This window comes from Brachyspira sp. SAP_772, assembly GCF_009755885.1.
GTDB lineage: Bacteria > Spirochaetota > Brachyspiria > Brachyspirales > Brachyspiraceae > Brachyspira.
Genome location: NZ_VYIX01000003.1, coordinates 1 through 461,373 on the forward strand (window position 1 = coordinate 1; position 461,373 = coordinate 461,373).

General features: G+C 28.0%; 412 protein-coding genes, 7 tRNA genes, 3 rRNA genes and 1 pseudogene (1 of these 423 only partly in view). 175 read left to right on the top strand and 248 right to left on the bottom strand.

All coding sequences use genetic code 11. The annotated features are described in order from the left end of the window. Positions 1-96 precede the first annotated feature (96 nt). From deoC to GQX97_RS09795, 10 genes are all read right to left on the bottom strand, one after another. Positions 97-747: a deoxyribose-phosphate aldolase gene (deoC, locus tag GQX97_RS09750; protein WP_157151766.1), complete on the bottom strand. Its 651-nt coding sequence runs from the start codon at positions 745-747 to the stop codon at positions 97-99. A gap of 93 nt (positions 748-840) precedes the next feature. Continuing rightward, complete coding sequence (locus GQX97_RS09755) at positions 841-2,202, bottom strand: MATE family efflux transporter (RefSeq protein WP_157151767.1); 1,362 nt, start codon at positions 2,200-2,202, stop codon at positions 841-843. A 90-nt stretch (positions 2,203-2,292) separates the two neighbouring features. Next, positions 2,293-3,678, bottom strand: a complete 1,386-nt coding sequence (locus GQX97_RS09760) for a DUF4132 domain-containing protein (protein ID WP_157151768.1) — start codon at positions 3,676-3,678, stop codon at positions 2,293-2,295. A 544-nt stretch (positions 3,679-4,222) separates the two neighbouring features. Then, entirely contained in the window at positions 4,223-6,724 is a 2,502-nt protein-coding gene (locus tag GQX97_RS09765) for an ATP-dependent Clp protease ATP-binding subunit (RefSeq protein ID WP_157151769.1), read from the bottom strand. A gap of 145 nt (positions 6,725-6,869) precedes the next feature. Continuing rightward, on the bottom strand, positions 6,870-7,211 hold the full coding sequence (locus GQX97_RS09770; RefSeq protein WP_157151770.1) for a hypothetical protein: 342 nt from the start codon (positions 7,209-7,211) through the stop codon (positions 6,870-6,872). Continuing rightward, on the bottom strand, positions 7,208-7,777 hold the full coding sequence (locus GQX97_RS09775) for an RNA polymerase sigma factor (RefSeq protein WP_014932538.1): 570 nt from the start codon (positions 7,775-7,777) through the stop codon (positions 7,208-7,210). The genes GQX97_RS09770 and GQX97_RS09775 overlap by 4 nt, the downstream gene beginning before the upstream one ends. Before the next feature lie 61 nt (positions 7,778-7,838). After that, positions 7,839-9,623 carry an ATP-dependent Clp protease ATP-binding subunit ClpX gene (clpX, locus tag GQX97_RS09780; protein WP_157151771.1) on the bottom strand — a complete coding sequence of 595 codons (1,785 nt, stop codon included), beginning with the start codon at positions 9,621-9,623 and terminating at the stop codon, positions 7,839-7,841. A gap of 31 nt (positions 9,624-9,654) precedes the next feature. Further along, positions 9,655-10,977: a 30S ribosomal protein S12 methylthiotransferase RimO gene (gene rimO, locus GQX97_RS09785; RefSeq protein WP_157151772.1), complete on the bottom strand. Its 1,323-nt coding sequence runs from the start codon at positions 10,975-10,977 to the stop codon at positions 9,655-9,657. Between the two features lie 56 nt (positions 10,978-11,033). Beyond that, a complete protein-coding gene (locus GQX97_RS09790; protein WP_157151773.1) occupies positions 11,034-12,368 on the bottom strand; it encodes a helix-turn-helix domain-containing protein in 1,335 nt (444 codons plus the stop codon). A gap of 24 nt (positions 12,369-12,392) precedes the next feature. After that, positions 12,393-13,112: an outer membrane lipoprotein carrier protein LolA gene (locus GQX97_RS09795; protein WP_157151774.1), complete on the bottom strand. Its 720-nt coding sequence runs from the start codon at positions 13,110-13,112 to the stop codon at positions 12,393-12,395. Between the two features lie 201 nt (positions 13,113-13,313). Here GQX97_RS09795 and GQX97_RS09800 point away from each other — a divergent pair, with 201 nt between their 5' ends. The 4 genes from GQX97_RS09800 to GQX97_RS09815 all read left to right on the top strand — a co-directional run bounded on the left by GQX97_RS09800 (position 13,314) and on the right by GQX97_RS09815 (position 17,486). After that, the gene (locus GQX97_RS09800; RefSeq protein ID WP_157151775.1) at positions 13,314-13,748 is read left to right on the top strand and encodes a PepSY-like domain-containing protein; all 435 of its coding nucleotides are present in this window, start codon (positions 13,314-13,316) and stop codon (positions 13,746-13,748) included. Between the two features lie 15 nt (positions 13,749-13,763). Further along, positions 13,764-14,183 (top strand): PepSY-like domain-containing protein, encoded by a 420-nt coding sequence (locus GQX97_RS09805; RefSeq protein WP_157151776.1) that lies wholly within the window; start codon positions 13,764-13,766, stop codon positions 14,181-14,183. Between the two features lie 107 nt (positions 14,184-14,290). Continuing rightward, positions 14,291-15,271, top strand: a complete 981-nt coding sequence (locus tag GQX97_RS09810; RefSeq protein WP_157151777.1) for a hypothetical protein — start codon at positions 14,291-14,293, stop codon at positions 15,269-15,271. A gap of 4 nt (positions 15,272-15,275) precedes the next feature. Beyond that, a complete protein-coding gene (locus tag GQX97_RS09815) occupies positions 15,276-17,486 on the top strand; it encodes a transcript cleavage factor (protein ID WP_157151778.1) in 2,211 nt (736 codons plus the stop codon). A gap of 340 nt (positions 17,487-17,826) precedes the next feature. Here GQX97_RS09815 and GQX97_RS09820 read toward each other — a convergent pair whose 3' ends face one another. From GQX97_RS09820 to GQX97_RS09835, 4 genes are all read right to left on the bottom strand, one after another. Next, on the bottom strand, positions 17,827-18,573 hold the full coding sequence (locus GQX97_RS09820) for a hypothetical protein (protein WP_157151779.1): 747 nt from the start codon (positions 18,571-18,573) through the stop codon (positions 17,827-17,829). A gap of 20 nt (positions 18,574-18,593) precedes the next feature. Next, positions 18,594-19,256 (bottom strand): hypothetical protein, encoded by a 663-nt coding sequence (locus GQX97_RS09825; RefSeq protein ID WP_157151780.1) that lies wholly within the window; start codon positions 19,254-19,256, stop codon positions 18,594-18,596. 71 nt (positions 19,257-19,327) lie between these two features. After that, positions 19,328-20,146 (bottom strand): TatD family hydrolase, encoded by an 819-nt coding sequence (locus GQX97_RS09830; protein ID WP_157151781.1) that lies wholly within the window; start codon positions 20,144-20,146, stop codon positions 19,328-19,330. A gap of 20 nt (positions 20,147-20,166) precedes the next feature. Beyond that, positions 20,167-20,496 carry a histidine triad nucleotide-binding protein gene (locus GQX97_RS09835; protein WP_157151782.1) on the bottom strand — a complete coding sequence of 110 codons (330 nt, stop codon included), beginning with the start codon at positions 20,494-20,496 and terminating at the stop codon, positions 20,167-20,169. Between the two features lie 129 nt (positions 20,497-20,625). Here GQX97_RS09835 and GQX97_RS09840 point away from each other — a divergent pair, with 129 nt between their 5' ends. Continuing rightward, on the top strand, positions 20,626-21,432 hold the full coding sequence (locus GQX97_RS09840) for a ZIP family metal transporter (protein ID WP_157151783.1): 807 nt from the start codon (positions 20,626-20,628) through the stop codon (positions 21,430-21,432). Between the two features lie 828 nt (positions 21,433-22,260). Here the strand turns inward: GQX97_RS09840 and lptB are convergent. Both lptB and GQX97_RS09850 read right to left on the bottom strand, forming a co-directional pair. After that, positions 22,261-23,088, bottom strand: coding sequence for an LPS export ABC transporter ATP-binding protein (gene lptB / locus GQX97_RS09845; RefSeq protein WP_157151784.1), 828 nt, complete (start codon positions 23,086-23,088; stop codon positions 22,261-22,263). A 30-nt stretch (positions 23,089-23,118) separates the two neighbouring features. Beyond that, entirely contained in the window at positions 23,119-23,658 is a 540-nt protein-coding gene (locus GQX97_RS09850; protein WP_157151785.1) for a ferritin, read from the bottom strand. 146 nt (positions 23,659-23,804) lie between these two features. On the opposite strand from GQX97_RS09850, the gene lexA reads away from it, so the two are divergent. Continuing rightward, a complete protein-coding gene (gene lexA / locus GQX97_RS09855) occupies positions 23,805-24,431 on the top strand; it encodes a transcriptional repressor LexA (RefSeq protein WP_157151786.1) in 627 nt (208 codons plus the stop codon). Positions 24,432-24,495: 64 nt separating this feature from the next. On the opposite strand, the gene GQX97_RS09860 is transcribed toward lexA, so the two are convergent. The 3 genes from GQX97_RS09860 to GQX97_RS09870 are packed head-to-tail and all read right to left on the bottom strand — an operon-like array spanning position 24,496 to position 27,602. After that, positions 24,496-25,536, bottom strand: coding sequence for a galactose ABC transporter substrate-binding protein (locus GQX97_RS09860; protein WP_157151787.1), 1,041 nt, complete (start codon positions 25,534-25,536; stop codon positions 24,496-24,498). Positions 25,537-25,565: 29 nt separating this feature from the next. Beyond that, positions 25,566-26,585 (bottom strand): galactose ABC transporter substrate-binding protein, encoded by a 1,020-nt coding sequence (locus GQX97_RS09865; protein WP_157151788.1) that lies wholly within the window; start codon positions 26,583-26,585, stop codon positions 25,566-25,568. Positions 26,586-26,639: 54 nt separating this feature from the next. Next, entirely contained in the window at positions 26,640-27,602 is a 963-nt protein-coding gene (locus tag GQX97_RS09870) for a Gfo/Idh/MocA family protein (protein ID WP_157151789.1), read from the bottom strand. Positions 27,603-27,793: 191 nt separating this feature from the next. On the opposite strand from GQX97_RS09870, the gene aroC reads away from it, so the two are divergent. Beyond that, complete coding sequence (gene aroC, locus GQX97_RS09875; RefSeq protein WP_157151790.1) at positions 27,794-28,903, top strand: chorismate synthase; 1,110 nt, start codon at positions 27,794-27,796, stop codon at positions 28,901-28,903. A gap of 288 nt (positions 28,904-29,191) precedes the next feature. Here aroC and GQX97_RS09880 read toward each other — a convergent pair whose 3' ends face one another. The 4 genes from GQX97_RS09880 to prmC all read right to left on the bottom strand — a co-directional run bounded on the left by GQX97_RS09880 (position 29,192) and on the right by prmC (position 34,607). Further along, positions 29,192-30,544 carry an McrC family protein gene (locus tag GQX97_RS09880; RefSeq protein ID WP_157151791.1) on the bottom strand — a complete coding sequence of 451 codons (1,353 nt, stop codon included), beginning with the start codon at positions 30,542-30,544 and terminating at the stop codon, positions 29,192-29,194. 103 nt (positions 30,545-30,647) lie between these two features. After that, complete coding sequence (locus GQX97_RS14980; RefSeq protein WP_232473325.1) at positions 30,648-33,068, bottom strand: AAA family ATPase; 2,421 nt, start codon at positions 33,066-33,068, stop codon at positions 30,648-30,650. Between the two features lie 233 nt (positions 33,069-33,301). Beyond that, positions 33,302-33,709, bottom strand: coding sequence for an ATPase (locus GQX97_RS09895; RefSeq protein ID WP_157151792.1), 408 nt, complete (start codon positions 33,707-33,709; stop codon positions 33,302-33,304). A 31-nt stretch (positions 33,710-33,740) separates the two neighbouring features. Then, positions 33,741-34,607 (bottom strand): peptide chain release factor N(5)-glutamine methyltransferase, encoded by an 867-nt coding sequence (prmC, locus tag GQX97_RS09900; RefSeq protein ID WP_157151793.1) that lies wholly within the window; start codon positions 34,605-34,607, stop codon positions 33,741-33,743. 376 nt (positions 34,608-34,983) lie between these two features. Between prmC and GQX97_RS09905 the strand changes: the two genes are divergently transcribed. The 3 genes from GQX97_RS09905 (at position 34,984) to GQX97_RS09915 (ending at position 40,318) form a co-directional block, all read left to right on the top strand. Continuing rightward, a complete protein-coding gene (locus tag GQX97_RS09905; protein WP_157151794.1) occupies positions 34,984-36,843 on the top strand; it encodes a methyl-accepting chemotaxis protein in 1,860 nt (619 codons plus the stop codon). 92 nt (positions 36,844-36,935) lie between these two features. Beyond that, the gene (locus tag GQX97_RS09910) at positions 36,936-38,612 is read left to right on the top strand and encodes a restriction endonuclease (protein WP_157151795.1); all 1,677 of its coding nucleotides are present in this window, start codon (positions 36,936-36,938) and stop codon (positions 38,610-38,612) included. 32 nt (positions 38,613-38,644) lie between these two features. Further along, positions 38,645-40,318, top strand: coding sequence for a restriction endonuclease (locus GQX97_RS09915; protein WP_157151796.1), 1,674 nt, complete (start codon positions 38,645-38,647; stop codon positions 40,316-40,318). Between the two features lie 269 nt (positions 40,319-40,587). Here GQX97_RS09915 and GQX97_RS09920 read toward each other — a convergent pair whose 3' ends face one another. The 3 genes from GQX97_RS09920 to gatB form a co-directional block, all read right to left on the bottom strand. Then, positions 40,588-42,207 carry a hypothetical protein gene (locus tag GQX97_RS09920; protein ID WP_157151797.1) on the bottom strand — a complete coding sequence of 540 codons (1,620 nt, stop codon included), beginning with the start codon at positions 42,205-42,207 and terminating at the stop codon, positions 40,588-40,590. A gap of 7 nt (positions 42,208-42,214) precedes the next feature. Continuing rightward, positions 42,215-43,291, bottom strand: a complete 1,077-nt coding sequence (locus tag GQX97_RS09925; RefSeq protein ID WP_157151798.1) for a P-loop NTPase fold protein — start codon at positions 43,289-43,291, stop codon at positions 42,215-42,217. Positions 43,292-43,391: 100 nt separating this feature from the next. Continuing rightward, positions 43,392-44,843: an Asp-tRNA(Asn)/Glu-tRNA(Gln) amidotransferase subunit GatB gene (gene gatB, locus GQX97_RS09930; RefSeq protein WP_157151799.1), complete on the bottom strand. Its 1,452-nt coding sequence runs from the start codon at positions 44,841-44,843 to the stop codon at positions 43,392-43,394. Positions 44,844-44,990: 147 nt separating this feature from the next. On the opposite strand from gatB, the gene GQX97_RS09935 reads away from it, so the two are divergent. After that, positions 44,991-45,063: transfer RNA gene (locus tag GQX97_RS09935), tRNA-Thr, on the top strand. Between the two features lie 66 nt (positions 45,064-45,129). Beyond that, the gene (gene thiL / locus GQX97_RS09940) at positions 45,130-46,080 is read left to right on the top strand and encodes a thiamine-phosphate kinase (RefSeq protein ID WP_157151800.1); all 951 of its coding nucleotides are present in this window, start codon (positions 45,130-45,132) and stop codon (positions 46,078-46,080) included. On the opposite strand, the gene GQX97_RS09945 is transcribed toward thiL, so the two are convergent. Together GQX97_RS09945 and pepT are read right to left on the bottom strand one after the other, a co-directional pair. Further along, positions 46,077-47,183, bottom strand: a complete 1,107-nt coding sequence (locus tag GQX97_RS09945) for a glycosyltransferase family 2 protein (protein WP_157151801.1) — start codon at positions 47,181-47,183, stop codon at positions 46,077-46,079. The genes thiL and GQX97_RS09945 overlap by 4 nt on opposite strands. A gap of 15 nt (positions 47,184-47,198) precedes the next feature. After that, complete coding sequence (pepT, locus tag GQX97_RS09950) at positions 47,199-48,431, bottom strand: peptidase T (protein ID WP_157151802.1); 1,233 nt, start codon at positions 48,429-48,431, stop codon at positions 47,199-47,201. A 108-nt stretch (positions 48,432-48,539) separates the two neighbouring features. Here pepT and GQX97_RS09955 point away from each other — a divergent pair, with 108 nt between their 5' ends. Further along, complete coding sequence (locus tag GQX97_RS09955) at positions 48,540-49,835, top strand: hypothetical protein (protein ID WP_157151803.1); 1,296 nt, start codon at positions 48,540-48,542, stop codon at positions 49,833-49,835. A 6-nt stretch (positions 49,836-49,841) separates the two neighbouring features. On the opposite strand, the gene GQX97_RS09960 is transcribed toward GQX97_RS09955, so the two are convergent. The 5 genes from GQX97_RS09960 to GQX97_RS09980 all read right to left on the bottom strand — a co-directional run bounded on the left by GQX97_RS09960 (position 49,842) and on the right by GQX97_RS09980 (position 56,434). After that, complete coding sequence (locus GQX97_RS09960; protein WP_157151804.1) at positions 49,842-51,455, bottom strand: hypothetical protein; 1,614 nt, start codon at positions 51,453-51,455, stop codon at positions 49,842-49,844. A 1-nt stretch (position 51,456) separates the two neighbouring features. Then, complete coding sequence (locus GQX97_RS09965; RefSeq protein ID WP_157151805.1) at positions 51,457-52,509, bottom strand: thiamine biosynthesis protein; 1,053 nt, start codon at positions 52,507-52,509, stop codon at positions 51,457-51,459. A 436-nt stretch (positions 52,510-52,945) separates the two neighbouring features. After that, positions 52,946-53,656, bottom strand: coding sequence for a zinc metallopeptidase (locus tag GQX97_RS09970; protein WP_157151806.1), 711 nt, complete (start codon positions 53,654-53,656; stop codon positions 52,946-52,948). Positions 53,657-53,733: 77 nt separating this feature from the next. Then, positions 53,734-55,578, bottom strand: coding sequence for a tRNA uridine-5-carboxymethylaminomethyl(34) synthesis enzyme MnmG (gene mnmG, locus GQX97_RS09975; RefSeq protein WP_157151807.1), 1,845 nt, complete (start codon positions 55,576-55,578; stop codon positions 53,734-53,736). Positions 55,579-56,044: 466 nt separating this feature from the next. After that, positions 56,045-56,434 carry a hypothetical protein gene (locus GQX97_RS09980; RefSeq protein WP_157151808.1) on the bottom strand — a complete coding sequence of 130 codons (390 nt, stop codon included), beginning with the start codon at positions 56,432-56,434 and terminating at the stop codon, positions 56,045-56,047. 90 nt (positions 56,435-56,524) lie between these two features. On the opposite strand from GQX97_RS09980, the gene GQX97_RS09985 reads away from it, so the two are divergent. Further along, positions 56,525-57,202 carry a tetratricopeptide repeat protein gene (locus GQX97_RS09985; RefSeq protein ID WP_157151809.1) on the top strand — a complete coding sequence of 226 codons (678 nt, stop codon included), beginning with the start codon at positions 56,525-56,527 and terminating at the stop codon, positions 57,200-57,202. Between the two features lie 9 nt (positions 57,203-57,211). Here the strand turns inward: GQX97_RS09985 and GQX97_RS09990 are convergent, their stop codons facing one another. The 4 genes from GQX97_RS09990 to GQX97_RS10005 form a co-directional block, all read right to left on the bottom strand. Continuing rightward, positions 57,212-57,547 carry a DUF1232 domain-containing protein gene (locus GQX97_RS09990; RefSeq protein WP_157151810.1) on the bottom strand — a complete coding sequence of 112 codons (336 nt, stop codon included), beginning with the start codon at positions 57,545-57,547 and terminating at the stop codon, positions 57,212-57,214. Positions 57,548-57,679: 132 nt separating this feature from the next. Further along, positions 57,680-58,522, bottom strand: coding sequence for a DUF438 domain-containing protein (locus tag GQX97_RS09995; protein WP_157151811.1), 843 nt, complete (start codon positions 58,520-58,522; stop codon positions 57,680-57,682). Positions 58,523-58,603: 81 nt separating this feature from the next. After that, positions 58,604-59,125 carry a YcxB family protein gene (locus GQX97_RS10000; RefSeq protein ID WP_157151812.1) on the bottom strand — a complete coding sequence of 174 codons (522 nt, stop codon included), beginning with the start codon at positions 59,123-59,125 and terminating at the stop codon, positions 58,604-58,606. 44 nt (positions 59,126-59,169) lie between these two features. Continuing rightward, complete coding sequence (locus GQX97_RS10005) at positions 59,170-60,042, bottom strand: VIT1/CCC1 transporter family protein (RefSeq protein WP_157151813.1); 873 nt, start codon at positions 60,040-60,042, stop codon at positions 59,170-59,172. A 155-nt stretch (positions 60,043-60,197) separates the two neighbouring features. On the opposite strand from GQX97_RS10005, the gene GQX97_RS10010 reads away from it, so the two are divergent. Then, positions 60,198-61,352 carry a M20 family metallopeptidase gene (locus tag GQX97_RS10010; protein ID WP_157151814.1) on the top strand — a complete coding sequence of 385 codons (1,155 nt, stop codon included), beginning with the start codon at positions 60,198-60,200 and terminating at the stop codon, positions 61,350-61,352. 101 nt (positions 61,353-61,453) lie between these two features. On the opposite strand, the gene GQX97_RS10015 is transcribed toward GQX97_RS10010, so the two are convergent. The 6 genes from GQX97_RS10015 to GQX97_RS10040 form a co-directional block, all read right to left on the bottom strand. Continuing rightward, positions 61,454-62,170 carry a periplasmic-type flagellar collar protein FlbB gene (locus tag GQX97_RS10015; protein ID WP_157151815.1) on the bottom strand — a complete coding sequence of 239 codons (717 nt, stop codon included), beginning with the start codon at positions 62,168-62,170 and terminating at the stop codon, positions 61,454-61,456. Positions 62,171-62,437: 267 nt separating this feature from the next. After that, complete coding sequence (locus tag GQX97_RS10020; RefSeq protein WP_157151816.1) at positions 62,438-63,049, bottom strand: acetate uptake transporter; 612 nt, start codon at positions 63,047-63,049, stop codon at positions 62,438-62,440. Positions 63,050-63,201: 152 nt separating this feature from the next. Next, a complete protein-coding gene (locus tag GQX97_RS10025; RefSeq protein WP_157151817.1) occupies positions 63,202-64,368 on the bottom strand; it encodes a fused response regulator/phosphatase in 1,167 nt (388 codons plus the stop codon). After that, entirely contained in the window at positions 64,368-65,684 is a 1,317-nt protein-coding gene (locus GQX97_RS10030) for an FtsW/RodA/SpoVE family cell cycle protein (protein WP_157151818.1), read from the bottom strand. The genes GQX97_RS10025 and GQX97_RS10030 overlap by 1 nt, the downstream gene beginning before the upstream one ends. Continuing rightward, entirely contained in the window at positions 65,677-67,686 is a 2,010-nt protein-coding gene (gene mrdA, locus GQX97_RS10035; protein ID WP_157151819.1) for a penicillin-binding protein 2, read from the bottom strand. The genes GQX97_RS10030 and mrdA overlap by 8 nt, the downstream gene beginning before the upstream one ends. A gap of 131 nt (positions 67,687-67,817) precedes the next feature. Next, on the bottom strand, positions 67,818-69,284 hold the full coding sequence (locus GQX97_RS10040) for a S41 family peptidase (protein ID WP_157151820.1): 1,467 nt from the start codon (positions 69,282-69,284) through the stop codon (positions 67,818-67,820). Between the two features lie 180 nt (positions 69,285-69,464). On the opposite strand from GQX97_RS10040, the gene GQX97_RS10045 reads away from it, so the two are divergent. Beyond that, a complete protein-coding gene (locus GQX97_RS10045) occupies positions 69,465-70,397 on the top strand; it encodes an N-acetylmuramoyl-L-alanine amidase (protein ID WP_157151821.1) in 933 nt (310 codons plus the stop codon). Here the strand turns inward: GQX97_RS10045 and GQX97_RS10050 are convergent. After that, positions 70,394-71,347, bottom strand: coding sequence for an ROK family protein (locus GQX97_RS10050; RefSeq protein WP_157151822.1), 954 nt, complete (start codon positions 71,345-71,347; stop codon positions 70,394-70,396). The two genes, GQX97_RS10045 and GQX97_RS10050, sit on opposite strands and share 4 nt — an antisense overlap. 314 nt (positions 71,348-71,661) lie before the next feature. Between GQX97_RS10050 and GQX97_RS10055 the strand changes: the two genes are divergently transcribed. From GQX97_RS10055 to GQX97_RS10080, 6 genes are all read left to right on the top strand, one after another. After that, positions 71,662-75,609 (top strand): AAA domain-containing protein, encoded by a 3,948-nt coding sequence (locus tag GQX97_RS10055; protein ID WP_157151823.1) that lies wholly within the window; start codon positions 71,662-71,664, stop codon positions 75,607-75,609. A gap of 2 nt (positions 75,610-75,611) precedes the next feature. Continuing rightward, positions 75,612-77,696, top strand: coding sequence for a hypothetical protein (locus GQX97_RS10060; RefSeq protein ID WP_157151824.1), 2,085 nt, complete (start codon positions 75,612-75,614; stop codon positions 77,694-77,696). Between the two features lie 11 nt (positions 77,697-77,707). Next, positions 77,708-78,841 (top strand): hypothetical protein, encoded by a 1,134-nt coding sequence (locus tag GQX97_RS10065; RefSeq protein ID WP_157151825.1) that lies wholly within the window; start codon positions 77,708-77,710, stop codon positions 78,839-78,841. A 12-nt stretch (positions 78,842-78,853) separates the two neighbouring features. Beyond that, the gene (locus tag GQX97_RS10070; protein ID WP_157151826.1) at positions 78,854-80,701 is read left to right on the top strand and encodes an AAA family ATPase; all 1,848 of its coding nucleotides are present in this window, start codon (positions 78,854-78,856) and stop codon (positions 80,699-80,701) included. Positions 80,702-80,706: 5 nt separating this feature from the next. Then, the gene (locus GQX97_RS10075) at positions 80,707-81,282 is read left to right on the top strand and encodes a 4Fe-4S single cluster domain-containing protein (RefSeq protein WP_157151827.1); all 576 of its coding nucleotides are present in this window, start codon (positions 80,707-80,709) and stop codon (positions 81,280-81,282) included. Between the two features lie 70 nt (positions 81,283-81,352). Continuing rightward, a complete protein-coding gene (locus tag GQX97_RS10080; RefSeq protein ID WP_157151828.1) occupies positions 81,353-83,143 on the top strand; it encodes a glycosyltransferase in 1,791 nt (596 codons plus the stop codon). Here the strand turns inward: GQX97_RS10080 and GQX97_RS10085 are convergent. The 3 genes from GQX97_RS10085 to GQX97_RS10095 form a co-directional block, all read right to left on the bottom strand. Continuing rightward, entirely contained in the window at positions 83,130-83,723 is a 594-nt protein-coding gene (locus GQX97_RS10085; protein WP_157151829.1) for a chromate transporter, read from the bottom strand. The genes GQX97_RS10080 and GQX97_RS10085 overlap by 14 nt on opposite strands. Positions 83,724-83,725: 2 nt before the next feature. Beyond that, on the bottom strand, positions 83,726-84,307 hold the full coding sequence (locus tag GQX97_RS10090; protein WP_157151830.1) for a chromate transporter: 582 nt from the start codon (positions 84,305-84,307) through the stop codon (positions 83,726-83,728). A 192-nt stretch (positions 84,308-84,499) separates the two neighbouring features. After that, positions 84,500-85,411 carry a tol-pal system YbgF family protein gene (locus tag GQX97_RS10095; RefSeq protein WP_157151831.1) on the bottom strand — a complete coding sequence of 304 codons (912 nt, stop codon included), beginning with the start codon at positions 85,409-85,411 and terminating at the stop codon, positions 84,500-84,502. 205 nt (positions 85,412-85,616) lie between these two features. On the opposite strand from GQX97_RS10095, the gene GQX97_RS10100 reads away from it, so the two are divergent. After that, on the top strand, positions 85,617-87,236 hold the full coding sequence (locus GQX97_RS10100) for a peptide ABC transporter substrate-binding protein (RefSeq protein WP_157151832.1): 1,620 nt from the start codon (positions 85,617-85,619) through the stop codon (positions 87,234-87,236). Positions 87,237-87,296: 60 nt separating this feature from the next. Further along, positions 87,297-88,583: a malic enzyme-like NAD(P)-binding protein gene (locus tag GQX97_RS10105; protein ID WP_157151833.1), complete on the top strand. Its 1,287-nt coding sequence runs from the start codon at positions 87,297-87,299 to the stop codon at positions 88,581-88,583. A gap of 101 nt (positions 88,584-88,684) precedes the next feature. Here GQX97_RS10105 and GQX97_RS10110 read toward each other — a convergent pair whose 3' ends face one another. From GQX97_RS10110 to GQX97_RS10120, 3 genes are all read right to left on the bottom strand, one after another. After that, positions 88,685-89,089: a hypothetical protein gene (locus GQX97_RS10110; RefSeq protein WP_157151834.1), complete on the bottom strand. Its 405-nt coding sequence runs from the start codon at positions 89,087-89,089 to the stop codon at positions 88,685-88,687. Positions 89,090-89,167: 78 nt separating this feature from the next. Beyond that, positions 89,168-90,205, bottom strand: coding sequence for a homoserine O-acetyltransferase (locus GQX97_RS10115; RefSeq protein WP_157151835.1), 1,038 nt, complete (start codon positions 90,203-90,205; stop codon positions 89,168-89,170). A 306-nt stretch (positions 90,206-90,511) separates the two neighbouring features. Then, positions 90,512-91,810, bottom strand: coding sequence for an O-acetylhomoserine aminocarboxypropyltransferase/cysteine synthase family protein (locus GQX97_RS10120; RefSeq protein WP_157151836.1), 1,299 nt, complete (start codon positions 91,808-91,810; stop codon positions 90,512-90,514). 475 nt (positions 91,811-92,285) lie between these two features. On the opposite strand from GQX97_RS10120, the gene GQX97_RS10125 reads away from it, so the two are divergent. The 4 genes from GQX97_RS10125 to msrA all read left to right on the top strand — a co-directional run bounded on the left by GQX97_RS10125 (position 92,286) and on the right by msrA (position 95,691). Continuing rightward, positions 92,286-93,452, top strand: coding sequence for a hypothetical protein (locus GQX97_RS10125; RefSeq protein ID WP_157151837.1), 1,167 nt, complete (start codon positions 92,286-92,288; stop codon positions 93,450-93,452). Next, positions 93,449-94,432 carry a hypothetical protein gene (locus GQX97_RS10130; RefSeq protein ID WP_157151838.1) on the top strand — a complete coding sequence of 328 codons (984 nt, stop codon included), beginning with the start codon at positions 93,449-93,451 and terminating at the stop codon, positions 94,430-94,432. The genes GQX97_RS10125 and GQX97_RS10130 overlap by 4 nt, the downstream gene beginning before the upstream one ends. A gap of 92 nt (positions 94,433-94,524) precedes the next feature. Next, entirely contained in the window at positions 94,525-95,046 is a 522-nt protein-coding gene (gene msrB / locus GQX97_RS10135) for a peptide-methionine (R)-S-oxide reductase MsrB (RefSeq protein ID WP_157151839.1), read from the top strand. A gap of 21 nt (positions 95,047-95,067) precedes the next feature. Continuing rightward, complete coding sequence (gene msrA, locus GQX97_RS10140) at positions 95,068-95,691, top strand: peptide-methionine (S)-S-oxide reductase MsrA (protein ID WP_157151840.1); 624 nt, start codon at positions 95,068-95,070, stop codon at positions 95,689-95,691. Between the two features lie 582 nt (positions 95,692-96,273). Here msrA and GQX97_RS14815 read toward each other — a convergent pair. The 4 genes from GQX97_RS14815 to GQX97_RS10155 all read right to left on the bottom strand — a co-directional run bounded on the left by GQX97_RS14815 (position 96,274) and on the right by GQX97_RS10155 (position 100,127). After that, positions 96,274-96,414, bottom strand: coding sequence for a hypothetical protein (locus GQX97_RS14815; protein ID WP_198391213.1), 141 nt, complete (start codon positions 96,412-96,414; stop codon positions 96,274-96,276). Positions 96,415-96,420: 6 nt separating this feature from the next. Beyond that, entirely contained in the window at positions 96,421-97,443 is a 1,023-nt protein-coding gene (mglC, locus tag GQX97_RS10145) for a galactose/methyl galactoside ABC transporter permease MglC (RefSeq protein WP_157151841.1), read from the bottom strand. Positions 97,444-97,465: 22 nt separating this feature from the next. After that, positions 97,466-98,968, bottom strand: coding sequence for a galactose/methyl galactoside ABC transporter ATP-binding protein MglA (mglA, locus tag GQX97_RS10150; RefSeq protein WP_157151842.1), 1,503 nt, complete (start codon positions 98,966-98,968; stop codon positions 97,466-97,468). Between the two features lie 109 nt (positions 98,969-99,077). Then, on the bottom strand, positions 99,078-100,127 hold the full coding sequence (locus tag GQX97_RS10155) for a galactose ABC transporter substrate-binding protein (protein WP_157151843.1): 1,050 nt from the start codon (positions 100,125-100,127) through the stop codon (positions 99,078-99,080). Positions 100,128-100,401: 274 nt separating this feature from the next. Between GQX97_RS10155 and GQX97_RS10160 the strand changes: the two genes are divergently transcribed. After that, positions 100,402-100,590, top strand: a complete 189-nt coding sequence (locus GQX97_RS10160; protein ID WP_157151844.1) for a hypothetical protein — start codon at positions 100,402-100,404, stop codon at positions 100,588-100,590. A 50-nt stretch (positions 100,591-100,640) separates the two neighbouring features. Here the strand turns inward: GQX97_RS10160 and GQX97_RS10165 are convergent, their stop codons facing one another. Both GQX97_RS10165 and lspA read right to left on the bottom strand, forming a co-directional pair. Continuing rightward, complete coding sequence (locus GQX97_RS10165) at positions 100,641-101,543, bottom strand: RluA family pseudouridine synthase (RefSeq protein WP_157151845.1); 903 nt, start codon at positions 101,541-101,543, stop codon at positions 100,641-100,643. A gap of 15 nt (positions 101,544-101,558) precedes the next feature. Continuing rightward, positions 101,559-102,113, bottom strand: a complete 555-nt coding sequence (gene lspA / locus GQX97_RS10170; protein ID WP_157151846.1) for a signal peptidase II — start codon at positions 102,111-102,113, stop codon at positions 101,559-101,561. 164 nt (positions 102,114-102,277) lie between these two features. Here lspA and coaD point away from each other — a divergent pair, with 164 nt between their 5' ends. The 4 genes from coaD to GQX97_RS10190 all read left to right on the top strand — a co-directional run bounded on the left by coaD (position 102,278) and on the right by GQX97_RS10190 (position 105,805). Then, a complete protein-coding gene (coaD, locus tag GQX97_RS10175; RefSeq protein ID WP_157151847.1) occupies positions 102,278-102,763 on the top strand; it encodes a pantetheine-phosphate adenylyltransferase in 486 nt (161 codons plus the stop codon). 42 nt (positions 102,764-102,805) lie between these two features. Continuing rightward, a complete protein-coding gene (gene miaB / locus GQX97_RS10180) occupies positions 102,806-104,116 on the top strand; it encodes a tRNA (N6-isopentenyl adenosine(37)-C2)-methylthiotransferase MiaB (RefSeq protein ID WP_157151848.1) in 1,311 nt (436 codons plus the stop codon). 110 nt (positions 104,117-104,226) lie between these two features. Continuing rightward, positions 104,227-104,784 (top strand): UvrB/UvrC motif-containing protein, encoded by a 558-nt coding sequence (locus tag GQX97_RS10185; protein WP_157151849.1) that lies wholly within the window; start codon positions 104,227-104,229, stop codon positions 104,782-104,784. Beyond that, positions 104,771-105,805, top strand: coding sequence for a guanido phosphotransferase (locus GQX97_RS10190; protein ID WP_157151850.1), 1,035 nt, complete (start codon positions 104,771-104,773; stop codon positions 105,803-105,805). Before GQX97_RS10185 ends, GQX97_RS10190 begins: the two co-directional genes overlap by 14 nt. A 2-nt stretch (positions 105,806-105,807) precedes the next feature. Here GQX97_RS10190 and GQX97_RS10195 read toward each other — a convergent pair whose 3' ends face one another. From GQX97_RS10195 to rplS, 3 genes are all read right to left on the bottom strand, one after another. Continuing rightward, the gene (locus GQX97_RS10195; RefSeq protein WP_407921883.1) at positions 105,808-106,227 is read right to left on the bottom strand and encodes a hypothetical protein; all 420 of its coding nucleotides are present in this window, start codon (positions 106,225-106,227) and stop codon (positions 105,808-105,810) included. 79 nt (positions 106,228-106,306) lie between these two features. Next, positions 106,307-107,134: a sulfide/dihydroorotate dehydrogenase-like FAD/NAD-binding protein gene (locus GQX97_RS10200; protein WP_157151852.1), complete on the bottom strand. Its 828-nt coding sequence runs from the start codon at positions 107,132-107,134 to the stop codon at positions 106,307-106,309. A gap of 41 nt (positions 107,135-107,175) precedes the next feature. Beyond that, positions 107,176-107,619 carry a 50S ribosomal protein L19 gene (rplS, locus tag GQX97_RS10205; RefSeq protein ID WP_157151853.1) on the bottom strand — a complete coding sequence of 148 codons (444 nt, stop codon included), beginning with the start codon at positions 107,617-107,619 and terminating at the stop codon, positions 107,176-107,178. A gap of 216 nt (positions 107,620-107,835) precedes the next feature. On the opposite strand from rplS, the gene GQX97_RS10210 reads away from it, so the two are divergent. The 6 genes from GQX97_RS10210 (at position 107,836) to GQX97_RS10235 (ending at position 113,389) form a co-directional block, all read left to right on the top strand. Beyond that, on the top strand, positions 107,836-108,732 hold the full coding sequence (locus tag GQX97_RS10210) for a M23 family metallopeptidase (protein WP_157151854.1): 897 nt from the start codon (positions 107,836-107,838) through the stop codon (positions 108,730-108,732). After that, a complete protein-coding gene (locus GQX97_RS10215) occupies positions 108,719-108,937 on the top strand; it encodes an AtpZ/AtpI family protein (RefSeq protein WP_157151855.1) in 219 nt (72 codons plus the stop codon). Before GQX97_RS10210 ends, GQX97_RS10215 begins: the two co-directional genes overlap by 14 nt. A gap of 25 nt (positions 108,938-108,962) precedes the next feature. Next, positions 108,963-110,162 (top strand): nicotinate phosphoribosyltransferase, encoded by a 1,200-nt coding sequence (pncB, locus tag GQX97_RS10220; RefSeq protein WP_157151856.1) that lies wholly within the window; start codon positions 108,963-108,965, stop codon positions 110,160-110,162. Positions 110,163-110,173: 11 nt separating this feature from the next. Then, the gene (locus GQX97_RS10225) at positions 110,174-110,998 is read left to right on the top strand and encodes a DNA-binding protein (RefSeq protein ID WP_157151857.1); all 825 of its coding nucleotides are present in this window, start codon (positions 110,174-110,176) and stop codon (positions 110,996-110,998) included. A gap of 562 nt (positions 110,999-111,560) precedes the next feature. After that, on the top strand, positions 111,561-112,559 hold the full coding sequence (locus GQX97_RS10230) for a hypothetical protein (protein ID WP_157151858.1): 999 nt from the start codon (positions 111,561-111,563) through the stop codon (positions 112,557-112,559). 5 nt (positions 112,560-112,564) lie between these two features. After that, positions 112,565-113,389 (top strand): hypothetical protein, encoded by an 825-nt coding sequence (locus tag GQX97_RS10235; RefSeq protein WP_157151859.1) that lies wholly within the window; start codon positions 112,565-112,567, stop codon positions 113,387-113,389. A 1-nt stretch (position 113,390) separates the two neighbouring features. Here GQX97_RS10235 and GQX97_RS10240 read toward each other — a convergent pair whose 3' ends face one another. Continuing rightward, complete coding sequence (locus tag GQX97_RS10240) at positions 113,391-114,461, bottom strand: mannose-1-phosphate guanylyltransferase (protein WP_157151860.1); 1,071 nt, start codon at positions 114,459-114,461, stop codon at positions 113,391-113,393. Between the two features lie 108 nt (positions 114,462-114,569). Continuing rightward, positions 114,570-115,295 carry a hypothetical protein gene (locus GQX97_RS10245; RefSeq protein ID WP_157151861.1) on the bottom strand — a complete coding sequence of 242 codons (726 nt, stop codon included), beginning with the start codon at positions 115,293-115,295 and terminating at the stop codon, positions 114,570-114,572. A gap of 351 nt (positions 115,296-115,646) precedes the next feature. Here GQX97_RS10245 and coaBC point away from each other — a divergent pair, with 351 nt between their 5' ends. The 3 genes from coaBC to GQX97_RS10260 are packed head-to-tail and all read left to right on the top strand — an operon-like array spanning position 115,647 to position 119,934. Continuing rightward, on the top strand, positions 115,647-116,852 hold the full coding sequence (gene coaBC, locus GQX97_RS10250) for a bifunctional phosphopantothenoylcysteine decarboxylase/phosphopantothenate--cysteine ligase CoaBC (RefSeq protein ID WP_157151862.1): 1,206 nt from the start codon (positions 115,647-115,649) through the stop codon (positions 116,850-116,852). Positions 116,853-116,883: 31 nt separating this feature from the next. After that, the gene (locus GQX97_RS10255; RefSeq protein WP_157151863.1) at positions 116,884-117,591 is read left to right on the top strand and encodes an ABC transporter ATP-binding protein; all 708 of its coding nucleotides are present in this window, start codon (positions 116,884-116,886) and stop codon (positions 117,589-117,591) included. A gap of 27 nt (positions 117,592-117,618) precedes the next feature. Further along, a complete protein-coding gene (locus GQX97_RS10260) occupies positions 117,619-119,934 on the top strand; it encodes an ABC transporter permease (RefSeq protein ID WP_157151864.1) in 2,316 nt (771 codons plus the stop codon). Positions 119,935-120,259: 325 nt separating this feature from the next. On the opposite strand, the gene GQX97_RS10265 is transcribed toward GQX97_RS10260, so the two are convergent. Next, positions 120,260-121,522 carry a pitrilysin family protein gene (locus GQX97_RS10265; RefSeq protein ID WP_157151865.1) on the bottom strand — a complete coding sequence of 421 codons (1,263 nt, stop codon included), beginning with the start codon at positions 121,520-121,522 and terminating at the stop codon, positions 120,260-120,262. Between the two features lie 120 nt (positions 121,523-121,642). Between GQX97_RS10265 and GQX97_RS10270 the strand changes: the two genes are divergently transcribed. Next, positions 121,643-122,173 carry a hypothetical protein gene (locus tag GQX97_RS10270; RefSeq protein WP_157151866.1) on the top strand — a complete coding sequence of 177 codons (531 nt, stop codon included), beginning with the start codon at positions 121,643-121,645 and terminating at the stop codon, positions 122,171-122,173. An 81-nt stretch (positions 122,174-122,254) separates the two neighbouring features. Beyond that, positions 122,255-123,415 carry a phosphopentomutase gene (locus tag GQX97_RS10275; protein WP_157151867.1) on the top strand — a complete coding sequence of 387 codons (1,161 nt, stop codon included), beginning with the start codon at positions 122,255-122,257 and terminating at the stop codon, positions 123,413-123,415. 464 nt (positions 123,416-123,879) lie between these two features. Here GQX97_RS10275 and GQX97_RS10280 read toward each other — a convergent pair whose 3' ends face one another. The 4 genes from GQX97_RS10280 to GQX97_RS10295 form a co-directional block, all read right to left on the bottom strand. Continuing rightward, positions 123,880-124,422 carry a hypothetical protein gene (locus GQX97_RS10280; RefSeq protein WP_157151868.1) on the bottom strand — a complete coding sequence of 181 codons (543 nt, stop codon included), beginning with the start codon at positions 124,420-124,422 and terminating at the stop codon, positions 123,880-123,882. A gap of 44 nt (positions 124,423-124,466) precedes the next feature. Then, a complete protein-coding gene (locus tag GQX97_RS10285; RefSeq protein ID WP_157151869.1) occupies positions 124,467-125,225 on the bottom strand; it encodes an HAD-IIB family hydrolase in 759 nt (252 codons plus the stop codon). A gap of 68 nt (positions 125,226-125,293) precedes the next feature. Continuing rightward, positions 125,294-126,037 (bottom strand): extracellular solute-binding protein, encoded by a 744-nt coding sequence (locus GQX97_RS10290; RefSeq protein WP_157151870.1) that lies wholly within the window; start codon positions 126,035-126,037, stop codon positions 125,294-125,296. A 65-nt stretch (positions 126,038-126,102) separates the two neighbouring features. Beyond that, a complete protein-coding gene (locus tag GQX97_RS10295; protein ID WP_157151871.1) occupies positions 126,103-126,519 on the bottom strand; it encodes a secondary thiamine-phosphate synthase enzyme YjbQ in 417 nt (138 codons plus the stop codon). A 275-nt stretch (positions 126,520-126,794) separates the two neighbouring features. Between GQX97_RS10295 and GQX97_RS10300 the strand changes: the two genes are divergently transcribed. The 5 genes from GQX97_RS10300 (at position 126,795) to GQX97_RS10320 (ending at position 131,862) form a co-directional block, all read left to right on the top strand. After that, a complete protein-coding gene (locus GQX97_RS10300) occupies positions 126,795-127,067 on the top strand; it encodes an NAD(P)H-dependent oxidoreductase subunit E (protein ID WP_014932459.1) in 273 nt (90 codons plus the stop codon). Beyond that, positions 127,064-128,203 (top strand): NADH-ubiquinone oxidoreductase-F iron-sulfur binding region domain-containing protein, encoded by a 1,140-nt coding sequence (locus GQX97_RS10305; RefSeq protein ID WP_157151872.1) that lies wholly within the window; start codon positions 127,064-127,066, stop codon positions 128,201-128,203. Before GQX97_RS10300 ends, GQX97_RS10305 begins: the two co-directional genes overlap by 4 nt. A 19-nt stretch (positions 128,204-128,222) precedes the next feature. Beyond that, positions 128,223-129,590 (top strand): 2Fe-2S iron-sulfur cluster-binding protein, encoded by a 1,368-nt coding sequence (locus tag GQX97_RS10310; protein WP_157151873.1) that lies wholly within the window; start codon positions 128,223-128,225, stop codon positions 129,588-129,590. Positions 129,591-129,653: 63 nt separating this feature from the next. Next, complete coding sequence (locus GQX97_RS10315) at positions 129,654-131,222, top strand: FAD-dependent oxidoreductase (protein ID WP_157151874.1); 1,569 nt, start codon at positions 129,654-129,656, stop codon at positions 131,220-131,222. Positions 131,223-131,433: 211 nt separating this feature from the next. Continuing rightward, entirely contained in the window at positions 131,434-131,862 is a 429-nt protein-coding gene (locus tag GQX97_RS10320) for a PepSY-like domain-containing protein (protein WP_157151875.1), read from the top strand. A gap of 365 nt (positions 131,863-132,227) precedes the next feature. On the opposite strand, the gene GQX97_RS10325 is transcribed toward GQX97_RS10320, so the two are convergent. The 3 genes from GQX97_RS10325 to GQX97_RS10335 form a co-directional block, all read right to left on the bottom strand. After that, on the bottom strand, positions 132,228-133,889 hold the full coding sequence (locus GQX97_RS10325; protein ID WP_157151876.1) for a formate--tetrahydrofolate ligase: 1,662 nt from the start codon (positions 133,887-133,889) through the stop codon (positions 132,228-132,230). Positions 133,890-134,487: 598 nt separating this feature from the next. Continuing rightward, on the bottom strand, positions 134,488-136,659 hold the full coding sequence (recJ, locus tag GQX97_RS10330) for a single-stranded-DNA-specific exonuclease RecJ (RefSeq protein WP_157151877.1): 2,172 nt from the start codon (positions 136,657-136,659) through the stop codon (positions 134,488-134,490). Between the two features lie 76 nt (positions 136,660-136,735). Further along, positions 136,736-138,124, bottom strand: a complete 1,389-nt coding sequence (locus tag GQX97_RS10335) for an MATE family efflux transporter (RefSeq protein WP_157151878.1) — start codon at positions 138,122-138,124, stop codon at positions 136,736-136,738. A gap of 376 nt (positions 138,125-138,500) precedes the next feature. Between GQX97_RS10335 and prfA the strand changes: the two genes are divergently transcribed. Genes prfA through GQX97_RS10355 form a run of 4 tightly spaced genes read left to right on the top strand, consistent with a single transcriptional unit; the run spans position 138,501 to position 142,184 of the window. Then, positions 138,501-139,571 (top strand): peptide chain release factor 1, encoded by a 1,071-nt coding sequence (prfA, locus tag GQX97_RS10340; protein ID WP_232473348.1) that lies wholly within the window; start codon positions 138,501-138,503, stop codon positions 139,569-139,571. 10 nt (positions 139,572-139,581) lie between these two features. After that, the gene (locus GQX97_RS10345) at positions 139,582-140,286 is read left to right on the top strand and encodes a hypothetical protein (RefSeq protein ID WP_157151880.1); all 705 of its coding nucleotides are present in this window, start codon (positions 139,582-139,584) and stop codon (positions 140,284-140,286) included. Between the two features lie 10 nt (positions 140,287-140,296). Further along, on the top strand, positions 140,297-141,733 hold the full coding sequence (locus tag GQX97_RS10350) for a spiro-SPASM protein (protein WP_157151881.1): 1,437 nt from the start codon (positions 140,297-140,299) through the stop codon (positions 141,731-141,733). Between the two features lie 25 nt (positions 141,734-141,758). Continuing rightward, a complete protein-coding gene (locus GQX97_RS10355; RefSeq protein ID WP_157151882.1) occupies positions 141,759-142,184 on the top strand; it encodes a hypothetical protein in 426 nt (141 codons plus the stop codon). On the opposite strand, the gene GQX97_RS10360 is transcribed toward GQX97_RS10355, so the two are convergent. The 4 genes from GQX97_RS10360 to GQX97_RS10375 form a co-directional block, all read right to left on the bottom strand. Beyond that, the gene (locus GQX97_RS10360) at positions 142,181-143,167 is read right to left on the bottom strand and encodes a sugar phosphate nucleotidyltransferase (protein WP_157151883.1); all 987 of its coding nucleotides are present in this window, start codon (positions 143,165-143,167) and stop codon (positions 142,181-142,183) included. The genes GQX97_RS10355 and GQX97_RS10360 overlap by 4 nt on opposite strands. Before the next feature lie 68 nt (positions 143,168-143,235). Next, positions 143,236-143,790, bottom strand: a complete 555-nt coding sequence (locus GQX97_RS10365; protein WP_157151884.1) for a DJ-1 family glyoxalase III — start codon at positions 143,788-143,790, stop codon at positions 143,236-143,238. Between the two features lie 72 nt (positions 143,791-143,862). Then, a complete protein-coding gene (gene holA, locus GQX97_RS10370) occupies positions 143,863-144,882 on the bottom strand; it encodes a DNA polymerase III subunit delta (protein WP_157151885.1) in 1,020 nt (339 codons plus the stop codon). Positions 144,883-144,891: 9 nt separating this feature from the next. Then, entirely contained in the window at positions 144,892-145,314 is a 423-nt protein-coding gene (locus tag GQX97_RS10375) for an HIRAN domain-containing protein (RefSeq protein WP_157151886.1), read from the bottom strand. A gap of 179 nt (positions 145,315-145,493) precedes the next feature. On the opposite strand from GQX97_RS10375, the gene GQX97_RS10380 reads away from it, so the two are divergent. The 6 genes from GQX97_RS10380 to GQX97_RS10405 are packed head-to-tail and all read left to right on the top strand — an operon-like array spanning position 145,494 to position 149,318. Next, the gene (locus GQX97_RS10380) at positions 145,494-146,021 is read left to right on the top strand and encodes a hypothetical protein (protein ID WP_157151887.1); all 528 of its coding nucleotides are present in this window, start codon (positions 145,494-145,496) and stop codon (positions 146,019-146,021) included. 54 nt (positions 146,022-146,075) lie between these two features. Then, positions 146,076-147,011: a hypothetical protein gene (locus tag GQX97_RS10385; RefSeq protein WP_232473327.1), complete on the top strand. Its 936-nt coding sequence runs from the start codon at positions 146,076-146,078 to the stop codon at positions 147,009-147,011. Positions 147,012-147,020: 9 nt separating this feature from the next. Then, on the top strand, positions 147,021-147,797 hold the full coding sequence (locus tag GQX97_RS10390) for a hypothetical protein (protein WP_157151888.1): 777 nt from the start codon (positions 147,021-147,023) through the stop codon (positions 147,795-147,797). Positions 147,798-147,825: 28 nt separating this feature from the next. Beyond that, a complete protein-coding gene (locus tag GQX97_RS10395; protein ID WP_157151889.1) occupies positions 147,826-148,443 on the top strand; it encodes a tia invasion determinant in 618 nt (205 codons plus the stop codon). A gap of 6 nt (positions 148,444-148,449) precedes the next feature. After that, on the top strand, positions 148,450-149,052 hold the full coding sequence (locus GQX97_RS10400) for a tia invasion determinant (RefSeq protein ID WP_157151890.1): 603 nt from the start codon (positions 148,450-148,452) through the stop codon (positions 149,050-149,052). A gap of 14 nt (positions 149,053-149,066) precedes the next feature. Beyond that, positions 149,067-149,318: a DUF167 domain-containing protein gene (locus tag GQX97_RS10405; protein ID WP_157151891.1), complete on the top strand. Its 252-nt coding sequence runs from the start codon at positions 149,067-149,069 to the stop codon at positions 149,316-149,318. A 361-nt stretch (positions 149,319-149,679) separates the two neighbouring features. Here the strand turns inward: GQX97_RS10405 and GQX97_RS10410 are convergent, their stop codons facing one another. The 9 genes from GQX97_RS10410 to adhE form a co-directional block, all read right to left on the bottom strand. Further along, the gene (locus GQX97_RS10410) at positions 149,680-152,460 is read right to left on the bottom strand and encodes a TreP protein (protein WP_157151892.1); all 2,781 of its coding nucleotides are present in this window, start codon (positions 152,458-152,460) and stop codon (positions 149,680-149,682) included. Positions 152,461-152,498: 38 nt separating this feature from the next. Then, positions 152,499-152,957: a bacteriohemerythrin gene (locus GQX97_RS10415; RefSeq protein ID WP_157151893.1), complete on the bottom strand. Its 459-nt coding sequence runs from the start codon at positions 152,955-152,957 to the stop codon at positions 152,499-152,501. Positions 152,958-153,091: 134 nt separating this feature from the next. After that, the gene (locus GQX97_RS10420; RefSeq protein WP_157151894.1) at positions 153,092-153,541 is read right to left on the bottom strand and encodes a bacteriohemerythrin; all 450 of its coding nucleotides are present in this window, start codon (positions 153,539-153,541) and stop codon (positions 153,092-153,094) included. 267 nt (positions 153,542-153,808) lie between these two features. Then, positions 153,809-155,119, bottom strand: coding sequence for a phosphopyruvate hydratase (gene eno, locus GQX97_RS10425; protein WP_368666578.1), 1,311 nt, complete (start codon positions 155,117-155,119; stop codon positions 153,809-153,811). Positions 155,120-155,196: 77 nt separating this feature from the next. Next, complete coding sequence (locus GQX97_RS10430) at positions 155,197-156,105, bottom strand: glycosyltransferase family 2 protein (RefSeq protein ID WP_157151896.1); 909 nt, start codon at positions 156,103-156,105, stop codon at positions 155,197-155,199. A gap of 113 nt (positions 156,106-156,218) precedes the next feature. Continuing rightward, complete coding sequence (locus tag GQX97_RS10435) at positions 156,219-156,965, bottom strand: glycosyltransferase family 2 protein (protein ID WP_157151897.1); 747 nt, start codon at positions 156,963-156,965, stop codon at positions 156,219-156,221. Then, entirely contained in the window at positions 156,962-159,565 is a 2,604-nt protein-coding gene (locus tag GQX97_RS10440) for a hypothetical protein (protein ID WP_157151898.1), read from the bottom strand. The genes GQX97_RS10435 and GQX97_RS10440 overlap by 4 nt, the downstream gene beginning before the upstream one ends. Further along, positions 159,555-159,815: a hypothetical protein gene (locus GQX97_RS10445; RefSeq protein WP_157151899.1), complete on the bottom strand. Its 261-nt coding sequence runs from the start codon at positions 159,813-159,815 to the stop codon at positions 159,555-159,557. Before GQX97_RS10445 ends, GQX97_RS10440 begins: the two co-directional genes overlap by 11 nt. Before the next feature lie 116 nt (positions 159,816-159,931). Further along, the gene (adhE, locus tag GQX97_RS10450) at positions 159,932-162,535 is read right to left on the bottom strand and encodes a bifunctional acetaldehyde-CoA/alcohol dehydrogenase (RefSeq protein WP_157151900.1); all 2,604 of its coding nucleotides are present in this window, start codon (positions 162,533-162,535) and stop codon (positions 159,932-159,934) included. A gap of 236 nt (positions 162,536-162,771) precedes the next feature. On the opposite strand from adhE, the gene GQX97_RS10455 reads away from it, so the two are divergent. Further along, complete coding sequence (locus tag GQX97_RS10455; RefSeq protein ID WP_157151901.1) at positions 162,772-163,641, top strand: glycine--tRNA ligase subunit alpha; 870 nt, start codon at positions 162,772-162,774, stop codon at positions 163,639-163,641. A 259-nt stretch (positions 163,642-163,900) separates the two neighbouring features. Here GQX97_RS10455 and GQX97_RS10460 read toward each other — a convergent pair whose 3' ends face one another. Both GQX97_RS10460 and GQX97_RS10465 read right to left on the bottom strand, forming a co-directional pair. Next, complete coding sequence (locus GQX97_RS10460; RefSeq protein ID WP_157151902.1) at positions 163,901-164,641, bottom strand: uracil-DNA glycosylase family protein; 741 nt, start codon at positions 164,639-164,641, stop codon at positions 163,901-163,903. Between the two features lie 202 nt (positions 164,642-164,843). Continuing rightward, positions 164,844-165,908 carry a Glu/Leu/Phe/Val dehydrogenase gene (locus GQX97_RS10465; protein ID WP_157151903.1) on the bottom strand — a complete coding sequence of 355 codons (1,065 nt, stop codon included), beginning with the start codon at positions 165,906-165,908 and terminating at the stop codon, positions 164,844-164,846. A gap of 245 nt (positions 165,909-166,153) precedes the next feature. Between GQX97_RS10465 and GQX97_RS10470 the strand changes: the two genes are divergently transcribed. Together GQX97_RS10470 and GQX97_RS10475 are read left to right on the top strand one after the other, a co-directional pair. Next, positions 166,154-166,909, top strand: coding sequence for a hypothetical protein (locus GQX97_RS10470; protein WP_157151904.1), 756 nt, complete (start codon positions 166,154-166,156; stop codon positions 166,907-166,909). 20 nt (positions 166,910-166,929) lie between these two features. Beyond that, positions 166,930-167,556: an MBL fold metallo-hydrolase gene (locus tag GQX97_RS10475; protein WP_157151905.1), complete on the top strand. Its 627-nt coding sequence runs from the start codon at positions 166,930-166,932 to the stop codon at positions 167,554-167,556. Between the two features lie 290 nt (positions 167,557-167,846). On the opposite strand, the gene GQX97_RS10480 is transcribed toward GQX97_RS10475, so the two are convergent. From GQX97_RS10480 to GQX97_RS10495, 4 genes are read right to left on the bottom strand one after another with little or no spacing between them, the layout of a single operon-like run. Beyond that, positions 167,847-169,049, bottom strand: a complete 1,203-nt coding sequence (locus tag GQX97_RS10480) for a PotD/PotF family extracellular solute-binding protein (RefSeq protein WP_157151906.1) — start codon at positions 169,047-169,049, stop codon at positions 167,847-167,849. A 24-nt stretch (positions 169,050-169,073) separates the two neighbouring features. Beyond that, positions 169,074-169,886, bottom strand: a complete 813-nt coding sequence (locus tag GQX97_RS10485) for an ABC transporter permease (RefSeq protein ID WP_157151907.1) — start codon at positions 169,884-169,886, stop codon at positions 169,074-169,076. After that, entirely contained in the window at positions 169,883-170,698 is an 816-nt protein-coding gene (locus tag GQX97_RS10490) for an ABC transporter permease (RefSeq protein WP_157151908.1), read from the bottom strand. The genes GQX97_RS10485 and GQX97_RS10490 overlap by 4 nt, the downstream gene beginning before the upstream one ends. Next, positions 170,695-171,753 (bottom strand): ABC transporter ATP-binding protein, encoded by a 1,059-nt coding sequence (locus GQX97_RS10495; protein WP_157151909.1) that lies wholly within the window; start codon positions 171,751-171,753, stop codon positions 170,695-170,697. Before GQX97_RS10495 ends, GQX97_RS10490 begins: the two co-directional genes overlap by 4 nt. Positions 171,754-172,181: 428 nt before the next feature. Here GQX97_RS10495 and GQX97_RS10500 point away from each other — a divergent pair, with 428 nt between their 5' ends. Continuing rightward, positions 172,182-172,670, top strand: a complete 489-nt coding sequence (locus tag GQX97_RS10500) for a hypothetical protein (RefSeq protein ID WP_157151910.1) — start codon at positions 172,182-172,184, stop codon at positions 172,668-172,670. 9 nt (positions 172,671-172,679) lie between these two features. On the opposite strand, the gene GQX97_RS10505 is transcribed toward GQX97_RS10500, so the two are convergent. Beyond that, positions 172,680-174,044: an MATE family efflux transporter gene (locus GQX97_RS10505; RefSeq protein WP_157151911.1), complete on the bottom strand. Its 1,365-nt coding sequence runs from the start codon at positions 174,042-174,044 to the stop codon at positions 172,680-172,682. A gap of 26 nt (positions 174,045-174,070) precedes the next feature. After that, positions 174,071-174,514 (bottom strand): hypothetical protein, encoded by a 444-nt coding sequence (locus GQX97_RS10510; RefSeq protein WP_157151912.1) that lies wholly within the window; start codon positions 174,512-174,514, stop codon positions 174,071-174,073. 204 nt (positions 174,515-174,718) lie between these two features. Between GQX97_RS10510 and lepB the strand changes: the two genes are divergently transcribed. The 4 genes from lepB to GQX97_RS10530 all read left to right on the top strand — a co-directional run bounded on the left by lepB (position 174,719) and on the right by GQX97_RS10530 (position 181,576). Then, complete coding sequence (gene lepB, locus GQX97_RS10515; protein ID WP_157151913.1) at positions 174,719-175,765, top strand: signal peptidase I; 1,047 nt, start codon at positions 174,719-174,721, stop codon at positions 175,763-175,765. Between the two features lie 13 nt (positions 175,766-175,778). Next, on the top strand, positions 175,779-177,419 hold the full coding sequence (locus GQX97_RS10520; protein WP_157151914.1) for a hypothetical protein: 1,641 nt from the start codon (positions 175,779-175,781) through the stop codon (positions 177,417-177,419). A 39-nt stretch (positions 177,420-177,458) separates the two neighbouring features. Beyond that, positions 177,459-178,535: a tRNA preQ1(34) S-adenosylmethionine ribosyltransferase-isomerase QueA gene (gene queA / locus GQX97_RS10525; protein ID WP_157151915.1), complete on the top strand. Its 1,077-nt coding sequence runs from the start codon at positions 177,459-177,461 to the stop codon at positions 178,533-178,535. 74 nt (positions 178,536-178,609) lie between these two features. Beyond that, positions 178,610-181,576, top strand: coding sequence for a PD-(D/E)XK nuclease family protein (locus tag GQX97_RS10530; protein ID WP_157151916.1), 2,967 nt, complete (start codon positions 178,610-178,612; stop codon positions 181,574-181,576). A 5-nt stretch (positions 181,577-181,581) separates the two neighbouring features. Here GQX97_RS10530 and GQX97_RS10535 read toward each other — a convergent pair whose 3' ends face one another. The 6 genes from GQX97_RS10535 to GQX97_RS10560 form a co-directional block, all read right to left on the bottom strand. Continuing rightward, positions 181,582-182,478 (bottom strand): class I SAM-dependent methyltransferase, encoded by an 897-nt coding sequence (locus tag GQX97_RS10535; RefSeq protein WP_157151917.1) that lies wholly within the window; start codon positions 182,476-182,478, stop codon positions 181,582-181,584. Then, complete coding sequence (gene nusA, locus GQX97_RS10540) at positions 182,478-183,965, bottom strand: transcription termination factor NusA (RefSeq protein ID WP_157151918.1); 1,488 nt, start codon at positions 183,963-183,965, stop codon at positions 182,478-182,480. The genes GQX97_RS10535 and nusA overlap by 1 nt, the downstream gene beginning before the upstream one ends. A 25-nt stretch (positions 183,966-183,990) precedes the next feature. Next, a complete protein-coding gene (locus GQX97_RS10545; RefSeq protein ID WP_157151919.1) occupies positions 183,991-184,536 on the bottom strand; it encodes a ribosome assembly cofactor RimP in 546 nt (181 codons plus the stop codon). Positions 184,537-184,697: 161 nt separating this feature from the next. Further along, positions 184,698-185,636 (bottom strand): thioredoxin-disulfide reductase, encoded by a 939-nt coding sequence (gene trxB / locus GQX97_RS10550; protein ID WP_157151920.1) that lies wholly within the window; start codon positions 185,634-185,636, stop codon positions 184,698-184,700. A gap of 87 nt (positions 185,637-185,723) precedes the next feature. Next, positions 185,724-187,187 carry a helix-turn-helix domain-containing protein gene (locus GQX97_RS10555; RefSeq protein ID WP_157151921.1) on the bottom strand — a complete coding sequence of 488 codons (1,464 nt, stop codon included), beginning with the start codon at positions 187,185-187,187 and terminating at the stop codon, positions 185,724-185,726. Positions 187,188-187,311: 124 nt separating this feature from the next. Next, on the bottom strand, positions 187,312-188,160 hold the full coding sequence (locus GQX97_RS10560) for a hypothetical protein (RefSeq protein WP_157151922.1): 849 nt from the start codon (positions 188,158-188,160) through the stop codon (positions 187,312-187,314). Positions 188,161-188,335: 175 nt separating this feature from the next. Here GQX97_RS10560 and GQX97_RS10565 point away from each other — a divergent pair, with 175 nt between their 5' ends. The 3 genes from GQX97_RS10565 to GQX97_RS14820 all read left to right on the top strand — a co-directional run bounded on the left by GQX97_RS10565 (position 188,336) and on the right by GQX97_RS14820 (position 195,714). After that, entirely contained in the window at positions 188,336-189,856 is a 1,521-nt protein-coding gene (locus GQX97_RS10565; RefSeq protein ID WP_157151923.1) for a DUF4026 domain-containing protein, read from the top strand. Positions 189,857-189,943: 87 nt separating this feature from the next. Continuing rightward, positions 189,944-190,261 (top strand): hypothetical protein, encoded by a 318-nt coding sequence (locus GQX97_RS10570; protein WP_157151924.1) that lies wholly within the window; start codon positions 189,944-189,946, stop codon positions 190,259-190,261. Positions 190,262-190,263: 2 nt separating this feature from the next. After that, positions 190,264-195,714 carry a hypothetical protein gene (locus GQX97_RS14820; protein ID WP_198391214.1) on the top strand — a complete coding sequence of 1,817 codons (5,451 nt, stop codon included), beginning with the start codon at positions 190,264-190,266 and terminating at the stop codon, positions 195,712-195,714. On the opposite strand, the gene pyrR is transcribed toward GQX97_RS14820, so the two are convergent. Next, positions 195,711-196,238, bottom strand: a complete 528-nt coding sequence (gene pyrR, locus GQX97_RS10580; RefSeq protein WP_157151925.1) for a bifunctional pyr operon transcriptional regulator/uracil phosphoribosyltransferase PyrR — start codon at positions 196,236-196,238, stop codon at positions 195,711-195,713. The genes GQX97_RS14820 and pyrR overlap by 4 nt on opposite strands. Before the next feature lie 237 nt (positions 196,239-196,475). On the opposite strand from pyrR, the gene fliL reads away from it, so the two are divergent. From fliL to fliN, 3 genes are read left to right on the top strand one after another with little or no spacing between them, the layout of a single operon-like run. Beyond that, positions 196,476-197,024 (top strand): flagellar basal body-associated protein FliL, encoded by a 549-nt coding sequence (fliL, locus tag GQX97_RS10585; protein WP_157151926.1) that lies wholly within the window; start codon positions 196,476-196,478, stop codon positions 197,022-197,024. Between the two features lie 29 nt (positions 197,025-197,053). Further along, positions 197,054-198,085, top strand: coding sequence for a flagellar motor switch protein FliM (fliM, locus tag GQX97_RS10590; RefSeq protein WP_013244574.1), 1,032 nt, complete (start codon positions 197,054-197,056; stop codon positions 198,083-198,085). 4 nt (positions 198,086-198,089) lie between these two features. After that, positions 198,090-199,136 carry a flagellar motor switch protein FliN gene (gene fliN, locus GQX97_RS10595; protein ID WP_157151927.1) on the top strand — a complete coding sequence of 349 codons (1,047 nt, stop codon included), beginning with the start codon at positions 198,090-198,092 and terminating at the stop codon, positions 199,134-199,136. A gap of 529 nt (positions 199,137-199,665) precedes the next feature. On the opposite strand, the gene GQX97_RS10600 is transcribed toward fliN, so the two are convergent. The 9 genes from GQX97_RS10600 to GQX97_RS10640 all read right to left on the bottom strand — a co-directional run bounded on the left by GQX97_RS10600 (position 199,666) and on the right by GQX97_RS10640 (position 208,516). After that, a complete protein-coding gene (locus tag GQX97_RS10600; protein WP_157151928.1) occupies positions 199,666-200,208 on the bottom strand; it encodes a hypothetical protein in 543 nt (180 codons plus the stop codon). 1 nt (position 200,209) lies between these two features. Next, entirely contained in the window at positions 200,210-201,748 is a 1,539-nt protein-coding gene (locus tag GQX97_RS10605) for an NAD(P)H-hydrate dehydratase (protein WP_157151929.1), read from the bottom strand. Positions 201,749-201,788: 40 nt separating this feature from the next. Next, entirely contained in the window at positions 201,789-203,423 is a 1,635-nt protein-coding gene (locus tag GQX97_RS10610; protein WP_157151930.1) for a hypothetical protein, read from the bottom strand. A 115-nt stretch (positions 203,424-203,538) separates the two neighbouring features. Further along, the gene (gene trxA, locus GQX97_RS10615) at positions 203,539-203,856 is read right to left on the bottom strand and encodes a thioredoxin (RefSeq protein ID WP_157151931.1); all 318 of its coding nucleotides are present in this window, start codon (positions 203,854-203,856) and stop codon (positions 203,539-203,541) included. Positions 203,857-204,185: 329 nt separating this feature from the next. Continuing rightward, the gene (locus tag GQX97_RS10620) at positions 204,186-205,199 is read right to left on the bottom strand and encodes an alpha-hydroxy-acid oxidizing protein (RefSeq protein ID WP_157151932.1); all 1,014 of its coding nucleotides are present in this window, start codon (positions 205,197-205,199) and stop codon (positions 204,186-204,188) included. Positions 205,200-205,284: 85 nt separating this feature from the next. Further along, entirely contained in the window at positions 205,285-205,605 is a 321-nt protein-coding gene (locus GQX97_RS10625; RefSeq protein ID WP_157151933.1) for a PTS lactose/cellobiose transporter subunit IIA, read from the bottom strand. A gap of 21 nt (positions 205,606-205,626) precedes the next feature. Continuing rightward, positions 205,627-206,958, bottom strand: a complete 1,332-nt coding sequence (locus GQX97_RS10630) for a 6-phospho-beta-glucosidase (protein ID WP_157151934.1) — start codon at positions 206,956-206,958, stop codon at positions 205,627-205,629. Positions 206,959-207,094: 136 nt separating this feature from the next. Continuing rightward, entirely contained in the window at positions 207,095-208,177 is a 1,083-nt protein-coding gene (locus GQX97_RS10635) for a DUF871 domain-containing protein (RefSeq protein WP_157151935.1), read from the bottom strand. 30 nt (positions 208,178-208,207) lie between these two features. Beyond that, a complete protein-coding gene (locus GQX97_RS10640) occupies positions 208,208-208,516 on the bottom strand; it encodes a PTS sugar transporter subunit IIB (protein ID WP_157151936.1) in 309 nt (102 codons plus the stop codon). A 178-nt stretch (positions 208,517-208,694) separates the two neighbouring features. Here GQX97_RS10640 and GQX97_RS10645 point away from each other — a divergent pair, with 178 nt between their 5' ends. Further along, positions 208,695-210,569 (top strand): transcription antiterminator, encoded by a 1,875-nt coding sequence (locus GQX97_RS10645; protein ID WP_157151937.1) that lies wholly within the window; start codon positions 208,695-208,697, stop codon positions 210,567-210,569. Continuing rightward, a complete protein-coding gene (locus tag GQX97_RS10650; protein ID WP_157151938.1) occupies positions 210,570-210,836 on the top strand; it encodes an HPr family phosphocarrier protein in 267 nt (88 codons plus the stop codon). It abuts the gene before it with no gap. A gap of 919 nt (positions 210,837-211,755) precedes the next feature. Here GQX97_RS10650 and pnp read toward each other — a convergent pair. From pnp to GQX97_RS10675, 5 genes are all read right to left on the bottom strand, one after another. Next, a complete protein-coding gene (gene pnp / locus GQX97_RS10655) occupies positions 211,756-213,894 on the bottom strand; it encodes a polyribonucleotide nucleotidyltransferase (protein WP_157151939.1) in 2,139 nt (712 codons plus the stop codon). Positions 213,895-213,958: 64 nt separating this feature from the next. Then, positions 213,959-214,228 (bottom strand): 30S ribosomal protein S15, encoded by a 270-nt coding sequence (gene rpsO / locus GQX97_RS10660; RefSeq protein ID WP_157151940.1) that lies wholly within the window; start codon positions 214,226-214,228, stop codon positions 213,959-213,961. After that, complete coding sequence (locus GQX97_RS10665) at positions 214,201-215,130, bottom strand: bifunctional riboflavin kinase/FAD synthetase (RefSeq protein WP_157151941.1); 930 nt, start codon at positions 215,128-215,130, stop codon at positions 214,201-214,203. Before GQX97_RS10665 ends, rpsO begins: the two co-directional genes overlap by 28 nt. A gap of 4 nt (positions 215,131-215,134) precedes the next feature. Beyond that, entirely contained in the window at positions 215,135-216,079 is a 945-nt protein-coding gene (locus GQX97_RS10670; protein WP_157151942.1) for a hypothetical protein, read from the bottom strand. A gap of 48 nt (positions 216,080-216,127) precedes the next feature. Continuing rightward, complete coding sequence (locus tag GQX97_RS10675) at positions 216,128-216,508, bottom strand: STAS domain-containing protein (protein ID WP_157151943.1); 381 nt, start codon at positions 216,506-216,508, stop codon at positions 216,128-216,130. Positions 216,509-216,652: 144 nt separating this feature from the next. On the opposite strand from GQX97_RS10675, the gene GQX97_RS10680 reads away from it, so the two are divergent. The 5 genes from GQX97_RS10680 (at position 216,653) to GQX97_RS10700 (ending at position 221,909) form a co-directional block, all read left to right on the top strand. Next, the gene (locus GQX97_RS10680; protein ID WP_157151944.1) at positions 216,653-217,993 is read left to right on the top strand and encodes a CoA-disulfide reductase; all 1,341 of its coding nucleotides are present in this window, start codon (positions 216,653-216,655) and stop codon (positions 217,991-217,993) included. A gap of 72 nt (positions 217,994-218,065) precedes the next feature. After that, on the top strand, positions 218,066-219,094 hold the full coding sequence (locus GQX97_RS10685) for a patatin-like phospholipase family protein (protein ID WP_157151945.1): 1,029 nt from the start codon (positions 218,066-218,068) through the stop codon (positions 219,092-219,094). 12 nt (positions 219,095-219,106) lie between these two features. Then, entirely contained in the window at positions 219,107-219,673 is a 567-nt protein-coding gene (locus tag GQX97_RS10690) for a hypothetical protein (protein ID WP_157151946.1), read from the top strand. 12 nt (positions 219,674-219,685) lie between these two features. Then, positions 219,686-221,152, top strand: coding sequence for a lipopolysaccharide assembly protein LapB (locus GQX97_RS10695; RefSeq protein WP_157151947.1), 1,467 nt, complete (start codon positions 219,686-219,688; stop codon positions 221,150-221,152). A 148-nt stretch (positions 221,153-221,300) separates the two neighbouring features. Beyond that, positions 221,301-221,909, top strand: coding sequence for a hypothetical protein (locus tag GQX97_RS10700; RefSeq protein WP_157151948.1), 609 nt, complete (start codon positions 221,301-221,303; stop codon positions 221,907-221,909). An 828-nt stretch (positions 221,910-222,737) separates the two neighbouring features. On the opposite strand, the gene htpG is transcribed toward GQX97_RS10700, so the two are convergent. Then, positions 222,738-224,657, bottom strand: a complete 1,920-nt coding sequence (gene htpG, locus GQX97_RS10705) for a molecular chaperone HtpG (protein WP_157151949.1) — start codon at positions 224,655-224,657, stop codon at positions 222,738-222,740. 775 nt (positions 224,658-225,432) lie between these two features. Here htpG and GQX97_RS10710 point away from each other — a divergent pair. Beyond that, positions 225,433-226,014, top strand: coding sequence for a DUF3793 family protein (locus GQX97_RS10710; protein ID WP_157151950.1), 582 nt, complete (start codon positions 225,433-225,435; stop codon positions 226,012-226,014). 27 nt (positions 226,015-226,041) lie between these two features. Then, the gene (locus GQX97_RS10715) at positions 226,042-226,473 is read left to right on the top strand and encodes a flavodoxin (protein ID WP_157151951.1); all 432 of its coding nucleotides are present in this window, start codon (positions 226,042-226,044) and stop codon (positions 226,471-226,473) included. Positions 226,474-226,556: 83 nt separating this feature from the next. On the opposite strand, the gene aroB is transcribed toward GQX97_RS10715, so the two are convergent. The 4 genes from aroB to GQX97_RS10735 all read right to left on the bottom strand — a co-directional run bounded on the left by aroB (position 226,557) and on the right by GQX97_RS10735 (position 232,126). Next, the gene (aroB, locus tag GQX97_RS10720; RefSeq protein WP_157151952.1) at positions 226,557-227,609 is read right to left on the bottom strand and encodes a 3-dehydroquinate synthase; all 1,053 of its coding nucleotides are present in this window, start codon (positions 227,607-227,609) and stop codon (positions 226,557-226,559) included. 423 nt (positions 227,610-228,032) lie between these two features. Next, positions 228,033-228,440: a PqqD family peptide modification chaperone gene (locus GQX97_RS10725; RefSeq protein WP_157151953.1), complete on the bottom strand. Its 408-nt coding sequence runs from the start codon at positions 228,438-228,440 to the stop codon at positions 228,033-228,035. A 271-nt stretch (positions 228,441-228,711) separates the two neighbouring features. Continuing rightward, positions 228,712-230,637, bottom strand: a complete 1,926-nt coding sequence (locus GQX97_RS10730) for an OPT family oligopeptide transporter (protein ID WP_157151954.1) — start codon at positions 230,635-230,637, stop codon at positions 228,712-228,714. A gap of 49 nt (positions 230,638-230,686) precedes the next feature. After that, entirely contained in the window at positions 230,687-232,126 is a 1,440-nt protein-coding gene (locus tag GQX97_RS10735; RefSeq protein ID WP_157151955.1) for an aminoacyl-histidine dipeptidase, read from the bottom strand. 603 nt (positions 232,127-232,729) lie between these two features. On the opposite strand from GQX97_RS10735, the gene GQX97_RS10740 reads away from it, so the two are divergent. The 6 genes from GQX97_RS10740 to GQX97_RS10765 all read left to right on the top strand — a co-directional run bounded on the left by GQX97_RS10740 (position 232,730) and on the right by GQX97_RS10765 (position 240,812). After that, positions 232,730-233,692 carry a class II fructose-bisphosphate aldolase gene (locus GQX97_RS10740; protein ID WP_157151956.1) on the top strand — a complete coding sequence of 321 codons (963 nt, stop codon included), beginning with the start codon at positions 232,730-232,732 and terminating at the stop codon, positions 233,690-233,692. Positions 233,693-233,930: 238 nt separating this feature from the next. Continuing rightward, positions 233,931-234,842 (top strand): S-adenosyl-l-methionine hydroxide adenosyltransferase family protein, encoded by a 912-nt coding sequence (locus tag GQX97_RS10745; RefSeq protein ID WP_157151957.1) that lies wholly within the window; start codon positions 233,931-233,933, stop codon positions 234,840-234,842. Between the two features lie 2 nt (positions 234,843-234,844). After that, entirely contained in the window at positions 234,845-235,555 is a 711-nt protein-coding gene (locus tag GQX97_RS10750; RefSeq protein WP_157151958.1) for a uracil-DNA glycosylase family protein, read from the top strand. Between the two features lie 323 nt (positions 235,556-235,878). After that, a complete protein-coding gene (locus tag GQX97_RS10755) occupies positions 235,879-236,715 on the top strand; it encodes an ankyrin repeat domain-containing protein (RefSeq protein ID WP_157151959.1) in 837 nt (278 codons plus the stop codon). A gap of 63 nt (positions 236,716-236,778) precedes the next feature. Further along, entirely contained in the window at positions 236,779-237,618 is an 840-nt protein-coding gene (locus tag GQX97_RS10760) for a hypothetical protein (protein WP_157151960.1), read from the top strand. Positions 237,619-237,638: 20 nt separating this feature from the next. After that, positions 237,639-240,812: a DUF4132 domain-containing protein gene (locus GQX97_RS10765; RefSeq protein ID WP_157151961.1), complete on the top strand. Its 3,174-nt coding sequence runs from the start codon at positions 237,639-237,641 to the stop codon at positions 240,810-240,812. 380 nt (positions 240,813-241,192) lie between these two features. Here GQX97_RS10765 and GQX97_RS10770 read toward each other — a convergent pair whose 3' ends face one another. Further along, positions 241,193-242,578, bottom strand: coding sequence for a sodium-dependent transporter (locus GQX97_RS10770; RefSeq protein WP_157151962.1), 1,386 nt, complete (start codon positions 242,576-242,578; stop codon positions 241,193-241,195). A gap of 150 nt (positions 242,579-242,728) precedes the next feature. On the opposite strand from GQX97_RS10770, the gene rpoN reads away from it, so the two are divergent. From rpoN to mnmA, 5 genes are read left to right on the top strand one after another with little or no spacing between them, the layout of a single operon-like run. Continuing rightward, positions 242,729-244,000: an RNA polymerase factor sigma-54 gene (gene rpoN / locus GQX97_RS10775; RefSeq protein WP_157151963.1), complete on the top strand. Its 1,272-nt coding sequence runs from the start codon at positions 242,729-242,731 to the stop codon at positions 243,998-244,000. Between the two features lie 20 nt (positions 244,001-244,020). Then, positions 244,021-244,803 (top strand): ribosome hibernation-promoting factor, HPF/YfiA family, encoded by a 783-nt coding sequence (gene hpf / locus GQX97_RS10780; RefSeq protein ID WP_157151964.1) that lies wholly within the window; start codon positions 244,021-244,023, stop codon positions 244,801-244,803. 41 nt (positions 244,804-244,844) lie between these two features. Continuing rightward, positions 244,845-245,309 (top strand): PTS sugar transporter subunit IIA, encoded by a 465-nt coding sequence (locus tag GQX97_RS10785; RefSeq protein ID WP_157151965.1) that lies wholly within the window; start codon positions 244,845-244,847, stop codon positions 245,307-245,309. After that, a complete protein-coding gene (hprK, locus tag GQX97_RS10790) occupies positions 245,309-246,259 on the top strand; it encodes an HPr(Ser) kinase/phosphatase (RefSeq protein ID WP_157151966.1) in 951 nt (316 codons plus the stop codon). The genes GQX97_RS10785 and hprK overlap by 1 nt, the downstream gene beginning before the upstream one ends. 33 nt (positions 246,260-246,292) lie before the next feature. After that, complete coding sequence (mnmA, locus tag GQX97_RS10795) at positions 246,293-247,354, top strand: tRNA 2-thiouridine(34) synthase MnmA (protein WP_157151967.1); 1,062 nt, start codon at positions 246,293-246,295, stop codon at positions 247,352-247,354. 836 nt (positions 247,355-248,190) lie between these two features. Here the strand turns inward: mnmA and GQX97_RS10800 are convergent. The 6 genes from GQX97_RS10800 to GQX97_RS10825 all read right to left on the bottom strand — a co-directional run bounded on the left by GQX97_RS10800 (position 248,191) and on the right by GQX97_RS10825 (position 251,473). Beyond that, positions 248,191-248,595, bottom strand: a complete 405-nt coding sequence (locus GQX97_RS10800) for a YbaN family protein (protein ID WP_157151968.1) — start codon at positions 248,593-248,595, stop codon at positions 248,191-248,193. Between the two features lie 111 nt (positions 248,596-248,706). Next, positions 248,707-248,961, bottom strand: coding sequence for a 50S ribosomal protein L27 (gene rpmA, locus GQX97_RS10805; RefSeq protein WP_013244528.1), 255 nt, complete (start codon positions 248,959-248,961; stop codon positions 248,707-248,709). After that, entirely contained in the window at positions 248,951-249,307 is a 357-nt protein-coding gene (locus tag GQX97_RS10810; protein ID WP_157151969.1) for a ribosomal-processing cysteine protease Prp, read from the bottom strand. The genes rpmA and GQX97_RS10810 overlap by 11 nt, the downstream gene beginning before the upstream one ends. Before the next feature lie 6 nt (positions 249,308-249,313). Continuing rightward, entirely contained in the window at positions 249,314-249,628 is a 315-nt protein-coding gene (gene rplU, locus GQX97_RS10815; protein ID WP_013244526.1) for a 50S ribosomal protein L21, read from the bottom strand. A gap of 87 nt (positions 249,629-249,715) precedes the next feature. After that, positions 249,716-250,669 carry a peptidylprolyl isomerase gene (locus GQX97_RS10820; RefSeq protein ID WP_157151970.1) on the bottom strand — a complete coding sequence of 318 codons (954 nt, stop codon included), beginning with the start codon at positions 250,667-250,669 and terminating at the stop codon, positions 249,716-249,718. 156 nt (positions 250,670-250,825) lie between these two features. Continuing rightward, positions 250,826-251,473, bottom strand: a complete 648-nt coding sequence (locus GQX97_RS10825; protein ID WP_157151971.1) for a hypothetical protein — start codon at positions 251,471-251,473, stop codon at positions 250,826-250,828. Positions 251,474-251,718: 245 nt separating this feature from the next. Between GQX97_RS10825 and GQX97_RS10830 the strand changes: the two genes are divergently transcribed. Continuing rightward, the gene (locus tag GQX97_RS10830; RefSeq protein WP_157151972.1) at positions 251,719-252,600 is read left to right on the top strand and encodes a fumarylacetoacetate hydrolase family protein; all 882 of its coding nucleotides are present in this window, start codon (positions 251,719-251,721) and stop codon (positions 252,598-252,600) included. 1 nt (position 252,601) lies between these two features. On the opposite strand, the gene GQX97_RS10835 is transcribed toward GQX97_RS10830, so the two are convergent. After that, the gene (locus GQX97_RS10835) at positions 252,602-253,183 is read right to left on the bottom strand and encodes a thymidine kinase (protein ID WP_157151973.1); all 582 of its coding nucleotides are present in this window, start codon (positions 253,181-253,183) and stop codon (positions 252,602-252,604) included. Between the two features lie 184 nt (positions 253,184-253,367). On the opposite strand from GQX97_RS10835, the gene GQX97_RS10840 reads away from it, so the two are divergent. From GQX97_RS10840 to GQX97_RS10855, 4 genes are all read left to right on the top strand, one after another. Continuing rightward, positions 253,368-255,038: a restriction endonuclease gene (locus GQX97_RS10840; RefSeq protein WP_157151974.1), complete on the top strand. Its 1,671-nt coding sequence runs from the start codon at positions 253,368-253,370 to the stop codon at positions 255,036-255,038. 66 nt (positions 255,039-255,104) lie between these two features. Then, on the top strand, positions 255,105-255,785 hold the full coding sequence (locus GQX97_RS10845) for a DUF305 domain-containing protein (protein WP_157151975.1): 681 nt from the start codon (positions 255,105-255,107) through the stop codon (positions 255,783-255,785). Between the two features lie 164 nt (positions 255,786-255,949). Then, entirely contained in the window at positions 255,950-256,990 is a 1,041-nt protein-coding gene (gene lpxD, locus GQX97_RS10850) for a UDP-3-O-(3-hydroxymyristoyl)glucosamine N-acyltransferase (RefSeq protein ID WP_157151976.1), read from the top strand. A gap of 2 nt (positions 256,991-256,992) precedes the next feature. Continuing rightward, positions 256,993-257,856, top strand: coding sequence for a DMT family transporter (locus tag GQX97_RS10855; protein ID WP_157151977.1), 864 nt, complete (start codon positions 256,993-256,995; stop codon positions 257,854-257,856). Between the two features lie 19 nt (positions 257,857-257,875). Here GQX97_RS10855 and GQX97_RS10860 read toward each other — a convergent pair whose 3' ends face one another. From GQX97_RS10860 to GQX97_RS10875, 4 genes are all read right to left on the bottom strand, one after another. Further along, entirely contained in the window at positions 257,876-261,028 is a 3,153-nt protein-coding gene (locus GQX97_RS10860) for an efflux RND transporter permease subunit (RefSeq protein WP_157151978.1), read from the bottom strand. A 581-nt stretch (positions 261,029-261,609) separates the two neighbouring features. Further along, complete coding sequence (locus tag GQX97_RS10865) at positions 261,610-262,542, bottom strand: TIGR01212 family radical SAM protein (RefSeq protein ID WP_157151979.1); 933 nt, start codon at positions 262,540-262,542, stop codon at positions 261,610-261,612. A 2-nt stretch (positions 262,543-262,544) separates the two neighbouring features. After that, positions 262,545-263,030 (bottom strand): SsrA-binding protein SmpB, encoded by a 486-nt coding sequence (gene smpB, locus GQX97_RS10870; protein ID WP_157151980.1) that lies wholly within the window; start codon positions 263,028-263,030, stop codon positions 262,545-262,547. Positions 263,031-263,121: 91 nt separating this feature from the next. After that, positions 263,122-264,111, bottom strand: a complete 990-nt coding sequence (locus GQX97_RS10875; protein WP_157151981.1) for a LacI family DNA-binding transcriptional regulator — start codon at positions 264,109-264,111, stop codon at positions 263,122-263,124. 492 nt (positions 264,112-264,603) lie between these two features. On the opposite strand from GQX97_RS10875, the gene GQX97_RS10880 reads away from it, so the two are divergent. From GQX97_RS10880 to GQX97_RS10930, 11 genes are all read left to right on the top strand, one after another. Beyond that, complete coding sequence (locus tag GQX97_RS10880; protein WP_157151982.1) at positions 264,604-265,617, top strand: substrate-binding domain-containing protein; 1,014 nt, start codon at positions 264,604-264,606, stop codon at positions 265,615-265,617. A gap of 44 nt (positions 265,618-265,661) precedes the next feature. Beyond that, positions 265,662-267,161 carry a sugar ABC transporter ATP-binding protein gene (locus tag GQX97_RS10885; protein WP_157151983.1) on the top strand — a complete coding sequence of 500 codons (1,500 nt, stop codon included), beginning with the start codon at positions 265,662-265,664 and terminating at the stop codon, positions 267,159-267,161. A gap of 17 nt (positions 267,162-267,178) precedes the next feature. After that, complete coding sequence (locus tag GQX97_RS10890) at positions 267,179-268,162, top strand: ABC transporter permease (protein ID WP_157151984.1); 984 nt, start codon at positions 267,179-267,181, stop codon at positions 268,160-268,162. 17 nt (positions 268,163-268,179) lie between these two features. Next, the gene (locus GQX97_RS10895) at positions 268,180-269,205 is read left to right on the top strand and encodes an ABC transporter permease (RefSeq protein ID WP_157151985.1); all 1,026 of its coding nucleotides are present in this window, start codon (positions 268,180-268,182) and stop codon (positions 269,203-269,205) included. Then, positions 269,202-269,678, top strand: coding sequence for an ureidoglycolate lyase (locus GQX97_RS10900; RefSeq protein ID WP_157151986.1), 477 nt, complete (start codon positions 269,202-269,204; stop codon positions 269,676-269,678). Before GQX97_RS10895 ends, GQX97_RS10900 begins: the two co-directional genes overlap by 4 nt. Before the next feature lie 32 nt (positions 269,679-269,710). After that, positions 269,711-270,712 (top strand): dihydroxyacetone kinase subunit DhaK, encoded by a 1,002-nt coding sequence (locus GQX97_RS10905; RefSeq protein WP_157151987.1) that lies wholly within the window; start codon positions 269,711-269,713, stop codon positions 270,710-270,712. Positions 270,713-270,739: 27 nt separating this feature from the next. After that, complete coding sequence (locus GQX97_RS10910; RefSeq protein WP_157151988.1) at positions 270,740-271,363, top strand: dihydroxyacetone kinase subunit L; 624 nt, start codon at positions 270,740-270,742, stop codon at positions 271,361-271,363. Positions 271,364-271,384: 21 nt separating this feature from the next. Beyond that, positions 271,385-272,254: a ribokinase gene (rbsK, locus tag GQX97_RS10915; protein WP_157151989.1), complete on the top strand. Its 870-nt coding sequence runs from the start codon at positions 271,385-271,387 to the stop codon at positions 272,252-272,254. 187 nt (positions 272,255-272,441) lie between these two features. Next, complete coding sequence (locus tag GQX97_RS10920) at positions 272,442-272,693, top strand: hypothetical protein (RefSeq protein ID WP_157151990.1); 252 nt, start codon at positions 272,442-272,444, stop codon at positions 272,691-272,693. Positions 272,694-272,736: 43 nt separating this feature from the next. Beyond that, positions 272,737-273,267 (top strand): Spy/CpxP family protein refolding chaperone, encoded by a 531-nt coding sequence (locus GQX97_RS10925; protein ID WP_157151991.1) that lies wholly within the window; start codon positions 272,737-272,739, stop codon positions 273,265-273,267. 196 nt (positions 273,268-273,463) lie between these two features. Continuing rightward, entirely contained in the window at positions 273,464-274,993 is a 1,530-nt protein-coding gene (locus tag GQX97_RS10930; protein WP_157151992.1) for a VWA domain-containing protein, read from the top strand. A gap of 169 nt (positions 274,994-275,162) precedes the next feature. Here GQX97_RS10930 and GQX97_RS10935 read toward each other — a convergent pair whose 3' ends face one another. The 3 genes from GQX97_RS10935 to GQX97_RS10945 form a co-directional block, all read right to left on the bottom strand. Further along, a complete protein-coding gene (locus GQX97_RS10935; RefSeq protein WP_157151993.1) occupies positions 275,163-275,492 on the bottom strand; it encodes a cupin domain-containing protein in 330 nt (109 codons plus the stop codon). A gap of 56 nt (positions 275,493-275,548) precedes the next feature. Further along, positions 275,549-276,343: a DAPG hydrolase family protein gene (locus GQX97_RS10940; protein WP_157151994.1), complete on the bottom strand. Its 795-nt coding sequence runs from the start codon at positions 276,341-276,343 to the stop codon at positions 275,549-275,551. Between the two features lie 155 nt (positions 276,344-276,498). Continuing rightward, positions 276,499-278,011, bottom strand: a 16S ribosomal RNA gene (locus GQX97_RS10945). 591 nt (positions 278,012-278,602) lie between these two features. Between GQX97_RS10945 and GQX97_RS10950 the strand changes: the two genes are divergently transcribed. The 4 genes from GQX97_RS10950 (at position 278,603) to GQX97_RS10965 (ending at position 283,448) form a co-directional block, all read left to right on the top strand. Continuing rightward, positions 278,603-279,355 (top strand): hypothetical protein, encoded by a 753-nt coding sequence (locus GQX97_RS10950; RefSeq protein ID WP_157151995.1) that lies wholly within the window; start codon positions 278,603-278,605, stop codon positions 279,353-279,355. 4 nt (positions 279,356-279,359) lie between these two features. Further along, positions 279,360-281,522 (top strand): LysM peptidoglycan-binding domain-containing protein, encoded by a 2,163-nt coding sequence (locus GQX97_RS10955; RefSeq protein WP_157151996.1) that lies wholly within the window; start codon positions 279,360-279,362, stop codon positions 281,520-281,522. Next, positions 281,522-281,899: a YkgJ family cysteine cluster protein gene (locus GQX97_RS10960; protein WP_157151997.1), complete on the top strand. Its 378-nt coding sequence runs from the start codon at positions 281,522-281,524 to the stop codon at positions 281,897-281,899. Before GQX97_RS10955 ends, GQX97_RS10960 begins: the two co-directional genes overlap by 1 nt. 97 nt (positions 281,900-281,996) lie before the next feature. After that, complete coding sequence (locus GQX97_RS10965; protein WP_157151998.1) at positions 281,997-283,448, top strand: HD-GYP domain-containing protein; 1,452 nt, start codon at positions 281,997-281,999, stop codon at positions 283,446-283,448. A gap of 234 nt (positions 283,449-283,682) precedes the next feature. Here the strand turns inward: GQX97_RS10965 and GQX97_RS10970 are convergent, their stop codons facing one another. From GQX97_RS10970 to GQX97_RS10995, 6 genes are all read right to left on the bottom strand, one after another. Beyond that, positions 283,683-284,087 carry a hypothetical protein gene (locus tag GQX97_RS10970; protein ID WP_157151999.1) on the bottom strand — a complete coding sequence of 135 codons (405 nt, stop codon included), beginning with the start codon at positions 284,085-284,087 and terminating at the stop codon, positions 283,683-283,685. A gap of 11 nt (positions 284,088-284,098) precedes the next feature. Then, positions 284,099-284,869 (bottom strand): cell division protein FtsQ/DivIB, encoded by a 771-nt coding sequence (locus GQX97_RS10975; protein ID WP_157152000.1) that lies wholly within the window; start codon positions 284,867-284,869, stop codon positions 284,099-284,101. A gap of 33 nt (positions 284,870-284,902) precedes the next feature. After that, entirely contained in the window at positions 284,903-286,852 is a 1,950-nt protein-coding gene (gene metG / locus GQX97_RS10980) for a methionine--tRNA ligase (RefSeq protein WP_157152001.1), read from the bottom strand. 800 nt (positions 286,853-287,652) lie between these two features. After that, positions 287,653-288,666 carry a polysaccharide pyruvyl transferase family protein gene (locus GQX97_RS10985; protein WP_157152002.1) on the bottom strand — a complete coding sequence of 338 codons (1,014 nt, stop codon included), beginning with the start codon at positions 288,664-288,666 and terminating at the stop codon, positions 287,653-287,655. An 80-nt stretch (positions 288,667-288,746) separates the two neighbouring features. Further along, positions 288,747-291,011 carry a thiamine pyrophosphate-dependent enzyme gene (locus GQX97_RS10990; protein WP_157152003.1) on the bottom strand — a complete coding sequence of 755 codons (2,265 nt, stop codon included), beginning with the start codon at positions 291,009-291,011 and terminating at the stop codon, positions 288,747-288,749. Positions 291,012-291,025: 14 nt separating this feature from the next. After that, a complete protein-coding gene (locus tag GQX97_RS10995) occupies positions 291,026-292,057 on the bottom strand; it encodes a 2-oxoacid:acceptor oxidoreductase family protein (protein WP_157152004.1) in 1,032 nt (343 codons plus the stop codon). A 262-nt stretch (positions 292,058-292,319) separates the two neighbouring features. Here GQX97_RS10995 and GQX97_RS11000 point away from each other — a divergent pair, with 262 nt between their 5' ends. The 3 genes from GQX97_RS11000 to GQX97_RS11010 all read left to right on the top strand — a co-directional run bounded on the left by GQX97_RS11000 (position 292,320) and on the right by GQX97_RS11010 (position 296,429). Then, positions 292,320-293,906 (top strand): FGGY-family carbohydrate kinase, encoded by a 1,587-nt coding sequence (locus GQX97_RS11000; RefSeq protein WP_157152005.1) that lies wholly within the window; start codon positions 292,320-292,322, stop codon positions 293,904-293,906. Between the two features lie 189 nt (positions 293,907-294,095). Further along, the gene (locus tag GQX97_RS11005; protein WP_157152006.1) at positions 294,096-295,937 is read left to right on the top strand and encodes a methyl-accepting chemotaxis protein; all 1,842 of its coding nucleotides are present in this window, start codon (positions 294,096-294,098) and stop codon (positions 295,935-295,937) included. 81 nt (positions 295,938-296,018) lie between these two features. Beyond that, the gene (locus GQX97_RS11010; protein WP_157152007.1) at positions 296,019-296,429 is read left to right on the top strand and encodes a PepSY-like domain-containing protein; all 411 of its coding nucleotides are present in this window, start codon (positions 296,019-296,021) and stop codon (positions 296,427-296,429) included. Positions 296,430-296,431: 2 nt separating this feature from the next. Here GQX97_RS11010 and GQX97_RS11015 read toward each other — a convergent pair whose 3' ends face one another. From GQX97_RS11015 to GQX97_RS11030, 4 genes are all read right to left on the bottom strand, one after another. Then, complete coding sequence (locus GQX97_RS11015; protein ID WP_157152008.1) at positions 296,432-297,544, bottom strand: MGDG synthase family glycosyltransferase; 1,113 nt, start codon at positions 297,542-297,544, stop codon at positions 296,432-296,434. Positions 297,545-297,632: 88 nt separating this feature from the next. Beyond that, positions 297,633-298,067, bottom strand: a complete 435-nt coding sequence (locus GQX97_RS11020) for a PepSY-like domain-containing protein (protein ID WP_157152009.1) — start codon at positions 298,065-298,067, stop codon at positions 297,633-297,635. A 61-nt stretch (positions 298,068-298,128) separates the two neighbouring features. After that, positions 298,129-298,623, bottom strand: a complete 495-nt coding sequence (locus tag GQX97_RS11025; protein WP_157152010.1) for a DUF4234 domain-containing protein — start codon at positions 298,621-298,623, stop codon at positions 298,129-298,131. A 28-nt stretch (positions 298,624-298,651) separates the two neighbouring features. After that, positions 298,652-300,007 carry an aspartate kinase gene (locus GQX97_RS11030; protein WP_157152011.1) on the bottom strand — a complete coding sequence of 452 codons (1,356 nt, stop codon included), beginning with the start codon at positions 300,005-300,007 and terminating at the stop codon, positions 298,652-298,654. A 231-nt stretch (positions 300,008-300,238) separates the two neighbouring features. On the opposite strand from GQX97_RS11030, the gene GQX97_RS11035 reads away from it, so the two are divergent. Together GQX97_RS11035 and GQX97_RS11040 are read left to right on the top strand one after the other, a co-directional pair. Further along, the gene (locus GQX97_RS11035) at positions 300,239-301,849 is read left to right on the top strand and encodes a hypothetical protein (protein ID WP_157152012.1); all 1,611 of its coding nucleotides are present in this window, start codon (positions 300,239-300,241) and stop codon (positions 301,847-301,849) included. A gap of 63 nt (positions 301,850-301,912) precedes the next feature. Next, positions 301,913-302,398: a YkvA family protein gene (locus tag GQX97_RS11040; RefSeq protein ID WP_157152013.1), complete on the top strand. Its 486-nt coding sequence runs from the start codon at positions 301,913-301,915 to the stop codon at positions 302,396-302,398. Between the two features lie 7 nt (positions 302,399-302,405). Here GQX97_RS11040 and GQX97_RS11045 read toward each other — a convergent pair. From GQX97_RS11045 to GQX97_RS11065, 5 genes are all read right to left on the bottom strand, one after another. Then, positions 302,406-302,479 (bottom strand) — tRNA-Arg (locus GQX97_RS11045). A 77-nt stretch (positions 302,480-302,556) separates the two neighbouring features. Continuing rightward, positions 302,557-303,261, bottom strand: a complete 705-nt coding sequence (locus tag GQX97_RS11050; RefSeq protein WP_157152014.1) for an outer membrane beta-barrel protein — start codon at positions 303,259-303,261, stop codon at positions 302,557-302,559. 71 nt (positions 303,262-303,332) lie between these two features. After that, positions 303,333-303,408: transfer RNA gene (locus tag GQX97_RS11055), tRNA-His, on the bottom strand. 38 nt (positions 303,409-303,446) lie between these two features. Beyond that, positions 303,447-303,520: transfer RNA gene (locus tag GQX97_RS11060), tRNA-Arg, on the bottom strand. Between the two features lie 2 nt (positions 303,521-303,522). Continuing rightward, positions 303,523-303,596 (bottom strand) — tRNA-Pro (locus GQX97_RS11065). Between the two features lie 137 nt (positions 303,597-303,733). Here GQX97_RS11065 and GQX97_RS11070 point away from each other — a divergent pair. From GQX97_RS11070 to GQX97_RS11085, 4 genes are read left to right on the top strand one after another with little or no spacing between them, the layout of a single operon-like run. After that, on the top strand, positions 303,734-304,129 hold the full coding sequence (locus GQX97_RS11070) for a hypothetical protein (protein WP_157152015.1): 396 nt from the start codon (positions 303,734-303,736) through the stop codon (positions 304,127-304,129). Between the two features lie 16 nt (positions 304,130-304,145). After that, positions 304,146-304,631 carry a PTS sugar transporter subunit IIA gene (locus GQX97_RS11075; protein ID WP_157152016.1) on the top strand — a complete coding sequence of 162 codons (486 nt, stop codon included), beginning with the start codon at positions 304,146-304,148 and terminating at the stop codon, positions 304,629-304,631. A gap of 1 nt (position 304,632) precedes the next feature. After that, entirely contained in the window at positions 304,633-305,394 is a 762-nt protein-coding gene (kdsB, locus tag GQX97_RS11080; protein WP_157152017.1) for a 3-deoxy-manno-octulosonate cytidylyltransferase, read from the top strand. Continuing rightward, entirely contained in the window at positions 305,387-306,118 is a 732-nt protein-coding gene (locus tag GQX97_RS11085; protein ID WP_157152018.1) for a ComF family protein, read from the top strand. The genes kdsB and GQX97_RS11085 overlap by 8 nt, the downstream gene beginning before the upstream one ends. A 326-nt stretch (positions 306,119-306,444) precedes the next feature. Here the strand turns inward: GQX97_RS11085 and recG are convergent, their stop codons facing one another. Continuing rightward, positions 306,445-308,517, bottom strand: coding sequence for an ATP-dependent DNA helicase RecG (gene recG, locus GQX97_RS11090; RefSeq protein ID WP_157152019.1), 2,073 nt, complete (start codon positions 308,515-308,517; stop codon positions 306,445-306,447). Positions 308,518-308,691: 174 nt separating this feature from the next. Here recG and rpsF point away from each other — a divergent pair, with 174 nt between their 5' ends. From rpsF to GQX97_RS11110, 4 genes are all read left to right on the top strand, one after another. Next, positions 308,692-309,024, top strand: coding sequence for a 30S ribosomal protein S6 (rpsF, locus tag GQX97_RS11095; protein WP_157152020.1), 333 nt, complete (start codon positions 308,692-308,694; stop codon positions 309,022-309,024). A 31-nt stretch (positions 309,025-309,055) separates the two neighbouring features. Continuing rightward, positions 309,056-309,490: a single-stranded DNA-binding protein gene (locus tag GQX97_RS11100; protein WP_157152021.1), complete on the top strand. Its 435-nt coding sequence runs from the start codon at positions 309,056-309,058 to the stop codon at positions 309,488-309,490. A gap of 24 nt (positions 309,491-309,514) precedes the next feature. Then, positions 309,515-309,856 carry a 30S ribosomal protein S18 gene (gene rpsR / locus GQX97_RS15090; protein WP_157152022.1) on the top strand — a complete coding sequence of 114 codons (342 nt, stop codon included), beginning with the start codon at positions 309,515-309,517 and terminating at the stop codon, positions 309,854-309,856. A gap of 120 nt (positions 309,857-309,976) precedes the next feature. Further along, the gene (locus tag GQX97_RS11110; RefSeq protein WP_232473330.1) at positions 309,977-310,564 is read left to right on the top strand and encodes a thioredoxin family protein; all 588 of its coding nucleotides are present in this window, start codon (positions 309,977-309,979) and stop codon (positions 310,562-310,564) included. Positions 310,565-311,176: 612 nt separating this feature from the next. Here GQX97_RS11110 and GQX97_RS11115 read toward each other — a convergent pair. The 4 genes from GQX97_RS11115 to GQX97_RS11130 form a co-directional block, all read right to left on the bottom strand. Continuing rightward, the gene (locus tag GQX97_RS11115) at positions 311,177-311,917 is read right to left on the bottom strand and encodes a protein kinase (protein WP_198391219.1); all 741 of its coding nucleotides are present in this window, start codon (positions 311,915-311,917) and stop codon (positions 311,177-311,179) included. A gap of 2 nt (positions 311,918-311,919) precedes the next feature. Then, the gene (gene fliS, locus GQX97_RS11120) at positions 311,920-312,447 is read right to left on the bottom strand and encodes a flagellar export chaperone FliS (RefSeq protein ID WP_157152024.1); all 528 of its coding nucleotides are present in this window, start codon (positions 312,445-312,447) and stop codon (positions 311,920-311,922) included. A gap of 213 nt (positions 312,448-312,660) precedes the next feature. Beyond that, complete coding sequence (locus tag GQX97_RS11125) at positions 312,661-314,130, bottom strand: sucrose-6-phosphate hydrolase (protein WP_157152025.1); 1,470 nt, start codon at positions 314,128-314,130, stop codon at positions 312,661-312,663. 38 nt (positions 314,131-314,168) lie between these two features. After that, complete coding sequence (locus tag GQX97_RS11130) at positions 314,169-315,590, bottom strand: PTS transporter subunit EIIC (RefSeq protein ID WP_157152026.1); 1,422 nt, start codon at positions 315,588-315,590, stop codon at positions 314,169-314,171. 171 nt (positions 315,591-315,761) lie between these two features. On the opposite strand from GQX97_RS11130, the gene GQX97_RS11135 reads away from it, so the two are divergent. Further along, positions 315,762-316,751, top strand: coding sequence for a LacI family DNA-binding transcriptional regulator (locus tag GQX97_RS11135; RefSeq protein WP_157152027.1), 990 nt, complete (start codon positions 315,762-315,764; stop codon positions 316,749-316,751). A gap of 116 nt (positions 316,752-316,867) precedes the next feature. Here the strand turns inward: GQX97_RS11135 and GQX97_RS11140 are convergent, their stop codons facing one another. The 3 genes from GQX97_RS11140 to GQX97_RS11150 all read right to left on the bottom strand — a co-directional run bounded on the left by GQX97_RS11140 (position 316,868) and on the right by GQX97_RS11150 (position 320,416). Beyond that, the gene (locus tag GQX97_RS11140) at positions 316,868-317,098 is read right to left on the bottom strand and encodes a hypothetical protein (protein ID WP_157152028.1); all 231 of its coding nucleotides are present in this window, start codon (positions 317,096-317,098) and stop codon (positions 316,868-316,870) included. A 95-nt stretch (positions 317,099-317,193) separates the two neighbouring features. Next, positions 317,194-317,310 (bottom strand): 5S ribosomal RNA (gene rrf / locus GQX97_RS11145). A gap of 117 nt (positions 317,311-317,427) precedes the next feature. Continuing rightward, positions 317,428-320,416, bottom strand: a 23S ribosomal RNA gene (locus GQX97_RS11150). 532 nt (positions 320,417-320,948) lie between these two features. On the opposite strand from GQX97_RS11150, the gene GQX97_RS11155 reads away from it, so the two are divergent. The 4 genes from GQX97_RS11155 (at position 320,949) to GQX97_RS11170 (ending at position 329,005) form a co-directional block, all read left to right on the top strand. After that, a complete protein-coding gene (locus GQX97_RS11155) occupies positions 320,949-323,432 on the top strand; it encodes a Crp/Fnr family transcriptional regulator (RefSeq protein WP_157152029.1) in 2,484 nt (827 codons plus the stop codon). A gap of 100 nt (positions 323,433-323,532) precedes the next feature. Beyond that, a complete protein-coding gene (locus GQX97_RS11160; RefSeq protein WP_157152030.1) occupies positions 323,533-324,666 on the top strand; it encodes a pyridoxal phosphate-dependent aminotransferase in 1,134 nt (377 codons plus the stop codon). A gap of 228 nt (positions 324,667-324,894) precedes the next feature. Further along, the gene (gene lon / locus GQX97_RS11165) at positions 324,895-327,426 is read left to right on the top strand and encodes an endopeptidase La (protein WP_157152031.1); all 2,532 of its coding nucleotides are present in this window, start codon (positions 324,895-324,897) and stop codon (positions 327,424-327,426) included. A gap of 130 nt (positions 327,427-327,556) precedes the next feature. Beyond that, complete coding sequence (locus GQX97_RS11170) at positions 327,557-329,005, top strand: DNA methylase (protein ID WP_157152032.1); 1,449 nt, start codon at positions 327,557-327,559, stop codon at positions 329,003-329,005. 3 nt (positions 329,006-329,008) lie between these two features. On the opposite strand, the gene GQX97_RS11175 is transcribed toward GQX97_RS11170, so the two are convergent. Continuing rightward, on the bottom strand, positions 329,009-329,740 hold the full coding sequence (locus GQX97_RS11175) for an MvaI/BcnI family restriction endonuclease (protein ID WP_157152033.1): 732 nt from the start codon (positions 329,738-329,740) through the stop codon (positions 329,009-329,011). Continuing rightward, positions 329,737-329,958 carry a helix-turn-helix domain-containing protein gene (locus GQX97_RS11180; RefSeq protein WP_157152034.1) on the bottom strand — a complete coding sequence of 74 codons (222 nt, stop codon included), beginning with the start codon at positions 329,956-329,958 and terminating at the stop codon, positions 329,737-329,739. Before GQX97_RS11180 ends, GQX97_RS11175 begins: the two co-directional genes overlap by 4 nt. A gap of 211 nt (positions 329,959-330,169) precedes the next feature. Between GQX97_RS11180 and GQX97_RS11185 the strand changes: the two genes are divergently transcribed. After that, positions 330,170-331,453 carry an adenylosuccinate synthase gene (locus GQX97_RS11185; protein WP_157152035.1) on the top strand — a complete coding sequence of 428 codons (1,284 nt, stop codon included), beginning with the start codon at positions 330,170-330,172 and terminating at the stop codon, positions 331,451-331,453. Positions 331,454-331,527: 74 nt separating this feature from the next. Continuing rightward, positions 331,528-332,400, top strand: coding sequence for an Rpn family recombination-promoting nuclease/putative transposase (locus GQX97_RS11190; RefSeq protein ID WP_157152036.1), 873 nt, complete (start codon positions 331,528-331,530; stop codon positions 332,398-332,400). A gap of 380 nt (positions 332,401-332,780) precedes the next feature. Here GQX97_RS11190 and GQX97_RS11195 read toward each other — a convergent pair whose 3' ends face one another. The 4 genes from GQX97_RS11195 to GQX97_RS11210 all read right to left on the bottom strand — a co-directional run bounded on the left by GQX97_RS11195 (position 332,781) and on the right by GQX97_RS11210 (position 337,647). Then, a complete protein-coding gene (locus GQX97_RS11195) occupies positions 332,781-333,884 on the bottom strand; it encodes a cell surface protein (protein WP_157152037.1) in 1,104 nt (367 codons plus the stop codon). A 322-nt stretch (positions 333,885-334,206) separates the two neighbouring features. Next, positions 334,207-336,177 carry a TRAP transporter permease gene (locus tag GQX97_RS11200; protein ID WP_157152038.1) on the bottom strand — a complete coding sequence of 657 codons (1,971 nt, stop codon included), beginning with the start codon at positions 336,175-336,177 and terminating at the stop codon, positions 334,207-334,209. Continuing rightward, the gene (locus tag GQX97_RS11205) at positions 336,174-336,674 is read right to left on the bottom strand and encodes a DUF1850 domain-containing protein (RefSeq protein ID WP_157152039.1); all 501 of its coding nucleotides are present in this window, start codon (positions 336,672-336,674) and stop codon (positions 336,174-336,176) included. The genes GQX97_RS11200 and GQX97_RS11205 overlap by 4 nt, the downstream gene beginning before the upstream one ends. A 25-nt stretch (positions 336,675-336,699) precedes the next feature. Beyond that, positions 336,700-337,647, bottom strand: a complete 948-nt coding sequence (locus GQX97_RS11210; RefSeq protein WP_157152040.1) for a TAXI family TRAP transporter solute-binding subunit — start codon at positions 337,645-337,647, stop codon at positions 336,700-336,702. Positions 337,648-337,942: 295 nt separating this feature from the next. Between GQX97_RS11210 and GQX97_RS11215 the strand changes: the two genes are divergently transcribed. Then, complete coding sequence (locus GQX97_RS11215) at positions 337,943-339,637, top strand: FAD-dependent oxidoreductase (RefSeq protein ID WP_157152041.1); 1,695 nt, start codon at positions 337,943-337,945, stop codon at positions 339,635-339,637. A gap of 291 nt (positions 339,638-339,928) precedes the next feature. After that, complete coding sequence (locus GQX97_RS11220; RefSeq protein ID WP_157152042.1) at positions 339,929-340,963, top strand: leucine-rich repeat domain-containing protein; 1,035 nt, start codon at positions 339,929-339,931, stop codon at positions 340,961-340,963. Between the two features lie 74 nt (positions 340,964-341,037). On the opposite strand, the gene GQX97_RS11225 is transcribed toward GQX97_RS11220, so the two are convergent. The 5 genes from GQX97_RS11225 to GQX97_RS11245 all read right to left on the bottom strand — a co-directional run bounded on the left by GQX97_RS11225 (position 341,038) and on the right by GQX97_RS11245 (position 347,339). Beyond that, positions 341,038-342,768 carry an RNB domain-containing ribonuclease gene (locus GQX97_RS11225; RefSeq protein ID WP_157152043.1) on the bottom strand — a complete coding sequence of 577 codons (1,731 nt, stop codon included), beginning with the start codon at positions 342,766-342,768 and terminating at the stop codon, positions 341,038-341,040. Between the two features lie 569 nt (positions 342,769-343,337). Then, positions 343,338-346,196 carry a chromosome segregation SMC family protein gene (locus GQX97_RS11230; protein WP_157152044.1) on the bottom strand — a complete coding sequence of 953 codons (2,859 nt, stop codon included), beginning with the start codon at positions 346,194-346,196 and terminating at the stop codon, positions 343,338-343,340. A 140-nt stretch (positions 346,197-346,336) separates the two neighbouring features. Further along, positions 346,337-346,777: a PepSY-like domain-containing protein gene (locus GQX97_RS11235; RefSeq protein ID WP_157152045.1), complete on the bottom strand. Its 441-nt coding sequence runs from the start codon at positions 346,775-346,777 to the stop codon at positions 346,337-346,339. Positions 346,778-346,964: 187 nt separating this feature from the next. Continuing rightward, positions 346,965-347,228 carry a 30S ribosomal protein S20 gene (gene rpsT / locus GQX97_RS11240; protein WP_157152046.1) on the bottom strand — a complete coding sequence of 88 codons (264 nt, stop codon included), beginning with the start codon at positions 347,226-347,228 and terminating at the stop codon, positions 346,965-346,967. 36 nt (positions 347,229-347,264) lie between these two features. Continuing rightward, positions 347,265-347,339: transfer RNA gene (locus GQX97_RS11245), tRNA-Asp, on the bottom strand. A 191-nt stretch (positions 347,340-347,530) separates the two neighbouring features. On the opposite strand from GQX97_RS11245, the gene gpmA reads away from it, so the two are divergent. From gpmA to GQX97_RS11280, 7 genes are all read left to right on the top strand, one after another. After that, a complete protein-coding gene (gpmA, locus tag GQX97_RS11250) occupies positions 347,531-348,277 on the top strand; it encodes a 2,3-diphosphoglycerate-dependent phosphoglycerate mutase (protein ID WP_157152047.1) in 747 nt (248 codons plus the stop codon). Positions 348,278-348,489: 212 nt separating this feature from the next. Beyond that, positions 348,490-349,404, top strand: a complete 915-nt coding sequence (lgt, locus tag GQX97_RS11255; protein ID WP_157152048.1) for a prolipoprotein diacylglyceryl transferase — start codon at positions 348,490-348,492, stop codon at positions 349,402-349,404. Positions 349,405-349,429: 25 nt separating this feature from the next. Further along, entirely contained in the window at positions 349,430-350,554 is a 1,125-nt protein-coding gene (tgt, locus tag GQX97_RS11260) for a tRNA guanosine(34) transglycosylase Tgt (RefSeq protein WP_157152049.1), read from the top strand. Between the two features lie 39 nt (positions 350,555-350,593). Further along, positions 350,594-351,415, top strand: coding sequence for a lipopolysaccharide assembly protein LapB (locus tag GQX97_RS11265; protein WP_157152050.1), 822 nt, complete (start codon positions 350,594-350,596; stop codon positions 351,413-351,415). 292 nt (positions 351,416-351,707) lie between these two features. Further along, positions 351,708-352,511: an amino acid ABC transporter substrate-binding protein gene (locus GQX97_RS11270; RefSeq protein WP_157152051.1), complete on the top strand. Its 804-nt coding sequence runs from the start codon at positions 351,708-351,710 to the stop codon at positions 352,509-352,511. 288 nt (positions 352,512-352,799) lie between these two features. Then, complete coding sequence (locus tag GQX97_RS11275; RefSeq protein WP_157152052.1) at positions 352,800-353,636, top strand: amino acid ABC transporter substrate-binding protein; 837 nt, start codon at positions 352,800-352,802, stop codon at positions 353,634-353,636. Positions 353,637-353,835: 199 nt separating this feature from the next. Further along, a complete protein-coding gene (locus GQX97_RS11280) occupies positions 353,836-354,651 on the top strand; it encodes an amino acid ABC transporter substrate-binding protein (protein ID WP_157152053.1) in 816 nt (271 codons plus the stop codon). A gap of 68 nt (positions 354,652-354,719) precedes the next feature. Here GQX97_RS11280 and GQX97_RS11285 read toward each other — a convergent pair whose 3' ends face one another. From GQX97_RS11285 to rpsL, 41 genes and pseudogenes are all read right to left on the bottom strand, one after another. After that, positions 354,720-355,847 (bottom strand): sodium ion-translocating decarboxylase subunit beta, encoded by a 1,128-nt coding sequence (locus GQX97_RS11285; RefSeq protein WP_157152054.1) that lies wholly within the window; start codon positions 355,845-355,847, stop codon positions 354,720-354,722. Positions 355,848-355,867: 20 nt separating this feature from the next. Then, on the bottom strand, positions 355,868-356,287 hold the full coding sequence (locus GQX97_RS11290; RefSeq protein WP_157152185.1) for a biotin/lipoyl-containing protein: 420 nt from the start codon (positions 356,285-356,287) through the stop codon (positions 355,868-355,870). A gap of 43 nt (positions 356,288-356,330) precedes the next feature. Beyond that, positions 356,331-356,636, bottom strand: a complete 306-nt coding sequence (locus GQX97_RS11295) for an OadG family protein (protein WP_147732355.1) — start codon at positions 356,634-356,636, stop codon at positions 356,331-356,333. A gap of 41 nt (positions 356,637-356,677) precedes the next feature. Next, complete coding sequence (locus GQX97_RS11300) at positions 356,678-358,222, bottom strand: acyl-CoA carboxylase subunit beta (protein ID WP_157152055.1); 1,545 nt, start codon at positions 358,220-358,222, stop codon at positions 356,678-356,680. A gap of 356 nt (positions 358,223-358,578) precedes the next feature. Continuing rightward, complete coding sequence (dnaX, locus tag GQX97_RS11305; RefSeq protein WP_157152056.1) at positions 358,579-360,144, bottom strand: DNA polymerase III subunit gamma/tau; 1,566 nt, start codon at positions 360,142-360,144, stop codon at positions 358,579-358,581. Positions 360,145-360,218: 74 nt separating this feature from the next. Further along, on the bottom strand, positions 360,219-360,809 hold the full coding sequence (locus tag GQX97_RS11310; RefSeq protein ID WP_157152057.1) for a DUF1349 domain-containing protein: 591 nt from the start codon (positions 360,807-360,809) through the stop codon (positions 360,219-360,221). A 48-nt stretch (positions 360,810-360,857) separates the two neighbouring features. Next, positions 360,858-361,448: a Smr/MutS family protein gene (locus GQX97_RS11315; protein WP_157152058.1), complete on the bottom strand. Its 591-nt coding sequence runs from the start codon at positions 361,446-361,448 to the stop codon at positions 360,858-360,860. Positions 361,449-361,460: 12 nt separating this feature from the next. Next, complete coding sequence (gene rho, locus GQX97_RS11320; protein WP_157152059.1) at positions 361,461-362,930, bottom strand: transcription termination factor Rho; 1,470 nt, start codon at positions 362,928-362,930, stop codon at positions 361,461-361,463. Between the two features lie 135 nt (positions 362,931-363,065). Beyond that, complete coding sequence (rplQ, locus tag GQX97_RS11325) at positions 363,066-363,455, bottom strand: 50S ribosomal protein L17 (protein ID WP_157152060.1); 390 nt, start codon at positions 363,453-363,455, stop codon at positions 363,066-363,068. Between the two features lie 18 nt (positions 363,456-363,473). Beyond that, a complete protein-coding gene (locus GQX97_RS11330) occupies positions 363,474-364,451 on the bottom strand; it encodes a DNA-directed RNA polymerase subunit alpha (protein ID WP_157152061.1) in 978 nt (325 codons plus the stop codon). 30 nt (positions 364,452-364,481) lie between these two features. After that, positions 364,482-365,108, bottom strand: a complete 627-nt coding sequence (rpsD, locus tag GQX97_RS11335; RefSeq protein ID WP_157152062.1) for a 30S ribosomal protein S4 — start codon at positions 365,106-365,108, stop codon at positions 364,482-364,484. 21 nt (positions 365,109-365,129) lie between these two features. After that, positions 365,130-365,540, bottom strand: a complete 411-nt coding sequence (rpsK, locus tag GQX97_RS11340) for a 30S ribosomal protein S11 (protein ID WP_013243948.1) — start codon at positions 365,538-365,540, stop codon at positions 365,130-365,132. Between the two features lie 22 nt (positions 365,541-365,562). Continuing rightward, positions 365,563-365,952, bottom strand: a complete 390-nt coding sequence (gene rpsM, locus GQX97_RS11345) for a 30S ribosomal protein S13 (protein WP_013243949.1) — start codon at positions 365,950-365,952, stop codon at positions 365,563-365,565. Between the two features lie 22 nt (positions 365,953-365,974). Then, positions 365,975-366,091, bottom strand: a complete 117-nt coding sequence (gene rpmJ / locus GQX97_RS11350; protein ID WP_014933892.1) for a 50S ribosomal protein L36 — start codon at positions 366,089-366,091, stop codon at positions 365,975-365,977. Between the two features lie 20 nt (positions 366,092-366,111). After that, positions 366,112-366,330, bottom strand: coding sequence for a translation initiation factor IF-1 (gene infA, locus GQX97_RS11355; protein ID WP_013243950.1), 219 nt, complete (start codon positions 366,328-366,330; stop codon positions 366,112-366,114). A 5-nt stretch (positions 366,331-366,335) separates the two neighbouring features. Next, a complete protein-coding gene (gene secY, locus GQX97_RS11360; RefSeq protein WP_157152063.1) occupies positions 366,336-367,676 on the bottom strand; it encodes a preprotein translocase subunit SecY in 1,341 nt (446 codons plus the stop codon). Positions 367,677-367,688: 12 nt separating this feature from the next. Further along, positions 367,689-368,168, bottom strand: coding sequence for a 50S ribosomal protein L15 (rplO, locus tag GQX97_RS11365; RefSeq protein WP_157152064.1), 480 nt, complete (start codon positions 368,166-368,168; stop codon positions 367,689-367,691). Positions 368,169-368,178: 10 nt separating this feature from the next. Further along, on the bottom strand, positions 368,179-368,358 hold the full coding sequence (rpmD, locus tag GQX97_RS11370; RefSeq protein ID WP_013243953.1) for a 50S ribosomal protein L30: 180 nt from the start codon (positions 368,356-368,358) through the stop codon (positions 368,179-368,181). Further along, on the bottom strand, positions 368,358-368,840 hold the full coding sequence (rpsE, locus tag GQX97_RS11375) for a 30S ribosomal protein S5 (protein WP_198391221.1): 483 nt from the start codon (positions 368,838-368,840) through the stop codon (positions 368,358-368,360). Before rpsE ends, rpmD begins: the two co-directional genes overlap by 1 nt. 41 nt (positions 368,841-368,881) lie before the next feature. Then, the gene (gene rplR / locus GQX97_RS11380) at positions 368,882-369,238 is read right to left on the bottom strand and encodes a 50S ribosomal protein L18 (RefSeq protein WP_157152066.1); all 357 of its coding nucleotides are present in this window, start codon (positions 369,236-369,238) and stop codon (positions 368,882-368,884) included. A gap of 12 nt (positions 369,239-369,250) precedes the next feature. Continuing rightward, positions 369,251-369,823 carry a 50S ribosomal protein L6 gene (rplF, locus tag GQX97_RS11385; RefSeq protein ID WP_157152067.1) on the bottom strand — a complete coding sequence of 191 codons (573 nt, stop codon included), beginning with the start codon at positions 369,821-369,823 and terminating at the stop codon, positions 369,251-369,253. A 25-nt stretch (positions 369,824-369,848) separates the two neighbouring features. After that, positions 369,849-370,250 (bottom strand): 30S ribosomal protein S8, encoded by a 402-nt coding sequence (rpsH, locus tag GQX97_RS11390; RefSeq protein ID WP_157152068.1) that lies wholly within the window; start codon positions 370,248-370,250, stop codon positions 369,849-369,851. Between the two features lie 18 nt (positions 370,251-370,268). Next, a complete protein-coding gene (locus tag GQX97_RS11395; RefSeq protein WP_008723403.1) occupies positions 370,269-370,454 on the bottom strand; it encodes a type Z 30S ribosomal protein S14 in 186 nt (61 codons plus the stop codon). Continuing rightward, complete coding sequence (gene rplE / locus GQX97_RS11400; RefSeq protein WP_157152069.1) at positions 370,454-371,017, bottom strand: 50S ribosomal protein L5; 564 nt, start codon at positions 371,015-371,017, stop codon at positions 370,454-370,456. The genes GQX97_RS11395 and rplE overlap by 1 nt, the downstream gene beginning before the upstream one ends. A gap of 16 nt (positions 371,018-371,033) precedes the next feature. Beyond that, entirely contained in the window at positions 371,034-371,375 is a 342-nt protein-coding gene (gene rplX, locus GQX97_RS11405; protein WP_013243959.1) for a 50S ribosomal protein L24, read from the bottom strand. Between the two features lie 2 nt (positions 371,376-371,377). Next, positions 371,378-371,746 (bottom strand): 50S ribosomal protein L14, encoded by a 369-nt coding sequence (rplN, locus tag GQX97_RS11410; protein WP_014933895.1) that lies wholly within the window; start codon positions 371,744-371,746, stop codon positions 371,378-371,380. 107 nt (positions 371,747-371,853) lie between these two features. Continuing rightward, positions 371,854-372,114: pseudogene (rpsQ, locus tag GQX97_RS14990) on the bottom strand (30S ribosomal protein S17); the annotation flags it as partial. A gap of 14 nt (positions 372,115-372,128) precedes the next feature. Further along, a complete protein-coding gene (gene rpmC / locus GQX97_RS11420) occupies positions 372,129-372,335 on the bottom strand; it encodes a 50S ribosomal protein L29 (RefSeq protein ID WP_008723386.1) in 207 nt (68 codons plus the stop codon). Next, entirely contained in the window at positions 372,335-372,748 is a 414-nt protein-coding gene (gene rplP / locus GQX97_RS11425; protein ID WP_157152071.1) for a 50S ribosomal protein L16, read from the bottom strand. Before rplP ends, rpmC begins: the two co-directional genes overlap by 1 nt. After that, a complete protein-coding gene (gene rpsC, locus GQX97_RS11430) occupies positions 372,748-373,485 on the bottom strand; it encodes a 30S ribosomal protein S3 (RefSeq protein WP_157152072.1) in 738 nt (245 codons plus the stop codon). Before rpsC ends, rplP begins: the two co-directional genes overlap by 1 nt. Positions 373,486-373,488: 3 nt before the next feature. After that, entirely contained in the window at positions 373,489-373,893 is a 405-nt protein-coding gene (gene rplV, locus GQX97_RS11435; protein WP_014933898.1) for a 50S ribosomal protein L22, read from the bottom strand. Positions 373,894-373,904: 11 nt separating this feature from the next. Beyond that, positions 373,905-374,174 carry a 30S ribosomal protein S19 gene (rpsS, locus tag GQX97_RS11440; RefSeq protein ID WP_157147696.1) on the bottom strand — a complete coding sequence of 90 codons (270 nt, stop codon included), beginning with the start codon at positions 374,172-374,174 and terminating at the stop codon, positions 373,905-373,907. After that, the gene (rplB, locus tag GQX97_RS11445; RefSeq protein WP_013243967.1) at positions 374,174-375,010 is read right to left on the bottom strand and encodes a 50S ribosomal protein L2; all 837 of its coding nucleotides are present in this window, start codon (positions 375,008-375,010) and stop codon (positions 374,174-374,176) included. Before rplB ends, rpsS begins: the two co-directional genes overlap by 1 nt. Before the next feature lie 14 nt (positions 375,011-375,024). Next, complete coding sequence (gene rplW / locus GQX97_RS11450) at positions 375,025-375,318, bottom strand: 50S ribosomal protein L23 (RefSeq protein ID WP_173385055.1); 294 nt, start codon at positions 375,316-375,318, stop codon at positions 375,025-375,027. 11 nt (positions 375,319-375,329) lie between these two features. Further along, positions 375,330-375,977 carry a 50S ribosomal protein L4 gene (gene rplD, locus GQX97_RS11455; protein ID WP_013243969.1) on the bottom strand — a complete coding sequence of 216 codons (648 nt, stop codon included), beginning with the start codon at positions 375,975-375,977 and terminating at the stop codon, positions 375,330-375,332. 18 nt (positions 375,978-375,995) lie between these two features. Continuing rightward, the gene (gene rplC, locus GQX97_RS11460; protein ID WP_013243970.1) at positions 375,996-376,652 is read right to left on the bottom strand and encodes a 50S ribosomal protein L3; all 657 of its coding nucleotides are present in this window, start codon (positions 376,650-376,652) and stop codon (positions 375,996-375,998) included. Positions 376,653-376,778: 126 nt separating this feature from the next. Continuing rightward, positions 376,779-377,084, bottom strand: coding sequence for a 30S ribosomal protein S10 (gene rpsJ / locus GQX97_RS11465; RefSeq protein ID WP_013243971.1), 306 nt, complete (start codon positions 377,082-377,084; stop codon positions 376,779-376,781). A gap of 82 nt (positions 377,085-377,166) precedes the next feature. After that, positions 377,167-378,393, bottom strand: coding sequence for an elongation factor Tu (gene tuf / locus GQX97_RS11470; RefSeq protein ID WP_157152073.1), 1,227 nt, complete (start codon positions 378,391-378,393; stop codon positions 377,167-377,169). A gap of 78 nt (positions 378,394-378,471) precedes the next feature. Continuing rightward, the gene (gene fusA / locus GQX97_RS11475) at positions 378,472-380,553 is read right to left on the bottom strand and encodes an elongation factor G (RefSeq protein WP_157152074.1); all 2,082 of its coding nucleotides are present in this window, start codon (positions 380,551-380,553) and stop codon (positions 378,472-378,474) included. A 20-nt stretch (positions 380,554-380,573) separates the two neighbouring features. Beyond that, positions 380,574-381,044, bottom strand: coding sequence for a 30S ribosomal protein S7 (gene rpsG, locus GQX97_RS11480; protein WP_157152075.1), 471 nt, complete (start codon positions 381,042-381,044; stop codon positions 380,574-380,576). A 14-nt stretch (positions 381,045-381,058) separates the two neighbouring features. Beyond that, the gene (rpsL, locus tag GQX97_RS11485) at positions 381,059-381,433 is read right to left on the bottom strand and encodes a 30S ribosomal protein S12 (protein WP_014933901.1); all 375 of its coding nucleotides are present in this window, start codon (positions 381,431-381,433) and stop codon (positions 381,059-381,061) included. 708 nt (positions 381,434-382,141) lie between these two features. Between rpsL and GQX97_RS11490 the strand changes: the two genes are divergently transcribed. Further along, entirely contained in the window at positions 382,142-382,840 is a 699-nt protein-coding gene (locus tag GQX97_RS11490) for a M48 family metallopeptidase (protein WP_157152076.1), read from the top strand. 52 nt (positions 382,841-382,892) lie between these two features. On the opposite strand, the gene GQX97_RS11495 is transcribed toward GQX97_RS11490, so the two are convergent. The 17 genes from GQX97_RS11495 to GQX97_RS11570 form a co-directional block, all read right to left on the bottom strand. Beyond that, complete coding sequence (locus GQX97_RS11495; protein WP_157152077.1) at positions 382,893-383,384, bottom strand: prolyl-tRNA synthetase associated domain-containing protein; 492 nt, start codon at positions 383,382-383,384, stop codon at positions 382,893-382,895. A gap of 7 nt (positions 383,385-383,391) precedes the next feature. Next, positions 383,392-384,330: an ABC transporter ATP-binding protein gene (locus GQX97_RS14825; protein ID WP_198391215.1), complete on the bottom strand. Its 939-nt coding sequence runs from the start codon at positions 384,328-384,330 to the stop codon at positions 383,392-383,394. Between the two features lie 15 nt (positions 384,331-384,345). After that, the gene (locus tag GQX97_RS14830; RefSeq protein WP_198391216.1) at positions 384,346-385,302 is read right to left on the bottom strand and encodes an ABC transporter ATP-binding protein; all 957 of its coding nucleotides are present in this window, start codon (positions 385,300-385,302) and stop codon (positions 384,346-384,348) included. Positions 385,303-385,333: 31 nt separating this feature from the next. Then, a complete protein-coding gene (locus GQX97_RS11505; protein WP_157152078.1) occupies positions 385,334-386,830 on the bottom strand; it encodes an ABC transporter permease in 1,497 nt (498 codons plus the stop codon). Positions 386,831-386,852: 22 nt separating this feature from the next. Further along, entirely contained in the window at positions 386,853-388,250 is a 1,398-nt protein-coding gene (locus GQX97_RS11510; RefSeq protein ID WP_157152079.1) for an ABC transporter permease, read from the bottom strand. Between the two features lie 99 nt (positions 388,251-388,349). Continuing rightward, positions 388,350-390,134: an ABC transporter substrate-binding protein gene (locus GQX97_RS11515; protein WP_157152080.1), complete on the bottom strand. Its 1,785-nt coding sequence runs from the start codon at positions 390,132-390,134 to the stop codon at positions 388,350-388,352. A gap of 284 nt (positions 390,135-390,418) precedes the next feature. Continuing rightward, positions 390,419-390,814 carry an SMI1/KNR4 family protein gene (locus GQX97_RS11520; RefSeq protein ID WP_157152081.1) on the bottom strand — a complete coding sequence of 132 codons (396 nt, stop codon included), beginning with the start codon at positions 390,812-390,814 and terminating at the stop codon, positions 390,419-390,421. A 38-nt stretch (positions 390,815-390,852) separates the two neighbouring features. Beyond that, positions 390,853-391,404 (bottom strand): HNH/ENDO VII family nuclease, encoded by a 552-nt coding sequence (locus GQX97_RS11525; RefSeq protein WP_157152082.1) that lies wholly within the window; start codon positions 391,402-391,404, stop codon positions 390,853-390,855. Positions 391,405-391,408: 4 nt separating this feature from the next. Further along, positions 391,409-394,861 (bottom strand): ATP-binding protein, encoded by a 3,453-nt coding sequence (locus GQX97_RS11530; protein ID WP_232473332.1) that lies wholly within the window; start codon positions 394,859-394,861, stop codon positions 391,409-391,411. Positions 394,862-394,869: 8 nt separating this feature from the next. Next, positions 394,870-397,323, bottom strand: coding sequence for a dynamin family protein (locus GQX97_RS11535; protein ID WP_157152083.1), 2,454 nt, complete (start codon positions 397,321-397,323; stop codon positions 394,870-394,872). A 158-nt stretch (positions 397,324-397,481) separates the two neighbouring features. Continuing rightward, complete coding sequence (locus GQX97_RS11540; RefSeq protein ID WP_228369497.1) at positions 397,482-397,937, bottom strand: ATPase; 456 nt, start codon at positions 397,935-397,937, stop codon at positions 397,482-397,484. A 76-nt stretch (positions 397,938-398,013) separates the two neighbouring features. Then, positions 398,014-399,873 carry a V-type ATP synthase subunit I gene (locus GQX97_RS11545; RefSeq protein ID WP_157152084.1) on the bottom strand — a complete coding sequence of 620 codons (1,860 nt, stop codon included), beginning with the start codon at positions 399,871-399,873 and terminating at the stop codon, positions 398,014-398,016. Beyond that, positions 399,870-400,469 (bottom strand): V-type ATP synthase subunit D, encoded by a 600-nt coding sequence (locus tag GQX97_RS11550; RefSeq protein WP_157152085.1) that lies wholly within the window; start codon positions 400,467-400,469, stop codon positions 399,870-399,872. Before GQX97_RS11550 ends, GQX97_RS11545 begins: the two co-directional genes overlap by 4 nt. Positions 400,470-400,486: 17 nt before the next feature. Then, positions 400,487-401,812, bottom strand: coding sequence for a V-type ATP synthase subunit B (locus GQX97_RS11555; protein ID WP_157152086.1), 1,326 nt, complete (start codon positions 401,810-401,812; stop codon positions 400,487-400,489). After that, entirely contained in the window at positions 401,805-403,568 is a 1,764-nt protein-coding gene (locus tag GQX97_RS11560; protein ID WP_157152087.1) for a V-type ATP synthase subunit A, read from the bottom strand. Before GQX97_RS11560 ends, GQX97_RS11555 begins: the two co-directional genes overlap by 8 nt. Positions 403,569-403,593: 25 nt before the next feature. Further along, positions 403,594-404,427: a DUF2764 family protein gene (locus GQX97_RS11565; RefSeq protein ID WP_157152088.1), complete on the bottom strand. Its 834-nt coding sequence runs from the start codon at positions 404,425-404,427 to the stop codon at positions 403,594-403,596. A gap of 11 nt (positions 404,428-404,438) precedes the next feature. Further along, positions 404,439-405,053: a DivIVA domain-containing protein gene (locus GQX97_RS11570; RefSeq protein ID WP_157152089.1), complete on the bottom strand. Its 615-nt coding sequence runs from the start codon at positions 405,051-405,053 to the stop codon at positions 404,439-404,441. Positions 405,054-405,350: 297 nt separating this feature from the next. Here GQX97_RS11570 and hpt point away from each other — a divergent pair, with 297 nt between their 5' ends. Continuing rightward, positions 405,351-405,875, top strand: coding sequence for a hypoxanthine phosphoribosyltransferase (hpt, locus tag GQX97_RS11575; RefSeq protein ID WP_157152090.1), 525 nt, complete (start codon positions 405,351-405,353; stop codon positions 405,873-405,875). A gap of 1,091 nt (positions 405,876-406,966) precedes the next feature. Here hpt and GQX97_RS11580 read toward each other — a convergent pair. From GQX97_RS11580 to ispG, 3 genes are all read right to left on the bottom strand, one after another. Then, on the bottom strand, positions 406,967-407,887 hold the full coding sequence (locus tag GQX97_RS11580; RefSeq protein WP_157152091.1) for an energy transducer TonB: 921 nt from the start codon (positions 407,885-407,887) through the stop codon (positions 406,967-406,969). A 950-nt stretch (positions 407,888-408,837) separates the two neighbouring features. Further along, a complete protein-coding gene (locus GQX97_RS11585; RefSeq protein ID WP_157152092.1) occupies positions 408,838-409,851 on the bottom strand; it encodes an FAD:protein FMN transferase in 1,014 nt (337 codons plus the stop codon). 345 nt (positions 409,852-410,196) lie between these two features. Continuing rightward, the gene (gene ispG, locus GQX97_RS11590; protein WP_157152093.1) at positions 410,197-411,231 is read right to left on the bottom strand and encodes a flavodoxin-dependent (E)-4-hydroxy-3-methylbut-2-enyl-diphosphate synthase; all 1,035 of its coding nucleotides are present in this window, start codon (positions 411,229-411,231) and stop codon (positions 410,197-410,199) included. Positions 411,232-411,424: 193 nt separating this feature from the next. Between ispG and GQX97_RS11595 the strand changes: the two genes are divergently transcribed. Both GQX97_RS11595 and GQX97_RS11600 read left to right on the top strand, forming a co-directional pair. After that, positions 411,425-412,000: a CarD family transcriptional regulator gene (locus tag GQX97_RS11595; protein ID WP_157152094.1), complete on the top strand. Its 576-nt coding sequence runs from the start codon at positions 411,425-411,427 to the stop codon at positions 411,998-412,000. Between the two features lie 88 nt (positions 412,001-412,088). Further along, positions 412,089-413,102 carry a PIN/TRAM domain-containing protein gene (locus GQX97_RS11600; RefSeq protein ID WP_157152095.1) on the top strand — a complete coding sequence of 338 codons (1,014 nt, stop codon included), beginning with the start codon at positions 412,089-412,091 and terminating at the stop codon, positions 413,100-413,102. Between the two features lie 7 nt (positions 413,103-413,109). Here the strand turns inward: GQX97_RS11600 and GQX97_RS11605 are convergent, their stop codons facing one another. From GQX97_RS11605 to GQX97_RS11645, 9 genes are all read right to left on the bottom strand, one after another. Next, positions 413,110-413,667 (bottom strand): geranyl transferase, encoded by a 558-nt coding sequence (locus GQX97_RS11605; protein WP_157152096.1) that lies wholly within the window; start codon positions 413,665-413,667, stop codon positions 413,110-413,112. Between the two features lie 22 nt (positions 413,668-413,689). Beyond that, on the bottom strand, positions 413,690-414,943 hold the full coding sequence (locus GQX97_RS11610) for an ATP-binding protein (protein WP_157152097.1): 1,254 nt from the start codon (positions 414,941-414,943) through the stop codon (positions 413,690-413,692). An 81-nt stretch (positions 414,944-415,024) separates the two neighbouring features. Further along, positions 415,025-415,564, bottom strand: a complete 540-nt coding sequence (gene mreD, locus GQX97_RS11615) for a rod shape-determining protein MreD (protein ID WP_157152098.1) — start codon at positions 415,562-415,564, stop codon at positions 415,025-415,027. Then, positions 415,561-416,439 carry a rod shape-determining protein MreC gene (gene mreC, locus GQX97_RS11620; RefSeq protein WP_407921884.1) on the bottom strand — a complete coding sequence of 293 codons (879 nt, stop codon included), beginning with the start codon at positions 416,437-416,439 and terminating at the stop codon, positions 415,561-415,563. Before mreC ends, mreD begins: the two co-directional genes overlap by 4 nt. A gap of 12 nt (positions 416,440-416,451) precedes the next feature. Continuing rightward, a complete protein-coding gene (locus GQX97_RS11625; protein ID WP_014933928.1) occupies positions 416,452-417,477 on the bottom strand; it encodes a rod shape-determining protein in 1,026 nt (341 codons plus the stop codon). A gap of 5 nt (positions 417,478-417,482) precedes the next feature. Next, positions 417,483-418,421 carry a lipopolysaccharide assembly protein LapB gene (locus GQX97_RS11630; RefSeq protein ID WP_157152099.1) on the bottom strand — a complete coding sequence of 313 codons (939 nt, stop codon included), beginning with the start codon at positions 418,419-418,421 and terminating at the stop codon, positions 417,483-417,485. An 8-nt stretch (positions 418,422-418,429) separates the two neighbouring features. After that, positions 418,430-418,831, bottom strand: coding sequence for a polymer-forming cytoskeletal protein (locus tag GQX97_RS11635; RefSeq protein WP_157152100.1), 402 nt, complete (start codon positions 418,829-418,831; stop codon positions 418,430-418,432). After that, positions 418,831-419,658 (bottom strand): protein-glutamate O-methyltransferase CheR, encoded by an 828-nt coding sequence (locus tag GQX97_RS11640; RefSeq protein WP_157152101.1) that lies wholly within the window; start codon positions 419,656-419,658, stop codon positions 418,831-418,833. Before GQX97_RS11640 ends, GQX97_RS11635 begins: the two co-directional genes overlap by 1 nt. A 26-nt stretch (positions 419,659-419,684) precedes the next feature. Next, a complete protein-coding gene (locus tag GQX97_RS11645) occupies positions 419,685-420,101 on the bottom strand; it encodes a response regulator (protein WP_157152102.1) in 417 nt (138 codons plus the stop codon). A 496-nt stretch (positions 420,102-420,597) separates the two neighbouring features. Here GQX97_RS11645 and efp point away from each other — a divergent pair, with 496 nt between their 5' ends. Next, entirely contained in the window at positions 420,598-421,158 is a 561-nt protein-coding gene (efp, locus tag GQX97_RS11650; RefSeq protein WP_157152103.1) for an elongation factor P, read from the top strand. 1 nt (position 421,159) lies between these two features. Further along, positions 421,160-421,753 carry a hypothetical protein gene (locus tag GQX97_RS11655; protein ID WP_157152104.1) on the top strand — a complete coding sequence of 198 codons (594 nt, stop codon included), beginning with the start codon at positions 421,160-421,162 and terminating at the stop codon, positions 421,751-421,753. Here GQX97_RS11655 and GQX97_RS11660 read toward each other — a convergent pair. Then, positions 421,729-422,091: a hypothetical protein gene (locus GQX97_RS11660; protein WP_157152105.1), complete on the bottom strand. Its 363-nt coding sequence runs from the start codon at positions 422,089-422,091 to the stop codon at positions 421,729-421,731. The two genes, GQX97_RS11655 and GQX97_RS11660, sit on opposite strands and share 25 nt — an antisense overlap. Positions 422,092-422,274: 183 nt before the next feature. Here GQX97_RS11660 and GQX97_RS11665 point away from each other — a divergent pair, with 183 nt between their 5' ends. The 3 genes from GQX97_RS11665 (at position 422,275) to GQX97_RS11675 (ending at position 424,957) form a co-directional block, all read left to right on the top strand. Next, positions 422,275-423,375, top strand: a complete 1,101-nt coding sequence (locus GQX97_RS11665; protein WP_157152106.1) for an AAA family ATPase — start codon at positions 422,275-422,277, stop codon at positions 423,373-423,375. 182 nt (positions 423,376-423,557) lie between these two features. Next, a complete protein-coding gene (locus tag GQX97_RS11670; RefSeq protein ID WP_157152107.1) occupies positions 423,558-423,710 on the top strand; it encodes a hypothetical protein in 153 nt (50 codons plus the stop codon). Between the two features lie 95 nt (positions 423,711-423,805). Further along, positions 423,806-424,957, top strand: a complete 1,152-nt coding sequence (locus tag GQX97_RS11675; RefSeq protein WP_157152108.1) for an iron-containing alcohol dehydrogenase — start codon at positions 423,806-423,808, stop codon at positions 424,955-424,957. 19 nt (positions 424,958-424,976) lie between these two features. Here GQX97_RS11675 and GQX97_RS11680 read toward each other — a convergent pair whose 3' ends face one another. Both GQX97_RS11680 and cysS read right to left on the bottom strand, forming a co-directional pair. After that, complete coding sequence (locus tag GQX97_RS11680) at positions 424,977-425,867, bottom strand: ribonuclease H-like domain-containing protein (RefSeq protein WP_157152109.1); 891 nt, start codon at positions 425,865-425,867, stop codon at positions 424,977-424,979. Beyond that, the gene (gene cysS, locus GQX97_RS11685) at positions 425,842-427,251 is read right to left on the bottom strand and encodes a cysteine--tRNA ligase (RefSeq protein WP_157152110.1); all 1,410 of its coding nucleotides are present in this window, start codon (positions 427,249-427,251) and stop codon (positions 425,842-425,844) included. The genes GQX97_RS11680 and cysS overlap by 26 nt, the downstream gene beginning before the upstream one ends. A gap of 491 nt (positions 427,252-427,742) precedes the next feature. On the opposite strand from cysS, the gene GQX97_RS11690 reads away from it, so the two are divergent. Further along, a tRNA-Ile gene (locus GQX97_RS11690) sits at positions 427,743-427,816 on the top strand. Between the two features lie 36 nt (positions 427,817-427,852). On the opposite strand, the gene GQX97_RS11695 is transcribed toward GQX97_RS11690, so the two are convergent. Continuing rightward, the gene (locus tag GQX97_RS11695) at positions 427,853-429,058 is read right to left on the bottom strand and encodes a hypothetical protein (RefSeq protein ID WP_232473336.1); all 1,206 of its coding nucleotides are present in this window, start codon (positions 429,056-429,058) and stop codon (positions 427,853-427,855) included. A gap of 360 nt (positions 429,059-429,418) precedes the next feature. Between GQX97_RS11695 and GQX97_RS11700 the strand changes: the two genes are divergently transcribed. The 13 genes from GQX97_RS11700 to pyrF all read left to right on the top strand — a co-directional run bounded on the left by GQX97_RS11700 (position 429,419) and on the right by pyrF (position 440,871). Next, positions 429,419-429,922: a hypothetical protein gene (locus tag GQX97_RS11700; RefSeq protein ID WP_157152112.1), complete on the top strand. Its 504-nt coding sequence runs from the start codon at positions 429,419-429,421 to the stop codon at positions 429,920-429,922. Between the two features lie 56 nt (positions 429,923-429,978). Next, the gene (locus GQX97_RS11705; protein ID WP_157152188.1) at positions 429,979-430,443 is read left to right on the top strand and encodes a phosphoribosyltransferase family protein; all 465 of its coding nucleotides are present in this window, start codon (positions 429,979-429,981) and stop codon (positions 430,441-430,443) included. Positions 430,444-430,698: 255 nt separating this feature from the next. Further along, on the top strand, positions 430,699-431,619 hold the full coding sequence (locus GQX97_RS11710) for a hypothetical protein (RefSeq protein WP_232473340.1): 921 nt from the start codon (positions 430,699-430,701) through the stop codon (positions 431,617-431,619). 21 nt (positions 431,620-431,640) lie between these two features. After that, the gene (locus GQX97_RS11715; protein ID WP_157152114.1) at positions 431,641-432,357 is read left to right on the top strand and encodes a hypothetical protein; all 717 of its coding nucleotides are present in this window, start codon (positions 431,641-431,643) and stop codon (positions 432,355-432,357) included. Positions 432,358-432,390: 33 nt separating this feature from the next. Then, positions 432,391-433,170, top strand: a complete 780-nt coding sequence (locus GQX97_RS11720; RefSeq protein WP_157152115.1) for a hypothetical protein — start codon at positions 432,391-432,393, stop codon at positions 433,168-433,170. A 32-nt stretch (positions 433,171-433,202) separates the two neighbouring features. Continuing rightward, positions 433,203-433,874 carry an ABC transporter ATP-binding protein gene (locus tag GQX97_RS11725; protein WP_157152116.1) on the top strand — a complete coding sequence of 224 codons (672 nt, stop codon included), beginning with the start codon at positions 433,203-433,205 and terminating at the stop codon, positions 433,872-433,874. Beyond that, positions 433,871-435,088 (top strand): ABC transporter permease, encoded by a 1,218-nt coding sequence (locus tag GQX97_RS11730; RefSeq protein WP_157152117.1) that lies wholly within the window; start codon positions 433,871-433,873, stop codon positions 435,086-435,088. The genes GQX97_RS11725 and GQX97_RS11730 overlap by 4 nt, the downstream gene beginning before the upstream one ends. Then, positions 435,081-435,761 carry a hypothetical protein gene (locus GQX97_RS11735; RefSeq protein ID WP_157152118.1) on the top strand — a complete coding sequence of 227 codons (681 nt, stop codon included), beginning with the start codon at positions 435,081-435,083 and terminating at the stop codon, positions 435,759-435,761. The genes GQX97_RS11730 and GQX97_RS11735 overlap by 8 nt, the downstream gene beginning before the upstream one ends. A gap of 8 nt (positions 435,762-435,769) precedes the next feature. After that, a complete protein-coding gene (locus GQX97_RS11740; RefSeq protein WP_157152119.1) occupies positions 435,770-436,825 on the top strand; it encodes a hypothetical protein in 1,056 nt (351 codons plus the stop codon). Between the two features lie 149 nt (positions 436,826-436,974). Continuing rightward, positions 436,975-437,817 carry a DinB family protein gene (locus tag GQX97_RS11745; protein WP_157152120.1) on the top strand — a complete coding sequence of 281 codons (843 nt, stop codon included), beginning with the start codon at positions 436,975-436,977 and terminating at the stop codon, positions 437,815-437,817. A gap of 24 nt (positions 437,818-437,841) precedes the next feature. After that, the gene (locus GQX97_RS11750; RefSeq protein WP_157152121.1) at positions 437,842-438,609 is read left to right on the top strand and encodes a dihydroorotate dehydrogenase electron transfer subunit; all 768 of its coding nucleotides are present in this window, start codon (positions 437,842-437,844) and stop codon (positions 438,607-438,609) included. Continuing rightward, complete coding sequence (locus tag GQX97_RS11755) at positions 438,602-439,519, top strand: dihydroorotate dehydrogenase (RefSeq protein ID WP_198391217.1); 918 nt, start codon at positions 438,602-438,604, stop codon at positions 439,517-439,519. Before GQX97_RS11750 ends, GQX97_RS11755 begins: the two co-directional genes overlap by 8 nt. Further along, a complete protein-coding gene (gene pyrF, locus GQX97_RS11760; RefSeq protein WP_157152123.1) occupies positions 439,516-440,871 on the top strand; it encodes an orotidine-5'-phosphate decarboxylase in 1,356 nt (451 codons plus the stop codon). Before GQX97_RS11755 ends, pyrF begins: the two co-directional genes overlap by 4 nt. A 235-nt stretch (positions 440,872-441,106) precedes the next feature. Here the strand turns inward: pyrF and GQX97_RS11765 are convergent, their stop codons facing one another. Then, positions 441,107-443,503 carry a BspA family leucine-rich repeat surface protein gene (locus tag GQX97_RS11765; RefSeq protein WP_157152124.1) on the bottom strand — a complete coding sequence of 799 codons (2,397 nt, stop codon included), beginning with the start codon at positions 443,501-443,503 and terminating at the stop codon, positions 441,107-441,109. A 78-nt stretch (positions 443,504-443,581) separates the two neighbouring features. Next, positions 443,582-444,616: a DUF3089 domain-containing protein gene (locus GQX97_RS11770; RefSeq protein WP_157152125.1), complete on the bottom strand. Its 1,035-nt coding sequence runs from the start codon at positions 444,614-444,616 to the stop codon at positions 443,582-443,584. 441 nt (positions 444,617-445,057) lie between these two features. Here GQX97_RS11770 and GQX97_RS11775 point away from each other — a divergent pair, with 441 nt between their 5' ends. After that, positions 445,058-446,467 carry a tetratricopeptide repeat protein gene (locus GQX97_RS11775; RefSeq protein ID WP_232473341.1) on the top strand — a complete coding sequence of 470 codons (1,410 nt, stop codon included), beginning with the start codon at positions 445,058-445,060 and terminating at the stop codon, positions 446,465-446,467. A 125-nt stretch (positions 446,468-446,592) separates the two neighbouring features. On the opposite strand, the gene GQX97_RS11780 is transcribed toward GQX97_RS11775, so the two are convergent. Both GQX97_RS11780 and GQX97_RS11785 read right to left on the bottom strand, forming a co-directional pair. Then, complete coding sequence (locus tag GQX97_RS11780) at positions 446,593-447,114, bottom strand: shikimate kinase (RefSeq protein WP_157152189.1); 522 nt, start codon at positions 447,112-447,114, stop codon at positions 446,593-446,595. Then, positions 447,107-448,222, bottom strand: coding sequence for a chorismate mutase (locus GQX97_RS11785; protein ID WP_157152127.1), 1,116 nt, complete (start codon positions 448,220-448,222; stop codon positions 447,107-447,109). Before GQX97_RS11785 ends, GQX97_RS11780 begins: the two co-directional genes overlap by 8 nt. A 250-nt stretch (positions 448,223-448,472) precedes the next feature. Here GQX97_RS11785 and GQX97_RS11790 point away from each other — a divergent pair, with 250 nt between their 5' ends. From GQX97_RS11790 to GQX97_RS11805, 4 genes are all read left to right on the top strand, one after another. Next, complete coding sequence (locus tag GQX97_RS11790) at positions 448,473-449,189, top strand: DUF4241 domain-containing protein (protein WP_157152128.1); 717 nt, start codon at positions 448,473-448,475, stop codon at positions 449,187-449,189. Positions 449,190-449,253: 64 nt separating this feature from the next. Next, a complete protein-coding gene (locus GQX97_RS11795; RefSeq protein WP_157152129.1) occupies positions 449,254-450,771 on the top strand; it encodes a DUF5312 family protein in 1,518 nt (505 codons plus the stop codon). Between the two features lie 23 nt (positions 450,772-450,794). Continuing rightward, positions 450,795-451,787, top strand: coding sequence for a lysylphosphatidylglycerol synthase transmembrane domain-containing protein (locus GQX97_RS11800; RefSeq protein ID WP_157152130.1), 993 nt, complete (start codon positions 450,795-450,797; stop codon positions 451,785-451,787). An 18-nt stretch (positions 451,788-451,805) separates the two neighbouring features. Beyond that, complete coding sequence (locus GQX97_RS11805; protein ID WP_157152131.1) at positions 451,806-452,762, top strand: glycosyltransferase family 8 protein; 957 nt, start codon at positions 451,806-451,808, stop codon at positions 452,760-452,762. 110 nt (positions 452,763-452,872) lie between these two features. On the opposite strand, the gene GQX97_RS11810 is transcribed toward GQX97_RS11805, so the two are convergent. The 5 genes from GQX97_RS11810 to GQX97_RS11830 all read right to left on the bottom strand — a co-directional run bounded on the left by GQX97_RS11810 (position 452,873) and on the right by GQX97_RS11830 (position 456,642). Continuing rightward, complete coding sequence (locus GQX97_RS11810) at positions 452,873-453,556, bottom strand: HAD family phosphatase (RefSeq protein WP_232473343.1); 684 nt, start codon at positions 453,554-453,556, stop codon at positions 452,873-452,875. Between the two features lie 67 nt (positions 453,557-453,623). Next, entirely contained in the window at positions 453,624-454,013 is a 390-nt protein-coding gene (locus GQX97_RS11815) for a PTS glucitol/sorbitol transporter subunit IIA (RefSeq protein ID WP_157152132.1), read from the bottom strand. A gap of 16 nt (positions 454,014-454,029) precedes the next feature. Beyond that, positions 454,030-455,046, bottom strand: coding sequence for a Gfo/Idh/MocA family protein (locus GQX97_RS11820; RefSeq protein ID WP_157152133.1), 1,017 nt, complete (start codon positions 455,044-455,046; stop codon positions 454,030-454,032). A gap of 29 nt (positions 455,047-455,075) precedes the next feature. Continuing rightward, entirely contained in the window at positions 455,076-456,071 is a 996-nt protein-coding gene (locus GQX97_RS11825; RefSeq protein ID WP_157152134.1) for a PTS glucitol/sorbitol transporter subunit IIB, read from the bottom strand. Between the two features lie 25 nt (positions 456,072-456,096). Next, the gene (locus GQX97_RS11830; RefSeq protein WP_157152135.1) at positions 456,097-456,642 is read right to left on the bottom strand and encodes a PTS glucitol/sorbitol transporter subunit IIC; all 546 of its coding nucleotides are present in this window, start codon (positions 456,640-456,642) and stop codon (positions 456,097-456,099) included. 171 nt (positions 456,643-456,813) lie between these two features. Between GQX97_RS11830 and GQX97_RS11835 the strand changes: the two genes are divergently transcribed. From GQX97_RS11835 to GQX97_RS11855, 5 genes are all read left to right on the top strand, one after another. Continuing rightward, on the top strand, positions 456,814-457,782 hold the full coding sequence (locus GQX97_RS11835; protein ID WP_157152136.1) for a substrate-binding domain-containing protein: 969 nt from the start codon (positions 456,814-456,816) through the stop codon (positions 457,780-457,782). Positions 457,783-457,880: 98 nt separating this feature from the next. Beyond that, a complete protein-coding gene (locus GQX97_RS11840) occupies positions 457,881-459,050 on the top strand; it encodes an iron-containing alcohol dehydrogenase (RefSeq protein ID WP_157152137.1) in 1,170 nt (389 codons plus the stop codon). 218 nt (positions 459,051-459,268) lie between these two features. Next, positions 459,269-459,649, top strand: a complete 381-nt coding sequence (locus tag GQX97_RS11845; RefSeq protein ID WP_157152138.1) for a DNA primase — start codon at positions 459,269-459,271, stop codon at positions 459,647-459,649. Positions 459,650-459,712: 63 nt separating this feature from the next. After that, a complete protein-coding gene (locus GQX97_RS11850) occupies positions 459,713-460,207 on the top strand; it encodes a hypothetical protein (protein WP_157152139.1) in 495 nt (164 codons plus the stop codon). Continuing rightward, a protein-coding gene (locus tag GQX97_RS11855; protein WP_157152140.1) for a bifunctional ornithine acetyltransferase/N-acetylglutamate synthase crosses the window boundary here: on the top strand, positions 460,200-461,373 show its 5' portion. It continues 11 nt past the right edge of the window; the window shows 1,174 of its 1,185 coding nt (coding positions 1-1,174); the start codon lies at positions 460,200-460,202; its stop codon lies beyond the right edge, outside the window. Before GQX97_RS11850 ends, GQX97_RS11855 begins: the two co-directional genes overlap by 8 nt.

Consider the following 461,373-nt stretch of genomic DNA (forward strand, 5'->3'; position numbering starts at 1 on the left):
AATAACCCCTTATTAAAAGCTTCTTCATCATAGAATGCTTTAGGCTCTCTATATTCCATTTACAATWATCCTTGATTTTTTATTTTATTAAAGAAATTACTTTAAAGACTTCATTATAGTGACACCATTACTAGTACCTATTCTATTAGCACCAGCATTTATCATTTTTATGGCATCTTCATAAGTTTTTATTCCGCCTGAAGCTTTTACTCCTATTTTATCTCCAACTGTCTTTCTCATAAGCTCAACATCATGCTCTGTAGCTCCACCTGTAGAAAAACCAGTAGAAGTCTTAACAAAATCTGCCCCAAACTCTTTAGCTATCTTACAAGCTAAAACTTTCTCTTCATCTGTTAAAAGGCAAGTCTCTATTATAACTTTAAGTACCCCTACATGACAAGCATCTCTTACTTTCTTAATATCTCTTTCAAATAGGTCTATCTTTTTACTCTTTAAAAAACCAATATTTGCAACCATGTCTATTTCATTAGCACCGCTATCAATAGCAAATTTGGTTTCATAGGCCTTAGCCTCTTTAATCATAGCTCCTAAAGGAAATCCTACAACAGAGCAAACTTTAACATTTGAATGTAAGAGAAAATTGTATGCAACATTAACATAAGCAGAATTAACACATACAGAATAAAAATTATGCTCCTTAGCTTCTATACATAATTGTCTTATATCATCTATTGTGGCATCTGCTCTTAATATAGTATGATCTATTAATTGATTAAGATTATCCATTTTTTATACACCTCTATATACTAGGATATAAAATATTATGGACTTTGTCAAATTTATTTTTTCTATTACATATAAAATTTATACAAAAAACAGTTATGAAACATTTATCAACTTTTTTTTAGCTTTTTTATATATGTAAATATACATTATAGCAGACAACAATATAGAAACAATATCCGCTATAGGCTGTGACCATATTATACCTTGTATGCCAAAAAATTTAGTGCCTATGTATATAGCAGGAATAAATGCTAAACCCTGCCTGCATATAGAAAGTATTAGAGATGGTAAAGCCTTTCCCAATGCCTGAAATGTTGATATAAATACAAATTGAAAACCTATAACGGGAGCCACAGAATAAGCTGCTATTAAAAACTTAGAGCCATATTCTATAACCTCATCATTATCTATAAAAATCCTAATTAAATCTTTAGAAAATATAAAAGCAATAATTAAAAATAAAACACCAGAAACAAAACTAATTAAACAAGAAAGTTTTATAGAAGCATTCATTCTCTTATAATTCTTTGAAGCGAAATTATAGCCTATAAAAGGCTGCACACCCTGCCCCAAACCTATAAACACCAATAACACAAGCGTAAATATTCTTTGCGACACTCCAAGCCCAGCAACTACATTGTCATTATATTTAGAAGCAAAATTGTTAATTAAAATATTCGCCACACTTATAAGCACATTGTTCATAAACACAGGAAAACCAATAGAAAATACATTGTTTAATATATCACTGCTAATTAAAAAATCTTTTATCTTTATAGAGAGAAAAGTGCTTTTTTTGAGTATATAAAAAGTATAATAGAAAAAAGAACATGCATTTCCTATTATAGTAGCCAAAGCAGCACCAGCAACACCCATATTCATATAAATTATCATTATAGGATCAAGTATAATATTTACTACAGTACCAAGCACCATTCCAAACATAGCCTCCTTAGAAGCCCCCTCAGAACGCACAACCTGCCCCATAGACATCTGACAAACTACAAATATAGCACCAATAGCAACTATAAGTAAATAATCCCTAGCAAAACTATAAGTGTTAGAACTAGCTCCAGATAATTTTAATATATTTTCTAAAAACACAAAAAATACTATCATACACACTAAACCAGTAGCAACACTTGCATAAAAAACAAAAGATGAAACCTTTTTAGCTTTGTCATAATTCTTAGAGCCTAAACATCTAGATATATATGAAGCTCCGCCTATACCATATATAGAACCAAAAGACATAAGAACCAAATATATAGGCATAGTTAAAGAAACAGCAGCAACCTGATTGGGGTCACTTGTCTTACCAACAAAAAATGTATCAACCATATTATAAAACACGTTTACAAGCATTCCAAGTATTGTTGGAAGAGCTAATGTAATTAATGCCTTATAAACAGGATAGTTCTCAAACACATCAATTTTTTTATCATTTTTATTCATACATTTCCTAAATACAATTATAATTAAAAAGCATTGTATTATAATCCATTTTATCATTATATCAAGCAATAAATAATTAAATGGATTTTACTATTTCAAATAAGATGAAAGCATAAGATAAGCACCATATTCAAATCTTTCGTCAGCGTCTTCAAATTTTATTTCTATTTCTGTTTCATCTGAATTGGAAGCTCCGTAATAAATATTTGATACATGTATATATACATTAGCTTTATTATATGAATCATGAAGTAAATAATAATTAATAAATCCTCCATCGCCGTCATCTTTTTCTAAACCTAATTTTGATACAGCTCCTCTTACTGATCCAACAGTAGTTTTTGAAGGAATTTTTTCAATTAATTCATCTTTTGTTTCTAATGAAAGCTGATTGAAAGGCTGAACTATTTCATAATCTAAAAGCTGAGCTCTCCATTTTTCTATTAAAGATTTTTCAATTTCTATTGGGCTTACTAAAGTGATAAAGACATTATCTTCTATTTGTATTTCTTCATCTTCAGAATTATTGAAAGAACCATCTTCCATATATCTAAATGTTTCTATTAATTTATTATCTTTATCATATACTCCCCATATAAGTTTAACAGCGAATGCCTTCATTAAAGGATTCTCAAAAAATATTTCTTTCCACTCTGTTAAAGTCCATTTCCTAGCATCCATAAATACTAATTGTAAACGCTCTGTTTGAAGTTTTAATACTTTGTTTATTTCACTTTTTAATTTTGATAATTCTTTTTTTGGAATCTCCGGAAAATCTTTAGGCAATGTTTTGTATTCTTTATTTTTTATTTCATCGAATATTGATATAGTAAAATCTGATTGTAATGTTATTTTGAATTTTTTACCTTCGCTTTCTATTATTCTAATGCCGTCTTTATTAAAATCAAAGTCGGGGATAATTTTATCTGCAAATGCTTCTTTTGTGATTTTAAGTCTTATAGTTATATCATTCAAAATTCCAGCACATGTATTTCTTACACTTGTTTGTTTGAATTTTCTTGAGGCTTCATATACAAAAGCTAATGCCTTTTTATTAGCACTTAATGCAAGAGCTTCAAGCATAAAGCATGCTAATTTAGCTCTGCTTCTTGCAATGTCTTTAGCATGATTATAAACTCTTTCAAGCTGAATACTATTTCCAAATATGCAGTAAGGATAAAGTATTCCTTTTGTTTTGTTGTCCAAATTCCAAATATTATATATATTCTCTAATGCTTTATTAAAACTTTCTTTATCTAAAGCATTACCTATTAAATCAGCATTTCTTAATCTGTAGGCGTCTTTTATATCTAAGTATTCGCCTATAATATATCTAATTACTTTAGTATCTGCCAAATTAGTTTTATCTTTAATAAATACATTAGATATTATTGAGTCATCTATAAATGAAGTAGTTTTATCAAATTTTTTATTATAATTTTTCTCTACAAAGGCATTAATTTCTTCTATAGTCATAATAATGAAGTCCTTTTTATTTTATATATTATGATGAAAAATATTATAATGAAATGATTTTTAATTCAATTTATATATTTGTGATGAAGTTATTTAATCTGTATTTGTCAAATGAAAATTAAATTAGATTTTCCGCCCTTTAGGTTTTCAGCTTTTTCTCAATTTTTATGTACTAAAAATTTTTAAGTTTCTCAATTTTTTTGTTGTTCTTTTTCCCGCAGCTCGCTGTGCGGACTTTGTCAAAGTTTTCGCCCTTCGGGCACGCTTCACGAAAGTGCACTTTATATTGGAATATGTATTAATATAAAATAATACCTTTATTTTAAGGTAAAACAATGCAGTTTTTTTGGTTCTTTTATACCAATAAAAGAACTGGGGGTGCGGGGGCTAGTCCCCGCAGATAATAAAAAAGATAAAAATTTTGCTGTTCTTTTGCTTCTTTGGGTTACACCTTACCTAAAGGTACTCCTTTAAGTTGCAAAAGAAGTAGATATTAATTACATAAAAAAGCCCCAAATAAATTAATATTTGGAGCTCTTAATAATTAACTTTTAGATAACTCTTCTATCTCATTTTCACTATAGGTCTTAAGCTTTTCAACATTAAATAGCAGCGACTCTCCATTAGAATCAACATTAACATTATCGCCCTCTTCAATATGACCAAAAAGTATCTCTGTACTAATATAATCTTCAACCTCTTTTTGTATAGCACGTCTTAAACTTCTCGCACCATATTTCTTATCAAAGCCTTTATCTATTATATAATTTTTTGCCTCATCAGTTAAACTTATAAAAATATTTCTATCTTTTATAGCTTCATTCAACTCTCTAAGCATAATTTCTATGATATCTTTCAAATCTTCTTTTGTAAGAGTATGGAATACTATAATATCATCTATTCTATTTAAGAACTCAGGATTGAAATTCTGTTTCAATTCTTCCATAGCAAAGTTCTTCATATCGTTAATATCTTTTTCACTTCCAATAGCATTAAACCCTAAAGAAGTTCCTTTAACAATATCTCTTGCTCCCAAGTTGCTTGTTATAATAATTATAGTATTAGAGAAATCAACCTTTCTTCCAAAATTATCTGTAAGCTGACCTTCTTCAAGCACCTGTAAAAGTATATTTGTGATATCTGGATGAGCCTTTTCTATTTCATCAAAAAGTATTAAAGAATAAGGTTTTCTTCTCACCTTTTCTGTAAGCCCGCCTCCCTCTTCATAACCGACATATCCCGGAGGAGCTCCAATAAGTCTGCTTACTGCAAACTTCTCCATAAACTCACTCATATCTATTCTTATAAGAGCATCACTGTCGCCAAACATAAACTCTGAAAGCACTTTAGCTAAAGCAGTTTTACCAACACCAGTAGGTCCTAAAAATATAAAACTTCCAAGAGGTTTTTTAGTGCTTTTTAAACCCGCTCTTGCTCTTCTTATAGCTTTTGATATAGATGATATAGCCTCTTTTTGACCTACTATCTTACTGTGAAGCTCATCTTCCATGCCAATAAGTCTTTTACTCTCAGAATCTAATAATCTTTTTACCGGTATATTTGTAATCTCTGATATCACATGTCTTATATCATCTTCATTAATAATTGTCTCTGTTTTATCTCTCTCACTTCTCCACTCAGCTTCTTTTTTATCCAATTCCTCTTGTAAAGATTTTATAGCATCTCTTAATTTAACAGCCTCTTCAAAAATCTGATTTTTTACAACAGTCTCTTTTTCTTGATTAAGCTCTTTTATTTTGTTTTCTAAATCTTTTAATTCCTGAGGTCTTACCATATTCATAAGTCTTGCCCTTGAACCTGCCTCATCAATTAAATCTATAGCCTTATCCGGCAAATGTCTTTCAAATATATATCTTTTACTTAATACAGCAGAAGCATAAATAGCCCCATCAGTATATTTTACTTTATGATGCTCTTCATATTTAGATTTTATTCCGTTTAATATTTCTATAGTGTCCTCAATAGAAGGCTCTTCAACATTTATAGGCTGAAATCTTCTCACCAAAGCACCGTCTTTTTCTATATATTTTTTATATTCATTGATTGTAGTTGCCCCAATACATTGAATCTCTCCGCGAGAAAGTGCAGGCTTAAGCATATTAGCAGCATCTAAAGCACCCTCTGCTCCGCCAGCCCCAATTAAAGTGTGAAGCTCATCTATAAATATTATAATATTGCCAACTTTTTTTATCTCCATTACTATGTTTTTTATTCTCTCTTCAAACTCACCTCTATATTTAGTGCCCGCAACAACAGAAGATAAATCTAAACTCAAAACTCTCTTTTTTAATAATATATCAGGCACATCAGTAGAAACAATCTTTTCAGCCAACCCCTCAACTATAGCAGTCTTACCAACACCCGGCTCTCCTAATAATATAGGATTATTTTTCTTTCTTCTTGAAAGTATTTGTACAACTCTCATTACCTCATTTTCTCTGCCAATAACTTTATCTAATGCTTTCTCTCTAGCCATTTTAGTTAAATCACGAGCAAATTTATCTAAAGTAGGTGTTCTTGCTGTATTATCTTCTTGAATACTAGAAGCAGCTTCAGAAATACTTGATGAAGAGCCTGACTTTCCTCTAATTCTCATCATCTCTTGTCTTAATGTTTTTAAATCCAAATTATAACTAATAAGAACATTATAAGCGATACCATTTTCTTCTTTTAAGATACCAAGAAGCAAATGTTCTGTGCTTATGCAATTATCTCCTAATGATTTAGCCTCTTCTGCCGCTCTGCTTATTAAATGCTGAATACGTGGTGATGGAGGTATTTTACCAAATAATTTAGTATTGCTTGTAGATTTTGTCATAGAAGATTCTATATCAAATTTAATCTTCTCTATATCTATTTTTAATTTATTTAAAACATTAACAACTATTGAATCTGTTTCATGGAATATTCCTAATAAAACATGTTCTGGGGTAAGCATATCATGATTTAATCTCTTAGCTTCTTCCACAGAGTGCAAGTCTAATATTCTTATAGCTTTATTAGTAAGACGAAATGGATAAGACATATTTATTTCCTATAATCATAAATTTATATATACTTCTTTTTTCAATATTTATCGGATATAAAAAAACTAAGCTTATAAAAAAATAGAATTGCATATTAATCAACATATACAATTCTATTATATATTACACTACTTTTAGAAAAAATTACAACCTAGATACATTAATAACAGGTACATTTCTTCTATTAGTAGAAGCCGTATTAATACTATCCAACTCATTACTTTTTATAACACTAGGATTAGCGTATAAAAAAGATAAAATCAATGCTGCAATTATAGCCATAGACAGTACAAATGAAAGCTTCCTAGAGCACATCATAGAATACATATAATTAAAAAGAGTATTTTCTTTTTTCACTATAGTACTCTCTACTTTAGCCCTGCTTAACATGCGAGCCCACTCATCATCTGGCAAGTTATTCAAACTGAAATAATTCCTTTTTCTTTCAATTTTAGTTTTAAATTGCATCATTTCATGTAATTTCATAAAAGAGTCCTTTCTTTTTCTAACAAAGTTTTCATTTTTTTGAGAGCATAAGAATAATTACTCTTAGCAGAATCACTAGATATATTCAAAATATCTGCTATCTCTTTATAAGAATAATTTTCATAATATCTCAAGATGAATACATCTCTTTGTTTTCCTTTCAATTTGCTAGAAGCTGTATATATTTTTTCTTGCAAATATACTCTCTCATATTCTTTTTCTGTATTATATCTTTTATCGTCCACAACCTCTAATTTTTCAAGATAAGGAGACTCACGCCTATAAGCTTTAGAATACATATTAATAGCAGTATTGCTAATTATTCTGTATAACCAGCCTTTAAAATAATTTCTCTCCTCATATCTTCCTATAGCTTTATAAACGCGTATTAAAACATCTTGAGTTAAATCCATAGCGTCTTCATAATTATGCATAAAGCGATAAGATATATTAAAGATATAATTTTTATACCTAGTAAGTAAAATATCTAAAGCTTCATTATCCCCATTCTTGTGGGCTTCTATTAATTCATAATCTTTTAATAATTCTTTTTCTTTTGTCATCATTATTTGCCAACTCCATATACTGTTTACATATATAAAACAGTATTCAACCATTTAAGTAAAATCAAGCCATATAAGTTTTATCTTCTTTTATACTAATATTAGTTTTTTTAACAAAATCTTTATCGCTTGAGATTACTACCTCTCTCTCTTCAAATGCTTTCTCTATATCTTTTTTAGTTAGAGTTAAAGCATTTCCTTTTATACCATCTAAATTAAAAAGTATATTAACCATTGCAGTTTCAACTATACTTTTTAATGATCTCGCACCCATATTCATAGTAGAAGCTTTATCCACTATATAATTTATAGCATCATCTGTTAATATTAGCTTCTTTCCTATGCTCTTAAAGAAATCTACATATTTTATTATAGGAGATTCTTTAGTTTTTAGCAATATATCTTTTAAATTATCTTTAGTAAGTTCATTTAAAGTTACAATTATCGGTATTCTTCCTATAAACTCTGGTATCATACCATATTTCTCTACATCTTTTACATCCACCTGACTAAGTATTCTATTTTTCTGAAGTTTATTTATAACCGCATTAGAACCAAAACCTAAACTGCTCTCACCTTTAAGACGCATCTTTATAATATCTTCAAGCCCAACAAAAGCACCGCCAAAAATAAATAAAATATTTTTAGTGTTCATTACAATACCATCGCTTGAATGCATCATTCTTCTGTCGCCAAATTCAGGCACTCTAATATCCTCGCCATTCATCATAGAAAGCAAAGCCTCTTGAACAGCCTTGTCTGAAGGATTACCTGTAGTAGATTGATGAGCATCTGCTTTTGCTATCTTGTCTACCTCATCTAAAAATACTATACCATTTTGTGCTTTCTCTAAATCGCCATTAGCCTTTTTATAGAGATTATACAAAACAACCTCAACATCATCACCCACATAACCTGTCTCTGTAAGTGTGGTTACATCTGCACGTGCAAATGGTAAACCTAAAATATCCGCTAATGTTTTTACTAAATATGTTTTACCAACACCAGTAGGTCCTATCATAAGAATGTTTGACCTAAATGGTATATCTTTATTTCCATTAATTCTCAAACAATGCAAATAAGCATGTACTGATAATGCCTTCTTAGCATCATCCTGACCTATTACTGTTTTATTAAGCTCGGATACTATCTCTTTTGGTGTTAATATTCTTGGCTCTTTTATAATCTTCTTTTTAGATTTAGTATCTATATAGTTTTCTTTGTTTGTAATATCTAATATTAAATCATAGCTTTCTTTCTCTAAAAAAGCAAAAACTATCTTTGAATTAATAAATGTAATTAAAGTATTAGATACCTCTAAAAGACCAATACTAGAATAAGGTTCATGAGATAAAACTAATATGCCGCTTGACATTAATCTACTTTTACTGTCAAAATAATGATACTTATTAATATAAATATCTGCATCCATTGTTATGAGTTCTAATATTCTTCTTACAGATATGGCAGACATAGAATCCCCATAAATTGTATAAGTAATTAAACAATATAAAATAAATCTCTCATCATCATTTAAACCAAACTCATTTATAAACCTTTCTATATTAAAATTATATTGTTTAAATGTATGTATCTTTTTTAAATCTTTTTTTATAGAGTCTACTAATATAGATATCTCATCATTATTGTTATTTACAGTTTTTTCATCATTAATAATTGTATCATCATCATAACCTAATACTCTGTTTATATTATTAGAAAGTCTTCTTGTCATGTCGTTTCTATCAGATATTAAGTTTAATGTGTATACAATTTTACTCACGCTTTCAAAATAATCTCTAAAAGCCTCTTCTCTATTTTTGTATTCTTTATTATTATTTTTTTTCATTAATTTTCCTTTTAATTATACGGTAAAATCATTATTCCAAATTACCAATTAAATCATACTCCGTATTATGTACTATTTTCACCTTTACTATATCGCCAATATTAATATTATCAACATTCTTTTTATCAAAATAAACCTCAACAAATCCATCAACTTCAGGAGCATCATATTTGCTTCTGCCTATAAACTTATCTTCCTCTTTCTTTTCTATAAGCACATCAATAGTGCTTCCTATAAACCTAGAAAGTCTCTCTTCAGATACTTCAAGAGCAATTCTCATAAGTTTATCTCTAAGCATTAGCATTTTATTTTTACTAATTTTCTTTTTATTAATAAGCAATGCATTAGTATTTTCTTCTTCAGAATATGTAAAAACTCCAACCCTATCAAGCTTCATCTTTTTTACGAATCTTGCTAATTTTTTAAAACTCTCTGCACTCTCACCCGGAAAACCTACAATTAAAGAAGTTCTTATAACCGCATTTTCATCAAAACTTCTAATGTAATTTATCATGTCCTTATAAAAAGAATATCCCCTATTTCCTCTGTTCATGTCTTTTAATATATCTTTATCTATATGCTGCAAAGGTATATCAAAATAAGGAACAACTTTTTCTGTTTTAAACATAGCATCTATTATACTTTTATTTAAAATAACAGGGTTTTGATAAAGAACTCTAATCCATTCTATACCGTCTATAGAAGAAAGCTCTTTTAATAAATCCGGCAATGCTAACTTGTTATATATATCATAACCGTAATATGTAGTTTCATGGGCTATTAAATTAATCTCTTTAGCACCATTTTTTGCATATTCTCTAGCTTCTGCAACTATATCTTCTATTTTTCTGCTTCTATGTTTACCCCTTATTGAAGGTATAGCACAAAAACTGCAATTAGCATGACAGCCGTCGCTTATTCTTATATATACACTATAATTCGTAGAAGTGTTTATTCTATCAACATACTCTTTATAGGTAGTATTTTCTTCAGCATCATGAAAACCGTCTTTCTCTACAGCAGTTAAAATCTTCTCTAAATCATGTATACCAATAGCCGAATCAACTTCCTTAAACATCTCCATAAAATTTTCTTTATATCTCTCACTCATGCATCCGGATACTATAAGTCTCTTACATTTTCCATATTTCTTATAAAGTGAATGGTCGAATATAGCATCTATTGACTCTTTTTTAGAATCCTCTATAAAAGCACAAGTGTTAATAACTATAACATCTGCATCTTCTGCTTTATCAACTATCTTGTATCCATTTTTATTTAATATAGCAAGTATATGCTCGCCATCAACTGTATTCTTCTCGCATCCTAAACTGTGTAAATATATGTTTTGCAAATCACAACATCCTTATCTTTTATTTTTTTTGAAAACTACTTTTTTATTTTAATTAATTATTTAGTATCAGTCATAATCAAATTGTATTTAGTAGAATCATTTAAGTTCTTAGTCCATTTAATAGTTTTATTAACTGTCTCTCCTGCAGCCCCCACATCAACTATCTTTCCATTAACCTTAACTACAACCTCTCCTGCATTACCTATAGTAAGCATCATCACGTCCCTTGCCTCTAAATATAATGTCTTTCCGCTTAAAAGATTTGTAGTAGCAGGTCCGCCAGAGTCAATAAAATATCTTAAATAAACAAAATGTTTAGCTGTTATCTCTATTCTAATATTTGATTTCTCAGTGTCTTGTTCTATATAAGTTTCTCCATCTATTACAGGTAATTTTGCATCTGATGATACAGCAACATTATTAGTAACATTATTTAAATAATTAGTATTCTCTTCATTATAAGCAGAATTAATCATCTGATTTTCTTCAAGTTTTTCCATCTCCACAGTAGCTAAATTATCATAAACCTCTATTATGCTTATCTTAAAATCATTAATTCCATTTCCATTCAAATCTAATATTATAGGATTGCTCTTAGAAAAAGATAAATCCTGTCCATTGATATTCATTCTAATAACATTGCCCACACTATTAAATTTAATAGTAGCAGATATTCCAAGAGGTTTGAAATATATAATATCACCCGGTTTTACATTTTGCCTAGCATTATTATCAACTATATTTCTTGCTATTTCAACTTCTCTTCTATTGTCATTATTATTTGAGGAAAACATAGATTTTATATTGTTTATATTAAAAAATATAACAGCTAAAACAACTAATATAGCCAATATTACTATAATAGGCACAAAAGAAATAGATTTTTTATTTCTAATTTTATTTAAATCCCGCTTTGTAATATATAATAATTCTGCTTCAGCACTGCTTGGAGTATATGTTTTACTATTTACTGAAACAGTGCTGCTAGTTTTATTAATATCTTCCTTTTTGTTCTCTTTATTTTCTTTATTTTCTTCTTTAGGATTTTCGTTATTAGTTTCTTTTATCTCTTCTTTTTTAGCTTCTGATTTTGATTCTTTCTTTTTAGGAACTATTTTAAACTTTCTAGACTTTGATAAATCTTCTTCAAATTTATTTTCATTTTTTTGCAAATTATAACGCTCTATCATAGCATCAGAATCTAATGAAAGCTTATCACTTATATTTTTAATAAAACCTTTAACATATATCTCACCAGGCAACAAATCAAACTGTTCATCTTCTAAGGCTTTTATAAATTTAGGTATAATATATGTACTTGATGCCAACTCTTCTATGGTAAGCCCTTTTTTTTCTCTAGCATTTTTTAATATTTGTCCTATGGTTTCCATATAATTTAAAATCCTTTAAACTTTTTAATTGCCTGATATTAAACCATCTTTTAAAACCTGCATCTCTTCTGGTATAACAGGTACAAATGTCTTATTATCATATTGAACATTATATCTAATAGACTTAAATAAATATTCTACGGGAACATTAGTAGTAGATATTCCAAGTATTCTAACAATCATACCATCTTCAGCAATCCATAAATGTATTGTAGGAAAACCTGTTCTGTCAACACTAGCCTGTTTAGGAGTAAGAAGCATATGATAAGCTAATCTATTATCGTCACTAGTATATTGAGAACTATTATAGCCAGATATATTTAAAGCACTGCCGTCAAAACTGCTTACAGGTCTTAATGCTCTGTCAGAATAAAAATCTATATTGTATTTAGATATAAGTCTAGATATGCCTGCTTTTGTATAAATAGCACCAGAATCTCCATAATGCAATGTTTGCTCACTTACAACTTTTTTTCTTGGAAATATCATCCATAATGTTTTACCATCACAATATATAGAATCGCTGTTAGTGCCACCAGAATATTCTAGTTTAAATATATTTGGATTTTTACTTATAAGAGTGCCTGTTTTTATTTTACTTCCATTTCTTTCTGTAAAGCTAGATGAGAAACTATTCATTGCAGCGAATCTATTTGACATCATACTAACAACTCTTTCAGGTGTCATTATCTGCGAAAACAATGGAATTGAAAATAAAAACAATAATATAAATATCTTTTTCATAATTTTTCTACTTCTGTCCTAAAAATAAAATAATAGTTATTATACCTATAATATAACAAAAAACCATAAAAAACAAGCATTAATACTACTATTTTTAATTATTATAATTACATAGTAATATATTTTGAAATTTAAGCTCTAATGTAAAGTTTATGTCATAAAATGTTGATATTTTGTAAAAAATTTGTTATATTTAAAAATATGTTTAAGAAATTTGTATTAGTTAGCAATCTATTTCTTATAGTAATTTTTCCTTTTAAATTATTAGCGTATGACTCTATATCATTAGATAATCTTCCAGAAACTTCAAAAATTTTTATAGAAGATAATTTTCATAACACTAATATAAGAACCATAAATAAAATAAATAATCGTTTTCATGTATTATTAGAAGATGATTTTTTACTAATATTTGATGATGTAGGAAATTGGTATGAAGTAGATGGAAAAGATAAAGCTATACCTACTAATTTTATACCAGAAAATGTAATGTATACTGTTAATAAAACCAACCCAAATACAAATATACTAAAAATAGTAAAGAAATGGAATACTTATATTATAACCTTAGATACTCATATTAATATATTTATAGATTCTTCAGGAATGCTTGTAGGACAAAAAATTCCAGATTAATAAAAAAGGACTTAAATGAAAAAAGTATTTATATTATTAGTTGTATTCAGCTCGCTCCTAATGGCAGATGAGTGGAAAATTGACCCCGCTGAGCTTCCTCAAAGTGCCATAGATTTTATAAACAAATTCTTTCCAAATAATAGAATAATATTAGCTGAAAGAGATAGAAAAAAATATGAAATTGTGCTTGAAAATGGAGTGGAATTAGAGTTTTTTATCAATGGAGAATTTAAAGAAGTAGAAGGTAATTATGTAGCAGTACCCCCAGAAATATTGCCAAAAACCGTAGCAAATACTGTAGCAATGACTTTTCCAAATGCAATTATAACAAAAATAGAAAAAAAATGGAATTTATATGAAGTAAAACTCAATAACTCTATGGAACTTTATATAGATGTCAATGGGCAGCTTCTAGGACAAAAATTTGATGATTAATATGCAATTTTATCCTTATTGCTTACTTGACAATTTAAAATTATTCTATTATATTATATTTTATAGAATAGTATATATCTTTATACTGGGGGGACTTTTTTTGATTTATGGCGGATGAACTATTTTCGAGAAAAGAAACAGTAAAAGATATTTTTTTAATTGTAGAAGAAAAATTAAAAAAAGGCCTATTCCAAGACTCTATGGAATATTTGGATAAAATTATGTCTATGGACTTTGAATATCCAAATCTATATGAAAATATATCTTGTGTAAAGTTTTGGATTAATAGAGTAGGCAAAATAGAAAGTGTTAAAGGAGATTATTTAGAATACTGCAAGTTTTTAGATTTATCTTATAAAAAATTTGAGGAGTTTATAAAGAATAAATCATACGATAAAACTTTAATAACAATAAAGGCCATTCATTACTTTATATACAATAGCATTATAACAACTGTAATGCAAAAAAATATAGAAGAAATTAGAGGTAAAGATGAATTGCATTTACTGGCTAATGCTTTTATAGAACTTAATGATTACTCAAGAGCATTAAAAGCATATGAGTATTTAAATGTAATAGAGCCTTATAATGGTAATACTCTTTCAAATATAGCACAAATTAATCATATATTAGGAGATACTAGAAAAGCAAAAATGTATATTAGAGATGCTTTGTTTTATGGTCCTTTAGATATAGAATTTGAAAGAATTACAATAGATGCGGTAAGAGAAATTAGAGATATTATTATAAGAAGAGGTATTCATAATAATAGCCAAGAAGAAATCATCTCTTGGATGAGTGCTTATGGCGAACTTATGAATATATTAGATATTAAAAGAGAATTAAATAAAGAAGAAGAATTTGAGTTAAGAAAAAATATATCTAGACTAGAAGCAGATTATAGAAAGTTTAAATTAAGAGAAACCACTGCTCCAAAACTTTTATCTGCATATGCTTTTTTAACAACATATTTAATAATGAGGCATACAGAAGAAGATATGAATGAAATAAAAATATTGGGCAGAAAAATGTCGGAAATAGATAAAGATTTGCTTCAATTTTATATAAAAATATTAAATAAGGGGTAAACAGATGTCAGAAGCTCTACAAAAATTAGAAAACATATTTTCAGAAGAAACTTTTACAAGAAAACCTTTATTGAATTATACTGTGAAATATTTTGCAGATCTATCTGCAATTATTAATGATATTAATAGCAATGAAGATATTAAGTCTGCTTTAGATACTGCTAATTTGCAATTGCAAAAAAATGCTAATCATATATCTGCATTATATGCAAGCGGATTTTTAAATCTTAAACTTCAAAACTATTCTGATAATACATTAGATAAACTTATAGGTATATTTAAAAATGCTAAAAAATGGAATATAGTAGAATATATTGCACAAAAAATATTAGATGAATATTATGAATGCGATTATGCTTTAAGATATTTAGCTAGTTATTATCAAACATCAAATAAAGAAGCTGAAGCTTTGGAGATTTTAGAGAGATTAATAAAATTTGATGTATCAAACCCTGAATTGCCAGAAAAGATAGCCCATACAAAAGAGTTAGCTGGAGATATTACTAGTGCTGTACATTATTATAAAATTGCTTTTGAAAGAAATTTAATAAGAAAAAGAACTAATGCAGAAAGCAATATTAAAAAAGTGCTTGAATATGAACCTGACAATTATAATTATTTATTAAAACATGAAAATGCTTTAAAAGAATTAGTTGATGCTAATATTATGATAGATGTATGGAAAATAATATTCTTCTATTACTTTGAAAATAACAGAGTTAATGATGCTTTAAAAACTATTAAAAATTTATTAAATTACGAGCAAGCTATAGTAGCTCAAAATAATAAAAAAGCTAAATTCTTTAGACATAGATTAGTAGATGTTTATGCTAAATTATATCCTAATCATACTCTTTTTGAAAAGATAGAAGAAATATCAACTATTACTAATGTTAATAAACAGCCAAAAGCTTGTATAGAAATATTTGAAAAGTATATACAATATGATGTAGGCAAATATGTTATGCATAGAAACTTTGGTGTTGGTAAAATTAAACATATAGACATCAATGAATTAAAAATAAAATTTGTATCTCAAGAAGAAGAGAGAAAAATGACATTTGACATGGCAATACAATCTCTCACAACGCTTCCAGAAGATGATATAAATGTATATAAAGCTTATAAATTAAATGAGCTAAAAAAAATAGCAGAAGAAAATCCTACAGAACTTCTTACTATAATATTAAAATACAAAAAAACTATTAACACTAAAGATTTAAAACAAGAATTAACTACTCCTCCTCATGTAGTGATAGCAGATTCTTCTTACAACAAATGGCTTGAAAATGCTAAGAAATCTGTAAGAGCTTCTACTACAGTAAAATTTGATAAAAACACTTTCCTTTATAATGAAGAAGCAGAAACTTATGATGCTGAAAGTTTATCTAAGTTTAATAAGACAGATAATTTCCTTGAAAAATATCAAATATACATGGAATATCTCACTTATACTCCAAACTTAAACTCTGATGAAGCAAAAGAAATGTATAATTATTTTGTTGATACAGCTAAAGACAAAAAGGCTCCTAGCGACAGCAGAATAATAAGTACAATATATCTAAAAACACAAAATGATACTAATAAAGATATACCTGTTCTTTCAGAGCTTATAAAAGATGTTGATAATAATTATACTAATATATATGAAATATTACCATCTTCAAACTATAGAGATAAATTTGTAAAAGCTATACAGGAAGGAAAACCAGATGAATATTATAATATTATATTAAAAATATTATATTCACCTCAGGTAAAAAATCACTACTTAATAGTAAACAAATTATTCTCTGACGGCAAAGTTGATATGCTTGCTAAAACTATAGATGATATATTTTTACATTACAAAGAATATCCAGAATCTTTTGTTTATTTTGCTCAAAAAATACTTGACGGTGAGTATTATGATGAAATAGATGGCGATATAAAAATTAATAAAAACTCTCTAATGATAGGTTTATTAAGTATAATACCTAATTTATCAAAAATGCTAGACAATAAAGAAACATCTCCTCAGGGAAGAAAGTTAATAAAAATAGTATATGATTTAGTATTTGATAAGGCTTATTTGCTTAAGTTTATAGAAACAGAAAATGAGGAAGATGTAAAAATAATATTTAATGAATTCCAAAAATTGGTTAATTTGGAACAGCATTACAAAACAGATATAATAACAGCTGTATTAAAGAGATTCCCAAATTGGAAAATATAATTAAATAAATATTTTAATTAAGAAATAAAAAAGAGTGCAGGCAGTAAATCTTGCACTCTTTTTTTATATACAAAAAATTTTATATTTCTTAAAAATTAGTTTTTTATTTTAATTATTGCGGGGACTAGCCCCCGCCCCCCACTTCTTTTATACCAATAAAAGAAGCAAAAAGAACTGCATTTTTTTAGCTTAAAATGTAGGTATTACAATATAGTATATACATATTGAAAACATACAAAGCTATAGTACTTGCACTTTTTGGTTCTTTTTGCGGCGGGAAAAAGAACAAGAAAAAATTGAATAAAAAATTCTATTACAAAATATACTTATTTATCTATAACTAATCTCTTTTAAAATACGGAGATAAATCTATATATTCATCATCTAGCCAAGAAGAAGCTACACATTCATATTTATTCTTGTTTAATTTATAAATTTGATACTCTATCTTTTCAGCTCTTCCTACAACTCTCTCTTTATACTCTACCAACATCTCGCTTACTCCATCATCATCAATATCTCTAAAAGCAAATTTCATCTCATTTACAACACCGCTTTTCATAGAATTAATCTCTCTATAATAAGATACATCAGCAACTAAACTAATTTTATTATTTTCAATTCTAAAAATATAAAGATAAATATCCCTATCCTCTCCGCTATCATTTAGTATATAATATTTTATAATACCAACCTCATTTTTTTTATCATAAAAACTCTCTAAATCTATAGCAGCATTTTTACCTATTTTAGAAGATTGATAAGAAAACTTTTCATCTAAATTGCTTCCATAAACAGATATTTTCTCTCCCTCAATTGAGCTAATCAAAGCTATAAACTCATTTCCTTTTGATGACTCTAAAACATCTGCTATCACTATAGAATATACTTTATAACCATCTCTTTCTAATTCTGTTTTTAAATTATCTGCCTGAGAATATTCTCTGCTGTCTATAACACTGCCCCCATTATAATAAACAATATCTCCGCTAGCTTGCAAATTAAATAATGCATTAATATCGTCATTGGCAGCATATAAACTCATAAAGCTAAAAATAAAGAAACAAAAAATAAAGAATCTTTTCATAATAAAATATCCAATAATACTTATTTGGAAGACACTTTTATATCAACAAACTTTATTTGAGAGTTTACCCTACCATCAGAACTTCTATATTTTATAATTTCAGGAACAGTATAACTATCAATATTGGTGTACGATATATCAACATCATAAATCTTTGATTTTTTATTATAATAATCAGCACTTTCTACCAAAAGACTATTTTTATCTATTTTATAATTTATACTATAGTCTTTATTCTCACCAAGAGCCCTTAATACAACTTCATATTTATCATTATCCTCTTTTACAGAATCAACAGTAAACTTCTTTGAAATAGAACTGTAACTCTCAGATACAATAGCATAAAATCCAACCGTTTCCAAAGGCTCTTCAAACACAGAAAACATCTTAGCATAAAAACTATCAACATTTTCAAGTACAATGCTTGGTTTGGAGTTTTGAACGAGAGTAAACTTTAATCTAATTTTGTCTTTTGAAGAGAGATAATTTTTTGCAGGTATAGTTGATATTTGAGCTTCTACTATTTTACCTTCTATATATGCCTCAAAACGCTTTGGGTATATAGTTGTATAATTATCTTTTATTTTGTTATAAAGTTCTTCAAAAGAAATATCCTGAGAATGAAGTAAATTAAAAAAAGATAATAAAAAAAGTAAAGTTATAAAAGTAAAGTATTTTCTCATAGTTTTTTTAATTGTCTTCCTTAAAAGTTATTATCGTAATATATATAATTTGCTTAAACAAAATAATTATGTTAATTTACATATTTGCTAGTGTCAATAGGAAGCTCTAAAACCCTCGAAGCATTAATTAAAGCATTCTTCATAATATCTGAAACACTCTCTCCCCTCACCTCTGCTAAAACTTCTGCAGTATATGGTATAAAGGCAGGTTCATTAGCTCTTCCTCTCATCTTCTGCGGAGTTAAATACGGAGCATCTGTCTCTATTGTAAACATATCCTTAGGAACATATTTTGCAGCGTCTCTTAAAAAATCATTCTTCAAATATGTACAAGAGCCAGAAAAAGAAAGTATATATCCCAAATCTAAAGCATTTTTAGCATCTTCCACATTGCCACTAAAACAATGAAATATTCCCCTCTTTGGTATATCTGCTTCTTTAAGTATATTAAAAGTATCTTTGAAAGCATCTCTGCTGTGAATAAGTATTGGAAGATCAACATTTTTTGCAGCATTACATAAAGCACTAAAGAATTTCTTTTGTTCCTCTTTGTTGGAATCATCATGATAATAATCTAAACCTATCTCTCCAACGGCATAAATAAGTTTTTTTCTATTTTCTAAAGTTTTTTTGTTTATAGTTTTTATTTTTAATTCAAAAGCCTTAATAGTGTGTTCATCATTTTCATTAGCATAATCTGGATAATAACCCATACTAAAAAATACACCTTCAGCATCAGATAATATATATAAACGCTCATCTATATCGCTAGGATGAACTCCTATATCAACAAAATAATATATTCCAGCCTTGTTTGCTCTCTCTAAAACATCTTTTAAATCTTTAGCCTTCTTGGATATATAAGTAAGATGGCAATGACTGTCTATCATAATAACTCCTAATTAGTTTTTTAAAAATTGTCTTTTAAATTAGATCCAGACAAAACATGAAAATGCAAATGAAATACGCTCTGACCAGCATTCTCTCCGCAATTATTAACTATTCTAAAAGATTCTAAATTATTTTCTTTAGCAACCTCTTTAATAGTGTCTAATACTTTTCCCATCAAATCATTATCTATTTCTGTTATATCTTTTAAATGTTTCTTTGGCACAACAAGCAAATGAACATCAGATTTAGGATTTAAATCTTTAAACACAACACAATATTCATTTTCTTTTATAAAGTTTGAAGGTATTTCTCCTTTAACAATCTTACAAAATATGCAATCGCTGCTCATAATATAAAACTCCTATAATTTATTAATAAACAAAAAAATTATTAATAATTATTACTAATTAGTATTGAAAATTAATTTAATATGTATATAATTATAAAATAAAAACAAAAAAAATAAAAGGCGGTAATAATGATAGAGAATGCCTCACCAGTTATGTTAGCATTATTTGGAGGAAGTATTACATTTGCTTTTACAGCATTAGGAGCAGGGTTAGTATTTTTCTTTGTATCCGAAATAAAACCTAAACTGCTTGCTACTATGTATGGTTTTGCTGGTGGGGTAATGACAGCTGCTAGTTTTTGGTCTTTGCTTGCTCCATCTATAGAGCTATCAGAAAATACTAATTTACCAAATTGGCTTATACCTGTTGGAGGTTTTTTATTTGGTGCATTTTTTATATGGGTATTAGATAAATCATTGCCGCATATGCATATAGTTAATGGTCATGAAGAGACTGAGGGAGCTAAAGTAAAACTATCAAAAAGCATACTGCTATTTTTAGCAATTACATTACATAATATACCAGAGGGTTTAGCGGTAGGTGTAACATTTGGAGCTTTTTCTATAGGAGATAGCGGGGTGAGTTTTAATGCTGCTTTAGCTTTGGCACTTGGTATAGGTCTTCAAAACTTCCCAGAGGGAGCTGCTGTTTCTTTGCCTCTAAAAAGTACAGGCGTTTCAAAATCAAAATCTTTTTTACTTGGAGCAATATCAGGAATAGTAGAGCCTATTGCTGCTGTGATAGGTGCTATTGCTGTTACTAAACTTACATTAATACTTCCTATAGCTTTATCATTTTCTGCAGGTGCTATGATATATGTTGTTATAGAAGAATTAGTACCAGAAGCTGTTGCAGAAGAGCACAATCACTTTGGAGTATTTGGCTTTATATTCGGCTTTGCTATAATGATGGTTTTAGATGTTGCTTTGGGATAATCTTGTATGTTTAGAATATATATACTACAGGATAATACCAACATTTTAAGCTAAGAAATGCAGTTCTTTTGCTTCTTTTATACCAATACCAAGTAGGTGCCTATTGGCAAAAGAAGTGGGGGCGCGTACCCTATGGGCACGCTTTGCAGGGGGCTAGTACCCACAAACAAAAAACTTAAAATATATTTTTTGATAAACTAAAATCAACATATTCTAAAATAACTATATTTTGTTATATTATTTTTTTATTCAACTTTTTTGTCGCTCTCGCGGTGCGGACTTCGTCAAAAAGTTGCAAAAAACGCAAGTACTATAACTTTGCATGTTTTGAATATGTATAAACTATATTGTAATACCAACATTTCAAGCTAAAAAATGCAGCCTTTTTGGTTCTTTGTGGCAACAAAAGAACTGGGGTGCTACCCTAAGGGCACGCTTCGCAGGGGGCAAAGCCCTGCAAATAATTAAAATAAAAGAGTCAAAAATTTTTAATATATATTAAAAATTTTATTTTCTATAATTTTTGGTTGTTCTTTTTCCCATAGCTCGCACCCACAGGCACTCCTTTCAGTCGCGGTGCAGACTTCGTCAAATAACCAAAAAGTGCAAGTAAAAAAATAATACTAGATCATATTAATTATGCTTTATATTTAATTAAAGTATTTTATTTATACTAAAAATATACTCTTTTTGTTTCCTTGTTCCAATACAGTAGAGACTCTATTTAGTTGTAGAAAAATACGGAAGTTACGAAGTGTTCACAGAGCTTGAACAAAGCCACCACAAATAAAAAACTAACAATTGAAAATATAATTGTTTAAGCTTATATCACATACTGAAAGATTCACCTAAGTAAATTTTACGTGCTAAAGGATTCGATACAATATCTTCTGGGCTTCCTTGAACTAATATTTTACCATTACCCATTATATATGCCCTATCTGTAATCCTTAAAGTTTCGCGTACATTGTGGTCAGTTATTAATATGCCAAGCCCTTTTTCTTTTAATGAGGCTATAATATTTTGTATATCAATAACCGCTATAGGGTCAACTCCTGCAAATGGCTCATCTAATAAAATAAATTTGGGGTTTACAGTTAATGCTCTTGCTATCTCGCATCTTCTTCTCTCACCACCTGAAAGAGTATATCCTTTTTGTTTTCGTACATGTGTAATATTAAACTCTTCAAGTAGTCTATCTGTAATATCCATTCTATCTTTCTGAGTTAAAGCATCATTATATTCAAGTATAGAAAGCAAATTGTCTTCAACAGAAAGTTTTCTAAAAATAGAAGCCTCTTGCGGTAAATAACCTATGCCAAGCTGAGCACGCTGATACATGTGAAGTTTAGTAATATCTATATCATTTAAATAAATATTTCCCTTAGTAGCAGTAACAAAACCAACAGTAATATAAAAACTAGTAGTCTTACCCGCACCATTAGGTCCTAAAAGCCCTACTACCTCACCCTGCTTTACACTATAAGAAATATCTTCTATTATTTTTCTCTTACCGTAAAATTTTGTTAAACTTACAGCTCTTATCTCTGAAGGATTTTCTTTATCATAATTAAAAAAGTTGTCTACAGTAATTCTATTTGCAGAGGGTATATCCTTATCTTTCTTTTTAAAAATATTTAAAAACTTATGAAACATATACCCTCACTTTAATTATTATTTTATTATTTATTGTTCATCAGAAGAAGAACTAGAATGTTTTTTAGAATCAAAATCTGCCATAATGTTATCAAATGTATAAAGGTCTCTTCCTTCTAGTTTTCCATTTCCAAGCATTTTTATTTTGCTAAGTATTTCATTAAATAGCTCTTCTTCTTCTAACTGTTCTTGTATAAACCAATCTAAAAACCTTGCAGTAATATGGTCTTTACTTTCCATTGCTTTTCCAACTAATTCATTAATGCAAGAAGTAACATATTCTTCATGTTTTAATATAGCTTTAAATAAATCCTCTACAGAGTTAAAACTACTTTGAGGAGCTTTCATCTCTGTAATAATAGCCTGTCCGCCAACTTTATTAATAAAATCTCTAAACTTTTCAAAGTGAGTTGTTTCCTCTTTGAAATGGCCATATAAAAATTGGCTGCATCCTTTTAATCCCTCTTTATCACACCAGCCTGCCATATTGAAATAAAGACTAGCAGAATAAAGTTCTTTATTTAACTGTTCATTTAATAATTTAATTATATCTTCTTTTATTATAGACATAGAATAACTCCTATTATAATATAAATATTGTATAATATTATAACAAATATATCAAGAAAATGTTATTTTTAATTTATAAATGTTGACATCATATTTTTGTATAGTATAATAATAAATATTATAATAATATATATGAGGTGTCTAATATGACAGAATTAACAGACAAGCAAAAGCATATATTAAATTTTTTGCAAAAGTTTATGAATGAAAACGGATATCCTCCAACAGTAAAAGAAATAATGGTTCATTTTAATTTTGCCTCCCCTACTGCGGTAACTACACATTTAACAGCATTAGAAAAGAAAGGGTATGTAAAAAAGACAGGTAAAAGAGCAAGAGGAAGTGTGCCTATAAATACAGCAGAAAAAAAAGATAATCTTATCAAAATACCTTTGCTTACAAATGAAGTTAAGGCTGGTCTTTTAATGGATGTTTCTGATGAGTCTTATGAAGATTTTTTCCCATTACCAGAATCTATAGCTCAAAATGAAAACAATTTTCTAATGAAAGTAAAAGGCGATTCTATGATAGATGCTCATATAAAAGAAGGCGATATGGTATTAGTTAATCCTTCAAATATAGAGCCTCAAAATGGAGACATCGTAGTAGCTAAAATAGATGATAATGGTGATGAAGAGATAACTATTAAAAGATTTTTCAAAGAGAAAGACTGCATAAAATTAGTTGCTGAAAATAAAGAATATCCTCCTATCATACAGGAAAAAGTTTCTATAGTTGGTAAAGTGGTTGGACTAATAAGATTAAAAATATAAAAAATAAAAACATAAAAAAAGAGACCCCTTAAAAAGAAGCCTCTTCGAAAATTCTTATAAATACTTATTTATAAGCCTCCATAGCATCATCAGCATTTTCTATAGTTATTGCTTTATATGGAACTCTCACAGCTTTTACTTCATCTAAAGTATAACCAGTATCATCAACTACATCTTTATTATTTACAACATTCATAACCATATCAACTATAGCCTTAGCCTGATCTTTAGGGCTTTGTAATACTGTACCAAGTATAGCACCTTTCTTTATCTCTTCTATAACTTCTGGTATAGCATCAACTCCTACTATTGGTATAAATTTATTACCATTTCCTATATTATAACCCTCTTTTTGTATAGATTTCAAAGCTCCCAAAGCCATAGCATCATTATTAGAGAATATAAACTCAATATTATTCTCATATTTTTTTATCCAAGCATCCATTAAAGTTTGTGCCTGAAGTATATCCCAATTAGCATTATTTATCTCTAATTCTTCCAATACTATTCCATTTTCTTCTAATATAGCCTTAACTCTCTCTGTTCTTGCTTCAGCATCTGGGTGACCTTCTTCTCCTTTAAGTAAAACATACTGCAATTTACCGTCTTTATTTTTATCTAAAGCAGGATTAGAAACCCAAGCATTTAAAACTATATTTCCTTGCATATCTCCAGATTCTAAACTTCTAGTTCCAACATACCACACCTTATCATAACTCAACAAATCTTCTTTTTTAGGCTCTTTATTAAAAAATACTACTGGTATATTAGAAGGTCTCACTTTTTCTATAACCAAATTAGCAGCTAAAGGATCAACCAAATTAACAGCAAGAGCATCAACATCTCTCTGTATGGCAGCATCTATTTGGTCATACTGCTTAACTTGATCATTCTCAGCATCAGTCATAGTAAACTTTACATTATCAGCCTTTAAAAAGCTTTCAATGTTCCTTCTCATAAATGAAATAAAACTATCATCATATCTATATATAGCAACAGCAATATCTACACCATTATCTTTATTAGAAGACTCATTAACCTTATCCGATGAACAACTAGATAAAATAGATAAAAATAATAGCAATGAAAAAATAAACTTGCTCATAAAATTACTCCTATTTTTAAATAAATATATTATTTATAAATTTCAATAGCCCTATCTAAATTAAACATCGTTATAGGTATATAAGGCACAAAAATATATTTATTATTATCAAAACTCAAAGTTGTGCCGTCTAATGGAGCTCTATTATTTATTATATTTAATGAAACCTTAGACAAAACTTCAGCCTGTGTAGAAGGGTTCTGCATTACTGTAGCAAATACAGAGTAGTTTTTTATAGCTTCTAAATATTCTGGTGTACCGCCTATTCCTACTATTGGTATATAATTAAGCATTCTTCTATCATTGTTAAAACCTAATTTCTTAATGGAATCTAATGCTCCCAATGCCATATTATCATCATTAGCAATAATATATTCTATTTTTTGAGAATATTTAACCATTAATTTATCCATTTCTATAGAAGCAGTTTTTCTATTATCAAAAGCATAAACCTCAGCTAATATATCAAGTTTAATATTATTTCTTTTTAAATAATCTTTCATATATTGAGTTCTATTCTCACTTTCAACGCTGTTAGTTCTCCCTCTTATTATTACGCATTGTATCTTTCCATCTTCATTTTTATCCCAATTAGCATGCGACTTCCAACTATCTGTTATTACTCTGCCTTGAGCTGTACCCGCATTCTCGCTGCTTCCTCCAATATACCAAACATTATTATAACTATTAAGAGCCTCTAAATCCGGCTCTCTATTAAAAAATATAATAGGTATATTTCTAACGCTCACTTTATTTATTATCGTTTGAGCATAGCTTTCATTTACTAAATTAATTGCTATAAGATTAACGTTTTTATTTAAGAATATATCTATTTGATCATTTTGTGTTATTTGACTGTTATGAGAATCTAATATAGTAAGAGAAGCTTTATTACCAATATTTTTTTCTATATAGCTTTTTAAATATTTAATATAATTATCATCAAATCTATATAAAGCCATACCTATAGTGCTTTTTTTGTTCTGAGTAAATATTAAAGATGATGATATAAATAATAAAATAACAAAATTTAATATTCGCCTACCCATAAATACCTCAATTTAAATTATAGTTAAATATATTTCTATTGTCAAGATAGATTATTACCAAGTTTCTTTAATTTTTTTAAGTATATCTTCTGTTAATTTTATAGTATTTACATCATTTTCCACAGAGACAAATCTTTTATCTTTGCCTAGTATACAATTAGCAAAATGCTCGTCTTCCAATTTTAATGGATTATCTCTGTGAATGAATACTCTTTCAATAATTGATTCTTGAGTATAATTAATTCCTATGGAAGTTTTTATTTTGCTTTCGCTGCTTGCTTGTCTGTGTATTGTGATATCTTGAGTGGCATAATCTAATATAAAATAAGCATCTTCTGTACTTATAGCTAAAGTTCTAATTTTCTCTTGTGTGATTCTGCTTGCACTTATTGTTGCTATAGTTTCATCTTCAAACTCTAATAAAGCACTTGCAATATCTTCGTTGTTTGTTCTCACTCTCTTTCCGCTTGCAGAAAATCTTATAACAGGCTTTTTCACAAGAGAAGTTACTATATCCAAATCATGAATCATTATATCAAATACAACACCTACATCTGTGATACGCGGTGTAAATGGTGCCAATCTTCTTGCTTCTATTAAATAAGGTTTTTCTATGATATGATGAAGCTCTTGAACTGCTCCGTTAAATCTTTCAACGTGTCCTACTTGAAGTATTACATTTTTTTTATTTACTATCTCTTGTAATTCTTTAGCTTGTGCATAGGTTTCTGTCATGGGCTTTTCTACTAATACATGTTTGCCTTTTTCTAATGCTTTTTTTGCTATTTCAAAATGAAACTTCGTTGGACTTGCTATTATTACTGCATCTGCATTATCTATAGCTTCATCTAAACTTTTAAATTTATCAATATTATATTTATTAGCTACTTCATTGAGATGATTTTCATCGGCATCATATATACCTGTTAAATTAATACTATCTATTTGACTCATAACATTAAGGTGAAATTGCCCCATTCTGCCTACACCTATAAGAGAAATATTTACTTTATCCATTATAATAATATCCTTTTATACACAAAAATTTAATTATAAAGATTATAATTATAATATAGTAAAATTCAATAACAAATTGATATTTTATTTAAGAATAATTGATTATATAGCATAATAAACACTTTAATATAGAAAGTTTATAAAAAATAATATATACTAATAAAAAATTAAAATTTTAGGAATATAGAATAATGGGAAGCGTATTTGGAAATAATTTGAAATTAAGCATATTTGGAGAATCTCACGGTGAGGCTATAGGCTGTGTATTGGATGGATTTCCTTATGGAATAAATATAGATAATAATTTTATAGAAAGTGAAATGGAGAGAAGAAGAGCTAAAAACAACAAACTCTCTACTACAAGGCAAGAAAGCGATAAAGTTGAAATATTATCAGGTATTTTAGACAATATAAGCACAGGTATGCCTATAGCTTCTATTATAAAAAACGAAAACAAAAGAAGCTCTGATTATTCTAATTTAAAAGTTGTGCCTAGACCATCTCATAGTGATTATACTGCTATGCTTAGATATGAAGGTTTTAATGATATAAGAGGAGGCGGGCATTTTTCTGGAAGGCTTACTGCTCCTTTAGTATTTGCTGGTGCTTTAGCTAAACTCGCTCTTAAAGAAAAGTTTGATATTAATATAGCAGGACACATAAAACAAATATACAATATAAAAGACAAATATCCTAATAATGAACTTCCAAGTTATGAGGAGTTTATAAAAAATTATGATAAAGAATTGAGTGTGTTTGATGATGATGCTATGGAGAAAATGATTAGCACAATAGAGAAAGCTAAACTTGATATGGACTCTGTGGGTGGAATTATAACGGCAGTTGCTTTTAATGTGCCTGCTGGATTTGGCGACCCTTTTTATTCTTCTATAGAGAGCAGAATTGCTTCGTCCATGTTTGCTGTACCTGCAGTAAAAGGTGTAGAGTTTGGAATTGGTTTTGATTTTGTAAACTACAAAGCAAGCGAGTGTAATGATGCATACACCATAAAAGAAAACAACAACATAAAAACTATAGAAACAAAAACTAACAATAATGGCGGAATATTGGGTGGTATTTCTAATGGAATGCCTATAGTTGTAAATGCGGCAATAAAGCCTACCCCTTCTATTTCTAAAGAGCAATTAACATTAAACATAGAAACAAAAGAAGAAGAAATTTTAACTATAAAAGGACGTCATGACCCTTGCATTGCTGTAAGGGCTGTTGCGGTTGTAGAAGCTGCACTTGCTATAAGCATACTTGATTTATGTTTGGACATGAAAGGAAAGATATATTAATTATATTTTTATAAATTATAATTATCAACTTTTTCTAACAATAAAGTTTTTTTCTTATTGGTACGCTTCGCGAAAATACAAGTGTGTTAACTTTATATATTTGGAATATGAATAAAATATAATATAATACCTGTATTTTAGGTTAGGAAATGCAGTTCTTTTGGTTCTTTTATACCAATACCGAGTAGGTGCCTATCGGCAAAAGAACTGGGGGTGCGGGGGCTAGTCCCCGAAAACAATAAAATATAAAAACTAAATTTTGACAAACTTGAAAATTTTCAATATACATTAATTAAGCTTAGAGATTAACTCTTTTTCTAAACGCCCCATTGTTTCAATGAAATCTTTTATGTTATTAAAATTATCTCCGTTTAATTTTTTTGAAGGAATTTTTAAAGCATATTTATGTATTTCGCAATTAAAATTATTATATTCATTGTTTAGCTTTCCTATAGAAGTCTTTTCTTTATAATTATCAATTTCAGTAGGATAAATAAATCCAGCCTTTTTGGCATTAAGTGTATAGGCATAAGAGACTATTTGATGTTTGTCGTTTCTGTCTATGCTTTCACTGTCTGAATAATTAAGTCTTTTGTATTTAGCATCAAGAACTATATTATTTTTATTGTCGTCTGATAATTTATAAAAATCTGGATACATCCTCCAGCCATTATTAAGAAGGTTAATGCCGTTTTTTGAATTTCTATTTTCTGCATGAATAAAATTTTCCTTGCCTAAAAAACTATTTAAATATTCTTCAAATAGCCATGCTCCGTCAAATAACAAACCATATACTGTATTATCCTCTCTTCCATACTTTAACTTTTCATGCCTTAATATTTGAATACATATTTTTCTTAATGGCTCATATTCATAATAGTAGGGGTGCGATAATTGTTTTAAGTTTTTATTTATAATGCTTTCTCTTTTATTTCTCTCGTAGCTAGGTGTAGAATAAAATATTTGATGAGTATAATCTTTTATTTCATTATCAAAATTCAAAATATATTTGTTTTTTGTGTTTATATATTCTATGGTGTGTCTTATTAATTGAGTAATATTATTATCATAGCTGTATTCTCTAGTGTTATAAGAAATTTTACCATTGAAAGGAATATTGTTTTTGATGTATCTATTAATATCAATAGTGCCTTTAACATTAGAATCATTATGTTTTATTAATTTATATTGCCTAAAAAGCCCCTGTCTTAATGCTCTCTTAAAAAAACTAATAAACATATAAATTAAAAAATCAAATGAATCATCATAATCCTTATTATGCTCCAAATTAACAACATTAAGAGAAAGCACTTTCATAAGCATGTAATGTAGAAAATAATCTTCATTATCATTGAAAGCAAATCTTGAAGAAATTTTTATTTGTGTATTATTGTAGCTAATAAAGCCCATTATATTGTTAGTGTATATACTATCATTAATAATATCAAATATTCTGCTGTCTTCTTCTAAGTCCTTACTTTTTTTAATAGAGTTAGGAAATATGATAATATTATCTTTTATAGCTGATATAGTTTTGCCTGAAATTTCTTTTATTGAGATTATATCTTCTTCTGAAATATTGTTATGTATTTCATGTTTAGTATTATCTTTTAATTTAATAATTTTATTGTTGATATTCATTTTTTATTTATACATACTAAAAATTTGTATTTTTTTTTATTGTTCTTTTTCCCGCCGCAAAAAGAACCAAAAAGTGCAAATTAATTATAATTGATATTCTTTTTTAATCAGCTTTTTCTTTTACTATAAACTTTTTTAATTCATCAAGTTTACTTTCGGCATCGGGCATACCCCTCAAGTAGTCAAACAAAAGCCCTTTCAAATGATTCTCCCACAAACTTTTAAATGCTGTTTCTTTATTATCGCTTGAACTCTTATAATAATTTTTTAACTTCAAGAAATAAGAAGCCCCTATATGATAGGAAGAATTAAATCCATCAATTTTCTCTATCGCATCGTTTAAATTATTCATTCTATCAATTGCATCTTTTTTTATACTATCATCTAAATCTTTTAATATACTCTCTTGTGTATCAATAGCCTTAACCTCTTTCCAAGCGAACCTCCTACGCATAGCAAAGTCCATACTCTCAACGCTTCTGTCAATATCATTCATAGTGCCTATTATATAAACATTCTCTGGCACAAAGAAACCATCTTCAAAATAATCATCTTCTTCTTTATTAATTAAATTATTATATTGTGTTTTTACTTTTCCTTTAATGCCTCTATATCCGGGGTCTATAGCAAAGAATAACTCACCGAAAATTTTTGAAATCTCTCCTCTATTTATTTCATCTATAATGAATACAAAATTTTTCTTTTCAATTTTTTCTACAGTATTATTATCATTTAATTCTTTTTCTATTTCATAATTATATTTTTCATAGAATGCTCTCAAAAAACCGTAAAAATATGTAATACGAGATTCAAATCCAAATGCATCTATTAACATTCTTCTATCCCATTCACTAATGGATTTACTAATAAATATTTTATATAATCTAATCATACCATCTAAACTTTTTTTAATATTATGATTACTTTTAGTATCAATATCAAATGATATAGTTGTATCATCCAACAATTCTATTTCTTTTATAGATGCTACTTTTCTTTTAGGATCAATAGAATTTAGTTTAAATAGTTTTTCCTGTGATTGATCAATTTCATTTCCAATATCTTCTACAAATTTGAGTAAATTATTTTTTATAATAGCATCTTCATTCAATTCTGAAATATCTTTTTGACTGTCAATTAAATTTTTAAGTGCCTTTTTACAAAACTCTTTAAAAACACCGTCCTTTCTTTCAAATACAATATTTCCATTATTATTAATAGGTCTTAACCCCTCAACAAAATCGGTATAATCATAAGAAGGGTGAAACTGCACAAATCCATAATCTGTTTCTTTAAAATTGATATTTTCCATTTCTCCTTCTAACAACTTAACGTTTTCTAACAATATCATTCTAATTATATATGAATCTATATCATTTAAATTGTCATCAAAGAATTTCTTTATATTTTTATTTAATTCATATATATTATCATTATCTTTTTCTATACCAAATATATTACATATGTTAATCATATCTTTTTTAGGCATCATAGGAAAATATGTATATGGGTGATATGTATTATATATTTTTATTGCTAAATAATGATTACGCTTATTAAATACAGAATCTTGATTATCATAATCTTCTGTATTAGCCATGTTATATAATTCTTCGCCTATTTCTTTTATAAGTTCATTATCAGGCTTATCCGTTTCATTTACTATATTACCTGTTTTTTTATCATAATATAAAATATAATATCTAGAACCTCCTATAGAAAAATTATCTAATAATTTTCTATCAAGCCCGAATTCAATCCAATAACAAAAAGAATTATTATCTCCTCTGCCTATAGCATAATCATCTATACTTATATTTTTCAAACTATCCATAGGAAATTTCTTTATAAACTCTTCTCTTAATTTATCACCTTGTTTTTTTAAATCATCTAAACGCTCTTTATTTTTATTATAATACTCTCTTATAAACTCTTTATAATCTTTAATATTTTCATTATCCTTCATCATTTCTTTTGCTATATCTTTAGCCAAATAAGTTTTTCCTGTACCCGGTGCCCCTGTGAGTATGAGGTTATAATCTTCTTTTAAAAGTTTAACATATTCTTCCATACACTTATCCTTTTTAATATTGAAAACATTTAAAATCTTCAAAAACTCTCTTATTACTTTTTTATCATATTCATTACTTTTATTTAATTCATATATTGCTGGAGGTGTCTGATTACTTTCATTTGTACAATTTTTATCCCATGATATTTTTTCTTTTATACGAGTAAATTTTTTTAATTTTCTTGCCTGTATATAACGGTCTTGATAATTATAATGATAAGAATCAGAATCAACAATACCAACAAAATAATCTTTTCTTTCCCAATTTACTCTTAAACTTATTATTATAATATCTCCTAACTTTACATCATTTTCAAATTTCGCTCCTAATGGCTTATCTTCTTTCCAGCCCATTAAAGCAACATTGTCTTTTTCCATCATATTAATAAAATTTTTAATAGGATGCTCTTTTGGCTTAGCTAAAACATTTGGACTAATTACCCAATATCTCATATATTACTCATTAAAATAAAATTATATTATTTAAGTATATAAAGATTATTTTTTTAATCAATAAACTATATTACACTTTAAAAAAACAAACATATTTACTTATATACCCATATATAGTATAATAAAATAAAAAACATAAGGAGAATATATGTGAGGAGTAGCTTGCTTAATCGGTCTGATTATAGCTGGAATTATTAGCTTAATTGATAAAATAAAAGGAAAAAAAGAGTAAATTATCTATATTTATTTAATAATTCATCTATTAATTTAATTTTATCTTTATTTTTTATATGATAAAATTTGCCTATTGTAGTAGGAAAATAATCTTCTTCTTTTAATTTATATATTTTCACTTTAGCAGCTATCACCCAATTAGAAACATTAACTCTCTCAATTTCATTTTTATTAAATTTAATATTGAAGTTGTCAAGAGAATCGGAATCAGTTAAAGCCTCAGCAACGGCAACCGCAGTTAAACCATCGGCTATCATTATTTTACTGCCTTTTAAAAATTTTTTCTCTTTTACTTTTTCAGCTCCAGCCTTCACTTCAGCAAATACAATGTTATGATTATAAAATATATCTAAAAGTTTAATCTCTCCATGCTCCCCTCTCCTGCTTCCAAATTTCACATACTGCATATTATTTGTTCTCCTTAAATTTATTATCTAATCAATTTATATCATCACAAACAAGAAACCTATCCTTACCGCTTAAATCTTTTTTTACTAATACATTTTTTATATTAAGAGAATCGCATATATCAATTAATGCCTCTCCCTGATCATAGCCTATTTCAAAAAAGAAAGCCCCATTATCTTTTAAATATTTTTTTATTACACTTAAAAAACTCTTATAAAAATCAAGCCCATCATAACCGGAATATAATGAATTTTGAGGCTCGAAGTCTAAATCTTTCTGAAGAGAATCTTTATCTCTTAATGGCACATAAGGAGCATTTGAAACAATTATATCGAATCTTGTTTCTGGCGTAAAAGTTAAAGCATCAGTATTTATTATATTAATAGATTTTTCATCACCCAATATACTAATAGCATTTTTCTTTATAACTCCAAAAGCACTTTGGCTAATTTCAATAGTTGTAATATCAATATTTTTGTTTTGCTCTAAAAATATTTTTTTTAATGTTATTGCTATGTTTCCGCTTCCGCCTCCAATGTCGCATATTGAAATATTATTTTTATCTTTCGTATAATCTAATACCAAATCAATAAGCTCTTCAGTTTCTGGTCTTGGTATTAATACATTATTATCCACATAAAAATTAAACCCGTAAAACTCTTTTTTATTTATAATATAGGAAATAGGCTCATAATTAAGCCTTCTTTCAATTAATTCTTCTATATTATTAATCTCTTCTTGAGTTAATTCTCTTAATGCATCCGTTATCAATTTGATTTTATTTATATTTAAAACATGCATTATAATAGTTTGTGCTTCTATATAAGAAACTTTATAATCATCATTTATTTTTTCTAATATTTTAGCATATTTTACCAAAGCATCATTAATATTCATTGTATCTATTCACTTTATCAAACTTTTAATTTAGAATCTGTATTATATAGAATTATAGCAAAGTTTATAAATAGTGTCTATATAATTTTTTAACATATTTCTAATAATTAATCTAATAATTATTGTACCTATCAATATACAACATTTTTATTTTAAATAAACATTGTGAAAAATTACTAGAATTTATAAAAAAATATTGTATAATTTATATACTGCTTTATTTTTTTGAAAAAATTACTATATTATAAGTAGAGACGTTTGATAATTTTTCTAGGTAGTGTTGATAATTAAAATTTATGAGAAATTAATCGAAAATATATAGTAGTATTAGTAAAACGAAAAATTAGAGTAATACAAATATAGAGGTTGTTTTTTTATGAAAAGAATACATAGTTTATCAGTAAAAGTACCAATTATGGTTAGTTCTATTATAGTAGTAACTGTATTGGTATTATCTATCATACTTACAATTGCTGCTTCTAGAGGTATAAGAAATGCTACTTTAAATGGCTTTCAAACTACAGTACAAGGTTATGCTTCAACTATAGAATTAGTACTGCATGAACAGCTTATGCTTATTCAAACATATTCAAAAAGTACTGCTTTTCAAAATTTTATCACTAATTATAATGATCCAGAAGCACAAAATAATTTGCAAAGAGTGTTAAAAAACTATAATGATATTAACTACTATTCAACAAATACAGGTATAGCTACTGTTGATGGTATTATATTAGCAGATAGTTCTGACCCTAAATTGCTAGGAGTTTCACTTGCTGAGATACATCCTGAACTTTATCAAGATATAGTAAAAAATAATTATGATTTTAAGTTTGATAATATAATAAAGAAATCATTAACTACAGGCAGAAATTCTTTACTTCTAATGGGCGGTATAAAAGATGATGTTGGCAATGTACTTGGTATAGCATATATAAATTTAGATATAGATAAAGTAAATAACTCTTTCATTAAATCTTTACCTCTTCAAGGAAGTGAAAGATTAACAGTAGCAAATCATGATAAAATGGTATTATTATCATCTGATGATGAGTTTGTTGGAGTTACTTTATCCCCTGTATACGATGTTATTAAAACACAAGATAAAGGTATTATAGCTTCTTATAAAAGTGTTAATACATCAACAGCAAGAACATCAGCATATAATGCTATAAATGGAGTTCCTTGGTCTGTAATACTTGCTAAAAATGATTCTGATATATATAGTCAAATTTATAGTATTATTGCACAATCTGTTATTATAGGTGTAGCATTTATAATAATAGCTTCTGTTTTAGTGTTATTATATATTAGAAGTATTACTAATCCTTTACAAAAAATTATAAAAATATCTAAAGAAATATCTAAAGGAGATTTAACTAATACAGACCAAACAATACATAGAAAAGATGAACTTGGAGAATTGGCAGATTCATTTTCTACAATGCGTCATGAACTTGTAAACATCATAGTAAGAGTAAGAGATTCAGTAGAAAAGATTACTAACAGTGCACAAGAGCTTTCACAGGGAAGTAATGATTTATCACATAGAACAGAATCTCAGGCAGCAAGCCTAGAAGAGACAGCAAGCTCTATGGAACAAATGGCTTCTACTATAAAATCTTCTACAGACCAATCAGTACAAGGTAATAGAATGATGGTTGAATCTAGACAGTCTATAGAAAGTGCCGGAGATATTATACTTGAAACTACAAAAAATATAGAAGAAGTTTATGATGCTAGTGCCAAAATTAAAGATATTACTAATATAATAGAAAACATAGCATTCCAAACAAATATACTTGCTTTGAACGCTGCGGTAGAGGCTGCACGTGCTGGGGATCAGGGTAAAGGTTTTGCGGTTGTTGCTAGTGAGGTTAGAAACTTGGCTCAAACTACTCAATCTTCCGTAAAAGATATTACAAACTTGGTGGATAACGCTTATGATAAAATCAATAAAGCTACCGAATCTGCTAGAACTTCTCAAGAGATATTTAATGATCTTAGAGTAAAAATAGATGAAACAGCTAGAATAATGCAAGACATTAGCTCTACTGCTGTAGAACAACAAACTGGTGTTGATCAAGTTAATAGGGCTGTTGCTGATATGGATAGTGTTACTCAGCAAAATGCTGCTTTAGTAGAAGAGTCATATGCAGCTACTATGTCTTTATCTAATCAGGCACAAGAACTTTATGAGGCTATGAAATTCTTTAAAATAGATAAAGATGAATAATTATAAAATACTATAATATCAGTAATAAGTGCTTCATAAAGCATTTATTACTGTGAAAATAAAAAATTTATTTTTAATATATAGGTGCTTTTATGGAAGTTATTTATCTTTATGCTTTAATTATTTTAGGTGTATTATTTGCCACATTGGTGCTTCTAAAAACATTAATACTTAATAAAGATAAAGTAAAAAAACCAAAAGCATTAAAAAAACGTATAGAAGAATTAAATAAAAGAATTAAAAAAAATCAATATGACTATGATGCTATAAATCAGCTTGCTAATATAGAAGAAGAATTTGGAAGCAAAGAAAAAGCATTAGAACTATATAAAATAGCATTAGATGGAAACTTCTTTTCAGATAAAGATAAAATAGAAATATATAAAAAATTAGAAAGTATTTGTGAAGAATTAGGCGATATACAACAAGCGTTTAAATATACTTTAATTATAAACAAAGAAGAGCCTGAAAATAAATATTATTATATAAAAATAGCACACACTCTAGTAGAAGAAGGTTATTTTAAACTAGCATATGAATACTATCATAGAGCTTTAGTATTAAAATCAGAATTTTCTATAGATGATTTTAAATATGCTGCTTTTTCTGCTTTTCAGTTAAAAGATTATAAAAGAACAATTATTTATTTAGAAAAATTGTATAAAAAAATGTGTAAAGACATAAATCAATATAAAACTGATATTGCTAAATTGATGCAGTCTTTGGTTTCTATATATATACTTTCTGATGAAATTAATATTGCTAAATCTTTTATAGAAGAAGCTTTTATATATAAAGCTATAGATAGTGATAATAGACTTTATATGAATAAAATTTATTTATTTATATTATATAAATTGGATGATAATAAAAAATTCAATGAAATATATAATAAATTAATAGACATGTATAAAATAAATAATGATTCTATAGACCTTGCTGATTTAATATTTGATTATGGTTTTTATAGTTATTTCTTAAAAGATATAAAATCTTCTATTAGATATTTTAATATAATAAAATCTTTCAATATAGAATTGTATAGTGTTTTCAATATTAATGAAATATTAGAATATTTAAAAAATGTAGAAATAGCTAATTCTCAATTAACAAAACTATATGAAGAAAAAAAGATATATGATTCAAAATATAAAAATGATAATTTTGAAAACTATATTAAAAAAGAATATATAGATAATTGGGAAAGAGCTATTAATTTATGGGAAAGCTCATTTATACATTTAGACTATATATCTAATCTAGTAGAACTCAAAAAAACTATGAATATAGACGAAGTATTGAAAGAGTTTAAACTATATGATTTGCCAAATTATAATACACAAGACCATCAAAAAACTACTGTAGCTTCAAATAAAATTGAGAAAATATTTAGCTTAAGTTTTTCTGATTTCAAAAAGATTTGTCAAAATATAATATTATCAAAACTTTCATATACCATAGTGCAAGAATATATAGACAGTGCCGATAAAATAAAAGGAGATGAAATAGATTATTTAGCATACAATAATAAAATGGCAAGAGTTGAACTTACTTTAATATCTTTCAAAAGATGGAATAAGGTAGATATAGGTGAATTAAGTATTAGAGATTTCTTTATGAAAGTACAAGAATCTGGAGCTAAAAATGGAATATTAATTGTTACTGCTGAATTAACTAGAAGTGCTAGAAGTTATGTTTCTCATAATGAAAGTATTACTGTATATTCTAAAAATCAATTTAACAATTTACTTAAAGGAGAAATATTCTAAAAAATAATTATATATACTTTTAGAGTCTGTTTATGGAAAATATTTACATTTATGTCTTTATATTTCTACTGCTATTATTATTTATTATAGCCTTATATTTATTTATAAGTAATAATATTTATAAAAGAAATAGTGCATCTGATAGAAATATTATTGCTGAATTAAATAAAAAACTATTAAAAAATCCAAATGATTATAATACTATTTATAAGTTGGCATTAATTAAAGATGAGAATGGAGATATTCTTGATGCTCTAAAAAAATATGAGTTTCTTATATCTGTTAATTATTTTAATGATAATGAAAAAATTAAAATATATAAGAGAATAGAAAGCATATGCACCGAATTAGATTATAAAGATGAAGCTTTTAAATATTCTGTGATTATCACAAATCTAGAGCCAACTAATATACATTATTTAGTAAAAGTGGCTTATACGTTATTTAATGAAAAAAAATATCAATTAGCATGTAATTATTTTAATAAAGCCATTATGTCTAGGAAGGAGTTTAATATAGATGAACTTAAAGCTGCAATATATTCTTATTATGATATAAAAAATTATGATAAAGCTATTGCTTTCTTAGAAGATTTGGATAAAAGAATAAAAAAAGATTCTGTAAATTTTCAAAATGAATTAATAGAAATTAGAAAGACTTTAATATCTATATATTTATTTACTGATAAACTTCAATATGCTATAGAATATATAGAAGGACTTTTAAATGAATCTAATAATGTAGATAGAAATTTATTAATTTATTATAATAGAATGTATTTATTTGTATTACATAAATTTGGAGACAAAAAGAAGTTTAAAGATGTATATAAGAAAATAAAGACAACATTAAAAACAGATGAATTAGAATCTACAAATGAAGAATTAATTTTTGATTATGGATTTTACTCATATTTTTTAGGATATATAGAAGATGCTATAAAATATTTTGAGACAATTAATAAATTTAGTTCCAACATATTAAAAACATATAAAATAAGCGAAGTTTTAATATATTTATATCAAGTTTACAGAGCTAATTTGCAAGTTAATAGAGGAAACCGCAAATTAGATAATATTTATGAACATCAATATTATGAAGATTATGTACAAAAAGAAAATCTCAATGAATGGGAAGACACTGTAGAGATTTGGGAGAATAGTTTTACTAATTTTGAATATATTAATACTTTAGCTCCAACAAATAATGAAAACTCAATAGATGTAGATAATATATTATTAAATCTAAAAGTTACTCATAATATTAAATTTGACAATAAAACAAGAACAACATCTAGTAATTCAAACAATAATATTGTAGATAAAATATATAATTTAAGTTTTAATGATTTTAAAAAGTTATGCAGAAATATAATAACCAATAAACTTTCTTATACTATAGTACAAGAGTTTATAGATAATCCAGATGACAATATAGATGAAATTGATTATCTTGCATATGATAATGAAACTGGAAAATATAATTTAACATTTATTTCTATTAAACGATGGCAAAATACTAATATAGGAGAATTAATATTAAGGGATTTTATTGTAAAAGTAAAAGATTCTGGTGCTAAAAGAGGGGTATTAATAGTACCTGTAGAATTAACAAAAAGTGCCAAAAGTTATGCTGTACATAGTGAAATTGTTACAATATATTCTAGAAGCCAATTAAACAATTTACTAAAGGGAACAGTATTTTGAATGATTCTCAAAACAAAAAATTAAACTTCTACATTTATAGAATTAAACTCTTTTACATAAAAAATTTGGGATACTACTTTGCAATTTATTGTCACTAAATCAGCCAAAATCTTTACGCTATATATACTTCCACCATCTTTGATAATTTTTCTATAGTTATGAATAGTCATTATAATTTAGTATATATTCTAAATATAGTAAGTTATAGTTGGATTTTCAAATTTGTATTAATTATTTATATTATTTTCAAAATCATATTTTAGTTTTTTTTAATATAGTTTTAATTCACTATGTAAAGCTTTATAAAAATTGTCATTTTCTCCCAATTTTTCTTTTATAATATTATTTAGAATATAATTGAAATTTATAGAATTGATTATATGGTCAGTTTTTATATTTTTATAAAAGTTATAAAATATATAAAAAATTATATCCTTTATTATTATTTTATAATCTTTATTGTCTTTGAATTTATTTAGAACAATTATTAGAGCATTCATTTCACGAAATTCTATAACTAATTTTTGTGGCACATAGAAATCCGCTAAATTCGATCCTTTATCAATATAAGAATTCAAATTATTAATTTTATCAAAAATAGCTTCATTTACTTTTTCTGATTCATTATTTATGTTTACTTCTTTTAGATAGCTATCTAATGCTATTAGATATGATATATAGTAATAAGGTCTATTAATACAAATTTCAATTAAATCATTTATTTCTGTTATATCCAATTTTCCAGCAATATAACAGCTTATGAAAAATAAATTACAATTTTTATAACTTATATTATTATCATTACTTATACCGTTTTTATTAAGTTCGTATAATATCTTTTTAACATTAGTTGCATATTTAAATAATGCTATAATCATTAATAAATTTAAATTATCAATGTAAAAATATGCATCTTTATATAATATAATGTTATTTAAATACAAATCAATATATCCATCATCTATTAAAAAATGATAGTCTTTTAATGTATTATCAAAAATATCAAAATTGGTTAATTTAGAAAAATAATCATAATCAAATTTTTTTATATATATTTTATCAATAAAAGATATATATTCAAAAATTACTTTTTTATTATCTAAATTCTTATACTGATCTTTATATACATGTTCAATGCAATATTTTAATAACTCTCTTAATTTATTAAGATATTTATTTTTATTATTAGAAAAAACAAAAAATTTAAATATATTTACTATAAAAGTATAATTAGTATTAATATTATTTATTTTTATTGCTTTATCAAGTACTATATCTGTTATTATAGAGTTATTTTCTAGAAAAATTATATTATATTTTTCTAAAGAATTATATATATCTATTATATAACTTGTAATATCATAGATATTATCGTTAGTTTGTAATACCTCTTTAATAGCTTCACTTAAATTTTCTTTTAATTTATCATTATCAAAAATTGAGAAATAATCTGAAATATTTTTTATATTTTCACTATTATTGAATGTATTAAAATTATCAATTAATTCAATAAAAGCATCCTTATCAGGAATTTGCATTTTATAATATATAATATTAATATATTCTATCAATTTATCTAAATCAATTTTATTTTTATCAAGAATTTTATTATATATAGTACCTAATTTATTTTTTATATGGTTATTTTTTTCATTACCATTATTTTTGTATATTTTTATTAATTCTAATAACTTTTTTTCATTATTAAATATTTGTGCTGATGATACAAATAAAGATGCCATAAAAAATATTTCTTCATTATAAGCCTCATTTTTTAAATATTTGTTATCGCTTTTATTTTTCGTATTTTGTAATAAATCAATATTTGAATAATAATTTATCTTTATTTGATTTATTAACTTTTTTATCTCTCTAGGTGTATAATCCATATTCATTTTACCTTATATCAGTATTATCTTCTTTAAAAAAGTCTAACAATAAATATATTTGATCCAAGTTTTTAATTTCTTTAATAATGTTATTATCAAAATTATTAAACAGTTCTTTTTTAAAGTAGGTGCCAACTAAAAAATTATTCATCTCTGGTATACTTACTTCATAAGGACTTAATTTATCATAAAATGAATTATCTACACTACTATTATTTTTACCTATATTTTTTTTATCAACAGCCAATATAAACCAAATATTAATATTATCATCTTTTTTCTGCATGCATTCTATAAAAGTATATAATGATGAAATAAATTTTTCTTCTTCATCTTTTGAAAGCCTATCCATATTGTCTACTACAATAACAACATCTTTATCAAAGAAGTCAGAATATAGACTATAAAATTTTTTTACAAATTGTTTAAATTGATAAGGAGTTAAATCTTTCCCTTCTTCATATTCTGAATAACTATCTGAGGAACCATATAAAAAAGGAAATAATATTTTAACAATATAATTTTTAAACATAAATGATATTAGTAATATAATAAGAAATAATATATAGTAATGTTGACTATTAAAATTTATATTATTAAGTGGGCTATTTTTTATATAAGTTAATATAGGAATTCCTATAAATACGAAACAATATATTAATATTGTAATAAAATTAATATTTGATTTTACGTTTTTTTCAATAGTATCTATATCCTTTAATAATTTATCAAGAGGATTTTTTAAATGATCAGCATACTTCCCTTTTTTTATTTTACCTCTTTGATCTAATACATTTCTAAATAGACATCTTAAAAACTCTTTCTTTAAAACATTTTCAGGAGCATTCCATGCATCTATTGTTATAAATATTTTATCTTTTTCATTTTCTCTAATAAGTTTTTGTATTATTGTAGTTTTACCTGACCCTCTCACTCCACTTAATAATATTACTTTTCTTAATACATTTTTATTATTATCAATTATATTTAAAATACTATTACATGTTTGTTTATGAGGTAATGAATTATCTGGGTTTTCAGCTGGGGATTCATCTAATAATTTTATAGCATTTTTATCAGGCATAAATAAGTCTCACACTATTATATTTTTATTATACATCAAAATAAAAAAGAGTTCCATAAATTAACATGAAACTCTTTTATAAATAATTATTATATATTAATTATTCGCTTAAAATCTTTCTCAAAACTTCATTAACAAGTTTAGGGTTACCCTGACCTTTAGTAGCTTTCATTGTTTGCCCTACTAAGAAACCAAATGATTTTTCTTTACCTGCTTTGAAATCTGCTACTGATTTAGGATTTTCTTCTAAAACTTTTCTAATTATTGTTTCAAGTTCACCAGTATCGCTTACTTGTTTAATTCCTTTTTTCTCAACTATAGCCGAAGGAGCTTCTCCTGTTTCACACATATCTTCAAAAATCTCTTTCGCTATTTTACCGCTTATAACATTCTCATCTATAAGTTTAAATATTTCAGCAATATGTTCTGGTTTTGGTTTGAATTCTTTTATAGTTAGAAGTTTTTTGTTTAAGTATGCATTAACTTCAACCATTATCCAGTTGCTTATTTTCTTAGGCTGTTTAGGATAAGCTTTTACTGCTGCCTCATAATAATCAGCTAAAGCAGCATCTTCTGTTAATACAACTATATCCTGATCCGGTAAATCATAATCTTTTTTTAGTCTCTCACGTTTTTGCTGAGGAAGTTCTGGAAGCTCTTTTTTAGCCTGCTCAATCTCTTCATCTTTAAGAACTAAAAGAGGTATATCAGGGTCTGGGAAATATCTATAATCTGCAGCACCCTCTTTTGAACGCATTCCTTTAGTAGTGTTTTCTTTAGCATCATAAAGTCTTGTCTCTTGTAAGATTTTCTCTCCATTGTTAAGAGCTTTTATTTGTCTTTTGATTTCATAGTCAATAGCAAGTCTTACATTTCTAAAACTGTTCATATTTTTAACTTCAGTTTTAGTTCCAAGTTCTGTGCTTCCTTTTGGTCTTATAGAAACGTTAGCATCGCATCTTAAAGAACCCTCTTCCATATTACAATCAGAAACATCAATATATTTAAAAATCTTTTTAAGCTCTGTTAAATATTGATAAGCCTCTTCACCTGTAGAAATATCAGGCTCGCTTACACATTCTATCAAACAACAACCAGCACGGTTTAAATCTACATAACTTAAAGGTCTTCCAGTATCATCATGCACAAGTTTACCAGCATCTTCTTCCATGTGTATTCTGTTTATTCTTATGCTTTTATTGTATGAAGAACCATCTTCATTAAGTACAGTTATATCAAGATGACCTTCTGTACAGATTGGTTCATCCATTTGAGTAATCTGATAGTAAGAAGGCAAATCTGGGTAGAAATAATGTTTTCTAGCAAATCTGCTTTTCTTTTGAATAGTGCAGTTAGTAGCAAGTCCTGCTTTAATAGTTTTATGCACCATTTCTTTATTAACTATAGGCAAAGTACCGGGGTGAGCCTGACATCTTGGACAAGTAAGAGTGTTTGCAGGAGCACCGAAAGTGTTTGGGCATGAACAGAATGCTTTTGTTTTTGTATTAAGCTGAACATGCACTTCTAATCCTATGACTGCTTCATATTCCATATTTATTAATCCTAATTTTAAAATTATTATCTGCTATATTTTATACGAATTTAATTTTTTTTCAATATATTAAAAAAATATTTGATATAATCCATTAAGCTTCAACAAAATTGACAAAGCATATAATATTGTTATAATTATTAAAAAGCCAACCTAGCTCAGTTGGCAGAGCAACGCATTCGTAATGCGTGGGTCGTGGGTTCGATCCCCATGGTTGGCTTTTATATTTGTAAAATATTTTTTATAATTAATTTATCAATAAAAAAATATAACAATAAAACATAATATGAAAGAATTTGAACTTATAGAAAAAATAAAACAACTGTCAAATAACCACAATAAAACTTCAAACATCAATATCGGCGATGATTGTGCTGTGTTAAGAAATATTAGTGATGAAAAAGATATTCTAGTAACAACAGATATATTAGTTGAAAACATACATTTTAGCCTTAAATATTATTCTTTTTATGATGTTGGATATAAATCAGCACAAGTTAATATTAGCGATATTATATGTAAAGGTGCTTTTCCTAAGAGTGTGTTTGTGTCATTATCTATACCAAAAAACATTACAGAAGAAAATATTTTAAAATGGTATGATGGTTTTTTGGAAGCATGCAAACCATATAACATAGAAATTGCAGGAGGAGACACCACTAGTTCAAACAATGATTTTTTTATATCTATAACATTAATTGGTGAAATAGAAAAAAATAAATCAATACTTAGAAGCAATTCAAAAGATAATGACAATATTTATGTTTTAGGAATTGTTGGTGAAAGTGACTGGGGTCTAAAAAAACTATTATCTGGCAACTACAGCTATGATGATGAAAGTGTAAAAACCCATTTAAGACCAAAACTTTTCTTTAATGAATGGCAAGAGATAATAAAAAAATACAAAATAAACTCTTCTATAGATATTAGTGATGGACTGTTACAAGATTTATCTCATATAGCAGAGAAGTCTAATTTGTATGCTAAAGTATTTGAAGATTCTAATTGGCAAAAGGTTAATAGATTTTTTGATGGCAGCAAAGAAGTATTAAACTCAATACTCACAGGCGGAGAAGATTATGCTGTGTTATTTACCACTCAAGATAATATAGAAGAAAAAGACAATCTTATAAAAATAGGAAAAATGACATCATCAAAAGAAGATAATAGAGTTTCATTTATAGATAAAAATAATAAAACAGTAAATTTTAAATATAAAGGATATACTCATATTTAAAACTTACTATCAGCAATTTTATCTAATGCATATTTTTTGTATTTTTCTCTAAGAGTGATAGAAGGTATCCACCAAGCCACAGAAAACACTTTTTTCTTTATAGATTCTATCTTGTCTATATAAACTTTATAATCATCATAAGTTTTCATTACATAAACATTGTATGAATAGAATGCATGTTTTTTTCTATCTATTTCAACATCAAGTTTTTTTATTAAGTTATGACAGAGTTTATAAAACTCATCTTTATTCTCTGCTTTATAATTATTAAAAGTATGAAGCAAAGAAAAGAAATTATAATAATTACAATCTATAAGCAAATCTTTTTTATTTTCTTTATAATAATTAAAAACATTTTCAAAAACTTCTAATATCGCTAAAGGCATATTTTTAGTGTAAGAGATATTACCTATTAAAGAAGTGCTCCTTTGTAAATAATAATATTTTGCGTTATTGTTATAACATATTTTTGGATTATAAACTAAAAACCTATAAAACATATCCACATCTTCAGCTAATCTATATTTTGAATAAAGTAATTTATGTTCTATTAAAAAATTTTTCTTATATAATTTATTCCAAGCAACAACTAAAGGATATTCTGGAGTATTTTCTTTTTCTGTAGTATTAACATTAAAATTACTAATACCTTCAATGTAGGAGTTTTTAAATTTCTTCTTCCAAATATTTAATCTGTTATGATAATAAGGCTTTATATTATTAGTAGCTTCATTAAAAGTATATATATTATTTGTAAAAACTATGTCAGCATCACTTTTTAAAGCAGTATTATATAACTCTTCAATAAAGTTCTCAGATACAAAATCATCAGAATCTATAAATGAAATATAATCTGCATTGCTTTCTAATAAACCGCTATTTCTTGCAAAACCTAAACCTTGATTTTCCTTATGATTAATAATTTTTACTCTATTGTCTTTATTTATATATTCTTTAATAATATTTTCTGAGTTGTCAGTAGAACAATCATTAACACAAATTATTTCTATATCTTTTAATGTTTGATTAATCACACTATCCAAACATTTTCTTAAATATTTTTCAACATTATAAATTGGTAAAACAACAGAAACTTTAGGCATTAAAAACATCTCCTATTATTTATAATTAGCATATATACTTACTATTTTTAGTAAAACCTCAACCATCTTCTCCAAAGACTGAACAGGAATATACTCAAATCTACTATGGGCATTTTCTCCTCCAGTAGAAAGATTAGGACAAGGAAGATTTCTAAACGATAACCTAGCACCATCAGTGCCTCCTCTAATAGGAACTTGTTTTTCTTTTATACCGCATTCATTAAAAGCTATTTTAGCATTTTCTATTAAATGCATATGAGGAAGTATTTTTTCTTTCATATTGTAGTAACTATCTTTAAGCTTAACTACAAATGTGTTTTCACCATACTTTTTATTTAGAAACTCACAAATATTTTTTATAAACTCTTTTTTATTTTCAAACTTTTCTCTGTCATGATCTCTTATTATATATTCAAGCTTAGCATTTTCTTCATTGCCTTCTATATATGATAAATGATAAAAACCTTCATAATTTTCTGTATACTCTGGCTTTTCGTTTTGCGGAAGCATGCCATTAAACTCCATAGCAAGTAATATGGCATTTTTCATTTTGTTTTTAGCATAACCCGGATGAACATTAACCCCATTAACAACTATATTACAAGAAGCAGCATTAAAGTTCTCGTATTCTATCTCTCCTAATTCTCCGCCGTCTATAGTATATGCAAAATCAGCTCCAAACCCTTCAACATTAAAATGCTCTATACCAGAACCTATTTCTTCATCTGGAGTAAATGCTATTTTTATCTCTCCATGCTCTATACTTTTATCTTTCATTATAGTTTCAACCATAGTCATAATCTCAGCAATACCAGCCTTGTCATCAGCACCCAAAAGTGTTGTACCGTCTGTTACTATTAAATCAGAGCCTATATATTTATTTAAATTAAGAAAATCTTTTACACTAAATATTATGTTTTTTTCTTTGTTTAATATTATGTCTTTACCATCATAATTTTTGATTATATTAGCCTTTATATCCTTGCCGCTAACATCTTCAACAGTATCCAAATGAGCAATAAAACCTATTTTGGCTTTATCCTCTTTTCCCTTAGTTGCAGGAATTGCAGCATATACAAAAGATTTCTCATCAATATAAGAATTATCAACTCCTAAATCTTTTAACTCTTTTAATAAATATTCAGCAAACACTCTCTGCCCAATAGAGCTTGGTGTTTCATTTTCATTGGCAGACGATGATGAAGTGTCAAAAGCAGTGTATTTTATAAATCTTTCATAAGCTTTCATAATATTATCCTAAAAATTAATATTTATATATTATCAAAAAAGAGTAAATATTCAATATTTAATTGATATTTTAATTTCTTTATGTTATATTTGCTAAATTAATAAATTATGGGTAAAATTATGAAAAAATATTTGTCTTTAGTTATTATCATTTTTAATGTTTTTAATGCATTATACAGTCAAACAACAAACATACAAACAACAAATACAAACTCTGGTAAATATGGAATTTTAAGTGCATCATTAGAATTAATAGCATATGGAAGAATGAGTGATTTAATAGAACAAACAGGAAATGAAGATACATTAGGGGTACTTCTTTATGGAGATTTGCACTATATAAAAGAATATAAATATGCATCTATTGAAGCAAATATAAATGCTAGATTTTATGAACCTTTATCTCATAAAGCTAGATTTTATAAAGATATGTCTCCTCCTGTTGTTGATTTTTCTAAAATGAATCTATTTGTAAATTTCAAATATATTGGAGTAAGAGCTGGGGTATTAGAACCATACACAAAAAATATACCTATGACTTCATATTTCCCTACACTATTTTATTTTCACACAGTAAGCAGCAACAAAGCAACTATATTATCAGGACCAAGAGATATGCCTATAGGTTATGAAACGCAATTTATACCAAGATACGATACAGGTCTTATGATAGAGTCATCGTTCTATGGAGTATTCATTGGAATTGGTGTGGTCAATGGTGAAATGGGGCTTGACCCTAACTCTTCTAAAGGATTAATGGCTAAAATATCCTATAGTAACGATTATATTAATACTGGTGTTGCAGGTATAGTAAGTCAGCTTGGATCAATACCTATAAAAGAATATGGAGATAGTATTAATGCTTTTTTCTATTTTAAAAATGGCAAAAATGGAAGATTTACAGTAGGAATAGAAGGATTTTGGTTTAGACATGGAATAATGAGATACAATGAATATTCACCGGGAAACGAAAATAATAATCCTCACAATTATAATGGAGGATACTATACAGATTTCTCTATTCAAACATTTGATGGCAATAAACCTTATTATGCTATGAGCGGTTTTCTTTTCTTTGAGGCGAGAAGATTATGGATTATAGATATTACAGCACATGTTGGAGTGCATGATAATAATATTTATTCAAACAGTGAAGATATTTTTCAGCCTAAATATAGAGCATTTTTAAAACTTACTTTTAATGTTACAGAAGATTTTAAAATTATGGTTTCAGATACATTTACATATGACCCTGTATATAAAAATAATTATCAATATTATGAGCTTGAAAATAGAAATCAAGTTGGCGTAATTTCATATAATGAAAAAAACGGTCATTACACTGTAGACAATGATTTTTATATAGGTTTGAGTTTTAAATTTGGTGGAGTTTGGGGTAAATAAATATAATTAAGAAACAAAATTATCAATTTCTTTTAAAATATTTTCTCTTAAGATGTTTCTTTTTGTTTTAATTTCTTTTAGAATATCCAATGCAAGAGAAGCATCTTTGAGAGATTTTCTTATCTGCCAAAAGCCGCTGTCCCAAAGAGATATTTTAAATTTATCTGCATTAACTTTTTCTATATTAGTATAAAAATATTTATAAAGCTCTTTTGAAATATCAATTAAATCTTTAGCTTCTTTTGTGAAAGAAATATTTTTTAAATAATCATATACAAATCTGCTTTCTCCATCATAACTAAAAAAACTATTATTGCAAAAAACTTCTTTATAATCAAACGGATAAAAATGATTAATTATTTTATAATATTTGTTATTATAAAAAATATTATCCATAGCAGAGGTTTGATTGGAAGTAGAAAATAAGCTCCACACTATAGAGTCATTTTTAAAATCATCAGAAAAACTTTTTTTTGGAATAATAAATTGATCACTTCCATTAAGCCAATTAACTTTTACACTTCTTCTAACGGCATGTATAATCATAGCTTTTTCAAAATTTTCTTTTGTGATAGAAAGAGAACCTGCAGAAGCCTGAGGAGCAGAAAATATTGCTGTGAGATTTTGTTTTTGTAAATCGCTTCCGCAGCTCATAAGTGAACCTATAAAACCATCGCATATTTTGTTTCTTATGTCTTTTCCATTTTCTTTTACAACTATAGCAGATGATAAAGGCACAAATGATGATGTTGTTCTTATTCTCTTTATCCATTTATTTAACAGTTCTTCTCTAGAAACCACGCTATAATTTTTTTTAGTTTTTAATTCTCCATTATCATTAAGTATATCTAATACTATATTTTCTTTTTTTATGTTAAACAATTTTGAAACTTTCCATATTATAAAACTCACAGGAAAGGGAGTTGTTTTTGAAGTGTTATCAAAATTAGAAGAAGAGAATATAAAACCATTCATAAACTTATAATTACAAACATTGTTTCTAAACTTTTCATTATTGTTTGATTTTATATAATTTGTTTTAGAAAATATTGCTAAATAAACTTCTCTATATAAAAACTCTCTGTATATTCTAAACATAAACTGAGCATAAAGCTCTCTCGAAGATTCTCCTAATTTTTCGGCGTGCATAATATCTCTTATTTTGCTAATACTCACATTTTTTTTGCTTTTTGAATTTGTGCCTGCAACTTGACTTGTAGCATATGGAGGGTTTATAAATATTAACCATTTTAAGTTTTTATTATTTAAGTCTTTTATTAATTTTTTTGGAAGCTTTTGATAGTTAAAAATATTTTCTGAAACAACTATATCATCATTCAAATAATCATATTGAAATAAACAAACTCCTCTGAACTTTTTCTTGCAATAATCAATATCTTTTTCATCTATTGTAGACATATACAAATATTTATACAATTCTTTATCTAAATAATATTCTAAATTCCCTCTTCCAGATGCCATATCCCATATTCTATAATTGCCGCTTTTTAATTCATCTATAGAAATAACACTATTTATATACTCTAAAGACTTTTTGGCAAATATCAAAGGTGTATAAAACTCACCTAAATATCTTTTTTTGGAATTATATTCACTCATATTATAATATCTGTGTAAATTGTGTTTCTTTAGATTTTTTATTATCTATCTCGATTATCTCTTTTTCATCATCTTTATCATTATAATTATAAGAAATCGTTATAGACAAAGTTTCAGCCTCTTCTTTAGAAAAATAACCCATTATGTTTGCAGATTTTAACACTACTTCTTTTATGTTCTCAACTTCCCCATAAAGCTCTAAATAACCAAAAGGCCCCTTATTATAATTTGGTCTAAATGTAATAGCGTTTTTTCTCTCTCTTTTTTCTAATGCATCATTTTCATTTTCATTTCTTCCAAGTATAAGTTTTGCATTATCATCAATTCTTATATGCCTTCCTATAGCTAAATACTGCATAAGCTCCATATTAACAATATCTCTTCCATTATGAGAAACTAGCTCCTCGTATCTTCTTCCATAATTTTTATCAACTATAGAACAGCACCCGCCAGAAGGAATAGGATAATCATCTATACCAAACTCTTTAGCAAGCTCCATCTGTACATGCCTGCTTCGTCCATATATATCATAAAGATTTTCTCTGTTTATAAGCCCCTCGCTTTCTGCTATTGTGATTGGAAGAAGCTTTGCAGATAATGGTCTTAAAAGTTTGCCCTCAAGTCCGCTTTCTCTTATAGAATTAATTAAGTCTTGAGATTTTTGACTCATAGGTCTTTGCCCTTTAACTTCTCCAGTAGCAATAAAATCAAATCCCTCTTCTTCCATTATATTTTTAGCAGTTTTAAGCATAAGTATATGGCAATCCAAACAAGGATTAATAGAACTTCCATAACCATATTTTGGATTTAAAAACATATCAATATATTTATCTTTCAAAGAAACAAATCTTATTGGAATATTAAGAAAATCGGCAGCCTTTTTAGCAGGGTCATTATAATGTATATTCATAAGCTCATTTTTAATTACAGGGTATTCAAGCCCTGTAACGAATCTTACAGCAAGAACATCAATATTTTCTCTTTTTAATATAGCCCCCACAAGCATACTATCAAGACCGCCTGAAAGAAGCAAAATAGCCTTAGCTTTTTTCATTTACATTTACCTTTATTTTAATAATTTTTTTGAGTATATACTAAAATTTTCAAATTTGTCAATTTTTTAATGTTCTTTTTCCCGCCGCAAAAAGAACCAAAAAGTGCAAATATTTAGACTTTATATTTTAATAATATATATAATCTAAAATAATATCTATATCTTTGAATAAAAATGCAGTTCTTTTGCTTCTTTTATACCAATACCGAAGGCACTTCCTACGGTCGTAAAAGAAGTGGGGGCGTGTACCCTATGGGCACGCTTTGCAGGGGGCTAGTCCCCACAAATAAAAAAATTAAAAAATATTTCTGACAAAATTTATTTATTTTAGTATATATTCATTTTCTAATTTATTCAATAATAATAATTTGTTAAAATAAAAAGGCTAATCATAAAAATGATTAACCTTCTTTAATAAATCTCTTATCTATAATTTTTAATCTCTTCTTCTATTAGCAAGCATCAAAAGTCTTAGTAAACTTAGTACCGCAGTAACAGCAGCAGCAACATAAGTTAAAGCAGCAGCATTAAGCACTTTTCTAGCCCCATAAAGCTCTTCAGAATCCAAAAATCCGCCCTTATCCAAAATCTTTATAGCCCTATTAGAAGCATCAAACTCTACAGGCAATGTTATTAAAGAGAATAAAACAGCAAAAGCAAATAATATAATACCTCCCATCATAAGATATTGAGAAATGCTTCCAGCCCCTCCAATAACAATACCAATAAGTACAAGCATAGGTCCAAATTGATTACCAATAGCACATAATGGATAAAAACTATTTCTTAAAGTTAAAGGTGCATAGCTTCTATCATGTTGTATAGCATGCCCAACTTCATGAGCAGCAATACCTAAAGCAGCAACATCAGTACCATTATAAACATCATTAGAAAGTCTTAAAACTTTAGCACTTGGGTCATAATGGTCTGTTAAATGCCCGTTTATTCTCTCTATAGGAATATTTAAGCCATAAGCATCTAATATATATTTTGCTGTTTGTGCTCCTGTTATTCCTCTTTTGTTTTCTACCCTACTATATTTTGAGTAAGCACCATTTACTTTCATCTGTGCCCATAAACCCAATAATATACCGGGTATTAATATCCATATATATCCAAAATAATATTCAAAATATCCGCCAAACATTATTTATCCTCCTCACATTATTCTAAAATTATAGCATTAAAATATAACAAGCTCAATACCAATAAAGTAAAATATTTTTACTTCTTTGTAAGAGTTAATATTAAAACCTGAACAACTGACATATCAATTTCAGGAACTCTCAAAGCCTGAGCAATATTATACGGCTTATATTGCTTAAGTTTGTTAATAGCATCAATTTTTACACTCTTTAAAGTAGAATAATCAAAATCTTCAGGTATACGCATTTTCTCGTATTTTTCTATATCTCTTATTTCGTTTAAATATCTTGCAATATATCCTTCATATTTTATAGCAATTTCGGCATTCTCCAAAACATTTTTATTATAATCGCCGTCTATTAAATGTTTAAGCATATCGATACCGCATTCCGGACGTTTAATTACAGAAGATAAACTCATAGTACGGTACTCTTTAGCTTCTTTTGTAAATCCTAATTCTTCGGTTTCTTTTTGAGTGAGTGTGCGTTTGTTTAAGTATTCTACAAGTATTTGAGTTTTTTGTTTTTTGTCTCTTACTTTATCAAGTCTTTCTTTACTCGCAAGACCTATATTATAAGAAAGCTCTGTAAGTCTTTCATCAGCATTGTCTTGCCTTAAAAGCATTCTATGTTCTGCTTGGGAAGTAAACATTCTATGAGGCTCTTTAGTTCCTTTGGTTGTTAAATCATCAATTAAAACACCAATATATCCGTCGCTTCTTTTAAGTATAAACGGAGCTTCTTTTTTTATTTTTAAACTCGCATTTATTCCTGCCATAATACCCTGACAAGCTGCCTCTTCATATCCGCTTGTGCCGTTAATTTGTCCTGCCAAAAATAAGCCTTCTATTTTTTTAGTCTCCAAAGTAGGTTTTAATTCTATAGGGTTCACATAATCATATTCTACCGCATATGCTGGTTTTAATATCTTTACTTCTTCTAAACCTTTTAATGACCTTATCATCTTTATTTGAACATCTTCAGGCAAACTTGAAGAAAATCCATTTATGTAAACTTCATTTGTTCTGTAGCTTTCTCTCTCTAAGTGTAATTGATGACGAGGCTTATCTGCAAACCTTACAACTTTATCTTCTATGCTTGGGCAGTATCTTGGCCCTATTCCTGTTATAACTCCGCTATACATCGGAGATAAATGAATATTGTCTTGAATTATTTTATGGATATTTTCATCTGTGTAAGTAATATAGCAAGGCTCTTGAACTATGTCAATTTTGTTGTCCAAAAAAGAAAATGGTGTTATTTCATCATCGCCTTTTTGCATTTCTAATATATCAAAGTTAATAGAATAATAATCTACTCTCGCAGGTGTGCCTGTTTTTAGTCTTCCTACTTCAAGCCCTAAACTTCTTAAATTATCCGAAAGCCCTATTGCAGGAAGCTCTCCAATTCTGCCTGCTTGTTTTTGATACTTACCAATATGAATAAGACCATTTAAAAATGTTCCTGTAGTAAGTATCACAGCATTACATTCATATTCTCTGCCTCTTTCTGTTTTTAGTCCTTTAACTACATTATTTTCTACTACTATTTCTGTTACTATATCCTGATGAAGTGTGAGATTATCCTCGGCGTATAATGTTTTAGTAGCCTCTTCCTTATATGCATATTTATCTGCCTGTGCACGCGGAGCCCATACTGCTTTGCCTTTGCTTCGGTTTAGCATTCTAAACTGCATCATAGTTTTATCTATTAATATGCCCATCTCACCGCCGAGTGCATCAATCTCTTTTACAATAGTACCCTTAGCAACTCCTCCTATAGAAGGATTACAAGACATTTGACCTATTGTATCCAAATTAATAGATATAATCAAAGTTTTCATTCCAAGTCTTGCAGAAGAAAGTGCTGCCTCTATGCCAGCATGCCCAGCACCAACTACTATAACATCATATTTATTATTCATAATTAAGAGTTCTCTCTATATTTTTTATTAATTATTAAGAATGATATATTAAAATATAAATATTGTCTATATAGTTTATCATATATCCAAACAGCTATATTTAGAAGTTTTTTTATTCAACTTTTTCCCGTAGCAAAAAGTACAAATATTTAGATTTATATTTATGGAATATATATTAAATATAACATAAAACCTAAATTTTAGCTTAAAAATGCAGTTGTTTTTTTATTTAATATCTACTTACCGCACGCAGAATTAAGCTAAAAAAGGTAGGGTTATTTGTAATTAAAATTTTATTATATTATAAATTCTGTTAACCGTGCGTTGAAGAAATTTTTAATCTAATCAACACTTGGGCGGGCGTTAACAATTCTAATTAAATTAACAAAGAAATTAAAAATACAAATTTACAAATACATTAATAAAGAATAAAGGACGGGGTATGTAAATAAATTTTAAAAAATTATCATTCGTTTTTGCTTATAGCGTATATATTAAAATATCTAACTATCAAATTTTCTATAATATCGTTATTTAAACTAAACCTAATGTTAAAACCAATAAAATATTTGTTATTAATTAAAACTTTTCTCTCTCTTTTATAATTATCATTATTAGAAATATAATCATAAATAATCATATCAACTTCTATATGAATATCAGATAAAATATAACCATTTTCAAATATCTCAGCGGTAACAACTTCAAAATTATTATTATAGCTATACTCACTAACACAAGAAGAACTATATAATTTCAAAACATTATTATCCAAATAATTTTCAACTTCCTCTTTTATTTTTTTCTCAAGATTTTTATCACTGCAAATCTTTTCTCTAATATCATATTTATCCATTTTTATTATTTCTCATAAATATATTTACTTCAAATATTATATACTATATAATACGAAAATCAAAAAAACTATAAGGCAAGAATCACCTTTATGAATGAAAGCTTAGAAACTAAAATTAATAATACAATAGAACAATATAAAACCATTTGCAAATTAGAACCTAATAACCACAAAGTGAGAATAGATTTTGCAATATTTTATACACAATTACAAAAATATAATGAAGCTATAGAAGTATTAAAAACAGCTCTTAATATAAATGATAAAGATTATACAATATGGCGTTTAATTGGCATATCATACACAAAAATAGAAAATTTCAAAGAAGCAATTTTTTATTTAACAAAAGCATATGAATTAGAAAATAATGATTATATAAGCCTAAATTATCTTGGAAACTGTTATATAGAATTAAGAATGTTTAATGAAGCTATAGAGGTGTTAAACAAATCTTTTATGATAGCTCCAAGAGAATATATTAATTGGCGTTATTTGGGAATTGCTTTACTTAATACAAATAGAATTGATGAAGCAATAGATTCTTTTAATAGAGCATTAGAGCTTAATAAATATGATGAAGAGAGTTTATATTATCTTGGTTTATGCTACAAAGAAATAAATGATGACATCAAAGCAATAGAAATATTTGAGAAATGCTTAGAGTATAGTGATAACAATAAAAAAATATATGCTCTTTTATATGAATTATATAAAAAAACAGGAAATGAAAAGTCAAAATATATGCTTGAAAAAATAAATAAACTTTAAAACTTTTACTTAAGGATTAACCATTAAATGACCAAATAATCCCACCATAAATATTATTCCAATGATTATAACAATATATTTTATTATTCTGACAGCCCTTCTAATTCTAGGATTAAAATAAAAAACTCCATTTTGAATGCCATATAATATAGTTGCTGTTAATAAAAAACCTTCATCCACTCTTCCAGATAAAGGAAGTATATCAGACACTATATCTAATGGGGAAGTGCAATAAAATACACTAGCCACAAAAGGTATCCAAGCTATAATATGATGATATTTATCATATATACTATATTTTGATTTTACAACTTCTTCTTCATCTTTATTAAACCAATTAAACATACTACCCCTATAACAACATAAAAATATTAGCTATATATAATTTAACATTATAATAAAAATTTTAAACAAAAAATGATAGCTAATACATATTTATTAACTATCATTATACTATAAATATTAAATTATGACAATTTATTTAATATAGTTTTCTTTTATATCTTTTAATTCATCTTCAGAAAGCACTGATGCAGCAAGAGGAATTAATATATTTTCTTCTTTAAAAATCATATCATTGATGTTGTTGCAAAGTTTATTTATCTCAGTAAAGAAACTATTATCATCAAGATTATTATTATTTATATAATCCATATACTCTATAATATCCTTATCAACCTTAGACATCACCTTTGAAGGCTCATCATTATTATGTTTTTTTAATGCTGTAAAAATTAAAGATTCTTTTTTTATATAATGATTTTTTACTTTTTTATAAAACTCTTCAAAAATATTTCTGTTTTTATTTTCTAACATATCTTTTAACAATTTTTCTATCTCTCTGTTTGTGTTTTTAAAATATATCATATCATCTTCACTATTTTCTATAGCATCTTTTAAAATTAAACTCCTAGTATAAAAATATTCTTTAGCCTCATCAATCTCCATTCCATCTTTTATTAATTCATGCATTGCATTATGCACTTCAAGAGCAGATACTTTATTTAATTTTGCATCAAATTCTTTTTTTATATTTTCTATATTTTCATTATTATGAAGCCTCACTATTAAGTCTTTCAAAATAATGTTTCTATTACTAGAAATATCAAAACCGTTTTCTCTAAATTTTTCTATTAGCTTATCTTCACTTACTTTTTTAATCTCTAATGCTTTTTTAATACTTATCTTCCTAGCAACAGTATTAAACATGATAGGATTTTTTATAGCATCAAATCCCAAATCATATAATATATCTCTTATTTCGCTATGATTTTTGCATGTATTATACACACTTTCATCTATATTTATAAATTTATTCACAATAAAAACTCCTGTTATATAATGTTAGATTATTCTAACATTTAAAATATAAAAATCAATAACTAACAACAAAAAAAATTATTATATTTTTTTGTAGGAAATAAGAAAATCAATGTCCTCTTTGCTTAGGACTTTTTTAGGAACTATTATAGCAGACATATCGTCAATATATATAAAAACACATAATTTGCTCTGCTCTATTTTTTTAATATCAGATTTGTTAAAGTTTTTTATTCCTTTAGTTTCATTAAAAACAATCTTTTCATCATAAACAGTTAAAATTTTCTCACCAAAAACATCATCAAGCTTTCCTGTTTTTATATAAGACAAAACTTTTTTTACAATATTTTTTTGAACTCTTTTTTTATAGCTAATTATCTGCAAAATAGATACAAGAGTTATTAACAAAGCAACTATCAAAAGCATAAATAAACTACTCTTAAAATATACAAACATTCCTATAAGAACTGCTACATATAGCAATATAATAATGATAAGATTTTTCTTTAATGAACTTTGAAGCTCAGGATTGGTTTTCAAATAATGAAGCTGAAAGTCAATAAAATCATTATGCTCAATAGTATATCTATATTCTCTTTTCATTTAGAAATAATTTCCTTTTTTTTAAATATAAATTAAATACCAATTTAAATATCAATACCCAAGAATTGTTTTACTAGCATTCCCACAAAGAAACTTATAGCAGCAACTGTTAAACTAACACCAGCCATCTCAAAAAATCTCTCTCTAAAAGAAATGCTCTTAGCCACAGCAATATAAAAAGTAAAACAAAATATTATAGTTATAACAATGATAAGCATAGCAATAAGTGCATAAATAGAAAGAGTAAAAACTAAATAAGGCATTATCAAAAGACTCACAGTAATTAAATACATTATTCCAGTATAAGCACAAGACTTAAAAGCATTTTTACTTCCATCAGCCTTAGCAGACAAATATTCAGAAGAAGCCATAGAAAGCGTAGCAGATATTCCAGTAATTATTCCAGACAAAGCAACAAGCCTATTATCCTGCAAAGCAAAAGTAAGCCCTGCCAAAGTTCCGCTAATTTCAACTAAAGCATCACTCAAACCCAAAACCATAGAGCCAACATATTTAAGCCTATCTTCATCTAAAATAGATATAAGTTTATTCTCATGTTCATATTCTTCAAAAGCAATAGTCTTAGCATCAGGTATCTCATCAACTATCTTAGAATATATATACTCGGCACTCTTCTCTCCAGATTCCATTATCTTAATAACAAATGTATAGCCAAATATAAAACTTAAAATAAAAAACTTAAAAACTTTAAACTTCTGCGGTCTTAATTTTTTATTAGTATATTTTTCTAATATTTTAGCATGAGCAAATTCTTCTTTTCCAATATTTATAAGTATTTGCTTATCATCTTCTTTTTTTACAAACTTTGCAAGATTAAAATATATTGCATGTTCTGTAATCTCATTTTGCTGTAATTCCAATAAAAACTTAAGAGTTTCTTTTGATATTGGCTTCATAAACATTAATCCTAAATATTAATTAAGTTAAATAGTACAATGAAAATTAATTAATTGCAAAAATTAATATTATTTTATATAAAATTTAAATATTGATATTATAATGAATATTGATATATTATTATATAATATTTTTAAGTAAGGGATATATAAAAATGGATAATAAAAAATTAAATGATATGATTATAAACATGAGAAGAGAATTACACAGAATACCAGAAGTTGGTACAGATTTGCCTCAAACAAAAAAATATGTTCTTGATAAATTAAAATCATTAGGGCTTGAAGTAAAAGAATGTTCTTTAGATTCTGGAATGGTATGCGATATAGGAAATGTGAAGAGCGGGAACATAGTTGCTATTAGGGCGGATATGGACGCTTTACCTATAGTTGAAGAGACAGGTGTTGAATATGCTTCAAAGAATGGTAATATGCATGCTTGCGGACATGATGCCCATACTGCTTGTTTATTAGGTGCTGCTTATTATTTATCAGAGAATAAAGATAGATTAAAAAATGGTGCTGTAAGATTAGTTTTTCAAGCTGCTGAAGAGATAGCAAAAGGAGCTAAAAATTTATTAAAAGATGGTTTATTAGATGGCGTTAGTGCTATAGTAGGAACACATATTGGTACTATAGTTACAGATATACCTAATGGAGAGTTTGTTCTTCAAGGAGGCCCATTAATGGCATCCAATGATAAATTTGTTATTAAGGTTATAGGGAAAGGTTCTCATGGAGCTTACCCTCATTTAGGATCTGACCCCATATTAATTGCAAGCCAAATAGTGCAAGCTATATACAATATAAAAAGCAGAGAAATAATAGCTACAGACCCTACAGTAATATCAATATGTATAATTAATGGAGGAAGTCAATATAATATCATACCATCAGAAGTTACTTTAGAGGGAAATTTCAGAACATTTAGTGAGGAAAACGTAAAATTTATAAGAAAAAGAATAAAAGAAATATCAGAGTCTATTGCTATAGCTAATAGAGCAAAAGCAGAAGTAATTATGGAATGGGGCTGTTCTCCTGTTATTAATGACAACAAAATAGCGGAGGAATTATCAGAAGTATGTAATAAATTAGGATTTAAAAAGTCAGCTTATTTTACCTCTTCTATGGCTGGAGAAGATTTTGCTGAATATTTACATAAAATACCCGGAACATTTATTTTCTTTTCTACTATGACAGAAAAAAATACTCCGCATCATAATAGCAAATTTGAAATAGATGAATCAAAATTATATCAGCCTAGCATACTAATGAGCGAATGGGCTATAAAACATTTAGAAAATAAATAATTAATAACATTAAAGAATATAAAAATAAAAAAGATGCTTGAATGAAAAAAATTCCAGCATCTTTTTATTATATAAAAATTATTTTTTATTTCTAATTTTATTTAAGCTCCCATATCCATTATACCATCATTAAGCATTTCATTATTATCTGGAGTATATGAAGGGAAATCATTAGGAGATGAAGGCACAGTGTTATTATTAGGATTAGTGCGAGCTTCATACTTTTCTAATATTCTTGCTGCCACTGCAGGGTCCATCAAACTAAGCAAATAAGAAGTAGTACTGTTTCTTCCTTCTGCTGCAGCTATTGAATCCATCTCTACTAATACATCTATAATTAAATCATCAGAACCATTAGCAGCTAATTGATTAAGTAAAGCTACAGAGTTTTGAGGTGGCATGCTGTTAATTTTATTAGCCAAATCTGTAAGTACTAATTGATACTGAGCAGATTCATCCATAGTAGCTTGATAATTAGACCAAGCATTTAATAAGTTTTGTCTGTCTTGTTCTATTAATTCAGATTGTGAATTTAATTCTATAGCCCTGCTAGCTATTAAGGCTTCTTGTGCTTGTATATCTTTTTCTCTTAAATTGAAAGATTCTCTCATCTTAGCAAGATCATCTCTAGCTAAAAGAGCCATATCCTCAACTCTAGGTTTTTGAGTAAATCTAGTGAAAAAAGAAGGCACATTAGGAGCTATTTTGGTACGCATTAAAGTATAATAATTAACAACTCCAAATATATCAAACATATAAAGTAATGCTATAAAAGCTATTAAATTAACTACAGTCAATATTGCTATTTTAAATTTCATAAACATTCACACCTAAATAACATAATAGTATACATAATACAGAAAAACCTATAATATGTCAACTAAAAACATTATCGTAATAAAAAAATATTTAGTTATCATATTTTTTTTATTTATTTAAAAATATTTTATTTAAAAATATTTTATTTAAAAATATTTTATTTAAAAATATTTTATTTAAAAATATTTTATTTAAAATATTATACAAAAAAGGCCATATATAAACTATTATATATGACCTTTTTATAGTGTATGTTATTTATTATATTATTTCTTAAATATTCCTAATGGTTTACCTACAGGCAACACTACTCTTCCTAAATTTTTATTTAATACACCAGCAGCACATCCATAAAAACCTATTAAAGCAGCAGCAAGTTCAGCTATTCCAGCAACAAGCTGAGTTTCTTTTGGAGATATACCTAAATAATTTAATGCCATTGCTATCAATAATACATCTACAGCTATAAAAATATAAAATAAAACCTTATGAGCTTCAGCAGCAGCAAAAGTTAAAGGTATAACAAGAAATAAATATGCTATACATCCAAAAGCAAATTGTTTCATATCAAGAGAAGCCTGCATCCCCTCTCCAAATACCCCCACAGAAATAAGCCAAATCATAGCTACAGCAAACCAAAATAATCCAAATGAGCCAAATACAACAGCACCAAATACATTCTCCTTTTTAAAATCTACAATTGATGCTACAAACTGAGGCACACATCCTAAAAATATTGCCCAAGGCACTAACCCTGACACCCCTGTAGTAATGCCTAACTTTTGAGAAGATGCCACAAAAGTTATTACAGCAAATCCAAACATACCAAACGGCGAGGGATCTGCTAATGATTGAGTTACTTTTACTTCATTGTTCATTATATACTCCTATACCCTATTTATTAATTAGTATAGAAAAAATATATATACATGTCAAATAAATATGCAAATAAATTATATTTTTTAAACAAAAAAAGATAATTATTGTGATGATTTAATTTTTATTTTTTTAAATAATGTTTAATACATGATTAATTAGTTCTCTTTAAAAGAATCATGCTAACATCATCTTTTAAAGGTTCTTTTGTAAAAGATTTTATCTCAGATATAATTTTTTCTTTAATATCATCAACATTATTTTTAACATTTTTAGAGAATATTTGCTTTAGATGTTCATCGCCAAACATATTATTATTATCATCAAATACCTCATAAGCACCATCGGTAAAGACAAATAAAATGTCATTTCTATTTAATTGAACTTTCATTTCTGTATATTCACTCTCAGCAATCATTCCAATTAAAGGACCATCTATATCTACAGTGCATATTTCATCTTTGCTATTTGAATAATAAATAGGTTTTGGAGAGCCCGCAGAAGAGCATAATAATTCACCTGTATCATTATTGTAAAGTGCATAAAACAAACAGGCAAACAAGTTTTTATCGAACCCCTCTTCTATGAAAAATTTATTAAGCTTCTCCAAAAAAACAGCAGGTGAAGTATTTTTATCATCTATAATAGCATGCGAATCAAAAAAAGATTTTATCAAAATAGTAAGCATACTAGCAGCCACCCCATGCCCAGATACATCAGCAAGAAGTATAGCATAATATCCATCATTAATAAGCTTTATACCGCTATAGTCCCCAGAAACCTCATTTGGAGCATAATGATGTATAGATATTTCATTTTTTGGTATAGATGTATTACCATAAGAGAGTATAGTTTTTTGCAGTTTAGCAGCATATTCTATATCTCTTTTTAGTATATCCATATACATCATATTAGACTCTATCGCCTTTTTAAGCCTAATATAAGACTTCATTTTAGAAAGAAACAAATCAGTATCAATAGACTTTTCAAAAAAACCATCAGCCCCGCAGTCAAAAGCTTTAAGGGATTCTGTTTTATTATCAGAAGCAGTTAAAAAAAGTACGGCTATATTTTTTAATAAATTATCAGATTTTATATAATCAGCCAATCTGCAAGCTCCTGCATTAGGAAGCATATAATCAACCAATATACAATCTGGTATTTTTTCATATGTCATATTAATAGCTTCTTCATAAGATAAAGCTATATAACATAAATAATTATTTTTTTTTAAGAATTTTTGAATAAACTTAGCATAATCAATATTAGTATCAACTATTAATACTTTCTCTGTTAAAATATTATTTCTTGTAATAGCCATTAATGTACATACCTTCTAGCTTCAACATTAAATATAAGCCCAATAGATATAGAAAAAGTTAAAATTGAAGAACCACCACTACTTACAAAAGGCAAAGTTAAACCTGTAATAGGCATCATACCAACCACCATACCAATATTAATAAGCACGTGACACAAAAACATAGCTATTACACCAGATATAATCAAAGCCCCAAGCCTATCTTTAGCAAAATATGCAACAGTAATGCCCCTCACAAATATAGTAGCATAAGCCAATACCACTAAAGCACTTCCTACGAACCCCCACTCCTCACAAATATTTGAGAAAATAAAGTCATTTACCTGCTGAGGTATAAAGTTTAATTGAGACTGACTTCCATTGAGAAAGCCCTCACCAAAAAGCCCCCCACTTCCAACAGCAATGAGTGATTGAATAATGTTGTATCCAGAACTAAGCCTAGTAAGCTCTGGGTTCATAAATACTAATAATCTCTCTTTCTGATAAGTTTTTAATCCTATATCAAAAGTTAAAGCTGCACACATACTTAAAAATAAAACAAAAAATGTAAATGAAAATAATTCTACATATTTGTTATTCATATAGAAGTTTATTGTAAGAAGAAGTATTGATATAAACAAAAATCCTCCAGCAATATATCCTATATAAAGCCTTTGTGATAGGAAGTTAAAGAGAATATTGTTTATATCATCAGACATTCTCTTATATTCCAAGAACATAGGTATAGATAACCCTATAACACCTATACTTAATAATGATATAATATATCTTAAAGGAACCCCTCCCACAAATAGCATAACAAATACTATAAAACAATATACCAAAACAGTACCCAAATCAGGCTGCATTAAAACTAACCCAATAGGTATAGAAATAAAAATACCAGCTATTATAAAGTATTTCTCTTGTTTTATTTTATCGCCTATTTGATCCAAATAACCAGCCAAAAATATAATCATTACTATCTTACCAAACTCAGAAGGCTGCATACCAAAAAGCCAACTGCTACTTCCATTTATTGTAGTACCAACCCCCGGAATAAGTACAAGTATCAAAACAACAAGCATTGGTATATATAAAGACATTCTATGTTCTGCAAGTTTGGTATAGTTGAGAAACATAGTGATACACATAACAACAAGACCAACAACAGAGAAAAATACATACTTCAAAAATATCCAACTAGTCTTTCCAGAATCTGGAGAATATGTAGAAGAATATACTGCTATAGCACCTGCCACCATAAGAAAAAGTATAGAAATAAGTATTCTCCAATCAAATACGAATAATCTTTTTAATTCTTTTTTTTCATTCATATTGTATTCTATTGTCCTCTTGAGTATTTATATTGTTTTCAGTGTTTTCATTATTTTCTGCATTTTCAGTGTTTTCTGCGTTTTGGGCATTTTCTAAAGCCTGCTGCTCTCTAGCCATTCTAATTTGTCTATATATACTTTGCATTCTTCCATATATAGAGTTTCTAGCCTGTATAGCGTCATCACCGTCTATTATAGAGCGAAGCATAGCAGTAGCAATAGGTCCAGCGGTAGAACCACCACCACCACCACTGTTTTCAAGCATAACTGTTACAGCAATCATATCATCTTTAGGTCTTTGATTATAAGGTCCATAAATAGTAATCCAAGTATGGTCTTTACCTTGAGCGTTTTGTGCCGTAGAAGTTTTAGCTGCCAATTTTATGTTTGGAGACCAAGCACCGTTTCTTGCAGTACCGCCTGATACAGCCATTCTCATGCCTTCTTTTATAACAGTGAATATATCTTTACTTATATCTATTTTTTTCATTACAATCTTGTCATTATTATATATCACCTCATCAGTTTGAGAACTTCTAATCTCTTTAACAACATGAGGTCTATACATAATACCGTCATTTATGATAGCAGAAGTAGCCATATGAACCGCTATAGGAGTAGCAGACATATAACCCTGACCAATAGCATATTGAAGCGTATCACCGTCCCACCAATATTCACCAATCTTTCTTCTCTTCCATTCAGAACTAGGAACTGTACCTATTTTCTCACCCGGTAAATCTATACCTGTAAGCTCTCCAAAGCCTAATAACTCTGCATATTTCTTTATAAAATTTGGTCCAAGCTCATAAGCTAGGTTGTAGAAATAAGTGTTGCAAGAAAATTGAATAGCCTTATACATATTAACATAGCCGTGATGACCAGTACATCTATAAAATCTGTTCTCAAGAAGCATACCGCCCGCACAGAACCTTGTAGTATAAGCTCCTATTCTTCCCTCAGCAAGAGCTCCCAAAGCACTAACAAGCTTGAAAGTAGAGCCCGGAGGATATCTTCCCCTTATAGCCTTGTTCCAAAATGGATTAGCTGGGTTATTGATAAGTTCTGAATATTTTTTAGCATCTATCTTACCTATAAAAATATTAGGGTCATACCAAGGGGAACTTACCATAGCAAGTATTTCACCAGTAGTAGGTTTAGATATTATAATAGTTCCAACCTGCCCTCTAAGAAGCTCTTCTGCATCCTTTTGTATTTTAGAATCTATACTAAGTATTAATTTTTTACCCGGTATTGGTTTTCCAACTGCAGGAGTGATAGTTTCTTTTACTCTGTTTCTTGAATCCACTATCCACTGCTCATAACCGTCTATTCCTCTAAGCTCTTTATCATAATACTGCTCAACACCCTCCTTACCAATAACGCTGTCTCTTCTATAACCTTCTATTCTCTTGCTTTCATATTCTTCCTGTGAAATATTACCTATATAGCCCAATATATGCGTCATAGTTTCACCAAGCGGATAATTTCTTATAGATTTACTTCCATAATATACACCCGGAAAATCTTCAGAACGCTCTGCCAAATAACTCATTTGAGACATAGTAATATTATCAGATATCTCTACAGAATCATAACTGTTTTTAGAAACTTTAGATAAACTTTCTTTTATAGAACCTAAATCTATATTAAATAATTTAGATACCCTATATAAGAGCTCCTCTCTTTCAAAATAATTCTTAGGCAAATAAACAGGTATAATATACATAGTGTAGATTTTTATATTTTCTGCCACAATAACACCGTTTCTATCGAATATCTCTCCCCTATAGGCATCTATTGGTATTATTTGCTCTTTATTGTTTCTTGCTAAACTATCATAATGAGAGTTTAAAATTATTTGCAAATAAAATAGTCTAATAATAAGCATAGCCGATATTAATACAGAAATAATTAATACTACTATTAGCTTTCTTTTATATTTAAAATCTTCACCTTCGATTTTTTTATCTTTATTTAATTCAATTTCTAAAAAAGTCATATAAAAAAATCCTTATAAAATTTTTTATACTATTATTAATAACGGTATTTATCAATTAAATTTAAGCAAATAAAAAATTTAAAAGGTATATGCAAAAACTATATTTTACATATACCTTAAAATTTACTTAATTATTCTTTTTCATTAGACCAATTTTCTCTTGGTTCTTCTTTATCTTGCGGAGGCTGTTTTCCTGTATTTAAATAATCAATAGCAGATTTAAGCTGCTTATCATATCTAAGATCAACTATCTCATTATAATTGCCCAAATTACGTTCATTATATATCAGCCTCTCAAGCAAATAATCGCTAGCAATTATATTTTGATTTTTAAGTTGTTCTTTAAATTGAGGTAAAGCATTTTCATCAGCCTCTTCTTTCGGATATTTTTTTACATATTCTGCAATCTGTCCGCCTTTTCTAAGTTCTGTTAATGCTATTACATCTGTATTACTTAATTTAGGTTCAACAACAACAAAATCTGGAGTTAATCCTTTACCATGAAGTCTTCTTCCATTAGGTGTATAATAATGTGCTACTGTAAACTTAAATGCTGTATTATCTTTTACATCTAAAGGCAACACATACTGTACACTAAACTTACCAAATGTAGTTTCACCTAACAATTTTGCTCTATTATTATCCTGTAAAGCTCCAGCCAAAATCTCTGAGGCAGAAGCACTATATTGATTAACAAGAACTATCATATCGCCATCTACCCATTGATCGCCTTTCACAGTAGCATAATAGTCTTGATTTTCATTTTTAGTTCTTCCTCTTGTATAAACTATTTTACCATCAGACAAGAACTCTTCTACAATATTAATAGCTGTATCTAATCTTCCGCCCGGATTATTTCTCAAATCTAATATAAGCTTTGTCATACCTTTCTTTTTAAGATCAACTAAAGCATTTTCTAATTCTCTTGAAGTATCATCTCCAAAGTTTGTTATTCTAATATATCCTATAGTACTGTCTTCCAACATTTTGTATTTTACGCTTTTTATTTCAACTATAGCTCTAGTTAAAGTATATTCTATAGGCTCAACTACGCCCTGTCTTACTATTTTTAATTTTACTTTAGTGCCAGCTTTTCCACGCATAATATTAGCAGCATTATCTACAGACATATCTTTAGTGCTTTCACCATTTATCTCTATAATAATGTCTCCCGGCAATATTCCAGCCCTCTCACCCGGACCATCTTCTATAGGAGCTACAACCAAAAGGCCTCTATCTGGCTGCTTTGATATAGATAAACCAACTCCGCCATATCTTCCAGACATCTCTGTGCTAAGTGCTTCATTTAATTTCTCATCAAGCAAAAATGTAAATGGGTCATCGGTAGCTTCAAGCATACCTTTTATAGCACCATACATTAGTTTTTTGGTAGTAACATTATTGGTATCAACAAAGTTCTGCTGTAATGTAGCAAAAACTTTTTGGAATAATCTACTATAATAATAAAAATCATTATCTGATTGTGCCATACCCTGCTGTGCTATTGCTATTGAAGGACTCTTAAAATTAAAAAATGATATAGCTAAAACAAATATTAAAAGAAATATCCATAATGCTCTCTCTTTGTTTTTCATCATATTTTGTAACCTCTATTTTTAATAAATATAAAATTATTTATTCAATTTTCTCTATAATATAATTGTTATTATAACATAAATGTAAAAAAAAGAATATACATATTAATATTATTTTATATATATATTTACATATATTAACAAATAAAATTTATAACAAAAAATCCGATATGCAAACTAATTATGGAAAATAAAAATCGTTTTATAATTTTTTCTACAGTTATTATTGTATTAATTATAATATCATTTTCTTCTTTAATGATAACAGCAAATGACAATATTAGTAAAGATATAAATTTTAAAAAAATAAATACTAATCAAAATAATTATGTAAGCAATAAAAAAGAAAATAAAAAAATTAAAATATTAATAGACCCCGGTCATAATGCTGTTACAAAAGGTGCTGTAGGTTTTTTGGGATATGAATATTACATGACTTTAAGACTTGCAAATCAGCTTACAGCAATACTAGATAAAGACGATAGATTTGAATATACACTAAGCAGAACTGGTGCTTATTATGATAAACATATAAAAGAATATATAACAAATAATTATCAAAAATTATTAGGTATATACAACACAGAATTAGAAGAAACTGAGAGAGTTGGAAATTTAACAAGATATCAAACTATGGAACTATACGCTATTAGACATTATGCCATAGACAATAATTTTGATGCTTTGATAAGTTTACACTTTGATTATATGCCATATATAAAAAGAAGAGAAAAAACAGAAGGATTTCATGTTATAGTAAGTCCATACAATGGAGAGTTTCAAACTTCTATGCAAATTGCCAATAAAATATCTGAAAGAATGCAAGAAAGCTATAAAATATCTCCTGTCATAGCAATAGATAATATACTTCCAGACAATGTTTGGAGATTCTACAATAAAGAAGATTTATTAAACAAAGGTATCACTTTAAGAGGATTAGTTTTATTAGGTGATAGCTTTGAATATGAATACAATAAACAAACATTCAAAAAAGATGTACCTTCTGTTATGATAGAATCTGGCTTTATACATGATTGGAAACTAGGAAGCACTAAAGCATTAAGCAATATATCAGATAAAATATATCAAGCTTTAGTAGATGTTTACTGCAATTAATTCTTAAAGAACATAGCAGCACAGCCTAACACACCAGCATCATTTCCCAAAGAAGCAGGTTTTATTTCAAGGTTACTTACCATCATTCTAAGCCCATAATTATTAACACCTCTTTTAATATGCTCTATCATCATATCAAAATCCTTACAAAGACCACCGCCTATAAGAACCAAATCCAAATCAAGCATATTTAAAGCCTGTGCTATAGACATACCTAAATAATAAGAGCATTCTGCAATAGTTTCTTTAGCAAGAAGGTCGCCTTTTTTAGCTGCATCAAATATAGCCTTAGCTTTATTCTTTTCCAATTCTTCATAAGTTAAAGTAGTAGGAACAACATTTTTATGAATTTTTTGCTTAGCCATAGCAATAAAACCAGTAGCAGAAGCATAACGCTCTATACAACCGCTTGAACCGCAATTACATTTATCTCCATCAGGAACCACAAATACATGCCCAATTTCTCCAGCTCCGCCTAAAGAACCAGTAAACAATTTCCCATTAAGCACAAATCCGCCTCCAACTCCTGTACCAAGTGTAACAAACATCACAGATTTATATTCTTTATCTTTACCGCTTCCATATTTTGCCTCACCTAACGCCGCCATACTAGCATCATTTGCAGTTTTTACAGGTAAATCAAATAAATCTCCTATATCAGAAAACTTAATACCCTTCAAACCGGGAACATTTTCTGCCCCACCCATATGAAGTGTTTCAGAGTTCATAACTCCCGGACAATCTAAACCAATACCTATAGCATTATATTCTGAAGGCATGTTCTCTAAAAGCTTTTTTATTATATTTGATATATTTGTTTTATGTTCTTCAGAGGTAAATTTTGCTTCTATATTAAAATTATCTTTATATAAAATATTTCCCTCTTCATTAATGATAGCACCTTTTATTGAAGTGCCTCCTATATCTAAAGCTATAACAGCATCTTTCATTGTTTATATGCCTCCATAATTTTATAATATCATTTTAGTATTAAGATAAAAAATTGTCAATGATTAATACACTTATAAAATTAATAAACAATAATTTATTTATCATTTATAAAAATATTATATATTTTAACAAAAATAAACTTAATATAACAGTGGTAATATAAAACATATTTTTCACAATTTTATTGATTTATAACTTTTTTATGTTATAATTCCAAAAATTCATATAAAATCTTTTTTCATTAAAAAACAATAATTTAATAATATTATTATATAAATATAAAAAATTACTATATATAAATGGAGAATACAAAATGTCTGATGAAAACATTAGTCTAAATCTTAGTGATGATGAAGACAAATTAGATTATTTATATTTAAAATATAGTAATAATGATATTGAAAAACTTAATAATAGTATAAAAGAATTAGAGAAAAACTTCCCTAATATTTTTTATGGTATAAAAAATAATGATGAAAAATTAAATTATTTATTAAAAGAATGTTTTTGGGAAGGTTATAATAATACTTATTATTTTACAAATGCCTCTCATACTTATACGAATAAAAAAGGAGAAAAAAAAGAATTAAGAAAATTATATTTAAGACCTCAAAAAGGCAGGTTTTTAGAAGATAATATCAGTGATGATTTAACTTTATCTTTCAGAGGATATGTAAGCGTAGGATTCTTTGTTATAAATGAAATAGTTATTATAGGGAACTATGATGGATGTAAGAAAATTGAAACAGAAATAGATGTTACTCCTTATCATACTAATATTCCTCCAAGATATAGAGGAGAATATTTAAATGAATTGATTAACTATACTATGGATAAATCTATTGCCAAACATTTAAATAAAAATCTTGAAAATTGGAGTAATTATTTAGATTGGAGAAAAGAGCTTGTAAAAATAAGATTAGCTGGAATAAAATATTTTAATTTCTATTTTGATGAAGATAAACAGTATATTATATTTCATTTGGTAGCCCGTTCAAAAAATGATTTTGATAAAATAAGAAAATATTTTAGAAGAGAAAATATAAAAGTATTTGATAATGAATATTCATCAAATGAATGGATATTTAAATTTAATGAAAAAAGTAGAAAGAATAGAGATGCTATACCTTTGGGAAGATATGTAGGAATAATAAAAGAGATGAATTACAACATATCTCAAGAAGATATAGCAGAGTTAAACAAAGTAAAAGAAAAAAATAAAGAAAAAGGAATTAATGGATTTGATTTTAATATAATAGATGAAGATATAAAAGAAAATATAGAATCCATTTCTGATAATCCGTATTTAATAGAAATGGCATTTGAAATAGAAGAAAGTATTTTAGATGAATTAAAAGATAAAGTTAAAGATGATGTTTTAGATAAAAAATTAGTAAAGGCTTATGTTGAAGAAAAGATATTCAATAAATTAAAAAAAGATGGATTTTTAGCATTATCTGCTGTGGGTGATTTTGTATTATTAAGAAGACTTCAATCTGCAATAGCAAGATTAAGAAGAGATGAAAGCTATTGTCCTAATCTTCCTTTATGGCTATTCAATATAAAGAGTGCAGAAATACCAAATATTAAAAATGTAAAAATAGATACATGGCTAAATAAGGACATAGAAAACAATAGAGAACAAAAGATGGCTGTAATAAAAATGCTTGCCGCTAAAGATGTTTGTTTAATACAAGGTCCTCCGGGTACTGGTAAGACTACAGTAATAGCTGAGGCGATATATCAATTTGTTTCAAGGGGTGAAAGAGTATTAATAGCATCTCAAACTAATTTAGCAGTTGACAATGCTTTAGAAAGACTTGCAAAAGAGCCTATTATAAGAGCTATAAGACTTAATGCACAAAAAAGTACAGAAGATATAGAACATATGACAGAAGATAAAGCATTAAATTACTTTTTTAAAAATATAGCTGATAAGTTAGATTCTAATTATTTAAATAAATGGGAAAATAATGAAAGAATAATAAATAATTTAGATAAATACTTGAGAGATATAAATCAGTATATAGAAAGAATTAAACAATATACGAATAAATTGAATAGTTTAAGAGAAGAAAAAGAAAAATTGCATAATGATATAGATGCTTTTAATGAAGAAATTCACCGTATAAAAAATAAAAATAGTAATTTAAATAGAATAAAAAATCAGATAAATCTTTTCAATGAATTTATAAAAGAAAATAATGACATAGAAATTATACTTCCTAAAGATTATATTAATTTAATATTAGATAATATAAATGATAAAATGCATTCTTTAGAAAACATAAAAATTGATATTCTTAATCTCAATACAGACAATATGCAAGAAGAAATACTTACAAAAGGAATAAAAGAGATTTATAAAAATATTAATTATTTTTATAATATGAAGAAAGATGTAGAATCTTCCAGCAATATTGAAAAATCTCATGAAGTACTTCTTTTAGATAGCGAAATAAAGGTAATAGAAGATAAAATAAGAGATAAAAATACATCTGAAGAAGAAGCTATAAAATTAATCCCAAAACTTAAAAAATTACAAAAAGAAAAGTCTAATCATAAAACAAGTAGTTTTGAACTAAAAGAAACTTATAAAGATTTATTAGATGATAGTATAATAAATGAATATAAAAATTCTAATAATACTAGTGTTATAAAAGAATGTATAAATAAAAATATTTCAAAAATAGATGAAATAAAAAAATTTTTTGATAATATAGAAGAATGTTCTAATACTTATAAAGATTCATTAAAAGTTGAAGATACAAAAGAATTAGAAAATCAGTTAAAAACTTCTGAGGGCAGAATAAGAATTATAGATGAAGAAGAAGCTAATTTAACAAAAAGCTTAAATGAAGATAATAAAAAAATAAATGATATAAAAAAAGAAAATGATATTTCTGATGAAAAGCCTAATGATGAAATTTATAATATATTATTATCAAAAAAAGAAGAAATTTCTAAAAGCATAGAAGAAGATAAAGATATAAGAGATAATTTTGAAAATATTATTAAAAGATTTAAAGATAAGTTAGAAAATGCGGATATAAAATATGAAAATTCATTTTTTAAAGATAAATATATAAACTCATGTAATGTTGTAGGTATTTCTTGCACAGAAAACACAAGGATTCTTGAAGATAAAGGCTTTAATTATTTTGATGTAGTTATTATAGATGAGGTTAGTAAAGCAACACCTGCTGAGTTATTAATACCAATGCTCAAATCAAAAAAGGTAATACTTGTAGGAGACCATAGACAGCTCCCTCCTCTTTTTGGAGAGTACGAAAAATCATATAAAGAAATTATTGATACTATAGAAGATACTGAAGAAAATAAGGAAATAAGAAATATACTAACAGAAGAAAATTTCAATAAATTTGAAAAGATGGTAACTTCTTCAATATTTAAAGAATATTTTGAAAAAGCACCTGAGGAAATAAAGCATTCATTATTAACTCAATTTAGAATGCATACTGATATAATGAATATTATAAATAGATTCTATGAAGGAAAATTAGAATCAGGAATAAAAGATAAAGAAAATATAATTAAAGACCATAAATTAGAAATAAAAAGAACAGATAATTTACCTTTTATATCTAGAAATAAACATGCCTATTGGATAGATTCATCTTCAATAAAAACATCAGACAATAAATATGAAAATATATATGAATCTACCTACAAAAACAGCACTTCTTATTCTAATATATTAGAAATAAATATTATAATAGAGTTATTAAAAAAAATAGCTAATGCATATAAAAAATTAAATTTAGAAGAAAGACCTACAATAGGAGTAATAAGTTTATATCAGCTTCAAGTGAATAAACTTAGAAATATACTGAAAGAAGAAAGAAGAAAAGGCACTGATTTTTCGTCTATATATATAGATATCAATACGGTTGATAAATTTCAAGGTAAAGAAAAAGAAATAGTAATAGTGAGTTTAGTAAGAAATCCTCAAACAGGAAAATCAAAATCTAAACATATCACTGCTTTTGAAAGGGTGAATGTTGCTTTTTCAAGGGCTCAGAAAGCTTTAATAATAGTAGGAGCCAAAACATTGTATGAAAAATTAGATGTGGAACTTCCTAATATGGATAGAGAAGGAAAAGAAAATAAAAAAGTATATAAAGGAATAATAGCTGATTTAATTTATAAAGACTGTTTATTTTATAGCGATTGTGTAATATCGTATAAAAAAGCAGAAAATATTTTAAAAGAATACAATAATAATAAAATGGATAATTAATAATGAAAATAGCAAATATATCTTTTTCAAGACCATATATAAAATTTGATTCTATTGTTAATCATTTTACATCAAGAAAATCTATAATAATGGAATGGATTATATTAGAGTTATTAATACATAAATACGATGAAAAATATAATGAAAAATCTCTAAAAGAAATAATTGAAAATTTTCTATGTATACCAGATTCAGATTTACTTGTAAAAGAGTCTTTAATAGAATTGTTTAATATGAAAGCCATAGAAACAGATGATATATTTATAAACGAGAATATCTCTTTAAATGATATAAAATTATCTCAAATCAAAATTTCAGAAACAGGAAGAAAATTACAAAGTGAAGGATTATTACCGGGAGAAGATGGAAATGAAAGAGTTTCTTTTCTTTCTGATGTATTAGAAAATAAACTTGAATTATTTAACGATAATAAATTAGATAAAACTCCAAAAGGCATAAAATTAGTAGATTTTGACAAAGATGACGATTTAGAAAATGATTTAGATGATGAATATGATTATAATGATGACTTTGATGACGATGATTTCGATGATGAGAATAACTCAAACGAAGAAGATGAACTAGAAAATGATGATAATTCAAAGATAATATTTGATTATAATAGAGCAAAAGAAATCATAGAAAGCTATAAAGATAAAAATAAATTTCCTTGGCTTCAGGCTACATCGGAAATAAAAGATATAAAAAGAGGAATATATACTATACTTTGGAAAAACTTTAACAATGAAATTAATTTGCTTGAAAATGGAAAAATAGAGTTAAAAGATAGAAAGGAAGACCAAAATATTAACAAAATAGTAATTGAAAATATAAATAAAATATTTACAAATAATTATGATTTTAAATTAAATGACTTTAATTACAGCAAATTTTCAAATTTACTCAATATATATACATTAGATAAAATAAATGAACAATTAAAAAAAATATTAAAAAACAAAGACTATATTATAATAAATAAAAAATTATATAAAGATGAAATTAAAACTGATGCTAATTTGGTATTAGTATATGGAGATGATAGTTTCAATATAGATATAAATAATAAAAAAATATATATTAGTATGAATGAGGATATGCCTTTAGAAAATTGCATAGCATTAAATAAAGATAAAACTAATATAAATATAGCAAATTTTAATGTATATAATGATTTTGGAAATGGGAATATTGTTTTAGGATATGCTGTTAATAATAATCATAGTAATTTGACTTCAATAATAAAAGAGATTATCAATAAGTATCAGGAGAGAGATAAAAGAATATTATTGATAAATTTGTTTATAGGAGGAGTTGATGAATTTAGAAATAATATGCTAGAAATATTTAACAGCAAAGAAGATTTTAATGAAGCTTTTGAGTTTTTATATGATATTACAGAGCAAGCAAAACAAATAAATATTAAAGATGATAATATAGAAAAAATTATTAATTATATACTTTCATATAATAAAAAAGCTAATAGTATAAAGAATATAAACACACTTATAGAATATTTAAAAGAGATATATTCTAAAGTAAACAATAATAATAACATTATTTCTAAATTGTATATAAGCATAATAAAAAAGAATAATATAATATCTTCAAATCTATCTGATACAAATAACTTATTTAATTTTTTAAATGAATTAAAAATAAATATTAAAGATATAGAGAGTATAGCAAAAAATTTATATAAGAATGCTTTTATAGAAATGATAAAAAAATATATATCAGACACTAAATATAGATTTCCAAAATTATCATTGGCAGAAGATGCTATTAATAGTATAGCAAACAATATAAAAAGCATAGAAGAAAATTTAAAATTAAATTACGGATATATTTATGATAATAATTCTTCTATTGAAAATATAAAACAAATTAATAGTATTAATGGCAATGTTAAGAATAATTTAGATAATATAGATAGAAAAATAAAAGATATTTCAAACAAATTGGGTATAGAAGAATCATCTATAAGAAATATAATAATTAATGATAAATTGAAAACTATAAGAAACAAACTTCAAAATAATATTAGTGATAACAGCAGTAAAAATAAAAAAAATAAAAAAAGATAAAGGAGTTTATTATGAGCCAACATGATTCTTATTTTTATGAACTTGAAAGAAAAAGACGTGAAGAAATAGCAAAACAGAATGCCCAAAAAAACGTAATAAATGCAATTGCAAGACATAAACAGTCTATACAAAATATTATTAATGAAGGGCTTGATAAATATATATCTATAGAAAATATAAACATACAGATTAATGAGATAGAAAGAATTGTTAATACAGATCCTTTTACAGCAAGAGATTTAAGTTACAGAGTAGGCTCTGATATAAACTACTTAAGAAATGAGGCATTAAATAGAAAAAGAGAAGAAGAGAGAATAATAAGAGAGCAAAAAAATAAAAATAAACAAGCTGTTTTAAATTATTTTAATAATACTATAAATAATATAAAAGATATTATTTTAATTGATTTTGCTAAAGATAAATTTAATGCTTTAAGAGATGAATTATTAAATGATGAAGGTGTTACAGATAAAGAGATGAATATTTATAGTAAAAAAATAGAAAGCAGAGTGCAAAGTATTATAGATGAAGCTAATGCAAATGCAAGCGAATGGAGAGCAAAAAAAGAAAAAGAGAGAGAAAAAAGAGTATTGCAAACAAAAATAGAGGATATTGAAGATAATCTCAAAAAAGAAAATATTGAAAGCAAAGAGAATATTGAAAAAAGAGATAAATTATTAAAACAGATAGAAGCTGCTAAAGAGTCTTTGAATAATTCTTCAGACAATATTGATAACATAGTAAAAGATGTTGAAGTAATAGATAAAGAAACAGATGATATACAAATAACAGAGGAAGTAAGAAAAGAGGTAGTAAAATCTATAATAAAATCATTAAAAGGAAGCGAGTTTGAAGTTTCAGCTCCTGAGCTTATAAAAGATGATAATGGCGGAATAGTAAAAATTATGGCTAAAAAACCATCAGGAAAAAGAGCTGTATGCAAGGTTGGACTTAATGGAAAATTGGAATATATTTTTGATAATTATGAAGGTTCAACATGCGTAAAAGATATAGATAAATTTAATAAAGATTTAGAAGAAATTTATTCTATAAGATTGTCTGACAAAAAAGTGTTATGGGAAAACCCTGACAGAATATCTAAAGGTGCTATAGATATTAATAAACATAATGAAAGAACATTATAAGGAGTTTTAATAATGGAAGAGAGAAAAATAGATTTATGGCTTGATAGATTTATAAGAGATTCTAAATTAAAAGGCTCTATAATTTTAAGCGGAAATTCTTCTGACATAATAAGAAACAGAAAAACTGGAAAATATGAATATATTTCAAATTATATTATTAGAGTGTTAAATGAAGATAGTAAATTTAATAATGTTATAAAATGGGACAGAGTTGACGGAATTGATTATGATGTTTCAAAGATCTCTAATTTAACATTTGGAGAGGAGAAAGCAAATAAAGCTCCAAACAGTAATGCTTATGCTTTAGACGAGGATAATGATTTAGCAGACAATAATAATAATCAAGGTCCTAAATATAAAGATATTAATGAATTTTTTAATTATGTGCTTCAGCAAATAAAATCAAAAGCAAATAATCGTATATGTTTTATTATAGATTATTCTGATTATATATTTGGTTCTAATGCTTCTTTAAGTGAAAATGAAAGAAATTGGCTATCTATAATAGGAAAGGCTTTAAGAGAATCTATGAATTATGATATGTTTGATAATGATTTTAAAGAACAAAAAAGATCCATAATCATAATTACAAATAAACTTTCAACAATACCTTCATCATACTATTTAAATAATTCTGATGTAAGCTGTATTAATATACCTACCCCATCAAGACCAGAGAGAGAAACTTTTATACAAAATAATGAAAGTTTAATAAATTTAGACCCACCATTAGATGAAAACAGAAGAAATGATTTTATAGATTCTTTGGAAGGATTTAAACTTAAAGATATAGCACAAATAATGAAACTCTCAATGCAATTAGATACAAAACTCAGTGCAGATAAAATAATTAATTTGTATAAATACGGAGAGAAAAAAAGCCCTTGGGAAGATTTAAGTAAAAGCAAATTATCTAATATAGAAGAAACTTTAGCTTTAAGAGTAAAGGGTCAAGATGAAGCAATAGAAAAAGTAAAAGACGTAATAATAAGAGCATTTACAGGTTTTTCTGGAATACAGCATTCAACAAAACAGAAAAAACCCAAAGGCGTGTTATTCTTTGTAGGTCCTACTGGTGTTGGTAAAACAGAACTTGCAAAATCTTTAGCAGAGTTTTTATTTGGTGATGAAAGTGCTTGCATAAGATTTGATATGTCAGAGTTTAATCATGAACATAGCGACCAAAGACTTGTAGGAGCTCCTCCGGGATATGTAGGTTACGAGGAAGGTGGGCAGCTTACTAATGCTATAAAAGAAAAACCATTCTCTGTAATTTTATTTGATGAAATAGAAAAGGCACATGGAAGAATACTCGATAAGTTTTTACAGATACTTGAAGACGGAAGATTAACTGATGGTAAAGGAGAAACAGTATCTTTTTCAGAATCTGTTATAATATTTACTTCAAATATAGGTTCAAGTGAAATAGATTACACAGACGATAAAGAACAAGTATATAATAAGTTTTTAGAACATGTAAAAAAACATTTTGTTGAAGAATTAAAAAGACCAGAGCTTTTAAATAGAATTGGAGATAATATAGTTCCTTTTAATTTTATTGACGGTACTGATTTCCTTAATAATATAGCAAAAAGTAAATTCAAATATATAGAAACTTTTATAAAAGAAAAATATAAAGCTCAAATTAAATTTGAAAATGAAGATAATGCATATTCAGCAATATCCAATGCAGTTGATAAAAAGAATGGTGGACGCGGTGTATTAAATGTACTTGAAAGTAAAATAATTAACCCTCTTTCAAATTTTATATTTGAAAATATAGATTCGCTTCAAGGAAGAACTATAAAAATAACTCAGTTTAGAGCTACAATAGCAGAATTTGATTTTAAGTTAGAATAATATATATGTTACTAAATATTAATAGTATAAGAGAATGCACCGAATCTGAAGGTATAGGAAAAAGATTTGCAATATGGACTCAAGGTTGCATGAAACGATGTAAAAATTGCTGTAACACTCATATGCAGCCTATTATAAAAAAACATATAGTAGATTGTGATGATATTATAGAAAAAATACAATACAGCAAAAAAAATTATAATATAGAAGGAATTACTCTTCTTGGAGGAGAGCCTATACTTCAGTCAAAGGGACTCTCATATATTTCAAAATGGTGCAGAAAAAATAATTTATCTGTAATACTTTTTAGCGGATATACTTTAGAAGAAATTAATAATTCAAATTTTGATGGGTCTTTAGAATTATTGAAATATACTGATGTTTTGATAGACGGAGAATATATAGATGAGCTTTATGATGAAAAGAGAGGTTTTATAGGCTCAAGCAATCAGAAAATATATTTTTTAAGTGATTTTTATACTCAAAAGGATTTTGATAATTATAAAGGATATGTTTCTCTTGAAGTTATAATAGATAAAAACACAATAAAAATTAACGGCTGGCCTTCTAAAATAGATTAATATATATCTTTACAAAATATATAGTTTTTGTATAATGATAAGCAAAATCAATTGTATAAAAGTAGCAAATATGATAATAAATGAATTAGTGTCTATATTAGTTCCTGTATATAATATAGAAAACTCCATAGAAAAAAACATCAATATACTTATAGAAAAAGTTTCTCCATTTTTTATGAACTTTGAGATAATTATTTCTGATGATGGAAGCAGTGATAATTCAAAAGAAGAGATAAAAAAAATATGCTTAAACTCTCAGCATAAAAATAAAAATTTAAAAAACATAATAGGAGTTTATGCCAAAGAAAATCAAGGCAAGGGTCATGCATTAAAGAGAGCATGTGAAGTTTCTAGCGGTGAATATATAATATTTTGTGATGGCGATATGGAAATAGACCCTTCTCAATTAGAAAACTTTTTTGATATCATGCAAAAAGAAAATGCTGATGTTGTTATAGGCTCTAAAAGACATAAAGATTCTATTGTTAATTATTCTAATATACGCAAACTTATTTCTTTTATATATTTTATGTTTGTAAAGATATTTTTTCATCTTCCAATACAAGACACTCAAACAGGATTAAAGCTTTTTAAAAGAGATGCTATAATAAATATTTTTCCTAGAATACTTGTAAAAGCATTTGCTTATGATTTGGAAGTATTAGTAGCATGCAATTCTAACAATAAAAAAATAGTTTCTGCACCTGTAATAGTGAACCCTAATAGACATTTTGGTTTTATTAGATTTTCTATTTTGTGGAGAACATTTATTGATACTTTAGCAATATTTTATAGACTTAATATTATTCATTTTTATGATAATTTGTTTTCTGAATTAAAAGAAAAACCATTAGTAAGTATTATTATACCATTAAAAAAAATCAATGATTATATAAAAGAAGAAACTGAATATTTACTCGAACAAATATATACAAACTTTGAAGTGATAATACTTCCAGACAAATATACAAACGAAGAAATTGATATAGAACTTTTTAAAGATGAAAGAATAAAAATAATAGAAACAGGAGAGCTTCCTCCAGCGATAAAAAGAGCTATTGGGGTAAAAAAATCTAAAGGAAGTATATTAGCATTCTTAGATGATGACACATACCCAGAAAAAGATTGGCTTTTGAATTCATTAAGGGCTATGGAAAGCAAGAAAGTGTATGCTCTTGGGGGCCCCGCTGTTAACACCCAAAAAGATAATTTCTCAAAACAAATTAGCGGGCTTATTTATAGTTCAACACTCATGAGCGGTAAACATAAGGCAAGATATGTACCAGATAAAGTTCAATATGTTAATGATTATCCAAGCTGCAATTTTATAATAACAAGAGAGCTTTATGAAAGAGCTGGAGGGTTTGATAGCGAATATTGGCCTGGTGAAGATACTATTCTTTGCAATAATATAATGAAGATTAAAGAAAAAATATTATATACTCCAGAAGCTTTGGTTTATCATCATAGAAGAGATTTATTTTTTGGGCATTTCAAGCAGTTAAAAGGCTACGCATGGCATAGAGGATATTTTGTAAAAAGATTCGGCGGAAACTCATTAGCTTTATCATACTTTATACCATCAATATTTTTAATTTATACTATTTTTCTGCCGATTGCATTATATTTTAATTTGCCTCAAGTTTTAAATAATTTAATACCAGCAATTAATAAAAATATATTTCTTGCTTTATTATTATTTCCACATAGTTTTTATGCATTATGTTTAATAGGAAGTTGGATTAGTACACTCTCTCTTACAAAGGGTTTTTGCAAAGCTATAGGTATATTTTTATCACATCTCACTTATGGACTTTTCTTTATAAAAGGTTTTATACAAGGCTTTATTAATACAAAATAATTCCAATTACAGCTGCTATTAATATTATAGCTATAATAGGCACTTTCTTTCCAGCTACCCTTATCTTTTTCAAAAATATAGATAAAGCAAATATAAATAAACCTACAGGACTTATATAATTAAAAATATTTTTTATAAATGATATATTATTAAGTATAGATGTTTCAGTTAATTTTACAGAAAAAGCATCTTTACAAAAAGTAATAACAGCAGAACAGATTAAAGCAACAGCACATACTCTAAGCCCATTCATTATACTATTAAACTGCTCATTGTTTTTTAAAGTATAAAAAAACTTAGATACAATCATACATATTATAAAAGCAGGCAAAAATATTCCAAAAGTAGCAACAGAAGAACCCAACACACCAGCAACTTTATACCCAACAAAAGTAGCAGCATTAATAGCTATAGGTCCCGGAGTAACTTGAGATATAGCAACAAGATTAGAAAACTCGCTAGAGCTAATCCATCCATAGCCTTCTAATATCCCTAAAAGTAGTGCTATAATGGCATAACCACCGCCATAAGTAAAAATTCCAAGCTTTGCAAATATATAAAATAATCTAAAATATATCATTATTAATTCCTAATAAATCTTTTGCTAATTAAATAATAAAGCCAACCCAAAAAAGCAGAGAGAAGCAAAGTGTATATAACATTAAAATTAAGAAATACAACCAAAATAAAACTTAAAATAAAAAGTATAGCAGTGAATTTATTTTTTAAAACACTCTTTCCCATATCATAAGCAGAGAGAAGTATTAAAGCTGCTATTGCCCCTTTTATGCCTAAAAAGGCCTTATTTACATATTCTAAGTTTTGTACTTTTTCAAATATAGGGGCTATTATAAGTATAATAATAAAAGAAGGCATCATAACCCCAATACCAGCCATTATACCGCCAAAAACTCCTGCTATTTTAAAACCAGTAAGAAGCGAAGTATTAACTGCTATAACACCCGGTATGCTCTGTGCTAATGCAAATACATCCACTATCTCAGATTTAGTTAAAAATTTCCTCTTATCAACAAACTCTTCTTGCATAATAGGAAGCATGGCTAGTCCTCCCCCTATTGTAACAAGACCTATATAAAAAAACGAAATAAACATTGTAAGTGCAGAAATCTTATTTGGTTCTTCTTTTTTTTCTTCCTCTATCATATACAATCCTATTTTCTATAATAATTTAGTATTTAATTTTATATAAGATAATATTAGTTAAATAAATTGTCAACAATAAAATATAAAGATATTTTTTATTAAAATTTCTTATAACCAAAAATATAAAAAAAGATAATAGCAATCATTAAAAATTGCCATTATCTTATAAAAATCATATTATTATAAATTATATTAATACTGCATCATCTGTTCATCAACTAATCCAGCAGCAGGAACATAATCATTAACTCTTTGAGAGAAAACTAAAGTATCAGCAAATCCGCCTCTCTTAACTGATAAGAATAAATCATTATATTCATTAGCAGGTCTTCCCATTTTTTTAAGTGTTAAAGCTTTATAGAAAATAGCATCATTAGCAAATCTTGTTCTAGGATAAGAATTGATAATGTTGTCAAACAATGAAACAGCATTTTGCAATTCATTAGGATCATTAGAATAAGTTTGATATAACATACCATTCCATAATAATGATAAAGGCTTAAACTTCTCTATTTTTGTAGAAGCTGCAACCATTTTAAATGAATCATTAGCTATAGCAATATTAGATCTATCAGATTGTGATAAGAAATAGTGAACTATTCCTTTAAATTGATATAATTGACCTAAATCAACATTAGCAGGTAAATTATTAAAATCTAATCTATCTATATAATTTTTAGCTTGAATATATTCTTTATTTGCTATCATTACTCTAATTTCTTGTATTATTAAAGGGTCTGTTCTGTGTGTATCTGCCCAAGGGCTATAGAAATTATTTATAGTAGCTTTTCTTGGACCTCTTGCAGCAAGTGTGTTTGCTGGAGGAGGAGTTGTTGTTGCATATACATTGTTATTAGCTGGCGGCATAGGAGTTTGAGTATAAATATCATTACTCATTGTTGCATCATAATATTGATTATCTGTTAATATTCCTGTATCTTCAACTGTTGTATTATCTGTTTCTAATACTACATTACTGCCTGTATTTTGATTATATTCATTTTCTATTTGACTAAGATAATCATTTTGAATATTATCATCTTTTTTATTACAAGATATTATAAAAATTAAACTTAAAACTATTACTAAAGCTTTTTTCATCATTTTATGCTCCAAAAATATAATTCTGTAATATTCTCGGAAATATACAACAAAATATTAGGATTTTTAATCACTCTTTTATATATTTTCAAATACTTGTCTTTTTATAAATAATTTTTCATTATCAAAGATTATTATTTATAGAAATTTTTTATTGACTTTGCATAAACATATCATATAATGTAAAAAATCTTTAGGAGTATTAAAAATGAAAAAGTTAATATTAATTATATCTTTTGTTTTTATATATACTATATCTTGTACAAAACAAAGTTCAATTGTAAATGAGGCTATATCTATCAATATGGGTCCAGAGCCAAAAACTCTAGACCCAACATTAAACTCATTAAACGCTGTATCTTGCTATATACTTCATGCATTTGAAGGGTTAACTAAAATGGATGCTAATAATAATGTTCAGGGAGGTATGGCAGAGAAATGGGATATATCAGAAGATGGACTTGTATATACATTTCATTTAAGAACAAACGCTTTATGGTCTGATGGAAAAAATGTTACAGCTAAAGATTTTGAATATGCTTGGAAGAGAAGCGTTGATCCTAGTGTTGCTGCAGAATATGCATACATGATGGAAATAGTAAAAAATGCTAAAGAAATAAATGAAGGCACTATGAACTATAATGAATTGGCAGTAAAAGCTATAGATGATTATACATTTGAAGTAACATTGGTTAATCCTTTACCATATTTTCTTGAGTTTATATCTTCTACTGGAATATTTATGCCATTAAGAGAAGATATTATAAATACTTATGGTGATGAATGGACTCTAAAACCAGAAACTTATATAGGAAATGGTCCTTATAGTATGACAGAAAGATTAATAGATGAAAAAATAGTGTTTACTGCAAATAAAAATTATTATAACCCAGATGAGCAAGTAGCTAAAAAAATAAATTTCGTATTAATGAGCGAACCAAATACAGCTATGTCTGGAATTAAAAATGCTTCTATACATTTCTCTGCATTAGAACCGCCTTCTTCAGAAATTGAGGCTCTAAAAGCTGATAATTCATTAATTGAAAATAATGCTATTGGAACTTACTATATAGAACTTAATATTACAAATAGTGCCTTAAAAGATAAAAGAGTAAGACAAGCATTAGCTTTAGCAATAGACAGAAATTATTTAGTAATAAATGTAACTAAAGGCGGACAAACACCTGCAGGAGCATTTGTAGCACCTACTATTAAAGGTTCTAATGCTACATTTAGAGTTGAAAATCAAGAATATATTAATAATAAAACTTATTTAGCTAATGTTGAGAAGGCAAAACAATTAATGGCTCAAGCTGGATATCCAAATGGTGAGGGCTTTCCTGTTTTAGAATTAAAAGTATCTCCCGGTATTTATGTACTTATTGGAGAGGCTATACAGCAAATGTGGAAAAATAATTTAAATATAGATATTAAACTATTACAAGAAGAGTTTCCTATTACATTACAAACTTTATTAGATAAAGATTATGATATGGCTAGAATGGGTTGGACTGGGGATTATAATGACCCTATGACTATGCTTGAAATAATGGCTAGCTATAGCGGAGTTAATCATTCAGGTTTTTCAAATGCTAATTATGATAATTATATTAATATAGCAAAAACTTCTGCAGATAATAATGTTAGAATGAATGCTATGAAAGAAGCTGAGGCTATACTTATGGATGAAATGCCTGTAATACCGCTTTATTATAGAACAGATTTATTTATGATTAACCCTATACTAAAAAATGTGGTATTAAGTCCTTTAGGAAGACATAAATTTAATTATTGTTATATAGAAGTAACTAAAAGTACAAATAAATAATACTATATTTTAATAATTATTAATTTTTTATAACTATAATAATTTAAGGAAAATAATATTATGTCAGATGAATTAAAAACAAAAGCATTAGAATATCATTCTAAGGGAAAAGCTGGAAAATTAGAGGTTATAGCAACAAAGCCATGTAAAACTGCTGATGATTTATCTTTAGCATATACTCCGGGAGTTGCTAAACCTGTACTTGAAATAGCAGAAAACCCAAACGATGCATACAAATACACTTCCAAAGGGAATTTAGTTGCAGTTATTTCAAACGGCACTGCAATACTTGGTTTGGGTGATAGAGGTGCTTTGGCTTCAAAACCTGTTATGGAAGGAAAGGGTATATTATTTAAACGCTTTGCTGATATTGATGTTTTTGATATAGAAGTAAATGAAAAGAATCCTGATAAAATTATAGAGATAGTAAAAGCATTAGAGCCTACATTCGGCGGAATTAACCTCGAAGATATAAAAGCTCCTGAATGCTTCAAAATAGAAAAAACTCTAATAGAAAAATGCGATATACCAGTGTTTCATGATGACCAACATGGTACAGCTATAATATGTTCTGCTGCTTTAATTAATGCTTTAGAGATTTCAAATATAGACAAAAAAAATGCTAAGATAGTTTTTAATGGTGCTGGTTCTGCGGGTATTTCTTGTGCTAAAATGTTTGTAGCATTTGGGGTACCTAGAGAAAACATAATTATGTGCGACAGTAAAGGCGTTATCACTAAAGATAGAATAGAATCTGTTACAGAAGAGAAAAGAGAGTTTGCAACAGATTTAAAAATAAAAAATCTTGAAGAAGCTATGAAAGGAGCTAATGTATTTGCTGGGCTTTCTGTTGCTGATTGTGTTAGTGAGGATATGGTTAAATCTATGGCTAAAAACCCTATAATATTTGCTATGGCTAACCCTAACCCTGAAATACAATACGAAAAAGCAGTAGCTATAAGAGATGATTTAATTATGGCTACAGGAAGGAGTGATTATCCTAATCAGATTAACAATGTATTAGGTTTTCCTTTTATATTTAGAGGTGCTTTAGATGTGAAGGCAAAAGCTATATCAGAAAAAATGAAAATGGCTGCATCATTAGCTTTGGCAGCTCTTGCTAAAGAAAAAGTGCCTGAGGAAGTTTTTAAGGCTTATGGAAACAAAACTTTTGAGTTTGGAAAAAATTATATAGTACCTAAACCTTTTGACCCTAGGGTTATAGAGTGGGTATCTCCTGCTGTTGCTAAGGCTGCTTGTGAAGAAGGGCTTGCTAGAGAGCCTATCACTGATTTTGAAAAATATAAGGCTTCTCTAAAAGAGAGAATGAAAAAATATTGGGATTAATAAAAATATATTTTTTAATTAATACATAATAAATGCAAATAAAAAAGAGAATTTATTTTATTATAAATTCTCTTTTTTGTTTTTTCCTGATTTATTATTAATTACTTAATGCCTTTTATTGCTCTGTATTTAGCTAAAAACTCATTTGATATATTTTGAAGCTCTTTTGAATATTCGATATTTAAGTTCATTGAACTATTAATTATCTCAGTGTCTGGATTTTCTTTAAGCATTTCTAAACGTATTTTTGCCTTTTCTGAATTTATTTTTTGTCTTAATTCAGAAATCTTTGGCTGATATTCAGTTTTTAATTTTGTTATTTCAGCTAATTGTTCTTTAGTGAGAGAAGCAGAATTATAAATAAAATATCCATAATTATAAACTTCTCCATCATAATAAGAATAACTATTACCTTTATTATAAGACGAATAATTATTATTACCCTTAGCAAAAGCTGATACTGATAAAATTGATACAATAAAAATAATGCTTAAAACCTGTTTCATGTTTATCTCCATAAATGTTATTAATAATATTATTAGACGAACTCCAAAATACAAAAGTTCCATAAAAAACAAATATTATTAAGAGTTTAAAAAGTTTTTTATATATCTTGTCTGTTCATCATTTTTAAGCAAAAAAGCATCATGTCCATAATTTGATTTTAATTCATGAAACTCAGTATCAATATTAAGTTCTCTATAAGTTTTTACTATATCCTCAGACTGATAACTCGGATAAAGCCAATCTGATACAAATGATATTACAAGAACTTTTTCTATAGAGTGCTTCTTTATTTTTTTTATATCATCTCTCACATCAAACAAATCCATAGCCTTAGTAAGATATAAAAAACTATTAGCATCAAATCTCTCACTAAACTTCTCCCCATTATAATGCAAATAATTTTCTACTTCAAAAGAAGGAGTAAAATATTTTAAAGCCTTTTTTCTTCTTCTTCCAAATTTTTTTCTCATATACTCTTCGCTCATATATGTAATATGCCCAAGCATTCTAGCCAAAGCAAGCCCATTATCTGGAGTGGATATTCCGTAATATTTACCTCCATACCATTCTGAATCTTCTGTAATAGCTTGTCTTGATATTTCATTAAAAGCTATTTGCATAGGTGAATGTGTCATACAGCTTGCTATAATGATTAATTTATCCATCATATTTGGGTATGATGCACTCCACTCTAAAACCTGCATTCCTCCCATAGAGCCGCCTACAATAGCATAAAGCTTATCAATCTTCAAATAATCTATTAATAATTTTTGAGCCTTTACAATATCTTTCATAGTAAAACTTGGAAAATCTGTACCATAGCATAAATTACTATTTGGTTTCTTTGATGAAGGACCAGTAGTGCCATAACATCCTCCAAGTACATTTGAACATATTACAAAATATTTATCTGTATCTATAGCCTTTCTCTTGCCAACAAAATTGCTCCACCAAGTTAAAACATCACTATCCCCTGTAAAAGCATGGCAAATCAATATGGCATTATCTTTTTTATCATTTAATTTACCATTTGTAGTGTATGCTATTTTTAAATTATCTATAGCAGCAGAGTTTTCAAATTTAAAAGTTTTATTATAATCAAAATACTCTATCATAACTTATCCTAATTATTAAACTTATTTCAAAACTACTAATAATGTATAATAGTATTATTATTAATTTAATGATTGGGGCTTTGCCCCCTGCGAAGCGTACCCATAGGGTAAAACCCCACTTCTTTTTGCGACCGAAGGAAGTCCTTCAGGGCGACCGAAGGAAGTACCTTTAGGTATGACCCAAAGAAGCAAAAAGACTGCAATTTTATATACCAAAACTATAACTTAAAAAATATATAATATATTATTTTTTTTATTAAAAAAAATTTTGTAATTAATTCTTATCAATAGTTTTTAAAATATATATTATTTACTCGCTATAGCTAAAGCCTCATCAAGATAATATAATATATCATCTATATGCTCTATTCCTATAGAAAGTCTTATGAAGTTTTTAGTAATACCTGCATTTATTAACTCTTCCTCAGATAATTGAGAATGCGTTGTAGAAGCAGGATGTGCAACCAAACTCTTAACATCTCCCACATTAACAAGATGAGAAAATAGTTTTATATTGTCTATAAACTTAACAGCAGCATCATATCCGCCCTTTATGCCAAATACAACCATACCCCCAAACTTATTATCTTTCAAATATTTTTTAGCTACATTATAAGAAGGATCATTTTTAAGCCCCGGATACCTAACCCACTCAACCCTATCATCTTTCTCTAAAAACTCAGCAACCTTCATAGCATTAAATGAATGCCTATCCATTCTCAAAGATAAAGACTCCATTCCCTGTATAAATACCCAAGAATTATCAGGAGACAAACAAGCCCCTAAGTTTCTTAATGGCACAGTTCTAAATCTCATAGTAAAAGCAATATCTCTTAACTCTTCAGGCAAATCATAAGCCCATTTTAAACCATGATAATTAGCATCAGGCTGAGTAAACAATGTAAACTTATCATCTTTCCAATTAAACTTACCTGCATCTGTAACTGCCCCTCCAACACTGCTTCCATGTCCGCCAATCCATTTGGTTAGAGAATTAATTACTATATCAGCTCCATAGTTTATTGTTTGAAGCAAATATGGAGTTGTAAAGGTGCCGTCTACTATTAATGGTATATTGTTATTATGAGCTATTTTTGCCACTTCTTCTATATCTGTAAAATCTAATGAAGGGTTTGATATTGTTTCTATATATATTACCTTTGTCTTTTTAGTAATTGCCTTTTCAAAGTTTTTTGGGTCTTTTGCATCAACAAAGTTTGTATTAATTCCAAATTTTGGAAGTATGGCAGCAAACTGCGAATATGTGCCTCCATACAAACTAAAAGATGATAATATCTCATCGCCCGCCTCGCATATGGTAATCATAGTATTAAATATAGCACTTGTTCCAGAAGATACTGCTATAGAAGATTTACCGTTTTCCATTGCTGTAATTCTTTTTTCTAATACGTCTGTAGTAGGGTCGCCTAATCTTGTGTAAATATAGCCTAACTCTTTTAAATCAAATAAATCAGCAGCATGTTTAGAGTTTTTAAACATATAAGAAGTTGTTTTATATATAGGTACTCCCCTGCTTCCAAATACATCATTATTCTCCTGTCCTGCATGAACAGATAAAGTTTCAAATTTTAATTGTCTTGACATATAAACTCCTAAATATTTTGTTGTAATTTAAAAATAAAAAAGCCGCCAAAAACTTGACGGCTGTAATTACAAAATTAATATTTATTATATTTTATGCAGCCGTAATTGTTTTTTGCATGAGACAAAGCATATTCTTAATAATAACTGCATTATTCATAAATATTTTACATTTCCTTAAAATTTTATATTTTAATAATATGTTATATATAAAAAACACACTATTGTCAATAGTAATTATTAAAACTTTTAGAAAATTATTCACATATTTTTTAAAAGATTTATAATAGTATTGAAATTGGTATATCCTTAATATATAATATAAGTTAACAATAAAATAAAAGGTATTATAAAATGAATATTTTAAGAAAAATGATATTTATTGTTGGATTGTTATTAGCTTTTGTATCAATAGGTACAATAACAACCTATGAGAAAAGGGAAAAAGAGAAAGATATAGGAAAAGATTATTAATTATATGTTAAAATATAAAATTATTTCACTGCTATTTTTATTAACATTATTTAGCTCTAATTTATATAGTGTAAAAGTAACTGTGCTTCCATTTCTAAGCAAAGATAAAGAGTGGATAGAAAAATACATGGTTGATGATGGCATGCCTAGAGCTTTTGAAATGTCTTTAAGAAATACCCATATGTTTGATGTAAGTGATTATGATTTGCTTATATCATATTTTACATCCTATGACAATGTTATGGATTATAAAGCCTTATCTACAAATTTAACTGTAGCTAGTGATTTTGTTAAAGAAACTTTTGAATCTGATTATTTAATTACTGGAGAGGTTATTGATTTCAGTCTAAAACAGGGGGGTAAAGATACAGCTAATGTAGAGTTTAAAGTTAATCTTATAGATATAAACACTTTAAAAACAGTTAAAACTTTTACTAATTCTGCAAGTTATGTGCTTCCCGGAAATAGTCCTATATATAACTCTGAAGATGCTTTATTTTATGAAAGTGCATTGGGCTGGGCTAGTATTGTAGCTTTTAATAATATAGCTAATGAAATATCAGATTTTTTAGAAATTCCTCCTCTAATTGGAAGTGTAACAAGAATAGAAGATGATAAAATATTTATCAATTTAGGAAAAAGAAATAATATAAAAATAGGAGATGAGTTTGGAATATATCGTGTAGAAAAATATTTGGATTTGCCTCCTAATAATGAATACCTTATAAACAAAATAAACGAAAGAAAACAAAGTTCTTTAACTAACGGAATATTAACAAATAATATAGACCCAAATAATTTCGTAGTTCATAACAATGATACTAATTCATATATTACAAATAATAGTAATACAAATAATAGTAATCAAACATTAATTAACAATACTAATCAAAAAAGTAACATATCAAAACAATATAATAATAACAATATTAATAATAACACTTCTTCTTCTGTTTATAGACAAACAAGAGAAAATGCTAATGGAGATTTTTGGTATACTAGTGAAATGCTTTATATATATAGATTTTACAAAACTAAAAAAACTTTAGTAACAAATGCAAAAGTAATAGAATTATATGATAACTATGCTATATTAGAAAATAAAAGCGATGCAAAAATAGATCTGCTTATGGAAGTAAAAATTAATGAAGAAAAGGATAAGAACTTATGATAATAAAACAGAATGTTATTTTTAATAAAACGGATAAAAAAGACTATTATATCTATATAGATAAAAAAAATAATAGAGGCATATTTACTCCATATTTTAAAGGTTCTTATAATAGTTTCTTCTATGATTTTAGTCTTGATAAATGCAGAATATTTCATAAGAATGCTAAATCCTATTCTATACTAGACTTATCTCTAGACGGCAAAAAAATAATAACTATATCTGTAGATAATATTAATAATTCAAATAATACATTAAAAATTATAGAAATAGGTACTAATAAAGTATTTTTAGAATTATCTGGAATGTATGTTTATGAGGCATTCTTTACTGCTAATCCTAAATTAATAATATGCAGAGCTAAAGAATTTAATAGAACTAATGTTTTTTTATATAATATTGAAGAGAAAAAAATAGCATATACATTAAAAGAAAATACATTTATAACTGATGGTGCTTTTGATGAAAAAAGAACTATGTTTACATATCCATCTGCTGTAAACAATAAAATATTATATCAGGTAAATCTGCTTACTTTAAATGACGGTAAAATACAATTAGAAAATCCAAATATGAAAGTAACTAATGTATATTCTATAGGAAAAGACTTTATATTGATGGAATCAAATAAATCAATAGCTCTCTATAGCAATAAAAAAATAGTATGGAAAGTAGAATTATCATCTGTGTTTAATTGTGAGTATGACGGAGGAATATTTTATTTAGAGAAAAAAATATATTTTGATAACCCCGCTATAGCAAAAGACAATGTGGAAAATGATAAAACCCCAAAAGAAAATATGATACTTTATAGAATAGATATAGACACAGGTAATATAGAATATTTGCTTTTGCCTGTAAACATAAAATATAAAAGATTTACAACTATGTTTGGAACTAAGATTATAGATACTACTGGAAATATATTAGATATTAGAAGCGGAAAAACATTAACTTTTCCATTAAAGCTATATAAATAATTGCAAATATATATTTTTTTATTATATTTATAGAGTGGTCTATGATTTTTGTTTTTATTTAAAAGAATAATTTATTTAAGAGGAGTGTAAAATTGTATAAAATATTACTTTTAACAATATCTATTATATTTGCAGCTTGTAATGAAAAAGAGATAAAAAATATAATAGCACAGCAAACAAATAATACATCAAATAATAATATTGCTAATTCTGATATAAAAGTAGCGGCATCAAAATTAACATCAAAAGAATATGACGTGTTAATAAACAAAGGCACAGAGTTTCCTTTTACAGGAGAACTTTTAGATGTAAAAGATGATGGGGTTTATACTTGTAAATTATGCGGAAACTTATTGTTTAAATCTGATGCTAAGTTTAATTCTGGTACAGGTTGGCCTAGTTTTGATGATGCAATAGCTGAAAACATAAAATTTGTAAAAGACGGATGCAGAGTAGAAGTAACTTGTGCAAAATGCGGAGGTCATTTAGGACATGTTTTCTACAATGAAGGCTTTACTGACAAACAAACTAGATATTGCATTAATTCTGTATCTTTAAATTTTGTTAATAAAGCAGACTTTGATAAAACTAATGATAGTACTACAAATAAATAACAATGAGGTAAAAACTATAATATGAAAAAAATTGTATTAATGACAATAATATCCATATTTTCTTTAATATCCTGTAATGAAAAATTAAATAGCGAATCTACAAATATTAAAGAATCTTCAAGTATTAAAGAAAATAAGGAGGAGACAAAAATGATTCCAGAAAATGTTAAATACGCCTATTTTGCTTCAGGCTGTTTTTGGGGCACTGAATATTGGTTTGAAAAAGGAAAAGGAGTATATGCAGTTGTAAGCGGATATGCAGGAGGACATAAAATAAACCCAACATATAGAGAAGTATCCACTGGTCTAACAGGACATTTAGAAACTGTACAGGTTGCTTATAATCCTGATGAAACTACTTATGAAGATTTAGTTAAACTATTCTTTGAAACTCATGACTTTACTCAAAAAAATGGTCAGGGTCCTGATATAGGTTCACAGTATTTATCAGCTATTTTTTATCAAACAGAAGAAGAAAAAGAAATAGCTCAAAAATATATAGACATGCTTAAAGAAAAACGTTATGATGTGGCAACAACTTTAAGAGAATATAAAAACTTTTATCCAGCAGAAGATTATCATCAAGATTATTATGAGAGAAAAGGCTCTATACCTTATTGCCATTTCTATAACAAAATATTTTAATAATGAGTTTTTGTTTAAAAACTGAATTAATAATATTTATATTGTTTTAAAATAATACTAATTATATTACATATAAAATATAATTAGTATTATTTTTTTATTTGCACTTTTTGGTTCTTTTGACGAAGTCCGCACCGCGACCGAAGGAACTGCCTGCGACCGTAGGAAGTACCTTTAGGTATGGGTGCGAGCTGCGGGAAAAAGAACAATAAAATATTTGTAAAAATAATAATATGTAGTTGTTTAAGCACACTAAAAATTTAGTTTTAAATATTGTTTGCGGGGACTAGCCCCCACACCCCCAGTTCTTTTTGTGACCAAAAGAACCAAAAAGACTGCATTTTTAGGCAAAATATAAGTATTATATTTATATAATTCTGATATATAAAGTTAAGACATTTACACTTTCGCGAAGCGTGTCCGGAGGCAAAAACTTTGACGAAGTCCACGCGTGTGAGGCGGGAAAAGTTGAATAAAAAATAAATTACAAAGTATAGTTTTTTAGGTATATATTAAAAATTATTTAATAAAATAAAAGAGCTATCACTAATTATTAGCAATAGCTCTATTATTAATAAATCACTACATTAAGCCCTTGATATATCTAATCAATTCAGCTATCAAAAAAATTAGAAACACAAATCCAAAAAATATCCAAGACTTAATAGTTCTTTTTCTTGTCTCTTTTTTATTAAACTCTCTTCTAAAAGGATCATTTTCCACGATTCATCAAACCTTTTTCAAATATTTTTGAGTATCAACAGCAACAGCAGCAATGATGATAGCACCTTTAATAATGTATTGCATATAAGGTGAAATACCAACGAAAGTCATACCGTAGTTAATAACTTGGAATATCAAAACCCCAGATACAATACCCAAAATAGAACCAATACCTCCAGAGAAAGAAACACCGCCTACAACACAAGCAGCAATAGCATCAAGCTCATAACCGTTACCTAAGTTGTTTGTAGCAGAACCAACCCTAGCAACCTCTAAAGAACCAGCTATACCATATAAAGCACCAGCCATAGTATAAACTATCATAAGAGTAAGAGGAATGTTTACACCGCTCACAGCAGCAGCTTCAGGGTTACCACCTACAGCAAATATGTTTTTACCCAATTTAGTTTTATTCCAAATCACCCACATAATCAGAGTAATAATCACGGCGAATATTATCAAGTATGATATTGTAAGCCCGCCTACTTTTATACCGCCCTGAGCAAGATTAGTAAAACGAGGGTCAAGTCCTCCAATAGGCTGAGCACCATAAGGAGGTCTGTCAAAATAAGTACTAGTAACACCGTAAAGTATAAGCTGCATACCTAAAGTAGCAATAAATGGAGTTACATAAAGTTTAGAAATGATGAATCCATTTATAAAACCAAATACCATAAGTATAAGCATAACTAAAAGTATAGGTAATATAACAGGAAGCATAGGTAAATCAGGATACATTCTAGTAGGGTTACTAGTAGATTGTAAAAGAGAAGCACTAACAACAGCAGCAAGTCCTACAGCCCTACCAGCACCAAGGTCGTTACCCTGAGTTACTAATAAAGTACCAATACCAACAGCAATAATCATACGAGTAGAAGCCTGAGCAAAAATGTTTACAAAGTTGCTAAGTCTAAAGAAAGATGGCTCTTTAATAATAATACCAATAAGTATAAGTAAAAGTGCTGCAAATATGGCATTATTCAGTATAAATTTTAATATTTTGTTTATAGTAGAATTTTTGTCTGACATATATTATTCCTTTATTAATAAATTATAAATATTTGGCAGATAATGCCATTATTTCTTCTTGATTAGTATTAGCCGTATCAACTATACCCGCAACCCTTCCATTACTCATAACCATTATTCTATCAGTTATACCAAGCAACTCAGGCATCTCAGAGCTAACCATAATAATAGTCTTACCTTCCGTAGCTAAATCTATTATAAGTTTATATATATCATATTTTGCCCCTACATCAATACCCCTAGTAGGCTCATCAAGCATAAGAATATCAGGAGCACTCAAAAGCCATCTGCCCAATATTACCTTCTGCTGATTACCTCCAGATAATGATTGTATGGCAGTTTTCTCTGAAGGAGTCTTTACCTGCATACTATCTATTACCCATTTAGTATCATCTCTCATCTTCTTATTATTCAAAAATCCAAAATTACCTTTATAATTATCTACATTAGCTATTATAGAATTAAAATTAATAGAGAGCATACCAAATATACCAGTTTGTCTTCTCTCCTCTGTTACCAAAGCAAATCCATGTTTAATAGCTTTTCTTGTTGTATTATTTTTAATATCTTTATCATTTTTAATAATACTTCCGCTTGATAAAGTACGCATACCAAATATACTCTCAAGTACCTCAGTTCTTTTTGCACCAACAAGACCAGCTATACCAAAAATCTCACCCTTTCTCACACTAAAATTAATATCAGTGAGCGAAGGCTGATAGAATGCTGTAAAGTTTTTAATTTCCAAAATTCCTTCAGCAGGTTTATTAGTTTTAGGAGGGAATCTATTAGTTAAATCACGACCCACCATCTGTTTAATAATAAGGTCAGTTGTTAATTCTTTTGCAGGAGTGGTAGAAACAAACTTACCATCACGCATTATAGTAACTTCATCAGATATCTGCAATATCTCTTCCATTTTGTGAGAAATATATATCATACCTACACCGCGGCTTTGAAGTTTCCTTATTATCTTAAATAATTTAGCAACTTCTTTTTCTGTAAGCGAACTAGTAGGCTCGTCTAAAACAAGTATTTTAGAATGATATGATACTGCCTTTGCTATTTCAACCATTTGCATTTCAGATACTGATAATGTAGATACTTTAGTTCTAGGGTCTAAAGGTATTTCTAAATCATCAAAAATAGCTTTAGTATCATCATACATTTTCTTCTCATCTACAAATCCAAATTTAGTAGGATATTTACCAAGCCAAATATTATCCTGTATATTTCTTTGCCTAACCTGATTAAGCTCTTGGTGCACCATTGCTACACCATTATTTAAAGCTTGTTTTGGAGAACTAAAATTAACTTCATTTCCGTCTAATAATATTGTTCCTTCATCTTTATGGTAAATACCAAATAAACATTTCATAAGAGTGGATTTTCCAGCACCATTCTCTCCCATAAGAGCAACAACACTTCCCTCTCTCACAACAAGTTCAGCCTTATCCAAAGCTTGAACACCGGGAAAATATTTTGATATGCCCTTCATCTCAAGAATTACTTTTCTCTCTTCCATAAAAATAAAATCCTTAAAATTACACTTAAAAAAACACGATATACAAAATTAAAAATATGAAATTGGGGACATTATGTAAAAATAATATCCCCATTCATAAAAATGATTATTACTTATAAGCTTCTTCAGCTATAGTAATATTATCTGCAGTTATAGGAACATAAGGAACGCGTACTGCTTTTACTTCATCTAAAGTCCAAGTAGTACCTTCTACTGGATCTTTGCCAGCAGCAACATTTAATGTTAAATCTACAAGAGCTTGTGATTGTCCAACTGGGTCATTAAGTACTGAACCTAATATTGTTCCTTTTTTGATTTCGTTCAACATATCAGGAATAGCATCTACACCTACTATAGGGATATATTTAGCTTTGTCGCCAGTGTTGTATCCTAAAGCTTGTATAGACTGTAAAGCACCTAAAGCCATAGCATCATTGTTAGCAAAAATAAATTCTATTTGGTCACCATATTTTTGTATCCAAGCATCTACTATATCTTTAGCTCTAGCAGTATCCCAGTTAGCATTTAATTCTTCTAATTTTTCTACTTTAAGACCATTGTTAGTAATATACATAGTTACATGAGAAGTTCTTGCTTCTGCATCTGGGTGGCCTGGTTCGCCTTTAATTAATACATATTGTATAACACCATCACCATTTTTATCTAATGTAGGATCTGCTTTCCAAGCATCTACAACGATTTTTCCTTGCATATCACCAGATTCTTCTGGAGTAGTACCTACATACCAAGTTTTATCATAGCTAGCCATAGCTTGAGCACTAGGCTGTTTGTTAAAGAATACTACAGGTATATTTTTAGCTTTAGCTTTGTCTATAATAGTTTGAGCTGCTTGAGGGTCTACTAAGTTAATTGCCAAAGCTTTAACATCTTTATTGATCATAACATCTACTTGGTCATTTTGCTGAGCTTGGTTGTTTTGAGAATCGTTAATTATTAAATTAGCTTTTCCAGCAATTTTACTTTCTATGTTTCTTCTGTAGAAAGACATGAAGTTATCATCATAACGATAAATTGTAACTCCAATTAGTGGACCATTAGCATCTGAAGCTGCTGCATTATCACTAGTGCCGCCGCCGCAAGATAGCATAAAAATTGTTGCTATTATAAGCATAGAACTTATAATGAATATTTTTCTCATAATAGAAAACTCCTTAATTTAATTAATATTCTATAATTTTAGTATATAAATTTTATGCACTAAATCAAGTTTTTAATATTTAAATAAAAAACCTATCAAATACATATTTCATATCATTATAAAAATATTAAAATTATTATAATTTATAAATATACAATTTAGAACTATAATTTTTTTACAAAAAAATTACTAAATTTTTAATTATTTTACATATATTATAAAAAATAATAACTAAAATCCGATAATATACATATAAAACATTTGGAGGTTAAAAATGAATGTATCTATTAATTCTATTTATTCATCTAAAATGTTTCCACTAACTGGACATATGTATAGTGCAGGGCTTAACGTTTATAATTTATCTGACTCTATGAGCAGATTAAATGAGTTTGTTTCTGGACAAGGTACTTCAGTTTTAGTAAATTATAATTTAGGAAAGAGTTTAGATGTATATGCTTAAAAAACTAATATAAGCCAATTGTAATAAAAATATATCAATTGGCTTATCTTTTAAATTTCATCTGAAATCAAAAAATCTTTAAAATAATCCGTATAATCAACTTCAAATTTCATAATATCTTTGCTAATAGGATGAGTAAACTCTATCTCTTTTGCTATAAGCATTAAATTACTATAGTTAGAATAACTTTTAGAATAAATCTTATCACCAGCTACAGGAAAGCCTTTATATGAACAATGAACTCTTATTTGATGAGTACGGCCTGTTTTAATATTAACCTCTATTAAGCTATGCTTTTTAAATCTATTTAATACCTTTATATAACTCAAAGCCTTCTTACCGTCTTCACGAACTGTCATTTTTTTTCTATATATACTATGCCTGCCTATAGGTAAATTAATTTCATAAAAGTTTTCCCTTAAAACTCCTACAACTATAGCATGATAAATCTTTTTTATTGTTCTATTTTTAAATTGCTCCTGAATAGCAGAAACTATATCAGCATTCTTTCCTACAATCATTAAACCAGAAGTATCTTTATCCAATCTATGTATAATGCCTGCCCTGCTTTTATCTCCAACAAAATTAAAATCTTTTATATGATAAAGCAAAGCATTAACCAAAGTGCCGCTCTTTTCAGAAGAAGAACAATGAACACTCATATTACAAGGTTTATTTACAACTAGTAAATATTCATCTTCATACAAAATTTCCAAATCAATATTCTCTGCTAATATATCTTCATCTTCTTTATTATTATTATTATTTGTTTTTATGTTTATCTCTACAATATCATTAAGCTTTAGAGAATATGAAAGTTTTTTTATATTACCATTAACTAGTATGCAAGATAAATAATTTTTTACCTGAGACCTGCTTATATTTAATTTATCGCTTACAAATATATCTAGTCTTTTATTTAAATCTTTTTCTTCTATTGAAAACTTATACATCTATCATTATTTTTATTATTTATTTTCTTTTTTTTCTTTTTTAAATGAACTATCAAAATCTTCTTTAAATAAAAATACCCCTATAGCTATAACAACAATCCCTATAGTGATGGCAGCATCAGCAATATTATAATTCCAAGGAAATCTAATATTTAAATTAAATCCCATATTAATAAAATCTGTTACAAAGCCTCTCATAACTCTATCTAATAAATTGCCCATAGCTCCGCCTAGCACCATACTAAAACCAACAATAGATATTCTCTGTTTTTTCTTATCTATTATAGTTATAATATAAAATACAACAATCATTGCCAAAAAAACAACAACCTTTAAAAACTCTGGTATTATATGCTGTATAACCTCTGGAACATTATTAAGAAAACCAAAAGAAACACCATAATTTCTTGTATATATAAATACTAATAAATCTCCAATAATTTTTTTATAACCAATAACCTGTAAATATTTATCAACAAAATATTTTGAAACAGTGTCCGCTATAAATATTAATATGGATATTAAAAAATATATCTTTTTTTCTTTTATCTGCAATAAAATCTTACTCATAAAAAACAAATTCCTTATATAATCAAGTGCTAATAATAATTTATATTAATAAAAATTACAACCTACAAAACCTAAATTAAAAAATTATATTTACAAATTAATATGATTTAAAAATAACTCTTTTATATTGATATTATATATTTTTTTGTATATAATCTACTATTATGAAAAATGGAAAGGTAATATTTCCGGGTACTTTTGACCCTTTTACTTTGGGACACCTTGATGTTCTCTATAGACTTGCTGATATATTTGAAGAAGTGTATATATCTGTAGCTGTAAACTTAGAAAAATCTCCAACTTTCACTATAGAAGAAAGAAAGGCGATGATTAAAAAAGTGATTGGAAATAATGATACAATAAAAATAGTTTCTATATCTGGACTTGTTACAGAATATATGAAACAAAATAATATAAAAGTATTAGCCAGAGGAATAAGAGACAGCGAAGATTTATATTATGAGCTTAAAATGTCAAGAATGAATAAATTATTATACCCAGAGATGGATACAATATTTTTACATACATCTGAGCATTATGCTTATATAAGTTCATCACTCATTAAAGAGATACTTAAATTTAATGGTCCTATAGATGGTTTAGTTCCAGAAGTTTTAATAGATGATATTAAATCCAAATTCATAAAATAATAAAAAAATAAATAAAATATCAAAAAGAATAAAGAATAGAATATGAAAAATTTTTACTTAGAAAATTACGGCTGCCAAATGAATAAAGCAGATTCAAATAGTTTAATAAACTCACTTATGCAAGAAGGCTTTATACAAACAGAAAACTATGAAAATGCTGATAATATTATAATAAACACATGCAGTGTAAGAGCACATGCTGAAGAGAGAGTTTTTTCAAGAGTAAAGCTATTTAATGCCAACAGAAAGAAAAACAAAAAAGACACAAAAATCATCATCATGGGATGTATGGCTCAAACTTCTAAAGAACATCTTGAAAGTTTGGGAGTTGATAAGATATTTGACGTATACAATGAAGTTAATATTATAGACTACTTAAAAGACGAAGAGGTTTTTGTAAGGAAGTTTAATGACAATTACATATTTAATAAGTCTTATGTTGATGAAGATAAACTGCATAAGGCTTTCATACCAATCACGCACGGATGTAATAACTGGTGTACATACTGTATAGTGCCTCACACAAGAGGAAAGATGATTAGCAGAAAGTCTAGTGAGATATTAGACGAATTAAAAAGACTCATTGACGAAGGAGCTAAAGAGATTACGCTTCTTGGGCAGAATGTTAATTCTTATGGGCTTGATATTGATAATGAAATAAACTTTACAGAATTATTATATAAAATAGACAAAGTTATAGAAGAAAAAGCAAAAGATAAGGTGTGGATAAGGTTTTTAACTTCTCACCCCAAAGATTTTGATAAAGAACTCGCTGATGCCATATGGAGCTTAAACAGTTTATGTAAGCATATACATTTGCCTTTTCAAAGTGGTTCAGATAGAATATTATCTTTAATGAATAGAAAATACACAAAAGAAGAATATATTAAAAAAGTATCATATTTAAGAGAGCATGCTGATGATTTTCCTATTTCTACAGATATTATAGTAGGTTATGCAGATGAAACTGAAGAAGAATATCAAGAAACACTAGCTTTACTTGAAAGTATTGGTTTTGAAGAAGCTTATTTATATAAATATTCTGAGAGAGAAGGCTCTATTGCATACAAAAAGAAAGTTCAATATGATAAGGCGGCAGGGGCAAGAAGACTCACTCAAATAGTTAACTTCCAAAGAGAATTAGCTCAAAAATTACTATCAAAGCAAGTGGGCAAAAAAGCTTATATAATGATAGATGATATTGCTAAAGATAATATGCACTATTTATGCAGAAGCAAAGAAAATAGAATAGTGTTAATAAAAAAAGAAGAACAACTTAATATGGGTGATATCTATTACTCTGAAATAACTGAGATAAAAAATCATACTTTAATTGGAAATTTAATAAAATAAAAAAAATATTCAAATAATTTGTGAAAAAAAAATTCATTTTCTGTTTATATATTTGCAATTTTTTTTGTTAAATGGTAAAATTTTATTATAATAATTTTAGGGGTAGCATCTTGAGTTGTAATATTTGTGGCAAGAATCTTGCTGTTTTACATATAAAAGAATCTATAGGTAATGAAAAATACGAAATGCATATCTGTGAAGAATGCGAGAAAAAAATGAATATAATGGAAAAATGCATAGAACTTGAATTTAATAACTTGCATACAATATTTCCAGAATCTAAACCTGTTGTTAATATAAAAAAGAAAAATAACAAAAAACATAAAATAAAAGATAAAATATGCCCTTCTTGCGGTTATTCTTTAAGAGAGTTTATGAAAACAGGTATAATGTCTTGTCCTAAATGTTATGAAAACTTCTCTAAAAACATAGCTAAACATGTAAGAAAAATACATACTTATAATAAGCACTTAGGAAGAGTTGCTAATAAAAATCTCACCAATAGAGATATAGAAGAGAAAATTAAACAATATGAAGCTACTATGGATATGCTAATAAAAATAGAAAACTATGAAGAAGCTTCTATTATTAAAAATAAAATAGAAAACCTTAAACAAACTTTAAATATAAAAGAAACTTTAAGTGAAAATAAAGATGTTCACAGATAATAATATTGCTAAGTGGATATATAAAAAAGGCTTAGAAGATAATATTATTTTATATTCTAAAGTATCCATATATAGAAATATAGACAATATTAGATTCTATAATCATATAGATAAAGATGATATAGAAAAAATCGACAGCATTCTAACAAAAGAAATAGAAGAACTTAAAATCTTAGATATTCATCTTGAAAAAATAAAGTTAAGAGAGATTGCTCCATTAGAAATTAAGCTTTTAAAAGAAAATCTTACAATACCAAATAAAAGAAATCTCCTAAATGCTTCGCTTTATATGGATGAAGACGAGGAAACATCTATTTTAATAAATTCTAATGAACATTGCGAAATACAAACTATAGCTAGAGGCTTAGAAATAGAAGAATGTTTTAATAGAGCTTATAAAATAGAAAGCATATTAGATAAAAAAATAGATTTTGCTTTTAATAAAAAATTTGGATATTTAACTAGCTCTCCAGAAAAAATAGGCATTGCAATGAATCTCACAGTATCTATGGCAATACCAGCTTTAATATGGAAAACCCCAGATAATATAGAATATTTTATTAATAAGGCATCAAAAAAAGGTTTTGACATATCAATTAGAGCAGGAAGAACAATGCCTGTACTTAATATAACAAATAAAACTATGATGGGGCTTTCAGAAAAAGATGTTTTAGATAATATGCTTGAAATCGTAAATTATATTTTAGACAAAGAAAAAAAGATGCGTTCAAAAATAAAAAATATAGATAGACTCAATATAGAAGATAAAGTTTATAGGAGCAGAGCTATATTATCGAATGCTAGGGTTATGAATTATATGGAGTTTATAAAGCATAATTTATGGCTTAGAGTTGGTTTAGATTGCAATATTATTGATGATATAGATTTAGATACTTTATCTTATATGATATTTATCTCTAAAAATAATCATTTAAAATCAATGTTTAGCAACAAAAAAAAGTATAAAAAAGTTTATGAGATGAGGGCTGCTGCATTAAGAAATATAATGAATCAACAATAAAATTATTTCATTAATAATTTTATCATATCTAATATATTAAAAGATTTATTTTTATTAGAAAGATTAATAGGAAGAAGAGAAAATAGTTTTAATTTACCATTAATAACATGTATTTTAAATACTGATTTTTTTAAGTTAATAAAATCTGATATTAAATTTGAAACTTCTTTATTATAAAAAATAACATTAATATTAATATTCGATGATGAGTGAGATTTAATAGCTATATTCTCCGAAACACAATAAGCAAACTTTTCATTTCTGCTATTAATAAGATTAAACTCAACATCTTCTAAAATCATTTTTATTGGTGCATTATTTTTTATGTTGATAATAACATTTACATTTGTAGCATCCCATTCAAATTTTTCTAATTCAATTCCAGCCAAATTATAATCTATAGGTACTTTCAAAATATACACTCCTTAAAAATTAAAAAAAGAGCTATAACCTTTATAAAGATTATAACTCTTATATTCTTAATAAATACTTAAAATGCCATTAATTAGCCAATTTTAAATTACATTCATGCTCTTCTTTTTTATACATAGCCTGTCTTTTCATAAGCAAGTCAAAATCAACCAAATGACCATCAAATTCAGGACCCTCAACGCAAGCAAATTTAGTTTGAGTACCAACTAATACTCTGCAGCAACCGCACATACCAGTACCATCAATCATAATAGGGTTCAAACTAACAGTAGTAGGGAGATTGTATTCTTTAGTAAGCTTACAAACAAATTTCATCATAATAGCAGGACCAATAGCTATAACTTCAGAAATTTTTTCACCCCTATCATATATCTTTTTAATCATATCTGTAACTAAGCCCTTTTCACCATAGCTGCCATTATCAGTACAAATTAATAGTTCATCAGATACTTTTCTCATCATATCTTCCATAATGAGAAGCGATTTATCTCTAGCACCTAATATAGATATCACTTTATTACCAGCATTATGATGGGCTTGTACTATAGGATGTAAAGGAGCTATACCAACACCACCTCCAACACCAAGTATAATACCATCTTGCTTTTCGATATGAGTAGGCTGTCCTAATGGCCCAATAACGTCCATTATTTCATCACCAACTTTAAGTCCCATCAATTTAGTTGTAGAATAACCAATGCTTTGAGTTACTATAGTAATTGTTCCCGCTTCAGGGTCAGCATCAGCTATAGTAAGAGGTACTCTCTCCCCTAACTCATCTAATCTAAAAATAATAAAATTACCTGCTTTACGATGTTTAGCTATATCTGGAGCTACAACTTTCATCATAAAAACCTTATCTGACCATTGTTCTTTGGCAACAATTTTATAGCCCATAGAGATTTCTCCTTTTAAAAATATAAAAATTATTTTAAAAATTAATTATTTTCTGTTGTTGTGGTTGTTTCTTCTGCTGCTGATTCTTCTTTAGAAGCTTCTTCAGACTTTAATAAATCTGAATGCTTAGGGATTTTAACACCAAGTCTTTCTACCAAGCGAGCTTTTTTACCTACTTTATCTCTTAAATAATAAAGTTTAGCTCTTCTTACTTTAGCTTTTCTTATAATATCAATATGATCTATTCTAGGAGAGTTTACTAAAAATATCCTCTCAACACCAACACCATAAGATATCTTTCTAACTATAAAACTTTTATTAATACCTTTACCACGCATTGAGATAACTACACCTTCAAATGCTTGTAATCTTYCTCTATCTCCTTCTATAATTTTTACCCATACTTTTACTGTATCACCTATTTCAAAAGGTAAAATAGCTTCTTTTTTATGTTTTGCTTCTACTAATCTAATCTGTTGCTCCATTGATTTTTTCTCCTAAAAATTTATATTAATTTATTAATCTACACTTTATAGAAATTATATTTTATCACAATATACTAATTTAATCAAGTATAATATATAGAATTTTTTAAACTATTATATTAATATTCAATTTTTATTTTTATAAAATTCTATGATAGAAAACAAATATTTATTTGATATTGATATAATTTTATATTATTGTTATAATTTTTAAATATGTATAAAAATAAAAAAAAGAATAAAAGCAATTTCTACAAAAAGAATAATTCTGATAATTCTTCATTTTTTAAAAAATTACATAAAATATTGTCTCATAGACTTTATTTTATGTTTATACCGCATTCAAAAAAGAAAACTAGAACTTTATCTATTCCTATATACGGACTTTTAATAATAATTTTAATTATAGCCGTAGCTCTATTAATAACATTCTCATCTCTTACAAAAAATACCGTTATTGCAAGCAAAACACTCGTTCTTACAGGAAGCTATCAAGAGAGGCTTGAAGAGATTAATTCTTTAGAGAACCTATTTAATTCAGTATTTTCTAATGATTCATATAGAGAAGATATGTCTAATATGATGAATAAATTTAAAATAGAAAATACTAATTTAATAAATACAAATAATGTTGATAATGTAACACTTTTAAATGCCAGAGCTAAAGAGTTTGAAAATTTAAAAAATTATTTAGAAGAATTGAAAGCTAATATTAATTCTAAAAATAATTCGTTAGAATATGTACCAACAATTACACCAATAGATTCTAGATATGCCGTTATATCAAAACCATATCAAAAAGACTCTATTTTATCAAAAGGTATAGGCTTTCAAACAATAGCAGGTACACTAGTAAGAGCAACAGCTTCTGGTACAATTAATAGTGTAGTATACAATAAAGATGAAGGAGTAAGTATAGTTATTTATCATAGATATGGTATTATAACTACTTATAAAGGATTAGCCACTACTTCTGTAAAAACAAATGTTAATGTAAAAAAAGGCGATATTATAGGAAATGCAAAAACAGGTGAACTTGAATATGAATTAAAATTAGCTTCCGAATATGTTAATCCTTTAATTTTTACAACGCTTAATTATGAAGAGCAATAATAATATAAAAAATGGAATAAAATACACTGCTTTGGGTATTGAGTTTGGAAGTATAATCTTAGGGCTTGCTTTTGTTGGAAATTTGGCTGATAAAAAATTAAATACTTCTCCATTATTTACTATAGCTGGTATATTTTTTGGATTTATATCTGGTATATATAGACTTTATCAACTTTCTAAAATTATAGAAAGAAATAAAAAATAGATAAGGTTTTTTAAGGATTTTATTTATGGATAATATAATAAATAGTTTGCTTGATACTGATTTATATAAATTCACAATGCAGCAATGTGCTTTAAGGCAATTTTCTAATGTTTGGGTAAAATATATTTTTAAAAGCAGGAATGTATTAGAATGGACTCAAGAAATGCATGATGAGTTTTTAAAGCAAATAAAACATTTTTGCAATCTAACATTTCAAAAACATGAACTTGAATATTTATCTTCACTTAGATTTATAAAAAAGGATTATATAGAGTTTCTAAAGCTTTATAGACCTTTAGAAGAACATATTAATGCTTCTTTTGATGATAATAAATTAACCGTTTCTATAGAAGGGCCTTGGTATCAAACTATTATTTGGGAAATACCTATACTTGCTATGATAAGTGAAATATATTATCACTACTCTATTTGTAAAACTAATGGAGAAAAAGAGGTTTATAAGCAAGGTGAATTAAATTTAATAAAAAAATTAGATGAAAAATTGCTTCCTATATACAAGGCGGAAAATGGTTTTAAATTTTCTGATTTTGGTACTAGAAGAAGATTTTCTTTTAAGTGGCAAGATAGGGCTATTTCAATATTAAAAGAGAAAGTTCCTAGTGATTGTTTAGTAGGCACAAGCAATGTGTATTTTGCTCAGAAATATAATTTACTTGCGGTGGGCACTAATGCTCATGAATATTATCAAGTTGGTCAGGCTTTAGATAAAGTGAGGCTTGCGGAGAGTCAGAAATTTATGCTTCAATCTTGGGTTAATGAATATAGGGGCGATTTAGGCATTGCATTATCAGACACTTTAGGAACGGATAAATTCTTAAAAGATTTTGATTTATATTTTGCAAAACTCTATGACGGCATAAGGCATGATTCTGGAGACCCTATTGAATGGGGTTATAAAGTTATAAAGCATTATAAAGATTTAAGAATTGATCCTAAAACTAAAACACTCCTTTTTTCTGATAGTCTTAATTTTGACAAAGCTTATAACATATATAAAGAGTTCAAAAACGAAGCTAAAGTTACATTTGGAATAGGCACATTTATTATGAATGATTTTGAGCCTATTGCTAAACCTTTAAATATTGTAATGAAACTTCAGATGGTTAATGGTAAGCCTGTTGCTAAGTTATCTGATGATGAAGGCAAAACTATGTGCGATGATAAAGAGTTTTTACATTATTTAAAAATTGTTGCTATGGAATGATTAACTATTTTATGATAAAAAATATTATATTAATTCTTATGCTTATATTATTAATTTCTTGCAATAGAAATAATAATACAAGTACAGTTAATGAAATAGAACCTAATGACAATGAAGAGTATGCTCAATTTATAGAGTCGGATATTAGCTTAAAAGGAAGTTTAATAATCGACGATATAGACTATTATCATATTAAACCTACTAATGGCTTTATAATGAACTTTGGGCTTTATGCTAATAATGACTCCAATATTGTATTAGAGTTTTATAATAAAGAAAATAAAGATATTCTTTTTAAAATAGAAACTCAAAAGGCAAAGGATTATTTTGGAAATATAGAATTAAAAAATATAGTATTAAAGCAAAATGAATATTTATTAAAATTAACTTCAGAAGATGAAATTGATTACAACCTAAAACTAAATTTTTCTGATGATTATAAATATAAAAATGAGTATAACAATAATAATATATTTTATGCTGAAGAGATAGGATATCCAAATCAAAAAATAAATGGTTTTTTTATTAAGAAAGATTTAGTTTTAGATGAAGTGCTTAAACCATATTTAAAAAATTATAATATAATAGATATAGACTTTTATAGAATAAAAAATGAAACGGATATAGATTCTTATATAAATATTATTTTAGAATATAAAGAAGATATAGAGATTATACTTTTTGATGAAAATCATAATTATATAAGAAAAGCCGTAAACAGAATTGACAATATAAACTTTAGCAAAAACAGAGAATATTATATAGCATTAATTTATTATGGTGAAAAATATTTGATAGAGCAATATATTTTGTATTATGAGTTTAGTAATAAATAATAAAAAACATTTTAAGTTTTTTGTTCGTGGTGGCTTTGCCCCCTGCGAAGCGTGCCCTTAGGGTACACGCCCCGCTTCTTTTTGCAACTGAAGGAAGTACCTTTAGGTATGACCCAAAGAAGCAAAAGGACTGCATTTTTTGGCTAAAAAGTATTATCTTATACTTTATCATATTCCAAATATACAAAGCTATAACACTTGCACTTTTTGGTTCTTTTTGCGGCGGGAAAAAGAACAACAAAATATTTATGTTTTTTATTATTTGTGGGGACTAGCCCCCACACCCCCACTTCTTTTATTGGTATAAAAGAAGCAAAAGAACTGCATTTTTTGGCTAAAAAACTATTATCTTATACTTTATCATATTCAAAATATACAAAGCTAAAATATTTGTACTTTATTCAACTTTTTGCTACGGGAAAAAGTTGAATAAAACACAAACTTGCATGACAAAATATACTTAGTTTAAACATACAATAATTTATTCTTACAAACTATTATTTTATTGTATTAAGGGTTCTTATATGTTATAATTACAAAAATTATTGATTAGAGTTATATTGTGATAAAAAAATTAAGTTTTATTTTTATTATTCTTTTTGTATTTAGCTTTTTATTATCCGCTAATACATTATCTTCAAGACATTCTTTATCTATTTTAAATTATACAAGCACAAGAAGCAGAGGAATGATGAACAGCACTTTTTTAATAGGAAATGATTCTTCTGCATTATTTGTAAACTCTGCTTCACTAATGGGGATTATTAGAGATAGCATCAATATAAATTACACACTATCACCAGATTTTAAAAACGAATATATATTTAATGCTTCATATTCTCATACAGGTAATTCTTATGCTATAGGTTTAGGTTTTGCTTCAGAAATAAATAAAATACAAAGTTATGACGCACTTGGAAATAAAAAGGATAGTATATACAACGGAGTTTATTTAGCAAACATTGCTTTTGCCTATGCTATAAATGATAAATCTTTTATAGGCGGAAATATTAAAGGAGTGTTAAATAATTCATTAGACAAAAATATTTTTGGCGGATTTTTAGATGTATATTATATGCAATCTATTTTTACTCCTGTGTTTAAAATAGGTGCTGGTATTAGAAATTTTGGTTTTTACGATAATGTATTTGGCAATATAGATACTGACATAGTAGCTTCCGTTGCATATGCAAAAGAAGATTCTACAGTATCTGTTTCGCTTAATTATTCTGTAGGAGTTCCTTCTATCACTCATAATATATCTTTGGGTCTTGAAGCTATGATAATAGATTTTAATAAATTAGGATTATTTGATAACTCATCATCTTCTTGGTTTGATGATTTGCCTGAGAGTGTATTAGATGAGCCTAGTGCTATGCAAAAAAGACGTTCTACTAAATTGCCTAGCGGTGTTTTAGCAAGACTTGGTATTGGAAATAATGGAGTTTCTTTAGGGCTTTCATTATATATCGATTTGTTTAGACTTGATTATGCTATAATATTTGATGAGTTTAATAAAAATAATATTTCGCATGATTTTGGTTTAAGCTTTATGTTTTAATAATTATGCCTAGTATATGTAAACAATTAATATCAAACACGGAAAAATGCGACAGAGAAGTTTATAAAGATGATTTATGCATCATACATCATAAATCAGAAAATAAACCTGCTAATCTATTTAGAAACATTATAAGAGATGATATATATAGAGGATACTATAACTTTTCTCATATGATTAGCTATGAAGGCTTTAATTTTGAAAGCTTAAAAATAGAAAAAGATTCAAATTTTAATTTTTCTGATGCTTCATTTTATGCCCCATTTAATATTAATAATTTGAAATTAGATATATCACTTGATTTTACTAATGCTTTATTTGATTCGGGTATATTTATAAAGATGTCTAACATAAACAAAGAAATTATAATGAAAAATACTGTTGTAAATATGGATTTAAATTTTTCAATGTCTAATTTTGAATCTATTAATTTATATAATGCCAAAATTAATTGTAATGCTAATTTTACTAATTCTGACTTTATAAAAAAAACTGTTTTTAATCATGTTCATTTTAGCAATAATTTAAGTTTATTAAATGTGAACTTAAAAGATGATTTTTCATTAGAAAATATAGTAGTTGAAAAAGATGCAGATTTTAGAAACCTTATTTTTCATAAAAGTTTAAAATTAGAAAATGTTGAAATAAAAGGTACAACTTTACCAAATGAATTAATTAACAATGAAAATATAATTTTAAAAAATGTAGTAATAAATGGCACTCTTATAGAAGATAATCAAAAAAACAAAAAAGAAAAAGAAAGCAAAGAAAAAATAAAACAAGCAAAAGAAAAAATATATAAAGAAACTATTCTCAATAAAAAGATATAATTTATAATAATTCTCTATATTTGCTTAATTCATTTTTCTCTCTAATGTCTTTTAATATCTCTTTTATTTTAGAATCTTCATTATTTGGATACATTAAAACAACGCCATTAGATTTAACAATTGTTGTGTTGTTAATTCCATTTAAAGTAAGCAAATCATCATCATCATTTATTATAATATTATTACTAGAGTTTTTAAGATATACCTGCCCTATTACAACATTATTATTTTCATCTTTATCATGTATTCTTCCAAGTGCAGAAAAAGCTCCTAAATCATCCCAGAAAAAAGAAGACTTTATACATATAATATCTTCTAGCTTCTCCATTACACCAAAGTCGAAAGAAATTTTATCAATACTATTAAATATTTCTAATGATTTATCTTCATTGTTAATATTTTTTAATGTATCATTTACTTTATTAAGTGTATCAGGCATAAATTTGTTTATACTGTTTAATATGCTTTCACTGTCCCATATAAACATACCGCTATTCCATAAATAATGCCCATCTTCCAAAAACTTCTTTGCATTTTCAAAATCTGGTTTTTCTACAAACTTATGAACAATATATTCATTACCATTTATGTTTTTATCTAATTTTATATATCCATATCCCGTTTCAGCTCTAGTAGGTTTTATTCCTACAACTACAATATTTTTTGTTTTTATAGTTGCTTCTATAGCCTCTTTTATTGTATCTATAAATAAATCTTCATCTTTTATTATAGGGTCAGCAGGAATTATTACTACATTCGAATCGCCTATTTTTTCTTTTACAGTTAACACTCCTAAAGCTACGGCTGCAGCAGTATCTCTTCCAACAGGTTCATATATAATATTATCTTTTTTAAAGTTTGGAATATAAGTAGAAAAAACCTCTTTATATCTTTTACCTGTTATTATAAAAATATTTTCCTCTTCTGTAATTTTTAAAGCCCTATCTATAGTTTGTTCTATAAGTGATTTATTATCAATTATTTTTAAAAATTGTTTTGGCTTTTTCTCTCTGCTTAAAGGCCATAGTCTCTCTCCTATACCTCCAGCCATAATAATTACAGAAGTTTTCATGTTATTCCTTATATATAATATATTTTTATTTAATTATATTTTATTATACATAAATATCAATATAAACAAGAACCCATGCATATGGGCTCTTGTTTATAAAAATAAACTTTAATATTTAGTATCATTAAATAAATCTAAATTTAAAGATATTTGAACTCCCAAATCTACAGCAGATAATTTACCGCTTGCAGATGAATAAGTTTGTGAATCTATAGTAAGTTCGCTTCTTGTTTCAACATAAGGTAAATCAAAATTAAGATAAGCACTTACATTTATTATACCAATATCAAGACCTGCAAATATTTTTGTATATGGTATAAATATAAACGCATTTCTATAAGCACCATACAAAAGACCTAAACTTAATCTTTTTTCTGTCTCTTCATACCAATAAGCACCAGCTAAAGGAATTTTAAATCCAACTCCAACACCGCAGAAGAAATTCAAATATTGATATTCAAAAGTTCCTCCAATATTAAAGCTGTCAAATACATGTACTATTTGATTATTAGCTTTTACACCAGCAGTATCTGTAATATTATTATAATCATAATCAAATTGAAAAGTATCTCTATAATATCCTAATTCAACTCCTGCAGATATTATATGATTATTTGTAATTTCAAAATTAAATTTAGGTTTTAATAACACCCCTATTTCAATAGCTGCTTCTGGACGATAATTTATTCCATTATTTAAGTTCTTATCATTATTTTGAAAACTAGGAAAACTTCCTCCAATTGGCACAGATAATGATAAATCAAAAGAACTTAAAGGAAATAAATAAGTAGAAAAAGAAATAATGGATACGATTGTAATTAGTATTTTTTTCATATATAACTCCACGATATCATAAATTAATATTAATTTACGGTATTGTATCATTGTATATAAATAAAACAAGATAACTTTATAAATTTTTCTTATTTAATGACAATAAATATTTATTTTTGTTAAAAAATATGCATTTTTTATTATTTTTAAATCATAATAAATAAAAATACATATACAACAAATAATAATTTCTTAATATATGATTTATATGTTGTGCTTTTTAAGATTAAAAGTAATTAATAAAATATGCTTAAATATTATACAACAAAAAATAAAATTCAGTATAGACTATTTTTTTTATTTATATTAATATATAATAAATTCACTAATAATTATTAAGAGATTAATGTTATGAAAATTTTATTAGCTATAACTAGTTCTATATCAGCATATAAGATGCCGTTTCTTGTTAGTATGTTAAAGAAACAAGGTCATGAAGTAATATGTGCTATTACAAAAAATGCAGAATATATGGTAGGTGTAAAAGCATTGGAAACAATGAGCGGTAATCCTGTTATAAGAGATATGTGGGAAGAAGAAGACCCTCTCACACATATAAATGTTAGCAGAAAAACCGATGTATTTTTATTAGCACCTGCAGATGCCAATACTATATCAAAAATAGCAAATGGTATATGCGATAATACCGTTACTACTATAGCATGTGCCTACACAGGAAAAAAGATGTTTGCCCCTGCTATGAACCCTAATATGTGGTTTAACAAAGCTGTGCAAAAAAATGTTCATTATTTAATTGAAGAGCTTGAATATACTATGATTGGTCCTGCTGCTGGAAATATGGCTTGCAATGATACAGGTATAGGAAGACTTGCAGATTTGGAAGAGATATTAGATAAAGTTGTTAATAACTTTAGTCATTTTAGTTTGAGATATGACAATATAAGATTTACAGTAACATCTGGTGCTACAAAAGAATGGATAGACCCTATAAGATATATTACAAATAACTCAAGCGGAAAGATGGGAGAAGCTATATATAATGAGATACATCTTGGAGGAGGAATATCTACTTATATAGAAGGTGATGTTAATGAAGAGCTTCGTGTATATGCAAGTGATAAAAAGATAAAAATAGATACAACAGAAGATCTAAAAAATAACGTATTAGCTGAACTTGAAAATACTGATATTTTGCTTATGGCAGCTGCTCCTTTAGATTTTAGACCTGCTATTGTATATGATAAAAAGTTAAAAAAACAAAATATTAATGCTATAGAATTAAAACAAAATGATGATATATTAGCGAGCACAAGGGATAAAAAATCAAAAAACACTCTTATAGTTTCATTTGCTGCTGAGACGGCACTAAATGATGAAGAGCTAAGAAATTATGCTATAGAAAAAATGAACAAAAAGGGAGCGGACATGATAGTTGCTAATAACATAAAAGATGCTATTGGTAAAGACACTAATAAAATAAGCATTTTTTTCAAAGACGGAAGAGTAAGAAATTTTCCTACTTTAAGTAAAAGAGAATGTGCTAAAGAAATTGTTAGTGTTGCTGTTGAAGAATGGAAGAATAAAAAATATAATTAAACATAAAAATAAAAAAAAATAGGATCAATGAATGAGTCATCTTTATGAAATAAACAATATTAGTAAGATATATGGTCATGGAGGAGGTGCTACAGAGGCATTAAAATCTGTTAATCTTACTATAGAAGAAGGAAAGCTTACTGCTATACTTGGACCGAGCGGTTCTGGTAAGAGTACGCTTTTAAATATACTTGGAGCATTGGATAAGCCTACAGGCGGAAGAGTATTATTTTTGGGTGAAGATATTACTCATTACAGCAATAAAAAGCTAGCTAAGTTTAGAAGAGAAAATATAGGATTTGTATTTCAAAGCTATAACCTACTTCCAAATTTAACTGCTTTAGAGAATGTTGAATTTTCTACAGAAATAACTGGGCTTACAAGAGATAATGCTGAAAATGCTTTAAAACTTTTGGGGCTTGAACATAGAATGAAGCATTATCCTACAGAATTATCTGGAGGAGAACAGCAGAGGGTGAGTATTGCTAGGGCTATAGCTAAAAAGCCTAAGGTTGTACTTTGCGATGAACCTACTGGTGCTTTGGATAATAAGACTGGTATTATGGCTCTTAGGATATTAAGAAACTTAAATAAGGATTTAGGTACTAGTATAGTATTAATCACTCATAGTAAAGAGATTGCTAAAATGGCTGATACAGTTGTTAAGGTTTTAAGCGGAGAGGTGATAGAAAAATATGATGTAGAAAATCCTTTAAATCCTGAAGATATAGAATGGTAATGAAATAATTTTATTAATGGGAAAATAATGCTTAATATTAAAACGAAACTTTTATTTAGAAAAATTAGTAAACAGCTTGCGATATTCATATCTGCTATTTTTATAGTAACTTTAGCGGTGTTATTTTTTGTGGCTGTAAAGACTGTATATAGAGATTTTAAGCTTACTGCTGAAGAGTATTTTGATAAAAATAATTTAGATGATTTAGTATTATTTGGAATGTTTAGCGAAGATGATATAAAGACCATTGAAGAGATTAAGGGTATTAACATGGTGGAAGCTAAACATAGATTTCAAGGCAAAATAGAGGATATTGATGCTATTATATATGCTACAAAAGATAATGAAAGCAGAATAAATAAGCCTTATATATATGACGGAAAATATAATTTAGAAACTAATGAGATAGCAATTAATAAAAATTTCGCAGATGCTAATTCATTATCTTTAGGCGATGAAGTTGAGGTTATATTTAATGATAAAACTAATTCTTTTACAATAGCTGCTTTAGTATCATACCCTAATTATGTGTTTTTATTTAAAGACGGTGCTTCAACAGCTTCCGAGGCTAAAGATTTTGCTGTTATAGAAATGAATGATGATAACTTTAATTATGTGCCTTACAATTCTATGTATATCAAATACGATGATAATGTAAATAGAAATAATATAGAACAGCTTATTAGAATAAAATTAAAACAAAAAATATTCTTCTTTACGGACAGAGAACAATCTGTTAATTACATAAACTATGAACAAACATTGCTTCAAATAGATTCTTTTTCATATATTTCACCTTCTATACTTTTACTTATGGCAATACTTCTTTTATATATCATACAAAGAAGAAATGTTGCTGTTGAAAGAAAACAAATAGGTATAATGAAAGCTATTGGTCTTACAGATTTTTCTATTATGTTTATGTATATAAAATATTCTTTTTTGGTATCATTTTTTGGAATACTATTAGCTTTTATTGCAAGTAAAATTCTTCTGCCGCCTATATTTGAATCTCTTGGGGCTATATTTGACATGCCTAATTATAATTATAATGTATATTGGGATTTATGGATAATATCAACTTTAATAATATTGTTTGTATGTATATTCTCTAATTTGCTTGCTGCTATTTCTATATTAAAGCTAAATCCTGCTCAGTCTATGAGAGGTGAGCCTCCAAAGAGTTCTGGTAAAACATTAATAGAGAAATTCAGCATTTGGAATAAATTATCATTCAACAGCAGATATGCTATAAAAAATGCCTCAAGAAGCAAAACAAGGTATTTAGCATCGCTTTGGGGAATGTTTGCTGCAATTAGTATGACTATATTTGCTCAAGGGTTTAATAACTCTTTTGATTATTTTTTATACACTCTTTATGAAAAATTTGCTTTATATGATGTTTCTATAAATATCACTCCTACAAAATGGGAAGATAATACTGATATACTCACTAATGATAGCATTAAATATTATGATAAGGCTGCTATTTATCAATCAAGGCTTTATCCTGCTTTTAATGATGATATTGAAAGTCTTTATTTACCAACTTTAATATATAAAGATGGTTTTTCTTCTCTTGATATACCGCATAATGATGATAGAGAAGATTCTGTAATGCTGCCTAAATATTTGGCAGATAAATTAAAAGTAAAAGAAAATGACTATATAGGTATAGAATTATATACTCTTGGAAACAGCATATCAAGAAGAGTTAAGGTTAGCAAACTTGTTGATCAGCAGGGTATGTTTTATATTTATATGGATAAAGATTTTGCAGAAGATGTTTTTAAAGTACAAAATGTTTATAATACTTTATTTTTAACTTCTGATGCTAATCAAGATGATGTAAAAACTATGTTAGATGACAGTAAAGATGTATTATATTACAGCTTTAGAAATGATGAATATCAGGCATATAAAAATCAAATGGCTACAATATATTTACTTGTACAAATACTTATATTTATAGCGTTCTTGCTTGGTGCTACATCGCTTTATGGTGTTGGTGTTATTACTTTGGCTACAAGAAGATATGAGTTTACGCTTCTTAAAGTTATGGGTTACACCACTAAAGAGATAATGCTTGCATCATTAAAAGAAACTGTTACTCAAGTGATAATAGCAATACCTATGGGAATATTGGCAGGATATGGTATACTTTATTTGGTTAAGAGACCTTTTTCAAGTAAGTTGTTTTCGTTTGTACCGCATGTTTATAATTATAGTTATGCATTAGCAATAGGCTTACTTATTGTTGTTATATTCTTGGTGTCTTTAATGAGTATGCATTATGTCAATAAGCTTGATATGGTTGAGGGCTTAAAAGACAGAGAAGAGTAAAAACGTTTGTTAAGATAAAGTTTTTAATTACTTTTACAAATAACTTATAAGTATATAAAAAAAATTTTAGCTTTTTTATTTGTGGTAGCTTTTGGCATCACTTCTTTTTGCGATTGAAATAAGTAAGGACGACATTACCCAGAGAAGTGAAAGAATTGCATTTTTTTACAAAAATATAAACATTATTTTAAGTTTATATGTTCCAAAAATATAAACTTAAAACACTTGCACTTTTTGGTTCTTTTTGCGGCGGGAAAAAGAACAATGAAAAATTGAAAATATAATCATTTTAGTATATGTAAATAAAAAACTATAAAAAATATAATCAATTAAGTTTTAATTTCTTGCTTATTTTATCTGTGATTTTTTTTGTTCCTTTTGGACCTACTGCTGTAATAAAAAACTTTTTGTCTTGAAATATATCTTCTATTGCTTTGTTTATATCATTTATATTAATTTTATCTATTGTATTATACAAATCTTTATAAGATACATATTTAGAAAAATAAAGTTCATTTCTTGCATTTTTGTTCATAGCAAAGCTCGCACTAAACTTACTAAAAGACATAGAACTTTTATAGCTCTCTTTTGCTTCTTCAAGTTCTTCTTTAGTTATTCTCTCATCTAATAATCTTTCTATTTCATTGTATATACTTTTTAATGTTTCTTCATATTTATCTAAGCTAGTTGAACCAAATATATCGAATGTTCCTCCGTTTAGAAAAGCTGAATTGTTGCTGTATATGCTATAGCATAATGCTTTATTTTCTCTTATAGATTGAAATAATCTTGAATATGAACTTCCGCCGAATATATCATTTACAATGTTCATAGTGTATTTTCTTTTATCGCTTGCATTATATGATGGTGTTATTAAAGCGAAATATACTTGATTTAAGTCTGCTTTTTCTTTTGACACTGATTTATAAAAAAATGGTAATTCCTCATTTGCAGGTAATATATTTTGTTTAAGCTCCATAGAAGATAATTTATTTATTGCTGATTTTACGTCAAAATTGCCTGCTATTGATACTATTAAATTATTTGAATTAAAGTGACTTTTAAAATAATTTAATATTTTATCTCTGCTTATATTTTTTATGTTTTTAATATTGCCGCCTATAGGAAACTGCATAGATGTTCCCTTATAGGCTTTGGCAAAAAATTGATTGGTCATTATTTCTTCTGGAGAGTCTGATGTCATTTTTAACTCTTCTATAATAACCTTTTTTTCTTTTTGTATATCTTCTTCTCTAAATGCTGAATTTAATGCTATATTAGATAATGTGTCTATTGCCCTGTCAAAATATTTTGATATTATATTAACATAAAAAGAAGTGAAATGTCTTGAAGTATATGCATTAAATACTCCGCCCACACCTTCTATATATCTCACTATCTCTTTAGAGGTCATATCATTAGTGCCTTTAAATAGCATATGTTCTATAAAATGTGAATATCCATTTTCTTTTTCAGTTTCATTTGCACTTCCTGTAATGAAGAAAAATCCAACTGAAACTGTCTCTAAAATCGGCATATATTCCAAAATTATTCTTATGCCATTTTTTAAGGTTAATCTTTTTACCATTTCTTTATTTCCTAGTTTATTGAAGTTAGATTATAATGTATAATATAAGTATTTGCAAATGTTTTAATGATAATTAAAATATTAGTCGATATTGTTATTAAATATTTTTAGGAAATAGGCATGCAAAAGTTATTCGGTATTTGTTTATTATTGTTTTTTACATTCTCTTGTGCATCAAACATGAAAACAGCTAATAGAAATTATAATAATATATGGATAAAAAAAGTAAAAGGAAAAAGAGTTGTTGCTCCTAATGGATATTTATATACTTTTTTGGACAATGGAGATGTAGAATATAGTTTATTTGGTAAAAAACGAGGTGTAGGTAAGTTTGATTATGCAGAAAGTGAAACTAATGCCTATTATTATGAGGTAACACCTTTAAAAAAAGTTGCACGCAATGTAAAAACTACTTCAGAAATTCCTAATAAAAAAGTTAATATGTATGTAAGTTTTATTCTTGATGGAAATAATATATCAATGACTTCAGATTATACTAGAGCATATTATAATAGATTAAATACTTGGAATAAAAATAATTTAAATCTATATGGTTTTCTTCGTGAAGGCAAAGATATATCTGAATATCCTATACCTAACCCTGATGAGGTAGAGTTTAATAAACCTATCAATTTTGGCGTATTAAGATAATTATTATATTATTTTATCTTTTATATTAAAAACTGTTAAATATAGTATAAGAATATTTATCAATTAGGAGATTTTTTTAATATGAGTAAGAAAAAAGCCGTTTTAATAGTTGTAGATAGCTGCGGTGTGGGGGCTTTACCTGATGCTAAAGAGTTTGGAGATGAGGGAGTGAATACTTTGGCTAATTTAGCTAAGGCATCTGGCGGAATAAGTTTGCCTAATATGGAGAAAATTGGGCTTGGAAATATTATAGATATAGAAGGTGTGGCAAAAGTAGATAATGCTGAAGGATATTACGGCAAGGCAATGGAAACTTCCAAAGCAAAAGACACTACTACAGGTCACTGGGAGATAGCTGGTTTGGTTTCTACAAAGCCTTTTAACACTTATCCTAATGGTTTTCCTGACATCACTATAAAAGAAATAGAGAAAATGTCTGGAAGGGCTGTTGTATGCAATAAGCCTTATTCTGGTACTGATGTTATAAATGATTATGCTGATGAGCAATTAAAAAACGGCTCTTTAATAGTATATACTTCTGCTGATTCTGTGCTTCAAATAGCAGCTCATGAAGATATTATACCTATAGATGAACTTTATAGAATATGTGAAAAGTCTTTAGAGATATGCAATAAATATTCACCAGTTGCGAGGGTTATAGCACGTCCTTATATTGGCACTAAGGGTAATTATAAAAGAACAGAAAGACGCCATGACTATTCTGTGCCTCCAAGCGGGGAAACTATGCTTGATAGGCTTAAAAATAATAATTTGCCTGTTATTGGTATAGGTAAAACTAGTGATATATTCGCTGGTGTTGGTATTACTGAAAACAGATTAACCAATAAAAACAATCTTGATGGTATAGAGAAAACTATTAAGGCTATTAAAGAAGTTGATAATGGTCTTATATTTACTAATTTAGTTGATTTTGATATGCTTTATGGTCACAGAAGAGATTATATAGGATACAAAAACGCTTTAGAAGAACTTGATAAATATATACCAGAGATGATTGATAATTTGAATGATGATGACTTGCTTATAATAACAGCCGACCATGGATGCGACCCTACCTACAAAGGAAGCGACCACACGAGGGAGTATATACCAATACTTGCTTTTGGAAAGAAATTAAATAAAAATATTAATATAGGTGTAAAAGAATCATTTGTTTCTATAGCAGCTACAATAGAGAAATATTTGCTTGGACAAACAAAGCTAGAAGGAGCTTTTATATAATTTAGTTTTGTAATGTGCTTAAAATATTTTTTTAGTTGAAGTATATACTTACATAAAACATAATTAATATGATTTAGTATTATTTTTATATTTGCACTTTTTGGTTATTTTTGCGGCGGGAAAAAGAACAATAAAATTTTTATGTTTTTATATTTGCAGGGCTTTGCCCCCTGCGAAGCGTGCCCGTAGGGTAGCACCCCAGTTCTTTTACGACCGTAGGAAGTGCCTTCGGTATTGGTATAAAAGAACCAAAAGAACTGCATTTTATAAAATATAGCTAAAAACATATGGTATTACTTTATATATATTTATTATATATAAAACTGAAACATTTGCACTTTAGCTAAACGTATATAAAGAACTTAAATATTTGCACTTTTTGCAACTTTTTGCGGCGGGAAAAAGTTGAATAAAATAAAAGCTTACATTACAAAATATAGTTATATATTTAATATAATTTTAAATTAATTATTAAACTCATTGTTATAGTATTCTATAGTGTCAATCATTGCTTTCACTTGTGATGATGATAACATAAACTCTTGATATTCTCTTCCAGATATTCTTAAACCAACCTCTTTAGCATTGGTAAGTATTTTATAAAGCTCTTTTACTTCCACGTCGCTAAGTTGTATTATAGCATTTTCCAAATAGTTTATTTGACTTGGTATATAGGCATATTCATTAATTACAGCGGCAGTTGTAGATATATTTCTTGAAACATTACTTAGAGTAAATGTTATTTTATCATATGTTTTTGCATCAAATATATATGCAGTGTTAGCATAAATTAAATTTGGCATAGCTTTAGTGCCTATATATAGCCACCAAGTAATTTCTTTATTATTATTTATTTGAAAATATAATTTAGCTCCGTATTCATAATATTCATCGGAGTATGTATAGGTTTGTATGCCTGTGAGTTTATCATCTTTTATTTTTAGAGAATAATTAGCACAGGATATGCTTACAAATAATATAGTTATAATAAATAAAATGTTTCTCATATAATATTATTATAATAGTTTCTATAACTCTTGCAACTATATATTTACAAATTTGCTTCAATAATATCAGATACTAAATTAAAATATTTATTTGTTATTTTCTTTATATGCTCTCTAGCATTAATTTGAACATAACCGTCATATTTTTTTATCATATCTATATCGTTGTTTGAATCACCAGCTACTAATATTTTTTCTATATTTTTATCTTTTAGAATATTTTCTAAGTTTTTTATTCCTGTAGCTTTGTTAATATCTGCCCTTACTATATCTATAGCTGTAATATTACCATAGGCTATTACTGTGTTAAATTTGTTATTTATTTCATCTTGTATAATTTCCGTTTTATTTACATCTGGACTTATCTTGTTTATTTGAATAAAACTTTTTATATCTTTTGCTTCTTCTATTGTTATTTTTCTATCTACTTTGAAAGGCAAATTATAATCCCCTTTTCTAGGTATTATAGATAAAACCTCATATGCATTTGATATTTCAACGCTTCCTTCGTAGTTATTATATAAATAATTAATAACTTCCATAGCATCATTTTTTTCTATCTCTTCTTTTAGCATTATATTATTATCTTTATCTATAATTAAAGCACCGTTATTAGCTATTATATAATCAAACTCTATATTGTTTTTTTTAGCTTGTTCCAATATTGAAAATTTATTTCTTCCAGTAGCAATAGTAAATATATTTCCTTTCTCTCTCCATTTTTTTATAGCATTAATTACTTTATCATCTACAACATAATTAATAAATAAAGTCATATCATAATCGCTAACAAATAATTTCATATTATTAATTTCCTATAAAATGTTAAAATAAGAGAGTATCACTTATTATTAGTGATACCCTCATAAAATTATTTAATTTCCCAACTATATTTTTTCCATACAGATTCGGCTTCTTTACTTGTAATATATTTTATAAACTCTTGAGCTTTTGCTTTATTTTTTGATGTTGTTGTAACAGCAGCTTCACTAGAGCGATATATTACATTACTTTTCAAATCCACAAATTGAGATTTATCTAAACCTATAGAATATACCCAGTGGCTCCATATTATTAAAGCATCTATCGTTTTATCACTATTCCATTTCTCAACAGCAGCAGCCGAACTTGGTGCGTAAAATTTAATATTTTTTCTTAGCTTAGTTAAAGCACTTTTATCAGCATTTAAAAGAGCCATATCTTCATATAATCCAACCTGCCCTGCCCCATCTACAACCATAACATTTATATTAGGTTTTAATATGTCGTTAAAAGTTTTTATATTTTTAGGGTTATTAGGTCTTACAATGATTCCAGCCCTTCTGATATTTAATACCTGAATATCTTCAACTCTTAATCGATTAGGAAGCATTTTTATAAATCCATCCATCATAGAAGTGCTTCCAGAAAAAATAATATCAGCATTTTGTTTTGCCTTATCTATCCAATTAGCAGTAGGCCCAGCTATAACAGTAACTTTTTCTCCTGTTTTATCTTCAAATTGTTTTGCTAACTCTTTTATTACAGGAGCAGGGCCTCCCGGACCATATACAAATATCTCAGCAGATAGTATATTTCCTAAAACTAAGAGCATTAATAAAATATTTTTTTTCATATGTTATCCTTTATTGTAAATATGTTTGTATATTATAACAAATTTAATCATAATAAACAAGGATTTCATTCTCCAATTATTTTAATTAATACTCTTTTGTTTCTCATACCATCATATTCACCGTAGAAAATTTGCTCCCAAGTGCCAAAATCTAATTTGCCATTAGTAACAGCTACAACAACCTCTCTGCCCATAATCTGTCTTTTTAAATGAGCATCAGCATTATCTTCGTAACCATTATGTCTATATTGATTATGAGGCTTCTCTGGAGCTAATTTCTCAAGCCAAACCTCAAAATCATTATGAAGTCCGCCCTCATCATCATTAATAAATACACTAGCTGTAATGTTCATAGCATTGCATAAAACTAATCCCTCTTTTATGCCGCTTTCTTCTAAGCATCTTTGAACTTCATTTGTGATATTAATATACCCTCTTCTCTTTGGATAATTTATTTCTAAAACTTTTCTATATGATTTCATTTTGCATAAACTCTTTTTTTATTATTTTTTATGCAAAAGATTATATCAAAATAAAACCCATTTGTCAAAAATATTTTTGTTGGTTTTGTTGTTGAAATAAATTTTTTATATGATATAATAAATATTCAAATTATAATAAAAATGGGAGTGTATATGCCTTCAGGAAGAAAAAGACTTCGTCAAAAGATGGCTACGCATAAACGTAAAAAACGTTTACGCAAAAATAGGCATAAAAAGAAATAATAACTTTTCATCTCTTTATTTAGAGTTGTAAAATGCAAAAGGACGAGATAAAAACCGTTATAGAAGTATGTGTAGGGCTTCATTGTTCTATGAAGGGTTCGTATGCTCTTTTAGAATCAATTAGAGCCCATTATGATTTAAAAATCGGCATTCCTTCTTATGACGGTATGCTCCTTAAAGAGGTGGAATGTATGCATAATTGTAATAATGCCATTTCTGTTTTAATTAACGGCATAGAATGCAATGATTCTTCTTTTGGCAGCGTTATTAAGTATATAGAAGCTGTACATGTTAAAGTAAGATGAAAAAATTTGTTCTATATAATAATTATGCTACAAAAAATATCAAAGATTTTAAAGACAATTTCGGTGATTATCTATACACCACTATAAATGAATATGATGCTCTGCTTAATGAATTAAAAATAGCTAACATATTTACAAAAGACGTATATAGAAAATCTTTGTATAATATTCTATCTAATAAAAATAACAATTATAATCAAACTCTAATTATAAATGCCTATTCTTTTGACTATTTAGTATTTAAAGACAAATTCTTTATAAATAATAATCCTCATCTTATTTTAGATTCTGCCATATTGATTGCCAAAATTCTAAATATAAAAAATATAGATATTCTAATTAGAAGCTATTATAATAAAGAAATATTAATTAATACTATAGTAGAGGCAGAAGATTGCTACAAATTTGAAAATGAAATTAATATAAATATTTATGATGAAAACAATTATAAAGAAAACATAAATATCTATTTTCTTGAAAGACAAAAATATGTATTAGATTTAGAGACTGTTATACAATTTGGATATTTTGCTCATATGGGTTTAGATAACTTTTCTCAATATGGAAATGATGAAAATAAGGGCACATGTTTAATTTCTTTTTCTGGGGACATTCCAAATGTAGATTTATATGAGTTTCAATTTGGCACTTCTTTTAATGAAATAATAAAAGCTAGCGGATATATTTATTATAATAATGATATAAAATGTGTATTTACAAATGGTTTTTTAAATGCTCCTACTACTTTAGAGAGTTTAAATAATAAGAGTTTATCTTATGAAGATATAAATATTGGAAATGGCGGAGTTTGTTTTATAGCAGAAAATAGATGCATGCTCAGAATTGTGATGAAGATTATTCAATTTGCTAAGAGTGTTTCTTGTACAAAATGTATGCCTTGTAATTATGGTTTTAATTTATGCGAGTATTATTTAAATAAAATTATATTAGGACAATCTAATAATAATGATTATAAAAATTTACTAAATGCTGTGGAGATGATTATTAAAGGTTCTTCTTGCCTTTATATATATAATATAGCAAAATGTATAATAGAGACTATAAAGATGTTTGAATATGAGTTTATATATGCTTTGGATAAAAAAATAACTCTTTATAGCTTTATCAATAAATAAGGTAATTAAAAAATATATTATGATAGTAAGATTTAATTTTAATGGAAAAGAGATATCATCACAGAGCGGATTTACAATATTAAAAGCCTTGTCATATGTTGGGATAGATATAATGCATTTATGTTATTATAAATTAGAGAGAGTAAAAGATTTTGATGAAAATATAGATAATGATTTACTTAGATGTAAACTTTGCTTAATAAAAGTAAAAAAGAAAGGTGAAGAGGAATATAGTTTTAAGTATGCTTGTAATGAGATAGTTGAAAATGGAATGGAGATTATAAGCAATGATGAAGAGATTATTGAATATAGAAAATCATTACTTAAGGCTATACTTTATATGCATAAGCCCTTTTGTGATAAATGCAACAGTTATTATAATTGTAAATTAAAAAAATATATAGATTTTTATCAGTTGAAAATAGAAAGATTTGACGGAGATGATGATTCAAAATTAGAAGAAATAAAAAATATTATAGACAGTTTAGATTTAGATGAAAACATAAAAATTGATTATGATAAATGCATTAATTGCGGAGTTTGTGATAGATATAAGTCAATATCTGGATATAAGAGCATGATAGTAGATCTATGCCCTACTAAAGTATTTAGAGTTGATAGAAAAATTAATGATAATGAAAAACAAATTGAATATAAAAAGATAGATAGTTTTTGTATAGGATGCAACAAACTTTGCGAATGCAGTTATTTTTATGATGACAAAAAAATAATAGATATACAATCACCAGAATTAAAAAAGTATGGTATATGCGATTTTGGACGTGGTATGCTGTATTATTCAAATAAAACTTTTGAATATCCTCTAATAAACGGCATAGAAGATGATTTTAATAAGGCTAAAGATTTATTTCATAAGTTCTTAGAGGAAATAGACAAAAAAGAAGTTTTAGCAATTGCTTCTAGTCTTTACAATATAGAAGATTTAGAAGCTTTTAATGATTTTATATATTCATTAGGCATTACAAACTTTATATATAAAAAAAATATTATAAAAACCACCTCTGATGTTATTAGAGAAAATTATACTAATATTAATAAATATTCATCAAAAAAATATAAATATACTTTAAATGAAATAGATAATATAAATAATTTTAATAAATTTATAATATTAGAAGATCCTTTATTTGAAATAGATAATACAATGGATATTATACAGAAAAACAGAAGAAATTACATAGTGTTTACTTCTTATCCTTCTATTTTGGCATATAATTCTTATTTGGCTTTTCCTATTGCTGGATTTGGAGAGTTTGAAGGAGAATATATAGACTCTCATGGCAAGAATAAATTTGTTAAAAGTTTTTTAGAGAAAAATAAAAACAGATTAGAGTTCAAGAATTTAATAAAATATTTGTATTTGTGAGAAAATATTATATAATATATATATAGGTTTATGAGCTTTATTATATATACAAGGAGTTTATTAATGGTAAATTCAAGATATAATATACTCTCTAATCTTAAAGATAAAACATACGATCTTTTAATTATAGGCGGCGGAGTAATAGGAGCTACCATCGCCATGAAAACAGCAAGAGTAGGAATTTCTACTCTTCTAGTAGACAAACATGATTTTTCTTTTGGAGCATCTTCTAGAACTTCAAAAATGCTCACAGGCGGATTTCATGATATGTCTGCCAATAACTTTATCTCTACAGTTTTTAAAGTAAGAGAAAGAAATAATCTCATTAATAAATCTTCAGCTCATACTTTTGGAATATTATATCCTATATATTTTGGCGGCGGTAGAAATGGTAATTCTGGTTTAATAAGAAATGAATTAAAAGCTAGTATATATGATTTAATGTCAATTTTTGGAAAAACTAAAAAACATAAATCTCATAGCAGAACCTCTGTATTAGAAACTTTACCTGATTTGAATAATAATGATGTAATAGGGGCTACGGAGTTTTTTGAAGCTCAAATAGATGACAGCAGATATGTTTTAGAATTATTATTAAAAGCTAAAGAATATGGTGCTGATATAATTAATTATGCAGAAGTAAAGGCTTTTGATTATAATGAAAAGCAAATTAATAAAACGATACTTTCAGATAAAATAAACGGCAAAATTTATGAAATAAGTGCTAAAAAAATATTAGTAGCAGCTGGTGCTTGGGGAGATAGTATAGTGTCTATGCTTCCAAAGTCTAATTTTACAAATAAAGTAAAATATGTAAAAGCTACTAACTTTATAGTTAATAGTGATATAATTCATATAAATAAATCTGTTGTTTTACCAAAAATCAAAGATAGACCTAATGTTTTCTTAACAAAATGGAAAGATATGACAATAATAGGCCCTATTGTAAAAAAATATGCTGGTAATTTGGATTGTATATATTCAACAAGCGATGAAATAGAATATTTGCTTGATATTTATAATACTTATTTTGGTTCTATAGTTAATAAAAATCATATAGTTACTTCACAATCTGGAATGATGACTGTTGACCCTATGGATATGAAGATACATTCTCACCCTATTTATGATTTATTTATGGTTGAGGGCGGCAATTTCACTATGTCTTCTTATCTTGCTATTAAAACTTTACTCAAAATGTATGGTAAGCCTTATAAGTGGTTTAGTGTTAAAAAGTTTATGAACAACAGAATAGATAAATCTGTAGATTGGGTACTCAATAAAGAAACTGTTAAATTTTTAATTGACTATTTCGGTTCTGTGGATATGGTATTAAGATTAAATGATTTTTGTAAAGATGATTCTTCTTTGCTCGTTTCTGTTGGTCTTGATAATAGAATACCTAGAGGCTTAATAAAATATTTTATTGAAATAGAATATGCAATGCATTTAGATGATATAATGATGAGAAGATTAAGATTTATACTTACAGAGAACGATTGCGGAACATTATTAGCAGAACATATAGCTCAAGAGATGGCTTATATTTTGGGCTGGGACAGCAAAAAGGTAGAATACGAAATAAAAAGATATAGAACAGAGATAAAAAGAAATAGGGTTTCTTTGTATTAATATAATCTTTTGTAAAAAATATTTACTTTTATAGTTAATTTTTAACTATTATGCAAATTCTATGTATAAAATGTATAATAAACACCTATAATTTAGCAAATTTAAGTAAAAAAATAGTAAATTTATTGTAAAAAATATTGACAATTATCATTAAATTTGTTATATTATAATTGTAAATATAATTTACAATCACTTTTTAAGGAGTTTATTTATGACTAAATTTTTAACTTTATTAATTTCATTGACAATATTTGCTAGCTCTAGTTTATTTGCTGATTGGATAGTACCTGCTTCTTCATTACCTCAAAAATCAAGAGCTTTCATACAGAGAGTTTATCCTAATGCTCAGATATGGAAAGTTGAGAGAGACGGAGGAAAATTTGAAGTAAAGCTTTCAAATGGAGCTTCTATCGATTTTTTACTTAATGGTAATTGGCAGAGTATAGACGGCGAATATAACGGTGTACCTTTTTCTGCTTTACCTGCTGCTATAAGTGCTGCTGTAAAGAAAGCATATCCTCAAGCTATGGTAATAGACGTTGAGAAAGAGTGGGGTAATTACAAAGTAAAATTAAACAATATGATGGAGTTATTTATATCTTCAAACGGACAGCTTATGGGACAGAAGTTTGATGATTAAGAATATTGAATTTACCAAAAAGCCTCAAATTGTACTAGGATTTGAGGCTTTTATTATTTAACGAATATACATAGCAAATGATTTATTTTATTCAAAATTATTTTTTATTGTAAATATTTGCGGGGACTAGCCCCCGCACCCCCAGTTCTTTTATTGGTATAAAAGAACCAAAAGAACTGCATTCTTATTATAAATTTTATAATTTAATTGTACATTAAAAGGCACTCCCCAGCACGACTAAAAAGCTATAATTAAAGCATAGCATTACCGTGCGGTAAGGTGGTACAGCTCGTACACGGAAAAAGAACAATAAAAATTTACAAACTCAGAATTTTAGCTATATTCAAAAATCAGCTCATCTAAAATTAAAATAAACCTGTAATCTTGCCGTTTTCATCTATATCTATATTGCATGCTGCAGGTACTTTCGGAAGACCCGGCATATCAATAATTCCGCCTGCCATAGCTATAATAAAACCGGCACCTGAAGCTAGTTTTATTTCATCAATGTTTAGAGTATAACCCTTAGGAGCATTTAAAAGTGCTGGGTTATCTGATATTGATTTTTGTGTTTTTGACATACATATAGGCAAGCCTCCAAAGCCAATAGATTCTATTTTTTTCATCATTTTATTAGCTTTATTAGAGAATTTTACTTCTCCTGCTCCATATATTTCTTTGCATATGCATTCTATCTTTTCTTTTATAGTTTTATCTAAATCATACAAAGGCTTATAATTTGATTCTTCGGAAACAGCTTTCACAACTTTTTGAGCTAAATCTTTTCCTCCTTCTCCTCCTTTCTCCCACACTTCGCATAATGATATATCAACCCCCATATCTTCACAATGTTTTTTAATTAATTCTACTTCTTTATCAGTATCAGATGAGAATTTATTTATTGCAACAACCACAGGCACATTATATTTTTTCATGTTTTCAATATGCTTATCTAAATTTTCAAAACCTTTACTCAAAGCATTCAAATCTTCTTTGCTTAGCTCTAAAGCTCCTCCATGATGTTTTAATGCCCTTATAGTAGCAACTAACACTATACAATTAGGCTTAAGTCCAGCAACACGGCATTTTATATCAAGAAACTTTTCAGCACCCAAATCGGCAGCAAAACCAGCCTCTGTGATTGTATAATCAGAAAGTTTTAAAGCCAACTTTGTAGCAAGTATTGAATTACATCCGTGAGCAATATTAGCAAAAGGTCCTCCATGCACTATAGCGGGAGTGTTTTCAAGAGTCTGAACTAAATTTGGTTTTATGGCATCTTTAAGCAATGCACAAGCAGCACCCTCTACTTTTAAATCTTTTACTTTTAGAGGATTATCATTAACATCATAAGCAAATACAATATTTCCTATTCTCTCTTTTAAATCCATTAAAGAATTAGACAAACAAAGTATAGCCATAATTTCTGAAGCAACAGTTATTTGGAAAGATGATTGTCTTGTTACTCCATTCTCACTTCCCCCAAGCCCTATAACAATATCTCTTAAAGCCCTGTCATTCATATCAACAACTCTTTTAAACACTACCTTATTAGTATCAATCTTTAATTCATTTCCTTGTTTAATATGATTGTCAATACAAGCTGATATTAAATTGTGAGCAGAACCTATAGCATGAAAGTCACCATTAAAATGCAAGTTAATATCTTCCATAGGAACAATTTGAGCATATCCGCCCCCGCAAGCTCCTCCTTTAATTCCAAATACAGGACCGAGTGAAGGCTCTCTTAAAGCAGCTACTGCATTCTTGCCTATTTTGTTTAAGCCCTGTGTTAGCCCTATTGTAACAGTGGATTTTCCTTCTCCTGCTGGTGTTGGGGTTATTGCTGTTACTAATACCAATTTACCATCTTTTTTATCTTTTAATTTGTTTAAAACTGATAATTCTATCTTTGCCTTATATTTACCGTAAACCTCATAATCTTCATCTGTGAGATTAAGCATTTTAGCTATTTCATCTATTCTTTTTAATTTGCATTCTTGTGCTATTTGTATATCTGTTTTCATAAATACGACTCCTAAGCAATAAATTATTTATAGATTTTAGACTATTATAAAATAGATTTAAAAATTATTATACAATAAAATAGTAAAATTTTTTAAGTTTGTCAATTTTTGTTGTTCTTTTTCCCGCGTACGAGCTGTACCACCTTGCCGCACGGTAATGCTATGCTTTAATTATAACTTCTTAGTCGTACGGGAGAGTGCCTTTTAATGTACAATTAAATTATAAAATTTATAATAAAAATGCAGTTCTTTTGATTCTTTTATACCAATACCGAAGGCACTTCCTACGGTCGTAAAAGAACTGGGGTGCGGGGCAAAGCCCTGCAAATAACTGAAATAAAAAAGTCAAAAATTTTTAATATATATTAAAACTATTATTTTATATCAATTTTTTGTTGTTCTTTTTCCCGCCTTCGCGGTGCGGACTTCGTCAAAAGAACCAAAAAGTGCAAGTGCTATAGCTTTATATGTTTGGAATATATAAAAAGATAATACCAACATTCCAAGCAAAAAATGCAGTCCTTTTGCTTCTTTGGGTCACCAAAAGAAGTGGGGGTGTGGGGGCTAGTCCCCACAAACAACAAAACTAAAAATTGTTTTAATTTATCTCATAATTCTCTATGTAAATCTTTACTTCTTTGCTGCCATTAAATCTATTAATTTTTATCTTATATGAAATATTTATAAAATTTGACGCTTCCAATTTAGAACATTCTTCTTCAGATGAACTCCAAATTATAGCATTAGCTCTGATGTTATTTTTTTGTAATTGCAATTTTAAATGAATTTTATTATTTTTATTTATTTTTTCTATAGAGTTTATAGTAACCCTATTTGTAAAAAACACTGGCTCTTCATTAGCAAAACCATAAGGCTCAAATAATTCTAAATACTCAGCAAATTGCATATTAATGTCTTTAAAATCTAATTCCAAATCATAACTTTTTTCATCTTTTGAAGTGTTAAAATTCTCTTCAGATGCATATTTAATAATTTTTTTAGCAAACTTTTCAAAATTGTTTACGCTCACAGTAAAACCAGCAGCATTTTTATGCCCGCCAAACTTATCTAAATAAACACTGGAATACTCAAGCATATCGCGAGCATTATCATCGCCTCTACTTCTAATACTTCCTGTACAAACACCATCTTCTTTAGATTCATAAAGTATAACAGCAGTCTTTCCATATTGACTTAAAACCTTACCAGCTATAAGCCCTGTTAAACCTCTGTCTATCAAATCGCTCTTTACTATTATGATAGGGTATGACATGCAATTATTATCTCTTATATATTCACACACTATATTAAAATTGCTTTCTGTAAGAGATTTTCTTGTTTCGTTTAGATTATAAACTTCTTCAGATAATTGAAAAGCCTCTTCTCTAGTTTCAGAAGTTAAAAGCCTTAAAGCATATTCAGGCTTTCCCATTCTCCCAGCAGCATTAATAAAAGGAGCAAGCCTCCAACTTACAGCCTGAGTATCAACTTTAGTATTTAATAATTTTATTCTCTCTAAGATAACATTATACCTTACATGATTAGGCTTTTCTAATTCTGCCAAAGCACATTTTATATAAGCTCTATTCTCTTCAATAAGAGGCACAACATCAGCAACAGTACCAAACAATACAAGTATAGATTCTCTTTTTATATAGTTTTGCAATTGCTTTTGACTTAAATAATACATTCTTCTAAAAATTTCCATCTTTATTATTAAGTCTCTATAGAGAATATCATTATATTTATATATATTAACTTTAAGAAGCAAAGCAAACTCATCTAATGTTTTTACTGATTTTATATTAACGCCCCCATAATTAGCACCCAATTGAAGCAAATCATAAACATTATCATATTCAGGCAAAAATAGTTCATATTTTTCATATAGTCTAAGAAGTTTTTTAAATCTCATCTCTCCGCCAGTAAGAACCAATACAACATTCTCACCTTCAAACATATAACTAGCCAGCTCTTCTAAAACTTCATCTTCTGATAAAAACTCTTCATAATAATCTAAATAAATTGATTTGTAAGCATTTTCATTATTTACAAGTTCAAATCCAAATACATCATCACTATAAACAAAATTAGTAGCCTTTAATGCCCTTATTCTTTTTAATTTATCAGTATTTTTATCTATTTCATAATCCAACACAATAATGTCTTTGTTGTAAAGTTTAGTATAAGAGAAAACAAATGCCTGCATAAGCTTAAAAGCAACAGCACACCCAGAAAAGTTTTTTGATACAAAACCAGTATTTGAAAGCTTGGGATTAAATATTAAATAAGCATTAGGAAGTATTTCAGGTATATCATGATGGTCTGTAACTATAATATCTATAGAATGCTCTCTCGCAAACTCAACCTCGGCAACATTGGATATACCGCAATCAACCGTAATAATTAAACTCACCCCAGAATTAGCATACTCTTCAATAACATCTTTTGAAAGCCCATAACCCACTTCATGATTTGGTACAAAAGCCTCGACATTCTTTGTAACAGCCTTAAGAGTGTTATATATTATAGAAGCAGCAGTAACTCCGTCAGCATCTTTATCGCCATATATCAATATTTTTTCATCATACTCTATAGCTTCTTTTAGTCTATCTACAAAAGCGTTCATATCCCTAATATTAAATGGGTTAGAAAGTGAATATATATCTTGAAAGAAAAAGTCAAATATATCCTCTTTTGATACTATACCCCTTAATTTTAACAACTCTTCTATAATGGGATTTAAATTGTCTATGTCGATTTTTTGCATAAAAGCCTTTATTAATTATTACAAAATAAATTATTGCAACAGTATATTTTATTTACTTCAATGTTTCAAGTATAATTTAAGCCTCATTTCCTTTAGCAGCAGAATGGCTAGCTATATTGGCATCTTTTTTCCAATGCCCAGTAAAATAATAAATAAGTATGAGAGACATACTAATAAAGTTTACAATAGCCATAGTAGTCCATACTCCCCATAACCCCATTTTTGTAGATAAGAAATGTGCAAGAGGAACTCTTATAAGCATATGAGCCACAAAAGCAAATATCATAAGTATAAAAGTTTTTCCAGCCCCATTAATAACGCCATTAGTAGCAAACATCACAGAAAGAAGTATTATAGAAGGCATAACCACATATATATAACTTTTTGTATATTTTAATACACTCATATCCGAAGTAAATAATCTCACTATAAGCTCTGGAAATAACACAGAAAAAAGTGCCATAAATGTAGAAAGCCCTATTCCTATTTTAAGCCCTGCTTTATATATCTCTTTTACCCTATCCATTCTATTAGCACCAATATTTTGAGCAACCATAGTAGCAATACCTGCAGATAAAGCTAAAAGCGGCAAAAATGATAAAGAATCCACCCTCATAGATACAGCAACCGAAGCAGAAGCCTCTTCCCCATAAGTATTAATAATTCTATTTAAAAATAACCAGCTAATTGAAATTATTAATTGCATAGCTGCAAAAGGCAAACCTATCTTAAACATTAATTTACTAATATGAGCATCAAAAACAATTCTAAAAGGATTAGCACGCACTATACTATCCTTTAATTTTAAATATATTATGCTTACAAGTACAGAAAGAATTTGAGAAAATACAGTAGCATAAGCAGCACCATCTAAGCCCATAGCAGGAAAACCAAATAAGCCCTTTATCATTATTGGGTCTAATATTACATTAACAATAGAGGCTATAGCTAAAAATATAAGAGGTCTTACAGTATCCCCTATTCCCCTAAGCAAAGCAGATACCAAAAAATAATAAAACAAAAATGGAAAACCTATCATACTAATTCTAAAATAACTAACAGAATATTCCATTATGCTGTCAGCTGCATTTAAAAATTTCATTAACATAGGTGCAAATATATATCCTGATACTGCCAATGCTAAAGCAAGTATTACACTCATAGTTGTAGAGACTCTAGAAATATAAAGCACAGAATCTTTATCATTAGCACCAAAATATTGACCAATCAAAACATTCGCAGCAACAGTAACCCCAGAAGCAATAGCTTGAAGTATTAATATTAAAGGAAAACTCACAGCAATAGCACCAAGTCCCTTAGGGCCTATCATCTGTCCTATCCAAATTGTATCAACTATATTGTAGGCTATATTTAAAAGGTTCCCAAGTATCATAGGTACCACCAAATTAATAAGCCCCCTATTTACATTTCCCTCTGTAAGCTCTAACATTTTATTCCTTTCCATAATTTCCCTCATTATTATTATAACTAATTATTATTTTTTTTGATTTAATATTTTTTATTTCATCAAAGTTTTGTAGTTTCGACAAAAAATAAAATATATATAAACGATGTTTGAACAATTACAGCTTCTTTTTTGCTTACGTTTTAAAAGCTTTATAATAATAAAAAAGCTTAATACAATTAGATAAAATAAAAATATCCAGATAAACAGTAAAAGATATTATATCTACAAAAAAATAAAGTCAATATACAAAAACTATATTTTTTATAATAAATATTTTTTTATATTAATATAGATTAAAATACAATAGTTGATAAATATCTTTATTCGTATATAATAAAAAACAATATTTAGGAGAATAATAATTTTTATGTCAATAATAGATAAACTTTCATCTGTAGAAAACACATATAATGATATAGTAGACAAATTAAATGATGCTAATATAAAAGACAACAGAGTAATACAAGATTTAATGAAAAAAAAGTCAGAAATAGAAGATATAGTAAACGAATATAAAAAATTAAAAATAGTATTAAAAGAGATAGAAGATGCAAATGATATGCTTAACAATTCTGACACTGATAAAGAATTAAAAAACATGGCATTAGCTGAGATAGAGGAATTAAATCAAAAAAAAGAAAATATTATTAATGATTTAAGGCTTCTACTCCTTCCAAAAGATAAGAATGATGGTAAAAATATAATAGTAGAAATAAGAGTTGGCACTGGTGGAGATGAATCTGCTTTATTTGTGGGTGATTTGTTTAGAATGTACAGCCGTTTTATAGAGAGAGCAAATTTCAAAATGGAGATAATAGACACAAGTCCTACAGAGCTTGGTGGATATAAAGAAGTAATATTTTCTGTTTCTGGAAAGGATGCTTATAGAACTTTAAAATTTGAAAGCGGTACGCATAGAGTTCAGAGAATACCGGCCACAGAATCAGGCGGAAGAATACATACATCTGCTTCAACTGTAGCAATTATGCCTGAAGCAGAAGAGAGTGATGTAATAATAAGAGATGAAGATATAAGAGTAGATATATTTCGTTCAAGCGGTCCCGGCGGTCAATCAGTTAATACAACAGACAGTGCTGTAAGAATTACCCACTTACCTACTGGTTTGGTGGTTCAATGTCAAGATGAAAAAAGTCAGCACAAAAATAAAGCAAAAGCATTAAAAGTATTAAGAGCAAGAATATACGAAAAAGAAGAGGCAGAAAGAAAAGCAAAAGAGGCTAAAGAAAGAAGAGATAAAATAGGCTCTGGAGACAGAAGTGAAAGAATTAGAACTTACAACTTTCCACAAAATAGAGTTACAGACCATAGAATTAATGTTACATTATACAAATTAGATAGATTTATGGACGGAGAAATAACAGAAATTACTGATGCTTTATTTAAAAAAGAGCAGGAGGAATTATTAGCTTCTTATTCAGACTAATAAATAAATTATGAAATATATAGAAAATATACTTGGCGACGAAAAAATACTACATAATATAAAAGATGATGATACTGTTATCAATTATATAAAAAGTTTTAGTGATGTTTTATATTGTGATTATTCGTATAAACATAATGAAATTTCTTTTGCAGGGCTTTTTGCTTACTCTAAAGATAATAAATATTGTTTTGGAGAGTTTGGTCTATTTAAAGAAAATAAATATGAATCCAAAATTGTTATAAGCGATTATCCTGAATATGCTACTCTAAACAATTATGAACTTACTAATGATAAGTTTATAGATGTTCTTAATTTACACAATATAACTTTAAACAATCTATTTAGTACAGCAAAAAAAGAATTTGACTCTATAGAAGCTTATCCATTAAAAAAAATATCATTAGATGATTATATAAAAATATTTCCGCATAGATATATTAATAATAGATTTAAAATATATGCTAAAAATAAATACAAAAAAATAAACATTAGAAATATTAATAAAGATTTTGTATATAGATGTCCATATTGTGCTTCTACTAATATTTTAAAAATAATAGATATTAATAATAATACTTTTGAGAAAATGGACGTTTATGATTTTAATGACATGTATGATAATGTAGAAAATATTGAGCATGATGATTTTTATGTTTGTGCTTTATGCAATTTGGTTATAAGAAACCCAAAAACTATTTTAGATTATATATGAGGTGTTTTTAATGGAATTCATTATAATTGTTGATGAATCATTTGAAAATGAATATTCAAAGATATTTTTAGAAGATTTCTCTAAAAAAATAGAACTCTTAAAACAAGAACTTAATTGTGATGTAAAAAATATAAATTATATTGCAAATACAACTGAAGATTATTTGAATAATATATATAAAGAAACAGAAAATTATGACAATATTATATATATTCCAAATAATATGCCAATGTTTAATATAGATGAAACTGTAAAACTCACCAAAATACATAATGAAAACATATCATATTTTACTTATGGAGAAAATTATCCTGAAGGAATCATACCTTTTATAATAAGAAGAAATGCTTTTGAAAAATTATTTAATTGCATAAAAACAAAAAATATTAATATAACAGAAAACACTATAAAAGATATTGTATTCATTGACCCTAACTTTTTTGAGATAGAAATATTGGTGTCTGAATATGACATGAGATATTATAGGGTATCATTATTTGCTAATAGTAAAAGAAATGCTCTAATTATATCAAAACTAATAAACTATAAAGATTATAATGATGTTACTAAGGCTATAAGAGAAGATGCTTCATTAAGAAGAACTTTGCCTTCATATGTTGAAATAGATATTAATAATAGGCAAAACTTAATAAATAAAAATCTATTATCATCTAATGCTTTTTCAAACGAAATAAACAAAGAAGAGAGAAATTTAACTATAGAAGAGTTTAAAACTATTTATAATAAACTTTTAAATTTTTGTGATGATTTTCATTTATCGATAGGAAGCTATTATGAACCTCTTTTAAATAAAGATGTTTTTAATATATTAGAATATGCTCTTTCAAATAAAAATGTAAATGTATATTTAGAGACTAATGCTGTTTTACTTGATGAAGAAAATGCTAAAAAACTTTTGCTTATTCAAGAAAAAAATAATAATTTGCATGTAATAATTCATTTAGATACAGTAGAGCAAAATGTATTTAATACAATTTATAAAGAAGATTATTTAAAAACAATACTCTCTAATATAGATTATTATTTTATAAGAGAGCCAAAAAACACATATCTTCAAATTACAAAACAGAAAGATAATTTTGATTATTTGGCTTCATATTACAAATATTTTGATAAGTATAAAATAGAGATTATAATGCAAAAATATTATACTTATAGAGGAATTGTAGAAAATAAAAAAATTGGAGATATGACTCCTTTAATAAATGTTGGATGTTGGCATTTGGCTAGAGATTTATTTATAGATGCTTATGGGGATATTTATATTTGCAGATTTGATATAAATAAAGAAAAATTTGTAGCATCAATATATAAAGAGACTCTAGAAAATATTTGGAAATCATTAGAAAACTATTATAAAGAGAATACTTTAAAGAGTTTAGACTTTTGTAAAAATTGTGATGAGTGGTATTTGTTTAACTTTTAGTAATAGCATTTTTGAGTATTAGTTTATGGAAAAATTAATTGTAGAATATTTAGAGCTTTTCTTTGCCGCTTATTTAATTAGATTTTTATTTACAAGATTTATATCTGAAGTTCCATATTTTAAAAAATATTATCATTTAAGAGAAATTTTACCCGGTGTTAGAAATTGGGACAATAGATTAAAAATGATTTATTATTTTGAAATTTTCTCTATATCTCAAAGTTTATTTTTAGCATTATTAGTAATGTTTTTTCATTATTTTTTATCAATAAATAATTATGCAGAAATATTTATAGCTTTTTTAATCTATGCCTTTATAGCTACTTTTGAAAAGTTTAAATTTACAATAATTATGAGCGACTACCCTATCTCTCTTTTTGTAATGAATACAATTATAAGTATAGTAATATTAATTATACAATTTTTTATAATGGCTCTAATAATTATTTAATTTTGCTCTATATTAATAGAAGCACCCATATCCATAGAATTAGTTTTGCCTTTATAAATAGCATTTTCTGATATTATGCAGTTTTCCATTAAAGCATTTGTTATATTTACTTCTTCAAACATTATACAGTTTTTTAATATTGAGTTTTCTATATTAGAGTTTTTTCCTATATGCACATAAGGCCCTATAACAGACCTATTAATCTTCACATCCTCTTCAATAAAAACTGGAGGTATTATAGCAGTATCTTTTACCCATTTACTAAGTATACTATGAGTGATTATAGTTCTGTTTGTTTCTATCATAGTATTTTTTTCACCACAATCATACCACCCATCAAGTTTGAATGTTTTAAATATGCTTCCATTTTGTATCATATACTCTAAAGCATCTGTTAATTGATATTCATTTTTTGTTTTTATATCATTTTTAATTATATAATCTATAGCGTCAAATAATTCTTTAGAGCTTACTATATTATACATTCCTGTTAGAGCCAAATTACTTACAGGCTCTTTAGGCTTTTCTATAAGTTTTGTAATAACACCATTACTATCAAGTAATGCAACCCCAAATCTGCTAGGGTTATCAACCTCACATACTCCTAATGCATTTTCATTTTTAGCAACTATTGCTGATAAATTAAGCTTAAATATTGTATCTCCAAGTATAATAAAAAGCTTATCATCATCTTTTATATGCTCTCTAGTAAGCGAAACAGCATGAGCTAAACCTCTAAACTCTTTTTGCTCTACAAAAGTAAGTTTTACATCTTTATATTTAGAAGTTAAGTAGTCTATCATTTTATCTTTTAAATATCCTACTATAAATATCACCTCTTCAAGATCTTCTAATTCTAATACTTCTTTCATAATAAAATCTATAATTGTAGAACCTGCTATAGGAAGTATAGGTTTAGGTTTTGTAATAGTATGCGGTCTTAATCTGGTGCCTTCACCTGCTGCTGGTATTATAACTTTCAATTTATATATCCTTATAAAAAATATTTTACATATTATAATATATTCATAAATATAAATAAATCAATATATTATCTAATTAATGGTACAAGCATGGCATTAGCAACTTCTTCATTACTTCCAAGCAAATATTTTACTAACTCTAAAGCAAAAAATACTGTAGTAGCAGGTCCTTTAGAAGTAATAACATTGTCATTAACTGCAACTAAATCCTTCTCAACATACTCTCCGCCTTTAACCATACTCTGACAGCTTGGATAGCAAGTATATTTACCTTTAAGAACTGAAGCTTCACCTAATACTATAGGAGAAGCACATATTGCAGATACTAATCTTTTGTCTTCATACATTTTTTGTATTTTAGCTATAATTCTTTTATCATTTTTTAAATTATTCATTCCGCCCATACCGCCTGCAAGAGATATAGCATCAAAATCTTCATTTATAATTTTATCTAATGTAGTATCAGCCTTTACTACTATACCATGTGAACCTTTTACCTCTAAATTATCAGTTAAAGAAGCAGTTGTTACTTCTATATTTGCTCTTCTTAATACATCTGTAATAGTTACAGCCTCTATTTCCTCAAAACCTTCAGCTAATGGCACTAAAACTTTTTTTGACATAATATTTGCTCTCCTTATAAGTTGTATTATTAATATTTTAATATTTATTTTCTTTTTTGCAATATATATTAATTACTTTGTAATTGAGAATAAAAAAAGCTCAAAATGTGCTTTAAAAATATTATTCGGTGTTGTAACACTCAATGTATTTAATTTGGATATTTGTGAAATTATATTCACTATCTCATTTAATGAATAAAGCTTTAATACAGGCTTCTTTTTTGTTAATATAAATGAAGGTATTTTAGTTAATTTGCTAATATCATTTAAAGTAGTTTGAGGAGGAAATATCTTCATATAATATAATGCTAAAAAATTATTCATCATCAAAGTAAGAGAAGAAGAAGCATCTTGATCTAATCTATGCATAATAGAAAAGCATTTTTTCCTATCTCTTTCAAATACAGAATCTAAAAAATCAAATATATTTCTATTTTTAGACACATAAGTAAAATCCATAATATCTTCAACATTCAAATATTCTTTATCATTATAACTGCATATTTTATCCAATTCAGAGTAAAGCGAATCATAGTCTAAATTGATGTTATTAACAATATAATCAACAGCATCATTAGAAATCTTTTTATTATTTTTGTTTATATATGCTGTAATTAATGAACGAAAATCTCTCTCGTCTGGAATAGGAAAATCTATAAAATGAATATAATCTACATTTTGTTTTTTTGAAAAATATTTATATATTCCATCTTCTTCTAAATTATTTTCTGTTTCTAATATTACTATAGAAGATTTCGAAGGATTAATACAATATTCCAAAAAATCTTCCTGAAAATTATTGTATTTGTATATAACAACAAGCCTTATATTAGAGCCAAAAGGCGGAGTATCAGCTACTTCTAAAGGAGAATAACCTACAGCATCATTTTTATCATAAAATAAGCTATAATTCATTTCACTATCACCCTCATCTTTAAAAACAAGAGAATGCATAGAAGTAATAAATGCCTTTTTAAATAATCTCTCTTTTCCTGTAAGTATATATATTGAATATTTAAAAGGCTCTTTTATATATAAATCTTTTATTTTTTTAAAATCTGACTCTGTTTTAACTACTACTCTACCAATCATAATAATCTTTTAATTAGCCTTTTTCAAAGCTCTCTCTATAAAAACCCTTATCTCTAATTTACACTCATCTATCTCTTCTAATTTCACATTTTTTACTATAGCTCTTATTTTATAATTTTCATCTTCCATTTTGTATGTTAGAAGAGGTGCTATTATTTTAGGTACATACCCTAGTCTTATTTCACATCTCTCATCATAAACTGCTATAGCGAATGGATCATAACCAATAAAATATTCTCTTATAAGATTAATAGGCTCATTTCTAGATAATAATTCTATAATTTCTTTTCCATCATTATATTTATATCCTGCTACAAAAAAGTCTATAGAATACCTATTCATTTTATAATATTTATTGATAATAATTCTTTTAAAAGTTTCTTGATAATTCACTATATATGTAGTGTGTTTGGTGTTTTTTTGTGAATACAATTTTATAAACCTTAAAAATATTTTTTATTGTACAAATTTTACTTCAATTCAAATTTTCTGTCAAGTGTAAAATATGTAAATTAATTTTTTAATTTATAAAGTCGATTATTATAGTATTGTTTTTATTTATAAAAATTGTATATTTATATATAGTAAATACATTTTTTAGGATATTTTTAATGAAAACGCTAAAAATATTATATATAATTTTTATATTAATAACTATATCATCTTGTAGGCAAAGCACTTTAACTAAAACAGGACCGGGAGATGATTTCTTTTTAGATAAATTAGCAAATGGTAATTGGGCAGGCGTTAGTGTAAATGGAAATACTATTAGTATAACAGGCGGAAGTAGTGAAGGAAACTATACATTAGACAGTACAATAGCAGGACTTGGCGGAATATATAAAGATGATAAAAACAACGGTGATTATGTTATAGCAGTACCTGATGGAAGTAATCTTCATACTGTAAAAGTAAATGAAGAAGAGAAAAACGCTATAAATGGAATTATAGGCATAGTTGGTGAAGAAAATGCATTAGGAGTTATTACTGGTATAGGTACTAGCGGTGAAAGCACTAGTGTAGATGATGTAGTAAAAAATGCTAATGTTACAGATAAAGAAAAAGAAAAAATACAAGAATACCTTGATATACTAAATGGTAAAGAAAGTACCGACAGTTATCAAAAATACCCTATCTAAAAATAGTGTATTTATTAATTATTTTTTAGTTGGGTAATATGTTTAATAGTATTTATGAGAAAGATTTTTATTCGTATATTTATTTATGTACCTTTCATAATAATTATATATCAAAACATGTTATACCCGTTTTCATATAATGATAAATATGAATGGAAAGAAAAAAGACAATCTATAAGCATAAATGCAATTCCAAGCTACTCCGTAATTTTTCCTCCTTTGGCAGATAATATTTTATATAATATAGGTACATTTGCTTCTATAGCTAAAATAAATTTAGACAACTATTTAACTTTTTTTGATTATGTTGATGCAGAAGGCACTTTTTGGTATGTGCCTAATATATCTTATACATTTTATTTATATAAGGGAATAGCCATAGAATTTTCTGCTGCTCTTCAGCATTTGGAATATACTCTAACAATTACACCCGAAAATGCTCTAACATTAGCTACTAACCATGCTCAAGTTCCAAACCTTCCGGGAAATATAGGAAGTATAGCTTCTCTGCTAACTGGAGATACAGTTTTTAAGGGAAGTTTTTATTATCTGCCTATTACAATAGGTTTTAAGCTTTTGTCTGGAAAAAATGGAGAGTTTGTAAACACAATTAGATTTGGTATTGAAACTGTAATATATGATATAGTAACTCAAAATGGACTTACTGGTTTTAAAACCAAACGTTCTACAATAGACCCTACTTTTTATATATCATATGAGCTTGGATGGAGCATTGATTTATTTCCTAAAAAAGATTGGAAGGTGCGCACTTATTTAGATATTTCTCTATTTGAAATTGGTTATTATGTTACTTCAGCTATGTCTGGAATTTATGGGGATGTTAGAGAGGGGATTGGTTTTTTCGGAAGCGGATTTGTAGATATTACCAAATTTTTACCTCTTTGGGAGACTTTCCCTGCAGCAATAGACTTTGTAACATCACTTAAATTATCAATATTTCCGAGAATTGGAGTAACTATACGGTTTTAAGGACTTATAATGATAAAAAAATTGTTAATATGTTTTTTATTTTTATATAGCAGTACCATCTTTGCTCAATCCGATTTTATAATGAATTATGATGTTATAGATATAGTACCTTCAGACCAAATTCCATCATATGTAACATTAACTAACGATAAAGATGCTGAAATACTTTTATTTGAAAATGGATTAAAATCGCATAGGCATTCTTTAGGCATAGATTTTGGTACAACTTTATTTATAACAACAACAAGACCTATTTTATTCAGCTTACCTTTTCTAATAGTAAAAGATGCAAACCAACAAAACTTTGAAGGTAAATTTGGTTTTAGATTAACATATACATATAGAATAATGAATAAAATGGAACTGGATGTAGATTTAGGTAATTATGTAGCAAGCAGTTTTATGACTAATATTGCAAACCCTCAATTTACAGAAACATACTCAATACCTTTATCTGTTGGTATGAGATTTTATTTTAATAAAAGAAATAGGGCTTCCGGTTTTTTCTTAATGCCAAAAGTGGGTGCCACGCTTCATATAGCTAAAATTAAAGAATACTCTACAAATGCAGCTGGTATGGTAAATATGATAAATAGAGATAGAATATATTTTGATGCTTTTATTGCTGGAGAGATGGGCTTTAGAATAGACTTATCTAGAGGGATGGGTATTGATATGGGGGTAAGACCGTTTATAGACATATCTTTGTTTGATATAGGTTTATCATATGCATATTTATTTAGATTTATACCGCTTCCGAGAATTGCTATTGGGGTTTTATTTTAGTTTTTTGTAAATAAATTAAGGAAAAATTATGATAAAAAAAATATTAATAATTACAATAATATGTTTATCATTTGCTAATATATCATACTCTTTTCAAAATGGAGTTTATGTATCTCCCAAATTTGTTTATTCTATTAAAGGCAATAATAATATGTTTGTTGGTGCTGGTGCAAGCATTGGTTATAATTTTAATATACTTTCAAGATATTCTCCTATAAGGGCTGAGTTTGAATATTTATATAAAAATGGTTTAGAAGTTAATAATTATCCAAACAATATAGATAATATTAATATACATAGCATGCTTTTTAATATTTATTATGATATTAATTTAATTTATATTAATTATGACGGAGCAGAAAATAATATATATAGAAACGGCAAAAGGCATATAATGACTATATCTTTAGGTTTTTCTTTAGGAGGAAATATTGATTATAGTTTATCATCTTCTTTCAATGAAAAGTTTGGGCTTGTAAAGAATTATTCTTATAATGATAATTTTGCTTTTATGTATGGACCTAATATTAATTTGGGTTTTCATTTAAATCCAACAATTACTTTAGATATTGGATATAGATTATTATTAGATACGGCTATTAATCTCAATCATGATATGTTACTTTCTATGAGATTAAATTTTTAGGGGATTATGATGAAGAAATATATTGTTATTTTATTTTTAATATTGCCTCAAATAATATTTGCAGAGCTATATATCACTCCTAAATTTAATTATGCATTTGATATTAATAGGTCATATAATGTTGGAGGCGGAGCTATTAATTTTGCCAACTTTATTGGAGGAGGTTTTTCTTTAGGTTATAGACTATCATCTACAAATAGAGTATCTCCTATTAGATTTGAGTTTGAATATTCTTTTCTTCAGAGTGTTTTAGTTGATAACACATATAGGCAGCATTATATACTTGGAAGTTTTTATTATGACCTTAACTTTTATTTTACAGATAGAAAATTAGATTTCGATACAAGGGCTGATATTTTATTTAGAGATTATCCTGTGCTTTCTATTTATTTCGGACTTTCTGTTGGAAGCATTATAAACCAAATAATTACCACCGAACAATTAAAAACTGGTCAAGATGCTCTTGCTTTTGGGGCTAGTATTGGTTTTGTTTATCATATTACAAGCTGGGTTGCTTTTGAAGTGGGTTATAAATTACTAATAGATATAAATCCAAAAATATATAATGAAGTGCTTCTTGGTTTTAGATTTACAATACCAAAAGTTTAGAAAAGTAGTATTTTATGAATATAGAAGTAAAAGTAACAGCATCAGCCAAATCCAACAGCTTTAAAAAAGAAAATGGAATATATTATATAAGAATATCCGCCAAAGCCATAGACGGCAAAGCAAATAAGGCAATAATAGATTTTTTATCGAGTGAGCTTAATTTAAAGAAAAAAGATGTAGAAATATTAAAGGGCGAGAAAAGCAACAAAAAACTTATTTCTCTAAACATAGACGAAGATAAATTGGAAAGCTATTTTAGTAAATGATATACTTGTTTGAAAGCTGAATTATATTTATATTGTTTTAGTTTTATTGTTTATGTAAGTTTTTATTTTATTCAACTTTTTCCCGCAGCAAAAAGTGCAAATCTTTTAACTTTATATGTTTGGAATATATATTAAATATAATATAATACCTGCATTTTAATTAAAAATATAGTTCTTTTGCTTCTTTTATACCAATACCGAAGGCACTTCCTACGGTCGTACCGAGTAGGTGCCTATCGGCAAAAGAAGTGGGGGTGCTACCCTACGGGCACGCTTCGCAGGGGGGCTAGTCCCCGCAAATAATAAAAAACATAAAAATTTTATAATTAATTCTTATTCAATGTATTATAGTTACAATAATCTACCAAGCAAACTGATAGCCGAAACTTATATATAAATCATTAACAGATATATTATCAGTCATTCTTTCCGGCATTTTTAGTGCCAAAGATATATAAGGCTGACCAGTAACAACATTATACGGCAAAATAAGTACACTCAAATCACATCCCAACTTTAATGCTATAGACTGCATATAATCTTTAGCATAATAAGCTCCCCTATAAGAAAGCGAAGCAAAGAAGTTTTCAAAATATAAATGACTCAAATTAAATTGTGCATCCAAATAACCAAAAAGCTCTACATCACCCGCAAGAAAATAATTATCGACGTATCTTTGTTGGCTTACATAACTATAAAACTCTTGAGGTGCAGCAACATATCTTCCGCCAAAAACCTTTGAAGCACCATTAAATGCCGCAGGAGTATCAAATGTATAAGAGCCGTAAAAACTCAATCTAAGAGGAGCATATCTTGTTTGAAATTGTGTTTTAAAATCTAGAGCAAATTTATTATACCTAACAGAATAAGTAGGATAAAGTGCAATTTGAACTAAGTCATTAAAATACGGCTTATCAGAAGAGGATCTAAATCTAAAAAGAGTTATTAATGTAGTATTCAAAGCCCAAGAAGAAAATTTCCAATTAAATGCACTTTGATAGTAACTAGCATTGTTATAATATATTGTATCAGAAAATAATGCTGTAGATATTGCAGGCGATAAATAAAATAATACCTTATCACTCTCTGTAAAAATATTAAATTGCATACTAATAGAACTGCTTACTCTCCAATATTTGCTGTATGTTGAATAAACTATATCGCTTCCAAATTTAAAATTTATAGGATATAGTAAATCATTAAATGTCATATCTAATTGTGTTTGCAAAAACTGAGAAGGTATATCATAACCAATCATCAATATAGAAAGATTATCAAACTCCACAGAAGATACAGCAGTAGCTAATCCTATACCATTAAAAAAATATTGAAAAGTATTATTAAATAATGGGAAAGGAAACCACAAAGACCAAGGTTTAATATATTTAAAAGGGTTATGCTTTCCTAATTCCATTTGAGGAGTAAAATTATACTTCTCTATTGTTTTATCTGTTAGAGTTATATTTTTTATTTCTGGATTAATAGTAGTATCTTCAGTCATTAATCTGTCATATTCAGAAAATCTACCCTTATAATAAACAACATTCTCTCCATTTTCTAAAACATTAACAGACGATAATACACCCCCAGAATAGTTCTTATTGTACAATCTTATTGTGTTAGCATTTAAATCTAATTCTCCTAATCTATAAAAACTATCATCATTGTTATAAGAAAATAAAAGCCTATTATTTGAATATCTTAAATAACGCACATAATTAAGAGTGTTATCTGATGTATCAACATATTTAAGAGTTTTATTATTATAATCATAAATTGCTATATGTTTAATGCCTTTATCTATCACTATCAAAGCTACTGTATTATCATCTATCACTGTAGGAGAAGTATAAGTAATGGTATCATTAGGCTCAAGCAATATTTCTCTATTATTATTTTCATCAATATAAACAAAAGTAGTATTATGCAAATCTTTACCTATGCCTATTATGCCGCCTCTAAAAAAGTTTGCATATTGCAAATCATACCATTTTCTTTTTGTTCTTTTTTTTGTTTCTAAATCATATTCTTTTACTATATATCTATAAAGTCCAGCATTATAAGTATAAGATACAATCAATGCCCTTTTACCGTCAGAAGAAATATCTAAACTCTCAGAACTTTTATCTATTAGAAATTCAAATTTTAAATCTTTTTTATTGTTTTCATCATTTCTTGTTTTTTTATATGAATATAAAGCACCAAGGTTAGAATCTATATAATAAAGCATATCATTATAAGAATCTATATCTTCAATATATGTTTCTCTATCATTAACCATTAAAGCTTCACTTGGGTTAATATTTTTAATCATAATATAATTTTGAAACTCGGCCCATACATCAACAAAATCTATATTATAAACCTTTTTAAAAGCCCCATAAAACCCCGCATTATATACATTAAAAGAAAAAGAGAACTTATGCCTCATAGCATCCCAAAGTTCATTATACTTTTCCATTCCAAAACGCTCTTGTAAATACTTTGAGAAAAGCCCGCCATATTCATAATACACAGTTCCATAAGGTTTTTTTCTCCAAAGGTCGCTAGCCTGCATAGGTGTCTTAAACTTTCCTTCATATATATCTTGTCTTAATCTTTGCTTTACAAGAGGGTCATTAGCTCTCCCAAACCCCTTATAGCTCTCCATACTAACAGTAACACCTTCAAGCATAAACGCAGGTGTATTTATAAAAACAAGTGAAGCCCAACTACCGAAAATTCTTGTTTGAATACCAGCTTTTTCAGAGTTTAAACTAAGCAAATGTACAAGTTCATGTATAAAAGTGCCCCTAAAATTATCTTCATCTATAGTAAGATCCCCAGATTCTGCCGTATCAAATAATATTACTCTAGGATAAGGCACAGGAACTGCTACAGAATTAAATAAATTTATATCTGGTGTTATAACTACTGGAATTTTGCCATATACTTTGCTGTTTAATATTGTAGAATACTCTTCATAAATATCATCAGCAATAAGAGCCAATTTCTCAGCACTTCTTCTAGATTCAAGAGGAAATATGATTTCAAATTTTTCTGTGTTTATTGTGTGTAGTTTTCTAAATGGTTTGAATATTTGAAGCTGACCATACAATACAGATATAGAAAATATCAAAAAAAACAATATATATTTTTTCATAAAATAGAATATATATTATTAAATGTTTTTGTCAATAATTAGCTATTATATTCTTCTCTAGCCATTCTCTCTAAAGTAGATTTTACCTCATTAATAAAAACTTTATCTTCAACTACAATATGATTAAACAACCAATCCCTCAAAAATAGAGTAAATTCTTTTATATCTATTTCTTTGCCATTCTTATAATTATTTACTTCTTCTAAAACTTTATTAGTAAAATTTCTATGTTTAACTACATGAGATTTAAATCCGCTATAATCTATAGCTTTCATTATAGCCTCTTCTGTAGAAAAATGATAAGCTACATAATCAATTGTATCTTTAATAACACCATTAAGTTCTTCTGCCACATCATCTTTTGATATATCTTTATTCATTACTAATATATATAGTTTATTTAATATCTTTACTAGTTCTCTATGCTGATCATCTACTCTTTTATAGCCAGTATTAAACTTACTTTCCCATTTTATTTCTTGAATAGTTTCTTCCATATATAAAATATCCTTTTTATATAATTCTATTTTAAATATAAGTAAAATTTTTATTTTTTGTATATATAAATATAAAACAACTTATAAAAAATATCATATAAAATACTAATAATACTATTCGGATATTTTTAATATTAATTATCCGTTTTTTTTAAAATTGATTTAATTTCATATACAAAAGCTTTATCTTCTATTAAAATATGATTTAACAACCAATTTCTTAAATATGTTATTAAACCTACTATGTCTATATAATTATTAGCAGTATAAGTTTTTACCTCACCTAATATTTTATTTGAGAAATCTCTATGTTTTGATGAATGCTTGGCAAGATTTTTATAATTAATGGCTTTCATAATATCTTCTTCTGTCTTAAAATGATAAACCATATAATCTATAGTATCTCTTAATACGGAATTAAACTTTTCTCGAACTTTAATGTCATTTAAATCTTTATCATCATCAATCTCATAAAGCTTATTAAGCATACCTAAAAATTTCTCATGCTGCTCATCTATTCTTTTATAACCAGTATTAAAACTATCATTCCAAGCAATATATTTTTCATTATTAACAATTTTCATATATACCCCCTATACCAATATAGTAATATATTGATACCCATAAAATCAGGATATAAAAAATATTATGTTTGTCAATAAATAAATATGTTTTTAGATAAAAAATATTTGGATTTTAATTGGTTTTTTAATACTTACATATTAAAATAAGTATCTGAAAAATTATATTATAATTAAATATATACTACTAAAATATTTAAAATAAAAGAGCCTACAATAAGAAACATCTCCCTATTGTAAGCTCTTTTTTATATTGCTATTATAATAAAATTATAGACTTAAATTATAAAAAGCTTTTTTACCTAAATAAATAGCTCTATCACCTAATTCTTCTTCTATTCTTAATAATTGATTGTATTTAGCAATCCTATCACTTCTAGAAGCAGAACCAGTTTTAATTTGACCAGCATTAGTAGCTACAACTATATCAGCAATAGTAGTATCTTCTGTTTCACCAGATCTGTGAGAAACTACTGCAGTATAGTTATGAGTGTTAGCAAGTTCAATAGAATCTAAAGTTTCAGTTAAAGAACCTATTTGATTAACTTTAATAAGGATAGAATTAGCAACACCTTTATCTAATCCCATTTGAAGTCTTTTTACATTAGTAACAAACAAGTCATCACCAACTAATTGAACTTTTTTACCTAATTTTTCTGTTAATATTTTCCAACCATCCCAATCATCTTCAGCAACACCATCTTCTATAGAGATAATAGGATATTTATTGCATAAATCAACATAAAAATCAACCATTTCAGCAGGGGTTAATTCTCTGTTATCAGATTTCTTAAATACATATTTCTTTTTATTTTTATCATAGAATTCACTTGAAGCAGGGTCCATAGCAATCATTATATCATCACCAGGTTTGTATCCAGCTTTTTCTATAGCTTGCATAATTACTTGAAGAGGCTCTTCATTATCTTTAAGAGTTGGAGCGAAACCACCTTCATCACCAACAGTGGTACTTAAACCTCTATCATGAAGTATAGTTTTTAAATTATGGAATACTTCAGCTACATAACGTATACCTTCTTTGAAAGTAGGAGCACCAACTGGCATAACCATATATTCTTGGAAGTCTATTGGAGCTGATGAGTGTGCACCGCCATTCAAAATATTAGCCATAGGTACTGGTAAAGTTTTAGCATTAGTACCGCCAATGTATCTATATAAAGGCATACCTAATTCTTCTGCAGCAGCTTTAGCAACAGCAAGTGATACACCAAGTATAGCATTAGCACCTAATTTACCTTTATTTTCTGTACCGTCAAGTTCTATCATAGTTCTGTCTATTTCAACCTGATCTAAAGCATCCATATCAATAAGTTCATTGCAGATAATTTCATTAACATTCTCAACTGCTTTTTGAACACCTTTGCCTAAATATCTAGATTTATCACCATCTCTTAATTCTACAGCCTCATGTTCACCAGTAGAAGCTCCAGATGGAACTGCTGCTCTACCCATAACTCCGCTATCTAAATAAACATCAACCTCAACTGTTGGGTTTCCTCTTGAATCTAATATCTCTCTAGCTACTATATCATCTATTAAAGACATATTATTACTCCTTATAAATTATAATTGTATATATCATATAACATAATGTATAAATTTCAAGTTAAAAAAATAATAATGATGTAATAATATAATTATTTAAAAGAATTATAATTAAATCTTCTATTTTCTGATATCATTTTCCCTATAGCATTCATTATTAAACCTATAGAAAATGATAATGCTGATAATATTAATAAACATATTGTTAGTATTGCTGTAGGAAATCTATCAACTTTTAATGTTTCAAAATACTCTATAGTGATACTGATACCTAAATACATACCTATAATAAATAATATAATACTTATTATATTAAAAAATATCATTGGTTTTTCTGTCATCATTAAATAAATAATAGTGAATAATATTCTAAAACCATCTCTAAATGTATTAAGTTTAGAATGTGATCCTTCAGGTCTTTTAAAATATTTAGCAGGAACTTCTCCTACAGGTAAACGCATTTGAAGTGCATATATAGTAAGCTCTGTCTCTATTTCAAAACCTTTTGAGGCAGATGGAAAACTTTTTACAAATCTTTTAGAAAATATCCTATAACCACTAAGCATATCATTAAATTTTTTACCAAATAACATATTTGCAAATCCTGTAAGCATAGCATTCCCAAAAGTATGCCCCTTTCTATGCACATCTTCATCTACTACTTCTCTTGAAATATTAAGCATATCAAGTTTATTTTCTAAAAAGTATTGTATATGTTTTTTTATTTCAGATATATCATATTGCATATCAGCATCAACCATAATATATATATCAGCTTCAATATCTGAAAAAGCTCTTCTTACAACTTCACCTTTACCTTGATAATTAACTTCTGTTACTATTGCACCTGCTTCTTTAGCTAGTTTTACAGAATTATCTTTGCTGTTATTGTCAAAAACATTTATTTCAGCTTCTGGCAAATATTTTCTAAATTCTTCTATTACCTGTTTGATAGTTATTTCTTCATTATAACATGGTATTATCACTGATATTTTTTTCATAAGATATTTCCTAAGTAAATTTAAAGCACAAAAAACCTATGCTGCAATTTGCAACATAGGTTGTAATTTTTTATATTTTGAATTATTATAAGTACATATGTAATTGTTACATATTATTTCTGGTCTGGTCTGGTCTGGTCTGGTCTGGTCTGGTCTGGTCTGGTCTGGTCTGGTCTTAAATTATATTTTAAAATACACCATAAAGCTCTAAAACCATCTTTCCATCCTATTTTTTTACCTTCTTTATAAGTTCTGCCATAATATGATATTCCCACCTCATATATTCTAATATTTGAGATTTTTGATATTTTAGCTGTAATTTCTGGTTCAAAACCAAATCGATTTTCTTTAATATCTATAGATTGTATAATTTCTCTTCTAAATACTTTATAACAAGTTTCCATATCTGTAAGATTTAAATTCGTAAACATATTAGAACATAAAGTTAAAAAAGTGTTACCCATCTGATGCCAAAAATACAATACTCTATGGGATTCTCCGCCTGCAAATCTGCTTCCAAAAACAACATCAGCTTTATTGTTAATAAGTGGTTCTAATAATTTATCATATTCATTTGGATCATATTCTAAATCTGCATCCTGTATAATTACAAAATCTCCAGTAGCAGCTTTAATACCTGTTCTAAGTGCAGCTCCTTTACCCATATTTTTTTCATGATATAGTATTTTACTAACTTTATTTTCAAGTAATTTTAATTTTTCTCTTGTATTATCTTTTGAAAAATCATCCACTACGATAATTTCTTTTTCTATAGAGCATTTAGAATTATTCACAGCATCTATTATTGTTTCTATAGTGTTCTCTTCATTATAACAAGGTATTATTACTGATATTTTCATTTATTACCTCTCAATTCTTTAATAAACTTTTTAAAACCACCTCTATCATAAATAAAAGTTATGAATCCTATTAGTGATAATATACTTATTGGTATTACTGGGTAAATATATCTATATTGATACCAAACTACTACAGGAGTAAAAACTGCTACTATAATTGCTGTAGCTACTGATGAAAAAGATACAGAAAAAGTAAATATTAATATAGAATTTATAAATTCTTTTTTTAATAATAAAAATATTCCAGATACAAAAAATAGTATTATTGATATTAGTATAAATAAAAATACATTGATGTTTGGCATTATAATTATTAGAAAATCAAAAATTGATTTTTTTAGCTCTGTGAATTTAATCTCTTGATTTTCTTTATAAAATTTTGTATCTTTAAAATCATTACTAGAGTTCATTACTGTACGTAATCCTCTATCAAACATTTTGCTTATAATTTTATCAGTATATTCTTTAGTATAGGATTGTTCTATCTGCATTTTCCTATACTCAAGTGTCCACATAGCTTTTATATAATTAAACATATACTTTATATAATTTTTAGGATATTTTAATATAGATTTTATCCATACTTTTTTCAATTCCGATGTACTAGGCGCTACAAATATTCTATCATTTAATATTGGGTCTCCATAAAAAGGATCTTTATTGTATTGCTCTACAAGATCTTTAAAACTTTTATTTTCCCCCCACCAATTTTCTGGAATTAAAGAAGAATCATTTGCCGGAACTAAACAGCATGCTATTTGTAAATTGTATATATGATAGGTAGCTGTTTTTGTTATATTTTTTATAAATATTCTTGGAAATATAAAATATATACCCATTAAAATAATAGCATTGATAAACATTATACAGGTAAAGGAAAATAAATATTTTTTTATGCTAGCAATGTTTTTAGTTTTTAAATAATCATAAGTAAACCATATTAATATAGGATAAACTGTTACTATAAAATTATGCCTATGAAGCATTCCAATTATTAAAGATAATAATGATATTATTTTTAATATTGTTTTATTTTTATTTTTTAATGGAGTCATAATTATAAAAAATGCAATTGAATAAGAAAATATTACATATAAAGTAGACACAGAATCTTTTAAATATTCTATATTATATAGGAATATTTGTAAGATAAAAGAAATTAAAAATAGTAATATTATTAGTTTATTTTTGGTTTTTATATAAATAGAAATAATGATGGCAGATATAGAAATGTACCATAAAAATAAGTTAATAAATAAAAATACTGACATTGTAAGGCCTATTTTATCAATAATTGCTATACTCAAATCTAATATAATAGGGTGCCAATTTGAAGATAGACTAGGATAATATACCCCTTGGGTAATAGCTCTCCAAGTATCCCAATTACCAAAATATCCTGGATAAAACATCCAATACTGAAAAGCAAATAATAATATTCCTACAAGTTCTATTTTATTTACAAATAAATAATCTTTTTTATCTAAAGTTTTCTTATACTTCCAATATTCTTGAAGAAGATAAAATCCAACACATAATAAAGTAATAATGAAAATAATTGCTATATAATAGAATATATCAAAATTTATTAGCAAATAATATTTAGTATTGATTTTATCATCATTTTTTAATTCTTTAGTTGATATTAAAGAACCAAAAGGTGTACCAGATCTATCATTCATTTTAGCTAATTGTACATATTCTGGTAAATTATTTAAATTAGGATAAACTCCATATAAATAGCTATTTCTAAATATTTTGCTATAATATTTTATTCTAAAATCATAACTATAATTTGTTATAGAATTATTAGTAAAAATATAATTAGTAAAAGCAGTATTATCTAACTTATTATCTATAGTAAATAATTGTTTAGTTTCTTCTTTATCTAAGCCATTTATTTCTAAAGTATTATTAACATTTAATTTAAACTCTGATAAATAGCCTACTCTTTCTTTTTTACCTAATAAAGCTAATACTACTATTAAAAGTATTACCACAAAAATAACTATAAATACTATTTTATCTCTTTTTAAAAGAGTATTTATATGAATAAAATTATGGATATTGTATATATAAATAAACATTAATGACAGCACAATACATGTCAATATACATGCAAATATAATATTATATTTTAATTTTAAAACATATTTAATATTATCAATTTTATCTATATCTAGAATTTTAGTAGAAGCTAAATTACCAAAAGGAGTACCAAATCTGTCACCCATTTTAGCTGATTGAATATATTTTGGTAAATTATTTAAATTAGGATAAACTCCATATAAATCGCCATGTCTAAATACTTTACTATAATATTTTATTCTAAAATCATAACTATAATTTGTTATAGAAGTATTAGTAAATATATAATTAGTAATAGCAGTATCATCTAACTCATTATCTACAGTAAATAATTCTTTAGTTTCTTCTACGTCTAAGCCATTTATTTCTAAAGTTTTATTAAGATTTATATTAAACTCTGATAAATAGCCTACTCTTTCTTTTTTACCTAAAATATATAATACTATTACTGAAATAGTTAGTATAACAACAAATACTATGTAAATTTTCAGAAAAATATTTTTATTTTTCATATATTATTATTCCTTGAAAAAATATTGAATCTATTAGAAATAAGCTTTCTATTTTTGTAATAAAAATTTTTGCAATAGTAATAGAGTATATTAGTAGAGTAAAACTTGAGATTGTGTAGAAATGTTTGTTTGTTTGTTTGTTTGTTTGTTTGTTTGTTTGTTTGTTTGTTTGTTTGTTTGTTTGTTTGTTTGTTTGTTTGTTTGTTTGTTTGTTTGTTTGTTTGTTTGTTTGTTTGTTTGTTTGTTGCATATAGATCCCCATTATTGTAAGACATTTTACTATAAAAACAACTATTGTCAACAAAAAATGGGCAAGAAACTAATAAAGCTTCTCACCCATATAACAATTATGAAAGAAATGTTTTATTAATAAACACCATTATAAGCATCTAAATAAATTTGTTTAAGCTCTTTCATAAGAGGATAAACTGGGTTAGCACCAGTACATTGGTCATTGAATGCCTGTTCTACTATCTCATCAAGTTTAGCCATGAAGTCTTTTTCAGTGATACCATAATCTTTAATAGACAAAGGTATATCAAGTTCTTTTTTAAGACCATTGATAGCTTTAATTAAATTAGCTACTTTCTCATTATCATTTTTACCGCCAAGATCAAGCATATCAGCAATAAATGCATATCTTTCTCTAGCATGAGGATATTTATATTGAGGGAATAAACCTTGTTTAGTAGGTTTTTCATTAGCATTATATTTTACAACCTGACATATTAAAAGAGCATTAGCAATACCGTGAGGGATATTGAAAGCAGCACCAAGTTTATGAGCCAATGAGTGACAAATACCCAAGAAAGCGTTAGCAAAAGCCATACCGGCAAGTGAAGCAGCATAATGCATATTTTCACGAGCTACAGGATTTTCTGCACCTTCTTTATATGAAGCAGGTAAATATTTAAATATAAGTTTAATAGCTTTTTCAGCATTAGAGTTAGAAAACTCAGTAGAACATATAGAAGCATAAGCCTCTAAAGCGTGAGTTAAAGAGTCTATACCGCTTGCAGCACATAAACCTCTTGGCATAGTCATAACTAAATTAGCATCAAGTATAGCCATATCAGGTGTTAAAGCGTAATCTGTAATAGGATATTTAATATGTGTAGCATCATCAGTGATAACAGCGAAAGGAGTAGTTTCAGAACCAGTACCAGATGTAGTAGGTATAGCAACAAACTGAGCTTTTTTACCTAATTCACCAGCATCACATATTCTCTTTCTTATATCCATAAATACCATAGCAATGTCTTCGAATTTTACTTCAGGGTTTTCATAAAGAAGCCAAGCAATTTTACCAGCATCTATTGGAGAACCGCCTCCTAATGCTATAATAACATCAGGTTCGAATGCATTAGCAGTTTTTACTATATCTCTAACAGTACTTAAAGTAGGGTCAGGTTTAACATCAGAGAATATAGTGTATTTTACACCTATATCATCTAATACTTTAGTAACATTATCAGTTACACCTAGTTTGAAAAGCGGTCCGTCTGTGATGATTAATGCTCTTTTTTTGTTAGCATACTCTCTTAAAGCAACATCCAAAGAACCTCTTTTTAAATATATTTTTTCTGGTACTCTATACCATAACATATTTTCTCTCCTTGAAGCTACAGATTTAATATTTAAAAGATGTTTAGGACCAACGTTCTCACTTGTAGAGTTGTTACCCCAGCTTCCGCATCCTAAAGTCAAAGATGGTTCTAATCTGAAGTTATATACATCTCCTATAGCTCCTTGAGAAGATGGCATATTTATAAGTATTCTTCCTGTAGGCATTTTGTCATAGAATTTTTGAATTCTTTCTTTTTGATTATCTTCATCTGTATAAAGTACAGAAGTGTGTCCAAGTCCTCCAAACACTATCAAATCATGAGCTTTTTGAACAGCATCATCATAATTATCAGCTTTATACATACCAAGTACTGGTGATAATTTTTCATAAGAGAATGCCTCATCTCTGCTTATAGAAGAAGCTTCACCTATAAGTATTTTTGTCTCTTCTGGAACAGTGATGCCAGCCATTTTAGCTATAACATAAGCAGGCTGACCTACTATTTTAGCATTCAAAGCTCCATCTATAATCATTACTTTACTAAGTTTAGCTTTCTCATCTCTATTTAAAAGATAAGCACCTCTATATAAGAATTCTTTTTTTACTTCCTCATAAACGCTTTTTACAACAACAACAGTCTGTTCACTAGCACATATCATACCGTTGTCGAAAGTTTTACTCATTATAACAGAGTTAACAGCCATTTTAATATCAGCAGTTTCATCTATTATAGCAGGAGTATTACCAGCACCAACACCTAAAGCAGGTTTACCGCTAGAATAAGCAGCCTTAACCATTCCAGGTCCGCCAGTAGCAAGTATTAAATCAATTTGAGGATGGCTCATTAAAGCAGCAGAAAGCTCAACAGTAGGTTCTTCAATACAACCTATAAGTCCATCAGGAGCACCATGCTCAACAGCTACTTTATTAATAATCTTACAAACTTCAGCAGTACATTTTTTAGCTCTTGGGTGAGGAGAAAATACTATTGCATTTCTTGTCTTCAAAGCTATTAATGATTTGAATGCTGCTGTTGATGTAGGGTTTGTAGTAGGTACAACACCAGCTATTATACCAATAGGCTCTGCTACTTTTTTCATTCCCATAGCAGTATCTTCACTTATGATTCCGCATGTCTTCATATTCTTAAACTTGTTATAGATATATTCAGAAGCAAAGTGATTTTTTATTACTTTATCTTCTACTACGCCCATACCTGTTTCTTCAACAGCCATTTTTGCTAACGGTATTCTTCTGCTATTAATAGCAATGGCACATGCTTTAAATATCTCATCTACCTGTTCTTGTGAGAAAGCAGCGTATATTTCTTGTGCTTTTTTTGCTTTTGCTATTAAGTCGTCTAGTATAGAATTTCCGCTTTTTGCTTTTGTATCTTTAGTCATTGATTTCTCCTAAGCATTAAAAAATTTTTAACAATATTGTACTATAACTATATAATAAAGTCAATAGCAATATCATAATAAATATAAAATAGCACAAAAAGAACATTAAATTTTTGTATTAAAACATAAAAAAGTATATAAAATAAAGATGATTTTTTAATAAATTTATAGCAATTAAATTGTATATACTATATAATAGACATGAAAAATATAATATTATCGGAGAAAACCTAAAAATGACATTTAGTGATTTAATAATGACTTTAAATAAATTCTGGAGCGAAAACGGATGCATAATACAGCAAGGTTATGACTTGGAAGTAGGAGCAGGAACATTTAACCCTGCAACTGCATTAAGAGCATTAGGACCAGAGCCTTTTAGCGTTGCATATGTGGAGCCTTCAAGAAGACCAACAGACGGAAGATACGGAGAAAATCCAAACAGACTTCAACATTATTATCAATATCAAGTAATAATGAAGCCATCTCCAGAAAATATTCAGGATTTATATATACAAAGTTTAGAAGCATTAGGAATAAGTTTCAAAGACCATGATATAAGATTTGTTCATGATGACTGGGAATCACCTACTCTTGGAGCTTGGGGACTTGGTTGGGAAGTTTGGCTTGACGGTATGGAAATAACACAGTTTACATATTTCCAAGCTGTTGGAGGAGTAAACTTAAAACCTATAACAGGCGAAATAACTTATGGACTTGAAAGAATATGCATGTACTTGCAAAATGTTGATAATGTGTATGATTTGGAATGGGGACATGGAATAAAATATGGCGATGTACACTTACAAGGAGAAAAAGAGTTTTCTAAGTACAATTTTGAAATAGCTGACACTGATATGTATTTTAGGCATTTTAAAGAATATGAAGAAGAATGCGATAGATGTTTAGCTAATGGATGTGTGCTTCCTGCTTATGATATGGTAATGAAAAGTTCACATGTATTTAATATGCTTGATGCTAGAAATGCAATAAGTGTAACAGAGAGAGCTGGATATATTGCGAGAGTAAGAGATTTAATGAAAAAGGTATCTGCAGCTTATATAGAATCAAGAGAAAAAATGGGCTACCCATTAATAAAAAAATAAAAATATAAAACAATAATATAAAAATAAAGCGGACTTATTTTCTAAGCCCGCTTTTTTATATACTAAAAATTTTTAAGTTTATTAAAAATTAGTTTTTTATTTTTAATTATTTGCTGGGACTAGCCCCCCCTGCGAAGCGTGCCCGAAGGGCGAAAACTTTGGCGAAGCCCGCAAAGCGAAGGCGGGAAAAAGTTGAATAAAGCAAAAAACTTATATTGTAAAATATAATCTTTTAATTATATTAATAATAATTTTATTTTTAATTTATTTGACAGAGTTCTACTAATTTATTTAAATATTCTTTTTTTTTCTTTATTCTCTGCAGATATACAGGATGATATATCCTAAATGATTTTTCAGGTAAAGAGCTATGTATTACTTTGGCAAATTCTCTCTTTTTATAATTATCAATATTTTCAAATTTGATGTTTTCTAAATGTTTTTTTAAATATTCATCGTATATTGGTCCTGTTAAAAACAACACTATATCAGGATTAATTATTTTTATTTCATCCTCTAATATATAAAAATTTTTATCTATAATATTTTCTATTTCAGCAGGCAACTGGCTGCTTGGCTTTTTCTTTTTTGTATTATCTATTTTATAACAGAATTTTCTTAAATTAGACCAAGCAAAATAAGATTTTTTATAGTATTTACTATTTAAATTATTTATTCTACTTACAAAGTTATAAGCAAATAGAGCAAAAGGGGATCTTGTTTTTTTCATATATTCCTTTTCTAAAGTGTAAAGCATGCTATCTTCAGCACTTGATTTTTTATTATGCCATTTATATGTTTCTTGTCCTACTATAAGAACTTTATAGTTACATTTATAATAATTTTCTGGTATGCATGCTAATTGAAATACTATATCTCCATCTTTATCTTTTGATTTTATTTCTTCAATATATTTCCATTTTTGTTCATATAGTTCTAATAATTTTTGATTTATACAATCGTCTTTGAAATATTTTTTCATATTTTCTAAATCATACATATTAATATTCCCCATAATATTTTTATTAATTATAACTTAAAAATATATTATTTTATAATTTAGTTTTTCACACCACTATGCACGCCTAACAAGCCAAACTTATTTTTTGATAGCAAATTAAAGTATCTTTTGTGCACAGCGGTGTAAAAAAGTTGAATAATGCAAAAACTTATATTGCAAAATATGTTCGCTTAAATATATGCTACTTTCTTATATACCTCGAATGTATTTCGCCTATTGCTTCTATTCTCTCTATAGCTAATTTATCTGCCGCCTCATTAGTGGAAATATTTTCTCTGTCAGACATTTCAAAAATATCTAATACCCTATTATATATTTTCTCTGTAGCACTTTTGGCTGCTTCATAATTATAAACAGGTTTTTCCATAGCTATGTTTATAACCCCTCCCGCATTAGCTACATAATCTGGAGCATATACTATTCCCTTCTCTTTTAAAATCTTTCCATGATGAGATTCTTTAAGAACATTGTTAGCAGAACCAGCTATAACCTTACATTTTAATTTTGGTATAGTTTCATCATTAATAATAGCACCGAGTCCGCAAGGAGCAAATATATCAACATCTTGTTCATATATAGCATTAACATCAACTTCTTTAGCCTTATAAAGCTCAACAACTTTTCTTACTTTATCGCTGTCAATATCAGATACTATTAACTCAGCATTATCCTTAGCCAAATAATCACATAAAACTAACCCCACATGTCCAAGCCCCTGAACAGATATTTTTTTGCCACCCAAATTATCGCTTCCAAATGCTTTAAAAGCACTAGCCTTCATAGCCATATAAACACCATAAGCTGTCATAGGTGAAGGGTCTCCTGAATTGCTTCTAAGCCCAGCTACAAAACTAGTCTCTTTAGCAACATATTCCATCTCTTCTGTGCTTGTGTTTACATCTTCAGCAGTAATATATCTTCCATTTAAAGATTCAATAAATCTTCCATAAGACCTCCAGAAAAGTTCATTGCCTTTAACTTTTTTAGGGTCTGCTATTATTACTGTCTTTCCCCCTCCCAAATCAAGACCAGCACATGCCGATTTTAAAGACATACCTCTTGCAAGTCTTAAAACATCTTCTATAGCTTCACTCTCCGATTTATAATTCCAAAGTCTAGTTCCACCCAAAGAAGGACCTAATTTTGTAGAGTGAATACATGTAATGGCTTTAAGACCTGTTTTACTATCATTGAAAAATACTAACTCTTCATAATTATATTTTTCCATGTAATTAAAAATTTCCATAAGTTGTATGTCTCCTTGTATAAAATTATCATATAAATTCAAGTATAGTTAGGCTTTTGAAGTTGTCAAGATTTTTTGATAATAATTATATTTTTATTTATTTATTTTTTTATAATAATTTTTTTATATAGAATTATTTTAAAGTTTTTATAAATAATAATATTATATATACCATGTGTACTGTAAATAATATATTTTTCTATTTTGTATATTGAAATTTGTACTATTAAGTTTATTATATAGCAATGAAAAAATTAATAATTATTTTTATAGTATTTACATTTAATATTCTAAATGCACAATACTACTCATATACTAATATTAAAAACTTACCTCAAAATGAATATTTTACATACAAGGGAATATCTTCAAAAAAAGATAAAGCAATAATTATATACACAGAAACTTCTATCAATAAAGATTACTGGAATATAAAAGAAACATACATTAGAGGAAATGTAACAAACAATTTAAAAGACCCTTTCAAATTGAAAGAAACTTTTCTAACTAATGTAAGAAAATCAGAAAACTACTACACAATAGATTTAAAAAACATGAGAACAGTGTATGCAAAAAATATAGATCATTATGATTTTGGAAACATTGAGTACACATTCGATATTAGAAAAAAAGTAGACTATACCAATAATGCAGGAAGTTTGGCAATATTTTCTATGTATGGAATATATCAAATTGCAAGAGCTTATCCAATAGGCTCTACCAATCAAATGAATATTATTATGCCTACGTCAAGCCCAGATAGTAAACTTAAAGCTTATGTTATATATAATGGAATAAAAAAAATAGACATTAATACCAATCAAAAAAATGCTTATGAAATGGAAGTAAAAATTGAAGGCATACCTTTTTCTATATTTCTTCCCAAAATGGGAGCATATATAGAAGAAAATGATGATTCAAGAAAAATAATAAAATATAATTCTATCACTGGAATATTTGATAATATAGATATATATTTAACTGATTATAAATCTAAATAAAAAAATTATGGAGTAAAATAATGAGTGAATTAAAAGTAAGCTGTATTAACACAAATATGTATGGAATGAACTCTTACATAGTTTCTGTAGAAGATGAAGCTATGATAATAGATATTGCTAAATTATCATTTGGATATGATGATTATACAAAACTATTAGAAGGTAAAAAACTTGTTAATGTATTATTTACGCATGGGCACTTTGACCATATGTCTGGTGCTGATGATATAAGAGAGATTTATAAAGATACAAAGCATGCTGTACATAAAGATGATTATGATTTCTTTCAAGATGCCAACTTAAATGCAAGCGGATATTTTGGAAAAGGAATTAAATGCCAAAGCCCAGAAATAAAGTTTAATGATGGGGATACTTTTAAGTTAAAAGACAAAGAGTTTAAGGTAATACATACTCCGGGACACACAAAAGGAGGAGTTTGCTATTATACAGAAGGTCATTTATTTTGCGGAGATACTATATTTGCTTATGGCATAGGAAGATACGATTTAGCTACAGGAAATTATGCAGAACTTGAAAACAGCATAACAAATATAATATACAAACTTCCAGAAGATACATTGCTTTATCCCGGTCATGATGCTTACGGCTTTAAATTATCGCAAAGAAAGAAGATGGGGATAATGTGATTTATACCTAAATAACTGTATTTTCTCATATAAGTTTTTTATTCAACTTTTTCCCACCTTCGCGGTGCGGACTTCGTCAAAGTTGCAAAAAGTGCAAATTAATTAATATACAATCTACTAATTATATTGTAAAATATAAAAATGCAGTTCTTTTGGTTCTTTTATACCAATACCGAGTAGGTGCCTATCGGCAAAAGAACTGGGGTGTGGGGCAAAGCCCCACTATAAAATCTAATTACTAGACTTAAAATTATTATCAAATAATAAAAAACTTTTTCAATATATAATTATTAATTTTCTCTTCTCTTCTTCTTTCTCAAAACTATTATAGCTACACATAAAGCTACAACTACAACCAAAGATATAGGAACAACCCAACCGCCATAAGTTGAATCATCTGATAATATCTCATTCCAAAGCTCTTCCATAAGTAAGTTTGTCTCATCTGGCAATGTTATATAAACTTCGCAATTATCAAGAACTTCTGCAGGCGGATATATTAAAGGATTATTTTTTACTTCTTCGCTCATAATCTCTATAGCAGCATTATTAGGAGAGCCGTAATTTATATATTCTATATTAGCTAAAGCAACCTCTGCCTCGCATAAGAAATTTATATAAAGCTCAGCAGCCTCAACATTTTGAGCATTTGATGGTATACATATAGCATCTACAAATAAATTAGCTCCCTTCTCTGGTATAACAAATTTTAAATCAGGATTATTTTCTATCATAGAAAGAGAATCTCCCGCATAATAAACACCAAGTGCCGCCTCACCTGCCTCCATTTTGTCATATATTTCGTCCATTACATAAGCCTGCACTAAAGGTTTTTGCTCCTTTAATATTCTAGCAGTCTCTCTTAATTCCATCTCATTAGTAGTGTTTAATGAATAATTTAAATAAGCCTGTGCTACTCCAAAAGCATCTCTTGGATTATAATACATAAGTATTTGGCCTTTATATTTATCATTAAAAAGTATATTCCAATCTACTATATCCTCTGTTACTTTTTTTGTATTGTATATTATTCCATTTACGCCCCAAGTATATGCTACAGAATATTCGCCTGTTGGGTCATATAGTTGTTTATAAAATCTGCTGTCTATATTTTTTGCAGCTGGTATATTATTGAAATTTATCTTTTGTACAAGTTTTTCTTTTATCAATTTTGCTATCATATAATCTGAAGGTATTATTATATCATAAGCGATACCTCCAACTTTTAATTTTACATAAAGCTCTTCATTTGAAGCAAAAGTTGAGTAATTTACTTTTATACCTGTAAGCTCTTCAAACTCCTTGTTAATATCCATAGATTCATCAGAACCATCAGATATATACTCGCCCCAGTTATATACATTTAAAGACATGTTCTTATCTTTAAATTTCTGATAGTAATTTAAATCGAGCTTGCTAGTATCAAGTGTCTGAGCATTCAATGAATAAAAACACATAGAAACTAATGCAAAACTAAAAAATAATTTTTTCATTTTTTATTATTCTCCTTTTAACTATTAATTGTTTTTATTGAATTTTCTTTTTAATTGTGTTAAATATTTTTCTTTCTTTATCTCTTTAATATTAATAATTACTAAAGTAATAAGCACTATAGTAAATATTACAGTAGATATAGCATTAATCTCAGGACTTACTCTTTTTCTAGTCATAGAATAAATTGTTATAGGAAGAGTTTGCGAAGTGATACCAGAAGTAAAATAACTCACAACAAAGTCATCTAAAGAATAAGTTAGAGCCATTAAAAATCCAGCTACAATACCGGGAAATATATCAGGTATTACAACCTTCCAAAAAGCTAAAGTAGGAGTGCATCCCAAATCTAATGCTGCTTCATATAAACTATTATCTTGCTGTCTTAATTTTGGAAGAACATTTAATATTACATAAGGTATATTAAAAGTAATATGTGCAAGTATTAAAGTAGTAAAACCGAATTTCAATTTCATTATTACAAATAAAAGCATTAATGAAACACCTGTTACTATTTCAGGATTAATTATAGATATGTATGTAACACCCATAATAGCACTTTTCATTTTTTTGTTGAAAGAACTTATTCCAATAGCAGCCATAGTTCCTATAATTGTAGCAAGCACAGATGAAACAGCAGCCACTATTATTGTGTTTAAAAAAGAAGTTAATATCAAATCATTTGAAAAAAGTCTATTATACCATTCCAAAGTAAACCCTGTAAAAACTCCTCGTCCTCTTGCTTTATTGAAAGAGAAAAATATTAATATAGCTATAGGAGCATATAAAAATAAAAATATAAAAGCAATGTATGTTCTAGAGAGTATTTTTTTTATCATAAAAGCATACCCTCCACATCGTCATCATCATCAATTTGCTGCATAAGCATTATAGCACATAATGAAATTACAATTAAAACCAAACTAATAGCAGAACCCAAATTAGGATTATAAGACATGCCTAAAAATTGCATCTCTATCAAATCGCCTATAAGTATATTCGCTCCTCCCCCAAGCATACGTGAAATTACAAATGTACTAACAGCTGCCACAAACACCATAGTAACACCAGAAGCCATGCCCGGCAAACTTAAAGGAAAAACTATTTTTGTAAATATATTAAAAGAATTAGCACCCAAATCTTGAGAAGCCTCTATTAAACTTTTATGTATCTTTGTCATTACAGAATATAGAGGAAGTATCATGAAAGGCAAATAATTATATATCATTCCTATAAGAACAGCCCATTGAGTGTTTATAAGTTTTACAGGTGAAAGCCCAAAAAAAATTAAAGCCTTATTAATTAAACCATTTTGCTCTAGTATGGTCATCCAAGCATAAGTTCTTAATAAAAAGTTCATCCACATAGGAAGCATTACAAGCATTATGAGTGCATGCTGAACTGTTTTGTTTTGTCTTGATATATAATAAGATAATGGATAAGCAAGTATCAAACACACCAAAGTAGCCACAAAAGCAAGCATCACAGAACGCATTATAACAGGAGCAAATGTAGAAACATCCGCGAAATTTTTTATAGTAAAATCGCCTTTTTGGTTTGTAAAAGCAAAATATATCACCAAAATTAAAGGCACCAATATAAAAACTAAAGTCCAAATAAGATAAGGTATAGCAGGTATTTTTGTTTTCATAAAAGTACCTCCTCTTCCTCTCTTTTCATTATGTGAATATTTTCTTTAGCAACATCAATACCAATCTCAGTACCAGCTTCCCATTTCTCTGTAGAATGTATAATCCATTTATAACCATGAGCATCTAATATCATCTCATAATGAACGCCTTTAAATATAGCAGATTCCACAAGTCCAGATATATTAGCATTCTCCGCAGGTACTACTATTATATCTTCCGGGCGAATAACAACATCAACTTTCTCTAACTTTTCAAAACCCTTATCAACACAATTAAACACATAACCCGCAAACTCAACTAAATAATCTTCATGCATAATTCCGTCTATAATATTACTCTCACCAATAAAATCTGCTATGAATGCATTTTTTGGTTCATTGTATATATCTTGAGGAGTGCCAATCTGAAGTATCTCTCCGTCTTTCATAACTGCAACCGTATCGCTCATAGTTAAAGCTTCTTCTTGGTCATGAGTAACATATACAAAAGTAATTTCTAATGATTGCTGAATTTTTTTAAGTTCTATTTGCATCTCTTTTCTAAGTTTTAAATCCAATGCCCCCAAAGGCTCATCAAGAAGCAAAACTCTTGGTTTATTTATTAATGCCCTTGCAATAGCTACCCTCTGCTGTTGACCGCCTGATAAATTATTAATATTTCTATTTCCGTAATTTTCTAAGTTCACCATCTTGAGCATTTGATGAACTCTATCTTTAATCTCTGATTTATGCACTTTTTTGAGATTAAGACCAAAAGCAATGTTTTCAAACACATTAAGATGCGGAAACAAAGCATATCTTTGAAAAACAGTATTTACTTCCCTTTTGTATGGCGGAGTATTATTTATCACTTTACCGTCAAACAACACCTCTCCAGAATCAGGCTTAACAAAACCTGCTATAGTTCTAAGTATAGTTGTTTTACCGCATCCTGAAGGTCCTAAGAGTGTGAGAAACTCTTTGTCTTTTATGTCTAAATTAAGATTTTCAAGTATTGTGTTTTCACCATAAGATACATTGATATTTTTTAAAGATACGATGATATTATCGCCCATTACACGACCCCCTATGCGTATATTTACAATAGCCTCCGTAAAATTACGTATATACATATTAACGTATAAAACGCAGTTTACTCGTCGCTTACCCGCATAGGGTTTTTTTCGTTCTAGCTAATTATAATTAATAATAAGCCTTTCTTAGTCAACAGATACACCTGCTAAGAATATCCATTACTCGAGCTATTGCATTAATTGTTTAGTGAAATTCACTATAATACAAATAAAAATAATGTCAATACTATATAATAATTTTTTTATAAAAGATTATTAACATATCATAATTTTTTATAATTAAAAATCTATTTAAACTTAAATATAAAATATTAACATTAAAAGTTGCAAAACTATTAGAAGTTATATATAATTCGCTTCAAATATATTTTTTAGTTCTATTCAAAAATTAATATAAGGAAGCTCACTCTATGAAAAATCTAAAAATAATATCTATTATATTATTATCTTTATTATTATTAACTTCATGCGAAACATTACAAAATAAAGCAAAAGAAATTACAAGAGAATATATAGAAGAAAATAAACCTGAAATAAAAGTAAAAAAAGCTTCTATTGCAAATGTAACTTTTAAAGATATAACTTTAGATGTGCTTCTAAATATAAAAAATAATTTTCCTTTTGAACTTCCTTTAGATAGAATAGATATAGAATTAATTAATACAGACAATAAAGTTTTTACAAAAGCAAACACTGTTCAAACTCTAAAAATACCTTCTAAACAATCAGAAGATGTTAATATGGAGTTTAATGCTAAATATATTGATGTATTTACTACAGCATTTGGAAGCATAAAAAATCAAAACTTCAAATGTACCGCTCAAATTACTTTAACTTTTACAATACAAAATATGAAATTCCAAATACCTTATACTAAAGAATTAACTTTTATAGAATAAATAATTATTTTATTTTTGTGTAATATTTGAGTTTTTTTGCCATTTACCAGATTTATAATAATATAAACTAAACAAAGTATTTATTATATAGCAAATGCCCATAGATGCCCATATACCAACAAGTGCAAACTTTCCTGACAATGCATAAGCTAATATTGTTCTTAAAATAAGCGTAGTAGAAGTGCTAAAAACCATTATTACTATAGTTTTTCCAGCTCCATTAATTATACCATTACACACAAACATAATAGAATAAAATATAAATATAGGCATTATAGTATAAATATAGCTTTTAGAATATTCAAAAACTTCTATATCCTTTGTAAACATATTAATTAGAAGTTGAGGATTAACTATAGAAAATATGCTCATTACAGAAGAGATAATTATACCAATAACAATACCATTTTTAAAAATTTCTTTTACCCTATCAAATTTATTAGCTCCAATATTTTGTGCCGACATTGTCATAACAGCATTACCCAAAGCCCCTATGGGCATGATAAATAAAGATTCTACCCTATTTACTATAGCAACCGTAGCACTTGCAGCTTCTCCAAAACTGCTTATAAGCCTTGTTATTATTAGCCAACCAAAAGATATTATAAATTGATTCGATGAAATAGGAATCGCTAATTTCATTATTTTTTTAGTTATATTAATATCAAATGTAAATATAAAAGGATTAATTTTTATAAAGCTGTTTTTTATCCTTAAATATGATGTGCTTATTAATACAGAGATGCATTGTGATATTACAGTGGCAATAGCAGCCCCCTTAAGCCCCATTGCTGGAATTATAAAAAAGCCTTTTATTAGTATTGGATCTAATATGATATTAACCACAGATGATACTATCAAAAATATTAAAGGCCTCACAGTGTCTCCAACTGCCCTAAGTATAGAAGATATAAAAAAATAAGAATATGCAAACGGCAAACCTATTATAGTTATTCTTAAATAAATAACTGCCATATCTAAAGCATCTTTTGGGGTGTTCATTATTATTAATATTTTTTTAGCAAATATAAACATCAATGAGCCTACACTAAAAAGTATAATAACTCCCAAAGTGGTAGATACTTTTATTACATGGCTAACTGTATCATAATCTTTGGCACCATAATATTGTGATACTATAACCCCATTAGCCATATTAACCCCAAAAGCAAAAGAACCCATCATAAGCGTTATTGGAAAACTTACAGCAACTGCAGAAAGTCCAAGAGGGCCTATAATATTTCCTATCCATATACTATCTACTATATTATAAACAACATTCAATGTGTTTGATAATAATATTGGTATTAAAAGTGTGATAAGTGTAGAAGATACTTTTGATTCTGTGAGATCTTTGCCTATATGATTTGACATATAATTATTATAACCTTAAAAATTAATTAATATCTATCAAAAATGCCGCTATATATTTTATCACTTACAATGTTTCTTTTCTCTACTAAACCAACATTAACTGTATAAATACTTTCATTAAAACTACTCTTTACAAATTCTATAGTTAAATAATAAGTAACGCTATCTCCCCTATCATACACATACTTACTAGCCTCATACACATCATTTCCTAAAATATTTCTATATTCAATATCATATCTATAAAAATCTACAGTAAGATTATATTGATCTTTAAACTGTATAGTACCGTCAGAAGAAATTCTTATAATAGAATAACCATGTATATTATCTGTTCCATATAAATATCCATCCCAAGCTCCTGTATATGTGCTACCTGTTGGAAAAAACGAAGAACTGCTCAAATTAATAATACAAGAAGATAAAAATATGCTTAAAAATATTATTAGTACTATAATTTTTTTATTCATAATTTAATTATCCATTTAAAAAACATTATAATAAAAATAATATATCATAAAAATATAAAGTCAAATATCAAAGCATAGTATAAAAAGTATATATTTTATATAAAATAATAACTATAAAAATAAATATACATATTATTCAAGTTGATTTTTTATAAATATTATTATACAATAGCACATTAATATTTACAGAAGGTGCTTAATTTTATGGAAAACCCTATAAAAAATATTACAGATATCATAATAGGCGAATGCAGAACTTTTAAACATACCTTAAAAGAAATTTTATACGCAATAGTAATAGTACTAATTATAAACACATTTTTAATACAAAACTATCAAATTCCAACAGGCTCTATGATACCTATTATCATGCCTGGAGATAGATTATTTGCAAATAGATTCGTATACGGTGTAAAACTTCCATTTACAGATGGGCTTTTAGGTTATAGACTTCCTAAAATAAAATCACCTCAAAGGGGAGATTTAGTTGTATTTAGAGCGCCTCCTTCTTCTACCTTCGGATGCGAATCTGCTATGCCGTATTATGAACCTTCACCTTTTGTACAGATGTTAAAATTACCTGTAATGATATTTTCGCTTACTCCTTTTAATTGGGACCCAAGATTTTTAGTTGCAGACTTTATAGGTGAAAAACTAACTGGAGGAGAGCATCTTGCACCTGCTAAATTATTCTTTGGACTTAAAGCTGTAGATTTAGATCCTAGAAAAGAGTTTGTTAAAAGAGTAATAGCAACAGCAGGAGAAACTGTTGAAATTAGAGAAAAAAAGATAATTATAAATGGAAATGAAATAGAAGATAAATGGGGTTATTTCTATTATGGGGAAAGAGACTTCGTACCTATTATAGATATATATGGACCTGTTTATGTACCTAAAAAAGGTGATGTGATAATATTTAAAAAGATAGTTGATAGAGAAGATTATTACAATGACCTTAAATCTTTTGAAGTATATATTAATGATAAAATAGTTAGCGATGATATTAAACTATTTTTCTGGATGAATATATATATACCTTATGCAAAAGACAGACCTGATGAATATATATACAATGTACCTGAGGATTATTTCTTTGTAATGGGAGATAATAGGGATCAAAGCTGCGATAGTAGAATGTGGGGACTTGTGCCTTACAGGCTTATTAAAGGGCAGCCTATGATTGCATGGATACAATCAAAAAGACCTGATGATGTGCCTCAAGGTTTCTTTAAATACTTTATTATAAAATAAGTGAATATATATTATGTATAGCCAAATATCAAAAGATACATTAAAAGAATTATTAAAAATTTGGAAAGCAAAAAATATAGAAGATTTGCAAAATAAAACTGATAATATATCTTTAATTTCATATAAGTTCTTTCTTTTAAATAAAGAAGAAAAAGAAATTGTTTATTTTATTATAAAAAATTATGATAAAGAAATCAATTCTATAGATATTGCATATTCTCTTAAATATAGTCAAAAGCAATTACCTATGTTTTTTAATTATGTTGATGATATAAAAAAATCTGGGCTTTTATATCTAAAAATGAAAAGAAGAAAACTTAATGCTAATGATGATACATTAAATTTCTTGCCAAATATAAAAGAATTATTAGAAACAATTATCTTAAAAGAAAACACTAAAAAAATAGAAAATTATATTGATGTTAAATATAATATTACAACATATAAAAAATATCTAAAAAAAATAATATCCATATACGAAAACGGTGGAATAATAGAAAACACAAAAATAAAAATTAGTAATGATGAATTATTAGATTTATGTAAAGCTAATATTGTTACATTATATTTTACAAAAGAAAGTGAAAATACATTTATAGCCATCAATAACATAAATGTATTAAACACTATAGAAAAATCTCTTGAAGAAAATGTTGCTTCTTCTGTTTTTATATACAATCACCTTAATATATTAAATGATATAGAAAACTTTATTTATGAAGTTGATATTCAAAAAATAAATATAGATAATATTAATTTAGAAATTTTTAGCAACAATATAGACTACAGTACAATCATAGATATTTGCTTAAAGCTTGATTTAATAATAATAGATAATAAAGGTTTTATATCGTTAGAAAGTGATAATGTGAAAAAATTCTTGTCATTAAATATAGCAAAAAGAAGAGACACCATACTAAAACAAATATTTAAAAATCATTTAGAATATCAAAATAAAATACTTCAAATATTAGAAAATAATGAGAATATTTCTAAAACCAAATTGCTATTAGAATTAAAAGAAAAAAATACTATATCTCCAGAAATGTATAATAATGTGTTATATACAATGTTTATATTTGGTCTTGTAGAAGCTTCGTTTTATGAAGGAGCTATTATTGCATTAAAAAGCATAAAAGACATAAAAAATAATTCAAAAAAATGTTTTATTAATAGCAATTTTGAAATTACTTTAATTAATCATAATGCTTTTGATGATGATTTTATTTATATGTGCAATTTATATTTTGAGCTTGAAAAAAATGAAAGCGTTTATACTTATAAAATCACAGAAGAGAAAATATTAAAAGCAAAAACCATTATAAATGATACTGAATCCGATTACAGTTTTAATAATTTTTTAAGCAAATTAAAATCTGTATTAGAAGAATATTCACTTACAATACCAAAGCATGTAGAAAGCAATATTAATAGATGGTATGAAAGAGGAATTATATCTTCAATATATGAAAACGTTACTTTGATAAATATAAAAGATAAAGACAAACTTGAAGAGATAGTTTATGAAGCAAACAGGAAAGGAATGAAGATAAAAAAAATTAATGATGAATATGCCATATTAAAATACAATTCTGTAAGCAAAAAGACTTTAACAAAATTTTTAAGACAGAGAAGAATAATAGTAACCTTTTAATTTTTTATATTTAACTTTTTATAAAAGAGAAATATTTTTATGATAGATTATTTAAATAGAGAAACTTATAATTTTTATTTGCCAGAAAATTTAATAGCAACCACTCCAAACTATGAAAGAGACCATTGTAAATTAATGACAATCAACAAAAATACGGGAGAAATAGAACATCAAATTTTCTCAGATATTATTAATTATCTAAACAAAGATGATATATTAGTTCTCAATGACAGCAAAGTAATCCCAGCAAGAATATATGCTAAAAAAAATACAGGCGGTAATGCCGAAATACTTCTTTTAAATAAATTCAATAACAGCGAAGATTTATGGGAATGCTTAATAAAAGGAAAAAATATAAAAGAAAATGATGTGTTATATTTAGATTATAGCCATATAGAAAATATTGGAATAATTGAAGCTTCTATAATAAAAGATAATATATCAACAAAATTAATAAAGTTTTCAAAACCGCTTACTGCAAATATATTAGATACAATAGGTAAAATACCTCTTCCTCCATACATAATACAAAGCAGAAAGAAAAAAGGCGAAGAAGAATATAACGATAAAGATAAAGAGTTCTATCAAAATGTATATGCCAAAAATGAAGGAAGTATTGCATCCCCTACTTCAGGGCTTCATTTTACTAAAGAGCTTTTAGAAAAAATCAAATCTCTTGGTGTTACAATTTGCTATGTTACTTTGCATGTTGGCTTTTCTACTTTTAACCCTATAAAAGAAGAAGACTTAAAAAAACATGTTATGCATGAAGAAAAATTTTCCATACCAAGAGAAACTGCAAATATAATAATAAATGCTAAAAAAGATGGCAGAAGAATAGTATCATGCGGAACAACTGTAGCAAGAGTTTTAGAAAGTGAATATAATGATTTTAGTTTTAATAGATTAGAAGGCTCTACAAATATTTTTATATATCCTCCATACAAGTTTAAATGTATAGATGCTCTCATTACAAACTTCCACACCCCCCACTCTACTCTTCTTGCTATGGTAAGTGCCTTTGCTGGTTATGATAATATTATGAATGCATACAAAATTGCTATAGAAAATAATTATCATTTCTTCTCTTATGGAGATGCTACTTTTTTATATTAATAAGTTAAATGCTTGATTAAATAATATTTTAGTTTATTATAAAAAATAAATTAAAATTATGGATTTTTTATATCATGAATAAATTATTTCTCTTTCCAAACTCTAAAGCAAGAGACAATTATCTTATTAAAGAAAATGGTGAATATTATAGTCTTGATATCACAAATTATAAAACAATATATGAATTCTATAAAAACAGTATAGATAATTTTTTAAAAAAATATTGTCTAAAAAATGATGTTTACTTATTAGAAAAGGCTATCGCTATAGTAAATATGCACTCTGCTATAAATGAGTTCACACAAAAAAATAAAAACTCAATATTATCCAAACAAGTTATCACTTATCAATTGGCTTCAAGTTTATATTCTTTTTTGGAAGAGATTAGTTTTGCTAAGTTGATGTGTAATGAAAATATAATTTTTAATGATGAACATTTAAAAGATATAAATAAAATTATAGAAATATATAAACTTAAAAATACTTCGATTAATGCTATTGATGAATTCGATGCGTTTGAATATTTTATTAACTCAGTAAAAAATAAACAAATAAAAATTAATTATGATGAAATAAATATATATAACTTTGAAAGTCTTCCTCATTTATATAGCATATTCTTAAATACAATACAAACTTATTACAATATAAAAATAAATATATTCTTAGCAGATGAATGCATAAACAACTTTAAACCTTATTTTAAGGATTATAATATAAATCAATATAAAATATCAAATTTTGCAAAATCATTAATAAACAAAAAAAATATAAAAAAAGATGATATAAAATTAATAACAGCATTCGGCACAAAACAAGAAGTTGATACTGTATTAGATGAGATAACAAAATTAATACAATCAGATATTTCTTTAGAAGATATTAATATAATTTACTCTGATGCTGATAAATATCATGACATTCTAGTTAATAGATTAAAAGAATGTAATATTAATTTTAATGAAAGAAGGGGGAATTTTATATGGAAGATGCCTCTTATACCTGTGCTAATGTCTGTATTTACTATACTTGATAAAAAAGAGAAAATAAAAATTGATGTAGAGAATCTAATTAAAATATTATCATCTCCTTTTATTAGTAATAATGAAGAGACAAATAATTATAATATAAGAAACACATTATATGCTAATGAAAAAATAGTAAGTATTATGCCATTAGATGATTTTGTGAAAAATGTAAAAGATAATAAGTTTATATTAGATTTTATAGAACTATTAAAAAAACTCATATATGCCAATACTTATAAAACTATAGCAATAGTTTATATAGAAATATTAAAATTTTTAAAAGTAGATTTAATATTTGATAATAAATTAATTTACAAAGATGATAATATAATTAACATTCATCAAAATGCATTAAGACTGTTTATAGAACTAATACTCAAACTTGAAGCAACAGAAGATGAAGAGAAAATAGATTATTATGATTTCTATTCTGCTTTAAGTACATTAATAGAAGAAAGTTACATAAAAACAGATAAAAGCAAATATGATGCTATAACGTTAAGTAATCTTTATGATGCTAGAGGAATAAAAGTAAAACATTTATTTATATTAGGTATGAATAATGATTTTTTAATGAGAAAGCCAAATACTTTTTTTATGAGCAATAAACTTAGAGAAGAAATTAATAATAAATATAAAAAACATATATTTAATACTCAAAGTTTATTATCTGATATGTATTATAATTTATTTTTAAATATACTCTCTTCATTAGAAGATGATAGTAAAGTTTATTTTTCCTTTAGATTTAAAGATGATGAAGGCAATTTAGATATACCATTTTATTATTTGGAAGATATAGCATCAGAAATTGGAATAAAAGATTTTAATGATATTAACTCTTTTATTTATAGAAAAAACTATATAGCAGATAATATTCACACTTCAAAAGAAAATATGATGAGTTTATTTTTTGAAAGAGAAAATTATAATTTAGAAGAAAAGCATTTGAATAATAATAACAAACTTCCAATTAATATAAAAGAGATTACAAAAAGTGTTTATGATAAAATAAATAAAAATGAATATGATGATGCTAATAACAATGCAATAAAAATAATACAAAATAAATTGTTTGGTAAGAAATCTTGCATTAGTGTAAGTTACTTGCTTAATATAATGCAATGCCCTGCTAAAGTTTTATATAATGATGAATGTAAAATAGAAGCTGTATCATCAACTCCTGTTAGCATAGATAAAATATTAAAGGGAACTGTTTATCATGAAATATTTAATAATTTTTATTCAGAAATAAAAAATAAATATAATGATTTAACATTAAAGCGTTCAGAGTTTGATAATTATAACGATATAGCAAAAGAAGTTATAGAAAATACTATAATGGATAAAAAAGAAATTACTGATGAAAATGATAAAAAAATAATGAGCTATGAAATTAATAATATAATGAAGTATTTTATATCAAATGAAATAGATAATATTGAAGAATATGGATTTATACCATTTGCATTTGAAGAAGATTTTAATAATATTAAAGTTTATTCTTATAATGGATTTGATGTAAAAATTAAAGGTAGAATAGACAGAATAGATTTAAGTTATAGAGATGATAAAACAATAAATGGAATAAGAATTATAGATTATAAAGGAAGCAGCTACAATATTAAAAAAATTGTAAGCTATGATAATTATGATGATATAATCAATAATTACTTACAGCCTTTACTATATTTAAAATATGCTATAGAAGAATATATAATTAAGCAAAATAAAAATATTGATATATTTAAGCAGTTAGAAAAATGCGAATTAGGTTTTAGTATTTATAAAGAAGAAAATGTAGTAAATAAAGAAAATCACTATATAAAATTTGATGATAAGGAAACAATACTTACTATACTTGGATATAACGGAGAAAATGTACTTCATAATTATTTTGATAAGGTATTAAGACATATTGCAGATGGGGAATTAATTTTTATAGCAGGTGAAAATCAATGCAGAGATTGTATATATTATAATTTATGTAAAGAACATTATGTTTATGAGTAATAATTTCATATTTTTGCTATTACTCTAATATTCTCTCCATAAGACCATTTATTAGCTTTGTTTTTATAATCAATGAAAGTTGCATTAGGTATAATTAATGTTTTTAGAGCAAATAAAGAAAAGCCAAAAAAATTATTGAAACTAGGAAAAGAACCTTCTAGTAAGCTTATTTTTAAATCTTCATTATTTTCACTGATATTATAATTATTATATTCGCTTCTTATTATTTTTAAATTTGCACTTTCTACAAATTTAATTAAATTATCCATATTAAAATTAACAATATGCTCTGTATTAAGATATCTCATAAGCATTTCATAAGAACATTCATTAGGCATAGGAGAATTAGGAACCTCTATATATATAAATCCATTCTCTTTAAGCATATTTTTTATTTTTATTAATATCTCTTTAGGTTCTTTAAAATGCTCTATTACATGAGAAAGTATTATAATATCATATTTAGACTCACTCTCTAAAAAGTTTTCTTTCAAATCAATATTATATTTCTTTTTGGCATAAACTCTTGCATTATCATTAAGCTCATATCCAAAAACATTATTATTATTTTTTTTAAATAAACTTAATAATAATCCATCAAAAGCTCCAATTTCGCATATATCTTTATTTTCTAAATCTATAGTTTGTTTGATAAAATTAAATTGAGATAAACTTCTAGCATAACGCATCTTGCTTTTAGCTATTTCAAATAATTTATTTTTTATATTATTATGATATTCATTTTTGTATAATGAGTTAATCTCTTCATTGGTTGGAGAATCTATAAAGTATAAAGAACATTCATCACATTGATAAACGTCTTTATACTCTTTCCAAATATTTTTAATTTCTCCAATTTTTTTATAATGATTGGAAGAACAAACTTTGCAAATATTCGCCATTATTCAAAAGAAAGCTCAATACCGCATTTAGGGCATTTAGTCATATCCTCAGTAATGCTAGAACCGCAGTTAGGACACTCATAAACCTCTATCTCTTCAACAACCTCTTCTGCAATTCCTTCGTAATTTTCATCACTCTCTTCTACAACGCTAACAACCTCTTTAAGTATGTCTATTATATTATTAACAGTTTCCTCATCAAGGTTAGTTTTTTCCATAATATCTTTAGCACTCATTCCATAAAGCTCTTCTATAGAATTAATGCCTCCGTCAATAAGAGTTTTTATTACATCTTTATCTATATCAGTTAATGAATATAAATTACTTATTGTACTATCTTCAGTATTTTCAGTTTCAATAGTAACTTCTTCATTTTCAATATTCTCTTCAATATTTTCAGCAAATATTTGATTTAAAGGAACTATATCTTTTAATAATTCAGGATTTTCTTTAATATCAGTTTCTGTTTTAAGATCAAAAGTATAACCAGTAAGCTGAGAAGCCAATTTAACATTATATCCGCTTCTTCCCAAAGCAAGAGATAATTGATCATCAGGTATAATAATCATAGCCTCTTTTTTCTCAGGGTCTGTAATAATTATTCTAGTAGGTTTAGCAGGAGCAATAGCCTCTGCAATATACTCTCTAATATCTTTAGACCATTTTACAACATCAATCTTCTCGCCTTCAATCTCTTTTATAATAGCCTGTATTCTTATACCTTTCTGACCAATACAAGCACCAATAGGATCAACTTCAGGCTTATTTGATACTACTGCTATTTTTATTTTTAATCCCGGCTGTCTTACAACATTTTTTATTTCTATAGTGCCGTCAGCAATCTCGGGAATTTCTAATTCAAATAATTTTTTAATAAAGTCAGCTTTAGTTCTTGTTAAATATATAGTAGGATGCCCAGACCTATCATTTTCTACCTTGTATATATATGCTCTTATTCTATCTCCTGCAGAATAATGCTCTCTTGGAGATAAATCTTTTTTTAGTAAAACCCCCTCAGTCTTACCTAAATTAACATATATATTTCCTCTGTTTTCTCTTTGAAAATATCCATTTACTAATTGATTTTCTCTTCTTTTAAATTCATTATATATAATATTTTTTTCAAGCTCGGAAATCTTCTGAAAGAAAGTAGTCTTAGCAGCGGTACTCTCTATTCTTCCAAAATCACCAACATGATCAACTAATATTAAAACCTCATCACCTAAATTAATATCACTGTCAAGTTTTTTAGCCTCTTCTAAAGATATTTCCTTTCTATCGTCTTTTACCTCTTCAACTACATTAACTCCTCTATATACTGTAGGATTATTATTATTATCAAAATTAATATGGAAGTTTACATTATCTCCATATTTCTTTTTTAAAGCCAAAATCATAACAGACTCTACAACCTCTTTAAGAAAATCGATATTAATATCTTTTTCTTCAGATAGCATTTGTAGATAAGTACCAACATTTTCAAACATAATTAACTCTCCATTTTTGTTTTTACTAGCAATTTAATCTAGTTTTTATAATATTAGATTTTAATATTTTTATATCAACATTATCATCATTATTTATAATAATATAATCATCTTTAGCTTCTTTTAATATAGCCGTAGTTGTAATATAATTATCATCATCTACTTTGTATTTAATCTTTATAGGCATATCTTCAAAAAGCTCATAATTATCATCAAATTTCCATCTAAACCCAGCAGAAGATACTGTAATAGTATAATCCCCCTCATCATAACCATTATTTTTTATCACTTCTTGAATTACTTTTGTCGCTTCAATACAATGATTATGCGAAACACTCTCTTTCTTCTTAAAAATAACAGCATAAACTTTTTTATTATCTTTTACAGCAAGCACCTTTAAATCTAATAAATAAATATTATGCTTTTCTATTAACTTTTTAGCATTCTCAAAAAGCAATTCTTGATCTATTACTTTCACTTCATTTTTTTTAACAGGTTTAACTTTTTTCTTTTTAGCATCTCTGCCATATTCTTTTTGCCTCTGTGGTCTTCTGTTGTTTTTTTCGCTCATAATACTATACTACTATATATAAAGTGTTAACAAAAAAAGAGGGTCAGTTTTTCCCTTTGGGAGATAAACCAACACTCTTTTATTAAAGTCCTATTGATTATATAATTAATTCTATATCAATAAATATTTTTGTCAAGCATTTTTATTGTTATATGCTTAAATTAAAGATGAGATAAATACTCAGTAACCCTTACAGCTGCCACTGCCCCCTCACCAACAGCATTAGCAACTTGTCTTACAGGTTTAAATACAGAATCTCCGCAAGCAAAAACTCCGTCTATATTAGTAGCCATAGTAGACATATCAACTATAATATGTCCGCTCTCTTTCATAGCAAGACCAGTATCTTTTAATATGCTAGTAGCAGGCTCTTGACCAACAAATACAAATACTCCATCTACAGCCTGTTCATGTATAGAGTTATCTAATACATTTTTTATTTTTATATTAGTAACCTTTCCATCTCCGCAAATCTCATCAATCACACTGTCTAAAACATATTCTACTTTGCCAGTATTAGTTAAATGTTCTATATTAATAGCATCAGCTCTAAACTCTTTTCTTCTATGAACCAAATATATTTTCTTAACAAATCTAGTAAGGAAATAAGCCTCATCAAAAGCACTGTTTCCGCCGCCAACAACAGCAACAGTTTTATCTCTATAAAAAGCACCATCACAAGTAGCACAATATGAAACACCCCTTCCAGCAAAATCTTCTTCGCCCTTAGTGCCTAATTTCTTAGCAAATCCGCCCATAGCAAGTATTATGCTTTTTGTTTGATAAGTTTTTCCATCTGCAGTATAAATAGTTTTTACTTTATCTTTAATATTTTCTATCTTTGTTACTTCATCATAAACTATAGGGTTCTTAGAAAATTTCTCAGCATGCCTTTGCATTCTATCAACAAGTTCAAAAGAACTCATCTCCTCTGGAAACCCTAAGTAATTTTCAACAGTATCGGTACTCATCATCTGCCCGCCAATACCTTTTTTCTCTATAAGTAATGAATTAGTTAAAGCTCTTCCTAAATAAAGTAAAGCAGAAAGACCAGCAGGACCTCCGCCTATAACAATAGAATCATATACATTATTTGACATATATTGAAACTCCTTTTTTATTAGTAATTATTATTATATCGTATTTTTTCAAATTAGTCAAACATTTTGTTATAGTATTATAACTTTTTATAGCTTTTTGAAATGCTTGTTTACATAGGCAATGATTTCGCTTGCATTCGCTATTTCTCTAGATGAATTACCAACTCTAATAAAGAATTTTTCTTCTTTAAGACCTTGCTTATTTGTGATTCTACTATATACAGGCTCTCTGCTTTTACTTATATAAACAATACATATGTCTTTTCCATCTTCTTCAACAAAATCTATTCTAATATTCTCAGCAGAAAAAGCATTACCATAATAAGTTTCAACTAAAGTTCTAAGATGAAGCTCAAAGAAATCTTTATTAGGCTGTCTTAAAGTAGAATAATCATGCTCAAGCCCTATAATTTCTCCATCATTAGTGATACCTATAAAAAGTCTTCCGCCTTCAGTATTTGCAAAAGCTGCAATAGATTTCATTATCACTTCTTCTAAAGATTTATTTATCTTTTCTGTATTGCTGTCATATCTTAAAGTAGACTTAAACTCTACATTTGTACTTTCGCCCTCTTTTATAATGTTTTTAATATTCATATGATTATTTCTCAGGTCTTCTATTATTTTTACATAATGAACAGAGAACATCACTATTAAACCTATTGTAAGGACTACAAATATAACAAAGAAAAGTACAATAGGTACTTGTATTCTATTTATTAAAGACTTTTCTGGAATTATAATTCCTATTTCAACATTGTTTTCAGATACGCTAAAATTGCCCTTATATCCCCAATAATGCTTATTATTGTAAATTACTTTAGCTATATCTTCATTTTCATCTTTTTGAAACTCATAATTAAGCATATCTGCTATTTCAACAAAGTCCATAGGGTTTTCATTGGTATTAGATAAAGATACAGGGAAAATTATTCTGCTGTTTCCTGTAACCAAATAAGCATATATATTATTCATATTTCTTATATCTAAATTATCAAACTTCACATTAAACTCTGAAATATATTCAAAAGCAACATTTTCACTAGCAATATAAATTAAATGTATATAAGGCTTACCATCTTTTACATAAAAAGAGTCTATACTAAGCTGTTCTAATGGTATTGCGGAGTATTTTTGCATATTATTCGTGGCAATAGTGCCTTGAACCTTATAGCCATTACCTGATTTAGTAATAGACATATAACTATCACCAAATTGCATAGCTGCCTTTTCTATAAATGTATGCTTTGGGAAAAAATTAGTTATTAAAACCTTATAAACTTCAGGAGCTTGATTAATTATATCAAATATAGGTGTCATTTGCATAGAAAAATAGTAGGTTGGGTAATATATTTTTGAATATTCTTCTACTACACTATTTTTTACATCTTGAAAAAGAGACTTAAAGAAAAACTTTACAGGTACAGGACTTCTCATTTGAAAATATATAAATCCTGCTACAGATAAAAACAGAAATACTAATACAAAATCTCTAAGTATCTTATTACGCAATTCAGATTTCGAGATAAATCTTCCAGATATTATTTTCATGCCATATCCATAGTACCTATTTTTCTTATCATTACACTATAATAACATAATATAATTATAATATCAACACATAAACAACATATAAAAAAATAATAAAAAGTCAATACATAAATATTATAATATTTTATGATGCAGTTTTTACAATTCTTTTAAAAATATAATTAGTATTTTGATTTTCAAATTCTCTATTAGGGTTATAATAGTATAAATTTATGCTTTTATCTACATTAAATAGTATATCCGCTCTATAATTAGTATAATTAGCTCCTGAAACTTCATTATTATAACTAGCAAATGATGTTGTATCTTTTATATTTAAATCATGTCTTAATACAATAAGTTCATCATATCCATAGCTTTGAAAATTATCAGAATTTGTCATAGCCATGAAGCCCATTAATGTAGACGTAGGAACTTCTGTGTAAATACCAGCTAAAGTATAACCTCCTAACAATGAAGAATTAACAGGATTTTCTACAGGATCTGGATATATTCTTACTAAGCAAACACCTCTAAATTTTTTAGAAATTGTTTTTGTAATTATATTAGTTCCATTTTCTTGTTTTTCTTCTGTTTTCATAATATTTAAATTAGTATCGAAAGTATAATAAATATTATTTTCAGCAGTTAAAGATTCATTAACATTACGCAATTCAAATTTAGGTTCTTTAGTTTCAGAGTCTATTATCATGTTGTAATAATATATAAGCATATCGTAAGTATCTGATATTCTATATTTGTTTGTTATAATAGTGTCATTTATCAATATAGAAACATCATAATAACCATATCCTGAACCAGAATTTATACCATTGTTTATATTACCGTCATCTATATTACCATCGTCTATATTGCCGTCATCTATATTATCACCATTATCTGCTGTAGGAGGATAAGATAGCATAGATGATGGATTTTGTTTGCAAGAAATAAATATAAATAAAACAAATAAAATTAATACTCTTTTAAACATAATATACCCCAAAATTACATATAAAAATTACATATATACTATTATAATCATATTAAAATCTATTTCAACGAAAAACATAATTTAATATAAAAAAATATGGAAAATATATTTATAATTGCAAAAAAATATTTTTTGTTTTATCATATATTAATTATTTTTAAGGGGTTAATAAAGTATGGATTATAATGAGAAACTATATAATGTATTTTCAAACAAAGAGCATAGATTAGAATCTTGGATGGCTGCAGTATTTTCTAAAGAATATGATCATAATGTAACTATAGATGAGCTTAGAGATATTTTAGCAGAAGAAAACAATTTTATAGTTACAGAGTTAAAAGAGGTAGAAAAAGAAGACTATATAAGAGAAAACTCCAAATGGGAAGTAATACTAAAAGCAGAATATGTAGAAGATTATGAATGCAATGATTGCAGTGAAGAATGCGATGATGATTGCTGCGGCAAAGGACATGAATGCTCTCATAATCATGAAGAAGAACATAAGTGCTCATGCGGACACAACCATGAAGAGCAGCATCAATGCTCATGTTCTCATGATCACGAAGAAAACCATCAATGCTCTTGCGGCAATCATGATAAAGAAATAAAACAAAATGATGAGCTTACATTCTACATAGCTCTAATAGATGCCAAAACTGTAACTGAAAATGTGCCTGAAATATTCTCGGTTAATACAATAACAGAAGAAAATTATAAAGAGGCACTAGAAGTAAATTATGCCATACATATATCAACAGTATTTCAAAATTATCCCCTTACAGACTATCAAAGACAATTACAATTATTAAATAGCATAGTACCAGATGCATCATTATTTTTAGATATGTCTTGCTCTAAAGCACATTCTGGAGATTGGCTTGCATACACTTCAACTTTCTCGCTTTTGCCTTCATTAGACTACCTTTATACTATTCATGCCGTATATGATGATGATAAAGACCCAAACAAAGTAGAATATTGGTTTCATACGCATGGTTTATATAGAGCTGGGGTTATAGAATTAGAGATAGTTGGTGTTGAGGATCCTAATGCTCATTATGGAGAATTATTAAGCACAGTAGCAAAACTATTTATAGAGAGAGGGGCACCTGAAAAAGGTTTTAAATTTACTCCTGCTTATGGTGTTAGTGTTTGCTGGCTTCCTTGGCAAGAGGCTTTAGAAAAACTTAATATTGACAAAGATTTCTCAGGTAGCTATAAAGACAGAAATGATAATATACATAATACTCCTTCTGGTGTATTAGTGGCTATAGATGAAAAAGGTAATTATCATACTATGGACTACTATAAAGATAAACTTACAGATAATCCTATTTTTATGCTTAGCAATTTTGAAACTGCTATAATGAGAGAAGCTGCTTTTGAAAAAATTGAATATTTTATAGAGCTATTATCAAAGAAAAAGAAAGATGAAGATATTTCATTTTTAGTAAAATTGGGTTATGCCAAAGAAGATGAAGACCCTAATGATTTAGAGCATTTATGGTTTGAGGTTCATGATTTTACTGATGATGGATATTTTGATGCAACATTACTAAACGAGCCTTATAAAGATTTGAATATGCATGAGGGGGATAGAGGAAAGCATAGTATAGATAATCTTACAGATTGGATAATATACTATAAATCTATACAATATGACTCTAAAAATATATATTTATTATTTGAAGATTAAATTTATAATTTCTTGACCTTATAAAGAAATAATGATATCATTAATATTATAAAATAATAAAAAATAGCTTATTTTTATATATAAAAAATGAAAGAAAAAATTATTTGTCTATCTTTTATTTTGTTGGTTTTTTTATTTGGTATTATAATTAATGCTTTTTATAATAATAATACCAAAACTAAAAAATATATAAAAGTAACTATGAAAGGTGCTGTAAGACATTCGGGAGTATATTTTTGTGAATATGGTTCTTCTTTCGCTAAAATAATTGAAACAGCTGGAGGAATCACACAAAGAGGATATTTGCCTGAAGGATTAGATTATAATATGCCTATTACAAATGATATAATTATAAATATACCAACTAAGTATTATAGCATTAAGAAAAATACTGAAGGGAGATAAAATTGAAATTAAATAATTCAAATATTTTTGATGATAATAATGATATCTCTCTCGATGAATATGATATAGATTCTCTTGCAGATAAAAGCATAGAAATTAATGAAAACAATTTTCCTACTGTATCTATAGGTACTGAATCACCAACTATACATAGCTCTATAATAGATGATAATATAACTTCTACGGCAGATGAAAATATAGAAGTAGAAAATAATAATCAAGAAACTGTAGAGGCTTATACTGATGAAGAAAATAGAGCATATAATGAAATAGAAAGCAATATTGGAATATCTGAAGATGAATTGAATGCTGTAAGTGATGTTGATGATTTTAATTTGGAAAACCATTTTCAAAATATAAACAATAATGATGAAACTGTATCGGCCTACACTGATGAAGAGAATCAAGCATATAATGAAATAGAAAGCAATGTTGGAATATCTGAAGATGATTTGAATGCTATAAGCGATGTTGAAGATTTTAACTTAGAGAGTTTTTTTGCTAATAGTGCCTCTAATATAGAAGATACATTAAACAATATTGAAGAAGAGCCTATAAGCGAAGTTATTAATATAGATGAAGATTCTGAAAGTAGTTCTTTAGAAAATGATAATAGTATAATAGAAAGTATTGATGAAAATAATAATACTGACATCATTGAAGAAAATAGTAACGATACACTTGAAACTACTGTTAATGATGAAATAAATAGTATTTTAGATAATTATTTGGAATCTGAAAATACTGAAAGTTTTGAAAGCTCTGAAAACAATGATAATTTAGAAAATATAGAAATTGAAGAAAATACTGATAACTCTGAAATAGATAATGAAGTAATTGATGAGTTAGAAAAGTTAGATGATTTAGTTGAAAACTTAGAAAATTTAGAAAACTCAGAAAATACACAAGATAATGATAATATAGCTGATATAGTATCACAAGGTTTAGCTGAAATAGAAAATCTTGAATATGCAGAAAATAATTCTTTAGATGATGATAATAGTGAAGTAGAAATTGTTGAAGAAGATAATTATATCGATGAAAATGTTGAAGATAATATTGTAGATAATGCAATAGTAACCGAAGAAAACAACACGTTTGAAACAACAGTCAATGATGAAATAAATAGTCTTTTATGTAATTATTTGGAATATGAAAGCAATGATAATTTAGAAAGCATTGAAATAGAAGAGAATATTGACAACTCTACTATAAATAATGAAATAGATAATGAAGTAATTGATGAGTTAGAAAAGTTAGATGATTTAGTTGAAAACTTAGAAAATTTAGAAAACTCAGAAAATACACAAGATAATGATAATATAGCTGATATAGTATCACAAGGTTTAGCTGAAATAGAAAATCTTGAATATGCAGAAAATAATTCTTTAGATGATGATAATAGTAAAGTAGAAATTGTTGAAGAAGATAATTATATTGATGAAAATAATGAAAGTGTTGAAGAGAATATTTTAGACAATGCAATAGTAACAGAAGAAAATAATAACATTTTCGAAACAACTGTCAATGATGAAATAAATAGTCTTTTATGTAATTATTTAGAATATGAAAGCAATGATAATTTAGAAAGCATTAAAGAAGATAATATTGACAACTCTACTATAAATAATGAAATAGATAATGAAGTAATTGATGAGTTGGAAAAGCTAGATGATTTAGTTGAAAACTTAGAAAATTTAGAAAACTCAGAAAATACACAAGATAATGATAATATAGCTGATATAGTATCACAGGGTTTAGCTGAAATAGAAAATCTTGAATATGCTGAAAACAATTCTTTAGAAAATGATGACAGTGTAGTAGAAATTGTTGAAGAAGATAATTATGTTGATGAAAATAATGAAAGTGCTGAAGATAATATTTCAAATAATACAATCGAAGAAAATACTCATAATATTGATGTGCCTGATATTGATGATGTTGATTATATAGATGAATCAAATTATATTAATGAAAATAATAATCAAGATGATGTTATAGAATTATCTGGAAATGAACTTGATTTAATAACTAAAGATGAAAATATTGAATATAAATATATACAAAATAATAACAATAAAGAGTATATGGATATGAATAAAATAAAAAAAGATATAGAAGAATTAGAAATAGAAGAACTATCTAATGAAGAAAATAATATATATAGTAATCAAATATCGGATGCTGATGAGAATGAAGCTTATGATTTAACAGATGAAGAAGTGAGTATGTATAAAGACTATATAGAGAATAATGAATTAGATGATAATGATCTTTCTAATGAAGAAATAGACATGTATAAAAGCTATATAGAAGGCAGAGAATATACAAATACTTCAGAAAATATTGATAATGCAGAAGATACCAATAAAGAAAAAGACATTAATGAACTAACAGAAGAAGAAATAAATATGTATAAAGACTATATAGAGAAAGATGGGTCTGAAAATAAAACTGATGATTTAACAGATGAAGAAGAATTAATGTATAAGACTTATATAGAAAATATAGGTTCTGATAGTTCTGATAATATTGTAGAAGAAGATAATAATATAATAAACGATAATTTATCTAACACATCTATTAAAAAAGAAGAAATAAATAGTAATGTAGTAGAAACAGCTCAAAACATTCAAGAAGAAAATAAGATAGAAGAAGAGAAGAAAGAAGAAGATAGTAATGACTTTTTAGCTAAATTAAAGCAAATGAATGAGGAATATAGAAAAGAAAAAGAAGAAAATAAAGAAGAGGAAATTAAAGAAGAAGATAGTAATGATTTTTTAGCTAAATTAAAACAAATGAACGAGGAATATAGAAAAGAAAAAGAAGAGAAAGAAAGAAAAGAAGAGAAAATTAAAGAAGAAGATAGTAATGATTTTCTAGCTAAATTAAAACAAATGAACGAGGAATATAGAGAAGAAAACAAAATAGAGGAAGAGAAGAAAGAAGATAAAATTAAAGAAGAAGATAGTAATGACTTTCTAGCTAAATTAAAACAGATGAATGAGGAATATATAAGAGAAGAAGAGGAAAAAAAAAACGAAAAACTGACTAAAAAAAAAGCTGAAGATATAGAAGAAAGAGCAAATGATGATATTTTGACAGGAAATGATGAATCAGAAGCTCCAACAGCAGGGGATAACACTCTAATAGGCGACGACGAAACTGAAGAAACTATAATAGACGAAAACACTCTAATATGCGATGATGAAACTAAAGAACATACAATAGATGAAAACACTCTAATAGGCGACGACGAAACTGAAGAAATTATAATAGACGAAAACACTCTAATAGGTGATGACGAAGAAGAAACAGCAGTAGATGACAATGCTTTAATAGCTGTAGACGAGATAGAAGAAAATATAAAAGACAATTCTCCAATAGATAGCGATGAAGTAATAATTGATGAAAATGCTCTAATATGCGACGATGGAACTGATGAACCAATAATAAATGATAATGCTTTAATAGGCAACGATGAAACTGAAGAAATAAAAATAGATGAAAACGCTTTAATAGGCGATGACGAAACTGAAGAAATTAAAATAGATGAAAACACCATAATAGGTGATGATGAAAAAGAAACCCAAATAGAAGATAACACCATAATAGGCGACAACGAAACTGAAGAAACTATAATAGACGACAATACTCTAATAGGCGATGACGAAACTGATGAATCTACAATAGACGAAAATACTCTAATAGGCAACGATGAAAATGGTGAACCTACGATAGACGACAATATCCTAATAGGTGATGACGAAGAAGAAACAGCAGTAGATGACAATGCTTTAATAAATGTAGACGAGATAGAAGAAAATATAAAAGACAATTCTCCAATAGACAGCGATGAAGTAATAATTGATGACAACACTCTAATAGGCGCAGATGAAAATGATGAACCTACAATAGACAACAACACTCTAATAGGTGATGACGAAGAAGAAAATATAATAGATGAAAACACTCTAATAGGTACTGACGAGATAGAAGAAAATATAAAAGACAATTCTCCAATAGACAGCGATAAAGTAATAATTGATGATAATGCTCTAATAGGTTATGAAGAAGAAGAAATAGCAGTAGATGATAACACTCTAATATGTGATGATGAAACTGAAGAAATAAAAATAGATAAAAACGCTTTAATAGGTGATGACGAAAAAGAAACTACAATAGATGATGACACTTTAATAGGCAACGACGAAACTGAAGAAACTATAATAGACAACAATACTCTAATAGGCGACGATGAAACTGAGGAACAAATAATAGATGACAACACTCTAATAGGTGATGATGAAACAGATGAACCTACGATAGACGACAATATCCTAATAGGTGATGATGAAGATGAACCAATAATAAACGACAATACTCTAATAGATGATGATGAAACAGATGAACCTACGATAGACGACAATATCCTAATAGGTGATGATGAAGATGAACCAATAATAGACGAAAACACTCTAATAGGCGACGACGAAACTGAAGAAATTATAATAGACGACAACACTCTAATAGGTGATGATGAAACAGATGAACCAATAATAGACGACAACACTCTAATAGATGATGATGAAACTGAAGAAACTATAATAAACGACAATACTCTAATAGGTGATGATGAAAAAGAAACCCAAATAGAAGATAACACCCTAATAGGCGACGATGAAACTGAGGAACAAATAATAGATGACAACACTCTAATAGGTGATGATGAGATAGAAGAAAATATAAACGATAATTCTTCAATAGGCAGCAATGAAGTAATAATTGATGATAATGCTCTAATAGGTGATGATGAAGAGTTAGAAGAAATAGTTGAAGATAATCTAGCAAAATTAAATGAAATTATGGAATTAAATGCTGTTAATCAAGTAAAAGATTCCGATTTAAGTATTATGGAACGTCTTATATCAGGACAAAATGATGAAGATGGCCATGAACTTATACATATAGATGATAAAAAAAATATAAATAATAACAACAAAAATAAAAAATCTGTTGAAGAATATGATGAAACAGATAAACTTCTAACAAAGGAAAATACTATGTCTGAAGAAAAAGAATTATATGAAACAGAAAAAAATAATATAGAGACAAATGTAAAAGTAGAAGATGAATTCAGCCTTAATGAAGATACAGAAAAAAAAGAAAATACAGGATACAACCCTAATGAAGATTTTGACGGGGAAATAAGTCAATTAGATTTAGACTTTGCTATAAAAATGTTTGAAGCAGAAGAAAATATGAACAGTGAAATGGAGTGCTGCAGTAAAAACGATTTACTATTATCAGAAAGCGAAATGAATAAATTCAAAAAATTATTTTTCTACTTTAAAAATATAGTAGAGAAAATGCCTCCCGAATTTTTAAAAGACTTCTCTAAAACAGAATTCTATGATGCTTATTCTTCTTTAAGCAGAAAATTTGATGATTAAGCTTTATCTTTAAGCAAAACGATATCTTCACCTTCTAATTCTTTTATTCTTACAGATATATATTGATCAGCAGGTACATTTAAAGCAAGTCCAACATAATTTGCAGACAAAGGAAGTTCTCTTCCAAATCTATCAACCAATACAAGCAAAACAACCCTCTGCGGCCTTCCATATTCAAATAAAGCATTCAAAGCAGCCCTAATAGTTCTGCCAGTATAAAGTACATCGTCTACAAGAAGAATAGTCTTTCCTGTAATATCAAAAGGTATATCAGTTTCTTTAATTTCAGGGAATTCAGACAAAGTAGATAAATCATCTCTATAGAGGTTAATATCGATTGCACCTATAGGTATATCTATATTTATTCTCTCTTCTATAAGTTTTTTAAGTCTAACAGCCAAATAATCGCCTCTTCTTCTTATGCCAACAATAGAAAGTTTATCCATATTTTCTTTCTCAATTACTTCAGCAGCAAGTCTTGGAAGCACTTTTTCATAATCTTCGGCTTTTAATAAAACTCTCATAAATATACCCCCTTTTTATTTATCATTAAAATACTAGCTTGATTATAATATTAAAGTAAAAAAAATCAATATAATAATTTTTACATTTTATAAAAAAAATATGTTAAGTATTTTCCTAGTTTACCGATTTTTAATGTAGATACAGTAATAACAAAGTTAACATAAGAGTTGATTATTTATTTTACTGTTATATAATAAAAGGTATTATTAAATATTTAATTAAGCGAGGAATTTTATATGGCAGAACAAGAAGAAAACTTAGAATTAGAAGAAGGCGAAGAAGAGGAACAAAACGAAGCTCAAGCAAAGAAAAAATTCACTTTAAGCCCGATGATAATAAAAATACTAATGATAGTGGCTGCCATTTTAGTAGTTGCTTTAATATCTGGACTTATAGCATTTTTTGTTTCTAAGAGCGTAGGAAGAGCTGCAGGAGTAAATGCTGGTGTGGTAGATGGTATGATTAAACAGCCGCCTCCAACATATTTTGCTATTACTCCAGAGTTTAATGTTAATACTGCTGATATGGATGTTGCAAGATTTGTTAGAGTAAGCATAGTATTGACTTACACTACTAATGTTAAGCAATTAGCAGTAGAGCTTCCAGAGAGAGGATATATGATAAGAGATAGAATATATTCTTTGATAAGTTCTTATACTTATGATCAATTAAGAACTAATGAAGGAAGAGAGCAATTAAAGGCTGATATTAAACGTGAAATAAACAGTATGTTAAAAAACGGACAAATAGATGATATATTATTTGATAGTTTCTTGTTGAGTTAATGAGTTAAAATAAAGTAAAGGATAATAGTATGACAGAAGTATTGTCACAAAGTGAAATAGATGCATTATTAAGTGCTATATCATCTGGTGAAGTGTTGGATAATATTGATACTAAACGTGTAGAAGTAGAACATAGAAAGATTAAGATTTACGACTTTAAGCGTCCTGACAAATTCTCTAAAGACCAAATAAGAACGCTTCAAATGATGCACGAAAACTTTGCACGTGTTACTACAACTTCATTATCAGCTCAGTTAAGAACTTTAGTAGGTATTCACGTAGCAAGCGTAGACCAGCTTACTTATGAAGAGTTTATAAGAAGTGTAAGCAATCCATCTACTTTGGCTATTGTGAGTATGGACCCTTTAAAAGGAAGTTCTATTTTAGAGATTGACCCATCTATTACTTTTACTATTATAGATAGGTTGTTTGGAGGAGCTGGAGAGAGTCCTAAAAACTTAAATAGAGAATTAACAGATATTGAGTTGTCTGTTATGGAAGGTATTATAGTAAGAATATTGGGTAACTTAAGAGAGGCTTGGTCTCAGGTAATAGACTTAAGACCGCGTTTAGGTTCCATAGAAACTAACCCTCAGTTTGCTCAGATGGTTAGCCCTAATGACATGGTTGTACTTATTACTTTAGAAACAAAGGTTGCGGATGTTGAAGGTATGATGAACTTTTGTATACCTTATATTACTATTGAACCTATACTTTCTAAATTCTCTGCTCAATATTGGTATGCTTCAGTAAGAAGAGGAAGTACTAGCGAAAACTTAAAAATTATTAAAGAAAAATTACAAAATATATATGTTGAAACTTCGGCTGAACTTGGTTCTATGCAATTACCATTATCAGACATTCTTAATTTGCAAAAGGGCGATGTTGTTAAGTTTACAGAAACTAAGATTACTGACCCTGTGATATTCAAGATTGGTACTAGGAAGAAATTCTTATGCCGTCCGGGTATATCTGGAAGCAGAATGGCTGTACAGCTTACTGGTGTTATGGATGGCGAAACTGATATCACCGAAGATGATTTATTAAAAGAGGAGGATTAAGGTTATGATGAGTGACGGTGCATTATCTCAAGATGAAATAGAAGCTTTGCTTAAAGGAAGTGAAGATGCTTTTGGCGGCACTGACAGCACTTCAGCATCTGCTGGAAACGGCAATAATGTAGATAAGCAGCTTTTTAATGAGGCAGCGAAAATCATAGCAGATAATCAAGCTTATTCATTATCTTCTATTTCTACAAAGACTGTGTCCATCACAAATATTACTACAACTGTTGGAGATGTAAGTAATTTGCATCAGATGCTTTCTGGTAAAGTGATAGAAGCAAAAGTATCATATACTGGCTCAGCTAATGGTAATGTTTATTATTTTATGGATGAAAAAGAGGCTTTAACTATAGCTTCTCTTATGACTGGTCAGGCTGAGACTGATTTGAATGATATGGTAGCTCAAGTATTAAAAGAAGCTTTCTCTCAAATGATTGGGGTTTCTGATAGTGCTTTAACTTCTAAGTTTGGAGGAAACTTTACTAATGCTCCTGTAGAAACTAGTGTATTGGATGATGCTGCTTCTATAAGCATTGCTGGACCTTTAGCTATAGTAAATGCTTCTCTAAGTATAGATGGAGAAATAGATAACGCTCCTTATATATTTGCTTTTGAATTGCCTGTTTTACAAGCTATTTTATCTAGTGCTGCAAAAACTGCTTCTAATACAAATGCTTCGGCTGCAAATGGCAATAATGGTGCCCAAGCTAGTGATAACGGCAAACAACTTGGTGTACAGCATGCAGAATTTAATTCTTTAATGCCTGCTTCTGATGTTCAAGGTACTGGTAACATTGGTCTTTTGATGGACGTTACTATGAACATGACCGTTGAACTTGGAAGAGCTACTATGACTATTAAAGATATTTTAGGTCTTGGTGAAGGTTCTATAATTGAGCTTCAAAAGTTAGCTGGCGAACCTGTGGATTTGCTTGTTAATGGAAAATTAATCGCTAAGGGCGAGGTTGTAGTTATAGATGAAAACTTCGGTGTTCGTGTAACTGATATCATTAGCCCTATGGACAGATTAAGAAACAAATCTAAATAAGAGATAAGATTTAATTAAACATAAATACCTTTTTATAACGGAGTTTTTAAAAGCTCCGTTTTTTATTTTTAAAGTATATCTAAGCGAGTATGTTTTGTTGTATATATTTTTAGCTTTGTATGTTTGGAATATGTATTAATACAAAATAATACCAACTTTTTAAGCTAAGAAATGCAGTTCTTTTGGTTCTTTTATACCAATACCGAAGGCACTTCCTACGGTCGTACCGAGTAGGTGCCTATCGGCAAAAGAACTGGGGGTGCGGGGGCTAGTCCCCGCAAATAATTAAAATAAAAAAGTTAAAAATATTAGTATATATTAAAACTATTATTTTCTATCAATTTTTTGTTGTTCTTTTTCCCGCAGCTCGCGGTGCGGACTTCGTCAAAAGAACCAAAAAGTGCAAGTTTGTTGGCTTTATTATTTAATACATATTTTAATATGTATTAAATAATTAACATTTTCATCTTTATCAAAAAAATATATATATATTGAAAAATATAGTTGTTTAGGTATGTACCAAAAATTGCTATCTTCTTATTCTCACAAAATTGCTGTGAGTGAAATTATCATCTATATCTAAAACTATTAACATTCTATCTGCTTTTTTCCAATAATTCTTATCAAACGACATTCTAAAACCAATACGCTGACCTACTGGAAACATTACATTATAAAACTTGTCATTACCTGTAAAGATAAGATCTTTATTATTATATAATGATACACTAGCTTTTAATTCTTCTATTGTACTTGAATTGGTATAATTAAAATTATTAACTTCTATAGTGGCTACTACAACTTCACTATTGCTTGAATCTATATTATTAATTTTACTAGTAATAGGAGCTCTAAACTTTCTAAAAAACTCTATATTATCAAATAGCCCAGCCCTATTTGCAAAGAATAATACTACTACAATAGTGAGAAACCCTCCATAAAGAAGCATAAACCATCTCTTAGAAAATACATTTGAACTTCTTGGTATTTTAGGCATCTTTGGAGTGTGCGGAGGTTTAGTATTATAAAACTCTAACTCTGGTTTTTTGGGGTCATATACCTCTCTTGACAATTTACATCATCCTCTTTAATATTTTTGACTGAAAATAAGCAACATCTTTTGGCTGAACAGAATCATTGCCTAATTTTTTGCTAGCCTCTAAAAAACTTTTTGATTGTAATATTAATGCTAACTTTGAAGCTTCAAGCATTTGTAATTTTCTTGCTAAAAAAGCTCCAACAAAACCAGCTAATACATCTCCCATTCCAGCTTTACCCATAGAAACTGTAGGGTTATAATTTATATATATATCATCATCATTCATCAAGAAACTAACAGCGTCTTTTAATATAATATTAGCCTTAGTACTTTCTCTAAACTTTCTTAAAGCATTATAAGGATTAGTTAAAGCTTCTATATGATTAATTCCTGTAAGCTTTTCAAACTCATAAATATGAGGAGTAAGCAAAAAGTTACTACCTAATTCTGATAAGGTGCTTTGAAACATCAAATATAAAGCATCAGCATCTACAACTGTAGGAATATTTATTTGCTTTAGTATAGAATTAATAAAAACCTCTGTAGACATATCTCTACCAATACCAGAGCCTATTATACAAGCATCACTTTTATTTATATCTTCTACAATATATAAATCATCTGCTGTAAAACATTTATTATCATATTCTCCAACACCTATAACAACAATCTCAGGCATATCTATCATTACAGCATTTCTAACAGTTTCTAATATCGCCTTAGGAACATAAAGCCTAATATATCCTACCCCACTCCTATAGGCAGCTTTAGCAGATAGTATGCAAGCTCCTGTATATTCATAGCTTCCGCATACTATGGCAAGTTTTCCCTGCTCCCTCTTAGAATAAAAAGCATTTCTTACTATCTCTATGTTTTCATCATAATCTATTAAATTGGCAACATATGGAGCCTCATCTAATATACTCTCTGGAAATATTGACTTTATTATAAATAAATCCCCAATATATTCTCTAGTGTTATATAAAAACATAATGTCTTTAGCAAAACATACAGTATAAGTTTCATCTGCCTTAAAACAACTATTAGAACTATCATCAATCTTTGAATATAATCCAGAAGGTATATCTATAGCTATTCTTATTATATTTAAATCATTTAAACTATCTACTAACAGTTTTTGTATACCGCCTAAAGGTCTTTTTCCGCCTGTGCCGAATAATGAATCTAAAACTATATCATTTTCTTCTATCAAATCAATAGCTTCATAAACATTCTCTTCACTTCCCAAATACTTTATTTCAACATTCATTGATTTTAATATATTGAAATTAGCATAAGTGTCTTTATTAACTTTATCTAAATTGCCGGTAATATAAACATTTACATTATATCCATTTTTTATTAAATATCTAGCAACAGCAAAACCATCTCCCCCATTGCCTCCAACAGATGAGAATATATGAACAAAATGATTATTAAGTGTTTCAGCATATCTCTCTTCCAACAAATTAAATATATCTAAAGCTACATGCTCCATCAAAAGTATAGATGGAATTTTTTCTGTTGTTTTTTTATCTATATTTATTAGCTCTTCTGTTGTTACTACCTTCATTTAGATATCCTTATATTTTATATTATTTTTTTATTTTGTATTATCTAATTATTGCTATAAATGAAGATATAGGATTTCTTGTAATTTTATTATATCTGCTCATTTTATACAAAAAATCATTAAACCCAGAATGTTCTGATAATATTTTTGTATATGTTTCATTGGATATTGAATTAGTATTATCTTTAAAAACTTTCACATCATAATAAGCAGCTAATTTTAATGACCACATAGCATGATTATATTTTTTCCCATTTTGCAAAACAGGAAAAACTTTAATAAAAGATTTTGATAAGCTAGTTTCAAATTTTTTTAAATCATCTACATTACAAAAATTGGGAAGCAACTTATAAGTTACTCTGCTTCCTTTTTTTATGGGGGTAATTATATTGTAATTATTATAAACAGATATAATGGGCCAATATGTAGAATTTCCATAAACCTCTTTAGCTATATCCCAATAATACATATTGTTTGATACAGTATAAGATAAATTAGCAGTTTTTACATTTGTAAAATATCCATTTACAACATCAGATAACTTTTCATTATCCACATTGCTGCTTCCATTGTTATTGTTCTTTGAAAAAATCATAAAAAGAATAACAACAAGAATTATTATTATCATTGCTATTTCTACTATTAATATCAATGGATTATTTTTTGTTTCTTTCTTTTCTTTAGCTTGTTTTGCTGGTTTATCAGATTTTAGTTCTTTATCAGAAATATTTGACAAAGATAGAAGCTCATCTTTGCTGTAATCTTTCATTTCTAATTTATTTTCATTAGTAAGAGCAGCTATTTCATTAAAGAATTTATTATTAACTCTATTAACAAAAACAGCATCAGGATTAAAAGCAACATACCCTTTATTGTAGAAGAAAGTACCAAAATTATCTATATAAATACTTTCATTATGATCAACTAAATGTCTAATAGTTTCAAACACAGCTTCACAAAATTTCTTCTTTTCTAATCTCTCATTAACATCATCAATCTTAGATATAATGCTGTAAAGTGAAGCATCAAACCCCATATCAGCACTTCTAAAAGCTATATTATAATTCTTGTCAATAAATATATTTCCAACTTCATAAATAAAAAATATTTTCTTCTCCAATACCAAAGAAGTAATATCTTCAAATAGATTATTAATTTCATCTTTAACAAAATTTCTATCTAAACTTTTTTTAGCAGAGCATAATCTATCTACTAATTTATTATAGCCCAAATACTTATTTTTGATATTTTGAATCTTCATCTCAACCAAATAAACTAAAGTTCTATCTTTTTCAAAGTTCACATATCCATCATCATGAAAAAAAGTACCAAAGTTTTCTATATATACCTTCTCTCCGTTATCAACTAAATGTCTGATAGTTTCAAAAATCATTTCATATAGTTTCTTTTTAATGGCTCTATTTTTTACAGTATCATATTTTTCTGTTATGGTATTTAAAGAAGCATCAAAAGATATATCAGCACTTCTAAATATAATATTATAATTTTTATCTAAATATATATACCCTAACTCGTACATATAAAAAACTTTATTATTTAAAACATACGGAGTTATACTAGAAAATAATTCATTAATAAGTTTGTTGATTTCAGTTTTTGTGGTTCTTAATCTTGAAGATAATCTATCAATTAATATACCATTTGTACTAAACATAACTACCCCTTAATTAAACATAATAAAATTATATATTAATTTAAAATAAAAAAAAGCCTAATTCTATAATTTTATCAAAAAATCAGGCTTTTCAATTTTTTATTTTATTGGCTTATTATAGATATTCTTGAAGCCATTCTTTTAATTGAGCTTCGTTTTTCATTCCTTCAGCTCTCTTAACAACTTCACCATTTTTGAAAACCATAAGTGTTGGTATAGATTGAACACCGTATTTAGCTGCTATCTCTTCTGCTTCATCAACGTTTACAGCAGCAAAATTCATTTTATCAGAATTAGCATCTGCCACTTTGTGTAAAACAGGTGTTTGCATTTTGCAAGGTCCGCACCATTCTGCAAAAAAATCTACCAAAGTTGCTTTATCTGATGATATTGCACTTTCAAAATTACCTGAGTTTAATTCTTGTACTGACATATTAATAATCCCCCGTTAATGATATTTAATGTTTGTATAATCTAAACATAATTTTAATAAATGTCAATAGAATTATGTTACTTTTAAAAATTTAATTAACATAACTACATATTTATATACAATTTAAAATATTTTTTTAATATATTAATAAATTAAAAAAACATATATTACACATTATAACTAAATATAATAAATAAATACTCTAAAAATTCATATTAAATAAAATTATATTTTGTTTGATAAATAAGTTAATGTTTTTTAATATTTAAAATAAAAAACTCAATATAAAGTTTATTTTATATTGAGTTTAAATATTAAAATTATAAAAATTAAAACCTTACAATATCTCTGTTTATTTCTTTTAAACTGTGAACACCGCACATAGTCATAGCATCTTCAAGTTCAGCACCTAACTGAGCAGCATAAGATTTAACACCCTCTTCTGCCCCGCCGTATACAGCTATAACAAAAGTCCTCGCAATAACAACAGCATCAGCACCAATAGCAAGTGCCTTTAATATATCAGCACCGCTTCTAATACCGCCATCTACTAATATTTTAATTTTTCCCTTAACAGCATCAACTATCTCAGGCAAAACCTCAGCAGTAGAAGGGCATTGATCAAGTACTCTTCCTCCGTGATTAGATACTATTATAGCATCAGCACCAGCCTCAACTGCCTTCTTAGCTCCTTTAACTGTCATTATTCCTTTTATTATAAATGGCCTATTAGCAATCTCTTTTATCTGTCTTAATTCATCAACAGTTTTACTTCCTGCCTTTGGAGTAAGGTTTTTCAAAAAAGGAAGACCCGCAGCATCAACGTCCATAGCTACAGCAAAAGCATTAGAATCTGCAACAAGTTTCATTTTCTCTTTTATAACATCCATATTCCAAGGTTTTACAGTAGGAATACCTATACCATTTTGCTTTTTTATCATACTAGTAGCAGCAATCATTACATTAGGATTGGTTCCATCTCCTGTAAAAGCTGTAATACCAGCATCTGCACAAGATTTTACTAATATATCATTATATTCTTCTTCTTCATATTTATCGCCATAATGAAGCTTAACCGCACCAACAGGACCAGCAAATATAGGATACTTAAACTTCTTACCAAATAACTCAAAAGAAGTATCAACATCTTCATTCGAAGATATTGTATCCATATTAAGTCTTATATCTCTCCATTTGTCATAGTTTCTAATGGCAACATCACCTATACCCTTAGCTCCGGGTCCCGGCATACAATCTCTGCATACTCTGCCATTACATATAGCACAAGCCTTACAAAAGCCCATGCAATCTTTTGCAACTTCTATAATCTCTTTATATGTCATAAAAAATTCCTTTAATTAAAACTGTATTTTATAATTATATAATATTGAATAAAAAAATAAATAAAATAGTTTTCAATTAAAAAAATTATTTATGCTTTAATATATCTATCATCTCTTTTATAAGGTTTTTTTCACTCATAGCAGTCATTAAATGGTCTTGAGCATGTACAAATAACATTGTAATTTCTATTTTTTCGCCATCGGCTTCTCTTGTTATGAGGTTTGTTTGGAATTCATGAGATTTCAAAATTATTTCATCAGCCTCTTTCATCTTTTCTTCTGCCTCATCGAACTTTTTTTCTTTAGCAAGCCTTAAAGCTTCATAAGCTAAACCCTTACTTTCTCCAGCCAAACTAATAATAGGAAATACATTCTCTTCCATAAATTTTTCTTGTTCTTCTGTCATAATAAAATCTCCTAATATATATTATTTATTTTTATAAAATTGAGGTAAATAGTCTTTATTTTGTTTTATTATTTCATCGAGTACAGTTTTAGCAACTCTTCCGCTTACAACCAATGGATTAACTGTTAATGCTTGAAGTGCTTTACCATAATCTCCATGAACTGCTGCCTCTACTGTTAATTGCTCAAAGTTTTTCATAAGCTGCAGCAATCCCCTCACTTCAATAGGGAAAGGCTTTTGTTTAAGAGGTTTTAATTCATCTTTATAAACATTAACTGTAACTTCAACAGCACAATCATCTGGCAAACAATCAATAGTGCCATTATTTCTTGTAGATATTATCATCTCTGTACCTGAATTATTATGTAAAGAACTTATAAGCTCGCATGCAGAATCAGAATAATATTTTCCGCCTCTATTATTTAATTCTTCAGGTTTAGTATTTAAATCTGGGTTTTTATATATTTCAAATAATTTTTTCTCTATTTCTTTTACCTGCTCTCCTCTTGTTCCTTTACCATCTCTAAACTCTGACAATTCTTCTCTAAGCATTTCATCTGTAAGGTAATAGTATCTATGATAAGGACAAGGTATCATTTTAGTATCAAGTATTTGTTCTTTTATCCAAGTTATTTCAGTGTTAATATTAGCAGGTCCATTTTCAAAACCATCTACATATTTCTCTAAAACTTCCTTAGTTTTGTCAACACCATTATATATTACTTCTCTTCCCCATAAAAAGTGATTTAAACCGCCGGCAATAAAAGTAATTTCTTCATCAGAAACTTTTAATATCTCTGCTACACTTTTTTTCATGTTTACTGGTACATTGCAAAGACCTGCCATTTTTATTTCTGGGTGATATTTTAAAACTGCCTCTGTAACTATTCCAGATGGATTAGTGAAGTTTACAAGATAAGCATTTGGAGATAATTCTTTTATATCTTTACAAATATCAAATATTACAGGTATAGTTCTTAATGCCTTAGCAAATCCTCCAGCACCATTAGTTTCTTGACCTATCATGCCATAACTTAATGGTATTCTCTCATCTCTTATTCTAGCATCTAATAAACCAACTCTTAATTGAGTAGTTACAAAACTAGCATCTTTTATAGCTTCTCTTCTGTCTAAAGTTGTAAATATTTTGAACTTATCTTTTAATCCCGCTTTTTCTATCATTCTTTTTGCAAGATTTCCTACTATTTCTAATCTTTCTTTTGAAGGCTCTATATCAACAAGCCAAAGCTCATCTACTGGCAATTTATCGTATCTATTTATAAATCCTTCTATAATTTCAGGAGTATATGAAGATCCCCCTCCAATAGTAGCTATTTTTAATTTATTTGACATATTTACACCTCCAATTATTTTTTAAAGCTTAAAAGAGCATTTATTTTTTATAAGCTATTTAAATCAATAATAGAAGTTATTAATTCATCGTTCATTATTAATTTCCAGTAATTAATATCTTTATTGTTATAAAAAATTATTCTGTTATTTTAAATCTTTGAGCCATATTTATATAGTCTAGTAAAAACAAATATTCTTCATCAACTCTTCCAACAACATTTGTTCTTCCAGTGTTTTTTATATCTTTTAATGCTATTTGCAACTCTCCTGCATAACTTCCATATTCTGAAGAGTCAATAAGTATATCTCCTCTTTTAATATCTGTAACAGCATTAAATATCTTAAAATTATGCCCTTTATATTTTACTCTAGGATTTGAAGACCTAATAAAATATTCGCTCGCATCTGCTCTATTTTGATGAAGTTCTTCAAGTATAATTTTTCTCTCTATTTCTGGAATGCTATCTAACAATTTAGCTTTTAATGTTATGAGTCTTTTATCTAAACTTTGAAGCTTCTTAAAAGACTCTTCATTAGCATAGCAATTAGCAATAAATACAGCATCCACCCCTAAGAAAAATAATTCCATAGCCTGTATTTCTATAGCCATATTTCTATGTTCTTCTAAAGTGCATATACCATCATCTACAGGCCAAGGTCCAAAACTAGCCTCTTTTGCATTAAYAAAGGCTGATGATTTTATTGARTGTTTTTTGAAACGATTCATGCTTTCAATAAATAACCTTTTATCTAATCCGCTATAAGCATGAGGATAAAAGTTGTAACAGCCTATTAAATTTTCTTTATTAGGATAATAATTCATTATAGTATCTATATATGAAGTTGAATTACTCATATTTAATTCTATTTTTAAATTATAATCATTATAAGTCATTAAGCTCTCTTCATTTCCACTAAAACCCAAATCTAACCTTATAGCCCAAGCTCCTAATTTGTAAAAGAACTCTAAATTATCATAAGATATATCTAAAGATTTAAATACTGCAGGAGAGATATCTAAAGTGGTTTTTATTCCTCTCTCCTTTGCATAATTTATAATCTCAGAAAACTCTTTTATAATCTCTTCTTTAGAATGTTCAACGGATAATAAGCACATAAAACATCTGGTAAATCCATATTTAGAAGCTAAGTCTATATAAGATTTATTATCTTCCATTTTTGAATGAAACGGATAAACAGAAATGCCTAACTCTCTCATAAAGTATATCCTAATAAATTAATTAATATATTATTGAACTTTCAAGTTTAAAGCGAAGTCTAATATTTTTTCTCCATTCATAGTACCATAATCTCTAAAATCTATAACATCTAATGGTTTATTTTTTTCTTTAGCTTTTGCTTGGAATTCTTTAAGCTGAAATTTTACTTGCGGTCCAAGTAAAAATACATCATAACTATCTAAAAGTTCATTAAATCTTGCAGTACTTACAGCTTCTATTTCTACTTCAATATTTTTTTTCGCAGCAGATTCTTTCATTTTTTTTACAACCATACTTGTAGACATTCCTGCTGAACATAATAATAAAATTTTAGTCATATATCTTTACCTCTTTTTTTAATTTTATTTATTATAAAGATAACACTTTATATCAATAACTCAAACAATAAAATTTCTACTTTAATCTGGTAATTTTTTGTATATTATTTTCTAATCTTGTATATTATTTTTTAATAATAATATATAATATAAGCATTATTATAAGTTTATATAAATTATGAAAAACAAATATATAAAAGAACTATTATCCATTATCTCTAATGAATCATACACTACAGCAGAAATGTTAGCAAAAAAATTGCAAATAAGTGAAAAAACTGTTAGAACAAAAATAGCAGAATTAAATAAAGAATTAGAAAATACAGGAATTAAAGTAGTATCTAAAGCGAGATACGGATATATTTTAGAATGCGATAGTCATAAAGATATATCAAATATTAATATTAATTCACATACATTTAATGATTTTGAATATAGGCTAAAATATATATTTGAACATCTTATAAATAATAATAATACATATATAAAATCTGATAATCTTATAAGTGCATTAGATATATCAAAAACAACACTCACAAATACATTAAAAATTATAGAAGATAATATTAGGTATTATAATCTAAAAATAGAACGTAAGCCAAATTATGGTATTAAATTAATTGGTAAAGAATTTGATATTAGAAATTGCATAATAGATTATTACTTAAAACAGCAAATATATGATAAAAAATATACAAACAAAACTATAGAAAATATAGTGATTAATTTTATAAAAAAAAATGACATGAAATTATCTGAAGTAAACTTAGAAAACTTTATATTATATATTTCTGTATCAATAGAGAGAATAAAAGAAAATAAAAATATAGATGATTATAATGATGATAAGAGTATATTAAAAGATATAAAAAAAGAAGAGTTAAAATTAGCAAAAAAATTAGCAAGTGTATTAGAAAAAGAATTAAATATAAAATTAACCGATATAGAAATAATTTTTATAGCAATTCATATAGCATCAAAAAGTTTATTATCAAACAGTGAAAATTATATTATACAAAATAAATTGGACAATGTAGTTCATGACATGCTTGATTTAATATACAATAATTTAAAAATAGATTTAAGAGATAATTTAAACTTAAGACTGCTTCTTAATCATCATATGATACCGCTTGATATAAGAATAAGATATAATGTTTTACAAAAAAATCCAATGCTATACGATATAAAAACTAATTATTCTCTAGCATATCTAATAGCATCAGAAGCTAATACTGTGCTTAAAACATATTATAATAAAGATATATCAGATGATGAGATAGGCTTTTTAGCATTATTGTTTCAAATAGCTTTAGAAGAAAATAATGAAGATAAAAAGAAAATAAATATTTTAATAGTATGCGGAAGTGGAAAAACTACTTCAAAGCTTCTTATGCATAAATATAAAAAAGAGTTCGCTGATTATATAGAAAATATTTATACTACAGATCTAATCATGCTTAAAGAGTTTGATTTTTCTAAGGTGGATTATATATTTTCTACAGTGCCTATAGTTTTTCAAGTACCTGTTCCTATTGTGCATATAGGGTTGTTTTTAGAGACTAACGATATTATAAAAGTAAAAAATGTTTTGGATTTATCTGAAAATAATTTTTTAAATAATTATTATAATAAAAAATTGTTTTCCACAAATATAAAAGGAAACACCAGAGAAGAAATTATAAAAAATATATGTAAAAATATTAAAAAACATATTAATATACCTGATAATTTTTATGATTTAGTAATGAAAAGAGAGAGTTTATCAGAAACTGATTTTGGAAACCTTGTTGCAATTCCGCATCCTTTTGAAATTGTAACGGATGAAACTTTTGTATTTGTTGCTGTATTGGAAAAACCTATTATATGGTATAAAAATAATGTGCAGGTTGTTTTTTTGGTTTCTATATCAAATAAAGATGATGATAATTTACAGAAATTTTATCAATATACAGTTGACTTTTTATTAAATGAAAAAAATGTTATAAAGCTAATAGAAAATAAAAGCTTTGAAAATTTAATGTATTTATTAAAAAATTCTTCGGGGCTATAAATGGAAAGTTTTAAATATGTAATTAACAATACAAACAACATACATGCAAGACCTTTGAGTGAACTTGCTAAAATAGCAAAAGATAGTGAATGCGATGTTATTATAATAAAAGATGATATATCAAAAGACATAAAAAAAATGATAGGCATAATGCAATTAGGCCTAAAGGTTGGAGATGAAGTTGTTGTAAATATAACAGGTGAAAATAAATCAAAAGAGAATAAAGCTAAAAAAAATATATTAAATTTTTTTAAAACGAATTTTTAATATATAGTTAAAGAATTATATTTTGTTATATAATTGTTTTATTCAACTTTTTCCCGCCTCAAAAAGAACCAAAAAGTGCAAATGTTATAACTTTATATGTATGGAATATATAAAGCTAAAATAATATCATGTTTCATCTATGCATAAAAATCTAGACTTCATTAAATGCAGTCTTTTTGCTTCTTTGTGCCAACAAAAGAAGTGGGGGTGAGGGGGCTAGTCCCCTCAAGTAATAAAAAAAATAAAAATTTTATTGTTCTTTTTCCCGCCTTCGCACCACAGGCACTTCCTTCGGTCGTCCTGAAGGACTCCTTTCAGTCGCGGTGCGGACTTCGTCAAAGAACCAAAAAGTGCAAGTGTTTTAGCTTTATTTTTTTAGAATATATAAATCTAAAATAATGTTTATATTTTATTATAGATAAAAAACTATACTTTATTAAATGCAGTTCTTTTGCTTCTTTTATACCAATAAAAGAAGTAGGGGTGTGGGGGCAACGCCACCACAAAACAAAAAACTTGAAAAATATTTTCTGACAAACTAAAATCAATGTATTCTAAAATAACTAGATTTTGTTATATGATTTTTTATTCAACTTTTTTCCCGCCGCAAAAAGTTTTCGCCCTTCGGGCACGCTTCGCGAAAGTGCAAATGTCTTATTTTATATCTAGAATATATATAAATATAATACTTGTATTTTGCTTAAAAATGCAGTTCTTTTGGTTCTTTTATACCAATACCGAGTAGGTGCCTATCGGCAAAAGAAGTGGGGTGCTACACTACGGGCACGCTTCACGGGGGGTAAAGCTCTGCAAATAATTAAAATAAAAAACATATTTTTAATAATCTTAAAAATTTTTACATAAAAAAAGAGGCTATTATTTAATAATAACCTCTTCTTATATTCACAACCTTAAAAGATTAAAATCTCTTTTTTCTGTCATGTTTTCTTTTGTTGTTGTTTTCTTCTTCAACATAATCTGCAGGTTTTTCAAGTAAAGCCTTTCTGCTTAAAGAATATTTTCCGCCCTTAACATCTATTATCTTTACTTTTACTTCATCACCAATCTTTAAAACTTCTTCAACATTCATAACATGTTTGTAAGCAAGCTCAGATATATGACAAAGCCCCTCAACACCCGGTAATATCTCAACAAAAGCACCAAAGTCTTTAATGTCTTTTACAACACCGTCATAAACCTCACCAACCTCAGGGTCTTTTACATAAGCGTTTATAAGGCTAATAGTTTTATCTAAAGTAGGAGTGTCTGGAGCAAATATATTAATTACGCCGCTGTCTTGTATCTCAACATCGCTTCCAGTCTCTTCAATGATAGCTTTTATATTTTTTCCTCCCGGTCCAATCAATACTCTAATCTTTTCAGGATTTACATCCATAGTTTTATACTTAGGAGCGAAATCTGAAATCTCATTAGGGTTAGATATAGTAGCTTCAATCTTATCAAGTATAAAATATCTTGCCTTTTTAGCCTGCTCTAATGCCTCTTTTAATATTTGAGTAGATATACCAGTAAGTTTAATGTCAAGTTGGAAAGCAGTAATACCTTTACGTGTTCCAGCAACCTTAAAGTCCATATCACCTAAATGGTCTTCAACACCCTGTATATCTGTAAGCACTTTATATCCATCTTTATAAGTAGCAAGCCCCATAGCAATACCAGCAACGCTAGCATTAAGAGGAACACCAGCTGAAAGTAATGACATAGTAGAAGCACAGATTGTAGCCATTGATGAAGAACCATTACTTTCTAATATTTCAGCAACTACTCTTATAGTGTATGGGAATTTATCTTTTGAAGGAAGCACAGCATTAAAAGAACGCTCTGCTAAATTACCATGCCCAATCTCTCTTCTTCCCGGAGAGCCGTATCTTCCAACTTCTCCAACAGAAAATGGAGGGAAATTATAATGAAGCATAAAAGTTTTGTTTTCTTTGCCGTATATATCGTCCATTAATTGAGCATCTTTCTCACTTCCTAATGTAACTATTGATAAACACTGAGTTTGTCCTCTAGTAAATAAAGCAGAACCGTGAACTCTAGGAATTAAGTTTGTCATAGTAGTGATAGGGCGAATCTCATCTAATGCTCTTCCGTCTGGACGCATTCCTTTTTCTACTATTGCCTCTCTTACAATTTCTTCTTCTATAGAATGACAAATGCCTTTAACTTGAGATATCAATTTTTCATCTTCTATTTTTGTTTTAATATACTCTTCTACATCTTTAAAAGCATTATCCATACTTTCATTTCTTTTAGCTTTATCAGGGTTATAGTTAGCAGCTTCTATTTTTTCTCTGCCGTATTCAGTAACCATTTTTACTAATTCAGCATCATACTCAAATAATTCCTGCTCTATTTTTTGAGTACCGCAAAGATTAGCCATTTCGTTTTGCATATCAATATATTTCTGCATCTCTCTATGAGCTAACTCTATAGCACCGATAAATACTTCCTCAGAAACCTCTCTTGCTTCACCTTCAATCATTAGTATAGCATCTTTACTTCCAGCAACGATTATATCTAATTCGCTTGAATGAAGCTCGCTGTTTTTAGGGTTGATGATATATTCACCATTTTTATAACCTATCCTTACAGCCGCAACCGGACCTCCGAAAGGTATCCAAGAAATAGTGAGTGCTGCAGATGAAGCTATTAAAGCTAAAGCATCTGTAGGCATATCAGTATCTACAGAAAGTACTGTAGGAATAATTTGCACCTCATTTCTAAAACCTTCAGGGAAAAGCGGTCTTAAAGGTCTATCTATTATACGGGAAATAAGTATCTCTTTATCTCTAGGTTTAGCTTCTCTTTTGAAGAAACCGCCCGGAATTTTACCGCCTGCATAATATTTTTCATTATAATTTACAGTAAGCGGGAAAAAGTCTGATTCTAAATTAGGCTCTTTTGCCGCAACAACTGTAGCTAAAATAGTAGTATTTCCTAATCTTAAAGTTACTGAACCATGTGCTTGTTTTGCTAAAAGTCCTGTCTCTAAAATTAATTCTTCTCCGCAAAATACACTCTTAACTGTTACCATATATTCTCCTTATTACAAAATACCATAGACAGTATTAACTATTCGTAATTATCAAGCAACTGTTTTATTTTCTTATTTTTAATTTCTGTATAAGATTTTTATAAGCTTCAAGATCAGTTTTTCTTAAGTAGTTAAGAAGTTTTCTTCTTTTAGCTACCATTTTAAGAAGTCCCATTCTTGAATGATTATCTTTTGTATGCTCTTGGAAATGTCCTTTTAAATAAGTTATACGATTAGTTAAAAGAGCTATTTGTACTTCTGCTGAACCTGTATCTTTTTCGTTCTTTCCAAATTCTTTAATAATTTTTAGTTTTTCGTCTGCTGTAATAGACATTTTTTTCTCCTTTTGAAATATTTTCTTACATTGTATTCATCTTTTTCTAATAATGATTTCACTTCTTCTATAGAGTTAACTTTAATATTATCTCTAATATATTTAAGAAATATAACTGTTATTTTTTTACCATATATCATTCTAGAAAAGTCTAATATATGGCTCTCTACTCTAAGTTCTTTATTTATGTTGCTTATACCTATAAAAGTTAAAGCTTTATATAGATTAGAACTGTTTCCTATACTTACTAAAGAGCTATAAACTCCCATCTTAGGAACAAATATATTATCATCTAATTCTAAATTAGCAGTAGGATAACCAATCTTTCTGCCCAAAGCATTGCCATGTATTATAATGCCGCTCATACTATAATTTCTGCCAAGCATCCTATTTACATTTTCTACTTCGCCGTTAGATAAACAATCTCTTATTTTACTGCTTGATACTTTATCTCCGCAATGATTAAGAAAATTAACTATATTTACATTAACACCTTTTTCTAAAGCATATCTCTTTAAAAAATCAATATCGCCAACTCTATCCTTACCAAAAGCAAAGTCCTCTCCAATAACAATTCGCTTCATCTTATAATATTCTATTAACCTATTAAAGAACTCTTTAGCCTCCATTGTATAAAATTCTGGTAAAAAGTCAATAACTATTATATAATTAACTCCCAAAGCCTTGATAAAAGATATATTCTCTTCCATATGATAAATAGATACATTCTTCTTCCTTATCATCATAACAACAGATAATAAGTTATATTTTCTAGCCATATTGACAGTATATCTAATAAGCTTCTGATGCCCCTTATGAACACCATCAAATTTACCTATTGTAACTACACTATTCTTTTTTATATCTATCTTACAAAAATCATTAATAACAACTTGATTCATTCTATCATTCTTCCATTCTCTTATTATTACGTATAAAAATATTTATAACTAAATATAATACTATAATTATTAAAGACAAAACACATAAAAATATACTAAAATTAATATAATTATCAATTAAAAAACTATATTTAAATCTAACAAAGAAAAATACTGCTGCAAACATTATATAAATAATAAAACCCAAAAGCAGATTATGATATACAAACTTAGAAAATGATAAAGAACTGCTAATCATATAAACTGATAATAATAATAAAAATAAAGCAGCATATGAAACACATATAAAAAATATAGATAAATCATTAACACTAATATATTTTAATAATCTATTTAAATAAGATGACATATCAAAACCAAATACTATATCTTCTATAACACTAACTATATAGCCATAAATATTTTTCCTGTTTAAAGAAACTAAATCTCTATTTACAACATCATTGCTATTTACTTCTACAACTTTGTTCAAAATAATATCATTCTTTGTAATGAGCATATTATCAGCAAAATATATTTTATTAGAATATGTACTATCTATTAATATTGAACTACCATATTCATCATTAGTAGGATTAGATTTTACTAAATAATTATCTACCTTGTATAAATAATTTGAATCTTTTATTATGTATTTATAAGAATATTCTGTATCATTAAAATTAGCATTAAAAAATATTATATAAGTCGGATATATTAAAGCTATTATACTAAATATTATTATAGTAATAAAATTAGATATATTCTTTTTTTTATTAAAAACCCCTATAAATATAGAACTGCATAAAAAAGATATAAACAATATAGAAAAAATATTACTTATAAAAAAATTCTTTAAAACATCTATATTAAAACCATATGAAAAGTTTTCTAAATATCTAAATAAATAAATGCAAAAAAATATTATAAAAAATATAAATGCACTAAATAAATTCTTGGCAACTTTCATAATATATATATTATACTATAAAGACAAAAATTCAAGCATAAAAAACATTTAAGCAAATACAGTATGATTAAATATCCCAAAATTGTAAAGAGCATCATTTAAGCTCTCAAATGACTCTATTGAATTTGAAAGCTCCATTAAATCATAATCTAGTTTAACAACTCCATTCATATTTGCAAGTACAATATCCCCATAACATTCATTATTAAGTTCTTTTTTAAAATCTATAAAATAATTCCATATATCCCTTTCAATAAAAGAACATTCGCAAAGATTGAGTATTATATTATTAATGCCTTTTGATAAATATTCTAATATTATGTCTTTTATTTTTGGAAGCGATTCTAAGCATATATTCTTTTTTAAATATAATACTATTACAGAATCTTCTTTGACGAAATAATTAATTTCAAATGAACAATCAATCATATTTATATAATAACAACTTTTTTTCTTTTGTCAATAAAAATTCATAAAATAATATTGTTATATAATTAACATTTAATTGACAAATAAGTATTATCTATTATACTTTAAAAGTAGATTTATTTTTATTAACGGAGTTTTATATTTATGAAAAAAGTAATAATTATAGGAGGAGTTGCAGCTGGAATGAGTGCTGCTGCAAAGGCAAGAAGATTAGACAAAGATGCTGTTATAACAGTTTATGAAAAAACTGAATATGTGTCTTGGGGAGCTTGCGGTATGCCATATTACGTTGGAGGTTTTTTTGACAATTCCAACACTATGATTGCAAGAACTGCTGAAGCTACTATAAAATCGGGAATAGATTTAAAAATTAAACATGAAGTATTAAAAATTGATGCTAATAATAAAAAAGTAATAGTAAAAGACTTAGAAAATAATAAAGAGTTTGAAGACAGCTATGATACTTTACTTATAGCTACTGGGGCTAAATCTATAATACCAAAAATAGAAAATATTAATATTGGAAATGTATCTACACTTAAAGAGTTTACAGATGCTATTAATATGAAAGAAAAAATGAAAGATGATAATATAAAGAATGTAGTTGTGCTTGGTGCTGGTTTTATAGCTATAGAGGCTGCACATACTATAAAGCATCTTGGCAAAAACGTAAGAATAATACAGCGTTCTGATAGGGTATTTGGAGCGAAATTTGACAAAGAGTTTTCTGACTTAGCTATTGAGAATATAAAAACACATATTGAGTTAAATTTAAACGAAAAAGTTTTATCATTAGAAGCTGACTCAAATAATAATGTTAAGTCAGTTGTTACAGACAAAGGAAGATATGATGCTGATTATGTTGTTGTTGCTATTGGAGTTACACCTAATAGTGATTTGGCTAAAGAGGCAGGAATACAATTAATGGAAAACGGTGCTATACTCGTTGATAGAGAAGGAAAGACTAATATTGATTCTATATATGCTGCTGGGGACTGTGCTGGAATATATAATAGAGTATTAGATAATACAAGTTATGCTGCTTTGGCTACTGGTGCTAATAAACTAGGAAGAATGGTTGCTTCTAATTTGATTGGCGGAAATGAAAAGTTTATTGGAAGCTTGGGAAGTGCTTGTATACTTTGTTTTGATTTGGAAATGGCAAGAACTGGCATTACTGAAGAAGAGGCTAAAAAGAATAATATTAATTACAAAACCGTTACAGTAAAAGATATTGACCATACACATTATTATCCAGATTATCAGGATTTGCATATAAAACTAGTATATTCTGCTGAGAACAGAAAAATATTAGGAGGGCAAATTGCTGGAAAAAGAGGTGCTGTGCTTAGAAGCGATGTAATAGCTGCTTGTATACATGCTGGGCTTACTGTTGATGAGTTGGGTATGCTTGATTTATGCTATGCTCCGCCTTTTGCACGCACTTGGGATTCTTTGAATGTTGTGGGCAATGCCGCTAAATAAATAGAAACTAATTTTATGAAAATATAAAATTTTAGTACGTACTAAAATTTTACAAAAACTTAGGGAAAAATTATGAACAGATTAGGGCTTGTCCTTGCAGGAGGCGGAGGAAAAGGTTCTTATCATATAGGAGTATGGAAAGCATTTAGAGAGTTTGGTTTTGACAAATATATTTATGCTATTTCTGGTACTTCTGTAGGGGCTTTGAATGCATGCTTAATATATCAAAATGATTATGAGAAAGCTGAAAAAATTTGGCTTCATGAGGTGCAAGATAAAATACTTTCTTTTGATGCAGAAAATATAATAAAAAACGTTTCAAAAATTTTAATACCTTTAGGCATACCAATGATTAGAATCATAGCATTGGCTGGAATAGTTGCCTCAAGTGGAATATTTTCTAGGGACGGGCTTTTAAGTCTTATTGACAAGTATTTAGATTTTGATTATTTGCTTAATACCAATGATCCGCTTTATGCTGCATGCTTAGCTGTACCAGATTTTAATGTTCATTATTTTCCTATAAATAAAAGCGAAAGGGATAGGATAAGAAAAATACTTCTTGCAACAAGTGCTATTCCTTTCGTATTTGATAAAGAAGTTATTGACGGCACAACATATATAGATGGAGGTATTCCTATTGTAGGAGATAATATACCTATAAGACCTCTTTATGATTTGGGGTGTAATATGGTTGTAGTTGTACATTTAAGCAGGGATGCAGTTATAAAGAGAGATAAGTTTCCTAATTTAAAAATAATAGAAATAGTACCGCAGGAAGATCTGAGAGGTATTATAAAGGGCACTTTAAATTTTTCATCATCTGCCATAAAATCGCATATTGAACAAGGATATAATGATGCTAAAAGAATATTAAAACCTGTATTTGATATGGCTACTGACCAGTTTGAACTATTGCAGTCTATTAAAAAAATGTATATTGATGAACAGGAATATAAACATAAAATAAAATCAATAAAAGAAGAAAGATATAATATAAAAAATGATATTCAAAGAATAGCTATTGAAAACAATATAAAAATTAAATATACTGATGATATGAAAAAACTAGATAATAATAATAATAATAATATTGAATAAAGGCAGATTTTCATGGAATTTAATTTAACACTTCCTTATGAAAATGAAATAGAGGATTGCGATAAAACAGAGATAGACAGATATATTGAAAGTACTATAGAGCTTCATAAAAATAATGCAAATAAATTAACAGAGCTTACATTAGAGACTGCATCTTGTTTGGCTGCTAGAGAGTCAAGAGCAAAGCAGTTGTCAAGTCAAGGATTTTTTAAAAATCTATTGAGTGCTATAACAGGAAAAAACAGAAAGATAAGGGGTGAGATAGATTATAATTTTGCTGTAGCTCAAAAGGCTTCTCAAAGAATGATACAGGTGCTTGCCGAACAGAATAAACTTACTTTTGAGGCTGTTATTGCCGTTAATAATAAATTAAATACAATGTCTGTAGATATTAATAATCAAATCAATGAAATTTATTCGGTAATGAAGCAGATGTTTCAGGAACTTTTGGGTCAGATTTTACAGAATTCTTCGAAGATAGAAAAACTTGAGCAGAATGTAAAACTATTAAATTGGAATACCACTATAGAATATTTAACCTATGATAACAGAACATATTCAAGCCTTGACACATTTTAAAAAGTAATATGCTTGTCTAATGATTTTTATCATATCGCAGGAGAAAACCGCACTACACAGGATATGCTTTTATTAAAAACTACCATGGCAAACTGCGGAATTGATATAAACTCAAAAATAAAGGTTATAGATTTTTACCATTTATTAAGCAGCAGAGAAGATTTGATTAAAAGACTTTTTGATGGCACAAAAATTGAAAATCTTGAAAAAGCATTATCATACACTATACCTATATCATCTGGATTTAGAAAATTGAATTTGCTTGCAGGAGAGGAAAATTATATAGTAAAATCAATAACAAGTTTAAGCGAGTCTTCTGAAGAAGATATAAAGGTAACACTAACTAAAGAATATGTAAAACAGCATTCCGATTTCGATATAGAAAAAGAAATAAATATATATGAATTTGCAGTTATGCTTATAAATGATTTGGGAGTTATTGATTCATTTGTAGATGAAAACGAAATTATTGAGGCTGAAGAAACACTACCTATTTTGTCAGACTCAAATACAATAAAAACTTTATTTGAGGATGGCAAATATTATAAAGTTATAGAAGAATGCAATAAAATAATAGATTTTAATGAAAATAATGAAGAGGCAAACAAAGAAGATTTGATTAATGCCTATAAATACAGAGCTAAATGCTATCTTAAACTAAACTTTGATACATTAAAAGATATAGAAAAAATACAAGAATTAAACAAAAATGATATTGAAAGTTATGAAGTAAAAGCAAAAATATATTTGTTAAATGATGATACAGATAATGCTTTATTATCAATAAATAATGGTTTAGAAATAAATGATAAATATTTTAGTTTATACCAATTAAAATATAACATATTATGTATGATTAATAAAGAACAAGAAGCTTTAGATGATGTTAACAATAAGTTAAAAGAATACGGTGATATATTTGAACTTCTAAAATCAAAAATACTCATAATAGATTATTGTTTTAGTAAAAAAAAATTAGATTTATCATTGATTTCTAGTATGATCGGAAAAACATTTTTAAATGGATATTATGTAGAAAGATTTATACATAATGAATATTTACCAATTATTAATAAAGCTATATCGTTATGTAACGATGACTATGAATTACACTATTTATATTCAAAATATTCATATAAATCATTGTTTTTACGTGATCAACTCTTATATTATAAATTACCCAATATTACATTTATTAATAATTATTTAAATATAATATCTGATTATCCACCAATTCCAATTTTAAATTATTTCACAATAGTTCATTCAGAGTCTATAGATAGAAAGGCTTATATGACAATAATTAATAACTTAAATATAAGTTTAAATATTAATCCAAAATATGAAAACGCTTTTATTTTAAAAGGGTTAATATTTAAAATATTAGGAGAAACTAATGAACTATTGAAGTTAAGAGATGAGTATGTTAAACAGGGGTTTGAGCCTGATAAGATATTCAATAAGCTTTTTAATGATTAAATATAAAAGTTAATTTTTTAATATATTATAATTTGTTAGCTTATTATACTATTTAATTAATAAAAAAATTAGGTATTTACATTCAATTTTAAATATTATAATTCCGTTTTATTATATGGAGTTATAATGTTTAAAATTGGAGTTTTCTATGTATAGGTATATATTTATCTTTATAGTGTTTGGCTCTCTAATGCTATTTGCTCAAAACAATATGGATACAAATAGTATAATGTATGATATTATAAAAAATAGGGCTTACATTACAGAAAGAGATAAACTCACATCAAAAATAAATATATTCACCTCTTGGAAAAACACTCAAAAATATATGCGTGAAAATAGCTTTAGATTTTTCAAAAGATATGGAAGAACTTTAACATTAGAGTTTAGATATAGATATCCATACTATTTTCAAGTAGCAAGTTCAACTCCTATAATATTTATGTTTGATGATGGAAGCTCTTTAGAATTAACAAACATACAAAAAACAGTATTCACTCCATTTACAATGGGTAATTTAAGATATTATGATATAGAAGTAAAATATAAGTTTAATGATGATAATGAGTTTGACAACTTTACTACAAAAAGCATATCAAATATAAGATTTAATTTTATTAATAATTTCAATGAGAACACCTACGAAGACATAGCGATATCACCCACAGCAACAAGCAATTGGCAAAGTAATTTTACTATGTTTAGAGACGCCATTAACAAGCTTGAAGAAATTCAAAATTCCACAAATGCTTATTAACAGAATTGGTAACTAATATAAGATAATTTAAAAATTCTAACCGCACGGTGGAAGAAATTCCGTTTAAAAATTTGGTTTATCATTTTAGATTTACTATATTTTAAAATTATGCACTGCGTGCGTTGTGATATTTTTTAAGTTTTTTGTTTGCAGGGCTTTGCCCCGCACCCCAGTTCTTTTGTTGCCACAAAGAACCAAAAAGGCTGCATTAAAAATACTAGCTTTTAAGCATATCAAAATACTATATTATTTTATATTAATACATATTCCAAAATATAAATTGTACTTTTCGCGAAGCGTACCCGTAGGGTAAAAACTTTTTGCTACGGGAAAAAGTTGAATAAAAAAACTTATTAAATATTTGAAAACTTTTAAGTTTATCAATTTTTGTTTTTATATTTTGGGGACTAGTCCCAACCCCCCTACTTCTTTTGCGACCGAAGGAAGTGCCTGTGGTAGTGACCCAAAGAAGCAAAAGGACTGCAATTTTTTAGCTTGAAATGTTGGTATTACAATATAGTTTATACATATTCAAAAACATACAACGATATAGTATTTGCACTTTTTGGTTCTTTTGACGAAGTCCGCACCGCGATCGGCGGAAAAAAGAACAATATAAATTTTATAATTTAATTGTACATTAAAATGCACTCCCCCGCACGACTAAGAAGTTATAATTAAAGCATAGAATTACCGTGCGGCAAGGTGGTACAGCTCGTACGCGGGAAAAAGAACAACAAAAAACTAAAAAGATAAAAATTGAAAAAATATAATCATTATAACTATATTCTCCCAATTTCTATCTTCAATAAAACTATAATCAACTAATTATAACTTTAGCATTAATTTACTCATTCTGCTTGCAAATAATTTAGGGTCTTCTAAAGGAAGTCCTTCAAGTATACAAGCTTCATCATAAAGAAGTTCACTATACTCCTTAAACAAATCAGAAGTTTTATTAGCCTGATACTCTTTCTCTATAGCTTTAAATACCTCATGAGAAGTATTAATTTCTAATACTCTCTCTGGCTTCATAGCAAACATAGGATTGCCGCTTTCAGCAAGAACTTTAGCCATATTAAAGCTTATAGAATCTTCTTTATTTGATAAACAAACAACACTCTCTTTAAGTCTGTTAGTCTCTCTAACCTCAGCAACCTTATCAGCACCTAACACTTCTTTTATAGCATTAAGTACATCTTTATTAGCAGAATCTTTGTTTTTATCTTTATTTTCTGTGTTGTTATCAGCCTGAAGTATAGAATGAAGTTTAGTGCCGTCAAACTCTCTCATCATGCTAACCATAAACTCATCAACCCTGTCAGTGAAATAAAGAACTTCATAACCTTTATCTTTCATGCCTTCCATATGAGGAAGCTTTTCTATTGTAGCTTTATCTTTGGCAGCTGCATAATATATAAACTCTTGGCCTTCTTTCATTCTTGATTTATATTCTGCTAATGTTGTATATTCTCCGTCAGCTGTTTCTGATGACTGGAATAATAATAAATTAGATAGCTTATCTTTTTTAGTAAAGTCTGAATATATTCCTATCTTTATAGACTCTCCAAACTCTTTGAAAAACTCTTGATATCTTTTTCTATCATTTTTTAATATATTTTCTAAAGCTTCCAAAACCTTTTTTTCAACATTTGATGCTATTCTTTTTAATTGAGTGCTATGCTGTAAAATCTCTCTTGAAATATTTAAAGAGAAGTCAGGAGAATCAACCAAACCTCTAACAAATTTTAAATATTCAGGAAGCAAGTCTTTACACTTACCCATTATAAATACGTTTCTTGAATAAAGCTCTAAACCTCTCTCAAAATCTGGATGAAGGAAATTGAAAGGTGCTTTTGAAGGTATAAACAAAAGTGCAGTATATTCTATAGTACCCTCTGCTCTTGTATGTATTACTTCAAATGGGTCTGCATAGTCGTGGAAATGCTCTTTATAAAACTCGTTATATTCTTCCGGCTTAACATCGCTTTTTGATTTCTGCCATATACTTACCATTGAGTTAATAGTTTTCTCTTCATATTGCTGAATTTCTTTTTCGTCTTTTTTTGGTATAGGCATATCCATAATAATAGGATAATGAACATAGTTTGAATATTTATGAATAAGGCTTTCCAAAGTATATCTGTTGCAATAATCATCATCAACAAATCCGTCTTCTTCTAAATTTTTATCTTTTGCTTTTAATTTGAGTATGATTTTTGTTCCTCTGTCTTGTTTATCAATATCTTCTATAGAATAAGAGCCGTCTCCATTACTCTCCCAACGAACACCCTTTTCACTATCAACATTTTTAGTCTCTATTATAATATCATCAGCAACCATAAATGCAGAATAAAATCCAACACCAAATTGTCCTATTAAATCTATTCCGCTTTCTTTTGATGCTTCTTTATCTTTTTGTATTCTCTCCAAAAATGCTTTAGTACCGCTTCTTGCAATAGAGCCTATATTATTGATAACATCTTCTCTTGTCATACCTATTCCGTTATCTATAATGCTTAATGTTCTATTTTGCTCATCTACTTCTATTTTTATTCTTAAGTTATCTATATCAGTATATTTATCACTTTTAGTTATAGATTCAAATCTAGCTTTATCTAGAGCATCACTTGCATTTGATATAAGCTCTCTTAAAAATATTTCTTTATGAGTGTATATAGAATGCACCATTAAATTTAATATCTGTTTTGTTTCGGCTTCAAAATTAAGTATTTGTTTTTCTGCCATAATAAACTCTCCTTATAGGTTTTTATAAATTAAAAAAAATTCTTTATACGGATTAAAGATAAAATATATAAAAAGTATTGAAGTGAATATATAAAGTCAAAAATAAAGTTTAATATATTATAAAAGAAAAATAAAAAAATTCAAATATTTTTTAATAATAATTATTTTAAGTTTTTATTTGTGGTAGTTTTGCCTTTAACAAAGTACACCCGTACAGCATCATATTTATTTTATTGATATAAAATAATAATTTCAATATATTCTAAGAATTCTTAAGTTTTTTATTTTGGTTATTTGCAGGGCTTTGCCCCCTGCGAAGCGTGCCCATAGGGTAGCACCCCACTTCTTTTGCGACCAAAGGAAGTGCCTTCGGTATTGTTATAAAAGAACCAAAAGAACTGCATTAAAAAAACTAGCTTTTAAGCATATCCAAAATCAGATATTATTTTATACTAATACATATTCCAACATACAAAGCCATAGTACTTGTACTTTTTGCAACTTTTTGCTACGGGAAAAAGTTGAATAAAAACAAAGCGAAGCGAAGGCGGGAAAAGAACAACAAAAAAGTTAATAATAATATAAAAAACACATAACCGCACGGTAAACGAAATTCTGTTTAAAAATTAACTCTATTATTTTACTCCTACTATACTTTTTAATTATATTCTGCGTGCGTTGTAAAATTTTTTTATAAAAAAAAATAACAAAAAAGTTAGAATATACTAACAAAACTATTGACATTTTTTAAATATAAGTTAGTATACTCTAACATATGAATGAGCAAAACTTTGATACATTAATTATTAACCACTGTGCACCAACCCTTTCTGGTATAAAAATAGCAAACATCTTTACATATCAATACAACTCTAAAAAAGATGTTTACAACAAAATAGCTTCATACAACAAAATATTAAACAGCCGCAATATAAATGTGTCTATCATAAAAGATTATGATAGTAAAGTGATAGTTTATGTTTATAATAAAAAAAGGCTTGAAGAATATATTTTTGATGATGAGATTTTTGATTTTTTAGAGGATTATGGGTATAAAGATAAAAATCTATATAACTGTATAGAACTATTAAAAAAGAGAATGCGGTATAATAAAGATTTTCCACATGAGATAGGTATATTTTTAGGATATCCTCTTATGGACATATACGGCTTTATAAACAATTACGGAAAAAATAGTTTATACGCTGGTTATTGGAAAGTATATCATAATAAAAAAGAAGCTATCAAAACTTTTGAAAGCTACAATAGATGCAGAGATTTTTATACGAGCACATTTTTAAATGGTAAGGGCATATTGGAGATAATGGATGATTATAAAGAGTATGCTTATAGTTAATAATTAAAAAAGTTTATGGAGGATAAAATGAGTGATAAAATAGCTATAATATATTGGAGTGCTACAGGCAATACTGAGCTTATGGCACAAAGTGTAGAAAAAGGTATAAAAAAATCTGGAGGAGAGGTTGATACATTTAGTGTATCTAGTTTTAACACTTCAGATATAGATAATTATTCAAAATTAGCATTAGGATGTCCTGCTATGGGAGCTGAGGTTTTAGAAGAATCTGAGTTTCAGCCTTTTTATGATGCAATAAGAGATAAACTTTCTAACAAAAAGGTCGTTTTATTTGGCTCTTATGATTGGGGTGATGGCGAATGGATGAGAAATTGGCAGGAAGATGTAAAGAGTACTGGGGCTTCTTTAGTAAAAGATGGTTTAATTACAAATCTCACTCCAGATGATAATGCTACTGATGAATGCATTACATTAGGAGAAGAATTAGCTAAGGCGTAAAATAAATAAAGTAAAAGAAATAAAAAAGAGGTATTAAAGTAATTTAATGCCTCTTATTTTTTATCTATTTAAACTTTAGAATATTATAAAAAATCTATTATATCATTAATGCTTACTTTATTTATTAGAGGTTTTTCTATATCTTCTAAAAACACAAAATTAATTTCATCATTGCTTCTTTTTTTATCTAATTTAATTGCATCTTTTAAGTTAATATTAGTTGGTATTTCAGTAGGAAGAGAAAATTTAGCAAATATATTTTTAGCTCTTTCTAATATACTTTTATCTTTAGTTATAGCTTTTTTTATTCCATACTCTATAGCAAAAATCACTCCTATAGCAACAGCCTCACCATGAAGCAATACCCCATAACCAGCAGCATTTTCTACACTATGCCCAATAGTATGACCAAAGTTTAAAAACATTCTCTCTTTTTTCTCTTTATAATCAATCTCTACTATATGGCCTTTTAATTCACAGTTTCTCTTAAGAATAAAATCCATATCAAAACTATTATTATTTTCTAAATATTCAAGAAGTTTTTTATCAAATAAAAATGCATGCTTAATAACTTCAGCCATACCAGCATTAAACTCTCTCTTTGGAAGCGTATTTAAAACATCACTATCCATTACAACAAGCTTAGGGCTATGAAAAGCACCTACTAAATTTTTACCTTCTTTTATATTAATTCCAGTCTTTCCGCCCACAGAAGAATCAACGCAAGCAAGAAGTGTAGTAGGTATCTGCACAAAATCAATTCCTCTCATCCAAGTGGCAGCAGCATACCCTACCATATCTCCTATAACGCCGCCTCCTAATGCTATTATTATATCCTTTCGGCTTAACTCATTTTTTGCAAGAGATGAATATATATTATAAATGCTCTCTATGTTTTTATTAGTTTCCCCATTTTGAAGTACGCATACAGAAGTGATGATATTTTCTTTCTCTAAACTTTCTTTTACCGTTTCAGTATAGAGTTTATCAACTATATCATCAGTAACTATTAAAGCCCTCTTTCCTCTAAGTACTTCTTTTACCAATTTGCCGCTTTCTTTTATAAGTCCGCTTCTAACTAAAATATCATAATTAATTTTTACATCGTTGTTTATATTTATATTAACTTTATTCATATATATAAGCCCTAATTTATTTTTTTTATATTATAAATTATTTTAAAAAAATAGATAATATTTTTACAAAAATAAAATTTATAAATATAATAAAGAAAGATTATATATATTTAAAAACTATCAATTAGCTTTAAAATTTTATATTATTTATTTATTTTTATTTTATTCAACTTTTTCCCGCCTTCGCTGTGCGGACTTCGTCAAAGTTGCAAAAAGTGCAAGTATTTAAGTCTTATATATTAATAATTATATTAAATAATATTTGTATTTTATCTAAAAATGCAGTTGTTTTGCTCCCTTTATACCAATACCACAGGCACTTCCTTCGGTCGTAAAAGAAGTAGGGATGTGTACCCTAAGGGCACACTTCGCATGGGGCAAAGCCACCACAAACAAAAAATTAAAAAATATTAATAAACAAAGCTATTTAGATATATCAACGTCTTCTTTTGATTTTACTTTCTTGTATCTTATCCACCTTCTGCCTTGTATATAATGCATAAACTTTATTAATCTTATAAGTGAATCTTTAAAATTATCATTAGAGTTTTGTTTTTGTATTTTAGCTATTTCAAATATGCATCTCTCTCCGTCTATATTAAGCCAAGCGGATGTGCATAGTTCATCAAATTCTATATCTTTAATAGGTTTCTTTTTTAAAAGCCAAGAAGCTATTTTTGTAATGGGGTTATTAACATCAAATATTAAAAGCACTTTTCCGTTATCATTTATTTTCCAATTGGTGTGTATAATCTCTGGAACATACAATACAAAATTATGCTTATCTTCTTCTTTTAAGAATTTGTCTAACAAAAATTTATTATCTTTCATTTATTTAAGAATCCTATAAATATATAAAATTTTATAAAATAATGGGCTTAGCTTATAATAGATTTGTTTCATACTTAATTTTTTTATTTTATAACTGGGGCTTTGCCCCAGACCCCAGTTCTTTTGTTGACACAAAGAACCAAAAAGACTGCATTTTTTATACATTAAAATTATATATTACTAAAAATCATATTCATATAACTTTATAAAACAGTTTTGAAACAATTCTAATACTTAATTTTGCTAAGCCCATTTTATATAATTAAAAATATTATTTCTTATCCTTGCTTACAGAATACTTATAAATCCAAGCTGCAAACAATATAAATATTATAAATGTAATGGCATTACTTTGAGGAACAATTTTTGAACCAAAATTAATAGCAATGTTCAAAGCAGCCATAACACCTATAAATATACCAGTTATAGCATCACCTGCAACCAAACCAGAAGCAAGTAATATACCTTTTTCAACAGCCTCAGTTTTTTCTTCTTCTTTGTCTTTAAACTTCATTTCAACTAATTTTCTCACTATACCGCCAATAAATATAGTAGTAGTTAAAGTGATAGGCAAATATAAACCTAAAGCCACAGGAAGTATAGGAAGTTTAGCCAAAGCACAAAATACTGCAATAGAAGCTCCAATTATAACCAAAGTCCAAGGCAACTGAGCAGTCATAATACCTTCAACTATAAGTTTCATCAAAGTAGCCTGAGGAGCAGGAACAGCCTCACTACCAATACCATAAGCAGTTTGCATAAGTATAACAGTAGCAGCAGCACCAACAGAAGCCACACAAAGAGCTATAAACATACCAATTTGTATATTCTTAGGAGAACCACCTATTATAAAAGTAGATTTCAAAGACTGAGCAACTCCGCCCGCAGTAGCAGTAGATACACATACAACACCGCAAACAACAAGAGACATTCTAATACCCTCTTCGCCAATATTACCTGTTAATTTGAAAGCAGTAGCAACAATTAAAAGAGTAGCAATAGTCATACCAGAAACAGGGTTGTTACTAGCACCAATAACTCCAACCATTCTTGCAGATACAACAGCAAAAAAGAAACAAAATATTACAGCCAATATACCGCCTAATATTCCGCCGCCAATTATAGGAACAAGCCAAGTAGCTAAAAAGCCAAATATAGCAGCAGTAATAAGCCATATAATAGGTGCATCTTGATTAATTCTGTCATGATTATCATTACCGCCCTTCTCACCCATACCAGCTATAGATTTTTTGAAAGAATCTATAATTGTAGGAAGTGATCTTGCTAAAGAAATGAAACCTCCCATAGCAACAGCACCAGCACCAATATATCTTATATAACTACCCCAAACTTCCTGGGCAGACATCTCTGATATTAAAGTAGTAGAAGGAAATATTGGAGTGTTAATTAAACTTCCAAAATATTTAATTATAGGTATAAGACCAAGCCAAGCAACTATACCGCCAGCAAACATTAATGATGAAGTTTCAAGCCCAATAATAAAACCTACACCAAGAAGCGAAGCTAAAGTATCAACTCCAAGCATAGTTTTTTCATAAGGCTTAATTATATAAGTAGCACTCTCTTTCCAAAAACCAAAGCCTCCAGATAAAAGTTTGTATCCAACACCAGCAATGATACCAGTAATCATATACTTAAAACCTTTACCGCCCTCAGAGCCTATTACTAATACTTCAGCTTGAGCCATAGCTTCAGGATAAACTAAAGAACCATGCTCTTCTACTATCAAATATTTTCTTACAGGTGTAATGAAGAAACAACCCATAAATCCGCCAATAATAGTAACAATTATTACGGTAAATATTGAAAGCCCCATACCAAATAATATTAAAGCAGGCAAAATAAATATTATACCGCCAGCAATAGATTCACCAACCGCAGTAAGTGATGCTGCAAAATTAGCTTCTAATATATTGTTTCTTTTAAATAAAGCTTTAAATACACCAGTAGCAAGTATAGCACCGGGTATACCAGCAGATATTGTAAGACCTACTTTTAATCCTAAATAAGTGTTGGCAGCTGCAAAAATTATAGCCAATATAACACCAAGTATTATAGAGTAACCTGTCATCTCAGGCATTACTGTGGTAGCAGGTATAAAAGGTACATAATCCTCACCCTTTATCCCTCCATAAGCATTTTTTGATAGCTTTCTAGCCTCTTCTTTAATAGACATTCCTATTTCTCTCCTATTGTTTAATATTTTTTTATTTAATCATTTTGGTTTAAGCGATACTTATAACAAGTTCTTTTAAGAATTTCCACATTCTATCTACAGAAGATATACTTAAATGTTCTGCAGGTGTGTGTACATCTTTAATATCTGGACCTATACTTATCATATCAACATTAGGTAAAGGTTTTTTAAGTATTCCGCATTCTAATCCTGCATGTATAGCCTCTATTTTGGCATCTTTTCCTGTAACTTTTTTATAAACACTCAATGCGATATCTTTAACTTTAGAATTAGCATCATATTCCCAAGCAGGATATGCATTAGATATTTCAAAAGAAGCTTTAGCCATTTTAGCAGCAGATTCTATTTTTAAAGCTATCTCTTTAGATGAACTCTCTACAGAACTTCTTACAGATATAGTAAATCTTAATTTTCCATTTTCTTCTTTTAATACCCCATTGTTACAGCTAGTCTGAACCAAACCTTCTATATCTTTGCTCATATAAGCAACACCGTCTGGTACAAGCATCATAAAGTTAATAACATTATCACTTAATTCTTTAGTAAAGCTATCTTTAACATCTGAAGCTTCTGCAATATTTATAACCATATCAGGGTCTTCTACTCTATATTCATTTTTTAAGTTTTTAGCAACTTCTTCTAAAGTATTTTTTACTTTATTAATATCTTTAGAAACTACTAAAGCCTCTGCATGTTTTGCTATGGCATTATGTTTAGCACCGCCTTCTATATGAGATATAACAACATCATCTCTCACAGCATATAATAATCTTCCAAGCAATTTTATAGCATTAGCTCTCTGTTTAATAATCTCTATTCCAGAGTGTCCGCCTTTAAGACCTGATACTTCTATTTTTAAAGCATGCCCTTCTGCTTTTTCTCTCTTAATATCAAAATCTGTTAAAGTGTTCATTCCCCCAGCACAGCTTACCAAAAATATTCCTTCTTCTTCTCCGTCTATATTAATCATAGTTTTTCCGTCTATATGCTCTCCTGTAATTGCAATAGCTCCGTCCATACCTGTTTCTTCTGCTGTAGTAGCTAGTAATTCTATAGGAGGATGAGGTAAATCTTTAGAATCAAGCAATGCCATACCCATAGCTATAGCAATTCCGTCATCGCCTCCAAGTGTTGTATTATTAGCTCTTAATATATCACCCTCTACTATCATCTCTATAGGGTCTTTTCTAAAATCATGCTTAGAGTCTTTTGTTTTTTCACATACCATATCAACATGGCCTTGTATTATTACTGCAGGCTTGTTTTCGTATCCGCTTGTGCCTTTCTTCTTGATAATTACATTCATAGCATTGTCTTGATATACTTCCAAATTTCTATCTTTAGCGAACTTCACCAAAAAATCACTAATCTCTTTTTCATGTCCTGATTCTCTAGGTATTTGATTTATTTCATTGAACCATTTGAATACTTCTTTTGATTCTATTGAATTAAAAGCATTTAAATCCATAGTATATTACTCCTTAAAACAATATAAGTTATTTTTATTATTTTGTACTTTTATTAGTATAATAAATAATATAAAGATTGTCAAAAAAAATTAATAATATATCAAAAAATTTAATTTTATGTAACTTCAAGTAGTAATATATTTAATTATTTTTATAATATAATTTTACAAAAAATTTTCTTCTAACTCCCCACCCTATAGGCTTTTTGTTTTTACTATAATATTAGAACCATATTTCTTTTTTTGCCTATACTATAATTTTTGCCTCCCACCCTAGTTTTTTAAAAATTTGTAATCTACTCACCGCACGATAAAATAAGCAAAATACATGAATAATTTTAAGAATACAAACTTCATTATATTTCTAAATTTATTCACCGTGCGGGAAGCAGGCTTTAAAACAAATAAAAACTTGGGTGGGGGCTGACATTTCTAATTAAACAATAAATATAATTGCCGCTCACTTTCTAAAAATATTTCAAAAAACATAGAGGGCGGGGTTGTATATAAAATTTCATACCTAATATAAAAAACATATATTTACTTGAAAAATTATTATTTTTGTTATATCATTAAAATATATTTTATTAATTGGAGTGAAATATGGTTAAATTTGCCGACTTAGGTCTTGTAAACAGCAGAGACCTCTTTAAAAAAGCTATTAACGGCGGTTATGCTATTCCAGCATTTAACTTTAATAATATGGAACAACTTCAGGCTATAGTACAGGCTTGTGTAGAAACTAAAAGCCCTGTTATTATTCAAGTATCTTCTGGTGCTAGAAAATATGCTAATCAAACATTATTAAGATATATGGCTCAAGGAGCTGTGGAATATGCTAAAGAATTAGGCGTTAATGTACCTATAGTATTACACCTTGACCATGGTGATAGCTTAGAACTTTGTAAAAGCTGTATTGAATATGGTTTCTCTTCTGTTATGATAGACGGAAGCCATTATGATTACAACAAAAACGTAGAAATTACTAGAAGCGTTGTAGAGTATGCTCATAAATATGATGTTACTGTTGAAGGAGAATTGGGTGTACTTGCTGGTGTAGAAGACGATGTTATAGCTGAACATCATACTTATACTCAGCCTGAAGAAGTAGAAGATTTCGTTAAAAAAACAGGTGTTGATTCACTTGCTATATCTATTGGTACTAGTCATGGTGCTTATAAATTCAAACCCGGTCAAAACCCTCAAATAAGATTAGACATTCTTAAAGAAATTGAGAAAAAAATTCCGGGATTCCCTATTGTACTTCATGGTTCTTCAAGTGTTCCTCAAGAATATGTTAAAATGATTAATGAATACGGCGGTAAACTTGATGATGCTATAGGTATTCCTGAAGAGCAATTAAGAGAAGCTTCTAAGAGTGCAGTTTGTAAAATCAACATCGATAGTGATTCAAGACTTGCTATGACTGCTGCTATTAGAAAAGTATTCCATGATGACCCTAAAGAATTTGACCCTCGTAAATATTTAGGTCCTGCTCGTGATGAAATGAAAAAACTTTATATTCATAAAATAATGAATGTATTAGGTTCAAATGGTAAAATATAATAAAAATTAAAGGAGATATATACTGTGGGAAAACAACATAGAAAAGTAGTGAAACGCAAAAGAGCTTTAAGAAGAATCAAAAGACAAAAAGATGCTCTTAATGCTAAAGCTAAATAAACAAGATTGTTTAAGGGTGTAAGTTTTTCTTATACCCTTAATTTTTTGTTAAAGCAAATGATTTTATACAATAAAAAATGTTATTTAACAACAACATTTAAGAATTATTATAGGTATAAAAATGAAAAAAGTTATTATATCAATATTAGCAATATTTTTTGTAATGTCTTGCACTAATCAAAACAATTCGAATAAATCTCCTCTTGCAATTCAAACAGACTTTGGAAGAAAGGATAATGCTGTAGCAAGCATGTATGGTGTTGCTCTTAGTGTGGATAAAGATTTAAAAGTTTATGACCTTACACATGAAATACCTGCATACAATATATGGGAAGCTGCTCTAAGACTTGACCAAACTGCTAGGTATTGGCCTGAGGGTACTGTGTTTGTTAGTGTTGTAGACCCGGGTGTTGGCACTGACAGAAAATCGGTTGTTATGAAAACTAAAAATAATTATTACTTTGTTACTCCAGATAATGGTACTTTAACTTTTGTTGCAGAGTCTTTAGGTATAGAAGAGGTAAGAGAAATTGATGAGGCTAAAAATAGACTTACAAACTCAGCTGAATCATACACATTCCACGGAAGAGATGTTTATGTTTATACTGGTGCTAAGCTTGCTTCTAAACAAATTACATTTAGAGAAGTTGGTCAATCTTTAGGAACTAATATAACAAAAATTGAATATCAAAAGGCTAAATATGAGAATGGAGTTTTTTATGCTAATATACCTGTGCTTGATATTCAATATGGCAATGTATGGTCATCGCTTCCTCGCAAGTTAATGCTTGATAATGGAGTTAATATAGGTGATACTCTTAATGTAAAAATATATAATTATAGTGAGCTTGTATGGACTGGTAATGTTATGCTTGTAAATACTTTTGGTGATGTGCCTGAAAATGAAAATATGGCTTATTTTAATTCTGAGCTTAATTTTTCTGTAGCTGTTAATATGGGCAATTTCTCTGAAAGATATAAAGTATATAGCGGACCAAATTGGAGCATGGAAATTACAAAAAATAATGAATGATTATGACAAAAATAGAACAATATCTCTTAAATACAAACAAAATAAAATTTTTCGATACTATTCACTCTGATAAAAATAAAAAGATAATAATAAAAAATAAACATCTCAAAAAAACTAATGGAGCACAGATGGAAATACAGAATATAGAAATAAAAAATGAAGAGTTAAAGAAATTATATCAAACTATAACTAAATGTATGAAATGCAAGGCTTTATGCAACAGCCGTAAAAATGTGGTATTTGGAAGAGGAGACGAAAAACCTGATATAGTATTTGTGGGAGAAGCTCCGGGTGCTGATGAGGATAGATTAGGTTTTCCATTTGTGGGCAGAGCTGGTAAATTATTGGATAAGTGGATTGAAAAGCTAAACATTTCAAACTACTATATTATGAATGCTTTAAAATGCCGTCCGCCTGAAAACAGAGACCCTCTTTTAGAAGAAAAAGATAATTGCAGAGAGTTCTTTACAAAGCAGCTTGAGATATTAAATCCTAAAATTATATGTGCATTGGGAAGACATGGCTTTTCTAATTTGGTAGATTTTGATTTAAAAACTCCTTTTGGAAGGGTGAGAAACAATATTCACTATTATAAAAATATACCAGTTATTGCAACATATCACCCTGCCTACATATTAAGAAATCAAAAAGAAGAAATAAAAGTAATAGAAGATTTGGAGTTTATGATAAGAGAATTAGAAAAATTAAAATAATTATATTTTATGTATAGTGAAAATTTTTAAGTTTATCAATTTTGTTTTTATATTTTTGGACTAGTCCCCCTGCGAAGCGTACCCATAGGGTACCCCTCTACTTCTTTTTGCGGCCGAAGGAAGTAGCTTTAGGTATGGCCCAAAGAAGCAAAAAGACTGCATTTTTTATCATAAAATACAAGTATCATTTCATACTTAATACATATTCCAACATATAAAGATAAAATATTTGTACTTTTTGCTACGGGAAAAAGTTGAATAAAATAAACTTATATGACAAAATATACTTGTTTTGATATAAACTTTTTTATTAGGAAGCAAATTTGAAAAGAATAATATTACTATTTTGTTTAAGTGCTTGTTTATACACTCAAGAATTTGATTATCTACTGCCTGATGATTTTGATGCAAACGAATATAAAGAATATTACACAAACGATAATGAGAAACATATAGAAAACAAAAAAACAAACACCCCCACAAAACCAACTATATTTGACTATATAAACCCTTCATACAAAATAAGAGATACAATAATGAATCTTCAAAACTATCTTGATAAAGGCGGAAATATTAATGCCACAAACACAAACGGCAACACTATTTTAATGGAAGCTTCATCAATAGGATATTATGATTTAGTTGATTATATAATAGATAAAAAAGCAGAAATAAATATTACAAACTCAAATGGTGAAAACGCTTTGATACTATCAGCAGACTATCCATATATATTGAATCTTCTTATAGAAAACAATGCAGATGTAAATGCTATAGACAATAAAGGAAAAACAGCACTTCTCACTGCCGCAGAAAAAGGCAATATTATGTCTGTGCAATTACTCATAAAAGAAAAAAGCAATATTAATCAAAAAGATATTTTAGGCAAAAACGTATTGATGTATGCAGTTGAAAGTGAAAATTTAGACTTGGTAAAATATTTAGTAGAAAAAGTAAAAGTAGATATTAATGAAAAAGATGATTGGGGACAGAATGCCATATTTTATGCGACAAAAATAGAGATGGCTAGATATTTAATTTACAATGACATAGATTATAAAAGCAGAAATTCAATAGGCCTAAAACCTCACGAAGTATTAAAATATAATAACAAGATAAATGTATCTAACTATTTACAAAAATTATATAATGATGAATAATAAAAATGTCTTTAAGTATTTTTTATATAAACCGAAAATATTTGCAGTATATTGGAGAATATAATGAATATCAAAGTTATCTTATTATTTATAAGTATAAACATATTTTTATTTGCACAGTCTACTTCCAATATTGGAGATAATAATATATTAATAAATACTGGTATAGGAAGAGTAGATTATACAACATATACAATATATGCTGATGCCACTGCAGATATTCTTACAGATAAAGTTCTACACCCAGAAGCATTATTAATACTTCAAGAACAGGCAGAAGAAGAAACTTTTAGAACTCTTTATCAAACTTTGGGTAATATTATAGTTAATGGCGATTATACAGTTTATAACATTATAGAAGAAAATGACAAATTAAGAGAAGATGTTATGGACTTTGTTAATAATGCAAGACTTTTAGGCGTATCCTATCCTAGCAGAACAAGCGTTAAAGTATTAATGGCTTTAGATATTATCACTAATCAATTAATGTCAAACTTCATACAAAATATGAATACTTATAAGACTACACCAATAGTAACATATATTGATGCGGGTACTGATTATGATGGGCTTGTAATAGATGCAAGAGGAATAGGTTTCAAGCCTTCTTTATTTCCTACAATATATAATGAGAATGGTGATGCTATTTATGACATTGCTTATATAAATAAACAAATTGCCTCTACTAATGGATATATAAAATATTCTACAAACTCATTTTTAACTAATCAAATATATACAAATTTTACAGGCAGAAAACCATATAATATAGTAGCTTGGAGCACTAGAGGAAGATTTGCAAGTGATTTGGTAATAGGAAATGAAGATGCAAGCATTATATTAAGTGCACCAAAATTAAAAGAGGCTATTAGAAATTGTAAAGTTACAGTTATAATAGACTAAAATATAAGTTGTTTAATATTATGAAAAAAATAGAAGATTATATTGATTATATTTTTGAAGACAATCAAGAAGATATTAAACAATATGTATTAAAACAAACAGACATTATAAACTTCAAAATAAATAAAAATAATATATCAAACAACAAAACTATATACTCTCAAATAGTAGAAAAATACTTTCAAAAAGATGATGATAATGATTATATAATTAGGCTATTTAAAATTATTTCATTATATGATATAGACAATATTTATATATTTGAATCTTTTATTATTAATATTATAGCAGGTCTAAAAATAAAAGATGCTATATTAAAAACAATAAATTATCAAAAAATAATAAATTATAATAAAGGTAATATTTCAGATGAAGAGATACTAAAAAGGAAATTTTATATTTTTATTTATTTTGATAATGCATATAAATATTTTCCAAACTATATAAACAATTATATTGAAAACGTATATAAACTAACATTTGAAGAAGCCTACAAAGAATACAATGACAATATAATAATACCATTAATGGCTTTAGTTATTGGATATTATCTTAATAACGAAAATGAAAAATATATAGATAGAATTTCAGAATATTTGGATAATATAAATACACTAGACTCTATGCTTGCTGTTAGCATTATAATAGATAAAAACAAAAAAATAGAAAATAAATTTGTAGAGTTATTAAAACAATTAGAGCAAAATAACAAAAAACTTATAGCAGATTTTATTTATATATCAAGACTTCCAATAGAAAATAAATACTTCTTTGATTTTAATAATTATGATGATTATATAAACTATTTAATAGATTCAAATGCAGAGAACTATATAATTTTTTTAATTAAATATTTAAACAGCAATATACACTTAAACTATAACAAAATATATTCAGAACTCATAGAAATAAAAAAATATGATGAAGAGACTTTCAATAAAATATATGAAGTATTAAAACTTTCAGACAATAATAAATATGCAATAGAATTAATAACAATATTTAATTTAATAACAAATAGTAATATTGATAACATAAATTATTTTTTAGAATCTTTAGAAAAAGAATTGGAAGACTTTTTTAATATTAAGCATATAAAATACAAAACTATATATGATTTAATTAATGCTCTAAAAATATATAAAAATGATTTAACTATTAAGTTTAATGAACGCATAATATTTTTATTGAATGTTTTTAATTGGTATTATAAAAGTAATGACAATGCTAAAAAAATTGTAAACACTGTATTAGAATCTTTTCCATACAACTTAATGATTCCTGTAATTGTAAAAAATAATATAAACTTATTTAATAAAAATATATATGACATAGTAAAAGAATATTGTATAAACATAAAAGATTTGCTAATAGCTTATTTTAATAGCTACCCAATATATATATTTAAATCTCACTATATTACAGAATTATTAAATAACTATCCTTATGAGATTAAAGAAGCATTTAAAGATATAGATTTTTTAAATATAGTATTAAATAAAAGTTATGCATTGATTGATTTTTTGGAATTAATTTATATAAAAAATAATTTTGATGATTATAGTATTGTCTATAATATTTTAAATACTGATAATGAAGAGATAAAAAAATATTCCCTAAACATCGTTTTAGAAAACGAAGAGTTAAATAGACAATATGTAGAGGATAATTTAGATAATTATAAAGAGTTTAAAGAGATATTAAAAAAATGGAATTACAGCAAAGAGGATTTTTGTTTTAATAGTATTGAAGAGATTTATGATTATGTTGATTATTATTATACAGAAAATGAATTATTAGATTTTTTGGATAATAATATATATTACAATATTCTCTCTCAAGATAACACAAGCATAGATATTAAAGTATTAAAATATATATTAAATGAATTTTTAAAAATAGAGAAGCCTAATAAAATAAAAGATGTAGAGAAAATATTGGAGTTTATAGAGAGAAAATCTTTTATAGACACTGTTGAAAAAGTAGTGGAATATTTTATAAACAATAACCTAATAGAAGACAACATAAAAATAATAACACCTTATGCAATATATGCTGATGAAAACCGTATAGAAAAACTTCATCAATTATTAATAGATTGGAATAATAGTTTTAAAACTCAATTAATACTATATACAATGCAATCAATCGCTATAAACGGCAAAACTTCAGCATTAAAAATGATTAATAAATTCGCTCTATATGGTAATAACAAAGAAATAAAAAACAACATAAAAGAAATACTTATCTATGCATCAGAAATATTAAATACAAATATAGACAACATCTTTGAAAGATTATTCCCCAATTTTGGATTTGATGCAGAAGGAAAAAAAATAATAAATTATGGTAACAAAAGTTTTCAATTACAATTATTAAGCGATTCATATTTAGAAATATTTGATATGCAAAACTCTTCAATAATTAAAGAACTTCCAGAAACAGAAAATGATAAAGAATTAGAAAAAGTAAAAGAAGATTTTTTACACACTCAAAAAACATTAAAAGAAATAATTAATTATGAGAAAATAAAATTAACAAGAGCCTTAATAAACGGCAGAAAATGGAATTATAAAACTTTCTTTGAAGTATTTATATATAATCCAATAATGCGTTATTTTACACTCTCATTTGTTTGGGGAGTTTATGATGAAAACAATGTTTTAATAGATTCTTTTAGATATATGGAAGATGGAGCATTTGTAACGGCAGATGATGAATTGTATGAACTTCCGGACAATTGCTATATTGGAATATATCATATAATTGATGATGATATAGAAAAATTTTATAAGTGGAAAGAGCAATTTGAACTTTATGATATAGAACAGCCAATTAATCAATTTATGAATGATGTTATAACATTAAAAGAAGAGAATGTAAAATATGATTCTATTATAATATTTGAAGGATTTAAAATTGACACTTCATATATAAATCAACTATGCAGAGAGCTTGATATAAGAGACACTTATTTTAATGACAATGCTTCATATATGATATTTGATGATATATTAAAAATAGTATGTAAAATTAATGCTTATGCTTATGGAGAAGAGATAGTTTTAGGCTCTATAGAGTTTTATGAGCTTGAGAAGAATGAGAGATTAGGCAAAAAGATAAATCCATTTGAAATTAGTCAAAAGTTTGTTAGTTCTATACTATATTATTTATCGTTGGGGTTATACGAATAAAAGATTTTCAGTATATATCTAAAAAATTATAAGTTTTTGTTTTATTATTTGCAGGGCTTTGCCCCGCACCCCACTTCTTTTATTGGTATAAAAGAACCAAAAGAACTGCATTGTTTAGCTTAAAATGTTGGTATTACAATATAGTTTATACATATTCCAAACATAAAAAGCTATAACATTTGCACTTTTTTGTTCTTTTGACGAAGTCCGCACCGCGACTGAAAGGAGTGCCTGCGACTGAAAGAAGTACCTTTAGGTATGGGTGCGAGCTACGGGAAAAAGAACAAGAAAAAATTTAATAAACTTAAAAAAATTAATAAAAAAAGATAGCACTACTATAAGTACTATCTTTTATAATCTTAACAATATCAAAGAAATCTTTACTTCAATACAAATCTATTTAAATATTCATAAACAAATATAGCAAGTATTATAAGCGGTATAATATAACTGCTGTAAAGTCTTAAATATGCAGGGAATTTAACTCCTTCACCAGTATTAACTTCTTTAAGAAAATTATCAAATCCCCAACCAAACTTTCTAGTACAGAAGAATAAAGTAACCAAAGCACCAAGAGGAAGTATATTGTTACTTACTATAAAGTCTAATAAATCAAGTATTACTGTACCCTCGCCAAAAGGATTAATATGTGATAAAACATTAAAACCTAAAGCAGTAGGCAAGCTTCCAAAGAACACTACTAAAAATAATATTACAGAAACTTTTTTTCTTGATAATCCAAACTTATCCATAGCAAAAGAATATATATTTTCAAATACAGCAATTATAGTAGTGAGAGCAGCCATAGCAAGAAATAAGAAGAATAAAGAACCCCATAATCTTCCCAAAGGCATAGAATTAAATACATTAGGCAAAGTAACAAAAGTTAAGCCAGCTCCCTGACCGGGATTAACATTAAAAGCAAAACTAGCAGGGAATATTAAAAGCCCAGCAAGTAAAGCTACTGCTGTATCTAATGCAACTACTATAAGAGCTTCCCCTGTTAATCTTTGTTTTTTATCTATATAGCTTCCAAATATAGCCATTCCTCCCTGACCAACACTAAGAGAGAAGAAAGCCTGACCAATAGCAGCATAAAATATAGCAATAAAACCAGAAAATCCGCCGCCAAACAATTTATTGAAATCAGGAACCAAATAGAATTTTAAACCCTCAACAGCACCGTCTAAAGTTACAGCTCTTATTATTAATACTATAAGCAAAGCAAATAAAGATATCATCATAAACTTACTTGCTCTCTCAACTCCGTTTTGAAGACCAAAAGAACAAATTAATATACCTATTAATACACTAACCCCCATCCACAAAACTAAAGTAGAAGGGCTTCCAAGTACTCCATTAAAGAAAGTTCCAATTTGATCCGCACCTAATGAAGTAAACTTACCAGTTAAAGTAAAATAGAAATAAGCTAAACACCAACCGCATATAGTAGTATAAAATAACATAAGAAGCACATTACCAATAATTTGAACATAACCTATCTTGTGCCAATGCTGACCTTTTTTCTCTAGTTTTAGAAAAGAATTAGATATATCATGTCCGCCGGCTCTTCCTACAGCAAACTCCATAATCATAGGTATAGTACAAAATGCTACTATAGATATTATATAAAGTACAACAAAAGCACCACCGCCATATTGACCTGTAATATAAGGAAATCTCCAAACATTACCCATACCTACAGCACAACCAGCCGAAACAAGTATAAACCCTAATCTGCTGCCAAGTTTTTCTCTCTCTTTCATAAATAGTTCTCCAATAAAAACATTAAAAAACATTATATTTCTATATATAATAATGAAGTATGATATTATATAAAACAAATAAAATCAATACTTAATGCTTTTTAATATACATTTTATTGACAAAAAATTTTAGTGTTATATACTTTTTTTATGAGCTCATCTATCAATTTATCTACAAACATAAAAACTCAATTAAGACATGAATTAAGATTAAACGCTCAAACCAAATTATGGCTTGATGTAATATCAATGCCCGCAATAGAATTAAAAGAAAAGATAGAAAAAGAAATGGAAGAAAACCCTTTCTTGGAATATGATTTTAAAAATTATAGCAGTAGTAATAAAGATATTGATAATATTATAGAAAATACAGTTCAAAGCGAAGGTGAAAGCTTATTCGAACACCTTAAAACACAAATAAACATAGCATTGGGTAACAAAAAAGATATAGAACTAGCAGAACATATATGCAGTTTTATAGATAAAGACGGATATATAAAAACACCATACGAAACTATAGCAGAAACTTTGAATGCCAATATAAAAGATATACAAAGAATTATTAACATATTAAAAACCTTTGACCCATTAGGAGTTTGTGCTAAAGATATTGAAGAATGTTTATCTATACAGCTTAAATCAAGAGAAGATATAGAAGATAATATAAAAGAAATAGCTATAAAAATAGTAGAAAATTTCTTAAAAGAGCTTGGAAAGAAGAATTATGATTATATAGCAAATGAAATGAATATCACTAAAGATAAAGTACTTGAAGCTCTAAAAATAATACAAACATTAGAGCCCTACCCTGCAAGAGAATACGATACCACACCTATAAAATATATAGTGCCTGAGATTTTTATATTCAAAGAAAACAATGAGTGGGTAGTAAAAACTAATGAAAGCTTTATAAAGCCCTTGAAAATTAGCAAAAAATATAGTAAACTAATAAATGAGGGGAAAAATAGTAGAGAAGATACAAACTTTTTGAAAGAAAAAAAGAAAATGGCTGAAAATTTAATAAATGCTGCCAATGAAAGAAAAAAAACACTGTTAAAGGTTGGCGAAGGGCTATTAAAATTTCAACTTCCTTTCTTTGAAAATGGAAAAGAGTTTGTAAAACCTTTAAAATTGCAAGATTTATCATTAGAAGTCTCTTTAAGTGAGTCTACAATAAGCAGAATATCTAATGGTAAATATTTAAACACAGTTTGGGGCACTTTCTCTATAAAATATTTCTTTTCTAAAGAGCTTAAAGGTGGTATATCATCAAGAGCCGTAAAAGAAATAATAAAAAGAATAATAAAAGACTCCCCTGCTAAATTGACTGATGAAAAAATAAGGCTGATATTGAAAAGCGAAGGTATTGACATATCAAGAAGAACTGTTGCTAAATATAGGCTTTCATCGTCAATATTATGAAAACAAAAGGAGAAAATTTTATGCATCAAAACATCATAGGTAAAAACGTGAGAATCACTAAAAACGTAAGAGAACATATAGCTAATAAGATGCAAAATATAAAAGTTCATTCTGATAGAATAATAGATGCTAATATCATCTGTGAACATATACATGAAGAATATATAGTTCAAGGTACTATTACTTTTGGTAAACAAGTATTCCATGACAAAGAAAAAGAAAAAGACTTGTATGCAGCAATAGATACAATGTTCCAAAAAATAGAAAGAAAAATTAGAAAATCTAAAGAGAAAACTATAGATAAAACTCAAAGAGCTGTAGTTGATAAAAGCGTACAAACTGATGATGATGATGCTTCTTATTCTATAAACACATTATCTTTGTATGAAAAACCTTTAGATGAAGTAGATGCTCTTGTTATATTTAATCATGATAAAAGGCCGTATCTTGCTTATTTCCCTATAAAGAGAGAAGAAGATTTATATAGCGTAAAAATAGGTAAATATCCTTCTTATCTATTTAAAGGAAATGATTCTAAGACTTATGAAATATACGAGAGCGATGATTCTAATAATTCTTGGAATATAGATGAAGTTAGTTTAACTAGCGATAATAATATAGATGCTAGTTCAAGCAAAAAATATGAATTAAAAGAATATAATGTGAGTGAGGCAGTAAACTACTTAACAGAAAACAACAATGAAAAGTTTGTAGTATATGTAAGCAGTGTTACTGGTCAGGTAGAGGCTTTATATAAGGAATCAGATATATCTTTTACTTTAATAAGAATATTTGAGTTATAATTTTTTTATAAATTAATACTATTTTGGAGGGCTTAATAAAAATGAGCTTGATAGACTATATCAACAAAGATGCAATAATGATAGATGTTCAAGAGACAGATAAAGAACGTTTACTCTCTAAAATGGTAGAAAGACTTAATGAATGCGGGCTTTTGCTCAACAAAGATGAAGCAGAACACTCGATTATGGCTAGAGAGAAGCTTATGAGCACTGGGGTTGGAAGCGGTATAGCTATTCCGCATGCCAAGACTGATGCTGTAGACAAGATAGTTTTAACAGTTGCTACAATCAAAAATGGTATAAATTATAAATCTGTAGATAAGAAAAAAGTATTTATAGTTTTTATGCTTCTTGCGCCTAAAGATTCGGCATCAGAAAATTTAAAAGTGCTAACTACAATAGCTAAAATACTTAGAGATAATAGTCATTTTGTAGAGAAGCTTATAAATACAGAAAAAAATGAAGATATAATATCTCTTATCGCTAAAGAGGAAATGAAATTATAATGCCTAAAAAAATAAATGTTGAAAAATTCCTTGAAATCAACGAAAATAGAAATAACATATTAAAAATAAGAAGATTAACGGGTTTAATTGGCATGAAAAACGAAATATATAGCTGCGATGTCAATAGACCCGGTATGGCATTATTTAGATATTTTCAGGACTTTGCCTTTGAAAGGATACAGATATTTGGCAAGGGCGAAGGAAATTATGTTGTAACTTTAGACAAAGAAAATAAAACTGATATATTTGAAGAGATGCTTTCTTACAAGATTCCTATATGTATATTTACTTATGGGCTTGTTCCGCCTGAATCTTTTATAGAAATTGCTAAAAAAAATAATATATGTGTTATTGTTACAGAGATTCCTACTAATGAGTTTGTATTATCTATGCAAAACTTAATAGAAGAAGAGTTTTTAGAATCATTTAGAGTTCATGGCGGGCTTGTTGAGGKTTTTGGTGTTGGAATTTTAATATTAGGTAAAAGCGGTGTTGGTAAGAGTGAGGCTACTTTAGAGCTTATATATAAAGGTCATAGGCTTATAGCAGATGATACTGTTGAGTTTAAGAAATTAAAAGACGGTAGGATTATTGGTAAAAAACATGATGTTATTAAGCATAAAATGGAAGTGAGAGGTATTGGAATAGTAGATATAAGCAGGCTTTCTGGTATGAGTGCCATTAGGGATAAAAAAAGGCTTGATTTGGTGATTGAGCTTGAACAGTGGAAAGATGATGAGCAGTATGACAGAATGGGGCTTTATGATAAAACTTATAATATACTAAACACTGAAATACCTTATATAAAATTGCCTGTACGTGCCGGAAGAAACATATGTATATTAATAGAAACTGCTGCTAAGAATTTGCGTCTAAAAGAGATGGGCTACAACAGTGCTAAAGAATTAGATAAAGATTTAATAGAAGCTATGCAAAAAAAAGGTTCATAAAAACATATCTATATTAAAAAGGATTAAAAATATATGTCAAAAATAGCTGTTGGTATGAGTGCGGGAGTAGATTCTACAACAACGGCAAAACTTTTAAAAGAACAAGGTAATGAAGTTTTTGGCGTTACTATGCTTCTTTGGGACGGTGATGAAAGAGCTCCTTTAAGTGGTTCTTGTTATGGTCCTTATCAAAACAAAGTGGTAGAAGAATGCAAAAAATATGCCGCTCAAATTGGCATTGATTATTATGCTTTTAATGTTAGTGAATTATTTCAAAAAAAAGTAATAGATTATGTAAAAGATTCATACAAAAAAGGACTCACTCCAAACCCTTGTATAATGTGTAATAGAGAAATTAAGTTTATGGCTTTATTTGATGCCATAGAAAAAAGCGGTTTAACTTTCGATAAATTTGCTACTGGGCATTATGCAGGTGTGAGATATGATGAAGAGGAAAAAAGATATATACTTTTAAGAGGTAAAAATCATATAAAAGATCAATCTTATTTTTTATATAGATTAACTCAAGAGCAATTATCAAAAATAATGTTTCCTATGTATGAAATGACTAAGGAAGAAACAAGAAACTTAGCAAGAGAATATAGCCTTATTGATGTGGCAGAAAAAAATGACAGTCAAGATTTTTTTGCTGGGGAATATCATAGGTTATTTGATGAAGATTTAGAAGGAAATATTGTACATATAGAAACTAATGAAATATTAGGGCATCATAATGGAATATGGCATTATACGGTTGGGCAGAGAAAAGGACTTGGTATTGCATATAAAGAGCCTCTTTTTATAATCTCATTAGACAGCAGCACTAACACAGTTTATGTTGGAAATAAAAATCACACCATTATAGACAAAGTTACAATATATGACATAAATTGGATAGTAAACAAAAGAGAAAAAGAGTTTACAGCATTAGTAAAAACAAGAAGTGCACATAAAGGTACTATGGCTAATGTAGTGCCAATAGATGACAGCAGAATAGACATACATTTTTTAGAGCCTACAGGTATAGTAGCCAAAGGACAATCATGCGTTTGCTATGACGGCGAGATTACATTGTGCGGCGGAATTGTATATTAAAACAATTATTTTTATTCAACTTTTTCCCGTGTACGAGCTGTACCACCTTGCCGCACGGTAATGCTATGCTTTAATTATAACTTCTTAGTCGTGCGGAGGAGTGCATTTTAATGTACAATTAAATTATAAAATTCATAATAAAAATGCAGTCTTTTTGGTTCTTTTGGCCATGCCACAAGGGTACTTCCTTCGGTCGTAAAAGAACTAGGGGCGTGTACCCTAAGGGCACGCTTCGCAGGGGGCAACGCCACCACAAACTAGAAATTTTTAGTATATAATTAAACAATTATGTTTTATTATTATAAGTATTTGTTTTTGTTCAACTTTTTTGTCGCTCTCGCGGTGCGGACTTCGTCAAAAAGTTGCAAAAAACGCATATACTATAGTTAATATCTTATGAATATATAAAAGAATATAAGATAATACCTATATTTTAGCTAAAATTGCAGTTCTTTTGCTTCTTTTATACCAATACCACAGGCACTTCCTTCGGTCGTAAAAGAAGTGGGGTGCGGGGCAAAGCCCTGCAAATAATTAAAATAAAAAATTTAAAATATATTGAAACAATTATTTTTTATCAACTTTTTCCCGTAGCTACACTCTGTGGACTTCGTCAAAGTTGCAAAAAGTACAAATTTATATATCTTCAATATCTATTAATAAAAACAATATTTATATTTTACTAAAAAATGCAGTCTTTTTGGTTCTTTTGGCCATGCCACAAGGGTACTTCCTTCGGTCGCAAAAGAACTGGGGGTGCGTGGGCTAGCCACCGCAAATATTAAATAAAACTAATTTTTTATAAACTTAAAAATTTTTAGTATATATTAAAACAATCATTCCTCTTCTTGATAGCTTATTCGCATCTTACTTAACTCTTCCTCTGAAACTGTTCTTATTTGTGTGAAGAAATAAACATATTTTGAAATGAATAATATTATCAAAACTATACGTGCATATATATTATCTACTAAAATGAATGTAATTATAAGCATGCAGCTTACAGGTATAAGTATAGTTAATTTTCCTTTTAGAGTCATAGCTCTTGATTTTACAAAACTCTCTAAATATCTTTTGTATAATTTTGTAGATAAAAACCAATCATGAAATCTTTTAGAGCCTTTAGCAAAGAAAAATGAAGCCAAGAGTAAAAACGGCGTTGTAGGTAAAATAGGCACAACTATACCAACAGCCCCTACCCCAAGAAATATAAAGCCTAAAACTATAAATAATATTCTCATAAAACAATTATCCTCTTGGTTTAAATATAACAAATAAACAAAAATATCCCACTCTTAAAATAAAGAATAGGATATTAATAAAAAAATAATATATTTTAGTGTATAATATTATTATTCAGCTATTACGCTTATAGTTTTTTTACCAAACTTATTAGTGTGGAATTTAACAACACCATTAGCAGTTGCAAAAATAGTATGGTCTCTGCCTATATCCACATTTTTACCAACATGGAATTGTGTACCTCTTTGTCTAACTATAATGTTACCAGATACAACCTTTTCTCCACCATAAACTTTTACACCTAAACGTTTAGATTGACTGTCACGTCCATTTTTTGAACTTCCGCCACCTTTCTTATGTGCCATTTTTTAACTCCTCTTTATATTTTACATAGTCGGGATACTCTTTAATAAGAGATTTTATACCTAGTAAATACCCTCTACTAACTGTAATATACTCATAAGCTTTTTCTCTATCAAGTTTATCAAACCCAATCAATTCAAAGCTTAAATATCCATCATTAATTTTATGTTTAATACTCTTACTGCCAACTATTTCAGTAAGAGCTCTTAGCATAGCCTGAGATAAAGCACTCAAAGCTATACATACCTCATAACCTTCACCAGACTTTTTTATTCCAGCATGCCCTTCTATAGTAACTTTTATTATAACACCATCACTATTATAAACAACACTGAATAAAGAAGACATTATATATTAAGCTAAAGTAATATCTTCTATAGTGATTTTATGATATTTATGTCTATGACCTGTTTTTCTTTTGTAATCTTTTCTTCTTTTGTGTTTACCTATAACTACTTTATCACCTTTTAAGCTTTCGACTATTTTAGAACTTATTTTTACTCCATTTACATAAGGTGTACCAACAACTACACTTTCATCATCTTTTTTTAGAAGGAGTGTTTTTATTTCTGGTGATTCTTTAGCATCATCGCCCAAATATTCTATTAAGATATCTTGACCTTTTTCTATTTTGTATTGTTTTCCCTTTACTTCTACTATTGCATACATGATGGTTTTTCTCCATTTATATTAATTTTAAATTTCTACTATTACATGAGTAATAAATTATACTATATTTTTACAATTCTGTCAACACTATTTATATAACTTTATAGTAACTCTTTTAGTTTCATCATCGAGCCATTTTACAAAAGAGTCTCTCATACGAATCTCACTTAGATAGTTTTTTACTCTTGTGCGAATGCTGTCCATATCTTTTTGTATTTCTACTATTTTTACTATATAAAAGCCCTTACCAACTAACTCACGCACTGAGCTAACAGTTCCTACCTTATACCCTCTTTTTGCCAAATTAAGTCCTGCATTTACCTGTGCAGGCAGTGAACGTTTTCCAGCATCATATAAAAGATTATAACCCAAATCTCCGCCATAATTCTTTGTTTTTTCATCATCACTATATTTTTTAGCCAACTCAGCAAAATCATTGCCTCTTACTGCCATAACACGCACTCTGTCAGCTAACTCCTGTTTTTCACCTTTTTCTGTAAATGTTGTAGCTTTGAAAAATATCCAAGAAAGTTTTACTAAAGTATCCACCTCAAAAGCTGTTTTATCTTTACTGTTATTATAATACTCATCTGCCTCAGCATCGGTAATTTCTGTATTATTAACAACAAGGCCGCTTAAATTCTCCATAGCTATTTGTTTTTTGATAGAATTGCGGTATTCTTCATAGGATATACCTTCTGCTTTTAATTGCTTAGCAAATTGATCTAAAGTAAGATTATACTGACTAGCAATATTTTCAAGACGCCTGCTTACATCATTTTCTTCTATTACATAATTATATTCTTGAAGTTTCAAATACATTATTCTCTCTTCAACTAAATCCTTATAAACCATATCATCATTGATTTTTTTACCAATAGACCTAGCTTGCAGAGATAAAAAAGATTTCCTACTTACAAAATCCTCATAAGTAATAGGCATTGAACCCACAACTCCAACTATACTATTAACCACATCATTAAATAAAAAATTACTGTAAAAAATGAATACAGATAAAATAAGTAAAATCTTTTTTTTCAATATTCTCCCCCATATATAATTATTAACCAAATTGAAAATAAATCATAAAAAGGAATTTATAATATTATAGAATAGAATTATAATATATTATCAAAAAAAATAAATAAGGGGCTATTATTTTTTAACAGCCCCTAAAATATATTTTAACAATAAAAATTAATTACCGAAGTGAAGTCCTACGCTAAGACCTATACCCAAATCGAGGTAACTAGTTACAAAATAACCCATAAATAACTGATCAACCTTATAAGTAGCAGGAATCATATAGTCTACATACAAATTAAGTCCAACTATAAAAGCTAACTGTCTAGATATAAAGAATCTCTGCTCTACAAGTGCTTTTAAATAAATACTTATAGGAGGAGGAGTCATAGTAAGTACTATATTTGGAGCATATATTAAAGCTTTAGCACCAATTCCAACACCCAAAACTGTGTCTCTAGGAATTAAGCTATTAACATTACCGATTACAAACTTAGTTGTAAAACCCAATCCCATACTTAAACCACTTTCTTTATTAACTACTTTTTTATCACCGGGGTAAGTAATACCTATAGTAGTTTGTTCTATTCCAACATCACCTAAAAGACTTATACCTTTTAAACCATTTTGCATAGGAAGCATATATCCTATTTGAACAGAAAGGTCTGGTCTTACTTCTGTTGATCCATTAATTTTTACAGTCTGAGAATCCAAAATTGGAAATCCAGTTACAGCACTAAGCTGTCCTACAACATCAACTTCAAATGCTGGAAAAACTGTACTAAAACTCACTAAAAAGATTGCTAAAATTAGTTTTTTCATCATTGTCTCCTAAAATACTAATTACCTATACTTAATTAAAGTATAATAATATTTAACCCATTAGTCAAGTATTAAATTTTGTATAGGCTTTCAATATAATAATAATACTACATATATTTATCGGATTTTTTTCATAAAAATAAATTACATCTACAACAAAACTAAAAAAATTTAATTTTTTTTCATTATACTTGAAAAACTACAACTATTTATTATAATTAATTAAAGTTTTTTTGGAGAACAACATGAAATTTGTATCTTTTTTAGAATGGAATAACACAGAAGCTATAGGAATTTTAACTAAAAATGAGCAAAGTGTTATACCTATAGCAGATATTATACCAGAGTTTAAAAACTATAATATGATTAATTTTATTGAAAATTGTAATAAAGATGTACTAAACAAATTAGAAAAAGAAATGGACTCTTTTAAGCAAACTTATTCAATAGAAAAAATTCAAATACTATCTCCTATAACAAAACCAATACATGATATTATATGTGTGGGAGTAAATTATCAGGATCATATTAATGAAGTAAAAAACAATATTAATGATGTGCAAAACACAAAGCCAGTATACTTTTCTAAAAGAGCCATTTATATAATAGGGCATAATCATAATATAAATGCAAGATTAGATTTAGATGAAACTTTAGATTATGAAGTAGAATTAGCTATAATAATAGGCAAAAAAGCAAAAGACATAAAAATAGAAGAAGTAAATGAATATATATTTGGATATAGTATTTTTAATGATATATCTTCAAGAAAAATACAAAAAGAGCATTCTCAGTGGTATAAAGGAAAAAGTTTAGATACTTATAGTTCAATGGGGCCATGCATTGTATATAAAGATGATATAAAAGATATAAATAACCTAAACATCAAATCAACTCTAAACGATGAAATAAGACAAAACTCAAATACAAAAAACATGATACATAATATATATGAATTAGTAAGCGATGTATCTAAGGGAATGACTCTTGAAGCAGGAGATATTATAGCTACAGGTACACCTTCTGGGGTTGGTATGGGCTTTAAGCCTCCTAAATATATGAAAACTGGAGATAAGATAACTTGCTACATAGAAAATATTGGCGAGCTAACTAATTATGTTAAATAAATTATAAGTTTAATTTAACTTCATCTTCGCCCTCATAGCAGTACCTACATACGCATTTATATATATCATCCCCTATCACAATTCTATCAACATCTTTTATTATTCTTTTTGAATATATTCCCTTTCTTCCGCAATCACATTTACCAAACACTTTTATATGCACATCAATTAAATCTTCTTCTATTAGGCTGCTCACACTCTCCCAATAATTCCTCTTAAAGTCCATATCCAAAGAAGCTATGTAAAAATCAATATTAGTATTGTTTTTTGATAAATCTTTTATTAATTTAATAAAATCAGAAGTTTTATTTAAAAAGCAAAACTCATCAATACCTATAACATCATAATTTGATAGATAATTTTCTATATCGGCAAATTTATCTTCTAATTCTTCTTCTGTGATAATATCTATTCTCTCATCAAACACAACATTTTTATCTCTGCAAAAATATCCCCTATAAGAAATATTAGGATATATAAATAATATCTTAATATCACTTTTCTCCATAAGGAGATAATCCAAACTCTTTATTAAATATTTAGATTTTCCAGCAAACATAGGACCCGTTATTAAATAATTCATAGAAATATAAAACCCAATATAGTTAATTAGTAAAAAATTAAATAGATTTTATCAAAAAAAACACTTTTTGCAAGTATAACTATGAAATATACAATTGTAAAATATTTGTAAATTACACTTTATTTAAAATAAAAAATGATATAAAATATTTTTGAAAAATAGTGAAAGGATAAAAAGATAATTTATGAATAATATAGTTGTATATTTAATAACGTTAATAGTATTAGCTTTTCTTACATTTATCTTAATAAAAAAAATAATTGCAAACAAAGATAATAAAGTAGGAAAAGTATCTGGTAAATTAAGCAAAGAGAGAATATTAGAATTAAAGAAAAGAATTGCTAAAGATGAAAATGACTATGAGGCAATATATGAACTTGCAATGTTAGAAGAGAATATTGGAGAGAATGAAGAGGCTTTAAAAAAATATGAACAATTAATGGATATAGGATACTTAAGAGGAAAGGCTCAGCTTGAAGCTGCTAAAAAATTAGAAAAAAAATATTCTGAATTAGGAAATAGAGAAAATATATTAAAATATTCTGCTATTGTTTTTAAGATAGACCCTAAAAATACAAAATATGCTATAAAGGCAGCTACTATATTAACTTATGAAGGAAGTTTTAAAATAGCTTGCGATTATTTTTCTAAGGTATTATCTGCAAAAGAAGAGTTTGATATTGATGATATTAAAGCGGCAGCATTTGCTTTTTATAAAGTTAAAGATTATAAAAAATCTCTCGCATTTTTAGAAACACTATACAAAAGAGTAAACAAAGAAAAAGGAAACAAAGAAACATCTAAACAAATAGCTAAATCTTTAATTTCACTTTATTTAATATCTGAAGAAATTAATATAGCAAAATCTTTCTTAGAGGTAACACTTGCAGATAAATTCCACGATGATAATTATATATTTTATTTAAACAAAGTATATTTATTTGTATTATATAAATTAGACGACAGCAAATTATTTAAAGAATATTATAACAAAATATACTCATTATATAAAATTCCTCAATTTGACAAAAAAATATCTGCTTTAATATTTGACTATGCATTCTATTCATATTTTTTAAGAGATATTGATTTTTCTATACAAGCTTTTAGAAATATAAAATCATTTAACTTAAAAGAATTTGATATTTATGATGTTGATAAAATATTAAGCTATTTATCTGAAATATATAAAGCATCAGATCAATTAAATAAAATAAAAGATTCCGGCTCATATTCTCTACAAAAATACAAAAACGACAACTTTGAAAATTATATAGATAAAGATTTAACAGCATTCTGGGATAAAACAATAAATTTATGGGAAGCTTCTTTTATAGATTTTGATTATCTATCAACTTTAGTAGATGCAAGGCCTACACTTAATGTTGATGCGGTATTAAATCAATTAAAAATTTCTGTAAATGATGATAAACCAAATAAATTTACAACCACCAATAAAATAGATAAAATATTTAAAATGAGCATATTTGATTTTAAAAAGGTTTGTCAAAATATAATAAGAAACAAATTATCACATTCAATAGTTCAGGAATACACAGGAGAAAAAGGAAAAAACAGTTACGGAGATGAAGTAGATTATTTAGCATACAACATGAAAAGCAGCAAAAAAGATTTAACTCTAATATCTTTCAAAAGATGGAACAATGTAGAGATTGGAGAGCTTATGATTAGAGACTTTTTAATGCTTGTTTCTGAGGCTGGGGCTAAAAATGGAATATTAATTGTACCTGTGGATCTTACAAGCAGTGCTAAAAGTTATGTACTTCATAATGATAGAATAGAAGTTTATTCTAGGGCACAATTTAATAATTTATTAAAAGATGAGTCTATATAATTTATTTTTACGGTTTATATAATTAAGATGTTATAATAGTGAATTTTATTAAAGGATATTTATATAATGAAAATTTTTTTAACTTTAATTACTATTATAATGATGTTAGTTTTTACTGTTTCTTGCACTCAAAAAACAGATTCAGAAAATAATATTGCTCAAAACAATACAGCAGAAAATGCTCATAATGCACATGCAGCTCATAATGCTTCTGGTTCTAAAATCATAGATGCAATGCATGCTCCTATGATGGCTCAGGCTTTTGAGAAAACTAAAAATATAGATGTTGATTTTTTAGTTAATATGATACCTCATCATCAAGGAGCTATAGATTCTTCTAAAATACTTCTTGAAACTACTACAAATGAAACTCTAAAAACTTTAGCTAATAATATTATAAAAGCTCAAGAGAAAGAGATAGAAGAGTTTAAAGCTTTAGTAGAAGAATTAAAAGCAAAAAATACAGATTATAGCGATATAGACACTGTAGCTTTTGGAAATGAGGCAGAGAAGATTATGAATGATATGATGATGGAAATGTCTATGATAGAAGTTACTGCAGATAATGACATAGATTTTCTTAAAGGAATGATACCTCATCATCAGGCTGCAGTTGATGCTTCTAAGCAAATATTATCATATACAAAAGATGATAAAATTAAAGAAATAGCTAATAGAATAATAACTGACCAAGAAAAAGAAATAGCAGATATGAATAATTTATTAACTTCATTAACATCAAAATAAAAAAAATAGTAAATAAGACAATATTAAACGCTATGGATTTTTTATTATCTATGGCGTTTTTTTATTTAAAAAAATATAATAAAAAATATAAATTTGCAAAAAAATATATTTATTTATAAAATTAAATAATAATTAATAATTTTTTAATATTAAATGGAGCAAATATGAATATTAAAGATATTGCTAAATTTTTAAATGCTATAAAAATACTAGGAGATGACAATGTTAATATAACAACTCTCTCTCCAATTAATGATATATCAGAAGGCTCTATAGTTTGTGTTGATAATAATAAATATATAGAAGCTGCTTTAAATAGTAAAGCTAATGCAATTATTTTAAGAGAGGATTTGGCAAACACTATAGAAGATTTTAAAAACAAAACTGCTATTATTCATCCAAATCCCAAAGAAGCATTCATAAAACTTCTTTATATTTTATTTGAAGATAAAAAATATCCATTAGGCACTATAGAAAGTACTGCTGTTATAAAAGAGAATGCAAAAATAGATAAAGAAACATATATAGGAGATAATGTCCATATTGGAAAGAATGTAAAAATAGCTAAAGGCAGTGTAATAGAGAGCGGAGTATTTTTGGGAGATGATGTTGAAATAGGAGAGAATTGCCTTATACATTCAAACGTTTCTATACATGACAGATGCATAATAAAAAACAATGTTATAATAGGTTCATCTACCGTTGTTGGAAATGATGGTTTTGGATTTTTTGAAGTTAATGGAAAGCAGATGAAAATTCCTCAAAGGGGAAATGTTTTAATAGAAAACGATGTTGAGATAGGTGCTAATGTTTGTATAGACAGAGCTACTTTAGGCTCTACAATAATTAGAGAGGGCGTAAAAATAGACAACTTAGTTCAAATTGCTCATAACTGTGACATTGGAGAGCATTCTATAATTGTATCGCAAGTTGGAATTGCAGGAAGCAGTAAGTTGGGTCATCATTGTGTGCTTGCAGGACAGGTTGGTTTGGCTGACCATGTTACTTTGGGTGACAGAGTTATATTGGGCGGACAAAGTGGTGTTATGTCTAATGTGAAAATAGAATCAAACTCTGTTATGCTTGGCTCTCCTGCTCAAAATATTAACAGAGAAAAATTAAAAATGATAGCAGAGCAAAAACTTCCAGAATTAATTAGTTTGGTAGAAGAGCGTTTTGATGTTAAGATAAGAAGAGCTAAGTAAAAATGATTAATGTACTATTAGTAATCATAGCATCTATTGCCTATGGTTTTCTTCCAATATTTACAAAAAATATTATAAGAGAAAATTATTCATCCGTGGCTATAGTTTTTTATAGATATGCTTTTACTGCTATTTTTTTATTTTTTATAATACTCATAAGAAAAAAAAGTTTTAAAATAGATAAAAGACAATTTTTAGAATTAATTTTATTTAGCATCGTTGGGCTTGGTTTAACATTTTTCTTTTTGTCTCTATCGCTATTATATATATCTGCAGGGCTTACCAATATGATTCACTTTGGATATCCTGTTGTAGTAATTATATTGATGGCTATAATTTACAAAGAAAAAATTAATATACTAAAAATACTATCTGTAATTTCTGCTGTTGTTGGAATAGTGCTTTTAACTAGGGTTGTTGAAGTAGAATCTTTTAAGGGGGTAATATATGCTTTAATAACAACAGTAACTTATGGAGTATATATTATATCAAACAAAAAGGCTTCATTTGCTAAACTTGATACTATGGTTTCACTTTTTTATATGTCTTTATTTGTATCTATAGTATTTTTTATATGGGGAATATCAACTAATAGCCTAAAAATGATTGACAGCATAAATGTATTTAATAATTTTATTGCCATATCTTTACTTTGTACAATATTTTCTTTGGGTCTTTTGCTTTATGGTGTAAAACAATTAGGCTCTTCACTTGCCTCAATACTAAATATGTTTGAACCCACAACTACAGTGATAGCTTCTATTTTTATTTATGATGAGACATTAACCATAAATATATTATTTGGTTCAATACTAATTGTAATGTCCACTATATTTATGATAATGTCATCAAAAATAAAAGCTTAAAAAAACTCTATAAAAATTATTACTTACCTGTTACAGTTATAGTATCATAATTAGAAAAGTCGTTTTTGCTTTCTAAATCTTTTTTATCATAATCTTTTAGAGGTATTTTATTTCTTATAGCAGCATAAACTGTTGGAACTATTATTAAAGTAAACATAGTTGAAAGTAAAAGCCCTCCTAAAACAGCAATAGATAAAGGCTGATACATTTCATTTCCGCTTCCTACAGATAATGCCATAGGCAAGAGTCCTAGTATTGTTGTAAGTGTTGTCATTAGAACTGGTCTTAAACGTCTAGGTCCAGATTCTAAAGCAGCCTCATCTCCGCTAACATGTTTTTCATGCATAAGCTGATTCATATAGTCTATAAGTACAATTCCATTATTTACTACAATACCAATAAGCACTATAAAACCTATTCCACTATACACGCTCAAAGTTTGCCCGCTTATAAATAATGCTATCAAAGAACCAGCAAAACCAAACGGAATTGCTAATGCTATAACAAAAGGTGCAATAAGCGATTCAAACTGACTTGCCATTATGGCATAAACTAAAACTAATGCTAATATCAAAGCTTGAAGTAATTGTAAAAATGCTTCATTCATATCCTCAAAATCACCCGCATAATTAATGCTAAATCCTGAAGGTATAAATACTTCATTGTTTATCTTCTCTTGAACATCTAGCATTACATCGCTTAAAGCTCTATTGTAGGCTGAAGCTCTTATGCTTGTTATTCTTGTGCTGTCTTTTCTTTCTATCTCTGTAGGGCCGTAACTTTTCTCTACTGTTGCTATTGATGATATAGGTACTATTCCTGAACTTGTTGGTATCATTAATCTTGATATATCATCTATATTAAGCCTGTCAGGTTCTCCAAGCTGAACATTAACATCTATATCTGTAACATCAGAATTGTCTGGTGTCATAGTTGTTGCTGTTGTTCCTGCGAAACTTGTTTTAATAATATTTGCTATAGTGTTAACATTTAATCCCATTTTGGCTGCTATTTCTCTATTAATGTATACTTTTAATTCTGGGTTAGAATCATCTCTTGTAAGTCTCGGCTCTCTTATACCTTCTATGTCAGATATTGCATTTATTATATTGTTTGCTATTTCTGTGGCTTTATCCAAATCATCTCCTACAAGCTCTATTTCTATTTCTTGTCCGCCTGTGCCTCCGTTTCTACCGCCACCGCCTATAGCTGAAGTTGTTATTGCTGCTATATTTATTTGTGCTGGGTAAGATGATAATGCATTTCTTGTAAGCTCTATATATTCATCAACTGACTTTTCTCTGCCCTCGCTTTTCTCTCTTAACTGCACCCTTATTTCAGCAGAGTTTTCTTCTGCACCAGATTTTACTCTTGACTGCATTCTGTCAAAATCTTCTCCTATTACCTCTTGTATATCGCTTTCCATTCTATTTACAAATGATTGTGTTTGTTCTGATTTTGTACCTACTGGCATTTTTACATCAATCTTAAATTGACCCTCATCTGAAGTTGGAAAACCTTCCTTTCCTATAAATGTTAATCCTATAACTATTACAAAAAGTATCACACTCAAAGAAGAAATCAAAACTTTCTTTTTATTTTTTATAGAAAAGTTAAGCATAAAAGAGTATATATTATTAACTCTGTCATGAAATTGTTTATTAACAAAATTTTCTATAGGTATTAAAAATTGTGTTTTTTTATTCGTTACAAGTCTAGCCCCAAGCATAGGAACAACCGTAAGAGCAACAAATAAAGAGCCTATCATTGAAACTGTTACAGTAATGCATAAATCTCTAAAAAGCTGACCTGTTTGACCTTCAACAAAAAGAAAAGGTAAAAATACAGCTATTGTAGTGAGAGTAGAAGCTGATATTGCTAATGCCACTGTAGAAGTGCCGTTTATAGCAGAAGAATATTTTCCGTATCCGCTATTTCTATAAAAGAATATATTTTCAAGCACTACAATAGAGTTATCTACCATCATACCAATTCCTAATACAAGTCCTGATAATGAAATGATGTTTAAAGTTATTCCCATAAAATACATTAATGTAAATGTAATAATTATTGATATGGGTATTGATATCGCTATTATAGAAACAGTTTTTATATTCCACAAATAAAGCATAAGTATTATAACAGCAAACAAACTTCCCTGCCAAGCCGTTTCTAATACTCCGTTTATAGATTCGTTTACATTGTCAGCATTGTTGAATAATATTTCATACTTTATACCATCTGGAAGATTCAAATTCTCTAATTGTTTTTTTACAGATTTTGATACATTAACAGAGTTTCCTCCCGATTCTTTATTAACAGATACCGATATAGCAGGCATTCCATTTATTTTTACTATCTCAGAATCGTCACTGTATCCTTGATAAACCCTTCCTATGTCTTTTAATTTTATAGGCGTGTCATTGGTTTTTAATGCCACAACAGTGTTTTCAATATCTTCTACAGTTGTAAACTCTCCCATTGTTCTTATGGTATATTTATAAACTCCTTCGTATGTATCGCCTCCTGATAGGTTTTGATTTTCTGATGATAAAAGAGAAACTATTGAATTAATGTCTATACCATAAGCATGAAGACGGTTTAACACTAAATCAACTTTCATTTCTGTTTTAAGGCCGCCTCTAATTTCTGCTCTTGCTACTCCTGATGCTTGCTCTATTTTGTTTAATATTTGATTGTCTATTAAAGTATATAATGCCCCTAAATTATCTGTACCAAAAAATGCTATTTCCATAACAGGCATCATATCTGTAGAAAATTTAAATACTGTAGGGCTTTCAGCATCATCTGGAAGAGAATTTTTTATTCCATCTATTGCCTCTCTTACATCAGCTGTAGCAACTGCTAAATCTGTACCCCAATTAAACTCTATAAATACACTAGACTGACCTTCTTCTGAAGTAGAAGTTATTGAATTAATGCCGCTTACTGTGGCAACTGCATTTTCAACAATTCTAGTTACAGATTTTTCTACTTCTTCAGGTCCTGCATTCTCATATGTTGTTCTTACTGTAATGTATGGAAGCTCCATATCAGGCAAGAAATCTACTGCTAATTTTGTTAAGCTTACAAAACCTAATATCAATACTGCTATTATACACATAAAAACAGCTACGGGTCTTTTTACTACTAACTCTATAAAACTCCTCATTTGCACTCCCCCTTCTTATATAGTATGTATACATATTGTTGTTGTATAATTTTTATATTTTAGACGAATAAGGTTATAAAAAAGTTTTAAATTAAGTTATGTATTAGGGTGTATTTGTGTGAATTTTTTATTTGCAGGGCTTTGCCCCGCACCCCACTTCTTTTGTTGCCACAAAGAAGCAAAAAGGCTGCATTGTTTATACTTAAAATATTGGGATTATTTTATACTTAATACATATTCCTAAAATATTAGCTATAGTACTTGCACTTTTTGGTTCTTTTTGCGGCGGGAAAAAGAACAATATAAATTTTATAATTTAATTGTATATTAAAAGGCACGCCCCCGCACAACTAAGGAGTTACAATTAAAGCATAGCATTACCGTGCGGAAAACTCATATGGCGAATACTTCAAAGAAAAAAATAATTGTGAATAAAAAAGCACTCCTCCGCACGCGTAGAAGGTTATGATTAAAACAGAGTATTGTCGTGCGGCAAGCCGCCGACCGTAGGGAGTGCACAGCTAGGCGAGTAGTGCGGCAAGGTGCTACAGCTAATACGCGGTAAAAAGTTGAATAAAAATCTATAAAAACCTGCAGCCTTGTCTCAACTCTTTCTCTGTCATCAATTTGTTTATAGAGTTTATTATTTCGCCTTTGGATTTTTTCCATTTCGGTGCTATTAAACTATCTCCTAAACTGTCGCCCATAATCCTCGACACTATTATATCTTCTCTTAAAATAGATATAGCATCCACCATAAGCTCTATATAAAAATCTTCATCAAGTGTAGGAAAATCATAATTTTTGTACATTGCCTCAAAAGCACTTCCAACCACAATATCAAGCTGATGAAACTTTACACTGTCAATTTTTAAATTAGAAATATCTCTAACAGTTTGAAGCATCTCTTCTCTTGTTTCTAAAATTATTTTTTGTCCTTCTATCTTTTTAGGCAAACCAAATATTATATGAGTTGATATTATTAGATTACTATAATTATTTTTTATGTTTTCTGTCATCTTAGCAAACGACTCAAAATTATGTCCTCTGTTTATAAAAATAGAAGTATCATCATTTGAAGATTGAAGCCCCATTTCAAGCCATATCTCTTTATTATATTTTTTTGATAAATTATTTAATTCTAAGAGTACTGCCTCTTCAAGCATATCACTTCTTGCTCCAAACATTAAACCAACACAGTCCTCAAACTCAATTAATTTATTTGCATATTTAAGAGATTCTGATGAAGCTAATTTTGATAATGGAGTGCCAAGCTGAAAATAAGCATAATATTTTTTGTATCTATTTTTATAATTGTTTACGCCGTTTATCCATTGATTTTTAATATCATCTTCTTCCACATACGGAGGCTTATAACTATTTAAATTGCAAAACTTGCATCCTCCATTATTTGCCTTATGAGCACATCCGAAATCTGTGTCTATAGAAATCTTACCAACCTTAAAACCGAACTTTTTTTTTACATAATCAGAAAAACTATAATAATTTTGCATATCTATCTTTTAATATATCTTTCCATTTCCCTGTCTAATGCTTTTTTCTTTAGAGTCTCTCTCTTATCATGAAGCTTTTTACCTTTAGCTAAAGCAAGCTCAACTTTAACCTTTCCCCTGCTAAAATATAAACTAATAGGAATGAGAGTAAGCCCCTGCTCTTTTATTTTACCATAAAGCCTTTTAATCTCTCTTTTTTTCATTAAAAGCTTCCTTTCACGCAAAGGGTCATGATTGTTTCTGTTTCCAAAATGATACGGAGAAATATGCATATTCACTATAAAAAGCTCTCCCTTTTTAAAAGATGCATAAGAATCAGACATATTAACTCCCCTATCTCTAAGAGATTTAACTTCCGTACCAAGTAAAACTATACCCGCCTCAAACTTCTCTATCACTTCATAATTAAAAAGTGCTTTTTTATTTCTTGCTATCTCTCCAGATGAGATGGAATTATTTTTTTTATCTTTTTTATCTTTCTTAGCCATTTTTTATTTACTCTTATATGATGTTTAAAGATTATACATAAATTATAAAAATTGTCAAAATAAAGAAATAATTAAAAACTATATTATCAATTTATATTTTTTTGCATGAGTTTCTAATTACTATATTTGGCTGAAGTATTATGTTTATATTATTATTTACTCTCTCACTTATAATATTTAATACTGATAATACTGCATTTTTTCCCATTTCATAAGCTTGAGAAGATACCGTAGTAAGTCCTATCATAGAAGAAAATGGTATATTATCATAACCAATTAAAGATATATCATTAGGTATTGATATTCCATATTCTTCTGTTGCTTTTTTTATTCCAAAACACATTATATCGCATGCAGAAAATATAGCTGTATAATTAAGTTTAGATTTTATAATACCTTTCATTTGTTCATAGCTTTCATCAAAATTAAAATTAGCTATTTTTTTATATTTGGAATCATCAAAATCTATATTATTATCATTCAATGCCTTTGTAAAACCAGCAAATCTTTCTTTCTCTGTACTAATATCTTGAAGTCCTGCCATATATATAATATCTTTATGTCCCAAATCTATCAAATATTTAGTGGCATTATAAGCTCCTATTTCATTATCAGAACCAACATAATTGATATTATTAATATCCACTTTTCTATCTAAAAATATAATAGGGACATTTACTTTTGTTAATATTTCATTAAAATATTCACTGTCGCCTGTGGATGCCACTATTATATATCCAGATACTCCAATTTTTGCAATATCTTTAAAATTTAATATATCTTTATTTTCTTTAAACTGTGAAAGTATGATATGATATCCATAAAGATTTGCAGTATTCTCTATTCCTTCAATTATGTTCGCAAAAAAAGGATTTGTAATATCTGGAATAATTACAGATATAATTTGTTTATTTTTAATATTTTTCTTTAGATGATAGCCGTCAGAATTAGCAATTTTATTTATTTTCTTTTTTATCTTTTCATCTACGCTGCTATTTCCATTTAATACTCTAGAAACAGTAGCAATAGAAACATTTGCTTTTTTAGCTATATATGTAAGAGTTATTTTTTTATCATTCATAACAAATAAATCATATTATTACAATTTTATATTAAAAAATATAATATATGAATTTTAATTTGTCAATATTATTTTCAAAAATAAGTATTTTTCAGAAAATTTTTTGAAAATTTTCTGAAAAAAGTTGATTTTTAAGATTTAGTTTACTAAACTATTTGTATAAAAATAATAATAAATAATTTTTATTGATGTTGAAAATATTGTATTAGCAAACAGTTTATTTAAGATTGATAATCTTATAATAGCTGCTAAATATTATGATGCTATAATTAAAGCCCAAAGATTTACTTTTATATTAAGTTTTTATTAGATCAATAATTGAATCTAATTTTAGTAAAAGTTTAGTTTTATCTTATGGAGCTTTTATTTTATATACATCTTAATTACATATACAATATTGAAAATAAATTAAAAAACATTAAATAAATTTGATTTATTAATTATTTTTACTATAATTTTAGTTACATAAAATACAAAAAAATGGAGCTTTATATGAAAAAAAGTTTACTCACACTATTTTTACTATCAATGTTTTTATTTTCTTGTAACAGCGGAGGACAAGAAGGAGCTGCAAAAACAGGTGATTCTTCAAAAAAATACACAATAGCATCTGTTGGAAAAATTGAAGGTATATCTTGGTTTATAAGAATGAGAGAAGGTGTAGATAAATTTAAAGCAGATACTGGTCATGACGCTTTCATGATAAGCCCTGCTCAAGCTGATGCTGCACAACAAGTACAAATTGTAGAAAATTTAATAGCTCAAGGAGTAGATGCTATATGTATAGTTCCATTCTCTCCAGAATCTGTAGAACCTGTTTTGAAAAAAGCAAGAGATAACGGAATAAAAGTAATAGTTCACGAAGCTTCTCAGCAACAAAATGCTGACATAATAATAGAAGCATTCTCTAACTATGATTTCGGTCAAAAAATGGCTGAATATCTTGTTAAAATAATGGGAGAACAAGGTGAAGTTGCTAATTTTGTTGGTAGCTTAACATCTAAATCTCATAATGAACAACAAGACGGTGTTGAAGCATATTTGAAAAACTATCCTAACATTAAATTAGTTTCAAGAAGAAATGAAGATTATGATGACCAAACAAAAGCTTATGAAAAAACAAAAGAGCTTTTAACAACTTATCCTAACTTAACTGGTATAATAGGAAGTGCAAGTACAACAGTACCAGGTGCTTCTTTAGCTATAGATGAAAGAAAATTACAAGATAAAGTTACTATAGTTGGAGTTGCTACTCCTTTAGATGCTAAACAATATTTAGATAGCGGTGCTGCTGACGTAATAGCTTTATGGGACCCTGCAGTATCTGCTTATGCTATGAACGTTATAGCTGTTAAATTATTAAACGGAGAAACAATAGAAAATGGTGCTGATTTAGGATTAGAAGGATACAATAGCATAAGACAAGATGAAAATGATCCTAAATTATTCTTCGGTGAGGCTGGAATATTCTTAGATAAAGATACAGCATCTGGATATAATTTCTAATTTAAATAATATAAGTAGATTTATCATATAAAGGAATTAATATTATGAAAGATAGCATAGTTTACTTAGATAATGTAGAAAAAAAATTTGCAGGGGTTTATGCCATTAAGGGTGTAACTTTCTCTGTAAAACCTGGGGAAGTTCGTTGTTTGGCTGGTGAAAACGGATGTGGTAAATCTACTTTAATAAAAATTATTTCTGGATTCTATAAACCAGACGGCGGAAAAGTATATTTAAATGGATATGAATATTATGATTTGATGCCATTAGAAGCTATAAAAAATGGTATACAAGTTATTTATCAAGATTTTTCTTTGTTTCAAAATCTTACAGTTGCTGAAAATATCTCTTATAGCTATATGGTAAGTGAAAAAAGAAAATTCTTTAACTATAAAGAATCTTTGAGAATAGCTGAAAGCGGATTAGATAAAATAAAAGTTAATATAGATTTAAATGCCACTTTAAGCGATTTAACAGTAGCTGATAAACAATTAGTTGCTATAGCTAGAAGTTTAGTTTCAGAAAACACAAAGCTATTAGTTTTAGATGAACCTACAACTGCCCTAACACATAATGAAGTTGAAAGATTATTGGATGTAATTAGAATATTAAAAAAAGACGGCGTATCTATAATATTTGTAAGTCATAAACTTATGGAATTAACATCTGTAAGTGATTCTATAACTATATTAAGAAACGGTGAAGTTGTAGCTAATGGAGATATGGCTGATTTTGATGAAAGTAAAATTACATATTATATGACTGGAAGAAAATTCTCAGGTGAAAAATATGTTGTAAATAACCTTGAAACTGCTAAAACAATTTTGGAAGTGCAATCAATGTCTTTAAAAAATAAATACACTGATATATCATTTTCATTAAAAGAGGGAGAAGTATTGGGTATTACTGGACTATTAGGCTCTGGAAGAAGTGAAATTAGTCAATCCTTATATGGAATGCTTCCTTATGACAGCGGAAAGATTATTTTTCATGGTAAAGAAATATCTATAAGAAATATACTAGATGCAAGAAAACATGGTATATCTTATGTACCAGAAGATAGGCTTACAGAGGGTTTATTCTTAAGACAGCCTATTATTAGTAATATAATTGTATCAATATATAAAGAATTATCTAATATATTAGGTGTTATAGATTTCAAAAAAGCTAATGAAGTAAGCTTAAATAAAACAAAAGAACTAAAATTAAATACCACTAATTTAGATATGTTTGTTCAAAATCTTTCTGGAGGAAACCAGCAAAAAGTTGTTATAGCGAAATGGCTTGTATCTGATACTAAATTAATTATATTGAATGGTCCGACAGTGGGAGTAGATATTGGTGCTAAATATGAAATACACTTAAAACTTAAAGAAATAGCAAAAAACAATATAGGCGTTATAATAATATCTGATGACGTTTCTGAACTTATAGAAAACTGCAATAGAATATTAATTATCAATAAGGGCAGATTAGTTAAAGAAGTAAAATCTGAAGATCAAACTGTAGAGAGTTTATCTAATTTAATATTAAGTGATTATTGATTATTAGGAAAATAAATATGATGAAGAAATTATTTAAGCAACAGGAATTTTTTATATTAATTATTTTATTAATTGTTTCCTCTATAATAGCTGTTATAAATCCCAAATTTTTATCTATAGGAAATATTTACAGCATACTAAAAAGTACAACAGTTTTAGGTATATTATCTATAGGGGTTTTACTTGTAATTATTTTAGGCGGTATAGATGTATCATTTCCAGCGATAGCTGCTTTTTCAATGTATACATCTTCTTTAATAGTTTTGAATTTTATGCCTCAGGCAAATGTAGTTATAATAATGATTATAGCTATAATAATAGGTGCTGCTTGCGGATTTATAAATGGATTTTTCATTTCAAAATATGATTTTCCTGCTATGGTTGTAACATTAGGAACTAGCAGTGCTTTGTTAGGATTTATGTATACTTTCATAGGAACAAGAATCAATCATAAATTATCACCTTCATTGGTAGAATTTGGAAAAGCTACTATATTTAATTATACTCAATCTGATGGTGTTATTGTTGGTTTGCCAGTTGCATACTTAATATATGTAATTATAGCAATATTAGTGGCATTATTTCTAAGAACAACTATGTTTGGACGCTCTATATATGCAGTTGGAGGAGACCAAATATCAGCTATAAGAATAGGTTTAAAAGTAAAAACTATCAAAATAGCTGTTTATATGTTTGTTGGTGTATTGGCTGGTATAGCAGGTGTTATACACTCTTCATATTTAAGAATGTCTAACCCTTTTGAATTATATGGAACAGAACTATTAGTTATAGCTTCTACAATATTAGGAGGAGCTACAATAGGAGGAGGAAGAGGAACTGTTATAGGTACTTTTTTGGGAATGCTGCTTATAACTATAATAAGTAACAGCTTAATATTATTAGGTGTACCAAGTTATTGGCAAAAAGTAGTTATAGGTGTGTTTATATTATTATCTGTATCAATACCACAATTAGTGAAAAAATATACTACTAAGCTTTAAAGAAAGGTCTTACAAATATGAAACAATTACAAGATTTAATGAAAGATAAAAAAATATTCAGACTATTAATAATAGGTGTTCTAATTATTATAATAATGTCTATATTAACTAACGGCAGATTTTTATACATTAAAAATCTATCATCTATGTTATTTTTAATACCAGAATTGGGAATATTATCATTGGGTATTATGATAGCGATGATAGTTGGAGGTATAGACTTATCATTAGTTTCTATAGCAAATTTAAGTGCTATATTGGCAACTAAATTTATACTATATATGAATGGAAGTCCTATAGGAATTGTATTAGGCATATTATTAGGATTATTAATCGGTGCTATATGCGGATTTATAAATGGTTTCTTAATATCAAGAATAAATGTACACCCTATACTTGTTACATTAGGTACTTTCCAATTATTTCAAGGTATAGGTGTAGTTATAACAAAAGGATATGCTGTAACTAATTTGCCGCAAGCATTTATACATATAGGTAACGGTTCAATATTAAATATTCCAATACCTTTTATTGTATTATTAATGGTATGGGCATTTGTAGCATTTCTTCTAAATAAAACTGGCTTCGGGCAAAGTTTATACTTAATAGGTACAAACTACAAAGCTTCAAAATTATCAGGATTAAATAGCGATCAAATTTTAAATATTACTTATACAATAGTTGGTATCATTGGTGCTATAGCTGGTATTATAATGGTTGCTAGAACTAATTCTGCTAAATCTGATTATGGTTTATCATATACTTTACAAAGTATATTGATATGTATGTTGGGAGGAGTTAATTGGTCTGGAGGCGTAGGTAAATCTATAGGTATTATAATATCTGTATTTATACTACAATTCTTATCATCAGGTTTTTCTTTGATGAGATACAGTAACTTCTTTAAAGATTTCACTTCAGGAGCTTTCTTATTGTTCATACTTATTTTCTACCACTACATGGGAATATATGATGAAAACAAAAGTAAGAAGCTATTGAAAAAAATGAATAATACCGCAACAGATGGAGGAGGTACAAAATGAGTTTTATAGATATCAAAATAGAAGATATTACAAAAGAAAATTCAAAAGAATTTGGTACTTTAGTAACTGATAAGTTTTCAGAGCCTTCTTATAAAGATGATAGTTATTCTTATTTCAGCAAATTAGCTGTAAACAATTTTACAGAGGATGTAAGTTTTTCTATAGTACAATCTTATAAAGAAGCTAATGGTATAGTGCCAACTTTAGAGTATCATGAAAAGACTGTTGAAGTATTGATACCTACTGATGATGTTATACTTGTACTTGCTAAAGGAGATAAAGTACCAGATATAAAGACGGCAAAAGCATTGCTTCTTAAAAAGGGAGATGCTTTTATTATTGACCCGTATATATGGCATTATGCTCCGCTTACAACTGACAAGGTAGTTAATACTTTTGTTATATTTAATTGTAATACATCTGACTCTGATTTATTTAAATTAGAAATAGAAGATAAATTAAGAGCTGTTTAATTATTATAAAAAACTGATTTTAGGAGAAAAAAATGAAAAAAATTATAAACAAACCTGAAAATTTTGTTGATGAAACTATTGAAGGTATTTTATATGCTTATGGCGATAAAGTAAAAATATTAAATGGTGATAATAGAATATTATTAAATAATCAGCCTGTAGCAGATGGAAAAGTAGGAATAGTAACAGGCGGCGGAAGCGGACACTTACCTGTATTTTTAGGATATGTTGGTGATGGTATGTTAGACGGATGTGCTATTGGAAATGTATTTGCTTCACCTTCTGCAAATAAAATGACTGATATGATAAAAGCATGTAATCATGGTGCTGGAGTATTATGTTTATATGGTAACTATGGCGGAGATAATATGAACTTTGATATGGCATGTGAAAATGCTGATTTTGAAGATATTAAAACTGCTACAGTGAGAGTAAAAGATGATATAGCTTCTAATGATGATCCAGAGAAAAGAAGAGGCGTTGCTGGTATGGTATATGCTTTCAAAATAGCAGGTGCAGCTGCTAAAAAAATGATGAGTTTAGAAGAAGTTGTTAGAGTAACTGAAAAAGCTTTAGCAAATATTAGAACTATGGGTGTTGCTTTATCACCTTGTATTTTACCAGAAGTTGGAAATCCTACTTTCTTTATTAATGATGATGAAATGGAAATAGGTATGGGAATACATGGAGAGCCCGGAATAGATGTAAAAAAAATGATGAGTGCTGATGAAATAGCTGAATTAATATTTAAAAAATTTGAAACTGAATTGTCTTTTAATAAAGGTGATGAAGTATCTGTAATGGTTAATGGATTAGGTGCTACTCCAATGGAAGAACAATTAATAGTATATAGAAAATTGCATCTTCTTTTACAAGAAAGAGGAGTAACTTCTTTTATGCCTCATATAGGAGAATTTGCTACTTCTATGGAAATGGCTGGACTTTCAATTACTGTATTTAAATTGGATGAAGAATTGAAAGAACTTTTAAGATATCCAGCAATGACACCTTTTTATACAAATCATAATAAATAATTTATAATAAAAAATGGAGAAAAATAAATGACTGCTTACGAATTGAAAAATGTTTTTTCATCTATTAGCGATATAATAAGTAAAAATAAAGATTATTTAATAGAGTTAGATGCTCAAAATGGCGATGGAGATTTAGGCTTATCAATGTCAAATGGATTTAAAGCTGTATCTGATTTTCTTAATACTAATGAAGAGAAAGATATAGGAAAAGTATTTATGAAAATGAGTTCTGTTTTCAATGAAGTATCTCCGTCATCTTTGGGTACTATACTTTCTTTTTCTATGATTGGTATTGCAAAATCTTTGAAAGGTAAAGAAGAAGCTAATGTAGCTGACTTTTCTAATGCATTAGAAAATGGAGTTAAGCTTATTATGGAAAAAGCTAATTCTAAATTGGGCGAGAAAACAATTTTAGATTCTCTATATCCAGCAGTAGAAACGTTAAAGAATAATCAAAACTTAGAACCTAAAGAATTATTTAAAAAAGCTTTTGAAGCTGCTAGTGCTGGTTCTGAAAGCACAAAAAATATGAAAGCTGTTCATGGCAGAGCTAGCTATTATGGTGAAAAAAGTATAGGTGTATTAGACGGCGGTTCTGTTGTTGGAAAATTAATTTTTGAGGGAATATATAATTATTATTCTAATAAGTGATAATAAAACAGGATATATAAAATGTCTAAAAATATTTTAGTGATAGGAAGTATTAATAAAGATTTAGTTATTAATACTCCTCGTTTTCCTAAAGAAGGCGAAACTATACTTGGCAATAATTTTTCAACAAGCAATGGCGGTAAAGGTGCTAATCAAGCATGTGCTATAGGTAAATTAGGCGGAAAAGTAGGCATGCTAGGTGCTATTGGAAATGATAATTTTGGTAAAGATTTATCAAATGCATTATCTTCTAATAATGTTAATATAGATAATTTACTAATAAAGGATAATATTTCTACAGGCATAGCAGTTATTACAGTTACTGAAGATGGCGCTAATCATATTATAGTAGCACAGGGGGCTAATGCTTTAATTACAAAAGATGATATTAAAGAAGATGTAATTTCATCATTTGATATAATAGTTATGCAATTAGAAATACCTTTAGAAATAGCAAAATATGCTGCTGCTACTGCTAAAAAACTTGGTAAAACTGTGGTATTAAATCCTTCTCCTGCTGTAAAGCTTGATAGAGAATTTTTAAGTTGTGTAGACATATTAATTCCAAATGAAACAGAGATTGATATTATAGGCGGTATAGATTATGTTCTTGAATGCGGTGTTAAAAATATAATACTTACTTTAGGTGCTGACGGATGTGATTTTATAACAAAAAAAGAAAGAAAACATTTTAATGCATATAAGGTTAATGTTGTAGATACCACTGCTGCGGGAGACAGTTTCTTAGGCGGTGTTGTGAGAATGATAGCTGATGATAAAACTATGGAAGAAGCTATTGAATTTGCTACTAAAGTTTCTAATATAACAGTTACTAGAAAAGGAGCAATAGATTCTATACCTACATATAATGAAGTTATTGAAAGCTATTAATAATAAATAATTAATATTCTATATTTAAAGAGTGTCTTTTTTAAAAAGCACTCTTTTTTATACCCTAGTACAGTATACAAAAAAAATTAACTTTTTTTATTTTTTCGGGAACTTTTATTTTTTTCGTACGTCTAATAAAGCATAAGAAAACAAAAAACAATAAAATAAATAAAAAGGGAGATTAAAAATGAAAAAAGGTTTTATAATTTTAGTTTCTATAGCAATAATGGTATTTGGCTCTGTATCTTTATTTGGACAATATGGATATGGTAGAGGTTATGGCAGAGGATACGGTGCAGGATATGGCAGAGGCTATGGAATGGGATGCAATTATGGTTATGGCAGAGGTTACGGATATAATGAAGGTTATAGATATTATAATCAAAGATTTAGCGGATACAATGGATGTTATTACTATAATAATCCATATGTAAAATGAATAATAATAAAAAATAAAAACATACAACTAAAGGAGAATTAAAATGAAAAACATTAACAAAAAAGTATTAATATTAGTTTCTATAGCAATAATGGTATTTGGCTCTGTATCTTTATTTGGACAATATGGCTACGGAAGAGGCTATGGTTATGGCAGAGGATACGGCAGAGGTTATGGAATGGGATGCGGTTATGGAAGAGGTTATGCTAGAGGATACGGCAGAGGAATGGGATGCAACTATGGATATGGAAGAGGCTATGGTGCTGGATATGGTTATGGTAGAGGTTACGGTTATGGTGCTGGATATGGAAGAGGTTATGGATACAACAACCTTACTCAAGACCAAATTAACCAAATACAATCTATAGAAAGTAAATACTTCCCTCAAATAGATGATTTGAGAAGAGAAGCTTACAACAAAACTCAAGCTATAAACTTAGAAATGAGCAAACAAAATCCTGATCAAAATGTTATAAATCAGGCTATAGATGAGAGAACAAAAACATTATCTGATTTAGACAAATTAAGAGCAGAGTTTTTCTTGGAAATGGATAAAGTGTTTCAAGTAAAATAAAATATTTATAGTTAAATGAAAATACCTGCATATTATATGTGCGGGTATTTTTTTATTTTAAAAATATATTTAAAAAAACATTTTAAATAAAATATTATTAATTCTTTATAAAACAACAATTTTTAAACTTCAATTAACATAACAATAGATATTTATAGATAATAGAGCCGATAATAATTGATAGAGGTTTTAAACAATGAGAAGATTTTTATTTATTATTTTATCGGTAGTATTTTTTGCTGCTTTAGAAAATTTATATTGTCAATACACAGAAATCACACAAGATGATATTGTTATAGAAAAATTGGTTACAGGATACCAAATAAATATAAGAAAAAAAAATAATATAGACAATATAAGACTATTATTTAAATTGCCAAATAATAAATACTCATACCTTTATCTTAATCAATCATCTGACGCTAATTCATTAATAAATATTAACAAAGTATCAGTACATAGTAGATTGGGAACATCTTTACAAACATCTATAGGGGAATCTGTATATTTAGATACTAATAATGGAAATGCAAGAATATTATTAACAGATAATACAGAGCTTGTATTAGAGGCCTTGGATAATAATGGAAATATTGTAACAGATTCAACATTTTTATTTAAAATAGATAATAATAAAAAAACTAACCCTATAATAACATTAAGAAATGTTCAAAAAGAAGGTAATTTATACGCATTTTATCTTTACTATTCAGGCGGTGAAAATGGAAAATATGCCTTTTATGTGAGAGAAGGTTTAACTAATACTACATATAAATTAATTAAAACTTCATTTAATTATGCACTACAGGCAGATAATAATGGAATAATATTAGAAGATACCTACAACAGCAAAATAGGCAAACAGCTATATATAAAAGCCTATTTTAAAGAGTTGCCAGAAGATAGATATTTATCATTTAATGTGTTTAATACTAAAGGAGAGACTTTTACTTATCCTATAGATTATATAATACAAAATCAAACAATAAAAAATACTGCAAATACTGTTACAACAGAAGAAAAGATTAATGTTCCTCCTGTAATAGAACCTCCTAATCAAGAAATTATAGAATTAAATACAAATGAGATGATAGTAAGCAAAAAGCAAATAAATAATAACAATATAGAAAGAAACTTTTTTGACGGTGAAGCAATAGATTCATTAAATAAAGCTAGTGAATTAAAAAGCCACTATGCTGATGATGAAAAAGATTTAAACAGTCAAATATATAATATTATAAAGAAGTATAATTCAGCTATAGATTTAGTATTAGTATTAGATACAACAGAAAGTATGGATCCATATTTAATTTCAATAAAAGAAGAAATAAAATCTATAAGCAAAGAAGTATTTAAAAAGGATGTTAATTCAAGAATTGGATTTATGCTTTACAGAGATGTAAGAGATGCGTATCTTACAAAAAAAATAGATTTTGATAATAACATAAGCAAAATACATAGAGATGTTAATTATTTTAGTGCTAAAGGCGGCGGAGATAAAGCAGAACCTATGTATGAAGCAATACAAAAAGCTTTAGAAGATTTTAATTATAAGAATGAAAATAAAGTAGTAATAGTAATTACTGATGCCCCTGCAAAAGTTATAGGTAAAGCTAATGCTGATACAAATAAAAAAACAGCAAAAGAAAAAAATATTGACATAGAATATATACTTGTAAAAGAAATAAGAAGAAGCACAGAAGATATAGAAAAGCCAATATTTTAATTAGTTTTGAGTTTATTATTTTTTAATTAATAAAATATAATAAACTCGAATTAAAATATTATTTAGTCCATACAATATAAGTTTATTACTTTATTTAAAATTTATCTTTTATTTACATATAATTATATAGTTAAATAGTTTTAAAAGGTTTATTAATATTATATAAAAATTAGTTATTCAAAAAATCTTCTCTTTTAGGTGTAAATGTGTCTAAAAGTTTACCTTTTTTAATACATTTACATCCATGAGAAATATTTTTAGCAAAATGCATACTATCTCCAGCCTTACATAAATATTTCTCTTCGTTAATTGTAAACTCAAACTCACCGTCTATAATATAAGTAATTTGTTCATGTACATCATGAGAATGAGTGTCAGCTATAGCTCCTTCATCAAATTCCATATAAACAGTCATAAGATTATCTGAGTAAGCTAATATTTTTCTTTTAAGACCATTTCCTAAATTTTTTAATTCTATTTTATTAAAGTCTTTATACATAAATTATCCTTATCATTTATAAAAAAATAATACTTTTTGTCATATGATAATATATATTACAAATTATCTTTATTCTCAAGATAAACACTAGGTAAAATTTCTGCTAAATTAGTAAATTCTTTTATATTATGTGCAAATAATGCTTTAGTAATAAAATAAGGTACTGATTCATTTTCAGGTAAAATCTTTACAATTTTTCCATCTACAACTCCAAATCCAATCCAAAAACGAGAACATAACATCACACCATCTTTATATGGATACCATTTATGAGTCATAGCGGCAGGACATCCTCCCTCCCCTATAGCACATACCATAGAACTGCAAAACTCTGTTCTTACTATACTCTCATCATATCCAAAATCTTTAGGACTTTTAAAACATAATTTTAATTCCTCAGGTCCCATTCCTATATCTTCAAGCACATAATGATTTACCCCCCAAGTTTTCTCATTCATTGGGATATTTGGATTGCACACATAATCCGCATTATCTGCCTTTGCAAAATAATGATCTTCAGGATCCCATATTTTATATCTTAAATCAGACCCAACACAATGCCAAGCAAACCACCAATCAAGCATATCACTTGTTACATTAGGCATATAAGTAGTATTACATACATATCCCGTACCATCATCTTGTATTCCATAACCTATTTGACAAAAATTATCATCTTTTCCAGCAAGATAAGTATTTTTTTCATCAAATGGTATTGCTTTTAAATTGTTAGGCTGTCCATTATTTAGTATTTCTAATTTTTCAGTTGGAATCTCCGCAAGCTCTTTTTCAAAATATTTATAATATGGTAAAGATTTTTCTTCTTTAGTAACAGCAACTTTTTTAGACATTATCCAACTCCTTTTATTTTAATAAAGAATATAATAATAAATTTAAAACACAAAAAAACCAGCCGTGATAGGCTAGTTAATTAACGAGGTATAGATATATAAAAGTTCTTTCAAATATGAATAGCAGTAAGAGTTTAAAGGGACAAACTCCGAATAAAGGAGGTGATCCAGCCACACCTTCCGGTACGGCTGCCTTGTTACGACTTCACCCTCATCATCAGTCCCACCTTCGACGCCGCCCTCCTTGCGGTTAGGCTAACGGCTTCAGGTAAAACCAACTCCGATGGCGTGACGGGCGGTGTGTACAATCCCCGGGAACGTATTCACCGTAGCGTTCTGATCTACGATTACTAGTGATTCCAACTTCATGGAGTCGAGTTTCAGACTCCAATCCGAACTGAGGCAACTTTTTTGAGTTTTGCTCCACCTCGCGGTCTCGCTTCTCTTTGTACTTGCCATTGTAGCACGTGTGTAGCCCTGGACATAAGGGCCATGAGGACTTGACATCATCCCCACCTTCCTCCTACTTGAACGTAGGCAGTCCCCTAAGAGTGCTCGACATTACTCGGTAGCAACAGAGGGTGAGGGTTGCGCTCGTTGCGGGACTTAACCCAACATCTCACGACACGAGCTGACGACAGCCATGCAGCACCTATGTTAAACGTCCTTGCGGTCTGACTTATCTCTAAATCATTCATCTAACAATTCAAACCCAGGTAAGGTTTTTCGCGTATCATCGAATTAAACCACATGCTCCACCACTTGTGCGGGGACCCGTCAATTTCTTTGAGTTTCACCCTTGCGGGCATACTCCTCAGGCGGTACACTTAAGACGTTAGCTACGGCACTCCTATTTAAATAGAAGCACCTAGTGTACAACGTTTACGGCTAGGACTACCAGGGTATCTAAGCCTGTTTGCTCCCCTAGCTTTCGTGATTCAGCGTCGATAAATGCCCAGATGACTGCCTTCGCTATAGGTGTTCCTCTCGATATCTGCGCATTCCACCGCTACACCGAGAATTCCATCATCCCCTACAATATCCAAGATCTACAGTATCCGAGGCGTTCCCGAAGTTGAGCTTCGGTCTTTCACCTTAGACTTATAAATCCGCCTACTCACCCTTTACGCCCAGTAAATCCGAGCAACGTTTGCCTCCTACGTATTACCGCGGCTGCTGGCACGTAGTTAGCCGAGGCTTACATTATCTACTGTCACTCATTCTTCGATAATTTCCGAGGTTTACAACCCGAAGGCCTTCATCCCTCACGCGATGTCGCTCCATCAGACTTTCGTCCATTGTGGAAGATTCTCAGCTGCTGCCTCCCGTAGGAGTCTGGGCCGTATCTCAGTCCCAATGTGGCCGGTCACCCTCTCAGGTCGGCTACCTATCGTTGCCTTGGTGGGCCTTTACCTCACCAACTAGCTAATAGGCCGCAGGCTCATCGTGAAGCGAAAAAACTTTCCTCTACTCTACTTATGTAGCAAGAGTATATGCGGTATTAGTCCATGTTTCCATGGGTTATCCCCCACTTCACGGCAGATTACCTACGTGTTACTCACCAGTTCGCCGCTAACTTATCCAGTTGCCCGAATAAGCCCGCTCGACTTGCATGCTTAAGACGCATCGCCAACGTTCGCTCTGAGCCAGAATCAAACTCTCCATACTCACTTTTTCAGTGAATCGTTTTCGATTCTTTATTTTATCACTTTACTAAGTGATGATTTACTTTTTAGCAAAGAAATTGTTACTTATTGTAACGCGTTTAGGTCTCCGAACTTAATTAAAAGTTCGTTTACACCAGTTGTGTTTTGTTTTATTAAACTAGCTTCTGCTATCCATATTTCAAAGAACTTTTTGTTTCAAGCGATTTTTTTATTTCTCATCGTTTGTTTTATTATTATAGCATGAGAGCGATAAATAGCAATAGGTTTTAATCCAGTTTTTTTAAATTTTTCCACAATTTATTTAAAATTACACTATATATACTACATATTATACATATTTTTAAAGCCAAATTTCAAAAACTCCAAATTCGAATCAAATTCAGCTCAAATTTAAACCTAAATTCTTCTAAAAATACCTTTTACATGGAAATTTTTACCCGTTCCAGACATTTTTTTCACTTATTTTCAAAACTTTTCCAAATTTCTAAAATAAATGCAAAAAAAATTAATAATTACAAAATTCTTTGTTAAGCTTGATTTTATATCAATTTTAATGTAATATAGTAATCTATAATAATCGGAGAGAAGTATTTTGGAAACAATGTTAGATATCATAAATAAGGTACAATTAGAAAGTATCAAAAATTTAGATAAGGATACTTTTATATCAATAGCTAATTTATGTTCTTTCATTCCTAAATCTCTAACAGAAAGCAACAAATGGAAAAAACTTCCCCTATCTGCTAAAGAAGTATATAGAGTTTTAGTTGCTAATTATGACTACGAAAATGGCATAGCAAAAACTACTCACTCTCAAATGCTAAATGAGGCAGGAATCGGGGGAAATGCTACTATAGTAAAATCTTTAGATACTTTAGAAGAAAACAATTTTATTACTAGAGTTGAATCTAAAGTAAAAAGTCATTATTACCTTATGCCGTATCAAGAAAAGTTTTTTGCTGATATGTGCCATTTTAGCCCAAGAGATTTTTCTGTACTATACACAATAAACAAAAAAGTTAAAAAAGAACAGCAAGTTAAACAAGCTATAGATAAACTATTTTTCAAAGTTTGTTATAAATTAAGCTATCTTGGTATAGATAATCCGCAAAAATTAATAGAAAAATACTCTTCCGATGGTTATAAATTGAGAGTAATACAATTTATGGCTGATTCGGTTTATATAGTTAAGAAGTATAATCTAAACAATGACAATATAGACCTAAATAAATATCTTATAGATTTATTAAAAAAGGGAAACATTAAAGAAAACATATTTGACAATGATAAAATGAATGCTATAAGAAATATAATAATAAAAAATAAACAAAATATTACAGAGTAAAAATATGGCAACAAAAAAAACAACAAACAAAGAAGAAGCAAAAAAAGCTACCACAGCTAAAAAAACTACTGCAGCAAAAAAAACTGCTAATAAAGAAACAACATCTAAAGAATCTGCTGCAGTAAAGAAAACAGCTTCAAGCATTAAAAAAACAGACACTGCAAAAAAAGATACAGCTAAAAAAACTGATACTAAAAAAACTGAAGCATCTGTAAAAAAAGCTTCAACAGTTAAAAAAGCTGTAGCTTCTAATAAAGAAACAACATCTAAAGAATCTGCTACAGTAAAGAAAACAGCTTCAAGCATTAAAAAAACAGACACTACAAAAAAAGATACTGTTAAAAAAACTGATACTAAAGATACAACTAAAAAAACTGTATCCCCTTTAACTTCTTTAAAAAAAGATAATACTCAAAAAACAATAGATAATATTTTCAAAAAAATGGCTACTAAAGATGATGATGCTGATAAATCTTCAAAAACGTCAAAAGAAACAACTTATACTCCATTAAGAACATCATCAACTATAAGAAAAATAGAGCCAATAAAAACAACTGAAAAACCTTCTGAAAGAGAATCTATTTCTTTACTAAAAGAAGCTATAAGAGCTAAATCTAAAAATGTTTCAAAACCAATAGTAGCAAAAAAACATTTAGTTGTAACAGATGATAAAGTTGAAGAAGAAACAACTAACAAAGAAGTTAATAACGAAACAAAAAATAGTGAAAATATTTTTAATAAAACAAGTGATATAGTAAGTAGTGTACTTAACAAAAAAGAAAATGATATAGTTCTTAAAGAAAATAATGATAAACCTCAAACTTTAGAGGAAGTTGTAAAAAAATATCATTTTGATTCTTTTGATAAATACAAAGAAGAAGAAACTAAAGAACCTCAAGAGATAAAAGAAGAATTAGAAAAAATAAAAAGCGATATAGAAGATATAGAACAAGTAGAAAATAAAGTTATAGACGAAAAAGTAGAAACAGTAAAAGAAGAAATAAAAGAAAAAATAACTTATACTAAAGGTGATATATTTAAAAATAGAAAAGTTGTACTTCCTACAATAATGCAGCAAAATGTTAATGAAGAGTCAAAGTTTAATCAGGAAGAAATGGATAAAGCAATAGAAAATGCTGCAGAAATAGACGATGATACTCCTGTAGAAGATTATCAAAATTATTCAAATCAAAAATTAAAAGAATTAGAAGAAAAAGATATTAAAATAATAGAAACTGAAGAAGAATTAAAAACTTCTACTGTTATACCTGAAATAGAAAAAAAACCTGTAGAACCATACAAAGTTCCAGACCATTCTATTGACAAAAAAGATGAAAACAAATCAAATAAACTAATACCAATTATAGGTATTATAATTATAATATTAGGATTATCATTCTTAGGTTTTCAATTCTTTACTTCCAAAAATGATAATAATGATGATGGTTTTTATAATATAGTTACAAATGAAAATGTATTAAGCAATGAAAATCTTAATGAAATGACAAATGATTATGATAGCTTATCTGATATATCAAATATAAATGCTATAAGCAGCAATAGAAATAACCTTATAACTAATCAACAAAATAATAATACAAATAAGGTTATAACCAATAATATAGCAACTAATAATAACATTGCAACAAATGTTAATAATAATACTAATCAGATAAATAGAACAACAAATAATAATCAAGTAAATACTAATACAGCAACAACAGTAAAAACAAACTCAATTAATACAAATGTTACTCCTCCAAAAGAGCCTGAATTACCTAATCCGCCTGTAATACCAAACCCTCCTACTCCACCAGCAACACAAAACAACACTCAAAACAATGCTACTACATATTTAGATGGTAATTTATATAAAACTCAGTGGACAGATACTTTAACTTCTATTGCTACAAAAGAGCTTGGAGATGCTAGAAAATGGCCTATGATTTTTGCTGCTAATGATAATATATTTACTGACCCTGATAAAATAGTATTTAATGTAAATATAATAATACCTGATGACGGCAAAAAAAAAATTGAAGATATGAATGCAAGTGAAAAAAAAAATCTATATGATGCCTATATAAAAGTTGCTGATAGATATATGGAGCTTGGTAGAACTAATTTATCTAATATAGTGAGAAATGCTGCTAATAATATAAAATAATGAAAAAAAGTAAAAAGAAAAATGATATATTAGAGTTCTCTTGTATCGGTTGCGGGTTATGCTGTAAAGAAAATGGATATATATATTTCTCTTTAGAAGATATAAAAAAAGCTTCGGATTATTTGAATATCAATCCTCTTGTATTTATAGATAAATATTTAAAGCATAGTTATTCATTGGAATATCATATAAAAGTTGATGAAGAAAATAAGTGCCCTTTTTTAGATGAAAATAATAAATGTATTATAAATGATGCTAAACCAAAACAATGCTCTACATTTCCATATTGGAATGAATATACTGATAAAAATGGTAATTTAATATCTGGAAAATTCAATAGACCTTGCCCGGGAGTGAAAGTTAAAAAGAAAAAATAATATGAAATTTATAAAAAAATAGTTGTTTTATTTTTTTATAAAATATTATATACTAGAATTACACACAATTATTATAATTTAAGGAAAATTAATAAGTATGTCTGAAGAATTAAATATTGATAAATATATCGTTCTTACTTTAGATGAAATAAAAGAAATAAAAGATAATTTAATAGCACATAATATACCATTATTTAGAATGGATAAAGAAAATAATATAATAGCTTTTCCAACAGAACAGTTAAGCCTTGTTATAGATAATCCTAAATATTCTAATGTGAAATTATATGCTCCAAAGAGTTTCTCACACTTTATAAATGAGTTTAAATTATTAAATACAAACTCTGCTGCAACATATATAGAAACCAATAAATATGTATTTCAAACTCCAAAAGAAGCTGCAGAAGAGATGAGCAGAAAAATATCTGAAATCTCTAAAATGAGTTATAATGAAAAAGTAAATATAATTGAAACTTACAATAAAGAATTAAAAGAAATTAAAGTTGATGAGAAACATGCAATCAATAGAAACACAGCACAGCAGATAGTTGATGCTGGTAATGATGTTGGGCTTATTGCTAAAGTTACTATGTTTGAAAGCATCAAAAAAATAAAAGGCAATGAACTTACACAGGATCAGGCAAAATTGGAAAATCAAGAGATTAATGATACTACAACTTCTTTGGTAAACACAATAGTTAATATGCTTTCAAAGAATTTAGAAACGCAGAAGGTTTTTACAGAGTTAAGAAATTATTCTGACGGCGGAGTAATGGCTCATTCAAATAGAGTTTTTGTTTCTTATGTGAATTTTCTTGCATTTTATAACAATCTCATAAAAAGAAGAAATTTAATACATAGCATAAGAACAGCTTTTCCTACTGTATATAAAAAATATTATGAGAATATGACCACTTCTTCAGAAAAATACAGAATATACGAAGACTTTAGAACACTTGAAGATTGTATTGATAATGGTATGCGTTTTGTTGAAGAGAAAGAGATGAACTTGTATTCTATTGGTGCTTTGCTTCATGATATAGGTAAAGTAAAAGATTTGGATTATTTTGAAGGTGAATCTGGAAGAGATTATGAAAGAATAAAAAAACATTTATTCAATAGCTATACTCTTGTAAGTCAAACTTCTGAATATTCTCTTGAGGTTATTTTAACTGTTGCTTTGCATCATGAATATTATGGACTTGGTTATGGACCTTATGAGCGTTTATACAAATTAAAATTAGAAAAAGTACCAAGCTTTCAAATACCTAGAATAATGTCTTACGAGGCTAAGGTAATAGATGACTGTGATGCTTTTGCTTATTTCCCTGCTAAGATGCTTGAGATAATAGATGTATATGATGCTTTAATTGACCCTGCAAGAAAATATAGAGGAGGAAAAACTTTTACTCCTGAAGAAGCTCTAAACATTATGAAGGAAGATTTTATAGAAAAGCATGTGAAGTTAGACCCTATACTTTATGATGTATTTGTTGAGTTTTTAAGCAACTCTATAGAAAAAGATTTACTTTCTTCTAAGTTAGAATAGATTTATTATATTTGATTAAATAAATAACAAATATTTAAGTGTTTTAATTTATTGATTGTACTATATAGTTTCATATAAAAATATAAATATTTTATTCAACTCTTTCCCGCCTTCGCTTTGCGGACTTCGTCAAAGTTGCAAAAAGTGCAAGTACTTTAGCTTTATATATTTGGAATATGAATAAAATATAAAATAATACTTGTATTTTTTACTAAGTTAAAAATTTTTAGTATATCAATTATTCTCTTTTAAATAATTAATAAATCTCTCTGGCAAATACACATTACTATATTCTAACGCTCTTCTAAATAAAGGAGCTATTTCTGATACTTTAAATCCCGCTATGCCGCAGCCTATCTCTGTAACAAGAAATTTTTTATCTTTATTTTTTATAGTAAAATCTAAAAACTCATCGACATATTTTCTTATTTCATCAACACTCATCTTTCCGCTTCTCGTATAATCAACCGTAGGAATAGCAAAAGTTTTACCCTGAAGACCAAAAGCCTTGCCATATATAGCTCCCCAATTCATAGCCATTCTTGCAGCACCGCCTGCATGCATGCCTTCAGTATTGCTTCCAAATACAAAAACTTCATCATCTTCTAATTTGTTAATATATTTTGCTGATACTCTCATAAATATAAACCTTAATTAATTATAGCTTCATTAAATCTAAAATCAATTCTATAAGTTAAAGTAGCCTGATCATGCACCGTTTTTAATATGGCAGCAAGATCAACAAATTTACTAGCTGTAACATATTTGTCTAATATCACCTGAACCTGATAGCCCCTTGGATAAAGTATTAAATCCTTTCCAAAGGCATTTATTTCTGAAATGAGATTATATATATCATAATTATTAGTTTTTAATTCATATAAAACGCTTCTTAAATATTTTGTATAATCATTTTCTATTTTTTCATTTGTTGAAGTGATGGTTAAACCTGTAATATAAGGAACATCATAATTATAAATAGATGAATTTCTTATAATATATCCGTCATCAGTAATTTCGTATATGCCATTTTGAGATTCTGCTAAAAATAAAGTTTCTCTCTCTTTTATGTTTATGATTAGTAAATCTGGAAAAGATATTTTTATGCTGTCTACTTGAAGTCTAATATTTTTTTCTATTCTTTCTTTTATTTCTTTTCTTGGTATAAAAAATAAACTTTTATTATTATAATCGCTCAAATTAGCTTCTTCTATTACAGTAATTGGTGCTATTAATTTAAGCCCCCTTATCTCAACTCTCAAAACCTTAGCTTTATTAAAAACAAAACCAATGCCAACAATAAATATTATTATTAAAAAATATAATATTATTTTCTTAATTAATTTTTTTTGCTTTTGACTTAATTTATTTTTTTGAAGCTTTTTTCTTAATTTGCTTTCATTAAAAGTTTTATTTTTCATTTTTTATATTTTTATTTTTTTTATTTACTTCTTTTAATTTACTTCGCATCCAGCTTTAAAACCTTTCTCAGTTACCATAAGAGAAAGAGTCTCTCCATTATCTGCCAAAAGAAGCATACCATGTGAATTAACACCTCTAAACTTTTTAGGCTTTAAATTAGCAAGATAAAGCACAGTTTTTCCAACCATCTCCTCTGGTTTATAATACTCAGCAATAGAAGAAACAACTACTCTCTGCTCGCCTCCGCCTATATCAACTACAAACTTTAAAAGCTTATCAGCATTTTCAACTTTCTCAGCAACAACTATTGTAGCAGTTAATAATTCTAACTTCTCAAAATCCTCTTTTTCTATATAAGGCTTATGTTTATCTTCTTTAGGAGGATTAACTTCTTTTTTGTTTTCCTCAGAAGAAGCACCAATCTCTTTTTCTATATCATATCTATTAAATAAAGGATCTCCCTTTTCTATTTTTATGCCAGCCTTTAAAGAACCCCACTTCTTAGCATCTTCCAAAGGTACACTGTCTCCAAGGCCAAGTCTGTTAAATACCTTTTTAGGAGTCTCTACAAAAAATATCTGTAAATAAGCAGTTACTATATAATATGCCTGAAAAGATAGATACATTACATTAGCTAAATGATCTCTTTTACTTTCATCTTTAGCAAGATTCCAAGGAGCACTCTCTTCAACATATTTGTTTACCATCTTTATAACTTCCCAAATGTTAAATAAAGCCTCTTGAAATTTAAAAGAGTCTAAAGCAGATTCTACATTAGCATCTAAAGTAAGCACTGCCTTTTTTAATTCTCTCTCTCTGTCAGAATAAACACTCTCAACCTCTTCTGGAAGAACACCGTCAAAATATTTTCCAAGCATTGTAGTGATTCTATGCCACAAATTACCATAATCATTAGCCAAATCACTATTGATTCTCTTTAAGAAAAGCTCTTGTGAATAAAATCCATCAACACCGAAATTAATCTCTCTCATAAGGAAATATCTTAAAGCATCAACGCCATATTTATCTATTAAAGTATTAGGATCAACAACATTTCCTCTACTCTTACTCATTTTCTTGCCATCATCAAAAAGCACCCAACCATGACCAAACACTTTTTTTGGAAGCGGTATATCAAGCATTTTAAGCATTATAGGCCATATAATAGCATGGAAACGAACTATCTCCTTACCAACAAAATGAACATCGCAAGGCCAATATTTTTTATATAGCTCATCTTCTTCACTATAACCTAAAGCTGTAATATAGTTTGATAAAGCATCAATCCATACATATATGCTGTGCTCATTATCTATAGGGCAAGGTATACCCCAGTTTAAACCTTTACGAGTAACAGCTAAATCTTCAAGACCGGGAAGTAAAAAGTTTTTAAGCATCTCGTTTTGTCTCTCTTTAGGCTCTAAAAACTCTGGGTGTTCTTTATAATAATTGATAAGCCAATCTCCAAACTCAGAAAGTTTAAGATAATAGCATTCCTCTTCTTTATATTCTAATTCTTTCTCACAATCAGGGCAGTAACATTTTCCATCATCTTTTTTTACAACCTGACTCTCTGTGAAAAATGCTTCATCACTCACACAATAAAGACCTTTATAAGAGCCTTTGTAAATATATCCTTTATCATAAAGTTGTTTAAATATATTTTGTACTCTTCTTTCATGGTAATCATCTGTTGTTCTTATATAATGACTATAATCTATATGAAGTCTTTTCCACAATTTTTTTGTAGCTTCTACTATATTATCAACATATTCTTTGGGAGTAGTCTTAGCTTCTTCTGCTTTTCTTTGAATCTTCTCTCCATGTTCATCAGTACCTGTTAAAAAATAAACATCATACCCCATTACTTTCTTATATCTCGCCATAGTGTCTGCCGCTATAGTACAGTAACAGTGTCCTATATGTAAATAATCTGAAGGATAATATATTGGAGTTGTGATATAAAATTTTTTGTCTGTCATTTATTATTTCTCCCTAAAACTATACTTAGATAATTATACTAAAATAAATGCTTTTTGTAAAGATAAAATTTTTATATATATTGTTTAGGAGTAATAGATATTGCACACTTTTTAGTTTAAATAAAGTAGGTATTCCTTCTAATTTTAATTAGTACAAATAAAAAAGTAAATATCTATAAAATAATATAAATCATAAAAAATATAATATTAATTATTAATAAATTAAAAAACAAAAAATTATAAACTTTAAAATTTAGATTATAACTTATTATAATTAAAAAAATATATCATAAGAAAATAAGACCATATAAAATAAGAATAGAAACCCTAAAAATATAATCAGGACTCAATAAATAAAAAATTATTAATAAAGTTATTTGAATACAAAGACTTATACATTGTATTCAAACATCTAGTGTAAGAATCGTATCCATCATAATGACATATAAAAAATAATTAAATATATTTTGTAAAAATAATTAGATTAAAAGAGTTTACATTACAGTCACATTTAGTTATATGATATAGTTGTTGAAAGCAAACATAATTTATATAAAAAAGTTTTATGATTAATTGTACTCAAAAATCAACTTTAGAAAATACAAATCATAAATTAGGAAAATATAATAACTTTTTTAATTACATAATAAATACTTAAAATACAATGTGCCAAACTTACATGCAAATAAAATATAAATTTTAGCTTTATTGCCTATTAAATATACAATATAATCTACTTAATTTTTTTACATAACTATTTTAAAATTACAACATTTATATTCTGATAAAATTTTATAATATTACTTTATTAATCCAAGCATATGATTTCTTAATTTATCTCTATATTTTTTTATTGGAATAAACCACACTATTTTATCTATTAATTTTTTTATAAGAATTAATAGTCCATTTATTGTACTCTTTAATTTATTTACATTACCATCCAATTCATTTATTGTATGAGCTAAGATAATATTTCTCATATTAATAAAATGCATATGGTCTTTAATAATATCTTTTTCTTCATAACCTATATTATAAGATTTTTTTTCCGTATCATTTAAAAATATTTTTATTTCTTTAAAATAATTTACCGTAAGCTCACGAGACTCGTCTAAACAATTGTGGTAAATATTACATTTATCTATATCATTTAATATATTTCCTGAATATTCAACTGGTTTATATTTAAAATAATCAAATTTATTTGCAAATTTTCCATATATGATCACCTTTTTTTTCATCAAAGCTGACCAATATGCTGCATGATAAGAATTAGTTAATATAATATTTGATGATGATATAAAATTAACAATGTTTTCAATACTACTACTATTAGTGATAGTTTCATAATCAAAAACTTTTTGAAAAAATGCATGTCTAACTACTCCGATATCTCTTTTAATTAGATTAGAATCATAATCTAAATATGGAATCATACATGTAGCACAAGGTACATATTTTATATTAGATTCATGATTATAATCTCTTATAGATAATAACGCAACTTTATTAAATTGTATATCTTCTTTTACTATTTGATTTGGTCTATTATGGAACCCCAATGACCAAAATATAACATTATTAGATAAATCTAATAATCTATTTATATTGTGGTTATGACTATCATTATTATATAGTAATCCTCCTCCACCTATAATTACAGTATCAGATTTTTTTATAATTTGAAAATTAATATTCGAAATATTATGTATATAAATATCATATTTATATAAATCTTGAAAAAAATTATAATATCCGCATAACATATCTCCTATATTTTTATAATCTATATAATGTATATAATGTAACATAAAATTTTCCTTATATTAAAAACGGTTGCTAATATTTCATTAACAACCGTTATATTTATTTATGTTCTAATAATAATTTATTATAGAACAGGACTTTCATGCATAGCTTTTAAGCGAGCCCATCTATTATCAACATCTGCTTGGAATTTATCAAGTATGTCTTGATGTTTAAGAAGATGTTTAGTTTTACCCATTAATTTTAACCATTCAGTAACAGGTTGTTTTTTATCATCAGCTACCATATTAGTGATAGTAGTAATACCTTGTTCAACCTCATATAATGGGAAGAAACAACAATCAACAGCAGCTTTAATAATATCTTTACCCATATCATCAGGAGTTTTCCAGTTTAATGGACAAGTGATAAGAAGTTTAACGAAAGCAGTACCAACGTTATTAGCATACCATTGAGCTTTAGCAGCTTTTTTAACTAAATCTAAAGGATAAGCTTCACAACCAGTAGCAATATAAGGTATATGACAACCATTAAATATTTGAGCTACGTCTTTGTGACCAAATTGTTTACCAACTTCAGCTTTACCAACGTTAGAAGTAGAAGTTCTATGACCTAATGGAGTAGAGAATGATAATTGGTTACCAGTGTTCATGTATCCTTCATTATCATATTCTAAGATAATCATTTTGTGATTTCTAATAGCAGCACCAATAGAAGGTCCCATACCTATGTCATGACCACCGTCACCAGTAACCATTATGAATGTAGGATCTTCTGGTCCGTCTATTTCTCCTCTTCTTTTTCTTTCATGATACATTTCAACAATACCAGAAAGAGTAGCAGCACCGTTTTGGAACAAGTTGTGAACATAAGTAGTTCTATAAGAGCTGTAAGGATAACCAGTAGTAACAACCATAGAACAACCAGTATGTACCAAAAGTACAACAGCACCTTCTATACCTTTCATGAAAGTATTGATACCAGAGAATATACCGCAACCGTTACAAGCACCATGACCTTGAGCATAACGATAAGCTTTACCAGTTAATTCTCTAAGAGGCGGAACTTTAACATCAAGTTTATGAGTTTGTTCGTTCATAGTAACAGTGATACCAGATTTTTGACTCTCTAAAGTAAGAGGTTCATGAATAGGTTTCATTTTAACATTAGGATCACCCATATACTGCTCTAAGTAATCATGTTTAGCAACAGAACCAGCAGAAGCTAATTCTTTTAAACCTAATTCAAATAATTCTTTAGCTTTATCAAGAGTAAACTCAGTACCGCCAAGACCATAAACTCTGCTAACGATAGAAGATTTGTTGTTAGGATCATTTTTAAGAGCAGCTCTAATCTCAGTAGACATGTTACCGCCCATACCAGAATAAGTATCTTGTCTGTCCCCTACAACAACTACTTTAACATTAGCAAGTAATTTTTGTAATTCTTTTTCAGGGAAAGGACGAATTTGAGTAATAGCAAAAGCACCTATTTTAAGACTAGGGTTAGCTTTTCTCATTTCATCAACAGCCAAAGTACCAGTTTCATAAGCAGAACCGCAAAGCATTAAAGCAACTTCAGCATCTTCCATATTATGAGTTTCTATAGGAGAGTATTTTCTTCCAGAAAGAGAAGCAAACTCTTCAAATACTTCAGCAATAATAGCTCTAGAATCTTCTAAAGCTTGAGAAAGTTGTAATTTACTACCTGTTAATTCATCTTCATTCATGTAAGGCCCAATAGTAACAGGGTTTTTAGTAGGCTCAACAGAAGTAACTTCAGGAGTATATTTACCTAAGAAATCTTGAACATCTTTATCATTTTTGAAAAGGTGGATTTTTTTCTTTTGGTGAGAAGTAAAGAATCCATCAGAAGAAACAATGATAGGAAGTTTAGCTTTCTCAGCAATTTTTAATGCAAATATATTGAAGTCATAAACCATCTGAGTAGTATGAGCCATAATGATAATCCAACCAGTGTTAAGAGCCATCATTATGTCAGATTGGTCACATTTAATATCTAATGGACCAGAAACAGTTCTGTTTACAACGTTTAATACCATAGGAAATCTTGTTCCCGCTTGAACAGGTAATTGTTCCATAGCAAAAAGTAAACCGTTAGCAGAAGTAGCATTGAATACTCTACCGCCAGCAGTAGCAGCACCGTAACAAATACCAGCTGCACCATGCTCACCGTCACCGGGGATCATGCAAACAGTATGTCTGCCATTAGCTTTCATTTCATCTAAGTACTCAGCAATTTGAGTAGATGGAGTGATTGGGTAATAACCCATAACGTGATAATTGATTTGAGCGGCTGCAATGGCTGCTAATTCATTACCACTTTCAAGTATGTTTTCTTGCTCAGCAAGATTATATTTTTGTGCCATTTATACGCTCCTTATTATTTTTTATAACGACTGTATGTAAGTTTATCAACATCACAATTAGCTTCTACTTCTATTCTTAAAGCCTGCTGATCTTTTTCAAATTTACCAGAATAAGGTCCTTTAGGGCAAGCTCTAACGCATTTTAAACAACCTTTACAATATTGATAATCGATACCCATCATGTTCATAGCTGTTTTATTAGGGTCTTTCCTGTCTGGTCCTTTTTCCCAAACGATACAAAGGTCAGGACAAACAACTTCACAGTTAGCACAATCAATACAATTAGCAGGATTAAATACAGGTATATTACCAGTACGAGTAACTTGTAAGTCTTTTAAAGTAGAGTTACCAGCAGCACTGATGTATCCGCCTGTTAATTGGTTGTTTTTACCATATACAGGTTCTGGTTTTTTATAAGGAATATATGGATATTTGCCATCTGCTTTGAATTCTTTAACAACAGATTCACTTCCGCCTTTTCTGAAAGCCTCAATATTTGGCTCAACTAATTCAGCTTTTCTTCCGCCAAATTGTTTTCTAATTTGTTCTTCAAATTTAGCAGAATCTATGAAATCAAGCTGATTAACCATAGCACCCATAATAATAGTGTTAGCGGCTTGTGAAGGAAGTTTCAAATCATTAGCAATTTTTATTGCATCAACACAAACTACTTTACCACCATGTAATTTAGCAAAATCTCTTGCCTCATCAGGTGTTTTATTAGTGTTAAAAATAACAATAGCATCTTCTTTAACGCCAGCTAAAGTAAGAGGGTTTTTAAGAAGATTCATGTGGAACACTGCCACTACGTGGGGTTCTTCTACAGTAGAGTTTACTCTAACTTCAGTTTCTGAAAACCTTACAAAAGATTTTACTGGAGAACCTTTCTTTTCTGAACCATAACTTGAGAATGCAGCACCATAGAAACCTTGAGTTAAAACGCCTACTTCTGCAAGCATTTTACCAGCACTATTAGCACCCATTCCACCGATACTTTCGAGACGAATCTCGAAAAATCCTAAATCATTGACTTTTGGGAGTTTCACAGTTTTATTCTCCTTTATTATTAAAATATGTGATTTTTGGGTTAATACTCTTATATATCAACCTATATATTCTACTACAAAATATATAAAAGTCAAATTAAATATTATGAATATTTTATTTTTATCTATTTATTAATAAAAGTGCTGTTTGTTCATTTAATTATGAAATTATGAAAATACAAAAAAACATATTGTTAAAAAAGTATATTTATATTGTAATAAATACAAAAAAGAATATTCTATTAAATAATTAGGAGTTTATATGAAATATATAATTGGTGTAGATGTAGGAAGCGGAAGCGTGAGGGTTGGTATATTCTCTACTACAGGAGAAAGTATAATATTTAAAAGTAAAAACATAAAAATAAGAAAAACTGGAAATAATTTTGTAGAACAATCAAGTATGGATATTTGGGAAAGTCTTTGTTTTGTTATAAAAGAATCAATAAAAGAGGCTAAAATAGAGCCTAAAGATATAGTTTCTATGGGGTTTGATGCTACTTGTTCTCTTGTTGTATTAGATAAAGAGGATAAGCCTGTTAGTGTTAATCCTGATAACGATGATTATTGGAATATTATAATGTGGATGGATCACAGGGCTTATGAAGAGGCAGAATTTATAAACTCTAAAGATTATAATGTATTAAAGTATGTGGGCGGTAAAATTAGCGTAGAAATGGAAATGCCTAAGATTTTATGGCTCAAAAAAAATCTAAACTCTTCATATAAAAGAATAGATAAATTTTTCGATTTAGCTGATTTTTTACAATACAAAGCATGCGGCTCTTCAATAAGAAGTTCTTGTACTTTAGGATGCAAATGGACTTATTTGGTGCATGAAAACAGGTGGGATAAAGATTTTTTAAAAGATATAGGGCTTGATGATTTATTAGAAGGAGACAAAATAGGCTCAATTGTTAAAGAACCGGGCTCTTTAGCTGGCAATTTAACAGCTGAAAGTGCTAGAGAATTGGGATTACATGAAGGGGTAAAGGTAGCTGTAGGTATGATAGATGCTCATGCTGGCGGTTTAGGTTCCTTAAGAGATGAGGCTGATGATGTTATGGTGGTAGTAGCTGGAACTTCTGCTTGCCACATGATGAACAGAAACGATTCTACCTTTATAAACGGTATATGGGGACCTTATTATAATGCTATGGTTTCTAAGATGTGGCTTAATGAAGGAGGTCAAAGTGCTTATGGAAGCTTATTAGACTATACTTTAAGAAGTCATTCCTATTATAATACTATACTAAAAGAAGTTGATGGGGTACATAATAAAATCTACGATATTTTAAATAAAGAAGTAGAAAGATTAAGAGATATAAACCCTTTTACAATCAAAGATTTAAATGTATTAGACTATCATTATGGCAACAGATCCCCTAGGGCTGATGCTAAAGCGAGGGGAATGATTGTTGGTATAGATATGGCTGAAGATTTAGAATCTATGGCGAAAATATATTGGGCTGTTATTGACAGTATTTGTTTCGGTACCAAACACATTATAGATACTTCTAGAAATAATGGCTATAAAATCAATGATATAATAGTTTGCGGCGGTTTAACTAAAAATCCTTTATATATGAAAGAATTAGCAAATATATGCAATCAAGATATTTATTTTGCAGGGCATGATGAGGCTGTTGTATTGGGAAGTGCGATTATTGCTGCTATAGCTTCTGATATATACCCTACATATAAAGAAGCTTTAAGTAATATGGGTAAGTTAGGAAATAAAGTTGAGCCTGATAATAACTTAAAAGAATACTACAATAAAAAATATGAAATATATTTAACTATGTATGAAGACAAAATAAAATATGAAGACATTATGAAAGATTTTTAGATAAATATTTATAAAATTATATTTTTTATATTACAGAAAACCTATTTTCTTTTAGGATTTAAAATAATAAAATTAGGGCAAAGTATATTAAGAACTTTAAAAATCTCAAAATTTGTTTGACATACCTAAAAAATTATAATACTATATACCATATATAGGTAAATGAAAAATAATAGAGAGTCTAATAAAATGAAAAATAAATTTAATAGTTTAACAATACAAATCCCTATGGCAATTAATATATTTATTACTTCATTGCTATTTATATCAATATTCACATTAGTAAGTATGTCTTCTAAAGCCATAGATAAAGCAAATTATGATGGTTTTCAAACAACTGTAAAAGGATATACAACTTTTATAAATTCTTGGTCTGAAAATCAGCTTGTATTAGCAGATACTTATTCTTCATTATCATTTGTAATTAATTATATGATACAAAGAAATGTTGAAGCAGAAGCTAATATGCTAACTGTATTAGGATTAATGGGGGCAAAAAACCCTTATGTAATTAGTTTATCATTGGTAGAAAAAGACAGCACTATTATAAACAGCTCATCAAAGGCAGATGATATAAGCGGAAAAAAAATATCTGAATTGTTTCCAGATTTATGGCAAAAATTTGACAGTGTAAAAAAACCTACATTGTCAGACAATATATATAAAAATAAAGATGGTAAATGGATTATAGGTTGTATATCTCCTGTACTTTCAAGAACGGATCAAAGTTATTTGGGGGCTATGCTTGTAATATTGGATTGGTCTAAGGTTGTTGATGAGATGCTAATTAATATTGGAGATAATTTTGATAATGATAGAAGAATTTTTATTATTAATCAAAAAAATATTATAATGCATAATTTATTAGAGAATATTGGAAAAGAATTTCCAGTTGAATTTAATAATGTAATTAATGAAAAAGAAGGATATCTATCATTTACAGAATCATCTGTAGAGAAATCATGCTTCTTTTACTCTGCTAATACCCTTCCTTGGAAATTAGCAATTGCCATACCAAATAAATTATTAAATCAAAATAGAAATCAATTAATAATTACTGGAATTATTATAGGAATCATAGGAATTATTATTGGATATGTAATAGGATACTTCTATACAAAAATAAAAATTTCACCTCTAAAAATTGTAGCAAAAGAGGCAAAAGATATGTCAAAAGGAAACTTTGTATTAGAAGATCATAAATTCCAAAATAATGAAATAGGTGAAATAGCAGATTCTTTTAGAGAGATGAGAGATGCTCTATCTAATATAATTAATGAAGTTAACAACACTTCTCAAAAGATTAATGAATCAGCTTTAACATTATCTAGAGGAAGCGATGATTTAGAGAGAAGAACAGAAGAGCAAGCAAGCAGTTTGGAAGAAACTTCATCTGCAATACATCAAATGGCTTCTACAATAAAAAGCTCTACATCAAACTCTCTAGAAGGCAATAATATGATGGCATCATCTAAAGAAGCTGTAGAAAATGGTGCTAGAAGTATATCTGCAACTACAACAAATATAGAAGAAGTTTATGAAGACAGTGAAAAAATTAAAAGCATAACAAAAACAATAGAAGATATAGCTTTTCAAACTAACATACTTGCCCTTAATGCATCTGTAGAGGCTGCACGTGCAGGAGAACATGGAAAAGGTTTTGCTGTTGTAGCTTCAGAAGTAAGAAACTTAGCTCAAAATGCACAAACCTCTGCTAAAGATATAACATTATTAATAGACAACATATACGAAAAAATTAACAAATCTGCAGAAACTGCTAGAGAATCTAAATTAATATTTGATGATATACAATCAAAAGTAGAAAATACCGCTAAAATAATGAATGAAATAAGCACAACTGCCTTAGAACAAGAAACTTCTATAGAGCATATAAATACATCTATATCAAAAATAGATGATATTACAAATAAAAATGTTGCTTTGGTAGATGAGACAGCTATATCATCAAAAGAAATTTTAGAACAAGCACAAAATTTGCAAGAATTAATGAAATTCTTTAAGATGAATTAATTAATAAAAAATTGACATTAAAAATTATTATATATATAATCTTTTATATAAATAATAATTCTTGGAGAATTGGAGAAAACGATGAAAAAAACATTATATATAATTTTTGCTTTATCAATGCTAATTACTTCTTATGCTTATTCTAAATCTGTTGCAATAAGTGAAGTTCCTAAAAGTGCTATAGCATTTGCTGATAAATATTTTCCAGATAATTATTTATATAGAGCTTCTGAAATGTCTGGTACGTATATTTTAATATTCAAAGGCGGATTAAAAATATATGTAAACAATAGAGGAGAATGGGGCACTATAAGCGGCGGAGGAAATGAAATATCTATAGATTATCTTGAAGAGAATATAAAAAACGCTATAAAGAAAGAATTTCCAAATGAAAAAGTTATATATATACAGAAAAAAAGTAAAGATTACAAAATTGAATTCAAAAATAGACAAAAAATTACTATAGACTTTGACGGAAATATTAAAAAATAAAATTAAATATTATCTGCTAAATATTTAACAATATCATCTCTTACATTTCTGCCATAATAATCAAATTGTGCCTCTCGCATTTTTACAAGTTTTTCTCTATTATTAGCGATAAGTAAATCTATTTTGTTAAATATATCATCTGTAGATTTTGAATCTAAACCTAAACCATTTTGCTGTATATAAATAGGATTCTCTTCTTCCTGACCAGGCAAAGCCCCCATAGATACTATTGGGATAATACAATTAACTGCCTCTATTATAGCTGTAGGGCCTGATCTTGTTATCAATATATCATTCTCATGAAAAAGTTTTGCTATATCTTGTGTGTAGCCTATTATCTGAGGACTATAACTCCTTGAAGAATAAAATTGAGTTAGCTTATTGTATGTACTCTTATTTCTTCCGCATACTATTGTAACTTCACAATTATATCTGCTATAGAGATTTTTTATTATATATAGAAGTCTTTTAGTTTTTTCAGAATTGTTTAGTATTAATATTTTTAGTTTTCCGTCAATATTTGTATTTTTAATAATCTCTTCTTTGCTTGCAAAAGGGGCTGTAAAACCATCTCTTACAGGAAGACCAAATGTTATAAGCTTTTCTCTATCTATTCCATTTTTTATCATATATTCTGTAGCTTCTTTTGATGGGCTTATTATTTTATCTGCCCTATTATCAAACCAAATCTTTGTTATTGTAATCAAATCTGTAATAAGTATAAAAAACTTCACATCCAACTTATTTTTCTCTATGATATTTAATAAACTTCCGCTAAAAAGAGGATGAACATTTAAAATTAAATCTGGCTTATATTCTTTATAAATCTTTAAAAAACTTCTCTTAATTGTTATAGAATTATTTCTATTAATAAAATCTTTATTTTTAAATGAAAACTTAAAAATATTCTCCCAAAGTTTAGGAAAATATTTTACACACTGATTATAAAGTCTCTCTCCTGCTAATAAATCAGGTCCGCCTAAAGTAAAACCATTAACTACTTTTATTTCAATGCTATCTTTATATAATCTTTCAAATCCCTGAATAAGTGCGGTATGTACACTTTTATGTCCATGACCTGTATATTCTGAAGATATTATAAGTATTTTTTTCATTTTTTTACCTTTTACATAACTATTAATATATCATTAATATATTAATATTATAATAAAATGAAATCTTTTGTCAATCTAATTAATTATTTTAAATTATATTTCCTTCTTTATCAAAAGAAATTATTTTTCCATCATCAACTTTAAATTGATAGCCTTTAGATTTTTTATATATTGAGTTTATTTTGTTATATTTTTCTTTTATAGTGTTTATAATATTTGAAGGAATAAACTTATTTGCTTTTTCAAATGATATTATATTTCTATTGCCTATAATATTAATCCATTCACCCTTATAATTAAAATGTATAGAACTTCCGCCTTTAAATACTACAATATAAGTGTTACCACTCATTAAAGTATGATGAATAGTATAATCATTAAAATTATTTTCTATAAATTCTTTTGATAAATCTGGTATCCTCTCATAAGGTATTGGATTAAAATGTCCGCCGTCATCATCAAAAAATATATAGCCTGAGCTAAAAAAACTTAAAAATAGTAAAAATAAATAAAGCTTTTTCATTATTAATTTTCTCTATTATATTTATTATATAACTAATATATTAAATATAATAAAATATTTGTTATATTGTTTCAGCTTTTTTCCAAATATTATTAAGTTTATCTTGCAAAATAAGCGAAGATGCATTTATTATATAAATAAGGCTAAAAGGTATAACTCTTAAAATAGTAAAAATTCTATCAATATCATCATCTGTATAATTAGCACTAAGTGCAAAAATAATAATGCTAAATATTATATTAAAAAACAAAGCAATAAAAATAACAATATCTATCAAAACTATCATAACAGTTTTATCTTCAGTGTTATTCATTCCAATTTGAGTAGGCATTTCTTTATACACTATCTTACCATACTTGTAATACCAATATTTAAAATAAAGCCCGCAAGTAAAAAATCCAAATAATACTTCAATTAATGGGTTAATATCTTCTTTACCTGTGAAATCTTTTATTTCTGTTGTAGTTTTATATATCCAATAATAATAAAATAATCCACAGGTAAGTATATTAAGCAAAAGAAGTAAAGGAATTGGAAAGATTACTCCTTTTTTCATAAAAATTTTTTCTCCGAATTATTCCTAATTATTGCTCAGTAAAAAAAGCTTTATATAAAGCATTAATAGCCTTATTTAAATCTTTTTCTTTTACCCCTATCATAATACTAGCTTCACTAATACTCTGGTTAAGCATTTCAATATTAACATTAGCCTTCTCAATAGCATTCATAGCCCTAGCAGAAATACCAATAACCTCCTGCATTCCCTCTCCAACAAGCATTACTAAAGCTAATTCATTATCAAAGAAAACATTATCCACATTAAGCTCATCACGTACCCTTTCATAAATGCGTTTTTCTTTATCTGCTGTTAAAGTAGAACCTCTAACTATTACAGATATATTATCTATACCAGAAGGAGCGTGCTGATATGGTATGCCTTCATCTTCTATTATCTCTAATAATTTTCTGCCAAAACCAACTTCCCTATTCATAAGATATTTACTAACATAAAGACAAGAAAAGTCAGATTCTCCAGAAACACCAACAACAGGATTTTTTAATTTATCTCTTTTAGCAACTATTCTAGTACCTTTAGAAGCAGTGTTATTAGTATTAAGTATATGAACAGGTATATTAGCTTCATAAACAGGCTGAAGTGCCTCTGCATGAAGAACATTAAAACCGCCATAACTAAGCTCACGCATCTCTCTATATGTAAACTCATCTATAAGCTTAGGATTATCCACTATACTAGGAGAAGCAGCCAAAACTCCATCTACATCAGTAAAGTTTTCATATACTTCAGCTTCTACTGCCTTAGCAAGTATAGAACCTGTAATATCGCTTCCGCCCCTCGGGAAAGTTACAACATCTCCCTTTTGTGTATATCCAAAAAATCCGGGAAAAACTACTATAGCACTTTCATCTTTTAATTTAGCAAGATTCTTATAAGAAATATCAAGCACAGCAGCATTTCCAAACTCTTCTGATAATAACAACCCAGCATCTTTTGGATTAACATATTTTGCCTCTACTCCTAAACTATTAATATATGAAGCTACTACTTTAGCATTAATATCTTCTCCAAGAGCCTTAACCCCATCTGTAAACTTCACAGCAATACTTTTATCTTCTGATATTCTATTTTTTATGTCACTGTCGATTTCTTCTAAAAGCGAATGTGATAAACCTAAATCATCTATTATGCTTTTAAATCTCTCTAGTATTATCTTTAATTCATGATTACCGTCTTTTCCAGCAAGTATTGCATCAGCAAGTGCTATAAGCAAATCTGTAACCTTTGTATCTTCTTTTACCCTCTTACCCGGTGCAGAAACTACAACTATTCTTCTATCTTTATCAGATAAAACTATATCTACAACTTTTTTTATTTGTACAGCATTAGCAAGCGAAGAGCCTCCAAATTTTGCCACTTTCATTATTTAATATCCTCCGTAAAAACACAAATATATTACTATTTATAATAACATAAATAATACTTTTATTCAATTATCAATTAAAAAATTATTAAAATAATAATACGGAATTTTATGTTTAATAATTAATGAATTATTATATTAGAGAATTAAGCAATATATTTTCATAATTTAATTATATAACTAAAATGACGAAAATAGTTAATTGTATAGCTGTGTAGAGTGTAATAAAATATGATAAGCATTAAAAGAAGACGTCAAATAAAAGCAACTATTATAGTATCTTCAACACTAATAATAATTTTAGCTGTAGTACTAATAATAGGATACTATCCTTTTGGATTACATCAAAAAAACATGAAAAATATTAACATGCCTAAAGATAGTATTATGTATGTAAGTGCTAAAAGTATAAATGAAAGTATATCTAAATTTACAGGCTCTGTATATGCTTATAGAATATCACATGATGAATCTATGTATGATTTCTCCATAATGATAAAAACTATTGATGCTTTCTTTTATAATTTAAAAAATAATTCAAACTTTTTTGTAAAGCAATTTTCTAAAATTTTAACATCAAGAAATGCCTCTATACTTTTATGGAAATATAATAATAATCTTTCAAACTCTGAGTTATTATATTTATTTGATGTTGGTAAACTTAATACTTTTTTGGCAAATAGTTTTTTTAATTTAAAAACAATTAACATAGGCACTATAAAATATGAAATAAAAAAAGAGATATATAACAATTATAAAATATTTGGTTTAATAAGTGATAAACCTTTAATTTATTTTTCTTTTTATAATGGAATTGTAATAATTAGCAAAAATTATTCTAGTATAAGAAAAATTATAGATTTCTTTGATGCTAAAGCTGGAAGTTTTGAAGATATTAACATATTAAAAAACTCATCATTAGATTATAATCCTGATATTTCTTTTTATATAAACAAAAAATTATTTGATGATAATAAATGTGAAGGTTCTATGCTGTTTACTCCAATAAAATATTTTAAAGATGTATACGACATATATGGAAATATAAAACTATATGATGATAACGGCAAAATGGATATTTTTGTTGATTATCAATATGGCGGCTCTGATAAGTTTGAGCTTTATAATTTGAATAAAAAAAATAATATACAGAACTATTTGCCATATCAAAATACAGTTGTATATTTATCATTAAAATCCTATATTTCTGGACTATACCCTATTATATATAATGACTTAAAAAATAATAATGATACTAAGATAGAAAAAGAACTATTAAACTTATTTAATAAAATGAATAACAAATATTCTTTTTTAACTATCATTAGTGATTTATACGGAGAGATGGCATTAGCTTATATAGAATCAAGTAAAATAATTTATCCTGTTATGATATTTAATATAGAAAACTATGATAATATCTTACCAAAATTAGAAAATGAATTATTAAAAAAATATATTAACATTACAAAGTCAGAGAAAAATTATAATAATAGTTATATATATTCTTATACTTTTCCCGATGGTTCATCATTATATTATACATTTATAGATAAAATATACTTTTTCAGCGAAAATGTAAGAGCCATAGAAACAGCAATAAACAATATAAATACTAAAGATACTCTAAATGAAATAACAAAGAAAATAGATGATTATAATCCAAATTATATATTTACAATACAATTAGAAAAAGCAAATAGCATATTAAAATATTTTAATGTGCCTCTTAGAAATTGGAGCTATCCTAATAATTTAGTAATAGGAAGCACTATAAACTCAAATCATACGCATATAAATATAAACTTCGATGCAAATTTCACAAAATTAGAAAATAATTAATAGCACTATTTAAAATTATAAATTATAATTAATATTATTATTTTGTTTAGAGGATATATTAAAATGTATTTAAAAAACAAAGCAAAAAAAATATGGTTATCAATAATATCTAATATCAATTATGATAAATTAGACTCTTTACTTTTAAAGACTAAAGAAATATTTGCCGCTATGCAATCATCAGATAGACTTTATTTATTGAAAGACAAAATAGAATTATCTCTTAGTATGATAAAAGACTATATAAATGGTAATTATAAAAATGTTCCTTGGAAAGTAATATCTGCAATAGGTGCATCATTACTATATTTACTTCTTCCATTTGACGCCATAGCAGATTTTTTACCGTTAATAGGTTTGCTCGATGATGCTTTTATTATAGGGCTATGTATAAAATCTTTTAATGATGAAATAGAAAAATACAGAGTGTGGAAATATAAAATTTATGATTACACAGAATACGAAGATGAAAAATACAAATACAAAGAAGAAGAAGAAGAAGAAGAAGAAGAAGAAGAAGAAGAAACATCTAAAGAAAGAGAAGAATAAAAAATTACGCGTCTGAGAGGATTCGAACCCCCAACCGACGGAACCGAAATCCGCTGCTCTATCCAATTGAGCCACAGACGCTTTTTTAATTTTTATAAAATTTTTATAAAAATTAATGTTAATTAATTATCGGTAAATATTTTTATTATTATACAATATTATAGTTTAGGAGCAAATCTCAAACCTAATTGTAAACCTAAATCAAAACTATCAACGCTTGTATATTCATTATCTATAGTATTCTTTTGAGCCAAACCAAAATCATAGCCTAAATAAGCTCCAATATTCAAAGCCATTTTGGAACCAAAGTATATAGAATAATCAAAAGTAACTTTAACATAAGGAATAACATTTCTGTCATACTGCTCTATATCTTTTCTTTTTAAACTAGATGTCACTTTTTCATTGATACCAAGTATAGTGCTATCTACTTCATAAGCAGCTGTAATAGGTATCTTAACACCAGCACCAACCCCAATAGCAAATTGACCAATATTAATTTTGGGAAGCAGTCCAACTTGAAAACTATGAGTATACATGTTTAAGTTCATTTCAGTTTTTTGACCTAAAATATTAGACTCTAGCAAATACATTTTATAGCTGTCATAACTATATCCAAACTCACCCAATATACTAATACACAATTTGCCAATACCTATCATATAACCAATTTGAGCAGTAACACCAGAATCAAAACCAACCCTGCCTTTATCAGATAAAGCCTCATAAGTACCAGTAGGCACACCAATAGATAAACCCAAAGGTACATTAATTATAGTTTCAAAACCGCTGGCTGCAAATACTGTTATATTAGTTACAGCTAAAATAATAATTGTTAATAATAGTTTTTTAATTTTTTTCATTTTAGACCCTCCATAATATAAATGGTATATTAAAGAGGAAAAATATCAATAGTAATTGTTTTTATTAGGAAGGGCGAAAGACGGGACTTGAACCCGCGACATCCAGATCCACAATCTGGCGCTCTAACCAACTGAGCTACATTCGCCATAAAAGAAAAAAAGAGCCTTTGATTTAAGACCCTATGCGCGCCAGACAGGAATCGAACCTGTAACCTACTGCTTAGAAGGCAGTTGCTCTATCCAATTGAGCTACTAGCGCATTCGGGATGGTGAGACTCGAACTCACAACCCCCTGCTCCCAAAGCAGGTACGCTAACCAATTGCGCTACATCCCGTTAAATATGTTCCTCAATTATATATTAATTTCTTTTTTTGTCAACTAATTTATTATATTATTTTTATTTGATAATTACTTAAAACTTGACTTATTAAAAAAAAAATATATTATAAGTTTTATAAGGTTATAAATATTATGTCTAAATATATACTGCCAGAAAATGATATCATTAGAACTGCAAATTGGATAAGCAATTTTCTAATAAGAGAAGGATATCATATTGATTATACTCTTCAAAGCTTAAAAGAAATTGATAAGTTCTTCAAAGAAAAAATAAATAAAATATTAGAAAATGATGATAATAATAGAAACTTTATATTTGCTATAGCTGCATATATTGGCGAAATTATTAAAATGAATTTTGATGGAAAGTGGAGTATATCCAGAGAAATTGATTTGGATGACGAAGCTATAGGTATAGATTTTAAAAATCATAAAACAATATATCCGCTTAATATAACATTAGAGCTTATTCAAAAACAATATACATTAGAACAATATATAAAAGAACATTTTAATACATATATTTAAAAAAGGATTTTCGCTTATGATGAGTTTGAATGAAATTTTAGATAACGTAAAAAAATCGTATATAATGCTGGATTTAAAGGCAAATAACAAACAAGAAGCTATAAGTGAAATGTTAATATATGCAGAATCTAATGGACTTAGAATAAATATTTCTAAAACTATTGATTGTATGTTTAAAAAAGAAAATATTATATCAAGCGGTTTAGGTTATGGCGTAGCTTTTCCCCATTTAAGGACTAAAGAAGTTCAAGAAAATGAATTAATATTTGCAATATCAAAACCCGGTATTAACTATTATGCTCTAGACCAAAAACCTGTTCATCTGCTTACAATGTTTTTAACCCCTATAGATAAAAGCGATAAATATTTACAATTATTATCACTTATGACTAAAATATCAAAATTAAGTATGTATACTGTATTATTATTAGAATCAAAAAGCCAAGAAGAGTTTAAAGATAAATTAGTAATTATGGTAAAAGACATTATAGGCGGTAAATAAAATGAGAAAAGTAACAGCTATAATACCTGCAAGATATGATTCTACAAGATTTCCAAAAAAGCTCACTTATGAATTATTAGGCAAGCCTATAATTATTGCTGTTTATGACAATGTTAAGGCTACTAGAAATATAGATGATGTTATAGTGGCAACAGATTCTAAAGAGATAATGGACATATGCGAAAAAAACAATGCTAAAGCTGTTATGACATCTGTGCATCATACTTCTGGCACCTCAAGAATAACAGAGGTTGCTAAGAATATTGATTCTGACATTATTATTAATGTTCAGGGTGATGAGCCATTAATTAATGAAGATGTGCTTAAACCTGTTATAAATGCTTTTGATGATGAAGATGTTGATATAGCTACTTTAAAAACAAAAATTGATGATTTTAGTCCTTTAATTAAAGATGAAAATGCTGTGAAGGTGGTATGCGATTATAAAGATTATGCAATGTATTTTTCAAGGGCTACTATTCCGCATAAAAGATTTGACCAAGATATATTAGTAAAATATTATAAGCATATTGGGGTTTATGCTTTTAGAAGAGAGGCTCTTTTAAAAATAGAAACATTGCAAGAATGCGAATACGAAAGAATAGAAAAGCTTGAACAGTTAAGATGGCTTTATAATGGCATGAAAATCAAAGTATTAGAAACTAATCATTTTATACATGGAATTGACACAAAAGAAGATTTAGAGATTGTTCAAGAGTATTTAAAAAAAGAGGCATTAATAAAATTAGGAAATAATGCTTAAAAAATTCTTTACTATAATTTTTAATATACTTTTTCCAAATCATTGCATCATATGCAAAAACATTATACAAAGTGATAATATGAATTATATATGCATAGATTGCATTAACAAATTAAGCTATATTCATAAAGATGATTATATAAGATGCAATCGCTGTGGAAGAATAATAGACACAGAAGATTCAACTTGTATATGCTCATACGAAAACATTTATTTTGATGAATGCAAATCAATGCTTTATTATGATGATAAAACAAGCAATTTAATTCATAAAATGAAGTTTAGCCATAGATATTTAATTTGCAAAGATTTTGCTGCCATGCTTTCTTTTTATTATAAAGATTATATTAATAAATTTGATGCTGTTTCATTTGTACCGCTTGGAAAAAATAGACTGCTTGAAAGAGGTTATAATCAAAGCGAACTTATAGCAAGACATATATCTAAAATAATAAATATACCATTAATAGAAAATATAATAATTAGAAAAAAAGAAAGTAAGCCTCTTAGCATGATAAAAGGAAAAGAGTTAAGAGAGAAAACAATAAAAAACGCTTTTAAAATAAACAAAAAATATAAATTTGATAAAAGCAAAAAAATAAATATCTTAATAATAGATGATGTATTTACAACAGGTTCAACTTTAAATGAGATGTCATTAGAATTAAGAAAATTGGCGTTTATAGAAAGAATAGGCGTACTTACGGTAGCGTCAGCGAGATAAAAAATTATTATATTAGTTACCAAAATATATTTTGAGTTTTTGTTTGTGGTGGCTTTGCCCCCACACCCCCACTTCTTTTGCCGATAGGCACCTACTCGGTATTGGTATAAAAGAAGCAAAAGAACTGCATTTAATTAAGTCTAACTTTTTATGCATAGACAAAAACATGATATTATTTTAGCTTTATATATTCCATAGATACAAAGCTATAACACTTGCACTTTTTGGTTCTTTTTGCTGCGGGAAAAAGAACAATAAAAGTTGAAAATTAAAAAATTATAATTAATATTATATATCAATAGTTTTGAAACAGTTATAATAAAAAACTAAATATTCATTTCTTTCTTTAAATAATTCGCTTTAATAACAAAGTCTTCATTCTCTCTAAAAAACTCTTCTCTATCAAGCTTCAATAATTCTCGCATCTCATCTTTTGCCTTACGCATAATCTCAGCATCTTTTACAATATTTCCAATCTTAAAATCTGCTATACCGCTTTGCTTATCCCCTAAAAACTCTCCAGCACCTCTAAGCTCTAAATCTTTTTCAGCTATTTTAAATCCGTCAGTAGTTTCGCATATAACATTAATTCTTTCTTTTATTATATCATTAAGCTCACTATGAAGTATTAAGTAACAATAGCCAAGCTTATCGCCACGCCCAACTCTTCCTCTAAGCTGATGAAGCTGCGATAATCCAAAACGCTCTGCACCTTCTATTAATATTGTCGTGGCGTTGGGGTTGTCTATACCCACTTCGATTACCGTTGTTGAAAATAGCACCTTTATCTCACCGTTTGAAAACCTATTCATAATATATTCTTTCTCTTCATCTTTCATCTTGCCATGTATTATTTCTATATTAATATTTTCAAAATAGGTTTGCTTAGCCCTCTCAAACTCGCTCGATAAAGTAATTATGCTGCTGTCATCATTCTCTATAAAAGGAAAAACCACATACCCCTGCTCGCCTTTTGCTATTCTGCTTTTTAAAAACTTATAACAATGATCCCTCTCATATAACTCTTTATATTTGGTAAGTACTCCCTTTCTTCCTTTTGGCATACTCTTAATAATAGATAAATYCAACTCACCAAACAAGGTTAAAGCCAAAGACTGAGGTATTGGTGTTGCAGTCATTAATAGATAATCAACATTATTTCCTTTTGACAATAATTTATTTCTCTGATTAACTCCAAATCTCTGCTGTTCATCTACTATAGCATAAGAAAGATTTTTAAATATAACCTCATCATATAATATAGAGTGAGTTCCTACTAATATATGAGTTTTACCTTCTCTAAGTCTTTTTAATGTATATGCTCTTTCATTTTGACTGATAGAAGAAGTAAGTATATCAATTTTAATAACATCTTCTAAGTTAGCATTTTTTATTATTTTTTTAAAAGTATAATAATGCTGCAGTGCTAATATCTCTGTGGGGGCTAAGAAAGCTGTTTGAAAATTAGATTCTGTTGGTATTAATGCTGTTAGAAATGCAACAATAGTTTTTCCTGCCCCAACATCTCCCTGAAGAAGCCTAAATAATTGCCTATTAGAAAACATATCTTTTTTTATCTCTTCTATAGCGTTATTTTGGTCGTCTGTGAGGCTAAATCCTAAACTTAGTTTTACTCTCTCTAACAAATTACTGCTATTATACCTTTTTTCTTTTATAAGTATATTTGGTCTTCTCTCGCTTAAATGTATATACTGAAAAGTTAAAAACTCTTCAAACACTAAACTCTCTCTCGCCTCATCTAATGCCTCAAAAGATGTAGGAAAATGCATCTCCATTATAGAGCTTACAAAACTTTTTAATCTGTACTTTTTTTTGATAACCTTTGGTATATCATATTGCATATTCTTTTCAAATTTTTCTAATTCGCTAACAATTAAAGTTCTTAATTTTTTTTGAGAAAGCCCTTCTGTAAGCGGATATATAGGCACTATTTTTCCGTAAGATAAAGAATTGGAAGAAGGCTTTTCAAACTCCACAAACCTGCATTGCACCTTTCCTCTCATATTGCGAATAAACTTTCCTGTGAGAAATAATTTAGCTCCCTTAGTTGCACCAGCAGGAATGCGTCCTCCATATATAGGAACTTCGCATAATGTGATGCCGTCTGTTACTATAATTAAAGGCTTCTTTCTAAACTGAAAAGTAAAACTCCCCACATCTATAACTTCAACATACACCACGCAGTTTTTATCTGAACTTTTTAATGCTTCATTTATCTTTAATGTATTTCTTCTATCTTCATAAGTCCTTGGAAAAAATGTTATTAAATCATAAAGTGTGAATATATTTTTTTTAGCAAGTGTTTCTGCGTATTTTGGTCCTACGCCTTTTACATATTTTATATCTGTAGTAAAAATCTCTTTATTGTAGTCTTTCATATAACAACCATTTTATACTAATATATATTATTTCAGCATAAAATTCTATAATAAAATTTATATAAGAAAATTCATTGACTTTTTAGCAAAAAAATATATAATCGCTAGAATAAAAATAATATTAAATACTTCGCTTCATGAAAATATGAAGCCTTGTCCAAGGAGTTTACAAAAATGAGAGAATATGAAATTCTTTTCGTTACAGAGATAAATGACTCTGTACATCAAAAAGCAAAAGAACATGTCAAATCAATTCTTCAAAACTACAACTGTGAAATATTTAATGAATCAGATTATGGCATTCACAGACTAAGCTACCCTATTCGTAAAGTAAATGAGGGTAAATTCTATTTCTATCATTTCAAATGTGATGGTAAAAGCTTACAAACAATTGAAAAAGAATTAAGATATGAGCTTAGTATATTAAGATTTATAATAGTTCGTTTAGATGAAATTATGCAAAAAAAAGAAACTAAAAAAGAAGAAGCTAATAGTCAAGAAGCATAATTAATCATTAATCTAAGAGGCTTAAATTATTATGTCAGATGTAAATAACGTAACTTTAATAGGCAGACTTACTGCTGATCCAATGCTTAAATATTTGCCAAGCGGTAGTGCTGTGGTAGAGTTTTCTATAGCAAATAATTATTATGTAAGCACTAAAAATGCTAATGAGGTTAACTATTTTGACGTAGTTGCTTTTGGTAAGACAGCAGAAACTATAAGCAAATATTTAACTAAAGGTAAACAAATAGCTATTAATGGATCTTTAAGACAGGATAGATGGCAAGATAAAGATACAAATACTACAAAATCAAGAATTAGAATCATAGTTAATAGTATGCAAATGCTAGGTGCTAATAGTCAATCAATGGATACTACTTACACTCCTTCTCCTTCTGTTGGAGTCGGCGGTATGTCTGATGGTATTGATATAGGTAGTTTTTCTGACGATGATGATGTACCATTTTAATTAAATATTTGAGGAGATAAAATAATGGAATTAGAAAACACAGAAAATATAGAAAATACTTCTACTAATGAAGAAGAAAATAAAGCTAAAGCTGATAAAAAACAACATTTTAATAAAGAAGCTAATGAAAAAGATGTAGCTAGCAGAAAAAAATTCTTTAAGAAAAAAATATGTTATTTCTGCAAAAACAATATTGATGTATTAGATTATAAAGATATAAAATTATTAAAGAAATACGTTAAAGAAAGCGGAAAAATTATACCTAAACGCTTAAACGGAACTTGCTCTAAACATCAAAGATTAGTTACTAAAGCTATAAAGAGAGCTAGAAATATTGCTCTTCTTCCTTATGAAACTAAATATTAATAATTAGTTTTATAAATTTGATAAACTAGTTGATAATAATAACAGTCATTATATTTTATATATGATGGCTGTTTTTTTATTATAAATAAAATTAGTAAATTAATAAATTAGGATACATAAATGAAAAATATTTTTATTATATCGTTTACTGCACTATTACTGTTATTATCTTGCAATAAAAACTCTAACAAAAACATAGAATTAATAAATTGGGAAACTAATTATAATAGAGCATTAGAAAAAGCTGCAAAAGAAAATAAAGCTATAATGATAGATTTTTATACTGATTGGTGCACAATTTGTAAGATAATGGAGACAAATGTTTATTTAGATAAAAATGTTGCCTCTAATATTAACTATAACTTTGTGCCTTTAAAAATTAATGCTGAATATAATGATGAAAATATAAAATTTCTCACAAATAAATATAATATTAGTGCCTTTCCTACTACAGTACTCATAAATACAAATGGTTTTATTATAAAAAAGATATTAGGCTATATTGATACAAATGATTTACTTGAAGAGATAACAAATATAGAAATAAAAAGAGAAAATATTAATAGAGAGTTTGCAAATAATAATCCTAGTATAGAGAAATTAAAAATATATATAGACTCAGAGTATTATAAAGAAGCAGCAGAGATGTATGATGTACTTATAAAAGAAAACAAAATAGAAAAAAAGAAGACATACCAACATATTTAGTAGATATAGGAACATTATTATTTTATAATGAACAGTTTGACGAAGGCATTAATTATTTCAATGAAGTATTAAACAATTATAGTAATTCTCAAAAAGTATATGAAGCCATATATTTTAGCGGCATTTATAAAATAATTAATGGAGATAGAGAAGAAGGAATAAACTACCTAAAGAGCTTTACCAACAGTATAACAAATAATGAGTTAAAAAATCAATATATAGAAGCTATTGAATATTATGGAGAAGAATAAAGAAGTAAGGTTATAGTATAAAATTTTATATTTTTAAAATTTTAATGTTTTCAGGGCTTTGCCCTTTCGAAGCGTGCCCGTAGGGTAGCATTCCAGTTCTTTTGCCGATAGGCACCTACTCGGTATTGGTATAAAAGAAGCAAAAGAACTGCATTTATTAGCTTAAAACACAAGTATTATTTCATACTTAATACATATTCCTAAGATATTAGCTATAGTATATGCGTTTTCGCGAAGCGTGCCCGAATGGCAAAAACTTTTTGACGAAGTCCGCACAGCGAGAGCACAAAAAAGTTGATAATACTTTTAGGCAAATATAAAAATTGATAAAGTATAGTTACTTAAATACAAATTTAATTATTTACTTTATTAAATTTGTATTATTATAATTTATAGTAGTGAATGAATGAAGTCTTCCATCATTTCCGCTATAAACATTCAAATTAAGAGGGTCTATTTCCCATACTCTATCAACTACAAAGTTATAGTAATAAGGGCCTTGTTCTGCTCTTAAAGTTATAGTCCATAAATTGTTAGAATAAGTCATAGGATATCTTAAGCTGTCAAAACCTAATTTATCTGATGTAAACATCACCTCTAATGCAGTATCATTGCTGTAGAAAAATGTTACTGTGCCGTCTGCATTATATATAGGATTTCGTTCATAAAAACCAATATCTTCAGCTAATACAAAATAACTAACCTCTTGATTGTTGTTGTCATATTCTACGTTTGGATTTATAGGGTCATTAATCCACACACCATTAACTCTATATCTATATGAATATTCTCCAGCCTTTAGAGGAGTTTGCCACAAATAATAAAATATACCATAAGAGTTTTTTATAAGAGGTATGCTATCTTCCCAATTATTAAAATCTCCAGAAACTTCCACAGAATCATAATTTTCTGCAAAAGTAAATAATATACCGTCATCTACAACTCTAGGAGGTGTCACTTCTTGTATATTATAATATTTTAGTATCTCAGCATTTTGCATTCTAGCTTGATACTGTTCAATAGTCTCTTGAGTTCTATCGCCGCAAGATACAGCAGATATAAAAACTATAAATATAAAAATATAAAAACAAATCTTTTTCATCATCAACCCGTAATATTTAATTTTGATGTAACAGCTTTATCATCTTTTTTTGTAAAGTTTTTATCATAACTTTTATTATTATTAGAAGTAGAATTATTTTGAGTAGTCTGATTATTCTCTTCTTTTGATGTATTACTTATAGTATTGTTAGAAGATGACATTTTTTGCTCAACACTCTCCCAAGCACCTTTTAACTCTTGAAGATATTTTATAACTTCTAATATAGGCGGCTTAGTTTTAGATATATTTGCTTCTGTTAATCTTTGATTCATATAAGTATATATAGAAGCAAGTCTTTCAGCTATTTCTTTAGCATCATAGTTTAGAGAAGAGAGAAGTTCATATATAATCTCTTGAGCTTTCATTATATTATTATGAGCCTCTTCTGTGCCATGTTTTTTGTCCATAGCATTACAAGCATTCTCAAGAAACTTAATAGCACCGTCATAGAGCATAATAATCAGTCTATTTTGAGATGCTGTACTTACATCGATTTTTTTATATTTTTCGTAACCTTTATTAGTAGACAATTAAATCCCCCCATAAATTAATATTTATTATAAAATTATTATCGGAAAATAGAAAAAAGCATAAAATATTTTTTACTATTTTTTATAAAAGATGCATACATATACTATATTATACCGAAACAAGCATAATTTGTCAAAAATGAGATTTAATTTTTATGATATTTTTACATAAGTTGTTTTTTATATTAAATTAATAAAACTATTAAAAATAATTTAATAGCTAAAAGATTGTAATTTATATATTGTTAAACCCATGTCCCCTGAAACTCTAAAAGAATATTTATCTGGATAATACCTAGTAGTAAATACCATCTCTCCGTTATTTATAAATATCTCTATAGCTGAAGTATCTATTAATATTCTTATATTTTCTAACTTTTCTAAATAGGCACTTCTTTTGCCTCTGCCGCCTCCGATTTGTTTTCCTGTATCGCCTACAAACTCTAATATAAATTTATTTTCTTTATATTTAATAGAAACACCTTCAGAAATTAATAGTTCAAAATTATTAGAACATTTTATACTGTCAATTAAAACTTCATAAGAGTTAACATCATAAATTAAATTATCAGATAATGAAGAATAAGAACATTTATTTTCAAATATTTTTTTCTCTCTCAATTTTTCTAAACTTCTATGAGGTTTTTGATATAGTTTGCCATTTTTGAAACTTAATTCTCTTGCAACAGTTAAGCAATGCTGCCAGCCATAATGAACTGTTAAGTTTTTATGAGTCTCTTCAGTGTCAGGAACACCCATCCATCCTATAATAACTCTATTTCCATTTTCATCTAAAAAAGTCTGCGGAGCATAAAAGTCAAACCCTCTATCTAATACAGTAAAGCTTGTTGCTTCAACATACTCTTTATTTTTGTAATCATCATTAATTAAAAAATATCCAGAGAGATAGATATTTTCGTAAACACTATCGATTTGATTTACACCCTGCGGACAAGTAATTAAAATATTTTGCCCATCTAAATTAAACAAATCAGGACACTCCCACATATAACCAAATCTCTCTTTAGTGCTAATAGTGCTTATATGTTTCCAATTTCTTTTATCTTTTGAAGAAAATACTAACACCTCTCCAATATCATTATCCCTATCAGCTCCATATTTTCTTGCCCCTTGAACCATATAATAAGAATCCCCCTCTCTCCACACTTTAGGGTCTCTTATATGATTGGTAATACCTTTAGGATAATCTTTCATCTCCATTAAGCATTCTTTTTCAGAGAAATTAATACCATCATTTGAAACAATAAGCATAGTATTAGCCTCTCTTCCGCTTTCAATATAATCATGCTTCCCTAAAAGTTTTACATTGCCTGTATAATATATATATATCTTATCATCTTCTATAAAAGCAGAGCCAGAATATACTCCATGACAATCATATTTTTGGTCTGGATATAATGAAACTCCAATATATTTATAATTGATTAAGTCTTTAGTTGTATAATGACCCCAAAACTTTAATCCGCCATTAGCACTAAAAGGGGAATATTGAAAAAATATATGATACTCCCCCTTAAAGTAGGATAAAGCATTAGGGTCATTAAGCCAACCTACAGGAGGCATTAAATGAAAATTTAATCTCCATTTTTTATTTTCTTTATTAATATATTCTATTTCTTTTTGTTTTATTGCCTCTTCAAATACTTTAGCAACCAAGTTCATTTAATTATCCTTAATATATTTACGCCTATTATATATTTTTACTCTTCATCTTCTTGCATATACTCATCAGGCACACCAAAGAACCAAGTAATAGTGAAAGATAAAATAACAGTAATTAAAGCAACAGCAATATAACCTATTAATTGTTTACTATCATAAATATAAAGCAATACCCCCGGTATACCAGTAACACCATTAGCAGTAGCCTGTAAGTTTAATAATCTAGCAATTAAACCTGTTATACCAGCAGCAATAGCACCGCAAACCATAGGCTTTATTCCATATCTTATATTGATACCAAATATAGCAGGCTCTGTTATACCAAGCCAAGCTGATAATGTAGCTCCATAACCCATAGCTTTTACAGTTTTTCTTCTAGTTTTTAATGTAACAGCCAAACAAGCAGCACCAGCAGCTAAATTAGCAACAGATAAAAGAGGATTGATTGGGTTTAGAGTGGTAGCAGCAAGAAAAGATATCTCTATTAAATTCATTATATGATGAACACCAGTAACAACTATAAATATTATTCCAAAACCTATTATAAATCCGCCAATTCCAAAAGGTAATGATAAAGAGAAATTAATAGCTACTAATATCCACTGTTCAACTATATGGAAAATTGGTCCAATTACAGCTAAAGATAATATAAGCATTATAAGCAAAGTTAAAAAAGGAGTAGCTAGTATATCTATTATATTAGGTATAATTTTTCTTAAATTTAATTCCACTTTAGAGCCTATAATACCAGCGATTAGAGCAGGAAGTATGCTTCCTTGATAACCCACTATAGGTATAAAATTAAAAAGCATAATAGGTTTCACACCGCTGTCAGGGTTAGCAACCAAATATGCATTAGGCAAAGCAGGAGAAACAAGCATTAATCCAAGTAATATACCCAATATAGGAGAGCCGCCAAATACTCTGAATGTTGACCAACATACCAAAGCAGGCAAAAATGCAAATGTTGTTTCTGTAAGAACACTCATAAATGTCATAACAGAAACGGGTATGTCTGCAACTTGTAAATTAAACATTCCTAAAAAACTGTCATTAATTAAAGCACCTTTAAGACCCAAAAATAAACCTGTTGCAATCATAGCAGGCATTATAGGTACAAACACATCAGCAAATATACGAATAAACTTTCTAAAGCTGTTTTTTTCTGTAGATTTCTTTGTTTCTTCTGTATTTTGTTTTGCTGCTCCCTCAACTCCTAAATTAACAACCTCAGCATAAACCTTATTTACAACACCAGTACCCAATATTATCTGATACTGCCCAGAATTAAAAAACACTCCCTTAACCCCATCTATCTTTTGTATATCTGAGTCTTTGATAGTCTCTCTGTTTTTTACTACTAATCTTAATCTAGTAGCACAGAAAGTAGCAGAGATAATATTATCTTTGTCTACTACTTTAATAATTTCTTCAGCGGTTTTTTTGTAATTGATAGCCATAATAAAATCCTATTAATATTTGTGTAATCGGTTACATATTATTGTATCATCTTTTACTATTCTGTCAACCACAATTATAGAAATTTTATAAAAAATAAATCAATATATTTGATTTTTAATATAAAAGATATATACTCTCATAAAAACAACATATAAGAAGAGTATCATTTAATGAAAACAGAAAATAAAAAAATAACAATGAAAGAAATAGCAGAACTTGCAGGAGTAACAAAGACTACAATATCAAGATATTATAACGGCGGATATGTAAAAAAAGAAACTAAAGAGAAAATAGCTAAAATAATAAAAAAATATAATTATGAACCTAATACTTTTGCAAGATTAAAAGCAAGAAGAAGCTACATGATAGGAATTATAGTACCAGCTTTAGATTCAATAATTACATCTAGGGTACTAACTGGCTTAGAAAAAACTTTTAGAGAAAAAAATTATATGCCAATAATTATGAACACAAATCATGAAAACGAATTAGAACTTAAATATATAGAAAAACTAAAAAGATTAAATGTTGATGGAATAGTATTAAGTGCCACATATATTACAGATGAACATAAGAAAATATTAAAAAAATTAGATATACCTGTTGTAATTTATGGGCAAGAATATGCTGATGGTATAAGCATAATTAATGATGATTATAATGCGGGTATTGAGATAGGAGAATATATTGCTAAGAGAAATCATAAAAATATAGGATTTATTAGTGTTGATAAAAAAGATGTTGCTATTGGAGTTAATAGAAAAAATGGCGTTATATGCGGTCTAAAAAAATATGGAATAAAAAATATAAATATTGAATTAGCAGATTTTTCTTATGATAGTGCCAAAATTGCAGCTAAAAATTTATTAAAAAACAAAAAATTGGATGCTATAATATGTTCTACAGATAGGCAAGCACATAGTGTTTATATGGTGGCAAAAGAAGTAGGGCTTAAAATTCCAGATGATATATCTGTAATATCTTTCGGAGGATATGAGATTGATGAAATAATAGAGCCTGAACTCTCTACAATAAAATTTGATTCATTAAATGCTGGTGTATCTGCCGCTAATACTCTAATAAATTTAATTAATAATATAGAAGTAGAAAAAGTATTTTATGTTGATTACAAGTTTATAGAAGGCAAAAGTGTGAAATAAGGCTTTATGTATACTCAAAATTTATAAAAAATTAGTTAGTTTTTTATGACTTAACTAAATGTCTATAGTATTTTTATAAAAACCAAAAAAGTTATTTTCAGCTAAAAATAATTGTATTATTTTTGATCTTTTTTTTTAATAATTTTTATAATAATAACACATACTAATATCGCTATTATAAAAGGCAAAGCAAAAATAAAAGAAATATTAGGCGAAGCAGAAGCCCCATCAAATTTAATGGCATAAAACATATAACCATAATTAAAAGCCACAACAGTAACCATCATATAAGAAAATATATATGCTATAATTCTAATAGTTTTTATAATTCTTTCTTTGTTATTCATTTATCAATCTCTTTTAATATCTTATTAATAAGAAAAAGTTTAAATATAAAAAATCCCAACAGAAAAATCTATTGGGATAAAAATATATAATATATACCCGGCAACGTTCTACTCTCCCGTAAAGCTACCCTTACAGTACCATCGACGATGAAAGGCTTAACTGCCGTGTTCGGAATGGGAACGGGTGTATCACTTTCTCTATGGTCACCGAAATAATATTAGCAAATTAAAGAACAACTTATTGATGATATTGCCAGATATATAGGAGCGTAGATTGTCTCATTCTTGTTATATGTTTTCTTTTTGTTTGTTAAGAAGAAAACGATAATATGGTCAAGCCATTGGTCTGATTAGTGCTGCTCAGCTGAACAGGTATTTCTTCCCTGCTTACACTTGCAGTCTATCAACGTCGTAGTCTCCAACGAAACTCATAGGGAAAATTAATCTTGAAGGAGGCTTCCCACTTAGATGCTTTCAGCGGTTATCCCGTCCGCACATAGCTACTCTGCGATGCTCTTGGCAGAACAACAGATACACCAGAGGTGCGTTCATTTCGGTCCTCTCGTACTAAAAATGACTCTTCTCAATTTTCCAACGCCCGCAACGGATAGGGACCAAACTGTCTCACGACGTTCTGAACCCAGCTCGCGTACCGCTTTAATTGGCGAACAGCCAAACCCTTGGGACCTGCTCCAGCCCCAGGATGCGATGAGCCGACATCGAGGTGCCAAACCTCCCCGTCGATATGAACTCTTGGGGGAGATAAGCCTGTTATCCCCGGAGTACCTTTTGTCCGTTTAGCGATGGCCCTTCCACTCGGGACCACCGGATCACTAAGACCTGCTTTCGCACCTGCTCGAGATGTCTCTCTCGCAGTTAAGCCACCTTATGCCTTTATACTCTACTACCGATTTCTATTCGGTTTGAGGTGACCTTTGCACGCCTCCGTTACTCTTTAGGAGGCGACCGCCCCAGTCAAACTACCCGCCTGACAATGTCCGACTGCCGGATAACGGCTAATCGTTAGAATCCCATTTTGCGAAGGATGGTATTTCAACGATGGCTCCATGAAAGCTGGCGCTCCCACTTCAAAGCCTCCCATCTATTCTACACATCACAAAACAAAACTCAATGTCAAGTTATAGTAAAGGTTCACGGGGTCTTTCCGTCCTGTTGCGGGTAATCAGCATCTTCACTGATAATTCAATTTCACCGAGTTCTTCCCCGAGACAGTGCCCGGATCGTTACACCATTCGTGCAGGTCGGAACTTACCCGACAAGGAATTTCGCTACCTTAGGACCGTCATAGTTACGGCCGCCGTTTACTGGGGCTTCAATTCGAAGCTTCGCTTGCGCTAACCTCTCCTTTTAACCTTCCAGCACTGGGCAGGTGTCAATCCCTATACATCCATTTACATGTTTGCAGAGATCTGTGTTTTTGTTAAACAGTCGGCCAGGCCTTTTCACTGCGACTCTCCTCCCAATATTGCTACTGAGATTCAAGCGTCTCTTTTTCCGAAGTTACAAGACTAATTTGCAGAGTTCCTTAGGGAAGATTATCTCGAGCGCCTTAGAATACTCATCTCACCCACCTGTGTCGGTTTACGGTACGATTATAATATGCCTAACCTTAGAAATTATTTCTAGACAGCCTAATTCACGCAACTTCCTGAACCCGAAAGCCCAGTCACTATCCACCTCAACCTTAAAGCAGCAAGCATTTTACTCACCACAAGTCTCGGCTATTCGACGAGGATAACCATCACCTCGCGTACGCAAACAATCTGTGTCATTCCATCGAAACATACTATAGTACAGGAATATTTACCTGTTTCCCATCGACTACGCTTTTCAGCCTCATCTTAGGGGTCGACTAACCCTAGGCAGATTAGCTTTACCTAGGAAACCTTGGGTTTGCGGCGAACGGGTTTCTCACCCGTTTTCTCGTTACTCATGCCTGCATCCTCACTTCTTATACCTCCAGCATACCTTACGATACACCTTCGACGGCTTAAAGAACGCTCTCCTACCAATCATAGATTAACTCTATAATTCCCTAGCTTCGGTACTATGTTTGAGCCCCGTTACATTTTCGGCGCAAAAACACTCGACCAGTGAGCTGTTACGCACTCTTTAAAGGAATGGCTGCTTCTAAGCCAACCTCCTGGCTGTTTAAGTATTCTCACATCCTTTCCCACTTAACATAGATTTTGGGACCTTAGCTGAGGATCTGGGCTGTTTCCCTTTTGACAATGACGCTTATCCGCCGCTGTCTAACTGCCATGCTCTTAACTTACGGTATTCGGAGTTTAGTTGGGTTTGGTACCCGGTTAAGGGCCCTAGTCCATTTAGTGCTCTACCCCCGCAAGTAAACACATAACGCTGCCCCTAAAGACATTTCGGAGAGAACCAGCTATCTCCAAGTTTGATTAGCCTTTCACTCCTACCCACAAGTCATCCAAAGCCTTTTCACGGCCACTGGTTCGCACCTCCACTCAATGTTACTCGAGTTTCGCACTGCTCATAGGTAGATCACTTGGCTTCGGGTCGTATAGCATGCAACTAATTTCGCCCTATTAAGGCTCGCTTTCACTACGACTACAAGGCTATTACCTCTTAATCTCGCTACATACTATAAGTCGCAGGCTCATTCTACAAAAGGCACGCCATCAGGCCATCTACTATTGCTAGCAGGGTTCCCTCTGACTACTTGTAAGCTTAAGGTTTCAGGTTCTATTTAATAACCCTCAACGGGAGACTTTTCACCTTTCCCTCACGGTACTCTACACTATTGGTCACTGGTTAGTATTTTGCCTTGGATAGTGGTCTACCCAGATTCAAACAGGGTTTCACGTGCCCCGCCCTACTCAGGTACGGCAAAACCTTGTATATATGATTTCGTGTACAGGGCTATCACCCACTATGGCCTGCTTTTCCAAAACAGTTCCACTATCATACATAACAAAGTCGATATATGTAAGTATACCACTCGCCGCCCTACAACACCGCAATAACAACGCCTTACAACTTGACATTATTACGGTTTAGGCTCTTCCCCTTTCGCTCGCCACTACTGAGGGAATCTCAATTTTGATTACTCTTCCTCCAGGTACTTAGATGTTTCAGTTCCCTGGGTGTCGCCTTATACACCTATGGATTCAGTGTATAATATAGAAGGTTTACTTCTATAGGTTTTCCCATTCGGTGATCTACGGATCATAGAATATTTGCTTCTCCCCGTAGCTTATCGCAGCTTGTCACGACCTTCATCGCCTTCCAGTGCCTAGGCATCCACCTTAAGCCCTTACTTACTTGACCATATTATCCTTTTCTTCTTATCTCTAAGCTTCTAAGTTTAATACGTCTTGAATGAGACTTCTTAGCTAATTAAAGCTGTTTCTTCTAATTCTTTAGTAACGTCCGCTTAATTGTTTCTACTCTAAGACACACAATCTAATTGTGTTTTCTTTTTTATCAAGTGAAGATTTTTATAATCGCTGACTTTCCGCTTCTTAATTGGAAAATACTTTATAAAAATCTACGCTCTTATATATCTGTCAAAGATCATCTTTTGTTTCTCATTGATGTTTTTTATTTATCATCAATGTTTTATTAGTATAGCATGCAGCCAAAAAAACGCAATACTATTTTTGCCGTTAAATACAAAATTTTTTCATTTTTTTCTTAAAAAAGCCTATATATTATACATTTTATACATATTTTTAAACCCAAATTCAAAAAATTAAATTAAATTAAAATTAAAACAAAATATTAACCCAAAAATTCGCTTTTTTTTACGAAAAAACTTATAATTGTATTATTATTTTTAACTAATTTTTGAGAGTTTGATATGAATATACCCGAAGAAAATGGAATAAAAAATCTTACACCAAATACTACTATATATCATGAAGGTGAAAAAATTAAAAACATTTCTATTGTAACTAAAGGTGAAATTGATGTTTATATATCTTCTAGAGATTTAATCGGCATAGAAGATGAAGAAGAAATCATGAAATATAGCTGTAAACTTTTTTCTATACCTAGAAATATTATGATTGGAATTGGATCATTTATATACGATTCTAATTATATATTTTCTTTCAAATCTAAAAATAATAATGAAATATATACAATTAATATTCCTGATATAGAATATATAAAAACATTTTTTAACAGCAATAAAACATATATGACAAATATGTATCATTCGCTTGCTTATCTTATAATGAAAACTTATGATGAGTATATTAAAATAAAAAAAATTAATGATGAGATTAGAATAATAACTACAAATCTTGGTGTTATGTATTTTAATTTAAATGCTAAAAACAGAAATATTAAATCTGAATTGTTTCTAAAAACAAAAGAAATTTTTGAATATGCTACAAATGATGGCTTTAATTTCCCTATTGATTTTGACTCTGATTTTATAAAAGAAGACCATGAAAAGATATATAATAATAAAAATAAAATCATTGAAAAAAATGAAAAATTAGAATTTGAAATTGAATATATAAAAAGATTTTTAACTATGCCTAAAGAAATTAAATCTTCTTTCTTTGGGTATGATGTTAATATGACTTTATCTGCTACTGCTATATTATACGAAACTTTAAAAGATATAGCTTATATGCTTAAATCTGAATTTATAAGCACTATGGAAAATATAGCTTTTCTATATTCAAATAATCAAGAATCTTTATTTAGTGAATATTCTAAAATGGCTTTTGAATTAGAAAAACAAGGTAAAAGTTATGAAGTATGGGCTAGATATTCTAGATATATAGCAAATACTACAAAAGATATATGCAAAAAAATTAAAAATAAATATGACTATGATTTAAATATAGACATAGATGAATTAGAAAATAGTATAAAAAAACTTACAGAAAATATAAACTCAAACAATGATGAAACTAGCGAAGAAAATAATGTTCAAGTAATTATGGGTGTGGAAGATATTCCTGAAGAAATTAAAAACCCTAGCAAAAAAATAATAGAAATAGCAGGAATACCTGAGGATAGAGCTTCTACATTCTTCAAATCTTTAAATGCATTCAAAAAATTAAAAGATAAATTTAGCACTGAAGATGATGCTAGAAAAATTAGAAGAAGTGTTACAAATGTATTCTTTGAAGTTTATAAAGAAATAGCTAAAAAATACATCATAAACAATGAAAAAAGTAAATTACTCTCTATGTTCCTAAACTTCGGATATATGGACGATCAATTACTTACACCAAATCAAATTGTTGATCTCTATGAAGTGAAAGACAAAACATCTACTAAAAGAATTAATGTATATTATATAGACGAATGGCTTCAAAAAATTTATGATAAAGAAGAACCTCCTTCTGTTAATGGTTTTGGTCAAGACTATAGAGAAGCTTTGAGAGAAATGAAAAAAAGAGGAACTATCAGCGACCAAGAATTAGAAGAGCATTGGGAAAGCCCTCTTAAAAGACTTGAATACGAAATAGAAAATATGATTGAAACTACTCATAGATTATGTTATGGTCAAATAAGTGTTTACTTCCCTATTCTTCATAAAGATATGATTATTAAAGATTTCAAAGACTCTTTAATAAAAAGAGAGACTATGGAAAACACTTTAAACTCTATATTAGAAATAGATTTTTCTGCATTCTACAGAGAAGTTTTATATAAAAATAAAGATTTAAACATTGAAAAAGAACTTGTTATGCAGGAAGTATTGCCAAACATTATATTAATGCCTACATACGGTTCTCGTGCTATAATGTGGGAAGAGCTTTCAAGCAGACAAAAAAATAGTACAGCAAGATTCCTACTTCCCATATTTACATCAGAAGATTTAGAAGGTTTAACTCTACCTATGATGGGTGCTTTTAGATGGGAGCTTTGTAAAACTATGCTTGGACCTGCTTGGAATGATATTACTCAAATGTCTATTACTTCAGAGTACAGCGATTATATTCAGTTCTACAAGAAAAACAGAAATCTCTCTGATGATGCTAAAGAAAAATTAAAAGTACAAATAAAAAAATGCAGAAACAATTTGAGAGAAGTATTTGTTTCAGATTATGTTATATGGATTAAATACGAAAGCAAGGGTATTATGCGTTTAAACAGAGTGGCAAGAGGTATTCTATACAGACAAGTTCCTTTTGCTAAAAACATAAGAGATGAGCTTGAAAAGCAGCCTATGTTTGCTGATATGGCTAATAGATTTAAAAACATAAGAAATAAAAAAGCTACTGAATTAGAAAATAGATATTTCAAATTCACTAAAACAGGTAATCCTTTGCCTGAAGAGCTGCAAAATCATATAGATTTTTATAAGAAAATGTAACTATTGTAAAATTGACAAAAAAAGCAATTTTATATATAATATTACTCTATATAATATTTTTTCAAAAAATTTAATTTCTATTTTTTATGGAGATAAGAAAATGCAGCTTAACAAAAATATATTAGAAGTACCATATTCACTAATAAGAGGACTCACAGAAAAAGCAGAAAAAAAAGAAGGCAGTATAATGCTTACAATAGGAGAACCAGATTTACAGCCTCCAAAAGAATTAATTGATTATGGATGCGAATATGCTCAAACTCATGCTCTTCCATACACTCAATCTGGCGGAAGCGAACATTTAAGAGATTTGGTTGCTAAGCATTATAATAAATATTATGGTTCGAATGTTAATGCAAACAACATCACTATGCATATTGGTTCTATGGAAGGTATATCATCTATATTTAGAACTATATTAAACATTGATGATGAAGTAATAATACCTACTCCATTTTTCTCACCATATGAACAGGCAGTAAAATTATCTTATGGTAAAGTGGTATTTTTAGACACAAGAGAAGACAATCTTGTATTAAAGCCAGAAAAGATAGAAAAAGTTATAACAAATAAAACAAAAGCAATTCTTTTTAGTAACCCCGGAAACCCATCTGGATATATGCTAAAAAAAGAAGAGGTAGATGAACTTGTAAAATATTTTGAGAAAAAAGATATATTTGTTATAGCCGATGAAATATATTCTGCTATATCATTTTATCATTTTACATCATTTGCTTCTTATCCTTCTATTAAAGATAAAGTGATAGTATTAAATGGTTTTTCAAAGTCACATTCTATGACTGGTTGGCGAATAGGATACAGCATTACTCCAGAAGATGTGAGAAAATATTTAGTTAATGCTAGTTTTAATAATGTGGGCAGTATGGTTAGTTTATCTTGTGCTATTGCTGAGTATGCTTTAGAAAAATATCCTATGATAGAAAGCTTTAGAGATATTTATAAAGAGAGGGCTTTTACTATGTCAAAAGAATTAACAGATTTAGGTTTTGATGTAATAGAGCCTAGGGGAGCTTTTTATTTATTTGTAGGATACAGTAAATTTTCTAAAGAGCCTTCGCTTGATTTTTCTATGAGACTACTAGATGAAACAGGTGTTGCTGTTGTACCCGGTATTGCTTTTGGAAGTGAAAATTATTTTAGAATAGCTCTAACTCAGGATATACCTGTATTAAAAGAGGCTGTTAAGAGAATAAAAGATTTTTTAAATAAATAAAATATTAAATAAAATAATAAAAAATAATATAATGGGGCTTTTTTAGCCCCTTGTTTTTTGGATAGTGTTTTAATTTTTTATCAATAAATATGGTTATATATATTTAAAAAATAACTATTATATTGCTTATTATTTTTTATATTTAAAAATATGTTATAAAAATATATTAAATTTTGACAAAATAATTAGTTTGTTTATAATGTAAAAACATATTTTGGAGAAAATAAAATGAGTGAAAACAATGAAAATAAAAATGATAATATAGAAAACAATGAAAATAAAATTGAAAACGAAACTATTGAAACAACTCAAGAAAACAATTCTGATAATGTTGTATCAATAGTTGAAGATAAACTTCCATCAAGACTAATAATAATACCTGTGATGGGAAAGCCATTATTTCCAGGACTTTATGCACCATTTCCAATACCAGCTTCTCAGGCTAATGCTGTAAATAAAGCTATTGCAGAAAATGATGGTTTTTTAGGACTTAATTTATATATACAAGATGAACCAAGAGACATAAAAAAAACAAGCATAGATGAAATATATAAAGTAGGCGTTGTTGTAAAAGTATTTAAAAAACTTAATCTTCCAGACGGCGGGCTTAATCTTCTTATTAATTCAATTAAAAGATATAAAATAATTAGATACATTTCTACAGACCCTGTAATTAGAGCAGAGCCATTATATATACCAGACATAATGACAACAAACAACGATAAAGAAGCAAAAGAAATAAAAGCATATACAAGAGCTTTACTTTCTGAGGTAAAATCATTAAGCGAGAGCAATCCGCTTTTTACAGAAGAGATGCGTCTTACTATGGTGAATGTTGATGATCCTGGTAAATTAGCAGATTTTGTTACTTCTATGATAAACGTAGAAAGAGCTAATCAGCAGGAAATATTAGAGACTTTTGATGTGCAGGAGAGATTAGAAAAAGTTTTACTTCTTTTGCAAAAAGAGAGAGAAATAACAAAAATTCAGCAAAAAATTCAAGGAAGCATTAACTCTAAAATACAAAAACAGCAAAGAGATTATTTCTTAAAAGAGCAATTAAAAGAGATAAAAAAAGAATTAGGATATGACACTGACCCAAAACAAAAAGATATAGATAAATATAAAAAAGAGTTAAAAGAATTAAAAATTGTAGATGAAGTAAGAGAGAGAATGGAGCAAGAAATAGAAAAGATTTCAACAATAGATACACATTCTCCAGAGTATACTGTGTCAAAAAATTATCTTGATACATTGTTTGCATTGCCTTGGAACAAAGAAAATAAAGAGAGAGAAGACATTACAAAAAGCAAAAAAATATTAGATAGAGACCATTATGGTTTGGAAGATGTAAAAGAGAGAATATACGAATTTTTGGCAGTGAGAAAACTAAATCCAGAGAAAAAATCTTCAATACTATGTTTTGTAGGCCCTCCGGGAGTTGGTAAAACATCAATAGGAAAAAGCATTGCTGAGGCATTAGACAGACCATTCTTTAGATTCTCACTAGGCGGTATGAGAGATGAAGCAGAAATTAAAGGACACAGAAGAACATATATTGGTGCTATGCCCGGTAAAATAATTGAGGCTCTAAAAATTGTTAAATCTAAAAACCCAGTTTTAATGCTTGATGAAATAGATAAATTAGGTGCGAGCTTTCAGGGAGACCCTTCCAGTGCATTGCTTGAAGTATTAGACCCAGAGCAGAACTCTTCTTTTAGAGACCATTATCTTGATTTGCCTTTTGATTTATCTAATATTTTGTTTATTACAACAGCAAACACATTAGACACTATTCCAAGACCTTTGCTTGATAGAATGGAAGTAATTAGACTATCAGGCTACATCATGGAAGAGAAACTAAAAATTGCTGCAAAATATATAATACCAAGACAATTAAAAGCACATGGTTTGATTGCTAAAAATGTTAAGTTTACAAACAAGGCAATAGCAGATATAGTTAATGGTTATGCTAGAGAAGCGGGTGTTCGTAACTTCGAGAGAATGATAGAGAAAATATGCAGAAAAATTGCTGCTGATGTAGTGTCAAGCAACAAAGAAAATTATAACATAATGGTAGATTCTAAAGATTTAGAAAAGTACTTAAAAAAGCCAATATTCACAGAAGACTTTACAGAAAAAGATTTAAAACCGGGAAATGCAATAGGTTTAGCTTGGACTTCTATGGGCGGGGCTACTTTAACTATAGAATCTATAAAAGTACAAGAGAAAAAAGATGCTGGTAATATAAACATAACAGGTCAGCTTGGGGAAGTGATGACAGAGAGTGTGCAGATTGCCTATAGCTATGTAAAAAGTGTTGCTAAAAATTATGGTGTTGATGAGAATTATTTTAATGATGCTATAATACACTTGCACATACCAGAAGGTGCTACTCCAAAAGACGGTCCTTCTGCTGGTATTACTTTAGCTACTGCTTTATTATCACTTGCTATGAATAAAGTTATTAGAAATGACACTGCTATGACAGGCGAGCTTTCTCTCAATGGAAAAGTGCTTCCTATCGGAGGTCTTAAAGAAAAAACTATAGCTGCTAAGAGATTAGGCTTTATTAAGCATATTATAATACCTTTTGAAAATAAAAGAGATTTAGATGAAATACCTGATAAAGTTAAAAGCTCTCTTATTTTTCACCCTGTAAAAGATGTAGAAGAGGTGTTTGATTTTATGTTTAAATTAAATAAGTCTAATAAAAAAACTGATAAAGCATCAAGTAAATCCCAAAAAGCAAAAAAATAATCATTAAAATATTTATATTTAAAAGGTTTGAACTTAAAAGTTTGAGCCTTTTTTGTTATTGATTTTATTTATTATTAATTTAGAATAGATAAATTGTATATAAAAAATAATAATCTATTACAGTAAAATTATGAAACAAAAAATAATAGCTCATAAGTTGAAAACAGATAAAAAATTAATATCTATACTTAAAAAGTTGCCTAACAATTATTGGGACTTTAAAAATGAAAATACAAAAGAATATACACATAGTATACACAGCTATCCAGCTGTAATGGTGTCCCCTATAAGCAGAAATATTATTAATATAGTTAATAAAGTTATGAAAGTTGATTCTTTATTCGATCCATTTTCTGGCTCAGGTACAGTTCTTGTGGAAGGTATGCTTGCTAATATTAAAACAGTGTATGGAAATGATATTAATCCTCTTGCTATACTTATTTCAAATGTAAAAACAAATAAACTTAATATACATGAGCTTAAAAAAGAAGTTTCTATTTTATTAGAAGATATTAATTATGATTATAATGAAAATATAGATTTTTATGAAAGAGCAGATGAGTATTGTAAGAAAAAGCTTCAACTTGATATTACATCAAAAAATGGTTGGGGAGATAATGCACCAAAATATCTTAGAGAATATATAAACTTAAATAAAATTAATTTTGAAGTACCTAATTTTAAAAACATTGGCTATTGGTTTAAACCGAGAGTAATATTGCAGCTTCAAATGATTAAAAACCATATTTTAACAATAAAAAATAAAAATATAAGAAATTTTGTATTCGTAGCATTTAGTGAATTAGTTAGGCTTGTATCTAATCGTAGAAACGGAGAGTTTAAAATGTTTAGAATGCTATCTGTAAAAGTTGAAAATTTTACGCCAAATGTACTAAAAGAATTCAATGTTATTTTAGAGAATAATGTAAAAAAAATGCATAGTTTTGTTGAAGCTTGTTTAAAAAATAATAGTATTTCAGAAGTCAAAATATTTTTTAATAATGTTATAGACTTATTTGATATTCCTGATTTATCTATTGATTTAGTAATTACATCTCCTCCTTATGGAGACAGTAGAACAACAGTTGCTTATGGAGAATATAGTAGATTATCCCTTCAATGGTTAGATTTGTTTGAACTTTCTGAAAGAGAAATAATGATGATTGATAAAACATTGATGGGTGGAACTAAGTTTAGAAATGGATTTGAATTTTCAATTCCAAGTAAAACTTTAAATAAATCATTAGAATTTATTAAAAATATTGATTTAGAGCGTGCTGGTGATGTATATAGCTTTTATTTAGATTTAGAAAAAGCAATATCTTCCATTGCACAAAAAACTAAAAAAGGGGGCTATCAATTTTGGGTTGTAGGTAATAGAACTGTAAAAGGAGAACTTTTAAAAACAGATAAAATAATAATAGAAATTGCTAGTCAATATAATATGGATTATGTTTATACAATCGATAGAAATATAATTAACAAATCTATGCCTTCATTAAACTCTCCAACAAATGTAGTTGGTAAAAAATCAAAAACTATGTGTAATGAACATATTGTTATACTAAGAAAACAATAATGTTTAAACTATTCTTTTATTTATTCTAAATAGTAAAGGTTGATCAATTTCTTTTATTCTAAATCCTGTTCCATGATCATGAGTTTGTCCATTTTTTAGACCTCCATGATATTGACCTATGCGTAAATCTACATAAATATTTCCTTGTTCAAGTAGAGAAATAAAAGATTGATAATTAAATCCTGATAATTCATAAGCTTCTACAAACTTAAATTCTTCACCATTTTCAGTAATTTTAGATTGTGCTTTTACATAGACTAATTTATTTTTATACTTTTTTTCAAATGCTTGTTTTAATACATCTTTTGTCCAATACGCATGTTCTTCATTATTACCATCAATAATTGAAATTTTATCATTACTACACAATATTTTTAATTTATTTCCAGTATTACCAATATTTACAAAATCATAAGCTGAAAGAGTTGAATGAAGTACTTTTTCAGTATTATCATAAGCACTGCTAGAATAACCAAATTTTTCTCTTAATATATTTATAGCTCCTTTAGGTTCTGGAGTTTTTGTAAAAATTGTAAGCATGCTATTTGAATTAATGCGACAAGACTTTAATTCATAATCACCAAAGTCAGGAGAATTACTATTGTTTTCAGGAATTTCAAGTAAATCTTCAAGAGTTTTTCCAATCCCTGTTGGACCTTTACGATGACTAGAAATCCAACTCATATCAACTATTTTTTTAAATTTTTCTATAAATTCATCTAATGTATAAATCATAACTTATTTTTATTCTCCATTAATAATTTATAAGGTTCAATTTTTATAGCATCAGCAATTTTTTGAACACTTTCAAGTGATACATTTCTTTGAAAACATTCAATATCGCTTATATATGTACGATGTAAATTACATAACTCAGCAAATTTTTCTTGAGATAATCCTAATTTTGTACGGTAATATTTTACATTTGTACCAAATATCATTATTATATTCATAAACATATATTCCTTTTCATAATTATAGTTTTTTGAATACTTTAAGTCTACAGACTATAGTATTCAAAAAATTTTATATTGTAACAAAAAATAAATAAAAACTTTATTGGTTTTTAAAGCTTGAAATTGTGATAATTTTTTTATATAATATGCTTCGTGTGTTTTTTATAAAAAAAGTTTTTGCACATATTTTTGTTAGGAGGAAATATTTATGGCTTCAGTTATTATTGTCGGTACACAATGGGGTGACGAAGGCAAAGGAAAGATTGTTGATTATCTTGCTAATAAGGCTCAGTATGTAGTTCGTTCTCAAGGTGGAAGTAATGCAGGACACACCGTTGTTGTTGATAATGTAAAATATAAATTAAGGCTGCTTCCTTCTGGAATACTTCATAAAGACAAAGTATGCATTATAGGTAATGGCGTTGTAATAGAGCCTAAAGTATTTTTAGGTGAGATTGACGGTCTTATAGAGAAAAAAGTTAATATGTCTAATTTGAAAATATCTAATAGAGCTCATGTTCTTATGCCTTATCATAAAATATTAGATGAACTTCAAGAAGAGGATTTAGGTGAAAACAAGCTCGGTACTACTAAAAACGGAATAGGTCCTTGTTATATGGATAAAGCAAGCCGTTTGGGTATAAGAATAGTTGATCTAATGAATAAAGAAGTATTTGCTAAAAAATTAAAGTTTAATGTTGAACTTAAAAATAAACTTCTTAAAAAGCTTTATAATCATGAAGGAATTAATTACGAAGAGTTATTAAAAGAATATTTAGAATATGCTGAGAGATTAAGACCTTATGTTGCTGACACTACTACAATATTAAATAAAGCAATAAAAGAGAAGAAGAACATATTATTTGAAGGTGCTCAGGCTACAATGCTTGATTTAGACCATGGAACTTACCCATTTGTAACATCATCATACCCAGCTGCGGGAGGTGCATGTACTGGTTCTGGTGTTGGACCTAGAAAGATAGATAATGTTGTAGGTGTTGTTAAGGCTTATTCTACAAGAGTTGGAGAGGGACCTTTTCCTTCAGAGCTTTTTGACGATGTTGGTCAGTTTATAAGAGACAAGGGCGGCGAATACGGCACTGTTACAGGAAGACCGAGAAGATGCGGCTGGCTTGATGCTTGTGTTATAAAATATGCTTCATACATCAATGGACTTGATTCTGTAGCTATTACTAGACTTGATATATTAGATGATTTGGATAAGTTAAAAATATGCGTTGCCTACAAATATAACGGCGAAATATTAGAAGATTATCCAGCCGACTTGGATATACTTTCAAAAGTTGAACCTGTATACGAAGAGTTTGATGGCTGGAAAACAAGCACTACAAACATTAGAGAATATGATAAGCTTCCAGAAAATGCTAAAAAATACTTAAAAAGATTAAGCGAAGTAATTGACACAGAAATATCTATAGTGTCAGTTGGAGCTGGAAGAGATGAAACTATCATAATTAAAGATATTTTTTAAAATATATTTTTTAATTGAATATTAACTTTTACAGTGTTTTTGACTTTTAGCTTCTATTTTGCTATAATATATTTATGAATGATTTTAATATCACTGTAGATACATTAAACAAAAAGAATGATTGTTTTGTAAGGTATCTTTTTTCAAATCTTGGAAACGAGAAAATAGTATTAAACTTCGTTAATGCTGTGATGGATAATTTGAACTTCAAGACTTTTGAAACTTTAGAGATACTAAATCCATTTAATTTACAAAAATATCTTAATTCAAAAGAAAGCGTAGTGGATATAAAATGCACAGCCGACACGGGCGAAGTTGTTATAATAGAGATACAATTACAAGGCAATGAAACTTTTATTAAAAGAACGTTATTTTATTGGGCAAGTAATTATAGTTTGAACCTAAATAAAGGAGATGATTATAATAAACTTCTCCCTGTTATAAGCATAAATATTTTAGACTTTGTTTTATTTGACGGCATAGAAGACTGTTATAGCTGTTATATATTAAAAGAATTGAAGCATAATAAAATACTTACAGACCATTGTCAATTTCATTTTTTGGAGTTGCCGAAATTTAATCATGATAAGCAACTAAACAAAGACTTAAATAGTTGGTACAAATTTTTTATTGGAGGCGAGAGAATGTCAAACCTAATAAAAGAAAACACAATATTTGATGAAGTAGATAAGAAATGTAAATCATTTATATCAGAGAATCCGCTACTTGATGTATATAAGATAAAGGAAGCAGAAGAATATTTTCAAAGAGAAACACTCCATAGAGAATTGGAGAAAGGTATAGAGAAAGGAATAGAAAAAGGTAGAGAAGAAGGTAAAAAATATAGCACATTGATAATAGCTAAATCTATGAAAGAAGACGGAGCAGATTTTCAGTTAATATCGAAATACACAGGCTTGAGTGTAGAAGAGATAGAGCGCCTTTAATTTTATCAAAAATATTTTTTTAGTTTTTTATTTGCAGGGCTTTGCCCCGCACCCCAGTTCTTTTGTTGGCACAAAGAACCAAAAAGACTGCATTTAATAAAATCTAGCTTTTTATGCATAGATTAAAATATAGATATTTTTTAGTTTTATATATTTCAAAGATATAAAGTTATAAACACTTGCACTTTCGCTAAACATAGATAAAGGGTTTAATTTGCACTTTTTGCAACTTTTTGCGGCGGGAAAAAGTTGAATAAAAAACTTATTATAGATAGTGATAATTTTTAAGTTTATTAAGAAGTATATTTAGAGGAATAAAAACGGCAATAAACAAGGGAGGCAATCAAGCCCCCCTTGTTTTTTAAATGTTTAGTACTCTATTATAGAGCAGGTAAATACCAAGTAATACCAGTAGTAGTTTCAAAATATACTGGGCTTAAACCAGCACTAACAGAGCCGCCTTGATATTCTTTAGCAATATTACCGTTTACATCCATCTCAAAATACCATTCCAAATCTTTAACAGGAGTAACATAAATCTCTGCATAAGCTCCCCAAGTTAATGCATGAGTCATTACTTCTTCACCACCTGCAGTAGCTTTCTGTTTATAACCATATAGAGTATAACCTAAAGAAGGCTCAAACCAGAAACTAACAATATCGCTATTAGCATATAATGCTAAAACAGGTTTGATTGCAAACTCATATGGGCTTACATCATATGTATCAGATTGTTTTGCATTATCTGCTATACCTGTTATATTAGCTTCAGCTTTATATTCTCTAATAGCACTACCTTTTAAAGCTGTGTGATATTCTACTCTAACATATGGATTAACACCAACATCTCCTACTTGAGTATTTAAGAAATAGAATCTAGCTTGTAAACCAAAAGCTTCAGAAACTGTTTTTCCTCCAGTTGCAGTATTTTCATGTGTATTATTTCTGTAATAAGCATATAATCTTATAGCGTTGAAAGCATCTATTCCTGTATAATATCTTAATTGAATATTATCGAAAGCTACACCTGTATATTTAGTATTAGCTATATATTTATCACTTACAGCTACCTGTATAGGAGCAGATATTCTTAAATTGTTATTTAAAGCATTAATCATTAATACTGGAGTGTGAACTTGTAAGTTTTTATCAATATAAGTAAAGTTATAACCAACACCAACACCTATCATCTCAGAAGTATAGCCTATACCAGCAGAAAGTGTAGGCATGAAAGCTGTAGTAGTAGTACCATTAGTCTTAGCTGAATTAATAATATTATTTAAATATCCTGTGTTAGCTCTAAGACCAAATGTACCTTTGATTGTGCCGTTACCAAGAACAAAACCTAATTGGTCCATTCTTGCTCTAAATTGATTACCATGTACAAGGAAGTCAATCCAAGAATCACCTTTACCGTACATACCAAACACTGATGCACTAGCCACGGTTAATACAACCATAGCAGTTAATAAAACCTTTTTCATCTTTTTTTCTCCTAAATTTTTTTATAGTTATACCCATTAGGGCATTAACTTCTAAAAACAAATGAGAATGCTCCCTCTCTACAAGAAGCACCTACTCATAGCTTTAACTATACGAATTTTTAGAAAAATGTCAATATGATTTTTGATAAATTTAGGACAAAACTCTTAATTTGTCTATAAAAAACAACAAAAAATGTATTTTGTAAAATATTTTTTTAAAATTTCACAAATTAACATAATACATAACAAACTTAAAACATAAAAAATTATAAAAAAATAAGGGGCTTTTAAACCCCTCATTTTATTTTACAATAATTATTTTTTAAGCAATAGCCTTTTTCTTTCTCGTTAATATTTGTAATATGATAAGAACAGCTATCAACCCTATTCCTATTATATCACTGTAAAACTCAGGATATATACATAAAAGACCAGCCACTATAAATAAAAATCTCTCAAATACATTACATTTTTTAAATACATATCCCTCAAGTCCAGCAGATACACCAAACATACCAATAAGCGAAGTAATAAGTATAGGTATCACCTCAACAAAAGTAGTATTAATCATAAGTATTTGCGGATTAAATATAAACATATAAGGTATAATAAAAGCCCCTATAGAAAGCTTCGTAGCCTCAAACCCCGTTTTAAGCGGATCCGACTTAGCAATAGCAGCCCCAGCCATAGCAGCCAAAGCAACAGGAGGCGTAACATCGGCTATGATACCAAAATAAAATACAAACATGTGAGCCGCCAAAGGTTCAAATCCAAGCCCTATTATAGCACCAGCTGCAATAGTAGAAGTAATTAAATAATTCGCAGTTGTAGGTACACCCATACCCAGTATAATAGAACTAATCATAGTAAGCATAAGAAGAAATATAGCTATACCCCCAGATATAGATATAAGACCCGCACCAATTTTTAAGCCCAAACCTGTTAATGTAATAACACCTATTATAATGCCCGCCATAGCACAAGCAACAGCAACACTTATAATGTTTCTTGCCCCATTAACAAATACATCTATCAAGTCATTAAAAGTAAAACTTCTCTCTCTCTTAAGAATTATATCAACTATAGAGTTAATAATAGCAACTAACCCAGCAGCAATTATTCCCATAAGCCCAGCATATATAGCAGTTTTACCAAGCACAAAGAAGTATATTATAGTAGCAAGCGGAATAACCAAATAACCCTTCTTCATTAAAAGCTCGCCAATCTTTGGAAGAGAATCCTTTGATAAACCTTTAAGCCCAGTTTTTTTAGCCTCCAAATGCACCATTATAAATATACCAGTAAAATAAAGTATAGCAGGTATAATAGCAGCCTTAGCAACCTCTTTATAAGGTATACCCAAACTCTCAGCCATTAAAAAAGAAGCCGCACCCATTATAGGAGGCATAAGCTGCCCGCCCGTAGAAGCAGAAGCCTCAACAGCCCCCGCAAACTCTGGCCTATATCCCAACGACTTCATCATAGGTATAGTAAAACTTCCAGTACCCACAGTATTAGAAACAGAACTTCCAGAAACAGTACCAAACATAGCACTAGTAAGTACAGCAACCTTTGCAGGACCTCCGTCATAACTTCCTGCTATAGCATTACATATGTCTATAAAAAACTGCCCTATTCCTGTCTTATCAAGTAAAGCACCAAAAAATATAAACAAAAATATAAATGTAGCAGAAGCCCCAATAGGAGTACCCATTATACCTTCAGTGTTATAATATAAATGTGAAACAAGTCTTTGTATAGAATATCCTCTATGATTTAAAAATCCGGGTGCATATGCTCCAAATAAAGCATAAACTATAAAAACTAATGATATTATAAGTATAGGGGTACCCACTATTCTTCTGCAAGCTTCAAACAAAATTAATATACCTATTATACCTATAATAATATCAGTAGTATTATATATACCTGCCCTTCTTACCAAGCTGTCAAAATTAATAGTAATATACAGCCAAGAACAAGCCCCAACTATTGCAATTATCACATCATACCAAGGAAGTTTATCTTTAGGCATATCCTTCTTCATAGGAAAAAGTAAATATGCAAGTGCCATAACAAAAGCTAAATGTGTAGCCCTCACCACCTGAGCAGTTATCTTACCAGACAAAATAGAATAAAGCTGAAACAAACAAAAAGCCACAGATATAATTATAATTAAATACTTTTTCCAATCTTTAAATCTTCTGTATCTCGATTCGCTGTCATATTTGCTCATATAATCATCTAACTCTTCTGCCGTTACATGTATAATATCATGATTATTATGTTTCATTTACGCCTCCTTATCATATTTTTTATTAAATCAATCAAACCTACTTTTATGTATTTTATCTTTATATTAGTCTGAGGTTTAAACAAACTTTTAAGCATTATTTCTTTGTCATCTATAGTTATGCTATGCTCAGCAATAATGCCTACAAATAAATAAAAATCTTTAATGATTCTATTTATATTATTTATTTCTATATTATCATCTCTAATAATAATATTTTCATTATTTTCAGGTTCAGCTATACCAGCACCGTAAGAAACGAAAGTTGTTTTATTTAATACTATATTATAATCTTCATCTATAATATAATAATCTCTCACCCTTCCCTTATTAACCGAATGCGTGTATGAAATTACAAATTCTTTTTTTTCTAAATGATATATATATTTATTATTATTATCTTTTACGCTTTCTAATACTAATCTAGGAAATATAGGAATAATAAAAATAGTAATAAAAAGCAGTAAAGATAATAATACTATAATAATTTTCTTCATATAAAATAATATTAGTAATTATATATTATTTTACTTGATATCCTAATTCTTGATAATATTTTAAAGCACCGGGATGGAAAGGTATAGATATTCCTTCATAAGCTTGAGCAACATTTAATTCCTCACCTTTAGCATGAGCTGTTATTAAATCTTCTTGTTTGTCAAATAAAGTTTTTAACATACTATAAACAACGTCTTCAGGTATATTGTTATTAACAGCTATTGTAGCTTTTACAGCAACAGCTCTAGTATCAGTAGTAACACCTTTATAAGTATTAGCAGGTATATACACTTCTGTATAATAATTATATTTCTTCATTATATTAGCAATCTCAACTTCATCTAAACCAATCATTACTATATCAGTAGATAATGATAATTCTTGTAAAGCAGCATTAGGAATTCCTGCAACTATAAAACAAGCATCTAATGTACCATTTTGCAAACCATCGCTAGATTCTTTAAAAGAAAGACTTGATTTTTGTATATCATCAAAAGTTAAACCATAAGCTTCTAATATTTGTTTAGCATTAAATTCAACACCGCTTCCAGCATCACCAACAGATACTCTCTTACCTTTCATACTTGCTATATTAGTAATTCCGCTTGATTTAGTAGCAGCTATTTGAACGATTTCAGGGTATAATGTAAGCATTGCAGAAAAATTAGTTAAAACCTCTCCAGCAAAAATATCACTTCCATTATAAGCATAATACATAACATCGTTTTGAACCAAAGCTAAATCTGCTTCATGCATATCTAAAAGTCTTAAATTTTCAGCAGAAGCACCAGTAGACTGAGCAGTAACATTCATAGCCTCTATATTGCTGTTCCATATATTAGCGATAGCTCCTCCAAATGAATAATATGTGCCGCTAGTTCCTCCTGTAGCAAAGATGTAATTCTTATTATTACTCTTGCTGCAGCTAATTAATAATAATAAACTAAACATAATAATAATATTTTTTTTCATAACAATTCCCCTTAACATAAGTTATTTGACTATAATATAATTTATTGCCAAAAAGTCAATATTACTATTCATAATAATAAAGTATTTTTATATAAATTTTAAATACAATAATTCACATATTAAAATATATTGTTAGTACAATAAAACTTTATTTAATATTATTATAATACATATAAAGCCTTTTAATAAAAAAATTTTTTGTTAAAAAATTAAAAAAAAATACAAAATAAATTTGACTTTATTTTTCAATATACCTATACTATGTACATATAAAAATAAAAATGGGAGATTATTCATGAAAAAAATACTAATAGTTGGCGGAGTAGCTGGCGGAGCTTCTGCAGCTGCTAGACTTAGAAGATTAAACGAAGAGGATAAAATCATATTATTTGAAAAGGGTCCTCATGTTTCCTTTTCCAACTGTTCTCTTCCTTATTATGTCGGAGGCCTCATACCAAATGAGGAAACTTTGCTTTTAATGTCTCCCGAAAAGTTTTTGAAGCAGTTTAATGTAGATGCTAGAATTAATAGCGAGGTTATAGCAATAGACAGAGAGAAAAAAGAAGTTACAGTGGTAAGCGAGGGAAAAGAATATAAAGAAAGCTACGATAAACTGATATTATCTATGGGTGCTAAGCCTATAGTTCCTCCGATTAAAGGAATTGAAAAAGTTAACGTTTTCACTGTGAGAAATGTTGTTGATATAGCTAAGATACATTCTTTCTTAGGCGGCAAGAAAAATGCTAAGGTTGCTGTTATAGGCGGCGGTTTTATTGGTATAGAAATGGCTGAAAACATTAAAGAAGCTGGTCATGATGTAACTATTATAGAAGCTTTACCTCAAATTATGAAGCCTTTCGATTATGATATGGTTCAGCTTCTTCATAAAGAAATTATTGATAATGGTGTTAATCTAATAGTAGAAGATAAGGTTGATAGTTTTGAAGAGAATACTGTTGTACTTGCTTCCGGCAAAAAAATAGAGGCTGATGCTGTTGTACTTGCTATAGGTGTTGCTCCTGAAACTGATATTGCTGTTAAGGCTGGTATTGAACTTGGTAAAACTAAATCTATTAAAGTTGATGCTAATTATAGAACTAATGATAAAGATATTTATGCTATAGGGGACGTTATAGAGATTTACGGAGCTTTATGTAAAGATTATTATAGACTTGCTTTAGCTGGTCCTGCTCAAAAACAAGCTCGTGCTGTAGCTGACCATATAAATGGAAGAACTGTTGACAACAGAGGATATATCGGCTCTTCTGTAATTAAAGTATTTGGTCTCAATGGTGCTTCTACTGGTCTTTCTGAAGGCTATATTAAAGCTATGAATCTAAACATTAATTATGACACTGTAGACATTATACCTTTTGATAGTGTTTCTATTATGCCTAGTGCTAGACTTTTACATTTCAAGTTAATATACGAAGTTCCTAGCGGTAAAGTATTGGGTGCTCAGGCTATTGGTAGAGGAAATGTTGATAAGAGAATAGATGTTATTGCTACATTAATAAAATTTGGTGGTACTATTTACGACTTGAAAGATTTAGAATTATGTTATGCTCCTTCTTTTGGTACTGCTAAAGACGTTGTTAACTTCGCTGGTTATGTTGCTTCTAACCTTATGAATGGTGATTTCAAACAAGTACATTATAGTGATGTAAGAAATATTTTAGAAAAAGACCCTGAGGCTTATTTCTTGGATGTAAGACTTAAAGAAGATTTTGATGCTGGTCATTTAGAAAAAGCTGTTAATATACCTCTTGGTGCTTTAAGAAGTAGATTTGATGAAGTACCTAAAGACAGAACTGTTTATATTACATGTAAAACCGGATTAACTAGCTATACTGCTTGTAGAATATTAATGAATTTAGGATTCACCAATGTAGTTAATGTTTCTGGTGGATTCATAGGTTTATCACAGTATGAATACTACAATGATAAATTCTATAACAGAAAACCGATACTAACTAAATATTTTGCATAACTTCTTATATTGTTGTATATGGGAGGCTGTTCTAGCCTCTCATTTTTTTGCATATCCAAACATTTATTGTTACTATATATAATAATATTCTTATTTTTACATAAATAAAAATATTTTTTATGTAGTTTACGGTAACATTTTTAAAAAATATTATGTATTTTTATGTAATAAATTTGACCTTTTAAATATAAATGATATCTTTAAATATAAAAGGTCTTATAAAAAAGAGTACATATACAACAATAAGTTCCAATATATAAAAAACAACAATATTAAGAGGTTTATGCAAAAATGAAAAAAATAATAATATTTATTTTAATTGCAGCTTTAATGCTTTTCTCATGTAAAAACAATTCAACAAATGTAGACACTTCATCAGATAATAATGGAAGCAACACAGGCGAAAATAATAACAACAATAATAATGGAAATAATGGTGAAGATAATAATAATGGTTCTACTGTAACTCAAGAAGAACTTGACAAATATGCAATAGATATAGATTCTGCAACAACAGAAAAAGTAAAAGAAGCTTTAAATCAATACTATCAAGATAAAGGCGAATACAAACTAATTCTTAAAGGTACTTCTACAAAAACTTACAATGGTAGAAAAAATGGGGATACTATTGCTGGAATGGTGCAAAATACTAGAATTAAAAATGTAATAGTATCTGCAGAAAATGTAATATTTGAAAATAATAAAATTCCAGATTATTTATTTGGAGGAGAACAAAACTATAATACAAGCATAGTAAAAATAACTATACCAGATACTATAACTGAAATAGGAAAAGATGCATTTAATTGCCATATATTAACAAATCTAAATATACCTAAAAATTTAGTTACAGTTGGAAGTAATGCTATTTATGGAATACAAATGAAAAAATTAGAATTGCCTGAAAAATTATCATATATAGATGATAAAGGTTTTTATGCATCTCAAGAAATTGAAGAAATATATATACCAGATTCAGTAACTCATATGGGAGTAAGTGCATTCGGATCTTGTACAAAATTAAAAAAAATACATATTCCAAACAATTTAGAGGTTTTAAGCGACTCTGTATTTGAAAATGGATATTCATTAGAAAGTGTAATTATACCTGTTTCTATTAAAGAAATAAAAAATTATGCATTTTATTATTCAAGAGCTTTAACAACTGTAACATTTTTATCATCTACTCCTCCAACTCTTGGAAGGGGAGTTTTCTCAGGAACTAAATTAACAACTATTTATGTACCAAAAGGCAGTAAAGCAGAATACGAAAAACTAATATCTTATAATCTTATACCAAATACTGCTACAGTAATAGAAAAGTAGAATTAATTACCATTTAATAATGAAGAAAGAAATCATATTCTTTTTTCATTATTAATTTTTTAAGTTATAATTTTTTAAAGAGAAAAATATATCTTTCCAGTTTCTATATTCGCTTTCACAACAGAAATCTTAACCCTATCCCCAAGCTCATACATCTTAACTTTATCAATATAGATACTTTGCATATCCTCATAAAATCTATAATTCGCACCAACATAAGTAGATTCAATAAAGCCTTCTATATCAAGCCCCTCTATCTCAACTGTAATACCGTTTCTTGAAAGCAAACTAATAAAGCCGTAATATTCATCTCCAAGCCTATCTTTCATATACCTTGCCGCTTTTATTTGTCTTAAATTCCTCTCTGCCTTTTTTGATGTTCTGTCAAGCAAAGTACATTCATCTGCTACAATCTTGTATTTGTTATCATCATTAATATATGTTTTTTTGTCTATAATATAATCTTTTACTATTCTATGTATTGTTAAATCAACATACCTCCTTATAGGCGAAGTAAAGTAAGTGTAATAATCAAAACCCAAACCAAAATGACTTTTATTAACAACACTATATGATGATGGCGTCATAGAACGCATTAAAACACCTGTAAGAAGTTTCTCTTCTGCCTTCCCTTTTATCTTTTCTAAAAAGTCAATTAAATCATAATTATCTTCATCTAACTTTTTTAATTCATAGCCTTTATTATGTGCTAATATTTTAAAATTATTAAATCTATAATTATCAGGTGCACCATGATAGCGATATATTACTCCTTCATAATCTTTTAACTTCTTTGCTATTTCACTATTAGCCAAAAGCATTAAAGATTCTATTATAAGCATAGACTCCTTTTTCTCTTCAGCATAAAACTCTATAGGAATACCATTCTCATCTAATACTATATTAATATCATCATTCTCAAACTCTACACCCTTGCTTCTTTTTTTATGCAATATATTTTTTAATTCCAAAGCATTGTTGATAAGCTCTATAAGCCAATCTTCATCATTAGCTTTTTTATTTATAATATCTTCTACGTAATTGTAAGATAATTTTCTATCTGAGTTTATAATGCTTTTAACAACATCGCTTTCTAAAATATTTCCATCTTTATCTATAACACAAATTAAACTCAAAGTAAATCTATCAACTTTTTCATTGAGTGAAATTATTCCATTTGAAAGAATCTCTGGAAACATGTTATATACTTTATCTATTAAGTAAGTAGAGTTTCCTCTTTTTTTTGCTTCTATGTCAAGAGGAGAATCAGCCTCTATAAAATGGCTAACATCAGAAATGTGAACATATATTTTATAATTATCATCTACCCTTTCTATACTAAAAGCATCATCTAAGTCTTTTGAATGCTCTGAGTCTATTGTAACAGTTTTTAAACTCCTCAAATCAACCCTATCAGCAATATTATTAAAATCAGCATTGTTATTAATATTTTCTGCTAGCTTTAATAAATCATCAGAAAAGTTTAATTTAATATTATAAGCATCTGCTATTATCTCTGAATCTAATTTAGCATTATCTATATTAATATTTATTTTTTTAGCATGAACAGGAGTTTTTACAGCTTCTTTGTTGGCACTATTTGGGTTTATAAATAAATGCCCAGCTTTAGTTACCCTAAGTAAGTTGCTATCAGTTTTTTGTATATATCCGTCGCTGATTGCTTTTCTTATTAAATTAGTAAGAGAAGTTTTTTCTAATGGAGTTTTGGCATTAAATTTTATAAATACATTATAGTCCATTTGGTTTTTAGACAATTTTGCTATAAGTTCTTCTATGGTTTTCATAAATACTCTCTAAAAAATAATAATAAATTATACTAAAGTGATTGCATTTTGTCAATTTTCAGTTTTTGAAATTATAATTTACTAATAATAAGTTTATAAAAACGAGCTAATGAATATTTATAGCATTTTATTTTTAGTTATGATTTATTTTTATTTGCACTTTTTGCAACTTTTTGCGGCGGGAAAAAGTTGAATAAAACAAAAACTTGCATGACAAAATATAGCTGTTTAACTATACTAAAAAATTTAAGTTTTTATTTGTGGGGACTAGCCCCCACACCCCCACTTCTTTTATTGGTATAAAAGAAGCAAAAGAACTGCATTTTCATAAAGTATAGACATAAACATATAGTGTCATTATATATATTTTTTTAGATATAAAATTTGAATACTTGCACTTTCGCGAAGCGTGCCCGAAGGGCGAAAACTTTGACGAAGTCTGCACAGCGACTGTAGGAAGTGCCTGTGGTGCGAAGGCGGGAAAAAGAACAATAATTTTTTACTTAAAATTTTTCAACATAGACTAAGAATTTCGTATTTAAATTTATTATTTGTAGTGATTTTATATACTATTCGTTTGTAACTAGCTTCTCTTCGCTGCCGTTTACAGCACCGTCTTTATCAACCTTCACTGTAAATATCTTAGATACGCCCTTCTCTTCCGCTGTAATTCCATAATAAGCATCGGCTATAGTAGCAGATACCTCATCATGCGTGATAATTAAGAATTGAGTTTTATCAGATAAACCCTTAACCATATTCTTGTATCTTATAATGTTCGCTCCGTCTAAAGCAGCATCCACCTCATCAAGTATACAAAATGGACTAGGTCTATACAAAAATATAGCAAATACCAAAGCAAGCCCTGTCATAGTAAGCTCACCTCCAGAATATGACACTATGTTTTCCATTTTCTTGCCCGGCGGCTGTGCAAATATATCAATAGGACTGTTTAATAAATCTTCTTCGTTTTGTATTTTTAAGCCTGCATTACCGCCGCCAAATAATATCTTAAATGTCTCAGAGAATTTTTTGTTTATTTCATTAAATGTTTTAAGAAAATCTTCCCCTGCCTTTTTGTTGGCATCGGCTATTATTTTTAATATCTCTTCTTTTGATTTCTCCAAATCCTCTTTTTGTTTGCTTAAAAACTCGAATCTATTTTTTGCCTCTTGATATTCATCGAGTGCCATCTCATTAATATGACCTAAATTCTTAATCTTGTCATTAATAGTGTTCAGCTTGTTTCTAAAAACTTCTTCATCAATTAAGCCTTCAGTAACAGCCTCATATTCTTTCAAATTAATGGCATTAGTTTCATAGAAATTATTATATATATCATTTATCTTGTCTTTTGTCTGATTAATTCTCTCGCTTATTCTTGTAATATTCTCGTTTGTTTCGTTTAACTTTTTTATATGCTTAGAATGATTAACGTCAAAGTTAGATAAAGCAGATTCAGCTTTTTTTATTTCGCTTGCCTTTAATCTTGCCTCACTCTCCATTTTTGTTTTTTTCTTTTCTAATTCTTTAAAATTATTTATATTATCTTTAAGCTCTTTATCTAATAATTTATAATCTTCTTCTTGTTTTTGTATCTTATCATTTAATGTTGCAAACTCTTCTTCTACAATGGCTATGCTTTTTATTATCATATCCTTTCTATCTTCAGAAGCTTTCTTATTGGTTTCATATTTTGCTTTTGCTATTGTGAGTGTAGTAAGGTTAGAATTTGACAAATTAATATTTTCGGTTGCTTTTTTTATTTCATTGTTGAGCTCTTCTATTCTTTCAATATTGCTTTGAATAGAAGATTCCAAAGAAGCTATCTCTTTATCTATAGCCTCTTTTTGCATATAAGTACCCTCTTTATCAAACAATAAATCAACAAACGGGTCTTTTATTTTAGTGTATTCCTTAAAAATATCTTGTAAAAGCAAAGCATCTCTTTTTTCTGTATCAAGCATCTCTTTTAAGTTTCTTACAAATGATGATAAAGAATTAAAACTAAGTTCATTGAGATTATCCAAAACCCCATCTTCTTCAAACTCTTTTATGGTGTTCATTTTGGTGTTGATAGAACCAAGTAAGTTATTAAAACCTATATCAATATCAGCCTCATGCTTTCCTATATTCTGATAAAAACTATTACCCATTATATCTTTTTTCTTTTCATCAATCTCGGTAATTATTTTATTTATCACTTCAAGCTGTCTTTCTCTGGCATCGGCTATTTTTAAAGTATTGCTTTGATTGTTTTGTGTGAGTATTGCTATTTCATCGTTGCAGCTGGCTATTTTATTTTGCTCGCTTGCAATGTTGCTCTCTTCTACCTCTTGCTCTTTTAATGCTAATTCTATATTTTCTAATATGTTTTTTATGTCTTTATCTAATTCTAATATTTGATTTTTATCTTCTTCTATTCTTTTAGCCAAAGTATTTTTTCTGTTTATAGTCTCTTCTTTTTCTTTAAACTTATTTTCTAATTGTATTTTTAACTGACTAGACATTTTATCTATATGGCTAAGCTCTGTTACTATTAATGACACCTGCTTATCAAGCTCTATAGATAAAGTTCTTGTCTCTTCAAATTTTAATAATTCCTGTTGTTTTTGATTATCCAAGTCTTCTAGGTTCTTTTCAAGTTCCTGCTTTTTATTATTAAGCTCTTCAAGATTTTTATTATAATCCTCTAAAGTGATTTTTGCCTTTTTAATCTGATTAACATTTATGCTTATGCTTATCTTTTTCTTATCATCTATAAGCGAATAATATTTTTCTGTGCGTGCCGCTTGGTCTTTTAATGACTTATAATTTTTCTCAGCATTCTTTATATCTATCTTAACATTATCAAGGTTTCTCTCAGAATCTTCAAGTTTTTTTGTAGCCTCTCTTCTTCTCTCAAGATATTTACTGATACCCGCAGCATTTTCTATTATAGTTCTTCTCTCTTCAGGCTTTTGTTTGGCAATCTCTGAAACTGTTCCTTGTTTAATTACAGAATAGGCATTTTTACCTAATCCTGTATCAAGAAACATATCCACTATATCTTTAAGTCTCACCTGCTCATCATTAATATAATATTCTGATAAACCCTTTCTATAATACTTCCTTGTAACTATTATCTCATCTTTATCATATTTTTTTATCCATCTTGAAGTATTATCTAAAGTTAAAGCTACTTGAGCCAAAGAAGACGGCTTTCTAGTGTCTGTACCATGAAATATAACACTCTCAAGACCTTTAGAACTGTCTATTCTTAATCTGCTAGCAGACTGCTCACCCATTACCCACAAAAAGGCCTCTACTATATTACTCTTTCCTATACCATTAGGTCCAAGCACTACAGTAACACCTTCATTAAACTCTATATTAGTTTCTATGGCAAATGATTTGAATCCGTGCAAATTAAGATTCTTTATATACATCTTCTTTCCTGTCTCTATTACTAATTATTTACAACTTTGCAATAATTATCGTCATCTACAATAATTAATTACAGTATAAATATTAAAACATTATACAATCGTATTAAAAAAAAGCAATGAATTTATAATTATAATAATCTTTACTGTTCTTGTAATTTTTTTCTAGATACTATAATGCCATAACCTGTAATTTGTAATTCTATGTTATCATTAAGCACAATAGTAAAAAACTTATCTTCTCTAGTTACAGAAGTTATTTTTGAAAAAGGATACTCATTATCTATTACTTTAACCATGCTTCTATGTATACAGCTTCTTGGTATACCATTTGGGTTATTTTCTAAATTGTCTATTTTAATGCTTTTCCAAAGTCCGCTTTGATAAAATATAATATTAAACCCCAATTTAGTATTAACTTCATACCCACCGCCATTTTGATACAGACTAACAGTATCTACACTATCACCCTCTAAATTAAGATTAATAAAATTTTTAGCCTGAAGCGGTAAAGAAGCCTCTGTAATGTTTTGGCTGTATAGAAATGAATACAAGAGTATAAAAAATAATAAAACTTTCTTCATATTAATAAAAAAGCGAATATATGTTATTTTATATTATATTATATTATATTATATTATATTATATTATATTATATTATATATTCGTATTTTATCTATTTTAATTTAATATATATTATATAAAAATTAAGGCTACAGCAAAAAGCCATAGCCTCAATATGAACACACAACTTGAGAATTATCTTAAAAATTATTTCAAAGCGTTAATTTTTTTCATCATCTCTGACTTTTTAACATTAGCTCTATTACTATGAATAACAGATTTTCTAGCAGCTTTATCTAAAGCACTAGCATATTTGTTATATTCAGCTATAGAAGCATTTTTATCATTAGCATCTATAGATTTTAATACTTTCTTTTTCTGAGTATTTAAAAAGCTTTTAATTTTTCTGTTGTAAAGATTTCTAGTAGCGTTCTGTCTTAATCTTTTAGAAGCTGATCTTATATTAGGCATTCATTGTACTCCAGTGAAGTTAGTTAAAATAAAAATCGGAGTTAACGGGGCTCGAACCCGCGACCTCCTGCGTGACAGGCAGGCGCTCTAACCAAACTGAGCTACAACTCCAAAAACTTTTTAAGTGTATTCATTATACTACAATTATATTTTTTGTCAAGTGCAAAATTGCTTTTTTATAAACAATTTAAAAATATTTAAAATAAACTATTTTAAAAATAAATAATTACTAAGATTTTTTTGATTTTTTATACTTTTAACTATATAATAATCAAAAATACACTTTTATGAGGAGTTTATTAATGACTAAAGTTGTTCTAATAAGACATGGAGAAAGTGTTTGGAATAAAGAAAACCTTTTTACTGGTTGGGCTGATGTTACTTTATCAGAAAAAGGTATTGAAGAAGCTAAAGCTGGCGGAGTAGAACTTAAAAAAGCTGGTTTTACTTTTGACAAAGCTTATACTTCTACACTTACTCGTGCAATCAAAACTTTAAACTTAGTATTAGAAGAAATGGGACTTTTATGGATACCTGTAGAAAAATGTTGGCAACTTAATGAAAGACATTACGGTGCTTTACAGGGATTAAATAAATCTCAAACTGCTGAAAAATATGGTGAGGACCAAGTAAAAATATGGAGAAGAAGCTATGATACTCCGCCTCCTGCTTTAGAAAAATCTGATGAAAGATATCCCGGTAATGACCCTCGCTACAAAAACTTATCTGAAAAAGAACTTCCTTTAACTGAATGTTTAAAAGACACTGTTGCAAGAGTTGTTCCTTTCTGGGAAAATGTTATACTTCCAGATATTAAAGCTGGTAAAAAAATAATAATCGCTGCTCATGGTAACAGTTTAAGAGCATTAGTTAAATATTTAGACAATATTTCTGATGAAGACATTACAGAGCTTAATATACCTACTGGAATGCCTTTAGTTTATGAACTTGATGATAACTTCAAAGCTGTTAATAAACAATATTTAGGCGACCCTGAAGCTGTTAAAAAAGCTATGGAAGCTGTGGCGAATCAAGGCAAGAAAAAGTAATAAATATTAAAATTCATATATTTAAAGGAAGTCTTAAAAGGCTTCCTTTTTTTAATAAAAAAATTTTTTTCTATTAAAAAAATCATATATTTAAAATACAAAATATCTACTAAACAGATAAATAATTAATTTAATCTATTATTGATTTTTTGGTGTATAACATATAATATAAAATTAAAAAAATTGATAATAATTAATAATAAGGAAAATTAATGAAATACCCTGAATTTTTTACTCCGTTTGTATTTCCAGAGAACATACCAATATTAGGTGCTATTAGATGGTATGGGCTTATGTATATAGTAGGAATTGTAGTTTCTTGTTTGATACTTTCTCATTTACAAAAAAAAGGCTGGATTAAATTTAACAACTCAAAAGACGGCGGACCTTATGATATGGTTTTTTATGCCGCTATTGGTGCTATAGTTGGTGCTAGGGTTGGATACTTTTTACTTTATTCACCTTCATCTTTTTTAAGGCCTTGGGAAATATTAGGGTTTAACCTTGATAATGGAATCACTTTTTTAGGTTTTGCTGGAATGTCTTTTCATGGAGGACTTATAGGAATGATTATTGGAGGATATGTGTTTAGCAAAAAGTATAAATATGACTTTTTAACTATAGCAGACCATGCCACACTTCCTTCTAGTTTCGCCTTATTTTTTGGAAGAATAGGAAACTTTATGAATGCAGAGCTTTATGGAAGAGTTACTAACTCATCTCTTGGAATGATATTTCCAAATTATGATGCTGTTGGAGGATACGAAAAATGGAAGGAATTGATACCTGCAATTAGACCGTATACAGAATTAAGATACCCTTCACAATTATATGAAGCATTTCTTGAAGGTTTAGTACTTGCTTTGGTGTCTTATATAATCTTAGCACTAAGCCAAAAAAATAAGAATATAAGAAAAGGTACAAGGCTATTTGTGTGGATATTTTTATATGGACTTTTTAGAGCTATAATAGAGCAGTTTTTTAGGGATGTTACAGAATGGACTATAGGACCTATTACATCTGGGGCAATATATTCTATAATAATGATGATAGTATCTTTAATAATGCTTATATATATTTACACAAAAAAGCCAAATACAAAAACATTAAAACAAAAAAATAAATAATTAGAATATTAAATAAAGGTTTATTATGTCATTTTCTTTTGAAGTATTAAAAAACTCTAGTCAAACACATGCGAGACTTGGAAAAATAGAGGTTAATGGTGTTGTAATAGATACACCTGTTTTTATGCCTGTAGGAACTAAGGCCACTGTAAAAGCATTAACACCAGCTATGGTAGAGGAAACAGAAAGTAAAATTATACTTGCTAATACTTATCATTTAGTTTTAAGACCGGGTTTGGAGGTTATCAAAAAATTCGGCGGTGTGAAAAAGTTTATGAATTGGAAAGGGGCAATGCTTACAGATTCCGGCGGGTTTCAGGTATTTTCACTTGCTCAGCTAAGAAAAATTACCGATGAAGGAGTTGAGTTTAGGTCGCATATAGACGGCACAAAATATTTCTTTACACCAAGAAGCGTGATGGAGGCAGAGCATATTATAGGTGCTGATTTTATAATGAGTTTTGATGAATGCTGTAAGGCTGATGCTGATTATAATTATGCTAAAGCGGCAATGCTTAGAACTCATAAATGGGCTAGAGAATGTAAAGAATATCATGACAGCACTCCTAACAGTGAATATCAATATTTAGGCGGTATAATACAGGGCGGAATGTTTGATGATTTGAGAAAAGAAAGTGCTGAGACATTAGTTAATATGGATTTTCCTTTTTATTCTATTGGCGGGCTTTCTGTTGGTGAGACACCAGAGAAGATGCATGAGGTGCTTTCTAAAGTTATGCTATATACAAATAAACAAAAACCTCGTTATTTAATGGGGGTTAGTGAGCCTCGTGATATACTTAATGCTGTTATGGAAGGCATTGATATGTTTGATTGCGTGATGCCTACAAGAAATGCTAGAAATGGTGAAGCTTTTACTATGAATGGGGTTGTAAGGATTAGAAACTCAAAATATAGAATGGACGACACCATATTAGAAGAAGGATGCGACTGTTATACTTGCAAAAATTTCTCTAAGGCTTATCTTAATCATCTTGACAAATCGCATGAAATACTATTTTCTATACTTATGACAATACATAATATAAGATTTATGCAGAGATTTATGAAAGATTTAAGGTCTTCAATAGAAAGTGATAATTTTAGCGAATATAGAAACACTATGATGAAAAGATTTTACGAAAATTAATAATAATGATTTTTTAAAGAAGGAGGAAAATATTATATTATGGCAAAAGATTATAGTGAATATATAAAAAAATATAATGAAGAGATAAACAATAATCCTAATGATATAAACGCCCTCACTTCTTTAGCAAGAATATATGTAAAAGAAAATAAATTAAATGAGGCTGAAAAATATTATAATAAAATATTAGAAAACAACTCTGATAACACTGAAGCTTTGTATATTATAGGTTTTATTAATATGCAAAAAAATAATTATAAAAAAGCTATAGACAATTTTATTAAATTAATAGAGCTTGGCATAGATAATGCTTTTGTATATGAATATTTATCTATAATGGATAATAATAACAGAGAAACATTTTTAAATAAAGCAATAGAAAAACATAATAAAAACAAATTAAAGAGAAAAGATTATGAAAGAGTTTCATATATGGCTTATCAAAGCTATAAATGGAAAATGTATGACTTTGCTCTATATTATGCTGAACTTGCATATTCAATAAAACAAACTAATGATATTATAAATCTACTTGGATGCATATGTTTTTATAGAGGAGAATATGACAAAGCTCTTTCATATTTTCACGAACTTAATTTTAATTGCAACAAAACAAATATATATGCATTATGTAATATATCTTCTTGTTATAGAAAGAAAAATAGTAATAATATGGCTATAAAATATTTAGATAAAGCAAAAGCATTAGATGATAATAATAAATTAATATATTTTAACATAGGAACAATATACGATAAGCTTGGAAATAGAAAATCAGCTTTAGAAAATTTTAATAAAGCTATAGAAATTGATTCAAATTATACTGAAGCAATAGATGCCAAAAACTTAATATCTATATAATTTTTAATAAAAATTTAATAAAAAAATAAAAAATTCATATAATATCTATTGACATTTTTGTAAATAGTATTACAATATATAGTAAGAAAATCAAGTTAGGAGATAAAAATGAATAAGATGTATTTTTCTACTCTTCAATTATCAAAAACCTTTTCTCCTAAATTCCATCATCACCATCAATAATAATCATTTCTTTTATAAACAACTATAAATTTAAAAATATTATTTTTTTTATTACGTTTATATAGATTAATTTTAAAAAAACAATTATTTAATTTAGGAGGATAAAACTATGAAACGTATATTAATTCTATTTTCTATGATTATTTTTGCTATATCTTGTTCAAAAACAGAAACGCAAAATGCAGCTGCAACAGACAACTCTTTACAAAAAGTAAAAGACAGCGGTAAACTTATATTAGGTTTGGACGATACTTTTGCCCCTATGGGTTTTAGAGATGAGGCTGGAAATATAGTTGGTTTTGATATAGATTTAGCTCAGGAAGTTGCTAATCGCTTGGGAGTAAAATTAGAAGTTAAACCTATAGATTGGGCAAGCGGTATATTAAGCTTAAACAAGGGGGATGTTGATGTTTTATGGAATGGCTTTACAATTAATGAAACTAGAAAAGAGCAAGTTAATTTCTCTAAGCCATATCTTAACAACAGACTTATAGTAGTAAAAGCTTCTGACAGAACAGACATTAACAGCAAAGAAGATTTGAAAGGAAAAGTTTTAGGAGTACAGGTTGGAAGCAATCAAGAGGCATTAGAAGCTGATCCTATAAGCAAAGAAGCTAAAGAGGTTAGACCTTATGATGTTAATGTTAATGCATTTTTAGATTTACAAGCTAAGAGAATAGATGTTGTTGTAATAGATGAAATAGCAGCACGTTATTATATAGCTGAAAATAATGTTAATTTTGAAGTTGTAGAAAACAGCCCATTAACTGAAGAACTTTATGGCATAGGTTTTAGAAAAAATGATATAGAATTATTAAATGCTGTTGACAAAGCTTTAGATGATATGAGAGCTGATGGAAAAGCAGCAGAGATTTCTACTAAATGGTTTGGTAAAGACATAGTTGTAAAATAAACAAAAAATTAATGGGGGCAAATATAAAGCCTCCATTATAAATAAATAATAAAAAAATAAATAATTAAAACAAACAAATAAACAAACAAAAATAAAAAAAGGAGATTAAAAATGAATAACAGCAAATTCTTTTTCAAAGTTCAATTCTTAAACCAATATTCTCCTTACCATCATCATCATTAATAATTTCTTTTTATTATAAAACTTCAATTTTAAAACAACATTATATTTAATATTAATTAACTTAAAAAAGTTTATTTAAAAATTTAAAAAACAGGAGAAAATACTATGAAACGTTTAATAACTTTATTCTTTATATTTATTTTTGCAATTATTTTTACTATATCTTGCTCAACAAAAACAGATACACAGAATGCCGCAGAAACTTCAGCATCAACAGATAATTCTCTACAAAAAATAAAAGAGCGCGGAAAACTTGTATTAGGTTTAGACGACACTTTTGCCCCTATGGGTTTTAGAGATGAAGAGGGAAACATAGTTGGTTTTGATATAGACTTAGCTAAGGAGGTAGCTAACCGCCTCGGGGTGGAGTTGGTAGCTAAACCTATAGATTGGTCTAGCGTTGTATTGAGCTTAAAAAAAGGTGATGTTGATGTGGTATGGAATGGGTTTGCTATTAGTGAAAGCAGAAAAGAGCAAGTTAATTTCTCTAAACCATATCTTAATAACAGACTTATGATAGTTAAATATGCAGGAAGAGATGATATTAAAACTAAAGATGATTTAAAAGGAAAAGTATTAGGTGTTCAAACAGGAAGCAGCAATTATGAATCATTAGAAGCTGACCCTATAAGCAAAGAAACTAAAGAGATTAGACAGTATGATGTTTATGCTAATGCTTTTTTAGATTTAGAGGCTCAAAGAATTGATGCTGTAATAGTTGATGAAATAGTAGCTCGTTATTATATATCTAAAGAAAATGCTAATTTTGAGATATTAGAAGAATACCCTATTACATCTAAATATTTCGGAGTGGGAGTAAAAAAAGAAAATATGGCATTATTGAATGCTATTGATAAAACTTTAGATGAGATGAGAGCCGATGGAAAGGCTTCAGAAATAGCTACTAAATGGTTTGGTAAAGATGTATTTATAAAAGGATAATTAATTTAATAGGGATATAATAGTCAAATTAAAAATAAATAGGAGTTAAAAAATGAATAATAACTTTTACATGGTTGAATTATTAAAAGAATATCATCATTAGTTAATAATTTATAACATTTTTACACTATATATTATTAATTATAAAAAACTTTATTAAACAAATTTTATTAAACAAATTAAAAACAGGAGAAAAACAATGAAACGTATAATAACTTTATTCTTTATATTTATTTTTGCTATATCTTGCTCAACAAAAACAGATACACAAAATACAGGAGAAGCAGATAATTCTCTACAAAAAGTAAAAGAAGCAGGTAAATTAGTATTAGGTTTAGATGATGCCTTTGCACCTATGAGTTTTATAGATGAAAATGAAGAGATTGTTGGCTTTGATATTGATTTAGCTAAGGAGGTTACTAAGATTATGGGGGTAGAGTTAGAAACTAAGCCAGTAGATTGGGCTAGTTCTATATTGAGCTTAAAAAAAGGAGATATTGATGTAATATGGAGCGGATTTGCTGTTAATGAAAGCAGAAAAAAACAAGTTAATTTTTCTAAACCATATCTTTATAATAGACTTATGGTAGCAATATATGCAGGCAGAGATGATATTAAAAGCAAAGAGGATTTAAAGGGAAAAGTAGTAGGAGTACAAACAGGAAGCAGTAATTATGAAATATTATTAAATGACCCTATAAGCAAAGAACTTAAAGAGATTAGACAGTATGATACTTATGTTAATGCTTTTTTAGATTTAGAGGCTCAAAGAATAGATGCTGTAGTAGCAGGCGAGACAACAATTCGTTATTATATAGCTAAAGAAAATGCTAATTTTGAGTTATTAGAAGAGGAACCTCTTACATCTCAATATGTTAGCGTTGGTCTTAGAAAAGGAGATATGGAATTATTGAATGCTATTGATAGTGCTTTAGATACTATTAGAACAAATGGAAAAGCTTCAGAAATAGCTACTAAATGGTTCGGTCAAGATATAATTGTAAGAGTAGATTAATAAAAAATTAGAACAGAGGTTTTATACCTCTGTTCTAAAAAAATTAATTTATATAATAAAACGATATATCAATTATGGAAAAAAGTAAGAAGTATTCCTACTGTAATAGCACCAGAAATTATACCAGAAATATTAACAGCCATAGCATGAAGCAGCAAACAGTTAGAAGAGCTATTTTCCTGTCCATATATATGAGCACCCCAAGCAGGCACTGGGAAAGCACTAAGTCCAGCTGAACCTATTATAGGATTAACCTTTCCGCCTGTAAGTACATTGATAATCTTAGCAACTAAAACACCTATTATAGTATTTAATATTAATGATATAAAGCCAAATACAAATATTAATATAGTGCTTATAGATATAAAATTATCAGCAGAAGCAGATGAACCTATAGCTATACCAATAAGCATAGTAAGAATACCTGTTAAAGATTTTTGTATTGTAACTGAAAAATTCTTAATAATATCAGATTCTCTTAAAATACTTCCAAAAAGAAGTGCCGCTATAAGCGGGAATGAATTAGCTAAAAATATACCGCAAAGAGCCATAGCAATTACGGCAAATATAATCTTTTCTCCCCTTGAAACATGTCTTAAATATGACATAGATATAGTTCTTTCTTTTTTTGTAGTTAAAAACTTAGTAACGCCAATCTGCAATATAGGTAAAAGCTCCATATAAAGATATGATGCCATCACAATAGGAGCAAAATATCTAGCATCAGTTACTAAAGCAGTCATATACATAGCTAAAGAACCATCAGCAGCCCCTATAATAGAAGCAGCAGCAGCCACATCAGAGCCAATTAAATTGCTAATCATAAAAAATACAACAAATATACCAATCTGCGAACTAGCCCCTATAAAAAAGTTTTTAGGGTCAGCAAGAACTAGACCTAAATCTATCATAGTTCCAACAGCGAAAAATACAAGCACAGAATAAACCCCGCTACTAGCCCCATTATATATCATACCCAAAAAACCAGTTATAACATCTTCAGTTATTTTTGGCAAAGGCATATTAGCAGCTAGTATTGCAACGCCCATAGGCAAAAGAAGTAAAGGTTTCTTATTATAATATATAGACATATAAATTAAATAAGCACCTATCAATATCATTATTATCTGCGAAAAAGACGGCGGATAAAAACCTGCAAATAAATAGTTAAAATCCAACCCTAAAGAATTATTCATATTCACCTCTCGAAATTATATCACTTAATTTGCAATATCACTTGACCTTCTACAACAGATGAACCTTTTTCAACATGTATAGATATAACCTCTCCAGAAGCAGGAGCTGTAAGTTCATTTTCCATCTTCATAGCTTCTAATACAGCAACAACCTGACCCTCTGTTACCTTATCTCCTATAGCAACATTAAATGATAATATAGTGCCGGGCATAGTAGCTTTTACTGATATAGCATTCTCATCTATAGCAGCAGCTTTTGGAGCAGCAGGTGCTGGTGCTGTACTTGGTGCAGAAGCTTTTGTATTAGCTGCCTGATTATTTACAACATTATTAACAGCAGCAGATAAAACTTTATTTGAAGCAACAGATTCATTTCTTATCTCCTCAACAGATACATCATAACTTTTTCCATTAACAGTTACTTTATAATTTTTAATCATCATTTATCTCCTAAATTATTTTTTTATTTTCTCTTGTTTTATTTTATTTTATTCTGTCAGCCATACCCCATACAGGAGTTTTAGACTCTTTTATTGAAGTTATTACAAATTTAGAATTACCGCTATAAGCAGTGATACAAGCAGTGATAGCCGCTACAAGCTCACTGTCATCTAATAAATCCTCTTCTTTAGTTTTACTCTCTTCTACAACCTTGCTAATCTCTTCTTCTTTCTTTATGTTTCTAGGCTTAAAAATGATACCTAAAACTAAAGCCAAAACATAGAAAACTAAAGCAACAATTAAAACAGATATTATACCAAATATTGTAATAGCAGCATTATGATCCATAATTTTTTACTCCTTTATTTATTAGAATTACAATACAAAAATCACAAAGGTATATTACCATGTTTGCGAGGAAGTCTAGTTTCTCTTTTGCTTACCAATAAATGAAGTGCATTAATGAGATAGCTTCTAGTATATTCTGGCTCTATTACATCATCAACATATCCTCTAACAGCAGCTCTGTAAGGATTAGCAAACTCTTTTTTGTATTCTTCTATCTTTTCAGCTCTCATTTTCTTAGGGTCTTCAGCTTTGTCTATTTCTTTTTTAAATATAATGTTCGCTGCACCGTCAGGACCCATAACAGCAATCTCAGCAGAAGGCCAAGCATAAACCATATCAGCACCCAAATGCTTAGAACACATAGCTATATAAGCTCCTCCATAAGACTTTCTTATAATAAGAGTAATCTTTGGAGCAGTAGCCTCAGAATAAGCATATAAAAGTTTAGCACCATGTCTAATAACTCCATTATGCTCCTGACCTACACCGGGTAAATATCCTGCAGTATCAACCAATGTAACCAAAGGAATATTAAAACTATCACAGAAACGAATGAAACGAGCAGCCTTGTCAGCAGCATTAATATCAAGTACGCCTGCCATAGAATTAGGCTGATTAGCTATTATACCAACAGATTTTCCGTCAAGACGAGCAAAACATATCACTATATTAGTAGCAAATAAAGGCTGAAGCTCAAAGAACTCTCCATTATCAACTACTCTTTTTATAATCTCTTTTATATCATAAGGTTTATTAGGACTGTCTGGTAGTATGTTTGATAATTCTTCATCATTTCTATTAGGGTCATCATTAGTATTTTCTAAAGGAACATCTTCCAAATTATTTTGAGGTATATAAGAAAGTAATTTTTTAACACCTTCTAAAGTAGAAATCTCATCTGGGAACATTAAAGAAGCAACACCAGAAGTTTTGCTATGAACAAAAGCTCCTCCAAGCTCTTCTGCAGAAACCTGTTCACCTGTTACAGCCTTTACAACCTGAGGACCAGTAATAAACATATTAGCAGTCTTATCAGTCATAAGTATAAAGTCCATCAAAGCAGGAGAATAAACAGCACCGCCCGCACAAGGTCCCATTATTACACATATTTGAGGTATAACTCCAGAAGCCTGTACATTTCTATAGAAAATATCTCCATAGCCTCTTAATGAATCAATACCTTCTTGTATTCTAGCTCCGCCTGAATCATTAATACCAATACAAGGGCATCCCAATTTAATTGCCATATCTTGTACTTTACAAATTTTAGCAGCATGCATTTGACCTAATGAACCGCCTATCACAGTAAAATCTTGAGCATATACACATACTTGTCTCCCGTTAATTTTACCATATCCTGTAACTACACCTTCGCCTGCTACTTTATTTTTTTCCATACCAAAATCACTGCATCTATGTTCTATAAAAGCATCAATCTCGCAGAATGTGCCTTCATCTAAAAGATGCAATATACGTTCTCTCGCTGTTAATTTACCCTTAGCATGACGTTCTTCTATTTTTTCTTTACCGCCAGCTTCTTCTATCTTTTCTTTTCTTTTCTTAAGTTCATTTATTTTTTCTTGCATATTTGAAACCTTTTATTTGTATTATTTAATTGTGTTTTTATTAAAAGTTAATTCTGCTAAATTAAAACATATAACTAATTAGTATTTATTGCAATCATATTTTATCATTTTTGTATATTTTAACAAATTAGTCGAAAGTTTAATTTTTAATTGCAGTAAAAAATATAACAAATATCGTCAAAATTATAAAAATCAGTAAAATTAAAATGGTGTGATAAAAATTAATATAATAAAATCATTAATAAGTATATAGAAATTTAGTATAACTAGCACTTTTTGGTTCTTTTTGCGGCTGGAAAAAGAACAATAAAAAAAATCACAAAACTCAATTTATTACATATTATATTCTAAATTATTTATAAAGAACTTTCATCAACCTCTGTTGCCTGAAGGCGTGTTTTTAATTTGTCTATAACGTTGCCTTCTACTGCCTTTTGGAATTGTATTGCTACATCTTTATTTTTGGTAAATCTTGGTATCGCACTTGCTATTAAAGCTGATATTCTTTTATCAGATTGGACCATATCATAAATATGCTCTGGAATGGCCACTATTAATGTAGCACCTTTGCTTTCTATTGGGTTTCCTTGCGATAACAAAGAATATATTGTTGGGCTTTCTGTTTCAACATATGAAAGTATTTTGTTGTAGAATATATGCCTTTTATCATTTGGGCTAAGAGGCACATCATATGCTGGTTTAGGAGCGTTATTATTTTCTTTAGGTTTTGCAATATTATCGTTATTAAGTCCATAATCTTCATTAGCGTCAGAAACAGCCTGAACATTGTTTGAAGATATAATGTCCACAGGGCGAATTAAATTATCTGTATCAAGAAGCAAAAGCATACGCATCTCAAATATCACTCTCGCATTAGAAGCATTTCTTATACGCTCTTCTACATTTAATATATAATCAAGAATACGCTCAATTTCATCATCGCTATAATTGTTGGCAAAAGTCTTTAAATCATCTCTCTCATTTTCTGTTATCTCTAATAATTTAATATCATCAATACCGCTCTTTATCATTAGCACAACACGCATATAATCAATTAAATTATTAATAAATGTTCTCGGATCAACAGACTCTTCAAACAGCTTTTTAACAAATTGAAAATAAATTTTTTTGTCTTTTGAAATCATTACATCAAAAAACTCTTTAACAAAAGAAAAATTATTACCACCAACCACAGCTATAACATCAGCACTAGTAATATGTTTCTTGTCTGCAGTATAGGCTATCATCTTCTCTAATATTGTTTCACTATCACGAACAGAACCCCTAGCCTGCTTTGCTATCAAAAATATAGCCTCATCATCATAAGCAATATTTTCTTTGTCTAATATACTTTTAAGAATCTTCTCTAAATCTTCTATACCCAAAGACTTAAAAATATACTGCTGACAGCGGCTTCTAATTGTTGGGAGTACCCTATCTGCTTCAGTGGTAGCAAGAATAAACACAACATGAGCAGGAGGCTCTTCTAATGTTTTAAGTAAAGCATTAAAAGCTTCGTTTGTAATCTGATGAACCTCATCTATAATATATACTTTATACTTACCAGCAACAGGTGATATGCGCACATTTTCTATTATTGTTCTTATGTTTTCTATACCTCTGTTGCTAGCACCGTCTATTTCAATAACATCTAAAGGAGTGCCGTTTTCTATTTGCGTACAAGAAGGGCAAACTCCGCAAGGTTTATCTGTGGGACCATTAACACAGTTTAAGGCTTTAGCTATAATTCTTGCAAGAGATGTCTTACCAACCCCATGAGCCCCAGAAAAAAGATAGGCATGTGCTATTTTTTTTTGTGCTATACTTTTAGATATTGTTTTGGTAATATGTTCCTGCCCTATTACCTCTTCAAAAGTTTGAGGACGATATTTTCTTGCTATTACTTTATAGTTTTCTGCCATGTTAGTAGTATTCCATTATATTATTTATGCTTTATTTAAAATTATTTTAACAGACTATATTTATTTGTCAATTTTTATTTATGCCCAAGCCATTTACATTCTGTTATATGCATATCTGAAAATACTGCTCTAAAAGATGAAGCTCCAGGACTGCAAGCATATATTCCAAAAGGTATTTCTTCATCTGCTTTAAACAAATGAAATATACGCATCTGATGATAATCTTTATTGTCTAAACTATATTCAATATAAAAATCTTTTTCTCTTCTGCTTAATCTAAACCATATATCTTTTATAGACGCATCTATATCTGTAGTAGCCCAATCAGAATATCCATTATTTGTAACAACACTTCCCAAACGCTGATAATTTTCATTCTCATATTCTACAGAAGCCTTAAACCAATTTTCACTGTCTATATATATTGCAACTCCTGCTTGATCAAAAAGATGATTAGTTTCAAATTTTACGTTTACCACAAAAGAAAAATATTTATCACTTGTTTTTGTTTGAAGTACAGGAGAATTATCATTTTGAAAGCCATAATATGTTCTCTGCCAAAGGTCTGTATTAGGCTCTGTATATATTTCTATCTTTTCATCATCAATTGATACTTTATTTGGTTTTCTAATCCAAAATAATTCTTCTTTTAAAAAACTTTTCATTTTATAATTCCTTTTATAAAAAATATATCATAATTTTATATCATTTAATTATAAATTCAAATAAATTATTTTAGCCCCAGAGCCTCCTAATTCCCTTGGAGCATCTGCAGCATATTTTATATATGGCTTACCCTCTGTGAGAATATAGTATTCGATCGTGTTTTTTAATACAGGAACATTATTTTCGCTTCCAAAACCTTTGCCATGTATTATAAGTATTGGGCTTATTTTATTTTTTCTACATTCACCTATAAAATGTTTTACTTCAATTAAAGCTCTATTAGCAGTAAACCCGTGCAAATCTATTTTTTCTTTTGGAACTACATTTTTTAAATTCGGCTTAAATTTGATATTCTTTTTTGGAAGCTCTTTTTTTGAATGATTAGTACAATCAAGATTTTCAACAGTATTTATAAATAAAAGTCTATCTTCTTCACTTATAATATATTCTTTGCTATTATCTTGCGGCTTTTCTTTATCTTTTTTTCTATTTATTGAATGATTAGAAGTATTTTCTTTTTTATTACTTACATTTTCTATCGTTTTATTTTCTTCACAACTTTCTTCATAATCTGGAGGAAAATATCCATGCTCTAGATAAAATTTAAATAGCGTCTCATTATCATATTTTCTAGACATGATACTAAAACCTCATGAGTTTAATAGTTTCAAAAACTCCGAATTATCTTTAGTATTTTTCATTTTAGCTATCATTTTTTCAATAAAGTCGTATTCATCAATATTAATACCTTGACCTTGAACGCTTCTAACAAGATTCATCTTAGCAAGCTCTTCCTCATTAAGAAGTAAATCATCTCTTCTAGTAGAAGAAGAATCAATATCAATAGCAGGGAATATTCTTCTATTAGCAAACTTCCTCTCTAAATGAAGCTCCATATTACCAGTACCCTTAAACTCCTCATAAATATAATCATCCATCTTACTTCCAGTATCAACTAAAGCAGAAGCGATTATTGTAAGAGAACCGCCCTCTTCTATATTACGAGCAGCACCGAAGAATTTTTTAGGTTTATGAAGTGCATTAGAATCCACACCTCCTGTTAATACCTTACCGCTTGCAGGAACAACTAAGTTATAAGCTCTTGAAAGTCTTGTTATAGAATCTAATATAATTACAACATCATGCTTATTTTCAACTAATCTCTTAGCCTTCTCTAATACCATCTCTGAAACTTGACAATGCTTTTCTGGAAGTTCATCAAAAGTAGAAGCAATAACCTCAGCCTCTGGAACTTGTCTTTTCATGTCAGTAACCTCTTCAGGACGTTCATCTATAAGAAGTATGAATAATTTTATATCAGGATAATTTCTGCATATAGCATTAGCAATCTCTTGAAGCATCATAGTTTTACCAGCTTTAGGAGGTGCTACTATTAAGCCCCTTTGACCTTTACCTATAGGAGATACTAAGTTTATAATACGAGTAGAAATTTTATTTGGAGCATACTCTAAATTAATTCTTTCATTAGGAAATATTGGGGTTAATTTATCAAATAGAGGTCTTCTGTGTAAATTGTCAGGCTTCTCACCATTAACAGACTCTATTCTAAGCAAAGCAAAAAACTTCTCGCCTGCATTATCTTTAGGAGGTCTCACCTCTCCGCTAATAACGTCCCCTGTTCTAAGTCCGAAAAGTCTAATTTGTGCAGGAGAAATATATATGTCATCAGAACCTACTAAATAATTTGTGTTTTTAGAACGTAAGAAACCAAATCCGTCTTGCAAAGTTTCTAATGTACCCTCAGCAACAACCTTACCTTCTAAGTTAATATGAGATTTTACTATTAGATGCATTAATTCTTGTCTTCTTAAATTAGAATTAGTATCTTTTTTAATGCCATAGTTCTCAGCAAAATCTATTAACTCATCAAAAGTTAGAACGCTTAATTGACTAATATAAAGTACATCAAAAGGTCTTTGAATTTTATTATTCTCTTCTTTATTATTTTCATCATTATCATTAACAGCAGGAATTTCTTCTTTTTCTTCTTCCTGAGTCTTAGCAACTACCTTTCTAACAACTTTTCTTACTTTTCTCACCTTTTTCAAAGGCACAACATTTTCATCATTAGAAAACTCTAAATTGTTATCTTCAGACATAAGTAACCCCCATAAACCTTATATGTAAGTTATAGTCATTAGAAACTATAACCAACACATAAAATTTACTTTTGTTTATATATAATTAGATTAATAAATGATTTATTATTATTTTAAATTATCAATAATTATTTTTTATTTTGCTTCAGTTTTATTAGCAGATGAGCTATCAGAATCGCATAACATTACAATACACATATCAGCTCCGTCACCAAATCTTTTATATGATAAGATTTTTCTTACAAATCCGCCATTTTTATTAGCATACTTAGGAGCAATGTCTTTAAAAAGTTTAGCTAGTATTGCTTTATCTTTTACATATTTAGAAACCAATCTTCTATTATGAACATTATCAACTTTAGCTCTATAAATTAATTTATCAGCTAATTGTTTTAAAGCTCTACCTTTCTCTTTAGTAGTTTCAATTTTCTCATATTTGAAAAGAGAAGTTATCATATTGTTAAACATAGCCTTTTTGTGGGCAGTAGTTTTATTAAATTTTTTAACAGTAACTCTATGTCTCATACATTATCCTTAATTTTATTAGCCTCTCATACCAAGATGAGCATTATATTCTGCAAGCTTTTCTTTAATTTCTTCTATAATCATTTCATTAGCACCATTTAATCTTAACAAATCAGCATCAGTTTTAAGAGCAACTTTATCTAAAGTTTTAAGATCAGAAGATATTAAGAAATTAGCAGTTCTAACAGAAAACTCAACTTCCTCAACATGTTTATCTTTTAAAGAATCAAGTACAGAATCTTTAGGAGTTTCTTCTATTTTTTCATCATCTCCATTAGCCTCTTCAGGAAGCATAAAAGGAGTAAGATTATCTCTAAGTAATTTAGCTGCCCAAGATAGAGCTTTTTCAGGGGCAATATTACCTTTAGTTTCTATTTCTAAAGTAAGCTTACCATAATAATTTATACGCTGACCCACTCTAACATCATCAACAGCAAATTTCACATTTACTATAGGAGAATATATAGCATCTATAGCTATAGCATTCACATCTTCAAGCAACTCCATATTTACTTCAGCAGGCACATAATTATAACCTGATTCTATCTGAACATCCATTTCAAAAGTATAACCTTCAGCTATAGTAGCAATATGATGTTCCGGATTAAATACATTTACATCAGCATCAGCAACAGCAAAGTCACCAGCAGTAACTGTACAAGGACCTTCTTTTTTTATATGTATAGTTTTAGCATCAACATTCTCTGGAAGAGCTACCACAACATTTTTAAGATGCATAATCATCACTATTGTGTCTTCTTTCATACCGGGAACATTTTCAAACTCATTAGTAACGCCATCTATTTTGATAGCAGTAATAGCATATCCAGGTATAGATGATAATAATACTCTTCTTAGAGCATTTCCAATAGTAGTGGCATATCCTCTCTCAAAAGGCTGTGCTACAAATTTACCATAATTAGGAGTTAAATCTCTAGCTTCAAATGTAACTCTATGCGGATGTCTAATAGATTCTAATATTTCTTTTAATGCCATTCTTTCAATACCCCTTATCAAAGAGTTCCATTACTTAGAATAATACTCAATAATGAGCTGTTCGTTAATAGGATACTCTATATGCTCTCTTATTGGTAATGTTACTATCTCACCTTGTTTAGCAGATAAATCTAAACTCAACCAAGCAGGAACATATTCACTTTTTAAACCATCAAGAATTTCTTTCACCTGTGAAATAGCATTTCCTCTCTGAGAGAAAGAAACCTTATCTCCAACTTTCATACTATAAGAAGGTACAGACATAGTTTTTCCATTAACATTAATAAAACCATGTTGTACAAATTGTCTAGCCTGAGCTCTGCTTCTAGCAAGACCAAGTCTATAAACTACGTTATCAAGACGAAGCTCTAATAATCTAAGCAAGTTTTCACCTGTAACCCCTGCTACACGGTTTGCTTCATGGTAGTAGTTTCTGAATTGTTTTTCTAAAACGCCGTAAATACGTTTAACTTTTTGTTTTTCTCTCATCTGAATACCGTATTCTGATAATTGTTTCATTTTACGGTTAGTAGGACCCGGAACTTCTCTCTTTTTTGTTATAGCACATTTAGCCGTAAGACATCTGTCGCCTTTAAGCATAAGTTTCATTTTTTCACGACGGCATAATCTGCAACTTGCATCTCTATATCTAGCCATAATTATTTATCTCCCAATTAATTATATTCTTCTTCTTTTTTGAGGACGGCAACCATTATGAGGCATTGGTGTAACATCCTTAATAAGTTTTACTTTTAATCCTGCAGCTTCTACTGCTCTGATTGAGCTTTCTCTACCCATACCAGGACCTTTTACATAAACTTCTACTTCTCTTACACCCATCTCATAAGCTTTTTTAGATGCCTTCTCACTAGCAACCTGTGCAGCAAATGGAGTAGATTTCTTACTACTTTTATATTCTCCATCTAAACCTGCACTAGCCCAAGATAAAGTATCACCGTTTCTATCAGTGATAGTAACTATTGTATTATTAAAGCTAGCTTTTATATGCACTATACCAAAAGCTTCTACTTTTCTATCTTTTTTTATTTTTTTATCTTTTAGTGTTTTTTTACCTTTTTGAGTAGCCACTATTCTCCCCCATTAGTTATTTTTACTTCTTACCTGGTGCTTTTTTCTTACCAGCTATAGCTTTTCTAGCTCCGCCGCCTCTAGCGTTACGAGAGTTAGTTCTTGTTCTTTGTCCGCGTACTGGAAGTCTTTTTATATGACGCATTCCACGATATGAGTGAATATCTTTTAAACGTTTAATATTATTAAAAAGCTCTGTACGCAAATCTCCTTCCACTTTAGTTGTTGCTTCTATTGCATCTCTTAAAGCTGTAATTTGAGCATCTGTAAGGTCTTTAGCTTTTATAGAATAATCTATATTAGCCTTATCACAAATTACATGTGCTAAAGTACGTCCTATACCATATATATCTGTTAGGGCGATTTCTATTCTTTTATTATTTCTTATTTCAACACCCATTAAACGTGCCATACTAATTATCTCCTTAAATTAATTACTTCTGTTTTTGTTTATGTCTTGGGTTTTTCTTACATATGACTCTAACTACGCCTTTTCTTCTTACTATTTGACAGTCATTACAACGTTTTTTTACCGAACTTTTTACTTTCATATTAAATGTTCTCCATTATTTTACTTATAACGATAAATTATTCTACCCTTTGTTAAATCGTAGGGCGACATTTCTATAGTTACTTTATCTCCGGGAAGTATACGAATAAAGTTCATACGCATCTTTCCAGAAATATGTGCCAATATCTTATGACCATTCTCTAACTCTACTCTAAAAGTAGCATTAGGAAGAGGCTCTACTACTGTACCTTCTACCTCTATATTTTCTTTTTCTGCCATATTAATTACCTTCTCACCTTAGACTTCTTCAATATACCATCATAGTTATGCATCTGTAAGTAAGACTCTATTTGCTTTAATAACTCAACAGCAACACTTACACTAATCATTACAGATGTACCGCCCATCAAATAAACTAAAGAATTATTAGTTCCTTTGAAAGGAGCAAACACAGGAATCTTAGACATTAAATCTGGGAACACAGCAATAGCAGCCAAGAATAATGAACCGCCTATTGTTATTCTGCTTAATACTGTTCTTAAATATTCAGCAGTTTGTGTGCCGGGTCTGTAACCGGGGATAAATCCGCCTTGTTTTTTAAGATTCTCTGCTATGTCATCTGGATTAAATTGTACAGATGTATAAACATAGGCAAACATAATAACCAAAAGACAATAAAGAATTATATAAGCCCAGCTTCCATAAGAGAAAAATCTAAGCAAAGCGTCCAACCATCTCCATTGAACACCTCTTGTTAAACTAGCAATCTGTGCAGGAATAGCCATCAAAGCTGATGCAAATATTATAGGGATAACTCCAGATGGGTTAATTTTGAAAGGTATATGAGTTGATTGTGCACCAAAAACCTTTCTTCCTACAACTCTCTTAGCATATTGAACAGGTATTCTTCTCTGTCCGCTCTCTTCATAAACTACGCAGAATATTACTATAGCAAATATTATAAAGAAAAGAACTATTACTAATGAGTTTAGATAATCAGTGTCTTTTTTCTGTATAACATCATAGAATCCTGCAGGAATACGAGCAACAATACCAGCAAATATTATTACAGATATACCATTACCAAGGCCGCGTTCTGTAATTTGGTCACCTAGCCACATTAAGAACATGGTACCAGTAGTAGCTGTAATTACTACGAGAAGTATAAAACCCAAACCGGGTCTCATAAATATCATAGCACCTTCATTTATACTTTGAATCCAGCTAGCCATAGCTGCAGATTGAACCACACAAAGACCAAGTGTTAGATATCTAACATATTGGTTAATTTTTTTACGACCGCTCTCACCTTCTTTTTGCATTCTCTCAAGTGCAGGTATAACAACACCTAAAAGCTGCATGATGATAGAAGCGGATATATAAGGCATAATTCCAAGTGCTAATATAGAAAATCTAAATAAAGCACCGCCAGAAAATAAGTCCATAATAGTTAAAAGACCGCCGCCGCCTTGAGCTGATGATAAAAAGCCCAAAAGAGCAGTTGGGTCTATGCCTGGAGTTGGAATATGACTGCCTATTCTATATACCAAAATAGCAAGAACTGTAAACAGTATCCTGCTTCTTAATTCTGGTACTCTAAATATATTAGTTAATGACTTAAACATTTATAAACAACCTTACTTCTTTTCTCTAATATATTTTTTGCGTTCATGTATTATAACTTTACCGCCAGATTTCTCAATCTTTTCTATAGCTTTTTTGCTAGCAAGATCAACGGTAATAGTGATAGCACTTTTTACTTCACCCATTGAAAGAAGTTTTATATAATCTTTAGTAGAAGACAAATAACCTAATTTAACTAAAGCCTCTCTAGATATTTCATTAGAACCTAAAGAATCCAAATCACCAACATTGATAATATCTACAGACTTTTTGAAAGCAGCATTAGTGAAACCGCTTTTAGGAATTCTTCTATGTAAAGGCATCTGTCCGCCTTCAAAACCAGCTCTTCTGCTGTAACCTGCACGAGACTGAGCACCTTTATCACCTCTTCCTGCAGTACAACCCCAACCAGAACCTTGTCCGCGTCCTACTCTATGACGATTTTTGCTCGATCCTTTTGGAGCTCTTAATATTTTTGTATTTTCCTGTGCCATTCTCTAGCCCTCACTTATACTCTACTTTTAAAAGATGTGATATTTTATTAATCATTCCATTTATTTGAGGAGTTGCTTCATGTTCTACAACTCTTCTTCTCTTTTTGAAACCTAAAGCTACAACAGTATCTCTTTGAGACTTTTCATAGCCTATAGGAGATTTAACTAATGTTATTACAACTTTAGCCATTATTCAGCCCTCCCATAAATCTGGTCAACAGTAAGTCCTCTTTTGTTAGCCATGTCTTGAACTGTTTGTAAAGATTTTAAACCTTCAAAAGTAGCTTTAGCTAAGTTCATAGAATTGTTATTACCTAAAGATTTTGAAAGAATATTTTTTACACCAGCTAACTCTAATACAGCACGTGCAGGACCGCCTGAAATAACTCCTGTACCTTTAGAAGCTGGTTTCATTATTATTCTGCTGCTTCTAAATACACCAACTGTATTATGAGGAATAGTTTCACCTTTAAGGTTCACTTCTATCATATTCTTTTTAGCCTGTTCTATAGCTTTTCTTATAGCATCAGGTACTTCGTTTGCTTTACCGTAACCTAAACCAACATGTCCGTTTTTATCACCTAAAACCATTAAAGCTGCAAATCTAAAGCGTCTTCCACCTTTCATAACTTTAGCTACTCTGTTTAGAGTTATTAGACGCTCTTCAAACATACTTTTTTCTTCGTTATTATCGTGTGCCAAGGTTATACTCCTTAAAATTTCAATCCTGCTTCACGAGCACCGTCAGCTAAGGATTTTATTTTTCCATGATATATATAGCCGTTTCTATCAAACACTACTTCACTAATATTTTTTTCTTTTGCTCTAGTAGCTAATACTTTACCTATCTCTTTAGCTACATCTACGTTTTTACCGCTTTTTAAATCTTTCTCTTGAGAAGATGCTGATACTAAAGTTATACCTTTACTATCATCTATTATTTGAGCAGATACATATTTAAGACTCTTATAAACTGTAAGTCTAGGACGCTTTGAACTTCCTTCTATTTTTATACGTATACTTCTCTTTCTTCTTTCGCGTTGAGCTTTAATTTTTTCTCTTAAACTCATATAGCTTACCCCTTACTTAGCAGCTTTTTTACTTTCTTTCATTTTAACATACTCGCCTTCAAATCTTACACCCTTACCTTTATATGGCTCAACAGGTCTTTTCTTTTTAATATTCATAGCGAGTTCGCCTACTTTCTCTTTATCATTACCTTCTATAATGATTTTAGTGTCTTTTTCTACTGTTACTTTTATGCCTTCAGGAATTTTCATCTTAACATCACTAGAGAAACCTAATTGTAATGTTAAAGTATCTCCCTGAACATTAGAACGATAACCTGTACCTTCTAATTGTAATACTTTTTTATAACCAGTATTAACACCTTCAATCATATTAGAAACAAGTTTCCAAACTAAACCTAATTTAGCAGAATACTTAGCTTTATTTTCTTTTATAGCTTTTTCATCAGTGCTATCAATCTTAGGAGGTTTAACCCAAAGAGAATTATTTTCAAGTTCAAGTATTATATAATCAAAAAACTCTCTTGTCAACTCCCCTCTTTTACCTTTTACGACTACTTTATGGCCGTCGATTTTTACTTCAACGCCTTGAGGAATCGCTATAGGCTTATTTGATAATCTACTCATTGTAAATACCCTCTCTCAATTTATATTACCATACATAACATAAAACTTCGCCGCCAACTTTCTCTTTTCTAGCTTCTTTATCAGTCATAACGCCTTTGCTAGTAGAGATTACAGATATACCGAAACCATTTTTTACTTGAGGAATAGTATCTACTGATGTATAAACTCTAAGACCTGGAGTTGATACTCTTTGAATACCTTCTATAACAGAATTTCCCTCATAATATTTCAAATCTATTTCTATGCGGAAGAAATTTTTATCTTTTACTTCTACTTTTTTGAAGTCATTAATATACCCTTCTTTTTTCAAAATTGCAAGTATATTTTCCATTTTTGTAGAAAAAGGTATAGTTACACTCTCTTTTTTTGCTCTACAACCATTTCTAATCACAGTTAAAGCATCTGCTATTGGATCATGTACGCTCATTTATATACTCTCCTTAAATTACCAACTAGACTTAGTTACGCCCGGAATTAAACCTTTATTTGCTAAATCTCTAAAACAGATTCTACACATTTTATACTGTCTTATATAAGCACGAGGTCTTCCACATATAGGGCAGCGATTATATTGTCTTGTTTTATATTTTTGTTTTTTTGTAGCTTTAACTTTAAGTGCCAATCTAGCCATTATTTATTCTCCTGACTTTTAGGTGCAGCACGAAATGGCAAACCTATACGTTCTAATAAAGTGCGAGCCATATCGTCATTATCTGCAGTTGTTACTATTGTTATATTTAATCCCTTAACAGCATCTGTTTTGTCGAAACTTATTTCTGGGAATATAATATGCTCTTTTATACCTAAATTGTAATTACCTCTTCCGTCAAAACCTCTTCTAGGAATACCTTGGAAGTCTCTTACTCTTGGTAAAGCTATAAATATTAACCTTTCCAAGAAGTCATACATTCTCTCTCCTCTCAAAGTTACTCTACAACCTATAGGCATACCCTGTCTTAATTTGAAGTTAGCTATAGACTTTTTAGCTCTAGTGATAACAGCTCTCTGACCTGCTATTTGAGTAAGTTCTTCTACAGCAGAATCAACATATTTTTTATCTGTTACAGCCTGAGTAATACCCATATTGATAATAATTTTCTCTATTTTAGGTATAGCCATAGAGGAGCTTAAATTCATCTCTTTTAATAAAGACTGTCTTATTTCTTTTTCATATCTATCTTTCAATACTGACATATTTAATAACTCCTACTTACTTATCAAGAACTTCGCCTGATTTTTTAGCATATCTTTTTAATTTTCCATCAACTTCTTTTCTTCCAACCCTAGTAGTTTTACCGCCTTTGTCAACCAACATAAGATTAGATATATGTATAGAAGCCTCTTTCTCAACTATACCGCCTTTTTGATTCTCTTGACTTTTAGGCATAGTTTTCTTAATCATGTTAATATTCTTTACGAAAGCTCTTCCCTTTGCTCTGTCTATAGACAATACTTCACCGCGTTCTCCGCTCTGCTCTCCAGCTATCACTTCAACAGTATCGCCTTTTTTTATTTTGTATTTTGTATTACTAAAATCTTTTTTCTTTATCATAATTATATTACCTCTGGTGCAAGTGATACGATTTTCATAAAGCCTTTATCCCTAAGTTCACGAGCTACAGGTCCGAATATACGTTTACCGCGAGGCTCTTTTTTATCGTCTACTATAACAGCTGCATTCTCATCAAAACGTATGTATGAACCATCAGGGCGTCTAACTTCTTTCTTTACTCTTACTATTACAGCTTTTACAACTTTACCTTTTTCTATAGAGCAAGTAGGGATTATATCAGTTACAGAACAAACTATAACATCTCCTAAAGTAGCATATCTGCGTCTACTTCCTCCTAATACCTTAATACATTTCAACTTCTTTACGCCTGTGTTGTCGGCTACATTAAGAGTAGTTGGTACTTGTATCATAATTCTTACTCTCCTTCAACCTGTGAAGAAACTGCTGCTTCTGGAGCATGCTTCTCACGTTTTAATACGCTTTCTACATCGCTATCCATAGAATCTTTCTCTACACGCTCAGACTTCTTAACGATTTTTACTAATCTGAATTTCTTATCTTTACTAATAGGTCTGCACTCTATTATTCTTACTAAATCGCCTTCTAAACATTCATTTTTTTCATCATGAGCTTTATAGCGTTTATTCTTACTTATAGTCTTACCATAAAGGGGGTGTTTCTGTTTACTTTCAACTTTTACAACTATAGTTTTATCCATTTTATCAGAAACTACAATTCCTTCAAGTACTCTTTTATATTTTTTTGCTTTGTTTTCCACAGTAATACCTCACACTATTTTTTTATGCCAAGTTCATGCTGACGTATAAATGTCTTAACTCTAGCTATATCTTTGCGAGCTTTCTTTAATTGATGAGTTTGTCTTGCATCACCAACCACTTTTTCAAATCTATGCTCTTGATATTCTTTTTCTAACTTTAGAAGTTCACCCTTAAGCTCTTCTAAACCTAATGACTTGTAATCTTTTTTATCTTTAGCCATTACATAGCCTCCCTCTTAATGAACTTAGTTTTAATAGGAAGCTTGAAACCAGCTAATCTGAAAGCAGACTGTGCTAATTCTTCTGGTACACCTGCTATTTCAAATATAACTTTACCTGGCTTTACAACTGCTACCCAATATTCAACGTTACCTTTACCTTTACCCATTCTTGTTTCTGCCGGCTTTTTAGTATAAGGTTTGTCTGGAAATACTTTTATCCACATTTTACCTACACGTTTAACATGTCTTGATATAGCAATACGTGCAGCTTCAATTTGTCTATCTGTAAGCCATACAGGCTCTAATGCCATTAAACCATAATCTCCAAAAGTTAAGTTACTTCCTCTTTTGGACTTACCTTTCATTCTGCCTCTATGCTGTTTACGATACTTAGTTCTTGATGGTTGTAACATTATCTATCTCCTTTAGCACTGATAACTTTACCCGCATCATCTTGTTTGCTTTCTTTCTTATCAAGAATCTCGCCTTTATATATCCACACTTTTACCCCGATGATACCAAATGTAGTAGAAGCTTCAGCAGTACCATAATCTATATTTGCTCTTATTGTATGAAGAGGTACTGAACCATTTTTGTACTGTTCTGTTCTAGCGATATCTGCACCTGCTAAACGGCCAGAACACATAACTTTTATACCTTTAGCACCTTTCTTCATAGCTTGAGTGATAACACTCTTCATAGCTCTTCTGAAAGCAACACGCATTTCTAATTGACGAGCTACGCTTTGTGCTGCCAATGTAGCATCTAATTCAGCCTCTTTGATTTCTGATATAGAAACATTAATAGGCTTTTTTACTAACTTTTGTACAGCAGCCTTAACAGCCTCAATTCTCTGACCCTTAAGACCTACAACTACTCCAACTCTTGCAGTAGAAATAAATACATTGATTCTATCTGGGAAACGTACTATTTGTATGTCAGATATAGCAGGATCAAAAGACTCTTTCTTTCCGCCAATTTTTTTCTGTTCTTCTTTTAATGTCTTATAATAATAGTTCATTATATAGCGTCTTATAGATAAATCTTCATGCAAACTATCTGCATAAGTTCTGCCATCTTCGAACCATTTACTAGACCAAGTTTTATTAACTCCGAGTCTTAAACCTATTGGACTAACCTTTTGACCCATAGTTTATACCTCCGCTACTTTAGCTGCTTCTTCTTTTTTTGCAACTCTCTTAATTTTTTTCTTCTCAGGTTTTTTTTCATCACTTAATACTATAGTAATATGTGAATTTCTTTTTAATATAGGATCAGCACTACCACGACTTGCTGCTCTTATGCGTTTCAATGATGGTGCTTTATCAACAAAAGCTGTCTTAACCCATAATGTGTCTGGGTTAATAGTTCTAGTCTGAGAAATAGCATTTGCTATACCGCTTTTTATAGCCTTTCTAAGTACAACTGATGACATTTGTGGCATAGTTGTAAGATTAGCGATTGCATGGTTAACATACTCACCTTTAACAAAAGGAAGTAATCTTGCTACTTTCCTGCGACCTATGCGTAAATAACGTACCTTTACCTTATATTCCATAGTCCAATTCCTTATTTCTTAGCTACCTTAGCTGCACCTGCATGTGAACGAAAAGTTCTAGTAGGAGCAAATTCACCTAATTTATGACCTATCATATTCTCTTGTATATAAACTGCTACAAATGTTTTTCCGTTATGAACATTTATAGTGAAACCTATCATCTCTGGAATAATTGTTGAAGCACGGCTATAAGTTTTTATTTGGTGCTTGTTATCTCCAGCTTGTATCTTCTTGAAAAGATTTTTATCTACAAAAGGTCCTTTCTTAATAGAGCGAGACATTATTTCTTACCCCCTCTTCTCTTAATTATTAATCTGTCAGAATATTTATTTTTCTTTCTAGTTTTATATCCCTTAGTAGGTACACCTGTAGGAGATACTGGATGTGGGTTACCCTGTCCACTCTTACCTTCACCACCGCCGTGTGGGTGATCTACTGGGTTCATTACAACACCTCTTACTTTTGGTCTTCTACCTTTATGTCTAGTAGTACCTGCTTTACCGTCTGTAGTGTTGAAATGATCTAAGTTACCGATTTGTCCTATAGTAGCATAACAATCTTCTAATATTCTTCTCTCTTCACCAGAGCGAAGTCTTATTACACAATAACCACCAGATTTTGCTGTTATCTGAGCACCACCGCCTGCTGCTCTAACAAGCTGACCACCTTTTCCTGGTGTTATTTCTATGTTATGTATTATAGTACCTAAAGGTATCTTTCTTAAAGGTAAAGTGCAACCTACTTTTACTTTAGCATTTTCTCCGCTAACAACTCTGTCGCCTACATTAAGTCCCAATGGCCATATTATATATCTTTTTTCACCATCTGTGTAATGTAAAAGAGCTATACGAGCTGTTCTGTTAGGATCATACTCTATAGAAACTACTTTAGCTTCTATATCATGCTTATCTCTTCTAAAATCTACTAATCTAAATAATTTCTTGTGTCCACCACCACGACGACGCATAGTGATACGACCGTTTGAACCTCTTCCGCTTATGCGTTTCTTTCCGCATACTAATGATTTACAAGGCTCATTTGTTGTTATATCCGAAAAATCAACTACTGTACGATAACGTAAACTTGGTGTTGTCGGTTTAAATTTCTTAATAGCCATCGGTATCCCTCAACTTATTTTACTATATCTATTGATTCTTTGCCATCGAGAACTATTATCGCTTTTTTATAACTGCGTGTATAACCGCGTCTGCTCATTCTGCGATTTTTCTTCTTAGGCTTTACATTTATTATCTTACAATCTAGCGGATGTACATTAAATATTTTTTCAACCGCTTTCTTCAACTCTTGCTTATTAGCGTCCTGTCTTACTCTAAATACATAATAACGCTTCTCTGTTCCTTTAGGCTCAGTTCTAAGGATATTACTTTTTTCTGTAAGTATAGGCTCTATTAAAAGTGAATACATGCTCATATTTATTATCCCTTAATTCTAGCATTTAATTTAGATAAAGCTGTTTTAGTAAAGTATACTTCATCAGCATAATATAAAGGATGTATAGACATACTGTCTGCATTTACAAGCTTTAAATCTTTGATGTTTCTTAAAGATAATAATAACTTATTGTAATTATCACCTAATGACTCATCTTTACCTACTACAAATGCTACCTTTCTGCTATTTGGCTCTTTAACCTTACTTATAAAACTTGCCATTCTTTTTGTCTTTGGAGCATCAAAAGTGAAATCCTCAAAAACTTTAAGAACATTGTTACCATATTTCAAAGATAAAACAGACAATAGAGCCTTACGTTTCATCTTTTTAGGCAATCTATAACTATAATCTCTAGGCTTAGGAGTATGTGTCTTACCGCCGCCTACCCAAATTGGTGAACGTGTAGAACCTGCTCTTGCTCTACCTGTACCTTTTTGTCTCCAAGGCTTCTTACCGCCTCCTGAAACTTCTGCTCTTGTCTTAGTAGAGTGAGTTCCTTGACGTCTGTTCGCCAACTCATTTTTGATTGCTTCGTAAAGTAGATTGTTGTTAACTTCTGATTTGAATATCTCGTCAACTACCTCTAAATTACCTACGCTATCTCCATTTTCATTTAGTATTACTACTTCCATTTTATCATCCTGCTTTTATTATTTAGTCATTGAGTTCTTCTTCTTATTTTTCTTCTTAGCTGCTTGAGTGATTTTTACTATACCGTTTATAGCTCCGGGTATAGAACCTTTAATCATAATCAAGTTATCTTCTGGTCTTATTTCAACTACTTTTAAGTTTTGTATAGTAGTTAAAGTATTACCCATATGACCAGGCATACCTTTGCCTTTCCATACTCTTGCAGGGTAACTGTTACAACCTATAGAACCTGCTCTTCTTCTGAAATTAGAACCATGACTCATAGGACCACCATCATAATTATGTCTTTTCATTACGCCGGCAAATCCTCTACCTTTGCTCAAAGAACTAACATCTATAAAATCGCCCGCTTGAAATATATCTACTTTAAGTTCCTGACCAACTGTATAAGCACTTGAATCATCCAACCTAAACTCTTTTAAATATTTCTTAGGCTCTAAATTTGCTTTTTTAAATTGCCCTATTTGTGGCTTTTTTAAATGCTTTTCTTTTACAGCACCATAACCTAATTGAATAGCATTATAGCCATCTTTCTCATTATCTCTAACCTGCATAACTGTGCATGGCCCAGCCTCTACAACTGTTACTGCTATAGCATTGCCAGTTTCATCGAAAACTGTTGTCATACCCAATTTTCTGCCAATTATTCCTACCATCGGCTAATCCTCTATAATGATTTTACTACTTCTTTTTTACCAATCTTTTTAAGTCAAACTATTAAAATTATAACCATATAAATAAAACGTAGTAAAGTTTTATTCACACGGTTTAAAAAACCTTTCTTATTTCAACTGTACATCTACGCCAGCTGGAAGTGCCAACTTCTTCAAAGACTCAGTTGTTTGAGGTGTTACGTCAAAGATATCTATTAATCTCTTGTAAACTCTCATCTCGAACTGTTCTCTTGACTTAATGTTTACATGCGGACTTCTTATTACTGTTACCTTTCTTATGCTTGTTGGCAACGGTATAGGTCCTGATACTCTTGCACCTGTCTTCTTTACACTAGCAACTATTGACTGAGCTGATTGATCAATTAATTCTATATCAAAGGCTTTTAATTTAACTCTTATTTTCTGTTCTTTCATAGTTTGAATTACTCGCTTTTATTCTTTTATTAAGGGATACATTTATTAAAACATATCCCTTTTTATTTTATTCTTTCCTTAATTATTCTAATATTTTTGTTACAACACCGTTACCTACTGTCTTACCACCTTCACGTATAGCGAATCTTTGTTTCTCTTCCATAGCTATTGGAGTGATAAGCTCGATTGTTAAGTTAGCGTTATCACCTGGCATTATCATTGGAGAGCCTTCTGGTAAGTTAATAACACCTGTTACGTCTGTTGTTCTGAAGTACATTTGTGGTCTGTAACCTGTTACGAAACCGCTATGTCTTCCACCTTCTTCTTTTTTCAAGATATAAACTTCTGCTTCAAATTTTTTATGAGGTGTGATTGTACCTGGTTTAGCTAATACCTGTCCTCTTTCTACTTCTTTACGTTCAATACCTCTTAAAAGACATCCAACGTTATAACCAGCTATACCAACTACTTCTTTCTTGAACATTTCTACACCAGTACAAGTAGTTTTCTTAGTAGGTCTTATACCAACGATTTCTACTTCATCACCTTTTTTGATTTGTCCTCTTTCTATTCTACCTGTAACAACTGTACCTCTTCCAGGGATTGAATATACGTCTTCGATTGACATTAAGAAGTCTTTATCTGTTTCACGTACTGGATCTGGAATATAAGTATCAAGTGCGTTTAATAGGTCTAATATACATTTACAATCTGCATCAGTTCTAGGGTCTTTGCCTGCTTCAATTGCTTGAATAGCTTTGATTGCAGAACCTCTAATAATAGGAGTTTTAGCACCATCGAAACCATAGTGGTCTAATACGTCTACTACTTCTGCTTCTACTATTTCTGCCATTTCTGGGTCATCTAATTTATCACATTTGTTTAAGAATACTACGATGTAATTTACACCTACTTGTCTTGAAAGAAGTACGTGTTCTTTTGTTTGAGGCATTACACCGTCTTCTGCTGATACTACTAAGATAGCTCCGTCCATCTGAGCAGCACCTGTTATCATGTTTTTAATATAGTCAGCGTGACCTGGACAGTCTACGTGAGCATAGTGTCTGTTATCAGATTCATATTCTACGTGTGAAGTAGCGATTGTCAAAATTTTTGTAGGGTCTCTTCTACCTTGACTCTCAGAAGCTTTTGCTACTGAATCGTATGCAACTTTCTGTACTGTTGCTGGAAACATTGCAGATGATACTGCTGTGATTGCTGATGTTAATGTTGTTTTACCGTGGTCAACGTGACCGATAGTACCAACGTTTACGTGTGTTTTTGTACCTTCATAAGTTCCTTTAGCCATTTTTATCCTCCAATTATTTATCCCTATTCTCTAGGAAATTGTTTTTTATTTTATTTTTATTTTTTGTTAATCTCTTAATTATTTAGTGTTACCCATTCTAGCACCTATTATCTCTTCTGCTACATTCTTAGGTACTTCTTCGTAGTGTGAGAACTGCATTGTGTAGCTTGCTCTACCTTGTGATACGTTTCTTATACTTGTTGTATAACCAAACATCTCTGCAAGAGGTACTGTAGCATTGATAGATTTGTAGCCAGACTTATCTGTAAATCCGTGAACCTGTCCTCTTCTTGAAGCTAAGTCACCGATAATATCACCCATATAATCTTCTGGTGTTACAACTTCTACACTCATCATAGGCTCTAATAAATAAGGGTCTGCTTTTTTACATCCATCTTTGAAACCCATTGAAGCAGCAATTTTGAATGCCATTTCTGATGAATCTACTGGGTGGAATGAACCATCAAATGCTGATACTATAACGTCTAGCATAGGATAGTTAGCAAGAACACCTGTATTCATAGCCTCAACACAACCTTTCTCTACAGCCGGGATATATTCTTTTGGAACAACACCGCCAACGATTTCATTGTTAAACTTGAATCCTGCATTAGGCTCATTAGGTCCAATTCTCAACCATACATCACCGTACTGACCTTTACCGCCAGACTGACGTACAAACTTACCTTCAACTTCAACTGTCTTCTTAATACCTTCTCTGTAAGATACTTGAGGACGACCTACATTTGCCTCAACTTTGTATTCTCTTTTCATTCTATCACAGATAATCTCTAAATGAAGCTCACCCATACCTGCGATGATTGTTTGACCTGTTTCTTCATCAAAACTAACTCTGAATGTTGGGTCTTCTTCAGCAAGTCTTGATAAAGCTATAGACATTTTATCTCTATCACCTTTTGTTTTAGGCTCTATAGCAACGTTAATTACTGGCTCTGGGAAGTTGATTGATTCTAAGATGATAGGAGCATTTTCTGGACATAATGTATCACCTGTTGTAGTTTCTTTAAGTCCTACTGCTGCTGCTATATCACCACAATATACTTGTTCAATCTCTTCTCTTTTGTTAGCATGCATCTGAAGTATTCTTCCGATACGCTCTCTTTTACCTTTTGTAGCATTATATACATAAGAACCAGCTTCTAATATTCCTGAGTAAACTCTTAAGAATGCTATTTTTCCTACGTGCGGATCTGTCATTATTTTAAATGCTAATGCACTGAATTTTTCATCGTCTGCTACTTTTCTTTTTACAACATTACCATCTAAATCTGTACCTTCTATTTCTGGTTTATCTATAGGAGATGGTAAATAATCAACTACAGCATCTATTAATACTTGAATACCTTTGTTTTTGAAAGCTGTACCGCAGAACATTGGGAAGAAATCTGCTGTTAATGTAGCTGTTCTTATAAGTCTTTTTATTGTAGGAATATCTATTTCCTCACCTTCAAAGTACTTAGTCATAGCTTCTTCATCATATTCAACAATAGCTTCTAATAATTCATCTCTATATTTTTCTGCTTGTTCTTTTAGTTCAGGTCTAATTTCTCTCTCTTCCATCTTCATACCGTCTTCAGATACCCAAACTATTTCTTTCATTTTTACTAAGTCAACAACACCCTCGAAATTGCTTTCTGCACCTATAGGTATAACTACTGGGTGACTGTTTGCTTTTAATCTATCTCTTGTTTGATCTAAAACAGCGTAGAAGTTAGCACCAATCCTGTCCATTTTATTAACAAAAATAGCTCTTGGGATTTTATAGTTACTTGCTTGTCTCCATACTGTTTCACTTTGAGGCTGAACACCGCCTACAGAACAAAAAACTCCAACAGCACTGTCTAATACTCTTAAAGACCTTTCTACCTCAGCAGTAAAGTCAACGTGCCCCGGAGTATCTATTAAGTTAATTCTATGACCATGCCAAAAACAAGTAGTTGCAGCAGAAGTAATTGTAATACCTCTTTCTCTCTCCTGCTCCATCCAGTCCATTTCAGCTGCACCTTCATGAACCTCACCTATTTTATGTGTCTTTCCTGTGAAATATAAAATACGCTCACTTAAAGTAGTCTTACCAGCATCGATGTGAGCCATAATACCAATATTACGTGTATTTTCTAACGAAATTTGACGTGCCACTTATTTTTCTCCCTTAAACATTACCACCTAAAGTGGGCAAATGCTTTGTTACCTTCAGCCATTCTATGTACTGTATCTCTCTTAGCAACTGCCTGACCTTTACCTTCTATCGCATCAGCTATTTCATTTGATAAACGCTCTATCATGCTTCTTCCACCTCTTTTTCTTGAAGCGTCTATAAGCCATGTGAATGCTAATGAGTTTTGTCTGTCTGGCCTAACTTCAACAGGTACCTGATAAGTAGAACCTCCAACTCTTCTTGATTTTACTTCTACTTGCGGTTTTATGTTGTTAATAGCTTCATTAAAAGCCTCTAAACCCTCTTTACCTGTTTTCTCTTTTACCAAATCCATAGCTTTATAAAAAATGTTTTCAGCTTTACTTTTTTTGCCGTCATACATTAATTTGTTTATGAATTTACTTATAACAACACTGCCATAAATTGGGTCAGCATTTATCTTTCTTGTTTGTGCTCTTCTTCTTCTTGCCATATTAATTCACTCCATTAAGCCTTAGGTTTTTTAGTACCATATTTACTTCTAGCTTTCATTCTCTTCTCTACACCAGAAGCTTCACGACTTCCTCTAACTATGTGATAACGACAACCAGGTAAGTCCTTAACCCTTCCGCCTCTTATAAGTACACGGTTGTGTTCTTGTAAAGTATGGTCTATACCAGGTATATATGCTGTTACTTCCATACCGTTTGTTATTCTTACACGAGCTATTTTACGCATAGCTGAGTTAGGTTTTTTGGGTGTAGTTGTTGTTACACGAGTACAAACACCTTCTCTTTGCGGACATTTCATTAATGCAGGTGATTTAGTCTTATTTACTATACGTTTACGACCTTTTCTTACTAATTGATTAATTGTAGGCATACAATACAAAACCTCTAATCTTTTATTTTTTTATTTTTACCCTTTATTAAAAAGGATTTATATATATTAAAATTATATCTTCAAACGAAACAGCTTGTAACAGCCGAGCTTTTATAGTATTTATCTACATAATTGTAAAGAAAACTAATACTAAACGCTTTAATCGCTTCTCTGAAAGTTAGAAAATTATAAACCAACAAAATAAAAAAATCAATACTTTTTTAGCGAATTTTAGAATTTTTTTTAAAATACACTCAATAAAACCACATTAAAATAAAATAATATATATGAAAATGTTAAAATAGTGTCTAAATTAAATGGACACCTATTGATTCTGTTGTTTTAGAAAAGGAAACTGCTATATGGACTACTTCATCTAATATAAAAAGTGCTTATACTAATAGAACAGCCATTAAATGGTATGAAGCTCAGCAAAAAATATTTTTAAACTCTAGGTTGTAAATAAACCTATAAATATTAATGATTATGTACAAATTATATATATGATAAATAATGTATTATTGAAATAATTTTTTATTAGTGATGTATTTTGTATTTAATATATGCATCGATTTTTTTACAAAATATAATGAGGCTATGATAAAAATAAAGTGCGATGGTATAAAAGATTTTTGGCATATTTCGTTTGAAATAGGTTTAAATATATATATTCTAATTACAGTGATAAAAAGATAAAGTAGATTATAAATGAACAATATAATAATAAAACATAAAAAAATAAAAAATATTTATATAAGAGTAAAGGAAGATTTTAATATATATGTAACGGCACCTAAAAGAGTGAGTAAAGAGTATATATATGGTCTTATAGAAAAAAGAAAAGATTGGATAGAAGAGAAGAAAAAAGAATTAAAAGAAAAAAATATTTATGATATAAGCAAAAAAGAATTAATAAATGGTGAAGAGATTTATTATCTTGGAAAAAGATACATGCTTAAGGTAATAACTTCGAAAGAAGAAAATATAACAATATACGGAAAAATAATGTATATGCAAATTAATATAAAAGATGATGAAAACTATAAAAATTTTAATATAAGAAAAAAGCATATACTTCTTGACACTTGGTACAAAAAAGAGGCTTTAAAATTGTTTGAAAGTCTTCTAAAAAAATATTGCAGCATAATGAGTTTAGAAATAAATTCTTTTAGTGTAAAAAAACTTAAAAGTAAATGGGGGTCATGCGATGTTTCAAAAAAGCATATCACTTTTAATCTGGAGCTTATAAAATACCCAGTTAATGCATCAGAATATATAGTAGTTCATGAATTAGCACATCTAATAGAACCTAATCACAGTAAAAAATTTTATAATATTGTTAGTCTTTATATGCCTGAGTGGACTAAAGAAAAAGAAATTTTAAATAATTTTTTCAAAAACAAATAAAATTAGTATATCTATATATTGAAATGATTACCTAAAAAATCCTGATAATATTTTAAATATCTATTATTTCTATATTATTTTTATTCTTTATTAATTTTATTAAATCTGCATACTCAAGAAAAACAGTAGCAGTATTATCACATGGATGGATTCCTATTATATTATTAGTTTTAGGCAACACTAAATCTCTATCTATCACTAAATTAACTATTCCATCTTTATCATATAAAAGCCCAAAAGGAGATACAGCTCCCTTACTTAAACTAAGATACTTATTCAAATCTTCTTCGCTTGCAAATGTAAGCTTTGCCTGCAATTTTGAACTTAAATCTTTCAAATTAAGTCTTTTAGATTCTTCCATTATTATTAAAAAATATCTCTTTGTCTTTCTGCAAAACAAAAAAATATTTTTTATTATTCTTCCTTTTTTATCAAGTTCAAGCTCAAGCATCTCTTCCATAGTATAAACTGCTTTATGCTCAACTGCTTCATAATTAATATTATTCTCTTTTAAAATATTATAAATCTCTTCTTTAGAACTCATATTTAACCTAACCTTTTATGCATGAAACTAAGTGATTATTTCCAATATCTCTTAATTTTACATTATCAGACAAACAACCATCTTCAGCATAAGGACATCTACTATAAAATCTGCATCCTTTTTTAGGATTTATAGGAGAAGTAACTTCACCTCTAAGCAATATTCTATCTTTTTTCTTATTTAAATCAATAGTTGGAATAGCTGAAAGTAATGCTTTAGTGTATGGGTGTTTAGGATTTTCAAACAAAGTTTTTTTATCACAGCTTTCTATTATCTCGCCTAAATACATAACCGATATATTGTTTGATATATGTTTTATAACAGATAAATCATGAGATATAAACATATAAGTTAATTTTAATTCTTTTTGCAAGTCCATAAGCAAATTAATTATTTGTGCCTGTATTGAAACATCTAATGCACTAACAGGTTCATCGCAAACTATAAACTTTGGATTAATAGATAAAGTTCTTGCTATAACTATTCTCTGTCTTCTTCCCCCATCAAACTCATGCGGATACATGTTATAGCTTCTCTTACTAAGACCTACTATATCCATAATCTCTTCTACTCTCGCTTTTCTATCTCTCGCATTATCATATATCTTAAAAAAACTTAAAGGCTCAGAAATTATCTCTGCTACTGTATATCTAGGATTTAAAGATGAATAAGGGTCTTGAAATATTATCTGCATGAATCTTCTCATCTTTCTCATATCATCATTATTTAATTTTGTTATATCCATGCCGTTATAATATATATTACCGCTGTCAGCCTCATGCAATCTCAAAATCACCCTTCCCAAAGTGCTTTTTCCGCAGCCAGACTCTCCCACAACTCCAAGCGTTTCCCCCTCTTTAATACTTAAATTAACATTATCAACAGCATGCAATTTACCCTTTGGCGTATCAAAATATTTATATAGATTCTTGGTTTCAATAAACATAAATAATAACTTCCCTTAAAAATTAAAATGACATTTATATTGATGATTATCACCCATTATATTAGGCTTCTTCTCTATACATATATCTTTTTTATATTTGCACCTAGGATTAAAATAACATCCGCTTGGCAAATCAGCAGGATTAACCATATCTCCTTCTATAGGTATAAGCCTCTCATTATCAACATCAAGTCTTGGTATAGAATTAAATAATCCTTTAGTATATGGGTGCTTTGTATTTAAATAAACTTCTTTAACAGAACCGCTTTCAACAATTTCTCCCGCATACATTATAAAAACTCTATCACAACTCTCTGCCACAACACCTAAATCATGCGTAATAAGTATAAGCGACATATCAAATTTTTCTTTAAGATTATTTATTATATTTAATACCTGTGCCTGTATGGTTACATCTAAAGCAGTAGTAGGCTCATCAGCTATTAGTATTTTAGGTTTCAAAAGTAAAGACATGGCAATAACAACCCTCTGCTTCATACCGCCGGAAAATTGATGAGGATATTCTTTTAATCTATCCCTTTGAACACCAACCAATTCAAGAAGCTCTATAATAGTATCAAGCTTCTCACCCCTACTCATATTGCTTTTATGACTATCCAAAACTTCCATTAACTGCTTTTCAACTGTCATAGCAGGGTTTAATGCAGTCATAGGGTCTTGAAATATCATAGAGATTCCATTTCCTCTTATTTGCTGATACTCTTTTGCATTGCAATGAATTATATTTTTATCTTCATAAATTATCTCTCCGTCCATAATAATTCCCGGAGGATATGGAATTAAACCCATTACAGATAAAGCCATAGTGGTTTTTCCAGCACCAGTCTCTCCAACTATTCCTATACTCTCCCCTTTTTTAAGAGATAAATTTATGCCATTGACCGCCTTTACTGTTTCATCTTCTTTAATGTAATGTACATGCAAATTTTTTATTTCTAATATATCTTTCATAATAGGCAACTCTTAATTTTTATTTGTTTTGTTATTTCATTTTAGGGTCTAATGCATCTCTAAGTCCGTCACCCAAAAAGTTAAAAGCAAGAACCATAAATATAATAGCTAAACCCGGAAATATAGCTATATAAGGATTAGTTTCCAAATAAACACTTCCTATCTTCAATATATTTCCCCATTCTGGTATATGAGGCTCTATTCCTAAACCCAAAAAGCTTAAACCGCTTGTAGATAACACAGCAGAACCTATATCCAAAGACATTCTAACAATTACAGGAGAAAGTACATTAGGCACTATATGCTTATATATAATAACAAAATTATTAGCCCCCAATGCCTTAGCCGCTTCTATAAACTCCATATTAGATACTGATATTACACTAGCCCTCACAGTTCTAGCATAACTAGGTATAGCACTAATACTAAGAGCTATTATCAATACAAAAACATTAGCACCAAATACAGCAATAATGGCTATAGCAAGAAGTATGCTAGGCACAGAATATAATATATCTAATATTCTCATTATAATGTTATCAGCTTTTCCCTTATAATATCCAGACAAAGCTCCTAAAACTCCTCCAACTACTATAGGTATGAGTGTGGATATCACCCCTATTATAAGAGATATTCTAGCACCAAATACTATTCTGCTAAAAACATCTCTTCCATAATTATCAGTACCAAATGGATATATTAAAGAAGGCGTTTGAAGCAAAGCTGTATAATTGTTTTCTATAGCATCAGCATAATTAAAAGTAAATGTACTCATTATTGATAGAGCAAATAAAAATATTACAAAAAACATTCCTATTACAGCCATTTCATTTCTAAAAACTCTATATAATATATCAACAAACTCTATGGATATATCATCATCTTTATGAATGATTTTTAATATCATAGTAATACCTGCTAAAAATGAAAATATATTTCCAATGAGTATGGTTAAAATACATATTGCAGAAATAAAATAAAAAAGCTTCTTGTTTTGTTTTATTTCTTTTATTGAAATTAAATACATTGATAATATAAAAAATAATGAAACTAATATTAAAATTATTATACCAAAATAAAAATTTTCAGGCAAAACTTCTTTAAATAAATTAATGCTTGATACAAATATAATAGCTATATTCACCAAAAAAGCCTCGAATATAAGTATATACTCAAGCTTTTTCTTCTTTGTTATCAAATGAAAACCAGAAGAAGCTGCAAAAATATTTGCAGACACTAAAAAAGCTATAAGAATAAAACCTAATTTCCTTGTAGAAGAAGATATATCATTATTAGTTTTTACATCTTTTTTTAATTTGATTAATACCAAGTATGAAATTAAAGCTGAAATAAAATATAATAATGCCGCTGAAATAGTGTAAACATTAAAACTCTTTTTAGTAAAATCTACAGAAAATAATAGTATAACAACTCCTACAAATAAAGAAGCTCCTATTGCAAAATTAAGAGAACTATATTCTCTAAATTTAATAAACTTACTCTCTTCTAATTGTTTTCTATAATCCATATTCACTTCCTATTTTTATCTGTTAATAATTTTTCATATTAGATTTTATTCTAGGGTCTAGAAAAGCATATAATATATCAACTGCCAAATTAACAACACTCACAACCACAGATACATAAACCACCCCCGCTAAAACCGCAGGTATATCTGGAATAAATTGCTTATCAACTATATAGCTTCCTATACCGCTTATGTTAAACACCTTCTCTGTAACAGCAGCCCCCCCTAACACAGCACCTAACTGCATACCAGCAGCAGTTATTATTGGTATTAAAGCATTTTTTAAAATATGCCTAAATATAACTACATTCTCATTTAAGCCTTTGCTTCTAGCTGTAAGTACAAAATCTGCATTTTTTATCTCAAGCATAGAAGCCCTAGTCATTCTTGCTATACTAGCAGAAAAACCTGTACCCAATACTATAACAGGCATTATATATGATTTTAAATCTCCTACAGAAAAAGTAGCTGGAAGTAAATTTAAATTAATAGAGAAATTCAATATAAGTATTAACCCTATCCAAAAATTTGGTATAGATAATCCTATTAAAGCAAAAAGCATAAAAATATAATCAAACAATGAATACTGCTTTATAGAAGAAATTATACCAGCAGGTATTGCTATAATTATTGCAAGCAAAAGAGACAAAAATGATATTGACAAAGTTACAGGAAATTTTCTAGCTATAGCTGAAAATATATCCTCATTACCCACATAAGATTTTCCTAAGTTAAAAGTCATAATATTTTTAAAAGCATTAAATAATTGTTCTATATAAGGCTTATCAAGACCATAAGATTTATTGAAAGCTTCTATCTGTTCTTTTGTGGCATCCTGACCCAATATATTTAAAGCACTATCCATAGGCGAAATATAAAGTATAGTAAATACTAAGAAAATTACCCCAAACATTACAAATATCATCATCATAAGTCTTTCAAATATATACTTCATATACCAATGCGAATATATATATATTAAAATATACATAGGAAAAGAAAATATTATAGAATATACAAAAAATATTTTATTCTCAAGCATACTGCTTAATACAGCAGAATTGGTAAAGCTATCTTTAAACTTTTTATATTTATTTTTATTTCTTTGTTTTTTTAATTGTTCTATATATTTTTTTACCCTTTCTTTTTTCTCTTCTTCGCTTATTTTTTTACCTAATATTTCTATCTCTTTTTCTATATGCAAATAATATTCTTTTTCTTTAATCTCTATTTCATCATCTGCATAATCATCAATAGCCTTATAAGAATTAGATCTTTTGTATTTGCTGTAGATAAAAAACTTTCTTATCCACAAAGCAATATAAGTAAATATTCCAAGTATTATTAATGCAGCTTTATAAAGAAATACTTTTTGCATTTTTTCAAAATTGCTGCTGATAGAAAAAATAATATTATTCATTTTTATATCTCTATATTTTTTTAATTAAATAATTAAGTAATTAAATAATAATAGTTTTGTAAATATATATATACCTACAAAACTATTTTTTATTAAGGATTATTTAGAAGCCACATTACTTTCTTCATAAGCTTTCAAATATTCTTTAGCTTTATCTTTATCTGCTGTTAAAACATTACCAGTATCAACTAATGGTGTAAGAGTAGTATAAGCCTTATAAGCATAACCATCATTAATAGCTATAAATGCATTTTGGTCCATAGAATATAAAATAGCCTTTCTTACATTAACATCTTTAGTAACATGTCCGTCTGACATATTAACAAAAGCAAATATTAAAGCATTACTTGGTACTGTTTGAAGAACCAAATTGCTGTCACTTTCTATTACTTTAAGTTTATCAGCTACTATATCATATAATATATAAAGGTCTCCGCTTCTTAAAGAAGATACAGCAGCATCTAAATCTTTTATGAATTTTATATTTATTGTTTTTATTTTAGGGAATTTATCAGTATCTGCCATAAATCCCGGATTTCTTTCTAAAACTATCTCATAATCATTTTTATAAACAGCAATATACTGTCCGCTAGTGTATAAAGTATTATTATAGCTATTTCCCTCTGTTATTGTTGATTCATCACCATAAGAAATATCTTTTTGAGGGTCATAATTAGCAACATTATAAGTATTTACTTTTTTAATTTGTTTTTCACTTACTATACCAGCAGATTGATGTGCTAAATAATTAAGCACTTGAGGAAATGGTGTTACTGTTGTAACTTTTACTACTTGATATACTCCATTTTTATTATCAGCCTGAGCAGAAGAAGAAGTAAGGGAAGTTATAGGAGCAGGTAGGTTTTTAGAAAGTTCTGTATAAACATCACTTGCAGCTGTTTTAGCATTTTTAAGTTCATTTATATCAGTTACTATAGAAATTTTATCCATACTGCTGTGAAGACTGTATGTTCTATGATTAGGAACACTATTTCTATCTTTAGCTCTGTTTAGTGAAAATACTACATCGCTAGCACCAACTCTCTCCCCGCTATTAACTGCTTTTCTATCTTCTACTTTAGCAAAATATATATCATCTCTCAATATAAAATAATAATCTTTATTTCCATTTGCTATAGCATAATTGTATGATAGAGAATTCTCTGTAGTTATTTGATCATTAGTAGTTAAAGTTACTATTCTCACATACATTTGATTATTAATAAAATTAATAGAACCATCATTTCCTTTTATTGGGTCTAAAGAAGTTAATGAAGATAATGACTGGCTTATATATAAAGGCTCTGTTTCATTTTTTGCTTTATCTACAAATGATATTTCTCCTGCATTAATAGAAGCAGCTTTATATATCTTCACTGTGTTTTCATCTAATATAGTTTTGTTGAAAGCTTGAGTTTTTACTCTATTGTATAGCGGTATAATATATGCATTTTCATCTATAATAATCTTTTCTATTTCAGAATATGTAGCTTTAGAATCTTCAAAAGACTCTGTTGCTGCTTTTTCTATGAGTTCATCTAATTGTACATTTGATATTTTAGAAAAATTATAATCGCCATCAATTACAAATAATGACCTTACAGCATAATCTGGATTTCCTGTTACAGTATTCCAACTAGTGATTGCTATATCATAATTATTAGCTTCCAACTGACCTATAAAACTTGCATAATCTGGAAGCATACTAATACTAGGATTAAATCCGCTTTTTGAAAGTATATCTCTCATTACATTTAAAGATTTTTCATCAAATGATTGAGCAATAATCTTAATGTCTACTTTGTTTTCAATGGTTTCTGAAGATTTTCCACATGAAATTGTTAATAATAATAAAAATAATAAAACTAAAAATTGTTTATGCATTTGAATACCCCTTGTGAATATTAATATGATTTTAATTTAGATAATGATGTTTATTTATAGACTAACTGCCTATTTAAAAGAATTTTATAGATGAGGAAAATAGTAAATTAAAGGAAAAAACATAAAACGTATACCTTATACTAATGATTTTTGAGTATATATTAAAATATAAAAAAATCAATTAATTTTTAATTAGTTTTAATAAAAAATACTTTTTAAAATAAAAAAATCCGTAAGAGCCTTTTAAAGCTAATACGGACTTAATAAGTCATATAAAAAAATAATTATTTCAATTCATTAAGCAAAAAATCTTCTAAATTATTAGATACTATTTTATTATGACCTGATGGAGTCCACTCTATCACTTGTCCCTTAGTATTCACCAATACCAAAAGTCCATCAACTCCAACATTTTGTAAAACTAAACAATCTTTTGGAAAACTATCATTTAATTCTCTTTCTTCTAAAGTTGCCTTTAATATGTTTCTATATCCTTTAACTCCAAGTCCAAAAAACTCTTTATCTTTATAGCTAAATAAACATATATCTTTTAAATAAAGACACATAGACTTATCTAACTTTAAATTAAGTTTATCTTCTAATTCTTTAATATTACTATCTGTTACATTTCTATCTTTATAAATATCTAATTCAATAAGTTTTTGTTTTAATCTATTCATAATATAACTCCAATTAAATTTTGTATTTAATAATTTATTTATTCTTCTATCTGTTTAGCTCTAGCCTGCCAATATTCCCTACGTTCTTCATTAAATTTCTCTCTATCAATTTCAGATTCTTTTTTTAAATCATGAAGTGTTGTATGATTATTTTTTCCTCTGTGTTCTTCTTTAGTTAACTCTGCTAAAGGAGAATCAGGCTTTTGACCTATATGATGAAGCTCTATAGGGTTGCCGTCTTTATCAAGTGGGGCTTTACCATCTTTCATTAATTCTAAATTTGTTTTTCCTGTATCTTCATCTATTTGATTATAGTCTATATCAGTTCTTTCAAGAGTTGGCTTTCCATTAACCTTTCCCTCTTTTAGAGGAGCATTTTTGTATACATCTAACTCTTCTTTAGTTCTAATACTATCATTAATCTCTTTTGAAAAAGGACTATTTTCTTCTATTTTTTTAGCATCTTCTGGAGACTTTTCCATATTACTAGTTTGACTTACATCAGATTTTATATCTTTAAAATCAGGAATAATATCTTTCTCTTTATTTTTTATATTTTCAGATTCTAAATTTTCGTATGTTTTTTCCATACAATTATACTCCTTTATTATAAAAATTTTCAACCCAATCACTATATTTATCAATTTTGCAAATTCCAATATTACTAGAATGCATTAACATTAAATTCATAGCCTCTAAAATATATTTTCTATCAAGCCCATTATCTATATTTTCAATATCTCTAATAATATTATTATGCCATATTTGAAAATCAGTATATTCCTGATTAGAAATCAATAAATCACTGCCATTTAATATATCATATACAGCTAATGAAAGTTTTGCATTATCAATTCTTTCACTTTTAAATATTTCCCTAATATTAATCTTTGCTGACTCAGCAATATTAATATCATCTAAAGAAGAAATAATATTAGAATCAATATTTTCATTCAATGATTTCTGTACTAAACATTTTAATATATTACCTTTGCTTGATTTATTTTCTATAAAGTTTTTATCTTCTATCTTATATGATTTTCCTTCTTCAATAGAATCATAATATTCAACTTTACATAAAACGCTATCAATCCAATTATTTTGATATACTGCTGCAACACCTGTATGAAGTTTTGCTAATTCTTCTATTTTATCATCATTAAGTCCAGCTGCTTTTCCAACCATTTCTCTGTCTGAATATTCAGGAAGTCTTAAAATAATCTTTGTATTAGTATTTCTTATAGCCGACATATCCACTGCTGAAGGGGATTGATCTGCTATAATAAATCCTTCTCCATAAGTACGCATTTCAGCAATAGAGTTTGAAAGCATCTCAACTGATTTTCCTACCAAATTAGAGCTCTCACTAACTTGTTCAGTAGATGTTCTTTTTAATATGTTATGAGCTTCTTCTAATATAGTAACATGTTTTAAATTCTGATTCATTGCTTGAGATGATGTTCTGTACTCTGAAAGCTTCATTATAAGTATACCCATTATCATTGATTTAGTTTCTAATGAACCAATTCTGCTTAAATCAACTATAACATTTTCATCAAACAATATTTTCTCATCTATTTCTTTAGATGAAAATATTCTTCCTATTATACCATTGGTAAGAGATTTAACTCTTGTAACCAATGAACCTGTATAATTGCTTTTTACTTCCTGAGAATAATCAGAAGATTCTATAACTTTTTTTAAATTATTCAAAACATCTATAAAATTAGGAAATATATTATCTCCGTATTTATTTACAGACATATCCAAATCCCATCCAGTATTAATATAAGATTTTTCAATAGCCTCTTTTAAAACTGCAGGCATAGCAGCATACATAGGCCAGCAAACATTGAATATATCTATAAGTCTATCAATATGTTCAAGTACATGTATACTTTTATTAAAGCTAAAAGGATTAATTCTTAAAAGTTCAGTATGGTAAGGATTAGTACCAAACACATGAACATCTTTTCTGTGACCAAATACATTTTTATATTCACCCTTAGCAGGTTCTATAACCATAAATTTTATATTTTTTATTATAAACTTTGATATTATATTATAAATTGTATTTGATTTTCCTGAACCAGTAGAACCTGTTATAAAAGTATGTGAAGCCAAACTTTTTAAATTAAGATTAACTTCTCTATTTTCTTCTTTTCCAAAATGAAATATTTTTCCTATATTAATACTATTTCTATCATCTATATTATCATAAGAAACTATTTCTCTAGAAAAAGGAGTATATTTTATAACGGGAACTCCCGCAACACTTTTTTGAGGAAGACCAGCCTGTATAGCTAATTCCATACTGCTTATTGTAACAGCAGGTGAAAAATTAGGCATTGTGTCATCTATATGAAACATAGGATGATACATTTTTGATATATAATTTAATACTTCTATTCTGTTTCTATTTTCATCATTCCATAAATTAATAGCCCCTATTTCTACAGAAGAACCTTCCCCTCTTATCAAAGACTGATACATACTTGAAACAACCCTATTTGTTTGTACATTATCTGTTATAAAATATGCAGCACTATTCCATACTCCTACATCTGCACATTCATTTATACGCTCCAATTGACTATCTATTTTATCTAAAATATTAGTAACCATTTTGTTTTCAGAAGTAACTTGCAAAGATTTATCATTACCTGTTGTTTTTGAAGTGCCTTCGGAAGTGGAAGAATCTTTTGTATCTGTATCACTGCGACCAATGGTATGCGATTTAGCAGTACCATAACTCCTAGCAAGCCCCATATTAATAGAAGAAAAAACTGTATTAGCCACTGTTGTTGCTACTGATGTACCTACAGTATTTATCAATGTCTTTCCAACTATTGTACCAATTGTTTGAGCCATTCCAATTGTTTTGGCTATGCCACTAGTAGTAGCCCATCCTTTTGAAGCACTAATACTTCCTCCCAATCCTACATTTGCCACTTTAGCATTTACTCCTACACTGCCTCCTACACTTGCTCCTACTGAAGTAGAATCTGTTTTAGCATATGAATTTGTATTGCTTACACTTTCAGTATTTGATATACTTTCACTTGTGCTTTCTCCTATAGACTGGCTATTAAATTGGGAATTAGTAACTGAGTTGGTTGTACTATTTCCAAATGTTTTTCCTACAGAGAAAGTTGTTGTTTTTGATTTTGTTTCTGTGTCTGATATACTTTTTGATATTGAATGGGAAATACCTTCTGTAAGAGTTTTTGTAACAGCTTCGCTTTCATTTGTAGAATAGCTTAAATGGGTTGTTCTAAAAGGAGATAATTGACTGTAAATACTCTCATATCCGCTTTTAATAGCTGATATCTCATTTTGCATTATAGGGTCTGATATTATAACAATAGTATATTTTTCCCCTCTCATAGCATCTATTAATTTTTCTATACCCTGAGTAAAAGAATTATTATCATCTTTTATATCAATCTTTTTTACCCCTGCTATAGAAGAACATGATGAAATGATATTACAATCTCTTGATATGTTATTTAATGTATGTTTAATTTTATCATTATCTACATTAGAAAGTTCTGTGCCTGAAAATATTCCTGTAATAGAATTTTTTAATACTTCCTTAGAGCTATTTAAAATACTATTTGCAGATGATGTGCTATTAATATCATCTATATTTTTTATGCCTATATATAAGTTTATTTCATTTTCATTACTTTCAATAATAGTTATAACTGATGAATTAGTATTATAAATAGCCTGATACAATGAAGAAAGTTTTATTTGATTATTTTCATTATTCTCAAAAACCAATCTATTAATCTTATAAAATCTTATATAATCAGATACATCCTTATTCTTAAGCTCATCAGTTAATGGAACTATATCCAAATTAGAAATAGTAGGCAAATATTTTTTCATAACAGCAATATCTGCCTTTATTAGAGAATTTATAAGTTCACTATTATCTCTAAGAAAATCTTCTTGTATCTTTAATTTAGGTGAATCTTTATTAACCTCAAGATACTGAAGATTTGTATTTACATCTTTTTTTTTACCATTTTCTTCTAACATAATAAATCCTATAAAGTGATAATATCTTCTAATTTTGATTTAATATCTTGTATCCATGCCAATTTGTTTTTTTCTTTTTCTATAAATTGTTCTAATTCTTCTTTAGTGATATTTTTATATTTTAAATCTTCTTTTTTTGATTTTAGAACATATTCTAGTTTCTCTATTTCTGATAAAATATAACTCTTTAAATTATCAATATTTTCAATAGAATTCTCTGTTATATTATCAATCTCCTCTCTCATATCATTTATTAATTTATTAAAAACATTCTCATTATACTCTTTTATATTAAACTCATCCCATAATCTTATATCCCAAGATTGTATATCCCACCATTTATCTTTAAACTCAGGTTTTAGTTCTATTTTTCTATTCAATATATAATTATTTAATGTATTATTAATATCATTAATAGAGCATCTGTCAAATAGAGTTTCAGATTCAATTGACAGCTCTTTAGATATAAATTTATACATGGATAATTCATTAAGCGTATTATAAATACTTATTTTATATTCATTAATTATATTTTTTAAAATAAGATTTATATTTTCATTTAAATAAGAATCTAATTCTACAGTTAATTGACTTAATAGTTCTTTTATCATATTATTGATATTAATTGTATATTCTTTTTGTTCTGGTATACTAATATTGTAGTTTTCATAATCATTGCCTTCTATTAATATAACATTCTCATTTCCATTTAAAGCACTTCTAGGAGTATTAGAGACTTTGCTATATAAGCTATGAATTACATCTTTAAGATCATCAATTCCCTTTTGCACATTATCTTTAACACTATTAATTCCTTTTTGAACATTATATCCAAACGATTTTTTTATAGTATCTTCAAATACTATATTCATTTCTTTGCGTAACCTTTCAGAAAAATTATTAAAAATATCTTCAAAATCTGTTTTAATTTTATCATACATATCTAATTTATTAATTTTATCACGGAAATATGGAATAGCAGATTCACAGAACTTTATTTGTTCTTCCATTTTCATAATTGTTTCTGAAATATAGCTGTTTTCATCTTCTTTTTTTACAAGTATTTCATTTATTTTATCTATAAAATTATTTTCATCTATATATAATAAAAATGATTTTATAGCCTTTTCCATTTTCTCAGCCATAGCATATTTTTCTAAATAATCTTTTATACCAAATTCAAGAGCAGGAATGCCTGAATATATTAAAATCTTTTCCAAATCATCTTTAGGATTATTTAATATATTTTCAATTTTTAATTTATTATTTTTTGAAATAGAAGAATATTGATTGAGATTAAACTCCTCATATTCTTCAAATAAATATCTTGAAGAATCAAAAAAAGATTTATTTTGCCTATTTCTTAAATCTTCTTTTTTATTTATTAATTTAATAATCATAGCCATTCTTGCAGATACAAAATATATATTTGGATTTACTATTTCAAAATCTTTTAAATATTGAATCACTTCTCTATGAAGCTGTTCAATAGAATCTCCGCTATCTATATCAAGTTCATCTACTTTATTAACAACAAAAATAAATCTGTCTTTTCCCTGTCTTCCACCCCTTTTCATAGCTTTTGAAATATCTTCTAATAATAATCTATTGTCTGTACTTTGATGAACTCCATCTATAACATATAAAATTAAAGGATCAGATTTATTAATAACTTTTCTAGTTTTTTCTTTATGTGTTTTATCACTGAAATTATTAGGGCCGGGGGTATCAAGTAAAACGAGCTCTAAAGTATCAGTATCTACAAATGGTATATCCATCTCTAAATCTATATAATGAACTTTTTCATCATCATTAAATTTTCTAATTATATCTATATCAGCATTATCTGACCTGTATGATTCATCATCAATTATATTTTCATTCTCATCTCTGCATAATACTGAAATATTATCCGAATTATCAACATCTTTAATTCTAATTATAGTAGAAGTACAAGCCTGTTTTTTCGAAGGCATAAGTTCTTTACCCAATAAAGAATTTATCAAAGTAGATTTTCCGCTGCTTACTGTAGCAACAACAGCTATTTCAAATTCTTTATTAATATCAGAATAAAATCTAGCAAATATATTTTCATCTTTCAATTCATCTATAGGAGATTCTTCTTTTATAGAATTGAATAATTTTACCAATTCATGTAATCTTGTATCTATTGATTTTACTTCATGCAATGAAGATTTAATATTAGTCTTATGTTTTTTATTAAATTCATCTATTTCAAATTGAATATCATCATAATCAAAAGAAGTACCCTTAAAATTCAAAACAAAATCTTCATTTATAACTTCATATAATTCAGGAATAAATTTATGAATCCAAGACTGGAGTCTTTTACTATCTCTGCTGTAACTATATATTTTAGATTCAGGATCAAATTTTATTCCATTTTCTTCTAATTTAAATTCCAAAGTAAAAGGATTATACTCAAAATAAACTTCTTTCATACTATTACACCAACTAAAAAATTATAAAAATATAGTTAACATATTTTACTATATAAATATAAAAAATCAAATAAAATTTATAAAAATAAAAAAATCCGTAAGAGTCTATTACAACTCCTACGGATTTTATTTATTTCACTTTTATTAATCAATAATTATTAAGCACCTAAAACACCGCTGATTAAGAATGCTGTAGCGAAAGAAACGATAGCGTAAAGTTCTGGGAATACAGCAACGATGATAGTGTTACCAAATACATCATAACCATTACCTATAGCTTCAACACCGTTAGCACAAACTTTACCTTGGAATATAGCAGAAACCATACAAGCTAAACCAACAGCAATACCAGCACCCAATATAGCAGCACCTTGGAAGATAGTGATGTCAGCAGTCAAATAAGGCTGCATAATAAAGAAAGCAGCAAAACCATAAAGACCTTGTGTACCAGGCAACGCACTTAAAACAAGACAGCTACCAAATGCATCTTTGTTTTTTTTCAAAGCTCCAACAGTAGTCATAGCAGAAATAGAAGTACCAACCGCACTACCAATACCAGACATACCTACCATTATACCCGCTCCTATATATCCTAATAAAAGCGCTGTGTTCATTGTAAAACCCATAGTTAAAATCTCCTTTTTTAGATTATTTTCTTTTTTAATTATTAAATATTTATATAAAAACTAATTAAGCTACCTTTTTAAGTGGCTTATATTCCTTACCGCCGCCCTCAAAACCAACGTTATTGTAGAACTCTACAAAAGTTAATCTCAAAGGGTGTACCAAAGCACCAAGTATGTTTAATGCGAATATAGCAATATGTCCAACTACTAGGAATACCACCATTATAACAACACCAACACCCGGTATAGCTTTGAAACTCATACCTATTTGGTTTATTACCAAAGCCAATATAGAACCAGAAGCACCTAATGCAAACAAACGTATATAAGAAAGTGTATCCCCCATTATACCAGTTGCAGCAAAATAAACACCAAGTATAGAGTTTAATACATCTGGTTTTTTACCAACATTAGAAAGTATTACTAAGAATACCAAACCAACAAGCATAGTTATATAATATATAGTGCTGAATTGTTTGATAACTTCCATTTTTTGCATATCACCCAAGAACCATAAAACAAGGCTCGGTATAAATAAAAGTTTACCAACAGCTCCAAATATATCACCTATAGAGCTAGTTTTAATTCTGTCTATAACACCAACTACTAAAGCAAAACATATATGAAGTACACCTATAAGTAATGCTGTATTAAATGGAGTTAAGAACCAATTTTCTTTTATGTCAGTAATTATTAAATACTTACTTAAAGTAGCAAATATAGGTATTTGAGTATTAGAAGGTATGCTTACACCAAAGAAACTACCTCCGTTTATAACACCCATAATAGTAGTACATATTCCAAGTGTTAAAGCAAGTATACCAATACCTCTTAATTGTCCTTTTAGCACAGTAAATAAACCTACCAAAGCTACTATAGTTAATACTATACCATAACCAGAGTCCCCAAAACAATAAGCGAAAAATAACGGATAGAAAACTGCTATCATAGGAGTTAAATCTATCTCGAAATAATTAGGCAATTGGAACAATTTTGTAATAAGCTCATAAGCAGAAGAATACTTATTGTTTTTAAGCTCAACAGGTACATTATCATCTTTTGTAGGCTCTTCCATTATGTAAGCTATTTTTTTGCTGTCGAGTAAAGTTTTAACTTCGCTCTCTTTATCTTTAGGTACATAAGCTTCAACATAAAGTATCTTGCCCTCTGTAACCTCACTAGCTACAAAACTCTCTTTAGCCTCTTCAAAATGATTCTGTAAATTAAGATTATCTACTTCTTTATTAATAGCTTCTATATATACCTGATTTTTTATTATATCATTTTCAATATCTTCTATCTTTTTATCAAGTTCAGATATTTGAGTTTTTAATTCATCATAAGATTTATTAGGCATATTAACAATATCAAAAGCAATTGCCTCTTCGCTGCCCTCTTTCTTGAAAGCAACAAAATAAACCTTACCAGCTTCTTCTTTTATAGCATAAGTAAATATGTCGCCAAAATTATAAGCTTGATACTCTTTTATAGGAGCACTAAAAAATGATATATCATAAGAAGTTTTTTCTTTTAAGTTGTTAATCTTATCAAAGCTAAAACTTCCAAAAGGAGCTATAATAGATAATTCTTTTTTAAGGTTATCTCTTTCAGCTTTTAATTTATCAGAAGATTGAGATAACTGTAAAACATTCTCTATTACATCAGAAGCTTTTTTGCTAGTATCAGTTGCTTTAAGATTAGATACATCTTTCTTAGCTTTTTTAGCATCAGATAAAGCATTATTTATAATAGTTTTAGCTCTATTAGCATCATTTTTCTGAGCGGCAATATTTTCTATATTTTCAGATGAAACACCGTTAGCAATTTCTATATGCACAACTCCAAGAGAAGCTAAATCATTTAGAGTTTTTTCCCTATCCTCATGAAAGACAAAGAGAGAGAGTTTCTTCATTTTTCTAATCATAAAGACGCCTCCTTAGCTCTGTTTCTTTCTTTTACTATCTTTTGAGAAGACTTACTTAAATTTTCTTCATCTTCCATATACCTTTTTATTTTGATTATAGCTGTTTTATACTCAGGAATTTGTACTTTCTCATAAAGGTTAACTTTCTGAGTAGTTTTTTTCCTAGCATAAGCCAAAGCATTTAATCTTGCCTCAGTCATTTCAATTTTTATTTGTAATGTCATGAGTAGTTCAAACATATTAATGGCAAGCCTAATCCAAGAAGGCATATTAAACATGCTGACATTTTCAATATCAAAATCTATTCCTGTTAATATAGAAACCTTAACACCAGCAATATTTTTTTGCTCAGAGTTTACATTTCTAATCTTAACAATCTCAGGAAACTCAGTCCAAAAACCATTATAGTTTTGATTTTGTTTCACAAGAGCTTGATATTCTTCTTTAAGTAATTCAATCTCAGCGGTAATCTTTCTCACCTCAAGACGAAGTGCTGCCTCTTTACTTTTCAAAGTAGGCAAAGCTTTCTCACGAATGGAAAGCTGGCGTCTTAGGTTTTGAAGAGCCGTTTTATTGTATTGAAACTTTAATGCCATATTTTTAACCTACTTTATTAATTATTTGTCCATTTACCGTATTGTTCTACTAAAGATTCTTTTATACCCACTTCGGCTTTACTGAAATATTTACCCATTAATTCCCAACCAGTCTCTAACATCTCATCAATTTTGATGTTAATGTCTATTGCTAATAATCTTTCAGAATATTCAGCAGCATATTTCAAACATCTTTCATCATATTCAGTTAAGTCGAAACCGTTTTCTTTTTTCATTTTAGCATTAGCAGCATCTGAATAAAGACGAACTAAAGTGTTCATTACAGCAGGGTGGTCTTCTCTAGTTTTCTTACCTATAACCAACTGTTTCAAACGTGAAAGACTTCTAAATGGGTCAATGATTGTTTTACCTATATCAGAGTCACGTCTTAAGTAAAGCTGACCTTCAGTGATGTAACCAGTGTTGTCTGGTACAGCGTGAGTAATATCACCTTCGTTAAGAGTAGTAACAGCGATAATAGTAATAGAACCGCCGTCAGGGAACTGAGCTGCTTTTTCGTATATTTTAGCAAGGTCAGAATATAATGAACCGGGCATAGAGTCTTTAGAAGGAATTTGGTCCATTTTGTTTGATACTATAGCTAAAGCATCGGCATAAAGAGTCATGTCTGTAAGAAGTACAAGAACTTTTTGCTTATGCTCAACTGCGAAATATTCTGCAGCTGTACAAGCCATATCAGGTATCAAAAGTCTTTCTACTGGAGGGTCATCAGTAGTGTTGATGAAACATATGATTTTGTCTAATGCTCCAGCTTCAGTAAATGTATTTTTAAATGATAAGTAGTCATCGTTAGAAAGTCCCATACCGCCAAGGATAATCTTGTCAGCTTCAGCTCTCAAAGCAACCTGTGCAAGTACTGCGTTATAAGGTTGGTCTGGGTCTGCGAAGAATGGGATTTTTTGTCCTGTAACAAGTGTGTTGTTAAGGTCAATACCAGCAATACCAGTAGCAATAAGCTCAGAAGGCTGTTTTCTTCTAACAGGGTTTACAGAAGGTCCTCCGATTTCTACCTCTTTACCTTCAACTTCAGCACCTCCGTCTATAGGCTCACCATAAGCATTAAAGAATCTTCCTGCAAGAAGTTCGCTTACTTTAAGTCTAGGAGGTCTGCCTAAAAATACAACTTCAGCGTTTGTAGGTATACCTTCAGTACCTTGGAAAACCTGAAGCGTAACAATATCTCCAATCATTTTTACAACCTGAGCAGGTCTGCCAGCCACTAGAGCCATCTCATCGTTACCAACATTTTCTGCTCTCAAAGATACAGTTGCTTTAGTAATTTGTACTAATTTTGTATATACTTTTTGAAATGCTTTAGGCATGTGTTATACTCCTTTCAGCAAATATTGATTCCATCTCAGCTGTGTATTTTTTGTGTTCTTCAGACTGATATACAGAATAGTTCATCTGTTTGAATGCGTTAATAAGTCTTTTAAAATAAGTACCTACTTCGCTGTAATCATCAAATCTGTAATCAGCTTCTACAACTTTCATAACTTGATTTAATAATTCTTTTTGTCTCTCTATTGGGCAGTTTTTATCTACTTTATCGAAAGCATCTTGCTGTAAGATAACGAAGTCTATAAGCTCAGCTTTCCATAAACGCTGATGGTATTCAAGAGGTACTGCGTCGTCACCCAAAATGCTTATTTGGTCGCTTGCTTCCTGACCTCTGCGGGCAATATCTTTTGCTCTAATAACTTTCTCAGACCAGCCTTTTTCTATATAAGTGTCTGAAAACTCTACGAACTCTGGATATTCTATGTATTTAGAATAAGAATCTAATGGGTCAACAGCAGGATATCTTTTACTGTCAGCACGTTTTTGTGATAATGCGTAGAAACATCTAGCTGCTTTACGAGTAGATTCTGTTACAGGCTCTTTCAAGTTACCGCCTGCAGGTGATACTGTACCTATGAATGTAATAGAACCAGTCTCTCCGTTATTTAAGTATACGAAACCTGCTCTAGCATAGAAACTAGAAATAATAGCTGGCAAGTCGATAGGGAACGCATCTGGACCAGGTAATTCTTCAAGTCTGTTAGACATCTCTCTTAAAGCTTGTGCCCAACGAGAAGTAGAGTCAGCAAGAAGAAGTACTTTAAGTCCCATTGACCTATAATATTCAGCTACTGTCATACCTACATAAACTGAAGCTTCACGAGCAGCAACAGGCATGTTTGAAGTGTTACAGATGATTGTTGTTCTTTCCATCAAGCTTCTTCCAGTTCTTGGGTCTATAAGCTCTGGGAACTCTGTAAATATTTCTACTACCTCATTAGCCCTCTCACCGCAAGCTGTCATTATAATTAAGTCAGCATTTGCGTTAGTAGCCAAAGCGTGCTGCAATACTGTTTTACCAGCTCCGAATGGTCCCGGAATAAATCCTGTACCGCCTTCAGTAATAGGGTTAAATGTATCTATAGTTCTAACACCAGTTTCTAACAATTTAAATGGTCTTGGCTTTTCTTTGTAAGCTTTAATTGTAAGTTTTACAGGCCAAGTTTGTACCATTGTTACATTAACTTTCTCGCCTTTAGAATCTTTTATAACAGCAAGTGTGTCTTCTAAACCATAATTTCCAGAAGAAACTACGCTTTCAACAACACCTTTACCTTCAAATTTGAAAGGAACCATTATTTTGTGGTCAATCCAACCCTCTTTAACAGCACCAATCCAATCTCCTGCCTCAACTTCATCACCAACTTTAGCTATAGGTGTAAAGTCGTATCTAGCATCTTTATCTTCAGTAAGATTGTTATATTTACCTCTTTCTAAGAATACACCTTTTAATTTATCAAGGTCATTTTGAAGTCCGTCAAAGTTTTTACCTAAAAGTCCAGGTCCTAATTCAATCTCTAACATTGAACCAGTAAACTCTACGGCATCGCCTAATTTCATTCCCCTAGTAGATTCAAATACCTGAGCACTAGCACTAGTACCAGATATTTTAATAACCTCTGCCATTAGTTTGGCATCACCGCAAGATACAAAACATATCTCGTTTTGTGAAACGGCTCCGTCCACCTCTATTGAAATTAGGTTTGATATAATAGCAGTTACTTTACCTTTAGTCATTTCTATCTCCTAATTAATTTACATTTTATAATGACGCCTTGCTTTTTAATGTTTCTACAAGCGTCTCTAAATGTTTCTTACCTTCCTCTTCATCTCTTCCGTTGATACTAACGGCATAGTTAAGATTTATATAATAAGCAAAAATATTATCTGTTGTGAAAGATTTTATAGATGTTAACTTATCCAAAAACTCCCCTACCAAAGAACATTCTATATTTTCCATATTATATGGGTCAGCCTTATCTGATGAGTTAAATGTCTCTATAATAGTGTTTATATAAGGTATTTCCCTACCTACACCAAAATCAGAAGCTGTAGATTTGCTTAATGCAGATATTAATGAATAATCTCCTATAAGCTCTTTAGCTATCTTATCGCTATTAAAACCTAAAGCCCTACCGTTTAAAGCTGCTAAAACATTCTTCATGTCTCTCATAAATAATGCATAATTCTTTATGAAATTATTACCACTATTTATCATTTCTTCATAATACAAATTCAATAAACTGTTTTCTATATGTCTAACGCTTTCCCATTCAACATTCTTATTATCTTCTAAAAATTTGCTCATATAAGTAGGTAAATTAGAGATATTACTGTATTTCTGTATCTCCTCTTTACTAAATATACAAGGCTCTAAATGCTTTGTATAAGGGCTAAATAACCCTTTTTGTTTTGCTATAGCATTTACTAAATTTTTATTGTCATTTTGATAAATAAGATATTTAAAAAACTTAGCATCTTTAGCACTTAAACTAGATAATATGCTTTGAGTAATTTCATTAATATCATACTTAGCCTTAGCATCAGATAGTTTCACTTCGGGAAGACCTGAGATAAGATAATAATATGATCCCATACTCGCCCCTCTTATTTACTAAATATTACTTCTTCTGTTTTAGCTTTGATATAATCACTGAAGAACTCTACAAAATCCTCATCTGTAAATTGTAATTGATAATTGCCATTATTAGGTACTATTTTAAAGCCGTTTGATAATTTTTTATCAAAGTTAATAGTAGCGTTATTAATAGCAGATTTTATAGACTTCTCGAATGCAGCATCTATATCTGCTTTTTTTGATTCTGGGAAATATACTGTTACATCAGAATTATCTGAAGCTATATCCCATTTTTTTACTACCTCTAAAATTAAATCTTTTAAAAATGCAGTATCAGCAAAAGCTCCTTTTAAGCCTTCTTCCAATACTTTAGAGGTTACTAATTCTTTTACTCTTTGCTTTAAAGCACTTATTGACTGCTCACCTGCCATACGAACATCTGTGATAGTGTTCTTATTAAGCTCTTCTGCTTTCCTTTGAGCTTCTTTAATAATTTCTTCTGATTTTGATTCTGCTTCTTTAATAATTCTATCAGCTTCACTTTTAGCATTAGAAATTATTTCATCAGCTTTCTTATTAGATTTTTCAACACCGTCTTGATATATACGTTCTAGAAGAGAGTCAAGTTTTTTATCTTCAGCCATGATATCTCCTTAACTTATAAATTATGTAATTATAAACATTATACGATATTAAACCATTTTAATGAATTCTAAAAAAAAATGCAAGCAAAATACAAAAAATATTGTTTTATGTTCGTATAATAATATAAAATTTACACTTCAATTATATCATTATTAATTTTGTACATATATGTTACAATTATATAAAAATTATATAAAAAACTATATTTATGCAGAAGCTTTTATTAACTTTAAAAAAATATTCTTTTATAATATAATAAATAAATAAATAATTAAAAACACATTTTAGGAAATATTATGCTAAAAGAAAACGGAATAAAAAAAATATTGATAGATGAAAACACTGTAAAACAAAAAGTTAAAGAGTTAGCCAAAAAAATAAATAATGACTATAAAGATAAAACGCCTTGTTTAATAGGGCTTCTTAAAGGTTCTTTTGTATTTATTGCAGATTTGGCAAGAGAAATTGAAACGAATATAGAAATTGACTTTATGATTGTATCTAGTTATGGAAATGATAAAATAGGCTCTGAGATTAAAATATTAAAAGATGTTGATATAGCACTTAGTGGAAGAGATGTTATTATAGTAGAAGATATTATTGATACAGGTTATACTTTAAATAAAATCTGCGAAGTTTTAAAAACAAGAAATGTTTCTTCACTAAAAATATGCACTCTTCTTAATAAGCCGTCAAGAAGAAAGGTTGATATAAAAATTGATTATAACGGTTTTGATATAGAAGATGAGTTTGTTGTAGGCTATGGCATTGATTATGCTCAGAAATACAGAAATCTTCCGTATATTGGAGTAGTTGAATAAAACTCTACCCACCGCACGCAAAATTAAATTAACAACATAAATAAATTTACAATTCTAATTTTATTACACAATGAATATGCATTAACCGTGCGTTAAACAGATTTAAAACCTAATTAAAACTTGGGTGGGGACAAAAAATATAATTTAAACTTTTAAATGTATTTAAAGCTTTAAATAAAAACAAGTTATCAATTCTAAAGGGCGGGGTATGTAGATAAAATTTAAAAATTATTTTTTATCAACTTTTTCCCGTATCAAAAAGTTGCAAAAAGTACAAATACTAAAGTTTTATATATTGTAATATATATAATAAAAAATAATCTATATATTTTAGATTAAAAATGTAGCCTTTTTGGTTCTTTGTGGCAACAAAAGAACTGGGGGTTCGGGGGCTAGTCCCCGAGAATAAAAAAATTTAAAAAATATATTCTAAAATAGCTATATTTTGTTATATGATTATTTTATTCAACTTTTCCAGTGGCTTGCTGTGCGGACTTCGTAAAAGTTTTTACACTACGGGTACTTTTTACAGGTGCCTAGTCCCCACAAATAAAAAAACATAAAAATTATATTGTTTTTTTTCCCGCAGCAAAAAGAACCAAAAAGTGCAAATGTTCTAATCTTTTATGTTAGGAATATGTATTAAATATGGTATAACATCATAAATTTTGATTAAAAATGCAGTTCTTTTGGTTCTTTTATACCAATACCGAAGGCACTTCCTACGGTCGTAAAAGAACTGGGGTGCTACCCTACGGGCACGCTTCGCAGGGGGCAAAGCCCTGCAATATCTTAATTTAAACAAATAATTTTTAACAAGCTTAAAATTTTTAAAATATAGTTAAACAACTATATTTTGTCACATAAGTTTTTTATTTTTATTCAACTTTTTCCCGTAGCAAAAAGTTTTTACCCTACGGGTACACTCCCCGAAAGTACAAATATTTAATCTCTTCTAGGTTTCACTAAAGTGCAAATTTAAGAGAATAATACTATTTTATATATAAAATAAATTATTAAATTAAAACAATATCAATATTTATTTAACTAAATAATTAAAAATAACTCTCAATAAATTTCAAACTAAATTATCACTCTCTGCTGAAATTTTGGTATATAAACTTAAAAGGTATATATATTTTGCCATTCTCTGCATAATCACGCACCAAACCTTGTGGAGGCGGCTTTAATTTCTTGGCATATTCTATAGCCTTCGAGCATGAATTGTCTAAACTGCTTTGACCTAATTTTGAATTGCTTAAAAATTTCTCAAAAATAATATTTCCGTCCAAATCTATTGATATAAGCACTTCCACTTCATCGCTTCTTAAAAGACCCAAAAAATGTGCCTGATTTGGAATAGTCAAATACCAAGAATCTCTTATAGAGCCAACCAAAGTATAAAAATACCAAAAATATTCTTGAGCTTTTGTTCCAAGTTGTATGCTTCCTGTTTCACTTGATAACACCACTGCCCTATCTGCTCCGTCTTCAAATGATGCTGGTATCTTTGTATCGCCTTTAAGACCGGGATTTTTTGGCTTATAAGTTTCAACCTTTTCTCTGCTTATCTCATCGCCTAAATCTTTTTGTTTTTGTAAATTGTTGTTATTATTGTTTGGATTTATATTATCGCGTCTTTCAACTATTGGGCTATTAGCTCCGTCCCCCAAAAAAGAAAAAACTGAAGCATCTGAAAATACTTTTGAAGGTGTTACATTTACCTGCCCTCTTGATACTAATGACTTGTCTGAAGCAAATGGAGTATCTTCGTTGTTTTCCTCTTCCTCTACATCTGGAGTCTCTACCAAAAACATATAATCATCTTTTTTATTTTTCTCTTCTTCTAAGATTTTTTTTAATTCATCATTATACGCAAACAAAGATTCCACTATATAAGTATTTACCAAACTCAATACAAATATATGAAGTATAAATGCAACTATTACTGCGAATATAGTATCTTTCTTTTTAACTATTATAGTTTTTAATTTATCTAAAAAATCTTTCATAATATGTTTTATAATAAAATAGCTATATGTTCAATTATAAATTAAAACTCTAAAAATTTGAATATAGTCAAATGGTTTAATAAACTAATAATTGTATTTCATTATATAAGTTTTTATTTTATTCAACTTTTTCCAGCCTCCACTGTGCGGACTTCGTCAAAGTTTTACCTTACGGGTACACTTTACGAAAGTACAAGAGTTTCAACTTTATATTTTAATTTCTATAAAAGTAAGACTTTTAAAAATGCAGTCTTTTTGCTTCTTTGGGCCATACCCACAGGCACTTCCTTCGGTCGCCAAAAGAAGTGGGGGTTCTACCCTACGGGTACGCTTCGCAGGGGGGCTAGTCCCCGAGAATAAAAAACATAAAAATATTTTTTAACAAACTTAAAAATTTTCATCGTATATTAAAACAATAATTTTCTATCAACTTTTTCCCGCCGCAAAAAGTTGCAAAAAATGCAAACGTTTTTACTCTATATGTTGGAATATGTATTAGTATGAAATAATACTTGTATTTTTAGCTAAAAAAATACAGCCCTTTTGCTTCTTTGTGGCACGTCGCAAGGGCATTCCCTTAGGTCGCAAAAGAAGTGGGGTGCGGGGCAAAGCCCTGCAAATATATTATTTTAAATATTTTAATAAAAAATTTAATATATGTTGAAAAAATTTTAAGTTAATTTTATTGTTCTTTTTCCCGCAGCAAAAAGAACCAAAAAGTGCAAATGTTCTAATTTTTTATGTTAGAAATATGTATTAAACATTTATATTCTAGTTTCTATAAAAGTAAGACTTGTAAAAATGCAGTCTTTTTGCTTCTTTGGGTCACGCCACAAGGGCACTTCCTTCGGTCGCAAAAGAAGTGGGGTGCTACCCTGCGGGCACGCTTCGCAGGGGGCAAAGCCACCACAAATAATAAACTCAAAAATTTTTAATATATAACAAAATTATCAAAAACTATCGTTCGTTACTATATATAAAATACCATCAGAATCAACTATATAAGCTTCTCTGTAATTATAATTCTCATTAGTGAAAAAATTAGTGCCCATAAGAAAGGCTGTTGTAGATAAAGCATCAGCCTCTTCTGCATTGGTGTGTACAATAGTGGCTGATATTGCATTATAAGTAGGATAACCTATTTTAGCATCTATTATATGATGATAATTAGTGCCGTTTTCTACAAAAAATCTCTCATAATCTCCGCTTGTTACTATAGTATAATTTGTTGCCTGTATTAGAGCTAAATATCCATCTTCATCATTTCTAGGGTTTCTTATTGCTATCACCCAAGGATTGCCTCTTGAGTTTACTCCATTAGCATAGGTATCTCCGCCATAATCTATTAAATAGTTTTTTATATTATAATTTTTAAATATATCTATTAACTTTGTAACAATATAACCCTTTCCATAAGAGCCGAAATCAAAAGTTAAATTATCTCTAATCTCTATAAACTTCTTGCCGTTGTTAGTTATAATGCTTACTTTTGAATAATCTATTTTTTTTAATGCATTTTCAATCTCTTCTCTCTTTGGTACAGTTTGATTTTCTTTAACACCAAAACCCCAAAGCTCAATTAACGGTCTCACACTTATATCAAAAGAAGGATTTATTTTAGAATATCTTAACCCTGTTTCAAATAAATGTGCCATATCTTCAGAAATTTCTACTCTGAGAACATCGTTTTTATTTTCTAAACTTTTTTTATTTATAATTGCTATTTCGCTATTTTCATTATACGGATTTAATATATTGTCCATTCTATTGATTTCATTTGTTATAGCCCCCACCAAATCATACATTTTTTTTTCTGTAGTTTGAGCTGTGATGTTTAATATAGTATCGCTTATTGCTATTGTTGTAGATATATATTTTTCTTTGTTTCTATAAACAAAAAGTGTAACAATTAATGCTGCTACTACAATTAAAATTAATAGATAATATTTTTTCTTTGATGTCATAAAATCTTCTCTTTTTTGTAATTATTCTTTTTAATAAACTTATTAAATTATAATATAGTTAAACAACTATGTTTTGTCAAAAATAAATTTTTTATTTTTATAAATGTATTGTTAATTTTTTTATTGTTCTTTTTCCCGCAGCTCGCGGTGCGGACTTCGTCAAAAGAACCAAAAAGTGCAAGTATTTTAACTTTATATTTTAGTTTTTATAAAGTAAGATTTGTAAAAATGCAGTTCTTTTGCTTCTTTTATACCAATAAAAGAAGTGGGGGCGTGGGGGCAAAGCCACCACAAATAAAAAACTTAAGCAATATTGTTGACAAATTTAAAAATCTTCAGTATATCCTAAAACTCTTCTATCTTCTTTGTAATAAAACTTATAATATTTTCTTTTGATACCTTTATAGGTTCATTGTCTTTTTCAAAATATATAAAATTACCGTCTGCACTTCCTGCCACACCAAAATCTGCATGCTTAGCTTCTCCCGGACCATTAACTACACAACCCATTATAGCAATAGTGATATTTTTCTTTATATTTTGTACATGCTTTTCTATAAAACTAGCAACCTCTTCCACATTCACCTGACATCTTCCGCAAGTAGGGCATGATATTATCTCAACAGAAGGCTCCTTTCTCAAACCCAAAAACTTAAGAAGCATCTTTCCTGCCATAACTTCCTCAACAGGGTCGCCCGTAATAGAATATCTTATAGTATCCCCAATTCCTTGCATAAGCAAATATGATAAAGCACTAGTACTTTTAATTAAAGAACTCCTTAATGTACCAGCCTCTGTAACACCTAAATGTATAGGATAATCAAATTTCTCTCTAAATAATGTATTTGCTTCTATTGTAGTTTTTATATCAGATGCTTTTAATGATACTTTTATATTTGTAAAGTTTAAATCTTCCATTAATTTTATATGGTCAGAAGCACTTTTTACCATATTTTGAGCATTTACTTCCTTGTATATAGCTCTGTCCAAACTTCCGCCATTAACACCAACCCTTATAGTTAAATTTCTGTCTTTTGCCTCTTTTATAACCTCTTTTACTTTCTCTTTATCTTTTATATTACCCGGGTTAAGCCTCAAAGCATCAATACCGCTTTTCATGCTCTCTAAAGCAAGTCTATAATCAAAATGTATATCCGCTATTAAAGGAAGTTTAGTTTGTTTTTTTATCTCTTTTATAGCTTTAGCCGCTTCCATATCAAGCACAGCAAGCCTTACAATATCAACACCAGCCTCTTCAAGAGATTTTAATTGATTAACGGTATCTTTAACATTTCTAGTATCAGTATTTGTCATAGATTGTATACTAACAGGATTACCTCCTCCTATTAGTATATTTCCGACACTAACTATCTTACTCATATTGCCCTCATAATAAATTTTATAAGTACTAATTTTATAACCTAATAACAAAATTGTCAAAGTATTTCGTATGATGATTGGTGTTTATTTTTTTCTTGATTTTTTGCTTTTTTAGTATATAATAGCATTAGATATTTTTTAAATTAGTAGAATAAATTACTATAATAAATTAAAGGCTTATTTAAAAAGAATTATGTATAAAGTAAATAGTTATGTTGTTTACCCTATGTATGGAATATGCAAAGTCATAGGTATAGCAGATAATAAAGTAAATTCTTCCATTGTAGAATGCTATATACTTGAATGTGAAGGTGAAAATATCACATTAAAAGTTCCTATCAATAGAGTTAAAGAATATCGTATACGTAAAATAATATCTAAAGCAGAAGCTGAAAATTTTTTGAACCTATTACAAACTAAACCTCATGATATAGAAAATAATTGGAAGATTCGTTATCAAGAAAATGAAGAAAAATTAAGAAGCGGTGAAATTCAAGATACTATAGAAGTGGCAAGAAGTTTGTTTACTAGAAATAAATTAAAAGAACTATCTGCAAGCGAAAAACGTTTGTATGAAAAAGCATATATGTTTATAGTAAATGAAATTAGTATAGCATTAAAAAAAGATAAAGATCAAATTGAAGATATAGTGTCTAATGCATTAGAGAAATCAGCTAAAAAGTTTAAAACTAAACCCGCTGAAAAAGAACTTATTAAACCAACTAAAAATACTGCTAAGCCTGCCAAAAAAAAGAAAAAAGAAGAGTGAAATATTTATTAATTTATTCTATTTTTTTAAAATAACTAAAAACATAAAAATAACTCAAGCTCTTTTTAGTTTTTAAGGAGAAACTGTTATGTGGAGAATAATTTATTTTGCTTGTTCTATTTTAGCACTTATATTTGACTATATTTATAATAAACTTTTTAATATAAATACTATTATATTTTTTATTGTAAGTTCTGTTATTATAGTATTATTAGATTTATTTGTTATAAGAAAAAGGTCTTCAAAAACAACTTTGGTAATTTTTCTATCATTCTTTATAACAATAATAACTGTAATACTTACTCTAAATGTTATAAATATTATTGGTATTAATTTATCTTTAAATAAAAAACTTATAATACTATTTATTGAAGGATATTTAACTTTTTCTGTAATATCATCACTCATACCAAATATATCAAACATGCTAAAACTTACAAAAACTGATAAAATAAAAACAGCTAAAATATTGGACACTTCTGTTATAGTAGATGGAAGAGTATATGATATAGCAGAAAAAAAATTCTTTGACGGACTTTTAATACTTCCAGAGTTTGTAATAAAAGAAATACAATTTTTAAGCGATTCAAGAGACCCACAAAAAAGAATAAGAGGAAGAAGAGCATTAGAAATATTAAATAAAATGAAATCTTCAAAAAACATATTACTTTCTGTAACAGATGTAGATTTTCCAAACATCAAGGAAGTGGATTTAAAACTAATAGAGCTCGCCAAAAAAATGGATGCTAAAGTTATTACGAATGATTTTAACTTGATGAAGGTAGCTTCTATACATGGAGTAGATATATTAAATATTAATGATTTAGCTAATTGTTTACAAGTTGTAGTACTTCCGGGAGAAACTATAAAAATTGATTTAATAAGAGAAGGTAAAGATAAACAGGCATTAGGTTATTTAGAAGACGGCACTATGATAGTTGTAGATAATGCTAAACATTTAATAGGCAAAACTGTTGATATAGAAATAGATAACGTGCTTCCTAAAGAGGCAGGAAGGGTAATATTTGCTTCTTTGGTAAGTAAGCAGCAAAATAATCAGCAAAACAACAATAAGAAAAAACAAAACCGAGAGCATAAATAATTTTTAGTTAATTTTTTAATGTAGAAATAAATTGGGTTTTAAAATCATTTTCATTATAAAAATTAACATCTTTTAATATAAAATCTTTTAATTTTAATACTCCACCACATTTTGTTTTTTTATTTGCCTTTTGATACACATGATTATTAATCCCTAATTTTGGATTTTTTTTAATACTATAAACTAATATATATTCTATATTTGATTTTGAAAACTCAACTATGCTGTCTATATATTTACTCCCATCATTATATTTTATATCTGACAATATGAATAAACTATCATATATTTTTGTTTTTATATTATCTTCTTCAATTTTACCATTTTTAAACTCTAAAAAATAGAAATGACTATTATCCATAATATATAATGCATCATTAGAGGCTGGTGGATCATCTAAATTTTCATTATCTTTATAACACTTCGCAACTTCATCAAAATTAATGGCAGTAAATTGACTATTTGTCATATAATAATTATTACAAGTATCTAAAGAAGTATTCTCTAGAGTATCTATATTATTTTTTAATATATCAGGTAAACTATCTATTATATCTTGTCTCATAATGAAATTACTTTGTTAAAAATTACTCATCAAAACTATTTTCCAAATCTTCCAACTTCTCTATAGGCTGAGCCATTAAACTATATATATCTTCTATACTTTCATTTACCAACTTAAAAACAGAGTATTTATTTTCTATATCTGATAAATAATAATTAGTTTTTTCCTGCATATTATGCAGTTTAGAATACATCTCTATAGCTTCCAAAAAATAAGGGCTATGAGTAGTTATTAAAATATATATATTAAATTCTTTTTGTAAAAGCACTATTATTTCAGCATATAAAAGCTGCCATTTAGGGTGAAGATGTATTTCAGGTTCATCTAATACTAAAATATCATCTTCTTTTAATGCATTTCTCTCTAACAGCATTTTTATAATAGCAAAAGATTTTAAACCTGCTGATAGATTATGTACTGATATAGGTTCATAAAAAATTTCTTCTTCTAAATAAAATTCTTTGTCTTTTTCTAAAATTTTTCCATTTACTGCATTTGATAATTTATCATATATATTTTTTAATTTTTCTTCTGTTAAAATTTTATCTGATATACTTGGTTTTTCTGAATATAATATATTATTTATTAAATGCGATTCTTGTATAGACAAAGAATAGAAATAATCGTTTCTATCAAAAATAAAAGGATTATCTATGAAATATATATTTCTTTTATTCAAATAATTTAGGTTTGTATCTATACACTCATCATCTTTGAATTTAAAATACAAATCTAATATATTAATTTCTGCTATAGTATCTCTTTCTATTCTGCTGTTTATTTGTTTATTAAACATTTCATTAAAATATTCTTCTATTTTTTTATAACCTATTTTTTCATCTGGTATATTAATATATTCTTCTATTCTTTTAGATACTTTTTTTATATAGTCAATAATATTTTCATCTTTTATATCAACATATCCTGATAAATTAGTTATTAGAATATCATATATATTTTTTTTAGACTTGATATGAATAGAATATAAATTATCTGACATATCATCTAATCTATATTCTAATAATTCTAAATTTCTATAATTAATAGTTTCATATTTTACAAATAAATCATATAAATTATATAACTCTTTTCTAATAGATAATTTTCTATCTAAATATATTTCTTTTTCAAGATTATTAAATGAATTAAAGCAAGAAAATAATACTTTTCCTACTGTAGTTTTGCCTGTATTATTTTCACCTGCTATTATAGTGATACCGTCTATTTTTATTTCTGCTTCTTTTATTCTGCCTAAATTTTTTATATTTAATTTCATACTATTATCCTAAAAAGATAATCGGATATTTTATTATTTATTATAATATCATTTTTATGTTTTTTGTATATGTTAAAAAAATTAATCTTCGTAGGTTTTAGTGCTGTCATCTACATGTATTTTGTTTTTGTCATACACTATAGGAGCAATCTTTTCAAATAATATAAACAACGGTGAAGAAACTATTACTGTGAGAGGAAGCCCTACGAATAACTCCGAACGCATAAGAACAGCAACACTTGATAAATCTGCATATATTGCCATTACAAAAAATAAAGCAATAATCTTTATTAAATATCCAACTAAAGTAACAAATATTCCCGCTGCAATCTGCTTAATAAATATTCTGCTGTTAAAGAAACCAACAACCAAACCAATATTAAGAAATATTATAGCATAAGAACCAAATGTAGAGCTAGAAACAATATCCTGCATTATTCCTATTAAAAAGCCATATATAATTCCCTCAAAAGAACCATATCTAAATGATAAGAATACTAAAAATATAAGAAGCAAATCAGGCTTAGCACCTAATGTTATTCTAATCAAATCATAAGCAGGAGAAGATTGTATTATTAAAAGGATTAATGAACTTATTATAACAGTTATTGCTCTTTTCATCTATTTGTAACTTCACCCTCTTCATATTCTTCATTAGCAAGCATAATAATTTCTCTGTCTGGAATCTTTTTTATTACATACACATTCTCTAAAGTAGAAAAATCAACTATAGGCTCAATGTATAAGTCGTGAAAGAGTCCATAATTTTTTTTCTCAACTTTAAACACATTTCCAACCAATATGCCGCTTGGGAAAACTCCGCCCATTCCGCTAGTATAAACTTTTTCTCCCTCTTCAACATCAATCTGCAAATCAATATACTGCAAATGTGTTTGAGTGGAACGAGGATTCTGACCGCTCATAATACCAGTAGCCTTAGAACTCTCAAGCATAACTGATATTTGAGACCTCTCGTCTATGAGAGATAAAACTCTGCTGTTATATTGTCTTACTTCTACAACCTTACCAACAAGCCCCTTGTATCCGCTTTTATATGATATTACAGGCATACCCACAACAATACCATGAGCCCTTCCTTTGTTTATCACTATAGTGTTGTAGAAGTTTTGAGGGTCTTTTGAAACTATCTCGGCATATTCTAAAGGGTATTCATCGGTAGGAGCTTCATTTAATAATGCTCTTAATCTTGAGTTCTCCTGACGAAGCTGTTCATATTCTAAAGCTGTGCCGTTTAATTCTGCTATTCTATCTCTAAGCACTTGAAGCTGACTTTGAAGTGTAAATATATCTGTAATGCTTGTATAAAGATAAACAAAAGCCTTTGATATGTTCTGTGTAGCATTTTGCACAGGATAAACACCGAGTGCATATATAGAACGCAAATCAAAAACAAAATTACTCCTATTAAGAACCATAAATATTGACGCTACAAGACTAAGCGTAATATAAAGTATAAGTAATTTGTGTTTTAATATATTATTCACTTTTTAAGAAAATCTTCTATAATTTTTTAAATTTCTAGTCTCTTCTATAAACTTACCGCATCCAATAGCCACACAAGTAAGAGGGCTCTCTGCAAGTATAACAGGAACACCTGTCTCTATAGATATTAAATCTGTAAAACCCGGAAGTAAAGAAGTTCCTCCACTCATAACAATACCTCTCTCAACAATATCAGCAGCTATCTCTGGAGGAGTTTGATTAAGTACATATTTTACAGCCTCTAATATTTCAAGCAATATATCTGATATAGCATCTTTTACTTCAGCACTGTTGATAGTTAAAGTTTTAGGAAGACCAGATACAGAATCTCTTCCTCTTATGTCCATAGTTTTAGATATATCGCCCTTATAAGCATGACCAATATTAATCTTAATCTCTTCAGCAGTTTTTTCACCAATATATAAGTTGTGAGTTCTTTGCATATATTTTATTATAGCATCATCAAGCTCATCGCCTCCCACACGTATAGAAGCACTGCGTACCATACTTCCAAGTGAAAGTACAGCAACCTCAGTAGTACCGCCTCCTATCTCTATAATCATATTACCATGAGGCTCATTAATAGGCATATCCGCTCCAATTGCAGCAGCCCTAGCTTGCTCTATTAAAAATATAGTTCTAGCTCCTGCCTGTTCGCAGCTTTCACGTACAGCACGTCTCTCAACTTCTGTAATACCTGTAGGAATACCTATAGCAATTCTAGGCTTTACTAAAGTTTTTTTATTGTGAACTTTATTGATAAAATATCTTATCATCTTTTCAACAGTTTCAAAATCTGCAATAACCCCGTCTCTCATAGGTCTTATAGCCGCTATAGAATTCGGAACCTTACCCAACATTCTTTTAGCCTCATTACCAACAGCTATAACATTTCCAGTACTTTTTTCTATAGCAACCACAGAAGGCTCTGCTAAAACAATTCCCTCTCCCTTAACATAAACTAAAGTATTTGCAGTACCTAAATCTATTCCCATATCACTTGAGAACATATTATACAACCAACTAAACATATATACTATAATCTCCTTAATGCATCCCTAGCGGGTTTATAGTTATTATCTATTTTTAATGCTTCTCTAAACATAGCAATCGCTTCATTAATTCGCTTTGTTCTTCTAAATAATTCCCCTATACTATAATATAAATTAGGATTTTTGTCATCTAATAATAATGCTTTTTTGTAAAAAAATTCGCTTTCTTTATATAGCCCCTGCCTATAATATAAATCCCCAAGCTTAGAATATGATTTAGCCTCAAGCTTATAATCATTGTTAAACTTACCGTCTATATAAGAAAGTATCTGTATTGCTTTGGTGTAATTTTTATTTCCTTCATAAGCAATCGCAAGTTCATAATATAATTCTAAGTTTAAAAACTCTTTATTGTTTTCTGTATCTCTTTCTATAGCATATTCTAAGTTCTCTATTGCCTCTTCATAATAACCAATCTCATAACATATCTTAGCAAGCTCTATTACAGTAGATACCCTATTATCGCCATTTTTTATAGCTTCTAAATAAGAATTATAAGAATCTATATAATAAGAACTTCCAAGCCTCTGAAATCCATATGCTAATCTCTGATATATTATATATTTATTCTTTATAAACTTTGATGTTAATAACATCTGCTTTGCATATTTAGTAATATTCTCGCTTGCAGTTGTAATAATATCTTTGTCTGTAGTTATTAAAAGAATATTATAATATAAATCAATACCTGCCATTAATATGTTTTTATTTAATGGTTTTCTGCTGTAAAGATCTTTAAATATAAAAGAAGCATTATCATAATCTTCTAAAGCTATATAATCATAAATATATCTAATTCTTTTTCTTTCTATATAATTTGAAATAAATAAATAAGACAGCACAGCAACTACAATAATACCTGCTAAAGTTGCAATAATGATTTTTGCATTAATCTTTCTTTCAACATCATATAAATAAGGCATACTATATATTATTGATTATTATTTACAGAGTTATATAGATTAAGTATAGTTTCTTTAGGGTTAGTTTTAGGATCAGGTGATACTATACAAACTCCTTCAAGTATAACTCCATTTTGTATAATAAGCTCAGGTGTGCGAATCTCTCCAAGAACTCTGCTTGTAGGCATAAGCATTACCCTATTTTTTGCTTCAATATTTCCTACTATTATACCCTCTATAATAGCTGAATTAGTTTTTATATTAGATTTTACTTTTCCGCTCTTTCCTACGGTAAGACTATCAACTTGAAGATTATCCCCCTCATAACAACCATCTATTCTTAAACTGCCGTTAAGTGTAAACTCTCCTTTAAAATATGAACCTTCACCTATTATTGAATTTGATTCTGATATTTCATTTCTTCTAAACATTAAAATACCTCCTCGCTTTTGGTATATACAATCGAATTATCTATATTATTAAATTTAAATTTAGTATCTAGTCCAAATAAAGACTCGCTATGTCCTATAAATAAAAATCCATGTCTGTTTAATATATCATAAAATCTATTAACAGTCAATTTAACAGATTCATTATCAAAATATATAAGTACATTCCTACAAAAAATTATATCTATATTTAAATATCTATTAGGCGTAATAAGATTATGATATTCAAAAGTAACCATATTCTTTATTTCATCTTTTACTTTATATTTTTTATTAGGCATCTCATCAAAATACTTAGTTAAATATTCCTCGCTTATATTAGCAACCTTATCTTTATCATAAATACCTGCCTTTGCAACCTCTAAAGATTGCATAGAAATATCTGTTGCATATATTTTTACTTTTTCCGGATAAATTTTCTCTGTTTCTAAACAAGTCATTGCTATAGAATATGGCTCCTCCCCTGTAGAACAACCAGAACTCCATATATATATAGGCTCCGAATATTTTTTATTGCTTAATACTATAGGCAAGACTTTATTTTTTAATAAATTAAAATTACTCTCTGTTCTAAAAAATTTAGTAAGATTTGTTGTTATATTATCTAAAAATAGTTTTAATTCTTGTTTATCAGTAGAAATAAGACGAAAATAATCTCCTACATTGAAAATATTTCTTTCTTTCATAGAAGATTGTATTCTAGACTCTAATATTACCTGATTGATAAGATTGAAACGTATACCGCTTTTATTATATATAAACTCTTTGAATAACTCTAAATATTCTTCATTTAAACTATTACTACTCAAATTAATGATACCGTATTTTTAATAAATCACTTTTTATCTAGAACCATTTTTATACGTTCTAAAACTTTTTTTCTATCTAATGGCTTAGTAATATAATTTTTAGCACCAGCAAGAAGTGCCTTTTTAACCATATCCTCTTTACCTAAAGCACTAACCATAACAACTTTAGCATTTTTATCAAACTCTACTATTTTAGTAAGAGCTGTAATACCATCCATTTTAGGCATAGTAATGTCCATAGTCACCAAATCTGGCTTTAATTCTTTATACATCATTACGCCCTCTTCTCCGTTTTCTGCCGTTCCTACTACAGTATATTGTTCTGATACTAATATTTGCTGCAGTTGTTTTACTACAAACGCAGAATCATCTACTAATAAAACTCTAAAAGATTTACCAAATTCATTTATACCATCTGCAACTTTTTTATTTATATCAGACATATTATATACTCCTTAAACTCTAAAAAATATTATCGTATTAGAAATAGTTATAATTTAATGTAAATTTATAAAATTCTACTAGTATCTATTTATATATATTTTATCAAAATAATAATTTTTTGCAAGTAAAGTTTTACATTTACATTGCTATTTTTAATGAAAATATTTACAACTTATTTAAAAACATTTAATATCTCTTAAAAATACTTGAGAAACAAAAAATATTTAAATACATATTATTATGCTTTAGTTAATTATATTTTATATTAAAAACTCAAAATACTAACCTTTATATAGAATAAAAAGGCATAATTATTCACAAAAAAATAAATATATCAAATAACGATATTAAAATGATTTAGCTCTTTCAACTATAATGATTAGTATATATTTTTACTTAAGTTTAAATCAATTTTATTTGCTATTTTTTTACTAATAAAATATAATGCTTAAACTATCTATCTTAAAAAATATATTATAATTAGAGGTTTTATTTATGGATGTTAATGATTTAAGAAAAGGTGATGCTATTATATTAGATGGTGAAACTTATCTAGTAATAGATGCTCATTTTCACAGAGCCCAGCAGAGAAAGGCTAATGTAAGAACTAAATTAAAAAATATGATTAAAGGCAATATGGTTGAAAAAACTTTTGCTTCTACTGAAACTGTTGAAGAAGCTGATATTGCATACAAGAAAGCTCAATATTTATACAACGAAGGAAATGAGTATATATTCATGATACTTGATAACTATGAACAAGTTCATGTTAATGAAGATATTCTTGGAGATAACAAATACTATCTATTAGACAACAGCGAAGTTGATTTACAATACATAAATGATGAAGTTACTGCTGTAAGATTTCCTATACATGTGGTTTTAGAAGTTACATATACAGAACCCGGTTTTAAAGGCGACACTACAGGAACTACTTTAAAGCCTGCTAAATTAGAAACTGGTATAGAAGTTAATGTTCCTCTTTTCATAAACATAGGTGATAAAATTAAAGTAGATACTAGAGATGATAGCTACGTTGAACGCGTAAACAAATAATATGCTTTATATAGCTTCTATTATATTAGCTTTATTCCTATTCATAATCATTTTTACTGTAAAAGTAAATACATTAATATATATAGCAATAGCTTTATTTATAATTCATATAATACTTACAAAGTCTTTATATAAAACTATAAAAAGGCTATTGCATCTTATACCATATTTTTTAGCTGTATTCATTATTCAAGGTTTAAACTCCAGAGGAGAATATTATAATATATTAGGCATATACATAGATAAAGTAGGTGCCGATTTTACAATAATATATTTTATTAGAATATTGAGTTTATTATATTTTCTATCTATATTTTTTATTCTTATAAAGAAAATTAAAATACCTAATGGAATAATTTTTGATGAGATGATAAGAATTAATATATTTATGAATATAGTAAAAAAATCATTTTTTTTAGAATTTAATAAAATAAAAGATAAAAATAAAACGTTTAAAGAAAAAATAAATCTAGTAAAAAAACTACTAGAGAATGTGTATATAGATTCCTTTAAGCTATACCCATACAATATATTTATTGATAATTACAGAAAATCTCAAAATATAAAAACTTACTTACATCCAAATAAAAACTGAGCACATTTACTGCATAAATAATTCTTAATCAACACAGCTATAACAATAGTATCTTCTCTGTTTTCAGTCATAAATATGCCATTAGCACTTTTATAATATTTATATTTTAACATTTTATTTCTACCGTCTTTTGATTCTATATTAATTGAAATATAGTCTTCTTTAAAATTATTATTTACCATATTTTTATATTGGGGCTTTATTTTTACATGCAAACTAGATATAGAGTGCACATTAATAGTTATGGTATTATCATTAATATTAAAATACGCCTCAAATATATGATAGTAATTTACATCACCTTCAATGCATCTTGGAGGTACTATTGCATATATCATACAAAACTCCTTTATTGTATTTCTTATATTGTTTTAATAGTTATTATTTTATATTTTTATAAAATTATGTGAACAATATATAGTTCATGTTTTATATAATTTCATATTAAAAGCACTAAAAAGTTTGAAAACAAATTATTTATAGTATATACTAAAACAATAATTTATATAAAAGAGAACAAAATGCAAAATAATAACAATCAACATCAAAAACCATTAATGGAAGAACTTTATAAAGAAGAATTAGAAATATTAAAAAGCAAAGATAAAAATTTAAAGCCAAAAAATTGGCAATTGTCCCCTCAAGCAGTGAGAGATTTTATACTTGGTAAAGAGTTTGAAGACGGCACTGTTATTAAAAAAAAGTTTTATGGAGACGATGCTTTAGTTGAAAGGGCAATAATTACATTGGCAGGCAATAGAGGTTTAATGCTTGTAGGAGAACCCGGAACTGCCAAAACAATGCTTAGCGAACTATTATCTGCAGCCATTAGCGGAAACAGCACAATCACAATACAAGGAACTGCTGGAACTAATGAAGATAATATAAAATATTCTTGGAACTATGCTTTGCTATTTGCTAAGGGGCCTGTTGATGAAGCACTTATACCTTCACCTATTTATACAGGAATGAGTAATGGTTTTATTACAAGATTTGAAGAAATTACAAGATGCCCTATTGAAATACAAGACTCTTTAATAAGTATATTAAGCGATAAGATAATGAATATACCAGAACAAAACAGAGTATTATTTGCAAATGCTGGTTTTAATGTAATAGCTACAGCAAACACAAGAGACAAAGGTATTAATGAGATGAGCAGTGCTTTAAAGAGAAGATTTAATTTTGAAACTGTTGATCCTATAAAAGATATAAAATTAGAATCTGAAATAATAACTAATCAATGCGAAAGTTTATTTGAGCTTGCCAATATTGATATGAATATAGATTATGATGTAGTTAATGTACTTGCCACTACTTTTAATGAACTTAGAAATGGAAAAAGTGAAGACAATGCAAAACTTCAGGAGCTTAATTCTATAATGAGCACAGCTGAGGCAGTATCGGTATATTATCAATCTGCACTTCATTCATACTATTATGCTGATGGAAATATCAATATGTCTACAGTAGTTGAAAACCTTATTGGAAGCGTTGCAAAAGAAAATAAAGATGATATATCAAAACTCAAACACTATTTTAATAATGCCGTAAAAATAAAGGCGCAAAAATTCGGCCGCAGGTGGCAGGAATATTATGACAGTAGGAATATTATAAAATAATTTAGTTTATATATAAAACTATGTTCTAAGTTTTTATTTTATTCAACTTTTTACCGCGTACGAGCTGTACCACCTTGCCGCACTACTCGCCTAGCTGTGCACTCCCTACGGTCGGGGGCTTACCGCACGGTAATTCTATGCTTTAATTATAACTTCTTAGTCGTGCGGGGGAGTGCATTTTTATGTACAATAAAATTTATAATAAAAATGCAGTCTTTTTGGTTCTTTTGGCACGCCGCAAGGGCACTTCCTTCGGTCGCAAAAGAACTGGGGTGCGGGGCAAAGCCCTGCAAACAAAAAACTCAAAAATATTTTCACAAACTACTAAATATTAACTATACACAAAAAATAATATTTAATTTAAACAATAAACATACTTTTTCCGACAATTGATACAGTATAAATCAATTTTTTATTATGATGAGTAAATATGGCTATAATAGAGTTTAAATTACCAACAAAAATAAAATTCGGCATTGATTCTATAGAGTGCTTATCTGACACAATTAAACAATACGGTGGAAGGGTTGTTATTGTAACAGACGGCAATTCTTTTAATCAGATAGGTGTAATAGATAGAATAGTAAGCAAATTAGAAGATAATCTAATGAATGTTATGGTTTATTCTAAAGTTAATTCAAACTCTAACAGTGATGCTTCAGATATTATAGCCAATTTAGTAAGATACAGTAAAGCAGAATGCATAGTTGCTATAGGAGGATTTAAAGTACAAAATATAGCTAAAGGAGCTTCGGTTGTAGTTACTAACAGCGGAGAAGCTTCAGATTATGTATCTGGTCAAACTGTATATCATAAGCCATTCCCATTAATATCTGTGCCTACTATACTTGGTTCTTTATCTGAAATTACTACTGGAATGTATTTGGTAGATAAATATGATGGAATATGCAAAGAATCTACAGATAAAAATATATATGTAAGTGATTGTATCATAGACCCTTCTCTATATACAACAGTACCTGTAAAATATTCTATAAGCAGTGCTTTAAGTGTATTTGCCATGGCATTTGATTTGTATATGAGCACTACTTTAAACGATATTAATGCTCCTATCATTAAAAATGCTATGAGTATGAGTATAAAGGGGTTAGGTAAACTTATATTAGATAATACAAATGTGGATAATATATCAAATATAGCTATGGCTAATATGATGTGTGCTATGGCTAGCTCTAATGCAACTCTTGGAGCTTCTAGGGCTTTATCTATTGCTATTAATAATATGTATGATGTTAATAAATCAATTATTGCTTCAATGCTTCTTCCGCATATTATGGAGTATTATATACCTGTTGTACCTGATAAATATACAATACTTGCAGATTTCATTAACGGTGTTGACCCTGAAATGACTCCTTTTGAAATAGCAAGCCAAAGCGGTGAATATATTAAAAAGCTTCTTCATGACCTAAACTTGCCTAGAAGACTTAATGAAATAAATATAGACAGAAGTAAATTCAATAATGTTGCTGATATAGCTCTCACTTATAGCGGTATGGATAAACTTCCTAAAGCTATGACTCATGATGCTATCACTACAATATTAGATCAAGCTTATTAAAAATAAAATAATAAAAACTTTAATCATCACTCTTTGGTGAATATTTATGCGGGTGTTTGTGAAGATAGTCTATTAACTTTTTATTAGGTTTATACTTATTTACAGAAGGAATAGTTTTATAATCTAGAAGAGTAGCATTATATTTTTCAGCATATTTATTGTATGCAAGACATAATAAATATTCCAAATCAATAGTATCAAGCAAATTATAATGTATGAGAGAATCTATTGCTGTTTCATCTTTAGTGTCTAAATAATAATTCCAAAGCAAAACGGCGGTATAGCCATTCACACCAAGCATATCATCTCCCCTATCAATACCAACATCTTGCTCTATTTTTTTTAATCCGCCGGTATAACCTAAATCCTTTAATACAAAACGTAAATCTATCTGAGCACATTTTATTTTTGTATTAAAGTATCTCTCCAAAAATGGTATATCAAAACAAGAACCATTAAAAGTAACAACTATAGAATAATTTTTTATATAATCCAAAAAATCTCTTTCATTTTTACCATGAACAAAAACCTGCATATCCTTTCCATCATAGCACCCTATCACTGTAACGTAAGACTTTGCAGGCTTCATACCAGTAGTTTCTATATCCAAAAAAACAACCTTATCCATAAACATAGGATAAAGTCTATATAATATTGGGTTCGGAAACTTCTTTAAAAAATAATCATAGTTTTTTGAGTTTAAATTATATATAGACCTTGGAAGTTCATCTTTTAAAGCTTCTCTTATAGAGTTTGGCATTGCATAATAATTAATATTTTTTAACGCACTTTGCCAATCTCTCAAACCCTCTTCCCAGAGTAAAGCCTCTTTTTTTGGCCCAATGCCGCTTATATGCTGATAAGTATTAGTAATTAAATCTATATTATTTTCTTTTCCATTTAACGCCATTTGGTGTATCCATTATCTCTATTCCCATACTATTAAGCTCATCTCTTATATCATCTGCTCTTTTATAATTCTTCTCTTTTTTTGCTAAAGTACGTTCTTCTATGAGTTTATTTATTTTCTCTTCATCTTCGCTTTCTATTTCTTTTTCACCATTCATATTAAAACAGTTTATTATATTATTTACTCTCTCTATAAACTTTATTATAGCGTCTCTTGAACTAATATTAATAGAATCAAAAGAAATATTTATGCTCTTTATAAAACTAAATAATATTCCCAAAGCCTCAGAAACGTTTAAATCATCATAAATAGATTCAAAGAAGTTTTTATTAGCCTCTTCAAGTTCCTTCATTACAGCACTGTCATCGGCATCAGTTTTAGTAATATCTTTAAGTCTAAATATAAGGTCATTAACTCTCTCTATTGCACTTTGAGATTGATTGATTCCTTCTATAGTAAAGTTTAATTGTTTTCTGTAATGAGAGTTCATAAGCGAATATCTTATAGCCTCTGGAGATAAACCTTTATCAAGCAAATCTCTAAGAGTATAGAAATTGCCTTTAGACTTAGACATCTTCTCACCATCAACAATTAAATGCTCACAGTGAAGCCAATAATTAACAAACTTCTCATTAAAAGCAGCCTCATTTTGTGCTATTTCATTTTCATGATGAGGAAATTTATTATCAACACCACCTGTATGTATATCAAAATGCTTGCCCAAATATTTGCAGCTCATAGCAGAACATTCTATATGCCAACCGGGTCTGCCCTTTCCAAAAGGTGAATCCCAATAAACATCTCCGTCTTCTTCTGTATATGCTTTCCAAAGTACAAAGTCGCTTGCATTTTCTTTATCATATTCATCACTTGAAACTCTTCCAGAAGCTCCCTCTTTTAATTCTTGCTTATCAAGGTTAGCTAATTCACCATACTCTGGAAATGTGCTTATCTTAAAATATATAGAACCATCTGCTTCATAAGTGTGTCCGTTTTTTTCTAAAAGTTGTATTATATCTATCATCTCTTTTATATGGTCTGTAGCAGAAGGATTTACTGTTGCTGGTTTTATTCTTAAAGTTTTTATATCTTCAAAAAATGCCTCTTTATATTTTTTTGTATATTCATTTAAAGATATTTTATTTTCTTTAGAGTTTCTTATAGTTTTATCATCAACATCTGTTAAGTTCATTACTAATTTTACATTATATCCATAATCTTCTAAAACTCTTCTCACCAAATCACTAAATATATAAGCTCTAAAATTACCAATATGTGCATAATTATAAACAGTAGGTCCGCAAGAATACATTCCTACTTCTTTATCATTCATAGGTTTAAACTCTTCTTTTTGTCTAGTTAATGAATTGTAAAACTTAATCATAAAACTATTTCCTTAATAATAACTCTATTCAATAAAAATATTTCTACCATTTTACTTAAAAGGCTTTATTTGTCAAGGTTTTTAAGGGCTATTTTTGTAAACTTATGTAATTTTAAAAATATTTATAATAACTCACCGCACGATAAACGATATTATATATGTTATTTAAATGATATTATTATCAAACATATTAAATAAAATAATTTTACCGTGCGGTTAAACAGTCATCAAATTTAGAAACCGCTTGGGTGGGGGCAAAAAATAAGAGTAGTGTAGAACAAAAAAGAAAAGTAATGCAAAAATAACAAAGAGTATAAAAAGCCTTTTAGGGCGGGGAGTGAGAATAAAATTTTAAAAATTATAATAAATAGATTTCCTAAAAATTCTAATAAATTGCAAATCTTTTTATAACAAAAAAATATTGTTTTTACTCTTGACTTTTTTAATATACTACTATAAAATAGAATAATCAAAACAAACAAAAATAATAGGGGCCAGTAGCTCAGTCGGTTAGAGCAGATGACTCATAATCATCGGGTCCGGGGTTCAAGTCCCTGCTGGCCCACTTATTTCCCCTTAAAATCTTATTCAATCTATAATCTTACATGCTAGCAAAGAAAAATGGTAAAATAAAACATATAATCATAAACCATACTAAATAAACATAAATAAATATCATATGCTTAGTATTGTCTATACATATATCCTTCATTACAATGCACTCTTCAAATGATCTATTAAATGTCTTTACAACGTTAATTGCAATATAAACAAGATGTGCTAAAAATAATATACAATTTACTAAAAGTATAAGCTTACTCATAGAAAAACCATAATTTATAATTCTATACAAAATACTGCTAAATATAATCAAATCTAATAATGCTATAGCAATTATAGCCAAACAATATATTATCTTTGTTAATATAGTAGCTTTTTTATCTAACCTTGTAAACAAAAGATTTATAATCATGAGAGAAAGCATTATATTATAAGTAATAAAACTAGTAGTATTTGCATAAGGTCTAAACTCTGCAGATAATAATAAAATAAAAAGTATAAATATAATTATCAAGCTAAATATCATAATCATTCTTGATAAATATATTGATATAATAGACTTAGTTTTTTTATATAAGAAATAAGATATAAATAAAGCCAAACTATACAAAAATATTATTAAAGAAATAGCAACTTTTGCAAATATAAATCCAGCCTCATCATAAGAATAAAGCAATGAAACTAAAGATGCTCCAACTATAAAAATTAAAAAATATGCTATTGAAATTAAAACACCGCTTGCAGTATTAATAATAAAAAGCCAAGAGAGAGTCTCTCCAACCATAGTAAAAAACTCAGAAATATTTTCTGTGTCTTTTAAATTAAAATTAATATAAGAAATCATCATTATAATAAAAAATATAAAAGGAATGAACACTAAATTATTTATAATTACATAAAAATCTTCAGAATCATACGGAGGCATTGTAACATAATTAAATATAAAATGAAAAGATAATAAAAGCAGACTTATAAGCAAAAAAGATAAAAAAGTCATCACTATTATTTTAATCTTTAATACATCAGTATGAAACAATATAGTAAAACAAAATAAATAAAAAAATGAAAACGGATAACTTTTTACAATAAATAAAAGTAAGGTTTCTGATTCTATTATATCAATACTAAAAAAATATATGTATAACGGCACATTTGAAAATAGTATTGCAAATATGCTAAGTAATATTTTTAAGTTTTTATTTAGGGTGATATCAGTATTTATTATATTTAAAAATTTGTTATACATTGTTTCCATAGAGAACTATATTATATTATAAACAAAAAAATTCAATTGATAATAGTATATAGATAAAATTTTGTTATATAAGTTTTTTATTCAACTTTTTCCCGCCGCAAAGTTTTTACCCTTCGGGTACGCTTCGCGAAAAGTGCATATATTTCAGCACTTTCTACAATCATAAATATATCTAAAAAACATATTTAAGTCTTTTCTTTTATTTCATTTTTTATATTCAAAAACTTAATAGTATCTATAATAAAGCACATAACCTAAAAAAATTCAATCTTTTCTCTATATTTAAAAAAACTCTATATTATGATATATTATTTATAACTTAAAACAAAAAATAACCTAAGGAATAATGCTATGATTAGTAGTTTGTCTATAAAAAAAATAAAATCAGAAAGTTTAATTCTTATATCTTTAATAGCAGTAAGTATATTATCTCCCATTGCTGTACACTTTGTAGGACTTAAAGGCACAGAGTTTCTTCCTATATTTTTTGCTTTGTCTATAGGAACTTTTATTTTAAACCCAATTTATTTAATAGCCCTTTCAATATTATCACCTCTTCTAAACTATTTAATATTTCAAATGCCAAATACTCCTGTTTTATATTTTTTAATGTTTGAAGGAATAGTTTATTCTTTGTTAATATCAGCTATTAAGCATTTTTTAAAAAACACTAATTATATTATTGTTTTATCTATTCTCTCTTTTGTGGCTGCAAGATTTTCATCTATTTTGCTGTTAAATATTTTTAATTATGATATGTGGTTTAATTCTTTAATAACAAGCTATAAAGGAATAATTTTAAACTCTATCTATATAGCTATAACATACATCATAATAAACAAAAAAAGGCAATAAACATTTTTAAACCATACAAAACTTTTTATTTATATAACAATATAAGAGTATCTGCTATTGGCGATTTAGATTTTGAGCTTGGAGATGAACTTAGAGCTTTTAAAAAAGGAAATATAAATAATACCCCTCTAATATTTGAAAGTTTTTTTAATTGTTATAAATATTTAAATATAAATTGTGATTTGCTTTTATATGTGCCATCAAATAAAAATAATAATGTTATGAGTTTTTTTGCTAATACAATATCAAAAACATTAAGCATAAAAAAATCTGATAATATTATATTAAATAAAAATATAAAAGAGCAAAAAGTTTTAGAAACATTAAAAGAAAGAGAAGACAACATAAAAAATGCATTCACTATCAAAAATATAGAAAATCTTAAAAATAAAAAACTTCTTATTATAGATGATGTTTATGCATCAGGTGCCACATTAAAAGAGCTTATAAAATTATTAAAAGAAAATAATATTACAGATATAGAAGTAATAGTATTTTGCTATAGAAACTATAATTTTTAATAAACGCATATTTTTAATACCAAAAACACTATAATGTTATTAAACAACAGTATTATATGTATAATATTGACAATAATATTAATATATGGTATAGTCTTTTCGACTTAAATTATTAACTTTTTTATTTGACTCAAATTCAGCTTAAGGCTCAATATGAAAACTTTTAAATTATTCCTAATAATTTTCTGTTTATTTATATCTATTAGTTCTTTAAATTTAAAAGCACAAGACACATTCAAAAGATCAAGTTTTTATATGACCTACCATGTTACAGGTTTTCCGTTCTTTATTGATATTGGATATCTATATAGAAAAAATGCTTCATATCTCTATATTCCTCGTATAGGTGTAAGTTATGAATATGGTTCATACTCTTTTGGACTTTTTGCTTATGCTGGTATGGAATATAGATACGATAGGTTCTTTATAAACCTAAAATATAAACAAGGATTAATTCCATACACTGATAAATATACTTTTGACTCTTTAGAATCTTATGGTAATTTTTCAACAGGATACATGTTTGAAAATGTTTCCCTCACATATAATCTTAATGTTGGTAAAATACTTGATTTAAATAGTACCACTAAAGAAGTAAATAATATTTTTAAGATTCAGCAAGGTATAGATATATCTGCTTTAATTTATGACAATTCTATCAATAAATTGAAATTAAATACAGGAATAGATTTTAATATTATACCAAATGGAAGAGAATATTCTTATGGAGTATATGCATCTATGCCTTATTCATTTTTCCATTATTGGGGAGAATTGGGCATTATGCCGTATATTAGTTATAGTGCCTATTTTAATGACTCTAAAAAGAATTATTCTATTGGAGAGAAATATTTATGCATATTACAAATGCTTCCATTAAACAATGCTGAAAAATATGTAGAGCCTTATAGCTTTTTAACATTTGTACATTTGGAATATAAATTATATATGAGATTTTTACCATCTGGCTGGAATGATTTATATTTAGTAGGTTTTGGAAATGTTGGATATGGAAAATATGAATATCAAAGTATTAATGATGGTGAGATGTTATATATGGTAGGTGGCGGTATAGGATTTAACTTGTTCTCTACTGCACCATTACAAGTAACTTTAGCTACTGATAATAATAAAAGCTTGATGATAAATGTAGTAATTAGTGCTATTGGCTTTTAATTATAAACAAAGGATTATATTATGAAAAAAAACTTAATTTTATTATTTTTGTTAATATGCAGTGTAAAATCATTTGCATACATTAAAGAAATAGATGAGCTATATAATTCATTTTATATGAACAGTGGAAATGAATCTGTAGAAGCACAAGTTCAAGGATTAAGAGATAAGCAATTAGACAAACTTCAAAAACAAATCATAACCAATGTAACAGTTGTAATGGAAGTACGTGCTAGTACAGAATCTAAAAGAAAAATATATAAATATTTAAAAGACAATGTTGCAAACAACGACCCGCTACTTTCAGAAAAAGACCCTGATTATTTAGCATCATTAGCAGATTTAATGACAGCATTTGTAAACTATGCTACATTAAATGAGCTTATGGAGTATTCAAATAAAATTATTGATTTATACGACAAGGCTTTAGCAATAAATCCAAATCATTTCCCTTCATTATTAGGCAAGGCTATATATGTATCATTTATGCCGAAATTCTACGGAGGCGGATATGATAAATCAATGCCTATATTCAAAAAAGCAGAAGCAAATGCAAAAGAAAATTGGGAAAAGCATACTACTTATTTATGGATGTCTCAAATATATTTTGTAGAAAAAGATGAAGCTAATTACAAAAAATATTTTGATATGGCTTATAATATATTTCCTGATGCTGCTTTCGTTAATTTTGTAAAAGAAGAAAATGCAAAAGGTGTTAGTTTATTTGAACATTATTAAAATTAATTAAATTATTTAATTTAAGGAAAATAAATGTTTAATTGTATAAATAAAATTTTTATTATAATATTACTTTCATTTAGTTTGTTGGAAGCAAAAATAACTCTATCTCCTCAAGCAGAATCTATATTAAATAATATAAACAATAAAAACAGTGAATTTTATTCTGCTGCAAGAATTTTAAAAGATCCTGAAATTGAAGCATTAGTTAATGAAATAAAAAATAGTAATTTAACAACAGAAGAAAAATTATATTTATCTATAGAAGCCTATTCACTTTGGGCTAGTATTTCTGTTTTATCTGGAAATGCAAGAGAAAGTTATAAAATGCTTTTAGATGTTCATAATAACACAAAAAAAGATAAATTATTTAAAAATGCTGATTCTGATATTTATTCTGCTTTTTCAGATTTTTCTGCCTCATTAATTAATTTAGCTTCAGTAAACGATCAACTTCCCTACACTATAGTAATAGATATGAATAATTATGCCCGCCTTGCCCTGCTTAAAAATCCAAATGATGCTAGAGCAAAACAGTTAATAGCTATATGGCAAATATACACAATGGGTTATTATAATAATTATAATTTTTCTGCTGTAATTGATTTTTTTGAAGATTATGATTCACTTCCTGAATATATGGTATATAGAATGCATATTTATAAATCAGTGGCATATATCAAATCAAACAAAGTAAAAGATGCATTTGCAGAACTTGAACTTGCTAAGCAAATTTATCCGGACGGTTTATATACATTCTTGCTTGAAAACGGTTATAGAAATGGCAGAGAATTCTTTTATTATACTAAATAATAATAGATATAAAAATATATAAGGAGCAAAAAATGAAGGCAATTAGTTGCCGCAATATATCAAAATTATATAAAACAAAATATTATAATATATTGGCAAACAAAGATATTAACTTAGAAATTGAGAAAGGAGAGATAGTTTGGATTAATGGTGTTAGCGGTGCTGGAAAAAGTACATTGCTTCATATTCTCTCAAGCATAGATACCCCAACAACCGGTTCTGTATATTGGGACTCTGAAGAGATTTCTAATTTAAATGATTATAAAAGAAGTAAGTTCAGACTTATTAATATTGGCTTAATACTTCAATCTTTAGAATTACTTAAAACTCAAACAGTGTTCGATAATGTTGCACTGCCATTAAGATTTTTAAATGCAGATAATATCAAAAATAAAGTTATGAAAATATTAGAAAACTTAAAAATTGATGACTTAAAAAACAAAAAACCTGAACAGCTTTCAGGCGGACAAAAGCAAAGAGTGGCAATAGCAAGAGCATTAGTTACTGATGCACCTTATATATTCGGTGATGAGATAAGTGCAAATCTCGATACAGACACTAGTAAATTTATTTATGAGTATATAACAAAAGAAATAAAAAACAGAAACGGAATAGGATTTTTTATTTCGCATGATGAATCTATAAAAAAATATGTTGATACTATTTACACTATGAAAGATGGTATATTGGAGAGAAGTTTATGAATATTATAAAATTAGCTTGGGATAATTTATGGTATAATAAAATAAGAACTATTTTAAATATGATACTTATAATAGTTTCTTTTGTTTCACTAATGGTTATAAGCGGATACAACAATTACTCTGAAGAAGGAATTATATCTATAATAAACACAAGCGGAGGTTCTGTTGTTATTGCTGATAAATCTTATTGGGACACTACAAGCGAAAAAATTAATATGCTGAATAATTCTGATTTTGACATACTTTATAAAAAATTAGAAACTATTGAAGGCATTGATGATTATCAGAAAAAATTAGATTTAAACGGAATAGTAGGTAATGAAAATAAAAGTAAAATATTTGTAGGCTATGCTTATGAAGATTCTTCAAAAGTGATGTCTACTGTTATGTTAAAAGAGGGAACACCTATATTTAATGATGATGTAGACACTGTCGTTTTGGGATATGACTTGGGTGAGTATTTTAATCTTAATTATGATGACACACCATATTTGAATTTTTTGACAGATTTTGGAGACGGAATAACATTAGGCTCTTTAATGGCGGTTGGTTCTATAACATTAAACAATAGCTATTTAGACCCTATGATTCTTTATTGTCCTTTAAGTGCTGCTTATACTACTTTTGGATTAGAAGAAGGAAATGCTCATAATTTGCTTATTTATTTAAATGATTATAGTAAGGCCACTGAAGTAAAAAACTCTCTAAACGATTATTTTAATTCTAATAATTTAAATTATGAAGCTAAAGATTGGAAAGATTTAAATTCATATTTCATTGCTGTTATTAAGATGTATAATGATAATTATCTTATGGCTTTAGGTATTTTAAGTGTATTAGTATTTGTATCTGTTATGCAAATATTAACTACAAACTTTTTAGAGCGTTTAAATGAGTTTGGTACAATGAGAGCATTAGGAATAAATATAAAAAATGTAACTATTCTTTTATTTTTAGAAATTATAATAGTAGCTGTAATTAGCTCAATTATATCTATATTTGTTTCTTACGGAATATCAGGCATAATAGATATTTTTAATATAAGATTGCAGTTTCCGGGCTCTACTGACGGATATGATTTAAATTTATTATTTAGATTAAAAGACATGATTTTAATATTTATATGGGTATTAGGTGTTTCTATACTTTCTGGAATATATCCTATAATAAAAGTAATAAGAATGCCTATAATAGAGGTAATCAAATATGTATAAGTTTTTATTAATAATAATATTTATATTTGCTAATGCTTTATATTCAAAAGATGTTTTTAATGAGTTTGTTAGTTTATATCATATGGATGGAAAAAATGCCAGATTGATAGGCAATTTTGTAGATACAGACAGCAAAAAAGACACAAGTGTTGTTAGTGATTTTGAGCTTATTACAGGAAGAGATTATAAATTAGTATATTTAAAAAATAGTAAAAGTCTTTTTCTTGCAAACACTCAAGGCTTTTTTGTTATGGGAAGAAATCAAGTTTCAGCTTTAAAAATATCAGGCAATTATGTTATAACAGGTGCTGCCAATATGAGCGATATAATGTCTGTTAATTTTATTAACGATTATAAAATAGAGAGTGTTAATGCTGATAATAGTGTTAGTTTAATAAAAAACAGCAAAAATGTTCCATACGCTAAGGCTCTTCTAAAAAAAGAAGGTAAAGACTATGTAATAGATTTTTTTGATAATACAGGAAAGGCTATAAAAAGGGGTATTTATAAAATAAGCAGCAGCGGCGGTTTTAGTAAGATGGAATTTTATAATCTTGTAATTAACACTAATTTAAGCACTGTTTGTAATGTGGACAGAATGTTATCTTCTGATGTTACTAGTTCATATTTTAGAAGCGAGAATATGAAGGCATTATTTGGTTTATTTAATTAATAAATATTATGAATAAATTTATTATATTAATTTTATTATTACTAGGTATATTCTTTAATACATCATTTGCAATTATAACTCCTAAATTTGGTATTGAGAATAGACTTAGTTATATAGATTTAGAGCCTACGGAGTTTATAAAAAACGATGTACTTAGTAATGACAGCTATTTTTATATAGGTTTTGAAATATTACAACCTAACTTTTATTTTATATTTAAGCCTGCATTTAGAGTGTATACAAAATATGATATTGCTTTTGATATGTCTAGTTTTAGCTTAAAAGAAAAAAATGATGGATTTATAACATTTACATTTGATGAAATAGAATTCTCGTATTTAAATGATGTAATGGCATTTTATATTGGAAAAAGGAAATTCCATTTTGGGGAAGGTTTTAACAGACAATATATATTTGTTGAAGATAGCGTGTTTTATGATGATTATAACTCTCTATACAATACAGAGCTTAATATTTATCAAGATAATATAACGCACTCTATAGGTTTTATAACCGATACAAAATCTATAGACCTTTTAGAAAAACCTCAGTTTTATACTGCTTGGTATTATGCAAAATATTCTACAACAGAGTTAGGTTTAATGGGTATTGTAAAATATAAATATGATTTAGGCTTAAAAAATAATGTATCACTTGGATTAGAAGCTTCATATATATTTGATTTTAATTTAAAACTCTATGGAAATATAAATTATGACCTTTTATATAATGATAAAATATATAAAAATACTGACGGCATAAAATCTCTAATTGGAATAAATTATAATTATATATCGCAAAATTTTGTATTTATTCCATATATAGAATATTTTTATGAACGAAGTCATTCATTTTATTCTATAGGATTATATACTTCATTTGTTGACAGTATTTTTAGTATTATTTCATATTTTTCACATTCTCCAAATTATTTAATGGACTTTACAATTAAAGCTTTAATTAGCTATAATAATTTTGATTTTGAACTATTATACTACATACCTATTGAAGGCATAGAGGGTATAGATAATCTTATAGAATGTAAATTATCATACAGTTATTAAATAGTGTTTATACATTAGGTGATAATTAAAAGAGATTATAAATTCTTATTTAAGAATAATAAAAAATAATTAATAATTATTTGACAAAAATAAATTTCTCTATTACTATTAGTTAGTTGCTGTTTTACCATAGCAAAAAGGAATCGTTTATGATAGACCATAAAATTAATTTATTAGAAAAAAAAATAAACTCAGAATTAGGTAGGTTAAATAAAAAGTCAGAAGAGATAGAGATATTAAAATCAAGCATTATAAGCAATCTAAATAAAAATTTAAAAGAATTAAAAAGCAAAAAATTAAAGAAACTAAGAGAAGAAAAAAAATTAATATATGATAATATATTAGAATTAAGAAAAGACTTTTCAGAAATAAAAAAAGAGTACAAAAAAACTAATAAGAGAAATAATCAGAAAAAAGATAATAAAGAAAAATCAGAAATCTCAGAAAATATTATAAAAACAATAACATCACAAAGAGTTCTTACTCTTATGGCAGAATATAACAGAAAAGCAAATAGAATGCTTATAAGCATTTTTAGAGATATACAAAAAATTAATGAAAAAGACTTATATAAAGAAACAGGAAGTTATTTTAAATCATTGATAAATAGTTTTACTCATATTATAAAAACAGATATTTATTTCTTTTCTATTTTAAGAAAATATTCAAACAAAAAAATAATAGCAAATGAAGAGATATTAACATACCTTAATGATAATTTTTTATTTAATAAACCAATAGATGCTAATTTGGATACATTGTTCGACACTAGAAAAAAATTAGATGACATTATAATAGATGTAATAAACAGTATAGATGATTATAACGTAATAATAAAAATAGATTTCGCTGATGATACATTAAAAAAGCCAATCTATCATATAATAATGCATGAATTAAATCATAATACTCATCATAGAGGCGAGATATCTGCAATGCTTGATATGATGGGGTATGTAAATGATTATTCTAATTTAATTACTATAATTTAATTTTGTTATTGGTTGTATAAGATTATGTTTTTAGAAGATTGTGAGATTGTAGAAAACAAAAAAATAGCAGAGGATAAGTATATTCTCAAAGTAAAATCAAAAGAGGCTTTTAAGCATATTAAGGCTGGTCAATTTTTTATGCTCAAAAGCAGCACATATTTAAGAAGACCTATAAGTGTTCATTATGTTTCTAATGATATGGTAGAGTTTTATTATCAGGTAAAAGGCGAAGGTACAAGATATTTATCTAATCTAAAAGAAAAAGTTAATATACAAGGCCCTTTAGGTAACGGTTTTGAAACTGATATTAATAATAAAAAAGTGCTTATAGCGGCAGGCGGAATGGGTATTGCCCCTATAAAACTCTTAATAGAAAAACTAATAAATAATAACAATATCACTCTTGTAATGGGGGGAGCAAATAAAGACGCCCTCAACATAATGAAGAGATTTAATACTGATAATATTAACTTACATATAGTTACAGATGACGGCTCTGTTGGTGATAAATGTAATACTGTAGAGAAGACAAATGAAATAATAAAAAAAGAAAAGTTTGATATAATATACACTTGCGGCCCTACCATTATGATGAATGGAATAATAAAAATAGCATTAGAAAACAACATATTATGCTATGCTTCTTTAGAAAGGAGAATGGCTTGCGGAGTTAATGCTTGTTTGGGATGCAATGTTGAAGTTAGTTATGACAATAAAACTGTAGTATTAAAAAAGGCTTGCTCTGACGGCCCTGTATTTGATGCTAAACATTTATGGATTAAAGATGAATAATGACAGACTTAATATTAATTTTTTAGGTAAAGAATTAAAGAACCCAGTGATAACTTCATCTGGATGTTTTGGCTTTGGTGAAGAGTATAATGATTATTTTGATGTTAATGAACTTGGTGCTGTAAACTTAAAAGGCATAACATTAAATAAAAAAGATGGAAACAGTGGAGTTCGCATTGCAGAAACACCAAGCGGAATGATTAATTGTATAGGCTTAGAAAATCCGGGTATAGAATATTTTAGAGACAATATTATAAAAAATATAAAATACTCAACGCCTATTATTTTAAATATTAATGGAAGCACATTAGAAGAGTATGTTAAAGTGGCAGAGATTGCTAATGAGATAGAGAGGGTTGATTTTATAGAGCTTAATATATCTTGTCCTAATGTAAAAAATGGCGGTATGGCTTTTGGGGCTAGTTGTGAAAGTGCTGAGAATACTACAAAAGAAGTAAAGAAAGTATTAACAAAAAAGCCTTTAATAGTGAAATTATCTCCGAATGTTACGGATATTGCAAGCATTGCAAAATCTGTAGAGTATGCAGGTGCGGATAGTGTTTCATTAGTTAATACTTTTTTAGCTATGAAGATAGATATAAAAACAAAAAAGCCATTATTAGGCAACACTTTTGGAGGGCTTTCGGGGGCAGCTATAATGCCTATTGCTTTGAGAATGGTTTATCAAGTTTACAAGGCTGTTAATATACCTATAGTTGGAATGGGGGGCATTCAAAAATATGAAGATGCTTTAGAGTTTATAATGGCTGGTGCTTCGGTTATTTCAATAGGCTCTGGTATATTTTCTAACCCTTTGCTTCCTGTAGAAATAATAAAACAAATGAACAATTATCTTGAAGAGAATAATATAAACAATATAAAAGATTTAATAGGAGTAGCACATTTATGATGATATCAGATAACAATCCAAAAGACAGACTTATAATAGCATTAGATTTTAATTCTATGTCTGAGGCGGTGACGTTAATAGATGAACTTGGTGATGAGGCTGTGTTTTATAAAGTGGGGCTTGAATTATTTTTATATACTAAAGGCGAGATAATAGAATATTTGGCTAATAAAAATAAAAAAGTATTTTTAGATTTGAAATTTCATGACATACCAAATACAACAGCTATGGCTTCACTTTTTGCTGCTAAACAAAATGTATTTATGTTTAATGTGCATACAAGCGGCGGAAAAAAGATGATGGAAAAGACTGTTGAAGAGATAAAAAAATTAAACAAAGAAAACTTAATAATAGGTGTAACTGTTTTAACTAGCCTTTCAGAAAATGATGTAAAAAATATGTTTAGTTCAAATGTAGCATTAAAAGATTTGGCTGTTAATTGGGCAAAACTAGCAAAAGAGTCTGGTCTTGATGGGGTTGTATGCTCACCTAGAGAGGCTGCTATTATCAAAAAAGAATGCGGTGAGAACTTTAGAACAGTGTGTCCGGGAGTTCGTCCTAAGTGGGCTAGCGTTGATGACCAAGAGAGAATTATGACACCAAAAGAAGCTATAGAAAATGGTTGCGATTATCTTGTAGTTGGGCGTCCTATCACAAGAAGCGAAGACAGAGTTAAAGCTTGCAGAATGGTTGTTGAAGAGATAGCTCAAGGCATGGAAAACAATAAAAAAAGCAATGCACAAAAAATAGCTATGGCTTTACTTTCATCTCAAGCTGTTAAACTTAATGTTAAAGAGCCTTTTACTTTTGTATCTGGAATAAAAAGCCCTATATATTGCGACAACAGATATGTAATAGGTTTCCCTGAATATAGAAAAGTTATAGTTGAATCTTTTGTAGATATATTAAAATTAAAGGATTTTGATATAGTAGCCGGTACTGCAACAGCTGGCATACCTTGGGCGGCTTTTATAGCGTATGAACTTGATAAGCCTATGTGCTATATTAGAGCAGAGAAAAAAGAGCATGGCAGAGGAAGGCAGATTGAAGGTGCTGATTGTAACGGCAAAAGATTAATACTTATAGAAGATTTAATTTCAACAGGCGGTAGTTCTATAAAAGCATTTGAGGCCGCTAAGGCAGAAGGAGCTATTGGGCTTGAAATTATTTCAATATTTTCTTATGAGTTTGAAAAGGCTAAGAAAAACTTTGAAGAGGCAAATATAAAATTCTCTTCTCTTTCTAATTTCTCATCGTTAATGGAAATAGCAAAAGACGAGAAGTATATAAGCGAAGAGGAATTGAAGAAAGCTTTAGAGTGGAACAAAGACCCAGATAATTGGAATGTTTGATAATAATTTTATAAAAAACACCGCACGGTAAACGAAGTTTAAAATATAAATTTTATTATCAATTGCAATAAAATAAAAAACTAATATCGGATAACCGTGCGTAGAGTAAAGTTTTAAATTTAAAAAATATTGGGGGGGTGCTAAAATTTCTAATAAAGTAATAAATATAATGTAACTAGAATTACAGAAAAAGCTGTAAAGTATAAAGGGCGGGGCTTCAAAATAATTTTTTTATTTAAGCAAATATATCAGTAAGCCTAAAATCCACAATCATCAAAATGAGTAATGTGTAAATAAATCTATCTTGCACTTTATTATTTTTTTCGTTATAAAAGTTAATGTTTATTTTTACTTTGTCTTTATAATCAATTTTATTATTAGTATTTATTTTTATTTCAAAAGAGTCTCCGTTTTCCATTATTAAATTATAACTTCCAACTACACAAAAATCTAAATAACTAGGATTCATTGAATACCTAGCACCAAAAGCCTTAAAACTACCATAAGATATTTCAATGTTTTGTAATTTATTTATCTCACTTTCCAAATTATTTTTATATAATTTTATTATACTTAATTGATTGATTGGCTGACTAAGTTCATAATCTTCTAATTGACGCTTCCATTTATTTATAGTTTCATCGTCCATTTCTGCAGGGCTTGCTAAACTTATAAAGCTGTCATCGTTAATTTTAACTTCTTCATCATCGCAATTTGAATAACTTCCGTCACCTGCATATCTGAATGTAGTTAAAAACAAGTTATCTTTATCATACAAATTCCATATAAGTGAAGAAGAAAATTTATTCATTATAGGGTTGTTAATAAATACTTCTTTGAAAAAACTATAATTATATTTCTTTTCATACATTAATGATTTTATTAACTTTAAAGATAATTTCTTTATAATATCAGGTATTTCTTTTTTTATATGCTTAATTTCTTCTTTTATATTTCCTTCTAAATTTTTAGGAGTAGTTTTTAATTCTTTATTATTTTTTATATCAAATACATTTACAGAATAATCAGCATTCAAAATTAATTTATAGTTGTCATTAATAATTTTTTCGCCTCTTGAGTCGAATCCAAAATTTGAACTAAATTTCAATTCTAAATCATCAATATCAAGCCCTATTTTTTTTGATATTTTATTTATTAAATAAAAAGCCTCTTCTCTCAATTCTGATTTTTTAGTTTTTGAATAAATATCATATAATAACTCAATACTATATTCTGTTGTTTTTACTGATGATAAAATTATTAAGAAAAAATTAGAGTCTTTCTCTTTTTTGTATATTTCTCTTAAAGCTTCATCGCCTCCATACAAACTATAAACAATGGCAGAAGTTTCTTTATGAGTTTCTATATAAATATTTTTAGCAAAACTTAAAAAACTTTCTCTGTCAAGTAAATCTATTATAGAATCAATTTCAAGCAAATAATAAACATCTCTTTTTAACTCTAAATATTTTAAGTATATATATTTTATGATTTTTTCATCAACTATTCTCGATTTATCTTTTATCAATACATTAGAATTTTCTATATAAGAAACTTTCTTTTCATCTTTTTTACTTAATTTAATACTTTCTTCATATTTTTCAATAGTGTCAAATATTTCATAATTAACAGCTTCTTTCAAATCATTATAATAAATGTTTTCTAATTTTCTTTTTACTGATTGGATTTTTTTATTATTACTTTCTGAAGCTATTTTATGAATCTCTTTTATATTCTCCTCTATTTTTTTAATTATAATTTTATTCTCATTATCAAAAGCATATAAATATAAAATCCATTTCAGAGTTAATTTATCTATATTCTTATAAATGATATCAGCCCAATCATCTAAATACTCAAGATATTCAATATTCCAATCATCTAAAGAATCATAATACTGAAAACCGCTTTTTGAAAACATTTCACTCATATCTATAACTTTATTAACTTTCCAATTATTCAAAGGCTGATTAAAATTTTTGGCATCATAAAACATACCATGCATATTCTCAACATTAGAAGTGTTCCAACTATTTAAATCTTGATTAAAATTTATGCATCCATTAAACATTAACAGCATAGTTTTTACATTTGAAGTATTCCATTTATCAAGAGGCTGATTAAAATTCTTTGCTTGCGAAAACATACCATTCATATTTTCAACTTTAGAAGTATCCCAATTATTTAAATCCTGATTGAAATTGAAAGCCATATTAAACATTGCTCTCATATCAAAAACATTACAAGTATTCCATTTATTAAGAGGCATATTAAAACTTTCAGCTCCAGCAAACATAGCTCCCATATCCTTTACATTGGAAACATTCCAATCATTAAGAGGCTGATTAAAATAAAGGCATCTTAAAAACATAGCTCCCATATTTTCAACTTTAGAAACATTCCACTTTTCTATATTATGATTAAAGTATACAGCATCACTAAACATATTCTGCATATTTTTAACATTTGAAGTATCCCATTTCTCAATACCTTTAAAATCTTTCCTTAAACTTTCATAAAAAATACTGCTCATATCAGTTATTAAACTTGTATCAATATCACCCAAATAAATACTTTCATCTTCTACCAATTTTTTTAATTCTTCTTTTGTTTGAGGTTTGTGTTTAGACATGATATAACTCACATAACAGGTTTTTAATTTAAACCTATTATGTGAAAAAATTGTAAATTTATTATATTAATTTAACATTTAATAATTCTGTTTCATAAATGCTTCAACTCTTTTTTTAGCATTTGCTTTCAAATCAAAATAGTAGAGTTCTATATCCCAAGCATGAAAAATACCTTTGCTAAAAACTCCAGGTCTATCTGTAAAAAACATATTAGTGTCTGCTGTAGAACATTTAATTACACCTCTAACTTTATCAACCTTAGCATCAGAGAAATTAGTAACTTGATTAATTAATGTATTTTCATTAGTAATATTTGCTCCTAAACTTAATTCTTTTGGAGCTAAAGTTTCTTCTAAAATCCAAGTAATAGGGTTAATTGTTATAGAGTTTTCAAGAAGTGTAGGATTATAGCCATTAAAATCTGGGCTTTCTGTATTATAAGAAATTATCACTCCTGTATCATCCTCTCTGCTTGCAAATTTTAAATGAGGATTTTCTTCTATATCCTCTTTGGTTACAGAGTATCCTATTATATAAGCAGCTATTAGTCTTTTCTGCAAATCTTCATTATCTTTAAAATAATCTTTCAATATCTCTTTTATCATCATGGCACCTTGAGAATGTCCCATCAATATAATAGGTTTATTGTCATTATAGTTTTTAATAAAATAATCAAATGCTGCTATAGCATCATCTTTAGGAATAGAAAATAAATAACTGTTTAATTCCTCTTTACTTATATTATTAGTTTGGTTTAGCAAATATAATGCATTAGCCTGCCTATAAAAAGGTGCATATACATTTCCATATTCTTCAAACATACTAGTATGCATAATTACTTTATTTGTTACAGTAGCACGCATAGGAGTATAATCTATAGGACATATCATAAAGTTACTGTCATCACTTGCCCAAGTAGTAGGATACAGATAGAATATATCTACATTTCCATTGTTATTATTAGGCAGATACAGCCAATTATTTGAATCAGAGTAATCAGTATTTTCTAAATGAGATGTGTCATTAGTTTTTACATTTTTATTATTGTTTTGAGAGCATGCGAATATTAAAATAGTTATTAAAGATATTATTAATAATTTTATTTTTATCATGATTTTCTCCTTGCTATAATTTTCGCTATTCTAATACATAAAATAATAATCATCAAATACTTATGTTTTATAACTAGATATAATTTTTTTTAATAAAATAATTAAATGGTAAGTAAAATTATAAAAAATTTTAGTATATAGTTACGCTTCGCGAAAGTTCAAGTGTTTCTAGCTTTATACTTTTGGAATATATAAAACTAAAATAATATTTATATTCTGACTGTACATAAAAAGTTATACTTTAGTAAATGCAGTTCTTTTGTTTTTTTGCTACCCCAACGCACGGTTAGAAATATTTATAAACAGAGCTAAATAACCATTATAATTTTATTTACAAACAAATGAATTTTTTAACGTGCGTAATATTTTATGCTAATTATTATGGTATTAAATTTTTTTCTATACTATAATGATTTCAATAAATTTATATTAGGAAATTTTATGTTAGTTGTTAATGATTCTAGTAGGGATTCAGAATATTATTTTGATAAGGCAAATATTTTTTCTCTTGAAGGAAAATATAAAGAAGCCATAGTATATTATAATAAGGCTATAGAGTTAGACCATAATTATACTGATGCTTATAACGGCAGAGGAAAAGCTAGAAATTATTTAGGTAAATATGTAGAAGCTATTAAAGATTTTAATAAAGTGATAGAGTTAGACCATAATTATAGTGATGCTTATAATGACAGAGGATTTGCTAAAATTTATTTATATGAACATGAAGAAGCTATTAAAGATTTTAATAAAGCTATAGAGTTAGACCCTAATTATAGTGATGCTTATAATAACAGAGGATTTGCTAAAGATTGTTTAGATCAACATGAAGAAGCTATTAAAGATTATGATAAAGCTATAGAATTAAACCCTAATGATAGTGCCGCTTATAATAACAAAGGATTTACTAAATATTATTTAGGTCAATATAAAGAAGCTATTAAAGACTATGATAAAGCTATAGAATTAAACCCTAATTATAGTGATGCTTACAATAGCAGAGGAAATGCTAAAAAAAAATTAGGTAAATATGAAGAAGCTATTAAAGATTTTAATAAAGTGATAGAGTTAGACCATAATTATACTGATGCTTATTATAATAGAGGACTCGCTAAAGATAATTTAGGTCAATATGAAGAAGCTATTAAAGATTTTAATAAAGTAATAGAATTAACCCCTAATTATACTAATGCTTATTATGACCGAGGAAATGCTAAAAAAAATTTAGGTCAATATAAAGAAGCTATTAAAGACTATGATAAGGCTATAGAGATGTACCCTATTTATAGTGATGCTTATTATAATAGAGGACTCGCTAAAGATAATTTAGGTCAATATGAAGAAGCTATTAAAGACTATGACAAGGCTATAGAGTTAAACCCTAATGATAGTGATACTTATTATAACAGAGGACTTGCTAAATATTATTTAGATCAATATAAAGAAGCTATTAAAGATTATGACAAAAGTATAGAATTGGCCCCTAATTATAGTGATGCTTATTATAATAGAGGACTCGCTAAAGATAATCTAAGTCAATATGAAGAAGCTATTAAAGACTATGATAAAGCGATAGAGTTAAACCCTAATGATAGTGATACTTATTATAACAGAGGAAGTGTTAAAGATAATCTAGGTCAATATGAAGAAGCTATTAAAGATTATGATAAGGCTATAGAATTAGACCCTAATGATAGTTATGCTTATAATAACAGAGGAGTATCTAAAGAAAATTTAGGAGAGTACAATGAAGCTTTAAAAGATTATAAAAAGGCTTTGGAATTAGACCCTAACTATGATACTGCTAGAGAAAATATAAAAGAGATTCAAGATAAATATGGCTTGAAATAAAATTAAGAATTTCATTGTTGTGCCTACTTTGTAACTACATACTTAAGAATACATTTAATTTTTATTATACTCTCAATCATAAAATAATTTTTATACTTTTACTACGCTAAAATATAATACAAAAATCAAATATGCGAACCTACACATTCATAAAATTTTCTAAAAGTTTCTTTTATATCATTATCCCAAGTGTTATGATTAAAAATTACTGTTGCACATTCTCTATATAAAGCATCTCTTTTTTTTGACAATTCAATTAGTTTATTTTTATCTTGCACTAATAATGGACGTTCTGATACATTTATATTATTTACTATAAGCTCGGCGTGTCTGTCAATAAAAATAACTATGCCTTTCTCCCTCATCAAAACTCTGTTTCTTTCTTTTAATATAGCTCCACCGCCAGTAGATATAACAGCATTTTTTATATTAGATAACTCTTCAAGTACATCACTTTCTACTTCTCTAAAATATTCTTCTCCGCTATCTTCAAATATCTTATTTATAGTTTTTTTCTCTCTATCCTCTATAACCTTATCCATATCAAAAAAACTATAATTAATATGTTCAGCTAAAAGTTTTGATAAATCACTTTTTCCGCTTCCGGGAAGTCCAATAACAAATACAGTCTTTTCTGAATTATTCATCATAAACTCCAAGCACTATAAAATTCTCTACACTTCTTCTAAACTCTTCAAAAACATTCTTAGCCTCATCGCTTTCAAAATCTCCAACCATATCAATATAAAAATAATACTGCCACTTTCTCTCAACATGCGGACGGCTTACTATAGATGTTAAATTAAATATTTTTAATTTATCTAAAACATTAGAAAGCGAACCATTTTCATGCGGAAGTAAAAATCTCATAGTCATCTTATTACCAGAACTCAAAGCATTGTCATAATTACTTACAACTATAAACCTTGTGGTATTGCCTTTAATGTTTTCAATATTCTCTTTTAAGATGTTTAAATTATAAATCTTATATGCATTTTTATTTGATATAGAAGCTAAAGAATCATCACCACTGTTTGATACAAAAAAAGCAGCTTCTGCAGTGTTCGTAGAGAAAATCTCTTCGTAATTATTCTCTTTTATAAAATTAGAACATTGCTTCAATGCCTGATGATGTGATATTACCTTTTTTATATTACCTATATTAGTATTCTTATTTGCCATAAGTGCATATTCTATTGTAAGATAAACTTCCCCCACTATTTTGCAATTATAATCAGCAAGTATATCAAGCACCTCATTAACCATTCCTGTAGAAGAATTCTCAAGCGGCAAAACTCCATAATAGCTCTCAGAACTTCTTATACTCTCAAGAACTTCTTCAAAACTCTTTTTCTTTATCAATTTAGCCTCATCGCCAAAAAACTTTTTAGCAGCCTCATATCCGTTTCCGCCCTCTCTTCCTTGATAGGCTATAACAGAATCATATTTTATTTTTTTATTATTGTTATTTTCTTTAGTGTCGTTATCAGCAATCAAATGCTTTTGAATCTGCTTTGATGTGTACATTATATCATTATAAATAGTAGTAATTAAATTAGATAATTCCTTGTTTTCAAGAAGATTTATTTTACTTGCTATAACTTCTTTCTCTCTCTTAGGGTCAAATATTGGAGCATTATTCTTTTTCTTAATCTCTCCAACCTTCACACTCACTTTCATTCTCTCATCTATTAACCTTACAATATTTCTATCTATTTCATCAATTTTTTTTCTTAAATCCTTTAACTCTTCCATTATTTTACCCTTATAAAATTATTAATAATATATAATAATATCCTTACTATTAATGATAATTATTATACAAAATGACTAAAAATTGTAAAGTGTATAATATCATATTTTAATTTTCTTTACATTATAATTAAATTTGTTGACTTTTTTAGTCATTACTATAAAATAAAATGCAGCTATATTTTAATATATCTACAAATTTCATTTATTGTATAATTGTATATAGGATTATTTTATTTTTATAGAGGATACTATGCAAGTTTCTAAAGAGTGGCTTGAAAAATATTCTAAAATAAAAAATATACTAAAAGCACAAGATAATTTAGAAGAAGCATTTACAAAAAAAGAAATAAATAACGCAAAATTAGATATATTAGACTTAGGTGAAGTTAATATAGAAAGCGGAAAAGTTGTTGTATGTGATCCTTTAGCTTATTTAGATAAAGAGTCTTTATCCTTTATACAAGAAATTAAACCAAATAAATATAAGGTTTTAGTTGGTGTTTTAGAAGATGAAGAGATATATGCTATTGTAAAACTTCAAATATCAGACAAAGCCCCTAAATATTATGATTTGGCATTAACTGGCGTAGAAGAGTTGGAACATGTAGAAGAGGGTGATTTTTTTGGTTTTCCTGTGGATGCTGGTATGGCTTGTATATGTGATTATAATGCTCTTAATGATTTTACAAAGTTTGAAGATAAATTAATAGAATCAAAAGGAGATGATTATAATATATATGATGATTTATTTGCAGGTCTATTAAAAGATAATGCGAAAAAATACCCTAAACATCAAAGTGAATATGGTGATTGGCTTAATTTTAATATACCAGAGAGTAAATATAATATAGTTTTGTTTCAAAGCGGATATGGCGATGGTTTTTATCCTTCATATTTTGGTTATGATGATAATGATGAAATTTGTGGTTTATATATTGTTTTTATAGACTTATTTGCTGATGATTAATAGTTTTATAAAATCTTATAATAAATATTTTGTTTAATAGAACATTAGGAGTATGTAAAATAATATGAACGTTTTAGATTATATAAAATACAATTTTTTTAATATAAGAACTCCAAGCTTGGTAGAAAAGGTTCGTTTACAGGAATATGCTGCTAGAATACAAAATAATAAATATCATTTTGTAGATTTAAAAACAGGTGCTTTAACAGATACTCTTGCTAAGTTTGTATTTGATATGTATAAAGTAATTGGTCCATTATTACATTCTTTAAAAGAAGAGTTTATTATTAAAGACGGTAAGCAATTTTCATATTATTTAATAGAAGTATCATTTAATGAAGAAATAAAAAACTTATATCTCACGCTCAACAAAGAATATATGACAGAAAAACTAAATAGCGGAGAAAAGATCAATGATGTATTTAATGATGTAAAAAATAATTTTAGTAAGTTTAAAAAATTCATAAGCAGCGATAATGGAAGAGAAATAAATCTAACATTTAATTTGCTTAAAGATTTTGCTACAATATCAAATTTCGATTTCTTTTTGTTTTTAAGGGCTTTCTGTCCTTCTTTTGTAGACGGAGCATATAATTCTAACCCAACATTTAAAAGTACATCAAATGTTCAAGTAGTAGATGATTTAATAAGATTAGATGAGGCTGTAAAAAGCATAGTAATAAGAAAAGAGTTGGCAAGTGCTTTAAAAATATTTCAAAAATACATAGGTGTACCAGAAATACCTGAAAATAATATAAAAACTTTTTTAGCTAGAGTAAAATATTTACAAACACCAAATTTATTGAGTGATATCATTATTTACTTATTAAAAGATTTTACATATAAATCTCCATCAAACTCATCTAATGTAAATATTTTTGTAAACTATATTACAGATTGTACAAATAATCTCAAAAAAGATATGAATGAAATAGTTTCCGAAATAAAAGCTAATAAAATCACAACTATGAGAGAGAAAACTTTCAGCGGAATTGAAATAATGAAGATGAGTAATATTAATGATGATAAAAATGAGCTTTTAGAAAAATATGAATGCCTTACTTTTACTTGTATAGAGCCTTTAGAATATATAAAAACTTTTGTTGTAGAGATATTTGATATAAAATATAAAGCTCCTTTAAATGATATGTTTTTGGGGGTTGATTTTGTTAACAAAGAGAGAAACTCTATGGGGCTTGATGCTTTCTATACTTTAAACGATTCTAATACAGAAATTGTTAATTTTGATGCCCAATTAAGCCCAGAATCTGAAAACTTCAAAAGATTTAAAGGCTGGACTATCACAAAAAATAAAGCTCTAACTAGCAGAGAATTAATAGAAGCTATGGTAAAAAAATTGGATGAAGAAGGAAATAAAATTATTATTAATGCTTATAATTCTGTACTAGATTTAACAAGCATAGTAAAGAATGTTATAGAAGACTATAATAATGGCAGTAAAAATGAAATCCTTAATGCTAATAAAATACCTAGCCTAGAAAGATTTAATTTAAATGTAGCTAAAGAAATGCTTGATGATTTTGAAAACTTTATATCACTATTAAAAAACTTTGTAAGGTAATAATAAATATTTAGAGAGTTCGTATGTATAAAAAATATAAAACAGCTATTAACATTACTATAGGTATTATTATAAGTATTATTTGTTTATACTTTGCTTTTAGAGGCATTGATATAAAGGGTTCTATTGAAGTAGTAAAAAATATTAATGTAGTATATTTTATTATATCTTTAATACTAAGTGTAGTAATAATTGCTTTAAGAGGCTTAAGATGGGAATGCTTTATACCTTTAAAGAAGCCTATAAAAAAGAGAACTATAGTAATGGCAACCTATATTGGATATATGGCAAATAATATACTTCCGGCTAAACTTGGGGAGGTTGCTCGTGCTTATATATTAGGAGTTAAAGAAGATGTAAGCAAGTCTGCTTTAATAGCTTCTGTTATTACAGAGAGACTATTTGATGTTATTACTGGAGGAGTTATACTTACTCTTTCTGTAGCTTTTATTCCAAATTTGCCTAAAACTGTTACTTATGCTGCTGTTGCTTTATTTGTTGTGTCAATTGTTGGTTTTTTAGTATTAATGTTTTTAGTGTGGCAAAAAGAGTTTGCTCATAAAGTTTTTCACAAAGTATTTGGAATACTGCCTCAAAAAATTGGCTCAAAACTAATAGAGTTCTCATGCAATTTTATAGATGGTATAGGTTTTAAAAATGACCCTAAACATATATTTTTAATATTTTTCTATACAATTTTTTATCTTATAGGACAAATATTTACAATAGGCTTTTTATTAGAAGCTTTTAATATAAAAGCATCCCCAATTATAGCATTATTTGTATTTGCTATTGGCGGTTTTGGTTTTGCTGTACCTTCTGCCCCTTCTGGAATAGGACCTTTTGAATGGGCTATTATTTTTGGACTTTCATTAATAGGTGTAGAAAAAACTGTGGCTGCTCCTTATGCTTTGGTTTATCATATGATGGGTATTGTACCTATTACTATAATTGGTTTTATATTCCTATTTATTATGGGAGTTAACCTAAAAGAAGCTACATCACAGAAACAATAATTCATTTAAAGGTTTAATATGAAAGAATATAATATATGTTTAGCATCAGATGATAGATTTGTACCGTATATGGAAGCATTGATTGTTTCTATATTAAAAACTTCTTTAGACGATGAAAAATTTGCTTTTCATGTGATAACATTACATATATCAGATGATAATAAATTAAGATTAGATTATTTAAAAAAAATAAAAAAATTTGATATTTATTATTATAAGCCTGTAAATATAGATAAATATAACAAATGGTTTCAAGAAAAAACAGATAGAAAATGGTCTGTTGAAATATTTTTCAAATTAGACATACCAATTTTATTATCTCATTTAGATAAAGTATTATTTTTAGATTGTGATATGATAGTACTCGATAGTCTAAAAGAACTGTTTGAAACAGATTTGAATAATTTTTATGTTGGTGCAGTTGAAGATATATATTTTAATAATTCACATTTAAAAAAAATAGGGTTAGATATATCTCATAAATATTTTAATGTTGGATTATTATTAATTAATATAAAAGAATTTAATGCTAATAATTTATATGACAAAATAGATTCATACGTTAATAATTCTAAAAAATTATATTTTCCTGAACAAGATATATTAAATTATGTATTTTATGGAAAAATTAAATATTTTGATTATAAATATAATTTCACTTCGGCAATAGCTAAAAAACATAAAAATATAGAAAATGTTATAATTCCACATTTTACTTTAGTTAAACCTTTATATCATAATACACCTATAGTTAAAAATAGATTCTATTATGCATTTTGGAAATATTTTGTAGAAACTAAAAGTTTTAAAGATGAAAGCCTAAAATATGCTACTATATTAATTGATCAAAATGATCCTAAAATAGCAGGACATAATAAGCTTATAGATAAATTATCTTGGTGGATACCTTTCAGAGAAATGAGAAATAATTTTAAAATTAAATATAAAAGAGACATAAAAGAAAAATTCGAATAAATAAAAAATTATATTTTCCTGAACAAGATGTATTGAATTATATGTTTTGCAGTAAAATTAAATATAAAAAAGAGATAAAATATTTTCAATAATTATCATATATTAACAAATTAATTTTCTTTTAAAAATTTAATAACTTCTAATAAGTTATTAAATTTTTTATATGATAATTCTCTCTCCTCACTTTCAGTTAAATGAAACATGTCTGGAATATAAAATCTCTTTTCTATTCCTGCACTTTTTGCAGCAATTAATCCATTTTTAGAATCTTCAAGTATAATAACATTATTTCTATCTTCTACATCAAAATATTCACATACTTTATTATATAAATCTGGAGCAGGTTTAGGATTTATTACTTCATCTCCAGATAATACATAATCAAATTTGTCATATATATTTAACATATTCAAAAACCTATTTACCCTAGATCTAATACTTGAACTTGCAATTGCTTTTTTAATATTCAAAGATGATAAATAATCTAGTATTTCATAAGCACCTTTTTTTACATTTAACCCATCAGATTTTATTATATTATCAATCTCATTTCTTTGTTCTTTTATTATATCGGTATAAGTTTTATATTTAAATATTTTCTCTACATATTTAGATGAGTATACTGCATTAGAGCCTATTATGTTTTTAAAAAAATCATTTTCATTAGAATCTTTATCAAAAATAATATTATTGTTTTTAAATACTCTTTTCCAAGCATTTATACTTACACTCTCAGAATCTATAACAAGTCCATCCATATCAAATATAATTAATTCAATTTTATTTACCATCATTATCTAATATATTGAACTATCTCATAATAATATAATTAATTATTATGAGATAGTTTTTTAACAATATTTATTTAGTTTTTATAGTTATATAACTTCCTATATTAGGAAACACCTTAGGCATTCCATTAAGTAATATAGAACCGGGTAATATATCCTCTGAATTTGATGGATCATTAAAATCCTGAAATCGTAAAGTCATATGTGTTAATGATTTTAGTGTATTATTTGCTTCACATCCTACTTCTAATATCTCAAAATCCTGATCATTAAAAGACAATACCATTCCTTTTTCAATATCATTTTCTACTGCTTCAGACTCTACTATTATACTATATGATCTTAAGTCATTGTCATTAACTTTACCATATATTATAAATAACTTATCTTCATCAAAAAAAGAAAGGGCATTTTCACCTATGTAATTTACTTTTAGTTTAATAATCTCATTATAATCCATTATAATTTATTTTCCTTCAATTAATTTCCACAACTTTATTAGTATCAATAGATTCATGTACAGCAGTTGCTATTTTTGTAGCCTGTAATCCATCATATGCATCAGCAATAAACGGCTTATTATATACTATAGATTTTGCAAAATCAAATATAGGTTCAATTCCAAATCCAGAAGCAAGACCCTCTCTATAAGTTATAAAATAAGAATTAGGTGTAGAACATTTCTCTGGAGAGAATATCTCTACGCCCCTATTCTGTGAATCTACTCTTATAAATCTGTTTTCACACAAAATAGAAGCCCTACCATCATTAGATTTAGGAAAAGAATTAGGAAGAACCCAACAATTATCTACAGTCCAAGTAGAATTATCATCCATTATTAGCATAGCCTGAACACTATCATAACAATCTATGCCTTTAGATTTCAAAACTCCCTTTTGTCCATATGCAAATACAGCTTTAACTTCTCTACCAGTAATAAATCTAATAGAATCATAACAATGCACTCCTAAAAAATGGGCAGGTGAACTTAATTTAGACCATTTAAGCCAGTTAATAGGTACATCTATTATATCATCCATGCTCATATATCCTCTTATAACTTTTCCAGAGTCATTCTTTTCTAATTCTAGTTTAACACTTATAGTAGCAGGGTCCCATCTTTTGTGAAAATCTACAGCAACTCTCACATTTTTTTCTTTAGCTAAATTAATTAAATCCTCAGCCTCTTGTACATTTATTGTAATTGGTTTTTCTATTAATACATGTACCCCTTTCTCTATAGCCTTTTTAGCAGGTTCATAATGAAATGGATCTGGGGTAGCTATAGAGATAATATCTGGTTTTTCAATATCTATTAATTCTTCCAAATCAATATATGGTTTTATATTATATTCATTTGCTCTTTTTTTACATAATTCTTCATTCAAATCACATATTGAAGTTAATTGAGTATATTCACAATTTTTATAAGCATTAAGATGATGCGAGCCAAAAATTCCTCCACCAACTACAGCCGCTTTCAATTTTTGCATAATCGTCTCCTTTTTATAATTGTTTCAACTTAAAATAAACCTATACTAAATATATATCCTATTATTACAGCTAAAGGTCCAGTAATCTGTCTTGATAAAAGAAAAGCAGGAGTTCCTATCTCTATAGTTTCAGGTTCAGCTCTTTGCATAGATAATCCTACAGGTACAAAATCAGCTCCTACTTGTACATTTATTGCAAATAAAGCAGGTATTGCAAAAGAAGGACTTATTATACCAGCAGCAATATTTGTTCCTATTAATATTCCTACTACTTGAGCTACAGCAGCTCCTGGTCCTAAAATAGGAGAAAGGAAAGGTAATCCACATATTATAGCAAGTATTAACAATCCCCATAAAGTACCAGATAAAGGTGAAAGAGCATTAGCAATAATATTTCCTAAAGAAGTCTTTTGTATAAATGCTATAAAAATAGATACAAATGCCATAAAAGGTATTATTCTAGTTATACAAACATCTATAGCCTCTTTTCCTGATTGATAAAATAAAGATATTACCTTACCAACATTAACCCCAATTTTTGTTACAACTCCAAAAAATCCTTTATCAAAATTGTAAGTAGTATTAGTTTTTTTAGTAGTATCTTCAGTAGTGTTGCTTTTATGTGTATTGCCGTTTATTTCTACAACTTCAGCATCACATTCAGATATAGTTTGCTCACTTACATCTGAAACATAAATATCTTCTAAAATATATTTTGCTAAAGGTCCAGATTTTCCAACAGGAGTAACATTAATAGTAGGTACTCTTTTTTGAGGATATACTCCGCATCTCAAAGTTCCTCCACAATTTATAACAACACATGCAATGTCTTCATCTTTTATAGCTCTAACCATACCATCAACAGCTTCTATGCCAAGCATATCAGCAATTCTTTTTGCTACAGGGTCAACTCCTCCTCCTGTTATAGAAACTACTTTTTTAATATCTTTTTCATTATCTTTTACTTCTATTACTAATGGACCGCCCCATCCATTTTTTCCTTTTTTTATACAAATAGCACTCATTTTTCTCTCCTTTTTTAATTTTTAATTAATTAATCTGTTTTTCAATAGCCATGCGTTTCTTTCTTTGCAAATAAAGAAAAATAAATTCTGTCACATATCCTCTAATTAATCCTACAAGTATTCCAGCTAATAAATATCTAATAGCCAAATTATGTATTGGCAATCCTAAAGCCTCAACACCATTAGCTATTCCAAGCCATATAAATAATTCAGCAGGAACAACATGAGGAAATAAAGATGTTAAAGGATGTGCTGTTGCTCCTAAAGCATCTTCAAATCCAGGTTTTGCTTTCTCTGGTAAAAATCTACCAATAGTTAAAGCACCAGGAGAACTTAGGAAAAACCAAGCTAATGAAGGTAAAATACCATAAGTTAAAAATCTGGATTTTGCTAATATTTTAGAAAATTTTTCTATCTTATCTTCACCTACTATTTTCACAATAAAGTTAATTAATGTAAGCATTATAATTAATGCCGGTATTGAACCCTTCACCATATCTAAAAATGTTGTTCCTGCTGCATTTGTAAAGTCAATAAAACTTTGAGCAGACGTTGTAAATATGTTACCCATATAAATTCCTCCCAACATTTGTTTCATTTTGAAACAAATATTTACTATTTTTTAATATTTTTGAAACAATATATGATATAGTATATAAACAAAATGTTTGATGTCAAATTATTTTCTTATTTTTAATTATGACCATTGATTTTTTTTAGATTTTTTATAATATGTTACATTATGACTATAAGAGAAATTTCATTAAAAACTGGATTATCACCTGCTACTATATCTAGGGCATTAAAAAAGCCACATTTAGTAAAGAATCATACTAAAGAATTGATTATGAATGTGATTAATCAGAATGACAGATATTTAAAAGTTTTAAATATATTAGTACCTGATGTCTCTATTTTTCCAGCAAGTGATATTATAAATCACATTATGAATTATTTATATGATGAAGATATTCAAGTTATATTATATTCTTCCAAAAATGATTTAAATATTGAGAGAAAAATTATTAATAGAATTAACAATTATAATCAAAAAGATAGTGTATTATTTTGGTTTCCTATAGCTTCGAAAAGAGATGAAAATTTTACTATACCTATGATACCTACTATTGTATTATATCATGGTTTTTATCTGCCAAATTTTAATCCTAATATTTTAAGTATAAATTTTGATAAAATTGTGGAGATGACTTCAAATTTGTTATATAAAGGTGGGGCAAAAAGACTATTAATATTAATAGACCATGCTGAAAATTCAATACTGGGTAATAAAATTAAAAATTTATATAACTCATATATATTATCATATTGCAATTTACTAAAAAATGTAGACTTCTTATTTTTTGAAGACAACAACTGGGAAAATGTTTTTCATTTACTAAATAAAAATTATGAAAATACTTTTCCATTCGATTCTATTATTTCTTTATCATCTTCTATAGCATACGGCGTTGTAACTTTTTTAAAAACTAAAAAACTTTCTATTCCATATGATGTATCTATAATCACATTTGGATATGATTTAGGTTTTGAACTTATGGAACAACCTATAAGTATGATATATCCAGATACACAAAAAGCCGCTGAACATATTATATATATGGCAGCCCAATTAATTGAAAATGACAATTTTAATGATTCAATCAGTTTAAATTTACAATCCTCTCTTTTAGGATCAGAAAGAAAATATTAAGTATTACTTTATTTATATAAAAATAGATAATATAATTGACAAGTTTTATATAAATGTTATAATTTGGTACAATAAAAATATATTTTAGGAGATTAAACATGTCAAGATTTACAATTCCTAGAGATTTATACTATGGCGATAATGCTATGGAAGAATTAAAGAACTTAAAAGGTTACAAAAAAGCTATAATTGTTACAGGCGGTTCATCTATGAAAAGAGGTGGATTCCTTGATAAATGCGAGAAGATATTAAAAGATACTGGTTTAGAAGTTAAAATTTTTGACGGAGTTGAGCCAGATCCTTCTATAGAAACAGTTTATAAGGGTGCTGAGGCTATGAGAGCTTTTAATCCTGATGTAATAGTTGCATTAGGTGGCGGTTCTGCATTAGATGCTGCTAAAGCTATGTGGGTGTTCTATGAATATCCTGAGAAAAAATTCGATGATATTAAAACCCCTTTCACTATGCCTAAACTTAGAACTAAAGCTATTTTTGCTGCTATTCCTTCTACAAGTGGTACAGCTTCAGAAGTTACAGCTTTCTCAGTAATTACAGACTATTCTACAAACATTAAATATCCATTAGCAGACTTTGAAATTACTCCAGACATTGCTATACTTGATTATTCAATACCAATGACAATGCCTGAAACTGTTTCTGCTGATACTGGTATGGACGCTTTAACTCACTCTATAGAAGCTTATGTTGCAGGACTTAGAACTGACATAACTGATGCTTTAGCTATGAAAGCAATTGACATGATTGTTCATAATATAGAAAAAGCTGTTAAAGGCGATAAAGAAGGAAGGGCTAAATTACATGTTGCTCAATGTTTAGCTGGTATGTCTTTCTCTAATGCTTTACTTGGTATAGTACACAGTTTAGCTCATAAAACAGGTGCTGAGTTCCATATTACTCACGGCAGATGTAATGCTATACTTCTTCCTTATGTTATAGAATACAACTCAAAAGTTTGTGCTAACAGATTTGCTGATATAGCTAGAATGCTTAAACTTTCTGGAAACACTGATGCAGAGCTTACTGCTGCTTTAGTAAATAAAGTTAAAGAATTGAATGTTAAATTAGGCATTAAACAAACTTATAAAGACAATGGCGTAACTGAAGACCATTTCAAACAAAAATGCGATGATATAGCTAAGAATGCAGTTGCTGACCCTTGTACAGGTTCTAACCCTAGAGAAACTGATGTTGCTAATATGAAAAAAGTATTAGAATCAGCTTACTACGGAAATGCTGTTAACTTTTAATTAATATATTTAAATCATAGTTTTTCCCCGAGTATTATTTATATAATACTTGGGGTTTTTATATGATTAAAGAAATGTATTTTAAATTGTATTTTTAATATAAAATATAAATATAAAAAAAACTTTACATATAATGATATGCAATTTATAAAAAATGACTTGACAAAAAAAAGTATTGTATTATGATAGCGTTAAAATTACGATACAATGGAGTAAATATGGAAAAATTAGAATATTTTAGTTTTTTTAATATTATAGAAATGTTAAATGGATATTTTGCTAAATTTGATGATGATTTCGATGATGATGATTATGATGATTACGACGATGATGACGAAGATTATGATGATGAAGACGACTATGATGATGATGATTATGATGACGATTTCGATGATGATTTAGATGATGACTATGATGATGAAGATGACTATGATGATGATGATTATGATGACGATTTCGATGATGATGATTATGATGATGATTTAGATTTTGATGATGACTTTGATGATGATTTTGATAATGACTTCGATGATGATTTCGATGATGATTTTGACGATGACGAAGATTATGATGATGACGATTTTGATGACGAAGATTAATAATATATAAGCAATATTGATATTATAATAATATTAATATTGCTTCTAATCGTAGGTTTTGTAATGGCAGAAAGAAATAACAATAATAATAGATTTAAAAATAATTATAATAATTTTCACAATAAGAAAAAAAAAGATAATTCTTACAATAACAGAAAAAAAAATAATCATAATCAATATAGAAACAAAAAAACTATAGAAGAATATGAAAAGATATATCTTAGCAATAAGATGAAAGATAAATCAGAGAAGGCAATATGTCCTATATGTAATGAACCTATATATATACCAGAAGAAGCTATAACACATAATGCTACAAATAAACTAGCCCATTTTGAATGTATATTAAAAGAAATAAAAAGTAGTAATGAAGAAGAAATGGAAGAAAATGATAAAATAGTTTATTTAGGCTCTGGTACTTTTGGTATCATACAAGAGAGAAAGAATTCTAAAGGCACTAAACTTTTTGTAAGAAAGAGAATAAATTACGAAAACAGAAAAGTAAAAAAAGTAGAAGACGATTCTGATCCTGAAGAGGAGGATTTATTTAATGTATAATATGCCTAAGGGATTTTCTTCCGCGGCAATAAAAGCAGGGCTAAAAAATAATGATTATGATCTCGCAATAATAAAAAGTGAACTTCCAAGCACAGTGTCTGCATTATATACACAAAATAAATTACAAGCAGCTCCTATACAATTTTCTAAAAATAATGATAAAAACAAAATTGAATTATTAATAGTAAATAGTAAATCAGCTAATTCTCTTACTGGAAAAAAAGGCTATCAAGATGTATTAGATATAGCCAAACATTGTAGTAATATTTTTAAATGTAAAAAAGAAAACATGATGATGGCTTCCACTGGTATCATAGGAGTTCCTTTGGAAGTAGAAAAAATAAAAAATGCAATTACTAATGCAAAATTAAATACTGGTTTTGATGAAAACATCATAAAAGCAATTCAAACAAGAGATAGAATAGACAAAGTATATAAAACACAATTTCAAATAGAAGATAAAACAGCAAATTTTTTGGCAATAGCTAAGGGAAGCTCAATAGTTCACCCTAACATGGCTACTGTATTATTATTTATATTTACAGATTTAAATGTTGAAAAAAAAACTTTAAACAAAGCTTTTAAATATGCAGTGGAACATACATTAAATAGAATATCAATAGATGGAGAAACATCAACTAATGATATGGCTTTGATAATGGCAAATGGTGCATTAGAAAATAAACCCATTAATGAAAAAAACAAAAAACTATTTTTAGAGCTGCAGCAAAAATTAGAAGAGATATGTGCTGTTATATCTAAGATGATACTATTAGACGGTGAGGGAATGAGTAAAACTATTATGGTATCTGTAAAGAAAGCTAAAACTCAAAAAGATGCCTTTGAAATAGCAAGCAAAATATCAAAGTCTAATCTTGTTAAAATTTTATTTATATCAAATGAAATAGAACATCGTAAATTATTGTCAACCATAGGAAATATGAATGTTAATATAGATAAAATGTCTATCACAGTAGATGGTATCAGCATTTACAAAAACGGAAAAATAAATGAAAATCAAGATGAATTAAAAATATTAAATAATAGTTTAAATAAAGATAAAAATGAACATCATATTATATTAGATTGCGGATATAATACAAAGTTTGAAGACTATTATTATTTTACAGATATAAGTCAGGAATATATATCAATACATTCAAGTT

Coding starts and splice junctions, on each gene's coding strand:
- GQX97_RS10325 (WP_157151876.1), bottom strand. CDS start 133,889: ATGAAAACAGATATACAAATAGCACAAGAATGCAAATTAAAAAGAATA.
- GQX97_RS11745 (WP_157152120.1), top strand. CDS start 436,975: ATGATAGACCATAAAATTAATTTATTAGAAAAAAAAATAAACTCAGAA.
- GQX97_RS10430 (WP_157151896.1), bottom strand. CDS start 156,105: ATGAAAAAAATATCAGTGATAATACCATGTTATAATGAAGAAATAACT.
- GQX97_RS10900 (WP_157151986.1), top strand. CDS start 269,202: ATGAGTTTTATAGATATCAAAATAGAAGATATTACAAAAGAAAATTCA.
- GQX97_RS11220 (WP_157152042.1), top strand. CDS start 339,929: ATGAAAAAAATAATAATATTTATTTTAATTGCAGCTTTAATGCTTTTC.
- GQX97_RS11160 (WP_157152030.1), top strand. CDS start 323,533: ATGCAGCTTAACAAAAATATATTAGAAGTACCATATTCACTAATAAGA.
- GQX97_RS10860 (WP_157151978.1), bottom strand. CDS start 261,028: ATGAGGAGTTTTATAGAGTTAGTAGTAAAAAGACCCGTAGCTGTTTTT.
- GQX97_RS10335 (WP_157151878.1), bottom strand. CDS start 138,124: ATGGAAAGGAATAAAATGTTAGAGCTTACAGAGGGAAATGTAAATAGG.
- GQX97_RS11125 (WP_157152025.1), bottom strand. CDS start 314,130: ATGAACTTGGTTGCTAAAGTATTTGAAGAGGCAATAAAACAAAAAGAA.
- GQX97_RS09790 (WP_157151773.1), bottom strand. CDS start 12,368: ATGGAAACCATAGGACAAATATTAAAAAATGCTAGAGAAAAAAAAGGG.
- GQX97_RS10080 (WP_157151828.1), top strand. CDS start 81,353: ATGATAATAAATGAATTAGTGTCTATATTAGTTCCTGTATATAATATA.
- GQX97_RS10405 (WP_157151891.1), top strand. CDS start 149,067: ATGAATATAGAAGTAAAAGTAACAGCATCAGCCAAATCCAACAGCTTT.
- GQX97_RS10725 (WP_157151953.1), bottom strand. CDS start 228,440: ATGAAAGATAATAAATTTTTGTTAGACAAATTCTTAAAAGAAGAAGAT.
- GQX97_RS09820 (WP_157151779.1), bottom strand. CDS start 18,573: ATGAAAAGATTCTTTATTTTTTGTTTCTTTATTTTTAGCTTTATGAGT.
- rho (WP_157152059.1), bottom strand. CDS start 362,930: ATGTCTGAAGATAACAATTTAGAGTTTTCTAATGATGAAAATGTTGTG.
- rplR (WP_157152066.1), bottom strand. CDS start 369,238: ATGAGTTTAAGAGAAAAAATTAAAGCTCAACGCGAAAGAAGAAAGAGA.
- GQX97_RS10365 (WP_157151884.1), bottom strand. CDS start 143,790: ATGTCAAAAAAAGTTTTAGTGCCATTAGCTGAAGGTTTTGAGGAAATA.
- adhE (WP_157151900.1), bottom strand. CDS start 162,535: ATGACTAAAGATACAAAAGCAAAAAGCGGAAATTCTATACTAGACGAC.
- GQX97_RS10440 (WP_157151898.1), bottom strand. CDS start 159,565: ATGAAAAATAAAAATATTTTTCTGAAAATTTACATAGTATTTGTTGTT.
- GQX97_RS11520 (WP_157152081.1), bottom strand. CDS start 390,814: ATGAATAGATTAAAACAAAAACTTATTGAATTAGATATTTATAAAGAT.
- pyrR (WP_157151925.1), bottom strand. CDS start 196,238: ATGAGAGTTTTATTAAAAGCCGAAGATTATGAAAAAGTGCTTCCAAGA.
- secY (WP_157152063.1), bottom strand. CDS start 367,676: ATGTTTAAGTCATTAACTAATATATTTAGAGTACCAGAATTAAGAAGC.
- GQX97_RS10060 (WP_157151824.1), top strand. CDS start 75,612: ATGAAAATAGCAAATATATCTTTTTCAAGACCATATATAAAATTTGAT.
- GQX97_RS10665 (WP_157151941.1), bottom strand. CDS start 215,130: ATGAATCAAGTTGTTATTAATGATTTTTGTAAGATAGATATAAAAAAG.
- GQX97_RS11675 (WP_157152108.1), top strand. CDS start 423,806: ATGGCTATAATAGAGTTTAAATTACCAACAAAAATAAAATTCGGCATT.
- GQX97_RS10750 (WP_157151958.1), top strand. CDS start 234,845: ATGACAAAAATAGAACAATATCTCTTAAATACAAACAAAATAAAATTT.
- GQX97_RS09805 (WP_157151776.1), top strand. CDS start 13,764: ATGAAAAAAGTATTTATATTATTAGTTGTATTCAGCTCGCTCCTAATG.
- GQX97_RS09925 (WP_157151798.1), bottom strand. CDS start 43,291: ATGCCTGATAAAAATGCTATAAAATTATTAGATGAATCCCCAGCTGAA.
- GQX97_RS10840 (WP_157151974.1), top strand. CDS start 253,368: ATGAATAATATAGTTGTATATTTAATAACGTTAATAGTATTAGCTTTT.
- GQX97_RS10620 (WP_157151932.1), bottom strand. CDS start 205,199: ATGACATATAAAGAGATTATAGAAGTTGCAAAAGATTGCATGGGCTTT.
- GQX97_RS10825 (WP_157151971.1), bottom strand. CDS start 251,473: ATGAAAAAACTAATTTTAGCAATCTTTTTAGTGAGTTTTAGTACAGTT.
- rpmC (WP_008723386.1), bottom strand. CDS start 372,335: ATGGCTAAAGATAAAAAAGATTACAAGTCATTAGGTTTAGAAGAGCTT.
- GQX97_RS10380 (WP_157151887.1), top strand. CDS start 145,494: ATGAAAACGCTAAAAATATTATATATAATTTTTATATTAATAACTATA.
- rplF (WP_157152067.1), bottom strand. CDS start 369,823: ATGAGTAGATTATCAAATAAGCCTATAGCGATTCCTCAAGGCGTTGAA.
- GQX97_RS10920 (WP_157151990.1), top strand. CDS start 272,442: ATGAAAAAAGGTTTTATAATTTTAGTTTCTATAGCAATAATGGTATTT.
- GQX97_RS10930 (WP_157151992.1), top strand. CDS start 273,464: ATGAGAAGATTTTTATTTATTATTTTATCGGTAGTATTTTTTGCTGCT.
- rpsD (WP_157152062.1), bottom strand. CDS start 365,108: ATGGCTAGATATAGAGATGCAAGTTGCAGATTATGCCGTCGTGAAAAA.
- GQX97_RS11735 (WP_157152118.1), top strand. CDS start 435,081: ATGTATAAGTTTTTATTAATAATAATATTTATATTTGCTAATGCTTTA.
- GQX97_RS11740 (WP_157152119.1), top strand. CDS start 435,770: ATGAATAAATTTATTATATTAATTTTATTATTACTAGGTATATTCTTT.
- GQX97_RS10055 (WP_157151823.1), top strand. CDS start 71,662: ATGTCTGATGAAAACATTAGTCTAAATCTTAGTGATGATGAAGACAAA.
- GQX97_RS11115 (WP_198391219.1), bottom strand. CDS start 311,917: ATGAAAAAGATTTGTTTTTATATTTTTATATTTATAGTTTTTATATCT.
- GQX97_RS10040 (WP_157151820.1), bottom strand. CDS start 69,284: ATGATGAAAAACAAAGAGAGAGCATTATGGATATTTCTTTTAATATTT.
- GQX97_RS11670 (WP_157152107.1), top strand. CDS start 423,558: ATGTACAATAAAATTTATAATAAAAATGCAGTCTTTTTGGTTCTTTTG.
- GQX97_RS11330 (WP_157152061.1), bottom strand. CDS start 364,451: ATGGCATTAAAAGAAATATTAGAATCTATTAGACATCCGCATAGAGTT.
- GQX97_RS10700 (WP_157151948.1), top strand. CDS start 221,301: ATGTATAGGTATATATTTATCTTTATAGTGTTTGGCTCTCTAATGCTA.
- miaB (WP_157151848.1), top strand. CDS start 102,806: ATGAAAAATTTTTACTTAGAAAATTACGGCTGCCAAATGAATAAAGCA.
- GQX97_RS10490 (WP_157151908.1), bottom strand. CDS start 170,698: ATGAAAACAAAAATACCTGCTATACCTTATCTTATTTGGACTTTAGTT.
- GQX97_RS10295 (WP_157151871.1), bottom strand. CDS start 126,519: ATGAAATCATATAGAAAAGTTTTAGAAATAAATTATCCAAAGAGAAGA.
- GQX97_RS10990 (WP_157152003.1), bottom strand. CDS start 291,011: ATGGCACAAAAATATAATCTTGCTGAGCAAGAAAACATACTTGAAAGT.
- rplU (WP_013244526.1), bottom strand. CDS start 249,628: ATGTATGCAATAGTAGAAGTAAAGGGAAAACAATACAAAATAGAAAAA.
- GQX97_RS11600 (WP_157152095.1), top strand. CDS start 412,089: ATGTGGAGAATAATTTATTTTGCTTGTTCTATTTTAGCACTTATATTT.
- GQX97_RS11795 (WP_157152129.1), top strand. CDS start 449,254: ATGAACGTTTTAGATTATATAAAATACAATTTTTTTAATATAAGAACT.
- mreD (WP_157152098.1), bottom strand. CDS start 415,564: ATGAAAAGAGCAATAACTGTTATAATAAGTTCATTAATCCTTTTAATA.
- thiL (WP_157151800.1), top strand. CDS start 45,130: ATGAAAGAATTTGAACTTATAGAAAAAATAAAACAACTGTCAAATAAC.
- GQX97_RS10830 (WP_157151972.1), top strand. CDS start 251,719: ATGAAATTTGTATCTTTTTTAGAATGGAATAACACAGAAGCTATAGGA.
- GQX97_RS11075 (WP_157152016.1), top strand. CDS start 304,146: ATGATGAGTTTGAATGAAATTTTAGATAACGTAAAAAAATCGTATATA.
- GQX97_RS10390 (WP_157151888.1), top strand. CDS start 147,021: ATGATAAAAAAATTGTTAATATGTTTTTTATTTTTATATAGCAGTACC.
- htpG (WP_157151949.1), bottom strand. CDS start 224,657: ATGGCAGAAAAACAAATACTTAATTTTGAAGCCGAAACAAAACAGATA.
- coaBC (WP_157151862.1), top strand. CDS start 115,647: ATGAAAATTTTATTAGCTATAACTAGTTCTATATCAGCATATAAGATG.
- GQX97_RS10240 (WP_157151860.1), bottom strand. CDS start 114,461: ATGAAAACTTCTGTAATTATTATGGCTGGAGGTATAGGAGAGAGACTA.
- GQX97_RS10745 (WP_157151957.1), top strand. CDS start 233,931: ATGAAAAAAGTTATTATATCAATATTAGCAATATTTTTTGTAATGTCT.
- GQX97_RS11050 (WP_157152014.1), bottom strand. CDS start 303,261: ATGAAAAAAATTAAAAAACTATTATTAACAATTATTATTTTAGCTGTA.
- deoC (WP_157151766.1), bottom strand. CDS start 747: ATGGATAATCTTAATCAATTAATAGATCATACTATATTAAGAGCAGAT.
- GQX97_RS10680 (WP_157151944.1), top strand. CDS start 216,653: ATGAAAAAAGTAATAATTATAGGAGGAGTTGCAGCTGGAATGAGTGCT.
- GQX97_RS10875 (WP_157151981.1), bottom strand. CDS start 264,111: ATGAATGATAAAAAAATAACTCTTACATATATAGCTAAAAAAGCAAAT.
- GQX97_RS11835 (WP_157152136.1), top strand. CDS start 456,814: ATGACTATAAGAGAAATTTCATTAAAAACTGGATTATCACCTGCTACT.
- GQX97_RS10415 (WP_157151893.1), bottom strand. CDS start 152,957: ATGGAAGAAACTATTCAAGAAATAAAATGGGAAAGTAAGTTTAATACT.
- GQX97_RS11235 (WP_157152045.1), bottom strand. CDS start 346,777: ATGAAGAAAGTTTTATTATTTTTTATACTCTTGTATTCATTTCTATAC.
- GQX97_RS11015 (WP_157152008.1), bottom strand. CDS start 297,544: ATGAAAAAAATACTTATAATATCTTCAGAATATACAGGTCATGGACAT.
- GQX97_RS11625 (WP_014933928.1), bottom strand. CDS start 417,477: ATGTTTAGTTGGTTGTATAATATGTTCTCAAGTGATATGGGAATAGAT.
- GQX97_RS09765 (WP_157151769.1), bottom strand. CDS start 6,724: ATGTCTTATCCATTTCGTCTTACTAATAAAGCTATAAGAATATTAGAC.
- GQX97_RS11535 (WP_157152083.1), bottom strand. CDS start 397,323: ATGAAAGAAGTTTATTTTGAGTATAATCCTTTTACTTTGGAATTTAAA.
- GQX97_RS10225 (WP_157151857.1), top strand. CDS start 110,174: ATGATAAAAAATATTATATTAATTCTTATGCTTATATTATTAATTTCT.
- clpX (WP_157151771.1), bottom strand. CDS start 9,623: ATGAAAAAAAATAATAATAAAGAATACAAAAATAGAGAAGAGGCTTTT.
- GQX97_RS10310 (WP_157151873.1), top strand. CDS start 128,223: ATGATAGTAAGATTTAATTTTAATGGAAAAGAGATATCATCACAGAGC.
- GQX97_RS11270 (WP_157152051.1), top strand. CDS start 351,708: ATGAAACGTATATTAATTCTATTTTCTATGATTATTTTTGCTATATCT.
- rplP (WP_157152071.1), bottom strand. CDS start 372,748: ATGTTACAACCATCAAGAACTAAGTATCGTAAACAGCATAGAGGCAGA.
- GQX97_RS10120 (WP_157151836.1), bottom strand. CDS start 91,810: ATGTCAAGACAATTAAAATTTGAAACTTTATCTGTTCATGCAGGACAG.
- GQX97_RS10275 (WP_157151867.1), top strand. CDS start 122,255: ATGAGTAAGAAAAAAGCCGTTTTAATAGTTGTAGATAGCTGCGGTGTG.
- GQX97_RS11700 (WP_157152112.1), top strand. CDS start 429,419: ATGATTAGTAGTTTGTCTATAAAAAAAATAAAATCAGAAAGTTTAATT.
- GQX97_RS09895 (WP_157151792.1), bottom strand. CDS start 33,709: ATGCAGTATGTGAAATTTGGAAGCAGGAGAGGGGAGCATGGAGAGATT.
- GQX97_RS10800 (WP_157151968.1), bottom strand. CDS start 248,595: ATGAGAATATTATTTATAGTTTTAGGCTTTATATTTCTTGGGGTAGGG.
- GQX97_RS10110 (WP_157151834.1), bottom strand. CDS start 89,089: ATGAAACAGGTTTTAAGCATTATTTTTATTGTATCAATTTTATCAGTA.
- GQX97_RS10535 (WP_157151917.1), bottom strand. CDS start 182,478: ATGGCGAATATTTGCAAAGTTTGTTCTTCCAATCATTATAAAAAAATT.
- GQX97_RS11100 (WP_157152021.1), top strand. CDS start 309,056: ATGTCAGATGTAAATAACGTAACTTTAATAGGCAGACTTACTGCTGAT.
- GQX97_RS11495 (WP_157152077.1), bottom strand. CDS start 383,384: ATGAGTTCTAAAGAAGAGATTTATAATATTTTAAAAGAGAATAATATT.
- GQX97_RS14825 (WP_198391215.1), bottom strand. CDS start 384,330: ATGTTTATTGAAACCAAGAATCTATATAAATATTTTGATACGCCAAAG.
- GQX97_RS10940 (WP_157151994.1), bottom strand. CDS start 276,343: ATGTCTAAAAAAGTTGCTGTTACTAAAGAAGAAAAATCTTTACCATAT.
- GQX97_RS09830 (WP_157151781.1), bottom strand. CDS start 20,146: ATGATAGACAGTCATTGCCATCTTACTTATATATCCAAGAAGGCTAAA.
- GQX97_RS11820 (WP_157152133.1), bottom strand. CDS start 455,046: ATGCAAAAATTGAAAGCGGCTGTAGTTGGTGGAGGAATTTTTGGCTCG.
- rplX (WP_013243959.1), bottom strand. CDS start 371,375: ATGATAAAGAAAAAAGATTTTAGTAATACAAAATACAAAATAAAAAAA.
- GQX97_RS11225 (WP_157152043.1), bottom strand. CDS start 342,768: ATGAAAACCATAGAAGAACTTATAGCAAAATTGTCTAAAAACCAAATG.
- GQX97_RS10085 (WP_157151829.1), bottom strand. CDS start 83,723: ATGATATATTTTAGATTATTTTATATATTTGCAAAGCTTGGAATTTTT.
- GQX97_RS10520 (WP_157151914.1), top strand. CDS start 175,779: ATGTATAGCCAAATATCAAAAGATACATTAAAAGAATTATTAAAAATT.
- GQX97_RS10345 (WP_157151880.1), top strand. CDS start 139,582: ATGAAATATATAGAAAATATACTTGGCGACGAAAAAATACTACATAAT.
- GQX97_RS11010 (WP_157152007.1), top strand. CDS start 296,019: ATGAAAAAAACATTATATATAATTTTTGCTTTATCAATGCTAATTACT.
- GQX97_RS10885 (WP_157151983.1), top strand. CDS start 265,662: ATGAAAGATAGCATAGTTTACTTAGATAATGTAGAAAAAAAATTTGCA.
- GQX97_RS10255 (WP_157151863.1), top strand. CDS start 116,884: ATGAGTCATCTTTATGAAATAAACAATATTAGTAAGATATATGGTCAT.
- GQX97_RS11710 (WP_232473340.1), top strand. CDS start 430,699: ATGACCTACCATGTTACAGGTTTTCCGTTCTTTATTGATATTGGATAT.
- GQX97_RS10000 (WP_157151812.1), bottom strand. CDS start 59,125: ATGAAAAGAGAATATAGATATACTATTGAGCATAATGATTTTATTGAC.
- lon (WP_157152031.1), top strand. CDS start 324,895: ATGAGTGAAAACAATGAAAATAAAAATGATAATATAGAAAACAATGAA.
- GQX97_RS11805 (WP_157152131.1), top strand. CDS start 451,806: ATGAAAGAATATAATATATGTTTAGCATCAGATGATAGATTTGTACCG.
- trxA (WP_157151931.1), bottom strand. CDS start 203,856: ATGTCAGTACAAGAATTAAACTCAGGTAATTTTGAAAGTGCAATATCA.
- GQX97_RS11200 (WP_157152038.1), bottom strand. CDS start 336,177: ATGAAACATAATAATCATGATATTATACATGTAACGGCAGAAGAGTTA.
- mnmG (WP_157151807.1), bottom strand. CDS start 55,578: ATGAATAATAAATATGATGTTATAGTAGTTGGTGCTGGGCATGCTGGC.
- GQX97_RS10530 (WP_157151916.1), top strand. CDS start 178,610: ATGAATAAATTATTTCTCTTTCCAAACTCTAAAGCAAGAGACAATTAT.
- aroB (WP_157151952.1), bottom strand. CDS start 227,609: ATGAATAAAGTTAATATAAATATAAACAACGATGTAAAAATTAATTAT.
- lepB (WP_157151913.1), top strand. CDS start 174,719: ATGGAAAACCCTATAAAAAATATTACAGATATCATAATAGGCGAATGC.
- GQX97_RS10645 (WP_157151937.1), top strand. CDS start 208,695: ATGAAAAACAAATATATAAAAGAACTATTATCCATTATCTCTAATGAA.
- GQX97_RS10290 (WP_157151870.1), bottom strand. CDS start 126,037: ATGAAAAAAAATATTTTATTAATGCTCTTAGTTTTAGGAAATATACTA.
- GQX97_RS11720 (WP_157152115.1), top strand. CDS start 432,391: ATGTTTAATTGTATAAATAAAATTTTTATTATAATATTACTTTCATTT.
- trxB (WP_157151920.1), bottom strand. CDS start 185,636: ATGTCAAATAATGTATATGATTCTATTGTTATAGGCGGAGGTCCTGCT.
- GQX97_RS10050 (WP_157151822.1), bottom strand. CDS start 71,347: ATGAAAGATGCTGTTATAGCTTTAGATATAGGAGGCACTTCAATAAAA.
- GQX97_RS10130 (WP_157151838.1), top strand. CDS start 93,449: ATGATAATAAAACAGAATGTTATTTTTAATAAAACGGATAAAAAAGAC.
- GQX97_RS10155 (WP_157151843.1), bottom strand. CDS start 100,127: ATGAGAAAAATATTCATTATAAGTTCTATGCTTATAATAGCAACAATT.
- GQX97_RS11315 (WP_157152058.1), bottom strand. CDS start 361,448: ATGTCTAGAAAATATGATAATGAGACGCTATTTAAATTTTATCTAGAG.
- rpsR (WP_157152022.1), top strand. CDS start 309,515: ATGGAATTAGAAAACACAGAAAATATAGAAAATACTTCTACTAATGAA.
- GQX97_RS10270 (WP_157151866.1), top strand. CDS start 121,643: ATGCAAAAGTTATTCGGTATTTGTTTATTATTGTTTTTTACATTCTCT.
- GQX97_RS11660 (WP_157152105.1), bottom strand. CDS start 422,091: ATGATATATGCAATAGTACCTCCAAGATGCATTGAAGGTGATGTAAAT.
- lptB (WP_157151784.1), bottom strand. CDS start 23,088: ATGTTTCATAAGTTTTTAAATATTTTTAAAAAGAAAGATAAGGATATA.
- GQX97_RS11005 (WP_157152006.1), top strand. CDS start 294,096: ATGAAAAATAAATTTAATAGTTTAACAATACAAATCCCTATGGCAATT.
- GQX97_RS11215 (WP_157152041.1), top strand. CDS start 337,943: ATGAAAAAAATACTAATAGTTGGCGGAGTAGCTGGCGGAGCTTCTGCA.
- GQX97_RS11135 (WP_157152027.1), top strand. CDS start 315,762: ATGAAAACAGAAAATAAAAAAATAACAATGAAAGAAATAGCAGAACTT.
- rbsK (WP_157151989.1), top strand. CDS start 271,385: ATGTCTAAAAATATTTTAGTGATAGGAAGTATTAATAAAGATTTAGTT.
- GQX97_RS11310 (WP_157152057.1), bottom strand. CDS start 360,809: ATGAAAAGTTTTTTAAAAGAAGAATTATTTTGGATTAGAAAACCAAAT.
- GQX97_RS10740 (WP_157151956.1), top strand. CDS start 232,730: ATGGTTAAATTTGCCGACTTAGGTCTTGTAAACAGCAGAGACCTCTTT.
- GQX97_RS11765 (WP_157152124.1), bottom strand. CDS start 443,503: ATGTCTAAACACAAACCTCAAACAAAAGAAGAATTAAAAAAATTGGTA.
- GQX97_RS11800 (WP_157152130.1), top strand. CDS start 450,795: ATGTATAAAAAATATAAAACAGCTATTAACATTACTATAGGTATTATT.
- GQX97_RS11825 (WP_157152134.1), bottom strand. CDS start 456,071: ATGAGTGCTATTTGTATAAAAAAAGGAAAAAATGGATGGGGCGGTCCA.
- GQX97_RS11545 (WP_157152084.1), bottom strand. CDS start 399,873: ATGATTAGAAAAATGAAGAAACTCTCTCTCTTTGTCTTTCATGAGGAT.
- GQX97_RS10715 (WP_157151951.1), top strand. CDS start 226,042: ATGAGTGATAAAATAGCTATAATATATTGGAGTGCTACAGGCAATACT.
- rpmD (WP_013243953.1), bottom strand. CDS start 368,358: ATGGCTAAAGTTGTAATAACATTAGTTAAATCTCCTATAGGCTATGAA.
- GQX97_RS11580 (WP_157152091.1), bottom strand. CDS start 407,887: ATGAAAGATTTTTTAGATAAATTAAAAACTATAATAGTTAAAAAGAAA.
- GQX97_RS11195 (WP_157152037.1), bottom strand. CDS start 333,884: ATGAAAAAGGTTTTATTAACTGCTATGGTTGTATTAACCGTGGCTAGT.
- GQX97_RS11020 (WP_157152009.1), bottom strand. CDS start 298,067: ATGAAAAAGCTTTATTTATTTTTACTATTTTTAAGTTTTTTTAGCTCA.
- GQX97_RS10445 (WP_157151899.1), bottom strand. CDS start 159,815: ATGCAACAAACAAACAAACAAACAAACAAACAAACAAACAAACAAACA.
- GQX97_RS11715 (WP_157152114.1), top strand. CDS start 431,641: ATGAAAAAAAACTTAATTTTATTATTTTTGTTAATATGCAGTGTAAAA.
- GQX97_RS10210 (WP_157151854.1), top strand. CDS start 107,836: ATGTATAAAAATAAAAAAAAGAATAAAAGCAATTTCTACAAAAAGAAT.
- GQX97_RS10760 (WP_157151960.1), top strand. CDS start 236,779: ATGAATATCAAAGTTATCTTATTATTTATAAGTATAAACATATTTTTA.
- GQX97_RS10095 (WP_157151831.1), bottom strand. CDS start 85,411: ATGATGAAAAAAGCTTTAGTAATAGTTTTAAGTTTAATTTTTATAATA.
- GQX97_RS09860 (WP_157151787.1), bottom strand. CDS start 25,536: ATGAGCAAGTTTATTTTTTCATTGCTATTATTTTTATCTATTTTATCT.
- GQX97_RS14980 (WP_232473325.1), bottom strand. CDS start 33,068: ATGAGATATTGGGTAATTAGTCCAAATGTTTTAGCTAAGCCAAAAGAG.
- GQX97_RS11830 (WP_157152135.1), bottom strand. CDS start 456,642: ATGGGTAACATATTTACAACGTCTGCTCAAAGTTTTATTGACTTTACA.
- smpB (WP_157151980.1), bottom strand. CDS start 263,030: ATGGCTAAGAAAGATAAAAAAGATAAAAAAAATAATTCCATCTCATCT.
- GQX97_RS10355 (WP_157151882.1), top strand. CDS start 141,759: ATGGAAAAATTAATTGTAGAATATTTAGAGCTTTTCTTTGCCGCTTAT.
- GQX97_RS10505 (WP_157151911.1), bottom strand. CDS start 174,044: ATGTCAAATCATATAGGCAAAGATCTCACAGAATCAAAAGTATCTTCT.
- GQX97_RS10165 (WP_157151845.1), bottom strand. CDS start 101,543: ATGTATAAGTTTTCAATAGAAGAAAAAGATTTAAATAAAAGACTAGAT.
- GQX97_RS10845 (WP_157151975.1), top strand. CDS start 255,105: ATGAAAATTTTTTTAACTTTAATTACTATTATAATGATGTTAGTTTTT.
- GQX97_RS10985 (WP_157152002.1), bottom strand. CDS start 288,666: ATGTTACATTATATACATTATATAGATTATAAAAATATAGGAGATATG.
- GQX97_RS10640 (WP_157151936.1), bottom strand. CDS start 208,516: ATGACTAAAATTTTATTATTATGTTCAGCAGGAATGTCTACAAGTATG.
- GQX97_RS11510 (WP_157152079.1), bottom strand. CDS start 388,250: ATGAATAATATTATTTTTTCTATCAGCAGCAATTTTGAAAAAATGCAA.
- GQX97_RS11755 (WP_198391217.1), top strand. CDS start 438,602: ATGAATAATGACAGACTTAATATTAATTTTTTAGGTAAAGAATTAAAG.
- GQX97_RS11515 (WP_157152080.1), bottom strand. CDS start 390,134: ATGCATAAACAATTTTTAGTTTTATTATTTTTATTATTATTAACAATT.
- GQX97_RS10410 (WP_157151892.1), bottom strand. CDS start 152,460: ATGAAAAAATATATATTGTTTTTTTTGATATTTTCTATATCTGTATTG.
- tgt (WP_157152049.1), top strand. CDS start 349,430: ATGTCATTTTCTTTTGAAGTATTAAAAAACTCTAGTCAAACACATGCG.
- GQX97_RS14830 (WP_198391216.1), bottom strand. CDS start 385,302: ATGAAAGATATATTAGAAATAAAAAATTTGCATGTACATTACATTAAA.
- GQX97_RS09910 (WP_157151795.1), top strand. CDS start 36,936: ATGGAAGTTATTTATCTTTATGCTTTAATTATTTTAGGTGTATTATTT.
- GQX97_RS10710 (WP_157151950.1), top strand. CDS start 225,433: ATGAATGAGCAAAACTTTGATACATTAATTATTAACCACTGTGCACCA.
- GQX97_RS09970 (WP_157151806.1), bottom strand. CDS start 53,656: ATGTTTGGCGGATATTTTGAATATTATTTTGGATATATATGGATATTA.
- GQX97_RS11665 (WP_157152106.1), top strand. CDS start 422,275: ATGCAAAATAATAACAATCAACATCAAAAACCATTAATGGAAGAACTT.
- GQX97_RS09840 (WP_157151783.1), top strand. CDS start 20,626: ATGATAGAGAATGCCTCACCAGTTATGTTAGCATTATTTGGAGGAAGT.
- GQX97_RS11205 (WP_157152039.1), bottom strand. CDS start 336,674: ATGAAGAAAATTATTATAGTATTATTATCTTTACTGCTTTTTATTACT.
- GQX97_RS11155 (WP_157152029.1), top strand. CDS start 320,949: ATGAATATACCCGAAGAAAATGGAATAAAAAATCTTACACCAAATACT.
- coaD (WP_157151847.1), top strand. CDS start 102,278: ATGAAAAATGGAAAGGTAATATTTCCGGGTACTTTTGACCCTTTTACT.
- GQX97_RS10605 (WP_157151929.1), bottom strand. CDS start 201,748: ATGAAGGTAGTAACAACAGAAGAGCTAATAAATATAGATAAAAAAACA.
- mglC (WP_157151841.1), bottom strand. CDS start 97,443: ATGTCAGACAAAAATTCTACTATAAACAAAATATTAAAATTTATACTG.
- GQX97_RS10935 (WP_157151993.1), bottom strand. CDS start 275,492: ATGTATAAAGACTTTAATAAAATAGAATTAAAAAATTTAGGAAATGGT.
- GQX97_RS10730 (WP_157151954.1), bottom strand. CDS start 230,637: ATGTCTATTAAAGAAGAGGCTAGAAAGCTATCAAAAAATGCTTATGGA.
- GQX97_RS10625 (WP_157151933.1), bottom strand. CDS start 205,605: ATGACAGAAGAACAAGAAAAATTTATGGAAGAGAATGTATTTCCTATT.
- GQX97_RS10465 (WP_157151903.1), bottom strand. CDS start 165,908: ATGGAAATTTTTAATTACATGGAAAAATATAATTATGAAGAGTTAGTA.
- GQX97_RS10090 (WP_157151830.1), bottom strand. CDS start 84,307: ATGATAGAGGAAGAAAAAAAAGAAGAACCAAATAAGATTTCTGCACTT.
- GQX97_RS11185 (WP_157152035.1), top strand. CDS start 330,170: ATGGCTTCAGTTATTATTGTCGGTACACAATGGGGTGACGAAGGCAAA.
- GQX97_RS10105 (WP_157151833.1), top strand. CDS start 87,297: ATGTCAGATGAATTAAAAACAAAAGCATTAGAATATCATTCTAAGGGA.
- lexA (WP_157151786.1), top strand. CDS start 23,805: ATGACAGAATTAACAGACAAGCAAAAGCATATATTAAATTTTTTGCAA.
- GQX97_RS11395 (WP_008723403.1), bottom strand. CDS start 370,454: ATGGCTAGATTGGCACTTAAAGTTAAAGCTACAAAAAAACAAAAATAT.
- GQX97_RS10810 (WP_157151969.1), bottom strand. CDS start 249,307: ATGTCTTCTTTATTCAGTGTTGTTTATAATAGTGATGGTGTTATAATA.
- GQX97_RS11285 (WP_157152054.1), bottom strand. CDS start 355,847: ATGAATAATTCTTTAGGGTTGGATTTTAACTATTTATTTGCAGGTTTT.
- GQX97_RS09800 (WP_157151775.1), top strand. CDS start 13,314: ATGTTTAAGAAATTTGTATTAGTTAGCAATCTATTTCTTATAGTAATT.
- GQX97_RS10690 (WP_157151946.1), top strand. CDS start 219,107: ATGGAATTTAATTTAACACTTCCTTATGAAAATGAAATAGAGGATTGC.
- rpsM (WP_013243949.1), bottom strand. CDS start 365,952: ATGGCACGTTTAATGGGTGTTGAAATAAGAAATAATAAAAGAATAGAA.
- GQX97_RS11695 (WP_232473336.1), bottom strand. CDS start 429,058: ATGTATAACAAATTTTTAAATATAATAAATACTGATATCACCCTAAAT.
- gatB (WP_157151799.1), bottom strand. CDS start 44,843: ATGGAATATGAAGCAGTCATAGGATTAGAAGTGCATGTTCAGCTTAAT.
- GQX97_RS11780 (WP_157152189.1), bottom strand. CDS start 447,114: ATGAATAATTCAGAAAAGACTGTATTTGTTATTGGACTTCCCGGAAGC.
- GQX97_RS11785 (WP_157152127.1), bottom strand. CDS start 448,222: ATGGAAGAGTTAAAGGATTTAAGAAAAAAAATTGATGAAATAGATAGA.
- rplO (WP_157152064.1), bottom strand. CDS start 368,168: ATGGCACAGGAAAATACAAAAATATTAAGAGCTCCAAAAGGATCGAGC.
- GQX97_RS10045 (WP_157151821.1), top strand. CDS start 69,465: ATGGAAAATAAAAATCGTTTTATAATTTTTTCTACAGTTATTATTGTA.
- GQX97_RS11030 (WP_157152011.1), bottom strand. CDS start 300,007: ATGAAAGTGGCAAAATTTGGAGGCTCTTCGCTTGCTAATGCTGTACAA.
- GQX97_RS10005 (WP_157151813.1), bottom strand. CDS start 60,042: ATGAAGCCAATATCAAAAGAAACTCTTAAGTTTTTATTGGAATTACAG.
- GQX97_RS09965 (WP_157151805.1), bottom strand. CDS start 52,509: ATGAAAAAAGCTAAGGCTATTTTGCTTCTTTCAGGCGGTCTTGATAGT.
- GQX97_RS11645 (WP_157152102.1), bottom strand. CDS start 420,101: ATGTCTGATATAAATAAAAAAGTTGCAGATGGTATAAATGAATTTGGT.
- GQX97_RS10100 (WP_157151832.1), top strand. CDS start 85,617: ATGAAAAAGTTAATATTAATTATATCTTTTGTTTTTATATATACTATA.
- GQX97_RS11570 (WP_157152089.1), bottom strand. CDS start 405,053: ATGGCTGAAGATAAAAAACTTGACTCTCTTCTAGAACGTATATATCAA.
- GQX97_RS11730 (WP_157152117.1), top strand. CDS start 433,871: ATGAATATTATAAAATTAGCTTGGGATAATTTATGGTATAATAAAATA.
- GQX97_RS11025 (WP_157152010.1), bottom strand. CDS start 298,623: ATGAAAAAAGGAGTAATCTTTCCAATTCCTTTACTTCTTTTGCTTAAT.
- GQX97_RS11840 (WP_157152137.1), top strand. CDS start 457,881: ATGTCAAGATTTACAATTCCTAGAGATTTATACTATGGCGATAATGCT.
- GQX97_RS11275 (WP_157152052.1), top strand. CDS start 352,800: ATGAAACGTTTAATAACTTTATTCTTTATATTTATTTTTGCAATTATT.
- kdsB (WP_157152017.1), top strand. CDS start 304,633: ATGAGAAAAGTAACAGCTATAATACCTGCAAGATATGATTCTACAAGA.
- rplB (WP_013243967.1), bottom strand. CDS start 375,010: ATGGCTATTAAGAAATTTAAACCGACAACACCAAGTTTACGTTATCGT.
- GQX97_RS11085 (WP_157152018.1), top strand. CDS start 305,387: ATGCTTAAAAAATTCTTTACTATAATTTTTAATATACTTTTTCCAAAT.
- GQX97_RS10560 (WP_157151922.1), bottom strand. CDS start 188,160: ATGTTTAAAAGAGTATTAATTTTATTTGTTTTATTTATATTTATTTCT.
- efp (WP_157152103.1), top strand. CDS start 420,598: ATGGATGTTAATGATTTAAGAAAAGGTGATGCTATTATATTAGATGGT.
- rplD (WP_013243969.1), bottom strand. CDS start 375,977: ATGGAAGTAGTAATACTAAATGAAAATGGAGATAGCGTAGGTAATTTA.
- rpsG (WP_157152075.1), bottom strand. CDS start 381,044: ATGGCAAGAAGAAGAAGAGCACAAACAAGAAAGATAAATGCTGACCCA.
- GQX97_RS10260 (WP_157151864.1), top strand. CDS start 117,619: ATGCTTAATATTAAAACGAAACTTTTATTTAGAAAAATTAGTAAACAG.
- rpmJ (WP_014933892.1), bottom strand. CDS start 366,091: ATGAAAGTAAAAAGTTCGGTAAAAAAACGTTGTAATGACTGTCAAATA.
- dnaX (WP_157152056.1), bottom strand. CDS start 360,144: ATGGCAGAAAACTATAAAGTAATAGCAAGAAAATATCGTCCTCAAACT.
- GQX97_RS11290 (WP_157152185.1), bottom strand. CDS start 356,287: ATGATTAAAAATTATAAAGTAACTGTTAATGGAAAAAGTTATGATGTA.
- GQX97_RS10420 (WP_157151894.1), bottom strand. CDS start 153,541: ATGAAAATTGTTAATAATGAAAAATATATTGCTTGGAATGATAGTTTT.
- GQX97_RS10015 (WP_157151815.1), bottom strand. CDS start 62,170: ATGAAATTTAAAATAGCAATATTGACTGTAGTTAATTTAATAGCTTTT.
- GQX97_RS11750 (WP_157152121.1), top strand. CDS start 437,842: ATGTTTTTAGAAGATTGTGAGATTGTAGAAAACAAAAAAATAGCAGAG.
- GQX97_RS10970 (WP_157151999.1), bottom strand. CDS start 284,087: ATGAGAGTATCAGCAAAATATATTAACAAATTAGAAGATGATGAAGTT.
- GQX97_RS10650 (WP_157151938.1), top strand. CDS start 210,570: ATGGAAAGTTTTAAATATGTAATTAACAATACAAACAACATACATGCA.
- pyrF (WP_157152123.1), top strand. CDS start 439,516: ATGATGATATCAGATAACAATCCAAAAGACAGACTTATAATAGCATTA.
- rpsO (WP_157151940.1), bottom strand. CDS start 214,228: ATGTCTATTACAGCAGACGAAAAACTAAAAATTATTAAAGAATTTGGA.
- rpsJ (WP_013243971.1), bottom strand. CDS start 377,084: ATGAAAGAACAGAAAATAAGAGTTAAATTAAAAGCCTTTGATATAGAA.
- GQX97_RS10300 (WP_014932459.1), top strand. CDS start 126,795: ATGCAAAAGGACGAGATAAAAACCGTTATAGAAGTATGTGTAGGGCTT.
- GQX97_RS11070 (WP_157152015.1), top strand. CDS start 303,734: ATGTCTAAATATATACTGCCAGAAAATGATATCATTAGAACTGCAAAT.
- GQX97_RS10030 (WP_157151818.1), bottom strand. CDS start 65,684: ATGAATGAAAAAAAAGAATTAAAAAGATTATTCGTATTTGATTGGAGA.
- rpmA (WP_013244528.1), bottom strand. CDS start 248,961: ATGGCACATAAGAAAGGTGGCGGAAGTTCAAAAAATGGACGTGACAGT.
- GQX97_RS10765 (WP_157151961.1), top strand. CDS start 237,639: ATGAAAAAAATAGAAGATTATATTGATTATATTTTTGAAGACAATCAA.
- GQX97_RS10910 (WP_157151988.1), top strand. CDS start 270,740: ATGACTGCTTACGAATTGAAAAATGTTTTTTCATCTATTAGCGATATA.
- GQX97_RS11815 (WP_157152132.1), bottom strand. CDS start 454,013: ATGGATTATAATGAGATTATTAAACTAAAAGTAAATTACATAGGTGAA.
- GQX97_RS10905 (WP_157151987.1), top strand. CDS start 269,711: ATGAAAAAAATTATAAACAAACCTGAAAATTTTGTTGATGAAACTATT.
- lgt (WP_157152048.1), top strand. CDS start 348,490: ATGAAATACCCTGAATTTTTTACTCCGTTTGTATTTCCAGAGAACATA.
- GQX97_RS11560 (WP_157152087.1), bottom strand. CDS start 403,568: ATGACTAAAGGTAAAGTAACTGCTATTATATCAAACCTAATTTCAATA.
- GQX97_RS11230 (WP_157152044.1), bottom strand. CDS start 346,196: ATGTATATAAAGAATCTTAATTTGCACGGATTCAAATCATTTGCCATA.
- GQX97_RS09980 (WP_157151808.1), bottom strand. CDS start 56,434: ATGGATAAATATGATATTAGAGAAAAGATTTGCAGTGATAAAAATCTT.
- GQX97_RS11595 (WP_157152094.1), top strand. CDS start 411,425: ATGTATAAAGTAAATAGTTATGTTGTTTACCCTATGTATGGAATATGC.
- GQX97_RS10215 (WP_157151855.1), top strand. CDS start 108,719: ATGAAGAGCAATAATAATATAAAAAATGGAATAAAATACACTGCTTTG.
- lspA (WP_157151846.1), bottom strand. CDS start 102,113: ATGAGTAAGATTTTATTGCAGATAAAAGAAAAAAAGATATATTTTTTA.
- GQX97_RS10315 (WP_157151874.1), top strand. CDS start 129,654: ATGGTAAATTCAAGATATAATATACTCTCTAATCTTAAAGATAAAACA.
- GQX97_RS10455 (WP_157151901.1), top strand. CDS start 162,772: ATGACATTTAGTGATTTAATAATGACTTTAAATAAATTCTGGAGCGAA.
- GQX97_RS10305 (WP_157151872.1), top strand. CDS start 127,064: ATGAAAAAATTTGTTCTATATAATAATTATGCTACAAAAAATATCAAA.
- GQX97_RS10785 (WP_157151965.1), top strand. CDS start 244,845: ATGAGCTTGATAGACTATATCAACAAAGATGCAATAATGATAGATGTT.
- tuf (WP_157152073.1), bottom strand. CDS start 378,393: ATGGCTAAAGGAACTTATGAAGGTACAAAAACACACGTAAACGTTGGT.
- GQX97_RS10735 (WP_157151955.1), bottom strand. CDS start 232,126: ATGGATTTAAATGCTTTTAATTCAATAGAATCAAAAGAAGTATTCAAA.
- rpoN (WP_157151963.1), top strand. CDS start 242,729: ATGAGCTCATCTATCAATTTATCTACAAACATAAAAACTCAATTAAGA.
- GQX97_RS10020 (WP_157151816.1), bottom strand. CDS start 63,049: ATGAACAATGAAGTAAAAGTAACTCAATCATTAGCAGATCCCTCGCCG.
- GQX97_RS10475 (WP_157151905.1), top strand. CDS start 166,930: ATGAGTGAATTAAAAGTAAGCTGTATTAACACAAATATGTATGGAATG.
- mrdA (WP_157151819.1), bottom strand. CDS start 67,686: ATGACTTTTTTAGAAATTGAATTAAATAAAGATAAAAAAATCGAAGGT.
- GQX97_RS10975 (WP_157152000.1), bottom strand. CDS start 284,869: ATGAAAAATAAAACTTTTAATGAAAGCAAATTAAGAAAAAAGCTTCAA.
- GQX97_RS11725 (WP_157152116.1), top strand. CDS start 433,203: ATGAAGGCAATTAGTTGCCGCAATATATCAAAATTATATAAAACAAAA.
- GQX97_RS09835 (WP_157151782.1), bottom strand. CDS start 20,496: ATGAGCAGCGATTGCATATTTTGTAAGATTGTTAAAGGAGAAATACCT.
- pncB (WP_157151856.1), top strand. CDS start 108,963: ATGGATAATATAATAAATAGTTTGCTTGATACTGATTTATATAAATTC.
- GQX97_RS11280 (WP_157152053.1), top strand. CDS start 353,836: ATGAAACGTATAATAACTTTATTCTTTATATTTATTTTTGCTATATCT.
- GQX97_RS10280 (WP_157151868.1), bottom strand. CDS start 124,422: ATGAGAAACATTTTATTTATTATAACTATATTATTTGTAAGCATATCC.
- GQX97_RS10960 (WP_157151997.1), top strand. CDS start 281,522: ATGAAAAAAAGTAAAAAGAAAAATGATATATTAGAGTTCTCTTGTATC.
- pepT (WP_157151802.1), bottom strand. CDS start 48,431: ATGAAAGCTTATGAAAGATTTATAAAATACACTGCTTTTGACACTTCA.
- GQX97_RS10670 (WP_157151942.1), bottom strand. CDS start 216,079: ATGAAAGTTGCCAAGAATTTATTTAGTGCATTTATATTTTTTATAATA.
- GQX97_RS10285 (WP_157151869.1), bottom strand. CDS start 125,225: ATGAAATTATTTGTTAGCGATTATGATATGACTTTATTTATTAATTAT.
- GQX97_RS09920 (WP_157151797.1), bottom strand. CDS start 42,207: ATGGATTATACACCTAGAGAGATAAAAAAGTTAATAAATCAAATAAAG.
- GQX97_RS10675 (WP_157151943.1), bottom strand. CDS start 216,508: ATGATTGATTGTTCATTTGAAATTAATTATTTCGTCAAAGAAGATTCT.
- hpf (WP_157151964.1), top strand. CDS start 244,021: ATGCATCAAAACATCATAGGTAAAAACGTGAGAATCACTAAAAACGTA.
- GQX97_RS10855 (WP_157151977.1), top strand. CDS start 256,993: ATGATTAATGTACTATTAGTAATCATAGCATCTATTGCCTATGGTTTT.
- rpsC (WP_157152072.1), bottom strand. CDS start 373,485: ATGGGTCAAAAGGTTAGTCCAATAGGTTTAAGACTCGGAGTTAATAAA.
- GQX97_RS10065 (WP_157151825.1), top strand. CDS start 77,708: ATGAGCCAACATGATTCTTATTTTTATGAACTTGAAAGAAAAAGACGT.
- GQX97_RS09795 (WP_157151774.1), bottom strand. CDS start 13,112: ATGAAAAAGATATTTATATTATTGTTTTTATTTTCAATTCCATTGTTT.
- GQX97_RS10485 (WP_157151907.1), bottom strand. CDS start 169,886: ATGATAAAAAAAATACTCTCTAGAACATACATTGCTTTTATATTTTTA.
- queA (WP_157151915.1), top strand. CDS start 177,459: ATGATAGATTATTTAAATAGAGAAACTTATAATTTTTATTTGCCAGAA.
- infA (WP_013243950.1), bottom strand. CDS start 366,330: ATGGCAGAAAAAGAAAATATAGAGGTAGAAGGTACAGTAGTAGAGCCT.
- GQX97_RS10320 (WP_157151875.1), top strand. CDS start 131,434: ATGACTAAATTTTTAACTTTATTAATTTCATTGACAATATTTGCTAGC.
- metG (WP_157152001.1), bottom strand. CDS start 286,852: ATGACAGACAAAAAATTTTATATCACAACTCCAATATATTATCCTTCA.
- GQX97_RS10025 (WP_157151817.1), bottom strand. CDS start 64,368: ATGGCTATTACAAGAAATAATATTTTAACAGAGAAAGTATTAATAGTT.
- GQX97_RS09865 (WP_157151788.1), bottom strand. CDS start 26,585: ATGGGTAGGCGAATATTAAATTTTGTTATTTTATTATTTATATCATCA.
- GQX97_RS10835 (WP_157151973.1), bottom strand. CDS start 253,183: ATGAATTATTTAATAACGGGTCCTATGTTTGCTGGAAAATCTAAATAT.
- GQX97_RS09905 (WP_157151794.1), top strand. CDS start 34,984: ATGAAAAGAATACATAGTTTATCAGTAAAAGTACCAATTATGGTTAGT.
- GQX97_RS11000 (WP_157152005.1), top strand. CDS start 292,320: ATGAAATATATAATTGGTGTAGATGTAGGAAGCGGAAGCGTGAGGGTT.
- GQX97_RS11585 (WP_157152092.1), bottom strand. CDS start 409,851: ATGACATCAAAGAAAAAATATTATCTATTAATTTTAATTGTAGTAGCA.
- GQX97_RS10435 (WP_157151897.1), bottom strand. CDS start 156,965: ATGAAAATATCAGTAATAATACCTTGTTATAATGAAGAGAACACTATA.
- aroC (WP_157151790.1), top strand. CDS start 27,794: ATGGGAAGCGTATTTGGAAATAATTTGAAATTAAGCATATTTGGAGAA.
- fliL (WP_157151926.1), top strand. CDS start 196,476: ATGGCAGAACAAGAAGAAAACTTAGAATTAGAAGAAGGCGAAGAAGAG.
- GQX97_RS11300 (WP_157152055.1), bottom strand. CDS start 358,222: ATGCAAGAAAAAATAAATGAACTTAAGAAAAGAAAAGAAAAGATAGAA.
- GQX97_RS10470 (WP_157151904.1), top strand. CDS start 166,154: ATGAAAAAATTAATAATTATTTTTATAGTATTTACATTTAATATTCTA.
- GQX97_RS11175 (WP_157152033.1), bottom strand. CDS start 329,740: ATGATTTATACATTAGATGAATTTATAGAAAAATTTAAAAAAATAGTT.
- GQX97_RS10190 (WP_157151850.1), top strand. CDS start 104,771: ATGTTCACAGATAATAATATTGCTAAGTGGATATATAAAAAAGGCTTA.
- GQX97_RS11550 (WP_157152085.1), bottom strand. CDS start 400,469: ATGGCATTAAAGTTTCAATACAATAAAACGGCTCTTCAAAACCTAAGA.
- GQX97_RS09870 (WP_157151789.1), bottom strand. CDS start 27,602: ATGGATAAAGTAAATATTTCTCTTATAGGTGTAGGCAGAATGGGGCAA.
- GQX97_RS10200 (WP_157151852.1), bottom strand. CDS start 107,134: ATGGGCTATAAAATTGTTGCCAAAGAACAATGGTCAGATAAGGTTTTT.
- GQX97_RS11605 (WP_157152096.1), bottom strand. CDS start 413,667: ATGAGACAAGATATAATAGATAGTTTACCTGATATATTAAAAAATAAT.
- GQX97_RS09775 (WP_014932538.1), bottom strand. CDS start 7,777: ATGATGACAAAAGAAAAAGAATTATTAAAAGATTATGAATTAATAGAA.
- fliM (WP_013244574.1), top strand. CDS start 197,054: ATGACAGAAGTATTGTCACAAAGTGAAATAGATGCATTATTAAGTGCT.
- GQX97_RS10965 (WP_157151998.1), top strand. CDS start 281,997: ATGTCTGAAGAATTAAATATTGATAAATATATCGTTCTTACTTTAGAT.
- GQX97_RS09815 (WP_157151778.1), top strand. CDS start 15,276: ATGTCAGAAGCTCTACAAAAATTAGAAAACATATTTTCAGAAGAAACT.
- GQX97_RS10395 (WP_157151889.1), top strand. CDS start 147,826: ATGATAAAAAAAATATTAATAATTACAATAATATGTTTATCATTTGCT.
- fliN (WP_157151927.1), top strand. CDS start 198,090: ATGATGAGTGACGGTGCATTATCTCAAGATGAAATAGAAGCTTTGCTT.
- recJ (WP_157151877.1), bottom strand. CDS start 136,659: ATGCAAAAAATCGACATAGACAATTTAAATCCCATTATAGAAGAGTTG.
- GQX97_RS10770 (WP_157151962.1), bottom strand. CDS start 242,578: ATGAAAGAGAGAGAAAAACTTGGCAGCAGATTAGGGTTTATACTTGTT.
- GQX97_RS10545 (WP_157151919.1), bottom strand. CDS start 184,536: ATGAGCGAAAAAAACAACAGAAGACCACAGAGGCAAAAAGAATATGGC.
- hpt (WP_157152090.1), top strand. CDS start 405,351: ATGCTAAAAGAAAACGGAATAAAAAAAATATTGATAGATGAAAACACT.
- GQX97_RS11810 (WP_232473343.1), bottom strand. CDS start 453,556: ATGATGGTAAATAAAATTGAATTAATTATATTTGATATGGATGGACTT.
- GQX97_RS11110 (WP_232473330.1), top strand. CDS start 309,977: ATGAAAAATATTTTTATTATATCGTTTACTGCACTATTACTGTTATTA.
- rpsE (WP_198391221.1), bottom strand. CDS start 368,840: ATGTTTGAAGAGCGTCTAATAACTCTAAACAGAGTAGCTAAAGTTATG.
- GQX97_RS10500 (WP_157151910.1), top strand. CDS start 172,182: ATGAAAAATCTAAAAATAATATCTATTATATTATTATCTTTATTATTA.
- GQX97_RS11265 (WP_157152050.1), top strand. CDS start 350,594: ATGGCAAAAGATTATAGTGAATATATAAAAAAATATAATGAAGAGATA.
- GQX97_RS11130 (WP_157152026.1), bottom strand. CDS start 315,590: ATGGCTATCAATTACAAAAAAACCGCTGAAGAAATTATTAAAGTAGTA.
- GQX97_RS11530 (WP_232473332.1), bottom strand. CDS start 394,861: ATGTTAGAAGAAAATGGTAAAAAAAAAGATGTAAATACAAATCTTCAG.
- GQX97_RS10630 (WP_157151934.1), bottom strand. CDS start 206,958: ATGTCAAATAAATTAAAAATAGCTACTATTGGAGGGGGATCTTCATAT.
- mglA (WP_157151842.1), bottom strand. CDS start 98,968: ATGGAAGAGAGAAAAGTAATTCTTGAGATGAAGGGCATATCAAAATAT.
- lpxD (WP_157151976.1), top strand. CDS start 255,950: ATGAATATTAAAGATATTGCTAAATTTTTAAATGCTATAAAAATACTA.
- GQX97_RS11610 (WP_157152097.1), bottom strand. CDS start 414,943: ATGAAATTAAATATAAAAAATTTAGGCAGAATAAAAGAAGCAGAAATA.
- GQX97_RS09955 (WP_157151803.1), top strand. CDS start 48,540: ATGGGTAAAATTATGAAAAAATATTTGTCTTTAGTTATTATCATTTTT.
- GQX97_RS10555 (WP_157151921.1), bottom strand. CDS start 187,187: ATGAAAATAATATCTGGAAGATTTATCTCGAAATCTGAATTGCGTAAT.
- GQX97_RS10925 (WP_157151991.1), top strand. CDS start 272,737: ATGAAAAACATTAACAAAAAAGTATTAATATTAGTTTCTATAGCAATA.
- GQX97_RS11505 (WP_157152078.1), bottom strand. CDS start 386,830: ATGGATTATAGAAAACAATTAGAAGAGAGTAAGTTTATTAAATTTAGA.
- GQX97_RS11140 (WP_157152028.1), bottom strand. CDS start 317,098: ATGAATAACAAAGAAAGAATTATAAAAACTATTAGAATTATAGCATAT.
- GQX97_RS11490 (WP_157152076.1), top strand. CDS start 382,142: ATGAACAATATAATAATAAAACATAAAAAAATAAAAAATATTTATATA.
- GQX97_RS10895 (WP_157151985.1), top strand. CDS start 268,180: ATGAAACAATTACAAGATTTAATGAAAGATAAAAAAATATTCAGACTA.
- holA (WP_157151885.1), bottom strand. CDS start 144,882: ATGATTGGTAGAGTAGTAGTTAAAACAGAGTCAGATTTTAAAAAAATA.
- nusA (WP_157151918.1), bottom strand. CDS start 183,965: ATGTTTGAAAATGTTGGTACTTATCTACAAATGCTATCTGAAGAAAAA.
- GQX97_RS09755 (WP_157151767.1), bottom strand. CDS start 2,202: ATGAATAAAAATGATAAAAAAATTGATGTGTTTGAGAACTATCCTGTT.
- GQX97_RS11845 (WP_157152138.1), top strand. CDS start 459,269: ATGGAAAAATTAGAATATTTTAGTTTTTTTAATATTATAGAAATGTTA.
- GQX97_RS10115 (WP_157151835.1), bottom strand. CDS start 90,205: ATGATAGAGTATTTTGATTATAATAAAACTTTTAAATTTGAAAACTCT.
- ispG (WP_157152093.1), bottom strand. CDS start 411,231: ATGAGTAAGATAGTTAGTGTCGGAAATATACTAATAGGAGGAGGTAAT.
- GQX97_RS09960 (WP_157151804.1), bottom strand. CDS start 51,455: ATGAGTGAATATAATTCCAAAAAAAGATATTTAGGTGAGTTTTATACA.
- rpsF (WP_157152020.1), top strand. CDS start 308,692: ATGAGAGAATATGAAATTCTTTTCGTTACAGAGATAAATGACTCTGTA.
- GQX97_RS10125 (WP_157151837.1), top strand. CDS start 92,286: ATGTTAAAATATAAAATTATTTCACTGCTATTTTTATTAACATTATTT.
- rpsS (WP_157147696.1), bottom strand. CDS start 374,174: ATGTCTCGCTCTATTAAGAAAGGACCTTTTGTAGATAAAAATCTTTTC.
- GQX97_RS11295 (WP_147732355.1), bottom strand. CDS start 356,636: ATGGATCATAATGCTGCTATTACAATATTTGGTATAATATCTGTTTTA.
- GQX97_RS11040 (WP_157152013.1), top strand. CDS start 301,913: ATGTATTTAAAAAACAAAGCAAAAAAAATATGGTTATCAATAATATCT.
- pnp (WP_157151939.1), bottom strand. CDS start 213,894: ATGGTAACAGTTAAGAGTGTATTTTGCGGAGAAGAATTAATTTTAGAG.
- GQX97_RS10235 (WP_157151859.1), top strand. CDS start 112,565: ATGCCTAGTATATGTAAACAATTAATATCAAACACGGAAAAATGCGAC.
- GQX97_RS10400 (WP_157151890.1), top strand. CDS start 148,450: ATGATGAAGAAATATATTGTTATTTTATTTTTAATATTGCCTCAAATA.
- GQX97_RS09990 (WP_157151810.1), bottom strand. CDS start 57,547: ATGTTTAATTGGTTTAATAAAGATGAAGAAGAAGTTGTAAAATCAAAA.
- GQX97_RS10610 (WP_157151930.1), bottom strand. CDS start 203,423: ATGTTTAGTACAAATGGTATATTAATTGATAGATTATCTTCAAGATTA.
- GQX97_RS09880 (WP_157151791.1), bottom strand. CDS start 30,544: ATGAATATCAACAATAAAATTATTAAATTAAAAGATAATACTAAACAT.
- GQX97_RS10385 (WP_232473327.1), top strand. CDS start 146,076: ATGAGAAAGATTTTTATTCGTATATTTATTTATGTACCTTTCATAATA.
- GQX97_RS11635 (WP_157152100.1), bottom strand. CDS start 418,831: ATGTTTAGAAGAAATGAAATATCAGAATCAAATTCAATAATAGGTGAA.
- GQX97_RS10460 (WP_157151902.1), bottom strand. CDS start 164,641: ATGTATGATTTAGAAAATATGAAAAAATATTTCAAAGACGATTGTATA.
- GQX97_RS10880 (WP_157151982.1), top strand. CDS start 264,604: ATGAAAAAAAGTTTACTCACACTATTTTTACTATCAATGTTTTTATTT.
- GQX97_RS10480 (WP_157151906.1), bottom strand. CDS start 169,049: ATGAAAAAATTATTTTTTAGTTTTGCATTAGTTTCTATGTGTTTTTAT.
- GQX97_RS10160 (WP_157151844.1), top strand. CDS start 100,402: ATGAATGTATCTATTAATTCTATTTATTCATCTAAAATGTTTCCACTA.
- rplW (WP_173385055.1), bottom strand. CDS start 375,318: ATGTATTCACTTTTAATAGAGCCTATACTTACAGAAAAAAGTAATATC.
- rpsL (WP_014933901.1), bottom strand. CDS start 381,433: ATGCCTACAATTAATCAATTAGTAAGAAAAGGTCGTAAACGTATAGTA.
- GQX97_RS10890 (WP_157151984.1), top strand. CDS start 267,179: ATGATGAAGAAATTATTTAAGCAACAGGAATTTTTTATATTAATTATT.
- GQX97_RS09825 (WP_157151780.1), bottom strand. CDS start 19,256: ATGAGAAAATACTTTACTTTTATAACTTTACTTTTTTTATTATCTTTT.
- cysS (WP_157152110.1), bottom strand. CDS start 427,251: ATGATTAAGTTTTACAATTCATTAACTAGACAAAAAGAAGAGTTTAAA.
- GQX97_RS11555 (WP_157152086.1), bottom strand. CDS start 401,812: ATGCCTAAAGCATTTCAAAAAGTATATACAAAATTAGTACAAATTACT.
- GQX97_RS11850 (WP_157152139.1), top strand. CDS start 459,713: ATGGCAGAAAGAAATAACAATAATAATAGATTTAAAAATAATTATAAT.
- GQX97_RS09945 (WP_157151801.1), bottom strand. CDS start 47,183: ATGCCTAAAGTTTCTGTTGTTTTACCAATTTATAATGTTGAAAAATAT.
- GQX97_RS10350 (WP_157151881.1), top strand. CDS start 140,297: ATGGAATTCATTATAATTGTTGATGAATCATTTGAAAATGAATATTCA.
- GQX97_RS11540 (WP_228369497.1), bottom strand. CDS start 397,937: ATGAACACAGCGCTTTTATTAGGATATATAGGAGCGGGTATAATGGTA.
- GQX97_RS11680 (WP_157152109.1), bottom strand. CDS start 425,867: ATGGCGTTAAATGGAAAAGAAAATAATATAGATTTAATTACTAATACT.
- GQX97_RS09915 (WP_157151796.1), top strand. CDS start 38,645: ATGGAAAATATTTACATTTATGTCTTTATATTTCTACTGCTATTATTA.
- GQX97_RS10865 (WP_157151979.1), bottom strand. CDS start 262,542: ATGCAAAATTATTATAGTTTTTCTGATTATGTAAAAAAAAAGTTCGGT.
- GQX97_RS11770 (WP_157152125.1), bottom strand. CDS start 444,616: ATGATAAAAATAAAATTATTAATAATATCTTTAATAACTATTTTAATA.
- GQX97_RS10010 (WP_157151814.1), top strand. CDS start 60,198: ATGGATAATAAAAAATTAAATGATATGATTATAAACATGAGAAGAGAA.
- GQX97_RS11655 (WP_157152104.1), top strand. CDS start 421,160: ATGCTTTATATAGCTTCTATTATATTAGCTTTATTCCTATTCATAATC.
- GQX97_RS10075 (WP_157151827.1), top strand. CDS start 80,707: ATGTTACTAAATATTAATAGTATAAGAGAATGCACCGAATCTGAAGGT.
- GQX97_RS09810 (WP_157151777.1), top strand. CDS start 14,291: ATGGCGGATGAACTATTTTCGAGAAAAGAAACAGTAAAAGATATTTTT.
- GQX97_RS09770 (WP_157151770.1), bottom strand. CDS start 7,211: ATGAAATTACATGAAATGATGCAATTTAAAACTAAAATTGAAAGAAAA.
- GQX97_RS10245 (WP_157151861.1), bottom strand. CDS start 115,295: ATGAAAAAAATACTAATTACAATCGTATCCATTATTTCTTTTTCTACT.
- GQX97_RS10510 (WP_157151912.1), bottom strand. CDS start 174,514: ATGAATAAAAAAATTATAGTACTAATAATATTTTTAAGCATATTTTTA.
- GQX97_RS11180 (WP_157152034.1), bottom strand. CDS start 329,958: ATGAATATAATAATGATATTTGGTACAAATGTAAAATATTACCGTACA.
- rplN (WP_014933895.1), bottom strand. CDS start 371,746: ATGATACAAGTACCAACTACTCTTAATGTAGCCGACAACACAGGCGTA.
- GQX97_RS10685 (WP_157151945.1), top strand. CDS start 218,066: ATGAACAGATTAGGGCTTGTCCTTGCAGGAGGCGGAGGAAAAGGTTCT.
- gpmA (WP_157152047.1), top strand. CDS start 347,531: ATGACTAAAGTTGTTCTAATAAGACATGGAGAAAGTGTTTGGAATAAA.
- GQX97_RS10495 (WP_157151909.1), bottom strand. CDS start 171,753: ATGGGCGATAATATCATCGTATCTTTAAAAAATATCAATGTATCTTAT.
- GQX97_RS11775 (WP_232473341.1), top strand. CDS start 445,058: ATGTTAGTTGTTAATGATTCTAGTAGGGATTCAGAATATTATTTTGAT.
- rplE (WP_157152069.1), bottom strand. CDS start 371,017: ATGTCAGTATTGAAAGATAGATATGAAAAAGAAATAAGACAGTCTTTA.
- rplV (WP_014933898.1), bottom strand. CDS start 373,893: ATGGAATATAAGGTAAAGGTACGTTATTTACGCATAGGTCGCAGGAAA.
- GQX97_RS11190 (WP_157152036.1), top strand. CDS start 331,528: ATGAATGATTTTAATATCACTGTAGATACATTAAACAAAAAGAATGAT.
- GQX97_RS10570 (WP_157151924.1), top strand. CDS start 189,944: ATGAAAGAAAAAATTATTTGTCTATCTTTTATTTTGTTGGTTTTTTTA.
- prmC (WP_157151793.1), bottom strand. CDS start 34,607: ATGAATATTAATGATGCTTTGGTAAAATATGCTAAAATATTAGAAAAA.
- GQX97_RS10955 (WP_157151996.1), top strand. CDS start 279,360: ATGGCAACAAAAAAAACAACAAACAAAGAAGAAGCAAAAAAAGCTACC.
- GQX97_RS10265 (WP_157151865.1), bottom strand. CDS start 121,522: ATGGTAAAAAGATTAACCTTAAAAAATGGCATAAGAATAATTTTGGAA.
- rpsT (WP_157152046.1), bottom strand. CDS start 347,228: ATGCCTAATATAAGATCAGCTTCTAAAAGATTAAGACAGAACGCTACT.
- GQX97_RS11035 (WP_157152012.1), top strand. CDS start 300,239: ATGATAAGCATTAAAAGAAGACGTCAAATAAAAGCAACTATTATAGTA.
- msrA (WP_157151840.1), top strand. CDS start 95,068: ATGAAAAAAATTGTATTAATGACAATAATATCCATATTTTCTTTAATA.
- GQX97_RS09760 (WP_157151768.1), bottom strand. CDS start 3,678: ATGACTATAGAAGAAATTAATGCCTTTGTAGAGAAAAATTATAATAAA.
- GQX97_RS11210 (WP_157152040.1), bottom strand. CDS start 337,647: ATGAAAAAAAATATTATTATTATGTTTAGTTTATTATTATTAATTAGC.
- GQX97_RS11790 (WP_157152128.1), top strand. CDS start 448,473: ATGCAAGTTTCTAAAGAGTGGCTTGAAAAATATTCTAAAATAAAAAAT.
- rplC (WP_013243970.1), bottom strand. CDS start 376,652: ATGGTAGGAATAATTGGCAGAAAATTGGGTATGACAACAGTTTTCGAT.
- GQX97_RS09985 (WP_157151809.1), top strand. CDS start 56,525: ATGAATGAAAGCTTAGAAACTAAAATTAATAATACAATAGAACAATAT.
- rplQ (WP_157152060.1), bottom strand. CDS start 363,455: ATGAGACATAGAGTTACTGTTAAAAAATTTAATAAAACTACTGCCCAC.
- rpsH (WP_157152068.1), bottom strand. CDS start 370,250: ATGAGCGTACATGATCCAATAGCAGATGCTTTAACTGTGATTAGAAAT.
- GQX97_RS10070 (WP_157151826.1), top strand. CDS start 78,854: ATGGAAGAGAGAAAAATAGATTTATGGCTTGATAGATTTATAAGAGAT.
- GQX97_RS09850 (WP_157151785.1), bottom strand. CDS start 23,658: ATGTCTATAATAAAAGAAGATATAATTAAATTATTAAATGAACAGTTA.
- GQX97_RS11525 (WP_157152082.1), bottom strand. CDS start 391,404: ATGGAAAAAACATACGAAAATTTAGAATCTGAAAATATAAAAAATAAA.
- GQX97_RS11565 (WP_157152088.1), bottom strand. CDS start 404,427: ATGGGATCATATTATTATCTTATCTCAGGTCTTCCCGAAGTGAAACTA.
- GQX97_RS11170 (WP_157152032.1), top strand. CDS start 327,557: ATGAAACAAAAAATAATAGCTCATAAGTTGAAAACAGATAAAAAATTA.
- GQX97_RS10565 (WP_157151923.1), top strand. CDS start 188,336: ATGGATTATAATGAGAAACTATATAATGTATTTTCAAACAAAGAGCAT.
- mnmA (WP_157151967.1), top strand. CDS start 246,293: ATGTCAAAAATAGCTGTTGGTATGAGTGCGGGAGTAGATTCTACAACA.
- GQX97_RS11630 (WP_157152099.1), bottom strand. CDS start 418,421: ATGCCTTATTTATATGATGTTGAAAGAAAGATTAATGCAAAAATCATT.